Source organism: Pigmentiphaga sp. CHJ604 (assembly GCF_036972535.1).
GTDB classification, from domain to species: Bacteria; Pseudomonadota; Gammaproteobacteria; order Burkholderiales; family Burkholderiaceae_B; genus Pigmentiphaga; species Pigmentiphaga daeguensis.
Map to the genome: position 1 here is coordinate 1,962,285 of NZ_CP136998.1, position 454,004 is coordinate 2,416,288.

Sequence of the window (454,004 nt, forward strand, 5' to 3'; positions counted from 1 at the left end):
CATCGACACGTCCGTCAGCGCACGCAGCCAGGGCAGCCGCGTGCGGTTCATCGTGCTCCACTACACTGTGTCCGAGTCGCCGCGGGCGCTGGGCATACTCAGCCAGGGCGAGGTCAGCAGCCATTACCTGATCACCGACGACGAGCCGCCGCGCATCTACCGGCTGGTGGACGAGAGCCGCGCCGCCTGGCATGCCGGCCAGAGCGAGTGGGGCGGCTATACCTGGCTCAATCGCAGTTCGATAGGCATAGAGATCGTCAATCGCGGCCCGGTCGGGACCGCCGCCGACGGCACGCCGGCCTGGCAGCCGTACCGGCCGTCGCAGATCCGGGCCGTGAAGGCGCTGGTGCGAGACATTGCCGAGCGCCACGGCGTCGCGCCCGAGAACATCGTCGGCCACAGCGACATCGCGCCGCTGCGCAAGCAGGACCCCGGGCCGCTGTTTCCGTGGCGCGAACTGGCGCGCGAGGGCGTGGGGCGATGGTATGACGAATCGGTGGCCCAGGCGCTGGGGGCGCGCTTCGCTGCCCAGGGGCTGCCCGACATGGCTTCGGTCCGGCAGCAACTGGCCCGGGTGGGCTATGCGGTGCCGCCCCTCGAGGCGCCCGAGCGCGAGATGCGGGCGGTCGTCGCGGCGTTCCAGATGCACTACCGGCCCGCGCGCTACGACGGCGTGCTGGATGCCGAGACCGCCGGCGTGCTGGCGGCGCTGGTGGCAGCGTCGGGGCCGGCGGGCGCGGGCGATGCGTCGGCCTGGTAGGAACCCGGGGGACGCCGGCCTAGTTCTTGGTCCCGAAGAGGCGGTCGCCGGCGTCGCCCAGCCCCGGCACGATGTAGGCGTTCTCGTCCAGGTAGTCGTCCAGCGACGCCAGGTACATGGGAACGTCGGGGTGGTGGTCGCAATAGACCTGCATGCCCTCGGGCGAGGCCACCAGCGCGACGAAGATGATGTTCGAGGCCGGCACGCCGCGCTTTTTCAACGCCTCCACGGCGTGGGCGGCCGAATAGCCCGTGCCTATCATCGGATCGCACAGGATGAAGGTGCGGCCTTCCAGCTCCGGCAGGCGCACGAGGTATTCCACCGGCCGGTGCTGGTCGTCGCGATACAGGCCGATATGGCCGACGCGGGCCGAGGGCACCAGGTCCAGCAGTCCGTCCGCCATGCCGCTGCCCGCGCGCAGCACCGGCACCACGGCGAGCTTCTTGCCGGCGATCACCGGCGCGTCCATCGGCGTCATGGGCGTCTCGATGGGGCGCAGCGCCAGCGGCAGGTTGCGGGTGACCTCGTAGCCCATCAGTTGCGAGATTTCGCGCAGCAACTGGCGGAACGTCCGCGTCGACGTGTTCTTGTCGCGCATGTGGGTCAGCTTGTGCTGGATCAGCGGGTGATCGAGGATGAACAGGTTGGGAAAGCGCGGATCGGTCTTCACATGCGTACCTTGAGGATGGGCGGACGGCGCCTCGGCGCGGCCGATATTCTCCGCGATTGTATGCGCGATTAGAATGCGGCATGACCATTGCCCATCAAGGAGATTCCAGATGTCCAAGGCGATACGCATCGAGCAGCATGGCGGCCCCGAAGTGCTCAAGCTGGTTGACGTCGACGTGCCCGCCCCCGGTCCCGGCGAAGTCCGGATCCGGCAGCACGCGGTCGGCCTGAATTTCATCGACATCTATTTCCGCACCGGCCTGTATCCTGCCCGGCTGCCCGCCGTGCTGGGGTTCGAGGCGGCGGGCGTGGTCGACGCTGTGGGGCCCAAGGTCCGGCACCTGAAGGTGGGCGACCGCGTGGCCTATGGGCAGAGCCCGCTGGGCGCCTATGCGGAAGTGCGCAACATGCCCGCCTTCCAGGTGGTCCGCATCCCGGACGGCGTCGGTTTCGACCAGGCCGCGGCCATCATGCTCAAGGGGCTGACGGTGCAGTACCTGTTCCGCCAGACCTACCGCCTGCAGGGCAACGAGACCATCCTGTTCCACGCCGCGGCCGGCGGCGTCGGCCTGATCGCATGCCAGTGGGCGAAGGCTTTGGGCGTAAAATTGATCGGTACGGTGTCCTCGCCGGAAAAGGCGGCGCTGGCCAAGGCCAACGGCGCGTGGCAGGTCATCGACTACAGCCGCGAGAACGTGGCCGAGCGCGTGCTCGAGCTGACCAAGGGCAAGAAAGTGCCGGTGGTCTACGACGGCGTGGGCAAGGACACCTGGGAAACGTCGCTCGACTGCCTGCAGCAGCGGGGCCTGATGGTCAGCTTCGGCAACGCGTCGGGCGCGGTCACCGGGGTCAACCTGGGCATCCTGGCGCAGAAGGGATCGCTGTTCGTGACGCGGCCCACCGTGGCGCATCACGTGGATACCCTGGAAAAAATGCAGGCCGCGGCGGCCGACCTGTTCGAGCTGGTCGTCGCGGGCAAGATCAAGCCGCGCATCGAGCAGCGCTTCAAGCTCGAGGACATCGCCCAGGCCCACGAGTCGCTGGCCGCCCGCAAGACCACCGGCTCCACCGTACTAGAGGTGTAGGGGGATAGGACTGAACATGAAATGGATCATCGTCGCGCTGTACCTGGGCGCCATCGGCTACGTGCACTTCCGGGGCAAGGTCCGGCTGCGCTTCTTCAGGCAGTTGTTCGACCATTCCTCGATCGTGGCACCCGTCAACGCGTTCATGTACCTGTTTTCCCGGGTGCCCGCCGTGCCGTACATCCCGGTGCGGCAATTGCCGGCGCTGCAGGCGCTGGACGACAACTGGGAGGTCATCCGCGACGAGGCGGTGAAACTGCGCGACGCGCAGCGCATCCGCGCGGCGGAAAAGAACAACGACGCGGGTTTCAACTCCTTCTTCAAGTCGGGCTGGAAACGGTTCTACCTGAAGTGGTACGAGGCCCAGCATCCGTCCGCGCACGAGTACTGCCCCCGCACGGTCGAGATCCTGCGCGGCATTCCCGAGGTCAAGGCCGCCATGTTCGCCGAACTGCCGCCCGGGGCGAAGCTCAATCCCCACCGCGATCCGTTCGCCGGCTCGCTGCGCTACCACCTGGGGCTGGAGACGCCGAACGACGACCGCTGCTTCATCGAGGTGGACGGCGAGCGCTACAGCTGGCGCGACGGGCAGAGCGTGGTGTTCGACGAGACCTTCATCCACTGGGCCGAGAACGGGACGGACCGCGACCGCATCATCCTGTTCTGCGACGTCGAGCGTCCGCTGCGCTACCGCTGGGCGCAGGCCTTCAACAAGTGGATGGGGCGCAAGGTCATGACCGCCGCCAGTTCGCCCAACGAAGAGGGCGACAAGACGGGCCTGATCAACAAGCTGTTCTATGTCGTCTGGGTGGCCGGGCAGTATCGCCGCAGGCTCAAGAACTGGAACCGCACGGTCTACCGGCTGACCAAGGCAGCCCTGATCATTGGCGTGGTCGCGCTGATCATCTACATCTGAGCCAGAGGCGCGGCCGCAGGGCAGCAGGCAACGGCCATGGCGGCGAGCGCCATGGCCGTTTTTCATAGTCCCCGCGAGCGGGCGAAGGTTCCCAGGGCCAGGCCGGTCGTGGCGCACAGCGCCATCAGTGGCAGGGCATGGGACCAGTCCGGCACCGGGCCGGACAGCGTGACGGCCCAGGTCACCAGCGGGGCGGCCGCGAACTGGCCCAGGTTGGAGCCCTGCAGGAACAGCCCCTGGAGGCTGGCGATCTGGTCCGGACTCTTGGCCAGGCGCGGCGATGCCGACAAGGTGGCCGCCGGCAGGGTGCCGCCGATCAGGTTCAGGCTCAGGCAGGCCATGAAGCGGACGGCATCCGGCAGCCAATCCGAGAAGATCGCGCAGGCCGACAGGCCGACGACGACATGGGCCGTCATGATCAGCGAGCTGCCGCGCAGGCCGCGCTGCAACAGCGAGGCGCCGAGCACCGAGCCGCCGGCGTTGAAGAAGATCACGACGGCGGTCAGCAGGGAGGCGGTGCGCAGCGACAGCCCGCGTTCCTGGATGGCCCAGGTCGGCAGGAAGGTCATCACCGTGAAGAACTGGATGGCGTAGAACGTGAACGAAAGCCCCAGCACCCAGGGCACGAGCTGGCGCAGCCCGCCCGTCAGCTTGCGCCAGTCCAGCGAGCGCGCCGCCGGCCTGGCATGGACATAGCGCTTGCGCCAGAGTCCCATCCAGACCGCGCACACGGCCGTCACGCCGGCGATCAGCGTCCATAGCAGGCGCCAGTGGCCGTCCTCGAGCAGCAACGGTGCCGTCAGCAGCGCGAAGCTGATGCCCAGCGGCATGTAGGCCGACCAAAGGGCCAGCACCAGGCGGGTCTGGTGCGGCGCGCTGAGCGCCGTCAGCAGGGCGGGTACCGACACGACGATCGCGATCTGCCCGGTGCCTTCCAGGATGCGGCTGGCCAGCAGCATGGCATAGCTGTCGGATACCGCGCCCAGCAGCCCCCCGGCCATCAGCGCGCACAGGCCGGCGAGGGTGAAGCGCCAGGCGCCGACGCGGCCGGAGACGAGTCCCATGCCTGCCGCGCACAGGGTGGCAATGGTGCTGAACAAGGAAACGACCCAGCCCACCTCGCGCAGGCTCAAGCCCAGGTCCTGCTGCAGCAGCGGCAGCGCGGGCGGCATCTTGCCCACGCACAGGGCGACCAGGATGCCGCAGGCCACGCCCAGGCCGACACCGGGCCAATCGGTGTGTTGGGAACCTCTGTCGAGGGCCATGCGTCAGGCCTTGCCCAGGACGATCTTCATGGCGGGCAGCAGCTGGGCCGCCGTTTCCGGGCGCTCGAGCGCGTATTCCAGGTTCATTTGCGCGACATCCACGTGTTCCTCGGCCAGCGCCTGCGCACGGGCACCTTCGCCTTTCTCCATGGCCTGGACCAGCCGGTGATGCTGCAAGTGGGCGTAGACCATCCACTTCTGCCGTTCGTCCCCGGTGTTCTGCATCGGCAGCATGGTGCTGGGCGAGGCGAAGGGCAGGCGATTGTTCATTTCTATGGCGCGCGCCAGGGCGAAGTTGCCGGCGGCATCGATGATCAGCTTATGGAAGCGATCGTTCATTTCCCCGTACAGGGCATAGTCGTCATAGGTCATCTCGGCCTTGTTGACCGCGCGGTCGCCGTCCTGCAGGCAGGCCCGCAGGTCCAGCGACAACTGGCGCGAGACGCCATGCTCGGCCACCAGACGGGCGGCCATGCCTTCCAGGTGGCCGCGCACCGCGATCGCATCGTGGATCTCGCGCGGCGTGAAGCGCCGCATCATGTAGCCGTTGGTGGGCGAGGGCTCGATCAGCCCTTCCTGTTCCAGGGCGGCCAGCGCCAGGCGAATGGGCGTGCGCGACACGCCCAGCTTCTCGGCCAGCGGAATCTCGGCCAGACGTTCGCCGGGCGTGAATTCCCCTTTGAGTATCAGGTCCCGCAGTTGCACCAATACGCGCGTCTGTTGCGATTCCAATGTCGCTCTCCTTTGCGGGTGCGGCGCGTGCCCCTCGAGGCGCGGCGCGATCACCGGCGCTCATTGTATCCAATTGATTGGCTGGATCCAGTTTTATGATTCTGGGGCATTCTTCAGCTATGGAGGCCCCCGTTCAAGGTCAGGCTAGGGAAAACGATGTGGTTGTTTAAGTTTTTGAAAAATAAAGATAATTAATGATTCATGGCATTCTTGGCAATGATGCGTGATCAAGATCGGCATGGCATGGGTTTACATCGTTGGATCCATAGAATAGTATCTTGCATACATCGCATCGTCCCATTGGAGTTCGTATGTCCCCTGAACAGAATCAACGCATCACCCGCGTGGGGGTGGGTACGCCGGCCGGCAACCTGCTGCGCCGGTACTGGCAGCCCGTTGCCCTGGTCGACGAACTGGAGGGCGATCGCCCGGTCCGCCCGGTCAAGCTCATGGGGCAGGACTTCGTCTTGTTCCGCGACGAGCAGGGACGCTACGGCCTGCTCGATCGGGACTGTCCGCACCGCGGCGCCGACCTGGCCTTCGGGCGCCTGGAGGATGGCGGACTGCGCTGCCTGTTCCATGGCTGGCTGTTCGACGTCGATGGCGCCTGTCTGGAAACGCCGGCCGAGCCGGAAGGCAGCAAGCTGCCCCAGCGCATCAGGCAGAAGTCCTATCCCGTGGTCGAGAAGAGCGGCCTCCTGTTCGCCTACATCGGCGAAGGCGAGCCTCCGGCGTTTCCCCACTTCGACTGCTTCGTCGCCCCGAACGAATACACCTTCGCCTTCAAGGGCTATCTCGACTGCAACTGGCTGCAGGCGCTGGAGGTCGGCATCGACCCCGCCCACGCTTCGTACCTGCACCGCTTCTTCGAGGACGGCGATACCGAGGCCAGCTACGGCAAGCAGTTCCGCGGCGCGTCGGCCGACTCCAACCTGCCCATCACCAAGGTGCTGCGCGAGTACGACCGCCCCGAGATCAAGGTCGATCCGGCCAACTACGGGCTGCGCCTGACCGCGCTGCGCCGGCTGGGCGGCGAGCAGACCCACGTGCGCGTGACCAATCTCGTCTTCCCCCAGGCCTTCATCATTCCCATGAGCTCCGAGATGACGATCGCTCAATGGCATGTGCCCATCGATGACGAAAGCTGCTACTGGTACGCCATCTTCACCAGCTTCGGCCAGCCGGTGAACAAGCAGCAGATGCGCGAGCAGCGCCTGGCGCTGTACGAGCTGCCGGACTACATGCCGCGCGTGGGCCGTTTCAACAACTACGGATACAACGCCAAGGAGCAGGCGACGCAGACCTACACCGGGATGGGGCACGACATCAACGTGCACGACCAGTGGGCCGTGGAATCGCAAGGCAAGATCCAGGACCGTACCCGCGAGCACCTGGGCTCCACCGACAAGGGCATCGTCGCCTATCGTCGCCTGCTGCTCGAGGCCATCGACCAGGCCGAGCGTGGCGAAAAGGCCCTGATGATGATCGATGAGTCGCAGGCGGGCGAATTCACCGGCCCGCCGTCCATCGACGGCATCGGCCCGGACGATACCTGGAGCGATTACTGGAAGGTCGCGGACGAGAAGCGCCGCAAGAGTTCCGAGTGGGCCGCGTAGGGGGCGACATGTCTTTCGTTGATCGGTTCGGCCTGTGGTCCGAGGTCCAGCAGCAAGCCGCCCGCGACGTCATCGCCGCCCTCGAGAGCGGCAAGCTGGATGTCGTGCGTTTTTCCTTCCCCGACCAGCACGGGATCCTGCGCGGCAAGACGCTGGTGGCCCAGGAGGCGGTGCGCGCGCTCAAGAGCGGCGTCACCATCACCACCACCATGTACGCCAAGGATACGTCGCACCGGACGGTGTTCCCGGTGTTCACGTCCGGCGGCGGCTTCAGCCGCCCCGAGATGCAGGGCGCCGCCGACGTGCTGATGGTGGCCGATCCCACCACGTTCAAGGTCCTGCCCTGGGCGCCCAATACCGGCTGGCTGTTGTGCGACACGTACTTCCAGACCGGCGTACCCGTGCCGTTCGATACCCGCCAGCTGTTCCGCAAGACGCTGGCGAACCTGAACGAAGCCGGGTATGGCCTGATCACGGGGCTGGAGGTCGAGTGCCACGTCTTCAGGGTGGCGCAGCATCACATGCGCCCGGAAGACGCGGGCCAGCCCGGCCAGCCAGGCGTGCCCCCGGATGTCGAACTGATGTCGCACGGCTACCAGTACCTGACCGAGCTGCGCTATGACGCGGTCGACGCGGTCATGGAACTGGTGCGCAAGACCACGCAGCAACTGGACCTCCCGCTGCGTTCGCTGGAAGTGGAGTTCGGTCCCAGCCAGTTCGAGTTCACCTTCGCGCCGGGCGATGCGCTCAAGACCGCCGACGACATGATCCTGTTCCGCAACGCGGTCAAGCAGGTCTGCCGCCGCGAAGGCTTCCATGCCACTTTCATGTGCCGCCCGCGCATCCCGAACGTCGTGTCCAGCGGCTGGCACCTGCATCAATCCCTGCGCCGCCTGTCCGACGGCAGCAATGCCTTCGTGCCCGCCGAGGCGGGCCAGGACCTGTCGCCGGTGGGGCGCCACTACCTGGGCGGGCTGCTCGCCCACGCCTGCGGCGCCACCGCGCTGTCCACGCCGACGCTCAACGGCTACAAGCGCTACCGGCCGTATTCGCTCGCGCCCGATCGGGCGATCTGGGGACGGGACAACCGTGGCGTCATGCTGCGCGTGCTGGGCGGCGTGGGCGACTCCGCGACCCGTATCGAGAACCGGGTGGGCGAACCCGCGGCGAATCCCTACCTGTATTTCGCGTCCCAGGTGCTGTCGGGCATGGATGGCATCGCCCGCGCCCTCGATCCCGGGCCGTCGGCCGATGCGCCCTACGAGACCCAGGCCGCCAGCCTGCCGCATACGCTGACCGAGGCGCTGGGATGCTTGCGCGACGATCCGGTGCTGCGCGAGGGGCTGGGGGCCGGCTTCGTGGATTACTTCTGCCACATCAAGGAAGCCGAGATCGCCCGCTTCAATCTCGAAGTGAGCGAGTGGGAACAGCGCGAGTACTTCGAACTGTTCTAGGGGAGGTTTCCCCCCCGACGCGCTGACGCGCGCCCCGCATGGTGGGCCCCCAGCCGCTACGCGGCAGCCCCTCAAGGGGGCCGGGACCCGCCTCGGGGCGGCCCGGCGCCGGGTCCCGAGGGGCGATGCGCGCGGCCTGGCAAAGCCGGATCCGCGGTTTCCTGGATCAGTTGCTCGCGTCTTTGTGATAGCTCGTGACGAGGTCGACTTCGTTCTTCGAGCCCAGGATCACGCTGACGCGTTCGTGCAGCGCGGCGGGCTCGATGTCCAGGATGCGCTGCAGGCCGTTGGTCGAGGCGCCGCCGGCCTGTTCCACCAGCATGCTCATCGGGTTGGCTTCGTACATCAGGCGCAGCTTGCCGGGCTTGGTCGGTTCGCGCGCATCCCACGGGTACATGAAGATGCCGCCGCGGTTCAGGATGCGGTGCACGTCGGCCACCATGGAGGCGATCCAGCGCATGTTGAAGTCCTTGCCGCGCGGTCCGGTCTTGCCGGCCAGGCATTCCTCGATGTAGCGCCGCACCGGCGGTGCCCAGTGGCGCATGTTGGACATGTTGATCGCGAATTCCTTGGTGTCGGCGGGAATGCGGATGTTTTCCTGGGTCAGCACCCACGAGCCGACTTCGCGGTCCAGGGTGAAGCCGAACACGCCGGTGCCCACGGTCAGGATCAGCATGGTCTGCGGGCCGTAAAGCGCGTAGCCCGCCACGACCTGCTGCGAGCCCGGCTGCAGGAAGTCCTGCTCGGTGATCTCGCGGCCACGGGCCTCGGCGGGCGCGCGCAGCACCGAGAAGATCGTGCCGATGGACACGTTCACGTCGATGTTGCTGGAGCCGTCCAGCGGGTCGAACAGCAGCAGGTATTCACCCTTGGGGTAGTGGGTGGGAATGAGGTGGACGGTCTCCATTTCCTCGGAGGCCATGGCCGCCAGCTGGCCACCCCACTCGTTGGCTTCCAGCAGGATTTCGTTGGACAGCACGTCCAGCTTCTTCTGCACCTCGCCCTGGACGTTCTCGGTTTCCAGGCTGCCGAGCACGCCGCCCAGCGCGCCCTTGCCGACCGCGTGGCCGATGGCCTTGCAGGCGCGGGCGACGATTTCGACCAGCAGGCGGACTTCGGCGGGCAGGGCGGCGGCCCCGCGCTGCTGCTCGATCAGGAATTGGGTAAGCGTCTTGCGCTTCATGCGGCGATCTCCAGGGCTTTAGAAACGATTTCGGTGACGTTGCGCGACAGGCCGGGATGGCTGCGCACCTGCTGCAGCGCCTGGCGCATGGGGTCGCTCAGTTCGGGTACGTAGCGGACCCAGCGGTCCAGCGCACGGGCCAGGCGAGCCGCGATTTCCGGGTTGAGGGCGTCCAGCGCCAGGACCTGGCTGGCCCAGTAGCGGTAGCCGCTGCCGTCGGCGCGATGGAAGCCGTAGGGATTGTTCAGGCAGAACTGGAAGACCAGCGAGCGGGCGCGGTTGGGATTGCGCAGCGAGAACGCCGGATGGGCCATCAGGCCTTCCACGGTCTGGACCGTGGTGCCCCGGGCGGTCGCCTGCAGGGTGAACCATTTGTCCACCACCAGCGGGTCGTCCTGCCAGCGGTCGTAGAAGTCGGCCAGCACCCGCGCGGCGGCGTCTGGCGCGCCGAAGTTGACCAGCGAGGAGAGGGCCGACAGCCGGTCCGTCATGTTGCGCGCCGTGTCGTATTGGCGCAGTGCCAGTTCCGCCGCGCCGTCCACGCGGCCGGCCATCAGCGTGGCCAGCGCGAGGTTCTTCAGCGCGCGCTTGCCCGCGCTGACCGGATCGGGCGAATAGTCCCCCGGCGTCTGGTTGGCATCGATGGCGGCGCGCCAGTCGTCCGCCAGCGCGCGGCCGAGCGCGCCCAGGGTTTCGTCGCGCACGGCGGCCAGCGCCACCGGATCGACCTTGGCCATGTGTTCGGCCAGCGTCTTCTCCGACGGCAGCGTCAGGGCGCGAGCCCGGTAGGCGGCATCCAGCCCCGGCGCGGCCAGCACCGAGCGCCAGGCTTCGATGAAGTCGCCATGCAGCACGAAGGGCTTGCCCTCCTGCCGTTCGCGAGTGGCCGCCAGGATGACGCGGGTAGCCAGTTGCTGTCCGGCTTCCCAGCGGGCGAAGGCATTGCCATCGTGCTTCATCAGCAGCGCGAGCTCGTGATCGGTGTAGTCGTATTCGACGATGACCGGCGCGGAAAAGTCGCGCAGCAGCGAGGGTACCGGCCTGGCGTCGATGTTCTCGAACGTCCATTGCGCGTGCTCGGTGGTCAGTTCGAGCAGCGCGGTGTCGCGCACCTCGTGTCCGCCCGCCTGCTCGAGCGGCAGGGCCCGGCCTTGGGCATCCAGCAGGCCGATGGCGAAGGGAATGTGGAAGGGCTGCTTGGCCGGCGCGCCCGGCAGGCGCTCCACGCCCACGGGTTCGCAGCGCTGGGCGAGCGTGACCGTGCACCGCCGCGTTGCGGCGTCGTGCTCGATCGTCACCCGCACCCGCGGCGTGCCGGCCTGGCTGTACCAGCGCCTGAACACGGACAGGTCGCGTCCGGGGTGATCCTGCACGTAGACCGACTCCATCGCGGCGACGAAGTCGTCGCAGGTGACGGCCTGGCCATCGTGCCGGCGGAAGTACTCGGCCAGCCCGCGCGTGAAGCCCGCGGGCGTCAGCAGGGTCTGCTGCATGCGAATGACTTCCGCCCCTTTCTCGTAGACCGTGGCGGTATAGAAGTTGCCGATCTCCTGGTAGCTCTCGGGCCGGATGGGGTGCGCCATCGGGCCGGCATCCTCGGGGAACTGCGCGGCCCGCAGCGTCACGACGTCGTCGATGCGCTTGACCGTGCGCGCGCTGGCGGCCGCCTGCGCGTCCAGTCCCTGCGCCATCATGTCGGCGGTGAATTCCTGGTCGCGGAAGACGGTCAGGCCTTCCTTCAGGCTCAGTTGGAACCAGTCGCGGCAGGTGACGCGGTTGCCGGTCCAGTTGTGGAAATACTCGTGCCCGATCACCGCTTCGATCGCGCTGAAGTTGGCGTCGGTGGCGCTTTCCGGGTCGGCCAGCACGTAGGCGGCGTTGAAGATGTTCAGGCCCTTGTTCTCCATGGCGCCCATGTTGAAATCGCGGGCGGCCACGATCATGAAGCGGTCCAGGTCCAGTTCGAGCGAGAAGCGTTGCTCGTCCCAGCGCACGGCGCGCTCCAGCGACTCCAGCGCGTACTGCGTCTTGGCCTCGCTGCCGGGGTCGCTGTAGACCTGCAGCAGCACCTCGCGGCCCGAGCGGGTGCGCATGCGGGACTCGCGCCAGGTCAGGGTGCCCGCGACCAGCGCGAAGAGGTAGCAGGGCTTGGGAAAGGGGTCTTCCCAATGCGCTTCGTGGCGGCCATCGGGCAGGTCGGCCTGCTTGACCAGGTTGCCGTTGGACAGCAATTGCGGGAAGCGTTTCTTGTCGGCCCGCAGCACCACCGAATACCGCGACATGACGTCGGGCCGGTCGGGGAACCAGGTGATGCGGCGAAAGCCCTCGGCCTCGCACTGCGTGAAGAAGACGCCGTTCGAGATATAAAGCCCCATCAGCGCCGAATTGGCCTCGGGCCGGCAGCGCGAGACGATCTCGACCTGCGCCTGGACGCCCAGGTCGTCCAGCGTCAGGGTGCTGCCGTCCACCTGGTAGTGTCCGCTCCAGTCCCGGCCGTCCACCTTGACGGCGACCAGTTCCAGTTCCTCGCCGTCCAGGACCAGCGGGCCTTCGCCGGTACGCCGTACCTCCAGCAGCGAACGGACCAGGGTGTCGGCGGGGTCGAGGTCGAATTCCAGCCTGACCGTCGCGATGTCATACGGAAACGGAAGGTAATTCTGGCGTCTGATGGTGACGGGAGTATCGGTACGCATGATGGCGGAAACGAGTGGCGGCGCAGGGATGGGATTGTAGCGGGGCGGGGCGGGACGCGTCGGCCGAGAACCGAAACACCTCGTGTCGGTCCAAGCGCCATAACGGTTAAATTACGATTCTTGCTGCGGACGCGAAAGCACCATGTCGATATCCAAATGTAATTCTTTCTTCGGACGGGGCGGCTGGACATGGGCCAGCCGCGTCGCGAAGGTGGCCGCCGTGGCGTTGCTCGCGGGCTGCGCGACCACGGTGCCGGCCCGCGTCACGACCTTCCAGCAATGGCCGGCCGATGCCGTCGGCGCCACCTGGAAATTCGATACGTCCGCGGCGCAGCGGGACAGCCTGGAATATCGCGAATACGCCGACATGATCCGGTCGGGCATCGGCCCCACCGGCATGGTCGAGGCCGAGGCGGGCAAGCCCGCCCGCTTCACCGTCAGCTTCTCGTACGGCGTCGAGCCGGTGCAGGTGCGCATCGAGCGTCCGGCCTACGATCCCTTCTACGGGCCCTGGGGGCCGTGGGGCTACGGCTGGGGCGGCTTCGGCTATCGCGGCCGCGGCGGCATGGGCTTTGCCTGGGGGCCCCCGTATCCGCCGACCTGGACGTCCACCACGGTAGACGCATCCCGCGCGTCGCTGCGGGTGGAGATCCGGGACGCCAGGCAGAACGGGCAGAAAGTCTACGAGTCCACGGCCGTGAGCACCGGCTCGGGCGACTCCATTCCGCAGGTGATGCCCTACCTCGTGCGGGCGATCTTCGATCGTTTCCCCGACACGAACGGACAGGTCCGGGACGTCACCTACGAGGTGGAGCAGCGCAGGTAGCGCTCGCGCCTCAGCCGGCCCGGGCCGGCGGCGGGCTGATCTTCAGCCCCGCCAGGAAGTCGTCGATGACGCGGCCGCCCACTTCGGTGATGTCGAAGTCGCCAGGTTCCAGCATCCAGTCCATGAACAGGCCATGCATGATGGCGTGCAGGCCCAGGGCGGCTATGCGTGGGTCGGTGTGGGGCGGAAGCTGCCCCAGGGCGATGGCGCGGCGGAAGCCGTCTTCGTAGCGGCCCAGGGCGACCTTGCGGCTTTCCACGTGGCGACGGCGCATGTCCGCCGTTTCCGCCACATATTCGCACTTGAACAGCAGGATCTCACAGACCCGCTGCGCGCTCGCGCCCTCGGAGATCAATTGCATGGCGCCGACGGCGCTGCGCCGCAACTGGTTGAGCGGATCCGGGGAGTTGGCGTCGCAACTGCGCTCGAGCGCATCCTCGATCGGCATCTTGACCCGCTGCAGCATCGCGTCCAGCAGGTCCGTCTTGTTCTTGAAGTGCCAGTAGATCGCGCCACGGGTTACATTGGCGGCCGCCGCGATATCCTGCAGCGACGTGTGCGAGACGCCTTGTTCGCTGAAGATCTGCTCGGCGGTTTCGAGAATGCGGGTGCGGGTTTCGAGCGCTTCCTCTTTCGTTTTGCGTACCATGGCCATGCCCAGCCGGTGGTGTCCGGCATCAGCCTGGAAGGCAGCCGGACGGAGGTGTGTGAGTGAATGGGCTATCTAGCTAAGGTGCCCCTGCGCAATGCTTATATACATGCATGAATGTATGTAAGCATACCATGTTTTGGCTTGTTTGACTGAGGAGAGGGCGCATGGCTGCCCAGATATTGGCATTCGTGGGGCTTCTGGCGTTATCCAACACATTCATGACGTTCGCATGGTATGGACACCTGCGATACGCCCATGGCAGTCCGTGGTATCTGGCCCTGATGGCGAGCTGGGGGCTGGCTTTTTTTGAATATGCAATCATGGTGCCCGCGAACCGCTACGGCTTCGATTTCCTTAGCGTAACGCAGATGAAGATATTGCAGGAGGTGGTGACGCTGACGGTGTTCGTGCCGTTCGCCTTGCTGTTCATGGATGAGCGGCTGCGGCTGAACCATTTATGGGCGGCGTGCTGCCTGGTGGGCGCGGTTTATTTCGCCTTCAAGAAATAATTCACGACCGTAATAATCCGAGGCTTTGGACGGGTAAACCTTTCCGGATGGTAACAATCAAAAAGGTGGTTTTACGGATATGAATCGTAAAACCACCTTTACAAAGGCCCTGCCGGCCTGCGCCGTATTACTGGGCGATGAGAAACTGGTCGCGCGTCGCGCCGCCGGCTTCGGCCGCCACCAGCCAGCGCGGGGGCTTGCCGCGGCCGGTCCAGGTTTCGCCGGTTTCGGGATGGCGGTACTTGGGAGCGACCTGCTTGGCGGGTTTTGCCGCGCTGGTCTTGGCGGCGGTGCCGCTCGCCCGCTTGCGGGGCGCCCCGCCCTTGGCCTGGGCGGCTTTCAACTCGTCCAGCGTGATCGAGAATTCCTGCATCGAGCGAAGAATGGAAGCGATGACAGGCTGGCGTTGTTTCTGGCGAACGCTTTCCGCTTTTTCCTGAAGCTTGCGGATTTGGGCCTGCAGTGATTGGTAGGTATCTTTAGCCATTTTTGTCCAGGTGGTTTTTTCAGGCGAAGGGCAGGAAATACTCGATTTGGAACGCGGGATTGCCAGCGCATTTTAGAAGCGAATTTTCCAAGCTGTGAAGCCCTTATGTGAAAACGGATACATTTTCAAAAGAATAGAGCGCCATTTGCGCCGGAAGTTCATTCGGAAACCTACTTGGGTAATTTCCCGGAGTCGCCTGCGCAAGGCCGTCCGACTCCGGAATTTTTGAGGAACGGCCGCCGCGGGCGGCCGCATGAAAAGACATGGCTCTACGTTCGGTGGTTTACAAGGCGGTACTGCAGGTAGCGGACATGGACAGGGGGTACTACGCGGAACATTCCCTGGTCGTTGCGCGCCATCCCTCGGAAACCGATGAAAGAATGATGGTGCGGGTACTGGCCTTCGCGCTGAATGCGGACGAGGAGCTGGCGTTCGGCAGGGGGCTGTCGACCGACGACGAGCCGGATCTATGGCGCAAGGATCTGACCGGTGCCGTGGACGTCTGGATAGAAGTGGGCTTGCCGGACGAGAAATGGCTGCGCAAGGCATGCGCCCGCGCCGCGCGGGTGGTGCTCTATGCCTATGGCCGCACCGCCGACGCGTGGTGGCGCCAGAACCAGGGCAAGGTGGCGCGGCTGGATAATCTGCAGATTTTCCGGCTGGCCCCCGACGATACCGCCGCGCTGGCCCGGCTCGCGGAACGAAACATGCAGCTGCAATGCAACGTGCAGGAAGGCCAGGCCTGGATGGGTAATGGCGAGCGGGACGCCACACTGACGCCGGAAAGGCTGCATCCCTCATTATGAATAGGGTTTTTGGACGCCATGGGATGCCATGAACGTCCGCGTTTTTGGTGCTAGGATAAAAAAGCAAAGTGGTTACGAGTTTGGTCTACCGAAAAGCGCCGACCTAGGGGGATCTTTGCCTGTGCGGGTTGAGCGCCGATAAAAACGCGCGTCTGTCGCGACTGACAGGTTGTGGAATACGGAAAACCCTACATGAATGCACTTTTTTCTCAGGCGGAACGTCGGCTTTCGGCTTTACCCATTCCCGTTCAACTCATACTGCCCGATGGCACCCGGCTGGGGGCCGACAATGCGAAGGTCGGGTTCAAGCTCAGGACATTGCGATCCGTCTCCCACCTGGTGCGGGGGCGTATCGGCCAATTGGGCGAAGACTATGTCGAGGGGCGCGTCGACATAACCGGCAACATGCGCGACCTGATGGCGGCGGCCGCCGCCATACTGACGGAGTCGCCCGTGGACAATTCCCCGCCCGGCTGGCTGTCGGAGCTGGGGCGCAAGGCGACGTCGGCCATGCGCCACACCATGGACCGCGACGCGCGGCAGATCCAGTTCCACTACGACCTGTCCGATGATTTCTACGGCCTGTGGCAGGACCCGCGCCGCGTCTATTCGTGTGCCTATTACCGCGATTCCGGCATGACGCTGGCCCAGGCCCAGGAAGCCAAGCTCGACCATATCTGCCGCAAGCTGCGGCTCCAGGAAGGCGAGCGGTTCCTGGACATCGGCGCCGGATGGGGCGGCCTGCTGCTGTGGGCCGCCGAGAACTACGGCGTCGACGCCACCGGCATCACCCTGTCCAAGAACCAGCATGCGCACGTCAATCGCCTGATCGAGGAAAAGGGGCTGCAGAACCGTGTCCGGATGGTGCTGCTGGATTATCGCCAGTTGGAGGAAACCCAGCCCTACGACAAGATCGCGTCCGTCGGGATGTTCGAGCACGTCGGGCGTGCCCAGCTGACCGCCTATTTCTCGAAGATCCGCCGGCTTCTGCGCCCGGGCGGCCTGGTGATGAACCACGGGATCACCTCCGGTGGCACCTATAACGCCCAGCTCGGCAGCGGAATGGGAGACTTCATCGAGAAGTACATATTCCCGGGCGGGGAACTGGTGCATGTCAGCAAGGTGCTGGAGACGCTCAGCGACGGCGGGCTGGAAGCCGTCGACGTCGAGAATCTGCGCCCCCATTACGCACGCACGCTGTGGGCCTGGAGCGACGGGCTCGAGGCCAAGCTGGACGAGGCCTACCGGATCTTGCCGGGCGAGCAGGGCGCCAAGTCCGTGCGGGCCTACCGGCTGTACCTGGCCGGCTGTGCCATGGCGTTCGAGCAGGGCTGGATTTCGCTGAATCAGGTGCTGTGCCAGCGTCAGGGCGTATTCGATGCAAGCCAGCTCGACGAGCCGGCCGGCCAGGCGTATCCGTTCCGCCGGGATTACATCTATCGCTGAGGTGCCGGCAGGCACCGCCGAAGCAATGAGCCCCGCCTAGGCGGGGCTCGCGCATTGCGGCGGGGTGTTCACGCGGCGGTCAGAGCGACGCCGCGGAGAACGTGTCGCAGTTGCCCGGATTGCCGCTTTCCAGTCCACGCTTGAACCAGCGCACGCGCTGGGCCGATGTGCCATGCGTGAAGGCGTCCGGGACCACGTAGCCCTGGGCTTCCTTTTGCAGGCGATCGTCGCCGATGGCCGAGGCGGCGTTCAGGGCGGCTTCCACGTCGCCGGGCTCCAGGATCTGCCGGGCCCGATTGGCGTGATAGGCCCAGACGCCGGCGTAGCAGTCGGCCTGGAGTTCCATCCGCACCGACAACTGGTTGGCCTCGACCTGGCTGGAGCGCCGCTGCTGGCGATTGACCTTGTCGGCCGTGCCCAGCAGGTTCTGGACATGATGTCCGATCTCATGGGCGATCACATAGGCGCGGGCGAAGTCTCCCGGGGCGTTCAGGCGACGCTGCATTTCCTCGAAAAAGCTCATGTCGAGATAGACGCGGGCATCGCCGGGGCAGTAGAACGGCCCCATGGCCGCCTGGCCCGTGCCGCACGCGGTATTCGTGGCGCCCGAGTACAGGACCAGCTTGGGCTCGGTGTAGCGGCTGCCGGACGCGGTGAATAGCTGGCTCCAGGTGTCCTCGGTGTCGGCCAGCACCTTCGAGACGAACAGGGCCTGCTTGTCGTCGGCCGGCGGCGGTCCCGACGATTCCTGGACCGACTGGCCGGGGCCGGAGGCCAGGTCCAGAACCACGGATGGATCGACGCCGAAGTACATGGCGACCAGCGCCAGCACCACCGCGCCTATGCCCAGTGAACCGCGGCCCGCCAGGCGGGGACCGCCGCCGCGCCGGTCTTCGATGTTGCTGCTTTCTCGGCCATTGTCCAGACGCATGGGGCTTCCTCTGTCCTTTATCGTTCGATGCGGTGCGCGGGCGCACGGCCAGAATATAAACCGATCCGGTCCGGCGCGGCCTCGCTCCCGCCGAGCCGCGGAGGAGGCGGGGTGTTGTTTATGCCGCAACGATGGCGGAGCAAAATCGCAAAAGGCGCAGCAACGGGCCGCAAAAATGTGGGAGCATTTCTCCTCGGGAGCGCATGCTGCGCTAGGCGCGACGCAAGCCGGGAAAAGCCCTAGCCCTGCAAGGGGTTAATGCCTACTTGACATATTCTCGCGCTCAACTGACGAAACAAAAAAATTCGTTCTTTTTATACAAACATCCATGAATGTTTGTATAATCGCCTGCTTCATGATGTCCGCAATGTCTTCCCGTCCGCACCCGGCGCGCGCCAGGCCGCCGGACGCGCAAGGCTTTCGTCATCCCGGGATTTCGACTACGTTTCGGCTTCATCCGTGCCGCGACGTCTATGCCTAGAGGAATGCTATGCAACGCAAAAGACGCTCACCCTATCTGCTAGGCGCGGTATCGCTGGCGACCCTGCTGGCGCTGTCTGCTTGCGGCAAAGGAAACGGTGGCGCGCAGCAGGGCGCGGGAGCGCCTCCTCCGATGGAGATCGGCACGGTCACCATCACGCCGACCAAGGAAGTCATCGTCAACGAACTGCCCGGGCGCCTGGAAGCGACCCGCATCGCCGAGGTCCGCGCGCGCGTGGCGGGCATCGTGCTGCAGCGCGCGTTCCGCGAGGGCAGCGACGTCAAGGCGGGCCAACTGCTGTTCAAGATCGACCCGGCCCCTTTCCAGGCCGACTACAACAGCGCCAAGGCCAATCTCGAGCGCGACGAAGCCAACCTGTACCAGGCCCGCATGCTGGCCGAGCGCTATGAGCCGCTGGTGAAGGCGAACGCGGTCAGCAAGCAGGAGTACGACAACGCCGTTGCTTCGTACAAGCAGGCGCAGGCGGCCGTGTCGGCCACCAAGGCCGCGCTGGACCGGGCCAAGCTCAGCCTGGACTATGCCACCGTCACGGCCCCGATTTCCGGCCGCATCGGCCGCGCGCTGGTTACCGAGGGCGCGCTGGTCGGCCAGGGCGAGGTCACGCCGCTGGCGGTCATCCAGCGCCTGGATCCGGTCTACGCCAACTTCACGCAGTCCGTGGCGCAACTGAGCCAGCTGCGCGCGGCCTTCGACAGCGGCAAGATCAAGCAGGTCGCGCCGAACGAAGCCCGTGTCTCGCTCGTGCTGGACGACGGTTCGCGTTATCCGCTGACCGGCAAGCTGCTCTTCTCGGACGTCACGGTCGATCAAAGCACCGGCCAGGTCACGCTGCGCGCCGAGTTCCCGAACCCGAACAACGTCCTGCTGCCGGGGATGTACGTGCGGGTGCGGGTCGAGCAGGGTATCGACGAGGCGGCGCTGACCGTGCCGCAGCAGGCGGTGCAGCGCGGCGCCAACGGCGATGCGTCGGTCTACGTGGTCGGCGCCGAGAACAAGGTCGAGCCGCGTCCCGTCAAGACCGGCGCCGCGGTGGGCGATCGCTGGATCGTGACCCAGGGCCTCAAGCCCAACGACGTGGTCATCGTCGAAGGTTTCCAGAAGGTGCGTCCGGGCGCGCAGGTCAAGCCCGTACCCTGGAAGCCCGCGGCCGAACCCGCGCCGGCGCAGCCGGCTGGCCAGCAAGGCAGCAAGTCGTGATCGGTACCGTGCCCGGCGCGCGATCCGCCCCGGGTGCGCGGACCGGTGAAGACCGGTCCGGTCGAGACGCAGGCAGGGCGAACCCGGCTTCGTCAAAGTCGAGCCGGGTCCTGTCGGGCCGCCCGAAGCATCTCTAAGAGAGTCACCAGACATGTCGCAATTTTTCATTAGCAGGCCGATTTTTGCCTGGGTGGTCGCGCTGTTCATCATCCTGGCAGGCGTCCTGGCCATTCCCAACCTGCCGGTGTCGCAGTACCCGGCGGTGGCGCCTCCGGTCATCTCGGTGTCGGCCACCTATCCCGGCGCGTCGGCCGAAACGGTGGCCCAGTCGATCACCAGCCTGATCGAGGACGAGCTCAACGGCGCGCAGGGCATGTTGTATTTCGAGTCGCAGAGCAACTTTGGCCGCGCCGAAATCGACATCACCTTCGCGCCGGGGGTCGACCCCGACCTGGCCGCGGTGGACGTGCAGAACCGCATCAAGCGGGTCGAGTCCCGCCTGCCGCAATCCGTGCTGCAGCAAGGGCTGCGGGTGGAGAAGGCCAGCACCAACTTCCTGCTGGTGCTGACCTTGTCCTCGGAAAGCGGCGAAACCGATGCCGTGGGCCTGGGCGACTACCTGACCCGCAACGTGCTGAGCGAGATCCGCCGTATCCCCGGCGTGGGCCGGGCGCAGCTGTTCGCCTCGCAGCGGGCCATGCGCATCTGGATCGATCCGGCCAAGCTGGTGGGCTACAAGCTGTCCACGGCCGACGTCAATGCCGCCATCGCCGGCCAGAACGTGCAGTTACCGGCGGGCGCCATCGGCGACCAGCCCAATCTGCCGGACCAGCAGATCACTGCCACCATCTCGGTGCGCGGCCAGCTGGCCACGCCCGAGGAGTTCGGCAACATCGTGCTGCGCGCGAATCCGGACGGCTCGTCCGTGCGCCTGCGCGACGTCGCGCGCATCGAGGTCGGCGCCGAGACCTACGCGTTCTCGTCGCGCCTGAACGGCAAGCCGACCGCCGCCGTGGCGGTGCAACTGGCGCCCGGCGCCAACGCGCTGTCGGCGGCCGAGGGCGTCAAGGCCAAGATGGAAGAGCTGGCGGCCTATTTCCCCGCCGACTACAAGTACGACATCCCGTACGACACCTCGCCCTTCGTGAAGGCGTCGATCGAGAAGGTGCTCCATACCCTGGTCGAGGCCATGGTGCTGGTGTTCCTGGTGATGTTCCTGTTCCTGCAGAACTTCCGCTACACGCTGATCCCGTCCATCGTGGTGCCGATCTGCCTGATGGGCTCGTTCGCGTGCATGCTGATCGCCGGGTTCTCGATCAACGTGCTGACCATGTTCGGCATGGTGCTGGTGATCGGTATCCTGGTGGACGATGCCATCGTGGTGGTGGAGAACGTCGAGCGCATCATGGTCGAGGAAGGGCTGCCGCCCAAGGAAGCCACCCGCAAGGCCATGGGCCAGATCAGCGGCGCCATCATCGGCATCACACTGGTGCTGACGGCCGTGTTCCTGCCGCTGGCCTTCATGAGCGGCTCGGTGGGCGTGATCTACCGGCAGTTCTCGCTGGCCATGGCCACGTCCATCATGTTCTCGGGCTTCCTAGCGCTGTCCCTGACGCCGGCGCTGTGCGCCACGCTGCTCAAGCCGATCCCCAAGGGCGCGCATGACGAGAAGAAGGGCTTCTTCGGCTGGTTCAACCGCAGCTTCAACCGGACGGCCGACGGCTACCAGAACTGGGTGGGCCGCCTGCTGGCCAAGACCGGGCGCTACATGGTCATCTATGCGGCGATCCTGGCCGTGATGGCCTATACGTTCCTGCGCCTGCCGTCGTCGTTCCTGCCGGCGGAAGACCAGGGCTACGTGATCACCGACATCCAGACGCCCCCGGGCGCCTCGGCCAACCGCACCCGCGAGGCGGTCGAGGTCATGGAAGCGCATTACTCCGAGCGGCCGTCGGTGAAGTCCATCATCACCATCCTGGGCTTCAGCTTCTCGGGCATGGGCCAGAACGCGGCTCTGTCGTTCGCCACCCTCAAGGACTGGTCCGAGCGCGGCGCGGACGAATCGGCGCAGGCCGAGGCCGCGCGCGCCAACGGCAGCTTCTTCGCCCGCATCAAGGACGCCATGGTGTTCTCGATCGTGCCGCCGGCCATTCCCGAACTGGGCAACGCGACCGGCTTCACGTTCCGCCTGCAGGACCGTGGCGGGCTGGGCCACAACGCGCTGCGCGACGCCCGCGACCAGTTGCTGGGCGCCGTCGCCAAGAGCTCCGTGATCGCGTACGCCCGCGTCGAAGGCCTGGAGGACGCGCCTGAACTGCGGCTGCTGATCGATCGCGAGAAGGCCAACGCCCTGGGTGTGTCGTTCGATTCCATCCGTTCGGCGCTGTCCACGTCGGTGGGCTCGGCCGTGGTGAACGACTTCATCAACGCCGGCCGCGTCCAGCGCGTGGTCGTGCAGGCCGAGGCCGGGGACCGCATGTCGCCGGACGATCTGCTGCGCCTGTACGCCGCCAACTCGAGCGGCGGCCTGGTGCCGTTCTCGGCATTCGCGTCGTCCGAGTGGGCCAAGGGGCCGGTGCAGGTGATCCGCTACAACGGCTATCCCGCCTACAAGATCTCGGGCGATGCCAAGCCGGGCTTCAGTACCGGCGAGGCCATGAGCGAGATGGAGCGCCTGGTGCGCGAGCTGCCCCCGGGCATCGGCTACGAATGGACGGGCCAGTCGCTGCAGGAGCGCGTGTCGGGTGCCCAGGTCCCCATCCTGCTGACCCTGTCGCTGCTGGTGGTGTTCCTGGTGCTGGCCGCGCTGTATGAAAGCTGGTCCATCCCGTTCTCGGTGATCCTGGTGGTGCCGTTGGGGATCCTGGGCGCGGTGCTGGCGGTGACGCTGGTGGGCATGCCCAACGACGTGTTCTTCAAGGTAGGCCTGATCACCATCATCGGCCTGTCGGCCAAGAACGCGATCCTGATCGTGGAATTCGCCAAGGACCTCTATGCCGAGGGCAAGGGCCTGGCCGAGGCCACGATCGAGGCGGCGCGCCTGCGTTTCCGCCCCATCGTCATGACTTCGCTGGCGTTCATCCTGGGTGTGCTGCCGCTGGCCATCGCCACCGGCGCGAGCTCGGGTGCGCAGCGCGCCATCGGTACCGGCGTGATGGGCGGCATGATCTCCGCCACGCTGCTGGCCGTGTTTCTGGTGCCCGTGTTCTTCGTGGTGGTGCTGAGGCTGTTCAAGACCAAGCCCGAATCGCTGCATGTCATGGGGCACCATGACGACGAGCCGAACAAGGGCGACGCCGGCGCGGCGGGAACGGTCAAGCATGAAGGAAACTGATATGAAACGACCCGCATACTCACTCGTGGCGGTGGCCGTCGCCGCCTTGCTGGGGGGATGCTCGATGATCCCGACCTATGAGCGCCCGGCGGCACCGGTGGAGGCGGATTTCTCCGCCCACGGCGCCGCGCCGGCCGGCTCGCAGCCGGCCACGGCCGACATAGGCTGGCGCCAGTTCTTCGGCGACGAACGTCTGCAACGGCTGATCGCGCTGTCGCTGGAGAACAACCGCGACCTGCGCGTGGCGGTGCTGAACATCGAAGCGGCCCGGGCCCAGTACGGCGTGACGCGCGCCGACCAATTCCCCGGCGTCAATGCCAACGCCAACGGCACGCGCCAGCGTACGCCCGGCGACCTGTCGTACTCCGGCCGCTCGACCATAGGCAGCCAGTACCAGGTGAACCTGGGCGTGACGGCGTTCGAACTGGACCTGTTCGGCCGCGTCCGCAGCCTGAGCCAGGCCGCGCTGGCGCAGTACCTGGCCAGCGAGGAAACACGGCGCAGCACGCAGATCAGCCTGGTGGCCCAGCTGGCCAATGCCTACCTGAACGAGCGCTCCAGCGACGAACTGCTGGCGCTGGCCCAGCGTACGCTGAAGACCCGGCAGGATTCGTACAACCTGATCAAACTGCGCTACGACGCCGGCGCGGCTTCCGAGCTTGAGCTCCAGCAGGCCGAGTCGCTGGTGCAGAGCGCGCTGTCCGAGCAGGCCATCGCCGAGCGCAACCGGGCCCAGGCCACCAATGCGATCGTGTTGCTGATCGGCCAGCCCCTGCCGGCCGACCTGCCCGCGCCGCGACCGCTGAGCGAGCAGGCGTTGCTGGCCGACGTGCCGGTCGGTCTGTCGTCCGACCTCATCGAGCGCCGGCCCGACATCCGCTCGGCCGAGCAGCAATTGCGCAGTGCCAATGCCAATATCGGTGCCGCCCGGGCCACGTTCTTCCCCAGGATCTCGCTCACCGGCGCGTTCGGAACCGCCAGCAGCCAGTTGTCCGGGCTGTTCGACAGCGGCTCACTGGCCTGGAGCTTCGCGCCTCAGATCAGCCTGCCCATCTTCGACGGTGGCCGCAACCGGGCCAACCTCGACCTGGCCGAAGCCCGCAAGAACATCGCGGTGGCCCAGTACGAGAAAACGATCCAGACGGCCTTCCGGGAAGTGGCGGACGCGCTCGACGCCAAGGGTACCTTCGATCGGCAGATCCAGTCGCAACAGACTCTGGTAGATGCATCCCGCCGCAGCCTGGAACTGTCCGACATGCGGTATCGCAACGGGGTCGACAGCTATTTGCAGCTGCTGGATGCGCAACGCGCGTTGTTCACCGCCGAACAAAGCCTGTTGCAGGCGCGCACGCAGCGCCTGAACAACCTGGTGGGCTTGTACAAGTCGCTGGGGGGCGGTTGGGAAGAGAACACGGTGGCCGCCAAGGCGGCGCCAACCTCTACCGTGCAATGAAACAAGGGGCGCTGCGGCGCCCCTTGTCATTCAACCCGTCGACATTTCATCCGTCCATGCCTGGTCCCGGAATGAACAAAGGGCGTCTCCCGCGAACGGGGACGCCCTTGCCGGGGCACCGCATGAGCTGCGATCAGCCGTTGACGTACTGGACGTTGTAGCGGCGGGCGTTCGCCTTCAGGTCGGCGATCAGGTTCAGAACCTGCTTGGCCGCGGCGCGCAGGGCTTCGAACGGACGGGGCTGTTCGAATTCGTTGGCCAGTTCGCCACGGATCAGTTCGCGCTCGAGCGTGTCGGTCAGCTTGCTGTCTTGAACGTATTTCATGGCTGTATCCTTTACAGTGGTTGCCTAGGTGCTATCCCCTAGGTGATAACCCTATATTAGGGGAAACCCCAGGATAAGGCAAGCCTTTGTCGCATCGCAGCATGAATGAGCGGTCAAGTGTTGCCCTCCAGCCTCAGTTTGGATGTTTATAAATCACTCAACAGGGCAGAAAAATGGCGCCTGACGGCGCCGGAGGAAGGTTCAGCGGCGGAAGCTGCCCTTGACCAGTTGGAAACCAAACAGCCGGCAGGCCAGCGCGCCGTTGTAGACGGGCGTGCGCCGGAACGGGTCCAGGCGCAGCTTGCGGGGGAGTTCCAGGTCGCTGGTGATGACGTGCAACTGCCAGCCGCCGAATTCCCGCTTGAGCGTGCTGGCCCACTCCGACCAGAGCTGGCGGTCTTCCTCCAGGTCCAGGCGTTCCCCGTAGGGGGGATTGGTAATCAGCCAGCCGGCGCGTTCGTCCAGCGGGCAGGTGTCGCGCGCATCGGCCACCTCGAAATAGACCGCGTCTTCGGTCAATCCCGCCCGGTGGGCATTCTCGCGCGCCGCGTCGATCGCGCGCGGATCGATGTCGGCGCCGGCCAATTGCATGGGTAGTTCGGGCAGGATGCGGGCGCGGGCGTCATCCTTCAGGTCGCGCCAGCGGCGGTCCTGGTGGCCGCGCAGGCGCTCGAAGGCGAAGGGCCGCGAGATGCCGGGCGGCACGCGCAATCCCTTGAGCGCCGCCTCGATCAGGATGGTGCCGCTGCCGCAGAAGGGGTCGATCAGCGGCACGTCGGCGGGCCAGCCGGACAGTGCCAGCAAGCCCGCCGCGAGATTCTCGCGCAGCGGTGCCTCGCCCTTGTCCAGACGCCAGCCGCGCTTGAACAGCGATTCGCCGGAGGTGTCCAGGTAGAGCGTGGCGCTGGTTTCGTCCAGGAAGGCATGCACGCGCGCATCGGGCCGGACGGTATCGATGCTGGGACGTTCGCCCTCGAGTTCGCGCAGGCGATCGCAGATGCCGTCCTTGACCCGCAGATTGCAGAATTGCAGGCTTTTCATCGGGCTGCGCACGGCCGAGGTATCCACGCGCAGGGTCTGCTCGGCGCCGAACCAGCGTTCCCAGGGAGTGGCCCGGGCCAGTTCCAGCAGTTCGTCCTCGTCGCGCACGGCGCCGTGCGCGACCCGGACCAGGACGCGTGTGGCCAGCCGCGATTCCAGATTGGCACGCATCATGCCGTTCCAGTCGGCCGTGAAATGGGCACCGGCGCGGCCGGCGTAGGCGTCGTCGTATCCCAGCCCATGCAGTTCGTCGACCAGCGCCTGTTCCAGGCCCTGCGGGCAGGGCGCGAACATGGCGAAGGTCTCGGCCTGCGCGCCGCGGGGCCGGGGTTCGGCCGTGGGGGCCGGGCGGCCTGCCTGCCGCTCGCGCGGGCGCGCGCCAGGCTCGTCGTCGCGTCGCCGCCGGTCCCGATTGTCGCCCGGCACGGATGCCGGCGGTTTCCCCGAGGGACGGCCTTCACGGCTTTGACGGACCGGGACGTCGTCCCTCGGTGCGTCCGCCGCGGTGGGCTGCTTGCCGCTTTCTAGCGCTGCCCGCGCCACGCGGTGGGCGCGCGGGCCCGAGCGGACGCGCCGGTCGGCATCCTGCGGGGCGCCGGACTGCCGCGGACGGCTGGGAAGGGAAAGCGTGGGTTTCTTGCGCTCGGGAGTATCGGACAAGACTTGGGCCAATCAAAAGGGTTTGACGACAACGAGAACCGTGGCGGCCAGCAACAGCAGCACGGGAACCTCGTTGAACCAGCGGTAGAACACGTGGGACCGGGCGTTGCGGCCGGCCTCGAACTTGCGCAGCAGGCTGCCACAGGCATGGTGGTAGCCGATGACGAGCACGACCACGGCCAGCTTGGCGTGCATCCAGCCGTTGCCGGGGCCGCGGCCTATACCATAGCCCACATACAGCCACAGGCCCAGCAGGACGGCCGGCACGGCCAGGATGGTGGTGAAGCGGAACAGCCGGCGCGCCATGCCCAGCAGCCGCGTGGCCGCGGCGGCATTGGTTTCCTGCGCCAGGTTGACGAAGATGCGCGGCAGGTAGAACAGGCCGGCGAACCACGAGGCGACGAAGACGATGTGAAAAGCTTTTACCCACAGCATAGGCGCTTCCTTGTCGATGCATGCGTGCCGCGAGGGCGGCGGAATCGGACGGCGGGACGGGCCAACGGGCCGCATCCGCCGCATGGCAGGGCGCGCGGCATCAGCCCCGCGTCTGGCCGTCGCCGGTCAGGATCCATTTCAGCGTGGTCAACCCTTCCAGCCCGACCGGCCCACGGGCGTGCAGCTTGTTGGTCGAGATGCCGATCTCGGCGCCCAGGCCATATTCGTAGCCGTCGGCGAAACAGGTCGGCAGGTTGACGTAGACCGAGCTCGAATCGACCTCGCGCTGGAAGCGGCGGGCGGCGGACAGGTTCTCGGTGACGATGGAGTCGGTGTGCCGGGAGCCATGGGCCTCGATGTGGCCGATGGCCTGGTCCAGGTCGTCCACCACCTTGATCGACAGGATGGGGCCCAGGTATTCCGTGTCCCAGTCTTCCTCGGTCGCGGGCACGGCCTGCGGCACCAGCGCGAGGGTGCGCTCGCAGCCCCGCATTTCGACGCCGTGTCCGGCAAGCGCCTGCCCCATCGGGGGCAGGAAGGCCCCGGCCACGCCGGCATGGACCAGCAGGGTTTCCATCGCGCCGCAGATGCCGTAACGGTAGGTCTTGGCGTTGAACGCGATGGTGTGGGCCTTGGCCAGGTCGGCGTCGCGGTCGACGTAGACGTGGCAGATACCGTCCAGGTGCTTGATGACCGGCACCCGCGCTTCCTCGGACAGGCGCTTGATCAGTCCCTTGCCGCCCCGAGGGACGATGACGTCCACGAACTCGGTCATGGTGGCGAGCTTGCCCACGGCCGCCCGGTCGGTGGTCTCGACCACCTGCACGGCGTCGGCGGGCAGGCCGGCGGCTTCCAGGCCCGCGCGCACGATGCGGCCCAACGCGGTATTGGAATGGATGGCCTCGGAACCCCCCCGCAGGATGGTGGCGTTGCCCGACTTCAGGCACAGCGCGGCGGCGTCGATGGTGACGTTGGGGCGCGATTCGTAGACGATGGCGATGACGCCCAGCGGGACCCGCATGCGCGCCACCTGCATGCCGTTGGGCCGCGTACGGGTCTCGGTCAGTTCGCCCACGGGATCGGGCATGGCGGCGATCTGCTCCAGGCCGGCGGCCATCAGCCCCAGGGCCTTGTCGGACAGCGTCAGGCGGTCGACCATGGCCGCGTCCAGTCCATTCGCCCGCGCCGCTTCCAGGTCCTTGCCGTTTTCCGCCTGCAGCCAGTCCTTGTGGTCGCGCAGGCCAGCGGCCATGGCGCGCAGCGCCGCGGCCTTGGCACGGTCGTCGGCGCGGGCGACCAATCGGGCGGCGGCGCGGGCGCTGGCGCCGATCCGGCGCATGGTTTGGTCGAGCGTAGAGATATCCATCCGTATGAATCGCAGGGGGCGGGGCGCTTCAGGCCGCGAGCCTGAGCGCCAGCCGCGTGATTTCGTGCCACGGATCCGGGAGGCGTCCCGGAACACGCAGTCCTTTGATGATCTTGTCCACCTCGTGGGCGTGGTGGACGGCGGCGGTCCAGGCTTGGGGCGTCAGCCGTTTGAGTGCCTGGTTGGCCAATTGTTCATGCGTGCCGAAAAAGCGCAGCGTGCGCATCAGCGCCGGCACGCTTTGCCCTTGCTGGCCGGCCTGGGCCAGGCGGGCCAGCAGGCGGATTTCCTCGCCCACCGCCCACAGCACCAGCGGCAGGGCCTCGCCCTCGGCGCGCAGGCCTTCGATCAGGCGCACCACGCGCTTGGCGTCGCCCGCCAGCATGGCGTCGCGCAGCTTGAATACGTCGTAGCGCGCCACGTTCATGACCGCGTCCTGCACCTGTTCCAGCGTCAGCGCGCCTTCCGGATACAGCAGGCCCAGCTTGAGGATTTCCTGGTGCGCGGCCAGCAGGTTGCCCTCGACGCGGTCGGCCAGCCATTGCAGGACCTCGGCGCCGGCGCGCTGCTGCTGCCGAGCCAGCCGTTCGCCCACCCAGCCGGGCAGCATCGGCCGTTCGATGGTGGGCACGTCCACGACGATGCCGTGTTCGGCCAGCGCCGAGAACCAGGCCGACGAGCGGGTCGTCTTGTCCAGCTTGGGCAGCATCACCACCGTGACGCTCTCGCCCCGCTGGCCCGGTGCCTGCCGGGCCAGCCGCGCGATGACCTCGCCCCCGGTCTTGCCGGGCTTGCCGGTCGGGATCTTCAGCTCCAGCAGCCGGCGATCGCCGAACAGCGAGATCGACTGCGAGGCGCTCAGTAGCGCATTCCAGTCGCTGCGGGCATCCGCCACCACCGTTTCCCGTTCCGTGAAGCCGCCAGCCGTGGCCGCCGCCCGCAAGGCGTCGCAAGCCTCGATCACGAGCAGGGGCTCGTCGCCGGTCACCGTATACAGCGGTTCCAGCTGCTCGCCCGCCCGCTGAAGCTGGGCAATCAGTTGTTCTGGACGCAATTGCCTCATAGGGTGCCTCCGGCGGACCGTCGCTGCGATCCTGGATGCCGCGGATCCGGCTCCGCCGGTCCGCCAGCATCGCCCCTCGGGACCCGACGCCGGGCCGCCCCAAGGCGGGTCCCGGCCCCCTTGGGGGCTGCCGCGTAGCGGCTGGGGGCACACCATTCTGGGCGCGCGAAGCGCGTAGGGGGGGGCCTCATCTTCTTCATCAACTGGGCTGCTTGGACTCGACCGCGGCCATGCGGCGCAGCACCTGTTGCACGGCTTCGTTCTGCATGTCGCGATACAGCAGGTTGGCTTCGGAGTCCTTGGCCAGGGTATTCGCGTCGCTGAAGGTCAGGTCGCGCTTGAGCGCGATGGTCGTGGGCGGGATGTAGTCTTGGCCCTTGCCGTCGTGGACGCGGAAGGCGAACAGGTAGCGCAGCTCGAATTCGCGCACGCGGCCCGAGGCGTCCAGCGACAGGATGCTGCGTTCGCGCGTCTCCTGCAGGATCTGCAACTGGGCTTCCGCCGCCTTGGAATCCTCGACGATGCGCGTATTGGTCGTGTTGCGCACGTAGCGGCGCAATTGCGCGCCGAGCTCGGAGGTGTCGGCGGCGCCGATGTAGAGCGTGGAAAAGGGCAGGTCGGCCGTGCCCCGCAGCGCGAAGCCGCAGCCCGCCAGCGCGGCCATTCCGCCTGTCGCGGCAGCCAGGCGAAGGAAACGGCGCCGGCCGTGAGAGGCGGCGCCCAGGGGTAGCGACTTCGAGCTCGTTTGCTGCATCAGCCCACCACGTTGACGAGTTTGCCAGGGACAACGATAACGCGTTTGGGCTGGCGCCCCTCGAGGAACCGGCCCACGGCTTCATGCGCGACGGCCAGGGCTTCGATGGCGGCCTTGTCGGCGCTGCTGGGCACCGACAGCGAACCGCGCAGCTTGCCGTTCACCTGCAGCATCAGCTCGACCTCGTCGGTCACGAGCGCGGCCTCGTCCAGCTCGGGCCACGGCGCGTCCAGCAGGTCGCCATGGACCTGGGCATAGCCCAGGTCGCGCCAGGCCTGCCAGGTCAGGTGCGGCACGATGGGATACAGCACCGACAGCAGGATGCGCGTACCTTCGGCCAGCGCGGCGTCGCCGGTCTCGCCGTCGAGCCTGGCATCCTCCAGCGTGTTCAGCAGCTTCATGCTGGCCGAGACCACGGTGTTGTACTGGATGCGCTGGTAGTCGTAGTCGGCCTGCTTCAGGATGGCATGGACGTCGCGGCGCAGCAGCTTCACGGACTGGCTGGCGGACGACCAGTCGGCCGGGGCGGGGCGGCCCAGCGCCGCCTGGATGCGTTCGCGGTTCGCATGGCAGAAGGACCACAGGCGGCGCAGGAAGCGGTGCGCGCCGTCCACGCCCGAGCCCGACCATTCCAGGGTCTGCTCGGGCGGGCTGGCGAACATCACGAACAGCCGGGCCGTGTCCGCGCCCTGGGTATCGATCAGCGACTGCGGATCGACGCCGTTGTTCTTGGACTTGGACATCGTGCCCACGCCGCCGTAATCCACCGGCGAGCCGTCGGCCTTGAGCTTGGCGCCCACGATGGCGCCCTTGGCGTCGTACAGGTTCTCGACCTCGTTGGGCCAGAAGTATTCGATGCCGCCCTTTTCGTTCTTGCGCGAATAGATGTGGTTGAGCACCATGCCCTGCGTCAGCAGCTTGACGAAGGGTTCGCCGAACTTGACCAGGCCCATGTCGCGCATCACCTTGGTCCAGAACCGGGCGTACAAGAGGTGCAGCACGGCGTGCTCGATGCCGCCGATGTACTGGTCCATCGGCATCCAGTAGTCGTTGCGCTCGTCGACCATCGCGGCGTCGTTGCCGGGCGAGGTATAGCGCATGAAGTACCAGGACGAGTCCACGAAAGTGTCCATGGTGTCGGTCTCGCGCCGGGCGGGCTTGCCGCATTGCGGACAGACGCACTTCAGGAACGATTCGCTCTTGGCCAGCGGGTTGCCGCTGCCATCCGGGATCAGGTCCTCGGGCAGCACGACCGGCAGGTCCTTCTCGGGCACCGGCACCGGGCCGCAGGCCTCGCAGTGGATGATGGGAATGGGCGTGCCCCAGTAGCGCTGGCGCGAAACGCCCCAGTCGCGCAGGCGGAAGGTGGTGCGCTTCTCGCCCAGGCCCTTGGCCGCGAGGTCGGCCGCGATGGCATCGACGGCGGCCTGGTGGCCGAGGCCGTCGTACTTGCCGGAGTTCACCGTGCGTGCCACCTGCTTGTCGCCATACCACTCCTGCCAGGCGTCGGTGGAGAAGACCTGGCCTTCGGCCTCGATGACCTGCTTGATGGGCAGGCCATATTTCCTGGCGAACGCGAAGTCGCGTTCGTCGTGGGCGGGAACGCCCATGACCGCGCCGTCGCCATAGCTCATCAGCACGTAGTTGCCGACCCAGACCGGCACAGCCTCGCCCGTGAGCGGATGCACCACGGTCAGGCCGGTCGGCAGGCCTTCCTTGTCGCGCGTGGCCAGCTCGGCCTCGGTTACGCCGCCCTTGCGGCATTCCTCGATGAAGGCGGCCAGGGCGGGATCCGTGGCGGCGGCGTGCAGGGCCAGGGGGTGTTCGGGCGCGACGGCGCAGAACGTGACCCCCATGATGGTGTCGGCGCGCGTCGTGAAGACGTACATGCGGCCGTCCTGGATCAACTGGCCGGCGGCGTCGCGGATGTCGTGGGTGAAGGCGAAGCGCGTGCCCTCGCTCTTGCCTATCCAGTGTTCCTGCATCAGGCGCACGCGCTCGGGCCAGCCGGTCAGGTTGTTCTTGACCTCGTCCAGCAGTTCCTCGGCGTAATCGGTGATGCGCAGGTAGTAGCCGGGGATCTCGCGCTTTTCCACCAGCGCGCCCGAGCGCCAGCCGCGCCCGTCGATGACCTGTTCGTTGGCCAGCACGGTCTGGTCCACCGGATCCCAGTTCACCACCTGGGTCTTGCGGTAGGCGATGCCTTTTTCCAGCATCTTCAGGAACAGCCACTGGTTCCACTTGTAGTACCGCGGGTCGCAGGCGGTCATTTCGCGCGACCAGTCGATGCCCAGGCCCATCGCCTTCATCTGCTTCTTCATGTAGGCGATGTTGTCGTAGGTCCACTTGGCGGGCGGCACCTTGGACTTGATGGCGGCGTTCTCGGCCGGCATGCCGAAGGCGTCCCAGCCCATGGGCATCAGGACGTTGTAGCCCTTCATGCGCAACTGCCGGTACATGGCGTCGTTGATCGTGTAGTTGCGCACGTGGCCCATGTGCAGCTTGCCGCTGGGATAGGGCAGCATCGAGCAGGCGTAGAACTTGGGCTTTTCCGAGCCGTCGGGGTTCTTCGCGTGTTCTACCGTCAGGTAGGCGTTGGTCGCTTCCCAGTGCTTCTGGGCGGCGGATTCGATCTCGTTGGGAGCGTAGCGTTCCTGCATGGGTTCCGGGCTGGTCTAGGGTATTCTGGCGCGGCGATGACGCCATGGCCGCGGGCCTGGGCCGGCTCGCGCGGGGCAGCCGGCCGGCTAAACCCCTCATTATAGAAGCAGGCGGGGCCCTCCTGGGCCAGCGGTGCTAGACTGCCTGCCGCACTCTCTCATTCCCAGCATTGCGCCCATGTCCCTGCTCGACAATCTCAACCCCCCCCAACACGCCGCCGTCACGATCGAACCGCGCCACGCCCTGGTGCTGGCTGGCGCCGGCAGCGGCAAGACCCGGGTGTTGACCACGCGCATGGCCTGGCTGATCCAGACCGGCCAGGTCAGCCCGCACGGGCTGATGGCGGTCACCTTCACCAACAAGGCCGCGCGCGAGATGCTGACCCGCATCAGCGCGCTGCTGCCCATCAACACCCGCGGCATGTGGATAGGCACCTTCCACGGCCTGTGCAACCGCATGCTGCGCGCGCATTACCGCGATGCCGGGCTGCCTCAGACCTTCCAGATCCTGGACACGGCCGACCAGTTGTCGGCCATCAAGCGGCTGCTCAAGGGCGCGGGCGTGGACGACGAGAAATACCCGCCGCGCCAGGTGCAGCACTTCATCAACGCCGCCAAGGAAGAGGGGCTGCGCCACACCGAGGTCGAGGCCTACGACAGCTTCAACCGGCAGATGGTGGAGCTCTACGGCATGTACGATGCCCAGTGCCAGCGCGAGGGAGTGGTCGACTTCCCCGAATTGTTGCTGCGCTGCTACGAGCTGCTGACCCATAACGCGCCCATTCGCGAGCACTACCAGCACCGCTTCCGCCACATCCTGGTGGACGAGTTCCAGGATACCAACCGGCTGCAGTATCGCTGGCTCAAGCTGCTGGCAGGCGGCGGCGCGGCCCTGTTCGCCGTGGGCGACGACGACCAGTCGATCTATGCGTTCCGCGGCGCCAACGTCGGCAACATGGCGGAATTCGAGCGGGAATACGCCCACGAGCGGGTCATCCGGCTCGAGCAGAACTACCGGTCGCACGGACATATCCTGGATGCGGCCAACACCCTGATCCGCAACAACTCCGGCCGCCTGGGCAAGAACCTGTGGACCGACCAGGGGCATGGCGAGCCCATCCGCGTGTACGAGGCGCTGTCCGACACCCAGGAAGCCCAGTGGGTGATCGAGGAGATCCGCTCGCTGGTGGGCGAGGGCAGGCTGCGCCGCGAGATCGCCATCCTGTACCGCAGCAACGCCCAGTCGCGGGTGCTGGAACATGCGCTGTTCTCGTCGGGCATCCCGTACAAGGTCTATGGCGGCCTGCGCTTCTTCGAGCGCCAGGAGGTCAAGCACGCGCTGGCCTACCTGCGCCTGATGGAGAACCCGCACGACGACACCGCCTGGATGCGCGTGGTGAATTTCCCGGCACGAGGCATTGGCGCCCGCACGCTCGAGCAGCAGGCCGACATCGCCCGCCTGCACAATTGCAGCCTGTATTCGGCGGTCAGCCAGGTGCCCGGCCGGGGCGGCAACAATCTGGCCCAGTTCGCGAGCCTGGTCGACCGCATGCGCTTCGAGACGCAGAATCTGCCGCTGCACGAGATCGTGGACCACGTGATCGAGGCCAGCGGCCTGATCCAGCACTACCTGCAGGAAAAAGAAGGCGCCGAGCGCATCGAGAACCTGCGGGAACTGGTCAACGCGGCGGCCGCCTTCGCCGCCGAGGACGGCTATGGCCTGGCCGATGCCGGCGCCTTGGCGCAGACGCTGCCCGAGTCCGGCGTCGAACTGCCGTCCCCGCTGGCGGCCTTCCTGTCGCATGCGGCGCTGGAGGCCGGCGACAACCAGGCCAGCGAAGGGCAGGATGCGGTCCAGCTCATGACCGTGCACGCCGCCAAGGGGCTGGAGTTCGAGGCGGTCTTCATCACCGGGCTGGAGGAAGGGCTGTTCCCGCACGAGAACAGCGTCCTGGAGCAATCCGGGCTGGAAGAAGAGCGGCGGCTGATGTACGTGGCGGTCACGCGCGCCCGCGAGCGCCTGTACCTGAGCTTCTCGCAGACGCGCATGCTGCATGGCCAGACGCGCTACAACATGCGGTCCCGGTTCCTGAGCGAGGTGCCCGAGGAGTCGCTGAAGTGGCTGACGCCGCGCAACGGCCGGGCCAAGGCGGTGGATACCGCCGGGGGCTGGGGACGCGCCGCCTGGGGCGACGAGTCCGAGCGCGGCGGCTTTTCGCGGCCGGCCAAGGACGCGCCCTATGTGGGCTCGTCCGAGGGCTATTCGAGCCGCCGCACGTCCGATGCCGGGGCCGAGGTCAACGGGCGCACCTTCAAGGTGGGCCAGAGCGTGGCGCACCCGAAGTTCGGCGAAGGGGTCATCGTCAGCCTCATGGGCAGTGGCCAGGATGCCCAGGTCCAGGTCAATTTCGGCGGCGTGGGAACCAAGACGCTGGCGCTCGCCATGGCCAAGCTCGATCCGGTCTGAGCAGCTTCAGGCTTTGTGGCGGCACGCCTGTCGCGGCATGTCAGTTGCGCCGCTGCGGGCGGTGGCCGGGGGCGGGCGACGGGCCGTCCTTGTGGCGGAAGCTGATGCGCCCCTTGGTCAGGTCGTATGGAGACAGTTCCATCGTGACCCGGTCGCCGGCCAGAATACGGATGCGGTGCTTGCGCATTTTGCCCGATGCGTAGGCGGCAACCTCCATGCCGTTTTCCAGCGTGACGCGAAAGCTGGTCGAGGGCAGCACTTCGGCAACGATGCCTTCCATTTCGATCAGTTCTTCCTTATTCGCCATGGTCAATTCCTCCTGTGCATGCGAATGCATAAATGCGAGCTTCGGCCATGGCGACGCCATGGCATGCGGCAAGGTGGCGCGAGGCGCCATCGATGACGGGGAAGTTCGCGGTGAAACGCCGAAGCCGTTGCAAGGCCGGGGCGTAGTGGCTGCCGCCTGGGTTTGGGTTTGCCGTGTCGCGGAAGCTGGGGATGGCCCCCTGGCGGGAGCTTTTCTTCCAGGCAAAAACAAAAACCCCCGCAAGCGGGGGTTTCGGCGGATAAGCTGATTATAGCTTATACGGGCTGGATGTTGGAAGCCTGGCGGCCCTTGGGGCCAACGGTGACTTCGAAACGAACCTTCTGGTTTTCCTGCAGGGTCTTGAATCCGTCCACACGGATTTCGGAGAAGTGGGCGAACAGGTCGTCGCCGCCCGAATCAGCCGTGATGAAGCCAAAACCCTTGGCGTCGTTGAACCATTTGACGGTACCGGTTTCCATGGTGTTTATCCTTGAAATGAAAAAACCAAACGAATGTAAGCAAGACAATCAAGGATGGAGACCATGAACAACCGTACCGCAGTGGTAAGCGATTTTGTACAGCAACTCGTACTCTTGAAAATCATGCCCCGCCGTTATACGGGCTATCGTTGTGCCCGTCAACCGCGTTTGCCGGATTGAACCGGAAAATGCCGGCGGCGTGGGCGAAGTCCCGGGTTTTCACTGAGAAAATCACCCGCAAAATCCCTTACGTACCGTTGCCGAAACCCGGGGCGGGCGGCGCTCCGAATACGCTGGTGTAAGTAGGATAAAAACTGCAATACAGGACCGCGGCGGCGACGAAATTGAAAGGCATCTGGATCAGCCCGGAAATCGTCGGCGACAGGCCGACGGCCTCGAGCAGGCCGCCGCCCAGTTCCAGGGCCAGCACCACGAGCAGCCAGGTCGCGCCGTACATCAGGAACGCGCCCTTGTTGCGCCAGCAGGCGATGCCGGAAAAGAACAGGGCCTTGCGGATGCCCAGCCGGTGCCAGGCGACCAGCGCCGGCGCATGCCAGAACAGCCCGGCGATGATGACGTAGAAGATGCCGAACAGGGCGATGGGGGCACGCATGGCGGCCAGGACGCCGCCGACGTCATCCGAAGACAGGCCGGACATCGCTTCGCTCAGGCCGTCGGCGAAGGGCAGGAAGGCGACCAGGCCCGCGGCCAGCACGGCGGCCACGTACAGGGCACCCATCGCCAGCAGCTTCTTGAACAAGCCCGGAGCCTTGAGCACCAGGAACAGGCGCAGGGGCAGCACGGTGCGGCCCTGCTCGATGGCGCGGCAGGCCTCCAGGGTCATGACCGTGATCGCCGGCATGCCGACGACGAACAGCAAGGGGCCGATGGGGGCCAGGATACTGGCCACCAGGACCATGAAGCCCACGGTCAAGGCCCAGGTGAACATCGCCATGGGCTGCAGGCGGAACAGGGCGAGTCCGTCGCGCGCCCATTGCCAGCCGGCACTGGGTGCAAGGGAAGCGGCTTGCATCAGCGGCCTCCCTGCGTATGCGGGATGTGTGCGTGGGTCCTCGTCGGCGCGTGCCGGTCGGAAGCGTGTGTCATGGTTCAGGGAAGCGGAAAAAGGTCGCCATCGCGCCGCAGGCGCAGGATGCGTTCGAAATGGGTGGGGTCGTGCGGGGTCAGCGTCTGCGCCGGACGCGGCAGGTGGAAGTCGCGCAGGCGGGACATCCAGAAGCGCAGCGCGGCGGCCCGCAGCACGGTGCGCCACGAGGCGCGCTCGGCGTCCGTCAGTGGCCGGACCCGGGCATAGGCGCCCAGCAGCGCCTGGGCAAGCTCGGGGCGGAATGCGCCGCTGGCGTGGGTGATGCACCAATCGTTGGCGCACACCGCCAGGTCGAACAGCCAGGTGTCGCAGCCGGCGAAGTAGAAGTCGATGAAACCGCCCAGGACGGGCGCCTCGCGCGTGCCGGCGAACAGGACGTTGTCGCGGAACAGGTCGCAGTGCGCGGGACCCTGCGGCAGCGCGCGGCAGGCATCGGTCTGCGCGAACGCCGTCTGGACGTCCACTTCGTCGCGCAGCATGGCCGCCGCGGCCGGGTCCAGGTAGGGGGCGACGACGGGCGCGGTCTGCTGCCACCAGGCGAGCCCGAGCAGGTTGGGCTGCACCGACGGGAAGTCGCGTCCGGCCAGGTGCATGCGGGCCAGCGTGGCGCCGACCTGCTCGCAGTGGGCGGCCTGGGGCGACATCTCGCACTTGCCCGGCAGCAGGGTGGCGATGGTGCAAGGCTTGCCGTTCAGCTCCGCCAGCCGGCGGCCGTCGCGGGTCGCCTGGGGGTGGGGGACGGGAATCCCGTGTTCGGCCAGATGGGTCATCAGGTCGATGTAGAACGGCAGCTGCTCGCGCGTCAGGCGCTCGAACAGGGTCAGCACGTATTCGCCCTGGCTGGTCGTAAGGAAGTAGTTGGTGTTTTCGATGCCGGAAGGGATGCCGCGCAGGGCGCGCAACTCGCCCAGCGTGTAGTCGGCAAGCAGAGCGCGGGCATCCGTTTCGGTGACGGGGGTGAATACGGCCATGGATAAGCGGGATGAGGGCGGGTATCGACGATTACCCCGCATTCTAGCGTCATCGTCCCCGCCGCCGGCCCGTCCGTGGCGCGTGCTACAGGTTCAGCAGCCGCTCGCGCTCGCCCGGGGACTGGGTGAAGCCCTCGTGCTGGTAGAAATCGAAGATGGCATCGACGATGGCCTGGGGGTCGTCGATCACCTGCAGCAGGTCGGGATCGTTGGGCGAGATCAGCCCTTGCGCCAGCGGCTGGGCGCGGATCCAGTCCACCAGTCCCCGCCAGTATTCGGAGCCGACCAGGATGATGGGCATCTTCCGGCTCTTGTTGGTCTGCACGAGCGTCAGCGCCTCGAACAGCTCGTCCAGCGTCCCGTAGCCTCCCGGCAGCACCACGTACGCCGACGTGAACTTGACGAAGGCCACCTTGCGCGGGAAGAAGTGGCGGAAGAACAGGCTTATGTTCTGGTAGGCGTTGTTCGACTGCTCGTGGGGCAGTTCGATGTTCAGTCCGACGCTGGGGCTGGGGCCCTCGTAGGCGCCCTTGTTGGCCGCCTCCATGATGCCCGGGCCGCCGCCCGAAATGACGGAGAAACCGGCCTCGGACAGCTTGCGGGCGATCAGCTCGGCCATTTCGTAGCGAGGGTCGCCGGCGGGGATGCGGGCGCTGCCGAAGATGCTGACCGCCGGCCGGATCTGCGCCAGGCGTTCGGACGCCTCGAAGAACTCTGACATAATCCCCAGCACATGCCATGACTCCCGTGCCTTGGTGGCGGTGGCGCGTTCCACGCTCACCACATCTCGCAGGCCGGGGATGCGTCCGGGTTTCTTCGGGACGTTCCCGCTGTCGTGGGTTTCCTTGCCTATTTCGATTTCTCTGTGTTTGATCATGATCAAGACGTTGCTGTTGGTGGACGGGTCCAGCTACCTCTATCGCGCATACCACGCCCTGCCGGACCTGCGCAACGCGCAAGGGGAACCGACCGGCGCGCTGTACGGCGTGCTGAACATGCTGCGCCGCGCACTGAACGATCATAAGGCAGACTACCTCGCCTGCATCTTCGATGCGCCGGGCAAGACCTTCCGCGACGAGCTCTATCCCGAGTACAAGGCCACCCGGGCCAGCATGCCCGAAGACCTGGCGCGCCAGGTCGGGCCCATCGTCGAGGCCATACGGGCCCAGGGCTGGCCGGTCTTCGCCATCGAAGGGATCGAGGCCGACGACGTCATCGGCACGCTGGCCCTGCGCGCGGCGCAGCAGGGCATACACAGCATCGTTTCCACCGGCGACAAGGACATGGCGCAACTGGTCAACGACCACGTGACGCTGGTCAACACCATGACCGCCGAGACGCTGGATGCCGAAGGGGTGGTGAGGAAGTTCGGCGTGCCGCCCGAGCGCATCGTGGACTACCTGATGCTGATCGGCGATTCGGTCGACAACGTGCCCGGCGTGGAGAAGGTCGGACCCAAGACGGCGGCCAAATGGCTCTCCCAGTATGGCACGCTGGAGGAACTGGTGGCGCAGGCCGACACCGTCAAGGGCGTGGCGGGCGCCAACCTGCGCGCGGCGATCCCGAATTTCGAGCTGACCCGATCCCTGATCACCATCCGCACCGACTGCGACCTGAGCGCCCACATTCCCGACCTGGACGCGCTCACCATGCGCGAGGCCGACCGCGAGAAGCTCGAGGTCATGTACGAACGCTACGGCTTTCGCACCTGGCTGCGCGAACTGACGGGCGACGAGTCCCGCATTCCCGAGGGCGATTCACGCGTGCAGGCGGATGCTCCGGCCGCGCCGGAAACGGTGAACTACGAGACGGTCAGCGACTGGGCCGCCTTCGACCGCTGGCTGGCCGCCATCCAGGCGGCGCCGCTGGTCGCCCTGGATACCGAGACCGATTCGCTGGTGGAAATGGAGGCCCGGCTGGTGGGCCTGTCCATCGCGGTCAGGCCGGGCGAGGCCTGCTACATCCCGCTGGCCCATCGGCACCCGGACGCAGGCGAGCAATTGCCCAGGGACGAAGTGCTGGCGCGCCTGGCGCCCTGGCTGGAGAACGCCGACGCCCCCAAGCTGCTGCACAACGCCAAATACGACACCCACGTCCTGGCCAACGCCGGGGTGGCGCTGCGCGGCGTGGCGCACGACACCATGCTCGAAGCCTACGTGCTGGAGTCGCACCGCAGCGTGTCGCTGGACGACCTGTCGCAGCGCTGGCTGGGCCGCAAGGGCCTGTCCTTCGTCGACGTATGCGGCAAGGGCGTCAACCAGCTCTGCTTCGACGAAGTCGCCATCGACGTGGCCACCCAGTATGCCTGCGAGGATGTCGATTACACGCTCCAGCTGCATGCCACGCTGTACCCGCGCATCGAGGCCGACGCCGGCCTGGCGCGCATCTACGCCATCGAGTTGCCCGTGTCGCGGGTACTGACCATCGTCGAGCGCAACGGCGTGCGCATCGATCCCGAGGAACTGGCCCGCCAGAGCCATGCCATTGGCCAGGAGTTGCTGGTGCTCGAGCAGCGCGCCTACGAGCTGGCCGGCCAGCCGTTCAACCTGAACTCGCCCAAGCAGTTGGGCGAGATCCTGTTCGGCAAGCTGCAGCTGCCGGTGGTCAAGAAGACCGCGGGCGGCGCGCCGTCCACCGACGAGGACGTGCTGAGCAAGCTGGCCGAGGACTATCCGCTGCCGCAGGCGCTGCTGAGCTACCGCGGCCTGGCCAAGCTCAAGTCCACCTACACCGACAAGCTGCCCAAGATGATCAATGCCCGGACCCGGCGCGTGCACACCAGCTACGCCCAGGCTGCCGTGGTCACGGGCCGGCTGGCCTCCAGCGATCCCAACCTGCAGAACATCCCGGTGCGCACGCCCGAGGGGCGGCGCGTGCGCGAGGCCTTCGTGGCCGAGCCGGGCAATCTGATCATGTCGGCCGACTACTCGCAGATCGAACTGCGCATCATGGCCCACATCTCCGGCGACGAAAACCTGCTGTCGGCCTTCGCGCGCGGCGAGGACATCCACCGCGCCACGGCGGCCGAGATCTTCGCCGTCCAGCCCGAGGCGGTCAACGCCGAACAGCGCCGCTACGCCAAGGTCATCAACTTCGGCCTCATCTACGGCATGAGCGCGTTCGGCCTGGCCAGCAACCTGGGCATCACGCGCGACGCCGCCAAGCACTACATCGACCGCTATTTCGCCCGCTACCCGGGCGTGGCGCGCTACATGGACGACACCCGAGAACAGGCGCGCGAGCGGGGCTACGTCGAAACCGTCTTCGGCCGCCGCCTGTGGCTGCCCGAGATCCGCGGCGGCAGCGGCCCCCGCCGCCAGGCCGCCGAACGTGCCGCCATCAACGCCCCCATGCAGGGCACCGCCGCCGACCTCATCAAGATGGCCATGGTCGCCGTGCAGGACTGGCTGGACGCCGACCGGCTGGGCGCGCGCCTGGTCATGCAGGTGCACGACGAACTCGTCCTGGAAGTTCCGCGCGAGGAAAGCGAAATCGTCGCCCACCGCCTGCCCGAGATGATGTGCAACGTGGCCGAGCTGAAGGTGCCGCTGGTGGCCGAGGTGGGCACGGGCTATACGTGGGAACAGGCGCACTGAGCGGGTGAAGCGGAGCGGGGCGGTCCAGGCGCTGTCATCAGCCCTGGACCAGGATCCGCGCCCCGTCCATTTCCACGACCTGGCCGGCCCGTATCTTGCACGTCTTGCGCAATTCCACCTTCCCATCCACTTTCACCACCCCCGCCGCAACCAGCGCCTTCCCCGCCCCTCCCGAGTCAGCAAGCCCCGTGAGCTTGAGCAAATCGCACAACGGCACAAACTCGCCCGTCAGCGTGAACGTGATCGAAGACATGACAGTCCTGGGAACATGAAAGGCAATCCGCCATTATCCGCCATGCCCGGGCATCCCATGGCCCCGGGAGGTACACTGCGGCTCTACGTTCCATCTTCCCGCTCGTCGCGCTTCGACCCATGAGAACCCGCATCCTCACCGGCATCACCACCACCGGCACGCCCCACCTGGGCAACTACGTGGGCGCCATCCGCCCCGCCATCCTGGCCAGCCGCAACGACGACAACGATGCCTTCTTCTTCATGGCCGACTACCACGCGCTCATCAAGTGCGAGGATCCCGTCCGCCTGCAGCGCTCGCGCCTGCAGATCGCCGCGACCTGGCTGGCCGCCGGCCTCGATCCCCGGCGCGTCACCTTCTACCGGCAGTCCGACCTGCCCGAGATCCCCCAGTTGTGCTGGCTGCTGACCTGCGTCACCGCCAAGGGCCTGATGAATCGGGCCCACGCCTACAAGGCGGCGGTGGACCAGAACGTGGCCGACAACGAAGACCCGGACGCCGGCGTGACGATGGGATTGTTCTCGTATCCCGTGCTGATGGCGGCCGACATCCTGCTGTTCAACGCCCATCGCGTGCCGGTGGGCCGCGACCAGATCCAGCACATCGAGATGGCGCGCGACATCGCCCAGCGATTCAGCCATCTGTACGGCGGCGGCCGCGAACTGTTCGTGCTGCCCGAGGTGCAGATCGACGAGGCCGTGGCCACGCTGCCGGGCCTGGACGGGCGCAAGATGTCCAAGAGCTACAACAACACCATTCCCCTGTTCGAGGGCGGCTCCCGGCATTTGCGCGAGGCCATCGGCCGCATCGTGACCGATTCGCGCCTGCCGGGCGAACCCAAGGATCCGGACAACTCCCAGCTCTACACGATCTACCGGGCCTTCGCCGACGAGGGCGAGGCCGCCGCGTTCCGGCGTTCGCTGGAAGACGGCCTGGGCTGGGGCGACGCCAAGCAGGCGCTGTACGAACGCATCGAGCGCGAAATCGGGCCCATGCGCGAGCGCTACGACACCCTGATGGCCCGTCCCGACGAGATCGAGGACATCCTGCTGGAAGGCGCCCGCAAGGCGCGCGCCATCGGCGGGCCGTTCCTGGCCGAACTGCGGGCCGCCGTGGGGCTGGACACCCCGCGTGCGTCGCCGGCGGCGCAGCCCGCGAAGAAGAAGGCGGGCAAGCAGGCCCGTTTCGTCAGCTTCCGCGACGATGACGGGCGCTTCCGCTTCCGCTTCCTGGCGGCCGACGGACAGGACCTGCTGCTGTCCGAGGCCCATGCCGACGCGCAGGCGGCCGGAGCGGTCATCAAGCAGCTGCGCGCGCTGCCCGACCCGGCCAAGGCGATCCGGGCGGAAGGCGACTCCTACGTGCTGGAGGTCGATGGCGCGGTGGTCGCGCGCGGCTCGCGCTTCGCGGATGCCGCCGGCCGCGATGCCGCGCTGGACAAGCTGGCCGCCGAGCTGCGCGCGCTGGCAGCCGATTGAGCCGCCGGGCTCCGGCGACAAGGTGCCCGGACGGTTTCCGGGCGTGGTCGATGTTTGCGAGGGTCGGTCGACGTGGCACAGTTTTTCTCGGTTCATCCTCAGAATCCCCAACTGCGCCTGCTCAAGCAGGCGGTGCAGCTGATCCGCGCCGGCGGGCTGGTGGCCATCCCCACCGATTCCAGCTATGCCCTGGTGGCGCCGCTGGACGACAAGCATGCCGCCGAGGCGCTTCGGCGCCTGCGTGGCGTGGACGAGCGGCACCACCTGACGGTGCTGTGCCGTGACCTGGCCGAGATCGGCCAGTTCGCCCACGTCGACAACCAGCAATACCGGTTGCTGAAGGCCGCCACGCCCGGCCCCTGGACGTTCATCCTCGAGGCCACGCGCGAGGTGCCGCGCCGGCTGTCCCACCCTTCGCGCAAGACCATAGGCATACGCGTGCCGGACCATCCGATCGCGCTGTGCCTGCTGGAGGAAATGGGCGCGCCGCTGTTGTCCAGCACGCTGATTCCCGCCAACGAGGACGAGCCGCTCAACGACGCCGAGCAGATACGCGAGCGCTACGAACATGAACTGGCGGCGGTGGTCGATGGGGGCGCCTGTCCCTTCGAACCGACCACCGTGGTGGACCTGACCGGCCCGGAGCCGGAGGTCGTGCGCCGTGGCCGGGGCGACCCCGCCACCCTCGGCATCGCGGGGTAATCCCCGGTCCGGAAAAGCGCATGGCCGTCGCCGGACGGCCATGCTCTGCCGCTACAATGCCGCGATGGATTCCATCATTCAGACAATCGCGGTCTATGCGATCCCGTTGATCTTCGCCATTACCCTGCACGAGGCCGCCCACGGATACGTGGCGCGCATGTTCGGGGACGATACGGCCACCCAGGCCGGGCGCGTGACGCTCAATCCGATCAAGCACATCGATCCGATCGGCACCCTGCTGGTGCCGGCGGTCATCCTGCTGACCAGCAAGCTGCTGGGCGGGGCGGGCCTGCTGTTCGGCTGGGCCAAGCCCGTGCCCGTCGACTTCGGCCGCCTGCGCCGGCCCAAGCAGGACATGCTGTGGGTGGCCGCCGCCGGCCCCGGCATCAACCTCGTCATGGCCATCATCTGGGCGGTAGGGCTCAAGCTCATGGTCCAGTCCGGCGTGGACGAGACCTTCTTCGTCGCCATGGCGGTGGCGGGCGTACAGGTCAACCTGATGCTGATGGCCCTGAACCTCCTGCCCATTCCGCCACTGGATGGCGGCCGCATCGTCTTCAGCCTGCTGCCGCACGGCCTGGCGTGGAAATACTCCAAGATCGAGCCCTACGGCATGATGATCCTGCTCGTGCTGCTGATGACCGGCATGCTGGGCTTCCTGGTCCAGCCCATGCTCGCCCTGGGTGACGCCATCGTTCGATTGTTTCTGTGACCCCCCCCTACGCGCTGACGCGCGCCCCCCAGGGGGCGAAACCGGCGGACCGGCGGAGCCGGATCCGCGGTTTCCTGGGAGGCGCGCGCGGCGTAGGAGCGAGCCTCTACAGGCGGTATACTCCATTGATTTCCCTTTTCGTCGTCCCGTTTCGGGTCACCCTGGCAGCGTATGGCAACCACATCTCGCACTCCTATTGAAGGCAGCATCGTCGCAATCGTCACTCCGATGCAGCCAGACGGGAAGCTCGATTTCGAGGCCTTCCGGGCTTTGCTCGACTGGCACCTGGCTGAGGGCACCGATGGCTTCGTGGTGGTGGGAACGACGGGCGAATCGCCGACCGTGTCGGTGGACGAGCATGTCGAACTGATCCGCTTTGCCGTCCAGCACGTGGCGGGCCGCGCGCCGGTCATCGCCGGTACCGGCGCCAACTCCACGGCGGAAGCCATCGAGCTGACCGAGGCGGCCAAGAAGGTCGGCGCCGATGCCGGCCTGTCCGTGGTGCCTTACTACAACCGTCCCACGCAGGAAGGCCTGTACCGGCACTTCAAGACCATCGCCGAGGCGGTCGACCTGCCCATGATCCTGTACAACGTGCCGGGCCGCACCGGCTGCGACATGGCGGGCGAGACCACGGTGCGCCTGGCGCAGGTGCCCGGCATCGTCGGCCTGAAGGACGCCACGGGCGATATCGGCCGGGGCGCGTTGCTGCTTGGCCAGGTACCCGAGGGTTTCGCGATCTACAGCGGCGACGATCCCACGGCGGCGGCGCTGATGCTGCTGGGGGCCCGGGGCAACATCTCGGTCACCGCGAACGTCACGCCGCGCCTGATGCATGAGCTTTGCGTGGCGGCCTTGGCCGGCGATGCCCGCCTGGCCGCCCGGATCAATCAGCGCCTGGCGCTGCTGAACCGCAACCTCTTCCTCGAACCCAATCCCATTCCCGTCAAGTGGGCCCTGGCCCGGATGGGACGCACGGCGCTGGGATATCGCCTGCCCATGACCGAACTCGGCGCGCAGCACCACGCTGCGGTGCGCGAGGCGCTCAAGGCGGCCGGTGTCGAGATCTGAACCCCACACGCCCCCCATGTTTCGCCCCGACATGACCCGCCGGACCCCGCATGGGCCGGCGGTGGCTTCAGGAGTTACCCATCAATGAATGCAGTTCGTACGAGTTTGCCGCGCGTGGCGGTCCTGCCGGCGCTGATTTCCCTGTCCGTGCTGTTCGCGGGTTGCAGCAGCGTCAACCAGTTGCTGGGCAAGGAAGAGTCCATCGACTACAAGAGCGCATCCAAGCCGCCCTCGGCCAAGCTGGAAGTGCCTCCCGACCTGACGCAGCTTCCCACCGACAACCGGTTCCAGATCCCCTCCCAGACCTCTTCCGGGTCGACGCCGCCGGCGCCCTCGACCACGACCTTCTCCAGCTACTCCACGGCCCAGCCTGAAACCCGGCAGCCGGCCGCCAGCAACGTGCTGCCCGAGCGTTCGGACATGCGCGTGGAACGCGATGGCGACCAGCGCTGGCTGGTGGTCGTCGATCGCTCGCCCGAGCAGCTCTATCCGGTCGTGCGCCAGTTCTGGCAGGACCTGGGCTTCCTGATGCGCGAAGACCTGCCCCAGGCCGGCGTGATGGAAACCGATTGGGCCGAGAACAGGGCGAAGATCCCGCAGGACTTCATCCGCAACACCATCGGCAAGGTCTTCGATTCGCTGTGGTCCACCGGCGAACGCGACATGTTCCGCACCCGCCTCGAGCGCGTGGGCAACAGCACCGAGATCTACATCAGCCATCGCGGCGCGGTCGAGGTGCTGACCGGCGCGGAGAAGAGCCAGACCACCTGGACCTCGCGTCCCAACGACCCGGGCCTGGAAGCAGAAATGCTGAGCCGCCTGATGGTCCGCCTGGGCGCCGATTTCGACCGTGCCAAGGCGGCCGTGACCAATGCGGCGCCCGTGGCCACCGGCGCGGCGCCGCAACTGGTGACCGGCTCGGGCGACACCGGTGCCCTGCAGATCGCCGAGCCGTTCGATCGTGCCTGGCGCCGCGTGGGCCTGGCCCTGGACCGTGGCGGCTTCACCGTCGAGGACCGCAACCGCGCCGAGGGTGTCTACTACGTCCGCTACGTCGATACCGACGCGGCCAGCACCGACAGCAAGCCGGGCTTCTTCGGCCGCCTGTTCGGACGCGGCAGCGACAAGCCCGAGACCCGTCCGCAGTACCGCGTGAAACTGGTCACCTCCAATGACCGTACCCAGGTCACCGTGCTGAACGCGCAGGGGGCGCCCGAGAACACCGCCACCGGCCGGCGTATCCTGAACGTCCTGTCCAACCAGCTGAAGTAATGGTTGGGGTCGGCCATGAGTCCCGTCTGATCCAGGGCGCCGCGGATCCGGCTTTGCCGGTCCGCCAGCGCCGCCCCCTGGAGGGGGAGCGGTCGCAGGCCGCCCGGGGGTGGATTTCCTAGGTGGGCTTCATGCGCTATACGAGTCTTGGCAGCGGCAGCGAGGGCAATGCCCTCGTCGTCGAGGCCAGGGAAGGGCTGTCGGTGACCCGCGTCATGATCGATTGCGGGTTCGGGTTGAGGGAGGTCGAAAGGCGCCTGCTCGGCCGTGGCATCGAGCCTTCATCCCTGAACGGCATCCTGGTGACGCACGAGCATGGCGACCACATCGGCGGCGTGTTCCGCCTGGCCCGCCGCCATGGCATTCCGGTGCATCTGACCACGGGCACGCGTGCGGCCGTTGCCGCCCGCATCCCCGAAGGCATGACCGCCGTCTGCTGCGACAGCCACACCGCCTTTGCCATCGGCGGCTTGCGCGTGCAGCCGTTTCCGGTGCCCCACGACGCCCGCGAGCCGGTGCAGTATGTGCTGGACGACGGCCAGTGGCGGCTGGGCGTGCTGACGGACCTGGGCGAGGGCACGCCGCACGTTCACCGGACGCTGTCCGGCTGCGATGCCTTGGTGCTGGAATGCAATCATTGCCCGGACATGCTGGCGCGCAGCGATTACCCCGTTTCGCTGAAATACCGGATAGCCGGCCGCTACGGCCACCTGTCGAATGCGGCGGCGGCCGACATCCTGCGCGTGATGGACCGGTCGCGCCTGAAGTTCCTGCACGCGGCGCATCTGAGCAAGAAAAACAATGTGCCGGAACTGGCGCGCTCGGCGCTTGCGCCGATATTGGGTTGGCAGCCCCAGGAGATCGGCGTGGCGGACCAGGACACCGGGTTCGATTGGGTGACGCTGAGTCAATGAGAAAAGCCCGCAGTTCATAACTACGGGCTTTTTCTTGGCCGCGCATGCGGCCGTCGATTGGCAGGAACCCGGAGCCGGCGGGGCCGGCCGGGTTTCCGCATTCGACTTACTGCTGCTGGGCGGGAGCCGGGGCGGCAGGGGCCTGGTCGGCCGGAGCGGCGGGCTCGGCGGGAGCCGGAGCAGCGGGTTCGGCCGGGGCGGGGGCGGGCTCAGCCGGGGTGGTGGCGGCGGGAGGGGTCGACTCGGCGGGGGCCGGAGCGGTTTCTTCCTTCTTGCCGCAAGCCGACAGAGCGATTGCCAGCAGCGAGGCCAGGAGCAGGGTCTTCTTCATGATCTCTTTTCCTTTGAGGTGTCAGTCGTAATACACAAACCAGAAATAGCGCTATTTCCCGTTATTACCCAAACAAGGGCTGCTGTGTCTGCCGTTATTCGAGCACGGGTAAATTCTATCAGCGTCTCTAGGTATTTTCCATGGTGGAAGCTGGAAGTAAGATTTGCGTAAGCAATTTGTGTATCCGATTGGTCAATAATGTGCGCAAGGGTTTCGGTTTGTGGTTTTTGACGCAACATTTCGACCCGCCGCGCCGGGAATTTCCCGCGCAGTCAGAGCTTGCGCAACTGATCGAGCAGCGTGGCGATGGCTTCTTCATTGCGCTTGTAGAACACCCATTGCCCGATGCGCCGGGTCGTGACGAGACCGGCGCGCTGCAGGGTGGCCAGGTGGGCGGAAACGGTCGACTGGGACAGGCCGCAACGTTCGAACATTCCGGCGCAGACGCCGACTTCGAGCGGGTGTTCCTGCCCCGCGAAATGGCGTTCGGGCTCCTTGAGCCACTGCAGAATGTCGCGTCGCACCGGATGCGCCAGCGCCTTGATGGTGGCGTCGAGATCCATGGCGGAAGACTGAATGGGCGAAGAATATCGCCATGGATCGAATTATAGATCGCCAGTCTCCGATATGCCTGCCGGCATGGGGATTCCGAGCGGGAGGCGAGCGTGGCGGGGCGCCTGCAAGTACTATCTGCACCCATGATGAAACGTCAATCCGCGATGGCCGTGGTCCTGGCGGGGGCCTGGCTGGTGCTGGTGCTGGCCGGAGCCGTCGTGCTGTATCGCCAGGCGCTGGACCGGTTGCGCGCGGACCTGGACGGCGCGGCCGACGCCGTGGCCGGGCTCGTGTCGCAGCGTATCGCGCAGCACGACGCCCACCTGACCAGCATGGCGGCGCTGGCGCAGCGATCGGACCGAATCCTGCTCGAGGAGATCAGGCAGGTGGCGGGCGCCATCCGCGCTTTCTATCCACGCATCGAAGGAGTGGACCTGATCGGTTGGGAACAACCGTCGTCCCAGGCTGGCTGGCGCACGCTGGTGTCCAGCCGCCGGTCGGGCCTCCCGCCCCTGGAGCCGCAACGCCTGGGCGCGGTGATCGCCGCGGCCCAGCCGGGGCGGCCGGTCAGCACGGTGCCGGAGCCGGGCCAGCCCCGCTATCTGCTGGTCAAGCGATTGCCCCCCGCGGCGGGTCAACTGGCGCTGGTGCTGACCGTAGACCTGGCCGAGCTGGTCGCGGCCGATGAATTGCCCATGGGGACGCGGCTGGCCCTGCGCCTGGACGGGGCGGCGGCCGGGATCGACCATGGCGCGGCCCCGCCACGGAAGGGGCTGCATCCGCCCGCCATGGCGGCGGTACGCATGCTGGAAAACGCCGGCCAGCCCATCATGCTGCGGCTGTCCCGCCATCCGGGGTGGGGCGACCTGGCACTGGGCCGGCCGCTGGCCCTGTTGGTCCTGGTGTCCCTGGCGCTGCTGGCGCTGGCGGCCTTGCTGGCCGTGCAGCGGCTCCGTGCCGTGCAGGCACGGGGCGATGCCGAGCGGGCCCGCCAGGCCGGTCGGCTGAGCAAGCAGGAAGCCACCCTGGCGCACGCGGCGAGGGTCAATGCGATGGGAGAAATGGCCTCGGGAATCGCGCACGAGCTGAACCAGCCGCTGACCGCGCTGCTCAGCCAGAGCCAGGCCGCGCTGCGCCTTGCCGGCCTGCCCGGTACGGAGCCGGACGCCATGCGCCGCGTGCTGGAAGCCAACGTGCAGCAGGCCCGCCGGGCCGCGGACATCCTGGCCCGCATGCGCGCTTACGTCGGCGCCCACCCGCCGGCGGCGCAGGCTTGCGACCTGGGCGAGGTGGCGGCCGACATGGTGGCGCTGATGGGAGCGGACCTGTCGGCCCGCGGCGTGCGGCTTGAAACGCAGGCGACCCAGCCGGCGCCCGTCGCGTGGGTGGACCGGGTGCAGGCGGGGCAGGTCATGTACAACCTGATCCGCAACGCCGCCGATGCGCTGGCCGTGGTTCCGCTGGAAAGGCGGCGCATCGTGCTGAGCCTCGACGAGAGCGAGGGCATGGCCCGCATCGTGGTCAGCGACGACGGCCCGGGCGTGGCGCCGGACATGCTGCCGCACGTCTTCGAGCCCTTCCGTTCCGACAAGGCGGACGGCATGGGGCTGGGCCTGGCCATTTGCGAGAGCATCGTCCACCATTTCGACGGCAGCATCTCGGCGGCCAACCGGCCCCAGGGCGGTGCCCGGTTCACCGTGCTGCTGCCGCTGGCCAGGGACCGGCGAACCCCACAGGAGCCCACGGCGTGACCTCCCAACCCCCCGTCTATCTGGTCGACGACGACCGCGCCGTGCGCGACGCGGTGGCGCTGTTGCTGTCCACGTATGGCCTGCGCGTGGAGACCTTCGCCCATCCGCTGGATTTCTTGTCCCGCCAGCCGGAGCTGGAGCCGGGCTGCATCGTGCTGGACTTGCGCATGCCGGCCATCACGGGCCTGCAACTGCAGCAGAAGCTCCAGGAGTCGGGTTGCGGCTGGCCCATCGTCCTGCTGACCGGCCATGGCGACATGCAGGCATGCCGGCGAGCCTTCAAGGCGGGGGCGGTGGATTTCCTGAGCAAGCCGGTGGACGAGCACGTGCTGATGGAGGCGATCAACGCCGCCTTTGCCGCGCTGGCCCGCTATCGCGAGCAGGACGAGCAGCGCGCCTTGCTCGCGCGCCTGACCGAGCGCGAGCGCCAGGTCCTGGCGCTGGTGGCGCAGGGCTATGCCACCAAGGAGATCGCCGCGGCGCTGGAGCTGTCTCCGCGCACGGTGGAGACCCATCGCGCCCATATCTCCGAGAAGATAGGCAGTACGTCGGTGGTCGAGTTCGCCCGCCTGGCGCAGGCCAGCCAGGAGCCGGGACCGGGAGGGCATCCGTAGGGCTACGGATGCCGGTGCGTAGCGGGCACGATGGGCGGCCGGCCTGCGCGCCGGCACACTGCGGGTGTCGATTCCACAGGAGGAAAAAACGATGTCCCGTCTGCTCAAGACCCTGTTCGTCCTGGCGGCCTGCGCCGGTTCCAGCGCCTACGCGCAAACGCCCGCGTCGCTGACGCTGTCCCAGGCCACCGAGCTGGCCCAGGCCGCCGTGCAAGCCTGCGCGGCCAAGAACTACCAGGTCGCCGCCACCGTGGTCGATCGCGGCGGCAACGTGCTGGCCATGCTGCGGTCCGACCTGTCCGGCCCGCACACCGCCGATGCCTCGCGCCGCAAGGCCTATACCTCGCTGACGATGCGCGCTCCCACCTCGGCGCTGGCCAATGCCATCGAGAACAACCCCGGCGCGCGCCAACTGGTGGCGATCAACGACTTCCTGATCCTGGCGGGCGGCGTGCCCATCAAGGTCGGCAACGACACCATCGGCGCGATCGGCGTCGGCGGCGCGCCGGGCGGCAACCTGGACGAGGAATGCATCAACGTCGCGCTGGCCGCGCGCAAGTAGGCAAGATTGGCGGGCCCTGGCTTCAGGAGTCGTAGCGAAGCCAACCCGCTTCCAGCCACTCCTGCAGGGCCGCGCGTTCGCCGTCGTCCGGCTTCGCCGAGACGCACGCCAGGCGGCGCAGGTCCGCCAGTCCACGAAGGGCCGGGGTCGCATCGACCTCGGCCCTTTCGCCGTTGATGAACAGCATCCGTCCCCGGTGGATCATCAGCGTGCGGCGATCCAGCACCAGTTCGCCCGATGACGGCCAGTCCGCTTCCAGGTCGGGCAGCGTCGCGGGGTCGGGAGCATCGAACACGACCTCCGGCTTGGGCTCGGTCAACCAGCGGCCCAGGTAGCGTGCGGCCAGCGCGGCGTCGAACTTCACCGCCGATACGGCGGCCAGCGCGGCCTCGACCATGGCCTCGGGCAGGGCCGCGGGCTGCCTTGCCGCGGGCTGGCCGGCGTCCTTGTAGTGACCCCGCAGCGCCGACGGCAGGCGCTCGGTCAGAGATTCGGACGCGAACTCCAGCATGCCGCGCGCCAGTTCGGCCAGCGACGGCGAGCGGAAACCGATGGAAATCGTCATGCAGTCGTCGCCTTCGGCGATGCCGTCGTGGGCGTAGGCGGGCGGCAGGTACAGCATGTCGCCCGCTTCCAGCACGAACTCCTCGGTGGGCTCGAAACGGCGCAGCACCTTGAGCGGCGCGTCCGGATCCAGCTCCAGGTCGCGCTGGCGGCCGATGCGCCAGCGCCGGCGTCCGCTGGCCTGCAGCAGGAACACGTCGTAGCTGTCGAAGTGCGGACCGACGCCGCCGCGGTCGGTGGCGACGCTGATCATCACGTCGTCCAGCCGCGCATCGGGAATGAAGCGGAACGGCGCCATCAGGTTGGCCGCCGCGTCGTCGTGCAGGTTCACGCCCTGGACCAGCAGCGTCCATTCCGGTTCGCGCGCGGAGGGCAGCCGCCCGAACGGGCCGTGCTCCATCTGCCACGCGCCTTGCTCGCGCCACACCAGCCGGGATTCGACGTCGTCGCGGCGGGCCAGCCGCTTGACCTGGGCGATGGAGAGCGGCGGCCGGAAATTCTCGAAGGCGCCGCGTATCAACAGCGGCTTGCGCTGCCAGTGGCGCTGCATGAACCGGGATGGCGAGAGGCCGCCCAGGAGGCGGGTGGGAAGGTCGGGTGTCATGGGAATGCTTTGCGTCCGGGAGGGGCGGGGCCAGCCTGTAGAATGAAAGGCCATCCAACGTATACGGGAAACCAAGATTATGACCGCTTCCAACAGCGATCCGTCCCTGGCCGTCGGCGAGAATACCGTCGTCACGGTCGAGTTCTGGATCATGAGCACGGACGGGGAAGCGCTCGATGACAGCGGTGGCCCCGTGAGCTTCCTCTATCGCGGGCTCGACAGCCTGCTGCCCCGCCTGGACGACGGCCTGGAGGGCAAGACCGCCGGTTTCGAGCAGACTTTCCACCTCGAGCCGAGCGACGCGTTCGGCGACTACGACCCGGAACTGCTGCGGGTCGAACCGCGTTCGCGCTTTCCGGAGCCGATCGAGGTGGGCATGCAGTTCGAAGGCGTGCCTGGCGATACCGGGGACGACGAGGAAACCGAGGTCGAGCCCGACGACGGCGAGGGCGACGAGAACGCGCTGATCTTCTCCGTCACGGACCTGACCGACGACAAGGTGGTGCTCGACGCCAACCATCCCTACGCGGGCATGGCGCTGCGCGTACGGATCAAGCTGCTGGAGGTCCGCCCGGCCGACCAGGAGGAGATCGAGCAAGGGTACGCCGACAGCGAGGACGAGAGCGACGATGTCCTGGACGCGCTGATCGAGGCCCGCCGCAATCCCGGCACCCTGCATTGAGCCGCCGCGTCCGGCGTTAGCGGGGCTGCGGGGGGCGCAGCACCGTGTTGGCGTTTTCTATCCGGAAGACATCCCGGTTGCCCGGCTCCACGCTCACCTTGAGCCAATGAGCGGGCCCGGGGGCGGCCGGCATCGCGACGCGCGCGACGTTCTGCAGGGTCTTGCCGTTGAACTTGACCGGGTGATCCGCCAGGGCATGGCCGGGCCGATGCCGGTCGGGCGACGTGCCGCCGCCGTGCACGACCAGGACCTGGCCGGCATATTTGGAGGCCAGCCGGGCCAGGTCGGTCTTGAGCGTGGCGTAGGGATCCACGCCGCCGGCCACGGTGTGCCGGCCCTCGAAATGCGGGTCGGCGGAAAAGGCCAGGACCAGGCCGCGCGCCTTGAGCCGCGTGGCGGCGGCGAAGGCCTGCCGCAGCCACGAGGCATCGGCCTGGATCCTTTCCTCGTATTCGCCGTTGCGCCCGGCTCCCGTGCGGTAATTGTTCTGGTTGCCCGGGATGTTCAGCGTGACGAACAGTACGTCTCCGTATTCCCAGCGCGCGTTCTCGGGATAGCCGCGGAAGCGGGCGGTCTCGCTCTGGCGCTGCAGGTCCAGCTTGAGCATGCCCAGCGAATCGTCCGGATCGAAAAACAGCTCGCGCAGCCGGTTCAGGCGTTCGACGGGCCCGAACTGCCCGGCGGCGGGGCGGTCGCACTCGGCCCAGTCGTTTTCGCCCGGAACCAGCACCAGCGGGACGGGACTGCCGTCCAGCAGCGCGTGCCGGCGGGCATAGGTCTTGTCGTCGCAGCGCTCGTCGCGGCCCTTGATGTTGCCGGTATGGATGGCCAGGTCGGTCTCGGTGCCGAACTGCGCCAGCGCCTGGGCAACGGCCGCTTCCTCGCCGTCATGCGCGGGCACCCCGCCCAGCAGGGCGAAGGCAAAACCATGGCGGGCCGCATAGCCCGATTCGGCGTTGGTGGCGGCCGCCGCCGGCGCCATGGACGCGCACGCCAGTGCCGCCGCCAGCAGAAAGCGGGGCCAGGAAAGCGGGCGTGGCGGCGTGGCGGTCATTGCGGCTGGGCCAGGCTCTTGAGCCGGTAGAGTTCATCCAGCGCCTCGCGCGGGCTGAGGCGGTCCGGGTCGATGCCATCGAGTGCGTCCCGCACGGCCTCCATGGCGTGATCCCGTGCCTGCTCCATTTCCTGCGCCTGGGCCGCCTCGTCTTGCGGCGGCGCGAACAGCGCCATCTGCGGGACCTGGGCTCCCTGCGTCTCCAGCTTCTCCAGCTCGCGCCGCGCCATGCGCACGACCGCGGCGGGAATGCCCGCGCGCTGCGCGACCTGGATGCCGTAGCTGCGGCTGGCGGGGCCTTCGCGCACCTCGTGCAGGAACACGATTCCCTTGTGCGACTCCGCCGCGGCCAGGTGGACGTTGGCGACCTCGGGGCGTACCGAGGGCAGGCGCGTCAGTTCGAAATAGTGCGTGGCGAATAGGGTCAGCGCGCGATTCTGCGATACGAGCTGGAAGGCGATCGCCCAGGCCAGCGCAAGGCCGTCGTAGGTCGAGGTGCCGCGGCCGATCTCGTCCATCAGCACCAGGCTGTCGGACGTGCTGGATGCCAGGATGGCGGCGGCCTCGATCATCTCCATCATGAAGGTGGAGCGTCCGCCCGCCAGGTCGTCGGCGGCGCCGATGCGGGTGAAGATGCGATCGATGCGGCCGATGCGCGCAGCCCGCGCCGGCACGAAGCTGCCGATGCGCGCCAGCAGCACGATCAGCGCGGTCTGCCGCATGTAGGTCGATTTACCGCCCATGTTGGGACCGGTGATCAGCAGCATGCGCCGGGTCTGCGCCAGCCGGCAATCGTTGGGCGTGAAGCGCTCGATGACCCGTTCCACGACCGGATGGCGGCCCTGTTCGATATGGATCTCGGCCGTATCCAGCAGCTCGGGCGCGACCCAGTCGTTGTTGCGGGCATGGAAGGCGAGGGCGGCCAGCACGTCGATCTCGGCCAGCGCCGCGGCCGTTCGCGTCAGCGCGCGCACGTGCGGCGCCAGCGTGTCCAGCAATTGCTCGTACAGCCATTTCTCGCGCGCCAGCGCGCGGTCCTGGGCGGACAGGATCTTGTCTTCCCAGGTCTTGAGTTCGGGAGTGATGTAGCGTTCGGCGTTCTTGAGCGTCTGGCGGCGGCGGTAGTCGTCGGGGACCTTGTCGGTCTGGCCGCGCGTGACCTCGATGAAAAAACCGTGCACCCGGTTGAACTCCACGCGCAGGTTGGCGATGCCCGTGCGTTCCCGCTCGCGTTTCTCCAATTGCACCAGGAAGTCGCCGCTGTGCGATTCCAGCGCGCGCAGTTCGTCGAGCTCGGCATCGAAGCCTGCGGCGAGCACGCCGCCGTCGCGCACATTGACGCCCGGTTCGGCGGCGATGGCGCGCGCCAGCAGCTCGCCGATGGCGGGATCGGGCGCGAGCTGGGCTGCCAGTTCGGGCAGCCGCGCCTGGGGATCGGCCGACAGCATCGAGCCTTCGCCGGCCAGGCGCAGTACCATGGCGTGCAGCCCAGGCAGCAGCGCCAGCGCATCGCGCAGGCTGGCCAGCTCCCGCGGCCGCACCGAGCGCAGGGCCACCCGCGCGGAGATGCGCTCCACATCGGGAAGCGGCGCCAGCGCGTCCTGCAGCAGGCGCGGATCGCCGCCATCGAGCAAGGTCTCGATGGCGCGCAGGCGGGCCGCCGCAGGGGCGTTGTCGCGCAGCGGGTGGTGCAGCCAGCGGCGCAGCAGCCGGCTGCCCATGGGCGTCTGGCAGTGGTCCAGCACCGAGAACAGCGTGGGGGACTCTTCGCCGCGCAGGGTTTCGGTCAACTCCAGGTTGCGGCGGGTGACGGGATCGAGCAGCACGTACTGGCTGGCGCGATCGGCGGTCAGCTGCTGCACGTGCGCCAGCGCCTGGGACTGCGTGTTCGAGACATAGCGCAACAGCGCGCCGGCCGCGCAGATCGCCTCGGGCATGTCCTCGACGTCGAATCCGGCCAGCGAGTCCGTGCCGAAGTGGTTCAGCAATTGCTGGCGGGCACCGCTGGTTTCGAAGTGCCAGACCGGAACCGGGCTGATGGGGGCGCTGAAATCGACCGGCAGCGGCTGGCCTTCTGCCAGGATCACTTCCGCCGGCGCGATGCGGTGCAGCTCGCTCGCCAGCAGGGTGGGCGCGCATTCGGTCAATCGGAATTCACCGCTGGCCAGGTTCAGCCAGGCGATGCCCACGCGGCCGGTCTTGCCGTTGCCCGGCTGGACCGCGGCGACGGCGCGGTCGGCCTTGGCCGGAAGCAGGGCCTCGTCGGTCAGCGTGCCGGGCGTCACGATGCGGACGATCCGGCGTTCCACCGGTCCCTTGGACGTGGCGGGATCGCCGATCTGCTCGCAGATCGCGACCGATTCGCCCAGCTTGACCAGCCTGCCCAGGTATTGTTCGACGGCATGGAATGGCACGCCCGCCATCCGTATGGGCACGCCATTGGAGGCGCCGCGGGTGGTGAGCGTCAGGTTCAACAGACGCGAGGCCTTTTCCGCGTCGTCGTAGAACAGCTCGTAGAAATCGCCCATGCGGTAGAACAGCAGCAGAGGGCCGGCTTCGGCCTTCAGGCGGAGATACTGCTGCATCATGGGGGTGTGTGCGCTGGTATCCGATTCTTTCATTAAAAATCAATAAGTTCGTGAGGCGCTGGATGAGAGCAATGGACAACTTTGACCAGGTTCTACTGGAAAGCGGAGTGCTGTCCCTGCCAAATATGGCATTGTAGTGAGGGCTGTCGACTACCAGCGAGTATGAGACAGATTGCCACGGATCGATTGTAGGAGATGGAGTCAAGTTGTAAACTAGTCAGATGACTAGTCTTTTATGGGGTGCTGCATCATGAAAAGCTGGGCCATACAGGACGCAAAGGCGCGCTTCAGCGAGTTTCTTGAGGCGTGTCTCTCGGAGGGACCGCAGATGGTGACCAAGCGTGGAGCCGAAGCCGCGGTGCTCGTCCCCGCCGCCGAATGGAAACGCCTGCGTGCAGCGGCCAAGCCGTCGTTGAAGGAACTGCTGCTTTCGGATACCGCACGTACGGAGTGCCTCGTGCCGCCACGTGGGGCGGCACGGCGCCGACGCATTGCGCCTATTCGCTGAGCGCGCCGCATGTATCTGCTGGACACTAACGTCATTTCCGAATTGCGACGGCCGCGCCCGCATGGCGCCGTCGTCGCCTGGCTCCGGTCCATTGCCGATGGCGACCTTTATCTGTCTGCGGTCACGTTGGGAGAGATTGAGGCCGGCATCGAACTGACGCGCGACCAGGATCCGGACAAGGCCGACGAAATCGCTCGCTGGGCCGATCTGGTGGCTGCCTCGTACAACGTCCTGCCCATGGATGCGGAAACCTTCAGGCGCTGGGCGCGACTGATGCACCGGCGCTCCGACACGCTGTATGAGGATGCGATGATTGCTGCCACCGCGCAGCAGCACCAACTGGTAGTGGTGACACGCAACGCCGGCGATTTCGCTCCCTTTGGGGTGGAGGTTTTCAATCCGTTCGAGGCGAAGGCGGGGTGACTTCCAGCGGGATCGTCCGCAGCGCGTCGATGGGCAGATCGATCCCGAAATGTTCACGCAGCGCCGCCTGGAGCGCCTGCGGGCCGTCCAGTTCCTGTTCCCGGGCATGGCCGTCGGCCGCGCGGAATTTCAGGACCTTGCCGGACAAGGTCACCCGGCGACCCTTGGGCAGTACACGCGCCGCTGTGAGTCCTTGCAGGAAGTGCGAAGCGGGATGCGTGCTGGTGTACCAGTTCGCCACCTCGCGGTCGACCATGGGCATGTCCTCGCCGGTGAACTCGTAGACGTCGACCCACTGGCCGGCATGCTGCACCTGGTGGTACCACCTGCCGTCCTCGCGCACCAGGCGCCGCTCGTCGTGGGACGTGGCCTGGATCAGGCCATCCTCCAGGCGCAGGGCGCGCGTGAGCGAGGTCGCGCCGACGCCGACATCGGTGATCCAGTCCTGCCCGTCCAGGGTCACCGCCAGCGTCAGGTGCGTGCGTTGAACCATGATGCTGCGATCGGTCGTGCCCAGGCGCACTCGCGCCGCCAGGGGGCGCGCGGCAAAGCCCAGCTGCGCGAGCAGTTCCAGGAACAGGCCGTTCAGCTCGAAGCAATAGCCGCCGCGGCGCGCGGTGACGAGCTTGTCGTACAGGCGCTGGGGTTCGAGGTGGATGGGCCGGCGCAGCAGCACGTCCAGGTTCTCGAACGGAATGGATTGCGAGTGGGCGCTGGTCAGCGCGTCCAGCGTCGCGAGGGAAGGGGCCGTGGAGCCCTGGTATCCGAGCCGTGCCAGGTACGCGTCGATGTCGAACGTATTGCCCACCGGGTCTCCTTGTCGAGTCAGGCGGATGCCGCCTTCTGGAAGAAGACTAACAGGAGTAGCGCCGCGGCGAGTATCCAAACCGCGATGAACACGGCCGCGGCCACCCGGCTGACCGGCCGGCTCGACATGTCCGCGGCCGACCGCCTGAATTCGGCCATCAGGCCGGCGGGGATGAGGCGCACCACCAGCAGGATGCCGAGCGGAACGATGATGAGGTCGTCCAGGTATCCCAGCACGGGGATGAAGTCGGGAATGAGGTCGATGGGGGAGACCGCATAGGCGGCCACCAGCAGGGCGAGCACCTTGGCCATCCAGGGGGTGCGGGGATCCCGGGCCGCCAGCCAGACCGCGACGACGTCCTGCTTGATGCGCCGGGCCCACTGCTTCATCCGCTTGATCATGGCGCGTGTCCAGGCGTCACTTCATGTAGGACCGCACGGCGGCCACGACTTCTTCCAGGTCGGCCGCGCGGACGTCGGCGGGTACGTCGGCACGGCCCAGGTGTTCGCGGATGTGCCCTTCCAGCACCTCGGCCATCAGCCCGTTCACCGCGCCACGTATCGCGGCGATCTGCTGCAGGATCGCCACGCAGCCGGCTTCCTGGGTGAGGGCGGTCTCCAGGGCCGCGGCCTGTCCCTTGATCCGGCGCACGCGCGTCAGGAGCTGCTTCTGGTTGTGGAGGGTGTGTGCCATGGATGGCCGTCGCCTTTCATTGGAACTATACTGGGGTATAGTATATACACGATACACCGGAACGGGCCGCATCATGTCGACATCCCTCATTTCCCAGGATTGGACCCACAGTCACGTCTTCGACGAAGGCAATCCCCTGGCCGAACGCAACACCCGCCGGGCGGTGCTGCTCACGGCGGCGATGATGGTCGCCGAGATCGTGGGCGGCTACATGTTCAATTCGATGGCGTTGCTGGCCGACGGGTGGCACATGAGTTCCCACGCCGTGGCGCTGGGCCTGGCGGTGCTGGCCTACGGCGCGGCACGGCGCTACGCGAACGACGGACGCTTTGCGTTCGGGACCTGGAAGATCGAAGTGCTGGGCGGTTATACGAGCGCGCTGTTCCTGGCCGGCGTGGCCGCGCTGATGCTCTACGAATCCGTCCAGCGGCTGATGTCCCCCGCGACGATCCACTACGATCAAGCCATCGCCATCGCGGCCGTCGGCCTGCTCGTCAATCTCGCCTGCGCGTGGCTGTTGAAGGACGGGCATCACGGACACGATCACGGCCACGGACATGACCATCATCATGGGCATGACCACGACCACGAGCACGGCAGCGACCTGAACCTGCGTTCGGCCTACCTGCACGTCGTGGCCGATGCCGCCACGTCGGTGCTGGCCATCATCGCGCTGTTCGGCGGCAAGCTATGGGGGGCGGCCTGGCTGGATCCGGTCATGGGCATCGTCGGCGCCGGCCTGGTCGCCGTCTGGGCGTACGGCCTGCTGCGGGCCTCGGGAAAAGTCCTGCTCGATGCGGAAATGGATGCGCCCGTCGTGGCCGAGATCCGCGAGGTGGTCGCGGCCTGCCCGTTCAAGGCGACGATCACGGATCTCCACGTCTGGCGGGTCGGCAAGGGCAAGTATGCCTGCATCCTGGGTATCGTGACCGATACGCCGGCCACGCCTTCCTATTTCCGGGAAGCCTTGGCCATCCACGAGGAACTGGTCCACGTCACCGTGGAGGTCAATCGCATGCCGACCGTTCCGGCGGGCGCCAATCTGGCGTGAACAGGCCCTAATGGTCGTGAGCGCCTTCCTCTTCATCATCGTGAGGGGCGACGCCTTCGCGTGATTTCTTCAGCCATGCCTTGCCCTGTTCAAGGTCGATGGGAACGAGGTCACCTTCGAGGTAGGCCCGTCCCAGCCTGGCCTGGGCCACCGGGTTGCCCGCCTGGGCCGCGCGTTCCAGCCAGGCGACCGCTGTACGCGTATCCCTGGCGACTCCCCGGCCCGCCGCATAGGCCTGGTACAGGGCGTACTGGGACTTGGGGGAGCAGCGGTCATTCCCGGAGGCGGCCAACCGATGCCACTTGAATGCTTCCTTGTCGTCCCGCGGAGCGCCTCCCAGTCCCTGCCCATAGAAATCGCCCAGCATGCATTGCGCGATCACCGATCCGCCCGCCGCCGCCTTGCGGAACAGGCGGAACGCCTGGGAAAGATCCTTGGGTACGCGGTCGTTGCCGTTGTAGTACATGAAGGCAAGATCGACCTGCGCAGGGCCGTGCCCAAGCTCGGCAGCCTTGCTCATGTAGCCGAAAGACTTCTGGCGATCAAGCGCCGCGCCGGTCAGGCCACCGTAATGGCGTGCCATTTCGTATGCCGCCGCGGCATCGTCGCCGGGCCGCGCGCCGGGAATGTCTCCCCCGGCCGCTACGGCAAGCCATCCGCCCAGGACCAGCCACGCGGCCATGCGCGCGGGCACGGCCGTTTCTCGCGGCCGTGGCCCTGTCCCGTCGACGGCCTTAGCGGAAGGCATCGGCGACGTTGGCCGGCACGACGATCTCGCTCGCCGGCGTAAGCGACAGCGTGACTGTCCGGCCCTTGGCGACCCTGGCCAGGACGGCTTGTGCCTCGGCTAGGCTGTTCAGGCGCTGGGTCCGCAGGTACTCGGGCGGGTGGAAGGTGCCCGTGGCCGCATGCACCGATTCGACCGGACCGCCGTCATAGGTGATCTCGGTGCCCATACCCGGACTTGCCTGCTTGTATCCTGGGGGGATGTAGCCCTTGTATGTGCTGTCCTGCACGTCGACTGCAACCTGGACGTAGAAGCCGCCAGGGTCGTTCACGTAGCTGTCCGTCGGGATCACGATGCCATTGGCCAGCAGCGGGATCGACGGGTTCTTGTTCTGGGCGCCGACGAAGCCCTGGATGATTTTCCCTTCGTCAAGCAGTGTCGCCCGGACGTTGGCCAGGCCCGCTTCCCGGCCAGGCTTGAAGGGGCCCGAGGTCTCTATGCTCTTGTACGAGCGGTTGGCTTCATCGCTGGCCCGGTACGAGGCCACCGAGCGACGTTTCTCCAATTGGTTGGCGAATTCGCTCGTGATCTTGCCGCCGCCCAGGACCGGCGCATCGTAGACCCTGGAGGTCATCGCCTCCATCATCGTGAGTTGCTTTCCGGCGTTGGCCGGATCCCGGTTGTAGGCCTTGAGCGCCTGGTAGACCTCGACGATGGGATACTGATTGGTATGCTGCGGCGCCACGAAATCCACTTCGACGGTGCTCTGCAGGTAGCTGAAGCCGTGCTGGAAGGACAGGCGGCGCCAACCGTTGGCGGCAGTCGGGGAGTTCAGGCCGTTGAAGCCATACCCGCCGTGATAGCCGAAGGTGTAGAACTTGCCGTCTGCCGGATTCTTCACGCGAAAGAGCATGTTGGTGGACCCCGGCGTGTGGCCGGGCGACCAGATCACCATGATCTTCACGTTGCCGAAGTCGTACCACCGGTCGTAGTCGTAGAACTTGTTGGTGCGGGCACGCAGGGCGGTTTCCGATTCGGGCAGGGCGCCGGGGATGTCCCACGCGTTGCCTTGCAGGTCGCTCTTGACGCCCGCCACGTCCTCTTTCGACGCCCAGACGTCCATGGTCTTGCCGGCGTTGTCCATCATCTTGAGCTGCTCGACGGCCGTGCCGTAGTGGTCGGCGTGGCCATGCGTGAGCCACAGGTCGGTGACCGACCGGGGGTCTATCCCCACCAGCTCCATGTTCTTCCAGTATTGGTAGCCGCTGTTGGGCCAGCCCGCGTCGATCTTGATGACCTTGTCGTCGGAGGTGTCCGCGGTCCCCATGTCGGCCTTCAGCACGTACGAGGCCACTTCGTTGTCGCCGACGTAGTACATGGTGTTCTTCACCATCTCGAACGGCTCGGTGCTGCGGCTGTAGGGCGCGGAGGATACCGAGGTCGCGTTGATGGCCACGTAGGGCAGGCCTGAAACCGGATCGATGCCCTTGTCCCCCAGCATGGGGCTTTGCGTGGGAACGTCCCAGGTGGGTTTGCCATCGGATTTGGAGGGCGGGGTGAAGTACCAGATCGCCACGACCTTGGCGCGATCCGCGTTCAAGTAGTTGTCGTCGAACAGCAGATATGCGGCCTGGCGCGAGGTGGTGCCATAGTGGTAGTCGGCGGTGACGGGGATGGCGCCGAACGTGGACGTCTCGCTTTTGGCGTAGTCCTCGGTGTTGACGTTGAAGACCCTTGCATCGGAAGCGACGGTGTAGGTTTCCTCGTAGCGCTTGATCGGCTTGGCATACGCCCGGCCCGCCTGGTCCGCGGTGACTGTCGTGCCGTCGCCGACCGTGATGGTCGACCCGGTCTTGCCGTAGACCCATCCGGCGGCCACCATGGGCCCCGGGGCGCCGTCGTTGCGGGTGACCGCCGCGCCGTACTTCTGCAGGTTGAACTGGGCAGCCGACGACGAGCCCTTGGACAGGATCACGTTGAAGGCAGGCGAACCGTCCTCGGGCACGATGACGGTACCGGCCGGGGATGCGAGCCAGTCCACGAGATTGCCCGGCACGAGCCCGTCCTTGATCGCCGCCGCACGTTCCGGCGTGCTGGGGGCGGTGGACAGCGTCTTCAGGCCCGTCTGCGTCAGGATGGTGACGTGTACGGTCTGCCTGCCGCCGGAATCGGTTTCCAGATGGGGAAGGCCTTGGACCAGGCCGGCCGTTCGGAACGAAACCGTCGCTCCCGGCGGACCCGGGCGCACGGGACCTGCGCTTCCGTCGTCGCCCCCGCCACAGCCAGCCAGAAGGGCCGCGGCGATGAACGCCGGCAGCAGTTTTCCTGCCTGTCGCGATGCAGTGCTCATCTTGCTTGTCTCCTTGGTGTTCTTGTGCAAGTCGGAATGATTGGCCGCCCCGGCGGCTTTCTTCAGCGGACCAGGCAGGGTTTCTTGTTGTCGAACCTCCAGCCCGGTATCAGGTACTGCATGGCCATGGCATCGTCGCGTGCGCCCAGGCCGTGCCGTTTGTAGAGTTGGTGCGCCTGCTCGACCGCGTCCATGTCGAGTTCGATGCCCAGCCCGGGAGCCTGGGGCAGTTCGATGCGGCCGCCGCGGATCTGCAGCGGATTGCGCGTCAGATTCTGGCCGTCCTGCCATATCCAGTGCGTGTCGAGCGCGGTGACCCGGCCCGGCGCGGCCGCTCCCACGTGGGTGAACATCGCCAGCGAGATGTCGAAATGATTGTTGGAATGCGAGCCCCAGGTCAGGCCGAACGCCTGGCAGGCCTGGGCGACGCGCACCGAGCCCTGCAGGGTCCAGAAGTGCGGATCGGCAAGGGGAATGTCGACGGATTGCAGCGACAGGGCGTGTGCCATTTCACGCCAGTCGGTGGCGACCATGTTGGTGGCCGTGGGCAGTCCGGTTGCCCGCCGGAACTCGGCCATGGTCTCGCGGCCGGAGTACGTGCCCTCGGCGCCGCAGGGGTCCTCCGCATAGGCCATCACGCCATGCATGTCGCGGCACAGGCGGATGGCGTCGCGCAGCAGCCAGCCGCCATTGGGATCGAGCGTGATGCGCGCCCTGGGAAAGCGTTCATGCAGGGCGTGGATGGCCTCGATCTCTTCCTCGCCGCGCAGCGCTCCGCCCTTGAGCTTGAAGTCCTCGAATCCATAGCGCCGATAGGCGGCTTCGGCCAGCCCGACGATGGCCTCGGGCGTCAGCGCCTTTTCGTGCCGCAGGCGCAGCCAGTCGTCCGCTTCCTCCGGAGCGCTGGCGTAGGGCAGCGGGGTTTGCGCGCGGTCGCCCACGTAGAACAGGTAGCCCAGCATCTGCACCGACGTGCGTTGTATGCCTTCGCCCAGCAGCGCGGCCACCGGCACCTCCAGGTGCTGGCCCAGCAGATCGAGCAGCGCCGATTCGACAGCCGTGACGGCGTGGATGGCAACGCGCAGGTCGAACGTCTGGTGCCCGCGGCCCGCGTCGTCGCGGCCAGCGAAGGTATTGCGCATCCGGTTGAGCGTGTCGGTATAGCGGCCGATGGAGCTGCCGACGATGAAGTCGCGCGCGTCTTCCAGCGTCGCGCGGATGTTCTCGCCGCCCGGTACTTCGCCCACGCCGGTATGGCCGGCGCTGTCGGTCAGGATGACCAGGTTGCGGGTGAAGTAGGGCGCATGGGCACCGCTGAGGTTGAGCAGCATGGAGTCGCGGCCGGCCACCGGAACCACCCGCATGCGGGTGACGGTGGGCGTGTGTCCGGCTGGCGGGAAAGCAGAAGGCATGATCGTTTCCGGGGCGGTCGCGTTATTGGATGGAGATGTTTCCGGTCTCGATCACTTCCTTCCAGCGCGCGCTTTCCTGCCGTTGGAAGCGTGTGAACTCATCGCTCGAGTTCGCCACGACTTCCAGGCCGACGTCGGTGAAAGGCTTGCTGACGGCGGGATCCTTGATGGCGTCGGTCAGCGCGGCCGAGATCTGGTTGCGCAGGTCGGCCGGCAATCCCTTGGGCGCGACGACGGCTTGCCAGGAATAGACTACCAGGCCGGGCACCGCCGCTTCGGCGAAGGTGGGCACGTCGGGCAGCACCTGCGAGCGGGTGTTGCCCGTGACGGCGATGGCCTTGAGCTTGCCGGCCTTGATGTGGGGCAGTACGGCGTTGACGTTCTGGAACGACATGTCGACCTGGTTGCCCAGCAGGTCGGCGATGGCGGGCGCGCCGCCCTTGTACGGAACGTGCAGTCCCTTCGTCCCGGTTTTCTGCCAGAACAGTTCCGCGGTCAGGTGGTCCGACGAGCCCGCCCCCGAGGTGGCGAAGCTGACCGCCCCCGGCCGGGACCGGAGCAGCGAGAGGACATCCTGGACGTTGCCCACCTTGGGCGCCAGGGAAGGGCTGACCACCAGGACATTGGGGGCCTGCACGGCGACGGTAAGGTAGGTGAAGTCCTTGGCCGGAGCATAGGGCAGGTCCTTCATCAGGTGTTCCGCGACGACCAGCGGCGCGAGCGAGGTGACCATGAGCGTGTAGCCGTCCGGCACCGCGCGGGCGACCTGCGCGGCCCCTATGGTGCCGGTGGCGCCGGCCTTGTTCTCGACCACGAAGGATTGCTTGAGCCGTTCCTGCAGCTTGTTGGCGACGGCACGCGCCACCGAGTCCGTCGCGCCGCCCGGCGGGAAGGGGACCACCATGGTCACCGGCTTGTCGGGCCAGGCGTGGGCTGCGCCGGAGGCTGCCGCCAGGGCCATCCCGATTATCCATGCGCGTGCTTTGGCGTTCATGTCGTCTCCGTATTCTTGTGAATGTTAACGTTACCAATCCGGGATGTCAGCGTTGTTCATGACTTGTTAACGTTAACATCCGCGTGGGCAGAATGTATGATCCCGGGCCGTGGAGACGCCATAGGTGGAAACCCAGGTCCCGTGGATCGCTATCGGCGGGCGCGCCGGGTTAGCCTTTCGTCTCATGTCCTACCCGTACCGCCGCCACGCCGCCGATGTCTGCCTCCGTTCGTAAGCCTGCCTCTGTTTCCGACCAGCCGGCCGAGCGGGCGCGGGTGACCGTGCGCGAAGTGGCCCAGGCGGCCGGCGTCTCGATGATCACCGTATCGCGTGCCATCAATACGCCGCAGCAGGTTTCCCCGGCCACGCTGGAGAAGGTCAATGCCGCCATCGCGGCGCTGGGCTACGTGCCGAATCTGATGGCGGGCGCGCTGCGGCTGTCGCGCAGCCATCTGGTGACCGTGCTGGTGCCGTCGGTCGCGGGGTCCTTGTTCGCGGGCATGCTGACGGCCCTGACGGAGTCGCTCGATGCGCGGGGCTACCAGCTCATGGTGGGGCAGAGCGGCTACGACGTACCGCGCGAGGACGCGCTGCTGCGGGCCATCATCGGCCGTCGCCCCGACGGCATCGTGCTGACCGGCGTCATGCATTCGCCGCAGGGGCGCCGCCTGCTCCAGGCTTCCGGCATCCCCGTCGTCGAGACCTGGGACACCACGGCCACGCCCATCGACATGCTGTTGAGCGTGTCGCACGAGCAGATCGGCGCGGCCGTCAGCCGTTATCTGTTCGAGGCCGGCAAGACCCGTCTGGCGGTGTTGAGCGGGGATGACGAGCGGGCGCACCTGCGCGCCGCGAGCTACGTGCGTGCGGCGCTCGCAATGGGCCTGCCCGAGCCCGTCGCGCTTTATCTGCCCGCGCCGACCACGCATGCGCAGGGACGCGAGGGCCTGCGCGCGCTGCGGCGCAGCGGCAAGGACATCGACGGCGTCTTCTGCACATCCGACCTGATGGCGGCGGGCGTCCTTACCGAGGCCATGGTGCAGGGCGTGGACGTGCCCGGACAACTGGCCGTCGTCGGTTTCGGCGACATGGATATCGCCGCGTCGATGTCGCCTTCCATCACCTCGGTGCACGTGGACGGGGCCGCGATCGGGGCCAAGGCCGCGGAAATGATCGCGGCCCGCGCCGGCGGACAGCGGCCGGCGGCATCCATCGTCGAGATCGGCTTCCGCATCGTCGCGCGCGAAAGCGCCTGACGGGTTCCGGCCGCGTCCGGGAATCGCGTCGATTAAACTTCCGGCCGATCCGCGATGAAGGTTTGCATGGACATAGAAATCAACGAAGAACTGCGGGCTTACATCGATCCGCTGAGCGAAGACGAGTACGCCGCGCTGGAGGGCAGCCTGCTGGCCGAAGGGTGCCGCGATGCGCTGGTGCTGTGGGGCAACGTGCTGGTCGATGGGCACAACCGCTACGGCATATGCAGGAAGCACGGCATCGAATTCCGGACCGTGCAGAACACGACGTTCCGTTCGATGGATGACGTGCGGCTCTGGATGATAGACAACCACCTGGGCCGGCGCAGCATTTCCGACTACCAGCGGGGCGTGCTGGCCTTGCGCAAGAAGGACATCCTGCAGGCGCGGGCGGCCGCCGCACCGGCCCCCGCCGCGCCGGCGGACGCCGCCGAGACGCCGCCCACGCGGGATGGCGGCGCGCCCGCCGAGCCGGCACGGCCTGCGATGGCGACGCGCGAGGCGGTGGCCCGGGCCGCCCGGCTCAGCACGGCCACCGTCGGCCAGATCGAGAAGATACAGAAAGCGGCCGCGCCCGAACTCGTGGCCGCGGTCAAGTCGGGCACCATCTCCATCAGCGCGGCGGCGGCCGTCGCCACGCTGCCGGCCGAGGAGCAGGTCGTGGCCGTGGCTGGCGGCAAGGACGAGCTGCGGCGCGCGGCGCGCCAGGTGCGCGAAAAGAAGGCCAGGGCCCGTCCGGCGGATGAGCCGGCGGCGGCCGGGGGCGGGGAAGGGGAGGACGACCTGCCGCCCGAGAGTACCGATGTGGCAGAGCTCCAGGGCCTGGTGCGCGCACTCAGGGCCGAGAATGCCGACTTGAAGCGGAAGGTGGCGAATCTGACCGTGGCGCTGAAGGAAGCGCGCGGCGCGAAGGCCGAGAGCGGCATGTAACCAAGGGTTCCCGCGTCATTTACAGAGCTTACATGTAGATTACACGTCCCGAACACTCTCCGCCGTATGCTCGCCCCGCGTTCACGCTTTACCGAAAGGAGGTCGTCGTGGCGAACAACAGATTTCCATATGGCATGCTGGCTCTGGGATGCGCGGGGGCATTGGGATTGGCGGCATGCGGCGGCGGAGACGGCTCGTCCGCTCCCCCCCAGGGCACGCTGCAAGTCTCGATGACCGATGCGCCTGCCTGTGGCTTCGATCATGTCTTCGTAACCGTCAGTAAGATCCGTGTGAACGGCAATCCGAACGTCGATGACAGCGGATCGGGCTGGGTGGATATCCCCGTGACTCCCGCCCGGCGGATCGACCTCCTGTCGCTGACCAATGGCGCCATGGCCACATTGGGCAAGGCGGCGTTGCCGGCGGGCAATTATCAGCAGATCCGCCTGGTGTTGCAGGCCAATGCCGGCAAGCCCTACGCGAATGCCGTGGTGCAGACCGGAGGCGGCGGAGACGAGATCGCGCTGACCACGCCCAGCGCATCGCAAAGCGGCTACAAGATCATCCGGCCGTTCACCGTTGCGCCCGATACGCTGACCGATCTCGTACTGGACTTCGACGCCTGTAAGTCCATCGTCGCGCGCGGCAATGGCGGCTTCAATCTCAAGCCCGTGGTGACCGCCATTCCCATCGTGGTGAGCGGCAAGGTGGTCGGCTACGCGCCGGCCGGTTCGCGCGTCTATGCCGAGCGCGGCGGCGAGGTCGTCAAGGGCACCGTGGCCACGAGCGAAGGCGCGTTCACGCTGTCGCCCATCGAACAGAGCAGCACGGCCGGCAACGTCGACGTCGTGGTCGTGCCGCCGGCATCGGCCGCGCGCGGCGTAGGCATCATCCGGTCGGTGCCGGTGGTGGCCGGAGCCAGCACGACGGTCTCCACGTCGACGGCGCCGATCGCTCCGCCGCCGTCGGCCTTCAACACCGTGTCGGGAACCGTGACGCCGTTGAGCGCCGAAGCGTCGCTGCGCGCCTTGCAGACGACGGGCGGGGCGAAGTTCGAAGTGGCCTCGACGTTCGCCAACCTGGCGACCGGCGCCTATGGCATGAACCTGCCCGCCGCCGCGCCGGTGGTCGGCACCTACCAGACCACGCTGCCCATTCCCCTGGTCCCGGACGCGACCGTGGCCGGACGCTACACGATAGAGGCCACGACTTCGACGGGCGCCGTGAAGTCCTCGTCCGTCGATATCGGTACGGGACCGGCAACGCGGGACTTCGCGTTCTGATCGGTACGCAAGGAGCAATCATGAAATCCATCCTAACCGCCATCGTTGCGGCGACCGCGCTGGGCGGATGCGCGGTGTACACCCCGGGAGGGGCCGTCGTGGCCCCGGCGCCGGGGTACTACTACGATTCGCCGGGGTATTACTACGAGTATCAACCGGCCTACCGGGGCGGTTATCCCGGGCCGCGCTTCTGCCCGCCGGGACAGGCGAAGAAGGGCCGTTGCTAGCAGAGTAAGAGCGGAGGCGCCGCTGGTACGGGGCGCAGGGGACGGCGCCGTTGGCCCGTCCCCCTTGTCCGTCCAGGCCGGTCAGGCCAGGGCGGGGTAGTCGATGTACCCCTTTTCCGTGCCGCCGTAGAACGTGGTGTTGTCCGGCGTGTTGAGCGGAGCACGCTCGCGCAGGCGGCGCACGAGGTCCGGGTTGGCGATGAAGAGCTTGCCGAAGGCCACGAGATCCGCGGCCCCGCTCTCGACCGCTTGCTCGGCGGCCGCGCGGTCGTAGCCGTTGTTGGTCATCCACGCGCCCCGGCCGCCGGCTTCGGCGTAGGCCGCCTTCAGCGCCGAATAGTCGAACGGCGCGTCACCCTGCCGGTAGTCGCGGGCGCCCCCTGTCGCGCCCTCGATGATGTGGACGTAGGCCAGGCCGTAGCCGGCCAGCTTGCGGACCACGTACTCGAACAGGGGTTGGGGTTCGGGGTCCGAGGCGTCGTTGGCCGGCGTGACGGGCGAGATACGGATGCCGGTGCGGCCGGCACCGATTTCGTCGGTGATGGCGTCCAGCACTTCCGTCAGCAGGCGCGCCCGGTTCTCGATCGAGCCGCCGTAGGCGTCGTCGCGGCGGTTGCTGCCCGAGCGCAGGAACTGATCGATCAGGTAGCCGTTGGCGGCATGCAGCTCGACGCCGTCAAAGCCGGCCTCGATGGCCGCGCGGGCGGCGCGCCGGTAGTCGGCCACGATGCCGGGCAGTTCATCCAGGCGCAGCGCGCGCGGCTCCGAGGTCGGGACGAATCCACTCCCGTCCGGCCCGACGAGGTAGGTCTTGGCGTTGGCCCGGATGGCCGAAGGCGCCACCGGCGCGCCGCCGTCCGGCTGCAGCGAGGTGTGCGATATGCGTCCCACGTGCCAGAGCTGGACGACGATCTTGCCGCCCGCGGCGTGGACCGCGTCGGTCACCCGCCGCCAGCCGGCCAGTTGCTCTTCCGAATACAGGCCGGGCACGTCGGCATAGCCCTGGCCCTGGTGGCTGATGGCGGTGGCTTCGGTGATCAGCAGGCCGGCGCTGGCGCGCTGGCTGTAGTAGGTGGCCGTGACCGGCTGGGGGACGGCCCGCGGCGACCGGTTGCGGGTCAGCGGGGCCATGACGATGCGGTTGGCGAGCCGGAGGTCGCCGACGGTGATGGGATCGTACAGCGTGGTCATAGGAAATCCTGGTTTAGAGATGCGGCGAATCATATCGATGACTCTCGAATCATATATCGTTAAGTGACGATATATGCTCATGTCCGTTGTGCCGTAGGGGTTATCCGGCCGGCGGAGCCCTGCCGCAAATCCGGTACTATGCCCGGCTGGTCTCCGTCTGCCGTGCCGCTGTCGCCGTCGTTCCATGTCCGATCGCTCCGCTTCCTCCCGGGTTTCCGCGTCGCTTCCCGTCTTGTCCGTCTCCACGCTGTGCTCCTGGCTGGGTTCGTTCCGGCCGGGCCGGATGCGCATCAACGGCAGGGAGCGCGTGCGCATCGTCCTGGGAGCCCTGGCCGGGATCCTGCTGGCCGCCTGGGCGAGCCGTGCGATGGCCGGCAGCCTGGGGGCCGCCGCCTGGATGGTCGCCCCGCTGGGCGCGAGCGCGGTACTGGTGTTCGCCTTGCCGGCCAGCCCCCTGGCCCAGCCGTGGTCGGTGATAGGCGGGAACACGCTGTCGGCGCTGGTGGGCATCGCCTGCGTCAATCTGGTGGGCGATCCGGTCCTGGCGGCCGCGCTGGCGGTGGGAGGCGCCATCGTGGTGATGCTGTCGCTGCGCTGCCTGCATCCTCCGGGGGGAGCGGCGGCCCTGACCGCGGTGCTGGCCCAGGCGGCCGACTACCGCTACGCGCTGTTTCCCGTGCTGGCCAACTCCGTGCTGCTGATCGTGGCCGGCCTGGCCTACAACAGCCTGACGGGACGCCGCTATCCCCATGCCCAGGCCAAGCCCGTGCCCGGCCCCCGGTCGCGTTTCACCGCGGCCGACCTCGACGCCGCGCTGGCTCACTACAACCAGGTGCTGGACGTCAGTCCCGACGACCTGGAGGACCTGCTGCACCATGCGGAAATGGCCGCCTACCGGCGCAGCCTGGGGGAGCTTCGGTGCCGGGACATCATGACGCGCACCCCGCTCAGCGCCAAGCCGGACATGCCGCTCAAGGACGCCTGGGCGCTGATGCGCCAGCATCGCATCAAGGCGCTGCCGGTGATCGACCAGGCCCGCGGCGTGGTGGGCATCGTGACGGTGGCCGACTTCATGAGGCAGCTGGAAATGGACCGGCCCGAGGGGTGGGGAGGGCGGCTGCGGGCGCTGATCGGTCTCGCGCCCGGGGCCGGCGGGCGTCCGCGGGTCATTTCGCAGATCATGACCCGCCATGTCCGGGTGGTCAGCGCGAGCCGCTACGTGATCGAGCTGATTCCGATGTTCGCCGACGGCGGCCATCACCATATCCCCGTCATCGACGAGGAACGCACGCTGGCCGGCATCATCACGCAGACCGATCTTGTCAAGGCCCTGTCGCGGGCGGTTGGAGCCGGAAGAGACGCGTGATTCGGGGTCTATTCCGCGTCGAAGCGCGTCTCAACTTGGCGGCGGGCCCGCCGTTAATACCGTTGCAAGTACGTTGACCGGAGACAGGCCCTGCTATCGTCCAGCTGTCCAGGCGTGGTTCCGGGCCTCCCTTGAGCCCGTCCCTCCATGCGACTTGATACCTTAGACCGCGTTTGCGCCGATCCGGTGGCCTCTTTCGAAAGCGCCATCGACTTCTTCGCGCGCATCGACCAGCAGGGCCGGTTCCTGTACATCTCCGAGCCGGGGCTTGCGTTCATCGGCTATCACCGCGAATACCTGCGCATCGTGACGCTGCGAGACCTGGTCCCGCAGGAGGACGTGTCCCTGCTCGAAGCCTGCCTGCGCCAGGCCCAGCAGACGGGCGAGGTGCAGAAGTGCACGCTGCACCTGATCAAGACGCTGACCTATCCCCGGCTGGTGGAGTTGCGCGTCGCGCCCGACGCGACCGAGCCGGGGCAGTTGCTGGTGGTCGGGCATGACGTGTCGGCCTGGGCCGACAACGAGCAATGCCTGACCTACGCCATGTACCACGACGTGCTGACGGGGCTGGACAACCTGGCCTCGGCGCGCCACGAGATCGAACGGGCCAAGCAGGAGGCGCTGGACAAGGGCTACCGCGTGGCCCTGCTGCAGATAGACATCGACGAGTTCCATCGCGTCAACCAGGCCTTCGGCTACGAGGCCGGCGACCGCATCCTGCACGAGACCGCGCTGCGGCTCAAGGGCGCCTGCCATGCCCGGGAGTTCGTGGCGCGCTGCTACAGCGACGCCTTCCTCATCCTGTTGCGCGACGTGCCCGACCGCGGCTACGTCGAGGAGTTCGCCCGCCGGGTGTCCGATGCGATCCAGCTGCCGTATTCCCACGAGGGGCAGACGCTGCAACTGTCGGTACGCATCGGTGCCGTGCTGTTCCCCGACCGGGCGAACGGCTGCGACCAATTGCTCCACCACGTGGACGAGGCGCTGGCGCAGGCCGGCCGCAATCGCGGCTACAGCTTCGCCTTCTACGAACGGCGCGCGGCCGGCAACCGGCCCGACACGCTCAGGCTCGAATCTGACCTGCACAGCGGCATCCGCAACGGCGAGTTCTCGCTGCACTACCAGCCCATCGTCGAGGCGCGCAACGGGCAGGTGACAGGGATCGAGGCCTTGATGCGCTGGCATCACCCCGTGCTGGGCGCCGTTTCGCCGGAGATATTCATCTCGCTGGCCGAATCGGCCGGCCTGATCAATTTCCTGGGCGGATGGGCCCTGAAGAATGCCTGCATGCAGCTCATGCAGTGGGACGCGCGCGGCATCCATCTGCAATATGCCAGCGTCAACGTCTCGGCCCAGCAGTTCCGCGACAAGCGCTTCCCGGCCGCGGTGCGCGAGGCGTTCAAGCTGACGGGGCTGGCGCCCCGGCGCATCGTGCTCGAGATCACCGAAAGCGTGCTGATGGAGGATCCGGCCCACGCCAAGTCCCTGCTCGAGGAATTGACCGATCTGGGGGTGCGCTTCGCCGTGGACGATTTCGGCACCGGCTATTCCAGCCTGGCCTACCTGCAGAGTTTTCCCCTGGCCGCCCTGAAGATCGACCGGCGTTTCATCAGCAACCTGCCTTCCTCGCGCAATGACCAGGCCATCGTCGACGCCATCGTCGGGCTGGCCGGCACGCTGGGCCTGGACCTGGTGGCCGAGGGCGTCGAAACCGAGGCCCAGCGCGACCTGCTGGTGGCCAGCGGTTGCGAATTGATCCAGGGCTGGCTGGTATGCAAGGCCCTGCCCATCAACGAACTGGCGCACAAATTCGAAACCGGCGAGCTGCGGCCGCTGGCGAGCTGACGCCGGTAGACGGATTCCCCCATGCCGGATACCCAACAACGCCACGCGTTGACCCGCAAGCTGTGGTCGCGCATCAACGAGCGCGGCGACTTCCCGCTGCTGTCGGATTCCCTGCGTGCCACGATCTCGGCGATGAAGGGGGACGACCACGACATCACGGCGCTGGCCCAGATCGTCCTGTCGGACTTCACGCTGACGCAGCGCGTCATCCGACTGGCCAATTCGGCCATGTACATGGCCTTCGGCGGCAATATCACCACGGTGTCCCGCGCGCTGGTCGTGCTGGGCATCGAGGCCGTGGGCCACCTGGTGCTGGGCCTCAAGCTGGTGGATCATTTCCAGCAGTCCCATCTGCAATTGCAGCGGCTCGACGCCAAGCTGGAGCTGAACCGGGCGATGCTGGCGGGCTGCGTGGCGCGCAAGGTATGCGAGGTGCGCGAGCTGCTGACCAGCGAGGAAGCGGTGGTCTGTACGCTGATGCGCCAGCTCGGCAAGCTGCTGTGCATCTTCTATCTCGAGAGCGAATGGACCCAGATCCGGGAGCATGCCCTGGAATATCGCCGTACCGAGGACGAGGTGTCGGCCGAGGTGCTGGGCATCAGCTTCGAAGAGCTGGGCGAGGACGCCGCCGAGCGGTGGGGGCTGCCGGCGGTGATCCGGCGCGGCATGGAGCCCTTCGACCTTGCCGGCCTGCCGGCCGACCAGGACGTCGTGCTGGACCACGACCGATGGCTGCGCGCGGTGGCCAGCTTCTCGGTACAGATGTCGCGCAGCATGACCATCGCGGGCGGCGACGTCGAATTGCGCGAGCGGCGGATGCGCGAGACGGTTCAACGCTATGCGCACGCGCTGGCGGTGGCGCCCGAGCCGCTGTACGAGATCATGGAGGAGCTGACCCGCGAGCGGGCCAGCCAGCGTTTCATCCAGGAAATCGACGACCTGCACGCGGAGTCGACACAGGGCGGATCGCACAACGCCGAGCGCACGCTGCGCGAGGGCATGCGCGACCTGCGCTCGCTGCCGTCCGAGCACCACCTGGGACCCGTGCTGGCCATGGCGTCCGAAGCCATGCTGGCCGGCATGCAGTTCTCGCGCACCATCGTTTTCGTGCGCGATCCGCGTCGCCATACCTTCGAGGCGCGGCTGGGATTCGGCCGCGGCATCGAGCAACTGCTCCCCCAACTGCGCTTCAATGAGATATTCTCGGTGGACGTCTTCCACCTGGCCATCACCAATTCAGTGGGAATCTTCATCGAGAACGCCAGCGATCCCAAGTTCAGCGTCCACATCCCGCGCTGGTTCCGCGATGCCGTGCCCGATTCGCACGCCTTCGTGCTGCTGCCCGTGCGCGCGGACAAGGATACGGTGGCGCTGATCTATGGCGACTGGAACAGCGCTCAGCTGGCGCGCAAGATTCTTCCCGAGGAAATGGCCGCCCTGAACGAGCTGGCACGGGAGCTGGGCCGATTCTTCGGCCACGCCCGCACGGCGGCTCGCGAAGCGCCTTGAGCGGCGGCCGCGCCGCCGTGCATCGCCAGTTGATCGAGCTGGCACGGCGCAAGGCGTTATCGGCCGGGGCCGCCGAAGAAGGGCTGCGGTTGGCGGCGGTGCTGCCCGACGGACCGGCCTGGCGGCGTTTCCTTGAACGGGTATGCGCCTACGGCGGCACGCTGGCCTGCGCCGCCGGCATCATTTTCCTGGTGGCTTTCAACTGGCAGGAATGGCCGCCCATCGCCAAGTTCGCGCTGTTGCAGGCCCTGCTGGCGGCATCCGCCGCGGTGGCCTGGCGCCTGGGCACGGCGCGCCCGGCGGGCCGGGTGGCGCTGCTGTTCGCGATGATCCTGTGCGGCGCGCTGCTGGCCTATCTGGGCCAGCACTACCAGACGGGAGCCGACAGCTACCAGTTGTTCCTGGCATGGGGCCTCCTCATCCTGCCCTGGGTGGCCGTGTCGCGGTCGGCCGCGGCATGGGCGCTGCTGCTGGTGCTGGCCAACCTGGCCGCCCAGCTCTACGTGGGGCGGTTCTCGCCCATCCTGCTGGCCGCGCTGGACGGGGGATGGCCGCATCCCTGGCTGTTCTGGCTGGACCTGGCCGCCGCCGCGGCGGCCGAAGCGCTGGGCGGGCGGCTCGCCGACGGCGGCCGGATGCGTTTCCTGCCCCGGCTGGCCGGCGTGCTGGTGCTGGCCATCGTCGTGAGCGCGCTGGTCGGCGCCATCCTGGATGACGCGCGTGCCGGCGGCTTCCTGGCCTGGGCCAACCGGGCCGTGATGGCCCTGGCCCTGGCCGGCGGTTTCCTGTTCTACCAATGGCGCCGTGACCTGCCCATGCTGACCCTGTGCTGCCTGGCGGCGATCGCGGTCGCGACGGCCGGGCTCGCGCGCCTGCTGGCGCAAGGCGATCCGGGCGAGCTGGCCCTGCTCGTCGTCGGCGGTTTCCTGATCGCGGCCTCGGCGGGCGCGGCCGTCTGGTTGCGGCGCCTGCAGGCCCGCTGGGCGGAGGAGGCATGAACGGCCTGCCGCAGGTCTGGGACCAGCTGCGCCGCCAGGGGCTGGCCGAGGGCGATGTCCCGCCCATGGCACAGGCGCAAGTGGCAACGCCCTGGCACGTGCGCCTGATGCTGGGCGTGTGCGGCTGGCTGGGCGGCCTCCTGCTGCTGGTTTTCGCGGGGCTGGTCCTGCCGGATCCTTTCGATTCGCATAGCCTGGTGGTGGTGGGCGTGCTGCTGCTGATCGTCGCGCGCATGCTGCTGCAGGGCCAGCCGCCCGAGTTGCGGGCGCAGTTCGCGCTCAGCCTCTGCCTGGCGGGTTATGGCGCCGTCGCCGTCGCCGGGGCGGCCTGGCTGCCGGTCTGGGGGACTTTCCTGGCGGCGGCGGGGCTGGGACTGGTCCTGGCGATCGTCATGCCGAACGCGATCGCCCGCTGTTTCGGCGTCATGGCCTTGCTGTTGGCGGGCGAGGGATGTTTCCGCGAACTGGACTGGCCGAGTCCCGTGCCGGTCATCGCGGCCTGGGCCTGCGCGGCGGCCTGGCTGGGCGAGACACGATGGGCGCATCGCCTGGGGCAGGGGCAGGCGCCGTTGTCCTGGGGCGTGACCCTGGCGTTGTGGGTGCTGGGCCTGGCCGGCGCACTGTTGCACGGCATGGACCTGTCCGTGCCGCCCGCCTGGCGTGCGCTGGCCTGGGCCGCACATGTGCTGGCGGCGTTGCCGCTGGCCTGGGTCGCCTGGCGCCTGTCGGTCCGCGCCCGACCGGCCGTCCGCGGCTGGGCCGCCGCCACGGCCTGCGCCCTGGTCCTGGCCGGGGCCTGGGCTCCGGGAGTGGCCTTCGGCCTGATGACGGCGGTGCTGGGCTACGCCCGTGCCCGGACCCCGCTCTGGGTGGGCGGGCTGCTGGTGGCGCTGTGGAGCGTGGGTTGGTTCTACTACGCACAGGCCTGGAGCCTGCCGCGCAAGGCGGCGGTGCTGCTGGCGCTGGGGGGCGTGCTGCTGCTGGCCTGGCGCGGCATCGCCAGGCTGGGCGCGCCGGAGGGCGGCCATGACTGAGCGCATGGCCCGCTGGCTGATCGCCGCCGGACTGGTCCTGGTGCTGGGCCTGGTCAACGCTTCGATCTGGCGCAACGAGTCGCTGCTGGCCAGCGGGACGCTGGTGTCGCTGGAGCTGGCGCCGGTCGATCCCCGGTCGCTGATGCAGGGCGATTACATGGCGCTGGACTGGGCGCTGGCGCGCGAGCTGCGCCAGCGCCTGGGCGAGGACCTGCCCGCCGCGGGAGCCATCGTCGTCCGGCGCGAGGCTGGCTCCAGCCGCGCAGCCCTGGTTCGCCTGGACGACGGCACGCCGCTGGCCGAGCGCGAGAACCGGCTGGCCTACACGGTGCGCGACGGGCGGATCCGGATCGCCACCGACGCCTATTTCTTCCAGGAGGGGCGGGCCGGGGACTTCGAGCGCGCCCGCTATGGCGCGCTGCGCGTGGGAGGGGACGGACGGGCGCTGCTGGTCGGCCTGCAGGATGCCGACCTGGGGTGGCTCGGCCCTCGCGGCGAGCGGCCGTAAGGGCCCGGGGCAGGGGCCCCGCGGGATCAGTCTTCCTGGTTCTTTGCCTGGTTGACGTTGGTGTTGGCCGGCACGCTCTGGGTCAGCCAGACGTTGCCGCCGACCGTCGAGCCCCGGCCGATGGTGATGCGGCCCAGGATGGTCGCGCCGGCGTAGATGACCACATCGTCCTCGACGATGGGGTGGCGGGCGATGCCCTTGGTGAGCTTGCCGTCGGGATCGGCGGGGAAGCGCTTGGCGCCCAGCGTAACGGCCTGGTAGAGGCGGACCCGCTCGCCGATGATCGTGGTTTCGCCGATCACCACGCCGGTGCCGTGGTCGATGAAGAAACTGGCGCCGATCTGGGCGGCCGGGTGGATGTCGATGCCGGTGGCCGAGTGGGCGATGTCCGAGATCAGCCGTGCCAGGAACGGGGCGCCCAGCTTGTGGATCGCGTGGGCCAGCCGGTAGTGGATGATGGCCTTGATGCCGGGGTAGGACAGCAGGATCTCGGAAATGCTGGTGGCGGCCGGATCGCCCTGGTAGGCCGCGTGCAGGTCGCTGACCAGGACCGCGCGGATGGCCGGCAGTTGCGAGGCGAAGCGACGGGTGATCTCGATCGCCTTGCCCTGCAGGTTCTGCTTGTCGTGGGTGTCCGGCGCTTCCGAGAAATACAGCGCGCGGCGGACCTGTTCGCAAAGCAGGTTGAGCGTGGCGTTCAGCGTGTTGCCGACGAAATAATCGATGCTGTCGTCGGTCAGCTTGCAGCGGCCGTAATGGGTGGGGAAGAGCGCGGCCGACAGGCCGTCCAGCACGGTGACCAGGGCTTCGCGCGAGGGCAGCTCGCGCACCCGGTCCAGGTAGCGGATCTTGTGCTCGATCTCGCGCGAGGTGCGCAACTGCTCGACGATGTCGGCCAGGTGCCACTCGGGAGCGATGTCCGGGGAGGGCGTGTGCGGTAGGTTCATGACGGAAAAATGAGTTGCGTGGGCAATGTCCACAAGCATAGTCGAAGCGGCTTTCCCCGCTAGGGGAAACCCTTTCGACTCGTCTGGTATGGCCCGAAACGGTAGAATATCGCCCCAAGTCGCCCGCGCCCGGGGCCCGCGCCGTCCCGCGCCGTGGACGCCCAGGCGCAAACGCGACACCTATAGGGACACTCACATGAACCGCATTTTCAGTCAATCGCTGGTGGCAGCGGCCGCCCTCGGCGCCGCTGCGTTCGCCCAGGCCGCCGACGTCAAGATCGGCCTGGCGGCCGCCCTGTCCGGCGGTGCCGGCCAGTACGGCGCCGCCATCCGCAATGGCTTCCAGCTCGCCGCCGACGAACTCAACGCCGCGGGCGGCGTCAACGGCAACACCATCAAGCTGGTCATCGAAGACGAACAGGGCAAGAAGGAAGAAGCCATCAACGTCTTCAAGAAACTGGTATTCCAGGACAAGGTCGTGCTGATCTTCGGCCCGACGCTGTCCAACTCGGCCCAGGCCGCCGACCCGATCGCGCAGGCCGCCAAGACCCCGGTGTTCGGCACCTCGAACACCGCCGACGGCATCACTTCCATCGGCAACTACGTCTTCCGCAACTCGGTCACCGAGGCCGACGTGCTGCCCGAGACCATCCGCGTCGCCGCCAAGCACAACGGCATCAAGAAGGTCGCGGTGTTCTACGGCAACGACGACGTGTTCACCAAGAGCGGCTACGACAACTTCAAGAAGGCCCTGGAAGACCTGAAGATCCCGGTCACCACGACCGAGACCTTCGCCAAGGGCGACGTCGACTTCAAGGCCCAGCTGACCAAGATCAAGGCCACCAATCCCGACGCCGTGGTGCTGTCGGCGCTGATCGCCGAGGGCGGCCCCATCATGGTCCAGGCCCGCCAGCTGGGCCTGAACGTGCCCTTCATCGGCGGCAACGGCATGAACTCGGTCAAGGTGTTCGACCTGGCCAAGGAACGGGCCGACGGCCTGTGGGTCGGCAGCCCCTGGTCGATCGAGAACGCGACCCCCGAGAACACCAAGTTCATCGCCGCCTACAAGGCGAAGTACAATGTGGCGCCGGACCAGTTCGCCGCCCAGGCCTACGACGCGATGCACATCGTCGCCGAAGCCCTGAAGAAGGTGAAGCTCTCGGGCAACCTGCAGGCCGACCGCGACGCCCTCCAGGCGGCGCTGCCCGCGGTGAAGATCACCGGCGCGACCGGAGCCTTCCAGTTCCGCCAGGCCAAGGGCGCCGCCGGCAAGCCCGGCGGCTACGATGCGGTCCAGACCCCCATCGTGATGGTCACCCGCGGCGGCCGCTACGTCATCGAGAAATAAGCGGTACCCGCGGAATCCGCCGGCCTCGCGCCGGCGATCAGAAAGGGCGCGGGACTCCCGCGCCCTTTATTAATAGTAGGGCTCGTGCCCATTTTTGTTTTCTGAACTCTACCGTCTCGTTCCTGAATCCGGCCCGACAAGAAACGCGGTCCGATCCAGGGCGCCGCGGATCCGGCTCCGCCGGTCCGCCAGTGCCGCCCCCTGGGGGGCGCGCGAAGCGCGTAGGGGGGGGTACCATCCATGCTACAGCAGCAACTCGTCAACGCACTATCGCTGGGGTGCGTTTACGCTCTGTTCGCGCTCGGCTTCACGCTGGTATTCGGCGTGCTGGGCGTCATCAATCTCTCGCACGGCGCGGTGTTCATGGTCGGCGCCTACGTGGCGCTGCAACTGATCACCCAGTTCGACCTGCCCCTGTGGGCCGGCCTGGCCGCCGCGGCGGTGGGCAGCGGCATCGTCGGCATCCTGATCGACGTGCTCGTCCTGAAGCGCCTGCGCAAGCGCAACGCGCCGCACCTCATACCCATGATCGCCACCATAGGCGTGGCCATCGCGCTCAACAGCGGCATGCAGGGCATCTATGGCGCCGCGAACATGCGCTTCCCGTCCGGCCTGGTGCCCGACGACGCCATCGAGATCGCCGGGCTGCACATGACGGTGATCGAGCTCATCATCATCTTCCTGTCGTTCGCGCTGATGGCAGCGCTGATGGTCGTCATGAAGCGTACCCAGCTGGGCAGGGGGCTGCGCGCCATCGCCGAATCGCCCAAGGCCGCCTCGCTGCTGGGCATCAACGTCGAGGGGCTGTTCATGCTGACCTCCTTCGCCGCTGCCGCCCTGGGCGGCGTGGCCGGCGTGCTGATCGGCCTTTATTCCAACGCGGTGTTCCCGCTGATGGGCCAGCCCATGCTGCACAAGGGCATCGCCGTCATCATCCTGGGCGGCATGGGCGACATACGCGGCGCCATGATAGGCGGGCTGTTCCTGGGCTTCGCGGAGGTGCTGTCGGTGGCCTACATCGGGTCGACCATGCGCGACGCCGTAGCCTTCGGCCTCCTGTTCCTGATCCTGCTCGTCCGGCCGCAGGGCTTGTTCGGCAAGGTGCTGGAACGCAAGGCATAAGGACGCAGACAAGAAATGGAATGGTTCGATAACTTCTGGTCGATCTACAGCAACCTGGTGCTGACCCTGGGCACCAACGCCCTGCTGGCCCTGTCGATCTACCTGACGCTTTCCTGCGGCATGCTGGCCATGGCCAATGCCGCCTTCATGGGGATAGGCGCCTACACCGCGTCCATCCTGACGATGAATTTCGAGATGTCCTTTCCGGTGGCGCTGCTGGGCGGCATGGCCGCGCCCATGCTGGTGGCTTTCGTCATCGGCAAGCCCACGCTGCGCCTGTCCGGGGTCTACCTGGCCATGGCCACGCTGGGCTTCGGCGAGGTGGTCCGGGTCGTGATCCTGAACACGGAGTCGTGGACGGGCGGTGCCCTGGGCCTGAACGGCATCCCCCAGCTGACGCAGTGGTGGCACATCGCGCTGGCCGTGGCGTTGTCGCTGGCGGTGCTGTTCCGGCTGCTGCGCTCGAAGGTCGGCCGCGCGTTCGAGGCCATCAAGGAAGACGAGACCGCCGCCGGACTGATGGGCATCGACGTCAACAACACCAAGATGCTGGCCTTCGTCCTGGGGGCGTTGCTGGCGGGCCTCGCGGGCGCGCTGAACGCCCACCTGACCTTCTTCATCGGACCCAACGAATACGGGTTCGACCGGGGCGTCGAGATCCTGACCATGACCATACTGGGCGGCATCGGCAGCCTGGCCGGGCCCGTGGCCGGCGCCGTGATCCTGACGCTGCTGCCCGAGACGCTGCGCGCGTTCAACGATTTCCGGCTCGTCATCAACGGCGTGATCCTGGTCCTGATCGTGCTGTTCCTGCCCAAGGGCATCTGGGACCCGGCGCTGCTGCGCAGCTGGTTCCGCCGGCGGAGCCAATGACATGCTGAAACTGCAATCCATCTCCAAGAGCTTCGGCGGCCTGCACGTGCTGCAGGACGTCAACATCGAGGTTCCGCAGGGAACGATCTTTGGCCTGATCGGCCCCAACGGCGCGGGCAAGACGACGGTGTTCAACCTGATCACGGGCCTGCTCGATCCGACCGGCGGCTCGCTTACCTTCGACGGCCAGAGCCTCGTCGGTGCCAAGCCGCACCAGATCACCCGGCGCGGCATCGCCCGCACGTTCCAGAACATCCGCATCTTCAAGGAAATGTCGCTGCTCGAGAACGTGGTGGTCGGCATGCACCGCCACCTGGACTACGGTCCGGCAGGCCTGCTGCTGGCGCTGCCCGGGTTCCGCGCCCAGGAACGCCGCGCGCGCGAACGGGCGCTCGAGCTGCTGTCCTGGGTCAAGCTGGAGCACAAGGCGCACCAGACTGCGGACAACCTCTCCTACGGCGACCAGCGCAAGCTGGAGCTGGCCCGGGCGCTGGCGACCGAGCCCAAGCTGCTGCTGCTGGACGAACCCGTGGCGGGCATGAACACCGGCGAGAAAGTGGACCTGATGGCCGAGATCCAGAACATCAAGGCGCGGGGCTACACCATCTTCATGATCGAGCACGACATGCGCTTCGTGATGGGCCTGTGTGACCGTATCGCGGTGCTGAATTTCGGTCGGATCATCGCCGAGGGCCTGCCCGAGGAAATCCGCAACAATCCGATGGTGATCGAAGCCTACTTGGGACGCGAGGACGACGTGGCGGACGAGGTGCAAGCATGAATCCGCTGCTGAAAGTCGACGGCCTGAAGGTTTCCTATGGCCACATCGCCGCGGTCAAGGGCATAGACCTCGAGCTGCGCGAAGGCGAGATCACGACGCTGGTCGGCGCCAACGGCGCCGGCAAATCCACCACGCTGCTGGCCTTGTCGGGCCTGATCCCCAAGGAAGCGGGCACCGTCACGTTCCAGGGCGAGGACATCTCGCGCCTGGCGCCGCACCGTATCGTCTCCAAGGGCATCGTGCAGGTGGCCGAGGGTCGTGCCATCCTGACCACGATGACGGTGCGCGAGAACCTCGAGCTGGGCGCCTATACCCGGCGCGACAAGGGCGGGATCGGCGCCGACCTGGATCGCGTGTTCGAACTTTTCCCCCGGCTCAAAGAGCGCCTGAACGGCATGGCGGGCAACCTGTCAGGCGGCGAGCAGCAGATGCTGGCGATCGGACGGGCGCTGATGGCCAAGCCGCGGCTGCTGCTGCTGGACGAGCCCTCCATGGGGCTGGCGCCTATCATCGTGCAGGAGATCTTCCGCATCCTGCGCGAGATCAACCGGCAGGGATTGACGATCTTCCTGGTCGAGCAGAACGTGCGGCAGGCGCTCAAGATCGCCCATCGCGGCTACGTGCTCGAGACGGGCGGCATCGCCTTGTCGGGCTCCGGCAAGGAACTGCTGGGCGATCGCAGGCTGGTGGAAGCCTACCTGGGCGGCTGAACAGATCCTATCCGGTCATACCGTGAAGCTGCCCCTGCCTCCGATGAAGTCGCTGGGAGCCTTCGAGGCCGCGGCGCGGTTGATGAGCTTTACGGCGGCCGCCGACGAGCTCTGCGTCACGCAGGTGGCGGTCAGCCGCCAGGTTCGCGGCCTGGAGGATTTCCTGGGCGTGGAGCTGTTCGACCGGCGCGGGCAGTCGATCGCGCTGACCAAGGCGGGAAGCCGCTACTATCCCGCGGTGCGCCGCGCGCTCAACGACCTGGCGTTCGCGACCTCGCAGCTCAGCCGGCGCGGGCAGCCGCAGGTGCTGTCCATTCTGGCCTACAACACGTTCGCGCAGTGCTGGCTGATTCCTATGCTGCCGGCTTTCCACGAGCAGCATCCCTCGGTGGAGATCCGGCTGTCGGCGTCCTCGGCCCTGGTCGACTTCAATCACCAGGATTTCGACGCCGCCATCCGTTTCGGAGTACCTGATATCCCGGGAATCGAAGTCGACATGCTGGCGCCGATCGAACTCGTGCCGGTCATGAGCCCGGATCTCCTGGCCCAGGTCGGCGGGACGCCGGACGTGTCGGCCATGCTCGAGTTGCCGCTCCTGCATTCGCTTGCCCGCCCGGGAGACTGGGAGGGCTGGTTCCGCCACGCGGGGCTGGCCAGCGACCATGCCGGCCGGGGCCACAAGTTCGAGAGTTCGCTGATGGCCTACGAGGCGGCGATACGCGGCCTGGGCGTGGCGCTGGGTGTCCGCATCCTGGTCGAAGGCTATCTGGCGTCGGGGCAGCTCGTCGCGCCGTTCGACACCTCTTATCGGCCCGCGGGCGGCTATTTCCTCGTGCATCCCAAGGATCGGGCGCCTACTGCCGCATTCCGGGCGTTTCGCCGATGGCTGCTGGCCGAACTGGGCGCGCGCGCCGACGACGTGATGGACGAGGCGCCCCTGCCGCCGCCCCCGGCCACCCCTACAAAATAGTTGGCCTGATCCGCCCGAAAAGTCATTTCCCCTTCGCCTGGCGTATGCGCAGAATGCATGACACGACTTTGCGCAGGAGGAATCGACGATGGCTGAATTGGCGGACCTGGGTATCGCATCCATGAGGTCCCGATGTTCCGAGGCGGAATGGGAGGTTCGGGTCAATCTCGCGGCATGCTACCGCCTGATCGAGTTCTACGGGATGGCCGACATGGCCGCCAACCATATCTCGGCCCGGGTGCCCGGCGAGGAAAACGCATTCCTGATCAACGCCTACGGGCTGCTGTACGAGGAAATCACCGCGTCCAGCCTGATCAAGATCAACGCCGACGGCGAAGTCCTGAGCGCGCCCGACTTCGGGCCGGACCTGAAGTACGGCGTCAACCGCGCGGGTTTCGTCATCCATAGCGCGATCCACCAGGCCAGGCACGAACTGTCGTGCGTCATCCATACGCATACGTGGCCCGGGATGGCCGTGTCGGCGCTCGAATGCGGTCTGCTGCCGCTGGCGCAGACCTCCATGCGCTTCGTCAACATCAGCTACCACGACTACCAGGGCGTGGTGCTGGACGAGGCCGAGCAAGCGTCGCTGGTGGCCGACCTGGGCGACAACAACGCCATGATCCTGAGGAATCACGGGTTGCTGACCGTCGGGCGGACGATACCCGAGGCGTTCAACGCCATGCATCGGCTGGAGCTGTCCTGCAAGCTGCAACTGGCGGCCATGGCCTGCAACAGTCCGCTGAATTCTGTTCCCCAGGACGTCCTGGACAAGACCTACATGAACTACCAGCCGCAGACCAGGCGGCCGTATGGCGTCATGGAATGGCCCGCGTTGCTGCGCAAGCTGGACCGGATCGATCCGAGCTACAGGCTATAGCCGGCTCCACGGCAGAACAGAATCAAGACAACGGAGACATCATGACATTCCTGGCAACTTCCTGGCGCATGGGCCTAGGGCCTGTTAACACAACGCAGCCCATCTGCAATCAGGGCGAAATTGATGAACCCGGTAAACATGACGTCGAGTTTGTCGAAGCGGGAGAAGATTCTGCGGAAGCCTTTGAGTCGCCGAAACAGGCGCTCGACCTCGTTGCGCCGCTTATACATCTCCCGGTCGTACTGCCATGGCTGAACACGCGTCTTCAATGGCGGCACGACTGGGATGTATCCCAAATCCAAGGCCAGTTGCCGAGTCTCGTTGCCTTCGTAGGCTTTGTCCATCAGCAAGTGCAGTGGCCGATTCGGTCTGCCCAGGCGGCGCAACAGTGCCCGCCCCTGCGGGCCATCGCCGGCTTGGCCCGGCGACAGCGCGAAGATCACTGCCGTTCGAGCATCCGCGGCAACCAGATGAATCTTGGTGGTCCAGCCTCCTCGAGACTTGCCAATGCTTTGGCGGCCTTTTTTTTGAGGGCCCCCGTACCGTCCGGATGCACTTTGACTATCGTGCTGTCCAGCGACACCGCCTCGATGCGTATCCGGACAATCTGCGACTGCTGCAGTTGCTCGAACACCCGATCCAGAACGCCGCTCTTGGACCACCGGTTCATTCTCGTATAGATCGTGTGCCAGTTGCCAAAACGCTCCGGCAACCCTCTCCATTTGCAGCCGTGCTCGGCCACGTACAGGATCGCGTTCAGCACGTTCAGATTGCTCATGCTCACATTGCCCCGCTGGCGAGGAAGGCAATGCTCTATCTGCTTGAATTGGGCTTCGCTGATTTCCATCACCGAAGTATCTCTTAATTTTCATGATTAACACCATTAGTGTTAACACGACCTAGGCGCCGCGTGCATGGCAATCGCCGGGCCGCTGCTGGCCGGACAGGCCCTGGCGGCTTCCTTTCCCGAGCGGCCGCTCAAGCTCGTCGTTCCATTTCCGCCCGGCGGCGGGACGGACCTGGTCGGCCGCATCGTCGCCGAGAAGGTGGGCGAGTATCTCGGCAAGCCGGTCATCGTCGAGAACCGGCCTGGCGGCGGCACGGTGATCGGCACCGACTACGTGGCCAAGAGTCCGCCGGACGGCTATGCCATCGTGATGGGGACCTTCGCCTACGCGGTCAATCCCAGCCTGCAGGAGAAGCTGCCGTATTCCAACGAGACGTCGCTGGTTTCCGCCGGCATGGTGGCCAAGGCACCGAACGTGCTGGTGGTGAATCCACAGCGCCCCTACAAGACGGTGGCCGAGCTGATCGCCTACGCGAAGGCCAATCCCGGGAAGATCAACTATGGGTCCAACGGCAACGGGACTTCCGCGCACCTGGCGGGCGCGCTGTTCGCGACGCTGTCCGGAACGGAACTGACGCATGTGCCCTACAAGGGCGCGGCGCCGGCGCTGAACGACCTGATCGGCGGGCAGATCGACGTCATCTTCTCGACCATTCCTGGCGCCCTGAGCTACATCAAGGCGGGCAAGCTGCGGGCACTGGCCGTGACTTCGGCCGATCGGTCGGCGGTGTTGCCGGACCTGTCCACCGTGACCGAGGCCGGGGTGGCGGGGTATGACGCCCAGGCCTGGTACGGTTTTCTCGTCCCGGCCGGCACGCCGGCTCCGGTCATCGGCAGCCTGAACCGGGCGATCAATCATGCCGCCGAGACGCCGGCATTCCAACGCCTGGTGAAAGAAGAGGGCCTGATCAAGGTGACGGGCGATCCGGAATCGATGGACCGCTACGTGCGCGCCGAGGAGAAACGCTGGCGCAAGATCATCCAGGACGCCGGCCTGCAACCGAACTGAGGCCCGCGCCTCGCGGGGCGGCCGCATGTGCGCCCCAGCAAAAGCACGATATCCTCCGCTCTTTGGCGTCCCGGTGATACCGGGGCGCGTACCAGCCAGGAGATCGCTTCGTGCAAGCAAGGCATTCCCCGCCGACCCGGATCGCACTGCCGGTCGGCTTCATCGTCGTGCTGGGCATGCTGGCCGGCCTGCCGCCCCTGTCCATCGACATCAGCCTGCCGGGGTTGCCGGCCATCGGCGCCGAGCTCGGCGCCACCGACTCGCAGATGCAGGCGACGCTGGGCGCCTTCATGCTGACCTTCGGATTCGGCCAACTGGCCTGGGGACCCTTGTCCGATCGCCACGGGCGCTTGCGCGTCATCCTGCTCGGCCTGGCCGTGTACGTGGTGGCGGCCATCGCCTGCACGCTGGCGGCGGACGGCGCCGCGCTGATCGGCTGGCGGGCGGTCCAGGGCTTCGGCGCGTCGGCCGCATCGGTGGCCGGCATCGCGCTGGTCCGCGACGTCTTTCCCCAACCGCAGCAGCGGGCCACCATCCAGTCCTTCATCGTCGCGGTGCTGAGCCTGGCGCCCATCGTGGCGCCGCTGATCGGAGCGTTCGTCATCCACGCGGTGGGCTGGCGCGGCCTGTTCGCGGTGCTGGCCGGGGCGGGGCTGCTGCTGGCCGCCATCGTCGGGATCCGCCTGCGGGCGGGACGGCTGCGCGCGCTCCGGGGCGTGCAGCCGGCGGCACCCGCTTCCGAAGACCGGCAGGCGGGCCCGGGCCAGCCGCAGCCAGAAGGCGGCGGGCGCCCCGCGGGCTATCGGAGCTTTCTAGCGCTGCCTCATGCGCGCGCCCTGTCGTGCGCGCTGGGTGTCGTGTTCTGCGGCATGTTCGTCTTCATCAGCGGGTCGCCTTTCGTGCTGATCGACGGCATGGGCGTGTCCAGTTCGGTCTATGCGATCGCGTTCGCGCTGGCCTCGGCCGCGGTGCTGGCGGGATCGCTGACGACCGCGCGCCTCTCGCAGCGAGGCGTGCCGCCCCAGCGTGTGTTGTACGCGGGCGTGCGCGGCGCGGCCTGCGCCGGCCTGGCCGCCCTGGCGGTCGGGCTCGCGCTGCGTGGCGCGCACGGGCAATGGTGGGAGATCGCGGTCTTCGTCGTGGCGATGGCGGCCAGTCTTTTCTTCGGCGGCTTCATCATGCCGACCCTCTTCGCGCTGGGATTGCAGGACGCGGGAGCGATGGCGGGCGTGGGTGCCGCGGTGCTGGGCGCATCGCAGATGCTGGGCGGCGCGCTGGGCAGCACGGCGGTCGGCATGCTGCCGGTCGCGCCCATCGTCGCAGTCGGAACGCTCGCCGCGCTGTGCGGCGTGGCGGTATGGATCATCGCTCGCGCAACGTTCGGCCGGACGTCGTCATGACGATCATGCACGATGCGATGACGTGACATCGCGCGTGGTGCCGAAGCAAAAATTTTCGTCGTTGGCATCCAAAAGGGTTGACATTGTTTTGAGCACCATTAACACTTCGGGCCTCGACTTTTAGAGATTGATATGGTTAAGAAATCGCAACCCGTTAAGGCCGCCGCCAAGCCGGCAGCCAAGAAGCCGGCCGCGAAGGTCGCCAAGAAAGCCGCTCCGGCCAAGTCGGCCGGCGTGCTGGCGAAGCTCGAAGCCGCCGCCGTGCGTCTGGGCGATGCCGCCAAGAAGGCGCTCGAGCGTTCGGAGAAGGCCCGCAAGGACGCCGCTCAGCGCGTGAGCCTTTACGAGAAGGCCGTCAAGGCCGCCGTGAAGGAAGCCAAGGCTGTCGTGGCCGCAGGCGACAAGAAGCCTGCTGCCAAGAAAGCCAAGGCCGCCACGAAGGCCGCCGCTCCGGCCAAGAAGGCTGCTGCCAAGCCCGCCGCCAAGGCCGCCAAGCCCGCGGTGAAGCCGGCCGCCAAGCCGGCTGCCAAGCCTGCCGCGAAGAAGCCCGCCGCCAAGCGCGTGGCGAAGAAGGCTGCTGCCCCGGTTGCCGCTCCGGCCGCCGCCGAACAGCAGGCTGCTTCGGCTCCCGCCGCCGCCTGATCGGCTGCAGGATGAAAAATGCCGCCCTTCGGGGCGGCATTTTTTTTGCCTGGCGACTGCGTCAGAACGGATAGTGCCGCGGCGTGGTCTGGACGGTGATCCACCGCAATTCGGTGAACTCGTTGATCCCGGCCTTGCCGCCGAAGCGGCCGTAGCCGCTGGCCTTGACGCCGCCGAACGGCATCTGCGCCTCGTCGTGCACGGTGGGGCCGTTGATATGGCAGATGCCGCTTTCTATGTGCTTGGCCACTTCCATCGCCCGTGCGATGTCGCGGCCGAACACGGCCGACGACAGCCCGTACTCGCTGTCGTTGGCCACGCGTATGGCTTCTTCGGTGCCGCTGACCCGAACGATGCACACCACCGGGCCGAAGGATTCCTCGCCGTAGATTTCCATCGCCGGGGTCACCTTGTCGAGTACGGTGGCCGCCATGATGTTGCCTTCGATGCCGCCGCCGGCAATGAGCTTGGCCCCCTTGGACACGGCATCGTCGATCAGGCGCCGGATGCGCTGGATGGCTTCCGGCGTCACGACCGCACCCAGCACGACGTCGTCGCGGCGGGGATCGCCGGCGGGCAGCGAAGCCGCCTTGGCGGCGAACCTGGCGGCAAAGGCATCGGCGATGGCGTCGTCGACGACCAGGCGTTCGGTGGACATGCAGATCTGGCCCTGGTTCATGAAGGCGCCGAAAGCCGCCGCGTCGACTGCGGCGTCGAGATCGGCGTCGTCGAGCACCAGCAAGGGCGCCTTGCCGCCCAGTTCCAGCAGGACGGGCTTCAGGTGGCGGGCGGCGCTCTGGGCGATGATGCGGCCGACGCGGGTCGAGCCGGTGAAGTTGACCCGCCGGATCGCGGGATGGGCGATCAAGGCCTCGACCACGGCGGGCGCGTCGTCGGGCGCGTTGGAGACGACATTGACGGTGCCGGCGGGCAGGCCGGCGTCACGCAGGGTCTGGGCGATCAGGTGGTGCGTGGCGGGGCACAGCTCCGACACCTTGAACACGACGGTATTGCCGCAGGCCAGGGGCATGGCGATCGAGCGCGTGCCCAGGATGATGGGCGCGTTCCAGGGCGCGATGCCCAGGACCACGCCCACCGGCTGCCGGACGGCCATGGCCAGGCTGCCAGGCACGTCGGAGGGGATGACCTCGCCAGCGATCTGCGTCGTCATGGCGGCGGCCTCGCGCAGGATGCCCGCGGCCAGGTGCACATTGAATCCGGCCCAGCCGCGCGTGGCGCCGGTTTCGGCGATCATGCGGGCGATGAACTCCGGCGTGCGCTGATCGAGCAGGTCGGCCGCCCGGTTCAGCAACTGCCGCCGTTCGCCAGGACCCAGCGCGGCCCAGGCCGGAAAGGCTGCCGCGGCGGCATCGGCGGCGGCGCGGGCATCGGCCACCGTGGCGGCCGCGGCACGCGTGCTGTCGGCGCCGGTGACCGGGTCGCGCCGCACGAACGTGGCGCCGCCGGTAGCGTCGCGGTCTTCATCGTCGATCAGGAGCTTGATGTCGAACATGGTGGTTGACTCCAGTAATGGCGGCCCCGCGGCCGCCTTGATTCGCGTCAGGCTTTCGCCATGCCGAGATAGGCCTGTTGCACGGCCGGGTCGTTCATCAGCGCGCCTGCTTCGCCTTCGCCGGCGATGGCGCCGTTCTCGATCAGGTAGCCGCGCTGGGCGATCGCCAGGCTCAGGCGGGCATTCTGCTCGACCAGCAGGATGCCGACACCGTCCTGCCGGATGGCGGCCAGGGACTTGAACAGCTCGGCGCTCATCAAGGGAGACAGGCCCAGCGACGGCTCGTCCAGCAGCAGGATCTCCGGCCGCGACATCAGCGCCCGGCCGATGGCGACCATCTGTTGCTCGCCGCCGCTCATGGTGCGGGCGGTCTGGCCCAGGCGCTCGCCCAGCCGGGGGAACAGGGCCAGCACGCGTTCCAGGGTCGCGGCCTCGGTTTCCCGGGCGCGGTGCGCATAGGCGCCCAGCCGCAGGTTCTCGCGCACCGTGAGCTCGCCGAAGATGCCCCGGCCCTCGGGGACCAGGGCGATGCCCAGCTCGACGATACGATGGGCGGGCGTCGCGGCGATGTCCTGCCCCGACAGGCGCACCACGGCCTGGCCGTCGTGCGGGACGAGGCCGGCCACGGCCTTGAGCAGCGTGCTCTTGCCGGCGCCGTTGGCACCCAGCATGACGACGATCTCGCCCGGCCCGACCGACAGCGCGACCTTGCGCAGCGCCGTATGCTTGCCGTAGGCGACGGACAGGTTGGCGACTTCAAGCACTGGCGTCTCCCAGGTAGGCGCGGATCACTTCCGGATCCGACAGGACGGCGGCGGGCGTACCCTCGGCGATCTTGGCGCCCGCGTTCATCACGACGCAGCGATCGCACAGCGAGTGCACGGCATCCATGACGTGCTCGACCAGGATGATGCTCATGCCCTCGTCCTTGAGCGAGCGCACCAGCGCGATGCCTTCGAGCAGTTCGGACGGATTCAGGCCGGCCAGCCATTCGTCCAGCAACAGCAGGCGGGGCGACAGGGCCAGGGCGCGCGCCAGCTCCAGCCGCTTCTGGTCGATGTAGGTCAGTTCGCCGGCCAGCGTCCGGGCATGGCGCGCCAGGCCGACGCGCGCCAGCAGTTCGGCGGCTCTGGCCGTGGCCTGCGCGCCCCACATCGGTTCGCGCGAGAAGGCCAGGCCCGCCACGACGTTCTCGGTCGCGTCCATGTCGGCCAGCACTCGCACCAGTTGGAAGGTCCGGGCCACGCCCGCGTGCGCCACCTTGTGCGGGGCCTTGCCGGCGATGGGCAGGCCCGCCAGTTCGATGTCGCCCGCATCCGGCGCCAGGGCGCCCGAGATCAGGTTCATGACCGTGGTCTTGCCCGAACCGTTCGGCCCCAGCAGGCCGACGATCTCGCCGGCCTCGACCGAGAAGCTCAGGTCGTTGACCGCGGTCAGGCCGCCGAAGGTTTTCCGCAGTTGGGAAATGCGCAGGCTGTTCATGATGCCTCCCTGGCGGCGGGCGCCGCCGCGCGGTCGGCCTTGCGCAGCCGCCGGGCGAGGCCGACGACGCCGTTGGGCAGCAGGTAGACGATGATCATGAAGACGGCGCCGAGCAGGATGCTGTAGTGGTTGGGGAAGTTCGCGCCCAGGTATTCGAACAGCAGCGCGAGGGGGATGACGCCCAGCAGCGGGCCGTACAGCCGTTGCACACCGCCCAGCAGCGCCATGATCAGCACCTGGAACGACATGACGGGATTGAACGCGATGGCCGGGTCGATGTAGGTCCAGCGCGGCGCCATGATCGCGCCCGACAGTGTCATGAACACCGCGCTGAGCGCGAACAGCAGCACCTTCGCGCGGGTGGTGTCGATCCCGCAGTGCCGGGCCACCGTTTCGTCCGCGCCGATGATGCGCAGCGCGAAGCCCAGGCGGGAGCGGCCCAGCAGCAGGGTGGCCACGAACAGCACCGCGCCCAGCGCCAGCAACTGCCAGTAGATTTGTTCCTGGCTGATGTCCAGGAATACATAGCGGCCGATGGAGTTGGACACGTTCACCTCGTACCAGGTGACCAGCTGGCGGATGAGCTCGGTCAGCCCGAAGGTGAAGATGACGAAGTAGACACCGGCCAGCCTGAGGGTGGACAGCCCGACGACGACAGCGACCACCAGGCCGACCACGGCGGCGGCCGCCAGTACCGCCGGCCAGGGCAGGGCATCGCCCAGGACCGCCACGGTATAGGCGCCGATGCCGAAGAAGGCGACCGTGGCCAGCGACACGTAGCGGGTGGGGCCCGAGAACATCGCCCAGGCGGTGGCCAGCACCGCGTAGTTGAGGATGTTGATGGCCAGCGACAGGCCATAGCCGTCGGCCACCAGGGGCACGCCGGCCAGCACGGCCAGCACGGCGACACCGGCGATCAGGGGAATGCGCAGCGGGGCGTTCATCGCGCGGCCCTCCCGAACAGGCCGGTGGGACGCACCAGCAACACCAGCAGGAACACGCCGTAGGTCACGGCGATCGTCAGTCCGGGATCCACGTAGGTGGCGATGAAGGATTCCGCCAGGCCCAGCAGCAGGCCCGCGACCAGCGCGCCCAGGACGTTGCCCACGCCGCCCATGATGATCACGATCAGCGCCTTCATGGTGAAGATCACGCCCATGTTGGCGTTGAAGGTCAGGAACATGCTGACCAGCACGCCGCCGCTGGCAGCCAGCGCGCCGCCGGCGGCGAAGGCCAGGGCCGAGGCCCAGCGCACGTCGATGGCGACCAGGCGCGCGGCCACCGGGTCCACCGCCACCGCCCGGATGGCGGTGCCCAGGCGGGTGCGGGTCAGCGCCAGGTAGAAGCCGATGCCGAACACCGCGGCGAAGCCCAGGGCCAGCAACCGGTTCAGGGCCAGTACCGAATCCAGGATGCGCACGGGTTCGTTCAGGTAGGAATAGCTGTAGTAGTTGCCGCCGAAGGTGACCTGCATCACGCCCTGCACGATGAACAGCAGGCCGAACGTGGCCAGGATGCTGTCCACCTCCAGCGCGGCGCGCGTGCGGGTGCGCCTGACCAGCGGCGTCAGCAGGAAGCTGTAGACCAGCCAGTTCAGGGCGAAGGCGACGGGGACGATCAGCAGCAGGCCCCACAGGGGCGCGATCTGGAGACCGGTCATCAGGAGGTAGGCGCAGAAAGCCGCGGCGACGAGAAACTCGCCATAGGCCAGATTCATGATGCGCGAGACGCCATACTGCAGGGTCAGCCCCATGGCGACGAGCGCGTACATGCCTCCCAGCGTGATGCCGGAGAAGAGTGCATCGATGAACATACGGGATTCCTGTCGCGCGCCATCCGGCGGCGTGCCGGACGGCGCGGGTTGAGGGTCAGCGCGCGGCGGCGCCGGCCTGCCAGGCGGACTTGGGGAAGACCAGCTTGGCGGCGCCGGCGTGGCTGGCCGGCTCGATGCCGACGAACTCGCCGTTCTGCCATTGGCCCAGCGTCAGCATGTTGGGCACCATGTGGTTCTTCAGGTTGATGCGGCCCAGGATGGTGTCGAACTCCTCGCTGGCGATCTTGGCCGACACGGCCTTGCGGTCCAGGGTCCCGGCCTTCTCGATGGCCTGTTGCAGCACCTGCAGTCCGGCATAGGTGACCAGGCTGGCCCAGCGGTCCGGTTCGGCCCCGGTCACTTCCTTGTGGCGCTGGATGTAGGCCTTGACGGCGGGGCTGTTGGCGTCGATGCCGCCCAGGCTGGCCACGCCCTCGACGTTCGCGCCGAAGCGGTTCTTGTACAGCGGGAAGGCGGTGCCCACCCCGGTGTAGAACACCTTGGGATTGAAGCCCAGCACCCGCGCCTGGTCGGTGATGGCCATGGTGTCGGGCGGATAGCTGAACGCGATGAAGACGTCGGGGTTCAGGTTCCTGGCTTCGGTCACGATGGGGGCCAGGTCCTGCGTGCCGACCGGGTAGGTCTTGGCGTAGGCCAGCTTGAAGCCGGCCTTCTGGAACGCGGCGCGCGCCGCGGTGGCCAGCTCGATGCCGAAACCGTCGGCGATGGAGACCATGGCGATGGAGTCGCCGATCTTGCCGGCCTTGCGCAGGCTGGTCAACTGGTCGACCAGGGCCTCGGCGTATTGCGAACCGGTGCCCAGCAGCCAGTAGCTGTTGGGCCAGCGCTTGGCGAACTCGGGCGCGCGTTCGGTCACCGCCGAGCCCGCCAGCAGCGGATAGCCGTAGCGGTGGAAGGTGGGCGCGACGGCCAGGTTCATCGCGGTCGACCACGGAGGCAGCAGGAAGTCGACCTTGTCCTGCGTGATGAGGCGCTCGACGGCGCGCACGGCGTCCTCGGAGCTGGAGCGGTCGTCGTATTCGACGACCTTGATGGGCAGGCGCTTGGCACCGACCTTCAGGCCGCCCGCCTGGTTGACCTCATGGACCCAGAGCTTGTAGTTGGGAATGGTCGTGATGCCCGCGCCGCCGGCGTTGACGCCGGTCTTGGACACCGCGTAGCCGATGGTGACGGCGTCCTGGGCATGGGCCGGAAGGGCGAGCGAGAACGCCGACAGGGCAACGGCCGTGCCCAGGCGGCGCAGCGATTTCAGGGACGAGGTGAGCATGGTGTGTCTCCCGGTAATTTTGTAACAATCGCGGAGTTTTGTTGTAGCGACGTACAAATTCTGGCTAGAGGGCTCGGCCGTGTAAAGTTGCAGGCATTGATGAAATCGGACGAATACTTGTACTTTTTTGCCCGCCTTCCCGAGGATCCGCATGGCCGTTTATCCGCATTCCCTGCCCGACGTGCATCCGGACATCGGCGAGACGCCGCTGGCCACCCTGATGGAGAGCGAAGTGATGATGCCCGCGCTGGCCGCGCGCGAATGGGTGGTCGAGGCCGCGCGCAGGCAGGGGCGCAGCCATGCCTTGCTGCTGACGGCGGGGAAGGGCGTGGCCACGCTGCGCCATGGCCAGCTCGCATTGCGCGCGCCTTGCCTGGCCTGGCTGCCACCCGGCATGGCGCAATCCATCCGCCTGGAGGCCGGCGGTGCCGGCTACATGCTGTCGGCGGCCGAGGAGCTGGTGTCGCGCGCGTCGGCCGCCAGCCAGCATGCCGCGGCCCTGCGCAACGTGGCCGACCGCCTGCTGCACATCGGGCCGGACGAGATGGCGGCCGGGCGGGACATGCTCTGTCCCGTGTTCGAAGCCGTCAGCCATGAGCTGCGCCAGGCGGCCAAGGGCGCCGCGGGGATCGCCGTCGCCTACCTGTCCATCGTCCTGACGCATCTCTGGCGCATGAGCGACATCGACCCCGAGGCGCCTACCGGCGACCGGCCCGGTTCCGTCGTGTTCCAGCGTTTCCTGCGCGTGGTCGAGATGCACTTCCGCGAGCACTGGCCGATTTCCCGCTACGCCCGCACGCTGGGGGTGACCGAACGCCGGCTGCATGCCGCGTCCATGCGCAGCGCCGGCTGCGGCCCGCTGGCCGTGGTGCACGAGCGCCTGTTGCAGGAGGCCCGGATACGCCTGCAGCAGTCGCCGCTGCCCGTGGCCCAGGTCGCCTACGGCCTGGGGTTCCGCGACACCGCGCACTTCAACCGTTTCTTCAAGCGCCACATGGGCATGCCTCCCGGCAGCTACCGCCGCCGGGTACTCGAAGAAGCGGGCCGCGAGGATCTCACGTACTCTGCCTGGCCGTAGAGGTCCCCCCTACGCGCTTCGCGCGCCCAGCATGGTTGAGCCCCAGCCGCTACGCGGCAGCCCCCGAGAAGGCCGGGACCCGCCTCGGGGCGGCCCGGCGCCGGGTCCCGGGAGAAAATCGAAAGCTATACTTTTCCCATCTAGCCTTGGGTGTGAATGTCGTGAAGGTTTTCGTCGGACGGGATTTGTCGTGGGGAGCGCTGGCCGGGGCGCTGGGGCTGATGTTCCTCGTGTCCAGCGCGCTGCGCGGGCCGCTGCCCGAGGGGCCGTTCAGCGAGCGCGTGCCGGTGCTGGCGCAATACGCCGGTTCCTTCCTGGCGGCAGCGCTGATGGGGGGCTTCATCGTGCTGGTGATGTGGGGCTTCCGGCGTTTCCGCTCGCAGCGCTACGAGACGCCCCGGCGCGACCTGGCGCTGGCCATCCTGCTGATGGCCATCGTGACGTTTCGTCCCGCCCATGCCGAGGTGGCCGCACCGGTGGCGCCGGCGGCGGGCGTGGAGCACTACGCGCCGTAGGCGGCGCGGCCCTTGGCCAGGTAGGGCGCCAGTGCGAACAGGTCGACGTTGCCGCCCGAGACGATGACGCCCACGCGCTTGCCGCGCGCATCGACCTTGCCGGACAGCAGCGCGGCCGCGCCCAGGGCGCCGGTGGGTTCGAGCACGAACTTCATCCGCTCCATCAGGAAGAACATCGCGCGCAGCAGTTCGTCGTCGGTCACCGTCAGCATGTCGTGGACGTGGGACTGGATGAGCGGGAAGGTGTACCGGCCCGCCGATTGCGTGCGCGCGCCATCGGCGATGGTGTCGGGATTGTCGACCGATTGCAGCGTGCCGCTGCGGAACGAGCGGGTGACGTCGTCGCCCGCGGCCGGCTCCACCCCTATGACCCGGATGCCCGGCGCGCAGGCGTTGGCCGCGATGGCGGACCCCGACAGCAATCCGCCGCCGCCGCAGGGGACCAGCAGGTAGTCCAGCGGTCCGGTCTCGCGCAGCAGTTCCAGCGCGGCGGTGCCCTGGCCGGCGATGACGTCGGGATGGTCGAAGGGAGGGATGGTGGTCAGTCCCTCGCGGTCCGCCAGTTCGGCCGCGATGTCCTCGCGCCGTTGCGTGTCCCGGTCATACAGCACCACGCGGGCGCCGTAGCCGCGCGTGGCTTCCAGCTTGACCCGCGGGGCATCCGACGGCATGACGATGGTGGCCGGTATGCCCAGCAGTTGGCCCGCCAGCGCGACGGCCTGGGCATGGTTGCCGGACGAATAGGCCACCACGCCGCGCCGACGGGCATCATCCGGAAGCCGGGCCAGCGCGTGATAGGCGCCGCGGAACTTGAAGGCCCCCATGCGCTGGAAATTCTCGCACTTGAAAAAGACCGTGGCCCCGGTGCGGGCGTCGACGGTATGCGAAGTCAGCACCGGCGTGCGGTGGGCGTGGCCGGCGAGCAGCGCGGCGGCCGCTTCGATGGCGGGGAAGGCGACGGACATGGTGTTTTTCCACCTGGGTGCCGGCCGGAGGCGGCCGAGGAGCCAAGCATATACGAAGCGGATCGCCGGAGGCGCGGCCTGCCGGGAATCCCCAGGCGGCGCCGTTCTCTTGGGGTATCCCCCGATGTTGACGCGAAGCCGGCGGGCAGGCGAAAATGCCGGCTGACATGTCTATGGCATGTCCCTCCAAAGGGGAGTAGTTCGAGAGTCCAACAGGCTCTTTCGTACGATCGTCAATACGTGGAAGTCCGCTTCCTCCGGTCGTGCGGATCACCGCCCGGTGATTGAACAAGACCTTTGCAGCCTGGCCTCAGGTCCTGCATGGGTACTCCCGTCCCCAGTCATTCCTGTCGCCAGCAGAGGCCGTCAACTTCTCTGGAGAACAACTCGTGGAATGGCTTTCGGCTTTCGCCGCAGAAACTTTCACCACCCAATTCCTGTTCGCGCTCGCGTCCATCGTCGTGATCGACATCGTGCTGGCCGGCGACAACGCCATCGTCATCGCGCTGGCCGCGCGCAACCTGCCGCCGGCCTTGCAGAAGAAGGCCATCGTCTGGGGCACGGTCGGCGCCATCGTGGTCCGTACGTTGATGACGCTGGCCGTGGTATGGCTGCTGAAGATCCCCGGCCTCATGCTGGTGGGCGGCCTGGCGCTGCTGTGGATCGCGTATCGGCTCCTGACCGCCGAAGAGGACGAGCACGGAAGCGGCGCGGCCAATACCAGCTTCGTCGCCGCCATCAAGACCATCGTGATCGCCGACGCGGTCATGGGCGTGGACAACGTGCTGGCGGTGGCCGGCGCGGCGCACGGCAGTTTCCTGCTGGTGGTGCTGGGCCTGTTGATCAGCGTGCCCATCATGGTCTGGGGCAGCCGCCTGATCCTGCGCCTGATGGAACGTTATCCGGCCATCATCTACATCGGCGCCGGCGTGCTGGTCGTGACCGCGGCCAAGATGGTGATGGGCGAACCGCTGGTCAAGCCCTGGTTCCAGGCCCACGCCTGGGTGCAGTGGGTGCTGTATCCGCTGGCGCTGGTTGCCATCCTTGGCGGCGCCCGGATGGTCGTCAACAATCGCGGCAAGGGGCAACCCGAATCCAACGCGGCGTGACGCCGCCGCCCAGGCCGTGCGAGGGAAATACCCCCTCTCGCGGCAGGGGCGAACTGGGTTAAGCTTGCGGCTTTCCCGGGGTGGATACTCCGCCCGCAGCAGAACGGCGCCCGGTTTCGGCCGGACGCCGTTCTTTACGTAGGAAGGCCGCGGGCCGCTTGATCGAGTGCGAATGACGACGAATTATTCCCTGACCCTGATGCCCCGGCCCGGGACGTGGAACTGGCGGCACCTCGCCCAGCGGGGCGCGCTGGCCCTGCTGACCACATCGCTGCTGATGCTGGACGACTGGATCCAGCAGTGGTTCACGGTCGCCAACCAGGCCGATTTCGAACTGAACTACTTCGCGGCGCTGCTGGCCTTCAACCTGGGCCTGTGGCTGTCGGGCAGCCGGGTGTTCGTGACGTGCATCCTGGTGCTGCTGGGCGGCATGGAGCTGGTCCAGCTCAGCCACATCTCCTACGCCGGCCGGCCGCTCGATCCCGTGGTGCTGGCCAGCCTGTTCTCGGAATTCGGCGACGTGCGGGAAGTGGCGCTGGCCGATTTCGGCGACCACGTCCACGTGCTGTTCGCGGTGCTGATTCCGTACCTGGCCGCGTGGTGGCTGTTCATGACTTACATGCGGTCGGACGTGCGGCGCTGGCAGCGCGCGCTGGGGGTCATGCTGGTGGCCGCGGGCCTGCTATCCAAGCCTTATCGCGCCACCTACCGCGACCTGAATTCCTTCCTGCCCGGCCCCACCCGCAGCGGCCTGCACAACTCCCTCAATACCTTCAGCTTCTTCCTGGTGCACAACGTGCTGCGCGGATCGCTCCACGCCGCGCCTGCGCCGGTGGCGGCCATCGCCCAGCCCGAGGTCGTGCCCTTTGCCTCGGATGCGCGGCACGTCTGGCTGTTCGTGGCCGATTCGCTGCGCAGCCAGCACCTGGGCATCATGGGCTACGAACGGGACACGACCCCCAACCTGGCGCGGCGCATGGAGCAGGGATTGGTTGCGCGCCATGGGGTGGCGGCGGCCGTTTCCACCGCGGCCAGCATGCCGCTGATCCTGAACGCCGTGCGCGAGCCCGGCCAGCTGGCGCAGATCCGGGGGCTGTCCACGAACCTGTTCAAGTTCGCCAAGGAGGCGGGCTTCAAGACCTACTGGATCTCGTCCCAGGAGTCCAAGCTGCTCAACGACGTCGGCAGCCGCTACGTCGACGTGTCGATCACCCGCGAGGACGAGCCGGCCCGGTTCGGCAGGCAGGGCGACGAGGCGATCCTGTCGCTGCTGCGGGAACAGGCCTGGGCCGAGAAGACCTTCGTCGTGGTCCTGCTGCGGTCGACGCACGCGCCCTACGAAGCCAACTACGCGCACGCGCGGGACCGCTACGCGCGCTGGCCGGACAGCCACGACCAGCCGCGCGCGGAGCGCCAGCGCAACGCCTACGACAATTCCGTGCTGTACCTGGACGCGCTGCTGGATCGCATGCTGGACGAGTTCGACCGCCTGCCGGGCCCGCGCCACCTGGCGATCACCGGCGACCACGGGCAGTTGCTGGGGGCGCGGGGCATGTGGGGGCACAACGTGCTGGAACCCGAGGTGGCCGACGTCCCGGTACTGTCCTGGAGTCGCGATGCGCCCGAATCCGTGTCCGAACCCATGCGCCGGGCGGGCTGGATCAGCCATTTCGAGATGTCGCGCTGGCTGGCGAACCGGCTGGGGCACGATGTCCGCTCGCCGTCGGCCATCGAAGGCGTGCACTACGTGCAGGGCAAGAACCTGTACGGAGCCAACACCTTCCGCGAAGTGCACGAGGGCGCTTCGCTGGAGTTCTCCGATGTCCTGCCCGTGGGCCACAGCCTGCCGGTCCGCCCTTACAATCCGGTCCGCTCGCTCGTCGCACGCTGAGTGCGCGTGTCCACGGACCTACGCATGTCTTCCCCCCAGGAAAAATCCTCTCCCTTCGAACTGATGACCGGCCGCAACGCGCTGCGTTCGCTGGCGCTGGCCGGCGGCGTGGCGCTCCACGCCATCAACGTCTACGTCGTCACCACCATCATGCCCACCATCGTGCACAGCATCGGCGGGCTGGCGTACTACGCCTGGAGCACGACGCTGTTCGTGGTGGCGTCCATCCTCGGCTCGGCGCTGTCCTATCGGCTGATCGACCGGATCGGGCCGCGCCGCGCCTATCTGGGCGCGTTGGCGCTGTTCTGCCTGGGGTCGCTGGTCTGCGCCACCGCGCCGGCCATGTGGTGGCTGCTTGCCGGGCGGACCGTCCAGGGGCTCGCCGGCGGCGTGCTGCTGGCCTTGTCCTATGCGCTGATACGGATGGTGTACGAGCCGCGCCTGTGGCCGCGCGCGCTGGCCTTCGTCTCGGCGATGTGGGGCGTGGCGACGTTGTCGGGCCCGGCCCTGGGCGGCCTGTTCGCCTCGCTGGGGTGGTGGCGCCCGGCCTTCCTGTCGCTGTTGCCGGTAGCCGCCGCGCTGGCGGCCATCGTCCATAAGCTGGTGCCGGCCACCGCGCCCGCGTCGTCGTCGGCCGCGGCGGGCGTGCCCTGGGGCAAGCTGGCGCTGCTGGCGTGCTCGGTGATGGTCGTCTCGGTGGGCAGCCTCTCGCATGAACTGGCCTGGAACGCCGCCGGCGTGGCGGTGGGGCTGGCGCTGGTGGCAGGGATGGGGCGGCTGGACGTGAAGGCCTCGTCGCGGCTGATGCCCACGGGCGCCTATTCGACCCGCACGGTGCTGGGCGCTTGCTACCTGACGATGGCCATGCTCATCATCGGCTTGACCAGCGAGATCTTCGTGCCGTATTTCCTGCAGACCCTGCACGGCCAGACGCCGCTCGTGGCGGGTTACCTGACGGCGGTCATGGCGGGCGGCTGGACGCTGGCCTCGCTGATGTTCTCGGGATATACCGGCGCCGCCGTCGTGCGCCTGGTCCGTGCCGGGCCGGTGGTGACCGCGGCGGGCCTGGCCGCGCTGGCCGTGCTGGTACCGCCGGGCGAGTCGGGCGGCGTGGCGTTCGCCGCGCTGTGCGCGGCGCTGGCCGGGGTCGGGTTCGGGATAGGCATGTGCTGGTCGCACCTGGTCACGCGGGTGTTCCGCTCGGCCCCCGCGGGCCAGGAGAACCTCGCTTCGGGCGCGGTGACGACCCTGCAGCTCTATGCGATCGCGCTGGGATCGGCGGTGGCCGGCATGGTGGCCAATGCCGCCGGCCTGGCCGACCCCGGCGGCATCGAAGGCGCCCGCACCGCGTCCGCCTGGCTGTTCGGCCTGTTCGCGCTGGCGCCGGCCCTGGCGGCCTGGAGCGCCCGGCGCTCGTAGTCCAGGCTGCTCGCGCTGCCCGCGCGGCCGTCAGCGCATCGACGGGGCCTCGCCCCCCAGGGCATCGACCACGTCGGCGATCAGCTTGGCCAGTTCGCCCGACATCAGCGTGAAATCGGCGTCGAAGCGTTCGGCGTCGTTCTGCGCCAGGGCGTCGGCGTTTTCCTTGAGCACGTCCAGCGGCGCGATGCGCTTGATGGCCAGCGATTCGCTCAGCACGAACGAGATGCGGTCGGCCCAGGTCATGGCGAGCCGGGTGCACTGCTTGCCGGCCTCGATGTGGCGGCGCACGTCCTCGGCCTCGATGGATTGCCGCACATAGCGCACCGTGGCGCGGCCTTCGCCGGTGGAGCGCAGCTCGGTGTCCTGGTCGATCGTGAAATTGGCGGGAGCTTCGCCGCCGGCCAGCCATTCCGTCATGGCGGCCGCGGGCGAGGTCTGCACGTGCAGGTTGGCCAGCGAGAATTTGTCGATGGCCCGGTTCAGGAGCTGCAGCAGTTCGTCGCAGCGCGCCGCCGAGGAAGCGTCGATGCACAGCCAGCCGTTGCGCGTGTCTATCCACGCGCGGGTGTCGCGCAGGATGCTGAAGGCGCGCGGCAGCAGCGTTTCCTTGACGTTCTCCTTGATCTCCTTCATCTGCTTGCGGCCCGGCTTGAAGCCTTGCTGCTCTTCGATCTCCTGGGCCTTGGCCTTGGCCACCTGATTGATGACGGTGGTCGGGAGCAGTTTCTTCTCGGTGCGCAGCGTGATCAGCAACTGGCCGTTCACGCCGTGGGCCAGCAGGCTGCCGTTTTCCAGCGGGGGCGCCCATCCCTGCGTCTGCAGCTCCAGGCTGGAGCCGGGGGCGAAGACCTGGGGCCGGAGCAGTTCATCGAGCCCCTCGGGCGTCATGGGCCAGGGGGCGGGAAGGCGATAGATCTGTAGATTCTTGAACCACATGGCGGGCCGCGCAAAAGGGTCGATTCTATACGACGCGGCCTTCGCCCTTCGTTACCCCAGGTCCAGCGAGTCATCCTTCTTGGATTCGCGCGGCACGTCGGGCGACAGTTGCCAGAAGATCCACGCCGAAGCCGCGGTGAGCAGGCCGATGCAGATGAAGGTGGCGTGGAAGGCGGCCAGCGCGTCCTCGGGCGCGCCATGGTCCACCAGGTGACTGAACGCGGCCAGGATGCCGCCGGCCACCGTCACGCTCAGGCTGATCGCCAGCATCTGCATCATGGACAGGATGCTGTTGCCGCTGCTGGCGCCTTGCTGGCCCAGATCCTTGAGCGTCAGCGTGTTCATCGCGGTGAATTGCAGCGAGTTCACCGCGCCGAAGAAGGCCATCAGCAGCACCTGGGTCCAGACCGGGTGCGAGACATCGACCAGCGAGAACGAGACGATGGTCAGGCCGACCAGCACCGTATTGACCACGAGGACGTGGCGATAGCCGTAGCGGGTGATGAGCGAGGTCGCGAGGCGCTTGCTGAGCATGCCGGCCGCGGCCACGGGCAGCATCATCAGGCCCGAATGCGTGGGCGAATAGCCCAGGCTGACCTGCAGCAGCAGCGGCAGCAGGAAGGGCATGCCGCTGCTGCCCAGGCGCGCGAACAGGTTGCCCAGCAAGCCTATGGTGAACGTATGGATGTGGAAGAGGGTGGGCGAGAACAGCGGCGCGGCCTGCCTGCCCGCGCGCAGCCAGTAGGTGACGATGCTGATCAGGCCGAACACCAGCATGAGTACGACGGTAGCGTGGCCCGTGGCGCGGCCCGAGAACCCGTCCAGCGAGAGCGAGATGGCCGCCATGCCGAAGGCCAGCAGTCCGTAGCCCACGCCGTCGAAGGAGGCCGGCTGCTTCTCGCGCTTGTCGATCATGAAGGTGCGCGTGGCTATCGCGCCGGCCAGGCCGACCGGGATGTTGATCAAAAACACCCAGTGCCAGGAGAACTGCTCGGACAGCCAGCCGCCCAGTACGGGGCCGATCATGGGGCCGACCATGGCCGGGATGGCGACGAAGCTCAGCGCGGGCAGCAGGCGCTCCTGGGGGAAACTGCGCAGGATGACCAGCCGGCCCACCGGCATCAGCATCGCGCCGCCGGCGCCCTGGACCACGCGTGAAGCGACGAGCTGGCTGAGGTTCTGGGAGACCGCGCACAGCACGGAGCCCAGCGTGAAAAGGACGATGGCCGAGAAATACACCTTGCGCGTGCCGAAGCGGTCGGCGACCCAGCCCGAGGCGGGGATCAGCACGGCCATGGTCAGCGCATACGAGATCACCACCGATTGCATGCGCAGGGGGCTTTCGCCCAGGCTTGCCGCCATCGCCGGCAGGGCCGTATTGACGATGGTGGTGTCCAGCGTCTGCATGAAGAGGCCGATGGCGACGAGCCAAAGGGTGATGTTCAGCGTTTTTCTGTGTTCCACGGTCGGCGGGCGGGAGGCGGGCGGGTGCCATAGGATAGCTTGATTCATGCCCGCGGCTTGGACTAAGGTGGCCTGGCCGGCTCCCGGTGCCGCGCGGCGCCGGGAATGGCCTTTGCTGGCCGGCATCCCAGGCAACCAGGAGACGACGATGTCGGAACACGTGTACAAGCAGCTCGAATTGGTCGGGTCCTCGACGAAGTCCAGCGACGACGCGATCCGCAACGCGATCGACCGCGCGGCCCGGACGATGCGCCATCTGGCATGGTTCGAGGTCACCCAGGTGCGGGGCCACATCGAGGACGGCAAGATCGCGCACTGGCAGGTGGGCCTGAAGGTGGGGGTGCGCCTGGAGGACTCGAAGTAGGCTCCCGAGGCAAGGGCGGCGGCGGGAGGCCGCCGCCTGCGCGCCGGCCTGGTGCTGGCTACAGTGCTTGAGAATTGTTATCATTATTGATCTTAATCATCTCAAGCATGCAGTGCCGCGCACCGCCGTATGGACAAACAGTCGGATCGCTTCCTGGAGCAGAAGCGTCGCTCATTCTGGTTGAAGCATCTGCATCAATGGCACTGGATCAGCTCGGCGATCTGTCTCGTCGGCATGCTGCTGTTCGCCGCCACCGGCATCACGCTGAACCACGCCTCCCAGATCGAAGCCCATCCGCGCGTCGTCTCGAAGGAAGCGCAGGTGCCGGCCGAACTGGCGCGCGCGCTGGCGCCTGAAGGGGGGGCCGACAAGGCGCCATTGCCGCCGGCGCTGCGGCAATGGCTGGAAGACCAGTTGTCCGTGGCGATCGGCGACCAGCTGGCCGAATGGTCGTCCGACGAGATCTATGTTTCCCTGCCACGCCCCGGCGGCGACGCCTGGCTGAGCGTCGAGCTGCCCGACGGCGCGGTGAAGTACGAGAGCACCGACCGCGGCTGGATCTCGTATTTCAACGACCTGCACAAGGGCCGCAACACGGGCGAGGCCTGGAAGTGGTTCCTGGATATTTTCGCGGTCGCCTGTCTGGTGTTCTGCGTGACCGGTTTCTTCCTGCTGCAGATCCATTCGCGCAACCGGCCCGTCACCTGGCCCATGGTGGCGCTGGGCGTGGCTGTGCCGCTGTTCCTGGCATTCGTATTCATTCATTGAAGAGGTTCTGGCTATGCGTACATTGATCCCGGTGGCCGTCACCGGCCTGATGGTCGGGCAGGCCCAGGCCGCCGACCTGGCGGTAAGGATCGAGATCCCCCGGCTGAACGTGGCCGAGTACCACCGTCCGTACGTGGCGGTGTGGGTGGAGGGGCAGGACCAGAAGGTCGCCGCCAACCTGGCGGTCTGGTACGACGTCAAGCTCAAGAACGACGAAGGCACGAAGTGGCTCAAGGACATGCGCCAGTGGTGGCGCCGCACCGGCCGCGAACTGACCATGCCCGCCGACGGCATCAGCGGTGCCACGCGGCCCGTGGGCGAGCATCAACTGGCGTTCAGCGACGGCAAGGCGCCGCTGGGCAAGCTGGCCGAAGGCAAGTACGAGCTGGTGGTCGAAGCCGCGCGCGAGGTCGGCGGCCGCGAGTTGCTGCGCATCCCGTTCCAGTGGCCGCCGCGCGCGCCCGAGAAGGGCGAGGCGCGTGGCCAGCACGAGCTGGGCCGCGTCGCGCTGGAAACCAAACCCTGATTCCCTAGCAACCCCTTCCGAGGAAAAGAACATGAAGATGTCTCTCAAGTGGGCCGCGCTGGCCCTGGCGTTCAGCCTGCCCCTGTCGGCCCAGGCGCACCGCATGTGGATGCTGCCCTCGGCCACGGTGCTGTCGGGCGCGGATCCGTGGGTGACGGTGGACGCCGCCGTGTCCAACGACCTCTTCTACTTCGAGCACTTTCCGCTGCAACTGAACAACCTGTCGGTGACCGCTCCCGACGGCACCGCGGCCAAGGCCGAGAACCAGTCCACGGGCCGCTATCGCAGCACCTTCGACGTGCGCCTGACCCAGGCCGGCACCTACAAGATGGCGGTGGTCAACAACGGCGTGTTCGCGTCGTACAAGGAAAACGGCAAGAACAAGCGCTGGCGCGGCACGGCCGAGAAGTTCGCGCAGGAGGTGCCGGCCGACGCCCAGGACCTGCGGGTCACGCAGGCCAACAGCCGCCTGGAGACCTTCGTGACGGTGGGCAAGCCGACCGACACGGTGCTCAAGCCCACCGGACAGGGGCTGGAACTGGCGCCCATCACCCATCCGAACGATTTGTTCGCCAAGGAAGAAGCCAGTTTCCGGCTGCTGCTCGATGGCAAGCCCGCGGCCGGCATAGAAGTGTCCATCGTGCCGGGCGGGATCCGCTACCGCGACCAGTTGCATGAAATGAAGACGCGCACCGATGCCGACGGCAAGTTCACGGTGACCTGGCCCGAGCCCGGCATGTACTGGCTGGAAGCCGAGACCAAGGACGACAAGACCACCTTCGACAAGGCGAAGGAGCGCCGGTCGACCTACATCGCGACGTTCGAGGTCTTGCCTGAATAAGCCCTCCCGTACGCCCTTCGGGCGCCCCCCAGGGGGCGATGCGGGTGGACCGGCGGAGCCGGATCCGCCGCATCCTGGGCCTGGTGCCGCTATCTTGGGTTGTGGCAGCGGTGCTTCGCTGGCTGCCGGCCATGGTAACGAGCCCGAAGGGCGTAGGGAGGGGCGAGTGCTCGTGCCGCTGGCGGTGTCGGAGCAGGCGCGGCGGGGCTATGGGAGCGGGGCTCGGGTGGTTTCCATGGGCGGGCCGACGATGGGGACGAGCTGGTCGGTCAGGCTGGTGGATGATGGCGGGGTGCCGCCGGACCTGGACGAGCGGGTGCGGGCGACGCTGGACGGGGTCATCGACGAGATGAGCAACTGGCGGGACGATACGGACCTGAGCCGCTTCAATGCCGCGCCGGCGGGGAGTTGGCACGTCTTGCCCGATGCCTTGTTCGTGGTGCTGGAGCAGGCGCTGAGCGTGGCCCGCGAAAGCGGGGGCGCCTACGATCCTACGGTGGGGCCGCTGGTCGACCTGTGGGGGTTCGGGCCGCAGGGGCCGCGCGCCCGGCCGTCTGCGGCCGAGATCGAGGCCGTGCGTGGGCGCGTGGGCTGGGAGCGGATCGAACTGGACGTGGCGGGCCGCCGTGCGCGGCAACCAGGCGGGGCCCATGTGGACCTGTCCGGCATCGCCAAGGGCTACGCGGTCGACGCCGTGGCCCGCTGCCTGCGGCGCGCCGGCGTGGCGGGCTATCTGGTGGAGATAGGCGGCGAGCTGGCCGGCCACGGGGTGAAGCCGGACGGTACGCCCTGGTGGGTGGAGCTGGACCGGGCCTGGGATGCGAACGGCGAGTCGTCCGTGCCGCCGACGCTGGTGGCCCTGGAGGGCCTGGCGGTTGCCACCTCGGGCGACTACCGGCGCCATGTCTCCGATGGGCAGGGCATGTACAGCCATACTCTGGACCCGCGCACCGGCGCGCCCATCGGCAACGGCGTCGTCTCGGTCACGGTCCTGCACCCCGAGTGCATGGCGGCCGATGCGCTGGCGACGGCGCTGACGGTGATGGGGCCGGACGAGGGGCTGCGCTGGGCGGCGCGTCGCGGGCTGGCGGCGCAGTTCGTACAGCGCACCGCCCAGGGGTACCGGGAAACGATGACGCCCAATTTCGCGGCGATGATGGAATGAACGACGAATCTCGCGCGGCATCCGCGCGCCGGGCGGGCGTGGCGGTGTTGTTGCTGCTGGCGGCCCTGGTCCTGGTGGCCGCCGTGCTGCCGCTGTCGCCGGCGGCGCACCGCGCCGTGGCAGGGGGGCTGGTAGTCGCCTGCTATGTGGCGTTCTGCGTATGGACCGCGCTGGCATGGCGCGCCGCGGCGTCTCCGTCCGGCGGCCCGATCGTGGCCGATGCGCTGCTGGTGGCCTATGCCAGCCAGACGGGCTTCGCCGAGCAGATCGCGCGGCGCAGCGCGCAGGCGCTCCAGGCCGCCGGATTGCCCGTGCATCTGGCCAACCTGGCGGAGATGGGCGGTTCGGCCCTGCAGCGTTTCCGCCAGGCCCTGTTCGTGGTCAGCACGACGGGCGAGGGCGATGCCCCGGACAGCGTCGCCGGCTTCGCGCGCAAGACGCTGGCCGGCGAACTGGCCCTGCACGGCATGAGCTACGGCGTGCTGGCCCTGGGCGACAGCAGCTACCAGCGCTATTGCGCCTTCGGCCAGTCGCTGGCGAACTGGCTGCACCGGCAGGGCGCCGAGCCCATGTTCGATCCTATCCTGGTGGACGATGGTGACGAGGGTGCGTTGCGCCACTGGCAGCACTACCTGAACGTGCTGGGCGCGAGCGCGGAAATGGAAGACTGGGCTGCGCCCAGCTACCGGGCCTGGACGCTGGCCGAGCGCCGATTGCTGAACGACGGCAGTCCCGGCGGCCCCGCCTATCACCTGGCCCTGGTGGCCGCGGATGCATCCCCGGCCGACTGGGAGGCCGGCGACATCGCCGAGATCGGGCCGCGCAATGCTCCCGATGACGTCGCGTCGCTGCTGGCCGCGCTGGGCCTGGATGGCGCCATGGGGGTGGACGGCGGGCAATCGCTGGGCGATGCGCTGGCGGCACGGGTGCTGCCCCATGACGAGGCCGGACGCGCCGCGCTGCGCGGCTTGCCGGCCCCGGCGCTGCTGGAGGCGCTGCCGCGCATCCCCCATCGCGAGTATTCGATCGCCTCGCTGCCGGCCGATGGCCGCCTGGAGCTCCTGGTGCGGCAGATGCGGTATCCCGACGGCCGGCTGGGACTGGGGTCGGGATGGCTGACCCGGCATGTCCGCGTGGGCGGCAAGGTGGACGTACGGCTGCGGCGCAATGGCGGCTTTCATCCGCCTGCGCCTGGGCGGCCGTTGATCCTGATCGGCAACGGCACGGGCATGGCGGGCTTGCGCGCGCACCTGAAGGCGCGCGCCGCCGCCGGGGCGCATCGCAACTGGCTGCTGTTCGGAGAACGCACGCCGGAGCACGACTTTTTCCATCGCGACGAAATCCAGGCGTGGCGCGAGCAGGGCGTGCTCGAGCGGCTGGATCTGGCGTTCTCGCGCACGGCCGGCTGGCCGCGCTACGTGCAGGACTGCCTGCCCGCCGCGGCAGGCGAACTGCGGGCGTGGGTGGACGATGACGCCGCGATCTACGTCTGCGGCAGCCTGCAAGGCATGGCGGCGGGTGTCGCGGCCGAACTCGAACGCATCCTGGGCCGCGATCGCCTGGACGAATTGGCCGAACAGGGCCGCTATCGGCGCGACGTGTACTGATCAGGCGGTGCCGCCGCTGCGCCGGTGTCCGCTGACCTCGGCACCGGCGTCGTGCCGCAGCCGCACGAAGCTCAGCAGGCTGCTCAGGGCCAGCAGGCCCACGACCAGGAAGGCGATCCGGAAGTCCGTGACGTCGTAGGTCGCGCCGCCGATGTCGCGTGCGGCGGCGGTAAGATGCAGCACCACGGCCCCGACCGCGATGCCCAGGCCCATGGACATCTGCTGGGTGGTACTGAACAGGGTGTTGGCGCTGCTCATCTGCGGGTGCGGGACCTCGGCGAAGGCCATGGAAGTCAGTCCGGTGAACTGCATCGAGCGGGTCAGGCCGCACACCAGCATGATCGCCACGACTACCGGCACGGGCGTATCGGGCGACAGTACGGCGCACAAGGCGATCGAGGTCCCCGCCAGCGCGCCGTTGAAGACCAGCACGTTGCGGAAGCCGAAGCGGCGCAGCGCCTGCGTCGTGCCCAGCTTCATGCCCAAATTGCCCAGCATGCTGGCCAGGTACAGCATGCCGGCCTCGAAGGCGTTCAGGCCGAAGCCCACCTGGAACAGCAGCGGCAGCAAAAAAGGCATGGCGCTGATCGCCGTGCGGGCGATCGTGCCGCCTATCATGACGGTGCGGAACGACGGCACGGCCATGATGGTGGGGTCGATCAACGGATGGGGGTGGCGGCGCAGGTGCGCGGCCAGCGCCACGCCCAGCGCGATGCTGCCGGCGACGAGCAGGGCGCCCAGTTGCCACCGTCCGCCGTATCCCAGGAGCTCCACTCCGACCATCAGGAAGCTGAGCGCGAGGCCGCTCAGGGCGAAGCCCGCCGTGTCCAGCGGCCGCCGTGGCTGCGGGGCGGATTCGGGGATATAGGCGCGGATCAGGAAGATGCCGGCCACGCCCAGGGGGACGTTCAGGAGGAAGATCCACTGCCAGCTCAGGTAGGTCGCCAGGAAGCCTCCCAGCGGGGGGCCGATCACGGGCGCGATCAGTCCCGGCCAGACGATGAAGGCCATGGCGCGGACCAGGTCTTCCTTGCCGGTGTTGCGCAGCACCGCCAGCCGTCCCACGGGCACCATCATCGCGCCCGCCATGCCCTGGAACACCCGCGCGGCGGTGAATTGCGCGACGCTGGTGCTCAGCGCGCACAAGACGGAGGCCAGCGTGAAGGCGGCGACCGCCCAGGCGAAGACGCGGCGTGTGCCGAGCCTGTCCGCGACCCAGCCGCTGATGGGGATGAACACGGCCAGGGTCACCAGATAGGACGTCATGCCTATGCTGAGGTTGACCGGGTTGGTACGGAAGGTGGCGGCCATTTGCGGCAGGGCGGTCGCGATCACCGTGCCGTCCAGCGTTTCCATGAAGAAGGCGGCGGCGACGATGAGCCAGATGATGTTGGGCTTGGCGGTGGGGGCGGTCATGGGCGGCGCGTGGGGTGAGGCCGGATCGGGCCCGGGCAGTATATGCCGTGTGCCGCGATATTTGACTGGAGCCGGATGTCGAGCGGTCCAAATAACCTAGAATCATAAAAACATCGAAACCGGGACGTCCGCGTACGAGCATGAATGCATTGACCGAGAAGGATGTGCGCCGCAATGCGCTGGTGCTCAGTTGTGCGCAGTCGCTGGGTGGGGCCAATCCCGCCATCGTCATTTCGCTGGGCGGGCTGGTGGGGCAGATGCTGGCCACCGACAAATCGCTGGCGACGCTGCCCGTCAGCCTCTACAACCTCGGCCTCGCGCTGGGGACGATCCCGGCGGCCATGCTGATGCGCAGGCTGGGGCGCCGCGCCGCCTACATGCTGGGCGCGGTGATCGGCGGCGTGGCCGGGCTGCTGGCGGCCTACAGCATCGCCACGGGCATGTTCGCGCTGTTCTGCGTCGCCACCGCCATCGCCGGTACCTACGGATCGTGCGTGCAGAGCTACCGCTTCGGGGCGACCGACGGGGCCGACGCGGCGTTCAAGGCGCGGGCGATTTCCTGGGTCATGGTGGGCGGACTGGTAGGCGCGGTCATCGGACCCCAGACCGTGATCTGGACGCGCGACGCGATCGGCGCCATTCCCTTCGCCGGCAGCTTCGTCGGCCAGGCCGTGCTGGCGCTCGCGGCGCTGCCGGTGCTGATCCTGCTGCGCGGATCGGTGCGTCCCGCGGCCGAGCAGGGCGGGGGGCGGCCGCTGCGCGAGATCGCGGCCTCGGGCCGCTTCGTGGTGGCGGTGACCGCGGGCATCGTCTCGTACGGGATGATGAGCTTCGTCATGACGGCCGCGCCCATCGCGATGGTGGCGTGCGGACACACGGTGGGCGAGGCCGCGCTGGGCATCCAGTGGCACGTGCTGGCGATGTACGGGCCGAGCTTCGTCACCGGCAGGCTGATCACGCGCTTCGGCAAGGAGTGGGTGACGATGGCCGGCCTGCTCCTCATGGCGGTGTCCGGAGCGGTCGCGCTGCATGGCCTGAGCGTGGGGCATTTCTGGCTGTCGCTGGTCTTCCTGGGCGTGGGCTGGAACTTCGGTTTCATCGGCGCCACCGCCATGGTCACCGACTGCTACCGGCCCGAGGAGCGCACCAAGGTCCAGGCCCTGAACGATTTCCTCGTGTTCGGTTCCGTGGCCGTGGCGTCGTTCTCGTCGGGCCGGCTGCTCAACGCCTCGGGATGGGAAACCATCAATTGGCTGCTGTATCCGGCCGTGGCGATCGTGCTGCTTCCCCTGTTGTGGCAGGCGGGCCGCACGCGCCGCGCGGCGGCCTGAGGCCGGCGTTTCCCGCCGCGTTCAGTTCGGGAGGCCGAACAGGTCGGCCCGCCCGAACATGCGCGCCGTTTCCCTTGCCGACGGCGTGCCCAGGTCGGGATTCGCGCCGCCGTCCAGCAGCGCCCGCACCACCTCTTCTTCTCCCTTGAACACGGCCCCGGCCAGCGGGCTCTGCCCCCGGTCGTTGACGCGGTTGGGATCCGCGCCGTGCTCCAGCAGCGTCCTGACCGTGCCGGCATGGCCATGGTAGGCCGCCAGCATGATCAGGCTATCCCCTTTCTGGTTGGTCAGGTCCGCGGGCGCCCCGGCGGCGAGGTAGGCGGCCAGCGTCTCGGTTTCTCCCGCGCGGGCAAGATCGAACAGCTTGGTGGCCAGGGCCAGCACGGCATCGTTGGGCTGGTAGGAATCGCTAGGGCTCATGGTGTTTCTCTTTTGGTGATCAAAGGCTTCCACGCGGTGCGCGGGAAGAATGTCGTTACAAACCTGGCGCCATGCGGGGCGCGCGCGGCGCACCATGGCATGCATATTGCCCTTGTCCCCGGCAAGGGATGCCCATCCCGGGAAGAATGCCGCATCGGACGTGTACATCTTACTCACAGCGGTAATTTTTATCGGCGAGGATGGACATTATCCGGCGCGGCACCCGCCCGCCGCACGAGAAACATCCCTGCGCGTGTGAAGTCCCGACCCAATCATCAGCTGCCCATGGGGAAGCGTCTTTTGCCGGAGAAACATCTTGCTGCCGAGAGTCATGCTAGTAACGTCGGAGGCCCTGCCGCTCGCCAAGACGGGGGGCCTGGGCGATGCGGTAAGCGGCCTGGCACGGGCCCTGCGCGACGCGCACGTCGACGCGACCATCTTCATGCCCGCCTATGAAAGCGCGCTGCATGCCGCCAGCGACCTGGAGAAGGTGGCCGATCTGCCCGGATTGATCGGGGGCGATGCCGAGGTCTGGGCGGGATGGGTCGCCGATACCGAGATACCGGTGCTGCTGCTGCGCAACGACGCCCTGTACGTGCGCCCCGGCAACCCCTACCTGGATGCGGACGGGAGGGAGTTTCCCGACAATGGAATCCGCTTTGCCGCGCTGGCCCAGGCGGCAAAGCGGATTTCGGTGGGCGAGACGCCGATCAGGGTTCCGCACGTGGTCCATGCCCACGACTGGCACGCGGCCCTGACGCCGCTGTATCTGCACGCGGCCGGCGTCAAGCGGCCCAAGACGGTGTTGACCATCCACAATCTCGCGTTCCAGGGCAACTTCCCGCTGCGCCTGGCGGAGGAGCTCGGCATCCCGCCCGCCTATCGTGGCAGCGAGGGCGTGGAATTCTGGGGCAACCTGAACTTCATGAAGGCGGGGTTGCGCTACGCCGACAAGATCACGACGGTCAGCGCGACCTACGCGCGCGAGATCCTGACCCCGGCGTTCGGCCATGGACTGGAGGGCGTACTGGGCCAGCGCGCCCATGAGCTGCACGCCATTCCCAACGGCATCGACACCGAGGTCTGGGATCCCGCTTGCGATCCCTATCTGCCCGAGCATTTTTCCGCCATGGACCTGCGCGGCAAGATCCGCAACAAGCTGGAGATGCAGCGCGCATTCGGCCTGCCCACCGACCCCGAGGCGCCGCTGCTGGCGATGGGCAGTCGCCTGACCTCGCAGAAGATGGCGGATCTCGCGATCGAGGTGTTCCCCATGCTGCTGGCGGCGCATCCGCGTCTGCAGATCGCCGTGCTCGGCTGCGGCGAGCGCGCGCTGGAAGAGGCATTGCAGGAACTGGCCGCGCGGCATCCGCGCAACCTGGGCGTGCACATCGGCTATGACGAACGCCGCGGGCACCTGCTGCATGCCGGCGCCGACATGCTGCTGCACGGCAGCCGCTTCGAGCCATTCGGCCTGACGCCGCTGTATTCCATGCTGTACGGGACCGTGCCCATTGCGTCGCGTGTCGGTGGCCTGGCCGACAGCATCGCCGGGCTGTCCCAGGCGCCGGATGCCGAGGTCGGATCGGCCACGGGCATTCTGTTCGACGGGGACACACCCGCCGACATGATGGCGGCGGTCGAGCGGGCGCTGGAGGCCTTTGCCCAACCGCAGCGGTGGGCGGCCCTTCAGAAGAACGGGATGACCCGCCACTTCGGCTGGGAAGCTTCCGCCGCCCAATATGTCGAGCTGTACCGCATGCTCGCGCCGGTCGCTCCCGTGGGCGCGCCCATGGTGGCCCGCCGTCCGGAGGCGGCCAGCGCTCCGGCCGAGACCGCCATACGGAAACGGGCCTGATGGCGGCGCGACGTCGACCGCCGCTGCGTATCTACCATGCCAGGGCTTCGGCCCTGGGGCCGGTGCTGGACGAGGCGGGCGCGCTGGCGGCGCCCTGGCGCGCGTGGCTCGAGACGGCCGCCGGGCTGGGATTCGGGCAGGTGCTGGCCGACGCGCGCGAGGCAGGCGACGAGGCCTCGTGCGGTGTGCTGGCGCGCGCCGCCACGCGGCGCCGGCTGGAGCTTTATCTGGATTGTCCACCGGCCGGCGGCGAAGCTGCCGTCGACTGGGCGGCGCGCGCGCCGGCGTGGGGCGAACTGGGCGTGCGCGGCCTGCTGGTCCGGGGATGGGACGCGGCCGGCCCGTGGGCAGGCAAGCTCGCGTCGCTGCGCGGGCGCGAGGACGGACTGGACCTGCTGGCCTGGACGCCCGGCCTGTCGCGCGAGGCGGTGCGAGGGCTGCGCGGAGTGGGTTTTTCCCATGTGTTTTCGTCGCTGGCCTGGTGGGATTTCCGCAGCGCCTGGTTCATGGACGAGTGGCACGCGCTGGCGGACACCGGCTGCGCCGTGCTGGCCTTTCCGGCCGATCCTTACGGCCCCGGCGCGGCGGGCGTCGGCGTGCCGGATGCCGAGGTGCGGCAACGCGCCTCGATCCGTGCGCTGTGGGCCGCCGCCACGTGCGGCGCGGGCTGGCTGGTGCCCATGGGATACGAACGGCACGGGCTGGATGGCACGCCGCACGGCCAGCTGGACCTGGGCGACGAGCTTCGTGCCGCGAATCGCTGGCTGGCCCGCGCGCCGGCCGATGACGTGACACTGTCGCCGCTGGGCGGCGCGGACGCGCCCATCGCCATGTTGCTGCGCCGTGCCGTCGGGCAGCGGGGCAGGCGCAGTCATCTGCTGCTGTTCAATCCCGACCTGCTGGCCGCATCGGCGGTGGATTGGCCCATGATCCAGGCCAGGCTGCCCGATCGCGTGCAACGGCCGGTCGATGGCGGCGTGCCCGCGAGGCTGGGGCCCGGCGCCGCGCAGGCCATCGAACTGGGATCCGCGCCCCCCGTGCTGTCAGGGCCGCCGCGCCGCCGGTCGCTGACCGCGGCCATGGGCGCGGCCCGCGTGGCGATCGAGGCGGTCGAGCCCGTCATCGAACAGGGCCGGTTCGCGGTGAAACGCACGCCCGGCGAGGCGCTCGCGGTGCGCGCGGATATCTTCATGGACGGCCACGACAAGCTGGCCGCCGACGTGCTCTGGCGCGCCGCCGACGAGGAGGCCTGGACCCGGGTGCCCATGGTGCACCTGGGCAACGATCGCTGGGAGGCCGTGTGCCGGCCCGAGCGCGTGGGCATGGGCTACTACGCGATCGAGGCCTGGCGCGATACCTATGCGACGTTCCTGGACGAACTTCGCAAGAAGACCGATGCGGGCGTGGACGTGGCGGTGGAAGTGGAGGAGGTCCGTGGCTGGATACTGAAGGTGCTGGGCCGCGCTACCCAGGCCGGAGCCGAGACGCGGGCCCGGGCCGAGGAAGCCGCCCGCGGCCTGGCGGAGCTGCCCACCGAGGACTGCCTGGCGTGGATACGGTCGCCGCAGGCCGCCGCCCTGGTACAGGCGCTGGAGCCCCGCGAATTCGCGTCGCGCTCGGCCGAGTTCCCGGTGCGGGTCGAACGCCGGACCGCCCGGTTCGGCAGCTGGTACGAGTGCTTCCCGCGTTCGCAAAGCGGCGATCCGCACCGGCACGGCACCTTCGCCGACGTCGCGGCACGCCTGCCCGCGATACGGGACATGGGCTTCGACGTGCTGTACTTCCCGCCCATCCACCCCATCGGCCGCCGCCACCGAAAGGGCCGCAACAACAGCCTCGTGGCCGAGCCCGGGGATCCCGGCAGCCCCTACGCCATCGGTTCGGAAGAGGGCGGGCACGACGCGATACACCCCGAACTGGGGACGCTGGACGATTTCCGCGCGCTGGTGGGCGAGGCTGCCCGGCACGGCCTGGAGATCGCCCTGGATTTCGCCATCCAGTGCTCGCCCGATCACCCGTGGCTGGCCCGTCATCCCGACTGGTTCGCCTGGCGCGCCGACGGCTCGCTGCGCTATGCCGAGAATCCGCCCAAGAAATACGAGGACATCGTCAACGTCGATTTCTACGCGCGCGCCGCGAACGGACGCGATGCCGCCTCCGGCCTGTGGCTGGCCCTGCTGGACGTGGTGCTGTTCTGGGCGGCCGAGGGGATACGGATCTTCCGGGTGGACAATCCGCACACCAAGCCGCTGCCTTTCTGGGAGTGGCTGATCGGCCAGGTGCATGCGCGCCATCCCGACGTCGTGTTCCTGTCGGAGGCCTTTACCCGGCCCAAGATGATGTACCGGCTGGCCAAGCTGGGGTTCTCGCAATCCTATACCTACTTCACGTGGCGCGAGACCCGCCGGGAACTCACCGACTACCTCGAGGAAATATCGCGGCCGCCTGTATCCGATTTTTTCCGCCCCAATTTCTTCGTCAATACTCCCGACATCAATCCGCGCCATCTGCAGACGTCGGGCCGGCCGGGTTTCCTGATCCGGGCCGCGCTGGCGACCACGTTGTCGGGTTCCTGGGGCATGTACAGCGGCTTCGAGCTGTGCGAGGGCACGCCGGTACCCGGCAAGGAGGAATATCTCGATTCCGAGAAATACGAGATCCGGGCCTGGGACTGGAACCGGCCGGGCAACATCGTGGCCGAGATCGGCGTCCTGAACCGGATACGACGCGACAACCCGGCGTTGCATATCCATACAGGCACCGGGTTTCTCAACACCGATAATGATCACGTGCTGGCCTATACCAGGGCGACGCCGGAACGCGACAACGTGGTGCTGGTGGTGGTGAACCTCGACCCGCACGGCGCGCAGGGCGCCAACGTCGAACTTCCGCTGTGGGAGTTCGGGTTGCCGGACGATGGCACGCTGCATGCCGAAGACCTGTTGCGCGGGTACCGCTTCGATTGGCATGGAAAGATGCAGCACGTGTGGCTCGAACCTGGCGGCCCCTACGGGATATGGCGCATTTCCCGGCGATTCTAGGATCCGCTCCCTTCGGGGATCCATCGGCAGGCGAGGACGCATGAACAACAAGCGCGAGACATCCGTGAATGCCGTGAACCGGGGCGATCCGCTCTGGTACAAGGACGCGGTCATCTACCAGCTGCACGTCAAGTCCTTCTTCGACGCCAACAACGATGGCATCGGGGATTTTCCAGGGCTGCTGTCCAAGCTCGACTACATCGCGCAACTGGGCGTGGACACGATCTGGCTGCTGCCTTTCTATCCCTCTCCCCGGCGCGACGACGGCTACGACATCGCCGAGTACCGGGGCGTGCATCCGGACTACGGCGAACTGGCGGACGTGCGGCGTTTCATCGCGGCGGCCCACGAGCGCGGCATGCGCGTGATCACCGAACTGGTGGTCAACCACACTTCGGACCAGCATCCATGGTTCCAGCGCGCGCGCCACGCCAAGCCGGGTTCGGCCGCGCGCAATTTCTACGTGTGGTCCGACAACGACCAGGCCTACGCCGGTACGCGCATCATCTTCATCGATACCGAGAAGTCGAACTGGACCTGGGATCCGGTGGCCGGGGCCTATTTCTGGCACCGCTTCTATTCGCACCAGCCCGACCTGAACTACGACAATCCGCGCGTGCTCAAGGCCATCCTGAGCGTCATGCATTTCTGGCTGGACCTGGGCGTCGATGGCCTGCGGCTGGACGCCGTGCCCTACCTGGTCGAACGGGAGGGCACCAACAACGAGAACCTGCCCGAGACCCATGCCATCCTGAAGCGCATCCGGCAGGACCTGGAAGCGTCCTACGACGATCGCATGCTGCTGGCCGAGGCCAATCAATGGCCCGAGGACGCGCAGGAATATTTCGGACAGGGCGACGAGTGCCACATGTCCTTCCACTTCCCGCTGATGCCGCGCATGTACATGGCCATCGCCAAGGAGGACCGCTTTCCCATCACGGACATCATGCAGCAGACGCCGGACATTCCGGACAACTGCCAGTGGGCGATCTTCCTGCGCAACCACGACGAACTGACGCTGGAGATGGTGACCAGCAGCGAGCGCGACTACCTGTGGGAGGTGTATGCCGCCGACCGCCGGGCCCGCCTCAACCTCGGGATACGCCGGCGCCTCGCGCCGCTGATGGAGCGCGACCGCCGCCGCATAGAACTGATGCACAGCCTGCTCCTGACCATGCCGGGCACGCCCGTCATCTACTACGGCGACGAGATCGGCATGGGGGACAACATCCACCTGGGCGACCGCGACGGCGTACGCACGCCCATGCAATGGTCGCCCGACCGCAATGGCGGGTTCTCGCGCGCCGACCCCGAGCGACTGGTGCTGCCGCCGCTGATGGGCAATCTGTATGGCTACGAGGCGGTGAACGTCGAAGCCCAGTCCGGCGACGCCCATTCGCTGTTGAACTGGATGCGCCGCATGCTGGGCAAGCGGCGCCAGTATCGGGTGTTCGGCCGCGGCGGCCTGCGGTTTCTCTATCCGGGCAACCGCAAGATCCTGGCGTACCTGCGCGAGCACGAGGAAACCACCATCCTGTGCGTGGCCAACCTGTCGCACACGCCCCAGGCGGTGGAACTGGACCTGGCTGAATTCGACGGCAGGGTGCCGGTCGAGCTGACCGGGGGGACGGCATTCCCCGCGATCGGACGCCTGACCTATCTGCTGACCCTGCCGCCCTATGGCTTCTATTGGTTCGAGTTGAGCGCCTCGGCGACGCCGCCGAACTGGCACCTGGCCACCGCCGACCAGTTGCGCGAGTTCCGGACGCTGGTGTTGCGCGGCAAGACGGGCTATGACCTGACTACCGAGTCGCGCCGTACGCTGGAGCATGCCGTCCTGCCGGAATACCTGGCGCTGCGGCGCTGGTTCGCCTCCAAGCACGAACGCATCGTTTCGGGGCGCGTGGTCTACGGCGTGCGGCTGCCCGCCGCCGACGAGCTGTACCTGACGGAGATCGAGGCCGACCTGGGCCAGCGGCGCGAGCGCTACGTGGTGCCCCTGGGGCTGATCTGGGAGGAAACCCTGCCGCAGCTGCAGCAGCAACTGGCGCTGGCGCGGGTACGGCGCGGACCCATGGTGGGCATGGTGACCGATGCGTTCAGCCTGCAGAGTTTCGCCATCGCGGTGTTCGACAGCCTGAAGAACGGCATCGAGCTGGAGTCGCGCATCGCCGCCGACGGGGGCGGGGACGCCCGCATACGGTTCCTGCCCGAGCCTGGCCTGGAGACCGTGGCGGTCGATGCGGACACGCCCATCCAGTGGCTGTCGGCCGAGCAGTCCAACAGTTCGCTGGTGGCCGGGACGATGGCGGTATTGAAGATCGTGCGCCGGGTCACGGCCGGCATCCATCCGGAAAGCGAGATGACGCGCCATCTGACGCGGCTGGGATTCCGCAACACGGCGGCGCTGCTGGGTGAGGTGGTGCGCGTGGACGAGGACGGCACGCCGCACACGCTGATGCTGGCCCAGCAGTACGTGGACAACCAGGGCGATGCGTGGAACTGGACGCTGGAGTACCTGCACCGGACCCTGGACGATGCCGCGCTGACCGCCGAAAGCGCCGAGGACTATGGCCAGGAACTGCGCGGCTACGCGACGCTGGCCGCCGCCGTGGGCCGGCGCCTGGGCGAGCTGCACGCCGCGCTGGCGATGCCTTCCGACGATCCGGCCTTCGCGCCGGTCGAGGCTTCGCGCGAGGACGTCGGGCGCTGGGTGGACGATGCCCGGCAGAGCCTGGACCAGGCCCTGGCCATCCTGGCCGCGCGCCGCGACTGGGGCGACCTGGCGGCCGAGGCCGCGCTCCTGCTGGACAACCGCCACCTGCTCGAAGCCGCCATGGACCGCCTTGGCCAATCCGTCCGCCATGCCTGGCTGACGCGGGTGCATGGAGACTTCCACCTGGGGCAGGTCCTGGTGGCGCAGAACGATGCCTACATCATCGATTTCGAGGGGGAGCCGGCACGCACCATGGAAGAACGGCGGCGCAAGCGCAATCCGCTGCGCGACGTGGCCGGCCTGCTGCGCTCGTTCGACTACGCATCGGCGGTGGTGGCGCGGGCGCCGGATGCCACGGTCCCCGCGGCCGGCGCCAATCCCATCGCCGGTCCGTCCGTCGACACCGTGGCGCAGCGCCGGGACGTCCTGCTCGAACGGTTCCGCGTCGAGGCGTCGGGCGCGTTCCTGGACGCCTATCGCGAGGCGGCGGCGTCGGCGCCTCGCCCGTGGGTGGACAGCCAGGACGAGGATGCGCTGCTATCGCTGTTCCTGATCGAGAAGGCCGCCTACGAGGTGTGCTATGAAGCCGCCAACCGGCCGGCGTGGATAGGAGTGCCGCTGCGGGGCCTGGTGACGTTGGCGGCCCGGATCGAACCGGCAATACGGAGGCAAGAGGATCTTGACGGACAACAGCCGTGACGGCGGGCTGGCCCCCGCCGATATCGAGGCCCTGGCCGGCGGCCGGCACCCCGACCCTTTCTCCGTGCTGGGACCGCAGCTGCGCGACGGCCGCCTGTGGCTGCGCGCCTTCCTGCCCGGCGCCCTGACCGTGCAGGCCGTGTCGGATACGGGCGGCGTCGTGGACCTGAGGCCGTCGGGCGGCGGCGTGTTCGAGGCCCAGGCCGATGCCGGCTTCCTGCCCGGCCGCACGGGCTACCGCCTGCGCATCCAGTGGCCCGGTGCTTTCCAGGAGGCCGAGGATCCCTACGCGTTCGGCCTCATCCTGGGCGACGAGGACCTTGCCATGCTGGCGCGGGGCGACCACGACGGCCTGGAGACCTGCCTGGGCGCCCATTGCACCACGATGGAGGGCGTCCCGGGCGTGCGTTTCGCGGTGTGGGCGCCCAATGCCCGCCGCGTATCGGTGGTCGGGAATTTCAACGCATGGGACGGCCGTCGCCATCCCATGCGCCTGCGCCATGCCGCGGGCGTCTGGGAGCTGTTCGTGCCCAGGCTGTCGCACGGGGAACCCTACAAGTACGAACTGCTGGGCCCCGATGGCAGCCTGCTGCCGCAGAAGGCCGATCCGTACGCCTTCCAGGCCGAGCCGGCACCAGGCTCGGCCTCGGTGGTCGCCGATCCCGCGCCCTACGCATGGACCGATGCGGCATGGATGGAGGGCCGAGCGGCGCGCCATGCGCCCGATGCGCCTATCTCGATCTACGAGGTGCATGCCGGTTCCTGGCTCAGGAAGGAGGACGGCGGAACCTGGTCCTGGCATGAGCTGGCCGACCGCCTGATTCCTTACGTGGCCGGCATGGGGTTCACGCATCTCGAGCTGCTGCCCATCATGGAGTATCCCTTCGGCGGTTCCTGGGGCTACCAGCCGCTGGGAATGTTCGCGCCGACGGCGCGCCATGGCACGCCGCGCGATTTCGCCGCGTTCGTCGATCGCTGCCATGCGGCCGGGTTGGGCGTGATCCTGGACTGGGTGCCCGCGCATTTCCCCACCGACCCCCATGGGCTGGCGCGTTTCGACGGCACGGCGCTGTACGAGTACCAGGACCCGCGCGAAGGCTTCCACCAGGACTGGAACACGTACATCTACAACCTGGGCCGCAACGAGGTGTGCAACTTCATGCGGGCCAGCGCCCTGTACTGGCTGCGCCGCTACCACGTGGACGGGCTCCGGGTGGATGCGGTCGCGTCCATGCTGTATCGCGACTACAGCCGCCGCGCGGGCGAATGGCTGCCGAACGTGCACGGCGGGCGGGAGAACCTGGAGGCCATCGCGTTCCTGCGAGACCTGAACGGCAGGGTGCGGCGTTTCTTTCCCGATGCCATGATGATCGCCGAGGAGTCCACCGCCTGGCCGGGGGTGACCGCGCCGCCGGAAGCGGGCGGGCTGGGTTTCCACTACAAGTGGAACATGGGATGGATGCACGACACGCTGCGCTACATGCAGCGGGACCCCGTGCACCGGCACTATCACCATCACGACCTGACCTTCGGCATGGTGTATGCCTATTCCGAGCAGTTCGTGCTGCCGCTCTCGCATGACGAGGTGGTCCACGGCAAGGGTTCGCTGATCGGCAAGATGCCCGGCGACCGCTGGCAGCGCTTCGCCAGTCTGCGGGCCTATTTCGGCTTCATGTGGAGCCATCCGGGCAGGAAGCTGCTGTTCATGGGCGGGGAGCTCGCCCAGGAGCGCGAGTGGAACCATGACGGACAACTGGCCTGGGAGGCGCTGGCCGATCCGCTGCATGCCGGCGTGCAGCGGCTGGTGGGCGACCTGAACCGCGTCTATGCCGGCAGGCCCGCGCTGCACAGGCTGGACGGCGATCCGGCGGGGTTCCGCTGGGTGATCGGCGACGACGACCGCAACAGCGTGTTCGCCTACCTGCGCATGGACGGCGAGCGCTGCGTGCTGGCGGTGTGCAACATGACGCCTATCCCCCGCGGCGACTACCGGCTGGGCGTGCCCCGGGCGGGGCGGTGGCGCGAGATCGTCAACACCGACGCCGCCGACTACGGCGGTTCGGGCGTGGGCAACGCCGGAGCGGTCGAGGCGCGGCAGCAAGCCGCGCACGGCCTGCCCCATTCGCTGGTGTTGACCTTGCCGCCGCTGGCCACCTTGCTGCTCGAACCCGAGTGACCATGGGCGCCGTCGTCGATCGCTTGCTGCCGGGCCGCCCCTATCCCCTGGGCGCCCACTGCGACGGAATGGGCGTGAACTTCGCCGTGTTCTCGGCGCACGCGCACCGCATCGATCTGTGCCTGTTCGATGAATCGGGGCGCAAGGAAATCGCGCGCATGCCCCTGCCCGAGTGCACCGACGAAGTCTGGCACGGCTATCTGCCGCGGGCGGGGCCGGGGCAGGTATACGGCTACCGGGCATTCGGCCCCTACGAGCCGCAGCATGGCCACCGTTTCAATCCGCACAAGCTGCTGATCGACCCGTATGCCCGCAAGCTGGCCGGGTCGCTGCGCTGGACCGACGCGCTGAACGGCTTCCGGCGCGAGGATCGCGGCATGGACCGCCGCGACAGCGCCGCCGCGGTGCCCAAGTGCGTGGTCGTGGACGATGCCTTCGACTGGCACGGAGACCAGCGGCCGGAATGGCCGTGGGGCCAGACCGTGATCTACGAGGCCCACGTGCGGGGGATGTCGATCTCGCGCGAGGACATGCGGCCCATCGAGCGGGGCACCTTTCGCGCGCTGACCAATCCCGCGCTGATCGATCATCTGCTGTCGCTGGGCGTCACGTCGCTGGAACTGCTGCCCATCCATGCCCACGTCAACGACCGTTTCCTGGTCGAGCGCGGCCTGCGCAATTACTGGGGCTACAGCAGCCTGTCGTTCTTCGCGCCCGAGCCCGCCTATCTGTCGCGCAACGAGCTGCACGAGATCCGGACCGCCGTGCGCAACCTGCACGCGGCCGGCATCGAAGTGATCCTGGACGTGGTCTACAACCATACCTGCGAAGCCAGCGAGACCGGGCCGACCCTGTCGTGGCGCGGGCTGGACAATGCCAGCTACTACCGCCTGGTGCCCGGCGACGAGCGTCACTACATCAATGACACGGGTTGCGGCAACACGCTGAACCTGTCGCATCCCCGTGTGATCCAGATGGTGATGGATTCGTTGCGCTACTGGGCCGAGGCCTTTCGCGTGGACGGCTTCCGCTTCGACCTGGGCGTGACGCTGGGCCGCGAGGCCGGCGGCTTCGATCCGGGGGCGGGCTTCTTCGACGCGCTGCTGCAGGACCCGCTGCTGTCGCGCCTCAAGCTGATTTCAGAACCCTGGGACATCGGCCCCGACGGTTATCACGTTGGCCATCATCCGCCGGGATTCGCCGAGTGGAACGACCGCTTCCGCGATACCGTGCGCCGTTTCTGGCGCGGCGACGAGGGCGTGCGGCCGGAGCTGGCCACGCGGCTGGCGGGATCGGGCGATTTGTTCAACCGCCGCCATCGCCGGACGTGGGCCTCGATCAACTTCGTCACCGCGCACGACGGTTTCACGCTGGCGGACCTGGTCAGCTACACCCACAAGCGCAACGAGGCCAACGGCGAGGAAGGACGCGACGGAAGCAACGAGAATCACAGCAGCAACTGGGGCGTCGAGGGACCGACCCTGGATCCGGCCGTGCTGGAGACCCGGGCGGCGGTGGCGCGGGCCATGCTGGCGACGCTGTTCTGTGCGCACGGCACGCCCATGCTGCTGGGCGGAGACGAGTTCGGCCGTACCCAGTCCGGCAACAACAATGCCTATTGCCAGGACAACGAGATCTCCTGGTTCGACTGGCGCCTGGCCGCCTCCGGCGAAGGCCGGGCCATGACGGCCTTCGTTGCGAGGCTGGCCGCGCTGCGGCACGAGTATCCGTCCCTGCGCAGTGAGCGCTACATGGCGGACTACCACTTCGTCGAGGATGGCCTGGCCGAGATCGGCTGGTTCGACGAGCATGGGGAACGGGTCGACAGCCAGGCGTGGAACGATCCCGGCCGGCGCGCGCTGGTGCTGCGGCGGGCGGTCCGGCACGACGGCCGCGTCGAAGTCACGCAGCTGCTGGTCAACGGCCACGGCCATGCCGTCTCGTTCGCCTTGCCCGCGCCGGCCGTGCGCTGGCGCATGCTGATCGACAGCAGCCGCCCGGAGGCGCCCGAGGCCGACGTGGTCCAGATGCCGCTGGAGCTGGCCCCGCGCAGCGTGGTGCTGCTGGGTTGCAGGATGAACTCGCCATGAAGAAAACTCTGCTTTCCGAGAAATTCGGTGCTCGCCTGCTGGGGCCGGACAGGACGCGCTTTCGCCTGTGGGCGCCGGGCCAGCAGGCGGTGTCGGTGGAGCTCGATCCCGGCACGGCGCAAGCGTCCGTCGTCCCCATGCAGGCCAGGCGGGAAGGCTGGTTCGAGGCCGAGGTGGCTCGCGGCGCGGGCACGCGCTACCGGTATCGCCTGGCGGACGGAACCGCGGTGCCGGATCCCGCCTCGCGCATGCAGGACGGCGACGTGCACGATGCCAGCGTGGTCGTCGATCCGGCCGCCTACCGGTGGCGCAATACGAGATGGCGCGGCCGACCCTGGAGCGAGGCGGTCATCTACGAACTGCACGTGGGCGCCATGGGCGGCTTCGACGGCGTGCGCGGCCACCTGCCGCGCCTGGCCGAACTGGGAGTGACGGCCATCGAGCTGATGCCCATCGCCGATTTTCCCGGCACCCGGAACTGGGGCTACGACGGCGTGCTCCCTTATGCGCCGGACCGCGCCTACGGCACGCCGGAGTCCCTCAAGGCCCTGATCGACGAGGCCCATGGCCTGGGGCTGATGGTTTTCCTGGACGTGGTCTACAACCATTTCGGGCCGGACGGCAATTACCTGCACGCCTATGCGCCGTCCTTCTTCCGCGACGACGTGCACACCCCATGGGGGCCGGCCATCGATTTCCGCCGCCGGCCGGTGCGGGAATTCTTCACCGGCAACGCCGCGTACTGGCTGCACGAATACCGTTTCGACGGCTTGCGGCTGGATGCGGTGCATGCGATTGCCGAGCAGGACTGGCTGGAGGAGATGGCCCACGCCATCCGGCAGGCGACCGACCGCCAGCGGCACGTGCACCTGGTCATCGAGCACGATGGCAACGCCGTGCCGCTGCTGGAACATGAGTTCGACGCGCAGTGGAACGACGACGGCCACCACGTCCTGCATCGCCTGCTCACGGGCGAGAACCAGGGCTATTACCGAGACTACGACGAACGGCCGGCGGCGCGCCTGGCGCGCTGCCTGGCCGAGGGATTCGTCTACCAGGGCGAGCCGTCGGCCCATCGCGGCGGCCAGCACCGGGGCCGGCCGTCGGCGCACCTGCCGCCGACCAGCTTCGTGCTGTTCCTTCAGAACCACGACCAGATCGGCAACCGGGCATTGGGCGAGCGCCTGCGGACCCTGGTGGGAGACCGCAGCGAGGCGCTGCGCGCGGCGGTGGCGCTGGTGCTGCTGGCGCCCCAGATCCCGTTGATCTTCATGGGCGAGGAATACGGCGTGGAAACGCCGTTCCTGTACTTCACCAGCCATGGTCCGGAACTGGCCGGCGCGGTGCGGGAAGGGCGGCGCAAGGAGTTCGAGAGTTTTCCCGCGTTCGCCGACGAGGCCGCGCGGGCCGCCATCCCGGATCCCAACGAGGCATCCACCTTCGAAGCGTCGCGGCGCGGCCTGTTCCAGGACACGGGGGGCTGGTATGCGTATTACCAGGCGCTGCTGCGCTGCCGGCGCGAGGCGCTGATGCCCAGCCTGGATGCGACGCGGGCCCTGGGGGCGCGCGCCCTGAGCGACAGCGCGGTCGAGGCGCGCTGGAGCCTGGGGGATGGGCGCGTGCTGGCGATCGCCTCCAATTTCGGCGACGACGCGGTGACGGCGACGCAGCCCGGCGCGGCCTTTGCGCTGCTGTTCGAGAGTCGCCAGGGGCTGGCACGCGGCTTGCAGCAGGGCGTGCTCGATCCCACGTGCACCCTTGCCTGGACGGAGGCGCAGACTTCATGAGAGGAGCCGATCACGACCTCGAGCGCCTGGCCGGCGCGGCCGGCGTCGCCGTGCATTGGCGGGATGCCATGGGCCGGGAGCAGGTCGTGGCGCCGGAGGTGCTGCGTACCCTGCTGACCGAACTCGGCTTCGACGTGGAGACGCCCGCGGGCGTCGCCGATTGCCTGGAACGGCTCGAGCACGAAAGCGGACAGGGGCTGCCGGCGTTGAAGACCGCGTCGCCGGGAGCGCCGGTCGAACTGCCCTGGGCCGGGAGCGAGGCCGAGTTGCCGTTCCAGCTGTCTTTCGAGGACGGCGGGCGCATGAGCGGGATCGCCCGGCGCGGCGCCAGCGGCGCGCTCGTCCTGCCCGGCGTGGACCGACCCGGCTATCACACCTTGCAGCTGGGCCAGGCCGCCTGCACGCTGGCCGTCGCGCCGGACCGGTGCTTCGCGATCGATGACGCCTTGCATGGCGCGCCGGCCCGTCTCTGGTCCCTGGGGGTCCAGCTCTACGGCCTGCGCCGCGATGCCGCGGCATCCATCGCCGCGGGCAGCTCGGGATTCGGCGATTTCACCGCCTTGCGGCTGCTGGCCGAACAGGCGGCCGCGCGGGGCGCGTCCGCCATCGCCGTCAGTCCGGTGCACGCGATGTTCAGCGCCGATCCGGGGCGCTACAGCCCCTATGCCCCTTCCAGCCGATTGTTCCTGAACGTCCTGTACGCCGATCCGGCCGCGTTGTTCGGGCCGCAGGCCCTGGCTGCCGTCTCGGCGCGGGGGCTGGGGGACGAGCTGTCGCGGCTGGCGGGGCTGTCGCTGGTCGACTGGCCCGCGGCCGGGCGGGCCAAGCTGGCCGTGCTGCGGGCCTTGTTCGACGATTTTCCGCGCAATGCGCCGCCGCGCATGCACGAGGACTTCCAGGCATTCGAGCGGGAAGGCGGCGAACCGCTGCGTTCGCATGCGCGCTTCGAGGCCATCCACGCCTGGCGCGTGGAGCAGACCCGGGACCGGTCGGGCTGGCGCCAATGGCCGGCGGCGTTCCGCTCGCCCGCCAGCCCGGAGGTGGCGCGTTTTGCCGCGCAGCACGAGCACGAGGTGCGATTCCACGTCTTCCTGCAATGGCTCGCCGCGCGCGGGTTGGCCGAGGTGCAGGCCGCGGCGCGCCGGGCCGGCATGCCTGTCGGGCTGATCTCGGACCTGGCGGTCGGCACGGATCCCTCGGGCAGCCATGCCTGGGCGCGGCAGGAGGAGGTGCTGGCCCGGTTGTCGCCAGGGGCGCCGCCGGATCTCTTCAATCCGCGTGGCCAGGCGTGGGGGCTGACGGCGTTTTCCCCGCGCGCGCTGGCCGCCAACGGCTACCGCGCCTTCATCGAGCTGCTGCGGGCCAGCCTGGCGCACGCGGGCGGCGTGCGCATCGACCATGCGCTGGGCCTGTCGCGCATGTGGCTCGTGCCGGAAGGCGCATCGCCGGACGAGGGGGCCTATGTGCGCTATCCCTTCCAGGACATGATGCGCCTGATCGCGCTGGAGTCGTGGCGGCATCGCGCCATCGTGATCGGCGAGAACCTGGGCACGGTGCCCGAGGGCTTCAACGAGCAGATCGCGCGCGCCGGCATGCTGGGCATGGACGTTCTGTGGTTCAACCGGGAAGGGGCCTGGCCCGGCGCGCCGTTCAGGGCGCCGGGCGGCTGGTCGCGGCAGGCGCTGGCCACCACGACGACGCACGATCTGCCGACGGTGGCGGGATGGTGGCAGGGTACCGACATCCGTTGGCGAGCCGAACTGGGCCTGTTGGCCGAGGGCCGCGGCATCGAGGCCGAGCAGGCGGAGCGGGGCCAGGACCGGGCCCGCCTGTGGGAAGACCTGGGCCGCGCCGGCACGGTGGGCGCCGGCGATCCGCTCCCGCCGGAGGCGCCGGTGACGGCGGTGCTCGATTTCGTGGCGCAAACGCCGGCCCCGCTGCTGGTCGTGCCGCTGGAGGACATGCTGGGCCTTCAGGAACAACCCAATCTGCCGGGCACCGTCGATACGCATCCGAACTGGCGGCGCCGCATGCCGCTACCGGTGGAATCGTTGTTCGAGGAGCCCGGCGCCGCCGGGCGCGCCGCCTTGCTGGCCAGGACGAGGGGGAGGGCATGAACGGATCCGTTTTCCCGGCGCGGGCCGCCGGGCAGGACATTGTCGCCTGCGGCGTGCCGCGCGCCACGGCGCGCCTGCAGTTCCACGCGGGTTTTCCCTTCGAGGCCGCCGCCGCACAGGTCGGGTATTTCCGCGACCTCGGCATCAGCCATCTGTATGCCTCGCCCATCACGCGCGCCCGCCCGGGGTCCATGCACGGCTACGACACCGTGGACTACGGCTGCGTGAGCCCCGAACTGGGAGGGGAGGAGGGGCTGCGCAGGCTGGTGGCGCGGCTGCGCGAGCACGGCATGGGCCTGATCGTGGATATCGTGCCCAATCACATGGGCGTGGGAAAAGAGAATGCCTGGTGGTGGAGCGTGCTCAAGCTGGGGCGCGCCAGTCCCTATGCCGAGTTCTTCGACATCGACTGGGAGCCGGCCGACCTGGCGCTGTGTGGCAAGGTGCTGGCCCCTTTCCTGGGCGAGCAGTACGGCCAGGTCCTGGCCGCCGGCCAGTTGTCGGTACGGCTGGACGAGGAGACGGGCGAGCCTGTCATCGCCTATTTCGACGCACGCTTTCCGATCGCCCCCGATTGCGCGGCCGAGATCGCGGCCCAGCCTCCGGAGGCCTATGACGCCACGCGGCCAGAGGGCCGGGCGCGCCTGCACGCGCTCTTGGAACGGCAACACTACCGGCTGGCGTGGTGGCGCACGGCGGCCGAGGAAATCAACTGGCGGCGCTTCTTCGAGGTCAGCGACCTGATCGGCGTGCGCGTGGAAAGGGAGGACACGCGCGAGGCCATCCATGCGTTGCCGTTTCGCCTGTACGCCGAGGGACTGATCGATGGCGTGCGCGTGGACCACATCGACGGACTGGCCGATCCCGAGGCCTATTGCCGCTACCTGCGCGAGAACCTCGCCGCGCTCGACAGCGGGCGGCCCGCCGGATGTCCGCGCGACGTGCCGTATATCGTGGTCGAGAAGATACTGGCGTCCGACGAACCCCTGCCGGCGAGCTGGCGCGTGCAGGGGACCACCGGCTACGACTTCATGAACGACGTGGGCGCGCTGCTGCACCACCCCGAAGGAGAGGCGCGCCTGACGGCGCAATGGGAGGCCGTGTCGGGCGAGGCGCGCGGCTTTCGCGCGCTGGTGCTGGACGTGCGGCGCCGGCTGGTCGCGCAGAGCTTCGCGGGCGAGTGCGACGCGCTGGTCCGCATACTGCATCGCATCGCGCGCACCGACCTCGCTACCCGGGATTGGGGGGCGCCCGCCATCCGCCGGGTGCTGACCGAACTGCTGGTGCATTTTCCCGTCTACCGCACCTACGTCGGGGGCGAGACGCCCCTGGCGGCCGATGAGGTGGCCATGGGAATCGCCTGCAAGGGCGCGCGGCAGGTCCTGCGGCGTGCCGATCACGGGTTGCTGGAACTGCTGGCGCAATGGCTGGGACAGGCGCCGGACGCGCCGGCCACGCCTGCGCTGCGGGCCTGGCGCCGGGAAGCCTTGCGCAGGTTCCAGCAACTGACGGCGCCGCTGGCGGCCAAGTCGGTGGAGGATACCGGGTTCTACCGCTACGGACGGCTGCTGTCGCGCAACGAGGTCGGCTCCGATCCCGGCGTGTTCTCGCTGGATGCCGAAGGTTTCCACCGCAAGGTGTTGGCGCGCGCGGCCCGTTTCCCCGATGCCATGCTGGCCACCGCCACCCATGACCACAAGCGCGGCGAGGACGCCCGGGCGCGCCTGGCCGTGCTGAGCGAGTTCGGGGACGAGTGGCTGCGGCTGGTGGGCGCATGGATGCGCCGCCACGAGGCGCTCAAGGCGCGCGAGGGGCCGCGTCCGGCGCCGGCGGACGAATACATGCTGTATCAGACCCTGTTCGGCGCCTGGCCCCTGGATCTGGCCATCGCCGACGAGGCCGGCATCGCGGCGCTGGCGGAGCGGGTAGGGGAGTGGCAGACCAAGTCCCTGCGCGAGGCCAAGCTGCGCTCCAGCTGGGTGACGCCCGCCGACGAATACGAGCAGGCCTGCGACGCCTTCCTGCGCGCCGTGCTCGATCCCCGCCGCAACGGCCGCAGCCTGCTGGAACTGTCGGCCTTCGTGGCGCGCGCCGGCGCGGCGGGCGCCCTGAACGGCCTGGCCCAGACCTTGTTGCGGCTGTCCACGCCGGGCGTGCCCGATCTCTACCAGGGTACCGAGTTCTGGGATTTCAGCCTGGTCGATCCGGACAACCGCCGGCCGGTGGACTACGGCCGGCGCCGCGCCGCGTTGGCGTCCGATGCCGATTGCGCCTCGCTGGTGGCGAACTGGCGCGAGGGGCACATCAAGTTCGAGCTGATCCGGCGCGCCCTGGCCTTGCGGCAGCGCGATCCGGACCTGTTCCGCCGCGGCGACTATCTGCCGCTTGCGGCGCATGGCGACGCCCGGGATGCGGTGCTGGCCTTCGCCCGCCGCCACGAGGACCGGTTCGCCGTGGCGATCGTGCCGTTGCACGCTTCGGCGCTGGTGCTGGCCTCCGGCCCGTCGCCGGTTCCGCACGTGCCCCCCGGGGCCTGGGGCGACACGTCCATCGACCTGTCGGGCCTCGTCAGGGACGGCGCACTGCGCAACGTCCTGGACGGCCGCTCCTGCGCCGTGGCCGGCGGGACGGTGCGCGTGGCCGACGCCCTGGCCGCCTTTCCGGTCGCCCTGATGCACGCCTGATCCCGCGTTGGCTCCCGACCACCCGCCGGGCCGGTGGAACCTCTACACTTGCGCTGCTCCATGTGGGCAAAAATCAAAACAAAGCGAGGGAGTGTATCTATGGCGGGTTCATACTTTCCGGCCTGGCGCGAACAGCCGGGCAGCCTGGAGGGGGGGCGCGTCATCGCGCCCGACGAGCGTCTGCCGTGGCCGCAGATGCTGGCCATGGGGGTGCAGCACGTGGTCGCGATGTTCGGCTCGACGGTGCTCGCGCCGCTCCTGATGGGCTTCGATCCCAATCTGGCGATCTTCATGTCGGGCATCGGCACGCTGCTGTTCTTCCTGGTGGTCGGCGGCAGGGTGCCCAGCTACCTGGGGTCCAGCTTCGCCTTCATCGGGCTGGTGATCGCGGTCACGGGATACGGCGGGTCGGGGCTGAACGGCAACATCGCCGTGGCATTGGGCGGCATCATCGCCTGCGGCGTCGTCTACGCGCTGATCGGGCTGGTGGTGATGGCTTCCGGCGCGGGCTGGATCGAGCGTTTCATGCCTCCCGTGGTCACGGGCGCGGTGGTGGCCGTCATCGGCCTGAACCTGGCGCCCATCGCGGTCAAGGGCGTCACCGCCAATTCCTTCGACGCCTGGATGGCGCTGGCGACCGTGCTGTGCGTGGGCGTCGTCGCGGTCTTCACGCGCGGCATGCTGCAGCGCCTGCTGATCCTGGCCGGACTGCTGCTCGCCTATGTGCTCTACGCGTTGCTGACCAACGGCATGGGACTGGGCAAGCCCATCGATTTCGCGCCGGTCGCGCAGGCCGCGTGGTTCGGGCTGCCCCGCTTCACCGCCCCGGTGTTCAAGCTGGATGCGATGATCCTGATCGCGCCGGTGGCGGTGATCCTGGTGGCCGAGAACCTGGGGCACCTGAAGGCGGTGAGCGCCATGACCGGCTACAACATGGACCGCTACGTGGGCCGCGCCTTCGTCGGCGACGGCGTCGCCACCATGCTGTCGGGCAGCGTGGGCGGCACGGGCCTGACCACCTATGCCGAGAACATCGGCGTCATGGCCGTCACCCGCATCTATTCGACGCTGGTGTTCGTGATCGCCGCGCTGATCGCCGTCCTGCTGGGATTCTCGCCCAAGTTCGGCGCGGTCATCCTGACTATCCCGGGGCCGGTGCTGGGCGGCGTCTCCATCGTGGTGTTCGGGCTGATCGCCGTGGCCGGCGCGCGGATCTGGGTCGAGAACCGGGTCGATTTCTCCGACAACCGCAACCTCATCGTGGCCGCGGTCACGCTGGTACTGGGCACGGGCGATTTCACCCTGCATTTCGGCGGCTTCGCGCTGGGCGGAATCGGTACCGCCACCTTCGGCGCCATCCTGCTCAACGCCTTGCTGGCAGGGGCCGGCAAGCGCTGAACGCAAGCGCGGCCGGCATGCGCAAGGCATGACGGCCGCGCCGGCGTCCTGCCGGGCTCGACCTCAGGAGGCCGGCAGCCTGGCCTCCCAGCGGCCTCCCTGCTGGTAGAACTCGTAGCGGTGGGTACCCTCGCGGCGGTTGCCCTTGACGTCCGCGCTGGTCGTGACGTCGCAGGTCACGCTCTGGGAGCCCGAGGCGCTGCAGTTGTTCAGCGCCTTGACCTCCAGCGAGCGGGTCATACTGGTCGCCGACGGGCTGTCGAAGCCCTGCTGGTTGTTCATGGACTGGATTTCCCTTTGCATGGCGTTCTGCAGGGCCTGGGTGGCCTGGTCCCGCGTCGGCGCCTGCTGGGCGTATGCCACGGCGCAGCAGCCGGCAAGGCCCATGGCCAGGGCGAAGTGTTTCATCCCGGTACGGCCCAGGGAAGAAAAGCCGCCCCCATGGGGGGGCCGCGCCGCGTAGTCGGTATGCTTCATCGCGTGCTCCTCGTAGATCGAAAACACCACGCTTTTCAATCTAGACGGCTTCGCGGCCACGCTGTGTAAGGTTTTACGTGGAATCTTGTCCGTTGGTAATCGGCGCCACCTCTACCATGCGGCCACGGAACCGTCGCTGCGCGGGTCCGCGCCGCCCTCGAGCGTACCGTCGGCCTGGCGCAGGATCGCACCGGCGTGGCCCATGGTCTCGTCGTAGGGGCGCAGCATCTCGACCTCGTGTCCGCGTGCCCGCAGCGCGTCGGCCGTGGCCTGGTCGAAGCGCGACTCCAGTTTCAGGGTGTCCGAGGATTGCCCCCACGTACGGCCGAGCAGCCAGCGGGGTGCGTCCACCGCCGCCTGGGGATTCATGCCGAAGTGCACGATGCGGGTGAAGACGGCGCTTTGCGACTGGGGCTGGCCGTCGCCGCCCATGTTGCCGTAGACCAGCGTACGCCCGTCGGCCAGGTGGGCCATGGCGGGATTCAGGGTGTGGAAGGGCTTGCGGCGGGGCATCAGCGGATTGCGCGATCGCGGGTCGAGCGAGAAGCTGCATCCCCGGTTCTGCCAGTTGACCCCCGACCCGGGCAGCACGACGCCGCTGCCGAACTCGTGATAGATGCTCTGGATGAAGCTCACCGCGACGCCCTGGGCGTCCACCGCGCCCATCCATATCGTATCGGCCGGCCCCTTGCCCTGGCCCCACGGGGCGGCCCGGTCCGCTGAGATCCTGGCGGCCATGGCGTCCAATTCCCGCGGGGCCAGCAGGGACTGGGGGTCGACATCCATGTGCGCCGGGTCGGTGATGTGGGCGTCGCGCACGCCGAAGGCCAGCTTGGTCGCCTCGACGCAAAGATGGACGTAGTCCGCGCCGGCGGGATCCAGTTCGCGGGGCAGGCGGCGGTCCAGCTGGCCCAGGATAAGCAGCGACACCAGGCCCTGGGTGGGAGGAGGGACGTTGTAGACCTTGCCGCGGCTGTGTTCCAGCACCAGCGCCGTCTTCCAGACCGGCTGGTGGGCGGCCAGGTCGGCCGCCACGAGCGGGCTGCCGGCGTCGGCAAGATCGCGGGCCATGGCTTGGGCCAGTTCGCCCCGGTAGAAGTCGTCCAGGCCGGCGCGCGCCAGATGTTCCAGGGTATCGGCCAGCCGCGGCTGGCGGAACAGGGCGCCGGCCGCGGGAGGCGCCCCGCCGGGAAGAAAGGTGTCGGCGAATCCCGGAACGCCCGAGAGTTCCTCGCGCTTGGCCTGGGTGCAGGCGGCCTGGCTGGCGGTCACCGGCATGCCGCGGCGGGCGTAGTCGACGGCGTCCGCCAGCAGGCGGGCCAGCGGCAGGCGGCCGCCGAGTTCGCGCCGGGACCATTCGTGGGCGGCATTCCAGCCCGATACCGTGCCGGCCACCGTGTTGGCGGCCAGGCCGCCCCGGAACGGGATCGCGTTCAGGCCGCGCTCCCGGTACGAGGCGATGTCGGCGGCGGCCGCCGCCGCGCCGCAGGCTTCCAGCGCCAGGGGCGGCTGGCCCGGGCGGCTGATCAGCCAGAAGCCATCCCCGCCGATGCTGTTCATGTGGGGATAGACGACCGCTATGGTGGCCGCCGCCGCGATCATCGCCTCGACGGCATTGCCGCCTTCGCGCATGACGGCCAGCGCGCTTTGCGAGGCCAGTGCGTGCGGAGCGACGGCCATGGCGCGGCTGCCGCGTACGGGGTTGGGGCTGAACGAGAGCGGCATCGACGCATTCCGTGGGCTGTGGAAAGCGTGATTGTGGCCCAGACCGCGGGCGCGTGGGGTATTTTCCCCGGCTCGGCGGGGGAAAGGCCGGCCGGGGTATGCTTGGCTACGGCGGCCACGAAAAGAACGCAGCCTTGTAAGGGAATTCCAGGAGCATCCGGCCCCACACCTATAATGTGCCGCCCTGCCGCGTAGGCGCGTGGGCGGCAATTGGGATATAAACACGCCCATGCCGGCCGCGGCCATGCGAGGCCGTACGAATTCAAGGACATCCGTGAGTGATCTGCTAGACCGCCGCCTGGCGTTGCTGGACCAGCCCGCGCATCGCGCCGTGCTGGCCCGCAGGCTTCATGGCATCGAACGAGAAAGCCTGCGCGTCGACCCCCAGGGTCACCTGGCGATGACTCCGCACCCGGCCGCGCTGGGCGCTGCGCTGACGCACCCGAGCATCACCACGGACTATTCGGAAGCCCTGATCGAACTGATCACCGGCACCCACGTCGGCCACGAGTCGCTGCTGGCCGAGCTGCGCGACATCCATCGCTTCGTCCATGGCGAACTGGGCGGCGAGCTGTTGTGGAACCAGTCCATGCCGTGCGGCCTGCCGCCCGAGAAGGACATTCCCATCGCGTGGTTCGGGACTTCCAACATCGGCATGCTCAAGCACGTGTACCGGCGCGGCCTGGCCTATCGCTACGGCAAGGCCATGCAGTGCATCGCCGGCATCCATTACAACTTCTCGTTCTCGGAAGATCTCTGGCCGCTGCTGGCCGACGCCGGCGAGCCCGCCGGGATCTCGGACAAGGATCGCCAGTCGGCCCGCTACGTCGGGTTGATACGCAACTTCAACCGCTACAGCTGGCTGCTGATGTACCTGTTCGGCGCCTCGCCGGCGCTGTCGGTCGATTTCCTGCAGGGCCGCCCGCACCAGCTCGAGCGGCTGGACGACCAGACGCTGTACCTGCCTCATGCCACCAGCCTGCGCATGAGCGACCTGGGCTACCAGAACAAGGCCCAGGCCGGCCTGAAGCCCTGCTACAACGATCTGTCGACCTACGTCGCGCGCCTGTACGAAGCGGTCAGCACGCCCTGGCCCGAGTACGAGAAGATAGGCACGGTGCGCGATGGGGAGTGGGTGCAGCTCAACACCAACATCCTGCAGATCGAGAACGAATACTATTCGAGCATCCGGCCCAAGCGCGTCGCCCGAAGCGGCGAGCGGCCCTTGCGCGCGCTGGCCGAACGCGGCGTGCAGTACGTGGAAGTGCGCTGCATGGATATCGATCCCTTCCTGCCCGTGGGCATGGACGAGACCACCAGCCGCTTCCTGGATGCCTTCCTGCTGTATTGCACGCTGCAGGAAAGCCCGCTGTTCGGCGACGGCGGACATTGCCGGCTCAGCGCCAACAACTTCCTGACCGTGGTCAAGCGGGGCCGCCAGCCCGGCCTGGTCCTGAACCGCGAGGGCAGCGAGATCGGCCTGCGTGCGTGGGCCGAAGAATTGCTGGATCGCATCGCCGCCTGTGCCGACCTGCTCGACCGGGTCCACGGCGAGACCGGCTACGCGGCCTCGGTGGCCGCGCAGCGCGCCAAGGTCGAAGCGCCCGAGCTGACGCCGTCGGCCCGCGTGCTCGAAGCCCTGCGCGCCAGCGGGATGACGTTCCAGGCCTTCATGCTGGAAACGAGCCGGCAGCATGCGGAGCACTTCCGCGCCCAGCCCTGCACCGGCGAGCAACTGGCGGGCTTTCGTGCCCTGGCCGAACAGTCCCTGGCCGAACAGCGCGAACTGGAGCGCGTGCAGACGGGCGATTTCGGCCAGTTCGTGGCGGCGTACCAGGCCGGCCTGCTGGGCAAGTAGCCGGGGAAGGTCCGGGTCCGGTCCGGTTTGGTGGTAGGCTTGACGACGGTTTTCCTCGCCAGGCCGTGTTTCCATGCAAATCGTCTTCACTGTGCTGATGCTGCTGCTGGCAGTGGCGATGTCGGGGGTGGTGTCCAGGCTGTCCCCGATACGGTTGCCGCTACCCCTGTTCCAGATCGCCATCGGCGCGCTGTTGGCGGCACCGGCCTTCGGCCTGAAGGTGAGATTCGATCCCGAGCTGTTCCTGCTGCTGTTCATTCCGCCGCTGCTGTTCGTCGATGGCTGGCGCATTCCCAAGCGCCAGCTGTACCAGCTGCGCGGCCCGATTCTCGCCCTGGCGCTGGGCTTGGTGATCTTCACCGTGGTCGGCGTGGGCTATTTCATCCACTGGCTGATACCCGCCATCTCGCTGCCCGTCGCCTTCGCGCTGGGCGCGGTGCTGTCCCCCACCGACGCCGTGGCGGTATCGGCCATCGTCGGCAAGAACCGGCTTCCTCCCAAGCTGCAGCACGTGCTGGAAGGAGAGAGCCTGATGAACGACGCCTCGGGCCTGGTGGCCTTCAAGTTCGCGATCGCGGCGGTCCTGACCGGGTCGTTCTCGCTGTGGCAGGCCAGCCTGAGCTTCCTCGTCATCGCCCTGGGCGGCCTGGCCGTGGGCGGCGCCCTGGCATGGCTGCTGAGCCTGGGCCGCAGGATGGTGGCGCGCTGGACCGACGACGAGCCGGCCATACAGGTCGTGCTGCTGATGCTGACGCCGTTCGCGGCCTACCTGGTGGCCGAGCATTTCGGCGTGTCCGGCATCCTGTCCGCCGTGGCGGCGGGCATCGCCATGACCTATACCGAATCGGGGCAGGGGTCGTCGGCCATGCGGCTGCAGAGCAACAGCGTCTGGTCCATGCTGGAATTCGTGTTCAATGGCATGACCTTCATCCTGTTGGGTCTGCAACTGCCCAGCGTCATCGGGCTGGCGCATGCCGACGCGAGGGAGGCGGGCAACGTGCCGGTCTGGCACCTGTTCGCCTATGTGGTGGCGATCACGGTGGCGCTGATCGCGCTGCGTTTCCTGTGGGTCTGGGTCACCTACCACCTGAAGAGCTTTCGCATGCTGTTGCAGGGCTCTCCCGTGCGCAAGGTCAACACCTGGGTGATCCTGACCACCTCGCTGTCCGGGGTGCGCGGCTCGATCACGATGGCGGGCGTGCTGACGGTGCCGCTGGAGATCTCCGCCGGGGTGCCGTTTCCCGGCCGCGATCTGCTGATCTTCCTGGCGACGGGGGTGATCCTGTGCTCGCTGCTGCTGGGCAGCTCATTGCTGCCGCTGGTGCTGCCTAAGGTGCCGACGCCGGTCGAGACCATGAAGGAAAAGGAAGAGCGCGAAGCGCGGCTGCGCCTGGCGCTGGCCGCGCAGGCCGGCCTGGAGCAGGCGCAGGCCCGCATGGACAGGGAGCTGGCCGATGACGACGCGAAGGCCATGCTGGCCGACATCGCCGCCACGCTGGCCCAGATCTACCGCAACCGCATCGATGCCGAAAGCGACACGGCCGAGATCGCCCAACGGGCCAACCAGCACCGCAATTTCGAACGCGACCTGCGCATGGCCGCGATCTACGCCCAGCGCACCGAGCTGTACCGGCTGCGCGATGCGCGCCTGATCGACGACGACGTGTTCGCCGTGCTGCTGCGCGACGTGGACCTGGCCGAGAACTGGCTGTCCGGGCCGCTGGTCAGCAAGCACTGACGGCGGCAGGCCCTACAGCATCGGCGAAAACAGCCGCGCCGAGGCGTCGAACAGGCGGCGCACGAAGGGCGATTGCCTGTCCTTGGGGACGCGGGCCGCATGGCGCAGGTCGAGCTCGAACTGCCGGCCCAGCTGGCGGGCCATGTCCTCGCCGTAGACCAGGGCCGTGACCTCGAAGTTCAGGTCGAAGCTGCGGTTGTCGAAGTTGGCCGTGCCGATGAACGAATAGGTGTCGTCCACCAGCAGCGTCTTGGAGTGCAGCATGCGGTCCCGGTACTCCCAGATCTTGACGCCCGCCTCCAGCAGTTCGTCGAAGTACGAGCGCGAGGCCGCGGTCACCACCAGCGAGTCGCTGCGCCGGGGCACCAGCAGGCGCACGTCCACGCCTTTCAGGGCGGCGCTGGTCAGGCTCATCAATGCCGCTTCGCTGGGCACGAAATAGGCTGTCGTCAGCCACACGCGCTCGGTCGCCGCATGGATGGCCGCCACCTGGGTACGGTGGATGGACTGGCGCGGATCGTCGGGGCCGGAGACCAGGATCTGCAACTGGTGCGGGCCACCCGGCACCTCGGGCAGCAGCGTGTCGAGTTCGCAATCGTCGGTGCGCTGCCCGGTGGTGTAGGCCCAGTCCTCCAGGAACACCATCTGCAGCCAGCGCACGGCCCCGCCTTCCACGCGCAGGTGCACGTCGTGATAGGCGTCGGGACGCACGCGCTCGTCCTCGTCGTCGGTGACGTTCAGCCCGCCCGTGAAGCCTATCCTGCCGTCGCAGATCAGGATCTTGCGGTGATTGCGGTAGTTGGTCACGGGGCGCCAGCGGCGGCCGATGCGCACGTTATGGAAAAAGCCCACCTGCGCCCCGGCCTCGCGCAGCGGTGCCAGGAAGCGCCGGCCCAGGCGGTCGGAGCCCAGGGCGTCCACCAGCAGCCGCACCGTGATTCCCTGGCGTGCCTTCTCGATCAGCAGGTCGCGGATCGCGGTGCCGATGCGGTCGGGCTTGAAGATGTAGAACTCCAGATGGACGTGGTGGCGTGCGCCGGCGATGGCCTCCATGAACGCATCGTAGGTCTGTTCGCCTCCCACCAGCAGGCGCACGTCGGTGGCCGAGGACAGTGGGATGTCGCTGGTGGTGCGGGCCAGGGCCGCCATGCGCGCCACCGGCGGCGGGGTATCGTGGTCGTGCTCGCGCAGCAGGGCGCGTTCGGTCTGGCTGGCGATCAGCAGGCGGCTGCGCAGCCTTTTCAGGCGCCGCCGCTTCAGGCGCTGGGGGCCGAAGAAATAGTAGACGGCATAGCCGATGTAGGGCAGTTGGGCCAGCACCAATATCCACAGTACCGTCGACAGGGGCGGGCGCCTCTGGAGCACGATCCATACCGTGACGCTGGCGATGTAGAGCGCCCAGCCGACGGACCATGCATTGATCAGGTGGTGGTGCAGGTCGGCTTGGGCCATGTGCCGACCTACAGGGGAATGGTGTGCTGCTTGTGGCGCACCTTGGCTTCGAGGTAGCGGCGGTTGTTGGGGTTCAGGTAGACCCCGGTGGGGATGATGCTTTCGATGTCGATGCCGTGTTCCTCGAGCTGGCTGGCCTTGTCGGGATTGTTGGTCAGCAGCCGGATGCGCGCCACGCCCAGCGCCTGGAGCATCTGCGCCGCGGGCTCGAAGCTGCGGGCATCCTCGGGCAGGTTCAGGTGCCGGTTGGCCTCGAAGGTGTCCAGGCCCTTCTTTTGCAGGGCGTACGCCGAGAGCTTGGCGTACAGCCCGATGCCGCGTCCTTCCTGGCGCAGGTACAACAGGATCCCGCCCTCGCGCGAGAAGCACGACAGCGCCTCATGCAACTGCGGGCCGCAATCGCACAACTGCGATCCGAACACATCGCCCGTCAGGCACTCCGAATGCACGCGCACCAGCGGCGGCGTGCCGCCCGGCTTGAGCTGCGGGAACACGATGGCCACGTGCTCCTCCGTGAACCCGTTGAAAGTGATGAATTCCGGCGGAATCCCCCCCTCTTCAAGGGGAACGACAACCCGGTTCTTGATGGTCACCATGCTAATTCCTGTTGAGGCCACCCTGCACGCGTCCCGGATTTTCCAGGGCACGGCGGATCCGGCTCCGCCGGTCCGCCCGTGCCGTCCCCTTGAGGGGGCGAGCGAAGCGCGTAGGGGGTGGTCCTCCCTTAGATCATCATCCAGAGGATGATGACCGCTCCAAGGGCAATACGATACCAGCCGAACACCCGGTACGAATGGTTGGCGACGAAGCGCATCAGTGCCCGGACCACCACCAGCGCGGCGACGAAGGCCGCCAGGAAGCCGATGCCGATGGCGGTGACGTCATTGCTGGTCAGCGATTCATGGTTCTTCCAGGCGTCGTAGACCGAGGCTGCCAGCATCGTGGGCATGGCCAGGAAGAACGAGAATTCGGTGGCGGTGGTGCGCTTGAGGCCGGCGGCCATGCCGCCGATGATGGTGGCGCCCGAGCGCGAGGTGCCGGGGATCATGGCCAGGCACTGGGCCAGTCCCACCATCAGCGCCTGGAAACCGGTGATCTCGCTGATGTTCTGGGTCTTGACCTCGCCCTGGGGCTTGCGCTCGACGAACAGGATGATGATGCCGCCGATGATCAGGGTCGTCGCGACCACCCCGGGGGTGAACAGCACCGTCTTGATTTCTTTCAGGAAGGTCACGCCGACGATGGCCGCGGGCAGGAAGGCGATGATGATGTTGCGCGCGAACTTCAGCGAGAACCTGTCGCCGGTCAGGATGCCAGCCAGGATGTGGGCGACCTTCTCGCGGAAGATCCAGATGACCGCCAGGATGGCGCCGAACTGGATGACGACTTCGAATACCTTGGCATCCCCGGAGAAGAAGTGGATCCAGTCCCCCACCAGGATCAGGTGTCCGGTGCTGGAAACGGGCAGGAATTCGGTCAGGCCCTCGATGATGCCGAGGAAGAAGGCTTTGATCAGGTAAAGCGTGTTTTCGGTCATGAGTGTCGGCGTCCGCGGGCGGACGAGATGGATGGGCGCGGGTGGCGGCTGGAGAGCCCGGAGCCGGTCCGGCAAGGCACCCGCGAGGCCGGTGCCATTGTAGAACCGGCGGCGGGCAGGCCTGGAGGAGGGTGTTTCAGCCCCTTGCTTCCTTGAGCGGTTCCAGCAGGGACAGGAGCTGGGGGAAGACCTTGGGGGTGGCGGCGACGACTTCGCCGTTCTGCATCCAGCCCTGTTCGCCATCGAAGTCGCCGATCAGGCCGCCGGCCTCGAGGATCAGCAGGCTGCCCGCGGCCAGGTCCCAGGGCTTCAGGCCGCAGCCGTAGTAGCCGTCGAGCCGGCCCGCCGCGACGTTGGCCAGGTCCAGTACCGAAGACCCCTGGCGGCGCACGCCGGAGGTGGTGGCCGAGATCTGGCCGAAGGTCTTGGTCCACAGCGCCAGCCGCTTGCCGCTGGGGTCCGGCGCGAAGCTGGTGCCGATCAGGGTCTCGGGCATGCGGGTGCGGCGCGAGACGCGGATGCGCCGGTCGTTCAGGAAGGCGCCGGCGCCGCGGGTGGCGGTGAACAGCTCGTTGCGCGACGGATCGAAGACGCAGGCCTGGGTGACCTGGCCGCGCTGCATCAGCGCGATCGAGACCGCGTAGACCGGCATGCCGTGGATGAAGTTGGTCGTGCCGTCCAGCGGATCGATGATCCAGAGGTTTTCCTGCTGGCCGTTGGCGTCGGCGGCGCCCGGGGCCTCGCCGGACTCTTCGGCTAGAATTCCGTGGTCGGGGTAGGCCGTCTTCAAAATCTCAACAATGGCCGCTTCCGCAGCTTTGTCGACTTCGGTGACGAAATCGCCCGGTCCCTTCTGAGACACCTTGACCAGATCGAGGTCCAGGCTGGCGCGATTGATGATGGCGCCGGCGCGCCTGGCCGCCTTGACGGCGGTGTTGAGCATGGGATGCATAAGAGAGCCGATAGGGCTGGGAATTGGTGAAACCCCTCTAGTTTAAAGGACACATGCTTTCCCGAGTCAGTTTCGTCATGGTCGAACCCAGCCACCCCGGAAATGTGGGGTCCGCGGCACGGGCGATCAAGACCATGGGGTTCGCCCGCCTGGTGCTGGTCAACCCGCGAATTCCCGATACGCCGGCCCATCCGGAGGCGATCGCGCTGGCCAGCGGCGCCACCGACGTGCTGGCGGCCGCGCGCGTCTGCGACACCCTGGAAGAAGCCCTGGCGCCCGTGACCATGGCGTTCGCGATGACCGCCCGCCACCGCGACCTCGGCCCGCCGGCCTGCGACATGCGGCAGGCCGCCGAACTGGTGCGCGAGCACCTGGCCGGCAGCGCGGACGGGCAGGACGGGGTCCAGGCGGCGATCGTGCTGGGTACCGAGCGTTCGGGCCTGACCAACGAACAGGTGGGAATGTGCCACCGGATCTGCCACATTCCCGCCAACCCTGAATATTCGTCGCTCAATGTCGCGCAGGCCTTGCAACTGGCCGCCTACGAGCTGCGCTACGCGCTGCTGGGGGCCGAGGCGCTGGCGGTGGCCGGCCCGCGCGCCGAGCCGGCCTCGGGCGAAGCGGTGGAAGCGCTGCTGGCCCATTGGGAGCAGGCCCTGATCGCGGTCGGCTACCTGGATCCCCGGCATCCCAAGAAGCTGATGCCGCGCATGCGCCACCTTTTCGCCCGTTCCGGCCTGAGCCGCGAGGAAACGGACCTGTTGCGGGGCGTATGTACCGCAATGATCGCGCAATCCCGAAAGATTCCCCATGGCAGTTCTTAAGATTCCCGCCGTCTACATGCGCGGGGGAACCAGCAAGGGCGTGTTCTTCAATGCCCGGGACCTGCCCCGCGACCCCGAGCAGCGCGACCGCGTGCTGCTGCGGGTGCTGGGCAGCCCCGATCCGTATTCCCGCCAGACCGACGGCATGGGCGGGGCCAGCCCGTCCACCAGCAAGGTGGTGGTGGTGGACGCTTCCAGCCGCGACGATTGCGACGTGGAATACCGCTGCGGGCAGGTCGCCATCGACCGTCCGGTCATCGACTGGTCCACCAACGGCGGCAGCCTGGCCGTGGCCGTGGGGCCGTACGCCATCCAGCAGGGACTGGTCCCGGCCCGCGAGGGTACGACGGTGGTACGCATCTGGCAGCCGCATCCCGGACGATGGCTGGCGGCCCACGTCGAGGTCCGCGGCGGGGAAGTGCTGGAAGACGGCGTCTTCACCGAGGACGGCGTGCCCTTTCCCGCCGCCGAGGTGCGGCTGGATTTCATCGACGATGGCGCGGCCAGCCTGCTTCCCACGGGGCGCGTGCAGGACGTGCTGGAGGTCGAGGGCATGGCCCCCTTGCCGGTCAGCCTGGTCCGGACCGACGAGGCAACGATCTTCGCGCGCGCCTCGGACCTCGGGCTCCATGGCCGCGAGAAGCCCGATACCTTCAATCGCGACGCCAAGACGCTCGCCCGGCTGGAGTCGGTGCGGATAGCGGGGGCGGTGGCCATGGGGCTGATGTCCCGCGCGCGAGCCGAAAAACCCGGCGCCGCGCTGCCCAGGCTGGTCTGGGTGGCGCCGCCCATGTCGTACAAGGCGGCGGGGGGCGGCGACGTCTCGCGCGACAGTATCGACGTGCTCGCGCGGAGCATGGCGGAAGGGCGCATGCAGCGCGGCTTCGGCACCCGCGGCGCGATTTCGCTGGCGGTGGCCGCCGCGGTGCCCGGATCGGTGGTATCGCAGGTGGCGCGCACGCTGCCCGGCGTGGCGACCCGGATCGGCCACGCCAGCGGGGTACAGGCCGCCTGGGCGACCGTGGTCAGCAACGGGAACGGGTGGGGGCTGGAACGCGCCACGGTGTCCCGTACGGCGCGCTGCCTGATGAGCGGCTGGGTGCACGTGCCCGCCGGCCCGGGCCGCCTGTTCTGAGGCCCGGGGGAGCGCGCGCCGGTTCAGTCGTCCAGCGCGATGTCGTGGTAGACGGGGCCGTCCTGGTCGATCGCCAGCCAGCCGCCGCGCGGATCGGCCGCATCGTCCAGGTCCCAGTCCTGCAGCACCCAGCGCTCGCACCGCCGGCCGTTCAGCTCGAACACCTGCCGGCCGGGCCGGTGCGTGTGGCCATGGATCATGCGGGTGACGCCGTGGGCGCGCAGCGCGCCTTCCACGGCCTGCTGGTTCACGTCCATGATGTCGGCCGCCTTGCGGCTCTTCTCGGCCATGCTGCGCTCGCGCATCTGCCGGGCGATGGCCTGGCGGGCCGCCAGCGGCTGGGCCAGGAACTGCGCCTGCCATTGCGGATTGCGCACCATGGCGCGGAACTGCTGGTATTCCACGTCGTCGGTACAAAGGGCATCGCCGTGCGACAGCAGGAACTCGCCGCCGTCGGTGCGCAGCACGACCGGTTCGGGCAGCAGGCGGGTGCCGGTGGCCTCGGCCAGGCGCTTGCCCATCAGGAAATCGCGGTTGCCAGGTCCGAGATGGACCGGAATCTGCGCGGACGCGGCCCGCAGTCCGTCCAGGACGGACTGCAGCCACGGCGCGGGGGCGTCGATCTCGTCATCGCCCACCCAGGCGTCGAAGATGTCGCCCGGCAGCAGCAGGGCACAGGCGCCGTCGGCCGCGGCCTGCAGGAAGGCCAGGAAGGCTTCGCGCGTGGCGGGCCCGTCGGGGCCCAGGTGCATGTCGGATGCCAGCCAGACGGGGCCGGAGAAAGTCAGGACGGAATGGGAAGCGGATGTCCCGGGAAGAGGGGAGCCGGTCACGGAAACTCTCGATGGGGCCGGGCCGGCTGCCGGCCGGTTCGGGAAGCGGGCGCTTCGCCGCCGGCCCCGGCCCGTGGCGTTATTGGACGACTTCTGCCTTGGTGACGACCACGTCCTCGACGGGCACGTCCTGGTGGCCGGCGCGGCTGCCGGTCTTCACGCCCTTGATCTTGTCGACCACGTCGGCGCCCTCGACGACCTTGCCGAACACGGCGTAGCCCCAGCCCTGCGGCGTGGGCGAACTGAAGTTCAGGAAGTCGTTGTTGGCGACGTTGATGAAGAACTGCGCCGAAGCCGAGTGCGGGGCGTTGGTGCGCGCCATCGCGACGGTATAGCGGTCGTTCTTCAGGCCGTTGGCGGCCTCGTTCTCGATCGGGGCCTGGGTGGGCTTCTGCGACATGCCGGGCTCGAAGCCGCCGCCCTGGATCATGAAGCCGTTGATGACACGGTGGAAGATCGTGTTGTCGTAGTGGCCGCTCTTGACGTAGGAGACGAAGTTCTCGACGGTCTTGGGGGCTTTCTCGCCGTCCAGTTCCAGGCCGATCAGGCCGTGGTTGGTGTGCAGGTTGACGCGGGTAGTCATTTGTTCAGGACCTCAGCTTTTTGGATCACGATGGGTTGTAGCGGGACGCCTTCGTTCTGGCCCCGCGTGGCGGTGGGTACGGCCTTGATCTTGTCGACCACTTCCTTGCCCTGTACCACCTTGCCGAATACCGCGTAGCCCCAGCCTCGGGTCGTGGGCTCGCGATAGTTCAGGAAGTCGTTGTCGGCAACGTTGATGAAGAACTGCGCCGAGGCCGAGTGCGGGTCGGGCGTACGGGCCATGCTCACGGTATAGGCCGTGTTTTTCAAGCCATTTGAGGCTTCGTTACGTATGCCGGGGCGCGTGGGCTTTTCCTTCATGTCGGCGGTCATGCCGCCGCCCTGGATCATGAAGCCGTTGATGACGCGGTGGAAGATCGTGCCGTCGTAGTGGCCCTCGCGCACGTACTGCAGGAAATTGGCGACGGTGGCGGGCGCGCGCGCCTCGTCCAGTTCGAGCACGATGCGGCCCATGGAGGTCTGCAACGCGACCTGCGGCGCGGCAAGCGCGGCCGGCGAAGCCAGCGCGGCAGCCAGCGCCAGGCTGGAGAAAAGCAGTTTCATCGGGGTGTCCTGGGGGGAGGTTCGGAGGACGCCGGCGGCTCCAGGAGTTTCCGGGTCTCGGTTTCCTTCTGGCTCGCGCCGGCGTCGCGCGGATTCAGCTTGGTGGCCGTGCCGTATGAGCGCGCCGCCAGCATGATATACAAATCGCCCAGGTTCTCGCGCGCGACGGCGTAGTTCGGGTCGGTGCGGATGGCCATCTCCAGGGCCACCTTGGCCTGGTCCAGCCGGCCGTCGGCCACCTCCAGCGCGGCCAGGTTGTTCCAGGGCTCGGGCAGCTCGGGGAAGCGTTCGGTCATGTCGCGATAGATGGCCTTGGCCTCGTCGCGGCGGCCCAGCAGGTTCAGCGCGCGGCCCTTCAGGAAGAGCAACTGCGCGTTGGTGGCGTCGGGCGACTTCTGCGTGTCGGCGGCCAGGTGCTGGTCGATCTCGGCCAGGGTCTGGGCGGCCTTGCCTTCGTCCAGCTGGCGCTCCAGCCGCTGCGCCAGGGCGCGGCTCGATTCGGGCAGGCGGGTGTCGACGCCGGGCTTGAGGGCCTCGAGCAGGTTGCTGAGCCAGGGGATGGCCTGATCGCCATCGGAGGACGGCGCCAGCACCGGCGGCGTGGCCGTGGTGGTCTGGGCGGGAAGCGGGGCGGGCGCCAGCGCGATGCCCAGCGCCAGGACGCCCGCCAGGGCCGCCGCGCGGCCCGCACCCCCGCGCAGGCGGAAGATAGGTACGTGGTTCGTGGTCAAACGATTCTGCCCGCAGATGAGGAGCGGCCAGGGCCGCTCCGTCCAGTTGATATAATCGCCATTCTAATAGCCCAAAGCGCAACGCGCGCCCCGATACCCTCTGCTCGGCCCAGGGCACAGCGGATCCGGCTTTGCCGGTCCGCCAGTGCCGCCCCCTCGAGGGGGCGCGCGAAGCGCGTAGGGGGTGGTCCTACCCATGCTCCATATCTACAATACGCTCGCTCGTGCCAAGCAACCTTTCCAACCGGTGGAACCGGGGTGCGTGCGCATGTATGTCTGCGGCATGACGGTATATGACTATTGCCACCTCGGCCATGCGCGCATGCTGATCAGCTTCGACGTGGTGCAGCGCTGGCTGCGCGCCAGCGGCTACCGGGTCACCTACGTCCGCAATATTACCGACATCGACGACAAGATCATCCGCAAGGCGGTCGAGACCGGCAAGCGCATTTCCGAGGTTACCGGCTTCTTCATCGATGCCATGCACGAGGACGAGAAGGCGCTGGGCGTGCAGCCGCCGGACTTCGAGCCGCGCGCGACCGAGCACGTGGGCAAGATGCTGGAGATCGTGCGCCTGCTCGAGGACAAGGGCCTGGCCTACCGTGCCGACGACGGCGACGTCAACTATGCCGTGCGCCAGTTTCCCGGCTACGGCAAGCTGTCCGGCAAGTCGCTGGACGACCTGCGGGCCGGCGAACGGGTGCAGGTGGACGCGTCCAAGCGCGATCCGCTGGATTTCGTCCTGTGGAAGGCCGCCAAGCCCTCCGAACCGCCCGAGTCCCGCTGGGAGTCGGACTACGGGCCGGGACGCCCGGGTTGGCACATCGAATGCTCGGCCATGAGCCGTGAATTGCTGGGCATGCCGCTCGACATCCATGGCGGCGGGCCCGACCTGAAGTTTCCCCACCACGAGAACGAGATCGCGCAGAGCGAAGGCGCCTACGGCGGCACGCTGGCCAACGCCTGGATGCACTGCGGTCCGCTCATGGTCGATGCCGAGAAGATGTCCAAGTCGCTGGGCAACTTCTTCACCGTGCGCGACACGCTCAAGCACTACGACGCCGAGGTGGTCCGCTATTTCGTCGTCCGCAGCCACTACCGCAGTCCGCAGAACTATGCCGCGGACAACCTGGCCGATGCCCGGGCCGCGCTGACGCGGCTCTACACCGCGCTGGGCAATGCCGAGCCCGACGCGCTGGGCGCCGACTGGGACGACCCCTCCGGGCAAGCCTTCCGGGCCGCCATGGACGACGATTTCAATACCCCGGAAGCCATCGCCGTGCTGTTCGACCTCGCAGCCGAGGTCAACAAGACGGCCTCACCCCGCGCCGCGGGCCAGCTCAAGGCCCTGGGCGGCCTGCTGGGATTGCTGCAGCAGGAGCCGCGCGCCTTCCTGCAGGGCAAGGCGGCCGACGAGGACGGCGGCGCGGCGGACATCGAGGCTCGCATCGCCCAACGGGCGCAGGCCAAGAAGGACAAGGACTTCGCGGCGGCCGACCGCATCCGCGCCGAACTGCTGGCCGACGGCATCGTCCTCGAGGACAAGCCGGGTGGCGTGACCGTCTGGCGTCGAGCCTGAGTGCCGCGAATCGCTGAACACCAGATGTTGAACATGAAGCTCCATGCCACGGCCGAGCCGGGAGGGTCCGTGCCCGCCGTCTCTTTCGCCGGCACCGACAAGCCCCCGTACTGGGACGCCGCGGTCGCGCACCTGCTCAAGCGCGACCGTATCCTCAAGAAACTGATCCCCCTGCATCCCGAGGTCCACCTCGCGACGCAGGGCGAGCCTTTCGTGACGCTGGCGCGCGCCATCATCGGCCAGCAGATCTCGACCAAGGCCGCCGATGCCGCCTGGGAGCGCTGCCTGGCCGCCTGCGGCCGCCGCGTCACCGCCGGGGTGGTCGGCAAGCTGGGCCTGGCCGGCCTGCGCGAGGCCGGCCTGTCGCAGCGCAAGGCCGAATACCTGCTGGACCTGGCCGCCCATTTCCAGCAGCGCCTGGTGCATCCCGACCAGTGGACGGAGATGGACGACGAGGCCGTGATCGCCGAATTGACCGCGATTCGTGGCATCGGTCGCTGGACAGCGGACATGTTCCTGATTTTTAATCTGCGGCGGCCGGATATTCTGCCGCTGGACGACCCGGGGCTGCTGCGCGCCATTTCGCTGCACTATTTCAGCGGCGAGCCCGTGTCGCGCTTCGAGGCCAGGGAAGTGGCCCAGGCCTGGAAGCCGTGGTGCACGGTGGCGACGTGGTATTTGTGGAAAAGTTTATAGCCTCCCCTACGCGCTGACGCGCCCCCCCCGGGGGGCGATGCGGGTGGACCGGCGGAGCCGGATCCACCGCATCCTGGGTCTGCACACCGGGTGGGTGGGGGGGTTGGAGTGATTGAGTTGGTGATGAACGAAGTTGGACGCCTGGGCGTCCGCTGCCCCTTGGGAGGGCCTGATGCGCAACGCATTTCTTGAATTCGAACAACCGCTGGCCGAGCTCGAGGGCAAGATCGAGGAACTGCGCTTCGTGCAGGCCGATTCCGCCGTCGATATCTCCGAGGAGATCAGCCGGCTGCAGCAGAAAAGCCAGGCGCTGGCCAAGGATATCTATTCCAAGCTGACGCCGTGGCAGACCGCCCTGGTGGCGCGTCATCCGCAGCGCCCCTACACGCTGGACTACGTGCGGGACATCTTCACCGATTTCCATGAATTGCATGGCGACCGCATGTTCGCCGACGACCGTTCCATCGTGGGCGGCATGGCGCGGTTCAACGGCATGCCGTGCATGGTCATCGGCCACCAGAAGGGGCGGGACACGAAGGAGCGCGCGGCACGCAACTTCGGCATGCCGCGGCCCGAGGGCTATCGCAAGGCCCTGAGGCTGATGCGCCTGGCCGAGAAGTTCGGCCTGCCGGTCTTCACCTTCGTCGACACCCCGGGGGCCTATCCCGGCATCGACGCCGAGGCCCGCGGACAGTCCGAGGCCATCGGCCACAACCTGTATGCGATGGCCGAACTGCAGGTTCCCATCATCACGACCATCATCGGCGAAGGCGGTTCCGGCGGGGCGCTGGCCATCGCGGTGGCCGATTGCGTGCTGATGCTGCAATACGCCACCTACTCGGTCATCTCGCCCGAAGGCTGCGCGTCCATCCTGTGGCGCAGCCAGGAGAAGGCCTCCGAAGCCGCCGAAGTGCTGGGCATCACGGCGCATCGCCTGAAGGCGCTGGGCCTGGTCGACAAGATCGTCAGCGAACCCGTCGGCGGCGCCCATCGCGATCCCAAGCACATGGCCCAACTGCTGCGGCGCGCCCTGTCCGACGCGCTGCGCCAGTTCCAGGGCGTCAAGGCCGGCGACCTGGTCACCACGCGTCTCGAGCGGGTCATGGCCTATGGCCGCTTCAAGGAAACCGTCCAGTCCTGACGCCGGCGCGGACGTAGCGGCCCTGCATGCGTCCGAGCTGCTGGGCCGGGCGCTGGATGCCATGCCGCCGTTGGAAGGGCGGTTCGCCGTGGCCTTGAGCGCCGGCCCCGATTCGGCCGCGCTGGCCGTGAAGGCCGCCGAATGGGCCGCGCGGCGGGGCCTGGCAATGCGGCTGTTCCACGTCCACCACGGCCTGCATCCCGACGCGGATGCCTGGGCCGGACTGGCGGCCGATCTGGCGGTTCGCCTGGGCCTGCCGCTGGACGTGCGCCGGGTGCGGGTGGATCCCGCCGATCCCGCCGGCACCGAGGCCGCGGCGCGCGAGGCCCGCTACCGCGCCCTGGCCGCCATGGCGGCCGAAACCGGCATCGACACCATCCTGCTTGCCCATCACCTGGACGACCAGGCCGAGACCGTGCTGCTGCGCCTGCTGCGGGGCGCGGGCACCGACGGCATGGGAGCGATGGCGGGGGAAACCCGCAAGGATGGGATTCGTTACCTTCGTCCCTGGCTTGCGGTGCCCAGAAGTCGGATACTTGCGTTCATGCACGCCTATTCGGCGCGCACCGGTTTCGAGGCTGTCCGGGACCCCAGCAACCTCGATGCCCGCTACGCCCGGGGCATCCTGCGCGCGGAAATCCTGCCCGCCATCGAGCGCCACTGGCCGGGGTATCGCAATACCCTGGACCGCCACGCGCGCCGGTCCGCCGAGACGGCGGCCTTGCTGAGGGAAGTGGCGCAGTCCGACCTGGACGCGATCCAGGAACAGCGTCCTCCCTACGGCAGCGCGCTGCGCCTGTCGGGACTGAACCGGCTGGGGCCCGCGCGCAGGGCGATGGTGCTGCGGCTCTGGCTGGCCGGCCACGATGTGGCCGCGCCGCCGGAAGCCCGCTTGCGGGAAATGGCCAGGCAATTGCAGGACGCGGCGCACGACAGGCAGTTGTTGCTGCGCCATGGCGACAGGCAGGTGCGCCGTTATCGGGATTATGTCATCGTGGAGAGCAGGGAGCGCGCGCCGCTGGCGGTACAGGCGGCCAGTGTGGAATTCAGATGGGCCGGCGAACCCGCCATCCGGCTCGAGGCCATGGGCGGCACGCTGGTGTTCGCGGTCGAGGAGTCGGGCATCGCCCCGGACTGGCTGCGCAACACGGCCTTGACCATGCGCTGGCGCCGGGGCCGCGAACGGCTGAAGGTGACGGCGCAAAGCCCCAGCCGCAGCCTGAAGAATCTCTACCAGGAGCGGGGCATTCCCACCTGGGAACGCGAGCGACTGCCGCTCTTGTACCGCGGCGAGATCATGGCCTACGCCGCGGGGCTGGGCGCCGACGCGCGGCTGCCGCAGGCCTCGCCGGGCATCCGCCTGGAATGGGTGCCCGACCATCCCGGCGCCACCGTGACGTCCTGACGGCGGGCCGAGGTCCGCGCGCCCAGGGGGACGGGGTGGCAACATCCCGCCGTTTTGCGGAATTGGCGCAGCTGGGCTACCATTTATGGTTAGCCTTTTTCCTGGCCAAACCGGCTTGGCAGGCCATTCCGCGGCAGCCCAGGCACAAGCATGCGTTAAGCGACACAAGACAATGGCACTAATCGTTCACAAGTATGGCGGTACGTCGATGGGCTCGGTCGAGCGCATCAAGAACGTGGCTCGGCGCGTGGCCAAATGGCACGCGGCCGGGCACCAGATCGTGGTGGTCCCCTCGGCCATGTCGGGCGAGACCAACCGGCTCATCGGCCTGGCCAAGGAAATCCAGGAACAGCCCGATCCGCGCGAGCTCGACATGATCGCCTCGACCGGCGAGCAGGTCAGCGTGGGTCTCCTGGCCATGGCGCTGAAGGCGCAGGGCGTGGACGCCCGCAGCTACGCCGGCTGGCAGGTGCCCGTGCGCACCGACTCGGCCTATACCAAGGCGCGCATCTCGTCGATCGACGATGCCCGCATCCGCGCCGACCTCGATGCCGGCCGCGTGGTCATCGTCACCGGTTTCCAGGGCGTGGACGACGCCGGCAACATCACCACCCTGGGCCGGGGCGGCTCGGACACGTCGGCCGTGGCCGTCGCGGCCGCGCTCCAGGCCGCGGAATGCCTGATCTACACCGACGTCGACGGCGTCTACACCACCGACCCGCGCGTCGTGCCCGAGGCCCGGCGCCTGAACGTCGTGTCGTTCGAGGAAATGCTGGAGATGGCCTCGCTGGGCTCCAAGGTCCTGCAGATCCGCTCGGTCGAGTTCGCGGGCAAGTACCGCGTGCCCACCCGCGTGCTGTCGTCGCTGACCGATCCGATGATTTCGCTCGACGAAGAAATGAAGTCGGGCACCCTGATTACTTTTGAGGAAGACGAGAAAATGGAAGCCGCCGTTGTATCCGGCATCGCATTCAGCCGGGACGAAGCCAAGATCACGGTCGTGGCCGTGCCGGACAAGCCCGGCATCGCCTTCTCCATCCTGGGCCCGATCGCCGACGCCAACATCGACGTCGACATGATCGTCCAGAACCAGTCCGTCGCCGGCACCACCGACTTCTCCTTCACCGTCAACCGCGGCGAGTTCAAGAAGGCGCTGGACGTGCTGAACGGCAAGGTGGTCCAGGCCATCGGCGCGCGCGAAGTCGTGTCCGACGACAAGGTCTGCAAGGTTTCCATCGTCGGCATCGGCATGCGTTCGCACGCCGGCATCGCCAGCCTGATGTTCCGAACCCTGTCGGAAGAGGGCATCAACATCCAGATGATCAGCACCAGCGAGATCAAGACCTCGGTGGTCATCGAGGACAAGTACATGGAACTGGCCGTGCGCGCGCTGCACAAGGCGTTCGGCCTGGACCAGGGCGCCGCGCAGTAAAAGCGGGGCCGCGGGGCACCCGGCCGCGAGGGGAAACTGCAAATTTTTCGGCCGCCAGCGGCTGGATCCCCCCTCGGACCGTGGTACACTGCCGGCTCTTTCGGAAGCGTGCCCGAGTGGCCGAAGGGGCTCCCCTGCTAAGGGAGTATGCGGCTAAAACTGCATCGTGGGTTCGAATCCCACCGCTTCCGCCAGTTATCGATTTTTGGTGATTCGCCAAAGTTCGTAGAAGTCCAGAAACCCGCATCAGCTAAGGCGATGCGGGTTTTTTCTTGCCCGGAACGGTTCGCCAGAGTTCGCCTACAGCCGGGGTATTTGGGGGTATTTCTGGGGGTATCATCAAGATACCCCGTCTTCACAGATACCCCCAATGCCGCTCACAGATACCGCCGTGCGACAGGCGAAGCCCCAGGACAAGCCCCGGAAGATGGCGGACGGAGGAGGGCTGTACTTGCTGGTCAACCAGGTAGGCAAGTACTGGCGCTGGAAATACCGTTACCAGGGCAAGGAAAAGGTGCTGGCGCTGGGCGTCTATCCCGACGTTTCTTTGGCTCAGGCCCGCGAGCGGCACCAAAAAGGGCGGAAGATCCTGGCTTCGGGAGCTGATCCAGTGGCGGCGCGCAAGCAGCAGGCCAGCGCGCCCGAGGCCCTGACGTTTGAGCAGGCCGCCCGGGAATGGTGGGCGCATTGAGCCTGCACGCTATACGACCGGACGCTGCCCCTGGTCCTGGGGGAAGTCGACGTGCCGGGTGTCGACCTGCAGTATGTCCATGACCTGGACCCCCGCTCGATCTTCGATCGCATGGCCAACCTGGAGTTCGATGCGGGGGAAATGTCGCTGTCCGAATACGCCTGCGGCCTGGCGCGCGGCGACGACCGGTTCGTCGGCATACCGGTTTCCCGTCGCGCATGTTCCGCCATGGCTACGTGTGCGTGAACCGCGGCGCGGGCATCGCGAGCCCGCGCGATCTGGCCGGGAAGCGGATAGGCGTGCCGCTTTACACGATGACCGCGGCGGTCTACATCCGCGGCGTGCTGCAAGAGGAATACGGCGTCGATTTTTCGAACGTCCAGTGGGTGCAGGGGGCGGTGAACGGCACCGGCAGCCACGGCGATCCGCAGGCGCCGCCCCTGCTCAAGCCGGTCGACATCGTCCGGAACGACGACGGACGGTCGCTGAGCGATTTGCTGGACGAGGGGGCCATCGACGCGTACCTCGGTTCCCGCCTGCCCGCGTCCCTGGACCGGGGCAACGTCGAGCGGCTCTTCCCGGACTTCAGGGCCGTGGAGCGCGAATACCTGTCGCGCACGGGCATTTTCCCCATCATGCACCTGGTAGTGATTCGCAGGGACGTGCTGCAGCGCCATCCCTTCGTGGCCCGCAGCCTGTTCGACGCCTTCGAGTCGGCCAGGCGCGCGGCCTGGCGGCGGCTGGAAGATACCGGGACGCTGGCCTGCATGCTGCCGTGGATGCGGCAGGATGTGGAAGAGATGAAGCGTCTGTTTCCAGGCGGAGATCCCTGGGTCTACGGCGTCGAGCCGAACCGGCCGGCGCTGGAGACGCTGCTGCGCTACCTGTTGCGCCAGGACATGATCGCGCGGCCCATGACGGTGGAGGAGTTGTTTCCCGTACCGTTGTGACGGTACGAGAAGAACAACAGTATCGAGGGTGAGAGTCGGGGCGTTGCGTCTCTACCGCTCCGAGGCCCAAGGCTGTTTCCAATTTCGGCAAAGCCAGATGCCTCCACCTTCAAGACGGATGGGGAGAAGGGAGAGTGGAGTACGGCAGGGGGGTGATATCGCAGCTCCGCTAGCGATATCGAACGCTCCTCCATGCAGCGGGCAATAAACCACGCTCCCCATTTGCGCGCCTTCGCTGAGCAATGCGTTGCCATGCGTGCAACGATCATGGGCAGCGAAGTACGCGTGCCCTACCTGGAAGATCACCAGGCGCGAAAGCCCCGGTACGGCGACCGATGCGGGGCGTCCTTCGCGCACGTCGGACATGCGGCAGAGGTAGATCTGCTTCGCGTTCGAACCGTCCCTGTCTTCCGGAACGGTTGAACAGGGCGTCGCGTGCGGCACGGCTCAGTCTGTCTTGATGTCGTTGTCCGTCACTACCTTCTGCCATTTTGCAAGTTCGCTCTTCAGATAAGAGGCGAACTCCTCCGGGCTGCCTCCCAGAGTCTGAAGTTCTCCGCCGGGAGATAGTTGCTTGACGACGGCGGGGTCTTTCAGCGCGCTGTTGACGGCACGATTGAGTGTGTCGACGATATGCTTGGGGGTGCGCGCGGGAGCCATCAAACCACTCCAGGCTGAAGACTCGAAGCCGGAGATGCCTTGTTCCGCGACTGTCGGAACGCCGCCGATGGCGGCGATCTTGGTGGAGCTGCCGACCGCCAGCGCGCGTAGCCGTCCCGCCTGGATCTGTGGCAGAACGTCCAGGACCGAGCCAAACGACGCCTGGACTTCTCCACCGATCACCGCGACGACTGCAGGGGCGCTGCCGCGATAGGGCACCCCCACCATTTGCATACCCGTTGCTCCCTTCAATAGCTCCATCCCCAGGTGCACGGAACTGCCGACCCCGTTATGCGCATAGTTCATAGGGGCCTTGCGTGAGGCGGCAACCAGGTCTGCAAGATTCCGCGCGCTCGAAGATGCCGGTACGACGAGTACGTTCGGTGCGGAAACGAGCAGAGAAATCGGCGAGAAGTCCGCGATAGGGTCGTACGTCAGATTGGGCGTCAACGCGGGGGAAATGGCATTGGGTCCTACGGCGGCCAGCAGCAGTGTGTAGCCGTCGGCCGGAGCTTTGGCCACTTGGGTGGCACCAATGATGCCGTTCGCCCCGACTTTGTTCTCGACGATGAAGCCTTGTTTGAGCGACGCCCGAAGCGCTTCCGCGATGACTCTCGCGACGTGATCGTAGTACCCGCCGGCGGGATAGGGCACCACGATTTTCACGGGACGATCAGGGTAGGGGGATTGGGCATGGGCAGCACCGGCCGTGAAGGCTGCGCTGAGGGCTAGTGCTATGGCGGCTTTGCGTGGCATGGAGGTCTCCTTGGCTTTATGCCGGCCACTGTATGAAGTTTCAATATTCTTGTCAATAAATTCGAAATTATTTGTCTGATTCGATTTGTGATGATAGGATTCAAAAAAATAAAGTGATTTCGAAATTGCTCTTGGCCGAAACCCTGAAGGGAAGCTAAGGGCGCGGAGAGGCCAAGCATGGCAAGTTCTAAAACCAGCATTGCGACTACCCTCACTACCCGTCTGCGGGAAGCGATCCTGACCGGCGAGGTGCTCCCCGAGTCGCGGCTCCATCTGGAGTCGCTGGGGGAGCAGTACGGCGTCAGTCTCAGCCCTGTTCGAGAGGCGTTGCTTCGCCTGATGGCGGAGGGTTTTGTCGTTGCCGAAGACCAGCGCGGTTTTCGTGTCGTCGAAGCGTCGATCAAGAAGCTGGCCGAAGTCACGGCACTTAGGGCCCATATGGAGCCGTTTGCCTTACGCCATGCGATCGAGCTGGGCGATCTGGCCTGGGAAGAAAAGCTTGTCGCGGTTTTTCATCGCCTCACCCGGATCGAGCAACGCGACGGTTTCGTCCCGTTCCTGGACGAGTGGGAGCGGACGCACCGTGAATTCCATCTTTGCCTGGTCTCGGGCTGCGACATGCCGATGGTGACGCAGTTTTGCTCCGTGCTGCATGACCAGTCCGATCGGTTCCGGAGATTGTTCCTCAAGGAGCGGCCGCCCCAGCGGAACGTGGCTCAGGAGCATGCCGCAATCGTCGATGCCGTCCTGGCCCGGGATGCAGACCGCGCTTGCGAGTTGCTGCGCGCGCACAGCCTGCAGACGGGACAGGCTGTCCAGGCATTCATGCGCGAGTCGAGTTGAATCCTATAACAACACACGGCAAATCAGTCATCGGAGGTGCAGCATGCAGTATCGCGAGTGGACAAAAGGAGATCTGACCCGCGTTCCCTATTGGGTCTATGGAGACGATGCGATCTATCGACAGGAACAAGAACGCATTTACCAAGGCGATACATGGAGCTTTCTCGGCCTAGAGGCAGAGTTGCCCGAGTCGGGGGACTACAAGACGACGTTTGTCGGCGACATGCCGGTGATCGTATGCCGTGATGAGGGCGGCGTCATCCGAGCGTTCGAAAACCGTTGTTCGCACCGGGGCTCGCTGCTGGCCCTGCAAAACAAGGGCAAGGCCCGCAAGTTCACGTGTGTCTACCACGCATGGACGCATGATTTGCAGGGCAATCTCAAGACGGTGGCCTTCCGCCGCGGCGTGAATGGCGCCGGCGGTATGCCGGACAGTTTCGATACGGCCGACCACGGGCCGCGAAAACTGCGTGTCGAAGTGTACTGTGGTCTGATCTTCGGAACCTTGAGTGAGAAGACTCCGCCTGTTGAAGAATATCTGGGTGACGAAGTCGCCAGCCGGGTGAAGCGGGTTCTGCACAAGCCGCTGCGAATCTACGGCCAGTACACCCAGGCGCTTCCCAACAATTGGAAGCTCTACTTCGAGAACGCGAAAGATACGTACCACTCCAGCTTGCTGCATACCTTTTTCGCAACGTTCAAGGTCTCTCGGCTCTCGCAGGGAGGAGGGGTGATCGTGGCCGAAAGCGGCGGGCACCATGTCAGCTATTCCCTGAGCCATAGCGGGGGCCAGGACGACGAGTTCAAGAAGGAAGGGTTGCGCAGCAATCAGGAAGAGAACTTTCTTCTTAACGACAAGAGCGTTCTCAACATCGTTGACGAATTCGGCGACGGTTGCCACGTACAGATTCTGTCGATATTTCCGGGGTTCGTGTTGCAGGCGATTCACAACAGCTTGGCCGTTCGGCAAATCGTTCCGAAGGGCCCGGACCGCACAGACCTCGTGTGGACGCTCATAGGTTTCACGGATGACGACGAGGCCCTGCAGAAGCTGCGCATGAAGCACTCCAACCTCGTGGGGCCGGCTGGTTACGTCTCGATGGAGGACGGTGCTGTGGGTGGATTCGTCCAACGAGGAATCGCTGGATCCAACGACGCCGAGTCTGTGGTTCTTATGGGGGGAGAAGGGGCCGAGTCTTCGTCTTCCCGTGCTTCCGAGACCTCTATCCGGGGTTTCTGGAAAGAGTACCGTAACCATATGGGACTGTGAGATGGAAGAGAACAAAGAACATCTGGTGTCCGCGCTGGCGGCTTTGATGGAAGACTACGGCAGAGCCATAGATAGGGACGAGCTGGAGCGCTGGCCTGATTTCTTCGAAGAACAGTGCAATTACAAGATCACCTCGATCGATAACGAGCAAAGCGGCTATCCGTTTGGCGTGCTATGTGCCGACTCCAGAGGAATGCTGGCGGATCGGGTCAAGTCGCTGCGCGAGGCGAATGTCTACGAGGGGCAACGCTACCGGCACGTCATGGGGCGTCCGGTGGTGTTGTCGGTTGACGGCCCGCTGATTCATGCCGAAACCAGCTTTCTGGTGGTGCGGACAATGCGGACCGGTGAAATGTCCATGTTCGCGGCAGGCGTCTATCGCGATGTGGTCTCGCTTAGAGCCTCCAAGCCGGCTTTCGCGGAGCGCATCGTGGTCTGTGACAGCTCGCGTATCGACACATTGCTGGCATTGCCTTTGTGAGTTTCTCAATGGCGCTGAAAAGAATCGCGGTTACGTTGGGAGATCCATCGGGGATCGGACCGGAAATCGCATTGAAGGCATCCGACGACCCGCGTATCCGCAACAGCCTGAGTCTGGTTCTGTTTGGCGACAAACGGGCGTTGGACGCGCACGCGAAGCTTTGCGGACTGCGGGCCGACTACCGCCTGCTGCGGTCAATGGCGGACATTGCCAGCCTGGACCAGGGGCTGGCCCTGATGGACGTCCCGAGCTTGGACGAAAGCTTTCGAATCGGCGAGGTGTCGGCCGCGTCGGGTGCGGCAACCATCGCGGCGCTGGATGCAGCGGTCGATGCGGCGAAAGCAGGAGTGGTCGATGCAGTGGTCGGTTCGCCGATCCATGAGACCGCCATCAAACAAGCAGGCATTGCGTTCGACGGACATCCGTCGTACCTGGCGCGCCGTACGGGGACGCCGGTCGATGAAGTCGGATTGATGCTCTGCTGGGAAAGAACCAGAGTCGCTCACGTGACCCTGCACCTCAGTGTCAGGGACGCCTTGACTGCCATTACGCAAGACCGGGTAGAGAAGGTCATTCGTACGACTGCACAGGCTCTGGGCCGGCTGGGTATCGCCCGGCCGCGGATAGGCGTATCGGGCGTCAATCCGCATGCTGGCGAGTCTGGCCTGTTCGGCCGCGAGGAGATCGAAATCATCGCGCCAGCGATTGGCAAGCTGCGTGACGATGGCATGGATCTTATCGGACCTATCGGGGCCGATACGCTCTTGCCCAGGAAGGACTGCGATGCGTTCGTCGTCATGCTGCACGACCAGGGACATGTCGCTGCAAGGGTGGCGGCGCCTAACATGGCTGCCGCGATGTCGATCGGCACCCCGGTCGTGTTTTCCTCGGTAGGACATGGAACGGCGATGGACATCGCGGGCAAGGGAGTTGCGAATCCGGAAGCCTTGGTCCAAGCATTGCTCCATGTTTCGAATACATTTCCCACTGGAGACGGAGAATGATAGGTCTTGGTCTGGCATCCTCCCACGCGCCGGCGATGTTCTGCCCACCTGAGCTGTGGCCGAAGGTCTATGGCGCGATTCCCGACTACATGAAGGATTCGCAGCCGCATACTGCGAAGCTCGAAACGCCGGAGGTCATTCGCAGCTACGTGAATCGGATCGATGCAGCCTTCGAGGTCCTGCGGAAACAGCTGGAAGCGTATCGACCCGACGCGGTGATTTTCGTCGGCGACGATCAGGAGGACATGTTCGACGCACGGTGCAATCCGGCGATGTGCCTGTTTACCGGCGATGAGGTGTGGGGTTCCGAAGCGCCGTTCTATGTCGATCAACCGCCTCGAGCGTCGCGGATCCATGTGCCGGTGCACAAGGAATTGTCGAACCATTTGCTCGAAGAGCTTCTGAACGATGGTTTCGATATGGCCAGCTCCTCGGTCATGAATCCCATGGGGCCGCATTCGGAGCGGGGCACCTCGCACATGATCGTCTATCCGGCCAAGCGCCTGCTTCCCAGGTTGGACGTGCCGATCATCCCCCTGTACCTGAATTGCTACTTTCCGCCCTTGCCAACCGCCGCCCGGTGTTGGCAGCTCGGCGAGGCGCTTGCGCGCATCCTGGCCACGCGCAAAGAACGCGTCGCCATTTATGCGTCCGGAGGGTTGTCGCATGATCCGGTCGGTCCAAGAGCCGGATGGATCGATACGCCCATGGACAAATGGATTCTTGATCGCATCGCAACCAACAGGGGCCGAGACCTCCAGCATCTCTTTACGATGGACTCGGCCACCATGCGTGGCGGCTCCGGCGAGATCCGCGCATGGATCGTTGCCGCTGCCGCGTGCCAATGGAAAGGCGAGATAGTCGATTACATTCCCGCCCATCATGCGAAGACTGGGTTGGGGTTTGCGTATTGGCCGCAACAACCCAAGGAGTAAGACATGTTGCCTGCACGAATCGACGTCGGGAGCGTGAGCAAGCGGATGGGCTCCTATTCCGACGAAAGCCGGAGTATTGAAAGTCGTACCAAGATATATGAAGAGTTGGTAGGTTTTCTCCCGCCCCGTATCGAAGCGCGTTTCCATGTGACCGGGGCGATCGATCCGACGATGCTGCGCTTGCAGGAAGAGGCGCGAGAGCATGGGATGTATCCGAAGTGCTTCGATGTAAAGACGGCGCAGCTCTTGTTGTTCGGGATGTTGCTCATGGATCTCAGCGATGCCGCCGTTCTGCACGGTATCGCTGCCCGCAAGGCGGGAGCGAGCTGGGACGAAATGCAAGCGGTCGTGAACCTGTGCTATTTGTTCCGCGGCTTGTCTGCCGCCAATCGAGGTGCGGAGATCCTCGCTCGCATCTGCGAACAGGAGGAGGGGACTGGCCGTGACTAATTCCGAGAATCCTGAAATTGGCCTGAGGTTGCGAGTTGGCCAGATCGATACGAACTACCACGACCAGGGCGAAGGCCATCCGGTACTGTTGATTCACGGTTCAGGGCCGGGCGTTACGGCCTGGGCGAATTGGCGCCTGAATATCGGTCCCCTGGCCGAGCGTGCGCGCGTCCTGGCGCCCGACATGGTAGGGTTCGGATACACCGAAGCGCCGCCGTCTGTTTCATACGATCTGGATACCTGGGTCGATCATCTGATCGGCTTCCTGGATGCCCTCTCTCTTCCCCAGGTCGACTTGGTTGGCAACTCGTTCGGCGGAGGTGTTTCACTGGCGGTTGCGAGTCGCCATCCCGACCGGGTTCGCCGCCTGGTGCTGATGGGGAGCGTGGGGACGTCGTTCCCGCTCACGCCCGGCCTTGACGCCGTGTGGGGCTATGAGCCATCGCTTCAGAATATGAAGGGATTGCTGGATGTGTTCGCCTATGACCGCAAGTTGGTGTCCGATGAGTTGGCTGAGTTGCGCTATCGGGCGAGTATCCGTCCCGGGGTGCAGGAACGGTTCGGCCGCATGTTCTCGCCCGGCCCTCGGCAGCGTTACATAGAGGCGCTAGCGACACCAGAGGAGCAGCTGCGAACCCTGCAGCATGAGACGCTTGTCGTCCATGGGCGTGAAGATCAGGTAATTCCTCTGCAGAATTCAATCAAATTAGCGTCGCTTCTTCCGCGCGCTCAACTGCATGTGTTCCCTCATTGCGGGCACTGGACACAAATCGAATGGACGGCGACGTTCAACCGTCTTGTCGGTGATTTCCTCGCCGCTCCTTGAGCAGCGTATGGAAAGCCAGGCGCCTTGCTCGCTTGAACGGGACTCTTGCTAACGCCCGGTGACGGCCCTGGCCAGCATGAATACGCCCAATCCCACGAAAACGATGGCGATGATGCGATTCGCCGCCACCAGGCCTGCACTTCCCGGCGCAAGCCGTCGCCCTGTGCGCGCGAGCACCGAGTAGCCCATCAGCGCCGAAAACGAGAAAGCCAGCAGTATCGAGGTAAGAGCGGCGAACTGCGGCAGCAAGGGGCGATTGGCCTGGATGAATTGCGGCAGCAGGGCCAGGAAGAACAGGATGGCCTTGGGGTTGGATAGCGCGACGAACATGCCTTGGGTGAAGAGGCTGGCGGGCGACGGCATGCTTTCGCGGCTCGCGGTTTGCAGGGGCGCGGAGGCGGTGCGCCATTTCTTGATGCCGAGATGGACGAGGTAGGCCGCGCCGGCCAATTGCAGGGCGGCATAGCCGATGCTGGACGCGACCAGCACGCCGCCTATGCCGACCAAGGCGGCAAGGGCCAGCGTGCTTCGTGGTGGAGCCCAAACCGGGCGCGGGCGGCGAGGTGGCGGCCAAACACATCATGGGAACTCCCGCCGATGGGTACAACCTGCTGGTGACCGGATCCTCGATCACGATCCGCGCGGCCTCCAATGAGAAGAATGCGGATGGCCTGCGCGATCTGCAGCCGATCGCGCAGATCACGACGACGCCCTACGTGATCGTCGCGAAAGCGGGGAAGTTCAAGACCTTCAAGAATCTGATCGACCAGGCCAAACCGAGCGGCAGCAAGATCGACTTCGCCTCTGCCGGCGTGGGCACGGGCATGCACTACCTGGGCGAGCTGATCAACATCAGCGCGGGTACGCACATGGTGCACGTTCCCTACAGCACGGGTTCCAGGCAGTTGCAGGCAGTGATGGCGGGAGATGTGGACATCGCCATCATTTCCCTGGTGACGGCTTGGCCGTACATCAGTGCGGGGACGATGGAAGCGCTTGCCGTGAGCTCCGCCGAACGCAGCGCCGTGGCCACCGGCGTGCCTACGCTGCATGAACTGGGGCTGCGCGACGTGCCCGCCATCGGCGCGTGGATCGCCGTGTTCGGTCCCAAGAACATGGATCCCGCGGTTACGAAGAGCCTGGCGGATGAAATCACCGCGATCGCCAAATCTCCGGCCACCCAGGAAACGGTCAAGGGCTGGGCCGCGGAACTGCCCGATACCAGCACCGCCGCGCTGACCGACGTGGTGCGCTCGGAAACGGAATTCTGGAAGAAACTGATCAAGGAGCGGAATCTGCCGGTGGCGGATTGACGTTCCGGCCGGCCTGGATGAGCGAAGGATTCGATCGATGAAACACAAGTTGTCGTCCCTGTCGGGCGATATCGTGCAGCCCGAGCAATTGCTGGAACGCGCCAACGCGAACCGGCTGTTTATCGACGTCAGGCTGGGCGAGCCCGAGGACGAGTTCAGGGACTACCGCGATTGCCACATTCTCGGCGCCGTGTACGGACAGATACGCGAGGTCTTCGCGGCGCAGCCTGCGCCGGATTCCGGCAATCTGCCCTTGCCGGAGCGCGAGCAGCTCGAGCACCGGCTCAGGGCCTGGGGCGTGGATGCCGAGACCGAGGTCGTGGTGTACGGGCCGTCGGTGGCGCTGGCCGCGCGCGGCTGGTGGGTGCTGCGCTGGGCGGGGCTCAAGAACGTCAAGGTGCTCGACGGCGGCTTGGAAGCGTGGATCAATCATGGCGGGCCGGTGGCCCAGGGCGAAACCCATCGCGTCGCGACCGCCGCGTCGGAGCAGCTCAGGCTGCAGCCGGGGAACATGCCGCAGATCCTCGTCGACGAGGTGGAGCAACTGGGCTCCGGCACCTTGCTCATCGATGCGCGCGACGAGAATTCATTTCTTGCGGGCAGCATCCCCCGCGCCAGGAACCTGCCTTCCGCCGAGCAGTGGACGCCGGCGGGCGTGCTGCGCACCGTGAGCGAAATCGAGTCGCTGTACGAGGACGCCGGCGTGAAAGCCGGCCGCGATGTCGTCGTGTACTGCGGCGGCGGGGTGTTGTCGGCGCTATCCGTCTTGACGCTTAACGCGCTGGGAGTCGAGCCGCGCCTGTACGTGGGTTCGTGGTCCGAATGGAACAAGAGTCCCGAGCGCATGGCGCGCAGCGCCGCTGAAAGGGGGCAAGCATGACGCAGCATTCCAGGCACCGCGCCGTCGACCATTTCGACGTGGTGGTTTGCGGCGGCGGTCCGGTCGGGCTGTCCATGGCTTTCCCTATGAGCGGCTGCTGAACCCCTACCGGCTGATGGCGATTTAGCAGCGCGAGAGGGTGGGGGTATTTATGGGGGTAGTTGCCAAAAACAAAACCAGCTAGAGCAAGCATTCATGCGGATCATAGGCCATCTTTTGAATGACACCGCTCGCCAGATCAGATGTGCCAAGAAACCCCTTGAGAAATCAAGGGGTTTTTTGTTGTCGTCTGCTTCTCCGCATGGCGTGGCCGATCGCGGCAGTTGCGCCGCCGCGGCACGTTACCTGCGCCATTCAGGACTAACCCTATTCGCGTAAGTCTCAGTTTTATGTAAGGTATTTTTATATCAAGATACTTTATAAATATCGCCGCCATCGGCGCCAATAAGGGGGACCGCACTATGCATGCATCGGGTGGATATCTGGCTGTTGGGTGGGGCGCCGGAGGTTTGGCGGCGGTTCTGGCGGTTGCCGGCTGCGGTGGGTCGGGCGCGGTGCCTGAGCCTCAGGCGCTGACCGGAGAGGCAGCCTGCGCGGCAGTCAAGGATTTCAGCAGCGCAGAGCACAAGGGTGTCATCACCAGCGCCACCTGGGTACCGGCCGCCACGGAGAAGTCCGCTCCGACCGCGGCAACCTTCCTGCCGGCCCACTGTGTGGTCCAGGGTTCCCTGGAACCCCGGACAGGCGTGGACGGAAAGCGCTACGCGACGAAGTTCGAACTTCGTCTGCCGCTCGAGTGGAATCGGCGCTTCCTCTTTCAAGGCGGCAGCGGGCTCGAAGGCACGCTGGCTCCCGCGTATGGACCGACGGGCGGAGCGAAGACGGCCCTGGAGCAGGGTTTCGCGGTGGTTTCCCAGAACGGCGGCCACGACAATGCCGACCTGCCGGCGCCCGAGGCCTTCGGCTTCGATCCCCAGGCGAGGGTGGATTTCGGCTACGGGGCCATCATCAAGACGTCCAAGGCCGCCAAAAGCCTGATCGCGGACTACTATGGCGACGCGATCGAGCGCTCGTATTTCGATGGATGCTCCACCGGGGGGCGGCAGGGCATGGCTTTTGCGCAGCGTTTTCCGGACGAGTTCGATGGCATCGTCGCGGGCGCTCCGGTATTCGACTTCGGCCGGGTCGTGGCGGCCCGGATCTGGGGTTGGCAGAAGGCCGCCGCGGTGGTGTCCCGGGATATCAATGGCATGCCGCGCTTCCACGAGGCGATGCCGCAGGCCGATCGCCAGTTGTTCCAGCGCGAGCTGCTGGCTGCCTGCGACGCGCAGGATGGCGCGGTCGACGGCATGATCAGCAATGTGGCCGCCTGCACGTTCCGCCCGAAAGCGCTGCTTTGCACCGGAGAGAAGACCCCGGAATGCCTGTCGGCCGAACAGGTGGGTATCTGGGAAGCCGTCCTGGACGGGCCGGTCGACTCCGGTGGCGCCGCGTTCAAGGTGCCGGGCTATCGAGCCCCAGGCGAGGTCCCGGTCCGCGGCTATCGCATCGACGCCGCCTGGATGACGTCTTCCGGTCAGGCTGCGCGCATCACGGGGCAGGGGCCGATTCTGGATATCCAGTGGAAACTGAATATCGACCCGACGCCGATCCTGTTCATGACCCCGCCCCAGCCGGGATTCCGGCCCCTGGATGATGTCGATTGGGATACCTGGGGCAATTCGATGACCGTCAATGCGCCGTGGCTGATGTCGGACCCGGATCTGGGGCGCTATCGCGACCGGGGAGGCAAGATGATCTTCTATCACGGCACGGGGGACAGCGGACCGAACGCCGTCGACACCATCGACTACTACGAATCCGTCGTGGCACTCAATTCGAGCCGCGAGCAAACGGGCCGGTTCGCCAGGCTTTTCCTTGTGCCGGGCATGGGCCATTGCAGGGGAGGTCCCAGCACCGACACCTTCGACCGGCTGGCACCCATCATGGATTGGGTCGAGCGTGGCAAGGCACCGGATGCCATCGTTGCGCAGGCAACACCGGGCAACGCCGATCTCGCCGCGGTGACGCCCGCGATTCCGGCCAGCCGGACGCGTCCGCTTTGCCCGTATCCCGCGTACCCGCGCTACAAGGGAACCGGGTCGATAGACGACGCCGCCAGCTTCACGTGCACGCTGCCCGTAGCCGATCCGGCGTAAACCGTGCACGAGCCGGCGAGGCGGCCTTCGCGCCCGCCCCGCCGCGCCGGCCATGGTTTTTCCTCAGATCCCCATTTCCGCGAACACCTCCAGCATCACCCGCTGCCCGTCCAGAGCCGCGGGCACGCCGCAATAGATGGCGGCCTGCAGGAAGACCTCGTTGATCTCTTCCTTGGTCAGGCCGTTGTTGATCGCGCCGCGCACGTGCAGCCGCAGCTCGTGCGGACGGTTCAGTGCCGTGATCATGGCCAGGTTCAGGAAGCTGCGAGTGCGCCGGTCGAGCCCGGGCCGGTTCCAGACGTCGCCCCAGCAATGCTGCGTGACCAGCTGCTGCAGTTCCATGCGCAGCGGGTCCTCGGCGGCCTTGGCCAGCGAGGCGTCCACGTATTCGCGGCCGAGCACCTCGCGGCGGGTGGCCAGGCCCTGTTCGAACAAGGCTTCGTTGTAGCTGCCGCCAAGCGCGGTACGGTTGGATCGGGTCATGCTCGTCTCCTGGATCGGTACTGCGCGAGCATAACCCTTCCTTCAACCGCGGGCCGGGATCAGGGGCATCAGCAGGTAGCTGTCCCGTTCGCCACCGGTGTGGACGGTGGTCCGGCCGTCGAAGATCCCGGCCGGCCGGTCCTGCGGATGGTCGTGGCGCAAGCGCCCCGGCGGGTCGACGATGAAGTCATGGCCCTGCAGCGTCAGCACCAGGCGCCAGCCACGCGGGAAGACCATGCTGGTGGGCCAGATCTCGATATCCAGCGGATAGGCCTGGCCCGGCTCGAGTTCCTGGATTTCATCGTGCGTATGCCAGGGCCGGTAGGGCAGGCTGCGGGCGGGATCCGTCTTCCTGCGCGAGGCGCGCAGCCAGCCCAGCGCCATGGGTACCCGTTCGTGCGCGCCGATGAAGCTGGCTTCCTTGCCCTCCGGGTCGAACACGCGCAGCACGGCGAAGATGTCCATGTCGGCGGTCGATGACGACGCCCACAGGCGCAGGCTCGCGGGGCCGGTGAATTCGACGTCCTCTTCGAACGGCGCGGTCGAGAAGTGCAAGCCTTCGCCCATCGCGTCGAACACCGCCCGGCCGCCTGCCCCGGGCGCCTGCGGCGCCAGCATCAGCGCGTCCGCGTCCAGATGCAAGCGCGTCCATCGTGTCCGGGCCAGCGGCCATTCGTGTTCCTGGCGCAGCTCGGCGGTGCCGTCGGGACGGCGGATGGCCAGCTGGACACGAGGCTCGCGGTCCCAGCCGTTGTCCGCGCCGCGCAGATAGTGGTCGAAGAAACGTTTTTGCAGGGCGACGTAGCGGGGCAGGTAGAAGCTCTCGTAGTGGGTGCCGATGTGGGCGAACAGCCATTTGTCCCGCGATCCGGCACGCAGGAAACCTTCGAAGTTGCCGCGCAGGTGCATGCCCGGTCCGCCCCAGTTCGCGGCCGACAGGATGGGTACCTGGATCGCGGACAAGTCGGCTTCGCGGGCCTGGTTCCAGGCGTCGTCCAGTGGATGCTCCAGGCGGTCGCGCGGGTGGTCCGCGCGGCTGCCCCGCAGGATGGCTTCGGGCAGGTCGGGGCCGGTGGTGCGTTCGCCGGTCAGGCGGTCGCGGTGGGTGCTGGCGCCGCTGCCGTACTGATTGGCCAGCACCTGGCGCGGCCACCAGGCCTCGGTGAAGCTGTTGCTCAGGATGCCGCCGTGATAGCTGCCGTCGCGGTACAGGTCGCTGGATCCTTCCCAAGGCACGATGGCGGCAAGGTGCGGGGGCCGCAAGGCGGCCACCTGCCACTGCTTGATCGCGAGATAGGACACGCCGATCAGGCCTACCTTGCCATTGGACCATGGCTGGCCGCCCGCCCACTCTATCCATTCATAGAGATCGCGCGTCTCGATGGGCCCGAATGGATCGAGGTAGCCCTCGGAGCGGCCCGTGCCGCGCGAATCGACCTGGATCACGACGAAGCCGTCGGGCACCCAGCGCTCGGGGTCGACGACTTCCCAGCGCAGGTAGCGTCCGGTCGTGCCCTCGGTGTCCAGACCCGGGTAGATTTTCTTCAGGACCTGCCATTGGGGCTGGTAGGCATCCGCGAAATGGACGTCCTTGCCGTAGGCGCCCATGGCCATGACCACCGGGTGGCGGCCGGCGGCCTCGGGCCGGAAGACATTGGCGCGCAGCACGGTGCCGTCGGACATCGCCAGCGCGACGTCGCGTTCGAAGATCATGCCGTTCTCGGTGGTGGTGCGGGTCGGGATCATGGTGCGGGGAATCTCTTCATTGCATGGGTACGTGGGCAAGCTTGACGATGCGCGCGAACTTGTCCATCTCGGCCTGGAAGAAGCGGGTGAATTCCTGCGGCGACGATTGCGCGGGCGGACTGTCCCAGGCTTCCATCTTTTCCTTCACCTCGGGCACGCGCATGGCCTTGTCGATCTCGGCGTACAGGCGCTGCACGATGGGGGGCGGCGTTTTTCCGGGCGCGAAGATGCCGACCCAGCCGCCGTTGTAGTCCATGTCGGGCACACCGCTTTCCGCCATGGTCGGGACGTCGGGAAACGCGGCGATGCGCTGGCGGCTGGTGACCGCCAGCGGGCGGACCTGCCCGGCCTTGACCGCGATGATGGCCGCGGCCGTGCTCAGGAAGCATGCGCTGACGTCGCCGGCGATCACGGCGTTCAGCGCGGGCGCGCCTCCTTTGTAGGGCACGTGCAGCATGTGCGTGCCGGCCGTCGCGTTCAGCAGCTCGCCCACCAGGTGCAGCGTGTTGCCGGTGCCTGGCGAGCCGAAGGTGATGCGGCTTTCGGGCTTGCGCGCCATGTCGAGGAACTCGGCGAAGGTCTTGCCGGGGAACTTGGGATTGACCACCAGCGTCAACGCCGGGGCCACCGTCAGCAGGCTCACCGGCGTGAAGTCCTGCACCGTGTCGTATGGAAGCTTGCTGTAGATGCTGGGGTTGATCGCCTGCGAACCGGTGGTCAGCAGCAGCGTGTAGCCGTCCGGGGCGGCATGGGCGGCTGCCTCGGCGGCGATGATGCCGTTGGCGCCGGCGCGGTTCTCGATCACCACGCTCTGGCCCGTCTGCTTGCCGACCTGGTTGCCGATCAGGCGCGCCAGCAGGTCGGGGCTGCCGCCGGCCGCGAAGGCCACCAGGAGCCTGATGGGACGCGAGGGAAAATCGCCCTGGGCGCGGGCCGGCAGCGCAGCCGCCAGTGGCAGCGCGCCCAGCAGGGCGAGGGCTTGTCTGCGATGAGGCATGAGGGTCTTCTCCTGGGATCGGCGGCGGGGGCGCTGCCGGTTCGTTTGTCGGTCAGTTCGCCTGGGCGCCGGTTTCCTTCACGACCTTGGCCCACTTGGCCAGTTCGTCGTGCAGGTACTTCCTGGCCTGCGGCAGTGTGCCGCCCAGCGGCTCGAAGCCGGTGGCGGCCAGCCTGGCCTGGAACTCGGGGTCGCGCTGGATGCGCGCGACCTCGTCGTTCAGGCGCTGGAGCACCGCATCGGGCGTCCTGGCCGGCGCGAATACGCCCACCCAGGTCACGTCCTCGAAACCGGGGAAGCCCGACTCGGCCACGGTGGGCACCTCGGGCAGCGCCGCCGAGCGCTTGCTGCCGGTCACGACCAGGCCGCGCACCTTGCCGGCCTTGACCAGTTCCACCGCTGCGGGCAGGGCCACGCTGGCGAGCTGCGTCTGCCCGGCCGCGGCCGCCGTCAGCGCGGGGCCGGCGCCCTGGTAGGGAATGTGGGTGACGGGCGTGCGGGCCAGCACCTTGAACAGGTATTCGGCGGTCAGGTGCGGCGTGGTGCCGGCGCCGGCCGTGCCGTAGTTGTAGTCGCCGGACTTCGCCGCGGCGATGACCTCCTGCAGCGTCCTGGCCTTCAGGTTGGGCGCGGTCACGATCAGGTTGGGGCTCGAGGCCACCAGCGCCGCCAGCGTCAGGTCCTTCTCGGCATCGAAGCCCAGGTTGCGCTGCATGGCCGGATTGACGGCATAGGAACTGGTGTTGATGAGCAGGGTGTAGCCGTCGGAATCGGCGCGCGCCACGGCGGCCGAAGCCACCGAGCCTCCGGCTCCCGGCCGGTTCTCCACCACGATGCTCTGGCCCAGGGCTTCGCCCAGGCGATGTCCGAGCAGACGGGCGATGATGTCGGCCGGGCCGGCGGGCGCGAACGCGACGACGAAGCGGACAGGCTTGGCGGGCCAGGCCGGTTCGGCCAGTGCCAGGGCAGGGGATGCGAGGCCGCAGGCGGCCAGCGCCGCCGCGGCCATGCTCAGGGATTTCATGTTGTCTCCTCCGTGCGCGGTGCGCTGTTCAGATCGTGTCGAGGACGTACCGGGCCATCTCCTGTCGCGTGCCGATCCAGACGTCATCGGCCTTGGCCACGCGGCCCATGATCTCGTCGTAGACCCAGGCTCCCGAGGGACGGCCCATGACGTGCGTGTGGGCTGTGACGTCCAGCATCAGGGGCGCGGTCTCGCGTTCCCGGAAGGCGGCAAAGCAGTCCTCGAAGGTCTCGAGCATGTGCCGCGGCCCCTGGCCGTAGCGGATGCAGGTGGGCAGGTCATTGACGTCCATGGTGAGTGGGATGGCGACGATGCGGTGCTGCCCGAAGTCCATGACGTAGGGCCGGTCGTCGTCGTTCATGTCGCCGTGGTGCAGATAGCCGGCCTCGGCCAGCAGCCGCGAACTGATGAGGCTGCCCGTGCCGCGCGGGCTGATCCAGCCGGTGGGGGCCGTGCCGGAGGTGCCGGCCAGCAGATCGTGGTTGCGGCGCAGGTTCGCGCGTTCGGCGGCCTCGTCCAGGTAGACCGGAATCACGTCCATGCCCCACGAGTGATTGACGATCTCGTGGCCGAGCTCGGCGATGCGGCGCACGGTGTCGGGGTCGCGTTCGCAGATGACGCCGTTGACCATCACGCTGGTCTTGATGCCGTGCTTTTCGGCGATGCCGATCAGGCGGTGGATGCCGCGGTTGACGCCGAACGATGCCCACGAGTGCGCATTGGTGTCGAAGTAGCCCGGCTTGAGCACGTTGCCCATGGGGCCGATGCCCGGCGCCTGGCCATCCGACCAGGCCTCGAACGCGATGTTGAAGATCACGGCGATGCGCTTGCCGCCCGGCCAGCGGAAATCGTCGGGCAGTCGGGTAATGCGCGGGGTGGCTGCGCTTGCTGCGATGTCGGTCATGCTTCGTCCTTCACGGTATTGGCCAGGGTGCCCAGGCCTTCGATCTCGATCTCGATGCGGTCGCCGGGTTGCATCCATACCGGCGGCTTGCGCGCATACCCTACGCCGGCGGGCGTGCCCATCGCGATGACGTCGCCGGGCTCCAGCGTCAGCGCCTCGGTCAGCAGGCACAGGGTCTCGGCCACCGGGAACAGCATGTTCGAGGTGTTGTCGCTTTGCATGACGCGGCCGTTCAGGCGCGATTCGATCTTCAGGCCCGATGCGCCGGGGGGCAGGGCGTCGGCCGGGACCAGCCACGGTCCGAAGGCGCCCGTGCCGTCGAAGTTCTTGCCTATGGTCCATTGCGCGGTACGGCGCTGGTAGTCGCGCAGGGTCGCATCGTTGAAGCATGCGTATCCGGCGACGGCCGACAGGGCGTCGTCCGGCGTCAGGTGCCGCGCCCGCTTGCCGATCACCACCGCCAGTTCCGCTTCGAAGTCCAGCTTGTCCGATACCCGTGGGCGCAGCAGCGGCGCGCCGTGGGCGATGAGCGAGGTGGCGCCGCGCATGAAGAAGCTCGGATACGAGGGCTTGGCGTTGCCGCCTTCGGCGGCGTGGTCCGCGTAGTTCAGGCCCAGGCAGATGATCTTGCCGGGCTGGGGTACGGGGGGCAGCAGGCGGACCTCGGCCAGCGGGACGCGTTTGGCGCCCGCCAGGGCGCAGTCGGCGGCTGCCCGCATGGCTTGCGGGCCTTGCGAGGCCAGCGCCGCCAGCGCGCCTCCGGGCTTGAACGGATGGCCGGAATCGGCGATTTCGGCGACGCTGCCGTCCGCGACCACGCCGATGCGGACGGTGTCCTGGCCTGGGAGTGTGAAGGAAACAAAAGGATGAGCCATTGTCGATAAAACTCCGTATGGAGAAAAATATCGACAAAATTCTATCGAGCTAAAATAATGTCGGTAACCTGAGGAAAACCCCCGCATGTTAGATGCCGATATCGCTCCCAGCATGACCGTGCAGATCTACGAACGCCTGCGCGCCGATCTGCTCGACGGTCTGTGGCCCCCCGGGCAGAAGCTGCTAATGCATCGACTGCGGCAGCACTACGCCATAGGCGCGAGCCCGTTGCGCGAGGCGCTCAGCCGCCTCGTCGCCGAGGGCCTGGCCGTGCACAACGACCAGCGTGGATTCGCGGCCGCATCGGTATCGGCCGACGAACTGGAGGACATCCTGCGCAACCGTGTGGCGCTGGAGTCGCTGGCGCTCGAGCAGGGGCTGGCCCGGCGCAGTCCGCAATGGGAGGAAGCGCTGCTGCTCGCCTTCCACCGCCTGTCGCGCACGCCGCGCTCGGTGGACGAGGACAGCTATGAAGAAAACCCGGTGTGGGAACGGCAGCATCGCGCGTTCCACTTCGCCCTGTTGTCCGCGTGCGGGTCGCCCACGCTGATGGGATTCTGCGAGCAGCTCTACGACCGCGCCTACCGCTATCGGCAATTGGCGGCGCGCAAGGCCTACAAGCGGCGCAACGAACTGGACGAGCACCGGGCCATCTTCGAGGCCGTGATGGCGGGGAACCTGGAAGCGGCCAAGGAGTTGCTGGCCCGGCACTACGAGCGGACGGCCGCGTTGTCGGGCCAGCAGGGTTAGGGCCTAGCCATCGGCACGGCCCTCGCGGGCCGCGTCGATGGCGCGCAGCGCTTCCAGCGCATTCAGCGGCAGGCCGATGGCCTGGGGCAGCCCGGGGACTTCCGGTTCGCGGGGATTGATGCGGATGACCGGCGCCCGCCTGTCGAAGGCCAGTTGCTGGCTGAAGTGGCGCACGGTGGGGACGGCCTGCCCGGCGCCTATCTCCACCACCACCGGCCGCGACGACAGCCGCAGCCGCGCCTCCAGGCGGCGGGCCTGGGACTGGGCACGGTCATCGATCCAGTCCGCGTCGCCGAACATCAGCACGTTAGGGCGGGCGCAGCCGCCGCAGCGCGGACAGGCGGGGGGTTCGCCGCGCAGCAGACAATGTTCCTCGTCGACGTCCGGGATGAAGTCGGTGGCCGGCCAGATGGCTTCGCAGCAGGGGGCCAGGCATTGCAGGAAATGCAGCGAGCCGTGGCATTCGGTGATGTCGCCGTCGTCGAATCCGGCGCGCTGGAACTGGCCGTCGACGTTGCTGGTGAAGACCACGCAGCCCCGGGGCAGTTCGCGGGCCCAGTCGCGCAGCAGCGCGAAGCCCGCGTGCGGCGCGGTGGTGCGGTACAGCGCCAGCCTGTGGCCATAGAAACCCCAGGCAAGCCGCGGATCCCGCCTGAAGGCCCGCGGCGAGGCGATGCTGGTGAAATCGAGGCCGTGGCGCCCCAGGGCCGGGTAGGCCCGCCAGAAGCCGTGCTGGCCGCGGAAGTCGGGCAGGCCCGAGTCGATGCCCATGCCAGCGCCGGCGGCGACGACGAGGCAGTCGGCCTCGTCGATGAGCCGGGCGGCCCGTTCGATATCAGGCTGGCGGATGGGGAATGGCATGGGGCCGTGTCCCCCTCAGGCCGCGATGGCTTCCTCGGCCGGCAGGTCGGCGCGCGAACGCCACGTCACGATGTCTTCGATCGTCAGCAGCGGCCAGCCGTGTTCGCGGGCATAGGCCAGCGCCGCGTCGCCGCGCATCATGCTGCCGTCCTCGTGCATCAGTTCGCACAGCAGCGCGGCGGGGGCGAGGCCGGCCAGCGCCGCCAGGTCCACCGATCCCTCGGTGTGGCCGCGGCGGCCCAGCACGCCGCGCGGATCGGCGCGCAGCGGGAACATGTGGCCGGGGCTGACCAGGGCCGCCGGATCGCCGGTCAGCGCGGCGCGCACCGTGGTGATCCGGTCCGCCGCGGAGACTCCCGTGCTGACGCCCTCGCGGGCCTCGATGCTGACCGTGAACGCGGTGCCGTTGCGGCTGCGGTTGCGGGAGGTCATCTGCGGCAGCCCTAGCGCATCCACGCTCTCGGGCGTCAGGCACAGGCAGACGATGCCGCTGCAATCGCGGATCATGCGCGCCATGATGGGTTCGGTGATGGATTCGGCGGCGATGATGAGGTCCGCCTCGTTCTCGCGATCCTCGTCGTCCAGCAGCACGACAGGCTGGCCGAGTTTCAGCGCGGCCAGGGCCGCGAGCAGCCGTTGTTCGGCGGTGGTGGCTTCGAAGTACTGTTGCAGGGACTGCATGAAAACGCTCCGTAGGAAACAGGAAGCGTTCAGGGCATGGCGCTGGTGGGCGCCGTAGGAGGCGCGCCGCCCATGGCTGCGCGGACGCAGGCCGGGACGCGGCGCGTGTTCCCGTCTTCTTTCATCCGGACTATGACCGTCGGCTCCGGCATGGGACCGGATCTGCTGACCTTGCCGGAGGGCCGGCAAGCGCTCGCGGGCTCGGTGTGCGAGGACACCCTACCGCCGGTGGGGATTTCCACCCCGCCCTGAAGACGCACCGCCCAGACAGGCGGCAGGGCTATCGTAGCAGATGTGCCGCCGGGCCTTGGCGAACGCCCTCACGGCGCCTCGGGTATTCTTGCCGTTCGAGGAGACCTGTCTTTGCCCATGCCCAACGATAACGATATGCGGCCGCCCCAGATCGGCGGACGGCAGTCCCTGTTGATCTTTGCCTGTTTCGCCGCCGCCTATTTCTTTTCCTACGGCCTGCGCTCGGTCAATGCCGCGCTGGCGCCGTTCATCACGCAGGACCTGTCGCTCAGCAAATCGCAGCTCGGCTGGCTGTCGTCGGCGTTCTTCGTTTCCCTGGCGGCCATGCAGGCGCCGCTGGGCGTCTGGCTGGACCGCTACGGTGCTCGGCGGGTCGAGGCCTGCCTGCTGGCCATCGCCGCCCTGGGTTCCTTCGTCATGGTCTGGGCAGGCAGCTTCGCGGTCACTTCGGCGGGCCGCGTTCTCATCGGTGCCGGCGTGGCGGCCAGCCTGATGGCGCCGTTCTCGTATTTCCGGCGCTGCTATCCGGTGGAGCGGCAGGCGCAACTGGGCTTGTGGCTGCTGGTCGCCGGCACCGGCGGCGCGGTGTTCTTCACGTCGCCCGCGGCCGCGCTGGCCGGGCATTTCGGCTGGCGCAGCGTTCATCTGTTGTCAGGCCTGTCGCTGGCGGTGGTCGCGGTCCTGCTGTGGCGCGTGGTGCCTGATCATGACGTGAGCGTGCTGGGGACCGGTCGTCCGGGCGCGGCGCAGGTCTCGCTGTGGGGGCTGCTCAGGCACCCCGAGATCCTGCGCGTGATGCCGCTGTCGGCCATCGGGCAGGGCGGCATCATCGCCCTGCAGACGCTGTGGGCCGGACCATGGATGACGGACGTCCTGGGCATGAGCCCCGCCGGCAGCGCCTCGATGCTGCTGGTCATGATGCTGGTGATGACGCTGGGCTACGTCGTCATGGGTTTCGCCAGTCCGCCGCTGCAGCGGCGCTTCGGCCTGCTGAACATCGCGCTGGCGGGCTATCTGTGCTGTTTCGTCGTGATCTTCCTGCTGGCCTTCGCCGGCGGGTCGCTGGCCTGGCTGCTCTGGCTGGTGATGGCGGCGGGCGTTGCGCCCATCATGCTGATGCAGCCCTATCTGTCCACGCAGTTTCCCCGCGAGGCGGCGGGGCGGCTGGTGACGCTCTACAACATGTTCGTGTTCGTCGGCGCCTTCGTGATCCAGTGGGGCATAGGCGTGGTCGTCGACGGATTGACGCAGGTCGGCCTGGGGCGGGGCGCGGCGTTCGCGGTGGCGTTCGCCGCACTGGGGGTATTGCAGATGGCGTCGCTGGGATGGTTCGTCCGCGGGCGCAAGGCCGGCTGAGCCTCGCGGTAGAAAATGCCGCTATGCGGCGGCGCTGCCCCCCGAGGGGGCGCTTTTTTGCCTTGGGGCGGCCCGGCGGCAAAAAAATGCCCGCTTGCGCGGGCAGATGGAGATGTCGGTCAGGAGGGCAAATCAGTTGCGCCGCTTGTCGTCCCCGGGATGGCGGCGTCCTTCCAGGTTCGGGGCGTTGCCGCCTTCTCCCAGCATGCCCAGGGCCTCGGTCTTGAGCGCATGCACGCATTGCGCCAGAAAGCCATGGACGGCGGACAACTGATCGCGCTCGTAGCGGGCGCCGATGTGCGCGACGTCCTCGGCCACCGCGCGCATATGGCGTTCGATCTCCGCGCACTTCTCGCGCACCGGCCGAATGACGACGATGCGCCGGTCCAACGGATGCTTGTCGCGGACCACGAAGCCGGTGGCTTCCAGTCGGTCGATCACCGCCGTCGTCCCGCCCGAGCTGATGCCTGCCAGGCAGGCCAGCTGGCCGGTCGTGATGGGCTCGAACTCGATGACGAGTTCGAGCGCCTTCACGTCGACCATGCCCAGCCCCAGTCGTTCGGCCAATGCTGTCTGGTATAGCGAGGTGTAGACCGTCAGGCGGCGGCCGAGCATCGTGACGATGCTGTTGAGCATCTCCTGGCTGTCGCTGTCCGTTTCCTCGGGTTCCCGGGGTATCGATCCGTGGACCGAATGGCTCGAGGAACTCATTACGTTCTCCCAGTGAAGCATGGCCTCTCCTTTCAATGCTTGCCCAAGCTGCCCAGCAGCCCGCCCAGCAATCCGGTGACCGGGTTCAGCAGGCCACCGTTGCCTTCGCCACCTCCCGTGCCGCCGCCCAGGCCGGTGCCTTGTCCGACACCCGCGGTCAGGCTGTTGACGGCGCCGGTCAGGTTGGTCAGGACGTTGCCCACGGGGTTGGTGTTCTCGGGCGTGGCATGCACCAGGCCTCCCACGCTGGAGACGGTCTGTCCCAGGCCGTTCACCAGGCCGCCCAGGCCGGTGCCGACGGCAGGCACGTTGCCGCCGAGGTTGGTGCCGACGCCGCTCAGGCTGCTGCCCAGCGAGGTCAGGAGGCCGTTGACCGGTTCGCCCAGGCCGGTGGCCGCGCCCACCGTCTGCGTCGTGCCGGACACCAGGTTCGCGACCGGAGTGACGACCGGGTCCAGAGCCGTGCCGACATTGCCCAGGGTTTCCTTGGCGTTGAGCGGAACGAGGTTGTCGACCGCGCTTCCCGTATTGGCCAGCGAGGGATGGAGGATCGGCTTGGCGTCGCTGCCGATGCCGCCCAGCAGGCCGCTGGTGATCGGGGCGAGGAGTCCGTTGCTGCCGCCCAGCAGGCCTTCGAGATTGCCGGACAGGATGGGTTGCAGCAGTCCGCCGCCTTCGCCGCCCGTGCCGCCGGTCAGGCCGCCAAGCAGGTTGGTGACCGGAGCCAGCACGCCGCCTTCGCCGCCAGTGGCGCCGTTCAGCAGGTTGGTGACCGGGGCCAGCACGCCGCCTTCGCCGCCGGTGACGCCGCCGAGCAGACCGGTGACCGGAGCCAGCACGCCACCTTCGCCGCCGGTGGCGCCGTTCAGCAGGTTGGTGACAGGAGCCAGCACACCGCCTTCGCCGCCCGCGACGCCGCCGAGCAGGCCGGTGACGGGTGAGAGCAGGCCGCCGTCGGCGCCGGCGGCCGAGGGCGACGTGGCGCTGCCGGCCTTGTCGACCAGTCCGCCTTCGATGCTCAGGCCCAGGCCGGCGGTCAGGCTGTCCACCGATCCGGTCAGGTTGGCCAGCACGTTGCCGACGGGGTTCTTGTTGGCATCGGAAGCATGCACCACGCCGCCGGCGCTGGCGACCGTCGCTCCCAGCCCGGATACCAGGCCGCTCACGCCGGTGCCGGCAACCGGAAGCTTGCCACCCAGGCTCTCACCCAGGTTGGAGACGGCGCCGCCCACGGAGACGAGAAGATCATTCACCGGCGCGCCCAGGCCGGTCTTGTCGCCGACCTGTTGCGTGAGCTGCGTGGCGGTGCCGACGATGGGGCTGACCGCCGGATCCAGGCCGGCGCCTACTTGGCCCAGCGTCTGGCCCAGCTTCAGGTCCACCAGGTTGTCCACGGCGCTGCCCGTGTTGGTCAGGGCCGGCTGCAGCACGGGGTTCTGAACGGTGCCACCTTCGCCCAGGCCGTTGAGCAATTGCGAGACCGGGCTCAGCAGGCCATCGTCGGAGGCCAGCGTGCCGGTCAGGGTGGAGACCGTGCCGCTCAGGTTGTTGAGCACATTGCCCAGGGGGTTGGGATTGCCTTCGGTCGCGTTCACCAGGCCACCGGCGCTGGCGACCGTGTCGCCCAGGCCCGCGACCACGCCGCCCAGGCCCAGCTTGACGGGCAGGCCGGTGTCGTCCAGCGATTGGCCCAGGTCCTTCACCGAGCCGCCTACCGAGGTCAGCAGGTTGTCCACGGGGGCGCCCACGCCGGTCGCGGCTCCCACTTGTTGCGTCAGGCCCGTCACCGTGTTGCCTACGGGGGCGACCACGCCGTCGAGCTTGGTGCCGACGTTGTGCAGCGTGCCGGCCAGTCCGGTGTCGACCACGTTGTCGACCGCCTGGCCGACATTGCCCAGCGTGGGCGCCAGGACGCCCGTGACGGGCGTGCCGCCAGGATTGCCAGGATCTCCGGGGTTGCCGGGATCACCCGGGTTGCCAGGATTGCCGGGGTTGCCCGGATTGCCCGGGTCACCGGGGTTGCCGGGGTTGTTCGGATTGTTGGGGTTGTTCGGATCACCCGGATTGTTGGGGTTGTTGGGATTGGTGGGGTCGGAACCTCCTCCCAATCCGGAGGTGATCGCACCGGATCCGGAGCAACCGGCCAATGTCGAGAGTGCGAGTACCAAGGCGGCTACCAGGACGCGAGGGCCCGGCTTCGTTTGTTCTTTATGCATGGTTATTCCCCTTTATCGCTGAAGCGGCGACACTGCCTGCTGCGCCTATCGAGCAAAAGCTGTGCCAATGTGCAACCGCAAGCGGACGGAGAAGCGGGGCGATCGCCTCGGAACACCCGGAAAACCTTGCAAACAGGGGATAAATCGAAAACTCAGGGAATTCGTGCGGCTGAGACGATGGGCCGAAATTCCCTGGGAAGCGGGGCGAAAAGACGGGGGAGGCGGGGGTTCGTTACGTAGCAGGGAACCCCCTGTTACGTAACGAAGACGAGCGCGGGTCAGTCGAACCGCAGCGAGTAGTTGGCGTTCAGTCGCAGCGGCCGGTTGCCGCTGTTGACCGGCTTGTCGCCGACGGGCTTGGCCAGGTTCACGTCGAGCGCGTAGTGGCGCTGGTCGGTGACCCGCAGGCCCAGGGCCAGCGACGTCAGCGTGTCCGTGGCCAGCGTGAAGTTCTTGTTGTTCAGGCTGACGTGGGCATAGTCGGCCAGCACGTAGGGCGTGACGCTCTGCAGGTAGGGCAGGCCCACCGCGAAGCGCCGGTTCAGCTCGATCGAGGCGCCGTAGCCCTTGTCCCCGCCCAGTTCGCCCGCGGGATAGCCGCGCCCGAAGCGCTGTCCGCCGAACGTGAGCTGTTCGGACGTGGGCAGCGAGTCGGAACTGTACTGGCCCAGCGCGGCCAGCGAGATTCCGAACTGATGAGGCAGCGTGAAGTTCTGGTTGGCCGCCAGCGTATAGCGAGTGAAGCCCAGGTCATAGCTGCTGTTGGCGCTTTGCTCGGCGCCCAGTCCGTCCACGCCTTTGTAGATCCCGGCCGTGATGCGCCGCGATTGCGTATCGCTGGCCTGGGCGTAGGCCAGCTCGGCGCGCAGCACGCGCAGGTGGTTGCTGAGCGTGACCTGGTTGCCGGTGATGCGGCTGCTGTACGTGTCGTTGTTGCGCGAGGCGTAGAAGCCCGCCGTTCCTGTCAGCGATTCCCGATTGGCCAGCAGGAAGGGATAGCTCACGCTGAGCCCGGCCCGCTGGTTGCGGACCCGGCGGTCGATGTTCTGCGCGTTCAGGCTGTCGTTCTCGGGGTTGGCGGCGTAGCTGTAGGCCTCCGCGCGCACGGTCATGCCGTCGCTGCCCACCGGCACGGCGACATTGGCCGCGTAGTACTCCAGGTGATCGCTGCCGCGCGGCACCGCCGTGGTGACCTGGATCTGTTCGGCCAGCGGCGTCAGGCTGTTGGCCGTCGCGGTCAGCATGGCGTGGACGCCGGTACCCAGGTTGCCGATGCCGGTGTCCAGCCGGAAGGCCTTGTAGCCGACGTTCACGACCAGTTCCGTGGAGCCGTCGGCGCGCTTGGGAAGCGAGAGTTCCGGCTTGATCGTGGCGCCGGCCACCGTGGTCATCAGGTTCAGGTAACGCTCGAGCGTCGCCCGCGTCAGGGGCCGCTCGGCCTCGATGCGCGCGGCGTAGTCGCGGATCTTGGCCGCGGCGTTGCCGGCGTCGCCCTCGATGCGGGTGCTGCCCACATAGCCTTCGACCACGGTCACCTTGACCAGCCCGTCGCGGAAGTCCTGCGACTGGATCAAGGCGAAGGACAGCGCGTACCCGGCGTCGCGATAGAGCTGGGTGATGGCATCGGTGCGCTGGATCAGCTCGGCGACGGTGATCTCCTTGCCCGCCAGCGGCTCCAGCAGGTCGACCACCTTCTGGAAATCGAGCGCGGTGACGCCGGATACGTCGAACTGCCTGGGCACCAGCCTGTGCGCCAGCAAGGCCTGGATGGCCTCATTCTGCGCGGGCGCCGGAACGGATACCGACGGGGCCGGCGCCGGAGCCGGGACCGACACCGGAGGCAGCGATTCCGCCGGGTTTCCCCGAAGGGGGCTATCGGCCGCCGGTGCCGCTAACGGATATATGGCGCCCGCGACCAGCAGGGCCAGATTAAGCGTGCGGAATTCGGGTTTTCCCGATGAAAACGAGGTCATTGGGGAATATGAAGCAAATATGCGTAAACGATCGTCATCGCGCGAAGTGTGCCATATGAATACCCCCTTAGGGTGCGTTCAACAAGGGTAGGACGGTGTTTTTCATAGTGGGACGTTTGTAGGACGTTACCGGCAGATACTAAAAATATTTTAATCGGACGTCTTTCGATCGGAATAGATAATCGCAAGCTTGCGATTATCTGGCCATTAACGAAGATGCCGGGAAAGATTAGCGATTTCCTGGCGCTTGCCTTCATCCGATTAATAGGGATTCTTGGGAAAGCAGATATTGACAAGCTCGGAACGATGCCTGTAGGGTGTGCGTAACCGAGCGTTACATAAAGAGAATCTATGCAGCCTGGGGATATTCTCTCTCTACGTTTTGACGCTAGCTTGGTCGCGCTGTCCTTTGTGATTTCGGCATTGGGCGCGTACGTGGCGTTATTGGCTGCCAGCCGTATCCGAACGCTGGATGGCGGCGTGCACGTAGGGTATGTCATCGTGGCCGGCATAGCCCTCGGCGGAGTGGGTATATGGAGCATGCATTTCATCGGCATGCTCGCCCAGGTTATTCCGCTGGGCGTGGCGTACGGACTCTGGCTCAACCTGCTCAGCCTGCTCGTCGCCGTGGTGTTTGCCGGCGCCGCGCTCTGGTACGTGGGCAGCGCGCGGTTTTCTCTGGACCGCTGCCTGACGGCCGGCATGCTGGGGGGATTCGGTGTGGCCGGCATGCATTACATCGGCATGGGCTCCATGCGCATGGACGCCTTCTTCGACTGGAACATCGGCTTGGTGCTGCTCTCCGTGGCGATCGCCATGGCCGCCGCGACCGCGGCCATCTGGCTGGCCTTCAACCTGACCAGCGAGCTGCAGCGCGTCATCGCCGCGGTGGTCATGGCCATGGCGGTCTGCGGCATGCATTACACGGGCGTGGCCGCCGGCACCATCATCTGTTCCACCCCGCGCACCTTCGCCGGCTGGCAGCTGGACGGCAGCGTGCTGCCCTATGCGGTATTCCTGATTTCCGTCGTGACGCTGGTCGTCATGCGCATCGAACTGCACCGTAGTTCCGAGGAGGTGCGGGCCAACGCCGCAAGCCGGGTCGACCACGTCATTTACTCGCGCCAACGCCCGGAAAATCGCAAATAACCGGCCATGGAGATATTCGCTTTTCTGGCATTTTCTCATGGGAGGTGTCATCGAAAATATAGAAATGCAGTCATGAATGAATCGGCTGTTAATGCCGATGTAAATGTTTCCTTTTTTTTCAGAGATGGAGATTAGAATGAATCAAGTGATGAAGTTCCTGAAGGAAGACGATGGCGCGACCGCCATTGAATATGGCCTGATCGCGGGATTGATTGCCGTCGTGATCATCGGCGTCCTGACCCAGCTGGGCACCGGACTCAAGGAAATGTTTGGAAAAGTGGTCAAGGAGCTGCCGACCCCGGATGGGGGTACACCCAAAACAACTTGATATTGCTGGGCTGAAAAATCCCGGGCCGGAAAGCGGTCCGGGCTATAACCATGCTTAATAGCAGCCAGATTCTCGCGTTTTTCTTTTTTTGTGCCTTGGTAATCGGCAGCGACCTGCTTTTCCGCCGGGTTTTCAACTGGCTGGTCCTGGCGGGATTGCTGGCCAAACTGGGGTGGCTGGTCCTGGGCGCAACGGCGCCTGAGGGGTTTACCGCCCAGTGGGCGAATGCCGGCATGGGCGTGCTGCTGGCGCTGGTCTTTCTCGTGCCGCTCTATGTGTTCAAGGCCATGGGCGCCGGGGATGTGAAGTTCTTTGCGGTACTGGGTTTCTGGCTGGAGCCGACGCCTTTGCTCGTTGCCTGGTTGCTGGGCAGCGGAATGGCGGGCATCCATGCCCTGGTTTCGGTGGTTCACCGGAATCATCCGCTGGGCAACTGGGCGGTCCTGCAGTTGGCCGGCGTGCAGGAAAGGATATGCAGTCCTGTCGCGGTGCAGCGGATGGCGTCGTGGGTGTCGGGTGTCCGGGCTGGACGCGTTGGCATTCCCTATGCAGCGTATCTCGCGCTGGGCGCGATATGGGCCGTTCATGCGGCATAGAAACTGGGCGGAAATCGAAGCAATGGTGGAACGCGCTGACATGAGCACGGTGGCGAAGAAGGTTCGACGGCATGGCGCCGCCTCGCAGCGGGGTGCCTATGCGACCGAATTCGCCTTGATCTTCCCCATTTTCTTCCTGGTCTTCTACGGCGTGCTGAGCTTCGGCCTGATCTTCACGACCCAGCAGTCGCTGACGCTGGCGGTCGAGGAGGGCGCGCGCGCCAGCCTGCGGTACTACATGCCTGCCACGGCGGGCGCCGGTTTCATGGCGCAGATGCAGGGGCGTCTGGAGCATGGCTGCGAAGTGGCGAAGCTGCGCGCGGCATGGCTGGGCGAGATTGGGGGCGGGGCGGTCACGCCGACGTGCACCGCCTCGATCAAGGGGCCTTGCCTGAAGGCGGACGGCACCATCGACACGGCATCGTCGTGCTCCGCGACGCTGGGGACGCCCGCCGCCGGATCATCGGTGGCCTGCGGCTACAGGCAGGAAGAAATGTGCTTCGCGACGCTGAACGTGAGCTATGCCTATAGCGCGAACCCCCTCGTGCCGTCGCTGCCGGGCACCTTTCTCGTCATTCCCGAGGTACTGAGCGCAACGGCCAGGGTGGCGCTGGATCCCGGCGCCTTGCAACTGGGTTCGTCCGGAGGTGGTGCATGAAATGCGCCCTGTTCGAATCCGTCCGGACGACCCGGTCGCAGCGAGGCATCGCCGCGCTGGAGTTTTCGCTGGTATGCGTGCTGTTCCTGGTGGTCCTGTTCGGGATCATCAGCTATGGCTGCATCTTCGTCGCCCAGCAATCGCTGTCGCGCGCGGCCGAAGAAGGGGCGCGCGTGGCCCTGCAGTCGAGGCTGGCGGGATTGCCGGAAGGGGCGTCGCTGCAGGCCGAGGCCTGCGGGGCCGTGGCGCAGTCGGTCGATTGGCTGACGCGGCGCCGCGCGGCGATGGGGCTGGCGCCCGTGTCCTGCGAGCTCAAGCCCTCGCAGGCATGTACCTACGCCGCGGGGCTGCGCTGCGCGTCGCTGGTCGTGACCTATGTCGACTACCGGAAATATCCGCTCATACCGGAACTGCTGCCGCTGGGCAATTGGCTGCAGTCGCTGTTCGGCGAGAACACGGCCTGGATCCCGCAGCATCTGTCGGCCGCGGCAACCGTGCAATTGGGAAGGAATACGTCGGGCTCGTGACCGGGGCCGACGCGTGAGGTTTTTTTCGAGTATCGAGGCGACAAGCAGATGAACAACGTAACCAAGATCGTCGCGGCCATGCTGGTGTTGTTGGCCGTGCTGCTGGGGGGCTATGCCTTCGTGTTGGCCACCAAGCCGGCACCGGTAGCCAAGCCGGCTGCTGCCCCCACGCCGCTGTCCGAAAAGCGGATTCCGGTGGTCGTGGCGGACAAGCTGCTGCCGGGCGGGGTGCCCATCGACACGGGCGCGCTCAAGGTCGTGGAGTTGCCTATCGATCCGGCCGGCGCCTACCGCGCGACCAGCGATCTGTCGGGCAAGATTCCCAAGTTCGACATCGGTCCCGGCACGCCCGTGACCGACAGCATCCTGGTCAAGGGCCTGACGCTGCTGCTGAACGACGGCGAACGCGCGGTGGCGGTGCCGGTCGACGAGGTCGTCGGCACGGGCAACCGTGTTTCGCCGGGCGATTTCGTGGACGTGTTCTTCACGCTCCGCCAGGGGCAGGATGTCTCGCGGACCCAGGCCAGGCTGCTGTTGTCGCGCTTGCGGGTGCTGACCTATGGCAGCGCGTCGGCCGCGGGCGATGCGCCATCGGACGACGGCGCGACGATGGTGCGCGCGAACAATCCGCCTCCACCGGCACGCACCGCGGTGCTTGCGGTGCCCACCGCCGATGTGAACCGCCTGCTGCTGGCAACGCAGAACGGCAAGCTGCAACTGGTGCTGCGCAATCCCACCGATGCCACCGCGCCCGACGCGAGCCTGTTTCCCGAGCCGCCTCCGGTGCTGGCCGGCAAGAGCGGCCTGACCAAGGAGCAGCGCGAGGCGCTCGAGCTGGCCGACAACCAGGCGTATGCCGGCCTGGAACTGACGGGCCTGTCGGGTGGGGCGACGAAGCGGCCGGCGCCGGTTGTGCAATACCGCCCGCGGCCACCCGCCCCCGCGCCCAAGGTCGAGAGCAATACGGTGGAAGTGGTGCGCGGCACCAAGCGTGAAGTCGTCGGGTTTTAACGGGTAGAACCTCAATGAAAATCAGCAAACAGGCTTTCGTGCGGCGTCTGGCGCCCCTGGCCATGGCATTGACGCTGTCCTTCGCCGTGCCGGCGGGCGCTGCCGACGAGAGCGGTCCGCGCCAGATCTCGGTGGCGGTGCGCGATCAATATCAACTGAGCATTCCCGGCAACCTGGAGCGGGTGTCGGTGGTCGATCCCGACGTGGCCGACGTCGTGATCCAGAAGGGCAGCGGCGGCCGCAAGGGCGGGGTACTGGTCGTGGGCAAGAAGCCCGGCACCACCATGGTGTCGGTCTGGCAGCGCGGCTCGGCGGCGCCCCAGGCCTATCTCGTCCGCGTGACGGGCGATCTCGCCACGCTGCTGGGCGAAGGCGACGGTGCCAAGGCCCAGGTCTACGGAGATGCTGCCGTGCTGAGCGGACAGTCGCCGTCGATGCTGTCGCATCGCCGCACCGTTGCGGCGGCCAACGATGCCGTGGGCGGTGAAAACGTATTCGATGCTTCCACCATCGAGACCGGTGGCGTGGTCCAGGTGGAAGTGAAGGTCGTGGAATTCAGCAAGCAGGTATTGAAAGAGGCCGGCTTCAACTTTTCCGCCTCCAACCGGCGCGGCAGCTTCAGTTTCGGCCTGGCCAGCGACCTGGCGCCCACCGGCAAGGCTTTCGACCTGACCCTGGGGCTGACTCGAGGCAATTTCCTGCTCGACACCAATCTGCGGCTGCTGGAAACCAACGGCCTGGCGCGCGTGCTGGCCGAACCCACGCTGGTCGCGCTGTCCGGCCAGAGCGCCAAGTTCCTGGCGGGAGGCGAACTGCCCGTGCCGCAGGCCGGGGGCCTGGGCACCACCACGGTCATGTACAAGCCGTTCGGTATCGGCCTGACGCTCACCCCCACGGTGCTGGCCAAGGATCGGATCGCGCTGAAGGTGGCGCCCGAGGCCAGCGATCTGGACTGGACCAACGGCATCACCCTGAACAACATCCAGATCCCGGCCATCATCACCCGCCGGGCCGACACCACGGTCGAGCTCGGCGACGGCGAAAGCTTCGTGATCGGCGGACTGGTGTCGCGTTCCACCACCTCGAACCTGGACAAGCTGCCGTTCCTGGGCGACCTGCCCATCATCGGCACTTTCTTCCGGAACATGAAGTATTCGCAGAAGGAAAAGGAACTGCTGATCGTCGTGACGCCGCATCTGGTCAAGCCCCTGGCCAAGGGCGTCAAGCCGCCCATGCCCGGCGCGAACGAGAAGCGTGACTCGGCGGCCAATGCCTGGGGCCATTTTCTGCTGGGTGTCGCGAGCAATGATGAGTTGCCTGGTTTCTCGAAGTAGTCGCTTGGTGCCAGGTATCTGTAGGAGTCGTATATGAACGCCCCGAGCAAGGAGTTGGCGAGCTTGCTGGACACTCGCCGTTTCCTGTTCTTCACCGGCGACAGCTTGTCGGCACAGCGGCTGGCCGCGGTGCTGAGGCACGATGGCGTGGTCGTTCAGGAGGACGTGGTTCCCGATAGGCTGTCGGCGCGCCTGGCCGAACTCGGGCCGCAGATGGTGTTGCTGGATTTCGGCGCCGACGACAGCGAACCGGGCAAGCTGCTGCACGCCAGCGACCTGGCGCGGACGCTGGCGCGCGTGGCGCCCGCGCTGCCGGTCGTTGCGGTCGGCAGCATGATGCGGCCGCAGGGGGCCGTGGCTGCCCTGCGGGCGGGCGTGCGCGATTTCATCGACCCGACCGACGAGGCCGAGGTGCGCGACGTCGTCCGGCGCGTGCTCCAGTCTCATGCGGGCAGCAGCGTGCCCGGTCGTGGCCAGATGGTCGTGCTGCTGGGTGTGCGCGCCGGGCTGGGCACGACCACGCTGGCGGCGCACCTGACCACGATGGCGCAACTGCACGGCGAAGCCGGGCAGGCCGCGGAAGGGCGGCCGGCCAGCAGCTTGCGTGGGCCCGCGGCACTGCTGGACCTGGGCCTGCCCGTCGCCGACGGCCAGCTCTACCTGAACGTTTCAGGCAGCTTTCATTTCGCCGAGGCGGTACGCAACCTGCGCCGCTTCGACGAAACCCTGGTCAACACCGCACTCACGCGCAGCGCCAGCGGCGTGGCCGTGATCTCGCTGCCGCGCGACCTGGCAGAGATGCGCACCGTGTCGCACGCGGATTCGCTGGGACTCCTGGACCGGCTGCGTCAGCACTTCGGCCTGCTGGTGGCTGACGTGGGCGGATTTTCCAACCCGGATTTCGTGGCCGGCATGGTGCGAGCCGCCGACCAGGCCTGGATCGTGACGGACCAGTCGGTGGGAGCCCTGGTGTCGCTGGCCGACGTCCTGCGCGACCTGGACGGACGCGACGTGGATCGCGCCAGGATGCGGCTGGTGGTGAACCGCTACGACGAGCGCTACGGCATGACCGCCAAGCAGATCGCCCAACGGTTCGACGTACAGCTGCTGGGCACGCTGCCCGACCGCGCGCTGGCGTTGATGAACAGCACCAACCAGGGCCGGCTGCTGCACGAGGTGGCGGATCGCGATCCCTACGTGCGGGCCGTGCAGGGCCTGGTGGATTCGCTCGGGGCCTATGACCAGGCCTTGCCGCCGGGCACCAAATGGCTGTCGCGGTGGCTGCCCAACCTGCACAAGCACTTGGTGACGCGATGAAGAAAGATTCCGGTTTGAAGCGCGCGTATACGCGGCGGAGAGTGTGATCATGACGGCATCGATCGAGTTTGCCGACGATAGTCCGGCGTTTGCCAACACCCAGCGCTTCCAGGACGTCAAGGCCGCGGCGCACGAGCATCTGCTGTCGCGTATCGAGGAACTGGGCGCGGAGTTCGGCCGCTGGTCCCGGACCGCGATCCAGCAGTTCGTCGACCTGGAGGTCGACAGTTTCGTACGGCTGCGGCGGGTCCCCATCAACGAATCCGAGCTCCGGCAGGTGGCGGCCTCGTTGACGAAAGAACTGGCCGGGCTCGGCCCGCTGGAAGACCTGCTGGCGGATCCGGCGGTCGAGGACATCCTGATCAACGGCTACGACAACGTGTTCGTGTCGCGCCGTGGCGTGTTGCAGCGGGAAGTCCTGCGTTTCAGCGACAACTCGCACCTGCTGCGCATCGTGCGCCGCATCCTCGCGCCGCTGGGCCGGCGGCTGGACGAATCCAGCCCCATGGTGGATGCGCGCCTGCCGGATGGGGGCCGCCTGAACGTGGTCATCGAGCCGCTGGCGGTGGATGGCCCCATGGTGTCCATCCGGAAGTTCCGCCAGGATCCGCTCAAGCCCGCCGACCTGCTGGCGCTGGGTACCTTCAACGAAGAGATCCACCGCCTGCTGAGCCTGGCGGTGCGGGAACGCTGCAACATCCTGGTCTCGGGCGGGACCAGCTCAGGCAAGACCTCGCTGCTCAATGCGCTGGCGTTCTTCGTGCCCGAGACCGAGCGCGTGGTCACGGTCGAGGGTACCGCGGAGCTGTCGCTGAACCATCCCCACGTGGTCAGGCTGGAAGCCCGCCAGGGCGGCTTCGACGGCGCGGGCCAGATCACCATCCGCGACCTGATACGCAACAGCCTGCGGATGCGGCCGGACCGCGTGGTCGTCGGCGAAGTCCGGGGGCCCGAGGTCATGGACATGCTGCAGGCCATGAATACCGGCCACGAAGGGTCGATGGCGACCATACACGCGAACTCCCCGCGCGAATGCCTGTACCGGATGGAGATGCTGGCGGGATTCGCGGGTTTCCAGGGCAGCGAGGACAGCCTGCGCCGGCAGATCGCCAGCGCGCTGGACTTCATCGTGCAGATCGCCCGCCTGTCCAACGGACGACGGCGCATCGTGTCGATCTCGGAAGTCACGGGCATGGGCGATAACGTGATTTCCACGCAGGAACTCTACCGCCACGAGAGTTTCGTCGGTCCCGACGGCGAAGAGAAGGATCGCTGGGTGTCGCTCGGCATCCATCCGCACACGCCCAAGCTGGCCAAGTACCGCGACCAGTTGCGGGTGACCATGGCGCCCGAACCGCCCCAGGGGGGCGGGGGCGGTTTCTGGTCCAGGGGACGATGATGTCCGCCCAGCTTCTTTCGGTGTTGTGCATCGCGCTGCTGCTGGTGGCGGCAGGGTTGTGGCTGTGGCAGAGCGCGAGCGAGCGGGGTCGCCGGCAGGCGACCAGCGCCTTCGTCGAGGAACAGCTCAATCGCTCCTTCGACCCTACGCGCGCGGTCGTCGCCACGGCCCAGCAACTGTATCCGCCGGTGCGCCCCCGGGGCGTGCGCGGGCGGTTCCAGAACATGTTGCTGCGCGCCGGCATCGAGCCCGGTCCGGCTTTCTACGGCCCGTGGCTCGTGGCGCTGGTGGCATTGCCCATCGTGGCGCTGTTGTTCGGCGGCGGTCTTGCCGCCGTGGTGACGTTGGCCCTGGTGGTGCTGGCCGTCCTGTTCCAGCTGTGGTGGCAGGCCGACAAGCGCCGGCGGAAGATGGTGCGTCAATTGCCGGGATTCATCGACGCGCTGGTGCGGCTCATCACCATCGGCAACAGCCTGGGATCGGCTTTCCAGACGGCGGTTTCGTCGGTCGATGCGCCATTGTTCGAAGTGCTGGAACGCGCCAACCAATTGAACCGGGCAGGCATGGAGCTGGATGCTTCGCTGGTGCATGCCGCGCGGCTCTATCGCTTCTATGAACTGGAGCTGGTCGCGGCGGTCATCGGCGTCGCATTGCGTTTCGGCGGTCGCAGCGACGTGGTGCTCGAACGCATGGCGGCCTTCATGCGCGACCTGCAGCAGGCGCGCGAGGAACTGCATGCGCTGTCGGCCGAAGTCAGGCTGTCGGCATGGATCCTGGCGCTGCTGCCGGTATTCGTCGCGGGGTTCATCGTCATCTTCAACAACGCCATGTTCGTGGGCATGTGGACCGACCCGGTCGGCCAGAAGATGCTGGTGGGCGCCTTCGCTTTGCAACTGGTCGGCTCTTTCTGGCTGTACCGCATGGCCAAATCGGTTTGAAGCTATGTCTACACAATTGTTGACCGCCGTCTCCCTGGTCCTGTTCGCCGCCGCCGCGCTGCTAGTGGGTGTGGCGATCCTGGTCCGCGGCTCGCGGCAGACCCGAAGCCGGCAGGTGGTGGACAGCGCCATCACTGCGCGGACCAATCCCGTGCTGGACGACGCCCTTGCCAGCGTGGCGTCGCCAGTCCGGCGCGGACGCGTGAGCGCGATGTTCGATGGCGCCGCGCAACTGGGCGAGAAGTGGGAACGAGGCAAGCTGGGCAACTATCTGCTCGAGGCCGAGGATCGGCAACTGATCGACCGATGCGGCTTTGGCGATCCGGCGCGCGCGCGTTCCCTGTTCATCTTCGCGCGGGTCGTGCTGGCTGTCGTCGTGCCGCTCCTGGCCTGGATGTTCGGCGGTGGCGGCGCGCTCGGAACGATGCTGTCCCTGTTCCTGGGGTTCGCCCTGGGCTACATGGTGCCGAAGTGGGCGCTGCGCCAGGTGGCGGCCTCGCGTACCCGCAAGGCCAAGGAAGAACTGCCGCTGTTGATCGACCTGCTGCGCCTGCTGCAAGGCGTGGGCCTGTCCATCGACCAGAGCTTGCATGTGATCGTGACCGAGTTCCGCACGGTGCTGCCCGTGCTGGCCGCGGAACTGGAGATCGCCGTCAACCAGCATGCCCGCGGGCTGTCGCGCGAACAGTCGCTGCAACGGCTGGCCACCGGTTTCGGCAACGAAGACCTGGCGGCGGTGGCGCGCCTGATCGTGCAGGTCGACCGGCATGGCGGAGCGGTCCAGGAACCCCTCAAGCAGTTTTCCGAACGCGTGCGCGAACAGCGGCGGATGGAGTTGAAGGAGCGCGTCGGCAAGCTGACGGTCAAGATGACGGGCGTCATGGTGCTGACCTTGTTGCCCGCGCTCATCATCGTCACGGGCGGTGCGGGATTCCTGGCTGTCTTCCGCGGCCTGGCGAGGATGGGAGGCTGAGATGACCGGGTCGATTCATTGCCCGGCGCGCATGGCCGGGTTGTTCGGGGTCTTGCTGCTGGCGGCGGGATGCAGCTCCACCGCGCCCTCGGGCTACGGCGTATCGGCGCCCAAGTTCAACGACGAGGCCATGATGCGCCAGCAGGTCGCGAACGACGAGCCGACGGCGGACAGTCGCGGCATGTATCTCTCGCTGATCCGGGAGATGCAAGGCAAGGGGCTCTATTTCGCGTCGCTGGCCCACATCGATGCGTTCGAGCAGCGTCATGGCGCGGCACCCGACGTGGAACTGCTGCGTGCCCATGCGCTGCGTGAGGCCGGGCAGTCCGAGGAAAGCGCCGTGGTCTATCGCCGCCTGCTCAAGACGGAAGTCGGCGCGGCGGCCGCACAGGGGCTGGGGCTGCTGGCGGGCGCGCGCGGCGATTATCCGGCCGCGGTGGTGTCGCTGCGCGAGGCGGCGCGCCTCGATCCCACCAATGCGCTGATCGTCAGCGACCTTGGCTACGCCTTGCTGCGCAATGGCGAAACGTCCGCTGCCAGACTGCCCCTGGCACAGGCCGCCGAACTCGCGCCGGAAAACTCCAGGATTCTCGCCAACCTGGCCTTGCTGCTGCTGGTATCGGGTGACGCCGGGCGGGCAGGGACCGTCATGGACAAGGCGGGCCTGTCGCCCGATGCGCGCGTGGCGGTGCGCAAGCTGGCCGACGATATCGCGCGCGGCGCTTCCCGGACATCCCGTCCGGCCGCGGTCGTGAAGGCGGATCCCGTCCCGGCCGCGGCGCCGGTGGCCAGTCCGTTCCCGGTCTCGTCCCTGGCACCCGAAATGTCCCGCGTACCCATGGCTCCTCCGCCCGAGCAGGCGCCGGCGGCACGCGGAGCGGCCGTGGTCAGGGCCGCAGCGCAGGAGTCCGCATCCATGGAGCCCGTGCGCGAGCCCCCGGTGCGGCCGGTTTCCGCGCCCATCCTGCAGCCGGTGCGCGCTCCCATGCAGTCCATGCTGGACCGGTTCAACTCGACCACCCCCTGATGCCGGCATGCCGAGGCGACCGGATCTTCTTCAACGATGACGAATACAAGTGGAATCAAGGCGATCATGAAATCTACCAGCCAATGCCCGCACGGACAGTCCGCTTCCCGGCATGTCAGCCGTTATCTGGTGCTGGCCGCGCTGCTGGCGGCCCCCCTGGCGCATGCGCAGAGCAACGCGCCGGTGACCGGTTCCATGCTGCAGGAGACGCCGGAGCAGCGGGCGCGCATGGAGCAGGCAGCGCGCCAGGCCCAGGCGGAAGAGCAGGCCCGGCGCGCGGCGGCCGCGCAACAACAAGCCGCGCAGGCACAACGCGAGGCGCAACTGCGCGCGGCCCCGCAGCAGGGGGCGGCGTCGACGCCGGCCGCGTCCCGGCCCGCTTCCTCGGTCGTGCGGCAGGTGCCGGGGCCGGGCCAGGCGCCGGCCGCCTCCGCCCAACCAGCGACCACGGCGCGCCCCCAGGCCGTGCAGTCTTCCGAGCAGCGCGTAACGACGGTGGTCACTCCGCAAGCGGCGGCGCCCGCCCAGCCTGTGGCAGCTGTCGCCGCGCCCGCTGCTGCTGCGCCCGCTGCCGTACCGCGATCGGAAGCAGCCGTGGCCACGGCATCCGCCGCGCCGCAGGGCAGGAGCCGGCCCAACGGCGATGTGACGAGCGAGGTGGTGCGCATGCAGGCCGAAGGACGCCAGGCAGGCCAGGCGCTGCCCATGCTGGGCGCGACCGCGTCGCCCAGCTGGAAGCGCTACATCGACAGCTTCTCGCATCCCATCCCCCAGTTCTACGAGACGACCTCGCAGCCGAAGCAATAGGCAGGTTTTCATGACACCGCATCGTCGTATCCCCTCGTCCGTTTTCCGGGCACCGCCGGCGCGCCAGCGGGGATCGGTGCTGATCGCGGCTGCGGCGGCGATGCTGGTATCGGTCACGCTGCTGGCTTCGGCGGACCTGGGCTATCTCTTCTACATGAAGCGGGAGCTCCAGAAGACCGCCGACCTGGCGGCTTTGGCCGGTGCCCAGCAACTGGAGCGGGACAGTTGCGTCGCCGCGAGCGCGGCCGCGCGCGGCAATGCCAACCTGAACCTGCAACGATTCGGGCTGTCGATGGGAACCTCGCCCGATCCGGTATGCGGGCGCTGGGATCCGAATCCGGATGCGGCCAAGAACACCGTGCAGGCCATGGAGCCTCCCTCCGAATCCTATAGCGGGACCGGCGGCAAGAAGTATTTCGGCACGCCCAAATCCTCGGTCGGCTTCAATGCGGTGAAGGTGGCCATTTCCCAGCAGGTCCCCCTGGTGTTGCCGTTCCTGGGCAATCGGTCGCTCTACGCCGAGGCCATCGCCGTCCAGGAAGCACCGATCGCATCCTTCTGGGTCGGCTCGAAACTCGCGACCACGAATTCCCAGACCGCCCCCTTGTGCGTGCTGCTCCGGGTCGTGGGCGCGAACCTTTGCGAAGACCTCAGCATCGGAACCTATGCCGGCCTGGCCGGCGTGAAGATCACGCCCAGCGGCTTGCTCAAGCAACTGGGCATCCCGGTGGGCGCGGACCTGAGCGTAGGCGAGTTGAACAGCCTGCTGGCCGCCCGCAAGGTCGAACTCGGGCAGTTGCTGAACGCCATCGTCAGCCTGGCGAACCAGAACAGCCTGCTGGGCCTGAACGCTTCGCTGCTGAACGCGTTGACCGCCAAGCTGGGCATCGATACGCTGCTGGTCCAGTTGGGTTCGAACAGCGTCACGAGCGGACTGTTCGCGCTGATCCAGGCGCCCAGCGCCGGTTCGGCGCTGAACGTGGACCTGGACGCGCTGGGGTTGTTGACCGCCGCGGTCGGCGTCGGCGTGTCCAATCATGCGGTAACCGTCAATCTGGGACTGCCGGCCGCCGTGAGTTCCGCCGTCGGACTCAAGACCAACGTGCGCGCCAGCATCATCGAACCGCCCTCGGTCGGCATAGGCGGCCTGGGTACCAAGGCCTACACGGCCCAGGTCCGCACCTTCGTCGACATCGCGACCGACGGCGGGCTGGTCGGCGGCCTGCTGGGGCTGCTCGGCACGCAGGTCAAGCTGCCCATCGTGCTCGACGTGGTCAGTTCGCAAGGCACGCTTACCGGCATGAGCTGCACGGCGCCGGCCAAGGCCACGATCAAGGTCGATTCGTCCATCGCCAAGCTGTGCATGGGCAAGATCAACGAATCCACGCTGTGGTCGACCCACGACGTCTGCGCGACCGGCCTGCAGGACGAGACCTTCGTCAAGCTGCTGGGCATCAACCTGCTGCACGGGCAGGTCAAGCCCGACATCCTGGCGCAGGATCCGGTCTACACCACCCTGGAAGTGGACCAGACCAAGACGGTGGGCCGGAACGAGCTGCCGCTGGGCGACACGGTGCAGGACCTGGTCAACCAGTTGCTGGCGCTGTTGCTGGCGCAGTCGTCCGCGGGCCAGGGCGCCCAGCTCGAAGCCTTCCCCGCCGACACGGCCACGCAGGTGGCGGACAAGTACCTGAACCAATACGGCTACACGCCCAGCGTGATCGAACAGAAGCTGCTCGGGGACGGCATCACCTGGCCCCGTCCGTGCGGCCTCCTGGGCCTGGGGACCTGCGCCATGCCGACGCTCTGGCGCCAGACCGTCACGCCGCTGCTGGGGTCCTGCAACCAGGCCTGCATGCGGACCGAACTGATCAAGGCCTTGCAGACGAGCGCCAGCAACGGCTTGCTGGGCGGGCTGCTCAATGCCGTGGGCGATCTGTTGGGCAGTCTGCTGGGCGGTGGAGGCAGCGGCCAATCGCAGAACCTGCTGCAGGCCATCCTGAGTCCGCTGGTCGGCTTGCTCAAACCCTTGCTGAACGAAGTGGGCAAGCTGCTGGCCAACCTGCTCGACGGGCTGGTCGGCATCAAGATCGGACAGACCGACGTGCATCTCATGTCATTGGAATGCGACAACGTTCGACTCGTCTATTGAGCGCGAACGACAACGATGGAGGGAACGGGCGTATCGCCATGAAGACACGACCTTCACAAGATGATCTCGACGTTTACGTCTGGGAAGGCAAATCGGATATTGCCGACCGTGTCGCACGGGCGCTGGCCAACTTCGACGTGGATGTGATACGGGCGGACAACATCGCCGTATCGCGCGACGTGACGAGTGTGCGCATGTCGGTCGCGATCATTTCGGTCACGGTCATCGACCGTCCGAGTTTCAGCGTCAGCGACTGGCAGGCCGGGCATGGCATGCCGGTGGTGTGGGTGGCGGCCGAGGCCCGGAACTCCGACCCGCGCGTCTATCCGCCCGAGTACTCCAATGTCCTGACGGCGGATTTCACCGCCGCCGAACTGCGCACGCTGGTCTTCAAGGTGGCTGGCGTGGTGCGGGAGCAGGGCGCCCGCGCCAAGGCGGCCGAGCCGCTCATCGCCACCTCCGCCTGCATGCGGGTCTTTCTGTCGGAGGTCGAGGCTTTCGCCGATTGTGATTCGACGGTGCTGATCCGGGGCGAGACCGGCGTGGGCAAGGAGCGCGTGGCGAGGCTGTTGCACGAGGGGCATCGCCGCTACGGGAAGGGCCCGTTCGTGGCGGTCAACTGCGGCGCGATTCCCGACGGCCTGTTCGAATCGCACTTCTTCGGCCACGCCAAGGGGGCTTTCACCGGGGCGACCTTCGCGCACAAGGGATATTTCGAGCAGGCCCATGAAGGCACGTTGTTCCTGGACGAGATCGGCGATCTGCCGCTGTATCAGCAGGTCAAGCTGCTGCGCGTCCTGGAGCAGAGCTGCGTGACCCGCCTGGGTTCGACTGCCGAGATTCCGGTGGATTTCCGTCTTGTGGCCGCGACCAACCGCGACCTGCGCGAACTGGTGCGCCAGGAGCTGTTCCGGGCCGACCTGTACTACCGGCTGGCGGTGATCGAATTGCAGGTGCCGAACCTGGAAGAGCGTGGCGCGGTGGACAAGATCGCCATCTTCAAGGCCCTGCTGGGACAGATCCTGCCCGAGCAGGAGGACGAGGTGCCCGACTGGCTGGCGGCGCTCGTCACGCGCACGCGCTTCCCGGGAAACGTGCGGGAATTGCGCAACGTGGCAGAGCGGGTGGGCGTGATGGTCAGGCAGTTCCGGGCCTGGGACCGGGAACGCATCGGCCGCATCTTCGCGTCGCTGTCCGAAGGCGTCATCCCGGCCAACGAGCGCAGCCCGCAGGAGCTGGCCGAGCGCAACCGGATCATCGGCGCGCTGGATGCCCATGGCTGGCGGCGCCAGGATACCGCCAATTTCCTGGGAATCAGCCGCAAGGTGCTGTGGGAGAAGATGCGCAAGTACCAGATCGTCGGCCAGGATGCGGAAGTGGCGGGCGAACTGGACTGACTGAAGCGGCTTGGCGCCAAAAAAGACTCAATAAAGAGCCCACGGCGCCGTACTTTCATTAAAATCGGACACGCTTTGTTACGGCCAGGCCGACGAACTCGATATGACCAAGGAAGCTGGAATGAAAATGAGGACATGCAGAATGTTCCGACAAGTGGGGATCGTACTGTCGCTTTCCATGGCATCCCTGGGCGTTTCCGCCCAGGTGGTCCAGAACACGACCGCCAAGCCAGGGACGCAGGCCGCGGCCCAGGCCGCGCCGGTCCGGCCCGTCGACGCGGCCCAGTCGGCTTCCAACAACAGCACGATGGCGGAACTGCAGCAGCTCATACAGAACCGTACGCTGAACGAACTGCGCACCACCTACAACGGCAACTACGGGGCCAGCCTGCTATTCAAGGCGGATGACCTGACCTATTACGTGGCGATGTTCCAGCAGAAGAACTTCTGGCGCGTGGTCAAGACCACGTCCGAGGCGCAGGCCGAGCAGACCTACAAGGCCTTTGTCGAGCAGACGGTGCAACTGGCCGACGTGGATATCCGCCGCATCAAGCTCGACGCCGAGCGCGCGGTGACCGAAAAGCTGATCAGTGCCAACGAGACGCGCCTGAACGCGCTGCAGAACGACCTGACCATGCAGCGCCAGCAGGAGCAGCAGGTGGCGGCCCGCCAGGAGCAGGCCCGCCAGGAAGCCGCCGCGCTGGCCAACGAGCGGCAGGCCGCGCGCGAACAGCTCAACACCCTCCAGCGCCAGATCCGCATGCTGGAAGAGCAGCAGACCAAGCTCGACAGCGCCAACAGCGTGACGAGCCAGGACGGCCGGCGCGGCCGCTGAGCCTCGATCGCCGCGCAGTGCCGGAACCGGGGCCCCAGGCCCCGGTTTTCATTTCGGAGCGCCAGGAACCAGCAAGGCTGCCAGCCCCAGCGCCGCGCCGGTCGCGCATATCGCCTGCCACTGGCCCAGGCTCCATGCCAGGCCGGCCAGTGCGGATCCGGCCGCGCCGCCAAGAAAGAACAGGCCGACGAACAGCGCGTTGATGCGGCTGCGCGCCGCGGGGTCGAGCAGGTTGACGGCGCGCCGTCCCAGTGTCTGGTCGCCGGTGACGCCGGCATCCAGGACGATGGCCGCCAGGCCCATCGCGATCCAGGACGCATGGCTGCCGTGCCCGGTGTTTCCGGCCCAGGCCGCCAGGGCAAAGGCGCCGATCATGCCGAGATGGGAGATCGCCGTTACCGGCCGCGTCCAGCCCCGGTCGCCGGCCCGGCCCACCCAGGGCGTGATGAAGGCGGCGGCCGCGCCCACCAGCGCGAACACGGCGATGCCGCGTTGTCCCACCGAGTAGGGCGGCTGCGCGAGGCGCAGCGCGACCGCGGTCCAGAACAGGCTGAAGGCCGCCATGCTGAGGGCAGCGCTGGCCGCGCGCCGGCGCAGGACCGGTTCGCGGCGCAGCAGCGATCCCAGCGACACGATCAGATCGAGGTAGCGCGGACCGGGCGGCGGCAGCCGGTCGGGAATGCCGCGCACCAGCGCCCGGCCGAGCGCCAGCGAGGCCATGGCGCTGGCGGCATAGAACGCGCGCCAGCCCAGCGTGTCGGCCAGCAGGCTGGCCAGCGGACGGGAAAGCAGGATGCCGACCATCAGGCCGCCCATGATGTCGCCGATCACCCGCCCCCTGATTTCGGGGCCCACCATGGCGGCGGCGATGGGCACCAGCACCTGGATGACGGAACTGGCCGCGCCCAGGACGAACAAGGCCGCCAGCAGCAGCGCGGCGAAGGGGCTGCACGCGGCGGTCGCCGCGGCCACTGCGGCGACCGCCAGCATCGCGAGCACCAGGCGGCGGTGCGGCGCCACGTCCGCCAAGGGCACGAGCAGGAATAGTCCGGCCGCATAACCCAGCAGCGTGGTCATGGCCATCAGGCCCGACGCCATCGGTGCCAGGCCCAGCGAGGCGCCCATGACGCCCACCAGTGTCTGCGGCGCGAAGAGATTGGTGACGAGGACGCCGGTGGCGGTGCCGAACAGCAGCACCGGGGGCCGGGTCGATAGAGACGCGCGAGGGGCCAGGGCCCCGGATTTGCCGCAGGTGGTCATGCAACGCTCCGTTTGATAAATTAATTGCATATCGAACGGAAACTTTATTTTTCTATCGCATGATCAAGCAATTCAATCCTTCGCATCATCATTATGCGCAGATGTCATGAATATCCATGACCTGGAAGCTTTCGTGGCGGTGGTGGAGACCGGTTCCATCGTCGGCGCATCGGCCCGCCTGCACCTGACGCAGCCGGGCGTCACCCGCCGCGTGCAGAATCTGGAGGAGCGCCTGGGCGCGACCCTGCTGGACAGGCAGTCCAAGCCCCTGAAGCCGACGGCGGCGGGCCGCGAGGCCTACGAGCACGGACGGCGGGTGCTGCGCTCGCTGGATGATCTGAAGGCCGGGGTGTCGCCCCACGGGGAAGTGCAGGGCGAATTCCGGCTCGGCATCATGCCCTATTTGTCCGAAGCCGCGCTGATGCAGCCCTTCGATCGGCTGCGCACCGATTTCCCGGCGCTGACCCTGCGCGTGACCTCGGGCTGGTCGCCGCGCCTGGTGGAGCAGGTCGCGCGCAGCGAGCTGGATGCCGCCGCGGTGTGCCTGGCCGACGGCGTGCCGCCGCCCGAGACCCTGGTGTGCGACGACCTGGGCGCCCAGCGGGTGCTGCTGGTTGCCGCGCGTTCGCTGAAGGTGCCGCGCCGTCCGGATCTGGAACAGCTGTCCCGCTTCCCCTGGGTCATGAACGAGAACGGTTGCGGCTTCCGGGCCTTCATCCGCCATCGCTTCGAGGCGGAGCGGCTGCCTTTCCAGGTAGCGGTCGAAGCGCTGAGCGTGGACCTGAGGATGTCGCTGGTGGCACGCGGCTTCGGCATCGGCATCGTGACGCCCGCCGCATTCGCGGGCGGCGCGTGGCGCGACGAGGTCCAGGTCATCGCGTCGCCCGATTTCCGTCCCTGCGTGCGCGCCTGGCTGTTGCACCGCGCGCCCGCGGGGCGGCTGGCGCGGCCCATCGCCGCGTTTCGGGAGGCGCTGGTCGATGTGTTGAGGGAGCCGGACTCGTTGCGCGAGCCTTGACCGCTGGTGGGTAGCCGGCCAGCGGTCAGGGCTCAGGTGGTGGACGTGGCACGGGCCGGAGCATGGCCGGCATCCGGGCGCCGGTCCACCCAGGCCAGCACGGCCAGCACCGCCAGCGCGGCCGCCGCTGGCGCGACCGCGGTCAGCACGATGTCCCGGGGGCTCCAGTTCAGCGCCAGCATCAGGCCACCCAGCGCCGGTCCGACGATGGAACCTATGCGGCCCGAGGCCGCGGCCCAGCCCACGCCGGTGGTACGGAGTTCCGGCGGATAGTAGGACACCGCCAGCGCGCTTTGTCCCACGCACCCGGTGATCAGGCCGGCGCCCATGCCGCCGATCACGGCCAGCACCTGCCCAGGCGCCAGCGCGACCTGGTTCACGACCAGTATCGAAGCGATCGCGATCAAGGTCGTGATCGCCAGGAGCCGCTTGACGCCCAGCTTCGCCACCAGCGCCATCATCGCCAGGCTGCCCAGCAGGCCGCCCATGCCGAAGGCGGCCGTCGCGGCCGGCGCCTGCGCGCGACCGAAGCCGAACTCGGCCAGCAGCGTGGGTATCCAGAAGGTCAGGGCATAGGCGTCCAGGAAGATCAGGAAGGCGAACAGCCAGAGCAGCCAGGTGCGCAGCCGCCACCGGCGGTCGAACAGCGCCGCCACGCTGCCGCCCTGGGCCGGCCGGGAGGCACGGGTTGCCGGGCCGCGGCCGGGAAGGACCTTCAGGAATAAGGGCAGCAGCACCAGCGGAAGGATGCCGCCTATCAAGAACACCGAGTGCCAACCGTACTGCCGCATCAAGGGCACGCCGGCCATGCCGCCGATGACGGCTCCCGCCGACAGTCCCGCCGCCACCAGCATCGCCGCCGTTTCCTTGTAGCGGGCCGGCGTCGCGCCGGCGGCAGCCGACACCGCCACGGGCAGCGCGCCGCCCAGACCCACGGCCGCGACGAAGCGCAGGGCTGCCAGCACGGGGACATCCGGCGACCAGGCGGACAGCAGCGTGCCCAGGCCGAATATCGCGACACTCAGGCCGCCCACCGTGCGTTGTCCCCAGCGGCCGGCCAGTGGACCGCATGCCAGATAGCCCACGACGGCGCCCACGCTGGTGGCGACGAAGGCCGGCGTGAACGCCGCGGGCGGCAGGCCCCATTCACGCGCCAATGCCGGCGCGACGAAGGCGATGGATGTGGTGTCCAGGCCGTCCAGCAGCACGACCAGGAAACAGATCGCCACGATACCGATGCGGGCAAGGCGCGAACGCGGAGCGTCGCCGGACGCGGCGGCCGATGCGGAGGAAGTGTCCATGGTGGTCCTTGCGAAGAAGGGATTCAACGCGGCGCGTGCCGGGCCTGGATGAGGCGGTCGATATGCAGAACGGCGCCATCCTGTCCATGGCTGGGCCACGGCGGCAACGTCGCGCGATTGGGATCGCCGGTGCGGGCAAACGCGGCGCAGATGTCCTGGAAACCGTGGCTGAGGTCGGCAAGCTCGGCGGAGTCGGCACCAGCCACCATGGGCGCGTCCCGCCAGGTGGCCAGGTTGCCGAACAGGAAGGGCAGATCGATGCAATGGCACGCGCCGATGCCCGGTGTAGGCGACTGCCAGTCGAACTGATAGACGAAAGGCGCGCGGCCCTTGGCGGCCAACGCGCGGGCATACGCCAGCGTAGGCTCGATGAAATCCAGGCGTGACCGCAGGTCCGTCAGCGCCGCGAGAGGCGTGCCCGGCGCCCGGCTGGCGCGCGCCTGCTCATACCGCTCGCCACCTGTCTGCCCGTAGTGGACGTGATATACCTCGCGCACCGTGTCCGCCGGCAGGCCGCCCATGACGGCGTCGCCCACATAGAACGCGGCATTTTCTTCGCGCGTGTAGCCGATGATGGTGTCGCACCAGGCGCCGGCCCCGGCGGCTGCCAGCGGTGGAGCGGCGATGACATCGCCGTCGACAGTCGGCATGAATGGCGGCGTGACCTCCCCGGTGCTGGCCGGGACGGTCTGCCGCAGTACCTGCAACTGGGCTTTCAGGATGGCGTCCACCGGCAGCCGCGACAGGTTGTCCGGCGTTGCGGTCTCGATTCCCGCGGCGCGGGTGAACATGTGCGCCACTTCGCGCTTCTGCGCCGGCGCCTGCAAGGCCACGCCCAGCGGCGTGCTCATCATGATGGCGCGGTCGAACCACTCGGGGCCGTCCGCGCGGGTCTGCAGCGCAGCGATCGAGTACGCGCCCGCCGACTGTCCCGCCACCGTGACGTTGGCAGGATCGCCGCCGAACGCGCCGATGGCGCGCCGTATCCACGACAGCGCGGCCATCTGGTCGCGCAGCCCCAGGTTGGCGGGTGCGATCCCGGGAATGGGCAAGAAGCCCAGCACGCCCAGGCGATAGGTCACGTTGACCACGATCATGCCGGTGCGCTCGGCCAGCACGGCGCCGTCGTAGCAGGGCAGCGAACCGCCGCCCGTCATGAAGGCGCCGCCGTGCAGGAACACGAACACCGGCGCGCGGGATGGGCGGTCGATAGGTACCCAGATGTCCAGGTGCAGGCAGTCCTCGTCCTGCCGGGCGGGATAGTCGCCCATGACCTTGGCCAGCCTCGACGGCAACTGCGGCGGGATGGCCGCGGGCGCCGTCGCGTCGAACCGGCCATCGCCTTCGGCCAGTGGCCGGGGCGGCGCGAAGCGGTGGCCGCCGGTGGGGGGCAGGGCGTAGGGCACGCCCAGGAAACGGACCACCTTGCCCTCGCGGGCGCCCAGCAGGCGACCGTAGGGCATGTCCACGACGCTTGGATCGTTCGGGTTCATGGCATGGCTCCCCTTTGTGGTGAAGGAAGCGTAGCATCGCAAACTGCTCGAGTTCGTTCTGTTATTGGAACGTCAACGTACTGGAAAAGGAACGAATCCATGCGCGGCCTGGACGACATGTACGTGTTCAAGATGGTGGTCGACCATGGCGGCCTGTCGCCCGCCGGACGGCAGATGGGCGTGGCCAAGTCCACGCTGGCGCGCAGGCTGGCCGACCTGGAGCGCCGCCTGGGCGCGCCGCTCTTCCACCGTGGCCCCAGGCAGTTCGTGCTGACCAGCTTCGGACAGGAATGCTACCGGCAATGCGCACGGGTGGCAGCCGAGGCCGACAGGCTGCTGGCACTGGCCGAACGCCTGCAAGCCGTGCCCACCGGATCCCTGCACGTCATCGCGCCGCCCTACCTGAGCGAGATCGCGGTCGAAGGACTGGCCACCGAATTCGCGCTGGCTCACCCCCACGTACGGCTCCATTTCGAGGCCAGCGCGCTCATTTTCGATCCGCGCTTCGTTTCGGCCGACCTCGTCATCTATCCCGCGTTCGAAGCGCTGCCCGACGCCGACATCGTCGCGCGCAAACTGATCACCAGCCCCTTCGCCCTGATGGCCAGCCCGGACCTGCCCGGCCTGGACACCTTGGCGGACCCGTCCGGCCTGGCCGCCATGCCCTGCCTGGGCTTCGGGCGCAAGGCCACCGAGTGGCTATGGCGGCTTCGGCGCGGCCGCGAAACCAGCGTCGTGCGCTTCGAACCGCGCTTCACCACCTACCACCTGTCGGCGCTGTTGCAGGCGGCGCGCCAGGGCCTGGGCATCGCGGCGCTGCCCCTGGACCTGTGCGCGGAGGAACTGCGCCGGGGCCGGCTGGTGCGAGTCCTGGAGGACTGGCTGCCACCGCCGGTCAACATCTTTGCCGTCTATCCGGGGGGCAGGACCCTGACCACCGCGGCCCGGTCCTTCCTGGACATGCTGGTGCAGCGCCTGCCGGGCGCGGATTTCGACGTCTCGCAGACGTCACGGGGCAGGGCGGAGCAGGCTGGCAGAGCGGGGCGAAGCCGGGCGTCTGGCCGGGGTTGATGCGGGGTTTGCAGGTTTTTCAGCCCTCGATTTGCAAGCCGAAAAAAGTGTCGCTATAATTTCATTTCTTTGCAGCGCCCGTAGCTCAGTTGGATAGAGTACTTGGCTACGAACCAAGGGGTCGTGGGTTCGAATCCTGCCGGGCGCGCCAGAATTACCCTGTTAAATCAGGGATTTAAACGGCTTGAGGTCCACGACCCTCAAGCCGTTTTTCTTTGCCTGGGAGATTTGGGGGCGCCGCCTGCTTGGATGGCATCAATCTCGCGCAGGCGTGCCGTGCGGTATCGGCTGACATCAGTGCGTGCGCATCCGGGCCGAGTTGCGCCCAGACAGCAAAGCCATCCCGAGGGGTGGTTTTTTCGTTGAGGCCAACTGGCCTGGCTTTCTTCCAGGAACGACAGTTGCTGCCCCGTCTCCTCCTTCCAGGAGGCCGACATGCTGACTATCAACGACGTTCAAGATGCGATGCGAGTCTGGGACGAGGCCCATGTCGCAGTCCACGACTATTTCGGAAACAACGACATCCTTGATCCGCACAGCTGGACGAGATGGCAGGATCTGGTCGAAACCGAAAATCTGGCGCGCACGCAGGCCTTGACGACCATCAACAGCTATCGGGGGTTGGAGCAGGCGAAGTAGGGGGGTGCGATATATGGCTAGAAATTGAGCTGTTCCGGGCTGATGCCCAGCGCTGCCGCAATTTTTTCCCGAGTCGATTTGCGCAGACGCTCGCTGCTTTCCTGTTGAGCGTAGGCGGACTGGCTGATGCCCAGACGCTCGGCCACTTCAGCTTGCGTAAAGCCGAGATGCTCGCGCCACGCGCGAACGGGTGTGGCGCCGTCCACGGTTCGGCTGATTACGTCGTGAGGAATCAAATCCTTGCCGACGTTGCGCTGCGCCATGTATTCGCCGTAAGGGATCACCACGAAGGCGGGTTTGCCGTCCGCGCCGTTGATGACCTGGATATTAATACGTGCGTTCATCGCGCTTTTTTATCTCCTGGATTTCGATGATTCTGATCTCCCTGATGAGGCCGATTGATCTTGCGCAATTGCTTGGCGGCCTTCAGGGTCCAGACGATCGAATTCATTAGTATTATAAGTTAATTATAAGTCTTATGCGTGATCTGTCCAAGTGCGCTTGACGAGGTCACCCGCCGAGCTGACGGCGCATCATTAACCACGATGAACATAGCCGACAACGTGGCAAAGGACATCTTGGTCCATGTTTCACGTGACCGCCGCCATGCCGAGCAAGCCCCCCATGCGACGATCGGTCGCGTCCCACCCCCCGCGTTTCTCCACCAACCCCGGGTACACTGGCTGTGTCGAAACGCTGCCCAGGGGCGCGGTTTCACGCCGTTGCCCCACTGACCCATGCCATTCGTCAACTACAAATACAAAATCCTGGGGGGACTTGCCTCGATGGCCCTGTCGGCGCCGTTGTCGGCCCAGCAGCCCGAGAAGCTCGAGCCGGGCACCATGGCGGGACGCATGGCGGCCTGTACGGCCTGTCATGGCGAGCAGGGCCGCGCCGGGCCAGATGGCTACTACCCCCGTATCGCCGGCAAGCCGGCCGACTACCTGTACAACCAACTCGTCTATTTCCGCGCCGGCCAGCGTCAGTACCGGCCCATGCAGCATCTGCTCGAGAACATGTCGGACGAGTACCTGAAGCAGATCGCGGTGTGGTTTTCGGACCAGCATCCTCCTTATCCCGATCCCAAGCCATCGCGCCTGCCCGCCGCCACGCTGGAGCATGGCCGGCAGCTCGTGATGGAAGGCGATCGTGCGCGCGGGGTGCCCGCATGCGTGTCCTGCCATGGGCAGGCGCTGTCCGGTGTGTTGCCGGCGGTGCCGGCGCTGCTGGGCCTGCCGCATGACTACCTGAGCTCGCAGTTCGGCGCGTGGACCAACGGCCTGCGCAAGGCGATCGCGCCCGATTGCATGGCGGACATCGCGCGTCGCCTGACGCCCGAGGACGTCAGCGCGGTGGCGGGATGGCTGTCTTCGCAACCGGTGCGCGAAGTGGTGCCGGCCGCCAGCCTGCCCGAGCCGATGCCGATGGAGTGCGGCAGCCAGGTGCATGTGGGGAGCCGGCCATGAACAAGCGCGGATTCCTGCTGGGTGTGCTGGCGGTGGCCGTCGTGGCGGTGGGGACGGTGTTCTGGATGGGGCATCGGGAGTACGACACGCCTGCGCGGACCATGGCCGCGGAGGATGGCGGGCAGCAGATCGAGCGCGGGCGTTATCTGGCTCGCCTGGGCAATTGCGTGGGGTGCCACACCGCGCCCGGCGGCGAGGCCTTCGCCGGCGGCCGTGCGCTGGCGACGCCGTTCGGCACGTTCTATGGCCCGAACCTGACGCCCGATCCGGAGCACGGACTGGGCAGGTGGAGCGCCGATGATTTCTGGCGCGCGTTGCACCAGGGCAAGGCGCCGGATGGCAGCCTGCTGTATCCGGCCTTTCCGTATCCCAGCTATCGCCACGTCTCGCGCACGGACGCGGACGCGTTGTTCGCCTATCTGCGTTCGCTGCCGCCGGCGGCGCGGGTGAACCGGCCGCACGAGCTCGAGTTCCCCTATGACCAGCGCTGGCTGGTGGCGGTGTGGCGGGCCTTCTATTTCCGGCCGACGTCGGACGGGCCGGCACCGGCGGAGCCGTCCGAGGCCTGGCTGCGCGGACGCTATCTGGTCCAGGGCCTGGCCCATTGCGCGGAGTGCCACACGCCGCGCAATCGCCTGGGCGCGATGGCGCTGGATGCCGGGCTGGCCGGTTCGCTGATCGGCGGGCAATCCTGGTATGCGCCGCCGCTGACGGGCGACCGCGTGACCGGCCTGGGAGACTGGACCCGGCAGGACGTCGTCGATCTGCTCAAGACGGGCATTTCGCCACGTTCGCACGCGGCGGGGCCGATGGCCGAGGCGGTCCATCAAGGGTTCCAGTACGCGAACGACGCCGACCTGGATGCGATGGCGGTCTATCTGAAGTCGCTGCCGGCGGTCGGTACCGATACGGCCTCGGTGTCCGCGGCCGCGGCGCCGGCGTTGATGGAGATCGGCGGCAAGCTGTACGAACAGCACTGTGCCCAGTGCCACGGCGCCGATGGCAAGGGGCGCCCGCCCGCCTGGCCGCCGCTGGTGGGCAATATCTCGGTGGTGGCCGCGTCGTCGGACAATGCGGTGCACATGGTGCTGTCGGGCGGTTTCGCGCCGGCCACGGCGGGCAATCCGCAGCCGCACGGCATGCCGCCGTTCGGCCAGTTGCTGGGCGACCAGGACGTGGCGGCCGTGGTGTCGTTCATCCGGCAGAGCTGGGGCAACCAGGCCAGCGCCGTCAGTCTGCCCGAGGTGCGCCGGGTGCGCGAGGCCGTGCGCTAGGGCCCGGTCCGGCGTTCAGCGCGCCGGGCCGGCCTCGAACCGGCGCGTGAGCGTCTGGCTGTCGAATTTCCATCCTTGCGCGGTGTGCACGAGTCCGGCCGTGCCGGCCAGCAGCATGGCGGGGCCGGCCATGGGCGCCGCCGCGTCGTCCGCGATCTCGCCCGCGTGGCGATACACCGTCAGGTAGTAGGTCGCACTGGCCGTCGAGGCCGTGGCCGGCTCCACGCGCAGGTTGGTCACGACGTGGGCGACCCGCTGGTTGCGCGGGCGGCGTTCGAGTTCCTCCAGGATGCGGGCATGGCCGCGCAGCGCGGCGCCGGCGCGGTGCCAGACGCCATCGGGCGTATACAGGTCCAGCATGCGCCCATAGCGCCAGTGGTCGTAGTGGTGGAAGAAGTCGTGCACCACGCGGCTGCACGCCCACGCGGTCTCGAGTTCGGAGGTCGCCATGGCGGTCGGGTCCTTGGAAGGTTGGGTGGGCATCAGTTCACCGCGAGCACGATCTTGCCGGTGTGGGCGCTGCTTTCCATGCGTTCGTGCGCACGTGCCGCGTCGGTCCATGGAATGACGCTGTCGATGGCGGGCGTGCCTTGTCCGGCCGCCAGCCGGGGCCACCAATGGCGTTCCAGTTCGCGGGCGATGGCGGCCTTCAGGGCGACCGAGCGGGGCCGCAGCGTGGAGCCGGTCAGCGTGGCGCGCTTGCGCAGCAGGGCGGGGATGGGCAGCATCGCCTCGGGACCGCCCATGAAGGCGATCAGCGCGATGCGGCCGTCCAGCGCCAGGGCCTCGAGGTCGCGGGCGACATAGGGGCCGCCCACCATGTCCAGCACGACGTCGACGCCGCGTTCCTGGGTGAAGGCCAGCGCCTGTCGTACGAAGTCCTCGTTCCGGTAGTCGATCGCCAGGTCGGCGCCCAGCATCCGGCAGAAGGCGGCCTTCTCCGGCGTGCCCACGGTGGCCAGCACACGGGCGCCGAAGGCCTTGGCCATCTGGATCGCGGTAACGCCTATGCCGCTCGAACCGCCGTGGACCAGCAGGTTCTCGCCGGGCTGCAGGCGTGCCCGCGAAAACAGGTTGTCCCAGACGGTGAAGCAGGTTTCGGGCAGGGCCGCGGCCTGTTCCAGCGAGAAGCCGGCCGGCACCGGCAGGCAGTGTTCGGCCGGGGCGAGGCAATGGCTGGCGTAGCCGCCGCCCGGCGTCAAGGCGCAGACCATGTCGCCCGCGCGCCACCGTTCGACGCCGGGGCCGACGGCGGCGACGCGGCCCGAGACTTCCAGGCCCAGGATGGGCGAGGCGCCCGGAGGCGGCGGATAGCGGCCGACGCGCTGGGCGCAATCGGGCCGGTTGACGCCGGCGAAGGCCACTTCGATCAGTACCTCGCCCGGACCGGGGGCGGGCACGGTGCCTTCGGCCATGCGCAGGACGCCGGGCGGTCCGCCTTTGCCGTGGTCGATGTAGCGCAGCGTGCTCATGGCCGGGTCCTCCTGTTCCGCTGTCCGCCCACGAGTTCGCGCGCGGCCTGGGCGATGCGGCCGGCGTCGGGGATGAGCGCGGCCTGCAGGTGCGGCGCCGCGGGGATGCGGCAGTCGGCCACGCCCAGGCGCCGCACGGGCGCGTGCAGGCAGCCGAACAGCTCGTCCTGCACGCGGGCCGCGATCTCGGCGCCGAAGCCGCCGGTCACGTTGGCCTCGTGCACGACCAGCAGGCGGCCGGTACGGCCGGCGCTGGCCAGCAGGGCGGGCCAGTCGAAAGGGGCGATCCAGCGTGCGTTGATCACTTCGGCCTCGATGCCTTCGCGCGCCAATTGCGCGGCAGCCTCCAGCGCCGGGAACAGTATGGCGCCCCAGGCCACCAGGGTGAGGTCGCGGCCGGGCCGTGCCACGCGGGCTCCCCGGGCATCCTCGATGGGCCCTCCCAGGCTGACGGGCTGCGGGTCGCCGTGGTATATGGCGCGGCTCTCTATGACCAGGGTCGGGTCGTCGCAGCGGATGGCGGCCAGCAGCATGTCGTAGGCATCCTGCGCGGTGGCCGGAATGCCCACGCGCAGCCCCGGTATGTGGGCGTACAGCGCTTCCAGGTTCTGCGAGTGCTGGGCGCACGAACCGGGCGTGGCGCCCTGCTGGGTGCGCACGGTCAGCGGCGCGGCCAGCCGGCCGGCCGAGACGTAGCGCACGTTGGCGGCCTGGTTCACGAGCTGGTCCATGGCGACCAGGCTGAAATCTATCCACATGATCTCGACCACGGGCCGCAGGCCGCTCATGGCCGCGCCCACCGCCACGCCCAGCATGGCGGTCTCGCTGATGGGGGTATCGAACACGCGCGCGGCGCCGGCCTGTCGCTGCAGGTCCTTGGTCACGCCGAAGACGCCGCCGGGCTTGCCGACGTCCTCGCCATACACGACCACCTCGGGCATCTCCTCCAGCGCGCGGGCCAGCGCGGCGTTCACCGCCTTGCCGAAACTGAGCTGGGCGACTCCCGTGGAACAAGAAGCTTCAGGCATACAGGTGCTCCATGACGGTGGCGGGATCGGCCAGGGGCGCGGCCAGCGCCGCGTCGGCCGCGCGTGCGATGTCGGCCGCGGCGGCCGCTTCCAGCGCGGCCAGGGCATCGGCCGCCACGCCGTCCGCCGCAAGGCGCTGCCGCAGGCGCGCGATGGGTTCGCGCTGCCGGGCCTCGGCCAGTTCGCCGCGCGGCCGGTAGCCCTGCAGGTCGCCGTAGTAGTGGCCGACCAGCCGCTGGGTCATCATCTCGATCAGCGCCGGGCCTTGCCCCGCGCGGGCGCGCGCCGCGTGATGGGCCACGCAGTCGCGCACCGCGGCCACGTCGTTGCCGTCCACCCGTTCCCCGGGCATGCCGTAGGCGGCGGCCCGCTTGTGCAGTTCGGCATCGCGCACGGTCTCGGCCACCGGCGTCAGTTCCGCATAGGTGTTGTTCTCGCAGATGAACAGCACCGGCAGGTTGCGGTAGGCGGCGAAGTTCATCGCCTCGTGGATGGCGCCCTGATTCATGGCGCCGTCGCCGAACGCGGTCAGTGCCACGCGTTCCTCGCCGCGCAGCGCCGAGGCCAGCGCGGCGCCGCAGGCGATCGGGGCACCGGCGCCGACGATGGAGTTCTCGCCGTAGAAACCGTGGTCGGCGGCGCTGAACATGGCCGATCCGCCGCGCCCCCGGCATACGCCGGTTTCGCGGCCCAGCAGCTCGGCCAGTATCCCTTGCGCCGGCACGCCGCGCGCCAGCGCCCACCCGTGGCCGCGATAGGTGGAGAACACCGGGTCGTCCGCCCGCAGCGCCTGGCACGAGCCCGCGTAGATGGCTTCCTGGCCGATGCACAGGTGGACCGAGCCCTGGATGGATTGCGCCTTGCGCAGCTCGGTGATCTTTTCCTCGAGCAGGCGGATGCGCAGCATGGTGTCCAGGGACGCGAGTTCGCGCGCGAACGGCCCGCCGCCGGATGTCGCCTGGAGGCTCATCGGGCGGCCTGCACGTGCTTGGCGGCCAGGGCGTCGGCCGTGCGCACCAGCAGCGACAGGTCAGAGCCGACGATGACCACCGTGGCGCCTGCCGCGACGTAGCGTTCGCATTCCGGGGAACCCGCCAGCACGCCGGCCGGCATGCCCAGGGCCACCGCGCGCCGTATCCCTTGCTCGATGGCTTCGACCACCTCGGGATGGTTGGGCTGCCCCATGTGCCCCATGTCGGCCGACAGGTCGGTCGGCCCGAAGAACACCATGTCCACGCCTTCCACGCGGCAGATCGCGTCCAGGTTGGCCATGGCCTCGCGCGTCTCGATCTGCGCCAGCAGGCAGGTCTCCTGCGCGGCGCGCGCGTAGTATTCCTTGTCCCGGCCATAGCGCGTGGCGCGCATGGTGCCGCCCAGGCCGCGTACGCCGCCCGCCGGCGGGTAGCGGGTGTAGCGCACGGCCGCGCGGGCTTCGTCGGCGTTCGAGATGTTGGGCACCATCAGCGCCTGCGCGCCCAGGTCCAGGTATTGCTTGAACGAGGCGGGCTCCAGGATGGGGACGCGTACCGTGGCCGCCGTGTGGCCAGCCGCCAGCGCCGCGAACTGGGCATGCAGGTGGGGCATGCTCTGGGGCGAATGCTCCAGGTCGAACATGATGAAGTCGAAACCGCTGTCCGCCAGCGCCTCCACGGTCTGCAAGGCGTTGGAGACACAGAACAGTCCATACTGGGGGTGCCCGGACTGGATCAGGCGCTTGAAGCGGTTTTGCACGGGGGATGAAGTCATGTCTTACTCCGGTGAAATGCCTGCCTTGCGTTGGACCTCCTGCCAGATCGGCAGGTCGGCCTTCATTTGCGCCATCATCTCGGCAGGGGTGCTGCCGGTCAGCTCGACGCCGCTGCTGCGGAATTTCTCGCGCAGCGCGGGTTGGCGCAGGATGGCGCGCAGCTCGGTCGACAGTTTGTCGACGATGGGTTGGGGGACGCCGGCCGGCGCGACGATGCCGAACCAGAACGAGGCGTCGAAGCCGGGCACGGTGTCGGCGATGGGCGGGATGTCGGGCGTGCCGCTGGCGCGCGTCTTGCTGGTGACGCCCAGCACCCGCAGCCGTCCGCCGTGCACCAGGGGCAGGGCCGAGGTGCCGACGTCGAACACCAGCTGGATCTGGCCGCCGACGAGGTCGCTCAGCGCCGGCATGCTGCCCTTGTACGGAATGTGGACCATGTCCGTGCCGGTCATGGACTTGAACATTTCCGCGGTCAGGTGCAGCGAGCTGCCCGCGCCTATCGAACCGAAGCTCAGCTTGCCGGGATTGCCGCGGGCATAGGCGATGAGGTCGGCCACCGACTTCACCGGCAGGGAAGGATTGACCACCAGGTACAGCGGGGTGGTGAAAGCCAGCGATACCGGCGCGAAATCCTTGAAGGGATCGTAGGGCAGGTTCTTCTGGGCCGCGATGTTCAGCACGAGGCTGGACAGGCTGCCCAGGAACAGCGTGTAGCCGTCGGGCGGCGACTTGGCCACGAACTCCGCGCCTATCATCTGGCTGGCGCCTGGCTTGTTCTCGACGATGACCGGCTGCCCCAGGCGCTGCGCGAGATTCAGCGCGATGTCGCGCGCGGCGGTATCGCCGATGCCGCTGGGCGGGTAGGGCACCACCAGCTTGATGGGTTTGACCGGGTAGTTCTGGGCGTGCGCGCCCGGTGTTGCCAGAGCGCAGGACAGCACTGCGCTCGTTGCCGCGAGCAGCTTGAGTAGTCTCATCATCGTCTCCGGTATGGCGGCGCTGTGTCCGCGCCGCTTCAAGCTTGAGGGAAATCAGCGGGTCATCGCTCCTGCCCGACGTAGCCGTGGGGGTTGCCGAAGCGCTCGGTCATGACTTCGCCCAGCGCCTTGGATTTGTGCGCGACCCAGCCGCCGGACAACACGGCGTACTCGTCCGGGTGGGACAGCGCCTGGGGCGTCCTGCCCGCCATCTCGTCGCGGATCAGGCCCAGCAGCAGGCGGCGCATGCGCACGATGCCCAGGTCGGTGGGACCGAGGTGTTCCCGCGTGCGGTCGGCGATCGGTCCTTGGCTGTCCTGGATGGCGGCGTCCTGCTCGGACACGCCCTGGATGCCGGTGAAGCTGTTGTGCTTCTGGTCCTCGCGATCGATCAGGTAGTCGTTGCGCAGGTTCCGGTAGGGCACGTAGTGCTCGTCCACCTGGGCGTGGATGGTGTGTCCCTGACGCGCCGCCTCCCGCTCTTCCTCGGTCAGCGGCCGGTCCGGGTTCCAGGTGTAGGTGTAGATCCAGCACGAGGTGTCGTTCACGGGCACGAAGGTCTGCCCATGGTAGTTCTCGCCGGGAAACGCGCTGGGCGCCAGCGCATGGTTGGGGACCAGGTAGTGGGCGATGCGCCAGTACAGATCGTCGCCGTCGGCCTTGCGCGCCCCGCCCACCACCAGGCCGGCGGGGAACTCGTCCACCGAGAAGGCCGGCATGGGATCGTCGCGCACCCATTTGAAGCGGTCGTTGCGCACGGCCTGCGCGCCCAGCGCGGCGTGCTTGATCCGTTCCATCACCGCTTCGGCCGTCCCGGCTTCTTCCGTACCCAACAGCATGTGCAGGAACGAGAAATGGGTCGTGTCCAGCGCGCCCTCGACGCATTGCAGCCAGTTGCAGTCCTGCCACTTCTTGCTGACGTAGCGGTGCGAGGGCGGCACCAGCGCGAAGGCCAGCTTCGGCAGCGGGGGCGGTTCGGCGGCCGGCCCCATGTAGGCCCAGACGCATTCGCCCCACTCCCGCGCGGGATAGGCCTTCAGGCGGATGCGATCGCGGTAGGGCGAATCGGCCGGCATGGTGGGCATGTCCAGGCAGCGTCCGTCCACGTCGAACTTCCAGCCATGGAACACGCAGCGCAGCCCCGCGTGTTCGTTGCGGCCGTAGTAGAGATTGGCGCCGCGGTGCGGACAGACCGGATCGACCACGCCGACGCGTCCGCTGCTGTCGCGAAAGGCCAGCAAGTCCTCGCCCAATACCTTGATGCGCTTGGGCGGACAGTCCGGCTCCGGCAGTTCCTCGGACAGCAGGACCGGCACCCAGAACTGGCGCAACAGGCGGCCGGCGGGGGTGCCGGGACCGGAACGGGTGATCAGTTCGTTGTCTTCCGCGCTCAGCATGATGTGGCCGTCTCCTTGGTGTTCGTGCAGGAAGTGTCGTGCCGTGCGGGAAATCGCTGGTAGGGAAGTTCGGATATTTTGAATAGCATTCTGCAATGCCGAATACGCCCTGGAACGCCATGCCGCGCAATCCCTACCAGATCGACGAGGAGCCCAGCGACATCGAGTTCGACGCCTACGAGGCGCACGAGGGCGACCGGCTGTTCGCCTCCACCCTGGCCAGGGGGATGCAGATCCTGCGCTGCTTCACGCCGCTCGAGCCGGCGCTGGGCAACAAGGAGCTGGCGCGGCGCACCGGCCTGTCGCCGCCGACCATCTCGCGCTTCACCTACACCCTGGTGAAGCTGGGCTACCTGCGGCCCGACACGCTGTCGGGCAAGTACCGCCTGGCGCCGGGCGTGGTGTCGCTGGGCTACCCGCTGCTGGCCTCGATCACCTTGCGCCAGTTGGCCCGCCCGCTGATGAACGTGCTGGCCGAGTCGATGAACTGCTCGGTGTCGATGGGCATACGCGACCGACTCAGCATCGTCTATGTGGAGACGAGCCGCATCACGAGTTCTTTCGCGCCGCAGCTCTCGGACATCGGCCTGCGCTTTCCCATCGTCTCGACCGCCATCGGCCATGCCTTCATCTCGGGGTGCGAGCCGGTCGAACGGCAGAAGCTGCTGAACGAGATCCGGGTCAAGACGCCGCGCATGTGGGCCGAGCACCAGGATCATGCGGCGCGCTCGTTCGAGGCCTTCGCCAAGAAGGGGTTTTGCAGCGTCTACGGCGAGCAGCACCCCGACCACTATGCGGTGGGCGTGCCCATGGGCCGGCTGCGCGACGGCGAGCTGATCGTGTTCAACGCGGTCATTCCGCGCTTTCGCGCCTCGCGGCAAAGCGTGGAGGAAGGGCTGGCGCCCAGGCTGGTGGAAATGGTGGCGCAGGTGCGCCGCAGCAGCTACGCGGTCTGACGCGGCCGCCGCCGCAGGGTATCGTCGAATGCCGCCGCGTTGCGCACGCCCTGGTCCTCGAAGTTGGTGTTGAACAGCACGTGGACGTTGGCCGCGGCCTGGGTGAGCCGACGCACCAACTCGGCGATGCGCTCCAGTTCCTCGGGCGTGTATTCGTAGACGAAGCGGCCCGACGAGGCGGCAAGGCGCCGGCGGTTCCAGGCCTGGCTGTTGCGCCCGTGCAGGCGCACCACCGCCAGGTCGGGGCGCGTGGCGGCCCAGACGGCGGGTACGCTGTTCACGTACTGGTCCGGGCTGTCGACCACGGTGTGGGCCGCGCCCAGTTCGCGCAGCAATGCCAGCGTGCCGGGCCGGCCCGCCGGGTCCAGCCAGCCGCGATGGCGGAATTCCACCGCGTGCACCTGGTCCTCCATGCGGCGCGCGCAATCGCGGACCAGGGCGCGGCCGGCGGCGTTGTTGCGCACCCGGGGCGAGTACTGGAAATGGACCGCCGCCAGCTGGCCGCTCTGGCGCAGCGGCTCCAGGCCTTGCAGGAAGCGGCTCCACAATTCGTCGCGCAGTTCGCCCGGCAGGGTGGCATGGTCGACGACGCGGGCGCCGGACGGGAGTTCGGCGGCGATGTCGGCCGGCAGCGCCGCGACCGGGGTCAGGTGTCCGGTGAACAGGCGAAAGGCCTTCAGGTGGAAGACGAAGTCCGGCGGCGTGCGCCGGGTCCACAGATACGCCGTGCGCGCGGCGGGCAGGCGGTAGTAGCTGCTGTCCACCTCGACCAGCGGGAAGCGCGAGGCATAGAAGCGCAGCCGGTCCTCGGCCGTGCGGGCGGAGGCGGGATAGAAGCGGCCGCAGGCCAGCAGGGTGGGATCGGTCCAGGACGAAGTGCCGACACGCACGGCCATGGCGGGAAATCCGAAGGAGGGGAGGGGCGTTTATACTGGATGAATATACAGTTTTCCTGCGTCCCATGTCACATGTCCCCGACACGCCGGCCCACGATCCCTGGGCCGACCTGAACCCCCGCCAGCGCGAGGCCGTCGAGTACGGCACGGGCGCCGACGCCGACCGTTGCGGACCGCTGCTGGTCATCGCCGGCGCGGGCTCGGGCAAGACCAGCACGCTGGCCCACCGGGTGGCCAACCTGGTCCTGAAGGGGGCCGATCCGCACCGGATCCTGCTGCTGACGTTCTCGCGCCGCGCCGCCATCGAAATGGAGCGCCGCGCGGGCCGCGTGATGCAGGCCGTGCTGGGCATGGGCGGGCAGCCGCCGTCGCTGCCCTGGGCCGGCACCTTCCACGCCGTGGGCGCGCGGCTGCTGCGCGACTACGCCTCGCGCATCGGCCTGTCCGACGCCTTCACCATCCACGACCGCGGCGACGCCGAGGACCTGATGGGCTTCGCGCGGCACGAGCTGGGGTTCTCGGGCACCAAGTCCCGCTTTCCCCTGAAGGGCACCTGCCTGGCCATCTATTCGCGCGCGGTCAACAGCCAGGCGCCGCTGGCAGGCGTGCTGGCCCGGCACTTTCCCTGGTGCGCCCAATGGGAGGAGCAACTGAAGACGCTATTCGGCGCCTACGTGCAGGCCAAGCAGGACCAGCACGTGCTGGACTACGACGACCTGCTGCTTTATTGGGCCGAGATGACGAAGGAGCCCGCCATCGCCGCCGAGCTGGGCGCGACCTTCGACCACGTGCTGGTCGACGAATACCAGGACACCAACCGCCTGCAGGCGGAGATCCTGCTGGCCATGAAGCCCGACGGCCGCGGCCTGACGGTGGTGGGGGACGACGCCCAGTCCATCTATTCGTTCCGCGCCGCCACCGTGCGCAACATCCTGGATTTCCCCTCGCAGTTCTCGCGCCCCGCGCACGTCGTCACGCTGGACCGCAACTACCGTTCGACCCAGCCCATCCTGGATGCCTCCAACGCGGTCATCGCCGAGGCGCCCGAGCGCCACGCCAAGCAGCTCTGGACCGACCGCGCCTCGTCGCAGCGGCCGCAACTGGTCTACGTCAGCGACGAGCCGGGGCAGGCGCGATGGGTGGCGGACCAGATCCTGGCGCGGCGCGAGACCGGCGTGCGGCTGATGTCGCAGGCGGTGCTGTTCCGCTCGGCCAGCCACAGCGCCGGGCTGGAACTGGAGCTCACCCGCCGCAACATCCCCTTCGTGAAGTTCGGCGGCCTGAAGTTCCTCGAGGCCGCGCACGTCAAGGACGTGCTGGCGCTGCTGCGCTGGGCGGCCAACCCGCTCGGCCGCCTGTCCGGGTTCCGCGTGGCGCAACTCATGCCCGGCATCGGTCCGGCCACCGCCGCGCGCCTGCTCGATGCCATGGCCGGATCCGCGCAGGCGGTGCAGGCGCTGGCTGCTTTTTCGCCGCCCGCCGCCGCCGCGGAAGACTGGAAATCCTTCGCCGATACCTTCGTGGCGCTCAGCGACCCCGGCCTGGCCTGGCCCGCGCACCTGGACCTCGCGCTGCGGTGGTACGGTCCGCACCTGCAGCGGCTGTACGACGACGCTGTCGTGCGCCAGGCCGACCTGGACCAGCTGGCACGCATCGCCGGCACCTACGGATCGCGCGAACAGTTCCTGACCGAACTGACGCTGGATCCGCCCGACGCCACCAGCGCGCAGTCGGGGCAGCCGCTGCTGGACGAGGACTATCTCATCCTGTCCACCATCCATTCGGCCAAGGGTCAGGAATGGAAGGCTGTCTACGTGCTGAACGTGGTCGATGGCTGCATACCGTCGGACATGAGCACCGGCGATGCCGACGAGATCGAAGAAGAGAGGCGGCTGCTGTACGTGGCCATGACCCGCGCCAAGGAAGACCTGCAACTGGTCGTGCCCCAGCGCTTCTACGTGCACCAGCAGAGCGGAATGGGCGACCGCCACGTCTATGGCACGCGCAGCCGCTTCATCCCGGAGCGCATGCTGCCGCTGTTCGAGATCCTCCCCAAGGCCAGGCAGGGCATGCCGGCAGCCGCGCCGGCGGCCCAGCCGGCGGTCCGGATCGACATCGCCAGCCGCATGCGCAACGCCTGGCGCTAGGCGCCAAATGCTTGACGCAAAAATATTTTAAGTATGAAATAATAGCCACCAGACAGGCGGATACGCGTGTTCCGCCGCCATTTTTCCAGCCGTCGAGCCGGCCAGCGGAGGACTCATGAATATCGCGTGCATCGGAGGAGGGCCCGCCGGGCTGTATTTCGCGCTCTTGATGAAGAAGCGTGATCCATCATCGCGCATCGTCGTCATCGAGCGCAACCGTCCTTACGATACCTTCGGCTGGGGCGTGGTGTTCTCGGACCAGACGCTGGGCAACCTGGTGCAGGCCGACGAGCCCACCGCGCGCCGCATCCTCCAGTCCTTCAACCATTGGGACGACATCGACGTCCATTTCAAGGGACGTACCATCACGTCGGGCGGCCATGGCTTCTGCGGCATCGGCCGCAAGCGCCTGCTGAACATCCTGCAGGACCGTTGCCAGGAGCTGGGCGTCGAGCTGGTGTTCGAGACCGAAGTGGACGACGACCAGGAAGTCGCCCGCCGCTACGGGGCCGACCTGGTCATCGCCTGCGACGGGCTGAACAGCAAGGTCCGCAAGCGTTACGAGGACGTCTTCAAGCCCGACATCGAGACCCGCGCCTGCCGTTTCGTCTGGCTGGGCACCAAGAAGCTGTTCCCGGCCTTCACCTTCGCGTTCGAGGAAACCGAGCACGGCTGGTTCCAGGCGCATGCCTACCAGTATGACGGCGATACCTCGACCTTCATCATCGAGACGCCCGACGAGGTCTGGCAGCGCGCCGGCATCGACAAGATGAGCCAGCCCGAGGCCATCGCCTTCTGCGAAAAACTCTTCGCCAAGTACCTGGACGGCCAGCCGCTGCTGAGCAATTCGCCCCACCTGCGCGGGTCGGCGAACTGGATCCGTTTCCCGCGCATCGTCTGCGGCAGCTGGGTCCACTGGAACGACATCGACGGCAAGCGCGTACCGGTCGTGCTGATGGGCGACGCGGCCCACTCCGCGCATTTCTCCATCGGTTCCGGCACCAAGCTGGCGCTCGAGGACGCGATCGAGCTGGCGCGCTGCTTCGATACCTACCAGGGACAGGATCTCGAGGGCGTCATGGCCGGCTACGAGGCGGTGCGGGCCATCGAGGTGCTGAAGATCCAGAGCTCGGCGCGCAATTCCATGGAGTGGTTCGAGAACGTCGACCGCTACGTCGACCTCGAACCCGAGCAGTTCGCCTATTCCATGCTGACGCGCAGCCAGCGCCTGTCGCACGAGAACCTGCGGCTGCGCGACGCGTCCTATGTGGAAGGCTACGAGCGCTGGTTCGCGCGCAAGGCGTTCGCGGCGGCCGGCCTGGCCGAGCCCCCCGAGCCGCGCGGCAAGCCCATTCCCCCCATGCTGACGCCGTTGCGCGTGCGCGACCTGGTCCTGAAGAACCGCATCGTCATGTCGCCCATGGCCCAGTATTCGGCGGTGGGCGGCACGGTGGGCGATTTCCACATGGTGCACCTGGGCAGCCGCGCGATGGGCGGGGCCGCCATGGTCGTCGCCGAGATGACCTGCGTGTCGGCCGACGCGCGCATCACGCCGGGGTGTCCCGGGCTCTACCGCCCCGAGCATACCGAGGCCTGGAAGCGCATCGTCGATTTCGTGCACGAGCATACCGATGCCCGGATCGCCGTGCAGATCGGGCACGCCGGCCCCAAGGGGTCGACCAAGCTGGCCTGGGAAGGCACGGACATGCCGCTGGAGTCCGGCAACTGGCCGCTCATCGCCGCGTCCGAGGAACAGTATCTGCCGGGCGTGTCGCAGGTGGCTCGCGCGGCCACGCATGACGACATGCGGCGCATCCTGGGCGATTTCGTACGGGCCACCCTCGAGGCCGAGAAGGCCGGCTTCGACTGGCTGGAGCTGCACTGCGCCCACGGCTACCTGCTGTCCACCTTCATTTCCCCGCTGACCAACCGCCGCACGGACGAGTATGGCGGCAGCCTGGAGAACCGCTGCCGCTATCCGCTCGAGGTCTTCGCCGCGATGCGCGAGGTCTGGCCCGCGCACAAGCCCATGAGCGTGCGCATCTCGGCGCACGATTGGGTCGAGGGGGGGATCACGCCGGACGACGCGGTAGCGATCGCCCGCCTGTTCAAGGCCGCGGGCGCGGACATGATCGATTGTTCGTCGGGCCAGGTCAGCAAGCGCGAGCAGCCGGTATACGGGCGCATGTTCCAGACGCCGTTCGCCGACCGCGTCCGCAACGAGGCCGGGATCCCGACCATCGCGGTGGGCGCCATTTTCGAGGCCGACCATGTCAACGGCATCATCGCGGCCGGGCGCGCCGACCTGTGCGCGCTGGCCCGGCCGCACCTCGCCAATCCGGCGTGGACGCTGCTGGAATCGGCGAAGATGGGATGGGACGTGACGTGGCCCAAGCAATACTATGCGGGCCGCCTGCAACTGGAACGCAACCTGGAACGCGAACGCCAGATGGCCGCCGCGACCCAGGGCATGTCGCCGCGCGAAATCGCCGCGCGCCTGTTGGAGTAAGGAAGGGACCACCCCCTACGCCCTTCGGGCGCCCCCTCAAGGGGGCGGCACTGGCGGACCGGCAAAGCCGGATCCGCGGTGCCCTGGGTCTGGGCATGAGTCATACGATGGAGTGGTGACATAGCTCATGGATCAATTGAACGGAAAGCATGCGCTGGTGACCGGCGGCGCGCGGGGCATAGGCCTCGCCATCGCCCGCGAGCTGTTGCGCCAGGGGGCCGCGGTCACGCTGACGGGCCGCGACCTGGCTGCGCTGGATGGCGCGGTGGCGGCGCTGGCGCCGCTGGGCGCCGCGCATCGGGTGCGGATGGACGTGGCCGACTCGGCCTCGGTCCAGCAGGGCATGGCCGAGGCCGTGCGCGCGGCCGGACGCATCGACATCCTGGTCAACAACGCCGGCCAGGCGGAATCGGCGTCCGTGGGCAAGACCGACGATGCCTTGTGGGCGCGCATGCTGGCGGTCAATCTGAGCGGAAGCTTCTATTGTTCGCGCGCGGTCCTGCCCGGCATGCTGGAAGCCGGCTGGGGGCGCATCGTCAACGTGGCCAGCACCGCCGGCCTGATCGGCTATACCTACACGGCGGCCTATTGCGCCTCCAAGCATGGCGTCGTCGGATTGACGCGCGCGATGGCGCTGGAGGTCGCCACCAAGGGGGTCACGGTCAACGCCGTGTGTCCCGGCTTCACCGAAACCGACCTGGGCCGCGAGGCCATCGCCAACATATCCGCCCGCACCGGCCGCAGCCAGGCCGAGGCCACGGCGGCGCTGGCCGCGTTCAACCCGCAGAAGCGGCTGGTGCAGCCCGACGAAGTGGCCAATGCCGCCGTCTGGCTGTGCCTGCCCGCCTCGGCCGCGATGAACGGCCAGGCCATCGCGGTCGCGGGCGGCGAAGTCACTTGAAGGAGTAAAGATGGCTCGCAAGCCCGTCGACGAGACCGCAACCGGCGCGGGGCGCGAACCCGCGCCGGTGCTCGACCTGGAAGCCAGGTTGACCGAGGACCACCACCAGTCGCTGGTGCTGTGGCTGCGCATGCTGTCCTGCACGGTGCGCATCGAGACCGAGATCCGGTCCAGGCTGCGTGCCGAATTCGACATCACCCTGCCGCGCTTCGATCTCATGGCCCAGCTCGAGCGGCATCCCGAGGGATTGCGCATGGGCGAGCTGTCGCAGCGCATGATGGTGACCGGCGGCAACGTCACCGGCATCACCGACCAGCTCGAGCAAGAAAAATTGGTGGTGCGCGAGCCCTCGCCCGAAGACCGGCGCGCCTTCGTGGTCAAGCTCACGCCCTCCGGACGCAAGGCCTTCGCCAAGATGGCGGCCGTGCACGAGCAATGGATCGTCGAGCTGTTCTCGACCCTGCCCGCGGCTTCCAAGGACACGCTGATCGAACTGCTGTCGCAATTGAAACAGGGGCTGACCGACCGGTTGCCCACCACCGAACGCAAATAGAACAGGGGATGACGACCATGCGCTATGTTCATGGGGAAAAACAGATGCTGCACGGCGGCCGTACCGCCATGGCCGACTACGCGGCCCGGCATTTCTCGCTGCAGGTGCGCGACGCGGTCGCCATCGTCACGCTGGACCGGCCCGAGCGCAAGAATCCGCTTACCTTCGACTCGTATGCCGAGCTGCGCGATTTCTTCCGCGCGCTGGCGTATGCCGACGACATCCGCACGGTGGTGGTGCAGGGCGCCGGCGGCAATTTCTGTTCCGGCGGCGACGTGCACGACATCATCGGTCCGCTCACCCGCCTGGACATGCCGTCGCTGCTGGCCTTCACGCGGATGACGGGCGACCTGGTGAAGGCCATGCGCGCCTGCCCGCAACCCATCGTGGCGGCGGTGGACGGCGTGTGCGCGGGCGCGGGGGCCATCCTGGCGATGGCGTCGGATATGCGCCTGGGCACCGCGCGCAGCAAGACCGCCTTCCTGTTCACCCGCGTCGGCCTGGCCGGCTGCGACATGGGCGCGTGCGCGCTGCTGCCGCGCGTGATCGGACAGGGCAGGGCGTCCGAGCTGCTGTACACCGGTCGCTCGATGGGCGGCGACGAGGGCGAGCGCTGGGGGTTCTTCAACCGCCTGTGCGAACCGGAAACCTTGTCCGACCAGGCCTACGAACTGGCGTCCAGCCTGGCGCAGGGGCCGATGTTCGCCCACGCGATGACCAAGCGCATGCTGCACCAGGAATGGAACATGGGCATCGAGCAGGCCATCGAGTCCGAGGCGCAGGCCCAGGCCATCTGCATGGCCACCAATGATTTCCACCGCGCCTATCACGCGTTCGTGGCGAAACAACGGCCCGTCTTCGAAGGGGACTGACCCCCCCCTACGCGCTTACGCGCGCCCCCCAGGGGGCGGCACTGGCGGACCGGCGGAGCCGGATCCGCTGTGCCCTGGAAAGTAATTCAGTGGAGTTGAGATGAGTGAGACATCGAATTCGAGCAGGGCGCAGCACCTGGCCTGGCCGTTCTTCGAACTGCGGCACCAGGAACTGGTGGCGGAGCTCGACCCGTGGGCGGCGCGGCGCGTGGCGCATGCGCATGGCGGGGATACCGACGCGACCTGCCGTGGGCTGGTGCGCGCGCTGGGCGAGGACGGGTGGCTGCGGTATGCCGTGGCCGGGCTGGAACACGGCGGCCTGACCAATACCATCGATACCCGCGCCGTCTGCCTGATCCGCGAGACGCTGGCCTATCACGACGGGCTGGCGGATTTTTCCTTCGCCATGCAAGGCTTGGGGTCGGGCGCGATCAGCCTGTTCGGCACCGGCGACCAGCGCGCACGCTACCTGCCGCGCGTGGCCGCCGGCCAGGCCATCGCCGCGTTCGCGCTGTCCGAACCCGAGGCGGGCTCGGACGTGGCCGCAATGGCCTGCGCGGCCACGCTGGACGGTTCGCACTACGTGCTGGACGGCAGCAAGACCTGGATTTCGAACGGCGGCATCGCCGACTTCTACGTGGTGTTCGTGCGCACCGGCGAGGCGCCGGGCGCGCGCGGCATCACCGCGCTGGTGGTCGATGCCGACACTCCCGGGCTGGAAATTGCCGAGCGCATCGACGTGATCGCGCCGCATCCGCTGGCGCGGCTGCGCTTTGCCGGCTGCCGCGTGCCGGTGTCCCAGCGGCTGGGCGAGCCGGGGCAGGGCTTCAAGGTCGCGATGGCCACGCTGGACGTCTTTCGCACCTCGGTGGCGGCCGCGGCGCTGGGCTTCGCCCGCCGCGCCCTGGACGAGGCGCTGGCGCGCGCGACCTCGCGCCGCATGTTCGGCCAGACGCTGGCCGATTTCCAGTTGACCCAGGCGAAGCTGGCCGAAATGGCCACCGGCGTCGACGCCGCGGCGCTGCTGACCTACCGGGCGGCCTGGATGCGCGACGGCGGCGCGCGCATCACCAAGGAGGCGGCCATGGCCAAGATGACCGCCACCGAGACCGCGCAGCGCGTGATCGACGCGGCGGTGCAGATGTTCGGCGGGCAGGGCGTGGTCAGCGGCGAGACGGTCGAGCGGCTGTACCGCGAGATCCGCGCGCTGCGCATCTACGAAGGCGCCACCGAAGTCCAGCAACTGATCATCGCCCGCGAGCTGCTGCGCGCGGCGGGCGCGGCCTGAAGAACGACGAAAGGAGAACCCATGGCACCGAACATCGAGATACTGCAGCCGGCCGGATGGCCCCGCCCCCGCGGCTACAGCAACGGCCTGGCCGCACGCGGCAAGCAGGTCTTCATCAGCGGCATGATAGGCTGGGAGCCCGACGGCGTGTTCCGCGCCAAGGACTTCGCCGGCCAGGTCCGGCAGGCGCTGGCCAACATCGTCGAGGTGCTGGCCGAGGCCGGCGCGGGGCCGGAGCACATCGTGCGCATGACCTGGTACGTGCTGGACAAGCGGATCTACGTCGCGTCCTACGAGGACATCGGCAAGGCCTATCGCGAGATCATCGGCCGCCATTTCCCCGCGATGACGGCGGTGCAGGTGGCCGGCCTGGTCGAGGACGAGGCCCAGGTCGAGATCGAGGTGACGGCGGTCGTCCCCGACTGACCGCATCCGGGTCGCGTGGCGCGGGGGGGATGGGTATCATTTCACGTATGGACGCTTGCACACACGGAGAACCATCGTGAAAGACACCCCCCACAGCCTCAAGCCCGGGTACTACTGGTATTTCATCGACACCGACCCGCCGTCCGTCATCCACATCCACGACACGGGCGCGGCCAGCCTGATGGGCACCGACTACGAGGTGCCGCCCGAAGACGTGGCGGAAATGATCTCGCGCGGCGAGACCTTCGTCTGGATCGATCCGCCGCTGGTGCCCTAGTTACAGGGTTTCAGTGCCAGACGCCGGCCTCGACGAAGATGTGCCGGCTGGCTTCCAGCAGTTCGGCGCGGGGCGCGCCCAGCTTGATGGCTTCGCCCACCTGCAGCGGCACGTACTTGGTGGCCGACACCAGCACCGGCTGTCCGGCCGGCTGGCCCGGCCAGCTCAGGGCCAGGCAATGCTGGTGGTGCGGTTTCTCGCCTTCGTACTTGGCCACCGCGACGCCGCTGCGCAGCTCGATGGCGGTGCCCGCATGATGGTCGATCTCGAACTGCGGCAGACTGCCCAGGAATCTGATGTAGGGATGCAGCGCGGCCATCGTCGTCTCCCCCGCGTACCGGGTGAAGCTATCCTACTTCAACGGGGGATTTCGTCCAATGCCTGCGCGATACTGCGCTTGCCCTTGCCGAAGGTATCGGCGTATTGCCGCGTGAAGGCGGCGCCGAAGAAGAATATCTGCGCCGAATAGTAGATCCACAGGATCAGCGCGATGACCGAACCGGCCACGCCGTAGGACGACGCCACGCTGCCGTGACCCAGGTACAGGCCGATGACGCCCTTGCCGATCAGGAACAGCACGGCCGTCATCAGCGCGCCCGGAACGACCTCCCGCCAGGGGATATGGATACTGGGCAGCAGCTTGAACACCACCGCGAACAGCGCCGTGACCACGGCGAACGAAAACAGGTTGGACACCAGCAGCGCCGCCGTCGAGAACACCGATTCGGCCCAGTACGCGTGCCAGTATTCCTGCAGGGCGGCCAGCGCGGCGTTGATGGCCAGGGAGATCAGCAGGAACAGGGCCAGTACCAGCACCAACCCGAACGACAGCAGCCGGCCGCGGACCAGGGCCCAGATGCCGGACGTCCTGGACGATGGCACGTCCCACAGCTCGTCCAGACTCTCTTTCAGTTCCGAGAAGGCCGTGGTCGCGCTGAACATCAGCAGCACGGTCGAGATCAGGGCGGCGGCCCAGCCCTTGTCCGATTGCTGGGCGCTGGCCAGGACGGTCTGGATGGCCTCGGCCCCCTGGCGCCCCGTCAGCGAGCCGATCTGGCTGACGAGCTGGTTGCGCACGGCATCCTCGCCGAAGAAGGCGCCGGCGATGGCGATGACCAGCAGCAGGATGGGCGCCAGCGAGAACACCATGTACAGGGCCAGCGCCGCGCCCTTGCTGGCGGCGCGGTGATCGGACCACCGGCGCGCGGTGTCCCACAGCAGCGCGACGATGAGCACGCGGCGCAGACGGTCCAGGTAAGGGCCCAGGGGCATGGCGGCGGCGTCTCCGAAGGAACGGCATGGCTCCATTCTGGGCGTGGGGCGGCGCAGCGTCAGTATCCGAACACAAACCGACGCAAATGTAGATTTTGCTAACGCGTTACCGATGTGCGACCATCGGCCGGTTAAATGTGCATCGCGGCGCGACCTGGAACATTCGGAAAGGACATTCATGAGGCATCGAATCCTGCTGGCCATGCTGGGGACCCTATGCGCCACGGCGGTCCACGCGCAAGGCGCCGGATCCAACGTTTTCGGCGTGGGCTGGATGCATCTCGCCCCCCAGGATTCGAGCAAGCCGTTGACCATCGTCGCGCCCGGCGCGGTGGCGGGGCCCGTACCCGATACCGGATCGTCCCTGGAAAGCGCGGATACCCTGGGACTGACCTATACGCGTTTCCTGACCGACCACGTCGCGGCCGAACTGGTCCTGGGCGTGCCGCCCAGGTTCAAGCTGAATGGCGAACAGGCATTGGCGCCGGTGGGGCTGCTGGGCTCCGCCCGCCAGTGGAGTCCGGCCGTGGTGTTCAAGTATTTCTTCGGCCCGGCCGACAGCGCTTTCCGGCCTTTCGTCGGAGCCGGGCTGAGCTACATCTGGTATTCGGACGTGCGCCTGACCGATGGCTTCCAGCGCGCGGTGTCGGCCACCGTCACCCGGAACACCAATCCCGGCTTGAAGACCGATGCCGAGGTCGACAGCAAATGGGCGCCGGTGCTCAATGCCGGCGCCGCCTATCAGATCGGCAGGAACTGGGGGGCGCTGCTGTCGGTATCCTACCTGCCGGTCAAGACCCGTGCCCGCCTGCGTACCCATGGCACGCCGGTGGGCACGATCGAGAGCCAGGCGGACCTGAAGATCAACCCCATCGTGGGCATGCTGGCCGTCACCTACCGTTTTTGAACGGCGCCGGCGTCAGTCCTGCGCGCTGAAGCCGGTCTGGGCCACGATGTCGCGCCAGCGCGCGATTTCGCTGCGCGTGTAGGCGGCCAGCGCGTCGTGCCCGGCGTAGGCCGGATTCACGCCTTGCTCGACCAGCTTGCGCTGGACGTCGGCATCCTTCATCACCTGGCCCACGGCCTCGTCCAGCTTGTTCACCACGGCGGCGGGCGTGCCCTGGGGGGCATACAGCCCGTACCAGCCGGTGGCGTTCACGTCGGGGTAGCCGGCTTCGGTCATGGTCGGGACGCCGGGGGCGGCGGGTTGCCTGCGCGCTCCGGTCACGGCCAGGATCTTCAGCTTGCCGCCCTGGGCCAGCTGTTGCGCGACCTGCAGGACCACGAAACCGAACTGCACCTGGCCGCCGACGAGATCGGTCACCAGGGGCGCCGAGCCCTTGTAGGGGACATGCTGCATGTCCAACTGCGCCTTGCGGTTGAACATGTCGCCGGCGAACTGCGACGGCGAGGCGGCGCCGAACGATCCATACGAATATTTGCCGCGCCCGGCCCGCAGCCAGGACACCAGCTCGCCCAGCGAGGCCGCCGGCACGCTGGCCGGGGTGGCCAGGGCCAGCTCGAAATCCACCAGCCGCGCCACGGCGGTGAAGTCCTTGACGGGGTCGTAGGGCAGTTTCTTGAAAGTGACGGGATTGACCGCCATGGTCTGGGCAAAGCCCATCAGCAGCGTGTAGCCGTCGGCAGGGGCCTTGGCGGCGGCGGCCGAGCCGATGAAGCCGTTGGCGCCGGCCTTGTTCTCGACGATGACGGGCTGCCCCAGGCGGGTGCGCAGCTTGTCGGCGACCATGCGGGCGACGACGTCGGGCGTGCCGCCCGCCGGGCCCGGCACCACCAGGGTGATGGGGCGCGAAGGATAGGTGTCGGCCTGCGCGGCGGTGGCCGCGAGCAGGCAGGAGATCGTCAGGATGGCGTGGCGGAACATGATTTCCCTCTTTGCTGCGAACCCCCCATCCTAAGGGCGGGATCGCCGCGCCGGGTAATGAAAATCCCCGCCCGGGATATGCCGGTTGCCTATATCGACATGCCTGGCACGGGAAGTTTCGGGGTATTCCTTAACGAAACCGGTGTGGGCAACGGTACGGTTTTTGCTATTCTCGAGAGGACGCTACTCCGGGGAGGTGGTCGATGCGCCTGACGTGCGCTGCGGGTTTGAGACAGGGCGCACAGGGCGCGCGCGGTTGGGCCGGAACGTTCCTCCTGGCGGTGGCGGCGGTCGTCGCGGCTGGCTGCTCGCCCGGCGGCCCCGACGGCGGCACGCCGCTGAACAGCCCCTACGCGGCCGGCGCCGAGCGCGAGAACGTGATGTACACGGCGTTCACCCAGCGCTCGCCCAAGTACCTGGACCCGGCCAGTTCCTATTCGGTCGACGAGACTCCCTACACCTACCAGATCTACGAGCCGCTGTATGGCTACGACTACCTGAAGCGCCCCTACCAGCTCGTGCCCCGGGCCGCCGTCCGGGTGGTCGATCCGGTCTACCTGGACGCGCAGGGCAACCGCCTGCCGGACAGCGTGCCGGGCGAACAGGTGGCGCAAAGCGTCTACGACATCCCGATCAAGCCCGGCATCCGCTTCCAGCCGCACCCCGCATTCGCGGTGGACGAGGCCGGCCGGGACGTGTACCGGCACCTGGCGCCGGCCGACCTGGAAGGCAAGTACGCCATCCCGGACTTCCCCCGCACCGGCTCGCGCGAGCTGACCGCCGACGACTACGTCTACGGCATCCGCCGCCTGGCCACCACCCGCGTGGTCTCGCCCATCTACGCGCACATGACCGACTACATCGTCGGCTTCAAGGAGTACGGCGACCGCATCCGCGCCGCCGACGCCGAGCTGCGCAAGGGGCTGGCCCCGACCACGCGCGACCTGCCGTGGCTGGATTTCCGCCAGTACGCCTTCGAAGGCGTGGAGGCGCTGGACCCCCATACGCTGCGCATACGGATCAAGGGCAAGTACCCGCAGTTCAAGTACTGGCTGGCCATGACCTTCTTCTCGCCCATCCCGTGGGAAGCGGACCAGTTCTACAGCCAGGCCGGCATGGCCGAGCGCAACCTGACCCTGAACTACTGGCCGGTGGGCACGGGGCCCTACATGCTGACGGAGTATCGCGAGAACCGCCGCCACGTGCTGTCGCGCAATCCCAATTTCCGCGGCGACCCCTATCCCTGCGAGGGCACGGACGAGGACCGCGCCGCCGGCCTGCTGGAGGACTGCGGCAAGCCCACCCCCTTCATCGACCGCATCGTCTTCAACATCGAGAAGGAAAGCGTGCCGCTGCAGGGCAAATTCCTGCAGGGCTACTACGACGTGCCCCAGGCCGAGCGCGGCGAGTACGGCGTGGCCTACCTGGTGGCGGCCGGCGATTCCAAGGAGAAGGCGGCCCTGTACGCCGAGCGCGGGCTGAAGCTGCCGACCACGGTCGAGACCCAGAACTGGTACATGGGCTTCAATTGGCTGGACCCGGTGGTAGGCAAGGGCGACAACCCCGCCCAGGAGGAGCGCAACCGCAAGCTGCGCCAGGCCATCAGCATCGCGGTGGACTGGGAGGAATACGTCACCATCTTCGAGAACAGCCAGGCGCAGGTCGCACATGGGCCGCTGCCGCCGGGCCTCCTGGGCTATCGCGATCCGCCCCCCGGCGCCAACCCGGTGGTCTACGACATAGACGGCGACAAGGTGACCCGCAAGCCGCTGGCCGAGGCCAAGAGGCTGCTGGCTGAAGCAGGGTACCCGGATGGCCGCAACGCGCAGACCGGCCAGCCCCTGGTCCTGAACTACGACGCGATGGGCGGCGTGTCGCCCGGCGCGCGTTCGCAGTTCGACTGGCTGCAGCGCCAGTTCGGCAAGCTGGGCATCCAGCTCGAGGTCCGCTCCACCGACTACAACCGCTTCCAGGACAAGATGCGGCGCGGCGTGGCGCAGATCTTCCTGTGGGGCTGGAACGCCGACTATCCCGATGCCGAGAACTTCCTGTTCCTGCTCTACGGCCCGAACGGCAAGGCGAAGGAGGGCGGCGAGAACGCCTCGAACTACGTCAATCCCGAGTTCGACAAGCTGTTCGAGCGCATGAAATACCTGGACGACGGGCCCGAGAAGGAAGCCCTGATCGCCCGCATGGTCGCGATCGTGCAGACCGACGCCGCGTGGATGTTCGGCTATTTCCCCAAGTCCGGCGGCGCCTACCAGCAGTGGGTGGGCAACGGCAAGCCGACCCAGATGATACGGAACAACCTCCAGTTCATGAAGATCGATTCCGCCCTGCGGACCCGCAAGATCGCCGAATGGAACCAGCCGGTCTGGTGGCCGGTGGCGCTGGCGGTGGTGCTGCTGGTCCTTCTGGCCGTGCCCGCATGGCGCATGGTCCGGCGCCGCGACCGCGCCGTGGCCGTCCATACCGACCGTCCCACGGGAGATGCGGCATGACCGCCTACATCGTGCGCCGGATCCTGTATGGGGTCCTGATCCTGATCGGCGTCAACCTGTTCACGTTCATGCTGTTCTTCGCGGTCAACACGCCGGACGACATGGCGCGCCTGTCCATAGGCGGACGCCGGGTCACCGCCGACGCCATCGAGAAATGGAAGGTCGAGCGCGGCTACGACAAGCCGCTGCTGGTCAACACCCAGGCCGAGGGCGCGCGGCGCTATACCGACACCATCTTCTTCGACCGCTCGGCCCGGCTGTTCGTGTTCGACTTCGGCGCCTCGGACGCCGGCCGGGACATTGGCTACGAGATCCGGCAGCGGGTGGGGCCCAGCCTGGCGCTGGCGGTGCCGACCTTCCTGCTGGGTTTGTTCGCCAGCGTGGCGTTCGCGCTGCTCCTGGTGTTCTTCCGGGGAACCTACCTGGATTTCTGGGGCGTGGTGCTGTGCGTGGCCATGCTATCTATCTCGGCGCTGTTCTACATCATCGCCGGGCAGTATCTGTTCTCCAAGACCCTGCGCCTGGTCCCGCTGTCCGGCTTCGCCGGCGGGCTGGACGCCATGCGCTTCCTGGTGCTGCCCGTGCTGGTGGCCATCATCGCCAAGCTGGGGCCCGAGGCACGTTTCTACCGCGCGCTGTTCCTCGAGGAAATCGGCAAGGACTACGTTCGCACGGCCCGCTCCAAGGGGCTGTCCGAGCGCCTGGTGCTGTTCCGCCACGTGCTGCGCAACGCCATGCTGCCCATCCTGACCAGCACCATCTCGGCCATTCCGCTGCTGTTCATGGGCAGCCTGATCGCCGAATCCTTCTTCGGCATCCCCGGCCTGGGCAGCTACACCATGGACGCCATCAACGCCCAGGACTTCGCCATCGTGCGGGCCATGGTGTTCATCGGTTCGGTGCTCTACATCATCGGCCTGATCCTGGCCGACATCTCCTACACGATCGCGGATCCGCGCGTGCGTTTCGAGTAAGAACATGCCCAAGATCGTCTTTCTGTGGACCGACGTCGCGCTGTTCCTGCTGGTGCTGGGGGTAGCCTGCTACGCCTGGCACGCCCGCCGCACGCCCAACCTGCGGGCCACCTGGGCCCGGGTGGCCCGCGACACGCCGGCCATGTGCGCCGTGGTGGTGTTGGGCGTGTTCGTGACGATCGGCTTGCTCGATTCCCTGCACTACCGGCCCTTGCTGGAATCGGTGGAAGTCAACGGCGGGAAAGGCGCGCGCGCCTATTCCCCGGTCACGCGCTCGGTGCTCGACGCCTTGCTGGAAAAACCCATGGCGGGGCGCGAGAAGACCTACTCGGCCCCGCTGGCGGTGCGCCAGTTCACCAAGGAATCCATGTTGGTGGACGGCAAGCCGGTGCGGGACTATCCGCGCCTGCGCCACGGCGGCGCGCACCTGACCGACCCCGACACGCAATGGCTGGGGGACGTGCTGCGGCGCACGGCCGTGGGCGTCGTGGCCGGCGGCCTGCTTGCCGGCGCCGTGGCCCTGCTGGTGGCGGGCGCCCTGGCGCATCGCGGCGGGCAGGGCTTTGCCGTGGCGTGGCGCGACATCGTCCACCGGCGCACCGCCGTGCCGCTGGCGCCCATGCTGCTGACCTTCGGCATCATCGCCATCCTGGCGGGCGCGGCCGTATCCCTGTCCACCGGCTATCACGTCATGGGCACCGACAGCACCGGCAACGACGTCCTCGTGCAGACCGTCAAGAGTTTCCGCACCGCGCTGGTGATCGGCAGCCTGACCACCCTGGCGACCCTGCCGCTGGCCCTGGCGCTGGGCATCATGGCCGGCTATTTCAAGGGCTGGGTCGACGACATCATCCAGTACGTCTACACCACGCTGACCTCCATTCCGGGCGTGCTGCTGATCGCCGCCTGCGTGCTCATGGTGCAGGTCTTCATCGACAACAATCCCGACCTGTTCGAGACCGGCGCCGAACGCGCCGACCTACGCCTGTTCCTGCTGTGCATCATCCTGGGCGTGACCGGCTGGGCGGGGCTGTGCCGGCTGCTGCGGGCCGAGACGCTCAAGCTGCGCGAACTCGACTACGTGCTGGCCGCGCGCGCCTTCGGCGCCTCGCCGGTGCGCATCATGACCCGCCACCTGCTGCCCAATGTCATGCATATCGTGCTGATCACCGTGGTGCTGGATTTCTCGACCCTGGTGCTGTACGAGGCCGTGCTGTCCTACCTGGGCGTGGGCGTCGATCCCTCCATGAATTCGTTCGGATCCATGATCAACCTGGCGCGGCTGGAAATGTCGCGCGATCCCATGATCTGGTGGAGCCTGCTGTCGGCCTTCGCCTTCATGCTGGCCCTGGTGCTGTCCGCCAACCTGTTCGCCGACGCCGTGCGCGAGGCCTTCGACCCGCGCGCCCGGGCCTACCGGCCGGCGTGGGCCAGGGCCCGTTCGGCCAAGATGCTGGAGGACCGCTGATGAACGCCCCCGCGGAAACCGCCATGCTGGACGTGCGCCGCCTGGACGTCCGGCTCGACAGCGACCACGGCGTTGTCCATGCCGTGGATGCGCTCGACCTGGCCATCGCGCGCGGCCAGACCTTCGCGCTGGTGGGCGAATCCGGCTGCGGCAAGAGCATGACCGCGCTGGCGCTGATGCGGCTCCTGCCCGACGCCGGGCGGATCGAGCGCGGCCAGACCTTGCTCGAAGGCGTGGACCTGAACCGCCTGCCCGAGCGCGACATGCGCACCGTGCGGGGCCGCAAGATCAGCATCATCTTCCAGGAACCCGCCACCAGCCTGAACCCGGTCATGCGGGTGGGCGACCAGATCGTCGAGACCATCGCCACCCATACCTCGCTGCGCGGGGCGGCCGCGCGCGCCAAGGCCGTCGAGTGGCTGCGGCGGGTCGGCATACCCGAGCCCGAGCGGCGGGTGGACGACTATCCCTTCCAGTTGTCGGGCGGCCAGAAACAGCGCGTCATGATCGCGATCGCGCTGGCGGCCGAACCGGAACTGCTGATCGCCGACGAGCCCACCACGGCGCTGGACGTCACCATCCAGGCGCAGATCCTGGAACTGCTGAGCGCCCTGCAGGCCCAGCTCGGCATGGCGATGATGCTCATCACGCACGACCTGGGCATCGTGCGCAGCATGGCCCACCACGTCGCGCTGATGTATGCCGGCCAGATCGTCGAGTCCGCGCCGGCCGACGAATTCTTCCGCCATCCCCGCCATCCTTATGCGCGGCTGCTGTTCGGCGCGCTGCCCAGCATGGGCCGCCGCGGCGAGCACCTGGCCGCCATTCCCGGCACCGTGCCCGCCCTGAACCAGGCTTTCGGCGGCTGCCGCTTCGCCCAGCGCTGCCCGGCCCACGCAGCCGAATGCGACGCCGCGCCGCCGCCCCTGGTCCAGGATGCGCCCGAACACGCCGTGCGCTGCGTCCGGCTGGCCGAGATCGACGCCGCCCGCGCGGCGGGCAAGGCCGAGCCGCTGCCCGAGGTGCACGTCGTGGCGCCGTCCGAGGCCGCCGTGGCGGCGCCCGCGCCGGCTTGCGCCGCCTCCGCGCCCGGATCCGGTCTCTTGAGCGTGACCGACCTCAAGGTCCATTTCCCCATCCGCAAGGGCGTGCTGCGCCGCACCACCGGCTGGGTCAAGGCGGTGGACGGCGTGAGCCTGTCGCTGGATACCGGCAGGACGCTCGCCCTGGTCGGCGAATCGGGCTGCGGCAAGACCACCACCGGCAAGGCCTTGCTGCGCCTGCTGGACGGCGTGGCCACGATCTCGGGCCAGGCCAGTCTCCAGGGGCACGACCTGCTGCGGGCCGGCGGCCGCCAGCTCAAGCGCCTGCGGCGCGACATCCAGATCATCTTCCAGGACCCCTACGCCTCGCTGAATCCCCGCATGCGCGTGGGCGAGATCCTGGACGAGGGCTTGGCCTCGCTGCGTCCCGACCTGGACGCCGCCAGCCGCCAGGCCGCCATGCTGCGCCTGCTGGACCAGGTCGGGCTGCGCGCCGATGCCCGCGACCGCTACCCGCACGAATTCTCGGGTGGCCAGCGCCAGCGCATCGCCATCGCCCGCGCCCTGGCGGTCGAGCCCAAGCTCATGGTGTGCGATGAACCGACCTCGGCGCTGGACGTCTCGGTGCAGGCGCAGATCCTCAACCTGCTGCACGCCTTGCAGCGGGACATGGGTATCGCCTACCTGTTCATCACCCACAACTTCGGCGTGGTCGAATACCTGGCCGACGACATCGCCGTCATGCAGGGCGGCCGCATCGTCGAGACCGGCCCGGCCGAGCGAGTCCTGACCCGGCCGGACCACGCCTATACCCGGCAGCTGCTGGACGCCGTGCCGCGCTTCGACGTCGAGGCGGCCTGAACGAACAAGGAGACCAAGCATGTCGTACGAAGGAAGTTGCCATTGCGGGGCCGTCGCGTTCGAGGTCGACGCCCCCGTGCCCGCCCAGGCCATGAGCTGCAACTGCTCCCATTGCCGCCGCAAGGGTTTCCTGCTGAGCTTCGTGCCCGAAGGCCAGTTCAGGCTGAAGCAGGGCCAGGACCAGTTGCGGTCCTATTTCTTCCACGCCCACAAGATCGAGCACATGTTCTGCGCCACCTGCGGCACGCAATCCTTCGCCCGCGGCGCCATGCCCGACGGCACGCCCATGCGGGCGGTGAACCTGCGCTGCGTGCCGTCCATCGACCTGGACGCCTTGCAGATCAAGCGGGTGGATGGGGCCAGCTTCTAGGCGGGCCGGCAGGGGCGGGAGGGCTAAAATGGATTATCATTCCGCTCCTGGCGCCGCATAGGGAAGCGTGGCAGAGTGGTCGATTGCACCGGTCTTGAAAACCGGCAACGGGCAACCGTTCGTGAGTTCGAATCTCACCGCTTCCGCCAGAGAACGTGAAAGCCCCTTGATTCAGTTGAGGATCAAGGGGTTTTTCTTGCCGCCGGGCCGCCCCAAGGCAAAATGGCTTCAAAATGTTCGCGGACCCGCCCGCCATCCCCGACTGGCGTAATCTTCCCAGACGTCTTCCCGATGCAGGAGAACCCGCCATGACCATCGCCAAGAACACGATCTGCCTGTGGTACGACAAGGACGCCGAGGAGGCGGCCCGCTTCTACGCCAAGACTTTTCCCGACAGCGCGGTGCACGCCGTCCACCGTGCTCCCGGCGACTATCCATCCGGCAAGACCGGCGACGTGCTGACGGTCCAGTTCACGGTGGCCGGCATTCCCTGCCTGGGCTTGAACGGCGGGCCGGCCTTCAGGCACAACGAGGCGTTCTCGTTCCAGATCGCCACCGATGACCAGGAAGAAACCGATCGCTACTGGAACGCCATCGTCGGCAACGGCGGCCAGGAAAGCGCATGCGGCTGGTGCAAGGATAAATGGGGTATTTCCTGGCAGATCACGCCGCGCGTGCTGACCGAGGCCCTGGCTGCCGGCGGCGGGGAAGCCAAGCGCGCGTTCGCGGCGATGATGGAGATGAAGAAAATCGACGTCGCCGCGATCGTGGCCGCGCGGCGGGGCTGACGCGCGGTATCCGGCTCAGGCCGGCGCGCAGCCGGCCAGCAGGTCGATGACCGCCCGCGCCGCGCGTGTCTGTACCCGGCCCCTCCGGCAGCACAGCACGGTGGCCGTCCGCGCCGCCGAGGCGCCTTCCAGTTCGATCATCACAAGCTCCCCGGCCGCCGCGTCGGTGGTCACCGCATAGTCCGGCAGCACCGTGGCAAGTTCCCCGCCACGCACGGCGCGCTTGATGCTCTCGATGTGGTCCAGGTTGAGGACGGCCGTGAGCGGCAGTTGCCGGCGCGTCGCGGCCTGGTTGAGCCAGCGCCGGGTCTCGAAGTTCGCATCGAGCAGGGCCAGCGGCTGCGCGAGCAGCGTCTTCAGGTCGACGCGGCGGCGCCGGGCCAGCGCATGGTCCGGCGCGACGGCTACGACGTAGCGCGTGACGAAGCGGTGGACGATCTCCAGGTCGGGGTCGTGTTCGTCCGGCGCCAGCGCAATGCCGAGGTCCACCGTGCCGTCGTGGACCAGGCGCAGGACCTGTTCCGAGCCGGCGACCCGGGCATCGAAGGTGATGCCCGGGTGCGAGGCGCGGAACCGGGAGATGGCGGGCAGCAGCCAGCCGGTCATGACGCCTTCGATCGAGGCGAGGCCGACGTTGCCCCGCACCAGCCCGTGCAGTTCATCGATGCGCGCCCGCGCAAGCTCCATGTCGCGCAGGCTGTTGCGCATCTGCGCGGCCACGATGCGGCCTTCTTCGGTCAGTACCATGCCGGTCTGGTTCCGCTCGAACAGGGGGGAGCGAAACGCGTGTTCGAGCAGTTGGACCTGGCGGCTGATGGCCGACGGGCTCAGATGCATCAGCTCGGCGGCACGCCGGATCGACCCGGTTTCGGCGACGGCGAGGAAGTAGCGGTAGGCGGGGATCTGCATGGGAGTCTTATGTCCTGGTGTGCAGTTTATTAGAACATGATGTTCGATACGTTCGGATGGACGGGACACCTGGCTGTCACGAGAATGGAGGCCCACTGAAAATGTCGCCTCGGGAGTATGTGGATGTTCAAGGCTGCTGTCGTCCAAGCATCGTCGGTCCCCTTCGAGCCGCAGAAGACGGCGGAGAAGGCTGCCGGCCTGATCCGTACCGCCGCGGGGGAAGGGGCGTCGCTGATCGTTTTTCCGGAAGCCTTTCTTGGGGGATATCCCAAGGGTTCCGCGTTCGGGACCGTGGTCGGCCGCCGCACGGATATCGGACGGGCGCATTTCCGGCGCTACATGGAGGGTGCCGTTACCCTGGATGGTCCCGAGCTGGCGTTGCTGGGCGAGGTCTGTGCCGAGACGGGTGTCCACGTCGTGATGGGGGTGATCGAGCGGATGGGGCGCACGCTGTACTGCACCAGCGTCACGCTTGCCCCTGGAGCCGGCCTGGCCGGCTTTCACCGCAAGCTGATGCCGACCGGCCAGGAACGCATCATCTGGGGTTTTGGCGACGGCTCGACGATCGCTCCGGTGGATTCCCCGCTGGGCCGCATCGGTTCGGTCATCTGCTGGGAGAACTACATGCCGGCATTCCGGCAGGCGATGTACGCGCAGGGGACGGAAATCTACTGCGCCCCGACCGCCGATGACCGTGCCAGCTGGGCGCCCACGATGATCCACGTCGCCCTGGAAGGGCGGGTGCACGTGCTGAGCGCGTGCCAGGCCATCAGGCTGGGCGAGTATCCGCCGTTCTATCGCGAGGATTTCGGCATGCAGGCGGCGGACGAGGACTATCTCATGCGTGGCGGCAGCATGATCGTGAGTCCCCTGGGCGAGGTCCTGGCGGGGCCGGTGTTCGATACCGAGACGATCCTGTACGCGGACATCGATACCGGGATAGGCAGGGCCAGCAACGTGGATTTCGACGTCTGCGGCCATTATTCCCGCCCGGACATTTTCAGTCTGACCGTGAACACCACGCCCATGCAGCCAGTCACTTTCGTGGCCGACTGAGCGCGTCGATAGTCGTTGGGGAATTGGGAGAAATCATGTCGGCACAAACATCAACGATCAAGCATTCCAAGAAACACGAACGTCTCGTCATCGTCGGGTCCACGCTGGGCACGCTGTTCGAGTGGTACGACTTTTTCCTGTTTGGCGCGGTGGCGTCGGTGTTCTCGAAGCTGTTCTTCGCGCCGTTGTCGCCGTCCAGCGCGTATCTGTTCGCGCTGATCGCCTTCGGCGTCGGCTTTGCCGTGCGTCCGCTGGGGGCGCTGCTGTTCGGCCGCCTGGGCGACATGATCGGGCGCAAGTACACCTTCCTCATCACCATCGTGCTGATGGGCGGCGCCACATTCTGCGTGGGCCTGATTCCGACGTATGCGCAGGTCGGCATTCTGGCGCCGATTCTCCTGCTCTTGCTGCGGGTGCTGCAGGGCCTGGGCCTGGGCGGCGAATACGGGGGGGCCGCGATCTACGTGGCCGAGCATGCCAGCCCGGGTAGGAAAGGGCGCAATACCAGCTGGATCCAGATGACCGGCGCCGGCGGCTCCATCCTGGCGCTGCTCGTGGTCTATGTCTGCCGCACGAGCTTCGGCGAGGCCTTCGAGGAATGGGCCTGGCGCATTCCGTTCCTGCTTTCCGCGGTCATGCTGGCGATCTCGGTCTATATCCGCACGGTGCTGCATGAATCTCCCGTCTACATGAAGATGAAGGCCGAGGGCAAGACGTCCAGGCAGCCGATCAAGGAAACCTTCGGCAGCTGGGCCAACATCAAGGCCATGCTGATCGCCCTGTTCGGCCTGGTCATGGGCGTGACGACGGTGCTCTACACGGCGCAGACCTATTCGTTCTTCTTTCTTACCCAGACGCTCAGGCTGGACATAGGCACGGCCAGCTTCCTGAACGCCATTTCCCTGGCGATCTGCCTGCCCATGATGTGGTGCGCCGCGGCCATCTCGGACAAGATCGGCCGCAAGAAGGTGATCCTGACGGGCTGCCTGCTTGCTGCGCTGACGATCTTCCCGGTCTTCAAGGCGCTGACGCAATACGCCAATCCCGGCCTGCAGGCGGCCTCGACGTCCAGCCCGGTCACGGTGCGCGCCGCGCCCGGCACCTGCAACGTGCAGATCGACCTGCTGGGCAAGAATCCGCCCGTGACGGAATGCGACAACGTCAAGGCCTTGCTGGCCAAGTCGGGCGTGCCCTACGACAACGTCGCGGATCCGGCCGCCGTCAGCCCCGTCACGCAGATCGGGGGCACCACGTTGACCGGCTTCGACGCCGCGGCGCTGAAGTCCACGCTCGAGCAGGCCGGCTACTCCAGCCAGGCGGATCCCGCGCGGGTCAACCACGGGATGGTGATACTGCTGCTGGTCATCCTGTGCGTCTTTTTCGCGATGGTCTATGCTCCTCTTGCCGCCGCGCTGGTCGAGATGTTCCCCGCCCGTGTCCGATATACCGCGCTGTCTTTCCCCTACCATGTGGGGAACGGGATCTTCGGGGGTTTTTTTCCCGCCGTGGCGTTCGCGATGGTCGCCTTTACCGGCGACATCTACTTCGGCCTCTGGTATCCGGTGATCTTCGCGGCCTTGTCGGTGGTGATAGGCGGCCTGTTCCTGCGCGAGCAGCCCGTCGAAGAAGAGTCGCCGGGGCTGCACGGCGCCCCTGGCCGAGCCTGAGCATCCGCATCAGTGAGCCCAGCATGAGTTTTCATATCGAATACCCGCGTACGATACCGGCCCGGCGGCCGGGGGACTTCGCCCCGGCGGCACCGAAGTTCCAGGTCCGGTGGAGCGCACCCGTCACGACGGTCGTGGCGGACTACATCGCCGTACAGCGCCAGCCCTCGGACCTGGGCGCGGAACGGGCCTTCTTCGACAGGGCCCGGGCGGCATTCGCCAGCCCGTGGGGGCCGGATTGCTTCGACGAGGTCCGTTGCACGGACGAGGCCGGCTTCGCCAATTCCATCGTCATCGCATACTGGGTCGACCTGACGCGGTACGCGGCCTGGAAGCACCGCGACGCATTCAACGGCTGGTTCGCATCGCCGGACCGGGAAAAGGAAGCGGTGGGCCATTGGCGCGAAACCCTGGTCGTGCCCTACGACCGGGTCGAGACGATTTTCTCCGAACCTTACTACCGTGCGGGCATCGCGCGCACGAACGGCTGCGAACTGGAGCCCATGTATGTCGCCGGCTATTTCGGCGCGATGCGCGACCGGCTTCCCATTTCGGCCGTTGATCCGCTGGACTCCCCCCATGGGGACGAGGCTCCCGAAGGCGGGTTCGATGCCGGCGCCGGCAGGCGGATCAGGATAGACGTACCGCCCAACGTGGTGAACATCCGCTCGGGCCAGTATTGGGCGCGGGCCGAAGGCGAGCAGCTGGACGACTATTACGCCAATCTGCAGCCCAAGCTGGACACGGGCATGGCGTATCTCAAGGACCATGCCGGCACGACAGGGTGCCTGTCCCTGCGTTCGCTGGTCGCGCTGGACCGCGAAGGCAACGAGCTCAGGGAAACGTCCAAGCACGGCTATTTCCTTTCCCTGGCGCCGCTCGAGCGGTGGGCGGCCAGCCACAAGAGCCACCTCGACATCTTCAGGCACGCGCTGGCCAAGCGCCGGCAGTACGGGGCCGAACGCAGCGTCGTCACCTGGCATGAAGTCTTCGTGATCGGCAGCACGCCTTCCTTTGAGTATGTGAACTGCCATTCAGGGACTGGCCTGCTGCGCTTTGCCCAGATCTGGGGAAGCGGCGTGGCGCGGCCTTGACCGGAGCCGCCGCCATGCCCATCCGCCTGTATTCGATGACGTACTCGGGACACGGCCATCGCGTGCAGTTGTTGCTGTCCCTGCTCGGACTGCCCTACGAGAAGATCGATGTCGATCCGCACGGCGGCGTCCTGAGGACGCCCGAGTTCCTGGCGATGAATCCTTTCGGGCAGGTCCCCGCCATCGTCGACGGCGACACGATTCTTCACGATTCGAACGCCATCCTGGTGTACCTGGCGAAGAAGTACGGCGGGCCTGCCTGGCTGCCTGAGGACGCCGAAGGAAGTGCGCTCGTGCAGCAATGGTTCTCGCTGGCGGCCGGACCGATCGCGTTCGGTCCGTGCGCGGCGCGGCGATTGCGGGTCTATGGCGAGGAACTGGTCCCCATGGGCCATGCGGTGGAGATCAGCATGAAGCTCTTTCCTGTGCTGGAGTCGATGCTGTCGGGGCGGATGTTCGCCATCGGGGAACATCCCTCGCTGGCGGATGTCGCGGCGTATACCTATATCGCGCATGCGCCGGAGGGTGGGCTGTCCCTGGAGGCGTACCCGGCTATCAGAGCCTGGCTGGAACGTGTCGAAGCATTGCCCGGCTTCGTCCCCATGCCGGAGGCACCCGCCCTTGACGAAACCCCGCCATAGGACGGCGGGAAGGGGAGGCGGATTACTGCCGGTTGCCGCCCGTCTTGCTTCGAAACAGCATCCATTCCTCGACCACGCGTCCGTCCGGAAGGTGGCAATAGCCCACCGTTCCATTCGCTTCCTGGCGCAGCTCGACCCTGCCGCCTTGTTCGATGCAGTACTCGGACGCCGGGTTTGCGATCCGGGCGGTCCCGGCCCTATCGGGCATGTCCGCGCATCCCGCCGCCAGGGCAAGGCCGATTACCAGGGGTGCTTTCATCTGAAGTCCTTTCATGTGTTGCCATATCCTCGTTCAAGCCGACAGCATCCGATGAATCAGGTCCGCCGTATTCGTCGCTGAAAATTTCTTCATCAGACTCGCGCGAAACACCTCCACCGTGCGCGGACTGATGCCGAGTTCCCGGGCGATCACTTTCGAGGTCTTGCCGTCCAGGAGTCGCGATGCGACTTCGCGCTCGCGAGGCGTCAGGGCCTCCGACGTGTGCGGCCGCTCGGCGCTGACATCCTCGAAGGTCCAGATCCCTGCCTCGTGCGGGCGCTCGCGGTTGAAGGCCCGGCCGGTCACGCGGCACCAGAAGTGCTGGCCGGTGGCGCGCTTCATGATACGCGTATCGGCATAGCGCCCATGCTTGTTCAGGATGGGGGCGATGCGCCTGCCCAGGCGCTCGAATTCCTCGGTCGTGGGATACAGCTCGCGGAACGACGCGCCCAGCAGGATTTCCCGGGACGCGTGGAAGACGTCGCAGACATAGCTGTTGCAGTCGACGATGATCCGGTTCTTCGAGAGAGCGAGGCCGATGGGCGCCATCTCGAAGGCCAGGCGATAGTCCGAGTCGGTGGACACCGGCGCTCCTAAGCAAAACTACGTAGATGGCTACGTAGTATCTTTCAAACGCTCGCCTTGCGCCAGCCCCTGGCCGCGAAGGCGATGCGGTGGTTCCAGTCCTTGGAGGAGGTGTCGTGAACAAGATTTATCCATCCGCCCCCGATGCGCTCGCGGGCGTCGTGAAAGACGAGCAGATGATCGCGGTGGGCGGCTTCGGCCTGTGCGGTATCCCGGAGGCGCTGATCGAGGCACTGCGTGCCTCGGGCGTCAAGGGCCTGACCGTGATCTCGAACAACGCCGGCGTGGACGGCTTCGGGCTGGGCAAGCTGCTGGAGACGCGGCAGATCCGGAAGATGATCTCGTCCTACGTGGGCGAGAACAAGGAGTTCGAACGCCAGTACCTGAGCGGCGAGCTGGAGCTGGAGTTCACGCCGCAGGGCACGCTGGCCGAGAAGCTGCGCGCCGGCGGGGCGGGCATCCCGGCCTTTTTCACCAAGACGGGCGTGGGGACCCTGGTCGCCGAAGGCAAGGAGCTTCGCGAGTTCGACGGGGAAACCTATGTGATGGAACGGTCCCTGGTGCCCGACGTGGCCCTGGTCAAGGCGCATGTGGCCGACCGTGCCGGCAACCTGCGCTTCCGCTACACGGCTCGCAACTTCAATCCGGCGGCCGCCACGGCGGGAAGGATTACCATTGCCGAGGTCGAGGAGATCGTCGAGGTCGGCGATCTGGCGCCCGACGACATCCATCTGCCGGGCATCTACATCCATCGCATCGTGCAGAACAGCCATCCTGAAAAACGGATCGAACAGCGCACGACGACCAAGGCGGAGAATTGATCATGGCATGGAGCAAGGACCAGATGGCGGCGCGGGCCGCCCGGGAACTGCGCGACGGTTTCTACGTGAATCTGGGGATCGGCATCCCGACCCTGGTGGCCAACCACGTGCCGGGCGATATCGAGGTCTGGCTGCAGTCCGAGAACGGCATGCTGGGCATCGGCCCGTTCCCGACCGAGGACCAGGTGGATGCGGACCTCATCAACGCGGGCAAGCAGACCGTGACCACGCTGCCGGGATCGTCGATCTTCGGCAGCGACCAGAGCTTCGCGATGATCCGCGGCGGCAAGATCAACCTGTCCATCCTGGGCGCCATGCAGGTCAGCGGGAAGGGCGACCTGGCCAACTGGATGATCCCCGGCAAGATGGTCAAGGGCATGGGGGGAGCGATGGACCTCGTGGCCGGCGTCGAGCGGGTGGTGATCCTGATGGAGCACGTGGCCAGGAAGAAGGATGGCGGCTACGAGCTGAAGATACTGCCCGAGTGCACGCTGCCCCTGACGGGCGTCGGTGTCGTGGACCGCATCATCACCGACCTTGGCGTGATCGATGTGACGGCGGACGGGCTGGTGCTGGTGGAGCTGGCGGAAGGCGTCAGCGCCGAGGAGATCCAGGCCAAGACGGGTGTGCCGTTGAAGATGTCGTAGGGGCCGCGTAGCGCCGGCATGGAAAGGACGGTACCCCCGTCCACAACCGGCCTGGCTGACGGCGAGTCCCCGCATGGCATCCCTTTCTGAAACGATCGTATAAAAAATAAATACGTATCCCAATATTTGGGATAAATTAATAGAAATAAAACGATCGTTTTAGAACGGAGGCGCCATGCGGTACATCACGGCGGTATTCGCGTTGTTGTCGTGCCTGGTCGCCGCCGGCGCCATGGCCCGGGACTATCCGGCGCATCCCATCCGGTGGCTGGTTCCCTATCCGCCAGGGGGCGGCGCCGACAACGTGGCACGTGTCGTCACGCAGCGGCTGTCGCGCACGCTCGGGCAGCCGATCGTGGTGGACAACCGGCCGGGCGGCAACACCATCATCGGCACGCAGGCGCTGCTGTCCGCCGCGCGTGACGGCTACACCGTGATGAACACCGCCGAGCAGATCGCCGTCAATGCCGCGCTGTATCCCGGCCTGAAGTATTCCGCGCAGCGTGACCTCGATTTCGTGGCGCTCCTGGTGCGCACGCCCTTGCTCCTGCTGGCGCGACGGGATCTGCCCGTCTCGGACGCCGCGGGGCTCTTCGCCTACATGAAGGAACGCGGCGACCGGCTCACTTATGGAAGCTGGGGGCAGGGCGGGATGAACCACTTGACCATGGAGGCCCTGGCCGCACGAGTGGGCGTGCATCCGACCCACGTGCCGTTTCCGGGGGCGGCGCCGGCCATGCGCGATCTCCTGGGCGGCCAGATCGACCTCTATTTTTCCGATCCCGCCACGGCGCTGCCCTACCTGCGCACGGGCAAGCTGAAAGTCTTGCTGGTATCCACCCGCGAGCGCCTGCCGTATCTTCCCGACGTGCCCACCGTGCACGAAAGCGGCTATCCCGGGTTCGACATGTACAGTTGGCAAGGCGTGCTGGCCCCCAAGGGTATCCCGCCGCGGGTACTGAAGACCCTGGCCGCCGCGATACGCGAGACGCTGCAACAGCCCGAGGTGGACAAGGAACTGCGCGAGCGCGGCTTCATTCCGGATCCCGGCACGCCCGAGCAGTTCCGGGCGTTCTTCCTGCGCAGCCAGGCGGAGCTGGGAGACATCGTGCGCAGGCGGAACATCCGGATCCAGTGACCGCGGGGCCGGCATGCGCGGCTGCCGCGAGTGCGCTATCTTAGGTCCCTGTCCGTCGACGGCGTGCCGCGTATGAGCCTGATAACAAGAAAACCCGCCATGGCCGGGAGCCTGCCCAGAACGCCCGTGCCGGCGGGGGTCTTCAGGTTTGCGCTGGATGCGCTGCCCGATGGCGTGCTGCTGGTCGATGCCGACAGGCGGGTGATCTATGCCAACAAGGCCTTCATGCTGCTGTGGCAGTTTCCGGAGGAGGCCTGGGAAGGATGGAGCGAAAGCCGGATGCTGGCCCACGCCAGCGACCAGCTTGCCGATCCCGGCCGCTTCCTGGAACACGTCGAGGCCCTTCATCCCACGGATGAGGCCTACCGCGACGAACTGCACTTCAAGGATGGACGCGTCTTCGCCCGCCGCAGCGTGCCCTTCGCTGCGGATGGATCCTTCCGCGCGCGGATCTGGATCTTCACCGACATCACCGACGCCAGGTCCTCGCTGCTGGATCCCTTATCGGGCGTTCCCAACCGCCGCGCCTACACGCTGGAGTTTCCCCCCTTCGTCGAAGCGGCCGACGACGGGTTGTTGAAGTGCGTGGCGATCCTCGACGTCGACAACTTCAAGGCCTACAACGACCGCTATGGCCATGCCGCGGGCGACCGGGTGCTCAAGCGCGTGGGCGGCCTGTTGCGCGGCATGCTGGGCCGGTCCGACGACCGGGTCTTCCGGATAGGCGGCGAAGAGTTCCTGGTGGCCTGCCGCCTGAGAGAGGACGCCGAGGGCGAGTGTTTCTGCGACGGGATGCGCACGGCCATCGCGGGCATGGGGATTGCTCATCGGGGCAATCCGCCGCATGGCGTCGTGACGGCGTCGATGGGGTTCGGCATCTTCCGGGGCGAACGCCGCACGGCCGAGGTCTTCGACCGTGTGGATGCCGCGCTCTACCAGGCCAAGGCCGAGGGGCGCAACACCTTGCGGCGAGCGAGCTTATAGCGCAGACACGCGAAAGGACGAGGAGCATGGCGATGGAAACGGCAGGGCTGGAAGTGTGGACGGTGGGACATTCCACGCATTCCCTGGAAGCGTTCCTGGCGATGCTGGCCGCCCATGACATCGAGGCGATCGCCGACGTGCGGCGGCACGCGGGTTCACGCAAGTATCCTCACTTCAATCCGGATGCGCTGGGCCGCGCGCTGGCGCAGGCCGGGGTGGAGTATGTGCCGCTGCCGGAACTCGGCGGCCGGCGTTCCCCCCTTGCGGATTCCCATAACACCGTATGGCGCAACCCATCGTTCCGCGGGTATGCGGACTACATGGAGACCGAAGACTTTCGCCTGGGCGTCGATCGGCTGCTGGCATTGGCTCGCCGCCGGCGGACCGCCGTCATGTGCGCGGAAGCCGTGTGGTGGCGATGCCACCGGTCGCTGATCGCCGATTACCTGAAGGCGAGGGGCGTCTGTGTCAGGCACATCCTGGGGCCCGGGAAGAGCGAGGTTCATCCGTATACGTCGGCAGCTCGGATCCGGGACGGCGCGTTGACCTACATGCCGGACGCCTGAAACGCCGGCACGCACGGACAGGAGGAACCGCCATGGCGCGGCGCATAAGGGGTCGGCGCTACACCGCCGTATACCCGCCATCGGCCAGCAGGTCCGTGCCCGTGACGAAGGCCGCCGCGTCGCTGGCCAGGAACAGCGCCGCCTCGGCGATCTCGGCAGGGGTGGCGATGCGGCCCATGGGATGGCGGGGCGCCAGTTGGGCGCTCGCGGCCGCTTCGCTGCCGTACCGGCGAGTGAGCCGGCTGGTCATCACCGATCCCGGCGACAGGCTGACGGCGCGGATACCCTGCTGCGCGTAGTCCACGGCGATCGAGCGGGTCAGGCCCAGCAGGGCCGCCTTGCTGGTGCTGTAGGCGCCCGCGCCGGGATTGGTCACGTGGCCGAGCTGGGACGCGACGTTCAGGACGACCGCGCCCGGCGCGCCCAGCAGGTGCGGAATGGCCCACTTGGCCATCAGGAAGGCGCCGGTCACGTTCACGTCCAGCGCCTGTTGCCAGTCGTCCACCCCCAGTTCGGCCAGCGGCAGCCGTGGCGACACGATGGCCGCGTTGTTGACCAGGACGTGCAGCGCGCCGAAATGGGCAACCGCGGCTTCGACCGCCTGGCGCGAAGACCCGGCGTCGGCCACGTCGCAGCCCAGTGCCAGGCTGCGTTCCGGGCAGGGTCCCCGGCCGATGCGCGCCTCCGCCTCGGCCTGGTTCCGATCCAGCCATGCCACGCTGGCGCCGGCCAGCAGGAAGCGGCCGGCGATCGCCGCGCCCAGGTCGCCCGCGGCGCCGGTCACGATCGCGACCCGACCGGACAGCGGGAGGTGGGAAGAGTCCATGGGTTGCTCCGAGCTTTGGTTAATGTCGACACTTTTTCTTGATTGTCGGATATTTCGTCCTGTGGATTGACGTTTTTGGCGATTTTATAGGGGTAAATATCTAGTTATTGGATAAAGTGTTGATAGTTTTGTGAGTCAAGGTTTATCCTGAACCGGAAAATTCACTTTTCCTCAAGGCCGTCCATGGGTACCGCTTCCGATCCGTCTCACGTCAATACGCGCCGGCGCCTGCTGCTGGCAGCGGCGCCCCTTGCCGCTTCGGCCTTTTCGGGCGGCGCGCGCGCCGCCGCGGCCGGGGCGGACTATCCGACGCGCCAGTTGACGCTGGTCTGTCCGTTCCCCGCGGGCGGGTCGGCCGACACGGTCAGCCGCCTGGCGGCGCACGCCCTGGCAGCCGAGCTGGGGCAGTCGGTGGTGGTCGAGAACAAGGCCGGGGCGGGCGGCAACATCGCCGCGGACTATGTCGCGCGGGCGCCGGCCGATGGCTACACCCTGCTGGTGGCGGGGCAGGCCATCCTGGCCATCAACAAGCCGCTCTACCGCAAGCTGCCGTACGACGCGGAAAAGCAGTTCCGCTTCGTGTCCATGATCGCGTCCATGCCGAACGTGCTGGTCATCAATCCCAAGACGGTGCCGGTGGCCGGCATCAAGGAGTTCGTCGCCTATGTGAAGGCCCATCCGGGCGACGTCAGCTACGGCTCGAACGGCGTCGGCTCGCTGTCGCACCTGACGACCGAGATGCTCGCCAAGGCGGGGGGCATGAAGTTCCTGCATGTTCCGTACAAGGGCAGCGCGCCGCTGATGGTGGACCTGGTGGCGGGGCGCCTGGGGTTCTGCTTCACGGGATCGGCGCTGGCGGCGCAGATGGTGAAGGAGGGCAGCGTGAAGGCCCTGGCGGTCACGACGAGCGAACGGATCCGCGCGCTGGCGGACGTGCCCACGCTGGTCGAGTCGGGCTTCCCGGAGCTCAACGCGCCGAGCTGGTTTTCGATCGTGGCGCCCTCGGGCGTCAAGCCCGAGGTTTTCGCGCGGCTGAGCAAGGCCATGGCCCGCGTGACCGCCTCGCCGGACTACATCGCCGCGTTGGACAAGGCGGCCAGCATCGTCGAACCGATGGATCCGGCCGCGGGCGAGGCACGTTTGAAGCGCGAGCGCGCGTTCTGGACCGAAGCGGTGACCATGACGGGGGCGACGGCCCACGATTGATTCCGGGCGGATGCCGGGAACGCAAGGAGCACAGATGGGCAGGATGCTGAGCGCCGGACAGGTCGACGCGTACGCGCGCCAGGGATACGTCAGCCCGGTGGAGGCCTTTTCCCCGCGGCAGGCGCGTGTCTACCGCGACCTGCTGGAGTCCGCCGAGCAGGCAGGCGGAGGGCTGTCCGCGGACCGGCGCCGCAAGATGCATCTCTACCTGAAGTGGGCGGACGAGATCGTCCGCCATCCGCGCGTGCTCGACGCCGTCCAGGACCTGATCGGCCCGGACATCCTGGTCTTCCACCTGACCTGCTGGATCAAGGAACCACGCACCGGCGCGTTCGTCAGCTGGCACCAGGATTCGACCTACTTCGGCCTGGAGCCCGCCCAGCATGTGACCGCATGGGTGGCGTTGTCCCCCAGCAATGAGGAAAGCGGCTGCGTGCAGGTGGTGCCGGGCAGTCACGCGCGGGGACAGCAGCGGCACTCGGCGGGCGGGGATGCCGCCAACATGCTGAATACGGGCCAGCGGATAGACGTGCCCGACGATGCCTGCATCGACCTGATGCAGCTGGAGCCCGGTCAGTTCTCGCTGCACCACACCCATCTTTTCCACAACTCCATGCCCAATCGCTCCGCGGACCGGCGCATCGGCCTGGGCATCAGCTACATACCCACCCACTGCCGGTGCGACAGCCGCCAGCGCCTGTCGGCCAGCCTGGTGCGCGGCGTGGATCGCCACGGTAACTTCGACCTGGACCCGGCGCCTGTCGCCGATTTCGACCCCCAAGGCTTGCGTTGCCATGAAGCGGCGATGCGTCGCTGGCACGCCGCCCGCGCGGAGCTGATTCCGAAGGCGAACGCCGCCGCGTAGCCGCGGCGCGCGCGCCGTGTTCCAGTCGGAGTTTCCCCGGTGTTGCGCCGGGGGTACTGGCTGAACCGCGACCGCCTGGTATCGCTATCATTGTCTTCCTGGAGGCAGGTCGTCGGCCATGGGCACCGACCCGGCCATGCTCCCGGGAGACCGGCGTGGGCCGGTCGGCAGCCGTTCCATACCGAGTGCGGCATCATGAACAACAACGACACCTTGCTTGCGCTCGCCCATCCCCTGATCGCGCTTCTGCTGGCGGCCATGTTCTACGGCGCCTGGCGCTACGCGCATCGCCAGGCGCAATTCCTGTTCTTCGCGATGGGCTTCGCCTGCTACGCGGGCGGCATCTCCATGCAGATCCTGCTGTGGCCGCCTTGGCTCCTGGCTAACATCGCCTTGACGGGAGTGGCCTACGCGTGCGCCATCTTCTGCTTCGCGCGGGGCCTGACGGCGCTGGAGGACAGGCGGCTGCCCGGGCTGCCGGCCGCGCTCGTGCTGGCGGTCATGCTGGCCATACGCATGGCCAGCGCGCACGACGAGTCGCTGTTCCGGCTGCGCGTGGCCACGACGCACGTTGCCGCCGCCCTGGTGTTCCTGCTGGCGCTGTGGCAGGTCCGCCATATGGCGCGGGGAACCGCCCTGGAGCGGCTGCTGTTCTGGTGTGTCGCGGCCTGCACGCTCAGCCTGCTCCCACGGGCCATGCTGGCCACGCGGCCGGCGGACCGGTACGGCTACGACCACTCGCTTTATTGGGAGGTCATGCAGACCAGCTTCTATTTCTTCGGCATAGGCGTGGCGTTCCTGATGCTGGGCCTGACGTCGGTGCGGACCATCTCCAGCCTGAGCCAGGCCAGCCGCCGGGATCCGCTGACGGGAATGAACAACCGGTCGGGGCTGGGCGAGTTCCTGGCGGCGCGCCTGCCGCGGTGCGCGCGCTATGGCCTGATCATGGTGGACGTGGATCATTTCAAGGGGATCAACGACCGCTACGGCCATCCGGCGGGGGATGCGGTGCTGAAGCGGCTGGCGGCGATCATGGAGCAGGGCATACGGGCGGACGACGCGGTGGGCAGGTTCGGGGGCGAGGAGTTCATGGTGGTGCTTCCCGAAGCCTCGGACGACGAGGCGAGGCGGGTGGCCGAGCGGCTGCGTGTCGCGGCGGCCGCCCAGGATTTCTCGGACATCGCGCCGGGATTGCAATGCACCGTGAGCCTGGGCGTGGGCAGCTTCGAGCATGGCGTCTCGTTCGAACTGGCCTATGCGACGGTGGACGAACGGTTGGCCCGGGCCAAGCGCCTGGGCAGGAACCGCGTGGTGGGGAAGGAGCCCGGCTGGGCGGTAAGGCGCAGCTCGGGGGCTTGAATTCCCGCGGCAAAGGCGTGATTGGCCGAGGGATGTTTTGCTATAAGGAGGACGGGTCTCTTCGCCTTCCTGGCAACAAGATAGATACGCATCCGGGAATACGGTCGTGCACGGTGTCTATAACCCCTTGCTGGTATTTCTTTCCCTGGTGGTCGCATCGCTGGCCGCCTACACGGCGCTGGAGCTGACCGGCCGCATCGCGTCGCTGCCGGGATGGAAGCGTCGGCTGCCGTGGCTGATGGGCGGCGCGGTCGCCATGGGGGTGGGCATCTGGTCGATGCACTTCATCGGGATGATGGCTTTTTCCCTGCCCATTCCCCTGGGGTACGCGTTCGGGCCCACGGCGCTGTCCCTGCTGATCGCCATCCTGGTGTCCGGTTTCGCGCTGGCGGTATCGGCCAGCGGCCGTGTCCGGCTCCGTTGCTGCCTGGCGGGCGGGGCGGCCATGGGAGCGGGCATCGCGGGCATGCACTACACGGGGATGGCCGCCCTGGACATGGCGCCCGCGGTGAGCTACGTGCCCTGGATCGTGCTGGCCTCCATCGGCCTGGCCATCGCGGCCTCTGTCGTGGCGCTGTGGCTGGGCGTCGCGCTGCGAGGTTCGGACGAACCCTATATCGCCTTCAAGCGCCTGGGCGCGGCGCTGGTGATGGGGGGCGCCATCACCGGCATGCACTACACCGGCATGAGCGCGGCGCAATTCGCCCCCGGCAGCGTCTGCCTGTCGGCCAGCCAGCTGGATCCCAACTGGCTGGCAATGATGGTGTCCGGCTCGTCGCTGGCTGTGCTGCTGGGGACCCTGCTGGTGCTGGGCTGGCGCGCCAACAGCCTGGCCGACTCGCTGCGGCGGGCCAACCGGCAACTGCAATACCTGAGCATGCACGATGCGCTGACCGGACTGCCGAACCGGTTGATGCTGGTCGAGCAGATGAACCTGGCGATCCAGGACGCGGTTCGCGACAAGACGGCATTCGCGGTCTTCTTCCTGGACCTGGACGGGTTCAAGACGGTGAACGATTCGCTCGGGCATGCGGTGGGCGACGACCTGCTCAAGGGCTGCGCCCAACTGCTGTCTTCGCACGTGCGCAAGGACGACCTGGTCGCGCGCATAGGCGGCGACGAGTTCGTCATGCTGTTGCGGGGCATATCGGCACCCGGGGATGCGGCGTCCGTCGCCAAGAAGCTGCTGCGGGTGTTGCGGAACGACATGATCGGTTGCCAGGCGCGCCTGCGGATCAGCGCAAGCGTGGGGATAGCCATGTATCCGGGAGACGCCCGGGACGGCGAGGCATTGCTGGACTGCGCCGATGCCGCCATGTACAGCGCCAAGCAGGCGGGCCGGAACACCTATTGTTTCTTCGAGCCGGGCATGCACGCCAACGCCGCCCGCACGCTGATGCTGCAGCAGGACCTGCAGGCCGCGCTCGACGCAGGGCAGTTCAGCCTGGTGTTCCAGCCCAAGTTCAGCGTGGCCACCCGCGCGATCTGCGGCGCGGAGGCGCTGATACGGTGGCATCACCCGACCTTCGGCAGCGTGGCGCCCATGGAGTTCATCACCATCGCCGAGCGCTCGGGCCAGATCGTCCAGATCGGCGACTGGGTGATACGGGAAGTCTGCCGCTGCGTGAGCGACTGGCGGCGGCGCGGGCTGGAGCCGGTCCAGATCTCGATCAATCTGTCGCCCATACAGTTCAACGTGCCCGACCTGATCGGGCGCGTCGAGGACATCCTGGACGAGCGGGAAGTGCCGCGCCGCCTCGTGATGTTCGAGATCACCGAGACCGTGGCCATGCTGAACGCCGGACGCACGGCCGAGATCGTGAGCCGGTTCCGCGCCCGCGGCTTCGACATGGCGATCGACGATTTCGGCGCGGGCTATTCGAGCCTGGCCTATCTGCACCGGTTCAAGGTCAAGCAGATCAAGGTCGACCGGCTGTTCACCTCGGAGCTGGACCGCAACGAGGCGGAGGCTCGTGCGCTGCTGTCGGCCATCGTGACGCTGTCGCACGCGCTGCACATGGAAGTGGTGGCCGAGGGCGTGGAAAGCGAAAAGCAGATGCGTTTCCTGATCGAACTGGGATGCGACGAGGCGCAGGGCTTCCTGCTGGCGCATCCCCTGTCCGAAGAGGCCTTCCGCGGCCTGCTGCAGCCGATGGCCTCGTTCGCGCTAAGACGGATCGCCGCGCTGGGACAGCCGCGTCGCGCCGACTGATATCTCTTCGGCCAGGATGCGCAGCAGCGGCACGTAGCGGGACGAGATTTCCCGGTCCGGGACGACGTTGCGCTGCAGGACGAGATTGATGGCGCCGATGGCGTGGCCGCGCAGGCGTATGGGAAAGGCGATCGCCGCGACGCTTTCCTCGTTCGCCAGTTCCCCCTTGTTGACCGCGTAGCCGCGCCGGCGGGTTTCGCGCAGCACGCGGCCGACGTATGCCTTATCGCGGGCGACGGCGCCGATGGCGTCGCTCCGTTCCCGCAGCAGCGACAGGGTGGCTTCTCTTTCCTCGTCCGAGCAATAGGCCAGCCAGGCCCGGCCGATGGCCGAGGTCAGCATCGCGATGCGGGTGCCGATGGTGGCCCGGTGCTGGGACAGCAGGCTGGCGCGGTGCGTCGATTCCCGCACGATCATGAAGCCGCCGTCGGGCGTGGCGAGATCGCTGGGCCAGGACAGGGCGCTGAGGTGCGCGCTCATGGCGGGCGAGGCGACCCGGTCGATCCAGTCCGCGCCGACGTAGCCTTCGGCCAGCCGCCGCACCTCGAAGCTGAGCACGTACAGCGCGCCGTCGTCCTTGTGGTGGACCAGGCCTTCCTGCCTGAGGGTCTCCAGCAGGCGCTTGACCGTCGTGCGATGCAGGGCGGTCAGGCGGGCCAGCTCGACCACGCCGCCCATCCCCCCCGGCATGCCGTTCAGCGCCCGCAATACCGCCAGCCCCCGGCTCAGTCCGCGGACCTCCTTGTATGCCGAGTCCTCGGGTTTTCCCGTAAGCAGATACATGCTTCTCCGTTGGTGGTGCACTAAGTGCACCTACTATACAGGGGTATGGGGTGGCATCAGACTTCCTCCCGCATTCGACACGGCGGCATCGCCGGCGAGAACCAAGGAGACGACATGAATGCCATTCGACGTGCGTTCTGCACGATGGCGGCGTTGGCCGCCGCGACCCTCACGCCCGCGTTCGCGCAGGAATGGCCGGCCAGGCCGATCCGCATCGTGGTGCCGTATCCGGCGGGCGGCAACGCCGATTCGGCGGCGCGGGCGCTGGCCGAGGTGGTGTCGGCCAGCCTCAGGCAGACGGTCATCGTCGACAACCGCCCCGGGGCCTCGACGATCATCGGGACGGATGCCGTCGCCCGGGCGCAGGCCGACGGCTACACCGTCGGCCTGGTCACCGACTCGCATGCCATCAACGAGGCCATGGCCCATCTGCCGCATGCCAGCGAGGTACTGGGCGCCAAGGTGCCGTACGACGCGGTGAAGGATTTCATGCCGGTGTCGGGCGTAGCGCTGGTGCCGCTGGTGCTGGTGGTCAATCCCAAGGTGCCGGCGCGTTCGGTGAAGGAACTGGTGCGGCTCTCGACCACGGGCAAGGGCGTTGATTTCGGCACCATGGGGCCGGGCAGTCCCTGGTTCGTGCACCTGCACCAGCTGCGCAAGCTGACCGGGGCGGATTTCGTGGACGTGCCCTACAAGGGGCTCGCGCCGGCGAACACGGATCTCCTGGCAGGGCAGATCCAGACGATGCTGATGCCCGTCCACTTCGCCCAGCCCTATATCAAGACGGGCAAGCTCGTACCGCTGGCGACGCTGGGCGGCAAGCGCCATCCGCTGCTGCCTGACGTGCCCACGCTGGCCGAGAGCGGCTATCCCGGCCTGGAGATCACCAATTACTTCATGTTCGTCGTGCCGGCGGGCACGCCGCAGCCGGTGGTCGACCGGCTGACCCGCGAGTTCAACGCGGCGCTGCGCCAGCCGGCAATGAAGGAGAAGTTCGCGCTGACCGGCGATCCCTATCCGGCCGAACCGGCCGAACTCTCGGCCCGTCTGCGCCACGACATCAAGGCCTACGGCGACGTGCTGCAGGCCACCCTCAAATAGCCCACGAAGGGAAACGACAGTGAAGAAGGATGCATTTCAGACCGACGTGCTGGTGGTCGGCTCCGGTCCCATGGGCGCCACCACGGCGCTGGCGCTGGCGACCTACGGCGTGCGTGTCCAGGTGGTGAACCGATACAACTGGACCGCGAACACGCCCCGCGCGCACATCACCAACCAGCGCGCGATGGAAGTCTTGCGCGACCTGGGCCTGGAGGATGAAGCGCGCCGCCGGGCCACGCCCTGGGAATGGATGGGCGACACCTTGTTCACCACCAGCCTGGCCGGACCCGAGATCGCACGGCTGCGCACCTGGGGAACCGGCGACGAACGCATCGGCGACTATCTGCAGGCCAGTCCTTGCCCGATGCTGGACCTGCCGCAGAACAAGATGGAGCCCATGCTGGTCACGCATGCCGCCGCGCGCGGCGCGGTCTTTTCGTTCAATACCGAGTACCTGGGCCACGAGCAGGACGCGGACGGCGTGACGGTCAGCCTGCGGGATGTGCCGTCGGGCCGGGAATATGCCGTTCGCTCGCGGTACCTGGTAGGTGCGGACGGCGCGCGCTCCAAGGTCATGGACGACGCGGGGCTGGAGCTGCGGGGACAACTGGCGCGGGCGGCCACCGCCTACGTGCTGTTCCGGGCGGACCTGTCCCGGTATGCGGCCCACCGGCCCAGCATCCTGTATTGGATCGCGACCTCCAATGCGGCGTTCGGCGAGATCGGCCTGGGCCTGCTGCGCGCGATCGAACCATGGGACCAATGGATAGCGGGCTGGGGCTTCGACATGGAGAAGGGGGAGCCCGATTTCTCTCCCGGGGAAATCCTGAAGAAGGTCCGTATCCTGGTGGGCGACCCGGACCTGGAGATCGAGATCGACAATGCCTCTGTCTGGTACGTGAATCAGGCGCACGCGCCGGTCTATTCGAAGGGAAGGGTCTTCTGCGGCGGGGATGCGGTGCATCGCCATCCGCCCTCCAGTGGACTGGGATCCAACACCTGCATGCAGGACGCCTTCAATCTCGCCTGGAAACTCGCATTCGTGCTGCGCGGCCACGCCGGGACGGGCCTGCTGGATTCCTATTCGCTGGAACGCGCGCCGGTGGGGGCGCAGATCGTTGCCCGGGCGAACCAGTCCAGGCTGGACTACGGTCCGCTGAACGAGTGCTTCCGGGAAGCCGGCGCCGAGGATCCGGTCGCGGCTGGCCTGGCGCGGCTGGCCGCGCCCGATGCCGAAGGCGTGGCGCGGCGCGCGGCCCTGGCCGAGGCGCTCAGGCTCAAGAACTACGAGTTCAACGCGCAGGGCGTGGAGCTGAACCAGCGCTATGCGTCGGCGGCGATCATTGCCGAACCGGACGCGGGCGAGGAAACCTGGAGGCGCGACCCGCAACTGCATGCGCAGGCCAGCACGCGCCCCGGCGCCAAGCTGCCCCATGCCTGGCTGGTGGGGAGCGACGGACGCAGGGTGTCGACGCTGGATGTCGTGGGCCGGGGCAAGTTCACCCTGCTTACCGGCCTGGCGGGGCAGGCGTGGAAAGAGGCGGCCGCCGCGATGGACCTGCCTTTCCTGAGGACCGTCGTGATCGGCGAGCCGGGCGCGCTCGATTCCTACTGCACGTGGCACGCGCTGCGCGAGATCGAGGAGTCCGGGGCGCTGCTGGTGCGCCCGGACGGTATCGTGGCGTGGCGCCGGCACAGCGGCGAAGGGCTGGACGCGGCGGGAGCGGGTGTCGTTCTCGAGACGGCCCTGGCGAAGCTGCTGGACCGCGCGCGGTGACGAGGACGGATGCCATGGGCGAGCGGGCCTTCCTGGGCATGTCGCATTCCCCGTTGATGGGGCTGAATCCCGTGCCGGCACAGGCCGGGGCCGAGTTGCAGGCGGCCATCGCGCGAGTGCGCGATCAGGTCCTGGCCTATGCGCCGGACCTGGTCGTGCTGATAGCGCCCGACCACTACAACGGCTTCTTCAACCGGTTGATGCCGCCATTCTGCATAGGCACGCAGGCCCGGGCGGTGGGCGACTACCTGTCTCCCGAGGGCCGCTTGCAGGTTGATGCTTCGCTGGCGCTGGAGATGGCCGATGCCCTGATGGACCGGGGGTTCGACGCGGCCGTCTCGCGGCGCATGGAGGTGGACCACGGTTTTGCCCAGCCGCTGCAATTGCTTTGGGGAGGGCTGGATACGCCGCCCGTGGTGCCGGTGTTCGTCAATGCCGTCGCGCCGCCCGGCATTCCGCGCCTGTTTCGGTGCCGGGATCTGGGCCGGGCCATCGGCGATTTCCTGGACGGCGTGCCGCGGCGCGCGCTGCTGATCGGCTCGGGCGGACTGTCGCACGAGCCGCCGGTCCCGACGCTGGATCATCCCGACCCCGAGGTGCGCGAACGGATCACCGTGCCGCGCGCGGCCACGCCCGGCGAGCGCGAGGCCAAGACCCGGCGCGTGATGGCCGCGGGACAGGCCTTGGCCGCGGGCGCCGGGACGGTCAAGCCGCTGGCGCCGGACTGGGACCGCCGCTGGATGGATGCGCTGGCAGGTCCGGCAGCCGCCCTGGACGAATTGTGCGCGTGGCCGGAGGACGCCATCGCTCGCGAGGCGGGCGCATCGGCGCACGAATCGAAGACGTGGCTGATTGCGCGCGCGGCGCTGACCGGGCGCATCGGGGCGCCGGTCTTCCGGTACTACCGGGCCATTCCCGAATACATCGCCGGTTTCGGCCTGATGCTGATGACGCAGCAGGGCTTGATGAACTAACCCATGCCCGCCGCGCACGCGGACGGGACCTTTCACTGCATTGCCTACGAACGAGAAATGACCATGACGCAAACGATCTCCCCGCTGACCGAAGCCGCCACCAGCCGCTACGTGCAAATCACCGAGAACGGCCAGCCGCTGCGCCTGCACTACAACGACACGGGCGTGGGCGGCGAGGCCGTGATCATGCTGCACGGCTCGGGCCCTGGCGCCAGCGGCTGGGCCAATTTCCACCGTAACGTCCAGCCGTTCGCCGATGCCGGCTACCGGGTCATCCTGCTGGACTTCCCGGGCTGGAGCAAGAGCGACGCCATCGTCTGCGCCGGTTCGCGCTCGGACCTGAACGCGCGCGCGCTGGCCGGCCTGATGGATGCGATCGGACTGGAGCGGGCGCACCTGGTCGGCAACTCCATGGGCGCCCACAGCGCCGTCGCCTTTGCCCTGGCGCATCCGGCGCGCGTGGGCCGGCTGGTCCTGATGGGCGGCGGGACGGGCGGGGTCAGCCCCGTCGTTCCCATGCCCACCGAAGGCATCAAGCTGATCGGCGCGCTGTACCGCGATCCGACCATCGAGAACCTGAAGCGGATGATGAACGTGTTCGTCTATGACGCCGCCAGCCTGACCGAGGAATTGTTCCAGGCTCGGCTGGACAACATGTTGTCGCGCCGCGATCACCTGGAGAACTTCGTCAAGAGCAGCCAGGCCCATCCCCGGCAGTTCCCCGACGTGGGCGCGCGGCTGGGCGAGGTCGCGGCCCGGACCCTCATCATCTGGGGCCGGGACGACCGCTTCGTGCCGATGGACACCGGACTGCGCCTGCTGGCCGGCCTGCAGGACGCCGAGCTGCACGTGTTCAGCCGCTGCGGCCATTGGGCCCAGTGGGAGCACGCGCAGAAGTTCAACCGCATGGTGCTGGATTTCCTGGCGGCCTGAGAAGGCCGCCAGGGGCGGCGATTACGCGCGCTGCGAGTCCAGCGTCTCGTTATTCTTCACCACCTCCTGAGCCTTCGTGTAGCTTTCGATCAGCAACTGGTAGGCGGGGAAGATCTTGGTGTAGACCTCGGCCCACTGCAGGGCGTCGTCGCGATGCCAGGTCTTTTGCAGCTCGGAGGCTACCGCCGCAGTGTCCATGGGCACCACGCCCGCCTGCACCACGCGCGCCAGCGTGATCTCCTGCGCCATCTTGCTGTAGGTGCCGGAGGCGTCGACCACCGCGAACACCTTGTAGCCGTCGGCGACCGCGCTGATGGCGGGGAAGGCCATGCACACGCTGGTGATGGTGCCGGCGATGATGAGGGTCTTGCGTCCGGTGGCCTTGACGGCGGCTACGAAGTCCGGGTTGTCCCAGGCGTTGATTTCGCCCTTGCGCGCCACATATTGGGCATGCGGTGCGTTGGCGTGGATTTCCGGGATGAGCGGGCCGTTGGGACCCTGGGGCACCGAGGCGGTGGTGATGACGGGCAGCTTGCTCAGGGTGGCCATTTTGGCCAGCGCCGCGGCGCGGGTGCGCAGCTCGGGCATGGGCATGTCGCCCACGGTCTGGAACAGGCCGCTTTGGTGATCGATCAGCAGCATGACGGCGTCTGCGGGGTCGATGACGGGACGTTGGCCCTGGAAATTGGCGGGGGTGCTCATGATGCGCTCTCCTTGGTGGTCGGCGGGCAGCGGATTGCTTGTGCCGTGGGAAAGAGCATATCCACGATGCCAAAAGACTTTTAGTAGGCAAAAATGGCATGCATCGTTCCTTTTTAGGAACGATGCATGCTTTCGGATCAAAGCCCCTGCTTGCCCGCGCCGGCCAGGATCTCCTGGATCCGATCCAGCAAGGCATCGGTGCGCGCCTGGTCGGGCGCCGCCATCCGCTTCAGGCTGCCCAGGGCCGCCACGTCGCCGTAGAACGGCACCTGGTCGCAGTCGGTGCGGCGGGCCGGAAGCGCGTCGTCAAGGAAGAAGGCCGTCACCCGGTGGTCCACGCACGGGCTCATGTAGGGGAACACGCCATGCGAGTACTCCCCCTTCACATACAGCAGCCGGGCCGTGGGCAGGGCATCGACGAAGCGCAGCGCGTTCTCGGTCAGGGTCAGCGCGTCGAACTGGCTTTGCACGACCATCAGCGGCCCCGCCTTGGCGGTGTCCTGCACGGCGGGCTTGGCGGTGGTCGGACCGCCCCAGTACAGGCAGGGCGCCTCGGTCATCGAGCCGCCGGTCACCGGATGGCTGATCGCCATCTCGTTGCCCAGGCTGATCCAGTACTGGGGATCGGTCCGGCTCGCCACGTCGTTGCAGACGACGGCGACGTAGGTGGCCTCTTCGGGCGGCATCAGCAGGGACCGCGGCTCGGGGAAGCGGATCGCGGCGAACTGGTCGAGCAGGCGTGTCGCCGCGCGCAGGGCTGCTTCGACGTCGAACGGAGCCCGGTCGCGGATCGCGGTGTCCACCGCGATGCGAAGGTCGGCCTCGCTGATGTCGGGATCGGTGGCCAACCGGTCCCTGGCGATGCCCGCCGCCAGCATGACGAAACCCGACGACACCAGGCCGCGGCTGCTGTTGAACGCCAGCGTCGCGCCCACGGCCGCCTTCAGGGGCGAGGGCAGCGTGCCGAACAGCGCGCGGATCCGGCTTTCGTCCGCGCCCAGCCGGTAGAGGTCCGGATGGCGGGCGAAATAGGGGCTCATGACCTCGTCCAGCACGCGCTGCTTGCCGATGGACTGGCCGATCATGGCTTCGTCGAAGCCGGCGGTGAAGTCGACGGCGCTGTCCAGCACCAGGTGGCCGGCCTGTCCGGGGAAGCGGGCGGCATACCAGGCGCCCAGCCAGGTTCCGTACGAATAGCCGATGTAGTTGAGCTTGGCGTCGCCGATCAGATGGCGGATCAGGTCCAGGTCCCAGGCCGTCTGTTCGGTGTTGATATAGGGCGTCAGGGGGTTGTTCTTGCAGGCCTTGGTCGCCAGCCGCAGGTTGTACAGCATGGCCTCGATGTTGGCCGGGCTGCGGTCGTCGGACGGGAAGTTCACCTTGCGCGAGGGTTCGTTGGCCGTGCAGGTGATGGTGGTGCCGGCACCGGTGCCGCGCGGCGAGAAACCCACCATGTCATAGTGCCGCGCCAGGTCCTGCAGCGCCGCACGCGTGGGCGAGTCGCTGGGAGGCTGGGAGAACAGCGCGCCGAAGTTGGCCGCGATCTCGAGTCCGTCGCCGCCGGGGCCGCCGGGATTGAAGACGATGGAGCCCTTGCGGACCTTGGGCTCGGCGGTGGCGACCTTCAGCAACGCGAGGCGGATGTCGCCCCGGTCCGTCCTGGCGTAGTCCAGCGGCGCGCGTATGGTCGCGCACGACACTTTGTCTCCCAGTTGCTGGATGAGGGCGCTGTTCGGACCCAGGACGTTCGGATCGCAGGGGGCCCATGCCACCGCCTGGGATTTGTAGGCGGCCAGCGGGTCGTCCGGCGCGGGGGCATCACCTCCGCCGCCGCAGGAAGCCAGACCGGTCAATAGGACGGCGGCGCCGTATCGCCATGCCGAGCGGCCGTGGATATGCATGTATGCCCCCATTCTTGAGAATGTCTTTCATGGAGGCGCAAGCATAGCCGCATTCGTCACATGCGGATACGTTTTGTTACGTGGGGGCGGGGGCGGAAGGGAGGGCGCCGGCGATGCCGGCGCGGAACTCAGGCGGACTTTTTCCTGATCATGCCGTAGATCAGCAGCAGCACGATGGCGCCGACCACCGAGGCGATCCATCCGGCCGGCTCGCCCGGCTGGTACCAGCCCATCGCGCGGCCGGCATATCCGGCGATGAGCGAACCGGCGATGCCGAGCACGATGGTCATGATCCACCCCATGCTGTCGTCGCCTGGCTTGATCGCACGTGCAAGCAGGCCGACGACCAAGCCTACCAGAAGACTTCCGAGAAGAGACAGCATGGCGTACCTCCGGGCAAGATTCCAGTTCCCCTGGCGGGGCGTGCGCGCATCATGCCATATTTCGAGGCGGCCGGCGTAGCCCGGCCGGTGGGCCGTCAGCGCAGGGTGTAGCCCTTGGCGCGCATGCAGTCGTTGGCCATGCCCGACTGGCGTTCGGCGTTGGCCAAGCCGTCGCTCACGCCGGATCCGCCGCCGGCATTGATGCCGCGGTACGAGGGGGTGCTCGAGCCCGGCGAATTGATGCGAGCCTGGCGTTCGCACTGGATGCGGTCGCGCTCGGCCTGGTCGGCCGAGGAGGTCTCGCGGTACCAGGAAGTGGGGCTGGAGGCACACGCGGTCAGCGCCAGCACGCAGAGCAGGGCGGCGGGGTTCTTGTTCATGATGTTCTGTTCCGTTTGAGGCCCCTGGGGCGTGGCCCGCATCGCGGGGAATGCATCAATTGTATTCAAACGCGAAGGCGCGCGGAACGAGGGGCGGAGTCTGTCAGACCTCGTCGTCGTACTCGAGTTCGGACAGCCGGCGCCGCAGCGCTCGGGCGTCCACCTCGGTGGCGTGGTAGTTCAGCGGCAGCTGGCGCAGTTCGCCGTCGTAGGGATCGCCGTCCGCCGCGTCGTTCAGCGACAGTTCGAATACGGCAAGGCGGCGCTGCCTGAGCTGGCGCATGTATTGAAGAATGTTTTTCATGAATGGGGATGGTTGCGGTTCCGCGGACCGCCTGGACACGATGCGCTATGCTCCCTGCGTTATAGACGCTTTCGGCGGGACTGGCTAGCGCCGGCGCGGCGGCTTGCCCCGGGGCCGCGCCGGGTATGCGGCTTGCTGAGCGAGGCATCCGGACAGGAGATACCGCATGACTACCGCTCCCCACGACGGTTCGGCCCCGCATCATGCCTATCGGCTCTACGCGGCAGGAGACGGCTTGTATGCGCGGGACGGCGCCGGCAAGGCGGTTCGCCTGGGCGCCGTGTCCGAGCGGGACGGCGTGCTGGGCTATCGGCTGGAAGTGGACGATCTGCGGGCCGAGGGGTTCCTGACCTCGGAAAAGCTCTTGCAAGACGTGGCGGCCAAACTGGCCTATGCGTCGCTGCACCGGTTCTTCGGCGCGGCTCCGGCCACGCCGATCCAGGAGGGCGAGGCCAATTTGCCGTGCCTGCTGTTGGAGAACGAGGAGCCCGGCAATTATCCGCCGGCTGGCAGCGCGGCCGAGTAAGAGGCCGGCGCGCCCGTCCGCAAGTACGTCAGGAGGACGGAGTGGGACAGATTATGCCTTGCCGGGTGCTGGTCGTGGACAACTACGTCAGCGCCGCCGAAGCGCTGGCCGAAGCCTGCGGCCGGTTTCATGAAGTCAGGTACGCCGACGGCGGTTCGGCGGCGATGGAGGTGGCACTGGACTGGCGGCCAGACGTCATGGTCCTGGACATCGACATGCCGCCGCCGAACGGATTGGAGGTGGCCACCATGATCCGGGACATCTCGCACCTGAAGCCCGTCACGCTGATCGCGGTGACCGGCCGCAGCGCGGCCTTCGGGCAGGAAGAGGCCATCGCGCACGGTTTCGATGACTACCTGACCAAGCCGGTGGATATCGACAGGCTGTTGTCGGTGATCGCTGCGGCCCGCCGGTTGCCGGCGGATACCTAGACGGTCCGCGCGCGGCCCGCGCCGTAGGCCACCCATGCCTGCGCGCCGGCCATCGCCACCATCAGGCCCAGCGCCGGCAGCCAGCTGCCGGTCCAATCGCGCAGCACGCCGCACACGACCGGACCGGTCGCGCCTATCAGGTAGCCCAGGCTTTGCGCCATGCCCGACAGCGAGGCCGCCTGCTGCGTGGAGGCGGCACGCAGGCTGATATAGGCGAGCGACAGCATCAGGCTGCTGCCCAGACCCGCGCCGGCCACGCATATCCAGACGATGGTCCAGGCCGGCAGCAGCGCCATACCCGCGAAGCCCGCCACGCACAGCAGCGAGATGGCCAGCCCGAGGACTTTCTGGTCGCGGACCCGGCCCGACACCCAGGATGTCGCGATATTGCCCAGCAGGGCGGCCAACTGCATCAGCGACACCATCCATCCGGCCTGGCCGGGACTCATGCCGGTCTCGTGCAGCATCGAGGGCAGCCAGGCCACGAGTATGTAGAAATTGAAGGCCTGGATGCCCGTGAACAGGGTGACCTGCCACGCCAGCCACGAACGCCAGACATTCGCGGTTTTCGGGGTGTGGGCGCTGGCCGCGGCGGGCGCCGCGGCATGGTTGCGCGAACGCGCCAGCCAGACCAGGGCCGCGGGAATCGTGATGACCAGCACGCAGGCCAGGGACGTACGCCAGCCGCCGGGCAGGTTGTCCGCCAGCGGTACCGCCACGCCCGCCGCGGTGCCGGATACGAGGGTCATCACGACCGAGTACAGGCCGGTGAGCGGGCCGATGCGTTGCGGGAACTCGCGCTTGACCAGCGCCGGCAGCATCACGTTGCCGACGGCGATGGCGATGCCGCCTATCGCCGTACCGATGAACAGAGGCGCGATGCCGGGCATCGAGCGCACGGCGATGCCGACGCACAGTGCGACCATGGCGGCGAACAGCGCGCGCTCGAGCCCCAGCTGGCGGCCCACGGCGGGCGCGACCACGGAGAACAGGCCGAACGCCAGCAGCGGCAGCGTATTGAGCAGCCCCGCGCTGCCCGCGTCCAGGCCGGTGGAGGCGCGGATATGGCCGAGCAGGGGGCCGACGCCGGTCAGCGGCGCGCGCAGCGTCGCCGCCACCAGCAGGATGCCCAGGAGGGCCATGGCGGGCGTGACGGCGCGGGACAAGGCTGGGTGGGGTGCTGAGCTCATGACTTGGTGTCGGACGATGCGCTGGCGTATAAAACATGCTGGAAGGATCGGATACGCCCAGGGCGGATGAACGGAGACGCGCCATGCCACATCGACTCGCTGCGGGAACGACGCCGCTGGCCACCCGGGACGGCGTGCGTTTCACGCTTTTCCACGAGACTCGCGGGCCCCAGGTCTACGAGGTCGATGCATAGGTCCTGCGCACCTGCTTCGGGGCGCCAGACGACCGCGTCGATCATCTGCTGACCGCCTACCTGGCGGGACAGGCCGAGATCCACGACGTCGCCGCGGGAGTGCCGGGCGGGCCGCACGGATCGGTCACGCGCCTTGGCCCCGAGGACTTCGCGGGCCGCCAGGCCTGACCTCGCGCCGGCCTTCAAGCCGCTCCCGCCGGCGGTTCGGCCGGCAGGTCCGGCGCGCGATCGTCCAGGCGCAGGCTCATCAGCACGTGCACGATGCCGGCCTCCAGGAATTCGTCTCCTTCGGCCTGGAAGCCGCGCGTTTCGTAGAACGCCTGGGCCCGCGTCTGCGCGTGCAGCAGCAGGCGGCCGTGCCCGCGCCGCCGGGCCTCGTCGATCAGGGCATCCAGGATGGAGCCGCCCACGCCCAGCCCGCGTCCGTGGCGGTGGACGGCCATGCGGCCGATGTGTCCGTCCGGCAGCAGCCGGCCCGTGCCCAGGGGCGTGCCGTCGGCGTCGTAGGCGACCGCATGCAGCGAGATCGCGTCGGCAGCATCGTATTCGAGTTTCAGCGGGACCGATTGCTCGTGGACGAAGACGGCCTGGCGGATGGACGAGGCGTCGTGTCTCAGGTCGTCCCAGGCGCCGACGACGAGGCGGATGCCGGGCCGGGTCATGCCGGCAGGCGCGGGGCGGGCGCCCGCGTGGAAACAGGGGAAAAAGGAAGCGGGGGCGTTGCGTGTGGTGTCATGCCGGCAAGAGGGCCGCGGCCAGTGCGGGTGCAAAGCCTCTAGCTTAGACCATCCTGGTGATCCCATCACTTGGCCGGGCGCGCATTTGCGCGGGGCCGGCGCGCTCCTTTCGCGCGCAGCCGGTCCACCACCGCGTCGAAGGCCCGCAGCTGCCGGCGTATCTCCGCCTGGCCGTGGTCGGCCAGGAAGTCCTGGAAGGCCGATGCAACGGGCGGGAGGCGGGCGGTGGACAGGTGCAGCACGTACCAATCGTGTTCGACCGGGTTGCCGGGCAGCGGCAAGAGGCCGATCAGGCCCGCCTGGAATTCCAGGGCGCAGGCATGCAGGGACAGGAAGCCTATGCCCAGGCCCGCCGCCACCATCTGCTTGATGGCTTCGTTGCTGGACAGCTCCGATCCGGGCGAGAACCGCAGTCCGGCTTCCTTGAACAGCCGCTCCGCCGTGTTGTGGGCGCCCGAGCCATGTTCGCGCACGAGGATGTTCTCGCCCGAGAGGTCGCGCAGTGCCAGGTCCCGCCTGGCCATCAGCGGATGATGGGGCGAGGCGATGAAGGCCATCGGATGCTTGGCGAAAGCCCGCGATTCCGTGCGCACGTCGCCCGGAGGCTTGCCCATGATGGCGATGTCGATTTCATGGCGGGTCAGCATGCGTACCACTTCTTCGCGGTTACCCACGCTGAGCTTGACCTTCACGCCGGGCCGGCCGGTGTTGAAGGCCACGAGCAGCGGGGGCAACAGGTACTCGGCGGTGATCAGCGCCCCCACGCGCAGCGTGCCGGCCAACTGGCCCTTCAGGCTGGCGACTTCGTCCGAGGCGTGGCGCCAGAGCTCGAGGATCTGGCTGGCGTAGCCGGCCACGACTTCGCCGGCGGGCGTGAGCAGCAGGCCGCGCCCGGAGCGCTGGACCAGCGCGGCGCCGGCGGCTTCCTCGAGCAGGCGCAATTGCAGCGATACCGTGGGCTGGGTCAGGTGCAGCGCCTGGGCTGCGCGCGAGACGCCGCCCAGGCGCGCGACGGCGTCGATGGCGGTGAGCTGGCGGAACGTCGTGGTCTTGTACATCGTGGCGGCCTCGGCGGATGTTTCATAGAAGATAACCTATGGGATGAACTTATTTTTTAATTTTTAAATATATCTCCACGAACTTAAAGTTCTTCGCATGGACATCGAACCAGGCGCCACCAGGGCGCCATCCGTGGAGACGAACATGCTGCCCGCCACCCGCAAGCTGGATTTTTCCGAAGTGCCCGTCATCGACATGTCGCCCGAAAGATTCGCGACGCCCCAGTCCCGGAAGCGCCTGGCCGACGAACTGGCCGAGGCCTGCGCCACCGTCGGTTTTCTGTACCTGAAAAACCATCCGATCCCGCAGGCGCAGATCGACGGCGTCTTCGAGGCCGCCAAGGCGTTCTTCGCGTTGCCGCAGGCGGCCAAGGACGCGGTGTCGATGGCCAGGAACCATCATTTCCAGGGTTATCTGCCCATGCTGACGAAGGGGGAGGGCAACGCCGAGCGCGGCGGGGTGATCACCGCCAACAAGCAGGAGGCCTTCCAGTTCCGCCGGCCGCTCGATCCCGACGACCCGGACCTGCTGACCGGCGCGCGCCTGGCCGGAACCATTCCCTGGCCCCGTGAACTGCCGGCGCTCAAGGAGGTGCTGCTGGCCTATCACGCCCGCATGTGCCGGTTCGGCGAAAGCATGATCGAGCTGTTCGAGCTTGGCCTGGACCTGCCCAGGGACGCCATTCGCCAGCATTTTCGCAAGGACATGAACGCGCTGCGCATCATCCACTACCCGCCGCAGCAGGTGGATGAATCCGGCGCCCACCTGGGGACCCGCGCCCATACCGACACGGACGCGTTCACCTTTGTCTACCAGGACGCGACCGGCGGCCTGGAGATCCGCAACCGGGATGGGGAATGGATAGGCGTGCCGCCGATTCCCGGCACCTATGTGCTGAACATCGGCGAGGTCATGAAGGTCTGGACCGACGGGGTCTTCTCGTCCACGCCGCACCGGGTCATCAACCGCTATGGGAAGGAGCGCTATTCGGTGCCATTCTTCATGTTCCCCACTTACGACGAAGTGATCGCGCCCAAGATCCGCAACCCCGACCCGTCCAATGTGGCGCCCGAGGATTTCCATACCTCCATGCCGCGGGACAAGCCTTTCGTCTGGGGCGAGTTCAAGAAGGCCAATTACGCCCGCATCAATCCCACTGCCCCGGAGCGCGCCATGGCGGATTAGAGGCGGGGGAGGAGACACGTGATCGTGGTCAGCCAAGGAGATTCCCGTGCGCTTGTCGAGATTGTTGTGGATGGTCGTATTGTTCTCCTGTGCCGGCGCATCGCTGGCCCAGGCATATCCGGACCGGCCCTTGCGCCTGATCGTGCCTTTCGGGGCGGGCGGCAATTCGGATTTCGCCGCCCGGCAGATCGGCAAGAACCTGGGCGAGGCGCTGGGCCAGACGGTGGTCGTGGAGAATCGCGGGGGCGCCGGCGGCGTCCTGGGTGTCAAGGAAATGCTGGGCTATCCGGCCGACGGCTACACGCTGCTGCTGGGTACCGTCGGTACGCAGATCGTCGATCCCCTGCTGTACAAGAGCCTGCCCTACGATCCGGACAAGCAGCTCGCGCCGGTGGGCCTGGCCACGAACACGCCTTCGGTGCTGGTCGTGCGGGCCAGCCTGCCGGTGCGGAGCCTGGATGAACTGGTCGCCTATGCGCGAGCCCGGCCCGGGGTGTTGAACTATGGCGCGGCGGGAACCCTGCACCTGGGCATGGAGACGCTGAAGGCGAGCTATGGCCTGGACATCGTCAAGGTCCCGTACAAGGGAAGCGGCGAATCGGTCACGGCCGTCGCCGGCGGCCAGATCGACGTGCTGATGGACAGCAGCCAGGTGGTCGGCCCGCAAGTGGCCGCCGGCAAGCTGCGCGCGCTGGCCGTCATGTCCGACCAGCCGCTGGCTTCCGTACCGGGCGTGCCGACGACCGCGCAACTGGGCGTGCCTGACCTGAAGGCGGGCAACTGGACCGCGCTGTATGTGGCGGCGGGCACGCCGGCGGCCATCCAGGAAACCTTGAGCCGCGCCTTGCAGAAGGTCGTCGCCTCGGCCGAGCTGAAGGCCCGGCTGGCCGAGTACGGCACCCAGCTCTACAAGGGTTCGCCCGAGGAATACCGCGCCTTCATCGCCGCCGACAAAGCCAAGGTCCGCCGCCTGGTCGAGATCGCCGGACTTCAGGCGCAATAGCCGCGTTCCGGCGCAGCTTGCCCGCGCCGCCCATTCCTCTATTGGAGAAATCGATGACCACGATGCGGTCTCTTGCCGGCGTCGCGCTGGCCGTCGTCCCCTGCGCCGCCGCGTTGGGCCAGGGCAGCGTGACGATGTACGGGATTTTCGATAATGGCTACCTGTCCGACAAGACTCAGGGCAAGGGTACGATCAATGCGATCAATCCCTCGCTCAGCGTGGCCTCGCGCTGGGGGCTGCGCGGCACCGAGGACCTGGGCAACGGCTGGAAGGCCAACTTCGTGCTGGAGAACGGCTTCACGGGCGACAACGGGCAGCAGGCTTTCGGGCGACTGTTCGGCCGGGCCAGCCATGTGGGGCTGTCGAACCGGCAACTCGGCGAGATCCAGCTTGGGCGGATGGCCAATCTCGGGCTGCTGTTCACCGCCGGCATGATGAGCCCGTTCGGGCCCAGTTTCCAGCAGGCCGCGGTGACCACGACCGCCGCCTACAACACCGGCGATTTCGGCACCACCGCGCGGGTCAACAACGCCGTCTACTATTTTTCGCCCCGCTGGGCGGGCATGCAGGCCGGCCTGGGCTACAGCGTGCAGACGGCAGATGCCGAAATCGCCGGCGGCAGCCGCAACAACCGGATGGCGGACCTGGGACTGCGATACGACGGCGGCCGCTTCAAGGCGGCGGTCAGCTACCAGTACGTCATGCCCGCCAGCACCGCCGGTGCGCGGGGCAAGCCCAGCAACCTGCAGGTGGGCGTGAACCATGACTTCGGCGCGTTCACCCTCTACGGCGGATACGGCCGGCTGAACGATCCGACGGTGGATCCGGGGGCCAACGGGGCGACCCATTTCGCGGCCACGCACGATCGCGACCATGCCTATCAGGTTGGCGTGAAGGTGCCGGTGGGAGCGGGGAGGGTGCTGCTGGGATACCAGCGGACGACCGGTTCGAAGATCGAGAACTACGGCCTGGCCTATGTCTACGACCTGTCCAGGCGGACCTGGCTGTACGTGTACGCCAACCGGACCGAGTTTCGGCTTTTCTCCGCGGCGGGAGCGACGGCGGGCGATGCCTGGCGCAGGCAGATCGCGATGGGGATCGCGCACCGGTTCTGACCGGTGCGCGGAATGCGTCTTGGTCGATGCGGACGTCTGGACGGGCACGGCTAGTCTTTCAGCTTCAACTCGTCCAGCAGGCGCCCCTTTGAAGCATGATCGGCCGCCACCCGCCGGCTGAACGCCGGCCTATCCAGATACGTGGCAGTCTGCTGCAACTGGTCCGCCATTTGTTGATAGGAGGGGCTGCTGACGATGTCGCGGCATGCTCCTTCGAGCGTGACGAGTACGTCTTGCGGCACGTCCTTGCGTATAAAGATGCCGCCATAGGTGGATGAGTGGACCTTGGAGCCCAATTCGGCGGTCGTCGGCACGTCGGGGAACTCCTTGGTCCGCGCCGTACTGAACACGACGAGCGGTCGGTAGTTGTGCTGGAGCAGCACTGAGGTGGTGACGAGCCCTCCGTCGATCTGTCCCGAGGTGAGATCCGGGAGCAAGGCCGTCTCGCCACGATAGGAAATTTCGGTTGCTCGGACGTTGAGGTCCCGCAGGAATTCCTCCGTCATCAAGTGCGGAGCTGAACCTATGCCCGAATGTCCGTAGCTGAATCGGCCGGGATCCTTCTTCAGCCTGTCGACCAGTGCCCGGATATCTTTAATGTCCGAGCCAGGCGACGCGGCGAGATAGAAAATGTTCTCGAACGTCTGGCATAGCGGTACGAACGATTCGAGTGTGTAGCCGGCATTCTTGTGACGATGGGTCTGTATCGACAGCGGCGTCGCCGGCGTGAAGGCCAGGGTATAACCGTCGGCAGGCGCGTTTGCTACATTTTGCATGGCCAACATGAGACCCGCACCCGCTTTGGTCTCCACCACCACGGGCGTCTTGAGGCGTTGGCTCAGCTGTTGCGCGAACGCTCTCGCCAAAACGTCTACGGTCGACCCGGCGGGAAGCGGCGTGACGATGTTGATAGGCTTGGTCGGGTAGGGCTGAGGGGCGGCGTGAACCGTGAGTGCCGTAGCGGCAATCCCCAACGCGGCGGACAGGCCAAGCCGGGCAAACTTGGGTCTCATGCTTGTCTCCTATTGGTGTTGTCGTTCGTTTTGTCCGATCAGGCCAGGCGCATGGCATCCTTCCTGTCGATTACCGAGAAGCCGGCTTCCTGCAGCAGCTTGTAGATGGTCTCTATCTCCGCTTTCTTAGGTGCGGGCATCGGTGGCCGCATGAAAGGATTGGGGATCAGCCCCCGCAGCCACGTCGCGACCTTGTAGCGCACGTGCAGCCGCCCCATGTCGGCTACGTATTCGTGAAGTTGCGAGAGGCCTCCCTGCCAGATCCGGCACGCGCGTTCAAGATCCCGCTGGTCCCAGGCGTCCAGGTGATCCAACATGTTTTCCATTCCGTAATTCCAGAAACCGCTGAGCGTGCCGTCGAAGAGATCCGTCGCCCGGTATTCATGGAAACGTGAAGCCAGGGCCGCCATGACCGATACGCGCCGGGGCAGCGTTCGCAAGGCTTTGCCTACGATGCGGTAGCCCTCGTAGCCATAGGTCATTTTCCAGCCCACGATATTCGGTATTTCTCGACAGATGGCCAGCGTTGCCTCGACCGGCAGGCCCGGCGTGAAGGGGGCTGCCGACCCGGAAACAGGATGAGTGATGATGGGCAGGTCGACCGCCCGGTCCTGCGCCTTGATCTGATCGGCCCAGACCTCGGGATACTTGTCCGCGTCCCAGCACGAGGTGATGTCTTGAGCTCCCCCAGGGGGGGTGACGAAAATGCCGTCCACGCCCAGCGCCTTGGCGTCTCGGGCGGTCTCGACGACTTCTGCAGTTGTCAGCGCCCACGTGCCCGCGATCAAGGGTACCGCGCCATTGTTTTCTTCGACCGCAATTTCGAGCACGCGTCTTTTTTCCTCGCGGGTCAACGTGAAAATCTCGCCCGCCTCGGGATTGATGCAGAGTCCACCCCGTGCGCGAAAGCGGTCGTTCTTCAGGAAATTCTGCAGGAATTTCCGGTACGCCGACTCGTCCACCTTGAGGTCTTCCGTAAATGGCAGTAGCACTGCTGCATAGCACACGTCACCCAGGGTTTTCTCCATCACCATCTCCATTTCCCTACAGAAATTTGTAGTGACTACAATTATGAGCACAGTCGGTTTTTGTGAAGATTGGTATTTCCACCTAATCAAGGAAGATGGCCCGGGAGAGCCGCGCAGAGGGTCTGGTATCCTGGGCGCGGCCGCTATTTAGAACCTATGGACAAGCACACTGCAGGCGTGAGCCCCAAGCTGGGACTGCGCGAGCGCAACAAGCTCGAAAAGCTCGACCGCATTCGACGCGCGGCGCAAGAATTATTCGAACAGCAAGGCTTCGATGCGACGACGACTCGGGAGATTGCCGAGCGGGCGGACGTAGGAATCGGCACCCTGTTCATGTATGCGGTGGACAAGCGGGATCTGCTGTTCCTGATTTTCAACGATGCGCTGGACGTGATGGTCGATGAAGCGTTTGCCCGGGTCGACCGGCGCAAGACATTGAGCGCGCAGGCGGCGGCGGTGTTCGCACATTTCTATCAGGTCTTTCATTCCCGCGCCGCGCTCGCCAAGATCCTGCTGCGTGAATTGGTGTTCTTTTCAGAGGGCAGGCAGGCTGCTCAGTATTTGGCGAACCGGCAGCGCATCATGGCCGGTCTGGAGGACTTGGCGAAGGAGGCGATCAGGCGGGGAAGGATCCGGACCACCGAAAGTCCGGAGCAGGTCGCAAAAGTGTTCTTTTTCCTGTATTCGGGCGAGATTCGCCTGTGGCTAAGTGCCGATGAGCCGGACCTCGCGCAGGGTATCGAAACCTTGCAGCGGACCTTCGCGTCATATGGGAGGGGACTTGGCGAGACGGTGCGTTGAGCCGACGGCGCGACGCGTGTCCATGATGTCTTACGCCACCGGCGTGGCGGAGGGCCGCAGGCCGCGGCTCAGCAGCCGCGGCCTGGATGGATGACGAAGCCCTCCTCCGGCTAGTCAATCCGTACGTCGGCCTGCTTGATGATGGCCCGGTATTTGGTGGCTTCGGCCTTGACGAAATCGGCGAAGGCTTGACCTTTCAGGTCCTTGGGCACCGCGCCCATGTTGCGGATGTTGGTCAGCACCGCTTCGTTCTTGAGCGCCGCGGCGGCGGCCGATTGCAGTTTGGCGATGGCCGGGGCCGGGGTTCCGGCCGGCACGAACAGGCCGAACCAGGCTTCGGTGTTGTAGCCCTTGAGCCCCGACTCGTTCAGCGTCGGCACGTCGGGCAACGCCGGTGAGCGCTCCAGGCTGCTGACCGCCAGCGCCCGCAGCTTGCCGGCCTGGATTTGCTGCGACACGGTCGGGATGTTGATCATCAGCGCCGAGATTTCCCCACCCATGACGGCGGTGACGGCAGGCGCCGCGCCTTTGTAGGGTACGTGCGGGATATCTATGCCGGCCATGGAGTTGAAGAGAATGGCCGAGAGGTGCGACAGGCTACCATTGCCGCCCGACCCGACGTTGAGCTTGCCGGGGTTGGCCTTAGCGTAGGCAATGAACTCGCCGATGTTCTTGACCGGCAGCGCGGGGTTGACGACCAGCACATTGGGCGCGCTGGCCAGCAACGAGACGGTGCTGAAGGCTTTTTCGGAATCATAGGGCAGCTTGCTATAGAGCCCCGGCGTGACGGCGTGGGTACTGGCGTTGCCCAGCAGCACCGTATAACCGTCGGCGGCCGCCTTGGCGGTGGTGTCCGAGGCGATGCTGCCGCCCGCGCCTGGCTTGTTTTCGATCACCAGGCTCTGACCCAACACTTCGCCCATGGCCTTGCCTACGTTGCGGGCAAGGACGTCCGATCCGTCGCCCGGGGGCGAGGGGACGATCAGGCGGATCGGCCGCTCGGGGTATTCGGCATGGGCGCTATGCGTACTCGCGCCGGCCAGGGTCAGGCCAGCGGCCATAGCGACCGATGTGCGCCGCAACGCAGTGACGAAACTCATGGCATTTCCTTGTGGGGGTGGGAAGAGGTCAGCGTACCAGGGCTTGCAGGCCGAAGAATTCGACCGCGTTGTCGGCGTAGATCGCGCGCTTGTCGGCGTCGCTGAAGCCGGGCTGTTCGGCCACCAGCTTGCCGATGGACTGTTCGCCCAGCGGGAAGGGATAGTCCGAGCCCAGCATGATGCGGTCGGTGCCCATCACGTCGGCCAGCAGGCGTAGCGCGCCCGGATCGAACACGGCCGAGTCGACGTAGAAGCGCTTGACGTATTCCGAGGGCAGGCGCGGGCAGTCCTTGCGGATGATGTCGCGATGCTTCCAGGCGTTGTCCACGCGGCCCAGCATGAAGGCGAACGAGCCGCCGCCGTGGGCGAAGCAGATCTTCAGCGATTCGGGGATGCGCTCGAAGGCGCCCGACAGGATCAGCGACAGGATGCCCAGCTGCGTTTCGGCGGGCATGGCCACGAGCCAGGGCAGCATCCATTGCTTCATGCGGTTGCCGCCCATCATGTCCCACGGATGCACCAGCAGCGGGATGCCTTCGTTTGCGCAGTGCTGCAGGAACGTGACCAGGCCCTCGTCATCGAGGTCGCGGTCGCCCAGGTGGTTGCCGATCTGCACGCCGTGGTGGCCCGTGGCCTTGGCACGCGAGGCTTCGCGGCAGGCGGCGTCGATGTCCTGCAGCGGCACCTGCGCCAGCGCGACCAGGCGCTTGGGCGCGGCGGCACAGAATTCCAGCGCCAGGTCGTTCATGCGCTGGGCCCAGGGCAGGACCTTCTCGGGCGTGAACTCGTAGCCGAACATGATGGGCGTAGCGCAGGTGATCTGGATGTCCACGCCCTGGGCGTCCATCTCGGCCAGCCGCGCCTGCGGGTCCCACAGCGCGTCGTAGACGGGGCGGAAGGGCTTGTCGGCGCGCATGATCTGGCCGGTCTTGCCGCCTTCGTCCACGCGCAGCCAGGGGGCGCGCTCGGCGTTCAGGGCGGCGGCTTCTTCCCGTGTGATGCGCGGGAAGTGGTGTGCGTGCATGTCGATTTTCATGATGGGCTTGATGTCTGGTGTTGTCGTGGCGGGATCAGAGCGGCTTGTAGGCGACCGCCTTGATCTCGATGCGCAGGTGCGGGTGGGGCAACTGGTGCACGGCCACCGTGGTGCGGGCCGGGCCGTCGTAGTCGAAGAATTCGCCGTAGACCTCGTTGTAGCCACCGAAGTCGCTCATGTCGACCAGGAAGGTGCCGATCTCGACGACGTCGGACAGCGAGGCCCCGGCGGTGCCCAGGATGTCGCGGATGTTTTCCAGTACCGCGCGGGTCTGGGCGCGGATGTCGAACTTGGTCGTGCCCATGGCGTCCACTTCCACGCCGGCCAGCGAATTGTCGGAACGGCGCGAACTGGTGCCCGAGACGAACAGGAAATCGCCGGCGCGCTTGATGTGGGGATACTTGCCGCGGGGAGTGGCCTTGCCTTCGACGACTTTGGCTTGTGTGCTCATGTCTACTCTCTGGTGGGGATGCGCCCGGAGGGGATGCGGGCGGAATACTGACCGGTGCAAGTCTAGGCAATCCTTTACCGAAAAGAGAATGAATTTATCCGTCGCCGGTATTCGACTTGGCTATGGTGGCTCCACGGAGGACGCATGCCGCTTCGCGGGCCCCAAGACCCTGATAGGAGTAGGGGTGGCATAGCCGTATATGATGACCGCCTTCAGACCAGAAAACGGGAAGCCGCGCCATGATCGCCATCGAAATCTCCCGCCCCGGCGGGCCCGAAGTCCTGCAAGCCGCCGAGCGCCCCACGCCAGTGCCCGGCGCCGGCGAAATCCTGATCCAGGTTGCCGCCGCCGGCGTCAACCGGCCCGACGTGGCGCAGCGCCGCGGCACCTACCCACCGCCTCCGGGCGCCTCCGACCTGCCCGGGCTGGAAGTGGCCGGCACCGTGGCCGCGCTGGGCGAGGGCGCCTCCGGTTTCGCCGTGGGCGACGCGGTCTGCGCGCTGGTCAATGGCGGTGGCTACGCCGAATACTGCACCGTGCCGGCCACCCAGTGCCTGCCCGTGCCCAAGGGGCTGAGCATGGTCGAGGCCGCCGGCCTGCCCGAGACCTACTTCACCGTATGGAGCAACGTCTTCATGCGCGGCCGGCTGTCGGGGCAGGAATCGCTGCTGGTGCACGGCGGCGCGAGCGGCATCGGCACCACGGCCGTGCAACTGGCCAAGGCCCTGGGCCATCCGGTGTATGCCACGGTGGGCAGCGACGAGCGCGTCGCCGCCGTCGAGAAACTCGGCGCGACCGCCGGGATCAACTACCGCACCCAGGATTTCGTGCAGGAAATCAAGCGCCTGACCGACGGCCGGGGCGTGGACGTGATCCTGGACATGGTGGCCGGCGACTACGTCGCCCGTGACATCCATTGCCTGGCCGAGGACGGCCGCATCGTGCTGATCGCGCTGCTGGGCGGCGCGAAGGGCGAGATCGACTTTGCCCGCGTGCTGAGCCGGCGCCTGACCATCACCGGCTCCACGCTGCGCCCGCGCTCGGCCCAGTTCAAGGGCGAGGTCGCCGCCGCGCTGCGCCAGAACGTCTGGCCGCTGTTCGAGTCCGGGCGGCTGAAGCCCGTGGTCTATGCCACCTTCCCGCTGCGCGAGGCGGACAAGGCCCATGCCATGATGGAGTCGGGCGAGCATGTCGGCAAGATCGTGCTGACGGTTTAGCCCCTACGCGCTTCGCACGCCCGGCATTTTTTACGACATTGGCTGCAGCGGTGCGCTGGAGCCGATACAATCGAGGTTTTGCCCGCATATTTTTGTCCACGCGGGCATTTTTCGATTCTTGTCGATGGCAACTAAACAGAATATCCGCCGCCTGGTGCTCGGCAACTGGAAGATGCACGGCAGCCTGGCCGCCAACGGCCAGCTGCTCTCGGCCATACGCAGCGGCTGGAACCAGTCCTCCGGCGCCGCCGCCTGCGACGTCGGCGTCTGCGTGCCGTTTCCCTACCTGGCCCAGGCCGAATCCGCGCTGACCGACTCCGATATCGCCTGGGGCGCCCAGGACATCAGCGTCCACCAGCAGGGTGCCTATACCGGCGAGGTTTCCGGCGCCATGCTGTCCGAATTCGGTTGCCGCTACGTGCTGGCGGGCCATTCCGAGCGGCGCAGCCTGCATGGCGAAACCAGCCGGCTGGTGGCGGACAAGGCCAAGGCCGCGCTGGCCGCCGGCCTGACTCCCGTCGTGTGCGTGGGCGAGACCCTGGCCGAGCGCGAAGCCGGCCGCACCCTGGCCGTCATCGACGAACAGCTCGAGCCCGTGCTGGCCCTGGGCCGCGAAGCCGTGGCCGCCATGGTCATCGCCTACGAGCCAGTCTGGGCGATCGGCACCGGCAAGACCGCCAGCCCCGAACAGGCCCAGGAAGTGCATGCCGCCATCCGGGCCGCGCTGCGGGGCGTCGACTGCGCCGGCGTGCGCGTGCTGTACGGCGGCAGCGTCAAGGCGGCCAACGCGGCCGAGCTGTTCGCCATGCCCGACATCGATGGCGGCCTGATAGGCGGCGCCTCGCTGGTGGCCGAAGACTTCCTGCGCATCGCCGAGGCGGGCGCGACAACCCGGAGTGCTTGAATGTCCGTAATGCTTACCGTCCTGCTGATCGTGCAGGTCATTTCCGCCCTGACGATCATCGTCCTGGTCCTGCTGCAACAGGGCAAGGGCGCCGACATGGGCTCCGCCTTCGGCGGCGGCTCCGCCGGCAGCCTGTTCGGTGCCGCCGGCGCGGCCAACTTCCTGTCGCGCACCACCAAGTGGGCGGCGGTCGTCTTCTTCATTTCCACCGCCGCGCTGGCCTACCTGGGTCGTCCGGCCCCCGCCGCCTCGCAGGGCGGTGTGATGGAGAACCATCCCAGCGACCTGTCGGTGCCCGCCGTTCCCGGCAGTACGCCCGCACCGGCTCCGGCCGCGCCCGACGCGTCGGTCCCGTCCGTGCCCGCTACCCCGCCGGCCGCGCCCGCGCAGCCCGAGGCACCCGCGCAGAAAAACTAAGGCAGTTTCTCTGAGGGGCCCGCAAATGTTATATACTAGCGGGCTCACGCAAGCCGTCGTGGTGAAATTGGTAGACACGCTATCTTGAGGGGGTAGTGGCGAAAGCTGTGCGAGTTCGAGTCTCGCCGACGGCACCAGGATTTTTCCAGGCCATCCCTGGCATATCAAAAACCCGCACATTCCTTACGAGATGTGCGGGTTTTTTTGCCGCCGGGCCGCCCCAAGGCAAAAAAGCGCCCCCTCGGGGGGCAGCGCCGCCGCGTAGCGGCAAGCGTGGGGGCATTTTTTGCCGCCGGGCCGCCCCAAGGCAAAAAAGCGCCCCCTCGGGGGGCAGCGCCGCCGCGTAGCGGCAAGCGTGGGAGCCTTTCTTGCCGTCACGGGATGTTCGCCTACAGCCGCTCCCCGGCAGCTGGCTGGCCTGTGCCACCCGGTCGGCTAACTGGGCCTGGCTGGACTGGCCATCGTGCGAGTTCCATTTGACCGCGCCCTTGGCTTCAAGCCGATTTCTCCAATACCTGTTGCAGTTTCTCGAAGAACTGCGGCCATCCGGCCCTGGCGCCGCCGTATGCCTGCTTCTGGTCGGGGCGGAAGCCGGCCTGTTCCATGCGTAGGCGGGTACCCGTGCCGGTGGGCGTGAGCGTGAAGGTAACGACGCTGCGCAAATCGAAGGCTGGATCGGCGTGCGTGAAGTTCCAGGTATAGGACAGCGCCTTGTCCGGCTCGACGACCAGTACCTCGCAATCCAGCGTGCCGCCCCATTCGCCCTGGAGCTTGAAGCGGTGGCCCACGGCGGGGTGGAAGTCATTCTTCATCAGCCATTCCTCGATCAGGTGCGGCTGGGTCAACGCGCGCCAGAGCCGGTCCGGCGGGTGGGGGAATTCGCGCTCGACGACGACGGAGCGGGTTTCGGTCGGAGTATCGCTCATTGGTCCATCCTGTTGAGTAGGTTTTCAAGATCATCGAATCGCTGTTCCCAGAACCCGGCCATCTGGCTGGTCCAGTCGAGCAGCGGAACGAGCGCGCGGCGCCGGGCGCTGTAGTGCGTCTGGCGTCCCTCATGGCGATCGAGTACGAGGCCGGCCTGTTTCAGCAGACGCAGGTGCTTCGATACGGCCGGCTGCGAGACGCCGGCCTGGGCGGTCAGCGCCGCAACGGTCTGTTCGCCGTGGTGGCACAGGTGTTCGAAAAGGGCGCGCCGGGTGGGATCGGCAAGGGTCCTGAAGAGCAGGTCTTGAGAGGTGGTCATGGGTTAATAAATAACCATATGGTTATGAATTAAGAATAACCACTTGGCTATGAATTCGTCAACAACCCATCCTTGCCGTGCTGGGCATGGGACTTGCGCCGGTCGAGCTGACGACCCGGGAGCAGACGATGAGCACGCATGCCGAAGCCGATTTGCCCGAGGTGCTGGTGGTGCCGGACCAGCATCCGGCCACGCTGGAAGCCTGCCGGCGTTGCCGGCTGTGGCACGACGCCACGCAAGGGGTCGGCGGCGAAGGCCCGCGCCATGCGCCCATCATGATGGTGGGCGAGCAGCCGGGCGACAAGGAAGACCTGGCGGGCCGGCCCTTCGTGGGGCCCGCCGGTGCGTTGCTGGATGCGGCCCTGGCCGAGGCGGGGGTGGACCGGGACGAGGTATTCGTGACCAACGCGGTCAAGCATTTCAAGTGGGCGCAGCGCGGCAAGCGGCGCATGCACAAGACCCCTGGACAGCGCGAAATCGAGGCTTGCCGCTATTGGCTGGAGAAGGAGTACGAGGCCGTGGATCCGCGCGTCGTGGTGGCGCTGGGCGCGACGGCGCTCAAGTCGGTGTTGCATGACTATCGCGCGGGCCTGCGCGACAAGCTGGGCGACGTGCTGGAATGGGAAGGGCGGTTGATCGTGCCCACCTACCATCCTTCGTATGCGTTGCGTGCGCCCGATGAGAGCGCTCGCAAGCAGGCCTACGACACCATCGTCTCCGCGCTCAGGCAGGCGGGCCGGCTGGCGCGCGCACGGGCGTAGCCGAAGCCTCCGGCGTAGGCAGGGTTCAGGACCGCCGGGCGTGGGCAACTCCCAGCACGGCACCCACCAGTACCACCGCGCAGGCGGCCAGCATGGGCGCGCGGCCACGGGTCGCCATGTGCGTATAGGCGCTATGGCGCCGCCCGCGTTGGGGATAGGCGGGAGTATCGTCCCGGCCCGGGGATTCCAGCCCATCGTCTCGCGAGCGGGATGGGATGCCGGTGCGCTGGTGCTTGATCAGCCAACTCCCCATGCGGTCGGCCAGGCCGGGCATGCGCTGCCCGAATTGTCCGATCGCCTTGGCGGCGCTGCCTACGTAAAGGTCGCGGCGCGGATGCTCTGCGGCGTACAGGATGGCGCGGGCCGCTACCTCGGGAGCGTAGACCGGGGGCGGCAGGCGCGGTTCGACGTCCATGTAATTGCGGGCATGGGCGGTGAAGCCCGTCGCGATGGATGCCGGCTTGATCAGCGTGACCGAGACGGGCGCGCCTTCGTTTTCCAGCTCCATGCGCAGCGCATCGGTGAAGCCCTTGACCGCGTGCTTGGAGGCGGAATACGCGCCTTGCAGCGGCACGGCGCGGTCCGACACTTCGCTGCCCACGTTGATCAGGGCGCCGCCATGTTCGCGCAGATGTCCCACGGCCACGATGGAGCCGTAGACCACGCCCCAGTAATTCGTGTCGAAGAGTTTGCGCTGGTCTTCGACCGGCACGTCCTCGATCCTGCCGAAGATCGAAACGCCGGCGTTGTTGATCCAGGTATCCACGGTGCCATGGGCTTCCAGCGCCGCCTGCAGCAACCGTTCGTGGTCTTCACGCTTGCCGACGTCCATCTGCACGGCAATGGCCTGGCCGCCGTCAGCACGCAGTTCCTCGACCAGCGTGTCCAGGCGCTCCTGGTCGCGGCAGGCCAGTACCAGGCGGGCGCCGCGCCGCGCGGCCTCGCGGGCCGTGGCCAGGCCGATCCCGCTGCTGGCGCCGGTAATGACGACGACCTGGTCCGACAGTTTTTTCAGGCGATATTTCATGGGGACGCTCCTTGCTTGCTCGTCGCTGTGCTTGCGCAGGAAGCGTGCCCGCCGGCGGACGGCTATCATCCCTCGCATGCGGCGCGGGCCGCCCCTCGGACTGGAGCAGCGTTTCATGAGTACATCCCGTCATTTCGGCTTCCTCGGACTCGGCAACATGGGGCTGCCCATGGCGCGGCGCCTGCTTGCGGCGGGCCATGCGCTCACCGTGTGGAACCGCAATGCCGGCAGGGCGGCCGAGCTGGTCGCGGCCGGCGCGAATCTGGCAGGCACGCCCGCGCAGGTGCTGCAGGCGGCGGACGTGGTGGGGATCTGCGTCAAGGACGGGGCCGCGGTCGAGTCGGTGGCGTTCGGCCCGGATGGCCTGGCCAGTGCCGGCCGGCAGGGCACGGGGAAGGTGGTGATCGATTTCTCGACCATAGAGCCCGGGCAGGCGCGCGATTTCGGCCGCCGCCTGCGCGACCGGACGGGCGCGTCCTGGCTGGATGCGCCCGTGTCGGGCGGCGTGCCGGGCGCCGAGGGCGGCACGCTGATCTGCTTCGTCGGCGGCGAGGCCACGGATCTCGAGAAGGCGGGGCCGTTCCTGGCGCCGCTGACTTCGCGCGTGACCCATATGGGACCGGCCGGTGCGGGCCAGACCACCAAGATATGCAACCAGATGATCGTCGCGGTGAACGTGCTCACGATCGCCGAGACCTACGGCCTCGCGCGGCGCGCCGGCGTGGACGTCGAGCGCCTGGCGCCGGCGCTGGCGGGCGGTTTCGCGGATTCGCAGCCCTTGCAGATCTTCGGGCCGGCGATGGCCGCCGGCCGTTTCCAGCCCACGCGCACGGCGGTCGAGCTGATGGCCAAGGACATCGGTATTTCGCAGCGCATGGCGGCCGAGTTCGATGCGCGGACGCCGGTCTCGGCGTTCTGCTCGGGGCTGTACGAACAGGTTCGGGAGCACGAGCCGGAGGTCTTCATGGGCGATGTGGCGGGGCTGGTGCGGCGCTACGAGTGAAGGCGGCGCTGTCACCGAACCGTCATTGATGTAACGCTGCTAAAGCGCCGTCCGGTCCGGGCCGATAAACGGAATGACGCGCAACGGCGGGGTTCTCCGGAACCCCGCCGTTGCCGTTTGTGGCCTAGGATTTTCATCAGGACGTCATGAAGATACGCAGCAAATTGTTCGCCTTGGGGGCCGCCGGCATCGTGGCGATCGCGGTCGTAGCCGGTTGCTCGGTGGTGGGGCTGTTGCGCCTGAGCGCGGCGGTGGACGACTACGCGCAGCGGCGGGTGCCGGTGCTGGTGGCGCTGGGCGCGCTGAGGGAAGGGCAGGTGCAGATCGCCCGCCACAGCCTGGAGCCGCTGCAGTGGGCAGACGAGTATTCCATCGAGGCGCGCAACGAATGGGAGCGCATGCTGCAGTCGAAGGGCCGCACCTGGGCAGCGATGGAAGCCGCGCGGGCCGCCCTGTCCGAAGCGCCCGCCACCGATGCCGAGGCCGAGTCGCTGCGCACCTTCGATGCGGCGTTCCATGCTTGGGCAGAAAAGGAAAAACCGCTTACCGATCTGCTCAAGCAACTGGTGGAGGTGGACAGCGAGGAGCGACAGCGCTTCCTGCTCCTGAAATACCTGGCCGCCTACTCGGCGCAGGAGTCTTACTACGTGCAGGCGCAGCAGGCCATGCAGGCCCTGGCGGAGGCCGGCGCGCAGGCAGCGGCCGAGAGGGCGGCGCAACTGCGGCAGGCCAGCCGGGGCCTGGCAAGCCTGATCGCAGGCGTGGGACTCGCGGCCATCCTGTTGATGCTGGCCGGCGCCTGGCGCGCGGGGCGCGCCATCGTGGGCGCGATCGACGGCATGCGCGCGCGCCTGGCATCGATCGCTGACGACCTGGATTTCCGCCCCCGCGCGGATGTGCGCGGCAATGACGAGGTGGCGGACATGGCGCGCGCGCTGGACCGGCTGGTGGCGCGCATGCGTACGTCGCTGGCGGCGATGCAGGGTTTGTCGGCCACCATGAACGCGGCCGGGGACGAGGTGTCCGCCGGCGCGGCCGACGTGGCCGCGGGGGCCGCCCGCCAGAACGACGCCGCGGAACGCATGGCCGGATCCATGCAGGCGGTGGCCGCCAGCATGGCGCAAGTCGCGGCGTCGGTCGAGGAGGCGATCGGCCTGTCCCGCGATGCCTGTGGCCTGGCGCAGCGCGGCGGCGAGCTGATCGGGACGGCAGGCGGCCGGATGGACGCGATCGCAGGCCGGATGGCGGCGGCGTCGCGAGCCCTGGATGCGCTGGGCCGTCATGGCGAGTCGATCCGCCACGTGGCTCGCCTGATCTCCGACATCGCGGGGCAGACCAAGCTGCTGTCCCTGAACGCGGCGATCGAGGCGGCGCGGGCGGGCGAGGACGGCCGGGGTTTCGCGGTCGTGGCCGAGCAGGTCAGGACGCTGGCCGAGAAAAGCGCGGCCTCCAGCCTGCAGATCGGCCAGACCGTGGAACGTATCGCCGATGAAACGATGGCTGCCGCCGAGTTGATGCGGGAAGTGGTGGAGGCGGTGGCGGTGGGACAGGCCAGCGCCGAGGAGGCGGGCCGTTTCATGGGCGAACTGCACTCGGGCTCGGAACGGGCGGCACGGGTGGTCGCCGCCATCGGGCAGGCGCTGCGCGAGCAGTCGTCGCTGAATGACGGGGTCGCGAGCCGCGTGGGCGACGTGGCCGGCATGGCTGGCCATTACCGGCAGGCGGCGGGCGCCATGGCGGCACAGGCAGCCAGCCTGCGGGAAACCGTTCGCACGGTCGACGCAACCGTCAATGCGTTCAGGGTGTCGTAAGCCTTGCCGCACGCGGTTTTTCCTGGGGCGCAGGGGTAGGGCGGCGTTTCGGTTGACTCAGGGTTTGCGCTATACTTTCGGTCGGACGAGCGTGGGTATGAAACATGCGTGTCCGACAGTTACCGCAGTAGCCGGTAAGACAGTTTTGGTTTTGCGCCATGCGCGCTGGTTTCACAACGCAGCGGTCCGCGCAAAAACATACATCCTTGCATGTAAGCACACGCAGGTGGTCTAGAATGGCGCCGGCTCCGGACGGGGCGGCAACAGGCGGCATTCGGCATGCCCGCCGCAAGGAAGTCTGGTCCGCATCCTGCCGATTTTGCAAATGACGCCTCGGGCATCCTCAGGCCCGTGGCGTGACTCGAACAGGTTACCTGATGAATATCGAGAGTTACCTTCCTGTCCTGCTGTTCATCATCGTGGGCAGCGTCATCGGTTTCGCGCTGATGTTCCTTGGCTCCGTGATCGGCCCGAACCGGCCGGACAGCGAAAAGCTCTCTCCGTACGAATGCGGCTTCGAGGCCTTCGAGGACGCGCGCATGAAGTTCGACGTGCGCTACTACCTCGTCGCCATCCTGTTCATCCTGTTCGACCTCGAGATCGCGTTTCTGTTTCCGTGGGCCATGGCCAATGAGCAGGTAGGCCTGCTGGGTTTCGGGACCGTGGCGGTATTTCTGGCCGTTCTCGTGATCGGCTTCATCTACGAATGGAAAAAGGGCGCGCTCGACTGGGAGTGATCCCAGCAGCACGCCGAAGGACACACCGGGTTTCATTCATGGCTATCGACGGAATTCTCAACGAAGGCTTCATCACCACGACCGCCGACAAGGTCATCAACTGGGCGAAGACAGGGTCGCTGTGGCCCATGACCTTCGGCCTGGCCTGTTGCGCGGTCGAAATGATGCACGCGGGCGCGGCGCGCTACGACCTCGACCGCTTCGGCATCATCTTCCGGCCCAGCCCGCGCCAGTCGGACCTGATGATCGTGGCCGGCACGCTGTGCAACAAGATGGCGCCGGCCTTGCGCAAGGTCTACGACCAGATGCCCGAGCCGCGCTGGGTGGTCTCCATGGGCTCGTGCGCCAACGGCGGCGGGTACTACCACTATTCCTATTCGGTGGTGCGCGGCTGCGATCGCATCGTGCCGGTCGACGTCTACGTCCCGGGCTGCCCCCCTACCGCCGAAGCGCTGGTGTACGGCTTGCTGCAACTGCAGAACAAGATCCGCCGCACCAATACCATCGCGCGTTGACCTCGATGCCGGTGTGCGCACTCTCCACTTCCATTTTCCCGACCGGACCGGCCCAGGCCCGTCCGGTGCCGTCTTTTGATCCGAGCGCTCATGACCAAGCTTGAAACCCTGCGCCAGAATCTGCTCAGCGCCTTGGGCGAAGATATCCGCCTGACACTCGCCCTGGGCGAGCTGACGCTCGAAGTGCCGGTGGACCGGTACGTGGAAGTGTGCCGGACGCTGCGCGACGATGCCGGGCTGCGCTTCGAGAGCTGCATCGACCTGTGCGGCATGGACTATTCCACCTACGGCAACGAGGTCCGCGAGACCGGACGCTTCGCCGTGGTGCTGCACCTGTTGTCGATCACGCACAACTGGCGCCTGCGCGTGCGCACCTGCGCGGCCGACGACGACATGCCGGTCGTGCCTTCCCTGGTGGACGTCTGGCCCGGCGTCAACTGGTACGAGCGCGAGGCCTTCGATTTCTTCGGCGTGCTGTTCGAGGGGCATCCCGACCTGCGCCGCATCCTGACCGACTACGGCTTCATCGGCCATCCCTTCCGCAAGGACTTCCCGCTGTCGGGCAACGTCGAGATGCGTTTCGACCCCGAGCAGAAACGGGTCATCTACCAGCCCGTCACCATCGAGCCGCGCGAGGTCACGCCTCGGGTCATCCGCGAAGACGGTTACGGAGCAGGGCGCTAATCATGGCAGAGATCAAGAACTACACCCTCAACTTCGGTCCCCAGCACCCGGCCGCGCACGGCGTGCTGCGGCTGGTGCTGGAACTGGACGGCGAAGTCATCCAGCGCGCCGACCCCCATATCGGGCTGCTGCACCGGGCCACGGAAAAGCTGGCCGAGCACAAGACCTTCCTGCAGGCCTTGCCCTACATGGACCGTCTCGACTACGTGTCCATGATGTGCAACGAGCACGCCTACGTCATGGCGATCGAGAAGATGCTGGGCGTGGAAGTGCCGCTGCGGGCGCAATACATCCGGGTGATGTTCGACGAGATCACCCGTATCCTGAATCACCTGATGTCCCTGGGTTCGCACGCCCTGGACGTGGGCGCGATGGCGGTGTTCCTGTACGCCTTCCGCGAGCGCGAGGACCTGATGGACTGCTATGAAGCGGTCTCGGGGGCCCGTATGCACGCGGCCTACTACCGCCCGGGCGGCGTCTATCGCGACCTGCCCGAGCGCATGCCGCAGTACCGCCCCAGCAAGCTGCGCAGCGAAAAGGAAATGAAGGCCCTGAACGAGGACCGTTCGGGTTCGCTGCTCGACTTCATCGAGTCCTTCACCAATCGCTTCCCGGCCTACGTCGACGAATACGAGACCCTGCTGACCGACAACCGGATCTGGAAACAGCGCCTGGTCGACGTCGGCATCGTCAGCCCCGAGCGCGCCAAGGCGCTGGGCTTCACCGGCCCCATGCTGCGCGGCTCGGGCATCGAGTGGGACCTGCGCAAGATGCAGCCCTACGAGGTCTACGACCTGGTCGACTTCGACGTGCCGGTGGGCGTGAACGGCGACTGCTACGACCGCTACCTCGTCCGCATCGAGGAAATGCGCCAGAGCAACCGCATCATCAAGCAGTGCGTGGAATGGCTGCGCAACAATCCCGGCCCGGTCATGACGAGCAACCACAAGGTCGCTCCGCCCAGCCGCGCCGAGATGAAGACCAGCATGGAAGAGCTGATCCACCATTTCAAGCTCTTCACCGAAGGTTTCCACGTGCCCCCGGGCGAGGCCTATGCCGCGGTCGAGCACCCCAAGGGCGAGTTCGGCATCTACCTGGTGTCCGACGGCGCGAACAAGCCGTACCGCCTGAAGATCCGCGCCCCGGGCTTTGCCCACTTGCAATCGCTGGACGAGATGGCGCGCGGCCATATGATCGCCGACGCCGTCACGATTATCGGCACGCAGGACATCGTGTTCGGCGAGATCGACCGCTGAACCCATGACCGCGTCCCAACCGGATACCACCATGCAGCTTTCCGAACAGGCCCTCAAGAAGATCGACCGCGAAGTCTCCAAGTACCCGGCCGAACAGAAACAGTCCGCCGTGATGGCGGCGCTGGCCATCGCGCAGGACGAGAAGGGCTGGCTGTCGCAAGAGGTGATGGAAGAAGTCGCGAACGTCCTGGGCATGCCGCCCATCGCCGTGCAGGAGGTCGCGACCTTCTACAACATGTACAACCTCAAGCCCGTGGGCCGGTACAAGATTTCGGTCTGCACCAACCTGCCCTGTGCCCTGCGCGACGGAGAGAAGGCCGGGCATCACCTGAAGCAGAAGCTGGGTATCGATTATCGGGAAACGACCCCGGACGGCGTGTTCACGCTGATCGAGGGCGAATGCATGGGAGCCTGCGGCGACGCGCCCGTGCTGCTGGTGAACAACAAGCGTATGTGCATTCAGATGTCCGAGGCCAAGCTCGACGCGCTCGTCGATGAGTTGAAGGCCGAGGCGAATGCCGGAGGTGCAAAATGAGCGTGGCCGAACCGGTCATCAGCACGGCGTTCCACAACCGCCACATCGACCCGCAGATCATGGCGGGGCTGGACGGCGGCAACTGGCGCCTGAACGACTACGTCGCGCGCGGCGGCTACGAGGCCCTGCGCAAGATCCTGTCCACCGGCATGACGCCCGAGCAGGTCATCGCCGAGGTCAAGTCCTCGGGACTGCGCGGCCGTGGCGGCGCGGGCTTTCCGACCGGCCTGAAGTGGAGCTTCATGCCGCGCACCTTCCCGGGCCAGAAGTACCTGGTCTGCAATTCCGACGAAGGCGAGCCGGGCACGTTCAAGGATCGCGACATCCTGCGCTACAACCCGCACATCGTGATCGAGGGCATGGCCATCGCCGCCTACGCGATGGGCATCACCGTGGGCTACAACTACATCCACGGCGAGATCTTCGAGGTGTACGAGCGTTTCGAGGAAGCGCTGGAAGAGGCGCGCGCCGCCGGATTCCTGGGCAACAACATCCTCGGCTCGAGCTTCAGCTTCCAGCTGCATGCCCACCACGGCTACGGCGCCTACATCTGCGGCGAGGAAACCGCGCTGCTCGAATCGCTGGAAGGCAAGAAGGGCCAGCCGCGCTTCAAGCCGCCGTTCCCGGCCAGCTTCGGCCTGTATGGCAAGCCGACCACGATCAACAACACCGAGACCTTCGCCGCGGTGCCCTGGATCATCCGCAACGGCGGCGACGCCTACCTGCAGGTGGGCAAGCCCAACAATGGCGGCACCAAGCTGTTCTCGGTCTCGGGCGACGTCGAGTACCCGGGCAACTTCGAGGTGCCGATGGGCACGCCGTTCTCCAAGCTGCTGGAACTGGCCGGCGGCGTGCGGGGGGGCCGCAAGCTCAAGGCGGTGATCCCCGGCGGCTCCAGCGCTCCGGTGGTGCCCGCCGACATCATGATGGACTGCACGATGGACTACGACTCGATCGCCAAGGCCGGGTCGATGCTGGGCTCGGGCGCGGTCATCGTGATGGACGAGACGCGCTGCATGGTGAAGTCGCTGCTGCGCCTGTCGTACTTCTATTTCGAGGAAAGCTGCGGCCAGTGCACGCCGTGCCGCGAAGGCACGGGCTGGCTGTACCGCGTGGTCCATCGCATCGAGAGCGGCAAGGGCCGCCCGGAGGACCTGGACCTGCTCGATTCGGTGGCCGGCAACATCATGGGCCGCACGATCTGCGCGCTGGGCGATGCCGCGGCCATGCCGGTGCGGGGCTTCCTGAAGCACTACCGCGACGAGTTCATGTACCACATCGAGCACAAGCACTGCCTGGTGCCCGAGTACCTGTAGCCGCCGGTCCGCGCGCAAAGCAAGTATTTACCGAAACGCACACGCCCCGCCCGATGACGGGGCAAACGGAAATAAGATGGTTGAAATTACGATCGACGGCAAGACAGTGGAGGTGGCCGAGGGCAGCATGATCATGCATGCCGCCCAGAAGGTCGGCCTTTACGTGCCGCATTTCTGCTATCACAAGAAGCTGTCGATCGCGGCGAACTGCCGCATGTGTCTGGTCGACGTCGAGAAGGCTCCCAAGCCGCTGCCCGCCTGTGCCACGCCGGTCAGCAACGGCATGGTGGTCCATACCGCTTCCGAGAAGGCCGTCAACGCCCAGAAGGGCGTGATGGAGTTCCTGCTGATCAACCACCCGCTGGATTGCCCGATCTGCGACCAGGGCGGCGAGTGCCAGCTGCAGGACCTGGCCGTGGGCTACGGCGGCTCTTCCTCGCGCTACAGCGAGGAAAAGCGCGTCGTGTTCCACAAGAACCTGGGCCCGCTGGTGTCGGCCGAGGAAATGGCCCGCTGCATCCAGTGCACCCGCTGCGTGCGCTTCGGCCAGGAGATCGCCGGCGTCATGGAGCTCGGCATGATCAACCGTGGCGAGCATTCCGAGATCACCACCTTCGTGGGCCGCGCGGTCGAGTCCGAACTGTCGGGCAACATGATCGACATCTGCCCGGTCGGCGCGCTTACGTCCAAGCCGTTCCGCTACAGCGCCCGGACCTGGGAGCTGGCCCGCCGCAAGTCGGTCAGCCCGCATGACAGCATCGGCGCCAACCTGATCGTCCAGGTCAAGAACGACCGCGTCATGCGCGTGGTGCCGTTCGAGAACGAAGCCGTCAACGAGTGCTGGATCAGCGACCGCGACCGCTTCTCGTACGAAGGCCTGAACAGCGAGGACCGCCTGTCCGTCCCGATGGTGCGCGGCACCGACGGACTGTGGAAGGAGGTCGAGTGGGCCGAGGCGCTGGACGCCGTGGCGGCCGGGTTGCAATCGGTCAAGAACAGCTACGGCGCCGGCCAGATCGGCGCGCTGGCGGCGCAATACGCCACGACCGAGGAATTCGCCCTGCTGGCGCGCCTGGTGCGTGCCCTGGGTTCCGACAACATCGATTTCCGCCTGCGCCAGACCGACGCGGGTTTCGACGCCGCGCGCAGCGGCGCCCCGTGGCTGGGCATGGCCCTGGCCGACATCGCCACGCTGGACCGCGTGCTGGTGGTCGGCTCGTTCCTGCGCAAGGACCACCCGCTGCTGGCCCAGCGCCTGCGCCAGGCCGCCAAGGCCGGCACGCAGGTCATCCTGGTCGACGTGGCGGCCGACGATCCGCTGATGCCCGTGGCCGGGCGCGTCACGGTCGCGCCGGCGGCGCTGCCGTCGGTGCTGGCGGAGATCGCCGTGGCGCTGGCCCAGGCCAAGGAAGCGGCCGTCGCGCCCGAACTGGCCGGCGTGCAGCCGGGCGAAGCGGCTCGCCGCATCGCCGAGCTGCTGGCTTCCGGCGAAAACACCGCCGTGCTGCTGGGCAACCTGGCGGTACAGCATCCGCAGGCCTCGACGCTGGCGGCCAACGCGCAACTGATCGCGCAGGCCACCGGCGCCCGCCTGGGCTTCACCACCGAGGGCGGCAACACGGTGGGCGGCTACCTGGCCGAAGCCGTGCCGGTGCGCGGCGGCAAGACCGCGGCGCAGATGTTCGCCGAGCCGCTCAAGGCCCATATCGTCGTGCATGCCGAGCCGGCGCTGGACGCGGCCGACGGCGTGGCCGCGCTGCGTGCGCTGCGCGCCGCGCAATTCAACGTCGCGCTGACCTCGTTCCGTTCCGCGGCTGAGGACTGGGCCCATGTGATGCTGCCCATCGCGCCGTTCACCGAAACCTCGGGCACCTTCGTCAATGCCGAGGGCAGGGCGCAGAGCTTCAAGGGCACGGTCCGCCCGCTGGGCCAGACGCGCCCGGGCTGGAAGGTGCTGCGCGTGCTGGGCAATGCGCTGGAACTGCCGGGCTTCGACGACGAGACTTCCGAATCCGTGCGCGACACGGTGCTGGCCGGCGAGATCGCGCCGCGCCTGTCGAACGCCATCGGCGCCAAGCCTGGCGTGGGCGAGTCGGTCCAGGGCCTGCAGCGCGTGGCCGACGTGCCGGTGTTCTTCAGCGACGCCATCGTGCGCCGCGCCGGAGCGCTTCAGGCCACCCCGGCCGCCGACGTGCCCGAAGCCCGCGCTAACGCGGCCACCGTGGCCGGCCTGGGCCTGGCCGACGGCGACCGCGTGCGCGTGAAGTCGGCGACCGGCTCGGTCGAACTCTTTCTTTCCGTGGATGACGCAGTGCCCGCCGGCGCCGTGCGCATCGCCGCCGCCCATGCCTCGACCTTCGCGCTCGGCGGCGCATTCGAACAACTCAGCGTGGAGCGTGCCTGATGCAGTGGATCGACGTCATTCAGGCTCATGGAACGGAGCTGATCGGCCCGGCAGCCTGGTCGGTGGTGTGGAACATCGTCAAGATCGTCTGCATCGCGGTGCCCATCATCCTGTGCGTGGCCTATCTCACGTACTGGGAACGCAAGATGATCGGCTGGATGCACATCCGCCTCGGCCCCAACCGCGTGGGCCCGAAGGGGCTGCTGCAGCCGTTCGCCGACGTGCTGAAGCTGCTGACCAAGGAAGTGATCGTTCCCAGCAACGCCAACAAGGTGCTCTACATCGTGGCGCCCGCGGTGGTGCTGATGCCGGCGCTGGCCGCCTGGGCGGTGGTGCCGTTCGGTCCCGAGGTCGTGCTGGCCAACGTCAATGCCGGCCTGCTCTACATCATGGCGATCACCTCGCTGGGGGTCTACGGCGTGATCATCGCCGGCTGGGCCTCGAACTCGAAGTACGCCTTCCTGGGCGCGCTGCGCGCCTCGGCGCAGATGGTGTCCTATGAGCTGGCCATCGGTTTCGTGCTGGTGACGGTGCTGCTGGTGTCCGGCAGCCTGAACATGAGCGAGATCGTGCTCAAGCAGGCCGACGGACGCTTCGCCGGCATGGGGCTGACCTTCCTGTCGTGGAACTGGCTGCCGCTGCTGCCGCTGTTCGTGATCTACGTCATTTCCGCCGTGGCGGAAACCAACCGCCACCCGTTCGACGTGGTCGAGGGCGAGTCGGAAATCGTCGCCGGCCACATGGTGGAATATTCGGGCATGACCTTCGCCCTGTTCTTCCTGGGCGAATACGCCAACATGATCCTGTTGTCCGCGCTGGCCTCGATCATGTTCCTGGGCGGCTGGCTGCCTCCGGTCGACGTGGCGCCGCTGACCTGGGTGCCGGGCTGGATCTGGCTGGCGGTCAAGACGTTCTTCGTGGTCTCGTTGTTCATCTGGTTCCGTGCGTCTTTCCCGCGCTACCGCTACGACCAGATCATGCGCCTGGGCTGGAAGGTCTTCATCCCGCTGACGCTGGTCTGGCTGCTCGTGGTGGCGGTCTGGATGCAGACGCCCTGGAACATCTGGAAGTAATGCCCGCCCTGTGCGAGCCCAAGAATAGGCAGGACTGAATCATGCAAGCGATCAAGGAATTCTTCGGCAGCCTGATGCTGACCGAACTCCTCAAGGGATTGCGCCTGACGGGGCGGTACATGTTCGCCCGCAAGATCACGGTGCAGTATCCCGAGGAAAAGACCCCGATGTCCCCGCGCTTCCGGGGCCTGCATGCCTTGCGCCGCTACCCCAACGGGGAAGAGCGCTGCATCGCCTGCAAGCTGTGCGAGGCGGTCTGTCCGGCGGTGGCGATCACGATCGAATCCGAGGTGCGCGACGACGGCACGCGCCGTACCAACCGCTACGACATCGACCTGACCAAGTGCATCTTCTGCGGCTTCTGCGAGGAAAGCTGCCCGGTGGATTCCATCGTCGAGACGCACATCCACGAATATCACGGCGAACAGCGGGGCGACCTGTATTTCACCAAGGAAATGCTGCTGGCGGTCGGCGACCGCTATGAAGCCGAGATCGCGCAGAACCGTGCGCAGGACGCGAAATACCGGTAAACGAAACCCACACCATGACCGCCATACTGTTCTATATATTCGCCGCGATCCTCGTCGTGGCCGCCTGCCGGGTCATCGTCGCGCGCAGCCCCGTCACCGCCGTCATGCACCTGGTGCTGTCGTTCTTCACCGCCTCCATGATCTGGATGCTGCTGAAGGCGGAGTTCCTCGCCATCCTGCTGGTGCTCGTGTACGTGGGCGCGGTGATGGTGCTGTTCCTGTTCGTCGTGATGATGCTGGACATCGACAGCGCCAAGCTGCGCCAGGGCTTCAAGACCTACCTGCCGCTGGGCATCGTGGTGGGCGCCATCATGGTCGGGGAAATGGCCTTCGTGCTGGCCAATGCCTATTGGGACCCCAGCGTGCCGCAGGCGCCGGCCGACTTCAACAACACGCGCGCCATCGGCGTGGCGATGTACACCGAGTACATCTACGCCGTCGAGATCGCCGCCGTGATCCTGCTGGTGGGCATGGTCGCCGCCATCGCGCTCACGCTGCGCCGCCGCTCCGACGTCAAGGTGACCCGGCCGTCCGAGCAGATCCGCGTGCGTCGCCAGGACCGCGTCCGCCTGGTATCGATTCCGTCGCAAACCGAAAATTCCCGGGAAGGCGAGGGCGCCCAGGCGCCTGCCGCCACCGAACCCAAGGGAAGCCAACCATGACCCTGACCCTAGGCCACTTCCTCGTGCTGGGCGCGATCCTGTTCGCGATCAGCATCGTCGGCATCTTCCTCAACCGCAAGAACATCATCGTGCTGCTGATGGCGATCGAACTGATGCTGCTGGCGGTGAACATGAATTTCGTCGCTTTCTCCAGCTGGATGGGCGATTTGAGCGGGCAGGTGTTCGTGTTCTTCATCCTGACCGTGGCGGCCGCCGAGTCCGCCATCGGCCTGGCGATCCTGGTTGTATTGTTCCGCAACCTGAACACGATCAATGTTGATGAACTTGACCGGCTGAAGGGCTGACGGTCCGGGCTACGAGAAAATCAAGACATGTCGGTACCTAAGCTCTATCTCCTCATCGCTTTCGCCCCGCTGGTCGGGTCCGCCATCGCCGGGCTGTTCGGCACCGGCTTCCTCGGACGCTGGGTCGGCCGCGCCGGCGCGCACTGGGTCACGATCCTGGGCGTGCTGGTCTCGGCCATCGGCTCGGCCTTCGTGCTGCAGGACGTCCTGGCGGGCAACACCTTCAACGGCACGCTCTACACCTGGAGCGCGATCGGCGGCATCAAGCTGGAAATCGGCTTCATGATCGACACGCTGTCGGCCATGATGATGGTGGTGGTCACCTCGGTGTCGCTGATGGTGCACATCTACACCATCGGCTACATGAAGGACGATCCCGGCTACCAGCGCTTCTTCGCCTACATCTCGCTGTTCACCTTCTCGATGCTGATGCTGGTCATGTCCAACAACATGCTCCAGCTCTTCTTCGGCTGGGAAGCCGTGGGCCTGGTGTCCTACCTGCTGATCGGCTTCTGGTACACCCGTCCCACCGCGATCTTCGCCAACATGAAGGCCTTCCTGGTCAACCGGGTAGGGGACTTCGGCTTCGTGCTGGGCATCGGCCTGTTGTTCGCGTACGCCGGCTCGATGAACTACACCGAAGTGTTCTCGCAGTCCGACAAACTGGCCGGCTTGACCTTCCCGGGCACCGACTGGATGCTGCTGAGCGTGGCCTGCATCGCGCTGTTCGTGGGCGCCATGGGCAAGTCGGCGCAGTTCCCGCTGCACGTCTGGCTGCCCGATTCGATGGAAGGCCCGACCCCGATCTCCGCGCTGATCCACGCTGCCACCATGGTGACGGCGGGCATCTTCATGGTGGCGCGTTTCTCGCCGCTGTTCGAGCTGTCGCCCACCGCGCTGTCGTTCATCATCATCATCGGCGCGATCACCGCGCTGTTCATGGGCTTCCTGGGCATCATCCAGAACGACATCAAGCGCGTGGTGGCCTATTCCACGCTGTCGCAGCTGGGCTACATGACCGTCGCGCTGGGCGCCTCGGCCTACTCGGTGGCGATCTTCCACCTGATGACCCACGCCTTCTTCAAGGCGCTGCTGTTCCTGGCGGCGGGCTCGGTCATCATCGGCATGCACCACGACCAGGACATCCGCAACATGGGCGGCCTGCGCAAGTACATGCCCATCACCTGGATCACCTTCCTGCTGGGTTCGCTGGCGCTGATCGGCACGCCGTTCTTCGCCGGTTTCTACTCGAAGGAAAACATCATCGAGGCGGCCAAGCTGTCCCACGTCTGGGGGTCGGGCTTCGCCTACTTCGCGGTGCTGGCCGGCGTGTTCGTGACGGCGTTCTACTCCTTCCGCCTGTACTTCCTGGTCTTCCACGGCAAGGAGCGCTTCGACACCTCGGGCGCGCACGGGCATGGACACGACGACCACGCGCACGATGGCCATGACGACCACGGCCACGACGACCACCATCACGGCGGCGTGCCGCACGAGTCGCCCGCCGTGGTGACGGTGCCGCTGGTGCTGCTGGCCATCCCGTCGGTGGTGATCGGGGCGATCGCGATCGGCCCCATGCTGTTCGGCGACTTCTTCAAGGGCGTGATCTTCAATTCGCCCGATCGCCCCGTCATGGAGCACCTGGCCGAGGACTTCCACGGCTGGGTGGCCTACGGGCTGCATGCGTTCAGTACCGTGCCGTTCTGGCTGATGCTGGCCGGCGTGGTCCTGGCGTGGTTCTTCTACATGGTCAAGCCGGCCATTCCCGCCGCCATCAAGGCTCGCGCAGGCTGGTTGTACAACCTGCTCGACAACAAGTACTACATGGACAAGATCAACGAAGCCGTGTTCGCGCGCGGTGCCCGCGCGCTGGGCGGCGGCTTCTGGAAGGTGGGCGACAAGTCCCTGATCGACGGCCTCCTGGTCAACGGCAGCGCCCGTCTGGTGGGCTGGTTCGCCGGGGTGGTCCGCCACCTGCAATCGGGCTACATCTATCACTACGCCTTCGCCATGATCATCGGCATCATGGCCCTGGTGACCTTCTTCGTCCTGCTGAACAATTGATGGCAAGCGATATGGCTCAAACTTCTTTTCCGTGGCTCTCGCTTGCGATCTTCACCCCGATCGTCTTCGGCATCCTGGTGCTGGCGGTGGGCCGAGACAGCAACCCCACCGTCGCCCGCGTGCTGGCGCTGATCGGCGCGATCGCCGGCTTCCTGGTCACCCTGCCGCTTTACACCGGCTTCGACGCCTCGACGGCGCAGATGCAGTTCGTCGAGAAGGCCGCCTGGATCGCCGAGTACGGCGTGTCCTATTACCTGGGCGTGGACGGCATCTCGCTGTGGTTCGTCCTGCTGACGGCCTTCATCACCATCATCGTGGTGCTGGCCGGGTGGGAAGTCATCACCAGCCGCGTCGCCCAGTACATGGGCGCCTTTCTGATCCTGTCGGGCCTGATGATAGGCGTGTTCGCGGCACTGGACGGCCTCCTGTTCTACGTGTTCTTCGAGGCCACGCTGATCCCGATGTACATCATCATCGGCGTGTGGGGCGGCCCCAACCGGGTCTACGCGGCGTTCAAGTTCTTCCTGTACACGCTGCTGGGTTCGCTGCTGACGCTGGTCGCGTTCATCTACCTGTGGCATTCGGCCGGCGGCACGTTCGACATCCTGGCCTGGCACAAGCTGCCGTTGGGCCAGACCGAGCAGATCCTGATCTTCCTGGCCTTCCTGATGGCTTTCGCGGTGAAGGTGCCGATGTGGCCGGTCCACACCTGGCTGCCCGACGCCCACGTCGAGGCGCCCACGGGCGGCTCGGTGGTGCTGGCCGCCATCATGCTGAAGCTGGGCGCCTACGGCTTCCTGCGGCTGTCGCTGCCCATCGTGCCCGACGCCGCGCATAGCCTGTCGGGCCTGATGATCGCGCTGTCGCTGATCGCCGTCATCTACATCGGCCTGGTGGCGCTGGTTCAGGACGACATGAAGAAGCTGGTCGCGTATTCGTCCGTGGCGCACATGGGCTTCGTAACCCTGGGCTTCTTCATCTTCAACACCGCCGGCGTCGAGGGCGCCATCGTGCAGATGGTCTCGCACGGCTTCGTGTCGGGCGCGATGTTCCTGTGCATAGGCGTGCTGTACGACCGCGTGCACTCGCGCCGCATCGCCGACTACGGCGGCGTGGTCAACACCATGCCGAAGTTCGCCACGTTCTTCGTGCTGTTCTCGATGGCCAACAGCGGCCTGCCGGCCACCAGCGGCTTCGTGGGCGAATTCTTCGTCATCATGGGCTCGGTCGAGTACAACTTCTGGATCGGCCTGCTGGCCGCCACGGCCCTGATCCTGGGCGCCGCGTACTCGCTGTGGATGGTCAAGCGCGTCGTGTTCGGCGACATCACCCACCAGCACGTGCGCGAGCTGGCCGACGTCAACGCCCGCGAGTTCTTCATCCTGGGCGTGATGGCCATCGCCGTGCTGTACATGGGCGTCCATCCCGCGCCCTTCACCGACGTGATGCACGTCTCGGTCGACGCGCTGCTCAAGCATGTCGCCATTTCGAAACTGTAAGACGCCGGACGTTACGCAATGGAATTCGCCAATCTGAACCTGTCTCTCGTCGCGCCGGAGATCACGCTGCTGGTGCTGACGTCCGCCATCCTGCTGATCGACCTGTTCGTCAAGGATGAAGGCCGCGCGGTGACGCACATCCTGTCCCTGGCCGCCCTGGTGGCGCTGACCTGGATGAGCCTGTCGGACCTGGCCTCGGGCGTGCAGGGCACGGCCTTCGACGGCATGTACGTGGCGGACAGCCTGGGCCACGTGCTCAAGGTGTTCTCGTATATCGCGGTGGGCGTGACGCTGATCTACGGCAAGGCTTACGCCAAGGACCGCGGCATGCTGCGCGGCGGCGAGCTGTACGTGCTGTCGCTGCTGGCGCTGCTGGGCCAGATGGTCATGATCTCGGCCGGCAACATGCTGACGATCTACCTCGGCCTGGAGCTGATGTCGCTGTCGTTCTACGCGCTGGTCGCGCTGCGCCGCGAGCACACCGTGTCCACCGAGGCCGCCATGAAGTACTTCGTGCTGGGCGCGCTGGCCTCGGGCCTGCTGCTGTACGGCATGTCCATGATCTACGGCGCCACCGGCACGCTGAACCTGGCCGGCATCGCCCGCGCCACCTCCGGCGCGACCGACAACCACATGATCCTGGTCTTCGGCCTGGTGTTCCTGGTCGCGGGCCTGGCGTTCAAGCTCGGCGTCGTGCCGTTCCACATGTGGGTGCCCGATGTCTACCAGGGCGCGCCCACGGCCGTGACGCTGCTGCTGGGCGGCGCGCCCAAGCTGGCCGCGTTCGCCATCGTGCTGCGCCTGCTGGTCGACGGCCTGTTCGGCCTGGCGGCCGACTGGCAGCCCATGCTGGCGATCATGGCCGTGCTGTCGCTGGCCATCGGCAATCTCGCCGCCATCATGCAGTCCAACATCAAGCGCATGCTGGCCTATTCGACCATCTCGCACATGGGTTTCGTGCTGCTGGGCCTGATGTCCGGCGTGATCGAGGGCAGCGCCTTCAACGCCCAGAACGCCTATACGTCGGCCATGTTCTACGTGGTCGTCTATGTGCTGACCACGCTCAGCTCGTTCGGCGTGCTGATGCTGCTGTCGCGCTCGGGCTTCGAGTGCGAGAACGTCGACGACCTGAAGGGCCTGAACCGCCGCAACCCGTGGTTCGCCGGCGTGATGCTGGTGCAGATGTTCTCGCTCACCGGCATTCCGCCCACGGTCGGCTTCTACGCCAAGCTGGCGGTGTTGCAGTCGCTGATCCAGACCAACCACGTCGTGCTGGCCGTGGTGGCCGTGCTGTTCTCGCTGATCGGCGCCTTCTACTACCTGCGGGTGGTGAAGGTCGTGTACTTCGACGATCCGGTCGACCAGGCCCCGCTGCAGGGTTCGGCCGGTTTCCGCACCGTGCTGTCGGTCAACGGCGTGCTGCTGTTGGTCCTGGGCGTGTTCCCCGCGCCGCTGGTCGCCCTGTGCGCCCAGGCCATCTCCAGCTCGCTCGCGCTCTGAGCTTCTTTTCCGGCGGCGGCGCGATTGCGCCGCCGCCGTTCCCGACCGGGTTTGTCGTGACAGGAACCCCGCCTTGAAACAGACCCTCGCCATCTACGTCCTGATCCTGCTGGCCCTGGTGACCGCCAACCTGCCGTTCCTGACGGAACGCGTGTTCGGCGCGGTGGCCTTCCGCCGGGACGGCGCGCCCGCCCGCAAGCCGTTCTGGCTGAGGCTGGTCGAAGTGCTGGTGCTGTACCTGGTGGTCGGCGGCGTCGGCCTGGGATTCGAGGCCAGCCTGGGCAACGTGTTTCCCCAGGGATGGCAGTTCTATGCCATCACCCTGACGCTGTATCTCGTGCTGGCCTATCCCGGCTTCGTGTACCGCTATCTTTTCAAACGGACCGCCCGATGAGCGACGATCGAGCACTGGAAGAACTGGCGCGCAGTTCGGAGCGGCTGCGCGAGGAGCCCCTCACCAGCGAGGCGGTGTTCCGCGGCAAGCTGCTGGACGTGCGCCGGGACACCGTCCGGCTGCCGGGAGGGGCCACGGCCACGCGCGAGTACATCATGCATCCGGGCGCCTCCATGATCGTGCCCATGCTGCCGGATGGGCAGGTGGTGCTGGTGCGGCAGTACCGCTATCCCATGCACCGGGCCTTCATCGAATTCCCCGCGGGCAAGATCGACCCCGGCGAGGCCCCGCTCGCGACCGCGCAACGGGAGCTGCTGGAGGAAACGGGCTATCGGGCCAACAAGTGGACCGAGCTCACCACCATCCATAACGCCATCGCCTATGCCAACGAGCGCATCGTGCTGTTCCTGGCCGAGGGCCTGGAGCGGGGCGAGCAGCGCCTGGACGAGCACGAGTTCCTGGAAGTGTTCAAGGCCCCGCTGGAGGACCTGATGGCCTGGATCCGCCAGGGGGAAGTCACCGATGTCAAGACGGTGATCGGCGCGTTCTTCGTATCCTCTTCTACGCGCTGACGTCCGGATAGAGGCCGTGCGCCCGGCCGTACAGGCGGGCCAGGCCGAACAGGGCGTCGATGTTGGGCGTGGGTACGCCCACTTTCCGGCCAAGCTCGCGCACCACGGCCACGATGGCGTCCAGCTCCAGCGGACGCCCCGCCTCCGCATCCTGCAGCATGGAACTCTTGAAGGCGCCGAGCTTGCGCGTGACGGCGTGGCGGTCCTCGGCGCTCTGGTCGATGGCGCAGCCCAGTTCGCGGCCGATGCGGGCCGCCTCGTCCATGGCGTCGGAACAGAACCGGCGTACCAGCGGGTCGTCCAGGATGCGGTCGACCGTGGCGCCGGTGATGGCCGAGACCGGATTCATGGTCATGTTGCCCCACAGCTTGTACCAGATGTCCTGGCGGATGGCCCGCGAGGCGGTGGCGTCGAAGCCCGCCTGCGCAAGCAGCGCGACGATGCGCTCGACCCGTTTCGAGGACGAGCCGTCCGGTTCGCCGATGATCAGCCCGCCGCCCATGTGATGCTGGACGACGCCCGGCTCCGGCGTCGAGGTGCTGGCGTGGACCACGCACCCGATCACGCGCGCCAGGGGAATGCCGCGCGCGATCCGGCCATCGGGGTCGATGGTCGACAGGCGGGCCCGTTCCGGCGGCAGGAGGCCTTGCGCGAACCACCAGGGCACGCCGTTCATGGCCGGCAGCACGGCGGTGTCCGGGCCCAGCAGCGGCGCGAGGCCGTCCGCCACGGCGGCCAGGGCGGGGCCCTTGACCGCGACGACGACCAGGCCCTGCGGACCGAGGGTCTCGGTGCGGTCGCTGGCCGTGGCCGGGACCTGGACGAGTCCGCCTTCCTGCCGCAGCCGCCAGCCGTGCGATTGCAGCGCCTCGAGCGTGGCGCCGCGGGCCAGGGCGCTGACCGAGCAGGCGCCGGTGGCCGCCAGGCGGGCGCCGATGAAGCCGCCGATGGCGCCGGCGCCCACGATGCAGACCTTCATGCTCGTTCCCCGGGTCATTCCAGCGTGACGTTGGCCTTCTGGATCAGCCCCTGGTAGGTCTTGGACTTGGCCGAGACCTGGCGGTGGATTTCGTCGGGCGACCAACTGATGGTCTGGAAGGCGAAGGTATCCAGGCGCTTCTTGATCTCGGGGTCGGCCACGACCTTGGCGACGTCGGCGTTGATCTTGTCGCGGATGGTCGCCGGCAGGCCCTTGGGCGCCAGCAGCACGACGAAGGAATTGACGTCCAGGCTGGCGGGGCCACCGCTTTCGGCCACCGTGGGCACGTCGGGCATCTGCGGGATGCGCTTGGGGGCCGCGACGGCGATGTAGCGCAGCTTGCCGGCCTGGTAGGGGCCCTGGCTGGAGGCAATGGTGGCCATGCTCCAGTTCACTTCCTGGGTGCTGACGGCCGCGTACAGTTGCCCGACTTCCTTGTAGGGCACGTGCTGCATACTGACGTTCGCTTCGTTTTCCAGGGCGATGCCGCCCAGGTGGCCGGGGCTGCCTATGCCCCAGGATCCATAGGTGACCTGGCCGGGCTTGGCCTTGGCGGCCGCGACGAGGTCGGAGACCGATTTCCAGGGCGATTGGGCCGAGACGGAAACCAGGAAGGGCGTGATGAACAGCGTGGCGACCGGGTCGAAGACCTTGTCGGGATCGTACTGGCGGCTTTTGTACAGATGGGGCAGGGCGGCGAGCTGTTCGCTGTCGAGCTGCAGCAGCGAGTAGCCGTCGGGCGCCGAGCGCTTGAAGGAATCGATGGCGATGAAGCCCGCGCCGCCCGGCCGGTTCTCGACCACGACGCGCTGGCCCCAGGCCTTGCCCAGGCGGTCGGCCACCAGGCGCAGCACGGTGTCGGGGCCGCTGCCTACCGAGAAGGAGGTGACCAGGGTGACCGGTTTGGAGGGGTAGGCGTCGGCGGCGTGGGCCATGGGCTGGAGCGCGACGCCGGCGAGCGTTGCGGCGGCCGCACATTGTGCGAGGAAGGCGCGGCGCGCGCAGGGGGCGCGGAGGCGGTGGGGCATGGTGGGGTCTCCTCATGGGTTTCTTGTTGCCCGCTAAGAATAGTGCCCGTCCCGCAGCGCGTCAAAACAGCGTGGGCACGGCACTTGCCGCGCGCCATCCTGGCTTGATAGGAGGTGCATCATGACGGTGAAGCTCGAAGCGGGGCAGGTGCTGCCCGACTATGTCCTGCCCGACCATACGAAGACGGCCCGCGCGCTGTCGGCGCTGCAGGGGGACGACCCCATGCTGCTGGTGCTGATCCGCGGGTTCTTCTGCGCCAAGGACCGCGAGCAGTTGAAGGCCTTGACCCGGTTCCATCCGCAACTGGTGGTGGGCAACTGCCGGTTGGTGGTGGTGACCACGGACGACTGGCACACGACCAACAATCTGCGCCAGCAACTGGGGGCGCACTATCCCTTTCTGTACGACGAGCAGAAGCGGGTGCGGGATGAGCTGGACATCCTGGAGTACACGGACACGCAGCATGAACCGATGATTCCGCATACCTTGCTGCTGGCGCCCGGACTGGAGATACGCAAGGTCTGGAACGGCTATTACTACTGGGGCCGCCCGTCGGTGGCCGAGCTGCATGGCGAGTTGCGGGCGCTGACGCGGGAGATACGGCCGGATTGGGACTTGCGGGACCCGCAGGTGCGGGAGCGGTGGAAGCGGGGCGAGAAGAAGGCTTTCTATCCCTACGGGGTGAAGTCCATGGAGCAGGTGCTTAGGGAGATGGCGGGGGCCGTGGACCAGTATGCGGGGGATGCCTCCAGGAAGGGGGCTTGAGGCGGGCGCATCCGGCTCCGGGCGGCTGCCCCCGCGCGGGCCGGACATGAGCCGCGCGGGGTGGGCATGATGAGCGGCTAGCGGGCCTGCGCCTTCTTCTTCGCGCGGTAGGCGTGCAGCAGCGGTTCGGTGTAGCCGTTGGGCTGGCTGCGGCCTTCGAAGACCAGGGCGGAGGCGGCCTGGAAGGCCAGGGAGGTTTCCTCGTTGCCGGACATGGGTTCGTACAGCGGATCGCCGGCGTTCTGCTGGTCGACCACCTTGGCCATGCGCTTGAGCACGTCGCGGACCTGGGCTTCGTTGGTGATGCCGTGGCGCAGCCAGTTGGCGATGTGCTGGCTGGAGATGCGCAGGGTGGCGCGGTCTTCCATCAGGCCGACGTTGTGAATGTCGGGCACCTTGGAGCAGCCCACGCCCTGGTCGATCCAGCGGACCACGTAGCCCAGGATGCCTTGCGCGTTGTTCTCGAGTTCCTGCTGGATGTCGGCGGGCGACCAGGCGGCGGGGTCGCCGACGGGGACGGTCAGGAGGCCTTGCAGGAGTTCCTGGCTGACCGTTCCGAGCCGGGTCTTTTCCAGTTCCTGCTGGACGGCCTGCACGTCCACCTGGTGGTAGTGCATGGCGTGCAGGGTGGCGGCAGTGGGCGAAGGGACCCAGGCGGTGTTGGCGCCCGCCTTGGGATGGGCGATCTTCTGTTCCAGCATGGCGGCCATCAGGTCCGGCATGGCCCACATGCCCTTGCCGATCTGGGCGCGGCCGCGCAGGCCGGCGTCCAGGCCGATCAGCACATTGCTGCGCTCGTAGGCGGCGATCCAGGCCGAGGCCTTCATGTCGCCCTTGCGCAGCATGGGACCGGCTTCCATGGCGGTGTGGATTTCGTCGCCGGTGCGGTCCAGGAAGCCGGTGTTGATGAAGGCCACGCGGGGGCTGGCGGCCGCGATGCAGGCCTTGAGGTTGACGCTGGTGCGGCGTTCCTCGTCCATGATGCCCATCTTCATCGCGTGGCGCGGCAGGCCCAGCAGGTCTTCGACGCGGTCGAACAGTTCGCTGGCGAAGGCGACTTCGGTGGGGCCGTGCATCTTGGGCTTGACCACGTAGAACGAGCCCTTGCGCGAGTTGCGGCGGATCTTCAGGTCGGGCAGCGAGGCCAGCGTGGCCACGACGGCGTCCAGGATGCCTTCCGGGATCTCGTTGCCGTCCTTGTCGAGCACGGCGGGGTTGGTCATCAGGTGGCCGACGTGGCGCACGAACATCAGCGAGCGCCCGTGCAGGGTCAGCGTCGAGCCATCGGCGGCGGTGTATTGGCGGTCGGGGTTCAGGCGGCGGGTGAAGGTCTTGCCGTTCTTGGTGACTTCCTCGGTCAGGTCGCCCCTGTTCAGGCCCAGCCAGTTGCGGTAGATCTTGACCTTGTCCTCGGTGTCGACCGCGGCGACGGAGTCTTCGCAGTCCATGATGGTGGTGATGGCCGCTTCCAGCACGACGTCCTTGACGCCGGCGGCGTCGGTGGCGCCGATCTGGCTGCTGCGGTCGACCTGGATCTCGAAGTGCAGGCCGTTGTTCTTGAGCAGGACGGCCGAGGGGGCCTGGGCCTGGCCCTGGTGGCCGATGAATTGTTCCGGCCGGCGCAGGCCGGTCTCGCCCTGCTTGAGCGCGACCACGAGCCTGCCGTCGCGCACCGAGTAGCCGGTGGCCTCGGCATGCGAGCCCTGGGCCAGCGGCGCGGCCTGGTCGAGGAAGGCGCGGGCGCGGGCGATAACGGCCTGGCCGCGCGCCGGGTTGTAGCCGGAGCCGCGTTCGGCGCCGCCGGTCTCGGGCAGGGCGTCGGTGCCGTAGAGGGCATCGTACAGGCTGCCCCAGCGCGCGTTGGCCGCGTTCAGGGCATAGCGCTGGTTGGAGACCGGCACCACGAGTTGCGGGCCGGCCTGTTCGGCGATCTCGGTATCGACGTTGTCGGTGGTGACGCGCACTTGGTCGGGCTGGGGCTGCAGGTAGCCGATGCGTTCCAGGAAGGCGCGATAGGCAGCCTGGTCGGTGACGGGGCCGGGGTGGGCGCGGTGCCAGTTGTCGATCTCGGCCTGCAGGCGGTCGCGCTCGGCCAGCAGCGCGCGGTTCCGGGGCGCGAGATCGTGCACGATCTGCGAGAAGCCTTGCCAGAAGCGATCGCCGTCGAGGCCCGTGCCGGGCAGGGCTTCCTGTTCGATGAAGCGATCGAGTTCGTTCGCCACTTGCAGGCCGTGGCGATGGGTGCGTTCCGTCATGGAGATTCTCCTGGCTATGCCTGATGGTGCTGGCGGCCCCGCGGGCCGCGCCAATGGATGTATCGATGATAAACGTAGGAGCCGGGCGCAGGGCCCCGAATACCGTGCGCCGGAGTCACAATTGCTTTGCGTGGGAAGAGGGAATGCGGGGAAGGGGACGCGCGGGACGAGACAGACGCCGGCCGAGCAGGCATAATTCGATGTAATTGAGATCGATTCTCCTTTGCATTTCCGTCCGAGGTATCCATCCATGTCGCTCCAAAGCGCCTCTCCGTCGTCGCTGGCCCTTCGCCTGAAAACCGAAACCGCTCCCTTGCACGAGAAACTCGACAAGCTCGTGATGTCGCTCAAGCCATTCGACAACCGGGAGAACTACGGCCGCTTCGTCGCCGCCCAGTATCTTTTCCAGCGCGACATCGAGCCGCTGTACGACGACCGCGCCTACGCGGCGCTGATCCCGGACCTGGCGACGCGGCCGCGGCTCGCGGCGGCCCAGGCCGATCTGCGGGACCTGGGCCAGGCCGTGCCCGAGGCCGCCGAGGCGCCGCAAGGCCAGGGCATGGCATTGCCCGAGGGCCTGGGCTGGCTGTACGTGTCCGAGGGCTCCAAGCTGGGCGCGGCCTTCCTGCTCAAGGAGGCGGGCCAGCGGCTGGGGCTGGACGAGAACTTCGGCGCCCGCAACCTCGCGGCGCCGGCCGACGGACGCGGGGCGGCGTGGAAGCGCTTCGTCCAGGCGCTGGACGGCAGCGGCCTGTCCGCGGGCGAGCAGGACCGGGTGGTGGCCGGGGCCGGCGCGGCCTTCGAGCGCTTCGCGGTGCTGCTGGCGCGCAGCTATGATCTGAAGGGCGAGCCGTCGCTCGCGTGAGGGAATGATGTCGATGTCCACAATGACGCAGCGCCGCCGGTCTTTGCTGGCGGCGCTGCCGGCCGGTTTCCTGCTGGGAGCCCTGGCTCCGGCGCGCGCCGCCCAGCCGCGGGCCCAGGGGCCGCGCGTGGTGTCGGTGGGAGCCGGCGTGACCGAGATCGTCTACGCGCTGGGCGGCCAACCCCAATTGTTGGCGGTCGATACCAGCAGCCTCTATCCGCCCCAGGCCCTGGCGCTGCCCAAGGTCGGCTACCAGCGCACGCTGTCGGCCGAGGGCGTGTTGTCACTGGGGCCGCAGGTGCTGCTGGCCGGGCAGGAAGCGGGGCCGCCTGCCGTGCTCAGGCAGATCGAGTCGGCGGGGGTCAGGGTGGTGCACGTCGACGGCGACTACACCTTCGAAGGCGTGCTGGGACGCATCGGTACCGTGGCGGCCGCGCTGGGCCGGCAGGCCGAGGGCAAGGCGCTGGCCGACAGGCTGGCGCTGCGCTGGCAGGCATTGCAGGCGCGCATCGCGGCCGCCCCGCTGCGCGGGCCGGGCGGCCGGCCGCTGCGCGTGGCGTGCCTGATGCGGCATGGCGCCAATACCATGGCGGCCGGCCGGGACACGGGCGCCGACGCGATGCTCAGGCTGGTGGGCGCGGTCAACGTGTTCGGCGGCGACTTCGCCAACTACAAGCCGCTGTCGGCCGAGTCGCTGGCCGGCGCGGCGCCCGATGCCATCGTCGGCACCTTCGACGGCACCCAGGAGCCGGATGCCCGGGCGCGGCTGCTGGCCACGCCGGGCCTGGCGATGACGCCCGCCGGCAGGAACCAGCGCGCGGTCCTGATCGATATCGTGCTGCTGCTGGGATTCGGTCCGCGCCTGCCGCAGGCGGTCGAGGACCTGTATGGCGCGCTGCGCGCATGAGGGCGGTGCGGCAATGACTGTTTCCCGCGTGGAGACCGCCGCGCCGCCGTCGGGCTGGGCCCGCGCGCGTGCGGGCCGCATGCCGGCCGCCTGGCTGTTCCCGGTCCTGGCCGCGCTGCTGGTGGCGCTGGTGGTGGTGGCCGCCGGCCGCGGCGCCTATCCCATCTCGGCGTCCAACGTGCTGGCCATCCTGCTGCACAAGGCGGGCCTGGCCCAGGGCGGGTTCGAGCCCCAGCAGATGGGCGTGCTGTGGACCATACGCCTGCCGCGCGTGATGCTGGGCGTGGCGGTGGGCGCGCTGCTGGGCATGGCGGGGGCGACGCTGCAAGGCCTGTTCCGCAATCCGCTGGCCGACCCGGGCCTGATCGGGGTATCCAGCGGCGCGGCGCTGGCGGTCGCGCTGGCCATCGTGTTCGGCAACCTGTGGTGGCCCGCGCTGGCCCAGGCGATGGGACTGGCGCTGTTGCCGGTCGCCGCCTTCGCCGGGGGCGTGCTGACCACCTTGCTGGTCTACCGGATCGGCCGCACGTCGCTGGGCGTATCCGTGGCCGCCATGCTGCTGGCGGGGATCGCCATGAACGCCATCGCCATGGCGCTCATCGGGCTGGCCAGCTACATGGCGACCGACGAGCAACTGCGCAACCTGACCTTCTGGAACCTGGGCAGCCTGGCGCCCGCCACCTGGCCCATCGTGGGCGTGGTGTCGCTGGTCGGCGCCGTGGCGCTGGCGGGCATGTGGCGGCTGCGCCTCGGACTCAACGCGATGGCGCTGGGCGAGGCCGAGGCCCGCCACCTGGGCGTGGCCGTGGAAAGCCTGAAGGCGCTGGCGGTGGTGTTCAGCGCGCTGGCGGTGGGCATGGCGGTGGCCTTCTGCGGCATCATCGGCTTCCTGGGCCTGGTCGCGCCCCACTGCATACGCCTGATGGCGGGCCCGGACGCGCGCGTCGTGCTGCCCGGCGCCGCGCTGCTGGGCGCCGCGTTGACGGTGGCCGCCGACCTGGTCGCCCGCCTGATCATCGCGCCGGCCGAACTGCCCATCGGCGTGCTGACCGCGCTGATCGGGGCGCCGTTCTTCCTGTTCCTGCTGCTGCGGGCCAAGGGCAGGATGTTCGAAGGATGACGAACATGCTGGAAGTGCGTTCATTGACGGTCGCGCGTCGCCAGGCCAGCCAGCCGCATCCGCGCGTGGTGCTCGACGGCATCGATTGCGCCGTGGGCGAAGGCGAGATCGTGATGCTGATCGGCCCGAACGGGGCAGGGAAGTCCACGCTGCTGTCGACCATGGCGGGCGACCTGGGGCCGGCAGCGGGCGAGGTGTTGTTCAAGGGACGGCCGCTGCGGCAGTGGGCGGCCGGCGAGCTGGCCCGGCAGCGGGCGGTGCTGCCCCAGCGGGCCGGGCTGAGCCTGCCGTTTACGGTCGACGAGGTCGTGCACCTGGGATGCCTGGCGCGCACCGAGCCGCGCAGGCGGCTCGAAGGCATCGTCCGCGCGGCGCTGGAGGCGGCCGGGGTGACGCACCTGGCCCAGCGGCCCATGCCGGCGCTGTCGGGCGGAGAGCAGGCGCGCGTGCACCTGGCCCGGGTCCTGGCGCAGATCTGGCCCGGCGAAACCGGCTCGGGCACCGGAAGGCTATTGCTGCTGGACGAGCCGTGCGCCAGCCTGGATCCGCATCACCAGCACTCGGTGTGCACGGCGATCCGCGATTTCGCGCATCGCACCGGCGCGGCGGTGATCGTGACCATGCACGACATGAACCTGGCGGCGCAGTATGCCGACCGCATCGTGGCGCTGTGGGAAGGGCGGGTGCTGGCCGACGGCGAGCCGCGCGCGGTGCTGACACGCGACTTCGTGCGCCGGTGCTTCGCCGTCGACGCGGCGCACTGGCTGGCGGACGAGGACTTCCTGGTGGCGACCCGGCCGCTGCACGGCCCGGCCTGAGGCCGCCGCCATCACATCTCGTTGTAGACCGGCCCTTCGCCCCCCTGCGGCGTCACCCACACGATGTTCTGCGTGGGGTCCTTGATGTCGCAGGTCTTGCAGTGGACGCAGTTCTGGGCGTTGATCTGCAGGCGTTCGATGCCGGCGTCGTCCTTCACGAATTCGTAGACGCCGGCCGGGCAGTAGCGGCTTTCCGGGCCGGCATAGCGCGCGAGGTTGACGTCGACCGGAACCGAGGGGTCCTTGAGCGTCAGGTGGATGGGCTCGTTTTCCTCATGGTTGGTGTTCGAGATGAACACCGAACCCAGCCGGTCGAAGGTCAGCTTGCCATCGGGCTTGGGATATTCGATGCGCGGGCATTCCGCGGCGGGCTTCAGGTAGACGTGGTCGGGCTTGTCGCGATGCAGCGTCCAGGGGAAGTTGCCGCGCAGCAGCCACTGTTCGATGCCGGTCATCAGCGTGCCGACCGTGCGGCCCTTCTTGAACCACTGCTTGAAGTTGCGCGACTTGTTCAGTTCCTCGTGCAGCCAGGAGGCCTCGAAGGCGGCCGGATAGCTGGCCAGTTCGTCGTGGCTGCGGCCCGCCTCGATGGCCTCGAACGCGGCCTCGGCCGCCAGCATGCCGCTCTTGATGGCCGCGTGGCTGCCCTTGATGCGCGAGGCGTTCAGGAAACCGGCCTCGCAGCCGACCAGCGCGCCGCCCGGGAAGGCCAGGCGGGGCAGGGACAGCAGGCCGCCGGCGGTGATGGAGCGCGCGCCGTAGGCGATGCGCTTGCCGCCTTCCAGGAAGCCGCGGATGGCGGGATGGGTCTTGAAGCGCTGGAACTCCTCGAAGGGCGACAGCCACGGGTTGCTGTAGTCCAGGCCCACGATCAGGCCGATGGCGACCTTGTTGTCCTCGAGGTGGTACAGGAACGAGCCGCCGTAGGTATCGGCGTCCAGCGGCCAGCCGGCGGTATGGATGACCAGCCCGGGCTGGTGCCTGGCGGGGTCGATCTCCCAGAGTTCCTTGATGCCGATGCCGTAGCTTTGCGGGTCCTTGCCGGCATCGAGCTTGAGCTTCTCGTTCAGCTGGCGGCCCAGGTGGCCGCGCGAGCCTTCGGCGAAGACCGTGTAGCGGGCATGCAGCTCCATGCCCGGCTGGTACTGGTCGGTGGGCTGGCCGTCCCGACCCACGCCCATGTCGCCCGTGGCCACGCCCTTGACCGAGCCGTCCTCGTTGTAGAGGATCTCGGCGGCGGCAAAGCCGGGGAAGAGGTCCACGCCCAGGGCCTCGGCCTGCTCGCCCAGCCAGCGGGCCACCTTGCCCAGGCTGACCACGTAGTTGCCTTCGTTGTGGAAACAGGCAGGCAGCAGCCAGCCCGGCGTGGCGCGGGCGCCGGTCTCGGACAGGAACAGGAAGCGGTCTTCGCTGACCGGGGTGTTCAGCGGCGCGCCCTTGGCCTTCCAGTCGGGGATCAGCTCGGTCAGCGCGCGCGGGTCCATGACGGCCCCGGACAGGATGTGGGCGCCGATCTCGCTGCCTTTCTCCAGTATGCAGACTCCGATTTCGCGGCCTTTCTCGGCAGCAAGCTGCTTGAGGCGGATCGCGGTGGCCAGGCCGGCCGGCCCGCCCCCGACGATGACCACGTCGTATTCCATCGACTCGCGTTCGTTGCCTTGCATGTACAGGGTTCCTCCGGGTGGGGTGGGGGTGCGGAACCGGCGGTGTCGCCGCTAAGCTAAGATAGTTGGAAGTATCATCCCCGATTGTATTTCAAGCGATCACGGCCGTTGGCCACCACGTTAGCGAGGAAGACGATGAACAAGGTCTATGCCAGCGCCCGGGAGGCGCTAGCGGACATCGTGCGGGACGGGCAGACCCTGGCGGTCGGCGGTTTCGGCCTGTGCGGCATACCCGAAGCCCTGATCGCGGCGCTGCGCGACACCGGTGTCAAGAACCTGACCTGCATCAGCAACAACGCGGGCATCGATGGCGCCGGACTCGGCCTGCTGCTGGAAACGCGGCAGATCCGCAAGATGATTTCCTCGTACGTCGGCGAAAACAAGGAGTTCGAGCGCCAGTACCTGGCGGGCGAGCTGGAAGTGGAGTTCACGCCGCAGGGCACGCTGGCCGAGAAGCTGCGCGCCGGCGGCGCCGGCATCCCGGCCTTCTTCACCGCCACGGGCGTGGGCACCCAGGTGGCCGAAGGCAAGGAAATCCGCGAGTTCGACGGCAAGAAATACGTCATGGAACGCTCGCTGGTGCCCGACGTGGCGCTGGTCAAGGCCCTGGTGGCCGACAAGAGCGGCAACCTGATCTTCAACAAGACCGCCCGCAACTTCAACCCCAACGCCGCGATGGCCGGCAAGGTCACGGTGGCCGAGGTCGAGCGCATCGTCGAGAACGGCGAGCTGGATCCGGACCACATCCACCTGCCCGGTATCTATGTGCACCGCCTGGTCCTGAACGCGACCCCGGAAAAGCGCATAGAACAACGGACGGTAAGGTAGCCGGATCCACGGCGCTCTGGGTCGACGGATATCAAGGAGAGATGACATGGCATGGACTCGCGATGAGATGGCCGCGCGGGCGGCGCGTGAGTTGCAGGATGGTTTCTACGTGAACCTGGGCATCGGGCTGCCGACGCTGGTGGCCAATCACGTGCCCGAGGGGCTGGAGGTCTGGCTGCAGTCCGAGAACGGGCTGCTGGGCATCGGGCCGTTTCCCACCGAGGACGAGGTCGATCCCGACCTGATCAACGCCGGCAAGCAGACGGTGACCACATTGCCGGGTTCGTCCATCTTCTCGTCGTCGGACTCGTTCGGCATGATCCGCGGCGGCAAGATCAACCTGGCCATCCTGGGGGCGATGCAGGTGTCCGAGCAGGGCGACCTGGCCAACTGGATGATCCCGGGCAAGATGATCAAGGGCATGGGCGGCGCCATGGACCTCGTGGCCGGCGTCGGGCGGGTGGTGATCCTGATGGAGCACGTGGCCCGCAAGAAGGACGGCACGGTGGATCTGAAGATCCTGCCGGCGTGCACGCTGCCGCTGACCGGCGTGGGCGTGGTGGACCGCATCATCACCGACCTGGCGGTGCTGGACGTCACGCCGCAGGGGCTCAGGCTGGTCGAACTGGCGCCCGGCGTCACGGTGCAGGAAGTGGTCGAGAAGACCGCGGCCAAGCTGGATACCTCCGCCGTTGCCGCGTCGGTCTGAGTGGGGCGGGACGGCCCGGCGGGCCGTCCTGAGCGTGGTGTTGTCGGCCCTGGCCGCTTCCGCGCACGCCGAGGCCGGCGGGCCTTACATCCCGGCGGCGCTGGCCATTCCCGCCGTCGCCTCGCGGCCCGAGGCCTTCGTTCCGGACGGATTCACGCTCGAGCGCGAAGTGCAAGGGGACCTCGGCCTGGACGGGCAGGGCGTCGCGCAGGTCTACCGCAACGCCGAAGGGCGGCGGGCGCTGCTGATCGGGGCTAGAAGCCCCCAGGGTTTCCAGGCCACGGGCTGGGGCTTCGTCCTGCCGTGCGCCACCTGCGGCGTGGACCTGCCCGCCGACCGCAACCTGGAGCTGGCCATACGCCAGCAGCGCGTCGTCGTCACGGACCGCAGCGTCTCCAAGGCGGAAGAGATATCCACCTCGGCCGAACTGACCCTGTCCTACGACCGCGCCGCGCGCCGCTGGTGGCTGCAATCGCTGCGCCAACTGACCCTGTTCGCCCGCACCGGCCGCGCCGAAGAGTCGCGCGTGGACTACGAAACCGGCACCACCCGCGACGCCGTCGGCCGCTACGACGGCCAGGTCTTCTTCGCCGAAACCTCCCAGACCGGCACCCTCGAAGGCGACCGCCCCGCCCTGGATACGCTCGTGTTGTATTAGGGGTAGACCCAGGGCGCCGCGGATCCGGCTCCGCCGGTCCGCCAGCGCCGCCCCCTGGGGGGCGCGCGTAAGCGCGTAGGGGGGGCTCTATGTCTTTTTGTCGCCAAAGGTTACCCGTGTCCGGATCGCGGGCTTTCGCAACTCCCGCTATAATTCCAATTTCCCGCAAGCGCTCGGCAAAAACCGGGCGCCATTGGCAATGACCAAGTACGTATTCGTTACCGGTGGCGTGGTGTCTTCCCTGGGGAAAGGCATTGCCGCCGCGTCTCTGGCCGCTATCCTCGAATCGCGCGGCCTCAAAGTCACCCTCCTCAAGCTCGATCCCTACATCAACGTTGATCCCGGCACGATGAGCCCGTTCCAGCACGGCGAGGTCTTCGTCACGGAAGACGGCGCCGAGACCGACCTGGACCTGGGCCACTACGAGCGCTTCATCTCGGCGCGCATGCGCAAGGTGAACAACTTCACCACCGGCCAGATCTACGAATCGGTGCTGCGCAAGGAACGCCGGGGCGACTACCTGGGCAAGACCGTGCAGGTCATCCCCCACATCACCAACGAGATCCAGGATTTCATCGCGCGCGGCGCGTCGGCGGCCTGGGATGGCGAGACCGACGTCGCCATCGTCGAGATCGGCGGCACGGTGGGCGACATCGAGTCGCTGCCCTTCCTGGAAGCCGCCCGCCAGATGAGCCTGCGCCTGGGGCGCGGCGGCGCGGCCTTCGTGCACCTGACGCTGGTGCCCTTCATCGCCTCGGCCGGCGAACTCAAGACCAAGCCCACGCAGCATTCGGTGCAGAAGCTGCGCGAGATCGGCATCTACCCGCATGCGCTGCTGTGCCGTGCCGACCGCCCCATCCCGGACGACGAGCGCGCCAAGATCTCGATGTTCTCGAACGTGCCGCTGGACGCGGTCATCTCGGTCTGGGACGTCGACTCCATCTACAAGATCCCCGCCATGCTGCACAAGCAGGGGCTGGATGAGTTGGTCTGCGAAACGCTGGGGTTGCAGCCCGAGCCGGCCGACCTGTCCATGTGGGATCAACTGGTCCATGCCCGCGAGAACCCCGAGGGCGAGGTCCACATCGCGATGGTCGGCAAGTACGTCGACCTGACCGAGTCGTACAAGTCGTTGACCGAAGCGCTGGTGCACGCCGGCATCCATACCCGCTGCAAGGTGGTGGTCGACTACATCGACTCCGAGGAGATAGAGAGCGAAGGCGTGGGCAAGCTGAGCAAGTTCGATGCGATCCTGGTGCCCGGCGGCTTCGGCAAGCGCGGGACCGAGGGCAAGATCCAGGCGATCCGCTATGCCCGCGAGAACGGCGTGCCCTACCTGGGCATCTGCCTGGGCATGCAGCTTGCGGTCATCGAGTTCGCCCGCCACGTGGCCGGCCTGGTCGGCGCCAACAGCACGGAATTCGATCCGGACACCCTGCATCCCGTGGTCGCGCTGATCACCGAGTGGATGGACCGCGAGGGCCGCGTCGAGCGCCGTTCCAACACGTCCGACCTGGGCGGCACCATGCGCAAGGGTGCGCAGCGCTGCCCGGTCAAGGCCGGCACCATGGCGCACGACATCTACGGCGACGAGGTGAACGAGCGCCACCGCCACCGCTACGAGGTGAACAACGTGTACGTGCCCAAGCTGGAAGAGGCCGGCATGGTCATCAGCGCGCGCACGCCCACCGAGAGCCTGCCGGAAATGATGGAATTGCCCAATCATCCGTGGTTCATGGGCGTGCAGTTCCACCCCGAATTCACGTCCACGCCGCGCGACGGCCATCCGTTGTTCTCGGCCTACATCCGCGCGGCGCGCAAGCACAAGCTGCAGCGCGTGGCGGCGGAGCAGGGCTGAGCGCCTGGAGGTCACCATGAGCCAAGACCCGCACGCCTCGACCCGCAGCTACCCGATCTGCGGCTTCGAGATCGGCCTCGCCAGGCCGTTCTTCCTGATCGCCGGACCCTGCGTGATCGAATCGCAGCAAATGGCGATCGACACGGCCGGCGTCCTGAAGGAGCTGACCGGCAAGCTCGGCATCCCCTTCATCTACAAGAGTTCGTTCGACAAGGCCAACCGCAGCTCGAGCAAGTCGTTCCGCGGCATGGGCATGGATTTCGGGCTGAAGGTGCTGTCCGAGGTGAAGGCCCAGGTGGGCGTGCCGGTGCTGACCGACGTGCATGAAACCGAACAGGCCCGTCCCGTGGCCGACGTGGTGGACATGCTGCAGACGCCGGCTTTCCTGTGCCGGCAGACCGATTTCATCCGCGCCTGCGCCGCCACGCTCAAGCCCGTCAACATCAAGAAGGGCCAGTTCCTGGCGCCGCACGACATGGTCAATGTCGTGGCCAAGGCCCGCGAAGCCGCCATCGAGGCCGGCGGCGACGGCGGCAACATCCTGGTCTGCGAACGCGGTGCATCGTTTGGCTACAACAATCTCGTGTCGGACATGCGCTCGCTCGCTATCATGCGCGAGACGGATTGCCCCGTCGTGTTCGACGCCACGCATTCGGTGCAACTGCCCGGCGGGCAGGGCACGACGTCCGGCGGGCAGCGCGAATTCGTGCCGGTGCTGGCGCGGGCGGCGGTGGCCGTGGGCGTGTCGGGCCTGTTCATGGAAACGCACCCGGATCCGGCGCATGCCAAGTCCGACGGGCCCAACGCCGTGCCGCTGGCGCGCATGGGCGACCTGCTGGCATCGCTGATAGAACTCGACCGCGTGACCAAGCGTCACGGGTTCCTCGAAAACGATTTCCAATAACTTTTCTAGAGACTGGACTCCTATGAGCGCAATCGTAGACATCATCGGGCGCGAGATCATCGACTCCCGCGGCAATCCCACCGTGGAGTGCGACGTGCTGCTGGAATCGGGCGCGATGGGCCGCGCCGCCGTGCCGTCGGGCGCGTCCACCGGCGCGCGCGAAGCCATCGAGCTGCGCGACGGCGACAAGTCGCGCTACCTGGGCAAGGGCGTGCTCAAGGCCGTCGAGAACGTCAACACCGAGATCGCCGAAGCGCTGATGGGCCTGGATGCGCAGGAGCAGGCGTTCCTGGACCGCACGCTGATCGAACTGGACGGCACCGAGAACAAGGAGCGCCTGGGCGCCAACGCCATGCTGGCCGTCAGCATGGCCGTGGCCAAGGCCGCCGCCGAGGAATGCAGCCTGCCCCTGTACCGCTACTTCGGCGGCAGCGGCGCGATGAGCATGCCCGTCCCGATGATGAACGTCATCAACGGGGGCGCGCACGCCAACAACAACCTCGACATGCAGGAATTCATGATCCTGCCGGTGGGCGCCAGCAGCTTCCGCGAATCGCTGCGCATGGGCGCCGAGGTGTTCCACGCGCTGAAGAAACTCATCCATGACAAGGGCATGTCCACCGCGGTGGGCGACGAGGGCGGCTTCGCTCCCAACGTCGAGAACCACGAGGCGGCCATCCAGCTCGTGCTGCAGGCCATCGAGAAGGCCGGCTACGAGCCCGGCAGCCAGATCGCCCTGGGCCTGGACTGCGCCAGCTCGGAATTCTTCCGCGACGGCAAGTACCACCTGGAAGGCGAGGGCGTGACCCTGAGCGCCCAGGAACTGACCCACATGCTGGCCACCTGGTGCGACAAGTACCCCATCGTCTCGATCGAGGACGGCATGGCCGAGAACGACTGGGACGGCTGGAAGTACCTGACCGAGCAACTGGGCAAGAAGGTGCAACTGGTGGGCGACGACCTGTTCGTCACCAACACCAGCATCCTCAAGCGCGGCATCGAGCAGCGCATCGCCAACTCGATCCTGATCAAGATCAACCAGATCGGCACGTTGACGGAGACTTTCGCGGCGATCGAGATGGCCAAGCGTGCCGGCTACACGGCCGTGGTGTCGCATCGCTCGGGCGAGACCGAGGATACGACCATCGCCGACATCGCCGTCGCCACCAACGCGCTGCAGATCAAGACCGGCTCGATGTCGCGCTCGGACCGCATGGCCAAGTACAACCAGCTGCTGCGGATCGAGGAAGACCTGGGCGACGTCGCCCACTACCCCGGCCGCGAGGCTTTCTACAACCTGCGCTGATGCGCGCGGCCGCGCCGCCTTGTGCGGCGCGGTCCACGGAAGAGCCTCCATGCGCCTGCTCACGCTGATAATCGCCCTGTTGCTGGTGCTGATCCAGTATCCGCTCTGGCTGGGCAAGGGCGGTTGGTTGCGCACCTGGGAACTCGAGCGCCAGCTCGACGCCCAGCGCCATACCAATGACGAGCTGCGCACGCGCAACGTCGCGCTCGACGCCGAAGTGCGCGACCTGAAGAGCGGGACCGACGCCATCGAGGAGCGGGCCCGCTACGAGCTCGGCATGCTGCGCCAGAACGAGGCCTTCGTGCAGATCGTCGACACCCCGCCGGCCGGCACCGTGCCGGCCAGCGCCGCCCAGCCGGCCGCCCGGCCGGCGGCTTCCACACCCGACCGGCGCTGACGCCAGGGACCATTCACAGGGCCCATTCCCGGCCTGTGCGAGCGGCCTTTAGCGGGAACAGACCCTACGGCGCCAGGATGTCCCGGTTCCTGCCGTGCTCGCGTGCCGCCGACTGCATGGGCATGGCGATCTCGCGGCGTATCACCAGCAGCCCCGCGGCGCGGGCCCGCCTGACGTAATCATCGGTTTCCGAAGCGTTCGCCAGCGACCGCAGCAGCGCGCGCATGCCCGGCAGGTAGGGGGCGTGCAGGTAGGTCAGCCGGAGCACGAGCGTATTCGCGTCGAACAGCGTCTGGCCCGAGCGTGGGCCGATGCCGCCGCGGTAGCGCGAAAAGTAGACGGTGTCGTGGTGCAGGCGCTGATAGTCGTAGTCGAGTTCGCGCGGTCCCGCCGCGCGTCCGGCCGGGAAGTCCTGGAAGCTGGCGGCAGTCGGGCTGAGTTGTTCGATCCGCGCCATCGGCAGGCCATGATGGCGGGCCCAGCCCGCCATGCGTGCCCTTGCCGCGGCCGACTGGTCGCCCGGACTGGCCAGGGCGGGGGTGCCCAAGGCGGGGGACAGGGCGCGTTCGAAAGCCTGGGCCATGGCGGCCGGATCGGCATGCGCCGCCGTTCCGGCCCGGGCGGCCTCGAACAGGGCATAGCCGACGGCCTGGCGTGTCAGCAGCCAGCGGCCCGTTTCGAAGGCCCCCAGGCCCGTCAATAGCAGGGGGATGGCGACGACCGTGAATTCGGCCATGGCGGCGCCGCGCTGGGAAAGCAGGGAAGGCATGGGCGGAGGGTCATTGCGGGCCCTCCAGCGTGCCTGCGCGCGGCCGGCACGTCGATTGTGGGAACCACGGCGGACCGCCGCCGCCTGGTTCCGGCTCTAGTGCCGGGCCTCGCTCTGGTGCCGCACCTTGGCCGACGCGTTGGCGAACAGTTCCGCGCAGTCGACCGGATCGAACTCGAAGCTCTTCACGCAGTAGTCGCAGTTGATCTGGACGCGGCCCTGCTCGGCCAGGATGTCGTCGATTTCCTCCTTGCCCAGGCGCAGCAGCACGTCGGCCACTTTTTCGCGCGAGCAGGTGCAGCGGTACGACACGCCCGCCGGCTCGAAGGTGCGCAGGGTCTCCTGCCAGTACAGGCGCCGGATCAGCGCGTCGGGCGTCAGCGTCAGCAATTCCTCGGACTTGATCGTCTCGGCCAGGATCTGCGCGCGTTCCCAGGTGTCTTCCGCGACCGAGGCCGGCGCGGGGTCGGTCGTCGTCTTGCCGCCCTGGCGGGGCAACTGTTGCAGCAGCACGCCGGCGGCGCAGCCGGTGTCGGCGGCGAGCCAGATGCGCGTCTGCAACTGCTCGGAGGCCAGCATGTAGTGTTCCAGCGCCTGGGCCACCGATTCGCCCTGCAGGGCGACGATGCCCTGGTAGGGTTGTTGGCCGGGCAGGCGGTCCTGCGGATCCAGCACCACCGAGAAGCGGCCGCCGCCGTGGGGGTTCAGCAGGCTCTGGAACGTGCCGTCGTCAGGTACCGCGTGGCCTTCGCGCAGCTTGACGGTCGCCCGCATGCCCAGGTCGGCGTGGCATTCCACGACGACCAGGCCGATGGGGCCGTCGCCCTGCAATTGCAGCACCACGGTGCCGTTGAACTTGATGTTGGCGGCCAGCAGCGCGCTGGCCGCGACGAGTTCGCCGAGCAGCTTCTGGATGGCGGGCGGATAGTCGTGCCGTGCCTGGATTTCCCTCCAGGTATCGCGTATGGACACGACTTCGGCCCGGACCGTCTGGTCCTCGAACAGGTATTTCTTGAGTTGGTCGGACAAGACGGCTTCCTCGGAAAAAAATGGGGCAGCAGCGGGCGCCTGGACCGGCCATTCTACAATGCACCCCATGACTGCTGAATTGGAACTGCGGCAGGCCGCCTGCGCGCTGCTGGTCCTGGATGATCCCGCCGGGAAGGCCGCCGGCACCCGCGAATTGGCAGCCACGCCTGTATATGTGGACGCCGGCCGCGTCTTGCAAGAGCCCGTGGGAGTGCCCGGCCGGCCGGCGCGGCCGCCGCTGGTGTCGCCGCGCGACGTGCCGGGACGGGGAGTGGCCTCGGTCGAGGCGCGGGCGGCGCTGCTGCACGCACTGGCCCACATCGAGTTCAACGCGATCAACCTCGCGCTGGATGCGGTCTGGCGTTTCGCCGGCATGCCGGACGAGTACTACCTGGACTGGCTCAAGGTCGCCGGCGAGGAAGCCCTGCATTTCTCGCTGCTGGCCGACCACCTGCGCATCCTGGGCCACGCCTACGGCGATTTTCCGGCCCACGACGGGCTATGGCAGATGGCCGAGCGGACCCGGCTCGATCCGCTGGCCCGGATGGCGCTGGTGCCGCGCACGCTGGAAGCCCGGGGCCTGGACGTGAGCCCGGCGATACGGGCCAAGCTGGCGGGGGCCGGGGACGAGGCGGCGGCCGGCATCCTGGACATCATCCTGCGCGACGAGATCGGCCACGTGGCCATCGGCAATCGCTGGTACCGGTATCTGTGCGAGCGCGAGGGCGTCGATCCCGTGGACCATTACGCGGTGCTGGCCCGGCGCCATGACGCGCCGGGGCAGTTCGGGCCGTTCAATCTTCCCGCCCGCCGGGCGGCCGGCTTCACGGAAGCGGAGCTGCGCTCGCTGGAGCAGTCGGCCATTTCCGGCCGCGATCGTCCTCGATCTGCCTGAGCGCCTGGCGCCGGATCTTGCCGGACGGCGTCAGCGGCAGGGCTTCGACGAATTCGATGTCCTTGGGCGCGCCGTCCGTGCCCAACTGGCCGCAGGCATGCGCCAGCAGGGCCTCCCGCAGGGCTGCCTCGCGGGCGGCCTTGTCCTGTTCCGGCACAGCCTGGGCGACGACATAGGCCTTGATGCCGCTGCCATCCGGCGTCGGCACGACCACCGCCTCGGCCACGTCGGGGTGCCGGGTCAGACAGTCCTCGATCGGTCCCGGCGCGACCAGGCGGTTGCCCAGCTGGAACATCTCGTCCAGGCGTCCCACGTACCACAGGTAGCCGTCGGCATCCTGCCGGGCAAGGTCGCCCGTGCGGTGCCAGGTGCCGCTGACCGGGCGCCCGGTTTCCTCGCCCCGCCAGTAGCCGGCGAAGAAGGAAGGATCGGGATGGCCGTGGATGTCGTAGCGATTGACGGCGATCTCGCCGTGTTCTCCGGTGGCGACCGGCCGGCCCAGCGCGTCGACGATGGCGATCTGGTGGCCGGGGTAGGGCTTGCCCAGGCTGCCCGCCCGGGCGGGCCATTTCTGGCTGCTTTGGCCGATGATCGTGCCGATCTCGACCTGGCTGAAGGTTTCGTTGGGTTCGATCCCCAGCGCGGCCCTGCATTGTTCGAACAGCGCCGCGCCGAGCGAGGTATCGGTGGCCGTGATGGCGCGCAGGGCCAGCCGATGGCGTTCCGCGGGGCGCGGCACGGCCTTGAGCAGCCGCCGCAGGTCGCGGGTGGTAAGGGCGACGTTGGTGACGCGGTAGCGTTCCAGCAGGGCGAACGTGGCTTCGGGATCCGGCGGCCGGCGCATACCCACCATCGGCTGGCCGAAATACAGGCCCGGCAGGACCGCGCCGAACAGGCCGTGGGGGCTGCCCCATTCGGATGCCGTCCACAGGACGTCGGCAGGCTGGGGAAACCAGTTCTGGGCGGCCACGAAGCCGGGCAGGTTGCCTATCAGGGTGGCATGGGGCAGGACCACGCCCTTGGGCACGCTGCCCGCGCCCGCCGTATAAAGCAGCAGCGCGGGGTCCGAGGCCGAGGTGGGATGCATGTCGAAGGCGCTTTCCTGGCGAGCGAGCAGCGTGCGCCAGGAAAGGACCCGCTCGTCGTCCAGGTCGATGCCGACCGTCTGGCGCAGCAGGGGGCAATGCTCGGTGGCCGGCAGCAGTGCCGCGGCCGCGGCGCCGTCGACGATGGCGATCCGGGCTTCGCTGTCGCGCAGCCGCTGTTCGTAGGTCTGGGCGTTCAGCGCGACCGACAGCGGAACGGTGATGGCGCCCATCTGGTAGACGGCGATATGGGCGACGATGGCTTCGGGGCGCTGGGGCAGGGCGATGGCCACGCGGTCGCCGCGTTGCACGCCCATGCGGCGCAGGCCATTGGAGAAACGGTTGGCGTATTCGTGCAGGCGGCCGTAGGTCCAGACTTCGCGCCGTCCTTCGGCATCTTCCGCGTAGATCGCGATGCGGCGGGCATCGGCGCTGGTGACGGTCCAGCGGCGGCAGCAGACATCGGCGATGTTCAGGCGTTGCGGGACCCACCAACGGAACGTGGTGTAGAGTGCCTGGTACTGGTCTTCCATAACCCTCCGCTGGATTCAGGATCTGGTCCGGCCAGGTCGGCGGACGGGGTTTGCTGCGTTATATGGCAATCATTACTGACCTGACCGATAACCGCAATGGCTTTGGTGCTGCCGGCGCAGGAGCAGGGCACCACTCCGGCCCGCGTTTTTCGCGGGTTTTCCCTCAATTTCCCCTAATTGTCGATAAATGATCATGTACGAGCCGCTAGTCGCCCCGCGATCGGAGTATCTGGAAGTTCGGGGTTTGCGTCACCATTTTCGTCATTGGGGCGACAATGGCGCCCCGTTGCTGCTGGCCCTTCACGGCTGGATGGACTCGTCGGCTTCGTTCCAGTTCGTGGCCGACCGGCTGGCTCGCAGGTTCCATATCGTGGCGCCAGACTGGCGCGGCTTCGGCAGGACGCAATGGGGTGGGGGAGATTCCTACGAGGTGGGCGAATACCTGGGCGATCTCGACGCTTTTTGCCGTCATCTTTCGCCTTCCGGCCCGCTTTTGCTGCTGGGACACAGCATGGGCGGCAACATGGCGATGCTGTATGCCGGCGTGCGCCCCGACCGGGTGGCGGCAGTGGTCAACCTGGAAGGGCTGGGCCTGGCGGCGCAGCCGGCCGAGGCGGCGCCGGGCAGGCTGCGCCAGTGGTTGGACCAGATCGCGGCCGGCGCGCGGCTGGCGGACTACGACAGTCCGCAAACCTACGCCCAGCGCCTGATGCGGGACAATCCCGGGCTGGACGCCGGTAAAGCGCTTTTCCTGGCCCGCGAGAACGGCTGCCCCGACGGGGAACGGTGGCGGCTGCGCGCCGATCCCGCCCACAAGATCGTCAATCGCGTTCTTTATCGGCTGGAGGAGGTGCTGGCCTGCTGGCGCGGGATCGCGGCGCCGGTGCTGTGGGTCGAGGCGGCAGACAGCGCCGTCCGCGCCAGGGCTTGGGCCGAACCGGGCTACGAGGACAGGCTGGCCTGCGTTGCTTCGCTGCAACGGGCGCTGGTGGAGGATGCCGGCCACATGCTGCATCAGGAGCGTCCGGACGAGGTGGCGCAACTCGTAGCAGATTTCCTGGCGCGGGCGGCGACGGTGCCGGACGGCCGTCCTACAATGTGAACATGGAACCCGCCCTGAACGTCGATCTGCACTGCCACTCCCAGGTGTCGGACGGCATGCTGCCGCCGGCCGGCCTGGCGGCGCGTGCACGCCGCAACGGCGTCGACGTGCTGGCGCTGACAGACCACGACGAGGTCGGCGGACTGCACGAGGCCGCGGCGGCCTCGCGGGAACTGGGGATGCGCTTCGTCCCGGGGGTGGAAATCTCGGTCACCTGGGCCGGCGAAACGGTCCACATCGTGGGCCTGGGCGTCGATCCCGATGACGCGGTCCTGGTCGAGGGGCTGCGCGACACCCGTTCCGGCCGCGAGCGCCGCGCCCGCGAAATGGCGGCGCAACTGGCAGCGGTCGGCATCCCGGGCGCCTTCGAGGGGGCGCTGGTCCATGTCGGCAACCCGCAACTCATCAGCCGCACCCATTTCGCGCGTTTCCTGGTCGAGCGCGGCGTGTGCAAGGACGTGGGCGAGGTCTTCCAGAACTACCTGGTGGAAGGCAAGCCCGGCTACGTGCCCATGCGCTGGGCCACGCTGCTCGATGCCGTGGGGTGGATACGAGGCGCCGGCGGCGTGGCTGCCATCGCCCACCCGGGCCGCTATCCCTACACGCCGCTGCAGTTCCATGCGCTGTACGACGAATTCCTGCAACTGGGCGGAGTCGGCATCGAGGTCGTCACCGGCAGCCATACGCCCGACCAATACCGCGAGTACGCCGAGGTCGCCGTGCGCTACGGCTTCCTGGCTTCGCGCGGCTCGGATTTCCACGGTCCCGAGGAAAGCCGGGTAGACCTGGGCTGCCTGCCGCCCCTGCCCGCGCACCTGACGCCCATCTGGCACGACTGGTTTTGAGCTCCATGAACAAGGCTTTTGTCAAAGAATCCGAGGGCCAGGAGGACGACGACCTGCCCGAGCACCTGGCCCTGCCGGCCGGGGTACGCAATTACATGACGCCCGACGGCTACGCGCGCCTGCGCGGGGAACTGGTCCACCTGATGAACGTGGAGCGGCCGTCCGTGGTCCAGATCGTGTCGTGGGCCGCGTCCAATGGCGACCGATCCGAGAATGGGGACTATCTGTACGGCAAGAAGCGCCTGCGCGAGATCGATCGCCGCATGCGCTTCCTGACCCGCCGCCTGGACATCGCCGAAGTGGTGGACACCTCCGCGCAGCCCAATCGTGACCAGGTGTTCTTCGGCGCCACGGTCACCTACATGGACCGCGCCGGCGAGGAGCACACCGTGACCATCGTGGGCGTGGACGAGGCCGAACCGCTGCAAGGGCGGATCAGCTGGATCTCGCCCGTGGCGCGCGCCCTGATCAAGGCGCGCGAAGGCGACACGGTCGTGCTGCGCACGCCGTCGGGTGTGGATGAACTGGAAATCCTGGAAGTGCGCTATCCCGATCCGGCGCCGCAGTAGCGGGCCGGTCAGCCCTTGACGCGGATGATGCGCTGGACCTGCGGCACGCGCCGAAGGTGGCGGATGACCTGGGCCAGGTGCTGCCGGCTTTCCACCTGGATGGTGAAGTGCACCGCCACGGTGGACGACGCCTCGTCCTGCATGGAGACGTGGGTGATGTTGGCGTCCGAGGCCGAGATCTCGGCCGCCACGCGGCCCAGCACTCCGCGCTCCTGGCGCAGCACGACATCGATGCGGACGTTGAAGTGGCGCGAGGTCTGGTCGTCCCAGGCGACGTCCAGCCACCGTTCCGGTTCGCGGGCGCGCTGGCGCCGGGCATTGGGGCAGTCTTCGGTGTGGACCACCAGGCCGTGGCCCAGGCGCACGTAGGCGACGATGGCATCCCCGGGGATGGGCGTGCAGCAGGGCGCCAGCTGCACGGCCAGGCCTTCGTTGCCCTGGATGCGTATGGGCGAGGCGGTGCCCTGTTCCGTGTAGCGTTCCACCTGCTCGGCGGTGGTCGAGATGGGATCGCCCTCGGGCATGAAGCGGCGCGCAACCACCGCAGCGAGCCGTTTGCCCAGCCCGATGTCGGCCAGGATCTCGTCGCGCGAGCGCGCGCCGCTGCCGCGCGCCAGCTTGTCCCAGATCGGGTCGGTGCTGTCCGGCATCGGCATGTTCATGGATTTCAGCGCCTGGCCCAGCAGACGTTCGCCGAAGCTGACGGATTCCTCGTACTTGACCGTGCGCAGGTAGTGGCGGATTTCCGAGCGCGCCTTGCCGGTGCGCACGAAGTTCAGCCACTGGGCGTTGGGGCGGGAATGCTCGGCGGTGACGATCTCGACCGCATCGCCGCTCTTGAGCTCGGTGCGCAGCGGCACGAACTCGCCGTTGACCTTGGCGGCCACCGTCTGGTTGCCCACGTCGGTGTGGATGCTGTAGGCGAAATCGATGGGCGTGGCGCCGCGCGGCAGCGAAATGATCTTGCCGCGGGGCGTGAAGACGTAGACCGCATCGGGGAAGAGGTCCACCTTGACGTGTTCGAGGAACTCGCTGCTGTCCCCGGTCTGGCGCTGGATGTCCAGCAGCGATTGCAGCCACTGGTGAGTGCGCTTTTGCAGGTCGTTCAGGTCGACGTCGGAGGTCTTGTACAGCCAGTGCGCCGCCACGCCGCTCTCGGCCACCTGGTTCATGTCGCGCGTGCGGATCTGGAACTCGACCGGCGTCCCGTAGGGGCCCACCAGCGTCGTGTGCAGCGACTGGTAGCCGTTGACCTTGGGAATGGCGATGTAGTCCTTGAACTTGCCCGGCACCGGCCGGAACAGCTGGTGCAGCGTGCCCAGCGCCAGATAGCACTCGGGCTGCGAATTGACCACGATGCGAAAGCCGTAGATGTCCAGCACTTCCGAGAACGATTTCTTCTGCTCCAGCATCTTGGTGTAGATGCCGTACAGGTTCTTCTCGCGGCCGTTGACCTCGGCCTCGATACCGGCGGCGGGCAGCGCCGCGCGCACGGCTTCCTGGATCTTGCCCACCAGTTCGCGGCGGTTGCCGCGCGCGGCCAGCACCGCCTTGCGCAGCACCATGTAGCGGTGGTGATACATCGCCTCGAAGCAGAGTTCCTGCAGTTCGCGGTAGATGATGTTCAGCCCCAGGCGGTGGGCGATGGGCGAATAGATCTCCAGCGTTTCGCGCGCCACGCGGCGGCGTTTCTCGTGGCTGACGGCGCCCAGCGTGCGCATGTTGTGCAGCCGGTCGGCCAGCTTGATCAGGATGACGCGTACGTCGCGCGCCATGGCCAGCAGCATCTTGCGGAAGCTCTCGGCCTGCTGCTCGGCCTTGCTGGCGAACTCCAGCCGGTCCAGCTTGGACAGTCCGTCGACCAGGTCGGCGACCTCGGTGCCGAAGCGTTCGATCAGCTCCTGCTTGGTGACCCCCTGGTCTTCCATGACGTCGTGGAGCAGGGCGGCCATCAGCGCCGCCGCATCCAGCTTCCAGGCGGCGCAGATTTCGGTGACGGCGATGGGGTGCGAGATGTAGGGCTCGCCACTGGCGCGGAACTGGCCCAGGTGCGCTTCGTCGGAGAAACGGTAGGCTTCGCGCACCCGGCGGACGTCTTCCGGGCTCAGGTACTGCGAAATGGTTTCGGCCAGCGGGGCGAACGACACGCCGGCGGGGGCCGGCGCCGGACCGGCTGAGGCAAGCGCCTGTGCGCCGGCGGCGGCAGCAACTGCTGTCGGTGTCCCGGAATTGCTTCCGGGACGCGAGGAAGAGACTGGAAATCCCATGGTCGCCTCAGGAGGAGCGTCCCCGGGAGGACCGGGCCGCTCCGGGCATCGCCGGCATACGTGCCGGCGGCAAGACCATCATGGTCTTGTCAATCAGGTGGGGACCTTTTTCAGCATTTCCACTCCGGTCACCCCGGAAGCGACCTCTCGCAGCGCGGTCACGGTCGGCTTGTCCTTGCTATCGAGCTTGGGGGCGTGGCCCTGGGCCAATTGCCGGGCGCGATAGGTCGCCACGAGGGTCAGTTTGAACCGGTTCGGAATTTGCTTCAAGCAGTCTTCTACGGTGATACGTGCCATGAGGGTCCCTGAAAGCTGTGCGTACTGGACGCGAATCAAAGCGGTGCGGAAGTTTGCGGAATGCCCAGTTGCGAAAACAGGCTGGCATGCCGGGCTGCCTGAGAACGAAAACGCAGCCTGGCGGCGGTAACGATCGTCGTCATGTCGGCCAAGGCTGCGCTAAAGTCTTGATTAATAATAACATATTCGAATTCGGGGGCATGCGCGAACTCGCCCCCCGCCGCCAGCAGCCGCCGCGCGATCACGTGGGGCTCGTCCTGGCCGCGTTCGTGCAGCCGCGTTTCCAGGGCTTCGATGGACGGTGGAAGAATGAAGATGCCTATGGCTTCGGGGAACTTGGCGCGCACCTGGCGGGCTCCCTGCCAGTCGATTTCCAGCAGGACGTCGTTGCCCGCCTCGGTCTGGCGCTCGATCCAGCTGCGCGGCGTGCCGTAGAAATTCCCGTGTACCTCGGCCCATTCGAGCAGGTCGTCGTCGCGCTGCATCTTCTCGAAGGCGGGCACGTTGACGAAGTGGTATTCCTTGCCGTCGGTCTCGCCCGGCCGGGGCGGGCGGGTAGTGCAGGAAATGGACAAGCGGATTTCGGGTCTGGCCTTGAGCAGGGCGTTGACCAGGCTGGACTTGCCGGCGCCGCTGGGCGCGACGACCATGAAGACGTTACCGGCGCGTGGAGGCATGAATCAGTGCGGCAAACAAAAAAATATTATATCCCCCCCCGCCCTTGGGGGACGCAAGAATACGGCGCTCCGCACCGAGACAGCCCCACAGAGACCCAGGATGCGGTGGATCCGGCTCCGCCGGTCCACCCGCATCGCCCCCTGGGGGGCGCCCGTAAGGGCGTAGGGGGGTTATCTACCCGTACTCATTTTTTGGTTGTTGGTCTGCAGCGCCTTGATGATGGCGTCCACGCCGCCCTGCGAGCCGATGGAGGCGAACTGGTCGCGATAGTTCTGGATGAACCAGACGCCCATGACGTTCAGGTCGTAGATCTTCCAGCCCTGGGCGCTTTTCTCCAGCCGGTAGTCGACCGGGATGGGGTCGCGCTGTCCGTCGGTGACCGTGGTGCGCACGACGACGTCGGTGGCGTTGGGCTCGGCGCGGAAGGGGCGCATGTCGACGCGGGCCTGCGGGGTGATGGCGGAGACCGACCCGCCGTAGGTGCGCACCAGCATGTTGCGGAATTCCTTCACGAGCGAGCTGCGCTGCTCGGGCGTGGCCTGGCGCCAATAGCGGCCCACCGCCAGCCGGGTGGTCTTCTCGAAGTCCACGTAGGGCAGGATCAGTTCGTCGATCGCCTGGTTGATCTTCTCGGGCGAGCCGGATTTCAGCTCCTGGTCCTTGCGGATGCGGTCCAGCACGTTGTTGGCAGCCTTCTGGATGATCACGTTGGGCGGGTCCTGCGGGTCGGGCGCCTGCGCGCGGGCCTGGCCGGCGGCGAAGAAGGCGAGGGCCAGCGCGGTGGCCCAGCAGGCGAGCCAGGCCAGGCGGTGGCGGATCGGGGCGAGGGCTTGGGGGGCGGGGCGCGAGTCGAGCATGGAATCTCCCTGGACGGACGGCGGCCGGAGGCCGTCGGTATGTATTGGAGGGTATATCACGTCCGGTGTTCCGGACGACTGAAACAGAATGCTGCGAAGGCCGGGGGCGGCGGATGGCGCCGTGTCGCTGTGCTATGTTTTCCGATCCTTTCCTTCCTTTCCCCGCGGACCGCGCCATGACCTCGACCTCCACTTCCGCCATACGGCTCGTCAAGCGCTACGACGTGCGCGATTTCTTCCGCAAACCGGAACGTTCCAGCTATCGCATCTCGCCCGACGGCCGGCACTTGGCCTTCCTGGCGCCTGCCCAGGGCCGCCAGAACGTCCACGTGCAGGCGCTGGACGAGCAGGGCGTCCCCACCGGCCCGGCGCGGGCGCTGACCGGGGAAGCCGAGCGGGACGTGGGCGGGTTCCTCTGGAAGGGGCCGGCCCATATCCTGTACGTCAAGGATTTCGGCGGCGACGAGAACTTCCACCTGTTGTCGGTGCCGCTGGACGGCGCGTCCGAACCGACCGACCTCACCCCCTACGACGGCGTGCGGGCCGACGTGGTGGACGACCTGATCGACGACGACGCGCACGTGCTGCTGTCGCACAACCGGCGGGACCCCCAGGTGTTCGACGTGTTCCGCGTCGAGGTGGCCACCGGGAAGGAAGAGCTGATCGCGCAGAACCCCGGCAACATCACCGGCTGGGCCACGGACCACGATGGCCGGCTGAGGCTGGCGGTGGCCACGGACGGGGTCAACAATACCTTGCTCTATCGCGATACCGAGGCCGAGGAGTTCCGCCCCATCCTGACCACGGATTTCAAGGAAAGCGTCGCGCCGCTATTCTTCACGTTCGACAACAAGCGCATCTACGTCAGCTCCAACCGCGGCCGGGACAAGGCCGCGCTGTTCGAATTCGATCCGCACACCGCGCGCGAAGGCGCGCTGATATTCGAGCATCCCGAGGTCGACGTCTCGGGGCTGGCCTACTCGCACCGGCGCAAGGTCCTGACCGAGATCGGCTATGTGACCTGGAAGGCCCAGCGCCAGGTGCTTGATCCGGCCACCGCCGAGATCTACGCCGACCTGGAAAGCCAACTGCGCGGCTACGAGGTCGCGCTGCAGAGCGAGACGCGCGACGAGACACGTTTCGTCGTGGCGGCCTACAACGACCGCACCCAGGGAGCGCGCTACCTGTACGACGCCGCCTCGCGCAAGCTGACCAAGCTGGGCGAGATCCAGCCGTGGCTGCTGGAACGCGACATGGCGCCGATGAAGCCCGTGCGCTATACCGCCCGCGATGGCTTGAAGATCGACGGCTATCTGACGCTGCCGGTGGGCGTGACGCCGCGCAACCTGCCGGTCGTCATCCATCCCCATGGCGGGCCGTGGGCGCGCGATACCTGGGGCTACAACCCCGAAGTCCAGTTCCTGGCCAACCGCGGCTATGCCGTACTGCAGATGAATTTCCGGGGCTCGACCGGCTACGGGCGCAAGTTCTGGGAGGCCTCGTTCAGGCAGTGGGGCCGGGCCATGCAGGACGACATCACCGACGGCGTCGAATGGCTCAAGCGCGAAGGCATCGCCGACCCCGGGCGCATCGCCATCTACGGCGGCAGCTACGGCGGCTACGCGACGCTGGCGGGCATCGCCTTCACGCCGGACCTGTACGCGGCGGCCGTGGACTACGTGGGAGTCTCGAACCTCTTCACGTTCATGAATACCATTCCGCCGTACTGGAAGCCTTTCCTGGATTCCATGCACGAGATGGTGGGCGATCCCGAGCGGGACAAGGACATGCTGCACGCGGCGTCGCCGGTGTTCTTCGTCGACCGCATCAAGGCGCCGCTGTTCGTGGCGCAGGGGGCGAAGGACCCGCGCGTCAACAAGGACGAGAGCGACCAGATCGTGGCCGCGTTGCGCGCGCGTGGCGTGGAAGTCGAATACATGGTCAAGGACAACGAAGGGCACGGCTTCCACAACGAGGAGAACCAGTTCGAGTTCTACGCCGCGATGGAAGCGTTCCTGGCCAAATACCTGTAGGCCCTAGTCGATCAGCCCGGCCAGCGCCGCGCGCCATTCGTCGACGCGGCCAAGGTAGCGGCCGGTATCCAGCAGCCGGTAGCGGCCATTGCGTTCCAGCGCGAAGGTCGGGAAGCCCTGGCCGCCGGCGTGGGCAAGCAGGGCGCGGCTTTCGGCGATGTGGTCGCGTGTCGGCTGGCCTTTGCGCGCCGCATAGGCGGCTTCGAAGGCCGGCCGATCCAGGCCGATGTCGGCCGCCATCTCGGTCAGCACCCCGGCGTCGGCGATGCGCCGGCCTTCCACGTAATGGGCGCGTTGCAGCCGGGCCAGCAGGTCCAGGTCGCGTCCTTCGCCGCCCGCGTCGAGTGCAGCCAGGATGGCGGTGATGGGCGGTTCGGAATCGAACACCGCATCGTGGTCGCGCAGCAGGCCATCGAAATAGGCCTGGCCGAAAGGCTGGCCGGTCATGGCCGCGATGCGCCGGTCGTGCGGCATGACGTAGTTGCGCAGGCGGTCGGTCACGGGCTGTCGGTTGCTGCCGGCCATCATGCCGCCGCCGTGCGCGGTCACGGGCAGCAGGTGGCGGGCCGCGGCCATCAAGGGGGCCGAGGCATAGCACCAGCCGCAGAAGGGATCGTAGATGTAGTGAAGCCTGGTCGTTTCCATGATGGGCTTGGGGGACGCATGCGTCCGGATTTTCGCCAGGTGCCAGGATAATTACAAAAAACGATAGTAAAAACCGTAGAATCAAGAATTATTTGTTGCCGGAACCGGTCAGGTATGGACAGACTCAGCGCGATGCGCGTATTCGTCGAAGTAGTCGACCGGGGCAGCCAGTCCGCGGCGGCCGAGGCGCTGGAATTGTCCCGGCCGGCCGTCTCGCGCTATCTGGCCGAACTGGAGGAATGGGTGGGGGCCCGGCTGCTGCACCGGACCACGCGCAGGCTGAGCCTGACGCCGCCCGGCGCCGAGGTGCTGGCCCGCTGCCGCCAGATGCTGGAACTGGAAGGGGACATGCGCGCCGCCGTGTCCAGCCCGGACAGCGCGCCGCGCGGCGTGCTGCGCGTGACGGCGAGCACGTCCTTCGGGCAGGCCCACCTGGCGCCGGCCATCGTCGACTACACCCGCCAATACCCCGACGTGGCCGTGGACATGGTCATGGCGGACCGCACCGTCAACCTGGTCGACGAACGCATCGACCTCGCGCTGCGCGTCACCAACGACCTCGATCCCAACCTGATCGCGCGCCGGCTGACGGCATGCCGCTCGGTGCTGTGCGCCTCGCCCGACTACCTGAGCCACCACGGCACGCCGGGCAGGCTGGAGGAACTCGGCCTGCACAATTGCCTGACCCATTCGTACACCGGCAAGAGCCTGTGGCACTTCGTTCGCGCCGGCGCGCCGGTGTCCGTCGCGGTGGGCGGGAACATCAGCTCCAACGAAGCGACCACGCTGGTCGAGGCGGCCGTGTGCGGGGCCGGCATCGCGATGCTGCCGACCTATGCGGTGGGCGGGCTGGTGCGCGCGGAACGCCTGCGGGTGCTGCTGCCCGATGCGCCGCCGCGCGACATGACCCTGTACGGCGTCTACACCTCGCGCAAGCACATGCCGCCCACGTTGCGCACGCTGCTCGATTTCCTGGCGCAGCGCTTTTCGGATCCGCCGGCCTGGGACGCCGAACTGCAGGACATCCTGGCCGCGCAGGCCGCGCGCGGCCGGCGCGGCGCAAGCCGTCACCAGTAGCCGGTCGTGACCGCGGGCGTGTCCGCGTCCTCCCGCCCCGGGCGGGCGGGACGGGCGCCGCGTCCTATGCCGTAGTAGGCCAGCCCGCAGCTTTCCACGTATTCGGGGTCGTACAGGTTGCGGCCGTCGAAGATCGCGCGGGACTTGAGCCGGCCCGCCAGCCCGCGGAAATCGGGCGACTTGAACTCGCGCCATTCGGTCACCACGGTCAGCACGTCGGCGCCTTCGCAGGCCGCCAGCGCGTTGGGGACGATGACCAGGCCGGGGTGGTCGATCGCGCGGCGCGCGTTGTCGGCGGCGACCGGATCGTACGCGCGCACGGTCGCGCCGTCGGCCAGCAGCTCGCGCACCAGCGCGAGGCTGGGCGCCTCGCGTATGTCATCGGTATTGGGCTTGAAGGCCAGGCCCCACAGCGCGACGCAGCGGCCGTGCAGCGACGGGCCCAGGTGCCGGCGTATCTTCGCCGCCATGACGCGCTTCTGTTCCTCGTTCACCCGCTGCACGCTGTCCAGCAACGGCGTCGATTCGCCATGGTCGGCCGCCAGCCGGGCCAGCGCCTGGATGTCTTTCGGAAAGCACGATCCGCCGTAGCCCACGCCTGCGTACAGGAAGTGGTGGCCGATGCGGGGATCGGCGCCGGCGCCGTGGCGCACCGCCTCGATGTCCGCGCCGACTTTCTCGGCGATCCTGGCCAGCTCGTTCATCAGCGAGATGCGCGTGGCCAGCATGACGTTGGACGCGTATTTCGTGAATTCGGCCGAGCGCACGTCGGTGTGGATCAGCCGGTCGCGATTGCGGTTGTAGGGGGCGTACAGAGCCGCCATCAGCCGCAGCGCGCGGGCGTCCTCGGTGCCGATCACGATCCGGTCGGGACGTTGGAAGTCGTCGACCGCGCTGCCTTCCTTCAGGAACTCCGGGTTCGAGGCGACCGAGACGCGCCACGGGGCGCCGCGCTCGCGCAGGGTTTCCTCGATCAGTGCCTGCACGCGGTGGCAGGTGCCGACGGGCACGGTCGATTTCACGACGACGACCATGTCGCGCGGGATCGCCCGGCCCAGGGCCGCGCTGGCCTCGAGCACGTGGCCCAGGTCCGCCGAGCCGTCCTCGTCCGCCGGCGTGCCGACCGCGATGAAGACGATCTCGGCATCGCTCAGTGCCGAGGGCAGGTCATCGGTGAAGGCCAGGCGTCCTGCCTGCGCGTTGTGCGCGGCCATCTCGGCCAGCCCGGGTTCGAAGAAGGGGATGCCCCCGCCGCGCAGCACGCGCAGGCGCTCGGTATTGCGTTCGACGCAGACGACGCGGTTGCCCACGTCGGCCAGGCACGCACCGGTAACCAGGCCGACGTAGCCGGCCCCTATGATCGCGAGATTCATGTCCCGATTTATATCGGGCGCGCATTGCAATCTGCTGACAAAGGCCTGTCACGGCGGCGCAACGGAACGGTGCGCTAGCGGCTGCGCTGGAACCAGAGCATGGACAGCACGCAGGCCAGGGTCAGCAGGACGACCGCCGCCGCGCTCAGCAGGGCGCTGAGTTCGGTTTCCTTGCGTTCCATCGAGAACTTGGCGTTGAGATTGCGGTATACCGAACTCAGGTCGGCCTCGGAGCTGGCCAGGAAATACTCGCCTCCCGTCATCTGCGCGACCGTGCGCAGCGTGGGTTCGTCCAGTCTTGCGAAGAACGACCAGCCCTCGTCGCCGATGGGCGCGCCCTGCTGGGTGCCGAAACCCACGGTGTAGACGCGCACCCCCCGTTCGGCGGCCATGCGCGCGGCGTCCAGCGGGTCGGGGCCGGTGGTGCGCCGGCCGTCGCTGAGCAGGATGATGGTGCCCGAGGTGTACGAGCCCGGCAGCACCGGTTGCAAGGTCTTCTGTTTTTTCTTGGCCGCCTCGGCGGCGGCCGCCTGGTCGAGCGGTACGGCGCGGCGCCCGGCGCGGACGGACGGGGTTTCGAAGATGACCGATTCCAGGTCGATGCCGTCGTCGGGGAACAGCATGGACAGGGCCAGGATCAGCCCGCTTCCGGTGGCGGTGGCGCGCTGCAGCTGGAAACGATCGATGGCTTCGATCATGTCCTGCCGGTTGTCCGTGGGCGTCTGCACGACCGCGGCGGTACCGGCGAACGAGACGATGCCCAGCCGCACGTTGGACGGCAGCTCGGAGATGAAGCGCTTGGCCGCCATCTGCGCCGCCACCAGACGGTTGGGGGCGATGTCGGCGGCCTGCATGCTGCGCGAGACATCCACCGCCAGGACGACGGTGAGGGTGTCCGAGGGCAGGGTGACGGTCGCGGTGGGACGCGCGCACGCCAGCAGCGCCGCCGACATCGCCAGCAGGAACAGCAGCGGCGGGATGTGGCGCCGCAGCCGCTGGCCGGGACCGATGGCGGCCTTGGCCAGGCTCAGGCTGGCATACCGGATGGCCGCCTTCTTGCGGCGGGCCAGCGCGTACAGGTAGAGGGCTACGAGCAGGGGAACGAGGAGCTGCAGCCAGAGAAGATCGGGCCAGAGAAACCGCATGAGTGCTCCTTGGCGCGCGGGAGTGTGCAACGTTGTCTTTAGTATGCCCATGAACCCTTGCGGCGGTAAAGGTATCCGCCCATGGCCGTCGTTTAAGTGTTACCTTATTTTGGCCGGGCCCTCGTTCGATTGAACCGGGGGCGGTCCGGGCTGTCAGCCTTGAATACCCCAAGGGAATTCGGGCGCGCCCGGACGCGGGACCGCATTCCGTGAAGAACGCCAAGCTGGACGGTAGTGATGAAACGGGTTGCCCTATACAGCAGGACCGCCAGGCCCCCTTCGGTCGATGCCGCGCCGAAGGCCGAGGCCGATCAGGCGCGCCGGCCGGGATGGCCGGGCCGGCTCCGGAACTGGACGGCCAGGCACCGCACCGCTTTCTTCGGCCTGGCCTTGCTCGTCGTTGCGGGCGGCCTGGTTTTCGTTTTGTTGCAACCTAAACAAAGGCAGCTGACCCAGGACGACATCGATTCCGCGGTCCTGCACACCCTGCAGAACAAGACCCTGCCCTCGCGTCCGGCCAAGGCGGCCGAGGCCGTGCGCCAGTCGGTGGTGCAGATACGCGGTTACGGCGACGAGGAAGAAGCGCAGGACGGCGGCGCGAAGAAGGCCAAGCCGGCCGCGCCTCCGGGCGCCAAGCCCAAGGCGGGCGGCAAGTCCAGGGGCAAGGACAGGCAGACGGCCAGGAACGAGGAAGGCAACGCACCCAGGCATGAAGGCAGCATCGGTTCGGGCGTGGTCATCGTCGACAGCGGCGTGATCCTGACCAACTTCCACGTCATCTCGGGTTCCAGGCGCCTGAAGGTCACCTTCTTCGACGGCTACGAGGCCGATGCCGACGTGGTCGCCATCCAGCCGGACAAGGACCTGGCCGTCATCCGCGCCAAGTCCGTGCCCGACGACCTGCCCGCCGCCACGCTGGGGTCCAGCCTGGATCTCGCGCCGGGAGACGAGGTCGTGGCGGTGGGCTTTCCGTTCGGCATCGGGCCGTCGGTGTCGTCCGGCGTGGTCTCGGGCCTGAACCGCGAATTCGTCTCGGCCGAGGGGCGGCACGTCCTGACGCGGCTGATCCAGTTCGATGCGGCGGCCAACCCGGGCAACTCCGGCGGACCGCTGGTCAACATGAACGGCGAGGTGGTCGGCATCGTCACCGCCATCCTCAACCCGACCAACGCCGGGACCTTCGTCGGCATCGGCTTCGCCACCACGATAGAAAGCGCCGGCAGCGCGGTCGGCATGCCCCCCTTCTGACTCTCCACGACAGGACGCCTATGAACGACAAGCCCATGAGTGCCGTAGACAGCGCCAACCTGATGGAACGGCTGCTGTACGAGGTCAAGCGCGTGGTGGTGGGGCAGGACCACTTCCTGGAGCGGGTGCTGGTGGCCATCCTGGCCCAGGGGCATTTGCTGGTGGAAGGCGTGCCGGGCCTGGCCAAGACGCTGACCGTCAACACGCTGGCCAAGACCATACGAGGCTCGTTCAAGCGCATCCAGTTCACCCCGGACCTGCTGCCGGCGGACCTGGTGGGTACGCGCATGTACAACCAGCGCACCGGGGATTTCTCCACGGTGCTGGGTCCGGTCTTCGCCAACCTGCTGCTGGCCGACGAGATCAACCGCGCGCCGGCCAAGGTGCAGAGCGCGCTGCTGGAGGTCATGCAGGAGCGGCAGGTCACCATCGCGGGCGAAACCCACAAGGTGCCGTCGCCGTTCCTCGTGATGGCCACCCAGAACCCGATCGAGACCGAGGGCACGTATCCCTTGCCCGAGGCGCAGGTCGACCGCTTCATGATGAAGGTCATCGTCGGCTATCCGAGCGAGGAAGAGGAGTTCGTGATCGTCGACCGGGTCACGGGGCCGCCGGTGCAGGTGCAGCCGGTCGCGGTCACCGAGCAGCTCACGCAATTGCAGGCGGAGTGCCGCAAGGTGTACGTCGATCCCGGCCTCGTGCAGTACGCGGTGAAGGTAGTGGCCGCCACGCGCCGGCCCGAGGCCTACGGGCTGTCCGACCTGTCGCGCTACCTGACCTTCGGCGCGAGCCCGCGGGCCACCATCAACCTGGTCGAAGGGGCGCGCGCGCTCGCTTTCCTGCGCGGACGGCACTATGCGCTGCCCGAGGACCTGGTCGACCTGATTCCCGACGTGCTGCGGCACCGGCTGGTGCTGTCATACGAGGCGCTGTCCGACGGGCTCGGGTCCGACCAGATCATCACGCGCATCCTCCAGACCTTGCCGGCCCCGGAGCGGCCATTGGATTCGCATGTTCGGGTTGCGGCGGTTCAGTAAGCGGCCGGCCGAGCCGGCCAACGACGCGGCGGTCGCGTCGGTTCCTGCCAAGGGCGAGGCCGAGGAGCTGCTGCGCCGCCTGGAGTGGACGGTCATCCGCCGCCTGGACGGCGCACTGCAGGGCGACTATCGCACCTTGTTCCGGGGCTTCGGCCTGGACCTGGCTGACCTGCGCGAATACCAGGCGGGCGACGACGTGCGCCACATCGACTGGAACGTCACGGCGCGGCTGCAATCGCCGCACGTGCGCGAATTCCAGGAGGACCGCGAGGTATCGGCATGGTTCCTGCTGGATCTGTCGGGCTCGGTCGATTTCGGCTCGGCCGGCGTGCGCAAGCGGGCGGTGCTGACCAGCTTCGTGGCCGTGCTGGCGCGGCTGCTGACGCGTTATGGCAACCGCGTCGGCGCGGTCCTGTACGGTGGCCAGGGCGAGGGCTCGATTCCCGCACGCACCGGCCGGCGCCACGTGCTGCACGTGCTGGACCGCATCGGCGCGCTGCGGGCCGACGGCAAGTCGGGCGAGACACGGCTGGGCGACCTGCTGGAGCGTTCGCTGTCGGCCATAGGCAGGCGCTCGGTGGTGTTCGTGGTCTCGGACTTCATCAGCGCGCCGGGCTGGGAGCAGACGCTGGGCGTGCTGGCCCAGCGCCACGAGGTCGTCGCGGTGCGTCTGTACGACCCGCTGGAGCAGGCCTTGCCCGATCTGGGCCTGGTGGTGCTGCAGGATGCCGAGACCGGCGAACAGCTTTTCGTCGATACCCACGATCCCGGCTTCCGACGGCGCTTCGCCGCCGCTGCCACGGAGCGCGAGACGGCGCTGCGCAAGGCCCTGGCCGAGGCGGGCGTGGATTGCCTGGAACTGGCCACCGACGAGCGGCTGGACCGGGCACTGCTGCATTTCATGCGGCTGCGCCGCCGGCGCAGCCAGCTCGTGGGTGGACTGAACGGGCCCTGGGCCCGAGACATCTGAACCGGGAAGCATCTGCATGGAGAACCTGCCCGCCCTGACTTTCCTGTGGCCCAAGATGCTGTGGCTGCTGGTGCTGGTCCCGCCGCTGGCGTTCTGCTATTGGCGGCTGGACCGCCTGCGCCGCGGCATGGCCCTGCGCTATCCCGCACTGGACGTCGTGGGCGCCAGCGTCCGGCCGTCCCGGCTGCGGCGCGTCCTGCCGCCGCTGTTGCTGCTGCTCGGGCTGTGCTCGCTCATCGTCGCGATGGCCCGGCCGCAGGCACTGATGATGCTGCCCTCGCGGCTGGAGACCGTGGTGCTGGCCATGGACATGTCGGGCAGCATGCGGGCCGACGACATCAAGCCCACCCGCATCTTCGCGGCCCAGCGGGCGGCCAAGGAGTTCGTCGACGGCCAGCCGGCCAACGTCAGCGTGTCGGTGGTCGCGGTAGCCGGCGCGGCGGCCGTGGTGCAGTCGCCCACGCGCAAGCGCGAGGACGTGATCGCCGCCATCGAGCGCTTGGAGCCCCAGCGCGGCACCGCGCTCGGCAGCGGCCTGATCATCGCGCTGGCAACGGTGTTGCCCAATGCGGGTATCGACGTCGAGCGCTTCCTGGACGGCGGCAGCGCCCGGGGGCCGACATCGCCGGACCTGTCAGCCGCGGGGCGGGGCGACGCGGCGGTTCCGGGTTCGTACCCGTCCGGGGCCATCGTGCTGCTGTCCGACGGCCAGAACAACACCGGGCCCGATGCGCTGAAGGCGGCCGAGGTCGCCGCCGGATATGGCGTGCGGATATTCACAGTGGGCATCGGGACGCCCGAGGGCACGACGCTGTCGGCCGACGGCTGGTCCATGCGCGTGCGGCTGGACGAGGACGTGCTGAAGAAGGTGGCCGACATGACCGGCGCGCAGTATTTCCAGGCCCAGGACGCGGGCGAGCTCAGGAAGGTATATCGCTCGCTCAGTGCGCGGCTGGCGTTCGACAAGCGCGACGTGGTCGAGGTCACGGCATTGTTCACCGCGCTGGGCGCCTTGCTGGCAGTGCTGTCGGGCCTGCTGTCGCTGTGGTGGTTCGGCCGCGTGCAATAGGGAGGCTCGGCCGCGGTGTCATGACCATGTCATGTCCGTGTAGCAAAAAGAGGCGTTGGCCCGACCTTTCCAAGCGCCCCATGAGCTACCAGCCGATTTCCGACCACCACGAAGAACTGATGCAGCGCATCCACCGCGACCTGATCGACAGCTACGACGAAGAGCTGGAGATCGAATTCGAGGACCGCGAGTGGGACGCCGACGGCCAGCCCGCCCGGGTGGAAGAGGACCGCGACGCACGCCGCCGATATTTCCGCGAACTGTTCCGGCTCCAGGCCGAACTGGTCAAGCTGCAGGACTGGGTCGTGCACACCCGGCACAAGGTTGTCATCATTTTCGAGGGCCGCGACGCGGCGGGAAAAGGGGGCGTGATCAAGCGCATCACCCAGCGCCTGAATCCCCGGGTGTGCCGGGTGGCCGCGCTGCCCGCGCCCAACGACCGCGAACGCACGCAGTGGTATTTCCAGCGCTACGTATCGCACCTGCCCGCAGCGGGCGAAATCGTGCTGTTCGACCGCAGCTGGTACAACCGCGCCGGCGTCGAGCGGGTGATGGGCTTCTGCAACGACGACGAGTACGAGGAGTTCTTCCGCTCGGTGCCCGAGTTCGAGCGCATGCTGGTTCGGTCGGGCATACAGCTGGTCAAGTACTGGTTCTCGATCACCGACGACGAGCAGCACCTGCGCTTCCTGGGCCGTATCCACGATCCCCTGAAGCAGTGGAAGCTCAGCCCCATGGACCTGGAGTCCCGCCGGCGCTGGGAGGACTACACCCGGGCGAAGGAAATCATGCTCGAGCGCACGCACATCGACGAGGCGCCGTGGTGGGTGGTGCAGGCCGTGGACAAGAAGAAGGCCAGGCTCAACTGCATCGACCATTTGCTGAGCCTGGTTCCCTATCACGATATTCCCCATCCCCACATCGACCTGCCCCATCGCGTGCGCCACGAGGACTACATCCGGCGGCCGGTGCCCGACAGCATGATGGTGCCCGAGCGCTACTGAGCGGCGGCGCGCCGTTCGCGTTATCCTGCCCATGGCGGCCCCTCGGGGCCGATGGACGCAAGGCCATGGACAAGAACAATTTCCTGAAGATGATCGCCGCCGGCCGCGACAATGCGCTGCTGCGGTTCACGCTGGGCAATCTCTACCTGGAAGAGGACGATGCCGCCTCGGCCGCCGAACACCTGCGGCGCGCGGTCGACCTGGATGCCGGCTATGCCGCCGCGTGGAAGCAGCTCGGCAAGGCCCTGCTGGCACTGGGCCGCGAGGACGAGGCCCGCGCGGCCTGGGCCGACGGCATCGCGGCAGCCTCCGCCAAGGGCAGCGTGCAGGCGGTCAAGGAAATGCAGGTGCAGTTGCGGCGGCTGGACAAGAAGCGGCAGCAGCCCTTTTGAGGCGTCTTTCGGCAGGAAGGCGATCTAGGCGGGCGCGTCGACGAGCCGCGCCAGTTGCCATAGGGACTCCGCGGTCGGCGCCATGTCCACGTGCTGCCTGTACAGGCGGATCTCGGCGGCGACATGCCACGAGGCATCGCCGGCTTCCACCAGCCGCCCTTGGGCCAGCGCCGGCGCCGCCAGGCTGCGAGGCAGCCAGGCCACGCCCCGGCCTTCCAGGGCCAGGGCTTCCAGCAGCAGCGCATGCGGCGCGGTGAATACCGGATGCAGCCGCGGGTCGCGCGCCGCGGCGCCCAGGCCGGTGCGCAGGATGCGCCCCAGGCCCGAGGCTTCGCCGTAGGCCAGCAGCGGGATGGGGGCGTCCTGGCGCAGGTCGTGGCGGGGGGAGCCCGAGGGCGTGGGGGCGCACACGGGGACCAGCGTATCGTCCGCCAGCCGCACCACGGGACAGGCGGCCTCGTCCAGCCGGCCGGGAAGCGCGGGGTGGGCGTGGCACAGCAGGAACTGGACCTTGCGCTGGAGCATCAGTTCTTCGCAGGCGGCCGTGCCGTCGGCCATCATCTCGACCGCACCCAGTTGCAGGCTGCCTTCCAGGCGCGCCAGCCACCCGGGCAGGAAGGACAGCGACAGGGCGTGCGTGACCGCGATGCGCAGGCTGGCCACGCTCTGGTCATGTGCCATGCGGGCCTTGATGCGGGCGGCCACCAGCCTGGCCAGCACGTCTTCCACCAGGGGCAGGAAGCGCCTGCCGGCGGCGGTGAGCGTGGCCGGGTGCGCGCCGCGGTCGACCAGGTCGGCGCCCACCCATTCCTCCAGCGCGCGTATGTGCCGGCTGAACGCAGGCTGCGCGATGGCGCGGGCTTCGGCCGCGCGCGAGAAGTTGCCGCTGTCGGCCAGCGCGACGAAATCTTCCAGCCATTCCAGGTCCAGGGGGCGATTGTCCGGTCCCATCGTGGGGTGTCGTCTCCGCGATAGTTGTATGCATTTCGAGTATTGGACGCCGCGCGGGCGGCCGGCAATGATGGATTCTACCCACCGCAGCCTCATGGAGACCCACTTGCCTGCCATCGCCAACTACCGCGGCATCATTCCCGCGATCGCCTGCCCCTTCACCCCGGATCACCGCATCGACGAGCCCGCGCTGCGCAGGCTGGCCTCCTGGCTGGCCGGCCACGAGGGCGTCGTCGCGGTCATGACCAACGGCCATACCGGCGAGGTCTTTTCGCTGACGCCGGCGGAGCGCGCCACCGTCACCCGCATCGTCGCCGACGAACTGCGCGGCCGGCTGCCGGTGATCTCGTCCATCGTCTGCGAAGGCCTGTCGGAAGCGGCCGAACATGCGCGCGCCGCCGTCGAGGCCGGTGCGGCCGGGCTGGACGTGATGCCGCCGCATCACTGGTTGCGCTTCGGCTTCACGTCCGGCCATGCCTTGCAGTACTTCGACGCCATCCACCGCGCGGCGCCGGGCGCCGACCTGGTCTGCCACGTGTATCCCGCCTGGACGCGCGCGGCCTACTCCTCGGCCCTGCTGGCCGACCTGGCCCGGCTGCCGTACGTGCAGGCCTTCAAGGTCGGGCAGCGCGACATGAACAAGTACGCGCGCGACATCCAGGCCATCCGCGACGCCGACGCCGGCAAGGCCATCCTGACCTGCCACGACGAATACCTGCTGGCGTCCATGGTGCAGGGCGTGGACGGCGCGCTGGTAGGCTTCGCCACCTTCATTCCGCAGCTGATCGGCGACTTGTGGCGGGCGGTGCAGGAAGGCGACCTCAAGCGCGCGCAGCGTATCCAGGCGCTCATCACGCCGCTCAAGGACGCCGTGTACGGCGGCGGCGAACCCACCGGCGAGGCCCATGCCCGCATGAAGGCCGGCATGTACCTGGCCGGCGTGCTGGACGAGGCCACCGTCCGTCCGCCCACCGAAGTGCCCGACGCCAGGGAAATGGCGGCATTGCGGGCAGCGGTGGAACAGGCCGGACTGCTGCGGCGCTGACCCCGGACGCGACGCGATTCAAAACAAGACGGAGACAAACATGCAACGCAGACCCTTTCTTGCCGCCGGGCTGGCGGCCGCGGCCCTGTGCGTGGCCGGTGCCGTATCGGCGCAGCCGTATCCCGCCCGCGAGGTGCGCATCATCATCCCGTTCCCGCCCGGCGGGACGCTGGACACGGTGGGACGGCAACTGGCGCAGCGCCTGAGCGAGCAGACCGGCCAGTCCTTCGTCGTGGAGAACCGGGCCGGCGGCAACGGCATGATCGGGGCCGCCGCCGTGGCCAAGGCGTCGCCCGACGGCTACACGCTGATGTTCAACGCGTCGACGGTGACCACCACGCCGATGACCATGAAGTCCGCGCCCTTCGACATGGAAAAGGATTTCCAGCCCATCTCGCTGGTGGCCCAGGCGCCCTTGTCGGTGGCCGTGAACAAGTCGCTGCCGTTCAACGACATCAAGGGCCTGCTGGACTACGCGCGGCAGAACCCGGGCCAGCTCAGTTTCGCGGTGGGCTCCACCGGCTCGGCGGGACAGCTCGCCACCGAGCTGCTGCGCCGGGCGGGGCAGATGAACTACCTGATCGTGCCGTACAAGGGGTCCGCGCCCGCCTACCAGGATCTGGTCGGGGGGCAGATCTCCGGCTTCATCGATCCCATCCTGGGGGCCATGTCCTACTACAAGGGCGGCATGCTCAAGATCCTGGCCGTCACGTCGCGGTCGCGCGTGCCCACGCTGCCCGAAGTGCCCACCGTGGGCGAGACCGTGCCGGGCTACGAGTTCTACAGCTGGTACGGCCTGTGGGGTCCGGCCAAGCTGCCGATGGACATCGCCCGCAAGCTCAACGCCGAGGTCAACAAGGCACTGGAGGCCGGCATGCGCGAGAAGCTGGAGCAGCAGGGGCTGGTGCTGAAGGCTGGCTCCATCGAGGACTTCGCACGCTTCCAGCAGGAAGACATGGCGCGGTCGAAGAAGATCATCGTCGAGGGCAACATCCGTGCGGAATGAGCGCCGCGCGGCGGTGACGGGCAGCAGCGCCGGCATCGGCCGGGCGGTGGCGCAGGCGCTGCTGGGGCAGGGCTGGCACGTGGTCGGGCTGGACCGCGCGGCGGCGACCCTGGATCATCCTCGCTTCGAAGGCCGGCCGGCCGACCTCGCGGACGCCGGGGCCATCGCCGGCATCCTGCCCGGCTTGCAGGACTGCGATGCGCTGGTCCACGCGGCGGGCATCATGCGGACCGCGCCGCTGGGCAGCCTGGACGGCGCCGCCTTCGAGCAGATGTGGCGGTTGCACGTGGCCGCGGCCAGCCAGCTCGCCGACGGGATGGTGCCTGCCATGGCCGCGCGCGGCCATGGCAGGGTGGTGCTGATCGGCAGCCGCGTGTCCCGCGGCATGGCCGGACGCAGCCAGTACGCCGCGGTCAAGGCGGCGCTGGTGGCCATGGGACGCAGTTGGGCGGCCGAGGTGGCGGCGCGGGGCGTGACGGTGAACGTGGTGTCGCCCGCGGCCACGCGCACGGCCATGCTGGAGGATCCCGGCCGCGCCGCCAGCGCGCCGCGCCTGCCGCCGCTGGGCCGCCTGATCGAGCCGGCCGAAGTGGCGGCGCTGGTGGGTTTCCTGCTGTCGGACGCCGCCGCGGCCATTACCGGGCAGGATGTGCAGGTTTGCGGCGGCGCGTCGCTGACGGGCTGACCGACGGCCGCGTTCAGCCCAGCCGCTCGATCAGGGCCATGGCGGCGGCCGGCGCCTTGGGCTTGAAGCCGTTGATCATGTAGACGAACACCTCGCGTCCCCGCGCGGCCTTGGCCGGCGAGCCGGCCAGGCAGGGCAGGTCGGCAGGCGCTTTGCCGCCGGCCCATGCCCGCGCGCGTTCCGCCCAGGCATCGAGATCGGCCGGCGCATAGCCCAGCTTGCGGTCTTCCCGCGCGCTTTGCAGCCGGACGTAGACGAACGGCGCCGTCACGTCGTGCAGGTGCGGCACGCCGTCCTTGTCCGCCACGACCGCCGCCACCTCGTGACGTCGCAGCAGATCGACGAAGGCCGGCACGGCGAAGCTCTCGTGCCGGACCTCCACCGCGTGGCGCAGCCGCCGGCCTTCGTATTCCGGAGGCAGCAGCGCCAGGAAGGCGGCGAAGTCGTCGGGATCGAACTTCTTCGTGGGCGGGAACTGCCAGTTGATGGGGCCCAGCTTGTCCTTCAGTTCCACGAGCCCGCTGGCCAGGAACTTGTCGATGGAGGGGCCGGCCTCGGCCAGCACGCGGCGGTTGGTGGCGAAGCGCGGGCCCTTGAGCGCGAAGACGAAGTCCTCGGGCGTCTCGTCGTGCCAGCGGGCGAAGCTGGCCGGCTTCTGCGTGCCATAGAACGTGCCGTTGATCTCGATGGAGGTCACGTGGCGGCTGGCGTACTCCAGTTCCCGGCTTTGCACCAGGCCTTCGGGATAGAAACTGCCGCGCCAGGGCTCGAACACCCAGCCGCCTATGCCCACGCGTACGGAAGACACGCTTTTCGCCTTGCTCATGCGCTGCTTCTCCATCGCCCCGGCCGACCCTACAATGCCGTTCCGGTTCTAGTTTCACCCCGCCATGCCCCTGGACGCCGAACAACTCGCCGCCTTCCGCCGCCTGGCCGCGGGCCTCGATCGCATCGATGCCGAGGCCTATGCCGCCGCCGGCCGCGATCCGCTCGTTCCTATTCTAGGTCTGGGGCCCGTCGATGCGCCATTGTGTTTCTTCGGCCGCGACCCGGGGGCGGACGAAGTCCGGCACGGGCAACCCTTCGTGGGCAGTTCCGGCCAGTTGCTGCGCGCCGAACTGCACCGCCATCTGGCGCCGGACGTGCCGTATTCGTTCGACGAAGGCCTGCGCGTCGGCGCGGGCTTCTTCTGGATCAGCACCGTGCCCTACAAGCCCTTGCACAACAAGGCGTGGTCGCCCGCGGTGCGGCAGCGTTTCCAGCCGTTGATCCAGCACATCCTGGCGGCGCGGTGGCGCGGCGGCGATGTCATCACCCTGGGCAACGAAGCTTTCGAATGGTTCAGCATCGGCCTGGCGGGCGACGAACTGGCTGCGGTGCGTGAATTCTGGCGGCGCGAGGACAAGTACGAGTCCAGCGTTGCCGTACCCCTGCGTGCGCAAGGCAGCGAACGGATCTTGCGCCTGCATCCCTTGCCGCATCCGTCGCCCGCCAATGCCCGCTGGCGGCCGCATTTTCCCCGGCTGCTGAAAGCCCGGCTGGATGCGCTGCTGCCGTCCACCTGATGGAGGCCTTGCCATGAACGGACCCGCCATTTCGATCACCTATTGCACGCAGTGCCTGTGGCTGCTGCGCGCGGCCTGGATGGCGCAGGAACTGCTGTCCACCTTCGGCACGGACCTGGGGCAGGTCGCGCTGGTGCCGGGCACGGGCGACGCCTTCCAGATCCGCTACGACGGCGAACTGATCTGGGACCGGAAGACCGATGGCGGCTTTCCGGATGCGAAGGTACTCAAGCAGCGGGTGCGCGACCGGCTGGACCCGAGGCGCGATCTGGGGCACGTCGACCGGTCCTAGCTAGCGCAGGCGTTTCGGGAAGCAGCGCCCGTATTCCTCGCAGCCCGGACAGCCAGGCGCGGGCTGCGGCGTTTCGCCCCGCGTGACGGCCATGTCGTACGCCAGGAATTTCTTCCAGCGCATGTCGCCGGTATTGCGTTCGGGCAGCCCCGGGAAGTAGCGATGCAGCGCACGCGTGACGTCGTCGCGCCCGGCCAGCCCCAGGTCGCGCCACAGGTGGTCGGGCCGCAGACAGGCGTGGGCGATGATCGTCGCCAGGCAGGCGACGTCGGCGGCGGGAAGCGCGGGGTTGCGCCAGGCCAGCATGTGGGCGCGCAGGTTGGCCGTGAACGGGGTGTCGGCCTCTGGCTGCGCCGGCAGCGAGGGAAGGAGAGCGCCCGGAAACCAGCGGGCGTACAGCTCCCGCAGCGCTTCCTGCGACAGCCCCAGCAGGGGCAGTTCGCGCCGGACTTCGCGGGCGGCCAGAAGGCGGGCGAAGAGGCGCGCGTCGAATGCGTCCGGATGCGCGGAGAAGGAAGCGAGCAGCGCGGTGCGGGCGGCGGGGTCAGCGTGCCCGGGCTGGGTGTGGGGCCGGTCGAGCAAGGCATTTGCTCCGATGGAAAGGCACAGAGCCAGGTCTGATGTCGTCTTTCTGACGCGTTACTCGATATTCTGCGCCTGTTCCCGCATCTGCTCGATCAGCAGCTTCAGATCCATCGCCGCCCGCGTCACTTCCAGCCCGCCGGCCTTGGATCCCAGCGTGTTGGCCTCGCGGTTCATTTCCTGGAACAGGAAATCCAGCCGCTTGCCGGCGCTGCCCTTGTCGGCCTTCTTGCCCGCGCCGCCCTTGCCGATCAGTTGCTTGAGCTCGGCCAGGTGCGAATGCAGGCGCGACAGTTCCTCGGCCACGTCGATGCGCAGGCCGAACAGGGTGGCCTCATGGGCCAGGCGTTCGGACAGCTCCTCGCCGCGGATGTTCTGGAAGCCGCCGGGGAAGGCGGCCTCGACCGTGTCGCGCAGCTTGCGCGCGAGCCGTTCGCGGTATTCCTGCACGAGCTGGGGCATGCGCTGTTCGACCTCGCCGACGATGGCCGCGACCGAGTCGGCGCGGTCGGCGATCATGGCGGCCAGGCGTTCGCCTTCGCGGTCGCGCGCTTCCTGCATCTGGGTCAGCGCTTCGGCGGCGGCGCGCAGGGCGGCTTCGCGCCAGGTGTCCTCCGATTCCTCGGCCGCCTGCACGCCGGGCCAGGACAGGAGTTCGGACAGGCGCGGCGGCTGGACGTCCGGGAGCACGGCCTGGACCTTGCGGAACAGCGTGGCGGCCTGTTCCAGCGCGGCGACGTTGATGGAGTCGGGGTCGGTGATGAGGCGGCGCTGGATGGAGGCGCGCACCTCGATCTTGCCGCGCGCCACGGACTTGGTCAGCAGTTCGCGCAGCGGCGATTCCAGCGCGCGCAGTTCGTCCGGCATGCGGAAGTGGAGGTCGAGGAAGCGGCTGTTGACGCTGCGCAGTTCGATGGACACCGAACCGTGGTCGGTGTCGGCGCGCGCGGCGCCGAAGGCGGTCATGCTACGGATCATGGCGAAGGCCTGTCAGGACGTGGGCAAGGCCGACGAGCACGGCGACAGGGCCGGTGCGTTTGTCGGCATGAGTCAGCATGATAAATCGCACGGGAAAGTTCGTGGGGCCTTGCCCGTACAATGTCCGCATCCGGCCGCCGCGGCGCGGCCCATGCGTCCTGGGCGCCGGTGCGCCGGCCCGCCCGCCGATCTGGAGTCTTTTTCATGAGCATTGCCCCTTCCGCAATCGCCCGGCCGTCCGGCCGCGGCCTCGCCTCGCTGCGCCCCGTGTCCCTGCAACGCGGCTACACCCGCTATGCCGAAGGCTCGGTGCTGGTGAGCTTCGGCGACACGCAGGTGATCTGTACCGCCAGCGTCGAGGACAAGGTGCCGCCGTTCCTGAAGGGCATGGGGCAGGGCTGGGTCACGGCCGAGTACGGCATGCTGCCGCGCGCCACGCACACGCGCGGCGGCCGCGAGGCGGCCAAGGGCAAGCAGACCGGCCGCACGCAGGAAATCCAGCGCCTGATCGGCCGCAGCCTGCGCGCGGTGTTCGACCTGGAGAAGCTGGGCGAGCGCACGCTGCACCTGGATTGCGACGTGATCCAGGCCGACGGCGGGACGCGCACGGCCAGCATCACGGGGGCTTTCGTCGCGGCCAGCGACGCCATCGCGCTGTTGATGGCGCGCGGCGCCCTGGCGGCCTCGCCCATCCGCGACCACGTGGCCGCGGTATCGGTGGGCATCTATCAAGGGCAGCCGGTGCTGGACCTGGACTACGCCGAGGATTCGCAGTGCGAGACCGACATGAACGTCGTGATGACGGGCAGCGGCGCGTATGTGGAAGTGCAGGGCACGGCCGAGGGCGTGCCGTTCTCGCGCCAGGAAATGGATGCGCTGCTGGGGCTGGCCGAGGCCGGCATCGCCGATCTCGTGCGCCTGCAGCGCGAGGCGCTGGCGCAGCCGTATCCGGGCCGCTGATGCCCGCGCGACCGGAGCGAACGACGATGGCAAGAAAACTGGTCCTGGCTTCCAACAACGCGGGCAAGCTGCGCGAGTTCTCGTCGTTGCTGGCGCCGCGCGGTTTCGAGCTCGTGCCCCAGGGCAGCCTGGGCGTGCCCGAGGCGGACGAGCCCCACGTCACGTTCATCGAGAACGCGCTGGCCAAGGCCCGGCACGCCAGCCAGCTGACCGGCCTGCCCGCGCTGGCCGACGATTCCGGTGTGTGCGTGACGGCGCTGGGCGGCGAGCCCGGGGTCTATTCGGCGCGCTACGCGGCGCGCAATGGCGGCGAGAAGTCCGATGCCGCCAACAACGCGCTGGTGGTCGAGCGCCTGCGCGGCGCGCAGGACCGCCGGGCCTATTACTATGCCGCGCTGGTGCTGGTGCGTTCGGCCGACGACCCCCAGCCCCTGATCGGCGAGGGGCTGTGGTGGGGCGAGATCATCGAGCACCCGCGCGGCAGCGGCGGCTTCGGCTACGACCCGCATTTCCTGCTGCCCGGCCTGGGCCGCACGGCGGCCGAGCTGTCCGCCGACGAGAAGAACCGCATCAGTCACCGCGCCCAGGCGCTGGCGGTGCTGATGGGCAAGCTGGATACGTTCTGATGGCCCGCTCCATCGCGATCCGGCCGGCGGGGCAGGGGGCGCCCGCACCGCGCGCGGCCATGCCGTTCGCGCCCGGGCCCAGCCTGCTGACCAGCCTGCCGCCCCTGTCGGTATACGTGCACGTGCCGTGGTGCGTGCGCAAGTGCCCGTATTGCGACTTCAATTCGCACGCGGCGCCGGACGAGCTGCCGGAGGATCGCTACCTGCAGGCGCTGACCGCCGATCTGGACCAGAGCCTGCCGCAGGTCTGGGGGCGCAAGGTGGTGTCGGTCTTCATCGGCGGCGGAACCCCGAGCCTGCTGTCGGCCGCCACGATGGACGCCATGCTGGCGCTGCTGCGCTCGCGGCTGCCGCTGCTGCCCGACGCCGAGATCACGATGGAGGCCAACCCCGGCACGGTCGAGGCGTCGCGCTTCGCCGACTTCGCTGCCAGCGGCATCAACCGCATCTCGCTGGGCATACAGAGCTTCGACGATGACCGGCTGCGCGCGCTGGGCCGCATCCACGACGGCCGGGCCGCGCGCGAGGCGATCGCCATCGCGCAACGCCATGTCGAACGGGTCAACCTGGACCTGATGTTCGCGCTGCCTGGCCAGACCCTGGACGGCTGCCTGGCCGACGTCGAGACCGCGTTGTCCTTCGGGACGGAGCACCTGTCCCTGTACCACCTGACATTGGAACCGAACACGGTCTTCGCCAAGTATCCGCCCGAGCTGCCCGACGACGACACGGCCTTCGAGATGCAGGACCGCATCGAGGCGCGCCTGGCCGAGGCGGGGTACGACCATTACGAAATATCGGCCTATGCCCGGCCGGGCGCCAGCTGCCGCCACAACCTGAACTACTGGGAGTTCGGCGACTACCTGGGCATCGGCCCGGGCGCCCACGGGAAGCTGTCCTTCCATGACCGCATCCTGCGTGAGGCGCGTGTGCGCAATCCTCAGTCCTGGATGGACGCGCTGCTGGACCCCGCGGCCGGCGCGACGCACCTGGCCGAATCGCGGCTGGTGGGGGCGGAGGAACTGCCGTTCGAGTTCATGCTGAACGCGCTGCGGCTGACCGACGGCGTGCCGGCGGCGAGTTTCGCCGAACGTACCGGCCTGAACCTGGCCACCATCGCAAGGCCGCTTGCCCGCGCCGTCGAACGGGGACTGCTGGACGAGGACCCGACCCGCATCCGGCCCACGCCGCTGGGCCGGCGCTTCCTGAACGACCTCCAGGGCCTGTTCCTGTAGCGCGCCGGGGACCGGCGCTGCGCCCGCAAACGTGCACGCCGCGCCATCGCGCAGCACTTAAGCACTATTTTGGTGCAAAATACCTCGAATATTCCCGTTTGCACCATTATTGGGAATTCCTGGTCGGGATTTGCGTCATGATGGTGCGAGGCCTGACATCTCCGCCGTCCCGCCAATATGCGAGAATGCCGCGCCGTCCTGCGCAAGCGGGCCGGGAAAGCGGTCCGGGCCGATGCTGGCACGGAAGCTGCTTAATTTGATGCGCAACGGTTCAGCCCAGATCGCTTCCGGTCGCGCTGTGTGCACTATCGAGAACGCTTGAGCCTCCGGGAGCCGGAGGCGGTTACGAGACTATCAGGAGCCCTAATGGCAACGCCCAAAGACGTCCTCAAGATGATTGCGGACAACGAGGTCAAGTTCGTTGACTACCGTTTCACCGATACGCGTGGAAAGGAACAGCACGTGTCGGTGCCGTCCCACACCGTGGACGAAGACAAGTTCGAAACGGGCCACGCTTTCGACGGCTCCTCGATCGCCGGCTGGAAGGGCATCGAAGCCTCGGACATGCTGCTGATCCCCGAGCCCTCGACCGCCCGCATGGACCCGTTCCGCGAGGAATCGACCCTGATCCTGACCTGCGACGTGGTCGAGCCTTCCGACATGAAGGGCTATGACCGCGATCCCCGTTCGCTGGCCAAGCGCGCCGAAGCCTACCTGAAGTCCTCGGGCCTGGGCGACACCGCCTACTTCGGTCCCGAGCCCGAGTTCTTCGTGTTCGACGGCGTGACCTGGAACGTCGACATGTCGGGCTGCTTCGTCAAGATCAAGTCGGAAGAGGCCTCGTGGTCCACCGGCATCGACTACGACGGCGGCAACCTGGCCCACCGTCCGTCGGTCAAGGGCGGCTATTTCCCCGTCCCGCCCACCGATTCCTTCCAGGACCTGCGTTCGGAAATGTGCCTGCTGCTGGAACAGCAGGGCGTGCCGGTCGAAGTGCACCACCACGAAGTGGCGGGCCCCGGCCAGCTGGAAATCGGCACCAAGTTCTCGACCCTGGTGCAGCGCGCCGACTGGAACCAGATCATGAAGTACACGATCTGGAACGTGGCCGCCGCCTACGGCAAGACCGCCACCTTCATGCCCAAGCCCGTCGTCGGCGACAACGGCTCCGGCATGCACGTCCACCAGTCCATCTGGAAGGACGGCCAGAACCTGTTCGCGGGCAACGGCTACGCCGGCCTGTCCGAATTCGCGCTGTACTACATCGGCGGCATCATCAAGCACGCCCGCGCGCTGAACGCCATCACCAACCCCGGCACGAACTCGTACAAGCGCCTGGTTCCGCACTTCGAAGCCCCGGTCAAGCTGGCCTACTCGGCCCGCAACCGCTCGGCCTCGATCCGCATCCCGTACGTCGCCAACCCGAAGGGCCGCCGTATCGAGACGCGCTTCCCGGATCCGCTGGCCAACCCGTACCTGGCTTTCTCGGCCCTGATGATGGCCGGCCTGGACGGCGTGATGAACAAGATCCACCCCGGCGACCCGGCCGACAAGAACCTGTACGACCTGCCGCCCGAGGAAGATGCGAAGATCCCGACCGTGTGCTCGTCGCTCGACCAGGCCCTGGAAGCGCTCGACAAGGATCGCGAGTTCCTGACCCGTGGCGGCGTGTTCAGCAACGCCATGCTCGACGCCTACATCACCCTGAAGATGGAAGAAGTCACGCGTTTCCGCGCCACGACCCACCCCGTCGAGTTCGACATGTACTACGGCCTCTGATCAGGACCTGATCAGTCGTCGGCAACGAAAAACGGGGCGTTCGAACGCCCCGTTTTTATTGGCCATGACCCATTTGCAGCCAGATCCTTCCCCTTATCCGGCCGACGCCTTTGCCGCGTTCGAGCTGCTGTCCAGCGCCATCCTCGTCATCGACGACGACGGCCTGATCCGCTATGCCAACGCGCCGGCCGAGGACTTGTTCGAGGTCTCGGTGCGGCAGTTGTACGCGGTCCAGGCCGGCGACCTGTTCCGCGACGGCGAGCAGCTGCGCCAGTCGCTGGAAGAGGCCCGCCGGCACCTGTTCGCCGACAAGCGGCAGATACTGGAGATCGATCGCCTGGGGCGCGAACCGACCCAGGTGTCGGTGACCGTGGTCGCGCTGGACGGCCAGCCGTGGCCGGCGCTGATCGAGTTGCGCGAGATCGAGCAGCAGCTGAAGGTGGACCGCGAGGAGCGCCTGCTCGAGCAGGCGCAGGCCAATCGCGAGCTGCTGCGCAACCTGGCGCACGAGATCAAGAATCCGCTGGGCGGGCTGCGCGGAGCGGCGCAATTGCTGGAAGCCGAGCTGTCCGACCCCGCGCTGATCGAATACACCCAGGTCATCATCCAGGAGGCCGACCGCCTCCAGACCCTGGTGGATCGCCTGCTGGTGCCGCACCGCGCGCCGCGTATCGTCGGCGACGTCAACATCCACGAGGTGTGCGAACGCGTGCGGTCGCTGGTGCTGGCCGAGTATCCGAACGGGCTGCGCATCGTGCGCGACTACGACGCGGCGATTCCCGAGTTCCGGGGCGACAAGGCGCAGTTGATCCAGGCTGTCCTGAACGTGGTGCGCAACGCCGCCGAGGCGCTGTCGGCGCGTATCGCGGCCGGCGATGCCGAGATCACCCTGCGCACCCGTGTGGCGCGTCAGGTCACGCTGGCCAAGCAGCGGTTCAGGCTGGCATTGGAATTGCATGTGATGGACAACGGTCCGGGGATTCCCCCTGAATTGCTGGACCGGATCTTCCACCCGCTGGTGTCCGGACGTGAAGGCGGCAGCGGGCTGGGGTTGACCTTGACTCAGACTTTCGTGCAGCAGCACGAGGGTGTGATCGAATGCGACAGCCGGCCGGGACTGACTGATTTCCGCCTGCTGTTGCCCCTACCTTGACCGAAGAGTTGGATGGATTTTTTTTCCCGAGCGTACCTAGGAAGGCAGCGATGAAACCGATCTGGATCGTAGATGATGACCGTTCGATCCGCTGGGTGCTCGAAAAAGCCTTGGCCCGCGAGAACCTGCCCAGCCGCAGCTTCGGTACGGCGCGCGAGGCCCTGGACGCCCTGAACGACGACGTGCCGCAGGTGCTGGTGACCGACGTCCGGATGCCCGGCGCCGGCGGCATCGAACTGCTGCAGGCGGTCAAGCGGCGTTTCCCGGCGCTGCCCGTCATCGTCATGACGGCGTATTCGGATCTCGAGAGCGCGGTGTCGGCTTTCCAGGGCGGCGCCTTCGAATACCTGCCCAAGCCCTTCGACGTGGATACCGCGACCGAACTGATCCGGCGCGCCGTCGAGGAAAGCCTGCGCGAGGAGGCCTCGGCCGACGAGACCCTGGTCGGCACGCCCGAGATCCTGGGCCAGGCGCCGGCCATGCAGGAAGTGTTCCGCGCCATCGGCCGCCTGTCGCAGTCGCAGGTCACGGTCATGATCACCGGCGAGTCGGGCAGCGGCAAGGAACTGGTGGCGCGCGCACTGCATCGGCACAGTGCCCGGGCCTCCGGCCCCTTCGTGGCGATCAATACCGCCGCGATTCCGCGCGACCTGCTGGAGTCCGAGCTGTTCGGCCATGAGCGCGGCGCCTTCACCGGCGCGCAGAGCATGCGCCGCGGCCGCTTCGAGCAGGCCGATGGCGGCACGCTGTTCCTGGACGAGATCGGCGACATGCCCGCCGAATTGCAGACGCGCCTGCTGCGCGTGCTGTCGGACGGCAGTTTCTATCGCGTGGGTGGGCACAGCCCGGTGCATGCCAACGTGCGCGTCATCGCGGCCACGCACCAGCCGCTGGAAGAACGCGTCAAGCAGGGCCTGTTCCGCGAGGACCTGTTCCACCGGCTCAATGTGATCCGGCTGCGCCTGCCGCCGCTGCGCGAGCGGGCCGAGGACATCCCGTTGCTGGCCCGCCATTTCCTGGCGCGCAGCGCGCGCGACCTGGGCGTCGAACCCAAGCGCTTCACGCCCGCCGCGCTGGCGGCCTTGTCGCGCTTTCCGTTTCCCGGCAACGTGCGGCAGCTCGAGAACGTCTGCCACTGGCTGACCGTGATGGCGCCGGCGCAGACGGTGGACGTGCAGGACCTGCCGCCCGAGCTCCTGGAGAAGATGCCGGCCGACGGCCATGCCGCGCCGGCGCCGGGGGCCGCCGCCACGGTGCAGGCGCTGACGCCGGAGCGTGGCGTGCTGGCCGCGCCGGGCGCCGAGGCGGCGCGCACCGCCGGTGGCGTTGCCGTGGCCGAACGCCCGAACCCGTGGCTGAGCGGCCTGCAAAGCGACGTCGAGCAACGGCTGCAACGGGGCGAGCCCGACATCATGCAGACCCTGACCCGCCAGTTCGAAAGCATGCTGATCGCGACCGCGCTGCGCGCTACCCGAGGCCGCCGGATCGAGGCGGCGCTCAAGCTGGGCATCGGACGCAACACCATCACGCGCAAGATCCAGGACCTGGGGCTGGACGACGACGATTGAGCCGGCGGCGCTGGCGGCGGCCGGCCGTGCCGTCAGCCCAGCGCCGTGTCCAGCAGCATCATGATGACGAAGCCCACCATCAGTCCGCAGGTGGCATAGACCTCGTGCCCCTTGCGGTGCGACTCGGGGATGATCTCGTGGCTGATCACGAACAGCATCGCCCCGGCCGCGAAGCCCAGTCCCCACGGCAGCAGCATCGCGGAGTAGGAGATGACCGAGGCGCCGATGACGGCCGCGATCGGCTCGACCAGCCCTGTCAGCGCACCCAGCACGAACGCGAAGCCCTTGCTGTAGCCGATGCCCAGCAGCGCGACGGCCACGACCAGCCCTTCGGGCACGTCCTGGATCGAGATGCCCGTGGTGAGCGCCGAGGCGCGCAGCGGATCGGTGCCGGCGAAGGCCACGCCTATGGCCAGGCCCTCGGGCAGGTTGTGCAGGGCGATGGCGAACACGAACATCCACGTGCGGCGCACGGCCAGGGGCGAGTGCTTGCCTTCCACGCCCTTGATGAAGTGCTCGTGGGGCAGGTAGCGTTCCATCGCCAGCAGCAGGGCGGCACCCAGCAGGATGGCCGCGCCCATCATCATCCCCGCGCCCCAGGGGCCGGCACCTTGCAGCCTTGCCGCTTCTATGCCCGGGACCACCAGCGAGAAGGCGCTGGCCGCCAGCATGACGCCCGCACCGAAGCCGAACAGGCTGTCCTGCACGCGGTCGGACAGGCGTTGGGAGAACAGCACGGGCACCGCCCCCAGCGCCGTTGCGCCGGCGGCCATCATGCCGCCTATCAAGGCTTCCAGCACCACCGGGTCGGTGGCCATCCGCACCCACAGTTGCCGCCCCAGCACGGCCAGGCCCAGCAGCGCGATGGCGGCGCCCACGGTCCTGCGCAGCACCTGTCCGGAGGAAGCGGTCCGGTTGGCCGTCGTCATGGAAGCCTCAGCTTTGGACCTGTTGGTAGCGCCGTTCGACTTCATCCCAGTCCACCACGTTGTAGAAGGCGGCGATGTATTCGGGACGCCGGCTCTGGTAGCGCAAGTAGTATGCATGCTCCCACACGTCCAGACCCAGTATCGGGGTGTTACCAGCCATGAGCGGCTGTTCGGGTTGCCCGTGCTTTCCACGGCCACCTTGCCTTGTGGCTTCACGCTCATCCATGCCCAGTCGCTGCCGAAGCGTGCCAGCGCGGCCGGCGTGGCCGCCGACATTGTTGCGGATGGCCGTGCGCAGGGGCTCGGGTGCCAGGCCGATACCGGCCACCAAGGCTTCCACGGAAGAGGCGGCATCCGTCCCATTAACGCTGAGACGTGAGCCGACGCAGGACGTCCAGAAGCTTCACCGCAGGCTGGGGCAATAGCCCGTGGCTTCGCCGATAGACCTGCAATTGGCGGCGCTTGACCACGCCGGCCACCGGTAGCCGGTCTATCCAGCCAGCCTGCCGTTCCGGCTCGTACAGCGGTTCAGCCAGCCATCCGAGGAAGCCGCCGTGCGAAATCAGGCTCTTGTTCGTGATGTTCGAGCGGGTCTTGACGATTACCTCCGGCATGGGCAATCCGGCCTTGGCGAACTCTTTGGACAAGTCCTCGTAGGGGGCGGTCCCTTCGGGCGAGAGTACCCACTTGTAGTCCAGGGTGTCTGCCAGGGTGATGACGTTGTTGGCGCGGAGGGGATGTGACGGGGCCGCGACGATGTAGCTCGCGTCTTCCCAATGGCAATCCGGGATTGCGCAGATATCGGGGCTGGCCGGCATGGAAGCGCCCACGGTAAGGTCGACCTCCCGGTTGACGAGCGCATCGACGAGCACGTCGGCGATTCCTTCGACGATATGCACCTGCAGCTTGGGCCATTGTTCCAGTACCTGGGCGATGGCTTGAGGCAGGATTTGTCCGACCGCGCTGGCGATCGCACCGACGCGGATCGTACCGCGCGCCAGGCCGCGCAGTTCGTCGATTTCTTCGGTAGCGGCCTCGGCTTCTTTCTGGATCAACGCGGCGCGGGGCAGCAGGGTCTCGCCCGCGGCGGTCAGCTTCATGCCGGTCAGGTAGCGCTCGAACAGCGGCATGCCGATCTGCTCTTCCAGCTTGCGTATGGTCCGGCTCAGGGCCGGCTGGGTGATGTTGAGTTTCTGGGCTGCGCGCCCCAGAGTGCCGTACTGGGCAACCGCAAGAAAGGCATCGAGGGGGCGGATGTGGATGGTCATGCCGAAACTTAATGGCGCCCACCGGAAAAAGCAATATTCAGTGCCGCTCTGCCTTACGCATACTTCGCGCATCGTAAACGAGGAGCCAGGAGCGCAAGCAGTGAGGAGCATCATCGTTACAGGAGCCGCCAGAGGCATAGGGCTGGCGTTCGCACGACGTTTCGCGGCCGACGGGTTCGACGTCGCCATTCTCGATAGCACGGGCGCCGAGCAAGCCGCGGCATCTATGGCGCGCGAGGGACTGAGCGCTACCGGCTATTCCGGCGACGTGACGGAGGAGGCGGATTGGATGCGCATCGTCGAAGACCTGTCCGCGAAAGGGAATGCGCTCTACGGACTGGTCAACAACGCGGCGATGTTCGCGAGCCTGCCCATGCAGCCGTTCACGCAGATTTCCAAGGAAGACTGGATGCAGGTCATGGCGGTCAATACCGCGGGTCCGTTCCTGGGCATCAAGGCATGTTCGCCAGCCATGCGAGCGGGCGGCGGTGGGCGTGTGGTGAACATCGCGTCCACCTCGCCCTTGAAGGGCGTGACCGGGATGCCTCACTACGTGGCCAGCAAGGGCGCGGTGATCGCGCTTACGCGAAGCCTGGCCAGGGAACTGGGCCCAGCGGGCATCACGGTCAATGCGATCGCCCCGGGATTCACGCTGTCGGACGGCATCCTCACGAACAAGGAGCATGTCGATCAGTTCCGCGACGTGGGCAAGAGCGCGCGGGCGTTGAAGCGGGACCAAATGCCGGAAGACCTGGTCGGCGCGGCTTCGTTCCTGCTGGGGCCCGATGCGGCATTCATGACGGGTCAGACGCTCGTCGTCGATGGTGGAGCCATTTTCGTCTGATCACAAAAACCATCAGAAACCTGGAGTCGAGACCATGAAAAAAACAATCACGGCCGCTGCCGCGGCATTCATGCTAGCGAACACGCCGGCCTTTGGCCAGGCGTCGAAATATCCTGCCAAGCCGGTCCGCATCGTGTCGGCGTTTTCCACCGGATCGGGGGCCGACGCGATGTTGCGCATCGTGGCCGATCGCCTGTCCAAGGCATGGGGCCAGGCCGTCGTCGTCGAGAACAAGCCAGGGGGCACGGGTTTCATCGCGGCCGCCGACGTCATGCGCTCGCCAGCCGACGGCTATACGCTCTTCCACGCGGATGGCCTCAACTTCACCGCGGTGCCGCATCTCTACAAGAAGATACCCTACGACGCCCAGAAGGATTTCGTGCCGGTGATTCCTTTGCATCACAGCAACTTTTTCATCGCCGTGTCGTCGCAGTCGAAATGGAACAGCGCCGGCGATCTGCTGGCAGCGGCGAAGGCAGCCCCCGGCAGGGTGACATACGGCTCCTGGCAAATCGGGAGTGTGGCGCATTTGGCGGGTGCGGCATTGGAGACCGCCTCGGGCACCCATATGACGCATGTTCCGTTCAAGGACGTAGGCCAGCTGTATGCCTCGGTAGCCAACGGCGACGTCGATTGGGCGTTCGGGACGCCGGGCAGTGCCGGTCCTTTGCAGCAGGCAGGCAAGCTCAAGTTCATCGGCTGGGCCGGCACGGAGCGTCTTGCCACCTATCCGGACGTGCCGCTGGTTGGTGAAAGCGGCGGGCCGGCGGGGTTCCAGGTGTCGGGATGGGTGGGGCTGTTTGCGCCGGCAGGTACGCCCAAGACGCTGGTCGATCAGGTCAACAAGGATGTGACCGCCCTCTACAGCCAGGCGGACATTCCGCCGAAGATGATCCAGTTCGGCTACATGCCGCTGCTGATCAAACCTCAGGAAGTCTCGGCGCTGATCCGCAAGGAGTCCGAGGCTTACGCGAAGATCGTGAAGGAAAACAACCTGACGCTGGACCAGTAGGCGCGGTCGTGTCCGGACCGACCGTCGGGAAATCTTTGAGGATGGAATCTTGAAACTGGGAAATACCGATACATACCGGCAGCCGGAACTGCTGATCGGGGGCGATCCCCGGGGGCTCGATGGCCGGGATGCCATGCCGGTCGTGAATCCGGCGACCGGCGGTGCGCTGTGTCTGCTTCCGCTGGCAAGCCGGCAGGACCTGGACGATGCGCTTGAAGCCGCGCAAAGGAGCTTCACGGAATGGAGGCGGGTGGCGCCGGTCGATCGGGGGCGGATCCTGCGCCGGGCGGCCGACCTGATGCGCGGCAGCGTCGAGCGGATTGCCCGGCTGATCACCCTGGAGGTCGGCAAACCCATTGCCGAGTCCCGCCAGGAGGCGGCGCTGGCCGCGGAGACGCTCGACTGGTTCGCGGAAGAGGGGCGCCGCGCGTATGGGCGGATACTGCCATCGGGACTGGGCAAGACCCAGTTCATGGTGGTCAAGGAGCCGGTGGGGCCCGTGGCGGCATTCGCGCCCTGGAATTTTCCAACGGTCAACGCGGCCCGCAAGATAGGTTCGGCGCTGGCGGCTGGGTGCCCCTGCATTCTGAAGCCAGCGGAAGAGGCACCCGCGGCGGCGCTGGAAGTGGCCAGGGCACTGCTGGAGGCCGGCCTGCCGCGCGGAGTCCTGTCTGTCGTGTTCGGCGTGCCAGCGGAGGTTTCCGAGCATCTTCTGGCATCGCCGATCATACGGAAGGTGTCCTTCACCGGATCCATTCCCGTCGGGCAACATCTGATGAAACTCGCCGCGGCCTCCGGCAAGCGGACCACCATGGAGCTGGGCGGACATGCGCCGGTGCTTGTGTTCGGCGATGCCGATGTCGAGCAAGCGCTGGATTTGGCCGTTGCCTCGAAATACCGGAATGCCGGCCAGGTGTGTGTAAGTCCGACACGTTTTTATATCCACGAAAGCATCCATGAACGCTTTGTCCAGGGTTTCGAGCAGCGGGTGCGGACCATTTCGGTAGGCGACGGGCTGGCCGAAAGTACCCGCATGGGGCCGCTAGCGCACGATAGGCGCAGGGCTCCCCTGGAAAGCCTGATCGAAAATGCGCTGGGCGGCGGCGGCCGCCTCGTCAGCGGTGGCAAGGCCATCGAGTCGGGTGGTTATTTCTTCGAGCCGACGGTACTCGCCGACGTGCCGGAGTCCGCCAGGGTGATGAACGAAGAGCCTTTCGGCCCCCTGGCGCTGTTGAACGCCTTCACGTCGACGGACGAGGCGATCGCACGGGCGAACCGGCTGCCATTCGGCCTGGCAGCATACGCCTTCACCCGCTCGACGGACGTGGTGAGGCGGGTATCCCAGGAGGTCGAGGCCGGCATGCTGGGTATCAATTCCTTCATGATCTCGGTTCCCGATGCGCCATTTCTGGGAATCAAGGAAAGCGGCCATGGTGCTGAGAATGGCATCGAGGGGCTCGAAGCCTGCCTGGTGACCAAGCTGGTTTCCGTGGCTTGATCAGGATGCGGGTGCGTGCATGCCCCGCACGATGCCCACCACCGCGGCGACCAGGAAATCCAGGTCGTCCCGGCCTATGGTGAAGGCCGGCGTCAGGTAGACGATGTTGCCGAAGGGCCGTACCCAGACGCCGGCGTCGACCAGCCTGGCACGCAGGGCGTCGCGGTCGAACGGTCCGGCCAGCTCGACCGCGGCGATGGCGCCCAGCACGCGGACGTCGCGCACCCACGGCAGGTCGCGGCAGGGAGCGAGGCCGGCTTCCAGCGCGCGGGACAGGGCCGCCACCTGTTCCAGCCGCGGTTCGCGTTCGAACAGGTCCAGCGAGGCGTTGGCGGCGGCGCAGGCCAGGGCGTTGCCCATGAAGGTGGGGCCGTGCATCAGGGCGTGGCCGGGATCGTCGGACCAGAAGCCGTCGAACACGCGTTGGCTGGCCACGGTGGCGGCAAGCGGCAGGGTGCCGCCGGTCAGGGCCTTGGACAGCGTGATGATGTCGGGCCGCGCATCGGCCTGCTCGAACGCGAACATCGTGCCGGTGCGGCCGAAGCCGGTGAAGATCTCGTCGTAGATCAGCAGCAGGCCGTGGCGGTCCGCCAGCGCGCGCAGGCGGGCCAGCACTTGCGGCGGGTGCATCAGCATGCCGCCTGCGCCCTGGACCAGCGGTTCGACCAGGATGCCGGCCAGTTCGTGGGCGTGCCGGCGCAGCAGCGCGTCCAGCTCGGCTTCCGAGGCGTCGTCGCGCGGCAGCGGGGCGATCACGTGTTGGGTCAGGAGGCCGTGGAACAGGCTGTGCATGCCGTCTTCCGGATCGCAGACCGCCATCGTGCCGAAGGTGTCGCCGTGGTAGCCGCCGCGGAAGGCCAGGAAGCGCGAGCGCTGGCGCTCACCCTGGTTGAGCCAGAACTGCACGGCCATCTTCATCGCCACCTCGACCGCCACGGAGCCCGAGTCGGTGTAGAACACGCGGTCGAAACCCGGGCCCAGCAGCGCGCACAGGCGCTGCGCCAGCCGCGCGGCGGGCTCGTGCGTCAGCCCGCCGAACATCACGTGGGGCATCGCATCGAGCTGGCCGCGCACGGCCCGGGCGATGGCGGGATGGTTGTAGCCATGGCAGGCGGTCCACCACGAGGCCACGCCATCCACCAGGCTGCGGCCGTCGGCCAGTTCGATGCGGCTGCCGTGGGTACGGACCACGGGCAGCGGCGGCGCGGCGGTCTTCATCTGGGCATAGGGCAGCCAGACGTGGCGGGCGCCGTCGGCGACCCAGGCGGATGGGGGTGTGCGCATGTTCGTCCTGCGCCGGCCGCGGCGCCAGGCCGGGCCGGTCGTTCCTCTACAATGACATGCATTCTACGGTGCGGGCGTCCCCAGGCGCATCGCCGGACCATGTCTATATTCGATTCCCTGTTCGCCCAAGAGCTCGACCGCGCGGTCCAGCGCCAGACGCGGCGCCGTTTGCGCACCACCGCCGCGCCGCGCGGCGGGCGCGTGACGTTCGAAGGCCGCGACGTCGTCGATTTCTCCAGCAACGATTATCTGGGCCTGGCCGGCCACCCCTTGCTGGCCGAACGCGTGGCCGAATGGACCGCGCGCCATGGCGCAGGCGCGCGCGCCTCGCGCCTGGTGTCGGGCAACCTCGACCTGCACCTGGCCGTCGAGGCCAAGCTGGCCCGTTTCAAGGGCACCGAGGCGGCGCTGCTGTTCGCCTCGGGCTGGCAGGCCAACGCCGCCGTGCTGCCGGCCTTGCTGCGCCTGCCGGGCCAGGGCGACCCGCTGGTGTTCTGCGACCGGCTGAACCATGCCAGCCTGCACCACGGCTGCCAGGCCGCCGGCGTGCGGCAGATACGTTTCCGGCACAACGATCTCGATCACCTCGATGCACTGCTGGCCGAGCGGGCCGGCCAGCCCGGCCCGCGCCTGATCGTGACGGAAAGCGTGTTCAGCATGGATGGCGACCGTACCGACGTGGCGGCGCTGTGTCGGGTGGCCGAACGCCACGGCGCCTTCGTCTACCTGGACGAGGCCCACGCGACCGGCGTGCTGGGGCCGCGGGGGGCCGGGCTGGCAAGCCTGGGCGACGGCAGGGTCGATCTGGCCATGGGCACCTTCAGCAAGGCCATGGGCGGTTTCGGGGCCTACGTGGCGGGATCGCGGCAATTGTGCGACTACCTCGTGAACACCTGCTCGGGGTTCATCTACACCACCGCCTTGCCGCCGCCCGTGCTGGCCGCCATCGATGCCGCGCTCGATCTGGTGCCCGGCATGGAAAGGGAAAGGCAGCGGTTGGCGGGGCTGGGCGACGGACTGCGGCGGGCGCTGGCGGACCAGGGCCTGGAGACGGGCGCTTCGTCGACGCAGATCGTGCCCGCCGTCGTGGGTGAAGCGGGCGCGGCGCTGGCCCTGAGCGACGGCCTGCGCGAGCGCGGCCTGCTGGCGGTGGCGATCCGTCCGCCCACGGTGCCGGCGGGCACGAGCCGGCTGCGGATCGCGCTCAGCGCCGCGCATGATGAAGAGGACGTGGGGCGGCTGGTCCGCGCCATCGCCGACCTGCGCACGCAAGCCGCGAGCGCGAGCGGAGGCCGGTCATGACCGGCGGCGCGCGCCTGCCGCTGGTGTTCCTGCATGGCTGGGGATTCGATGCCTCGACCTGGGCGCCCATGCGCGCCCACCTGGACGGCTGGGAGGTCCATGCCGACGACGCAGGCTATTTCGGGCCAGCCGTGGCCGCCGAACGCCCGGCCGCCTACGTGGCCGTGGGGCATTCGCTGGGCGCCATGCGCGGCCTGGAAGACGAGGGCGGTGGTTGCCGCGGCTTCGTCCTGATCAACGGCTTTGCGCGTTTCGCGGCCTCCGACGATTTTCCCGCGGGAGTCGCCCCCAGGGTGCTGGACCGCATGCTGGCCCGTCTGGCGGCCGATCCCGTCGCCGTGGTGGGCGAGTTCCGCCGGCGCTGCGGTGCCGATGGCGCCGTCGATGCGGCTAAGCTGGACGAGGCCGCCCTGGCCGCCGGCCTGCGCTACCTGCGTGAAGGCGATGCGCGCGCGGCCTGGGCCGGCCGGCGCGTCCCGGCCTGCGTCCTGGCGGGCGACGCCGATGCGGTCGTCACGCCGGCGCTCACGGCCGCCTCGTTCGGGGACCGGGTCTCGTGGTGCGCCGGCGGCGGGCATTTGCTGCCCCTGACGCATCCCGAGTGGTGTGCCGGCCAGGTCCGCGCGTTCGCGAGTGAACTGGCAAGCGCCGTGGACCACGCATGACGGGGCCGGTCCATGGGCGAGCGGTGGCGCGCCGCTTCGGCGATGCGGCGGGACGCTACGAACGGCACGCGGGCTTGCAGCGCGACGTGGCCGAAGAACTGGCCGCGCGCATCGCCCGCCTGCCGCTGCCGGAGCGCCCGCGCATCCTGGAGATAGGTTGCGGCACGGGATTCCTGGCCCAGGCCCTGGCGCGCCGGCTGGGGCCGGCATGCTGGACGCTGACGGACGTCTCGCCCGCCATGCTGGAGACCGCACGGCGGCGCCTGGCACTGCCCGGCACATGCCGTTTCGCGGTCATGGACGGCGAGCATCCCGATACGGGACTGGGCGAATTCGACCTGATCTGCTCCAGCATGGCGGTGCAATGGTTCGGCGACCTGGACGCGGGGCTGGCGCGGCTGGGCGGCCTGCTGGCCCAGGGCGGCTGGATGGCGGTGGCCACGCTGGCCGACGGTACCTTCGCCGAGTGGCGCGCGGCGCATGCGGACCATGGGATGGATGCCGCGGTCCGCGACTATCCCCGTCCGGCGGACATCGGCGCCGCGCTGCCCGGCCTGCGCCGTTTCATGCAGGCCGAAAGACGGGTGCAGCCGCATCGCGACGGCATGGCGTTCCTGCGCGGGCTCAAGGCGATAGGCGCGGATGCGCCCGCGCCGGGCCGCCGTCCGCTGCCGCCCGCGATGTTCAAGCAGATACTGCGCAGTTTCGACACACGGGGGGCAAGCGTGACCTACCATCTGGCCTACGGCACCTGGAACAAGAGCGACGCGCCGCGCGGCGTATTCGTGACCGGCACCGACACCGGCATCGGCAAGACGCTGGTGTCGGCGGTGCTGGCGCACGCCTGGCAGGCCGACTACTGGAAGCCTCTGCAAACCGGCGTGGCGACGGAGCCCGACGACACCGGCACGGTGGCACGGCTGGCCGATCTTCCGCCCGAGCGCATCCACGCGCCCCACGCGGTGCTGCAGGCGCCGCTGTCGCCCTGGGCGGCCGCGCGCGAGGAAGGCGTGACCCTGGACATGGCCGGCATCGAGCTGCCCGACACGCGCGCGCCGCTGGTCGTGGAGGGCGCCGGCGGGCTGCTGGTTCCCATCGACGACCGCGCCACCATGATCGACCTGATCGTCCGCCTGGGGCTGCCGGTGGTGCTCGTGGCGCGCAGCACGCTGGGCACGCTCAATCACACGCTGCTGTCGCTGGAGGCGCTGCGCGCGCGCGGTATCCCGGTGGCGGGCGTGGTGATGAGCGGAGAGCCCTCGGCCGGCAACCGGCTCGGCATCGAGCAGTTCGGCAAGGTGCGCGTGTTGGCCGAAATCCCGCATCTGCCCAGGGTCGATGCCGACGCGGTGGTGGCCCTGGCGCGCGGCATCGAGCCGCTGGACCGGGTGCTGCGGGCGGCCGGAACCGCGCGCGCCTGAAACCGGCCCTCAGCGCCTGCCGGCGTCCTGGCCGTACAGCATGCGCACGTGCTTGCGCATGTGCTGGAGATAGGCGCTGACCGCCTGCGGCAGGCGCCGGCGGCCCAGCACGCAGACGTCCACGCAGGTCTTGCCCAGGATGGGATGCGACAGCGGGATGCTGACCAGGTCGCCCGCATCCAGTTCATGATGGATGGACATGTGCGACAGGATGGTGATGCCGCCCTGGTTGCGCGCGTAATTCTTCATGGCGGCGATGGAGTTGGTCACCATGGCGGGTGCCACCCGCAGGCGTTCGCCCGCGCAGATGGAGTCGATCAGCCGGCGTATGCCGAAGTCCGAGGCAGGCAGCGCCGTGCGGTGGTTCATCATCTCGCGCAGCGAGATCGCCTTGCGGCGCGCCAGTTCGTGCGTGGGCGCCATCACCGCCTCCAGCGGCGCCGAAATGCGCAGCGCGCATTCGATGGCGTCGTGCGGCGTGGGGGTGAACGCCAGGCCAAGGTCGGCGTCGCCGCTGGTGACCGCGGCCAGCGTGGTCTCGGTGCCGGCCACGACGATCTCGAAGGTCACGCCGGGATAGCGCTGCTGGAACCCGGCCACGGTCTGGGTCACGAACTCGATCTGGCCTTCGGTGGAATACAGCTTCACGTGGCCGTTGCGCAATCCCTTCAGCGCCTCGAGCTCGGCCAGCATGCGCCGCTGGCCGTGCAGCACTTCCTCGGCATAGTGCAGGCAGACCTCGCCCGCGGGCGTCAGCACGACGCCGCGGCTGGACCGGTCCAGCAGCTTGATGCCCAGTTCGCCTTCCAGGCGCTTGATGTGCTTGCTCAGGGCCGATGGCGCGATGTCGAGCCGCTCCGACGCTCGCCGTATGCCCTTGCATACCGCGACTTCATAGAAGCTGGCCAGGTCAGCCGGATTCATGCAGGTTCCCCATGTCGGTGCCGTGCACCGGCCTCGTGCGACCGGTGTCCAAGGATGTAGCGTCGCATGCCCTGGTCTCGTGCGGGTGTTCTCGTATCGAGAACATGGTGTGCGTGTCCCTTGTCTTGTTGGGGGGAAGGGATCTCCCGATAATTTTTTTGCCGCCGAGCCGCCCGGCAAGACCGGCGCCAACGTGGCGCAGCAGCCGGGCGGTTCGTCCGTTTCCCGCCAGTCATTATCGAGGCCCCTCATGTCCACAAGCAAGATTTTCATGTCCGACGCCGTCGCCAAACCCAAGGCGCCGCTCTCGCACGCGGTCGTCGCCGGAGACTTCGTCTTCGTCTCGGGCACCACGCCCTTCGACGCCAATCGCGAGCTGGCGCCGACCTTCTCCGAGCAGATGCACCAGGTGATGAAGAACCTCAGGCAGATCCTGGGCGAATGCGACAGCTCGCTCGACAAGGTGGTCAAGGCCAACGTGATCCTGACCGACATCAGCCGCTTCAACGAGATGAACGAGATTTATCGCGGCTATTTCCAGGAAGGCAAGTTTCCCGCCCGCACCACCATCGAGGCACCCCTGGCGATCGCCGGGATGATGCTGGAGATCGAGGTCGTGGCGACCCGCTAGGCCGGCTGGCGGCGCACGGCTCCCGCGCGCCGCCGATGCTTCTTTCCCTTTTTCGCTCAAGGTATCGAACATGAAGATGTCGTTGAGTTCGTCGCTTTTCGCGCGGCGCGCCACCGGTGCCGTGCTTGCCTGCGCCGCCGCGGTCTGTGCCGCCACTGCCACGGCGGCCGACACCTATCCCAGCCGTCCCATCAAGATCATCGTGCCTTTCGCCGCCGGCGGCGGCAGCGACGTGACTGCGCGGCTGATCGGCAGGAAGCTGCAGGAGGCCTATGGCCAGGCCGTCGTCGTCGAGAACCAGCCGGGCGCCAGCACCCAGATCGCGACCCGCAACGTGATCCGGTCGGCGCCCGACGGCTACACGCTGCTGCTGGCGACCACCTCGGTCGTCAACAACACGCACCTGTATCCCAAGCTCGACTACGACGCCATGAAAGAGCTGGTGCCGGTGGTGGGCATCGTCGACGTGCCGCCGTTCCTGGCCGTGGGGCCCGGCATCAAGGCGACCAACGTCAAGGACTTCATCGCCGAGATCAAGGCCAAGGCCGCCACCGAGAAAGGCGTGACCTTCGGCTCGGCCGGCCCCGGCAGCACGCTGCACCTGGCTTCCGAATGGCTGGTCAAGCAGCTCGGCATCAAGGCCGTGCATTCGCCCTACAAGGGCAGCGGCCCGGCATCGGTGGCGCTGGCCCAGGGCGACATCGACTTCAGCTTCGACAACATCCCGCCGCTGCGTCCCATGGTGGATGCGGGCAAGGTGCGACTGTTGATGGTGGGCGCGCGCAACCGCTTCCCGAGCACGCCGGCGCTGCCGACCCTGAAGGAATCGGGACTGCCCGACGAGGAACTGTCGAGCTGGTTCATCCTGATGGCCCCGGCGCAGACCCCGCCCGCCGTGGTGGCGTCCATCAACAGCGAAGTGAACAAGATCCTGAAGAAGCCGGACGTGCGCAGTTCGCTGATCGACCTGGGGCTTGCGCCCATGGACACCTCGGTGGACGATCTGAAGAAGCGCATGCGCAATGACTTCAACATGTGGGGCGGCATCATCAAGGATGCCAAGGTGACGCTGGAGTGAGCATGGGGGAAAGCAAGGTCGACGGTGGCTACGCCCATATCGGGCGGCCGCTGGTCCGGGTGGAGGACGCCCGCCACCTAGCCGGCGGCGGCGCCTTCGTGGCGGACATCCAGGCGCCGGGATGCCTGGAAGTGGCGTTCTGCCGCAGCCTGGTGGCCCATGGCCGCCTGAAGGGCGTGACACTGCCGCCGGAACTGCCGGCCGGCACGTTCTGGACCGCGGCCGACATCGCCGGCCTGGCCTTGCCCATCTACTGCGCGTTGCTGCGCCCGGAGTTCAACGGCGCGCCGTATCCGCTGCTGGCCGACGGCAAGGTGCGTTTCGCCGGCGAGCCCGTGGTCCTGGCGCTGGGCGCGACCCGGGCCGAGGCCGAGGAACGCGCCGAGCAGGTGCAACTGGACATCGAGCCGCTGGCCGCGGTGGTCGATGCCTGGGACGAGGTCGAACATCCGGGCGTGCCGCTGCACGACCACCTGGACTCCAACCTGGTCATGCGCATCGGCCGCGCGCTGGGCGATGCGCAGGCCATCATCGACGACCCCGCCGCGCGAGGCCTGCGCCAGGTCACGCGCCGCCTGTCCATGGGGCGGGTGCTGGCCAGCCCGCTGGAATGCCGGGGCTGCCTGGCCTATCCGGATCCGGCCGGCGGCGTGGTCGTGCACGTGTCCAGCCAACGCCCGCACTTGATCCGCACCTTCCTGGCCGAACAGATTCCGGGCCTGACCGAAGCCGACATCCGCGTGGTCGTGCCGGACGTGGGCGGCGGCTTCGGCTCCAAGAGCAATCTGTATCCCGAGGAAGTCCTGGTGACGGCGCTGGCCTGGAAGCTGCGGCGGCCGGTGCGCTGGATCGAGGACCGCTACGAGCATTTCGTCGCCAGCAACCACAGCCGCCAGCACGAGCAGCGCATCACCGCCTATTTCGACGACACGGGCAGGATCCACGCGCTGGACGCGCTGGTGGTGGTGGATGCCGGCGCCTATTCGGCCAAGACCTCCACCGGCGCCATCGAGGCCAACATGGCCACCAACGTCATGCTCGGGCCCTACGACATCCGCAACTATCGTTTCGAGGCCGTCAGCATCCATACCAACAAGAGCCCCCTGGGGCCTTATCGCGGCGTGGGCCGGCCGGGCGGCTGCTTCGCGATGGAGCGCATCATCGAGGAGGTTGCCCGCGAACTGGGCGCCGACCCGCTGGACGTGCGCCGGGCCAACCTGATCTCGCCGGCGCAGATGCCCTACGTGTCGGCCACCGGGCTGGCCTACGACTCGGGCAACTACCGAGAGGTCGTCGATGCCGCCGGGCGCTTCGTGGCCGAGAACTGGTCCGCCGCACGGCAGGCCGATGACGGCGGCCGGGTGGGCGTGGGCTATGCGATGCTGGTCGAGCAGGCCGCGCACGGCGCCGAGGAATGGCGCCGCCGGGGCTCGCCGCTGATCTACGGCCACGAGTCGGCGCGGGCCACGCTGAACATGGACGGCACGCTGGTCATCGAGGTCGGCACGCTGTCGCACGGGCAGGGGCATTTCACCAGCCTGGCGCAGATCGCGGCCGAGATCACCACGCTGCCGGTCTCGGCGATACGCATACGCCAGGGCGATACGTCGGCGGCGCCCTACGGTCTGGGCTCGGTCGCCTCGCGGTCCATCGTGATGGCGGGCGGGGCGGTGGCCATGGCCTGCCGCGACATCGTCGGCAAGGCGCGCGCCATCCACGCCGTGCTGCACGAGACGGACGACGCGCAGATCGAGGTGCGCGACGGCGCCTGCGTTTCGCCGCAAGGCACGACGTCCTTCGGAGATCTGGCGCGCGTCGCCTACGTGGGCGTGAGCAAGCTGCCGCGCTCCATTTCCCCCGGCTTCTCGTTCCAGGCCGATTATCGGCCCAGCGTTGAGACCGGAACGTTTTCCTACACGCTGCACGCCGCGCGCGTCAGCGTCGACCCGGACACCGGTTTCGTCAGGATCCTGGACTACCTGGTGGTGGAAGACTGCGGCACGGTCGTCAATCCCCTGATCCTGGACGGCCAGATACGCGGCGGCGTCGCGCAAGGCATCGGCCAGGCCCTGTATGAAGAAATGATCTATGACAGCAACGGCCAGCCGCAGACCGTGACCTTCGGCGACTACGCCGTGCCCAGCGCGGTCGAGGTCCCGCCCATCTCCATCCTGCACTTCAGCACGCCGTCGCCCCATTCCGAGTTCGGCATGAAGGGCATGGGAGAAGGGGGGGCCGTGGCGCCGCCGGCGGCCATCGCCAATGCCGTGCGCGACGCGCTGGCGGACCTGGGCGTGGACGTGTGCCGCACGCCCATCACGCCCGACTACCTGCTGCGCCAACTGCACGAAGCCGGGCGGGGAGGCACGCGATGAAGCTGCCGCCTTTCGCGCTGCATGTGCCGCGCACGCTGGACGAAGCGCTGGCGCTGCGCGCCGCCCTGGGCAGCGATGCCAAGGTCCTGGCCGGCGGGCAGAGCCTGCTGCCCATGATGCGCTACCGCATGCTGCGCCCCTACGCGCTGATCGACATCACCCGGGTGGCGTCGCTGGCGAACCTGGACACCGCGCCGGCCGTGCGCATGGGCGCGGCCGTCACCCATGCCGACGTCGAACGGTGTACGCAGGCCGGGGCGCTGTTCGACCTGCTGCGCGCGCATGCCGCCGAGATCGCCTTCCTGCCGGTGCGTGGCCGGGGCACCGTGGTCGGCAGCCTGGTCCACGCCGATCCGGCGGGGGACTGGCCGCTGCTGCTGACCGCGCTCGATGCCTCGGTGGAACTGGCCAGCCTGCGGGGGCGGCGTGTCGTCGCCCTGCGCGATTTCATCCGCGGCGCCATGGACAGCGACGTGCAGGTGGACGAGATCGCGCTGGCGGCCACGCTGCCCGAGCGGGCATCGGGCCTGGTCCGATGGGGCCGGTGCAAGCTCATGCACCGGGCGGGCGAATTCGCCTCGGCCAGCGCACTGGCCCTGCAAGGCGCCGATGGCCAGTGGGCATGCTGGCTGGGCGCGATCGATCCTGGTCCGCTGGCCCTGCCGGCCACGGCGGCGCGCCTGGCGGCAGCCGGAGGCCCGACACCCGCCAGGCGCGACGTCGCGGCCTCGGCCCTGGACGAAATCCTGGCCGCCCGGCCGCACATCGATCCGCTGGCGGCATCCCGTCACGCGCAGGCGATGGCCCGGGCGGTCGAACAGGCATGGCAAGGAGTCGCCGCATGAAGATCACATTGACCGTGAACGGCCGCGAAACCGGACTCGACGTCGAACCCTCCGCGATACTGGCCGACGTGCTGCGCGAGCAGTGCCGGCAGACCTCCGTGCACCTGGGCTGCGAGCATGGCGTGTGCGGCGCCTGCAACGTCATCGTCGATGGCCAGGTGGTGCGTGCCTGCCTGACGCTGGCGGGTTCGGTGGACGGCTGCTCGGTGACCACGCTGGAAGGCCTGTGCGATGCCACGGCCGACCGGCTGCGCCGGGCCTTCGGCGAACACCACGCCCTGCAATGCGGCTTCTGCACGCCGGGCATGGTCGTGAGCGGATACGACATCGTGCGCCGTGGCCAGTTGCGCGACGAACCGGCGATCCGCCAGTGCCTGTCCGGCAACATCTGCCGCTGCACGGGCTACCACGGCATCGTCGCGGCCGTCGTCGAAGTCGCCAACGAAGAACGACCCATCACCGAGGTGCAAGCGTGAAATCCTTCAATCCCTACGGCATCGTCGGCGCGGCCATCGTGCCGCACGCGCCGCAATTCCTGTCCCTGCCCGAGACCGAGGACCTTGAACAGGTCGCCCGCGTGCGCCGCTCGCTGGAAACCATAGGCGAGCGGCTGCGGGCGCTCGCGCCCGATTGCATCGTCATGGTGTCCAACGACCATGGCGACCACTTCGTCACCCATGGCGTGCCGCCGTTCTGCGTGCACGTGGCCGACCAGGCCGACGGCATGCACAAGCATCGCGGCATGTGGGCCATCGACGGCGCCACCGGCTACGCCCTGGTCCCCGAAATGGAGCGGGCCGGCTTCGACCTGGCCTTCACCATGAACGCCAAGCTGCAGACGGCCTTCACCATACCCTACGAGTTCATGGGCTTCGGGCGCGACGTGCCGCTGGTGGCCCTGTTCGTCAACGCCTACGTGCCGCCCCAGCCCAGCGGGCGCCGCTGCTACGCCTTCGGCGCCGCCCTGCAGACCGCCTTGCAGCGCCTGGGCAAGCGGGCGCTGCTGATCGCCAGCGGCGGACTGTCCCACTATCCGGGCACGGTGCACTATCCGCATCCCGACCTGGAGACGGACCAGCGCATCTTCGCCGAAATCCAGGCGGGACATCTGACGCACCTGCTCAGCTACGACGACTGGGAGCTGGACCGCACCGGCAACGTCGAGCTGCGCGCGCCGCTGATCCTGGCCGGGGCGCTGGGCGAGAACCGGCCGCCGTTCACGGCGCTGCTGGAGCCGTCGTGGCACCACATCTATGCCTCGGCCGGCTGGGACCTGACCGAGCCGGCGCCGGCGCGCGATCCGCTGCGCTATCCGGCCATGCCGCCGGAACGGGCCAGGCTGGCCGAGGCGGTGCTGGCCCTGCGCACGCGGGCCGAGGCGGCGGAACGCTTCCTGGACGACCCCGCGGCCTTCTGCCGGCCCTTCCTCCTGGCGGACGACGAACGCCAGGCGCTGTGCGCCATGCAATGGGATGTCCTGCGCGACCGCTTCGGCATCCACGCCTTGCTGACCTCCGGCGCGGCCATGCAGATCGGCCTGGCCGCCAAGCGCCGACAGGCCGGATAGAGATTCTTCGCTTCAACATTTTCTTCGGGTATCGGGTATGAAACGCAAAGTAGAAATCGCCGGGGGCGGCATCGCCGGCCTGAGCGCCGGCGCGCTGTTCGCGCGCCGCGGCTGGGAAGTCAACGTCCACGAGCAGGGATCCGAGATCCGCGAAGTGGGGGCGGGCATCTATATCAAGAACAACAGCCTGGAGGTGCTGGAGAAGCTGGGCGTGCTGGACCGCATCCGCGGCCAGGGCACGGTACTCGAGCGGGCGCAGATCCAGTTCGCCGACGGCACGGTCAAGCAGGAGCGGCCGTTGCGGGACAAGTCCCGCGTCCATACCTTCGCCCGGCAGGTGCTGATCGAGGGACTGCGCGACGCCGCGCTCGAGGCCGGCGTGAACATCGTGACCGGCTCGCGGGTAACCGGCGCGCTGCCCGGCAAGGGCCTGCTGACCGCCGACGGCGGGCTGCACGAGGCCGACCTGGTCATCGCGGCCGACGGCGTGCATTCGGCGGTGCGCAATTCGCTGAAGATGGGCGGGGGCTTCACCGAGCTGCCGACCATCATCAACCGCTATCTGATCGAAGGCCGCGCCTTCACGCCCCAGCCCAAGACCGTGGAGCACTGGTCGGGCAACCGGCGCATAGGCGTGACGCCCTCGGGACCGGACCATACCTACGTCTACATGGTCGCCCCGGCCTGGGACGCCACGGCGGCGCGCTTTCCCATCGACGTCGGGGACTGGAGCCGGCGCTTTCCCAGGATCGCCGACCTGATGCCCGTGCTGCACCGGGCCGAGGGCACGCAATACCATTACGGCCTGGTCAAGTGTCCGAGGTGGAGCGCCGGCAACATCGCCATCCTGGGCGACGCCGCCCATGGCCTGCCGCCGACGCTGGGGCAGGGGGCGGGCCTGACGCTGATGAACGCCTACGCGCTGGCGCACCTGGTGGCCGACGCCGACGACGTCGCCGCCGCGGTGTCGGCCTGGGAGCAGCGCGTGCGCTTCATCAGCGATCGCACGCAGGCCTGGGCCGTGCGCTACGATTGGTTCACGCGCCAGTGGCCGACCTCGCTGGATTTCGCGCGGCCGCTGGTGGCCTGGAGCTTCGGCCAGTTCAAGTGCCTGAACGAACGCATGCGCGTGGCCGATCGCGGCCTGGCGCAGGCCGGCATAGACATGATGGGGGAAGCACGGCCATGATCATAGACGGCACCAAGACGCTGGCGGCGCCGCGCGCCCGGGTCTGGGAGGCGCTGGACGACCTGGACTTCCTGCGCCGGACGATTCCCGACTGCCGCGCCATCAGCCGCACCGACGACGGCGGCTACCGGGCCACGATCTCGGCGGGCGTGGGGCCCATACGCGCCAACTTCGAGGTGGCCTTCGCCCGCGCGGTGCAGGCGCAGCAGGAGCGCTTCACGCTGACGGGCCAGGGCTCGGCCGGCGTGGCCGGCGCCGCCGCCGGCAGCGTGGCCGTGACGCTGGAGGACATCGCCGGCGGTACCTTGCTGGCCTATCGCGCCGAGACCGAGGTGACCGGCAAGGTCGCCCAGCTGGGCGCGCGGATGATAGACGGCGCCGCACGCAAGTTCTCGGAGCAGTTCTTCGCGAACGTGCAGCGCGAATTGTCGGGCGGCGGGGCGCGGACGGCCGCGCCGGCAACCGGGGTCGCGGCCAGCGTCCATGCCGCGCCCGCGCCAGCCGCCGCTTCGCCGGCAGCGGGACGCTGGCAAGGCTGGTGGCTGCCCATCGCCTGCGGGGTGGGTTGCTTCGTCGGCACCTTCTGCGCCAACCTGCTGCGGTGACCGGATGACCAGGCCCGTTCCCCGTGCGGCCGTGTTCGGCCGGCGCCGCGCCATCGTCACCGGCCATCACCTGGCCAGCCAGAGCGCGCTGGATACCTTGCAGGCAGGCGGCTCGCTGGTCGATGCCATGATCTCGGCATCGGCCGTCCTGGCCGTCGCCTTGCCACATGCGACCTCGCTGGGCGGCTGCGGCATGATGCTGTATCACGACGCGGCCTCGGGCACGGTCCAGGCCCTGAACGGCACGGGCCGGGCGCCCGGACTGGCCAGTCCGGGTGTCTTCGCCGACGGCGTCATCGGTCCGCGCGGACCATCGACCTGGGTGGCGCCCGGACTCGTGCGCCTGTGGGACGAGGCGCACCGGCGCCATGGGCGATTGCCCTGGGCCTCGCTGCTGGCGGACGCCGTGCGCCACGCCGCGGACGGCATCGGGTGCTCCAGCGAGATTCATCGCAACCTCAGGAGCGCCAGGCCGGCCGTGGTCCGCCAGCCCGGCTTCGGCTCCCTGTTCGTGCCCGACGGCCGGCCGCTGGCGCCAGGGGACCTCCTGCGCCAGCCCGCCCTGGCCGATACCTTGAAACGCATCGCGCGCGATGGCGCCGACGCTTTCTACCAGGGACCCATCGCCCGCAGCCTGGACGCCTTTTCGCGCGCGCAAGGAGGCCTGCTGCGCATGGATGACATGCTGGCGCAGCGGGCCGGCTGGGCGCCACCGGTCAGCCTGTCCGTGCGGGACAGGCACATCCATGTCATGCCGCCGAATTCCCTGGGGGTGTTGATGCTGGCCCAGCTCGATGCGCTGGCGCCGTACCTGGACGAGCCCGAAGGCCAGCGCGCCTATGCGCAGATCCAGATCGCGCGGCTATGCCTGGAAACCTTCCAGCGCAAGGTGGCCGACCCGGCCGCGCCGTGGCCCGCCACCCTGGACCCTGGGCAGGTCGCGCGGCGCCTGGCCAGCGTGGCGGGCGGGACGCCATCGGGCGCGCGCGATCCCGGCGACACCGCCGGCATCGTGCTGGCGGACGGGCAGGGCAACGCGCTGGCCATGCTGCAAAGCGTGTTCCAGCCCTTCGGCAGCGGCTGCGTGGATCCGGAAACGGGCATCCTGTTGAATAACCGCCTGATCGAATTCGATCTCGATCCGGCCAGCCCCAACGTGCTGGGCCCGGGCAAGCGGCCGGTCCATACGCTGAACCCCTACATCGTGATGGAAGGCGGCAGGCCGGCCATGCTGGGCGTGTCGCCGGGCGGCGTGAGCCAGACCACGACCGGCGTGCAGGTCATCGCCCATGCCTGCTTCGAGAACCTGCCGCTGGCCCAGGCCATCGATGCGCCGCGCTGGAGCATCACGCGCGGCGGCGACATCCTGCTCGAACCCGGCTTCGAGCCGGGCGTGGCGCAGCGGCTGCGCGAGGCCGGCGTGCCGGTGGAAGAGGATTCCCTGCACGAGTTCTACTTCGGGTCGGCCAAGGCCATCCGCATGCGCCACGATGGAACACTGGAGGCGGCGGCCGACCTGCGCCGCCAGGCCTGCGCGCTGGCGGAGTGACAGGCCCTAGATTTCCAGCGTCGCCACCACCGGCGCGTGGTCCGACGGCTGTTCGTTCTTGCGGATCTCGCGCTCGATCACGCACTCGCTGCACACGGCCTTCAGGGTGTCGGACAGCAGGATGTGGTCGATGCGCAGGCCGGCATTGCGGCGGAAGCCGAGTTGCCGGTAGTCCCACCAGCTGAAGGACTTGGGCGGCTGCTCGAACAGCCGGAAGGCATCGTGCAGGCCCACGTCCAGCAGCGAGCGGAACGCGGCGCGCTCGGGTTCGGACACCAGCACGCTGCCTTCCCACTTGACCGGATCATGCACGTCGCGATCATCCGGCGCGACGTTGTAGTCGCCCAGCACCGCCAGGCGCGGGTAGCGGGCCAGTTCCTTCTGCAGTCCTTCGCGGAAGGCGGCGAACCATTTCAGCTTGTATTCGTATTTGTCGCTTCCCACCGACTGGCCGTTGGGGCAATAGGCGCTGACGACGCGCAGTTCGCCGGCCGGGGTATCCAGCGTGGCGGCGATGACGCGCTGCTGGGTGTCCTCGAACCCGTCGATGTTCTTGGCCACGTCCTTGACCGGCTGGCGGGTCAGGATGGCGACCCCGTTGTAGGTCTTCTGGCCGGTGAAGACGGCGTGATAGCCGATTTCCTCCAGGGCCGCGACGGGGAACTTGTCGTCGGGAAGCTTGAGCTCCTGCAGGCACAGGGCATCGACCGGATTGGCCTGCAGATAGGCGATGACCTGCGGCAGGCGCACGTTGAGGGAGTTGATGTTCCAGGTGGCGAGCTTCATCGGGCGAGGCGATTTCTAGTATGGATGCGGGCTAACGGGGGATTCATCGCCCCATCCGCTGGGCTGGCTGCAAAGCCGAGGCGCGCTTGGCGGCCGGATGGATGTCCGCCGCCTTGCGCATGATAGCAGCCTCGATTCGTGCGGACCGAATCGCTCGTCTACCCCGCCCGGCCTCGACCCCGGATGCTCCCGGCCTCGACCCGGCAGCCGGCGAACCCATGGCCGGGAACGTTCAGTCCCACTGTATGCCCAGCTCCTTCACCAGGCCGCCCCATTTGTCGCTTTCCTTCTTCAGGAAGGCCCCGAATTCGGCGGAGCTGCTGGCCACGATTTCCGCGCCTTCCGAATCGATGCGATCCTTGACTTCGGGCAGGGCCATGGCCTTCGCGATGCCGTGGTGCAACCCGTCCAGCAGGGCCGGGGGCAGGCCAGCCGGCGCCACCAGGCCGTGCCAGTTGGAAACCTGCATGGCTGGCACGCCAGCCTCGGCGGTAGTCGGCAAATTGGGTAGCTGGTCGACACGGCGCGGACCCGCCACGGCCAGGCCGGTAAGGCGGCCGGCTTCGATGTGCGAGCGTACCAGCGTGATGTCCGACACCATGACCTGGACCTGGCCGGCCAACAGATCGTTGAGCGCCGGACCCGAGCCGCGGTAGGGCACGTGCACCATCTCGACCCCGGCCACGCGCTTGAACAGTTCGCCGGCCAGGTGGGGAATGGTGGCGTTGCCGGCAGACCCGAAGTTGAGCTTGCCAGGATTGGCCTTGGCGTAGGACACCAGTTCGCCCAGGGTCTTGATGCCGGTTCGGGGGTTGACGACGATGATCTCGGGTACGCCGATGACCTGCGACACCGGGACCAGGTCCTTGAACGGATCGTAGGGCATCTTGCGCGCGATATGCGGCGCCACGGTCAGCGCGCCGGCCAGCGAATAGCCCAGGGTGTAGCCGTCGGGCGCCGACCGGGCGACTTCGGACAGCCCGGTCAGGCCGCCCGCGCCCGGGCGATTCTCGACGATCACCGGCTGGCCCAGGATCTTGGTCAGGCCGTTCCCAAGCAGGCGGCATACCGTGTCCGCGGAGCCGCCCGGCGCCAACGGCACGATGATGCGGATGGGGCGCGAGGGGAACTTGTCGGCCGCGCGCACCGGAAACATGGCCGTGGCCAGGGGGAGCGCCATGGCGCCAAGCGTGAAGACGCGTCGTCGTTGATCGATCACGTGGGGTTCCTTGTCTCGTGTCCGGCGGGCTTCGGAAGCGTCCGGTGGCCGGTTATCGTTGATCTGGTGCCCGCGCGTGGCGCGGGCACCGCGTACGCGCACTGTAGGCAATGCGATGCGCGCGGGCTATTCGCGCTCGCGTCAAAGCTGATATGCCTGAATTTGCAGGGGGAGGTCCGCATGAACCCCCGGCGCCTATTTCGTCACCGCCACCGTGCCCTTCATCAGCGCCGCATGCCCCGGGAACGAGCAGAAGAACGCGTAGTTTTCCCCCGCCTTGAGCTTGCTCGTATCGAAGGTGACGGAGTCGGATTCGCCGCCGCCCACCACCTTCGTATGCGCGATCACGCGCGGATCGCCCGGCTTGAGGTAGTTCTTGTCCAGCCCCGCGGGAATGCCGTCGGCCGCGATGCCCTGCACGTCCGCGGCCTTGCTCAGCACCCAGTTGTGGCCCATGGAGTTCCGGGGCAGCTTGCCGGTATGCGTGAGCTTGACCGTGAACTGCTTGCAGCTCTGCGGCACGTCCATGCTGGTCTTGTCGAACTTCATGGCGTCGTTGCCCGCGATGTCCACGTTGCAGGTGGCGGCGAAGGCGGGGCTGGCCAGCGTGGCGGCCAGCAGCAGCGCCGGGGCGGTGTGCAGGATCTTCATCAGGTTCTCCTTCAGGAATGTGGATCGAAACGCGGACGGATCAGCAGCGGGAAGAAGCGCCACACATACAGCGCGAACCCCAGGATCCAGGCCACCGCCGATGCGTGCAGGATGCCCGTCGTCCAGACCGTGGGCAGCAGGGCGGCCAGGCGCAGCGCCGCCGCCGCGATCACCAGCACGTAGGCAGCCACCATGCTGCGGTCGGTGCGCAAGGGCCGGCCGAGGTGGCCCAGCGCCGTGCGGGTGACCATGCCGATGATCAGCACGGCAAAGCCCGCCGCGCCGATGACGTGCGCCGGCCAGGCCAGGCGCGGGACCCAGCCCGCCGCGTGCGCCGCGGCCACCAGCAGGCCGGTGCCCAGCGCGGCGTAGCCCGCGTACAGGATCCACAGCAGCGGCACGCGCCGCACCGCCCAGGGCCGCCACGCCAGCAGTTGCCAGCAGGTCAGCATGCCAGTGGCAGCAAGAGCCAGGCCCGCCCCCGGCATCCAGCCCGCCAGCAGGAGCGTGATCGCCAGCAGGCCGGCGCCGAGCTGCCACTGGCCGCTGCGGGTATGCATGGGAATGTCCAGGCCGGCCACGGCACGCATCGCGAAGAAGGGAATCACGCGCCGCGCCACCAGCAGCGCGATCACCGCCATGCACAGCAACCCGAGGTTGAAGCGTGCCAGCAGCAGGGCGTAGTCGCCCCGCAGGACCGTATGGAGGTAGAGGACGTTCGCCGCGCCCAGAGCAAGGACGAGCACCGGTATGCCGTAGTTGCGCCGGCTGTGTGCCGGATAGATGGAGCGGCCCAGGGCAACGGCGGCGATGGCGAAGAACGCGGTCTCGCTGCACGCGGCAACCCAGAATCCCGCGCTGCCGGGCACCAGATAGCCGGCCCGCGCCAGCAGCCACAGGGTCGTCAGTCCGCCCAGGGCCTTGCCGCGCAGCGGATTGATGCCGGTCCAGTTGGCGCCGGCGGTGAACAGAAAGCCGACGGCGATGGTGGCGATGAAGCCCCAGAGCATCTCATGGGCATGCCAGGCCACGCCACCGAGCGGTCCGGCCAGCGTCCGCGGCGCAAATACCCAGAGCAGGATGGAAATGGCCGCCCACAGGCAACCCGCCAGGTACAGGGGCCGGAAACCGAGTTCCAGGAAAGCCAGCCACTGCGGGGGCGGTGGAGGGGAGGGGACGGGTTCTTCGACTTCCAGCAGGATGGCCATGGGCCGGCTCCGTAGGTGGGCGTCCGGTTTGAAGATGTATGCTAAATGAATCTTATGGAGGGTAATCCCAATACCGCTGACGACAGCGGGGATTTTCCAGCGGGAATCCAGCGAGCGCGGGCGGGCCGTGGGACCGGGGGCATCGTCAAGCAGATCCAGACCGTGCAGGCCGATTATGATTTCTACGATAACGACGCCAAGACCAACTACGGCGTGCTGACCATCGACCAACTGGTCAAGACCAATCTGTACGACGCGGTGGTCGACGCCTACAAGTAGCCCGGGCGTGGAACCGGCCGGCGGCGCCGCACCATGCGGCCGCCGCCGGACTGGCGTATAAAGACAGGTACGACAAGGCAACGCGCTCGGCCTGGAGACTGGAGCGCCCATCGGTTCAGTCGGTGCGATCATGGCCCTCAGACACGCAAGTCCGCTCGAAGCGATCGACCTGCATGCCAGCGACGAACAGCGCGGCACGCATGCAAGCAGCAGCCTGCTCCGCACGGACGGTCTGCAGCTCATGCAGCTGGTGCTTCCCGCGGGGCACGAATTGCCGGAGCATCACGTGCCCGGCGAACTGACCATCCAATGCCTGGCCGGCGAAGCCCTCGTCACCACGCCGCACGGCAGCTGTGGGCTGCGCCCCGGCCAGCTGGTCGCGCTGCTCGGCCAGGAGCCGCACGCGGTGCGGGCGCTGGCAGACACCACGCTGCTGGTCACGCTGGTCCGCAAGCCCGGCGACGCGGGCCCCGGCGCCGCCTGACCGACCATCCTGGAGAAATCAATGCAGCCCGAATCCGACCGCGCATCGCCGGTGTGCTATGCCGAGCAGGCCGACGCCGCGTACATGGGCCAGCTCTCGCGCGAGGAATTGCTGGCGGCGCTGGACGAATTGCTGGAGGCCGAGCGGGCCGGGGCCCGCGTGGCCGAGGAAACCGTGGCGCAATTGCGCGATCCGGCCGAGCGCGCGCTGATGGAAACCATCCGGCAGGACGAAGTGAAGTGGTGCGGCATGCTGATCGCCGCCATCAAGTCGCTGGACGCCAAGCCCGGCTCGCGCACGGGGGCCTTCCATGGCAAGGCCATGGCCATCGCCGACCTGCCCGCGCGGATGGCGTTCCTGAATCGCGGGCAGGCCTGGGTGGTCAGGAAGCTGGAGGCCCTGGTGCCCAAGGTCAAGGAGGCCGGCATCCAGGACGATCTGCTGGCGATGCTGGCCGCGCATCGCGAGAACATCGATCGTGTCGAGGTCCAGCTGGCCGCGGCGGGCAAGTCCTGAAGATCGCCGTCTACGCCATCTGCCGCGACGAGGCGGCCCATGCCGAACGCTTCATGGCGTCCTGCGCGCAGGCCGACGCGGTGGTGGTCGCGGACACGGGGTCGGCCGATGGCGGCATCGAGCGCCTGGAAGCCCTGGGCGCATGCGTGCATCGCTTGTCCATCGAGCCCTGGCGCTTCGACGATGCCCGCAACGCCGCGCTGGCGCTGGTGCCGGGGGATGTGGACGTGTGCGTGTCGCTGGACCTGGACGAGATCCTGTGCCCGGGCTGGCGACGGGCCCTGGAGGCCGCCTGGGCGCCGGGCACCACGCGCGCGCACTACGAATTCGTGGCCGCCTTCCATGCGGACGGCAGCCCGGCGATACGCTTCCTGAACAACCGCATCCATGCCCGCCACGGCTACCGGTGGCGCCACGCCTGCCACGAAGGTATCTATCCGGACCGCATCGTCGAACGGGGCGTGCTGGCGCCCGGCGTGCGCGTGGAGCACCATCCCGGCCGGGCCAAGCCGCGCGCCTCCTATCTGCCGCAGCTGGCCGCGGCGGCGGCCGAGGAGCCCCACGATCCGCGCATGGCGCACTATCATGCGCGCGAGCTGTTCCACGCCGGACGCTGCGAGGAGGCCGCGCGCGAGTTCGAGCGCTACCTTGCCCTGCCGGGCAATCCTTTCCGGCCGGAGCGGTCGGCCGGCATGTTGTACCTGGCCAAGTGCGACATGCTGCAGGGACGCGACGGCCTGGCCTGGGCCTTGCGTGCGGCGGCCGAGTGCCCGGAGCGCCGCGAACCGTGGGTCACCCTGGCCGACATCCGCTACCGGCGCGGCGAATGGGCCGAGTGCCGCGCGGCGGCGATCCGGGCGCTGTCGCTGTCCGGCGAGCCCGACGGCTACATGAGCGATCCGATATGCCATGGCGCGCTGCCGCACGATCTTGCGGCCATCGCCTGTTGGCGGTTGGGGCGCGGCAGCGAGGCGTTGGCCCACGCCGAGGAGGCCGCGCGGATGGCGCCCTGCGACGAGCGGCTGCGCATGAACGCGGCGCTGATCCGCCAGGCCATGCGGGATGGCGGCGTCAGCGCCAATACAGGCGGTCGGGATTGTCCGCCAGGACCGCCTGCCGCAATTCGGGGCTCGGCAGCCACCGCGCCAGATCATCCAGCAAGCGGTCGGGACCGATCGGGCGGTAGGGGCTGACCTCGTGCGCCGCCTTGCCGGGCGCGCGGGCGGTATGCGGCCAGTCGCTGCCCCATAGCAGGGCCGATGGGACCTCCCGGCACAGCGCCTGGGCCCAGCGGGCGGCATCGTCGGGGTCCGCCAGCCGATAGGGCGCCGACAGCTTCAGGTGCACGCGTCCCGAGCGCAGCAGGTCGACCAGGGGCGCGGCGGCCTCGGGAGACCAGGGCGCCATGGCGAAGTGGTCCAGGACCACGGGGCAGGGCAGCGCGGCCAGCCGGGATGCCAGCGCCGCGATCACGCCATGGGCGGCATACAGCTGCACATGCCAGCCCAGGCCGGCCACCTGCGCGGCGACGCCGGCAAGCGCCCGTTCCGCCGCGCCGATGTCGTGCAGGCCGGCGCTTTCCAGGTTGACGCGCACGCCCCGCACGCCGCCGTCGTGCAGCGAACGCAACTGTCCGGGCGTGGATCCGGCATCGATCACCGCGATGCCGCGCGCCCGTCCGTCCATGTCCGCCAGCGCGTGGAGCAGGCAGCGGTTGTCGGTGCCGTAGACGCTGGGCTGCACGATGACCACGCGCGCCATCCCGGTCTGTTCCAGGTGGTGGCGCAATCGGGCGGTCGGGGCCGGGCCCGGCGTGTAGTGGCGGTCGGCGGCCATGGGATAGGACGCGGCGGCGCCGATCACGTGCGTATGGCAATCGCACGCCAGGGCCGGCAGGGCGGCCCGGATATCGGCTGCGGTGGCGGCCATGCCTAGGCCTCCAGCAGCCGCTTGGCGAAGGCGCGGCCGGTCGCGGCGGTGCCGAGGTTGCCGCCCACGTCGCGCGTGGATTCGCCGGCCTCGACGACGGTGGCGGCGGTGCGCGCGATGGCGTCGGCAGCGGCCACGTAGGCGGGCTGGCCGGTGCGGCGGCCATGCCAGTCCAGCAACTGGCCGGCCGACAGGATCAGCGAGAACGGATTGGCGATGTCCTGGCCCGCGATGTCGGGCGCCGAACCATGGGCCGCCTGGCCCATCGCGTAGCGCGCACCCATGTTGAGCGAGCCGCCCAGCCCCAGGCTGCCGGACAGTTCGGCGGTCAGGTCCGACAGGATGTCGCCGAACATGTTGGTGGTGACGATCACGTCGAAGCGCTGCGGGGCGCGGACCACGTGCGCCATCATCGCATCGACGATGAAGTCGTCCACGGTCACGTCGGGGAAGTCCCGGGCGACCTTGTGGCATTCGTCGATGAACATGCCATCGCCGATCTTGAGCACGTTGGCCTTGTGGACGATGCTGACGTGCTTGCGCCGCGCGCGCGCCAGCTCGAAGGCGGCGCGGGCGATGCGGGCGCAGCACGGGCGCGTGATGCGGCGCAGGGACACGACCACGTCCTCGGTGATCAGCATCTCGCTGCCGCCCGAGGCGATGTTGCGGTCGGCGTAGAAGCCCTCGGTGTTCTCGCGCACGACCACGAGGTCGAAGGCGTCGACCTTGTGCGGCACGCCTTGCCAGGTGCGCGAGGGCCGGATGTTGGCATACAGGTCGAGTTCCTTGCGGAAGAACATCGACGGGTTGATCTCGCCCTTGCTTTCGTCCTTGAAGTCGAAGGTCGCCATCGGGCCCAGCATCAGGCCGTCGGCGGCGCGGACCTTGTCCAGCAGCGCCGGGGTGACCGTGGCGCCATGGCGCCGCAGGCTGTCGTGGCCCGCGACGTCGTGTTCCAGGGAAAGCTCGAAACCGAAGCGCTGCGACGCTGCGCGCAGCACCTCGACGGTAGCGGCCATGGTCTCGGGGCCGATGCCGTCGCCGGGAAGTACGATGATTTTCATAATGATCCAGCCGGGAAGGAAAGGGTGGGGTGCGTGGGTCAGTCGATGCGTGCCCGGGTACTCTTGACCAGGGCCGCGTACTTGTCCATTTCCGCGCGCACGAACTTGCCGAAGCGCTCGGGTGTCATGGGATCGACGGCGCTGCCTTCCGCTTCGAAGCGGCCGCGCAGTTCGGGTTTCTGGGCGATGCGGTTGATGTGCCCGGCCAGCAGCTCGATGATCGCGGGCTTTGTTGCGGCCGGCGCGAAATAGCCGCCCCACAGGCTGAATTCGAAGCCGGGCAGGGTCTGCGCGACGGTCGGCACGCCCGCCAGCGCCGCGACCGGTTCCAGCGACGAGACGGCCAGCGCGCGCACGCGTCCGCCCTTGATGTGCGGCATGATCGACGAGGCGCTGGCGAAGAAGCACTGCACCTGTCCGCCGATGAGGTCCGAGATCGCCTGGCCCGCGCCCTTGTACGGAATATGGGTCATGTCGACCTTCGAGCGGGCGGCCATCGCGGCTGCCGCCAGGTGGCCCGGCGTGGCGGTGCCCGAGGACGCATAGGCGACGCTGCCGGGCTTCTCGCGCGCGGCCTGCAGCAGCGCCTCGACGCTGCCGTAGGGCGAATTCTGCGGAACGGCGAGCACCAGCGGGGCGTTGCCGACCAGGGCGATCGCGCGCAAGTCCTTGAGCGCGTCGTAGCCCGGGTTCTTCATGGCGAAGCCGTTGATGGCGATTTCGCCGGTCTGGCCCAGCAGCAGCGTATGGCCGTCGGGCTCGGCGCGCACGACCTGCCGGGTGCCCAGCGCGCCGCTCGCGCCGGGCCGGTTCTCGACGATGACCGATTGGCCCAGGGCTTGCCCGAGGTCCTGGGACAACAGCCGCGCGAACACGTCGCCCTGGCCGCCCGGGGCGTAGGGGACGATGACCGTGACGGGCTTGGTCGGATAGGTTCCGGCGGCGCGGCCGGCGCCGCTGGCCGCCAGCATGGCGCCGGCCGCGCCGAGCCGCACGAATTCGCGGCGGGACAGGGAGGAGAAAGCGGTCATGGATGATGTCTCGTAATGATTGTGTTGGCCGGTCCGGTCATTGCAACTGCATGCCGGGCTTGGCGACGACGCCGCGCCACAGCGCCAGTTCCTTGCGCAGTTCCTCGCCGAAGGCCGCGGGGCTGAGCGCCAGCGGCGTCGCGCCTTCGTGGCGCAGCCGCTCCTGCACGGGCGCGGCCGCGGCCGCGGCGATCACCGCCTTGTTCAGCGCCCGCACCACGGCGGGCTTTGTTCCGGCCGGGGCCAGGACGCCCCACCAGGTGGTCACGTCATAGCCTTTTACCCCCGCCTCGGCCAGGGTGGGAACCTCGGGAAACAGGGCCGAGCGCTTGTCGCTGGTCACGGCCAGCAGGTTCAGTTTGTTTTCCTTGACGTGGGGCAGGATGGTCGGCACCGTCGCGAAGAACACGTCCACGCGTCCGGCCAGCAGTTCCATGCTGGCGGGGGCGCTGCCCTTGAACGGCACGTGGGTCATGGCCGCTCCGGTCTGCTGGCGGAACAGTTCGCCGGCCAGATGGTTGATGCTGCCGGGGCCGGCCGAGCAGAAGTTCAGGCCTTCGGCGCGGCCACGCGCGGCGGCCAGCAGTTGCGGCACGGTGGCGGCGCCGAGCTGCTTGCTGGTCACCAGCAGCAGCGGGCCGCGGCCGATCATGGCGACCGGGGCGAAGTCGCGCTCCGGATCGTACGGCAGCCTGGGCTCGAAGGCCGCGTTGGTGGCGAAGGTCGAGGTCGCGAACAGCACGGTATAGCCGTCGGGCCGGGCCTTGGCGACCGCGTTGGCGCCCATGGAGCCGCCGCCGCCACCACGGTTTTCCACGACCACGGGCTGGCGCAGCTGGTCGCTCATCTGCCTGGCGATGTCGCGGGCGATGCTGTCGGTGCCGCCGCCGGCGGCGAAGGGGACCACGAGCGTGATCGGGCGCTGGGGCCAGGCGTCGTCGGCCCGGGCCGAGGTGGATGCCAGCGCGCCGGCCGTCGCGGCTGCGCCGGCCAGGAGTATGAAGCGTCGCTTCATGGGTAATGCCTCCGGAAATGTTCTGCAAGGCACTCATCGGTGCCTTGCCGGCATCCTCATCCATCCCGCTCTTGCTGTAAATTGCAAAAATCCTTTCAATTGATACGGTAATCGTATGAATTTCGATCTGTCGGATCTGCGGGCCTTCGTGACGGTGGCGCAACTGGCCAGCTTCCGCGCCGCGGCGCAGGCCCTGCACGTGTCCCAGCCGGCGCTGTCGCGGCGGGTCGACAAGCTGGAGCAAGCGCTGGGCATGCGGCTGTTCGAGCGCAGCACCCGCAAGGTCGAGCTCAACGCCATGGGGCGGTCGTTCCTGCCGCGCGCCCAGCACGTGCTGTCCGAACTCGAGGGCGCGCTGCTGGGCATGACCGAGCTGTCCGAACGCATCCGCGGGCTGGTCACCGTGGCCTGCATCCCGTCGGCCGTGGACAACTTCGTCGCCCGGGCCGCCAGCATTTTCCACGCCCGTTTCCCGCGCATCCGGCTGCGGGTACTGGACCAGCCGGCACCCGACGTCCTGCTGTCGGTTTCGCGTTCTGACGCCGATTTCGGCATCAGCTACCTCGGTACGCGCGAACCCGACCTGGAGTTCGAGGAACTGGCGAGCGAGCCTTTCGTGCTGGCCTGCCGGCCGGATCATCCGCTGGCCCGGCGCCGGCGCATGCGCTGGGAAGAACTGGCCGACGTCGAGTGCATCGGCCTGGCCGCCGGCGGCGGCAACCGCCTGTTGATCGACCAGGGGCTGGCCCATCTGGCCGCGCGTCCCAAATGGATAGGCGAGGTGCTGCACGTGCCGGCGCTGCTGAGCCTGATCCAGGCCGGGGTGGGCGTGGGCGCGGTCCCCAAGCACGCGCTGTCCGGGTCGGCGGGCCGGGGCCTGGCCAGCGTGGACCTGGTCGAGCCCGTGCTGGGGCGGCAGGTCGGCCTCATCTGGCGCCGCGGGCAGCCGGCCGCGCCGGCGGTGCAGGCCTTTCGCGATGTGATCGTCGCCGAGGCGCGGGTACGCAAGGAAGATCGTACTGGAGGAGTATGCTTGGCGGCAGCCGATCGACACAGGGAGGGGACGCCATGAAGTGGCCGAGCCAGCAGGAGCCGAAGAAATCCGCGAACACCCCGGCCAGGGGCGGACTGCCCGATGGCCGCAACGCGGGCAATCAGATGTCCATGCCGCCGCGCCGGATGTGGCTGATCTTCCTGGCCGTGCTGCTGGTCAACTACTTCCTGGCGCGCTACCTGTCGGGCGGCGGCGCCGACGCGCCCATCACCGTGCCCTACACGGTCTTCAAGGAAGAGGTCGCCAAGGGTAACGTCACCGCCATCTACAGCCAGGGCGAGCGCATCGAGGGCCGCTTCGTCAAGGCCGTCACCTGGCCGACCGCCGCCACCGAGGCCCCCGCCAAGGCCGGCGCGCGGGCCCAGCAGCCACGCACGTCCACCACCTTCGAAAGCACGCTGCCCGTGTTCGTGGGGCCGGGCTTCGAGCAGTTCCTGATCGACCACAAGGTCGAGATCAGCGCCGAGCCCATCCAGAGCGGCAACTGGCTGACGACGCTGATCTTCGGCTTCGGGCCGGCCATCTTCATCATCGCCTTCTACGTCTGGCTGTACCGGCGCGCCGCGCGGCAGGGCGGCATGGGCGGCAGCATGTTCGGGCTGGGCAAGAGCAAGGCGCGCCGCTATGACCTGGAAGGGGGAGAGAAGGTCACCTTCGAGGACGTGGCCGGCATCGACGAAGCCGAGAACGAACTGGTCGAGGTGGTCGATTTCCTGAAGAACCCCGCCAAGTACACGCGCCTGGGCGGTTCCGCCCCCAAGGGCGTGCTGCTGGTGGGCGCGCCGGGCACCGGCAAGACCCTGCTGGCCAAGGCCGTGGCGGGCGAGGCCGGCGTGCCGTTCTTCTCCATGAGCGCGGCCGAGTTCGTCGAGATGATCGTGGGCGTGGGCGCCGCCCGGGTGCGCGACCTGTTCAAGCAGGCCCGCGAGCAGGCGCCATCCATCATCTTCATCGACGAGATAGACTCCATCGGCCGCGCGCGCGGCCAGGTCGCGATAGGCGGGTCCAGCGAGCAGGAACAGACCCTGAACCAGATCCTGACCGAGATGGACGGGTTTTCGGGACGCGAGGGCGTCATCGTGCTGGCAGCCACCAACCAGCCCGACGTGCTGGACAAGGCCTTGCTGCGGCCGGGCCGCTTCGACCGGCGCGTGGTGGTCAACCTGCCGGACAAGAACGGCCGCGAGGCCATCCTGAAGGTCCATACGCGCAAGACGCCGCTGGCGGCCGACGTGGATCTGCCGGAACTGGCTTCGACCACACCCGGCCTGTCGGGCGCCGACCTGAAGAACCTGGTGAACGAGGCGGCCCTGCTGGCGGCCCGCCGCGACCAGGAGCAGGTGCACCAGAAGGACTTCAACGACGCGCTCGAGAAGATCGTGCTGGGCCCCGAGCGGCCGCTGATCCTGAGCCATGCCGACCGCGAGCGGATCGCCTACCACGAGGGCGGCCACGCCATCCTGGGGCTGCTGGTGCCGGGCGCCGATCCGGTGCACCGGGTCACCATCGTGCCGCGCGGCCAGGCCCTGGGCGTGACCTACCAGCGCCCGCAGACCGACCGCTACAACTATCCCGAAGCCTATCTGCTGGCTCGCATCGTGGGCATGCTGGGCGGCCGGGCGGCCGAGGAGGTCGTCTACGGCACCCGCACCACCGGCGCCGAAAGCGACATCGAGCAGGCGTCGAACCTGGCGCGCAACATGGTCATGCGCTGGGGCATGAGCGACCGGCTCGGCATGGTGCAACTGGCGCCGCGCCAGAATCCCTACCTGGGCGCCGCGGGCGGCAGCCTGCCGTACAGCGAGGAAACGGCCCGGACCGTGGACGACGAGGTCCAGAAGATCATCCACGGCTGCCACGACCGCGCCCTGGGCCTCCTGCGCGAGCATCGCGGCCAGCTGGATGCGCTGGTGCGGGCGCTGCTGGAGCGGGAAACGCTGGACGAGAAGGAGATCCTGGAAGTGACGGGCCTGCCGCCCGCGCCGCGGCTCAACGAACTGCCCGAAGGGATCCGGCCGCGGGACGACGAGGACAAGCTGCCGCTGCTGTAAGGCGGCAGCCTGGTCCGAGGCGCGCGTGCATCACTCTTTCTGGATGCCCGCCTTGGCGATGATCTGCGCCCATTTCTGCGATTCGGCTGCCTGGAAGCGGCGCAGCTCGTCGGGCGTGCTGGTCACCAGTTCGGTGCCGGTCGGTCCGTAGAACTTCGCCGCTGTCGGCGTCCTGGCCGCGGTCACCAACAACTGGTTCAGGCGGTTCACGATCGCGTCGGAGGTGCCGGCCGGCACGTAGGCCGCGAACCAGTAGGTCGATTCATACCCGGGCACGCCCGATTCCGCGATGGTCGGCACGTCGGGCGCGAGCGGGCTGCGCGTGGAGGTGGTGACGCCCAGCGCCTTCAGGTTGCCGCTCTTGGCCTGGGGCAGTCCGGTCGTCATGTCGGTCCACATGACCTGGATCTGGCCGCCGAGCAGGTCGGTGACGCCCATGGGATTGCTGCGGTAGGGCACCGATACGATTTCCGTCCCCGTCGATTGCTTGAAGAGCTCTCCGGCCACCCGGCTGGACGAGCTTCCGTAGCCGAACGACAGCTTGCCGGCCTGGGCCTTCGCCAGCGCGATGAATTCCTTCACGTTGTTGACCGGCAGGCTGGGCGGCACGACCATGATCTGCCCGCCCTTGCCGAGCAGGGTTACCGGCTCGAAGTCCTTGACGGGGTCGTAGGGCAGCTTCTTGAACAAGTGTTCGTTGGCGGCATGGGTGGTGTTGGTGGTGATGAGCACCGTGTAGCCGTCGTTCTTGGCGCGGGCCACGGCCTGGGCGCCGATGAAGGAGTTGGCGCCCGGTTTGTTCTCGATCACCACCGGCTGCCCGGTCGCCTCGGAGACGGCCTGGCCCAGCGCCCGCGCGATCTGGTCGGTGGCGCTGGCGGCGGCGAAGGGCACGACGAAGGTGATGGGCCTGTCGGGAAAGCTCTGGGCGCTGGCGGCGGATGCGCCAAGCAAGGCCAGGCCGAGCACGGCAAGCTGCCGGCGACGATGGGTGTTCATGATGTCTCCTCCTTGTTGTCGATGGAAATGGGAAGCGTCAGTAGCAGGCTGGAAAGCGTCTTCCCGTGCGTGTCGAGGTTCAGCGAGTCGTTGACGCCGCCGTCCAGCACGTCGTCCAGCACGAAGTTCATCGCCGCCAGGCGCGGCAGCAGGTAGCGCCTGACCCGGGTCGGCGCGCGCGAAGCAAAGAGGCCGGCCACGCGGGCCTCGGTGACCTGCTCGACCAGCAGCGGCCAGTCGGCGGGGTCGTAGGCGATGACGCTGATGGAGGCGCGATTGCCTTTGTCGCCGGTGCGGGCGTGGGCCAGTCTGTGCAGGAGCACGGTGCGGGAGTTCATGGCGTCTTTCATGCGGCGAACTCCCAGGTCGGCGCCAGCCATTCGCGCGGCACCAGGCACGAGCCGCTGCCCAGCCGGGGCGTGACGGTCGTGCGCACGCCGCCGCCGCCGGCCGGCCCGCAGGTATACAGGGCCAGCACCTCGCGCGCGACCCGTTCGGCGTCCTGGCGGGTGGCGGCCGCCGCCGCGATGCGCAGCCGCAGGTCCTCCACCGGCGAGGCCGGGACGCCCGCCGCGGCCGTCCAGCGGCCCTCGTCGTCGCCGAACACGCTGGCGACGCCGATGAAGTCGGCACGGACCCTCAGGCCGCCCAGGCCGAGCGCATGCAGGCGCTTGCGCACGACGTCGGCCGCCAGCGCCGCGCGCGCGGCCGCATTGGGGCCGGCATACGAGATTTCCCCTTCCGCCAGCCACGGACCCTCGTGGCAAAGCGTGGCCTTGAGGGTGGCGGGCCGGGGGTGGCCCCGCACGTCGGTGATCTCCACCCGGTCGATGCCGACCTCGCGCACTTCGGCCTCGGTGATGTCGGCCACCACGTCGGGCGTCAGGTAGGCGCCGGGGTCGTGGATCTCGTACAGCAATTGCTCGACGACGGTCCGGCGATCCACGCAGCCGCCGGTGTTCGCGGCCTTCGTGACGACGAAGCGCCCGTCCTCGTGCATCTCGATGATGGGAAAGCCGAGTCCGGCCAGGTCGGGCACGTCCTTGAAGCCGGGATCGGCGAAATAGCCGCCGCATACCTGGCCGCCGCATTCAAGGATGTGTCCGGCCATGGTCCCCGCGGCCAGGCGATCCCAATCGTCCTCGGGCCAGCCGAAATGGGCGAGCATGGGGCCGAGCGCCAGGGCGGGATCCGCGACCCGGCCGGTGACCACCACCTGGGCGCCGGCCCGCAGCGCCGCGGCGATTTCACGGGCGCCCAGGTAGGCGTTCGCGCTGACCAGGGGACGCTCGATCGACGATTGGTCGAGCAGTGCGCGCATCTGGTCGGGGGTAAGCGCGGTCAGCAGGTCGTCGCCGTTGACGATGGCCACGCGCAGCGCCGGCAGTCCGAGGGAAGCGGCCAGCCGTTGCAGTTGCCGCGCCGCGCCGCGGGGGTTGGCCGCGCCGAAGTTGCCGATGATGGGGATGGCGCCATGCACGCAATCGGCCAGGACGGGGGCGACGAAGTGCTCCAGGGACGGTTCCCAGCCCGAGTCGGGGTTCTGCCTGCGCTGCAATTGCGCCAGCGCCAGGGTGCGTTCGGCCAGGGTTTCGAAGATCAGGGCGCGAGGGCCGTCGTGCGCCAGCAGGGTACGTACCACGGGGACGGCGGCATCCCAGCGGTCTCCGGAAAAGCCCGCGCCGGCGCCGATGTGCAGGCTGGACGCAGCGGACGTAGAAGATGAATGCATGCACACCCGGTCATGGTGGTGGAAGCGGATCCGGATCCGGGACCCGCGGATGAGCGAGACGATAAAGGCGCGTGCAATATTCCGGGAAATGGATTATTTGGGATGACTGATTGAAGAAACCGATTACCGGCCCCGGGTCCGCGCAAGAGCGGTTCCGCGCCGGCTCGCGCGCCGTTCCCCCGGCTGCGGCCGGCGCTGCATCATGAAGGCGAGCAGCGCCTGCGCGCCTATGGACAGGCTGCGGTCGCGGCGCCGGATGACGAATACCTCCCGCGTCAGTCCCGGGGTCTCGACCGGCAGCGCGGTCAGGTCGTCGCTGTCGAAGTGGAACAGCGTCAATGCCGGCACGACGGTGATGCCCAGGCCGGCCCGCACCATGCCGGCCACGGTGCTCAACTGGTCCAGTTCCATCATGCCGTTCATCCTGGCCGGATGGATGGCCGCCTCGATATGCTGGCGCACGCTGCTGTCCTGGGCGAGGTGGATGAAGGGTTCGCCGCTGAGCGCCGCGAGCGTCAGCCGGCGCCGGCGTGACAGGGGGTGGTCCTTGCGGCAGACAAGGTAGAAGCCATCGCGGCAGAACGGGTCCGCCTGCAGGTCCGGCCCGACGGAACGCATCGAGGCCAGCGCGAAGTCGGCCCGGCCGCCGCGCACGAACTCTATGCAGCTTTCGGACAGGACGTCCGCGACGTCCACCTGGATGCCGGGATATTCCTGGTGGAACGCCGCCAGCACGCCAGGCATCCAGCCTGCCGCCAGCGAAGGCAGCGCGGCGACGCCGGCACGGCCGCGCCGGCCGGCGGCGTGCTCGCCCAGGTCCTCGAGCGCATCGCGCAGGCTGGCCAGCACGCGCGTGGCGCCTCCCAGGAACAGCCGGCCTTCGGGCGTCAGCTCGACGCGGCGCGTGTCCCGATCGAACAGGCGCACGCCCAGCGAGTCTTCCAGCGTGCGGATCAGGCTGCTGAACGCCGATTGGGACAGATGGCATTGCTCGGCGGCGCGGGTGAAGTTCCTGTGCTCGGCCAGGGCCGTGAATGCGCGGACCTGGCGCGTGGAGAGATTCAGATCGGTTATCTGCATATTCGATCACTCCATCAAAAAAAAGCGATGCCCTCGATGATTGACAAATCTTACTATCCGGTCGCTGTGGGTGACACGACAACGCTAACGATGATGAGGAGACTTCAATGAAAAGGGCATCATTCACGCTGACCGGCCTGTCGCTGGCAGTGCTGCTGGCGGGCTGCGGCGGCGGGGACGGAGGAACGTCCGGCGATGGGGAACCGCCGGCCCCGGGCGCAGCGAGCCTGCGAATATCGGTGCTGGGGAACCGGGCCGACCTGGTGTCCGGCGGACAGGCACTGGTCGAAGTCAAGGTTCCCGAGGGATCCACCACGCGTTTCGAGCAGATCCGCATGCTGCTCAACGGCAAGGACGTGACCGGCGCGTTCGCGGTGCGCGGGAACGGCCGCTACATGGGGCGGGTGGAAGGGCTGGCCAACGGCGACAATATGCTGGTCGCGCGGACGGACGACGGCGCCACCGCCCATCTGGGGATCAGGAACCATCCGAATGGCGGCCCCGTCATTTCCGGCGCGCAGGTCGGCTATTGGGAGTGCACGACCAAGGTCGCGGCGCCGACGCCGACCAATCCCGATCTGGGCAATCCGCTCGACGACCAGTGCAATATCGCCGCGCCGGTGTTCCGCTACCAGTACCGGACCAAGGCCGGACAGTTCGCCGTCTATGATCCCGCCAACCCGCCGGCATCGGCGCAGGTCGCCAGCGTGACGACCGATGAAGGCAAGACCGTGCCGTATATCGTCCGCATCGAGCGCGGTGTGATCAATCGCGGCAAGTACGACATCGCCTACCTGGCCAACCCTGCCGATCCGACCAAGGGCTGGACGCCGTATGCCCGGCCCGACTCGTGGAACGGCAAGCTGCACTGGAAGTTCGGATCGGGCTGCGAGTACAGCCGCACCCAGGGCAATCCGGGCAGCGTGCTGGACGACGTGGCCCTGAGCCGGGGGTTCATGGTCGCGTCGTCCGAGATGACGCAGTACGGCACGCATTGCAACGACGTCACGTCGGCCGAGACGGTGATGATGCTCAAGGAATACATCACCGAGAACTACGGCGAGATCCGCTACACCATGGCCGACGGCAGCTCGGGCGGCGCGCACCAGCAGCACCTGCATGCTTCGAACTATCCCGGCCTGCTGCAGGGACTGCTGCCGGCGGACGGATGGCAGGACACCTGGACCACCGGCCGGGAATTCGCCGACTGCGGACTGCTCAAGCGGTTCTACGATGCACGCAAGGCTGCCGGGTTCCCGTTCACCATCATGGAGAAGGCCCATGTCAACGGCCACGTCTACGATCAGGTGTGCGAAGGGCCGGCCAACACCAACATGGCTTCGCGCACGCCGTTCTATCTCGATCCCACCGTGGGCGGAGCGGGTTGCGGAACGCACTGGAACGTCTGGTCGCCCGGCAATACCACGGGCATCCGCTGCACGCTGCAGGATTTCAACATCGCGGTATTCGGGCCGCGGGACGCGACCGGCTACGCCAAGTCCCCGATCGACAACATCGGCATTCTTTACGGCTTCCGGGCGGTCAACAGCGGCAAGATCTCGCCCGAGCAGTTCGTGATGCTGAACGAACAGGTGGGCGGCTACGACATCAATGGGCAGTGGCAGCCCGCGCGGATGGCGGCCGACCCCGGCGCGGCGGAAATCGCGCACCGGTCGGGCAGGGTCGCGCACGGCCAGCGCCTGGGCGAGGTGGCCATCATCCAGTCCATCAGCTTCAACGTGCGGGAGGAGCACTACGATTTCCGCGGCTACGTGATCCGCAACCGCATCCTGCGCGAACACGGGGACTACGCGAACCACGTCATCTGGCGCTATAAGTCCACGCCGCCCGACTACAACGCGCGCCGCTTCGACGCGATGAACGAATGGCTGGGCAAGGTCGAGGCCGATACCTCGGGCAAGACGCTGCGCGAGAAGATCATCGCCAACAAGCCGGCCATCGCGGTGGATGCGTGCTGGCGGGCCGACGTGGCCGCGTGGAGCACCGATCCCGACTACTGCAACACCGGCGCCGATCCGACCTCCGCCTCGAACGTGTCGGGGGCGGGCGCGGCAGAAGTCTACAGCCCGGGCGTGGACGAGTGGCCGGTGTTCCGCGATACCCGCGTCGCGGCGGGAGAGGGGTTGGCCAGCGACATCATGAAGTGCGCGCTCAAACCGCTGGCGCGGGCCGATTTCGCGGTGGCCTTCAGCAGCGGACAGTGGGCGCGCTTGCAGGCGGTATTCCCGCACGGCGTATGCGACTACGGCAAGCCCGGGGCCGGCCAGGGCGCTCCCGAGCCCTGGCAGAGCTTCATGGACGGGCCTGGCGGCAAGCCCCTGGGCCAGGCACCGTCGTCGGCGCCGGGCGAAGGGGCCTGAACCGACCCGGTTGCCGGCCCCGGATCCGGCGCTTGACTTTGCCATCATGGGAAGCTTGATACTGCGAAGCATCACCCCAGTATCGCGAGGAAACCATGAGTGGACAGTCAACGCCGGCAGTGGCCGGCCCGGGCGATGCCCCTGTGAACTGGACCCTGCCCATCGAGGGCATGACCTGCGCCTCGTGCGTCGGCCGGGTCGAGCGTGCCTTGTCGCAGGTGCCCGGCGTGCGGCGCGCGAGCGTCAACCTGGCCACCGAGACGGCCGAGGTCGAGGCCGATGCCCCGGTGCAGGCCGTCACGCTGCGCGCGGCGGTCGAGAAGGCCGGTTATGAGATCCCGGCCGGATCGGTGGACCTGAGCATAGGCGGCATGACCTGCGCCTCGTGCGTGTCGCGGGTGGAAAAGGCCCTGGCCCGGGTGCCGGGCGTGGCGGGTGCCGAGGTCAATCTCGCCACCGAGACCGCCCGGGTTTCGCTCGTCTCCAAGGTCGATCCGGCGGTGCTGATCGCCGCGGTGGAGCAGGCCGGATACGAGGCGCGCCTGTCCGCGCAGTCCGCGCCCGCTACCGAGGCGGCCGCCGCGGGCCTGCCGACGTGGTGGCCGATCGCCCTGGCGGGAGCGCTTTCGCTGCCGCTGGTCGTGCCCATGCTGCTGATGCCCTTCGGCATCCATTGGATGCCCAACGGCTGGGTGCAATGGGCGCTGGCGACGCCGGTGCAGTTCTGGCTGGGCGCGCGTTTCTACCGCGGTGCCTGGAAGGCCTTGAGGGCGCGCACCGGCAACATGGACCTGCTGGTAGCGCTGGGTACCAGCGCCGCCTACGGCCTGAGCGTCTATCAACTGCTGCGCCATGGCACCCATGGGGCCACGCATCTGTATTTCGAGGCCTCGGCGGTGGTGATCACGCTGGTCCTGCTGGGCAAGTGGCTGGAAACCCGCGCCAAGCGGCAGACCACCGAGGCCATCCGCGCCCTGAACGCCCTGCGGCCCGAGGTGGCGCGGGTACGGCGCGACGGCGGCGAGGTCGAGGTGCCGGTCGCCTCCGTGCACCCCGGCGATCTCGTCGTGGTGCGTCCGGGCGAGCGCGTGCCGGTGGACGGCGAAGTGGTCGAAGGCGCCAGCCAGGTCGACGAGTCGCTGATCACCGGTGAAAGCCTGCCGGTGGACAAGCAGCACGGCGACCGCGTCACCGGCGGCTCGGTCAACGCCGAAGGCCTGCTGGTGGTCCGCACCACCGCCGTCGGCGCGGAGTCCATGCTGGCCCGCATCGTCCGGCTGGTCGAATCGGCGCAGGCCAAGAAGGCGCCCATCCAGCGCCTGGTGGACCGGGTGAGCGAAGTATTCGTGCCGGTGATCGTCGCCATCGCCGCCGTGACCCTGCTGGCCTGGGGCGGCGCGACCGGCGATTGGGAGCTGGCCATCCTCAATGCGGTGGCGGTCCTGGTCATCGCCTGCCCATGCGCGCTGGGACTGGCCACGCCCACGGCCATCATGGCCGGGACCGGCGTGGCGGCGCGCCACGGCATCCTGATCAAGGACGCGGAGGCGCTGGAAGTGGCGCACAACGTCAAGGTCGTCGCGTTCGACAAGACCGGCACGCTGACCGAAGGCAAGCCCGAACTGGTCGCCGCCGAACCGGCGCAGGGCGAGCGCCGCGACCTGCTGGCCGCCAGCGCGGCCCTGCAGGCGGGCAGCGAACATCCGCTGGCGCGCGCCGTCATGGCCGAGGCGCGGCGCGAAGGCATCGTGGTGCCGGCCGCCACCCAGGCCCGGGCGGTGGCCGGGCGCGGCATGGCAGCGTCGGTCGAGGGGCGCGAGCTGCGCCTGGGCAGCGGCCGCTACATGCAGGAGCTGGGGGTCGAGACCGGGCCACTGGCGCAGCGCGCCGCGGCGCTCCAGGGCGAAGGCCGCACCGTGTCCTGGGTGGCGAGCGTGAGCGGCCAGCCCGTGCTGCTGGGGCTGCTGGCCTTCGGCGATACGCTCAAGCCGACGTCGGAGGCGGCGCTGCAATCCCTGCGAGAGCAAGGCATACGCAGCGTGCTGCTGACCGGCGACAACGCCGGCGCGGCGCGCGCCATCGGCCAGGCGCTGGGCGTGGACGACGTGCGCGCGGAAGTGCTGCCCGAGCACAAGGCCGAAGCTATTGCCGCCCTGCGGGCCGAAGGCCACGTGGTGGCGATGGTGGGCGACGGCATCAACGATGCGCCGGCGTTGGCCGCCGCCGACGTGGGGATCGCGATGTCGACCGGCACCGACGTGGCCATGCATGCAGCGGGCGTCACGCTGATGCGCGGCGATCCCGCGCTGGTCGGCGACGCGATCGACATTTCCCGGCGCACCTACGCCAAGATCCGCCAGAACCTGTTCTGGGCCTTCGTCTACAACGTGGTCGGCGTGCCGCTGGCGGCCCTGGGCCTGCTCAGCCCGGTGCTGGCCGGCGCGGCCATGGCGCTGAGCAGCGTCAGCGTGGTCTCCAACGCCTTGCTGCTGCGGCGCTGGAAGGGCCGCGCCTGAAGGCGCGGGGCCAACATTACACAAACGTAATCTTCGGGTCAGGCTGGGGTGGGGGGCCGCTGGCTAGAGTGGCGGCCTGACCGGATTCATCGGATATCGCATGCACATCAAGACTTCAAGGCGGACATTCGTCACCGCCCTGGCCGCGGGCGGCGCGCTGGGCGCGCTGGGCCTCTGGCGCAAGCCCGTGTGGGCGGCCATCGGGCCGGGCGACCCCCACGTGCTGACCGGCACCGAATTCGATCTTCAGATCGGCCAGACGCCGGTGAACTTCACCGGCAGCCCGCGCACCGCGATGACCGTGAACGGCGGCATACCGGGGCCGTTGCTGCGCTGGCGCGAAGGCGACACCGTCACCCTGCGCGTGCGCAACAAACTGAAGGAGTCCACCTCCATCCACTGGCACGGCATCCTGCTGCCCGCCAACATGGACGGGGTGCCCGGGATGAGCTTCGAAGGCATCGCGCCCGACGGCATGTACGTCTACACCTTCAAGGTGCGCCAGAACGGAACCTACTGGTACCACAGCCATTCGGGCTTCCAGGAACAGTCGGGCATCTACGGGCCGCTGATCATCGATGCCCGGGAACCGGAGCCGTTCGCCTACGACCGCGAATACGTCGTGATGTTGTCGGACTGGACCGACGAGGATCCGGCGCGGATCATGCGCTCGCTGAAGAAGCAGTCCGACTACTACAACTTCCACAAGCGCACCGTCGGCGATTTCTTCCGGGACGTGCGGGAGAAGGGCTGGTCGGCCACGATCGCGGACCGGAAGATGTGGGCCGAGATGCGGATGAACCCGACCGACATCGCCGACGTCAGCGGCCACACCTACACCTATCTCTTGAACGGACAGGCGCCGGACGGCGGCTGGACGGGGCTGTTCAAGCCGGGCGAACGCCTGCGCCTGCGCTTCATCAACGGCTCGGCCATGACCTATTTCGACGTGCGCATCCCTGGCCTGAAGATGACCGTGGTGGCGGCCGACGGGCAGCATGTCAAGCCGGTCGCGGTGGACGAGTTCCGTATCGCCGTGGCCGAAACCTACGACGTGATCGTCGAGCCTGCCGCGGAGGAGGCCTACACCATCTTCGCGCAGTCCATGGACCGCACGGGGTACGCGCGCGGCACGCTGGCCGTGCGCGAGGGCGTGCGCGCGCCGGTGCCTGCCCTGGATCCTCGGCCCATCCTGGCCATGGAGGACATGGGCATGGACCATGGCGGCATGGCGGGCATGGATCATGGGCAGATGCAAGGCATGGACCACGGGCATGGCGCCATGGGCGGCATGCAGTCCCATCCCGCCTCGGAAGCGGGCAACCCCCTGGTGGACATGCAGACGATGACTCCCACGCCCAAGCTGGACGACCCCGGCATGGGCCTGCGCGACAACGGCCGCCGCGTGCTGGCCTATGCCGACCTGCGCAGCGCGTTCCAGGATCCGGACGGGCGGATGCCGAGCCGGACGATAGAGCTGCACCTGACCGGACACATGGAGAAATTCGCCTGGTCGTTCGACGGCATCAAGTTCTCGGACTCCCGGCCCGTGGTGCTGAAGTACGGCGAGCGGGTCAGGATCGTACTGGTGAACGACACGATGATGACCCATCCCATCCACCTGCACGGACTGTGGAGCGACCTGGAGGACGAGCACGGCAACTTCATGGTCCGCAAGCACACCATCGACATGCCGCCGGGCTCGCGGCGCAGCTACCGCGTGACCGCCGATGCCCTCGGCCGCTGGGCCTATCACTGCCATCTCCTGTACCACATGGAAGCCGGCATGTTCCGTGAAGTGCGGGTGCAAGAGTAAGGGGCCGGCCATGATCTTTTCCAATCATCGCAACGCGGCGGCGCTGGCCGCCGCGCTCATCGGCCTGGCGCTGGCCGGCGCGTCGACCGCGCGGGCCCATATGCAAGGGATGGACCATTCGCACATGGACCACTCCCAGATGCGGGGCATGGATCATTCCAGCATGCCGGGCATGGATCATTCGACCATGCAGAACATGGACCTCGCGCCCATGCAAAGCATGGACCAGGCGCCGATGCAGGGCATGGATGCCGCCCCCACGGAAAGCCGCAGGCCCATTCCCCAACTGACCGATGCCGACCGCAAGGCCGCCGCCTTCGATACGGCGGGCCACGCCGTGCACGACAAGGGCATCAATTCCCTGTTCCTGGTGGACAGGCTGGAATGGCAGGATGCGCGCGGCGGCAACGCGCTGAACTGGGATTTCAAGGGCTGGATAGGCGGCGACATCGATCGCCTGTGGCTCAGTTCGGAAGGCGAGCGCGCGGGCGGCAAGCTCCACGAGGCCGAGGTCCAGGCACTGTGGGGGCATGCCATCAGCCCCTGGTGGGACGTCGTGGGCGGGGTGCGCCACGACTTCAAGCCGGGTTCGTCGCAAACCTGGGCCGCGATCGGCCTGCAGGGAATGGCGCTCTACAACTTCGAGGCCTCCGCCATGGTCTTTGCCGGCGAGAACGGGCAGACCGCCGCACGCCTGAAGGGGGAGTACGACATCCTCTTCACGAACCGGCTCATCCTGCAGCCCGCTGCCGAGATCAACTTCTTCGGGAAGAACGACCATGGGCGGGGTATCGGGTCGGGCCTGTCGAGCACGGAGCTGGGCGTCCGCCTGCGATACGAAATCCGCCGCGAATTCGCCCCTTACGTTGGCGTGACCTGGAACCGGACCTACGGCACCACCGCGGACCATGCCCGGGCGCACGGAGAGCGCCGCAGCGACACCCGGTTCGTGGTCGGCGTGCGCATGTGGTTCTGATTCCTCTTCATTCTTCTTTCCCACCCGTTTCGAGGTCCATCATGTCCAACGCTCGTACCGCCCTGAACGCCGCCTTCTTGACGGCCGGATTGTCTTTCGCCGCCGCGGCCCAGGCCCATCCCGAACTGTTGTCCTCGACCCCGGAGGCCAAGGCCGAGACCTCGGCGCCCGCGAGGATAGAACTGCGTTTCTCCGAAGCGCTGGTCACCCAGTTCTCGGGTGCCAGGCTGCTCATGACGGGCATGGCCGGCATGACCCACGCGCCCATGCCGGTGGAAGCCCGGGTCTCGGGCGATGCCGATCCCAAGACGATGCTGATCACGCCGGCCAAGCCCCTGGCGGCCGGCACCTATCGCGTGGAGTGGCGGGCCGTGTCGTCGGATACGCACCCCATCACCGGCAACTTCTCGTTCAGCGTGAAGTAGGCGATGGCCGACGGGCGGGGCAACCCGCTATCCTGTTGTTGGCGGCGTGGAGGGGAACGCTCGGCCCGCCCACCGGATCTTGAAGGAAACCATGCATGATGCACAAATACGCAAGCCGGTCGCGCCGTACCCTCCTGATCGGGGCGGCCTTGCTTCCACTGGGCGTCCGGGCGCAGAAGACGAACACCGTGGAGGTCTGGAAGACGCCGACTTGTGGATGCTGCAAGGATTGGATCAAGCACTTGCGGGACAATGGATTCCAGGTGGTCGCCCATGACGTCGACGATCCTTCCGTGGAGCGGCGCCGCCTCGGTATCCCGGACGACAAGGGCTCGTGCCACACGGCCGTGGTGGACGGCTATGCGCTGGAGGGGCACGTGCCCGCGAAGGAAATCAATCGGTTGCTGCGCGAGCGCCCCTCGGCGATCGGCCTGGCCGTACCCGGTATGCCCCTGGGATCGCCCGGCATGGACGGACCCGAGTACGGCGGCCGTAAATCCGCCTACGATGTCCTGCTGGTGCGGACCGGCGGGCGGTCCAGTGTCTACCAGGCCTATCGCTGATGCGTGACGGGGCGCCACCATGAAACTACTGGTCGTGGAAGACGAGGCCAAGACCGGTGAATATCTCCGGCAAGGGCTGACCGAGGCGGGCTTCGTGGTCGACCTGGCGGACAACGGCCTGGACGGCCAGTACCGGGCGTTGAGCGAGCCCTATGACCTGATCGTGCTCGACGTGATGCTGCCCGGTGTGGACGGCTGGCGCATCCTGCAAACCCTTCGCGCCGTCGAGAACAACGTGCCCGTCCTGTTCCTGACCGCGCGAGACAGCGTGGCCGACCGGGTCAAGGGCCTGGAGCTGGGCGCGGACGACTATCTGGTCAAGCCCTTCGCGTTCTCCGAACTGCTGGCCCGCGTGCGGACCCTGCTGCGCCGGGGCAGCGGACAGATCGCCACCGACCGCATCCAGGTCGGCGACCTGGTGCTGGATCTCGTCCGCCGCCGGGCCACGCGCGCAGGCCGCCGCATCAACCTGACGAGCAAGGAATTCGCGCTGCTGGAGCTGTTCGTGCGCCGGCGCGGCGAGGTGCTGCCGCGTTCGCTGATCGCCTCCCAGGTGTGGGACATGAATTTCGACAGCGACACGAACGTCATCGACGTGGCCATACGCCGGCTGCGGGCCAAGATCGACGACGCGTTCGATGCCAAGCTCATCCAGACCGTCCGCGGCATGGGCTACGTCCTCGAAGAACCCGAGGACCTGCGCTGATGCGTCCGTTTTCCCTGACCACGCGGCTGACGGCCTTCTTCTCGCTGTCGTCGGCCACCGTGCTGCTGGGACTGGGGGCCTTGATCGCCACATCGATGGACCAGCACTTCGCGCACGAGGATTTCGCCGTGCTCGAGGAAAGGGCGAACCTGGTCCGCAAGATCGTCCAGGATGCCGCGCCCGCCGCGATGCCGGCGCGCCTGGGCGCGGCGCTCCAGAACCATCCCGGGCTGGTGGCTCTGGTCCGGACTGGGGAGGGGGCCAGCCTGTACGCCACCGACGGCGTCGAGTTCCGGCAGGCGCTGGACGCGGCGCGCGCCCTGCCGGCCGGCAAGGAGGAGTTCACCTGGCGCCAGGACGGGGCCGAGTACCGGGGCTTGCGCATCACGGTGGGCGGGGCGGGGGGCGAGATCCATGTCATCGTCGGCCTGGCGACGGAAATCCACGCGCACTTCATGCACGGTTTCCTCCATTCACTGGTGTTGTACGTGCTGCTGTCCGCGCTCGTGAGCGGCGTATTCGGCTGGTGGGCGGCCCGCAGCGGACTGGCGCCGCTACGCGCGATGGCCGCCCGCGCCCGCGCCGTCACGGCGCAGAAGCTGGACGAGCGCATGCCCGTGGAGGCCGTCCCGCTGGAGATGGCTGACCTGGCGTCGACCTTGAATGCCATGCTGGCGCGATTGCAGGACGATTTCCGCCGGCTGTCGGAGTTCTCGTCCGACCTGGCCCACGAACTGCGCACGCCGCTGACGAACTTGCTGACACAGACCCATGTGATCCTTGCGCAGCCCCGCGAGGCCGGGGAGTATCGCGAGATCCTCGCGTCCAACGAAGAGGAGTTGCAGCGCCTGTCGCGCATGATGTCGGACATGCTCTACCTTGCCAAGATGGAGCATGGCCTCACCCTGCCCGACGCCGGCGTCATCGCCGTGCAGGACGAGGTCAGCGCCTTGTTCGAGTTCTACGAGGCCCTGGCCGAAGACAAGGCCGTCGCCATGCGGCTGACGGGCCGGGGCAGGATCGTGGGCGACCGGCTGATGCTGCGGCGCGCCCTGAGCAACCTGCTGTCGAACGCCCTGCGCCATACCCCGCCGGGCGGGGCCATAGACGTGGTGGTCGCCAGCGACGCGACGGCCGTCACGATCGCGGTCGAGAACGATGGCAAGGAAATCCCGGTGGAACTGATTCCCTCTCTGTTCGACCGCTTCTTTCGCGGCGACAAGTCCAGGGCCAGGCCCGATTCGGAAAGCTCGGGCCTGGGGCTGTCGATCACGCGCGCCATCATGGTGGCGCACGGCGGCGACATCACCGCCGGCTCGGCTGCCGGCCGGACCCGGTTCACGCTGGTCTTTCCGGCCAAGGACGCGCTGCCCGCGTCATCGGCCGCAGGCGCGAGGGGGCAATAATCACTCGCCGTTCTCGCGGCCTGCCCGGTCATCTTGCGGCGGGTTCGCCCCGCATGATGCGGTCGATGCCGTCCAGCGCCCGCATCGCGGGCAGTACCGAAGCGATGTCGCAGCGGCTGGGCCGGCCCTCGCGCAGCGCGGCGATGAACTCGGTGTCCTGGGCCTCGAAGGCCGGCTGCGCGCCGGGCATCTCCACGACCTTGCCATCGCTGTCGGTCAGTTCGTCGCGGAAGGCGCGGTAGGTGTCCTCTTCGCCGATGTAGCGATAGAAGCCGCCGAAGGGCCCTTTATTGTTGAACGACATGGCCATGGTCAGCAGCGTGCCGCGCTTGCGCGAACGCATGGCCACGGTGACGTCCATGGGGATGCCCAGTTCGGGATGGTCGGGACCGCGCTGGCCCCAGACGTCGAATTCCGATTCGTCCAGCAGCCAGCAGAACAGGTCCACCGTGTGGCAGGCGTGGTGCCACAGCAGGCTGTCGACCCAGGTGCGCGGCTCGCCGAACATGTTCAGGTTGTTGCGGCGGAAGAAATAGGTTTCGCAGACCAGGTGGTGCAGCGTGAAGTCGCCGCTCTGGATGCGTTCGCGCAGGGTGGTGTGCGGCGGCGCGAAGCGGCGGCTGTGCGCCACCATCATGGGCACGCCGGTCTCGGCCTGCACGCGTGCCAGGCGCTCGGTGTCGGCCAGGGTCAGCGCGGCGGGAATCTCGATCAGCATGGGCTTGCCCAGGCGGGCGGCCAGTTCGGCGTGTTCGGCATGCAGGCCCGAGGGCGTGGCCAGCACCACCGCGTCCACGTCGGGGCGGGCCAGCGTGGCGGCCAGGTCGTCGCTGCAATCGGGAATGCCGTATTGCGCGGCCAATTGGCGGCCGCGCGACATGTCGGCCGCCGCCAGGGCCACGGTCTTCACGCCCGGCATGTCCGCGAAGATGCGCGCGTGGGTCGAGCCCATGGCGCCTTCGCCGGCGATGCACAGACGAATGGGGGCGGACGAGGGGGCAGGCATGGGACGCGGTCTCCGTGATAAGGGAGCGCGGCCGTGGCCGCGCCCGTTGGTCGAGGGGATCCCGGTATTCTAGGCCGCGCTTCCGTGAGGGCCTAGCGGCCCGGGACCTGGAACGCCTTGCACGGATCTTCGCGCGGCGCGGGCGGAATCACGATGTCGCGGTCGTAGGCAGCCGCCGGCGCGGGCTGTTCGGTATAGCCCACCGACAGGATGGTGCCGGGCTGGAGCCAGCGCGGCACGCCGATGTCGCGGCGGACATGGCCGTTGCCGGCCAGCAGGACGACAGGCCGCTGGGCGGCAGCGCCGGGTACGCGCGCGGCGCTGGCGATCGCGCCGGCCATCACGGCGTCGCGCGCCAGCTGGGCTATGGCCATCCCGCCCAGCATGGACGGGGGCAGGGCGCCGCAATGGGCCTCGGCCACTTCCTTGCGCTGCGCCGCCAGCAGGTCGGGCGGAGGCGAGAGCAGGCCGAGCCGGCGCAATTCATCGGTATCGAACAGGGCGGCGGGGCCTTGTTTCATGACGGTGCCCGCATCGGCGCGCGACAGGTTGGCGGCGACCACGGGCAGCTTCTCGCGCAGCGCCAGCTCCAGGACGGGGCGGTAGTGCGCCCAGTCCCACCCCGTCTTGGCCGGCGCCGCGGCCTGGATCACGCAGTCGGCGCTGGTACAGGTGCGCATGGCCCGGTCCAGGTCGGCCTGCCGTTCGCGATCGAACTGTTCCATGGCGATGGCCGGCCGCCAGCCCGCGCGCACCGCGCGCGCGAGCGCCTGCAGGCGCTGGCGATGGCCCTGGGCGTTGTCATGGACTTCGCCCAGCAGCACGACCTGGTGGCGCGGCAGCTCGGCCGCGAGCGAGACGACGGCGGCGTCGTCCCTGCCGGGCAGCCACGAGCATCCGGCCAGCAGCAGGGCGGCGGTGGCGCCGGCCAGCGGCAGCAGCCCGGACGCGGTGCCCGCACCGCGCCGCGTCGGCGTGCAAGCGCGGGCCGTCATGCCGCGGGCCGGGGTGTGCCCGGCGCGATGGCGGCCAGCCCGTCGGCCAGCGCGGTCCACGCCGCCAGCTCGGGCTTGCCCGGCTTGCGTTCGCCGAAGAACTGCACGATCAGCGAACCTTCGGCGTCATAGCATTCCAGCGAGGTCACGATGCCGTCCACCGTGGGCTTGCGCACCAGCCAGGCCTCGGTGAACAGGTCCATGCGCAGATGCAGGTTGAAGCCCGGATCCAGCACGTTCAGCCACGGGCCCATGGGGGCGATGCGGTGGACCGGCCCGGTGTGGATCTGTACGCATCCGGCATTGCCGACGAACACCATGATGGGCAGCCCCGATCCGGCGGCCGAGTCCAGCACGGCATCCACGGCGCCGACGCCGACCTGCCGCGCGAACTCGGGGGGAGCGAGCCGCAGTGCCTGCGTACGTTCCACGCCATGCCGCCGCAGCAGGCCGAAAAACTCGTGGGTGTCGCGCAGTTCGCGCCATTCCTGGCGGAAGGTATCGACGTCGACGTCCTGGTCGGCCTTGCGCTCGGGGGCCGGCCGTGGTTCCGGCGTGACCGGCTGCGCGCTGTCGGCGTGCGCCGCCAGCAGGGCCTCGAACGCGGCGCGGTCGGTGCCCTCGGCCACATAGATCTTGTGCACCGCCTCGCCCTGCTGGTCGAACACCTGCAGGCTGGGGCGCTCGCCCCCCACGGCGTAGGCGTGCCGCCACTGCGACAGGAACAGGCGCAGGTCGATCTCGGGGTTCAGGGCCAGCCCCATCCTGCCTTCGACCTGGACGTGGTCGTAGACCCCGGTCTTTTCGTGGACGGCGGCCTCGTTGCGTGTCAGCGCCAGCAGTGGCCCGGCCGCCTTCAGTCCGCCCAGCAGCGTGGCCCAGTCGGGCTTGAGCCGGGTCGCGGACGGATCGGCTGCGACCAGCTCGCCTTCGCTGGCGCCGATGCGGGCGGCCGCGTCACGCATGCGCAGCTTGGGCTGCTCGGCCTTGAGGGCCAGGTAACGTTGCCAGAGGGTGGTTGCTGTCATGCGGGGAACCTTGGGACGGGGAAATGGTCGTAATGATAATGATTTTTATTAATGAAGGTAAGGCGCGGGCCGCATGATGGGGAGGGCGGGGCGACAAAAGGCCTTTCCGCCCTATACTAGAGTGTTTCGTCATTTTCCTTGCGAGTCCCGCCATGCCGCAATACCGTTCCCGTACCTCCACCCATGGCCGCAACATGGCCGGGGCACGTGCGCTATGGCGCGCGACCGGCATGAAGGACGGTGACTTCGGCAAGCCCATCGTCGCGGTCGTCAATTCCTTCACCCAGTTCGTGCCCGGCCACGTGCACCTGAAGGACCTGGGCCAGATGGTCGCCCGCGAGATCGAGGCCGCCGGCGGCGTCGCCAAGGAGTTCAACACCATCGCGGTGGACGACGGCATCGCCATGGGGCACGGCGGCATGCTGTATTCGCTGCCCTCGCGCGAGCTGATCGCCGACTCGGTCGAGTACATGGTGAACGCGCATTGCGCCGACGCCATGGTCTGCATCTCCAACTGCGACAAGATCACCCCGGGGATGTTGATGGCCGCCATGCGGCTGAACATTCCGGCCGTGTTCGTGTCGGGCGGCCCCATGGAGGCCGGCAAGGTCATCGAGGCCTACCATCCCGCCCAGGACGTGAACGGCCAGAAGATCATCAAGGTGGACCTGATCGACGCCATGATCAAGGCCGGCGACCCCACCGTGTCGGACGAGGACGTCGAGAACTACGAGCGCTCGGCCTGTCCCACGTGCGGGTCCTGCTCGGGCATGTTCACCGCCAACTCGATGAACTGCCTGACCGAAGCGCTGGGGCTGTCGCTGCCGGGCAACGGCACGCTGGTGGCCACCCACGCCGACCGCAAGGACCTGTTCCTGCGCGCCGGCCGGGTCGCCGTCGAACTGTGCCGCCGCTATTACGAGCAGGACGACGCTTCCGTCCTGCCGCGCAACATCGCCACCAAGGCGGCATTCACCAACGCGATGGCGCTGGACGTGTCCATGGGCGGCTCGACCAATACCGTGCTGCACCTGCTGGCCGCGGCGCAGGAAGGCGGCGTGGATTTCACGATGAGCGACATCGATCGCATCTCGCGCCACGTGCCCTGCCTGTGCAAGGTCGCGCCCGCCACGCAGCAGTACCACATCGAGGACGTGCACCGCGCCGGCGGCATCATGGCCATCCTGGCCGAGCTCGACCGCGCGGGCCTGCTGGACACCTCGGTGTCCACCGTGCACAGCAAGACCCTGGGCGAGGCCATCGCCGCGAACGACGTCAAGACGAACGCCGACGAAGCCGTCCATGCCTTCTTCCGCGCGGCGCCCGGCGGCGTGCCGACCCAGACCGCCTTCAGCCAGGACAAGCGCTTCGACAAGCTGGACCTGGACCGGGCTGCCGGCTGCATCCGCGACAAGGCCCATGCCTATTCCCAGGACGGCGGCCTGGCCGTGCTGTACGGCAACGTGGCCGAGAAGGGCTGCATCGTCAAGACGGCGGGGGTCGATGAAAGCATCCTGAAATTCACCGGCAAGGCGCGCATCTTCGAGAGCCAGGAAGACGCCGTGGACGGCATCCTGGGCGATACGGTGCATGCCGGCGACGTGGTCATCATCCGCTACGAAGGCCCCAAGGGCGGCCCCGGCATGCAGGAAATGCTCTATCCGACCTCGTACATCAAGTCCAAGGGCTTGGGCAAGGCCTGCGCCTTGCTGACCGACGGCCGCTTCTCGGGCGGATCCTCGGGCCTGGTGATCGGCCATGCTTCGCCCGAGGCGGCCGAGGGCGGTGCCATCGGGCTCGTGGAAGAGGGCGACATCATCGAGATCGACATTCCCAACCGCCGCATCAACCTGCGCGTGGACGACGCGGAACTGGCCAGGCGCCGCCAGGCGATGGAAGCCCGCGGCGACAAGGCCTGGCAGCCGCTCGATCGCCAGCGCGTGGTGTCGCAGGCGCTGCAGGCGTACGGGATGATGGCGACCTCCGCCGACCGCGGCGCGGTGCGGGACATCTCGCAATTGAAGGCCCCGCGCGCCCGCTAGGGAAGCCCGGAAGCCCGGCTTCGAAAAACAGACGGCCTCGCTTTCAGGAGCGAGGCCGTTTTCGTTTTCGGCGCAGCGGCCGGTCAGGGGGCGGGAGGCGGAACTTCCTTGGCAGGCGTTCCCTGTTCTTCCTTTTCCACGCGATTCAGCAGCTTGGCGAACTCGATCACCAGCCTGCGGCTGCGCGCGTCCAGCGTGGCGAAGCTGCGGCGCAGGGCGCGTGTGTCGTCGGCGTAGGGCAGCTCGTCGCCGTCACGCAGCTCCGAGGTGGCGGGAAGCACGCGGACGTTCTCGACCAGGGCATAAAGATCGGTCACGCCCACGTTCATGGCCCGGGCGATGTTCTCCAGGCGTACGATGGACGGCTTCTGCTTGCCGGTCTCGATGCGGGAAAGATTGCCGGCATCGGTTCCGACTTCCATGGCGACGGCCTCGAGCTTGAGCCCGAGTTTCTCGCGCGTATATCGGATCGCCGAACCTATGTCCATGGCGTGATTGTCCGAATGCCTTGCTCTGCACGCAAAGCGTGAGACGCAAATTATTCGTGTATATTTTGCGTAAAAAGCAAAACGAATCATTGCGCCAAGCGGGAGAAGCGTGGGTCAGGCCCTCCCGAGGCGACGGGGGTTGCGTGCCATGCAAACACACCAAGGCGTGACGGAACTGCTGGTACTCAGCGGGATCGACCAGGACGGCCACATCGCGTGGCTCTTCGTGCCGCGCGGCTGGGACATCGCCGCGCTGGAACAACTGTTCCCCTTCTCGGGCCATGCCCTCGCGCGGCGACGCCATGTGTTGATCGCGGTGCCGATCGCCCGCGAACTGGCGCAGCGGTACGGCACCCGGCCCTTGCTCGAGTTCCCGGACACGCCGTCGCTGCACAGCCTGCTTTCCGAAGGCCTCGCGGCGGTGAAGCTGCTGATCGCGCGCGATCAGGACACGGCATCGGCCATGCCGCTGTGACGCAGCAGGGCCTCGATGCTGGGATCCCGGCCGCGGAAGGCGCGGAACGACTCGATCGCGGGCCGGCTGCCGCCCACTTGCAGGATCTCCCGCAAGAAGCGTGCCCCGACCTCGGGCCGTAGCGTATCCTCGGTCGCCGCGTCCTCGAAAGCCGCGTAGGCGTCGGCGGACAATACTTCCGCCCACTTGTAGCTGTAGTAGCCGGCCGAGTAGCCGCCGGCGAAGATGTGGCTGAAGGTGTTGATCCAGCGCGAGACCTCCGGCTGGGGCAGCACGTGCATGCGGTCGTTCACCGCGCGCGACAGCGCCAGCACGCTTTGCTGGCCGTCGGGATCGTAGTCGGTGTGCAGGTGCATGTCGGTGGCGGCCAGCACGACCTGGCGCAGCGTCATCAGCCCGCCCTGGAAGTTCTTGGCGGCGACCATCTTGTCGTACAGGGCGCGGGGCAGCGGTTCGCCCGTTTCCGCGTGCGCGGTCATCTGTTCCAGCACCGCCCATTCCCAGCAGAAGTTCTCCATGAACTGGCTGGGCAGTTCGACCGCATCCCATTCCACGCCGTTGATGCCCGACACGCCCAGGTCTTCCATCTGCGTGAGCATGTGATGCAGGCCGTGGCCGCATTCATGGAACAGGGTGATGACTTCGTCGTGCGTGAACAGCGAGGGCTTGCCGCCGCTGGGCGGCGTGAAATTGCAGACAAGGTAGGCCACCGGTGTCTGCAGTTCGCCGCCGGGGCGGCGATAGCGGGTGCGGGCGTCGTCCATCCATGCGCCGCCGCGCTTGCCGTCGCGCGCGTACAGGTCCAGGTAGAACTGCGCCAGCAGCGTGCCGGCGGCCGATTCCACGCGGAAGAAGCGCACGTCGGGATGCCAGGCCGGGGCGTCGTCCGGGCGGATGCGGACCGAGAACAGCGTCTCGATCACCTTGAACAGGCCCGCCAGCACCTTGGGTTCGGGGAAGTATTGCTTGACCTCGTTTTCCGAGAAGGCGTAGCGTGCCTGGCGCAGTTTCTCGGACGCATAGGCGATGTCCCAGGGCTCGAGTTCGGCCAGGCCCAGCTCGGCGGCGGCGAATTCCCGCAGCTCGCGCAGGTCGCGCTCGGCATAGGGGTGCGCGCGCTCGGCCAGCTCGGCCAGGAATTTCTGCACCTGCTCGGGCGTATCGGCCATCTTGGGCACCAGCGACACCTCGCCGTAGTTGGCATAGCCCAGCAGGCCCGCTTCCTCGCGGCGCAGGCGCAGCAGGTCCAGCATGATGGCGGTGTTGTCCCACTCGGCCCGACCCTGTCCGTATTCGGGACCAAGCTCCGAGGCGCGCGTCACGTGCGCCTTGTACATGGTCTCGCGCAGGGCGCGGTTGTCGGCGTATTGCAGTACCGGGAAATACGAGGGGAAGTGCAGGGTGAACTTCCAGGCCGGCGCTTCGTCCGGGGCTTCGCCTTCCTTGGCCGGAATCTTCCGGGCGGCTTCGCGCGCCGCTTCCTTCACGTCCTCGGGCAGTCCGGCCAGTTCGGCCTCGTCGCGCACGATCAGCGCATAGGAGTTGGTGGCGTCCAGCACGTGGTCGGAGAAAGCCTTGGACAGCGTTGCCTGCTGTTCCTGGATCTCGGCGAAGCGAGGCTTGGATTCCTCGGGCAGCTCGGCGCCGCCCAGGCGAAAGCCCCGCAGCTCGTTCTCGATCAGTTTCTTGCGGGCCGGCGTCTGCTGCTGGAATTCCTTGCTGGCCGCCAATTTCTTGTAACGCTCGTACAGCGCCTGGTTCTGGCCCAGGCCGGCCCAGAACTCGGTCACGCGCGGCAGGTTCTCGCCGTAGGCGGCACGCAGCTCGGGCGTATCGGCCACCGCGTTCAGGTGTCCCACCACGCTCCAGGCCCGCGACAGCCCCTCGGTGCCTTCATTTAGCGTCTCGACCACGCTGTGCCAGGTAGCCGGCGCATCCGCGGCCTGGTCCGCCTCCAGCTTGTCCACCGCCTTCTGCGCCCGCTCCAGCAGGGCCGTGATGGCCGGTGTGATGTGCTCCGGCCGGATGGCATCAAACCGGGCCAGGCCCGACAGGTCCATGAGCGGATTGCCGGCCAGGGCGGAGGAAGAGGAAAGGTCGGACGCTTGCGCCATGGGGAAACTCCTGAATGCTGACTGTGCCCCGTAGATGGGGGCGAAAAAAGGAAACACCAGGGGAGGGCACCATCCCGGGAACAGGGGGACAAGAACGCCGCCCCTTGCCAGCCTGTTGGTTTCCAGGATGCGGTGGATCCGGCTCCGCCGGTCCGCCCGCATCGCCCCCTGGGGGGCGCCCGAAGGGCGTAGGGGGGGGCCTACCCCTCAGCAGATTCCAGCGTATTGGCCAGCAGCATCGTGATCGTCATCGGGCCGACGCCGCCCGGGACCGGGGTGATCCAGCCGGCCACTTCCGAGACGCTGGCGAAATCGACGTCGCCGCATAGCTTGCCGGCCTCGTCGCGGTTGATGCCCACGTCGATCACCACCGCGCCGGGCTTGACCATGTCGCCGGTCAGCGTGTTGCGGCGGCCCACGGCGGCCACCACCACGTCGGCCTGGCGGGTATGGTAGGCGAGGTCGGGCGTGCCGCTGTGGCATATCGTGACCGTGGCGTTGGCCTGCAACAGCAGCAGCGCCATGGGCTTGCCCACGGTGTTGCTGCGGCCGATGACCACGGCATGCTTGCCGCGCAGATCGTAGCCGGTGCTTTCGATCAGCTTCATGCAGCCGTAGGGCGTGCACGGACGGAAGCCTTTCAGTCCCGCCATCAACTCGCCGGCGCTGAGCACGGAGTAGCCGTCCACGTCCTTGCGGGTGGAAATGGCCTCGATCACCTTGTGCGGGTCGATGTGCCTGGGCAAGGGCATCTGCACCAGGATGCCGTGGATGGCGGGATCATGGTTGAGCAGGTCGATGCGGGCCAGCAGCTCGGCCTCGGTCATCGTGGCCTCGTACTTCTCCAGCACCGAATGGAAGCCCGCGTCGTGGCACGCCTTGACCTTGTTGCGCACGTACACGTGCGAGGCCGGATCGTCGCCCACCAGGATCACCGCCAGGCCGGGACGCCTGCCCTGGCGCGTGAGTTCGGCGGCGCGCTGGGCGATGTCGGAGCGGATCTGCTTGGAGAGTTCGTTGCCGTTGATGAGGCGTGCGGGCATGGCGGTCTGAAGGCAAAGAGGAGTGGGGGAACGAGGGCGCGGACGCCTGGGGCATTTTAGCGCACGGGGGCCGACGCTTCAGCCAGGCGTGCCGGTTTCCACCGCCGTCATCACCGCCGCCACGGCCCTGTCCCCATCCTGTCCGGACGCTTCCAGGCCAGCCACCACGCTCCGCCGGTCGGCCTCGCTGCGGTTCTGGCTCATCTTCCACTTGGCCTGCAGCCGCGCGATGGGCATTTCCAGTCCGACGATGGCCGCCAGCCTTTCCTGCAGGAAGGCCGGCGGCGCGTCGCTCATCTTCCACGGGGCGTCGCGGCCCTGCTCGAACATCCGCGTCAGCCGGCCCACCATGCCGGCCACCCAGCCGGGATCGTCATGCACGATGATCCGGCCGCGGGCATGCACCACGGCGTAGTTGTAGGTGGGCACGACTTCGTGGGTCGTGCGCTTGGTTTCGTACAGGCTGGGCGATACGTAGGCGCTGGGGCCCTGGAAGACGACCAGGCTCTCGGCCTGGGAATCCGCCAGTTCCCGCCAGACCGGATTCGCCCGTGCCACGTGGCACAGCAATGTGCCATGCGGACCGCGGTCGGGATCCAGGATGAAGGGCAGGTGGTTGGCGTCCAGCCCTTGCGGTCCCGCCGTCACCAGCATGCCGAGCGGACAGGCGCGTATCAGGTCGCGGATCCTGTCCGTGCCGGTCTGCTCGAAATGCGACGGCAAATACATAGTTACCTTGGTGTCGAGCGGCAGGAGAGCAAGAACACGGTGCTTCGCGCCGAGAGAACTCATCCAGACCCGGGATGCGGTGGATCCGGCTCCGCCGGTCCACCCGCATCGCCCTGCGGGACCCGGCCCCCTTGGGGGGCTGCCGCGTAGCGGCTGGGGGCCCCCACCATTCCGGGCACGCGTAAGCGCGTAGGGGGATTATCCCTGCGGCCGATGGTGCAGGGCCACCTTCATCAGGTCGGCCACGGTCGTGACCTGCAGCTTTTCCATGATGTTGGCGCGATGCGCCTCGACGGTCTTGATGCTGATGCCCAGGTCGTCGGCGATCTGCTTGTTCAGGCGGCCGGCCACGATGCGTTCCAGGACCTGCTGTTCGCGCACGGTCAGCCGGGCCAGCAGGGCCTCGTGGCCGCGCCGGGTGGCTTCGTCGGCCGCGCGGGAATGGGCCTGCTCCAGCATGTTGGCGATGATCTGGCGCAGGTCCGCTTCGTTGAAGGGTTTTTCCAGGAAATCCACCGCGCCTTTCTTCATGGTGGAGACCGCCATGGGCACGTCGCCGTGGCCGGTGACGAAGACGATGGGCAGGGTGGACTTGCGGGCGAGCAGTTGTTCCTGGAGCTCGAGCCCGGTCATGCCCGGCATCCGGACGTCGGCGATCAGCACGCCGATCACCTCGGGGTCGTACTCGGCCAGGAAGCGTTCCGAACTCTCGTAGGCCCGTACCCGGTAACCGTTGGCTTCGAGCAGCCATCGGAGAGAATCTCGCACGGCTTCGTCGTCGTCGACTATGAAGACCGTGCTGGATTGGGGCGTATTGCTCATCAGGTAAGCTCCTTGGGTGCGGATTCCAGTTCGGGGGCGGGTCCGGTCGGCAGGATCGGACGTACCCACGGAAGCGTGAACTTGAAGATCGTGCCTCCGGCGGGATTGGCTTCGGCCCACAGCCGGCCGTGGTGGAACTCGATGATCGTGCGGCAGATGTTCAGGCCCATGCCCATGCCTTCCGACTTGGTGCTGTAGAAAGGCTCGAACAGCCGTTCGGGGTCGGCCAGCCCATGGCCGGTATCGGTGACTGCCACTTCAACCATGTCGTCGCGCACGTTCGCTTCCACCAGCAGTTCCCGCCCCTCTGAATCCTGCATGGCCTCCAGGCCGTTTTTCATCAGATTCAGGACCACCTGTTCGATCAGGATAGGATCGGCAAGAACGTCCGGCAACTGTTCGGGTATTTTTTGAATGATATCGATCCGCCGGGTCCGGGACTCGATCCCGGCAAAACCGACCGCATTATCCACGATCGTGGGCAGGCTGACCCGCTGGCGCTTGGGCTCGCTCCGCTTCACGAATTCGCGTATGCGGCGGATGATCATACCTGCACGCTGGGCCTGTGCGGTGGTTTTTTCCAGGGCCGGCAGCAATTTGGCCGGATCGGTATCGCCGGCGCGTACCAGCGCCACCACGCCCATGCTGTAGTTGTTGATGGCCGTCAGCGGCTGGTTCAGCTCGTGCGCCAGCGACGAGGCCATTTCGCCCATGGTGATCAGGCGGCTGGTGAGCTGGATCTTCTCCTGCTGGGCGCGGGACGCTTCCTCGGAGGCCCGGCGCTCGGTGATGTCGCGCGCCACCTGCATGCGCACCCGGCGTCCGTCCACCCATTGCAGCATGCGATGGCGCACCTCGAACCAGCGGTGCGTGGACGAGGAATACACTTCGATTGCTTCATCGGTGAAACGGCCGCGCCGGCCGGCGGACAGTTCGTCGTGCCCGGTGGGCTGCGAACCCAGCACGCGGCGGTAGGTCTTGTTGGCGAACAGCAGTTCCGAGCCCTTGGGGGTCTCGGCCGTGACCGAGATGGCGTCGTCCAGGCCCTCGAGCACGGTCATGAAGCGTTCGTGGGCGGCGGCGAGGGCCTCGCGGATGCGCTTGGGCTCGGTGATGTCGGTCATGGACGTCATCCACCCGGTCTGCACGCCACGCTGGTCCAGCAGCGGCGACACGTACATCCGCGCGAAGAAGATCGAGCCGTCGCGCCGCTGCGCCTCCATCTCGAAGCCGCTGCTGGGGGCGTTGCCCGACAGCAGCATCTCGGTGTTGCGCCACTGGGCGGCATGGTCGCCCTGGGGCCAGTAGGGGTAGGGCGGCGGCCGGCCCAGCAGGTCGGCCTCGTCCCAGCCCATCATCCGGCAGAAGGCCGGGTTCACATAGGTAATGCGGCCTTCCATGTCCAGCACCCGCATGCCGGTCAGCATGGAGTTCTCCATGGCGCGGCGGAAGGCGGTCTCGGCGATCAGGGCCTGTTCGGCCTGGGAACGGAAGCGCGTGTGGCGCCACAGCGCGAACAGGCTCCATATGATGACCGCCGACAGCGACACCACGACCCAGACCAGCATGGTCTGCGAGGTGTCGGTTTGCGTGCGGTAGCCGCGCGCGCTCAGCATCATGCCGTTGCCCGGCGGGTCCAGCGGCACTTCGTAGGCGTTGATGGCGCCCTTGTCCGCGCGCGACGACGAGGACACCAGCGGCATCTCGTTGCCGTCCAGGATGGAAACCTTGTACTTGCGCTGGGTCTCCTGCGGGATCAGGTGCTGCAGGATGGCGTCCACCGAATACACCGTGGCCAGCGTGCCCAGGAAGCGTTCGTCCTGGAACACCGGCACGTACAGGTCCAGGTAGACCTCGTTGTACTGCCCCCGGTAGGGGCGGGAATACGCCGGCCGGTGCTCGTCGCGGGCGATCTCGAAGGCGCGGAAGGCCTCCGGCTCGGCCGCGCCGGGGGCGCTCATGCGGAAGGTCTGGCCCGCGCGCCGGTCCGGCGTCGAGACCCAGACCGCCTTGCGGTCGGCGTTGATCCAGGCCACGTGGATGATCTCGGGATGCTCGACCTGCAGTTCCCGGGCATCGTCCAGGAAGCGGCCCTCGGTCATGCTGGTGCGCACCAGGTCGCGTCCCAGCGCGCCCATGCGGTCGCGCGCCGCCAGCATGCGCAGGCGCATCGATTGCTGCGCCCAGTCGACGTCCCGCACCAGCGTGCCGTAGCGCTGGGCGTCGTCGCGGGCATCCAGCCACCACAGGATCGAGCCCATGACGCAGACGAACAGCCCCAGCGCGATGGCGGGCGTCAGCCAATACCAGCTGCGCCGGCGCAGGCGCCCCAGATCCTTGAACGGGGCGGGAATATTGGAAGGATGAACGGTAGACATGAAGAAAGTTTACGCACAGTGTGGTGCGTTCGGAGGCCCGCTGTTTTATTGCAGCGCAGAATGCTTTTATCCGGGTTTCGTGTTAGATTTCACATTGTGGTAAATGATATCGTAAAGCGAAATTTTTATTGCATGGAAGGCTTCCTGCCTTCTAGAATCGCGCCGGAGTTGCGAGGGCCCTAGTTTTACATAGGCGAAGGCCGCCAACAGCGACTTAACCCTCGGATGGCTACGAGCCGTCCGGATGTCACAGAGACTCAGGAGACAGGCATGTCCGCTCTTCCTCAGGTCGGGGCCGGTATAACCGCCGCCAACGACGAAGATACCCTGGAAACCCAAGAATGGCTCGAAGCCCTGGAAGCGGTCCTGGATCGCGAAGGCCCTGAGCGCGCGCATTACCTGCTGGAACGCCTGATCGACCTGGCCCGCCGTTCCGGCGCCTACATCCCGTTCTCGCCGAACACCGCCTACGTCAACACCATCCCGCCGCACATGGAGCCGGCGCACCCGGGCAAGCTGGACCTGGAAAACCGCATCCGCTCGTACATCCGCTGGAACGCGATGGCCATGGTGGTCAAGGCCAACCGGCTGCATCCGCCCGATGGCGGCGACCTGGGCGGCCACATCGCCTCGTTCGCCTCGCTGGCGACCATGATCGAGACCGGCCAGAACCACTTCTGGCACGCCGAGACCGAAAACCGCGGCGGCGACCTGGTCTACTTCCAGGGCCATTCCTCGCCCGGCGTGTACGCCCGCGCCTTCCTGGAAGGCCGCCTGTCGGAAGACCAGCTCAACCATTTCCGCCAGGAAGTCGACGGCAAGGGCCTGTCGTCCTACCCGCATCCGAAGCTGATGCCCGACTTCTGGCAGTTCCCGACCGTCTCGATGGGCCTGGGCCCCCTGATGGCCATCTACCAGGCCCGTTTCCTGAAATACCTGCACGCCCGCGGCATCGCCGACACCAGCAACCGCAAGGTCTGGGTGTTCTGCGGCGACGGCGAAATGGACGAGCCCGAGTCGCTGGGCGCCATCAGCCTGGCCTCGCGCGAAAAGCTGGACAACCTGGTGTTCGTGATCAACTGCAACCTGCAGCGCCTGGACGGCCCGGTGCGCGGCAACGGCAAGATCATCCAGGAACTGGAAGGCGAATTCCGCGGCAGCGGCTGGAACGTCATCAAGCTGATCTGGGGCGGCTACTGGGATCCGCTGCTGGCGCGCGACAAGGAAGGCATCCTGCGCCAGATCATGGAAGAGACCGTCGACGGCGAATACCAGGCCTACAAGGCCAACGACGGCGCGTTCGTGCGCGAGAACTTCTTCGGCAAGCACCCCAAGCTGCTGGAGATGGTCAGCCGCATGAGCGACGAGGACATCTGGCGCCTGAACCGCGGCGGCCATGACCCGCACAAGGTCTACGCCGCGTTCGACGCCGCGCAGAACAGCCAGGGCCGCCCGACCGTCATCCTGGCCAAGACCATCAAGGGCTACGGCATGGGCGCCGCCGGCGAGTCGCGCAACCCCGCGCACCAGCAGAAGAAGCTGGACGACGACATCATCCGCGCCTACCGCGACCGCTTCAACATCCCGGTGCCGGACGACAAGCTGGGCGAACTGCCGTACTTCAAGCCGTCCGACGAATCGCCGGAAATGAAGTACCTGCACGAGCGCCGCCAGGCCCTGGGCGGCTACCTGCCGCACCGCCGCCAGAAGGCCGACGAGCACCTGCCCGCGCCGGCGCTGTCGACCTTCCAGGCCGTGCTCGATCCCACCGCCGAGGGCCGCGAGATATCGACCACGCAAGCCTTCGTGCGCATCCTGACGCAACTGCTGCGCGACAAGACGCTCGGCCCGCGCGTCGTGCCCATCGTGCCCGACGAATCGCGCACCTTCGGCATGGAAGGCATGTTCCGCCAGATCGGCATCTACGCCCACGAAGGCCAGAAGTACGTGCCCGTGGACAAGGCGCAGGTCATGTACTACCGCGAGGCGGAAGACGGCCAGATCCTGGAAGAGGGCATCAACGAAGCGGGCGCGATGAGCTCGTGGATCGCCGCGGCGACGTCCTACTCGTCGAACAACCGTATCATGGTGCCGTTCTACATCTATTACTCGATGTTCGGCTTCCAGCGCATCGGCGACCTGGCCTGGGCCGCCGGCGACATGCAGGCCCGCGGCTTCATGCTGGGCGGCACCGCCGGCCGCACGACGCTCAACGGCGAAGGCCTGCAGCACGAGGACGGCCACAGCCACCTGATGTCGGCCACCATCCCCAACTGCGTGTCGTACGACCCGACCTTCGCGCACGAACTGGCGGTCATCATCCAGAACGGCCTCAAGCGCATGGTGGAAGACCAGGAAAACGTCTTCTACTACATCACGGTCATGAACGAGAACTATGCCCAGCCGGGCCTGAAGGCCGGCGACGAAGAGGGCATCATCCGCGGCATGTACCAGTTGAAGAAGAGCGAGGCCAAGGCCGAGCATCGCGTCCAGCTGCTGGGTTCGGGCACCATCCTGCGCGAAGTCATCGCCGCCCAGGAACTGCTCGAGAAGGACTGGGGCGTTGCCGCCGACGTCTGGAGCGTGACCAGCTTCACCGAGCTGCGCCGCAACGGCCTGGACGCCGATCGCCACAACCTGCTGCATCCGACCGAGAAGAAGGCCCAGGTCGCCTACGTGACCGAAGTGCTGGAAAAGACCGAAGGTCCCATCGTCGCCTCGACCGACTACATGAAGTCCTTCGCCGACCAGATCCGTCCGTTCATCCCCAGGGGCCGCACCTACAACGTGCTGGGCACCGACGGGTTCGGCCGTTCCGACTTCCGCGCCAAGCTGCGCGAACACTTCGAGGTGGATCGCCACTTCGTCACGCTGTCCGCCCTGAAGGCGCTGGCCGACGAAGGCAAGATCCCGGTGAAGAAGGTGGCCGAGGCCATCAAGAAGTACGGCATCAACCCCGAGAAAGCCAACCCTCAACACGCGTGATCGATGGCCGGGATGGGTAAGATAGGGACTGCCCCTGTCTTGCCCGCCCGGCCGGCGCGCGCCTGCCTGCGGCGGGGGCGCCGGTGGGGTCCGGCTTTCTGGAGACTACAGAATGAGTAATGTGAGCGAGCTGAAAGTCCCCGACATCGGTGATTTCAGCGAAGTCGAAGTGATCGAGATCCTGGTCTCGGTGGGCGACACCATCAAGGCCGAGCAAAGCCTGGTCACGGTCGAGTCCGACAAGTCGTCCATGGAAATCCCGGCCGCCGCCGGCGGGGTGGTCAAGGCCATCAAGGTCAAGGTCGGCGACAAGGTCAGCGAAGGTACGCCGCTGGTCGAGATCGAAGCCGCCGGCGGCGCCGAGGCGCCCCAGCGGGAAGCGGCGCCTGCCAAGGCCGAAGCGCCCGCCGCCGTGCCCGCCGCCAAGCAGGAAGCCGCGCCGCAGGCCGCGCCGGCCGCCGCGCCCGCCCAGGGCGGTGGCGAGGAAACCGTGGTCGTGCCCGACATCGGCGACTTCAAGGACGTCGAAGTCATCGAACTGCTGGTCAAGGCCGGCGACAAGGTCTCGGCCGAGCAAAGCCTGGTCACCGTCGAGTCCGACAAGTCCTCCATGGAAATCCCGACCTCGGTCGCAGGCGAAGTCACCGAGGTGCTGGTCAAGGTCGGCGACAAGGTATCCAAGGGTAGCCAACTGGTGAAGGTCAAGACCGGTGCCGCCGCCGCTGCCGCGCCGGCCGCCAAGGCCGAGAGCGCGCCGGCTCCCGCCGCCAGGGCCGAGGCGCCGGCGTCCGCCGCGCCGGCTGCCGCGCCCGCGGCCAAGCAGCCGCCCGTGCCGGCCGACTCCGCCGTCGAACACGCGCCTTCCAAGGCCCATGCCTCGCCGTCCGTGCGCAAGTTCGCGCGCGAACTGGGCGTGGACCTTTCCAAGGTGTCCGCCACCGGTCCCAAGGGCCGCATCACGCCCGACGACGTGCGCAACTTCGTCAAGAAGGCCCTGGCGGGCGGCGCCGCCGCAGCGCCCGCGGCCGCCGGCGGCTCGGGCTCCGGCCTGGAAGTGCTGGCCTGGCCCAAGGTCGATTTCGCCAAGTTCGGCGAAGTCGAGGCCAAGCCGCTGTCGCGCATCAAGAAGATCTCCGGCGCCAACCTGCACCGCAACTGGGTGATGATCCCCCACGTCACCAACAACGAGGATGCGGACATCACCGACCTGGAAGCCTTCCGCGTCCAGCTCAACAAGGAAAACGAGAAATCCGGCGTCAAGGTCACGATGCTCGCGTTCCTGATCAAGGCCGTCGTCTCGGCGCTGAAGAAATTCCCCGAGTTCAACGCCTCGCTGGAAGGCGACAACCTGATCCTGAAGAAGTACTTCCACATCGGTTTCGCCGCCGACACGCCCAACGGGCTGGTGGTGCCGGTCATCCGCGACGCCGACAAGAAGGGCGTCCTGGAGCTGGCCAAGGAAACCTCCGAACTGGCCAAGAAGGCGCGCGACGGCAAGCTCTCGCCCTCGGAAATGCAGGGCGGCTGCTTCTCGATCTCGTCGCTGGGCGGCATCGGCGGCACCAGCTTCACGCCCATCATCAACGCGCCCGAAGTGGCCATCCTGGGCGTCAGCCGTTCCACCATGAAGCCCGTCTGGGACGGCAAGCAGTTCGTGCCGCAACTGACGCTGCCCATGTCGCTGTCGTACGACCACCGCGTCATCGACGGCGCCGCCGGCGCCCGCTTCAACGCCTACCTGGCCTCGGTGCTGGCGGACTACCGCCGCATCCTGCTGTAAGGAGCCCGAGATGGCGATAGAACTCAAGGTACCCGACATCGGCGACTTCAAGGACGTCGAAGTCATCGAGATCCTGGTGGCCGTGGGCGACACCATCAAGGCCGAGCAAAGCCTGATCACCGTCGAATCCGACAAGTCCTCCATGGAAATCCCCGCCGCGCAGGGCGGGGTGGTCAAGGCCATCAAGGTCAAGGTCGGCGACAAGGTCAGCGAAGGCTCGGTGCTCGTCGAGGTCGACGCGGCCGAAGGCGCCGCCGCGGCCAGCCCGGCCCCGGCCGCGGACGGCAAGTCGCGTACCGGTTTCCCCAAGGTCGAAGTGGCGCCCGCCGCCATGCACGAACTGGGCGAACCGACCTCCGACAAGCCGGATCCCGACCCCGTCCCGCTGCCCGCCGCCGCCAGCTTCGGCGGCAAGGCCGACCAGAGCTTCGACGTCGTGGTCCTGGGCGCCGGCCCCGGCGGCTACTCCGCCGCCTTCCGCGCCGCCGACCTGGGCCTGAAAGTGGCCCTGGTCGAACGCTATTCGACCCTGGGCGGGGTCTGCCTGAACGTCGGCTGCATTCCCTCCAAGGCCCTGCTGCATACCGCGGCCGTGGTCGAGGAAGCCGCCAAGATGGCCGAGCACGGCATCACCTTCGGCAAGCCCGAAATCGACCTGGACAAGTTGCGCAAGTTCAAGGACGGCGTCGTCGGCAAGCTGACCGGCGGCCTGGCGGGCATGGCCAAGGCCCGCAAGGTCACCGTGGTGACTGGCGTCGGCGCCTTCGTCGGCCCCAACCACATCGAAGTGCATGGCAAGGACGGCAAGCAGGTCATCCAGTTCGCCAGCGCCATCATCGCCGCCGGCAGCCAGTCCGTGAAACTGCCCTTTGCCCCGGAAGACGAACGCATCGTCGACTCCACCGGCGCACTGCTTTTGAAGCGCGTGCCCAAGAAGATGCTCATCATCGGCGGCGGCATCATCGGCCTCGAAATGGGCACGGTGTACTCGACCCTGGGCGCCAGGCTCGACGTCGTCGAAATGCTGGACGGCCTGATGCAGGGCGCCGACCGCGACCTGGTCAAGGTCTGGCAGAAGATGAACGAACACCGCTTCGACAACATCATGTTGAAGACCAAGACGGTGGGCATCGAGGCCAAGGCCGATGGCATCTGGGTCACCTTCGAGGGCGAGAAGGCCCCCAAGGAGCCCCAGCGCTACGACCTCGTCCTGCAGGCCGTCGGCCGCAGCCCCAACGGCAAGAAGATCGGCGCCGACAAGGCCGGCGTGCAGGTGGGCGACCGCGGATTCATTCCGGTGGATTCCCAGATGCGCACCAACGTGCCGCACATCTACGCCATCGGCGACATCGTCGGCCAGCCCATGCTGGCCCACAAGGCCGTGCATGAGGGCCACGTGGCGGCGGAAGCCGCGGCCGGCCAGAAGAGCCACTTCGACGCCACCGTCATCCCCTCCGTGGCCTACACGGATCCGGAAGTCGCGTGGGTGGGCCTGACCGAGGACGAAGCCAGGAAGCAGGGCCGCAAGATCACCAAGGGCATGTTCCCCTGGGCCGCTTCGGGCCGCGCCATCGCCAATGGGCGCGACGAAGGGTTCACCAAGCTGCTGTTCGACGAAGAGACGCACCGGATCGTGGGCGGCGGCATCGTGGGTACGAATGCCGGCGACATGATCGGCGAGGTCGCCCTGGCGATCGAGATGGGGGCGGATATGGTGGATATCGGGAAGACCATCCATCCGCATCCGACCCTGGGCGAGTCGATCGGGATGGCGGCCGAGGTGGCGGAAGGGGTGTGTACGGATTTGCCGCCGGTCAGGAAGAAGTAGGGGTGTCGTAGTTTGAAAAAAAGGCCGCACTTTGTGTGGCCTTTTTTGTTTTTTGCGGCAGCCAGGGGAACGGGTGCCTTGATGAGTCGGCCATGATCACCACCGAACGGTTCGACCACAATAGTCGAGGTATTCGAGGCCGGGATGGCCCAGTTTGGTCAGAAGCACGTTCACAACCCCGGGAACACTTTCCTCGATCGACAATCTCCCCTCAGGGCCTCCCAGGTCGGTGCGCACCCAACCCGGCGCGATCAGCAGCATGGCCCGTGGCGTTTGCGCTTGACGCGCGGCAAAGCTGCGCATGAATTGGTTCAAGGCTGCCTTGCTGCCACGGTAAACCTCCCGCTGGCCGGATTCGTTGTCGGCGATACTGCCTTGTCCGGATGACATGACCCCGATCAGGCCGGCCGGCGTGACAAGGTCGGACAAGCGCTCGACCACCCGCATCGGGCTAAGTGCATTGGTGATCATGAGATTCACGAAATCCTCCGTCGAGACCTCACCGATGGTCTGAGTCGGGTCAGGATTGGTCGTCCCGGCATTGACAAACAGAATGTCGAACATCCGGCCGGACAGGCGCTCGTGTAAGGATCGGATCTGCTCGGGTCGGGTAATGTCCAGCATTTCAATGTCGACCCGGTCCGGATGCGCATCGGCCAAATCGTGCAAGAGAGTCCGGCCGCCACCGGCGCGGACTGTGCCCACGACGTGCCAGCCGTTTTTCAGGAATTCGGCCGCCATGGCGTGGCCGAGGCCGCGCGAGGCGCCGATGAGCAGGACGGTGGGGGTGTGAACCGATGCTTGGGGCATGGGATTCTCCTTTTCGCACTATTGAAGCCATGGATTGTCGAACCTGGCTCTAATTTGCACCAGACGCCTGGACTGCAATTCTTGATTGCGCCAGACGCCATACCTGGAAGGTTTTCGATTATGCTGGGCGCATGACACGCGTCGACCTCAACCTCCTTCCCGCGCTGGATGCATTGCTGAGTGAACGTAGCGTCACGGGGGCCGCCCGGCGACTGAAGCTCAGTGTTTCTGCAACGAGCCGTACGCTCACTCGCCTGCGCGCGGTTACGGGCGATCGCCTGTTGCTGCAGGCTGGGCGCACGCTGGTGCTCACGCCATATGCAGAACAGCTGAGCCAGCGTCTCTCGGCGCTGACCCGCGAAGTAGAGGGGGTACTGAGTCGTACCGAGCATCAGTTCGACATTGCCTCCCTGGAACAACGCTTCACCCTGCGAGTGGGTGAAGGCTTTATCGACCTGCTTGGCGCGGCTTTGATGGACCGGATCCGCCGCACGGCACCCGGTGTGCAGCTTCGCTTCGCCCCCAAGCCGGACTGGAATGCTCAACCGCTAAGGGAAGGCGCGATTGATCTGGAGATCGGCATCGTCAAAACTTCGGCACCCGAGGTACGTACGCGTTTGCTCTTCCGCGATCGCTATGTCGGCGTGTGCCGCATCGGCCATCCGCTTCTGAGTGAACGGAGCATCAGCGTGGAACAATGGGCCGCATACGACCATGTGATGACTTCACGTACCGGCGAAGCGGAAAGTTCGATTGACGCAGCCGTTGAACCGCCGAATGGGCGGCGGAAGGTGCGGATAGTGGTGCCGTCTTATACGAGCGCCATGCAGCTGGCTCGTCATTCGGACTTGCTGGCCGTTGTCCCGCATTCATGCGTCGGCAACTCCTTTGTGCCGGATTACGCGGCGGCCAATGGCTTACAGTGCTTCGAACTGCCCGTGCCCATACCCGCTTTCAATATCTCGGCAATCTGGCATCCGCGCCTCGATCACGATCCGGCTCATTGCTGGTTTCGTGCCGAAGTGCTGGATCTCTGCCTGGAGGCTTATCCGCGAAATCTGCCTCAAGCTTCGCCGCCACTCCATCGCTAGTGTGGTCCACGCCAGTTGCGCGGCCAGCGGTCTGGGCGGAGGGCGATGCCATGTGTATCCTCGAAGCAGTCGAATAGACAGTGCATGGCCACAGGGCGGTACGCCGCTTTACCTGCATCGAGTGGCGGGAATGCGGACGTCGGTTCCTCCAAGGAATTCTTGCCAATGAAAACTGCTCAAGCCGATTGCTTCGCCGATCAAGGCTACGTCCGGTTGGAGGGCTTTCATCCGCGCAAGCGGATGATGGCGGTCCGGCAGAAGCTGCTTGATGAACTCAAACGCGTGTCCGAGGGAAAGGGCATGCCTGCTTCGGTGCGCGGTCTGCCTGTCTTCCAGCAGATCGGCAAGCTGTCTTCGCTGGTCAGGCTGCCCGGCCTGCATGAATCGCTGGTTACGCGGGAATTGCTGGCCGAGGTGACGCGACTGGCCGGACGAGCGCCGAACCTGGTCCAGGATGTCGAACTGCTGCTGTCGCCGCCCCGTCAAGGCGACTGGACGCTGCAAGGTTTGAGCTGGCATGTGGACGTGGCGGCGAAGCCGCCAGGCCGCTTGCCGGGGATACAGGCATTCTTCCTGCTCGACGACGTGGCCAGCGGTGGTGGGGGAACGCTGGCACTGGCGGGCTCCCATCGTGTCGATACGCGGCCGGATGTGTCGTCATCCCGGTTGCGCCGGATATTGAGGACGGCGGAGGATCTGGAGCGCCAGCTTGACGACCTGGGGATCGGGATCGTCGAGATGTCCGGGCGCGCAGGCGATGTCTTTCTCATGGACATGCGCCTGCTGCACACCCCGTCGATCAATTCGACGCAGCAGGTGCGAATGATGGCGACATCTCGCTGCTTCGTCGATACCTGATGCCGTGCGCCTACTCGATCTTGATATTGGCTTTCTGGATCACCTCGCCCCAGAGCCGATAGTCGTCCTTGATCATCTTCTCGAACGCGGCAGGCGGCCCGCCGAGCTTCTCGGCTCCCAGCGCCGCCAGCCGCTGCTTGAATTCCGGCGTCTCCATCACCTGGTTGATGGCCTGATTCAGTTTGGCGACGATGTTGTCCGGGGTGCCGGTACGCGCCACGATGCCGAACCATGAGTACAACTCAAACCCCTTGATCCCCTGTTCATCCAGCGTGGGAACGTCGGGAAACTGAGGCGACCGCTTCAACGCCGTCACGCCCAGCGACCGCAATCGCCCCGACTTCAGCAGCGGCTGCACCGAGAACTCGATGTCGAAATGCACCGGCACGTCGCCCGCCACCAGCGCGACGTTGGCCGGTGCGGAACCCCGGTAGGGAATGTGTTGCATCTCCACCCCGGTAACCTGCTTGAACCGCTCCGCCCCCAGGTGCGGCATGGTGCCGGAACCGCCCGAGCCGTAGTTCATCCGTCCGCCTTCGCGCTTGGCCAGGGCGATCAGGTCCTGGATGCCCTTGCCCGGAAAGTCCGGCGCCACGGCCACCTGGTGCGGGCTGCGGAAGACGCCGACCACGGCGCGGAAGTCGCGCACGGGTTCGAAGTTCATGGAGGGGTAGAGCCACTTGCCGGTGGAAATGACGTTGCTGGCCATCAGCAGGGTGTGGCCGTCGGCGGGTTGGCCCAGCACGAATTCGCTGCCGACGATGGCGCCCGCGCCGGGCTTGTTTTCCACGACGACGGGTTGTCCCAGTTCCTTGCCCAGGCCTTCGGCGATGGACCGTGCGGTGGTGTCCGAGGGGCCGCCGGCGGGGAAGGGCACGATGAGCCGGATGGGCTTGCTGGGATAGTCCTGCGCAGCCAGCGCGGGGAAGGCGCCGCCGGCCGTGGTGGCCGTCAGCAAGGCCGTGGCCAGTATCTTGCGTCGCACGATGTTCTGCATGGTTGTCTCCTTCTTCAATCGATTCAGGCGGGGCGTGCCTGGACCGCGTTTTCATCGGCGGCAGCTACCGCCTCGTCGGCCGAGATCAAGGCGCCCTGGCTGCGCAGCACCTGGCGCAGCGTGTCGACGGCCGGGTTTTCCAGCGTGGCCTGGCCGCTGGCCGCGAGGGCGGCGTAGGCGCCGGCGGCATGGCCCAGGCACATGGCGGTGCCCATGTGGCGGGCACCGCCGTTGGCCTCGCGCGTGGCGGAGATGGCCCGGCCGGTCACGACGATGCCTTCGATGGACTGGGGCAGCAGGCAGGCCAGGGGGATCTCGAACGGCGCGGGCGGCATCCACAGGTCGACGCCGGTGCCGCCGGCTTCGTGCAGGTCCATGGGTCCGGCGCCCAGGGCGACGGCGTCGGCAAAGCGTTTGCCGCCGACGATGTCTTCGGTCGTCAGGGTGTGTCGCCCGACGATGCGGCGCGTTTCGCGTATGCCTACGCGTTCGGCGATGCCGGCGAGCACGGATTTCTCGAAGCCCGGAACGTTTTCGCGCAGGAAGGGCACGATGGTCTTGATCTGCTGCCGCCCGATCTGTTCGGCCCGGGTCAGCTGCGCGCCGTCCAGGGCGTCGATGCCGTGGATGCGGCTCATCAGGCAGATGGCGTCGGTGTCGCCGGGCGTGCTGCAGAAGGACAGGCTTTCCCAGGCCAATTGGCCGCGCCGCAGGCCGTCCAGGGCGATGGCGCGCTTGCGTTCGCGCGGGATGGCGCGGAAGGCGCGTACGTCCACGTTGGACATGCGGAACACCAGGGTCAGGGGCTGGCGCTTGTCGCGCAGTTCTGGCTCTTCGCCCACGTACGGGACGCCGGCCGCGGCGGCGATGACGGCATCGCCGGTGGCATCGACCAGCATGCGCGAGCGCAGGGCGCGCCGGCCGGAGACGTTTTCCAGCAACAGGCCGGCCACGCGGCCGTCTTCCATCAGCGGCCCGACGACGCGCGAGTGCAGGAGCACGTCCACGCCGGCTTCGCGCGCCATGTCGTCGGCCACGATCTTGACGACCTCGGGGTTGAAGGGGAAGTTGATGATGGTGACGGGGTTGGCGCTGGCCTCGGCCAGGGTGTAGCGGCGAAAGCCGTCGCTGCCGCCGGCCGCCTCGATGCGCCGGGTGAGTTCGAAGCCTATGCCGCCCACGCAGCGCACGGTGCTGTTGAAGAGGCCGATGTATTGGGCGACCATGCCGGATGTGGCGGTACCGCCCAGGCAGCCGGCGCGTTCGACCAGCGCCACGCGGGCGCCGCCGCGGGCCGCCGCGACCGCGGCGATCAGGCCGGAAGCGCCGCCGCCCGCGACGATGACGTCGTAATGGTCGAGTACGGGCGTGTTCAGGGTTTCGGTAATGACCGAAGCATTCATGTCGTGTCTCCTTGCGGATCAGAAGGGCAGCGGCTCGGTCCAGCGGAGCTGCTTGGGGCTCACGCCTTCGCGGATGGCGCGCGCGGCGGCATGGCCGGCCACTTCGCCGGTCTGGCAGCACCAGGGGAAATTGCGCATGACCATGAAGATGGTCTCGAAGGTGAAGGACAGCGAGGCGCCGGTCAGCAGCAGGTTGTCGACTTCCTTGGGCAGGAAGCAGCGGTAGGGCACCTCGAAGCTGTACCTGGCGTACCGGTCCCAGAAGAAGGTCTTGGTCATGGGGCGCGTCACGGCGTCGGGAAAGCGCCTTTGCTCGCGCGCGTCGTCGATGGAGAAGACGTATTCGCCGATGGGGTGGCGGCCATCCCGCACGCCCACGTAGCGGCCGACATGGGAGATGAAGGCGTCCTGGAAGCCCGGCGCGTATTTGCGCAGGAAGGCGGCCTCGGCATCGATCAGCCGGCGCAGTTCGCGCTTGGCGCGGGAGGCGTGCTCGGCATCGTCGTCCATGTGCAGCGCCCATTCGTAGGGCACGTTCTGCCACAGGATGAAGGTGCCCGGGCCCTGGATGGGGCTCATGTCGACGGTCGGATGGCCGATGTAGTGATCGCCGTAGACGCCCTGGTCGGCCAGGCGGGGGCGATAGAGTTCGGGCGGGATGTCGCCGGCCGCGCGGGCCGCATTGATCAGCTTGCTCAGGGCCGGATCGTTTTCGCGCTTCTGGTAGGCGGCGGTCCGCGCGAAATCGATGCCGCTCATGATCCACAGCAGGCCGCCGGGTATGGGGCGCGCCTGGGCGTCCGTGGTCACGGTCTCGGGCTGGCGTCCGCCGCCGCGCACGTAGGGGGCGCCGGCGCGCGCCACGACTTCGGCGGTGCCGCTGCCTTCCACGAAGATTCGGCCCTGGATCGCCTGGCGGCCTTGCACGGTTTCGATGATGGCGTGGGTAATGCGGCGTTGCCCGCCGTCGGGCTGCATCTCGACGTCCACGAAGGCGGCGCCGTAGATGGCGTGCACGCCGGCCTCGTCCAGCATGCGCAGCATGATGTTGCCGGCGGCATCCGGATTGAAGGAAGCGCGGCGGAAGGGCGAACCTGGTTCCAGGTAGTAGTCGTAGTGGGACAGCGCATTGCCGGCCCAGTCGGGCAGTTCCTTCTCGGTGGCGGTGTAGATGGCGCCCGCCGCCGCGAAGCGCTCCATCAGCTCAGTATGGATGCCGCCTACGCCCATGTTGGCGGCGCCCTGGAGCCCCGAGGTATGGACCCCGCCGGGCATGTCGAATTTCTCGACGATGATCACGCTGCAACCCTCGCGGCGCGCACGCAGCGCCGCCGCGAAGCCGCCCGGCCCCGCGCCGATGACGACGACGTCCGCTTCCCCGATGACCGGCACGCCCCGGGCGGTGCGGCCCAGGGGCTGGATGCTACTGCTGTTCAACTCACATTCTCCCTATCGCTATTCGGCGGTGATCTTGTTGTCGACGATCACCGGTTTCCAGCGCGCCAGTTCTTCCTGCATGAAGGCCTTGAATTGCGCGGGCGTGCCCGGCGCGGGCTCCATCAGTTGCTGGCGCAGCAGTTCGACTACCTGGGGCTGGCGCAGCACCTCGCCGATCGCGGCGCTGATGCGTCCGGCCAGCGCGGCGGGCATGCCGCCGGGTGCGACGAACCCCATCCAGGCGCTGCCGACGATGTCCGGGTAGAACTCGCGCAAGGCCGGCACCTCGGGCAGCAGCGCTGCGCGCTCGGCGGTGGAGACCGCGATCGGCACTACCTTGTCGCCGCGCACCTGGGCCATGGTGGCCTGTGCGGGCAGGCAGCCCATCTGCACCTCGTTGGTCATCACGGCGGTGGTGGCCTGCACGGCGCCGGCGTACATCACCGGAACGATCTGCGTGCCGCTCTTGTTGGCGAGCAGCGTCATGACCAGGTGGCCCAGCGAGCCGTTGCCCACGTACGAGTAGTTGTATTTGCCGGGATTCTTTTTCAGGACGTCGATGAGCTCGGGCAGCGTCTTGACGCCCAGTTCCCGGGATGCGATCAACAGGCAGGGCTGGTGCACGCCCAGCGTCAAGGGCGTGAGGTCCTTGGCCGGGTCGTAGGCCATGCGCTTGTAGAGCAGGGGGTTGTGGACCAGCGGGCCGGCGATGCTGACGCCGAAAGTGCTGCCGTCCGGGTGCGCGCGGGCGACCAGCGTGGTGCCTATCATGCCGCCGGCGCCGGGCCGGGAGTCGACGATGAAGGGCGTGCCGTACTTCTTCTGCAGGCCCTCGGCGACGACCCGCGCCACGGTATCGGTGGTCGTGCCGGCGCTGAAGGGGTTGATCACCGTGGTGGCGCGGCTGGGCCAGTCCTGGGCGGCCGCCGCGGTGGCGGTGGCCAGCAGCGCCAGGCAGGCGATGGCTTGTCGTGTTTTTTTCATGGATGTCTCCGGGGAAATCTCAGGCGGGCGGGTTCTGGCGGACGACCTGTTCGCGGCGGAAAAGCGCATAGTCCTGCGCCAGGCGGTGCTGCACTTGCGAGACCGGCACGTCCGAGGGAGGGCGGCTGCCGGCCGCGGCGATGGCGCCCAACGTGCCGACCGCCTGCCCCATCGCCATGGAGGTCGCCATGTGGCGCGCGCCGGCCATGGCCTCGCGGGTCGCGCTCAAGGTGCGGCCGCACACCAGCAGGCCCTCCACGCCTGCGGGCAGCAGCGTGCGCAGCGGTATCTCGAAGGGCTGGGGCGGCGCATACAGGCGGATGCCGGTGCCGCCCGGCTGGTGGCGGTCCATGGGGCCGGCGCCCAGGGCGATGGAGTCCTCGAAGCCGCGCGCCTGCATGATGTCTTCTTCGCTGAGCGTGTATCGCCCTTCGATGCGGCGCGTCTCGCGCACGCCCACGCGCTCGGCGACATCGGCCAGGATGGCGTGCTCGAAGCCGGGGATCTCGCGCCGCAGGAATCCCACGATGCTGGCGATCTGCCGGCGGCCTTCCTGCTCGGCGCGCGAGGCGTCGCGGGCATCCAGCGCATCGATGTCCTGGATGCGGCTCATCAGGCAGATGGCGTCGGTGCCGCCGGGCGTGCTGACGAAGGACAGGCTTTCCCAGAACAGTTCGCCGCGCCGCAAGCCATCCAGTACCCGGGCACGGCGTTCGTCGGAAGGCACCGCCCGGAAGCGCGCCACGTCCACGTTCGACAGGCGGAAGGACAGGGTGCAGGGCTGGCGCTCGCCGCCATCGTCCTGGAACGGGACGCCCGCGCTGGCGCATACCAGCGCATCGCCGGAGGCATCCACCACCACCGGCGCGAGCAGGGCCAGGCGACCCTGCACGGACTCGACCGTCACACCGCTGATGGCGCCGTCCCGTACCAGTGCGCGCGCGAAGCTCGTGTGCAGCAGTACCTCCGCGCCCGCTTCGCTGACGGCGCCGTCCAGCACCCATTTGACCGTCTCGGGGTTGAAGGGCAGCACGCGCAGCGGGAACGGCGTGCCGGCTGCCTCGCCCATCACGTAGCGGTGGAAGCCGTCCGAGCCGCCGGCGGCCTGCACGCGCTCGGCCAGCTCGAACGGGATGCCGCCTACCACGCGCGTTTCGCCGTGGAAGAAGGCGACCCATTGCGCCACGAGATTGGCGGTGGCGGCGCCGCCCAGGCAGCCTCCGCGCTCGACCAGCAGCGTGCGCGCGCCGGTGCGCGCCGCGGCGATGGCGGCCACGGTGCCGGAGGCGCCGCCGCCGACGACGATGACGTCATAGCGGCCCGCGACGGGCGTGTTCAGGGTTTCCTGGATGGTGTCGGATTGCGGCATGCATGTCTCCCGGGCGCCCTGTGCGGGTGCCTCCTGTCATGCCGTGCAGTGTTGCGCTCAGCGCCGCTTGCCGCCAGACGGTGTTCTCATATGTGAACACTTTTCGTTTCGATGGGCCTGGACCGATCCGTGGCCGCGGCGATTTCCGCGGCGGCGGCGCGCAGGGCAAGCTCCAGCTTCCGCTTGCGTGTGTCGTCCAGCCGGCTGGCCGGAAGCGCAAGGCCCAAGGCCGCGAGCGCGCGGCCGTGTACGTCCAGGATGGGTACGGCCAGGCCCACGATGCCGACGGTGAACTCGCTGAAGGACCAGGCCACGCCTTCTTCCCGGATCTGGTTCAACTGCCGCCGCAGGACGGTCGTGGAGCGTATGGTCTGCTCGGTGCGCGGTTGCAGCTTGACGCGCTGGAGATAGGCTTCGCGTTCGGCCGGCGGCAGCCACGCAAGCAGCACCTTGCCCGCCGAACTGGCATAGAGCGGCTGCATGACGCCCACGTGCACCGAATACAGCACCGCGTTCGGCGATTGCGCGGAGGCGATGCGTTCGGCCATGTCGTTGCGCAGCACGCTCAGGCCGGCCGACTCCTCGGTATCGCGCATGAGCCGTTGCAGCCAGGGTTCGCTGGCGCGAAGCAGGTCGCGGTTGTGCGCGCCGCGGCGCGCGAGCGCGTAGGCACCTTCGCCCAGCTGGAACTGCTGCGTGTCCTGCAATTGCTCGATGTAGCCCCGTTCGACAAGATTGCGCAGCAGCGCGCTCAGGCTGCTTTTCGGGACGCCGGTCCGGCGCGAGATCTCGGCATGGGTCATGGCGCGGCCGGTGCTGGCCAGCAGCTCCAGCAGGTCGAGGACGCGGTCCGCCGATTTGACGCTGGACCGGACGGGGGCGGATTTGCCGCGCGCGGCGGCGGCCACGCGGCGCGGCTTGGACGAAGGGGCGGAGTTCACCCGGGAATTGTATGGTAGGGTGCCGAAGCGGTTGCTGAACGCGAATCGAAATACCAACGTATTGGCATGACTGCCAGATGCTCGACGATTTTCTGAAAGCCGTGGTTCGCCGCTATCGCCTGCCCACGGACGCTTGTCTGCCTCCAGGCACGCGCACCGCCAACCCGTCCGCCACGCTTGCGCTGGCCATCGAGCGGGCCCGCCAAGCGATCGCGGGTGGGGGCGAGCCGGACGCGGACCTGACGCGGGTCTTCACCGGGGCGCTTGCCCGCCTGATCGGCGAAGCGATGCATCCGGAGGGCGGCGACCCGGTCATCCAGGCCATGGTGCTCAGACACCGGCATGCGCATGTGCGCGAATATGCCTCGCTATACGCGCGAGCCGGCCAGGACCGCCGGCAGGTCCGGGCGGCGGTCGATGCCGTGGCTCATCCTGCCCGATTGCAGCGCATGCCCGGTGGACCCGTGCAGCAAGCCCTGGCGCAATGGCGCACCGCCGCCTCTCGCGAGTCCTGGCGCGATCTCCGCATGGGCCTGCCGCGCCTATTGGGCATGCCGGACATCGCCAGCGACACGCCACTCCAGGCCGGCCTGGCCAGGCTGCAGGAGCATCCCGCGCTAGTCCGCCTGCAACGTCTCGATGCTTTGGCGTCGGACGAACTCGTGCGCCATTACCAGGCGCTCTGGGACGGCCATGGGCCGCGCCAGGGAAGCGCCGAGGCCGCCGCGCAAGGGGGCGTTTCGCAGAAACGTGGCAAGGCCGTCGAGGCGGCTGCCGCCCGGGCGCTCGGAGCGTTGGCCGGACGCCTGGACCGGGAGGAGGGCGCCGGAGCGGTGCACCGGGTGGTGACGTCGATGCGGGTGCCCTCATCGATACGCGCCAGCCGTGAACGCGCCAAGACCGAATGGGATGTGGTCCTGCTGCGGCGCGTGCCGGATATGGATGGCGAACCGGCCTGGAGCGTCCGCCTGCTGGTCGAAGCCAAGGCCTCCATCGAGGCTGCGACGACAGACCTGCCGCGGCTGCAGCGCGGCGTGCGTGTGCTTGCGCAGGCCGAGGCTGGCGTGGCCTATTCGTTCCAGGCCAGCGAAGGCGCGGTGCGTTTGTGCGGTTCATCGCTGCGCGAGCTGTCCGCCGACGAAGCGGGCCTGGCGCGTTCGGTGCTGTATTGCTGCGATGCGCCCGCCGAACCCACACCGCGCCTACTGGGTGCGGCCAGCCGCATGCAGCTTCTGTCGGCGCCGGCCAGCCTGGCGTTCGCCAGCGCGCTGGCAGAAGGGCGCGACCCGGATCCGCGGGGGCTGGAAGAGGTCTGGAACGAGCTGCTGCATGCGCCAGGCTGGGCCGCGGTGCTGGATCAGTACCCGCGGCTGCGCCAGGTGCGCGGGCTGATGGTGCATGTGGACGACCTGATGGCTGCGATTACCGGCAAGTCGCACTGATCTTGCCGGCGGTCGCGGATCTCAGTTGATGGTGATGCCGCTCTTCTTGACCACGTCCTGCCACTTCTGGATTTCCGCGCGGCGGAAGGACTCGAGCTCGGCCGGGCTGGAGCCCACCAGTTCGGCCCCGATGCCTTCGAGCTTGGCCTTGACCTCCGGATCCTTGAGCACGTCGGCCAGCGCGGCCGACATCTGGTCGATGATGGCCTTGGGGGTGCCTGCGGCCGCGAACACGGCGTTCCATTCGTAGGACGAGAAACCCGGCACGCCGGATTCGGCGATGGTGGGAATCTGCGGCAGCACCGCCGAGCGCTTGTCGCCGCCGACCGCGATGGGGCGCAGCTTGCCGTTCTGGATGTGGGTCCACGCCGACCCCAGGCTGGCGAACATGATGGGCACCTGGCCCGACATCACGTCCACCATGGCCGGGCCGCCGCCCTTGTAGGCGACATGGACGAGCGAGGTGCCGGCCATGACGTTGAACAGTTCGCCGGCCAGGTGCTGCGCCGAGCCGGGACCGGCCGAGGCGAAGTGGGCGGGGTTGGCGGACTTGCCGTTCCGGATCAGGTCCTGCACCGAGGCGATCTTGCCTTGCGGCGAGGTCACCAGCATGTTGGGCACGCGCAGCAGCAGCGAGACGGCGTCGAAGGCCTTGAGCGTGTCGAAGCTCATCTTGCTCTGCAGCGCCGGGTTCTGCGCGTGGTTGGAGGCGTCGAGCATGAAGGTGTAGCCATCGGGGGCGGAACGGGCCGCCGCGGCACCGCCTATCATGCCGCCTGCGCCGCCCTTGTTGTCGATGATGACGGACTGGCCGAGCCTGGCCGACAGCCTGGGGCCGATGATGCGGGCCACCGTGTCCACCGTGCCGCCGGGCGGATAGGTGACGATCAGGGTGACGGGTTTCTCGGGCCAGGCGGCGTGCGCGGCCGACAAGGGCAGGGCAAGGGCCAGGGCGGCCAGGACGGGGATGCGGATCATGGTGTCTCCTTAGAATGCAAAGCAGCGGCTCGGATTGGCCGCGAGGATGCGCAGGCGTAGATCGATGTCGTCGATCCAGTTGGCGAGTGCCTGATAGGTTTGCGCGTAGGTCACGCCGGGGTGTTGGGTATGGGGCCAGTCGCTGCCCCAGACCAGGCGCTCCGGCCCGGCATGTTCGACCAACAGGCGCGCGGCCTGGCGGGCCGCCGGCCCGTCCGGCTCGGACCAGTTGCGATAGGCGCCCGAGAGCTTGACCCAGACGCCGTCGTCGCGGGCGGCCTCGAGCAGCCACTGGAAACCGGGGTCCGCGGCGCCCGTCGCGGGCGCGGGTCGGCCGAAGTGGTCCACCACCACGCGGCATTGCGCCGCGCGCAGCGGGCCGACGATGGCGGCCAGGCGTGCCGCCTCGACATGGACTTCGACATGCCAGTCCAGCGCCCGCAGGCAGGCCAGCAGGCGGGGCCAGCCGCCGCGGTCCAGCACGGGCAGCGGCTGGCCGATCAGGTTCAGCCGGATACCGACGACGCCGCCGCGCGCCAGCCGCTCCAGTTCGTCCGGCGCCGCATGCTGGTCCACGACCGCCACGCCCCGCAGCCGGTTCGGCGCCTGGCGGATGGCGTCGAGCATGTAGCCGTTGTCCGTGCCCAGGAAGCTGGGCTGGATCAGTACGCCGGCCCGCAGCCCGTGGGCGTCCAGGTGCCCGAGATAGTCTTCCAGCAAGGCATCGGTTTCGGGCGCATAGCGCCGTCCCGGCGCCAGCGCCAGCGAACGGGCGAAGACATGGGCATGGGCGTCGATCAGCAGGGGCGCGGGGTTGGCCACGGAGGGCTCTCCAGAATCGTGTCCGGCCTGGGCGTCGTGCCGGAATCGGGCCAATTCTAGAAACGCTTGTTATATTTATCTATCCATTTTCGGATGTTTTGTTATAAGGTCTTGTGATGGATATCCGGCGCCTGGAAGAGTTCATCGCGGTCCTGGACACGGGCAGCCTGAGCAAGGCGGCCGAACGGCTGGGGGTGGCCCAGCCGGCCCTGAGCCAATCCCTGGCGCGGCTCGAACGCGAACTGGGCGTCAAGCTGTTCCAGCGGTCGCGGCGCGGCGCCGAGCCCACGCCGGCGGCGCGCCAGATCGCCGAGGAAGTGCGGCGCGGCGTGTTCCGCATCGTCAACGCCATCGACGCGGCCCAGGCCATCGCGGCGGGCAGGGCGGGCGTGCTGCGCGTCGGCCTGGTTTCCAGCGCGCTGGTGGACATCCTGCCGCGCGCCCTGCGGGTCCTGCGCGCCCAGGTGCCGGGCCTGCGCATCGTGCTGCGCGAAATGAGCAACGCCGAGCAGGCGCAGGCCTTGTCGCGCGGCGAGATCGACGTGGCGCTGGTGCACACGCCGGTGGCCCTGTCGGGGGTCATGCACGAGAAAGTGCTGATGCGCGAGCGCCTGGTGGCGGCCGTGCCGGCGGACTTGCTGCCCGGCGGCAAAGACAGGGTGACGATGGCCGACATCGCCCGTGCCGGCCTGGTGATGTTTCCGCATGCCCAACTGCCGACTTTCTACGAGGCGGTGATGGATGCGTTCCGCAAGGAAGGCCTGGATGCCGACGTCGTGCAGGAGGCGAACCGGACCTTGACCGTGCTGGCCTGCGTGGCGGGCGGCTGCGGGATCGCGCTGCTGCCCAGCTGGATACGTTCGCTGGATTTCGCCGGGGTGCGCTATTGCGAGGTGGCGGACGGGACGCGGCTGCCCAGCTTCGACGTCAGTGCCATCTGGCCCAAGCGCTCCGTGGCCGGGCTGGCCGACGATTTCGTGCGCGCCTGCGGGGTCGGGCCGTGAAATCCGCGGCGTAGCGTCACAAAGCCGGCCGCTGTTTCGTCCTAATGGTATGGACAAGCACACATTCCCCGGGCCCGACGCGCTGGCCTCCAGTTTCGCCACCAGCTACGCCGGCGTGGTGGCCTTCATCGCGGTGGCCGCCGAAGGCAGTTTCGCCAGGGCGGGCGATCGCCTGGGCATCGGCCGGTCGGCGGTCAGCCGCAGCGTGCAGAAGCTGGAAGACCAGTTGGGGATCCGGCTGTTCGTGCGCACGACGCGCGCCACGTCGCTGACGCGGGAAGGCGAACGTTTCTACGAACATTGCCGGCCCGGCGTCGAGCATATCGTGCAGGCGCTGGACGAGATGCGGGAATTGCGGGAAGGGCCGCCCTCGGGCTTGCTGCGCATCAGCGCCACGGCGGGTTTCGGCCGCAAGGTCGTCGCGCCGCTGTTGAACGGCTTTCGCGCCGCCTATCCGGAGGTGTCGGTCGACCTGCTGCTGGACGACAGGCCCACGGATTTCACGGCGGACAGGGTGGATGTGTCGTTCCGCGATGGACGCATGGAGGACAGCCAGATCATCGCCCGGCGATTGATCCCCATGCCGATGCTGCTGTGCGCATCGCCCGACTATGCCGCACAGCGCGGGCTGCCGCGCGACCTCGACGAACTGGCCGGCCATCGATGCGTGAACTTTCGCCTGGCTTCCGGACGCGTGGCCGAGTGGGAATTCCAGGCGGGCGACCGGTTGCGCAAGTTCATGCCGCGGCCGCCGCAGGCGATGCTGGCCTTCAACGACGCGGACCTGGTGCTGCAAGCGGTGCTGGACGGGCAGGGGATCGCGCAGATGGCGGGCTACCAGGTCTGCGAGCACCTGCGCGCCGGCACGCTGCTGGCCTGCCTGCCGCATCATGCGCCGGATGATCGCGGCCATTACCTCTGCTATCTGAGCCGCCAGCACCTGCCGGCGCGCATGCGGGCCTTCATCGACTACATGACGGCGCGCATCCGCGCGTTGGATTTCCGGATTCCGGACCGCCCGGACCCGGCGGCGAGCCGGCTGGCCGCGCCGTGGAAACATGCGGCCTAGCCGGTGGCGCCGATGCTTCAGTCCAGCTTGGCCCGGTCCAGGCCATAGGCCTTGTCGGCCGAGCCCGGTGTGGTCCGGAAACCCACGTTCAGGCGGTTCCAGGCGTTGATCGCCATGATCGCGAAGCTCAGGTCCGAGATCTCCTTCTCCGACAGCTCGGCGCGGACCTGCTCGTAGACCTCGTCGGGCACGCCGTGCCCGGGCAGGCGGGTCAAGGCTTCGGTCCAGGCCAGGGCCGCCCGTTCGCGCGGCGAGAACAACGGGGACTCGCGCCAGACGGCGACGTGGTGCACGCGCAGTTCCCGCTCGCCGTCGATCTTGGCTTCCTTCACGTGCATGTCCAGGCAGAAGCCGCAGCCGTTCATTTGCGAGGCGCGGATATCGACCAGGTGCAAGATCGAGGCTTCGATGGTGCCGGATTTCTTGATCTGCATGCTGAATTCGACGAACTTCTTGAACAGCTCGGGCGATTGGGCGAGGGCACTGATGCGTTGGGTCATGATGTCTTCCTCGGTGGTGTGAGGCGTCGGTTGCGGAACGACTCCATCGTAGGCCCGCCGGGGCGGCGGCGGTAGCGCCGCGCCGGGGACCGCCGTGTTGCCTGTCCGGCACCAATGACCGGTACACTGCGCGTTGCCCAGTCCCACCGACGACACGTATGCCTGATCCATCGCCCCGCAAGAAGCCACGCATCAAGCGCTCCGCCGGCCATCCCACGGAGAAGACCATGGTGGGGAAGGCCGCGATCATCGACACGGCGATCGCGCTGATGAAGACCAAGACGCCGCAGGAACTGAGCGTGCTCGAAATCGCCACGGCCGCCGGCGTCGACCCCGCCCTGATCCGCTATTACTTCAGCAACAAACAGGGGCTGATGCGCGCCGCGGCCACGCACATCATGGATCAGCTCCAGGCCCGGAGCCAGGTCATGCTGGGCCAGGACGCGCCGCTGGAAGCGCGGATCCGCAAGCGCCTGGTGCTGCTGATCGAGGCGCTGAAGGACAATCCGCGCTTCCTGCAGCTCGTGCTCAACGAGATCTACAGCCATGCCGATACGCCCGAGCGCATGGACACGCTCCAGGGCGTGGCCGCGCGCGGGCTGGCCCTGAGCGAGGCGCTGCTGGTCGCGCGCGAGGGCGACCCGCCGCTCGATGCCATCGACCCGCGTTTCCTGCATGTCGCTTTCCTGGGACTGTGCACGTTCTTCGTGGATGCCCAGCCCATGCTCAAGGTGCTGTTCAACGGCGAGCAGGGGGCCGAGGACCTGACCGGGCGCTACCTGGATTTCGCCACGCGCCTCATCATGCACGGCATCGTGAAGTAGGCGTTTTCGCTAGTCTGAAAATTCTTGACACCTTTTTTCGCGGTCGATAACCTGTTCTCTATTCCTAGTTTTAGGAATAGAGAACATCCAGCGCCAGCGCGGTTTCTGGCGGCCCCATCGCGAGGAAGATATGTCCGAATTCAATGTCCACCTGACCGGTTGGAAGGGGAACGAGCCCAGCCCGCACGCGGGCCAGGGCGTGGTGGAAGCGCCCGGCCAGGGAGTGAACCTTCGGTGGCAGAGCCGGGAGTCGGTCCCTACCGATTTCGAGAACGCGCTGGCCGACGCGATCGAAAGCGCCTATCTGGCCGGCGCCAGGACGCCACAGCAGTTCGCCGAGCACCTGAATGCGGCGGGCGTCGCCATGCCCTCGGGGCGGGACTGGAGCGCCGCCAGCCTGGAACAGGAAATGTCCCGCCTCGGCTATTGAGGCCCACGTCCACGAGGAAGCCACCATGAGCTTGCTGTCCGCCATAAGAGCCGCCGCCTGTATCGCCGCCGTGTCCCTGATGCTCCCGCAGGCACGGGCGGAAAACCTCCGGGACGTGACCTACCTGTTGCCGGCCCCGCCCAGCCTGCCGGCCTTCGCGCCGTGGATGATCGCGCAGCAGAAGGGCTACTACGCGCAAGAGGGGCTGAAGATCAATTTCGTGGTCGGCAAGGGCGGCGCCGACGTCGCCAAGCAGGTGGGCGCGGGCAATGCGCCGCTGGGCGGCGGCGTGGGCGACACGCCCATCATCGTCCGGCCCAACGGCGTGCCGGTAAAGGCGGTGGCGGTGCTGGGCGGGGCCTCGCTGATGCACCTGGCCATCAACCGCGCCGCCGTGCCGGGCGGCATCCCGGACCTGAAGGGCAAGACCATAGGCGCGATGTCCTACGCCGACACGACCTACTACGCGCTGCTGGGCATGCTGCGGGCCAACGGCCTGCCGAAGTCGGCGGTCGACATCCAGGCCAGCGGCCCCTCGGTCTGGCAGCTCTTCGCCGAGCAGAAGATTCCCGCGCTGGCCTCGGTGCCCGAATGGACGGTCAGCGCGCAGGAGGCCGGCGTGAAGGTCGAGCTCATTCCGGCGGACCGCTATTTCAAGAGCATGGCCCAGGCCATCCTGGCGTCCGACGAGACCATCCGCAAGGAACCCGAACTGATCCGCAAGTTCGTCAAGGCCACGCTGCGCGGCCTGGCCGACATCTCGCGCGATCCGGCCGCGGCCACGGCCGACTACGTCAAGGCGGTGCCCGCGTACCAGGGCAGGGAGAAATATGTGGAGTCCGTCCTGCGGCTGTACAACGCCACGGTCTACCAGGGCCAGCCCCGGTTGGGCGCCATCGACCCGGACCGCGTCGCCACGCTCCAGTCGTTCTATCTGAACGAAGGCATCATCTCGCGCGCGGTCCCGCTGAACGATTTGTTCACGAACGACTTCGTGCCGGCGAAACAGTAGGAACACATCCATGAATCCCATCGTCCAGGACGGCCTGGCCCTTGCCGCCGCGACCCGCGTGGAAACCGGCCTGCGCAACCTCTGGTATCCCGTCACGCCCAGCTACGCCGTCCGGGATACCCCGCTGGGCATCACCCGTCTTTCCGAGAACATCGTGCTGTGGCGCGACCGCGCCGGCGTGGTGCGGGCGGTCGAGGACCGCTGTCCCCACCGCGGTGCCCGCCTGTCGCTGGGCTGGAACCTGGGCGAGCGCATCGCCTGCTGGTACCACGGCGTGGAAGTCGATGGCGAAGGCAAGGTGGCCGATGTGCCGGCGCTGGAAAGCAGCCAGCTCGTGGGCAGGAAATGCCTGCGGTCCTATCCGGTGGTCGAGTACGGCGGCGCCGTCTTCCTGTGGTTCGGGTCCATGGAGCATGGGCAGCCCAGGCCCTTCGTGCTGCCCGAGGAAATGACGAACGACGAATACTCGGGTTTCCTGTGCATGCAGAACTGGAAGTGCAATTACCGCTATGCCATCGACAACGTGATGGATCTCATGCACGGGACCTATCTGCATTCGAACTCGCATTCGATGGCCCAGGGCGACAAGAAGGCGGAAATGGTCATCCGCCACACCGACTGCGGCCTGGTCTTCGAGAAGGTCGGCCAGCGCGGCGTGAACTTCGACTGGGTCGAGTTCGGCCATACGTCCTCGCTGTGGATCCGCCTGTCCGTTCCCTATCGTCCCCAGTATGGCGGCGGCGAGTTCTTCATCGTGGGCTTCGTCACGCCCGTCGACGACGGCAATTGCCAGGTCTATTTCTGGCGCATCCGCAAGTCCCAGGGCTTCGAGCGCAACGTCTGGCGCTTTCTGTACCGCAACCGCCTGGAAGGGCTGCATTGGGACGTGCTGGAGCAGGATCGCGTGGTCATCGAAAGCCTGGCGCGCCACGCGCGCAGCCAGGAGAACCTTTATTCCCATGATCTCGGTCTCGTGCGGGTAAGGCGCGTGATGGAGAAGCTGGCCAGGGAACAGGTCGAGGCCGAACAGGCCGCGGCCGTCCACTGAACGGCAACGACGAGTAGTCCCCTCGGGCGGGCCTGCCCGATATTCTCCTTTCCACAGGAACGACCATGAAACTCGCGCTTTCAGGGGGGCTCGCGCTCGCCCTCGTTTCCCTGCCTTGCCTGGCCCAGTCGCCCGCCGGCAACGTGACGCTGTACGGTGCCATCGACACCGGTGTCGAATACATCACCCACGCCAGCGCCGGCGGCGGATCGGGCATGCGCATGCCCACGCTGACCGGCGGACAACTGCCGTCGCGCTGGGGCCTGCGCGGCAACGAGGACCTGGGCAACGGCTGGCGCGGCATCTTCAACCTGGAAAGCGGCTTCTTCGCCGATTCCGGTTCGTCCGGCCAGGCGGGCCGCCTGTTCGGGCGCACCGCGATCGTTGGTGTCGAGGGGCCGTGGGGCAGCTTCACGCTGGGACGCCAGTCGACCATGCTGACCTGGTCGCTGATGGATGCCGACGTGATCGGACCGTCGGTGTTCAGCATGGCGAGCTTCGACAGCTACATCCCCAACGCGCGCGCCGACAACTCGCTGGCCTACCGCGGCAGGTTCGGCGGCCTGACCGTCGGCGCGACCTATTCCTTCGGCCGCGATACCTCGGCGGCGGGCAACTGCGGAGGCGAGCGCCCCGGGGATGCCCAGGCGTGCCGCGGGTGGTCGGGGCTGCTGAAGTACGACGGCGGCGGCTGGGGCGTGGCGGCCGCCATCGACGAACAGCGGGGCGGTCCCGGCGCGGCGCCGGCGGTGGTGGTGCCGGGCGTGGCCGGCGTCGCGATCGCTTCGTCGGACAGCCGCGACCGGCGCTACATGGCCAACGGCTACGTGCACATCGCCGACCTGAAACTGGGCGCCGGCTGGATGCACCGCCGCATCGAAGGCGGCGCCGCCGACGTCTCGACCAACCTGTATTTCCTGGGCGCCACCTATCCGATCGGCAACTGGACCCTGAACGCGCAGGCCTCGCGCATGATCGCCAATGCCTACCAGGCCAAGGGCACGATGCTGGTCGGCCGCGCCAGCTACAGCTTCTCGAAGCGGACCGCCGCCTATGCCATGCTGGCCCACATGGGCAACAGCGGCGCGGGGGCGGTGTTCTCGGTGTCCAGCAGCAGCATCGTTCCGTGGTCGCCCAAGGCGGGGCAGGGGCAGGTGGGGGTGATGGTGGGGTTGCGGCATTCGTTCTAGGCGCCGGTCGAAAGGCGGTGCGTCGTCGTCGCGATAACGAAAACGTACCGCTCGCATAGCAAAAATGTTCTGGATGCCTTCAGGGGTCCGTCATCTAATGGAGGACATCGACCCTGCCAGGACGAAGCAATTGATCGATATTTCGCAGCACCCGGATTAGGCCTTCTTCCACGAACGCGGCTTCGCCGTGCGGCTGGGGTTCGGCCGGCGGCCCGCGCTGATGGTGGTGGACCTGACCAACGGCTTCACCGATCCGTCGCGTCCGCTGGGCGCCGATCTCTCGGCCCAGGTCGCCGCCACCAACGCCTTGCTGGACGTCGCCGCCGGGAAGGGCGTGCCGGTCATCTTCACCTGCGTGCGCTACGACGATCCGCAGATGCGCGACGCGGGGCTGTGGGCGATCAAGCAGAAGGGAACGATGTCCCTGGCGGCCGAGGGCGACGGCCACCACGTCGATGCGCGGCTGCATCGCCGGGAGCACGACATCGTGTTGGTCAAGAAATACGCGTCGTGTTTCTTCGGCACCGATCTCGCGTCCCGGTTGCAGAACCTGGGTGTCGATACGCTGATCCTGACGGGCACGTCCACCAGCGGCTGCGTGCGCGCCACCGCCGTGGACGCCTGCCAACTGGGGTTCCGCCCCATGGTGGTGCAGGAAGGCGTGGGCGACCGCTCGGCCGCGGCGCACGCGCAAAGCCTGTTCGATCTCGACACCAAATACGGCGACGTGGTCGGCCTGGAGGAGACGCTGGCCTACCTGCGGGGGCTGGCCTAGAAGGGCGGCGCCTGGGGCCCGGACCGGAGACTGTCGCGTCGGTATGAGATGATCGGGCTTTGTCAGGCCTTGCCCGAAGGAATCCCATGACCAGCACGCTCGCCATCGTCGTTTCCCTGGCGTTGTTGATGTACCTGGCCTATCGCGGCGTGACCGTGCTGCTGCTGGCGCCGCTGATGGGCGCGCTGGCGGTGGTGCTGTCCGGGGACGCGGCATTGCTGCTGCCCATCTATACCGGCACGTTCATGACCGCCCTGAGCGGCTACGTGCTGCAGTTCCTGCCCATTTTCCTGCTGGGCTCGCTGTTTGGCCAACTGATGGCCGACTCGGGGGCCGCCAATACGCTGTCGCGCTGGATCGTCGCCAGCGTGGGCGAGAAGCACGCCATCGTCACCGTGGTGCTGGCCTGCGCGCTGCTGACCTATGGCGGCGTGTCCCTGTTCGTGGTGGCCTTCGCGATCTACCCGGTCGCGGTCGACCTGTTCAGGGCGGCGCGGATACCCAAGCGGCTGATCCCCGCCACGATCGCGCTGGGCGCCTTCACCTTCACCATGACCGCCTTGCCCGGCACGCCCGCCATCCAGAACGCCATTCCCATCCCGTACTTCGGCACCAACGTCTTCGCCGCGCCCGGCCTGGGCATCATCGCGGCCGCGATCATGTTCGGCGGCGGCTCCTGGTGGCTGCGGCGCCGCGCCGCGGCCGCCCATGCCGCGGGGGAAGGCTACGGCGACCACGACGACGCGCGGGAGGGCACGCCGGCGGAGGCGGAGCAGGACGCCCGGTGGTCGGTCATGCCCGTGCCGCTGGCCTTGCTGCCGCTGCTGCTGGTGGTGGGGATCAACGCCTTGTTCACCTACGTGGTGTTCCCGGCGGCGGATTTCTCGTTCCTGGCCCAGCGCTTTCCCGATCTGGCGCCGCAGAAGATCGTCGGCCTGTGGGCGCTGATCATCGCGCTGGCCACGGCCTGCATGGCGCTGGTGCTGCTGCGGCTCAAGCATTGGAGCAACCTGAAGAACACCATCAACCAGGGCGTGTTCGGGTTCATGCTGCCATTGTTCAACACGGCATCCGAGGTCGGCTACGGCGCGATCATCGCGGGCCTGGCGGGGTTCGCCATCATCCGCGACGCGGTGCTGAACGTGGCGCCGGGCAATCCACTGATCTCCGAGGCGGTGGCGATGAACGTGCTGGCGGGCATCACCGGTTCGTCCTCGGGCGGCTTGAGCATCGCCTTGCAGACGCTGGGACAGGACTACCTGCGCATGGCCCACGAGGCGGGCATCAGCGCCGAGCTGATGCACCGCGTGGCCGTGATGGCCGCCGGCGGCATGGACACCTTGCCGCACTGCGGCGCCATCATCACGCTCCTGGCCATCTGCAAGCTGACGCACCGGCAGTCGTATGGAGACATCGCCGCGGTGACGATCCTTTTTCCGCTGCCGGCGCTGGTGCTGGTCATCGCGCTGGGGACGATGTTCGGCGGGTTCTGAGGCGGGGGCTCAGAACTTGTACTTCAGGCTGACCGTGACGTTGCGCGGCGCGCCGTAGGTAAGCTGGCTGTAGGCCGCGAACATGCCGTAGTACCGCTTGTCGAACAGGTTGTTGATGTTCAACTGCGCGGTCATCTGCTTGTTGATCTCGTAGCGCGCCATCAGGCCGACCAGGGCGTAGTCCTTCTGCTCGACCTTCTCGACCGTGCCCAGCGGGTTCGTCGCGTGCGTGTAGGTCTTGCCCTGCCAGCTCAGGCCGCCGCCCAGCGTCAGCCCGCTCCATGCGCCCGGCAGGCGGTAGGTGGTGAACAGGCGGAACAGCCGGCGCGGGTACAGGCTGTTCACGTCCGTGCCGTCGGCGGCCTTGGCCCGGAAGTGCGTGTAGCCGGCGCTCAGGTTCCAGTTGGGGGCCAGTTCGCCCGCGACTTCCAGTTCGAAGCCCTTGCTGGTCGCGCCATCCACGGCGCGATAGGCGGTCTCGGGCGGGTTGGTCCCGGGCACGGTGTCGGTGGTCTGCTGCGCCAGGTTGTTCTGCTTGATGTGGAACACCGACGCGGAGGCATTCACCCGGCCATCCAGGAACTCGCCCTTGATGCCCGTTTCCATGGCCTTGCCCTTGACCGGGTCGAGGTAGCGGCCGGTCACGTCGCGCGCGTTCTGGGGCAGGAAGATGTCGGTGTAGCTGGCGTAGAGCGAGTACTGGTCGTTCAGGTCGTAGATCACGCCGGCGTAGGGCGTCAGCTCGTTGTCGCTCTTGACCTCGTAGGCGCCGCTGTAGGCCACGTCGCCTTTTTTCCGGTAGTTCGTCATCCGGGCGCCAAGGATCACCTTGAGCGGATCGGTCACATTGAAGCGCGCGACGCCGTAGATGGCCTGCTGGGTGGTGGTGCCGTTCTCGTAGAAGGTGGGAGCGCCCCAGCTGGGTTCCGGGAAGGTGCCGTTCCAGGCGTTGAAGTCCGGTGCGAGGCCGCCCGCTGGATTGGCCGCGCGGGCATCGGCGTTGAACTTCTGGTTGGCGTAGACGTAGCCGAAGGCCAGTTGGTGCTTGCGGCCCAGCAGTTCGAACGGGCCGTCGGCCTGCACGGCCACGTCGTCCTGCGTCGTCTTCACGTCATAGGAGCCGGCGAAGGTGGTCATGCCCAGGCCGGTCGTCCGATCGGGCGCGCCCGACAGGTAGAGCAGGTAGGAGTCGGCCTTGCGCTCGCTGCGGTTGTAGCTGAGCTTGACCCGCCAGTCGTTGTCGAAGCGGTGCTGCAGCGAGGCGAAATAGGTCTGGTAGGTCGTGTCCCAGCGCGTCCAGTCGGCCGCCGCGCTCTTGGAGCGGTCCCAGTTGGTGGGCGTGCCGTCGCTGTACCACAGCGGCAGGCCGCCCCACATCGGGCCGCGGGCCTTGTTCTTCTGGTAGCTCAGGCCGGCCGTGAGCAGGGTGTTGCTGGTCAGGTCGGCTTCCAGCGTGGCGAACAGGGTCTGGCTCTTGTTGCTGAGCCGATCGACCCAGTTGTCCCGCTCCGCGTGTTCGCCCACCACGCGCAGCCGCACCGTCTTGGCCGTATTGACGGGAGTGGACAGGTCGACCATGCCGCGGCGCTGGTTCCAACTGCCCAGGTCCAGTTCCGCGGCGCCGGTGAATTCCTTGCTGCCGGCCCGTTTGCGGACCATGTTGACGGCCGCGGAGGGGTTGCCCGAGCCGGTGGTCAGCCCGGTTGCGCCGCGCACGATTTCCACGCGGTCATACGTCACCAGGCTGCTGAAGATCTCGCCCGAGCTCCAGGGCTGGTCCCAGGTGGTCGGCACGCCGTCGATCATCAGGGCGTTGATGTCGAAGCCGCGGGCGTTGAACTGGGCGCGATGGGTCTCGTACTGGTTCACCGAGACGCCCGTGGTGTTGTTCAGCACGTCGGTGATGGTTTGCAGCCGCTGGTCTTCGAAGCGCTGCTGCGTGACTACCGTCACGGATTGAGGCGTGTCGCGCAGGCTCAGGCCCAGCGGAGTGGCGGTGCGGGAGGGGCCCGTCGTGGTGTACGACCCGGTGCCTTCAGTGGTGGCCGAGTCTTCGCCCTGGGGGGCGGCGTTGACCTTGATTTCCGGCAGCACGGCTGGTGCGTCCTGCGCCGACGCGTACAGCGGAAGGGCTGCGGCCATGCACAGGCTGAGTCGCTTGAGTTGAACGGATACGGCTGGGCGGGCTGCCATTTTCTCCCTCATGATGGTCGGTCTGCATTGAACGGGCGCACAAGATCCGGAGGCGAACGGCCGTGGCGGCACGTCGCCAGCGTCGGCGCTGGAAAACCGGATTCCCCCTTGCGAATTATGAATGATAATTGTTTTTATTTGTACTTGTGTTTACTTTTTATTCGAATGTTTGCTAGAGGCAACAGTGGTGTTCCCGTCCGGCGGGGGCGGGCGATCAGGCGTTTCTAGTTCATTTGCCGCAATGGCGCCTGGCGGGATCGCAGCCATCCGCATGCGGATGCCACTGGACGAATTCGGCGTCCTGCATGGCGCGCGGGCTTTGCGCCACGAAAAGCACCAGCCGCCGGCCATCGGTGAAATACGGATCGCCGGCCAGGTTGGCGCGAGGCTGCGCCTGGCTGGCCTCGCCCACGCCGTCGACGTAGCCCCAGCGTGCCACGTTGCTGGTCATCAGCATGTCCTGCAGCAGGTAGTCGCGGGCTTCGTCCACGTCGGGATCGATCACGTGCGTCGTCAGCGTGGGGGAGCGGGTGGTGACCTTCACGCCGATGTCGCGGCTGATCTGGCCAGCCCAGACCGGCACGCCGTCCACCTGCAACGGTGTCAGCCAAAGACGCAGATGATTGCGCTGCGAGATGCTGGCCCGCGCGCGCTGCATGGAGAAATCCTGTGGACGGCCATCGAAATGCAGCGCGCTGACCGGCGACGTGCGATAGCTGCCGCCGAAGGCAAACACGCCGATCATGCGGCCGACGCTGGACGCGTTGATGGTCTCGGTGAAATCCCATCCCGCCCGGACCAGCGCGACCAGCACGTCGTGCTCGGACCCGACCATCACCAGGTTCAGCGGATCGCCTTGCTCGCTGCCCTGGGCATTGGTGGTGCAGCAGGGGAGCTTCTGCAAGGCGGAGCCCAGCGAAGCCAGGTCGACCCGGACCCGGCGCTCCGGCTGATAAAGCCGCTCGGGATCGATGGTCTGGTAGTCGAAGCCGCCGCCAGGCAGTTCCCTGGCGAAGTCGAAGCGCAGCACATGCCGGGCCCCCAGCAGCTCGACGTTGACCAGCTTGATGCCCCGCGTGACATTGGTGTAGACGAAACCGCTGACCGTTTGGCCGGGCGGAACATGTACCTTGATCTGGCGCGCGGTCAACTGGCGTTCGATCTGCGCCGCCGGTGTGCCGCCCGAGCCCGAGTGGAAAAGATAGGCGGCCTCGCGCGCGGAGTAGAAGTCGCGATCCATGAACACCGGCATGAACCAGTAGGGAAGCGTGCTGCGGTTCTCGATCCTGACCCAGACGGGTTGCACGCCATGCTCGGCCAGGGGCAGTCCGAAGCTGGCTGCGCTTTCCTCGTCGCGCAGCGCCGCGACGCTGACGGTGACCTGGCCGCGTGTCATCGCCTGGCGATTCGCGCGATCCAGGTAGCTTCGTTCCGCCTGGGACGGATCCATGGAAGAGGCAGCCTGGGAGTCTTTCGGGGAGGCGGCCGGACCGGCGCAGGCGGACAGCAGGGACAGGGCGATCGCGCCGAGCAGGGCACGCGCCGAGGCGGCCGCACCGTCCATCCATCGGGTATCAAGGGCGCTGGGCTTGTTCATGGTCCCCCTTCGCATCGATAGGGGGCACCGCGCGATCACCCCCACTGCGCCAAGCTGGTGGCAAAAGCATCAATGATGCCGCAAAACCATTTCATAACCTTGCCGATTTTCAAATAACGATCATTTTTTATGTTGGCCTGGCCCACCTTGACCGTGGCAGAAGTGCGGCCGGGTTGCCGCGGAGCATTGCAGCCGCTGCTCATGCTCCAGCAGCCATTGCTTGCGGGCCAGGCCACCGCCGTAGCCGGTCAACGCCCCATCCTTGCCCACGACCCGGTGGCAAGGGACGACGATCGCCACCCGGTTGGCGCCATTGGCGCCCGCCACCGCGCGCACGGCCTGCGGCCTGCCCATCTTCGCCGCCTGCTCGGCATAGCTGGCGGTGTGGCCATAGGGAATGGCTTGCAGCGCCCGCCACACAGACTGCTGGAACTCGCTGCCCGGGGTATCGAGCAGCAGATCGAACCGCTGCCGCACGCCCGCGAAATACTCGCCGATCTCGCGCTCGGCCTGCCGCGTATGCGCGTTCTCGCCCGCCAGGATGCGCGCCCGCAGCAGCCGTTGCAGGTCCTTGAACTCGGTCTCCAGCATCCGGCGATCCACGAACTCCAGCAGGCAGAGGCCGCGCTCACTGGCGCAGGCGAACATCGGGCCCAGCGGCGTGGTGAAGCGATGGATCAACAACACGCTGGCCTCGGCCGTAGGCGCGCCGCCGGTCAGCTTCTTGACGGTGTAGCCAAAGCCGCTGAGCGACTCGTAGCCGTTGTCCAGCGCGGCGTCGGTCGCACGGCGGCCGGTCTTCAATTCCTCCAGCGCCGCATTGATGCGCAGCGAACGCTGGAACGCCTGGAAGCTCATGCGGTGGTGCCGCTGGAACCAGCGCCGGATCCGCTCGGGGCTCAGCCCGCGCTGCCTGAGCTGCCAATCGCTCAGTCGCTCCTTGGGATGCCGGCGCACCCAGTCGACAGCCTCGGCCACTTCCGGCGGCGCGGCATGGGCGTTCTCGATCGGCCTGCATACCTTGCAAGGCCGGTAGCCGGCATCCAGCGCTTCCTTGAAGTCGGTATAGAACACCACGTTCTCGCGCTTGGGCTTGCGGGCGCGGCAGGTGGCGATGCAGAACACGCCGGTGGTTCTTACGCCGACATAGAAGATGCCTACGTGATCGGCGGCGCGGTCGAGCAGGGCGCGGTAGTAGGTGTCGATTTGCCGGTTGTCGGTGATCAGCATGGTCGGAGGGCGGCTTGTCTGAATGGGGCCAGTATGGAGTTTGGCCCGGGCGCGTCACAACCGAAAAATGGACGAGTATTTCTTATTGTCCGGAAGCAGGGATAAGGCTGATTCTATCTGCGAACCGGCCGCTTCCAACAGTCTGCATTGGGAACCATACCTACAACAGCATGCTGGTTGGAGTCGATAGGACTGCGGCAGGATGGTTGACAGCGTTTGTCGGCGACCTATGCCGGCAACAGTCAAACGCCGGCGCATACCGAGAACTATGCCTATGACGCGAACTGCTACCTGACCACAGTGACCATTGGCGGGGTCGTGCGGGCCGAGCGGCTCAATGATGCGGCCGGGCGCGTCGTGCGCTATATCGAACGCAACGAGAACAACAGCGTGCGTACGGATGCGACGCGGACCTGGGACGCGGATGGATTGCAGACGCTGGAAACCGACAACCTGACGGGAAGGACGACGACCTACACGTACTCGGGAGAAGGTTCCTTGAGTACGGTGGTGTCCGAGGGCGGTGGCTCTGCCAAGACCACGACGAGCTATACCTATGAATGGTGGGACAGCGCCAAGCAGAAAGAGGTCAAGGCCCAAGGCGACAACGGCCAGTCCGGCTGGGCGCCGGGCTTCTCGCGGTTCACCTACGATGTAAACGGCAACGTCAAGAGCGCGACCGATGTCGTGGGCAAACGGGAGTTCCGTTATCTCGTCGACGGCGATGGACGAGTGCTGCGGCGGGACGAGTATCTGGGTAGTGAAACGAACGCGGCGGGGGAACTGGTCAGCGCACGCGGTAACCGCTCGCACTCCTACTACTACCTGGGGGGACACCGCGTCGGCAACGTCGGCAACGATGGTGTTGAAAGGGTGGACTACGCCCAGGAGCTGTCGCGGACGACACCCATTTCGACTGCGGCCGCAGATTCTTTCGCGGCCCGCCCAGGTTGCCGTAGAACAGGATTAAGCAAGGCAAGGAGCTCAGTTCTGTACGCTGATGGCCGCATCGGACACGACTTTCTTCCAGGCGGTGTAGTCCTGTTTGATGAAGTTGGAGAAGTCGCGCGGATTGGCATAAACGACTTCGATGCCGTTGTCCGCCAGGCGTTTGCGGACCTCGGCGGCCGAGAATCCTCGCTTGATGGCGGCGGCAATCTTGTCGACGATGGGCGATGGCGTGCCTTGCGGCGCGAGCACGCCGTACCAGGTCGTCACGACCATGCCGGGCAAACCGACTTCGACCGCGGACGGGGTGTCGGGCAACAGGGGTTGGCGCTCGCGAGTCAATACGAACATCGCTTTCAACTGCTGTCCCTTGATGAGGGGCACGGAGCTGGGCAAGCCGTTGATCACCATGTCGATCTGTCCGCCCACCGCCGAGGTCACCGCCTGCGAGGCGCCCTGGTAGGGGACGTGCAGGATGTCGGTGCCGGTCAATGCCTTGAATTTCTCGAAGGCAAGGTGGTTGGATGATCCGGCGCCGCCGGAGCCGTAGCTGAACCGGCCCGGATGGGCGGTTAGCCGTGCGCGCAGGGCGGAAAAGTCGTCCTGGCCGAATTTCTGTGGATTGACCACGAATACGTTGGGCACCTCGGCGACCATGGCCACGGGTGCCAGATCGGCCAAGGGGTCGAAGCGCAGGCTCTGGTTGATGGCGGGGGTAATCGTCAGTGTGGGCGAGGTCAGCAGCAGGGTATAACCGTCGGGCTGGGACTTGGCGACGTGTTCCATGGCGATGCGTCCGCCGGCGCCGGACTTGTTTTCCACCACGACTGGCTGGCCCAGTTCCTGTGTCAGCCGCTCGGCCAGCATCTGGCCGACGACGAAGGTGGCGCCGGTGGGGAAGGGCAAGATCAGCTTGACGGGCTTGGCCGGATAGCTCTTGGCTTCGCTGGCGATCGCAAGCGTGGAACAGGCCGCCAACAGGGCGCCCAGTAGCCAGGTCGGTTTCATCGCTGCCTCCTTATGCTTGTATTTGGCAGGCATGCTACGCGCCGTCGAACGGGGTGTCGGCGGGGTGGCGCTTATGAAGGAAATAAGCGGCGTCTAATGGGCGCAGGTTCGAGACTGCGCTTGCCCACTATTAGGGAGCCTCTATGCACCCGTTGGCCAATGTCGACTTTCGTACCCTGCAGATTTTCCTGACGTTGATGACCGAGCGAGGGGTGACGGCCACATCGCTGGTGGTGGGCGTTTCGCAGCCGGCCATCACGCAGGCGCTGAACAGGCTGCGCA

Annotated in this window: 418 protein-coding genes, 4 tRNA genes, 1 pseudogene and 1 riboswitch (2 of these 424 cut by a window edge); of the genes and pseudogenes, 259 read left to right on the forward strand and 164 right to left on the reverse strand. The window is 67.6% G+C overall.

All coding sequences use genetic code 11. The features are described from left to right. Positions 1-760, forward strand: the 3' portion of a protein-coding gene (locus R4823_RS09510; RefSeq protein ID WP_303395847.1) for an N-acetylmuramoyl-L-alanine amidase. It extends 104 nt beyond the left edge of the window; only the last 760 of its 864 coding nucleotides appear in the window; its start codon lies beyond the left edge, outside the window; the stop codon is at positions 758-760. 19 nt (positions 761-779) lie between these two features. On the opposite strand, the gene upp is transcribed toward R4823_RS09510, so the two are convergent. Next, entirely contained in the window at positions 780-1,430 is a 651-nt protein-coding gene (gene upp, locus R4823_RS09515; RefSeq protein WP_087841025.1) for a uracil phosphoribosyltransferase, read from the reverse strand. Between the two features lie 109 nt (positions 1,431-1,539). Here upp and R4823_RS09520 point away from each other — a divergent pair, with 109 nt between their 5' ends. Next, positions 1,540-2,514: a quinone oxidoreductase gene (locus R4823_RS09520; RefSeq protein ID WP_279813782.1), complete on the forward strand. Its 975-nt coding sequence runs from the start codon at positions 1,540-1,542 to the stop codon at positions 2,512-2,514. Between the two features lie 16 nt (positions 2,515-2,530). Next, positions 2,531-3,430 (forward strand): lipid A hydroxylase LpxO, encoded by a 900-nt coding sequence (gene lpxO, locus R4823_RS09525; RefSeq protein WP_087841027.1) that lies wholly within the window; start codon positions 2,531-2,533, stop codon positions 3,428-3,430. A gap of 62 nt (positions 3,431-3,492) precedes the next feature. Here lpxO and R4823_RS09530 read toward each other — a convergent pair whose 3' ends face one another. Beyond that, a complete protein-coding gene (locus R4823_RS09530) occupies positions 3,493-4,695 on the reverse strand; it encodes an MFS transporter (RefSeq protein WP_132980392.1) in 1,203 nt (400 codons plus the stop codon). 3 nt (positions 4,696-4,698) lie between these two features. Further along, positions 4,699-5,427 (reverse strand): GntR family transcriptional regulator, encoded by a 729-nt coding sequence (locus R4823_RS09535; protein ID WP_087841029.1) that lies wholly within the window; start codon positions 5,425-5,427, stop codon positions 4,699-4,701. Positions 5,428-5,738: 311 nt separating this feature from the next. On the opposite strand from R4823_RS09535, the gene R4823_RS09540 reads away from it, so the two are divergent. Together R4823_RS09540 and R4823_RS09545 are read left to right on the forward strand one after the other, a co-directional pair. Continuing rightward, positions 5,739-7,043, forward strand: coding sequence for an aromatic ring-hydroxylating dioxygenase subunit alpha (locus R4823_RS09540; RefSeq protein WP_087841030.1), 1,305 nt, complete (start codon positions 5,739-5,741; stop codon positions 7,041-7,043). A gap of 8 nt (positions 7,044-7,051) precedes the next feature. Beyond that, positions 7,052-8,497 carry a glutamine synthetase family protein gene (locus tag R4823_RS09545; RefSeq protein ID WP_132980393.1) on the forward strand — a complete coding sequence of 482 codons (1,446 nt, stop codon included), beginning with the start codon at positions 7,052-7,054 and terminating at the stop codon, positions 8,495-8,497. Positions 8,498-8,663: 166 nt separating this feature from the next. Here R4823_RS09545 and R4823_RS09550 read toward each other — a convergent pair whose 3' ends face one another. Both R4823_RS09550 and pepN read right to left on the reverse strand, forming a co-directional pair. Further along, entirely contained in the window at positions 8,664-9,680 is a 1,017-nt protein-coding gene (locus tag R4823_RS09550; protein WP_279813791.1) for a class 1 fructose-bisphosphatase, read from the reverse strand. Then, a complete protein-coding gene (gene pepN, locus R4823_RS09555; RefSeq protein WP_087841817.1) occupies positions 9,677-12,373 on the reverse strand; it encodes an aminopeptidase N in 2,697 nt (898 codons plus the stop codon). The genes R4823_RS09550 and pepN overlap by 4 nt, the downstream gene beginning before the upstream one ends. A gap of 142 nt (positions 12,374-12,515) precedes the next feature. Between pepN and R4823_RS09560 the strand changes: the two genes are divergently transcribed. Continuing rightward, a complete protein-coding gene (locus tag R4823_RS09560; protein WP_279813797.1) occupies positions 12,516-13,199 on the forward strand; it encodes a DUF4136 domain-containing protein in 684 nt (227 codons plus the stop codon). Between the two features lie 10 nt (positions 13,200-13,209). On the opposite strand, the gene R4823_RS09565 is transcribed toward R4823_RS09560, so the two are convergent. Further along, a complete protein-coding gene (locus tag R4823_RS09565) occupies positions 13,210-13,848 on the reverse strand; it encodes a TetR family transcriptional regulator (protein WP_165963284.1) in 639 nt (212 codons plus the stop codon). 167 nt (positions 13,849-14,015) lie between these two features. Between R4823_RS09565 and R4823_RS09570 the strand changes: the two genes are divergently transcribed. Beyond that, entirely contained in the window at positions 14,016-14,360 is a 345-nt protein-coding gene (locus tag R4823_RS09570) for a DMT family protein (RefSeq protein WP_087841814.1), read from the forward strand. A 127-nt stretch (positions 14,361-14,487) separates the two neighbouring features. Here R4823_RS09570 and R4823_RS09575 read toward each other — a convergent pair whose 3' ends face one another. After that, on the reverse strand, positions 14,488-14,847 hold the full coding sequence (locus R4823_RS09575; RefSeq protein ID WP_338618463.1) for an H-NS histone family protein: 360 nt from the start codon (positions 14,845-14,847) through the stop codon (positions 14,488-14,490). Between the two features lie 263 nt (positions 14,848-15,110). Between R4823_RS09575 and R4823_RS09580 the strand changes: the two genes are divergently transcribed. Together R4823_RS09580 and R4823_RS09585 are read left to right on the forward strand one after the other, a co-directional pair. After that, entirely contained in the window at positions 15,111-15,653 is a 543-nt protein-coding gene (locus tag R4823_RS09580) for a YaeQ family protein (protein ID WP_338618464.1), read from the forward strand. 192 nt (positions 15,654-15,845) lie between these two features. Continuing rightward, entirely contained in the window at positions 15,846-17,099 is a 1,254-nt protein-coding gene (locus R4823_RS09585; protein WP_087841811.1) for a class I SAM-dependent methyltransferase, read from the forward strand. A 79-nt stretch (positions 17,100-17,178) separates the two neighbouring features. Here the strand turns inward: R4823_RS09585 and R4823_RS09590 are convergent, their stop codons facing one another. Beyond that, positions 17,179-18,030: a neutral zinc metallopeptidase gene (locus R4823_RS09590; protein WP_132980395.1), complete on the reverse strand. Its 852-nt coding sequence runs from the start codon at positions 18,028-18,030 to the stop codon at positions 17,179-17,181. A 490-nt stretch (positions 18,031-18,520) separates the two neighbouring features. On the opposite strand from R4823_RS09590, the gene R4823_RS09595 reads away from it, so the two are divergent. The 3 genes from R4823_RS09595 to adeC all read left to right on the forward strand — a co-directional run bounded on the left by R4823_RS09595 (position 18,521) and on the right by adeC (position 24,516). After that, the gene (locus R4823_RS09595) at positions 18,521-19,729 is read left to right on the forward strand and encodes an efflux RND transporter periplasmic adaptor subunit (protein WP_087841809.1); all 1,209 of its coding nucleotides are present in this window, start codon (positions 18,521-18,523) and stop codon (positions 19,727-19,729) included. Between the two features lie 151 nt (positions 19,730-19,880). Further along, positions 19,881-23,063 (forward strand): efflux RND transporter permease subunit, encoded by a 3,183-nt coding sequence (locus R4823_RS09600; RefSeq protein WP_087841808.1) that lies wholly within the window; start codon positions 19,881-19,883, stop codon positions 23,061-23,063. Between the two features lies 1 nt (position 23,064). Then, positions 23,065-24,516: an AdeC/AdeK/OprM family multidrug efflux complex outer membrane factor gene (gene adeC, locus R4823_RS09605; protein WP_338618467.1), complete on the forward strand. Its 1,452-nt coding sequence runs from the start codon at positions 23,065-23,067 to the stop codon at positions 24,514-24,516. Between the two features lie 133 nt (positions 24,517-24,649). Here adeC and R4823_RS09610 read toward each other — a convergent pair whose 3' ends face one another. From R4823_RS09610 to leuS, 7 genes are all read right to left on the reverse strand, one after another. After that, on the reverse strand, positions 24,650-24,841 hold the full coding sequence (locus R4823_RS09610; protein WP_132980396.1) for a hypothetical protein: 192 nt from the start codon (positions 24,839-24,841) through the stop codon (positions 24,650-24,652). A gap of 201 nt (positions 24,842-25,042) precedes the next feature. Continuing rightward, complete coding sequence (locus R4823_RS09615) at positions 25,043-26,542, reverse strand: THUMP domain-containing protein (protein WP_087841805.1); 1,500 nt, start codon at positions 26,540-26,542, stop codon at positions 25,043-25,045. Positions 26,543-26,554: 12 nt separating this feature from the next. Continuing rightward, the gene (locus tag R4823_RS09620; protein WP_087841804.1) at positions 26,555-26,977 is read right to left on the reverse strand and encodes a CopD family protein; all 423 of its coding nucleotides are present in this window, start codon (positions 26,975-26,977) and stop codon (positions 26,555-26,557) included. A 100-nt stretch (positions 26,978-27,077) separates the two neighbouring features. Further along, entirely contained in the window at positions 27,078-28,337 is a 1,260-nt protein-coding gene (locus tag R4823_RS09625; protein WP_338619147.1) for a glutamate-5-semialdehyde dehydrogenase, read from the reverse strand. 34 nt (positions 28,338-28,371) lie between these two features. Then, a complete protein-coding gene (holA, locus tag R4823_RS09630; protein ID WP_087841802.1) occupies positions 28,372-29,406 on the reverse strand; it encodes a DNA polymerase III subunit delta in 1,035 nt (344 codons plus the stop codon). A gap of 199 nt (positions 29,407-29,605) precedes the next feature. Beyond that, a complete protein-coding gene (lptE, locus tag R4823_RS09635; RefSeq protein ID WP_087841801.1) occupies positions 29,606-30,160 on the reverse strand; it encodes an LPS assembly lipoprotein LptE in 555 nt (184 codons plus the stop codon). Next, positions 30,160-32,820, reverse strand: coding sequence for a leucine--tRNA ligase (gene leuS / locus R4823_RS09640; protein WP_087841800.1), 2,661 nt, complete (start codon positions 32,818-32,820; stop codon positions 30,160-30,162). Before leuS ends, lptE begins: the two co-directional genes overlap by 1 nt. Before the next feature lie 178 nt (positions 32,821-32,998). Here leuS and R4823_RS09645 point away from each other — a divergent pair, with 178 nt between their 5' ends. Further along, entirely contained in the window at positions 32,999-35,287 is a 2,289-nt protein-coding gene (locus R4823_RS09645; RefSeq protein WP_338618475.1) for a UvrD-helicase domain-containing protein, read from the forward strand. A gap of 40 nt (positions 35,288-35,327) precedes the next feature. On the opposite strand, the gene infA is transcribed toward R4823_RS09645, so the two are convergent. The 5 genes from infA to R4823_RS09670 form a co-directional block, all read right to left on the reverse strand. Further along, positions 35,328-35,594, reverse strand: a complete 267-nt coding sequence (infA, locus tag R4823_RS09650; RefSeq protein WP_087841798.1) for a translation initiation factor IF-1 — start codon at positions 35,592-35,594, stop codon at positions 35,328-35,330. 275 nt (positions 35,595-35,869) lie between these two features. Beyond that, complete coding sequence (locus R4823_RS09655; RefSeq protein ID WP_087841797.1) at positions 35,870-36,073, reverse strand: cold-shock protein; 204 nt, start codon at positions 36,071-36,073, stop codon at positions 35,870-35,872. Positions 36,074-36,320: 247 nt separating this feature from the next. Next, positions 36,321-37,106, reverse strand: coding sequence for a BPSS1780 family membrane protein (locus R4823_RS09660; protein WP_132980403.1), 786 nt, complete (start codon positions 37,104-37,106; stop codon positions 36,321-36,323). Positions 37,107-37,183: 77 nt separating this feature from the next. Beyond that, complete coding sequence (locus R4823_RS09665) at positions 37,184-38,152, reverse strand: homoserine kinase (RefSeq protein WP_338618483.1); 969 nt, start codon at positions 38,150-38,152, stop codon at positions 37,184-37,186. A gap of 85 nt (positions 38,153-38,237) precedes the next feature. Continuing rightward, a complete protein-coding gene (locus R4823_RS09670) occupies positions 38,238-39,029 on the reverse strand; it encodes a TIGR00730 family Rossman fold protein (RefSeq protein ID WP_338618484.1) in 792 nt (263 codons plus the stop codon). Here R4823_RS09670 and polA point away from each other — a divergent pair. Continuing rightward, on the forward strand, positions 39,028-41,748 hold the full coding sequence (gene polA / locus R4823_RS09675) for a DNA polymerase I (RefSeq protein ID WP_338618485.1): 2,721 nt from the start codon (positions 39,028-39,030) through the stop codon (positions 41,746-41,748). The genes R4823_RS09670 and polA overlap by 2 nt on opposite strands. A gap of 37 nt (positions 41,749-41,785) precedes the next feature. On the opposite strand, the gene R4823_RS09680 is transcribed toward polA, so the two are convergent. After that, entirely contained in the window at positions 41,786-42,001 is a 216-nt protein-coding gene (locus R4823_RS09680) for an RNA-binding S4 domain-containing protein (protein ID WP_087841792.1), read from the reverse strand. 119 nt (positions 42,002-42,120) lie between these two features. Here R4823_RS09680 and R4823_RS09685 point away from each other — a divergent pair, with 119 nt between their 5' ends. The 6 genes from R4823_RS09685 (at position 42,121) to R4823_RS09710 (ending at position 48,150) form a co-directional block, all read left to right on the forward strand. After that, on the forward strand, positions 42,121-43,479 hold the full coding sequence (locus R4823_RS09685; protein ID WP_087841791.1) for a tryptophan--tRNA ligase: 1,359 nt from the start codon (positions 42,121-42,123) through the stop codon (positions 43,477-43,479). A gap of 72 nt (positions 43,480-43,551) precedes the next feature. Further along, positions 43,552-44,181, forward strand: a complete 630-nt coding sequence (locus R4823_RS09690; RefSeq protein ID WP_087841790.1) for an L-threonylcarbamoyladenylate synthase — start codon at positions 43,552-43,554, stop codon at positions 44,179-44,181. Positions 44,182-44,245: 64 nt separating this feature from the next. Further along, complete coding sequence (locus R4823_RS09695) at positions 44,246-44,893, forward strand: site-2 protease family protein (RefSeq protein WP_279813847.1); 648 nt, start codon at positions 44,246-44,248, stop codon at positions 44,891-44,893. Between the two features lie 171 nt (positions 44,894-45,064). Beyond that, complete coding sequence (dapA, locus tag R4823_RS09700; protein ID WP_087841789.1) at positions 45,065-45,964, forward strand: 4-hydroxy-tetrahydrodipicolinate synthase; 900 nt, start codon at positions 45,065-45,067, stop codon at positions 45,962-45,964. A gap of 84 nt (positions 45,965-46,048) precedes the next feature. Continuing rightward, positions 46,049-47,236, forward strand: a complete 1,188-nt coding sequence (bamC, locus tag R4823_RS09705; RefSeq protein WP_087841788.1) for an outer membrane protein assembly factor BamC — start codon at positions 46,049-46,051, stop codon at positions 47,234-47,236. A 131-nt stretch (positions 47,237-47,367) separates the two neighbouring features. Continuing rightward, entirely contained in the window at positions 47,368-48,150 is a 783-nt protein-coding gene (locus R4823_RS09710) for an MBL fold metallo-hydrolase (RefSeq protein WP_279813852.1), read from the forward strand. A gap of 106 nt (positions 48,151-48,256) precedes the next feature. Here the strand turns inward: R4823_RS09710 and R4823_RS09715 are convergent, their stop codons facing one another. Next, on the reverse strand, positions 48,257-48,481 hold the full coding sequence (locus tag R4823_RS09715; protein ID WP_087841787.1) for a hypothetical protein: 225 nt from the start codon (positions 48,479-48,481) through the stop codon (positions 48,257-48,259). 272 nt (positions 48,482-48,753) lie between these two features. After that, a complete protein-coding gene (locus R4823_RS09720) occupies positions 48,754-49,044 on the reverse strand; it encodes a metalloregulator ArsR/SmtB family transcription factor (protein WP_087841786.1) in 291 nt (96 codons plus the stop codon). Between the two features lie 138 nt (positions 49,045-49,182). Here R4823_RS09720 and R4823_RS09725 point away from each other — a divergent pair, with 138 nt between their 5' ends. The 3 genes from R4823_RS09725 to R4823_RS09735 all read left to right on the forward strand — a co-directional run bounded on the left by R4823_RS09725 (position 49,183) and on the right by R4823_RS09735 (position 51,963). After that, positions 49,183-50,787 carry an ATP-binding protein gene (locus R4823_RS09725; protein WP_338618487.1) on the forward strand — a complete coding sequence of 535 codons (1,605 nt, stop codon included), beginning with the start codon at positions 49,183-49,185 and terminating at the stop codon, positions 50,785-50,787. Continuing rightward, positions 50,784-51,401 (forward strand): response regulator, encoded by a 618-nt coding sequence (locus R4823_RS09730; protein WP_132980413.1) that lies wholly within the window; start codon positions 50,784-50,786, stop codon positions 51,399-51,401. The genes R4823_RS09725 and R4823_RS09730 overlap by 4 nt, the downstream gene beginning before the upstream one ends. A 91-nt stretch (positions 51,402-51,492) precedes the next feature. Beyond that, a complete protein-coding gene (locus R4823_RS09735) occupies positions 51,493-51,963 on the forward strand; it encodes a heme-binding protein (RefSeq protein ID WP_087841783.1) in 471 nt (156 codons plus the stop codon). 22 nt (positions 51,964-51,985) lie between these two features. On the opposite strand, the gene R4823_RS09740 is transcribed toward R4823_RS09735, so the two are convergent. Beyond that, on the reverse strand, positions 51,986-53,131 hold the full coding sequence (locus R4823_RS09740; protein ID WP_338618488.1) for a cupin domain-containing protein: 1,146 nt from the start codon (positions 53,129-53,131) through the stop codon (positions 51,986-51,988). Between the two features lie 79 nt (positions 53,132-53,210). Here R4823_RS09740 and R4823_RS09745 point away from each other — a divergent pair, with 79 nt between their 5' ends. Continuing rightward, on the forward strand, positions 53,211-53,813 hold the full coding sequence (locus tag R4823_RS09745; protein ID WP_243724628.1) for a peptidylprolyl isomerase: 603 nt from the start codon (positions 53,211-53,213) through the stop codon (positions 53,811-53,813). 16 nt (positions 53,814-53,829) lie between these two features. On the opposite strand, the gene R4823_RS09750 is transcribed toward R4823_RS09745, so the two are convergent. Both R4823_RS09750 and mutS read right to left on the reverse strand, forming a co-directional pair. Further along, a complete protein-coding gene (locus R4823_RS09750) occupies positions 53,830-54,867 on the reverse strand; it encodes a hypothetical protein (protein WP_338618489.1) in 1,038 nt (345 codons plus the stop codon). Then, entirely contained in the window at positions 54,864-57,455 is a 2,592-nt protein-coding gene (gene mutS / locus R4823_RS09755) for a DNA mismatch repair protein MutS (RefSeq protein WP_087841780.1), read from the reverse strand. The genes R4823_RS09750 and mutS overlap by 4 nt, the downstream gene beginning before the upstream one ends. A gap of 250 nt (positions 57,456-57,705) precedes the next feature. On the opposite strand from mutS, the gene R4823_RS09760 reads away from it, so the two are divergent. After that, positions 57,706-57,963 (forward strand): type II toxin-antitoxin system Phd/YefM family antitoxin, encoded by a 258-nt coding sequence (locus R4823_RS09760; RefSeq protein WP_087841819.1) that lies wholly within the window; start codon positions 57,706-57,708, stop codon positions 57,961-57,963. A 9-nt stretch (positions 57,964-57,972) separates the two neighbouring features. Then, positions 57,973-58,386, forward strand: a complete 414-nt coding sequence (locus tag R4823_RS09765; protein WP_087841779.1) for a type II toxin-antitoxin system VapC family toxin — start codon at positions 57,973-57,975, stop codon at positions 58,384-58,386. On the opposite strand, the gene R4823_RS09770 is transcribed toward R4823_RS09765, so the two are convergent. The 3 genes and pseudogenes from R4823_RS09770 to R4823_RS09780 all read right to left on the reverse strand — a co-directional run bounded on the left by R4823_RS09770 (position 58,358) and on the right by R4823_RS09780 (position 59,887). Beyond that, a complete protein-coding gene (locus R4823_RS09770; protein ID WP_087841778.1) occupies positions 58,358-59,194 on the reverse strand; it encodes an arylamine N-acetyltransferase in 837 nt (278 codons plus the stop codon). The genes R4823_RS09765 and R4823_RS09770 overlap by 29 nt on opposite strands. A gap of 17 nt (positions 59,195-59,211) precedes the next feature. Then, positions 59,212-59,586: pseudogene (locus R4823_RS09775) on the reverse strand (YkvA family protein); the annotation flags it as partial. Positions 59,587-59,611: 25 nt separating this feature from the next. After that, entirely contained in the window at positions 59,612-59,887 is a 276-nt protein-coding gene (locus R4823_RS09780) for a metal/formaldehyde-sensitive transcriptional repressor (RefSeq protein WP_087841777.1), read from the reverse strand. A 73-nt stretch (positions 59,888-59,960) separates the two neighbouring features. Between R4823_RS09780 and dmeF the strand changes: the two genes are divergently transcribed. After that, entirely contained in the window at positions 59,961-60,938 is a 978-nt protein-coding gene (gene dmeF, locus R4823_RS09785; RefSeq protein WP_338618490.1) for a CDF family Co(II)/Ni(II) efflux transporter DmeF, read from the forward strand. A 7-nt stretch (positions 60,939-60,945) separates the two neighbouring features. Here the strand turns inward: dmeF and R4823_RS09790 are convergent, their stop codons facing one another. The 4 genes from R4823_RS09790 to R4823_RS09805 all read right to left on the reverse strand — a co-directional run bounded on the left by R4823_RS09790 (position 60,946) and on the right by R4823_RS09805 (position 66,421). Continuing rightward, complete coding sequence (locus tag R4823_RS09790; protein ID WP_279813881.1) at positions 60,946-61,632, reverse strand: tetratricopeptide repeat protein; 687 nt, start codon at positions 61,630-61,632, stop codon at positions 60,946-60,948. 40 nt (positions 61,633-61,672) lie between these two features. Continuing rightward, complete coding sequence (locus R4823_RS09795) at positions 61,673-64,015, reverse strand: MBL fold metallo-hydrolase (protein WP_338618493.1); 2,343 nt, start codon at positions 64,013-64,015, stop codon at positions 61,673-61,675. A gap of 62 nt (positions 64,016-64,077) precedes the next feature. Beyond that, entirely contained in the window at positions 64,078-65,427 is a 1,350-nt protein-coding gene (gene gudD, locus R4823_RS09800) for a glucarate dehydratase (RefSeq protein WP_087841773.1), read from the reverse strand. Between the two features lie 22 nt (positions 65,428-65,449). Beyond that, positions 65,450-66,421 (reverse strand): tripartite tricarboxylate transporter substrate binding protein, encoded by a 972-nt coding sequence (locus R4823_RS09805; RefSeq protein ID WP_087841772.1) that lies wholly within the window; start codon positions 66,419-66,421, stop codon positions 65,450-65,452. Between the two features lie 215 nt (positions 66,422-66,636). Between R4823_RS09805 and R4823_RS09810 the strand changes: the two genes are divergently transcribed. The 4 genes from R4823_RS09810 to R4823_RS09825 all read left to right on the forward strand — a co-directional run bounded on the left by R4823_RS09810 (position 66,637) and on the right by R4823_RS09825 (position 70,117). Next, a complete protein-coding gene (locus R4823_RS09810; protein ID WP_087841771.1) occupies positions 66,637-67,677 on the forward strand; it encodes a LacI family DNA-binding transcriptional regulator in 1,041 nt (346 codons plus the stop codon). Positions 67,678-67,743: 66 nt separating this feature from the next. Continuing rightward, positions 67,744-68,607 (forward strand): hypothetical protein, encoded by an 864-nt coding sequence (locus tag R4823_RS09815; RefSeq protein WP_279813895.1) that lies wholly within the window; start codon positions 67,744-67,746, stop codon positions 68,605-68,607. Positions 68,608-68,741: 134 nt separating this feature from the next. Continuing rightward, positions 68,742-69,890: a DUF4382 domain-containing protein gene (locus R4823_RS09820; RefSeq protein ID WP_338619149.1), complete on the forward strand. Its 1,149-nt coding sequence runs from the start codon at positions 68,742-68,744 to the stop codon at positions 69,888-69,890. Between the two features lie 20 nt (positions 69,891-69,910). Continuing rightward, positions 69,911-70,117 carry a hypothetical protein gene (locus tag R4823_RS09825; protein ID WP_087839232.1) on the forward strand — a complete coding sequence of 69 codons (207 nt, stop codon included), beginning with the start codon at positions 69,911-69,913 and terminating at the stop codon, positions 70,115-70,117. An 81-nt stretch (positions 70,118-70,198) separates the two neighbouring features. Here R4823_RS09825 and R4823_RS09830 read toward each other — a convergent pair whose 3' ends face one another. Then, positions 70,199-71,308 (reverse strand): alkene reductase, encoded by a 1,110-nt coding sequence (locus tag R4823_RS09830; RefSeq protein WP_279813903.1) that lies wholly within the window; start codon positions 71,306-71,308, stop codon positions 70,199-70,201. A gap of 283 nt (positions 71,309-71,591) precedes the next feature. Between R4823_RS09830 and R4823_RS09835 the strand changes: the two genes are divergently transcribed. The 6 genes from R4823_RS09835 to R4823_RS09860 all read left to right on the forward strand — a co-directional run bounded on the left by R4823_RS09835 (position 71,592) and on the right by R4823_RS09860 (position 78,568). Continuing rightward, the gene (locus R4823_RS09835) at positions 71,592-72,674 is read left to right on the forward strand and encodes an HPP family protein (RefSeq protein WP_243724569.1); all 1,083 of its coding nucleotides are present in this window, start codon (positions 71,592-71,594) and stop codon (positions 72,672-72,674) included. Positions 72,675-72,860: 186 nt separating this feature from the next. Then, positions 72,861-74,519 (forward strand): EAL domain-containing protein, encoded by a 1,659-nt coding sequence (locus R4823_RS09840; protein ID WP_165963187.1) that lies wholly within the window; start codon positions 72,861-72,863, stop codon positions 74,517-74,519. Between the two features lie 21 nt (positions 74,520-74,540). Next, positions 74,541-76,028 carry an HDOD domain-containing protein gene (locus R4823_RS09845; RefSeq protein WP_087839236.1) on the forward strand — a complete coding sequence of 496 codons (1,488 nt, stop codon included), beginning with the start codon at positions 74,541-74,543 and terminating at the stop codon, positions 76,026-76,028. Continuing rightward, entirely contained in the window at positions 76,025-77,026 is a 1,002-nt protein-coding gene (locus R4823_RS09850) for a DUF2157 domain-containing protein (protein WP_338618496.1), read from the forward strand. Before R4823_RS09845 ends, R4823_RS09850 begins: the two co-directional genes overlap by 4 nt. After that, complete coding sequence (locus tag R4823_RS09855; RefSeq protein ID WP_087839238.1) at positions 77,023-78,060, forward strand: DUF4401 domain-containing protein; 1,038 nt, start codon at positions 77,023-77,025, stop codon at positions 78,058-78,060. Before R4823_RS09850 ends, R4823_RS09855 begins: the two co-directional genes overlap by 4 nt. Further along, on the forward strand, positions 78,053-78,568 hold the full coding sequence (locus R4823_RS09860; protein ID WP_243724545.1) for a GDYXXLXY domain-containing protein: 516 nt from the start codon (positions 78,053-78,055) through the stop codon (positions 78,566-78,568). Before R4823_RS09855 ends, R4823_RS09860 begins: the two co-directional genes overlap by 8 nt. A 26-nt stretch (positions 78,569-78,594) precedes the next feature. Here the strand turns inward: R4823_RS09860 and epsC are convergent, their stop codons facing one another. Continuing rightward, positions 78,595-79,515, reverse strand: coding sequence for a serine O-acetyltransferase EpsC (gene epsC / locus R4823_RS09865; RefSeq protein WP_087839240.1), 921 nt, complete (start codon positions 79,513-79,515; stop codon positions 78,595-78,597). A gap of 196 nt (positions 79,516-79,711) precedes the next feature. Here epsC and R4823_RS09870 point away from each other — a divergent pair, with 196 nt between their 5' ends. From R4823_RS09870 to R4823_RS09900, 7 genes are all read left to right on the forward strand, one after another. Next, positions 79,712-80,863, forward strand: a complete 1,152-nt coding sequence (locus tag R4823_RS09870; RefSeq protein ID WP_279813920.1) for an ABC transporter substrate-binding protein — start codon at positions 79,712-79,714, stop codon at positions 80,861-80,863. A 240-nt stretch (positions 80,864-81,103) separates the two neighbouring features. Further along, complete coding sequence (locus tag R4823_RS09875; RefSeq protein WP_087839242.1) at positions 81,104-81,985, forward strand: branched-chain amino acid ABC transporter permease; 882 nt, start codon at positions 81,104-81,106, stop codon at positions 81,983-81,985. A 15-nt stretch (positions 81,986-82,000) separates the two neighbouring features. Next, positions 82,001-82,858: a branched-chain amino acid ABC transporter permease gene (locus R4823_RS09880; RefSeq protein WP_087839243.1), complete on the forward strand. Its 858-nt coding sequence runs from the start codon at positions 82,001-82,003 to the stop codon at positions 82,856-82,858. Between the two features lies 1 nt (position 82,859). Then, positions 82,860-83,639, forward strand: a complete 780-nt coding sequence (locus tag R4823_RS09885) for an ABC transporter ATP-binding protein (protein WP_087839244.1) — start codon at positions 82,860-82,862, stop codon at positions 83,637-83,639. Continuing rightward, positions 83,636-84,349, forward strand: coding sequence for an ABC transporter ATP-binding protein (locus tag R4823_RS09890; RefSeq protein WP_087839245.1), 714 nt, complete (start codon positions 83,636-83,638; stop codon positions 84,347-84,349). Before R4823_RS09885 ends, R4823_RS09890 begins: the two co-directional genes overlap by 4 nt. A 22-nt stretch (positions 84,350-84,371) precedes the next feature. Further along, positions 84,372-85,319, forward strand: a complete 948-nt coding sequence (gene gcvA, locus R4823_RS09895; protein ID WP_338618498.1) for a transcriptional regulator GcvA — start codon at positions 84,372-84,374, stop codon at positions 85,317-85,319. Between the two features lie 88 nt (positions 85,320-85,407). Beyond that, positions 85,408-86,199: a class II aldolase/adducin family protein gene (locus R4823_RS09900; protein WP_254914610.1), complete on the forward strand. Its 792-nt coding sequence runs from the start codon at positions 85,408-85,410 to the stop codon at positions 86,197-86,199. A gap of 74 nt (positions 86,200-86,273) precedes the next feature. On the opposite strand, the gene R4823_RS09905 is transcribed toward R4823_RS09900, so the two are convergent. Beyond that, positions 86,274-87,046, reverse strand: a protein-coding gene (locus R4823_RS09905) for an IS5 family transposase (RefSeq protein WP_132980470.1) whose coding sequence is annotated in 2 segments (ribosomal slippage) — positions 86,274-86,722 and positions 86,722-87,046 — 774 coding nt in all. Because the reading frame shifts where the segments join, the coding sequence is not laid out codon by codon here. 67 nt (positions 87,047-87,113) lie between these two features. On the opposite strand from R4823_RS09905, the gene R4823_RS09910 reads away from it, so the two are divergent. The 3 genes from R4823_RS09910 (at position 87,114) to R4823_RS09920 (ending at position 90,097) form a co-directional block, all read left to right on the forward strand. Further along, a complete protein-coding gene (locus R4823_RS09910) occupies positions 87,114-88,055 on the forward strand; it encodes a tripartite tricarboxylate transporter substrate binding protein (protein WP_338618501.1) in 942 nt (313 codons plus the stop codon). Between the two features lie 110 nt (positions 88,056-88,165). Further along, positions 88,166-89,455 carry an MFS transporter gene (locus tag R4823_RS09915; protein ID WP_087839247.1) on the forward strand — a complete coding sequence of 430 codons (1,290 nt, stop codon included), beginning with the start codon at positions 88,166-88,168 and terminating at the stop codon, positions 89,453-89,455. A gap of 132 nt (positions 89,456-89,587) precedes the next feature. Further along, positions 89,588-90,097 carry a hypothetical protein gene (locus R4823_RS09920; RefSeq protein WP_279813938.1) on the forward strand — a complete coding sequence of 170 codons (510 nt, stop codon included), beginning with the start codon at positions 89,588-89,590 and terminating at the stop codon, positions 90,095-90,097. A 61-nt stretch (positions 90,098-90,158) separates the two neighbouring features. On the opposite strand, the gene R4823_RS09925 is transcribed toward R4823_RS09920, so the two are convergent. The 6 genes from R4823_RS09925 to R4823_RS09950 are packed head-to-tail and all read right to left on the reverse strand — an operon-like array spanning position 90,159 to position 96,193. Beyond that, a complete protein-coding gene (locus R4823_RS09925; RefSeq protein WP_279813941.1) occupies positions 90,159-91,610 on the reverse strand; it encodes an aldehyde dehydrogenase in 1,452 nt (483 codons plus the stop codon). 47 nt (positions 91,611-91,657) lie between these two features. After that, a complete protein-coding gene (locus R4823_RS09930; RefSeq protein ID WP_087839249.1) occupies positions 91,658-92,374 on the reverse strand; it encodes an ABC transporter ATP-binding protein in 717 nt (238 codons plus the stop codon). After that, a complete protein-coding gene (locus tag R4823_RS09935) occupies positions 92,367-93,092 on the reverse strand; it encodes an ABC transporter ATP-binding protein (protein ID WP_087839250.1) in 726 nt (241 codons plus the stop codon). The genes R4823_RS09930 and R4823_RS09935 overlap by 8 nt, the downstream gene beginning before the upstream one ends. After that, entirely contained in the window at positions 93,089-94,036 is a 948-nt protein-coding gene (locus R4823_RS09940; protein WP_087839251.1) for a branched-chain amino acid ABC transporter permease, read from the reverse strand. Before R4823_RS09940 ends, R4823_RS09935 begins: the two co-directional genes overlap by 4 nt. Continuing rightward, complete coding sequence (locus R4823_RS09945) at positions 94,033-94,905, reverse strand: branched-chain amino acid ABC transporter permease (protein ID WP_279813950.1); 873 nt, start codon at positions 94,903-94,905, stop codon at positions 94,033-94,035. The genes R4823_RS09940 and R4823_RS09945 overlap by 4 nt, the downstream gene beginning before the upstream one ends. 55 nt (positions 94,906-94,960) lie before the next feature. After that, entirely contained in the window at positions 94,961-96,193 is a 1,233-nt protein-coding gene (locus R4823_RS09950; RefSeq protein WP_279813953.1) for an amino acid ABC transporter substrate-binding protein, read from the reverse strand. 151 nt (positions 96,194-96,344) lie between these two features. Here R4823_RS09950 and R4823_RS09955 point away from each other — a divergent pair, with 151 nt between their 5' ends. Next, the gene (locus R4823_RS09955) at positions 96,345-97,271 is read left to right on the forward strand and encodes an AraC family transcriptional regulator (RefSeq protein ID WP_087839254.1); all 927 of its coding nucleotides are present in this window, start codon (positions 96,345-96,347) and stop codon (positions 97,269-97,271) included. Positions 97,272-97,432: 161 nt separating this feature from the next. Then, entirely contained in the window at positions 97,433-97,786 is a 354-nt protein-coding gene (locus R4823_RS09960) for a hypothetical protein (RefSeq protein ID WP_132979944.1), read from the forward strand. Here the strand turns inward: R4823_RS09960 and R4823_RS09965 are convergent. Then, a complete protein-coding gene (locus tag R4823_RS09965) occupies positions 97,774-98,751 on the reverse strand; it encodes a threo-3-hydroxy-L-aspartate ammonia-lyase (protein ID WP_087839256.1) in 978 nt (325 codons plus the stop codon). The two genes, R4823_RS09960 and R4823_RS09965, sit on opposite strands and share 13 nt — an antisense overlap. A 389-nt stretch (positions 98,752-99,140) precedes the next feature. Between R4823_RS09965 and R4823_RS09970 the strand changes: the two genes are divergently transcribed. From R4823_RS09970 to R4823_RS09980, 3 genes are all read left to right on the forward strand, one after another. Further along, positions 99,141-99,860, forward strand: a complete 720-nt coding sequence (locus R4823_RS09970) for a TerC family protein (RefSeq protein WP_279813963.1) — start codon at positions 99,141-99,143, stop codon at positions 99,858-99,860. A gap of 172 nt (positions 99,861-100,032) precedes the next feature. Continuing rightward, a complete protein-coding gene (locus R4823_RS09975) occupies positions 100,033-101,751 on the forward strand; it encodes a sulfatase-like hydrolase/transferase (protein WP_087839258.1) in 1,719 nt (572 codons plus the stop codon). Positions 101,752-101,775: 24 nt separating this feature from the next. Further along, positions 101,776-103,170, forward strand: coding sequence for an MFS transporter (locus R4823_RS09980; protein WP_338618504.1), 1,395 nt, complete (start codon positions 101,776-101,778; stop codon positions 103,168-103,170). 30 nt (positions 103,171-103,200) lie between these two features. On the opposite strand, the gene R4823_RS09985 is transcribed toward R4823_RS09980, so the two are convergent. Further along, complete coding sequence (locus R4823_RS09985) at positions 103,201-104,109, reverse strand: recombination-associated protein RdgC (protein WP_338618506.1); 909 nt, start codon at positions 104,107-104,109, stop codon at positions 103,201-103,203. Positions 104,110-104,160: 51 nt separating this feature from the next. Beyond that, entirely contained in the window at positions 104,161-105,621 is a 1,461-nt protein-coding gene (mdtD, locus tag R4823_RS09990; RefSeq protein WP_087839261.1) for a multidrug transporter subunit MdtD, read from the reverse strand. Positions 105,622-105,721: 100 nt separating this feature from the next. On the opposite strand from mdtD, the gene R4823_RS09995 reads away from it, so the two are divergent. The 6 genes from R4823_RS09995 (at position 105,722) to R4823_RS10020 (ending at position 110,844) form a co-directional block, all read left to right on the forward strand. Further along, positions 105,722-105,937: a dodecin gene (locus tag R4823_RS09995; RefSeq protein ID WP_087839262.1), complete on the forward strand. Its 216-nt coding sequence runs from the start codon at positions 105,722-105,724 to the stop codon at positions 105,935-105,937. A 129-nt stretch (positions 105,938-106,066) separates the two neighbouring features. Then, entirely contained in the window at positions 106,067-106,705 is a 639-nt protein-coding gene (locus tag R4823_RS10000) for a PepSY-associated TM helix domain-containing protein (RefSeq protein ID WP_087839263.1), read from the forward strand. A gap of 13 nt (positions 106,706-106,718) precedes the next feature. After that, positions 106,719-107,231 carry a DUF2271 domain-containing protein gene (locus R4823_RS10005; protein ID WP_338618508.1) on the forward strand — a complete coding sequence of 171 codons (513 nt, stop codon included), beginning with the start codon at positions 106,719-106,721 and terminating at the stop codon, positions 107,229-107,231. Positions 107,232-107,262: 31 nt separating this feature from the next. Then, positions 107,263-108,072 (forward strand): DUF4198 domain-containing protein, encoded by an 810-nt coding sequence (locus R4823_RS10010; RefSeq protein ID WP_132979946.1) that lies wholly within the window; start codon positions 107,263-107,265, stop codon positions 108,070-108,072. Between the two features lie 166 nt (positions 108,073-108,238). Further along, entirely contained in the window at positions 108,239-109,237 is a 999-nt protein-coding gene (locus R4823_RS10015; RefSeq protein ID WP_243724547.1) for an FAD:protein FMN transferase, read from the forward strand. After that, positions 109,234-110,844: a sulfite reductase flavoprotein subunit alpha gene (locus R4823_RS10020; protein ID WP_338618509.1), complete on the forward strand. Its 1,611-nt coding sequence runs from the start codon at positions 109,234-109,236 to the stop codon at positions 110,842-110,844. The genes R4823_RS10015 and R4823_RS10020 overlap by 4 nt, the downstream gene beginning before the upstream one ends. Here the strand turns inward: R4823_RS10020 and R4823_RS10025 are convergent, their stop codons facing one another. Next, positions 110,845-112,260, reverse strand: a complete 1,416-nt coding sequence (locus R4823_RS10025) for an MFS transporter (RefSeq protein WP_338618511.1) — start codon at positions 112,258-112,260, stop codon at positions 110,845-110,847. Positions 112,261-112,400: 140 nt separating this feature from the next. On the opposite strand from R4823_RS10025, the gene R4823_RS10030 reads away from it, so the two are divergent. Next, positions 112,401-113,591: an MFS transporter gene (locus R4823_RS10030; protein WP_087839268.1), complete on the forward strand. Its 1,191-nt coding sequence runs from the start codon at positions 112,401-112,403 to the stop codon at positions 113,589-113,591. Positions 113,592-113,612: 21 nt separating this feature from the next. Here the strand turns inward: R4823_RS10030 and R4823_RS10035 are convergent, their stop codons facing one another. After that, on the reverse strand, positions 113,613-114,011 hold the full coding sequence (locus tag R4823_RS10035) for an ankyrin repeat domain-containing protein (RefSeq protein WP_087839269.1): 399 nt from the start codon (positions 114,009-114,011) through the stop codon (positions 113,613-113,615). A gap of 331 nt (positions 114,012-114,342) precedes the next feature. Between R4823_RS10035 and glgA the strand changes: the two genes are divergently transcribed. The 9 genes from glgA to R4823_RS10080 all read left to right on the forward strand — a co-directional run bounded on the left by glgA (position 114,343) and on the right by R4823_RS10080 (position 134,577). Further along, positions 114,343-115,869 carry a glycogen synthase GlgA gene (glgA, locus tag R4823_RS10040; RefSeq protein ID WP_132979949.1) on the forward strand — a complete coding sequence of 509 codons (1,527 nt, stop codon included), beginning with the start codon at positions 114,343-114,345 and terminating at the stop codon, positions 115,867-115,869. After that, positions 115,869-118,910 (forward strand): alpha-1,4-glucan--maltose-1-phosphate maltosyltransferase, encoded by a 3,042-nt coding sequence (locus tag R4823_RS10045; protein ID WP_132979950.1) that lies wholly within the window; start codon positions 115,869-115,871, stop codon positions 118,908-118,910. Before glgA ends, R4823_RS10045 begins: the two co-directional genes overlap by 1 nt. 40 nt (positions 118,911-118,950) lie before the next feature. After that, positions 118,951-122,325: a maltose alpha-D-glucosyltransferase gene (gene treS, locus R4823_RS10050; protein WP_087839272.1), complete on the forward strand. Its 3,375-nt coding sequence runs from the start codon at positions 118,951-118,953 to the stop codon at positions 122,323-122,325. Then, positions 122,306-124,501, forward strand: a complete 2,196-nt coding sequence (gene glgB / locus R4823_RS10055) for a 1,4-alpha-glucan branching protein GlgB (RefSeq protein ID WP_338618514.1) — start codon at positions 122,306-122,308, stop codon at positions 124,499-124,501. The genes treS and glgB overlap by 20 nt, the downstream gene beginning before the upstream one ends. Before the next feature lie 2 nt (positions 124,502-124,503). Beyond that, entirely contained in the window at positions 124,504-126,591 is a 2,088-nt protein-coding gene (glgX, locus tag R4823_RS10060; protein ID WP_132979953.1) for a glycogen debranching protein GlgX, read from the forward strand. Then, positions 126,588-128,378, forward strand: a complete 1,791-nt coding sequence (gene treZ, locus R4823_RS10065) for a malto-oligosyltrehalose trehalohydrolase (protein ID WP_132979954.1) — start codon at positions 126,588-126,590, stop codon at positions 128,376-128,378. The genes glgX and treZ overlap by 4 nt, the downstream gene beginning before the upstream one ends. Continuing rightward, on the forward strand, positions 128,375-130,495 hold the full coding sequence (gene malQ, locus R4823_RS10070; RefSeq protein WP_132979955.1) for a 4-alpha-glucanotransferase: 2,121 nt from the start codon (positions 128,375-128,377) through the stop codon (positions 130,493-130,495). Before treZ ends, malQ begins: the two co-directional genes overlap by 4 nt. Then, positions 130,492-133,179 (forward strand): malto-oligosyltrehalose synthase, encoded by a 2,688-nt coding sequence (gene treY / locus R4823_RS10075; protein WP_338618515.1) that lies wholly within the window; start codon positions 130,492-130,494, stop codon positions 133,177-133,179. The genes malQ and treY overlap by 4 nt, the downstream gene beginning before the upstream one ends. A 99-nt stretch (positions 133,180-133,278) precedes the next feature. After that, the gene (locus R4823_RS10080; protein ID WP_087839278.1) at positions 133,279-134,577 is read left to right on the forward strand and encodes a solute carrier family 23 protein; all 1,299 of its coding nucleotides are present in this window, start codon (positions 133,279-133,281) and stop codon (positions 134,575-134,577) included. A gap of 63 nt (positions 134,578-134,640) precedes the next feature. Here the strand turns inward: R4823_RS10080 and R4823_RS10085 are convergent, their stop codons facing one another. Both R4823_RS10085 and R4823_RS10090 read right to left on the reverse strand, forming a co-directional pair. After that, complete coding sequence (locus tag R4823_RS10085; protein ID WP_132979957.1) at positions 134,641-135,054, reverse strand: hypothetical protein; 414 nt, start codon at positions 135,052-135,054, stop codon at positions 134,641-134,643. Between the two features lie 111 nt (positions 135,055-135,165). Next, entirely contained in the window at positions 135,166-136,734 is a 1,569-nt protein-coding gene (locus R4823_RS10090) for a gamma-glutamyltransferase family protein (protein ID WP_338619151.1), read from the reverse strand. 289 nt (positions 136,735-137,023) lie between these two features. Here R4823_RS10090 and gshA point away from each other — a divergent pair, with 289 nt between their 5' ends. Then, the gene (gene gshA / locus R4823_RS10095; RefSeq protein WP_338618517.1) at positions 137,024-138,637 is read left to right on the forward strand and encodes a glutamate--cysteine ligase; all 1,614 of its coding nucleotides are present in this window, start codon (positions 137,024-137,026) and stop codon (positions 138,635-138,637) included. A 73-nt stretch (positions 138,638-138,710) separates the two neighbouring features. Further along, positions 138,711-140,375 (forward strand): Na+/H+ antiporter, encoded by a 1,665-nt coding sequence (locus R4823_RS10100; protein ID WP_087839281.1) that lies wholly within the window; start codon positions 138,711-138,713, stop codon positions 140,373-140,375. A gap of 12 nt (positions 140,376-140,387) precedes the next feature. Here R4823_RS10100 and cls read toward each other — a convergent pair whose 3' ends face one another. The 4 genes from cls to R4823_RS10120 all read right to left on the reverse strand — a co-directional run bounded on the left by cls (position 140,388) and on the right by R4823_RS10120 (position 144,316). Continuing rightward, on the reverse strand, positions 140,388-141,827 hold the full coding sequence (gene cls / locus R4823_RS10105; RefSeq protein ID WP_087839282.1) for a cardiolipin synthase: 1,440 nt from the start codon (positions 141,825-141,827) through the stop codon (positions 140,388-140,390). Positions 141,828-141,835: 8 nt separating this feature from the next. Continuing rightward, on the reverse strand, positions 141,836-142,423 hold the full coding sequence (gene ribA / locus R4823_RS10110) for a GTP cyclohydrolase II (RefSeq protein WP_087839283.1): 588 nt from the start codon (positions 142,421-142,423) through the stop codon (positions 141,836-141,838). A 128-nt stretch (positions 142,424-142,551) separates the two neighbouring features. Then, on the reverse strand, positions 142,552-143,364 hold the full coding sequence (locus tag R4823_RS10115; protein WP_087839284.1) for an undecaprenyl-diphosphate phosphatase: 813 nt from the start codon (positions 143,362-143,364) through the stop codon (positions 142,552-142,554). A gap of 136 nt (positions 143,365-143,500) precedes the next feature. After that, the gene (locus tag R4823_RS10120; RefSeq protein WP_087839285.1) at positions 143,501-144,316 is read right to left on the reverse strand and encodes an inositol monophosphatase family protein; all 816 of its coding nucleotides are present in this window, start codon (positions 144,314-144,316) and stop codon (positions 143,501-143,503) included. 53 nt (positions 144,317-144,369) lie between these two features. Between R4823_RS10120 and R4823_RS10125 the strand changes: the two genes are divergently transcribed. Continuing rightward, the gene (locus R4823_RS10125) at positions 144,370-145,140 is read left to right on the forward strand and encodes an RNA methyltransferase (RefSeq protein WP_087839286.1); all 771 of its coding nucleotides are present in this window, start codon (positions 144,370-144,372) and stop codon (positions 145,138-145,140) included. Next, the gene (locus R4823_RS10130) at positions 145,127-146,275 is read left to right on the forward strand and encodes a PrpF domain-containing protein (protein WP_087839287.1); all 1,149 of its coding nucleotides are present in this window, start codon (positions 145,127-145,129) and stop codon (positions 146,273-146,275) included. Before R4823_RS10125 ends, R4823_RS10130 begins: the two co-directional genes overlap by 14 nt. 23 nt (positions 146,276-146,298) lie before the next feature. Here R4823_RS10130 and R4823_RS10135 read toward each other — a convergent pair whose 3' ends face one another. The 4 genes from R4823_RS10135 to R4823_RS10150 form a co-directional block, all read right to left on the reverse strand. Further along, positions 146,299-147,063, reverse strand: a complete 765-nt coding sequence (locus tag R4823_RS10135; protein ID WP_279814240.1) for a UDP-2,3-diacylglucosamine diphosphatase — start codon at positions 147,061-147,063, stop codon at positions 146,299-146,301. A gap of 124 nt (positions 147,064-147,187) precedes the next feature. Further along, positions 147,188-147,691, reverse strand: coding sequence for a peptidylprolyl isomerase (locus R4823_RS10140; protein ID WP_087839289.1), 504 nt, complete (start codon positions 147,689-147,691; stop codon positions 147,188-147,190). Next, the gene (locus R4823_RS10145) at positions 147,688-148,254 is read right to left on the reverse strand and encodes a peptidylprolyl isomerase (protein ID WP_087839290.1); all 567 of its coding nucleotides are present in this window, start codon (positions 148,252-148,254) and stop codon (positions 147,688-147,690) included. The genes R4823_RS10140 and R4823_RS10145 overlap by 4 nt, the downstream gene beginning before the upstream one ends. After that, positions 148,251-148,985, reverse strand: a complete 735-nt coding sequence (locus R4823_RS10150) for a tetratricopeptide repeat protein (RefSeq protein WP_087839291.1) — start codon at positions 148,983-148,985, stop codon at positions 148,251-148,253. The genes R4823_RS10145 and R4823_RS10150 overlap by 4 nt, the downstream gene beginning before the upstream one ends. A gap of 196 nt (positions 148,986-149,181) precedes the next feature. On the opposite strand from R4823_RS10150, the gene cysS reads away from it, so the two are divergent. From cysS to R4823_RS10195, 9 genes are all read left to right on the forward strand, one after another. Further along, complete coding sequence (gene cysS, locus R4823_RS10155; protein ID WP_132979962.1) at positions 149,182-150,564, forward strand: cysteine--tRNA ligase; 1,383 nt, start codon at positions 149,182-149,184, stop codon at positions 150,562-150,564. A gap of 33 nt (positions 150,565-150,597) precedes the next feature. Next, the gene (locus R4823_RS10160) at positions 150,598-151,260 is read left to right on the forward strand and encodes a DNA-3-methyladenine glycosylase (protein WP_087839523.1); all 663 of its coding nucleotides are present in this window, start codon (positions 150,598-150,600) and stop codon (positions 151,258-151,260) included. A gap of 172 nt (positions 151,261-151,432) precedes the next feature. Then, on the forward strand, positions 151,433-152,401 hold the full coding sequence (locus R4823_RS10165) for an acetyl-CoA carboxylase carboxyltransferase subunit alpha (RefSeq protein WP_087839293.1): 969 nt from the start codon (positions 151,433-151,435) through the stop codon (positions 152,399-152,401). Beyond that, positions 152,370-153,806 (forward strand): tRNA lysidine(34) synthetase TilS, encoded by a 1,437-nt coding sequence (gene tilS / locus R4823_RS10170; RefSeq protein ID WP_338618522.1) that lies wholly within the window; start codon positions 152,370-152,372, stop codon positions 153,804-153,806. Before R4823_RS10165 ends, tilS begins: the two co-directional genes overlap by 32 nt. A 172-nt stretch (positions 153,807-153,978) precedes the next feature. Beyond that, positions 153,979-155,238 carry an aspartate kinase gene (locus R4823_RS10175; protein ID WP_087839295.1) on the forward strand — a complete coding sequence of 420 codons (1,260 nt, stop codon included), beginning with the start codon at positions 153,979-153,981 and terminating at the stop codon, positions 155,236-155,238. Positions 155,239-155,340: 102 nt separating this feature from the next. Further along, positions 155,341-155,432: transfer RNA gene (locus R4823_RS10180), tRNA-Ser, on the forward strand. 176 nt (positions 155,433-155,608) lie between these two features. Further along, complete coding sequence (locus R4823_RS10185; RefSeq protein WP_132979964.1) at positions 155,609-155,929, forward strand: Arm DNA-binding domain-containing protein; 321 nt, start codon at positions 155,609-155,611, stop codon at positions 155,927-155,929. Between the two features lie 51 nt (positions 155,930-155,980). Further along, positions 155,981-156,175, forward strand: coding sequence for a hypothetical protein (locus R4823_RS10190; protein ID WP_087839297.1), 195 nt, complete (start codon positions 155,981-155,983; stop codon positions 156,173-156,175). Then, positions 156,148-156,879 carry an ABC transporter substrate-binding protein gene (locus R4823_RS10195; protein WP_140416868.1) on the forward strand — a complete coding sequence of 244 codons (732 nt, stop codon included), beginning with the start codon at positions 156,148-156,150 and terminating at the stop codon, positions 156,877-156,879. The genes R4823_RS10190 and R4823_RS10195 overlap by 28 nt, the downstream gene beginning before the upstream one ends. 447 nt (positions 156,880-157,326) lie before the next feature. Here R4823_RS10195 and R4823_RS10200 read toward each other — a convergent pair whose 3' ends face one another. Further along, a complete protein-coding gene (locus R4823_RS10200) occupies positions 157,327-158,295 on the reverse strand; it encodes a tripartite tricarboxylate transporter substrate binding protein (protein WP_087839300.1) in 969 nt (322 codons plus the stop codon). Positions 158,296-158,472: 177 nt separating this feature from the next. Between R4823_RS10200 and R4823_RS10205 the strand changes: the two genes are divergently transcribed. The 7 genes from R4823_RS10205 (at position 158,473) to R4823_RS10235 (ending at position 164,104) form a co-directional block, all read left to right on the forward strand. Next, positions 158,473-159,138 carry an FCD domain-containing protein gene (locus R4823_RS10205; protein ID WP_087839301.1) on the forward strand — a complete coding sequence of 222 codons (666 nt, stop codon included), beginning with the start codon at positions 158,473-158,475 and terminating at the stop codon, positions 159,136-159,138. 43 nt (positions 159,139-159,181) lie between these two features. Further along, positions 159,182-160,408, forward strand: a complete 1,227-nt coding sequence (locus R4823_RS10210) for a Rieske 2Fe-2S domain-containing protein (protein WP_087839302.1) — start codon at positions 159,182-159,184, stop codon at positions 160,406-160,408. A gap of 1 nt (position 160,409) precedes the next feature. Beyond that, a complete protein-coding gene (locus R4823_RS10215) occupies positions 160,410-160,889 on the forward strand; it encodes an aromatic-ring-hydroxylating dioxygenase subunit beta (RefSeq protein WP_243724548.1) in 480 nt (159 codons plus the stop codon). A 71-nt stretch (positions 160,890-160,960) separates the two neighbouring features. Beyond that, entirely contained in the window at positions 160,961-161,893 is a 933-nt protein-coding gene (locus R4823_RS10220; protein ID WP_165963188.1) for a 4-hydroxythreonine-4-phosphate dehydrogenase PdxA, read from the forward strand. Next, entirely contained in the window at positions 161,890-162,828 is a 939-nt protein-coding gene (locus R4823_RS10225) for a hypothetical protein (protein ID WP_087839304.1), read from the forward strand. Before R4823_RS10220 ends, R4823_RS10225 begins: the two co-directional genes overlap by 4 nt. A gap of 3 nt (positions 162,829-162,831) precedes the next feature. Then, on the forward strand, positions 162,832-163,278 hold the full coding sequence (locus tag R4823_RS10230; protein ID WP_207958651.1) for a carboxymuconolactone decarboxylase family protein: 447 nt from the start codon (positions 162,832-162,834) through the stop codon (positions 163,276-163,278). Beyond that, on the forward strand, positions 163,271-164,104 hold the full coding sequence (locus R4823_RS10235; RefSeq protein ID WP_207958652.1) for an alpha/beta fold hydrolase: 834 nt from the start codon (positions 163,271-163,273) through the stop codon (positions 164,102-164,104). The genes R4823_RS10230 and R4823_RS10235 overlap by 8 nt, the downstream gene beginning before the upstream one ends. Positions 164,105-164,152: 48 nt before the next feature. On the opposite strand, the gene R4823_RS10240 is transcribed toward R4823_RS10235, so the two are convergent. Further along, complete coding sequence (locus tag R4823_RS10240; protein WP_087839305.1) at positions 164,153-164,626, reverse strand: LysE family transporter; 474 nt, start codon at positions 164,624-164,626, stop codon at positions 164,153-164,155. 8 nt (positions 164,627-164,634) lie between these two features. Between R4823_RS10240 and R4823_RS10245 the strand changes: the two genes are divergently transcribed. The 3 genes from R4823_RS10245 to R4823_RS10255 all read left to right on the forward strand — a co-directional run bounded on the left by R4823_RS10245 (position 164,635) and on the right by R4823_RS10255 (position 168,495). After that, complete coding sequence (locus R4823_RS10245) at positions 164,635-165,417, forward strand: tripartite tricarboxylate transporter substrate binding protein (protein ID WP_165963190.1); 783 nt, start codon at positions 164,635-164,637, stop codon at positions 165,415-165,417. A 37-nt stretch (positions 165,418-165,454) separates the two neighbouring features. Next, positions 165,455-166,297 (forward strand): rhodanese-like domain-containing protein, encoded by an 843-nt coding sequence (locus R4823_RS10250; RefSeq protein WP_132979966.1) that lies wholly within the window; start codon positions 165,455-165,457, stop codon positions 166,295-166,297. A gap of 509 nt (positions 166,298-166,806) precedes the next feature. Then, positions 166,807-168,495: a tannase/feruloyl esterase family alpha/beta hydrolase gene (locus R4823_RS10255; RefSeq protein WP_338618537.1), complete on the forward strand. Its 1,689-nt coding sequence runs from the start codon at positions 166,807-166,809 to the stop codon at positions 168,493-168,495. A 63-nt stretch (positions 168,496-168,558) separates the two neighbouring features. Here R4823_RS10255 and R4823_RS10260 read toward each other — a convergent pair whose 3' ends face one another. The 6 genes from R4823_RS10260 to R4823_RS10285 are packed head-to-tail and all read right to left on the reverse strand — an operon-like array spanning position 168,559 to position 174,524. Beyond that, positions 168,559-168,978, reverse strand: a complete 420-nt coding sequence (locus R4823_RS10260) for a carboxymuconolactone decarboxylase family protein (protein WP_087839309.1) — start codon at positions 168,976-168,978, stop codon at positions 168,559-168,561. Positions 168,979-169,020: 42 nt separating this feature from the next. Beyond that, positions 169,021-170,724 carry a CocE/NonD family hydrolase gene (locus R4823_RS10265; protein WP_243724549.1) on the reverse strand — a complete coding sequence of 568 codons (1,704 nt, stop codon included), beginning with the start codon at positions 170,722-170,724 and terminating at the stop codon, positions 169,021-169,023. A gap of 16 nt (positions 170,725-170,740) precedes the next feature. Next, entirely contained in the window at positions 170,741-171,721 is a 981-nt protein-coding gene (locus tag R4823_RS10270; protein ID WP_087839310.1) for a tripartite tricarboxylate transporter substrate binding protein, read from the reverse strand. Between the two features lie 52 nt (positions 171,722-171,773). Then, positions 171,774-172,745 (reverse strand): tripartite tricarboxylate transporter substrate binding protein, encoded by a 972-nt coding sequence (locus tag R4823_RS10275; protein WP_279814067.1) that lies wholly within the window; start codon positions 172,743-172,745, stop codon positions 171,774-171,776. Between the two features lie 28 nt (positions 172,746-172,773). Further along, positions 172,774-173,649 carry a polysaccharide deacetylase family protein gene (locus R4823_RS10280; protein ID WP_165963193.1) on the reverse strand — a complete coding sequence of 292 codons (876 nt, stop codon included), beginning with the start codon at positions 173,647-173,649 and terminating at the stop codon, positions 172,774-172,776. Beyond that, entirely contained in the window at positions 173,646-174,524 is an 879-nt protein-coding gene (locus tag R4823_RS10285; protein ID WP_132979971.1) for a fumarylacetoacetate hydrolase family protein, read from the reverse strand. The genes R4823_RS10280 and R4823_RS10285 overlap by 4 nt, the downstream gene beginning before the upstream one ends. Before the next feature lie 85 nt (positions 174,525-174,609). Here R4823_RS10285 and R4823_RS10290 point away from each other — a divergent pair, with 85 nt between their 5' ends. Further along, a complete protein-coding gene (locus R4823_RS10290; RefSeq protein ID WP_243724550.1) occupies positions 174,610-175,275 on the forward strand; it encodes an FCD domain-containing protein in 666 nt (221 codons plus the stop codon). Positions 175,276-175,278: 3 nt separating this feature from the next. On the opposite strand, the gene R4823_RS10295 is transcribed toward R4823_RS10290, so the two are convergent. Further along, on the reverse strand, positions 175,279-176,136 hold the full coding sequence (locus tag R4823_RS10295; RefSeq protein ID WP_087839314.1) for a Sir2 family NAD-dependent protein deacetylase: 858 nt from the start codon (positions 176,134-176,136) through the stop codon (positions 175,279-175,281). Positions 176,137-176,151: 15 nt separating this feature from the next. Further along, entirely contained in the window at positions 176,152-176,817 is a 666-nt protein-coding gene (gene ribB / locus R4823_RS10300) for a 3,4-dihydroxy-2-butanone-4-phosphate synthase (protein WP_087839315.1), read from the reverse strand. A 109-nt stretch (positions 176,818-176,926) separates the two neighbouring features. After that, positions 176,927-177,077, reverse strand: a riboswitch (FMN riboswitch). A gap of 109 nt (positions 177,078-177,186) precedes the next feature. On the opposite strand from ribB, the gene R4823_RS10305 reads away from it, so the two are divergent. After that, on the forward strand, positions 177,187-178,425 hold the full coding sequence (locus R4823_RS10305; protein ID WP_338618546.1) for an MFS transporter: 1,239 nt from the start codon (positions 177,187-177,189) through the stop codon (positions 178,423-178,425). Between the two features lie 132 nt (positions 178,426-178,557). Here the strand turns inward: R4823_RS10305 and R4823_RS10310 are convergent, their stop codons facing one another. The 3 genes from R4823_RS10310 to R4823_RS10320 all read right to left on the reverse strand — a co-directional run bounded on the left by R4823_RS10310 (position 178,558) and on the right by R4823_RS10320 (position 183,187). Next, positions 178,558-179,136 (reverse strand): MarR family transcriptional regulator, encoded by a 579-nt coding sequence (locus R4823_RS10310; protein WP_243724551.1) that lies wholly within the window; start codon positions 179,134-179,136, stop codon positions 178,558-178,560. 32 nt (positions 179,137-179,168) lie between these two features. Further along, the gene (locus R4823_RS10315) at positions 179,169-181,352 is read right to left on the reverse strand and encodes a collagen-like triple helix repeat-containing protein (protein ID WP_338618550.1); all 2,184 of its coding nucleotides are present in this window, start codon (positions 181,350-181,352) and stop codon (positions 179,169-179,171) included. Between the two features lie 278 nt (positions 181,353-181,630). After that, positions 181,631-183,187 (reverse strand): ShlB/FhaC/HecB family hemolysin secretion/activation protein, encoded by a 1,557-nt coding sequence (locus R4823_RS10320; protein WP_338618552.1) that lies wholly within the window; start codon positions 183,185-183,187, stop codon positions 181,631-181,633. Positions 183,188-183,718: 531 nt separating this feature from the next. Between R4823_RS10320 and R4823_RS10325 the strand changes: the two genes are divergently transcribed. The 16 genes from R4823_RS10325 (at position 183,719) to R4823_RS10400 (ending at position 199,773) form a co-directional block, all read left to right on the forward strand. Next, the gene (locus R4823_RS10325; RefSeq protein WP_338618553.1) at positions 183,719-184,474 is read left to right on the forward strand and encodes an MHYT domain-containing protein; all 756 of its coding nucleotides are present in this window, start codon (positions 183,719-183,721) and stop codon (positions 184,472-184,474) included. 136 nt (positions 184,475-184,610) lie between these two features. After that, positions 184,611-184,802, forward strand: coding sequence for a Flp family type IVb pilin (locus R4823_RS10330; RefSeq protein WP_338618555.1), 192 nt, complete (start codon positions 184,611-184,613; stop codon positions 184,800-184,802). Positions 184,803-184,852: 50 nt separating this feature from the next. Further along, complete coding sequence (locus R4823_RS10335; RefSeq protein ID WP_132979976.1) at positions 184,853-185,398, forward strand: prepilin peptidase; 546 nt, start codon at positions 184,853-184,855, stop codon at positions 185,396-185,398. Positions 185,399-185,420: 22 nt separating this feature from the next. Then, positions 185,421-186,056 carry a TadE/TadG family type IV pilus assembly protein gene (locus R4823_RS10340; protein WP_087839324.1) on the forward strand — a complete coding sequence of 212 codons (636 nt, stop codon included), beginning with the start codon at positions 185,421-185,423 and terminating at the stop codon, positions 186,054-186,056. Continuing rightward, positions 186,053-186,583: a TadE/TadG family type IV pilus assembly protein gene (locus R4823_RS10345; RefSeq protein WP_087839325.1), complete on the forward strand. Its 531-nt coding sequence runs from the start codon at positions 186,053-186,055 to the stop codon at positions 186,581-186,583. The genes R4823_RS10340 and R4823_RS10345 overlap by 4 nt, the downstream gene beginning before the upstream one ends. A gap of 48 nt (positions 186,584-186,631) precedes the next feature. Next, positions 186,632-187,594: a Flp pilus assembly protein CpaB gene (gene cpaB / locus R4823_RS10350; RefSeq protein WP_087839326.1), complete on the forward strand. Its 963-nt coding sequence runs from the start codon at positions 186,632-186,634 to the stop codon at positions 187,592-187,594. Between the two features lie 14 nt (positions 187,595-187,608). Further along, complete coding sequence (locus tag R4823_RS10355) at positions 187,609-188,928, forward strand: type II and III secretion system protein family protein (protein WP_087839327.1); 1,320 nt, start codon at positions 187,609-187,611, stop codon at positions 188,926-188,928. A gap of 33 nt (positions 188,929-188,961) precedes the next feature. Next, positions 188,962-190,245, forward strand: a complete 1,284-nt coding sequence (locus R4823_RS10360) for a MinD/ParA family protein (protein WP_087839328.1) — start codon at positions 188,962-188,964, stop codon at positions 190,243-190,245. A 49-nt stretch (positions 190,246-190,294) separates the two neighbouring features. Beyond that, positions 190,295-191,644 carry a CpaF family protein gene (locus tag R4823_RS10365; protein WP_087839329.1) on the forward strand — a complete coding sequence of 450 codons (1,350 nt, stop codon included), beginning with the start codon at positions 190,295-190,297 and terminating at the stop codon, positions 191,642-191,644. Continuing rightward, entirely contained in the window at positions 191,644-192,582 is a 939-nt protein-coding gene (locus tag R4823_RS10370; RefSeq protein WP_165963197.1) for a type II secretion system F family protein, read from the forward strand. The genes R4823_RS10365 and R4823_RS10370 overlap by 1 nt, the downstream gene beginning before the upstream one ends. A 4-nt stretch (positions 192,583-192,586) precedes the next feature. Then, positions 192,587-193,555 carry a type II secretion system F family protein gene (locus R4823_RS10375; RefSeq protein ID WP_087839331.1) on the forward strand — a complete coding sequence of 323 codons (969 nt, stop codon included), beginning with the start codon at positions 192,587-192,589 and terminating at the stop codon, positions 193,553-193,555. 1 nt (position 193,556) lies between these two features. Beyond that, a complete protein-coding gene (locus R4823_RS10380; protein ID WP_087839332.1) occupies positions 193,557-194,582 on the forward strand; it encodes a tetratricopeptide repeat protein in 1,026 nt (341 codons plus the stop codon). Between the two features lie 66 nt (positions 194,583-194,648). Continuing rightward, positions 194,649-195,389, forward strand: a complete 741-nt coding sequence (locus tag R4823_RS10385; protein WP_176400763.1) for a DUF3613 domain-containing protein — start codon at positions 194,649-194,651, stop codon at positions 195,387-195,389. A gap of 10 nt (positions 195,390-195,399) precedes the next feature. Next, entirely contained in the window at positions 195,400-197,541 is a 2,142-nt protein-coding gene (locus R4823_RS10390; RefSeq protein ID WP_087839334.1) for a TadG family pilus assembly protein, read from the forward strand. Between the two features lie 38 nt (positions 197,542-197,579). Beyond that, on the forward strand, positions 197,580-198,938 hold the full coding sequence (locus R4823_RS10395) for a sigma-54 dependent transcriptional regulator (protein WP_087839335.1): 1,359 nt from the start codon (positions 197,580-197,582) through the stop codon (positions 198,936-198,938). A gap of 142 nt (positions 198,939-199,080) precedes the next feature. Then, complete coding sequence (locus tag R4823_RS10400) at positions 199,081-199,773, forward strand: DUF2968 domain-containing protein (RefSeq protein ID WP_243724554.1); 693 nt, start codon at positions 199,081-199,083, stop codon at positions 199,771-199,773. 48 nt (positions 199,774-199,821) lie between these two features. Here R4823_RS10400 and R4823_RS10405 read toward each other — a convergent pair whose 3' ends face one another. Further along, positions 199,822-201,033 (reverse strand): MFS transporter, encoded by a 1,212-nt coding sequence (locus tag R4823_RS10405; protein WP_087839336.1) that lies wholly within the window; start codon positions 201,031-201,033, stop codon positions 199,822-199,824. A gap of 106 nt (positions 201,034-201,139) precedes the next feature. On the opposite strand from R4823_RS10405, the gene R4823_RS10410 reads away from it, so the two are divergent. Continuing rightward, on the forward strand, positions 201,140-202,051 hold the full coding sequence (locus R4823_RS10410; RefSeq protein WP_087839337.1) for a LysR family transcriptional regulator: 912 nt from the start codon (positions 201,140-201,142) through the stop codon (positions 202,049-202,051). 32 nt (positions 202,052-202,083) lie between these two features. Here R4823_RS10410 and R4823_RS10415 read toward each other — a convergent pair whose 3' ends face one another. Together R4823_RS10415 and R4823_RS10420 are read right to left on the reverse strand one after the other, a co-directional pair. Then, positions 202,084-203,352: an MFS transporter gene (locus R4823_RS10415; RefSeq protein ID WP_217896316.1), complete on the reverse strand. Its 1,269-nt coding sequence runs from the start codon at positions 203,350-203,352 to the stop codon at positions 202,084-202,086. A gap of 23 nt (positions 203,353-203,375) precedes the next feature. Beyond that, positions 203,376-204,845, reverse strand: a complete 1,470-nt coding sequence (locus R4823_RS10420; protein ID WP_087839338.1) for a carboxylesterase family protein — start codon at positions 204,843-204,845, stop codon at positions 203,376-203,378. Positions 204,846-204,944: 99 nt separating this feature from the next. Between R4823_RS10420 and R4823_RS10425 the strand changes: the two genes are divergently transcribed. The 3 genes from R4823_RS10425 to R4823_RS10435 all read left to right on the forward strand — a co-directional run bounded on the left by R4823_RS10425 (position 204,945) and on the right by R4823_RS10435 (position 206,555). Next, a complete protein-coding gene (locus tag R4823_RS10425; protein ID WP_338618566.1) occupies positions 204,945-205,916 on the forward strand; it encodes a LysR substrate-binding domain-containing protein in 972 nt (323 codons plus the stop codon). Between the two features lie 74 nt (positions 205,917-205,990). Continuing rightward, a tRNA-Arg gene (locus tag R4823_RS10430) sits at positions 205,991-206,067 on the forward strand. Between the two features lie 284 nt (positions 206,068-206,351). Next, positions 206,352-206,555, forward strand: coding sequence for a hypothetical protein (locus tag R4823_RS10435; protein WP_087839340.1), 204 nt, complete (start codon positions 206,352-206,354; stop codon positions 206,553-206,555). A 17-nt stretch (positions 206,556-206,572) separates the two neighbouring features. Here the strand turns inward: R4823_RS10435 and R4823_RS10440 are convergent, their stop codons facing one another. Further along, positions 206,573-206,899, reverse strand: a complete 327-nt coding sequence (locus R4823_RS10440) for a helix-turn-helix transcriptional regulator (protein ID WP_338618567.1) — start codon at positions 206,897-206,899, stop codon at positions 206,573-206,575. A gap of 441 nt (positions 206,900-207,340) precedes the next feature. On the opposite strand from R4823_RS10440, the gene R4823_RS10445 reads away from it, so the two are divergent. Both R4823_RS10445 and R4823_RS10450 read left to right on the forward strand, forming a co-directional pair. Then, positions 207,341-208,021 (forward strand): c-type cytochrome, encoded by a 681-nt coding sequence (locus R4823_RS10445; protein ID WP_243724572.1) that lies wholly within the window; start codon positions 207,341-207,343, stop codon positions 208,019-208,021. Next, positions 208,018-209,295, forward strand: a complete 1,278-nt coding sequence (locus tag R4823_RS10450; RefSeq protein ID WP_338618570.1) for a cytochrome c — start codon at positions 208,018-208,020, stop codon at positions 209,293-209,295. The genes R4823_RS10445 and R4823_RS10450 overlap by 4 nt, the downstream gene beginning before the upstream one ends. Before the next feature lie 15 nt (positions 209,296-209,310). Here the strand turns inward: R4823_RS10450 and R4823_RS10455 are convergent, their stop codons facing one another. From R4823_RS10455 to R4823_RS10485, 7 genes are all read right to left on the reverse strand, one after another. Further along, positions 209,311-209,778, reverse strand: a complete 468-nt coding sequence (locus tag R4823_RS10455) for a nuclear transport factor 2 family protein (protein WP_165963198.1) — start codon at positions 209,776-209,778, stop codon at positions 209,311-209,313. Then, positions 209,778-210,767: an NAD(P)H-quinone oxidoreductase gene (locus tag R4823_RS10460; RefSeq protein ID WP_279814132.1), complete on the reverse strand. Its 990-nt coding sequence runs from the start codon at positions 210,765-210,767 to the stop codon at positions 209,778-209,780. Before R4823_RS10460 ends, R4823_RS10455 begins: the two co-directional genes overlap by 1 nt. Next, the gene (locus R4823_RS10465) at positions 210,764-211,795 is read right to left on the reverse strand and encodes a transketolase C-terminal domain-containing protein (protein ID WP_338618571.1); all 1,032 of its coding nucleotides are present in this window, start codon (positions 211,793-211,795) and stop codon (positions 210,764-210,766) included. The genes R4823_RS10460 and R4823_RS10465 overlap by 4 nt, the downstream gene beginning before the upstream one ends. After that, entirely contained in the window at positions 211,788-212,765 is a 978-nt protein-coding gene (locus tag R4823_RS10470) for a thiamine pyrophosphate-dependent dehydrogenase E1 component subunit alpha (RefSeq protein WP_338618572.1), read from the reverse strand. Before R4823_RS10470 ends, R4823_RS10465 begins: the two co-directional genes overlap by 8 nt. Further along, positions 212,762-213,541 (reverse strand): aldolase/citrate lyase family protein, encoded by a 780-nt coding sequence (locus R4823_RS10475; protein ID WP_087839349.1) that lies wholly within the window; start codon positions 213,539-213,541, stop codon positions 212,762-212,764. The genes R4823_RS10470 and R4823_RS10475 overlap by 4 nt, the downstream gene beginning before the upstream one ends. A gap of 3 nt (positions 213,542-213,544) precedes the next feature. Next, a complete protein-coding gene (locus R4823_RS10480) occupies positions 213,545-214,519 on the reverse strand; it encodes a tripartite tricarboxylate transporter substrate binding protein (protein ID WP_165963199.1) in 975 nt (324 codons plus the stop codon). A gap of 62 nt (positions 214,520-214,581) precedes the next feature. Further along, positions 214,582-215,916: a Rieske 2Fe-2S domain-containing protein gene (locus R4823_RS10485; protein ID WP_132979985.1), complete on the reverse strand. Its 1,335-nt coding sequence runs from the start codon at positions 215,914-215,916 to the stop codon at positions 214,582-214,584. A 95-nt stretch (positions 215,917-216,011) separates the two neighbouring features. On the opposite strand from R4823_RS10485, the gene R4823_RS10490 reads away from it, so the two are divergent. Further along, positions 216,012-216,872: an IclR family transcriptional regulator gene (locus R4823_RS10490; RefSeq protein ID WP_338618575.1), complete on the forward strand. Its 861-nt coding sequence runs from the start codon at positions 216,012-216,014 to the stop codon at positions 216,870-216,872. Here R4823_RS10490 and R4823_RS10495 read toward each other — a convergent pair. Continuing rightward, positions 216,860-217,768: a DUF72 domain-containing protein gene (locus R4823_RS10495; protein ID WP_087839353.1), complete on the reverse strand. Its 909-nt coding sequence runs from the start codon at positions 217,766-217,768 to the stop codon at positions 216,860-216,862. The genes R4823_RS10490 and R4823_RS10495 overlap by 13 nt on opposite strands. A 65-nt stretch (positions 217,769-217,833) precedes the next feature. Here R4823_RS10495 and R4823_RS10500 point away from each other — a divergent pair, with 65 nt between their 5' ends. The 8 genes from R4823_RS10500 (at position 217,834) to R4823_RS10535 (ending at position 226,741) form a co-directional block, all read left to right on the forward strand. Next, the gene (locus R4823_RS10500; RefSeq protein WP_087839354.1) at positions 217,834-219,915 is read left to right on the forward strand and encodes an ATP-dependent helicase; all 2,082 of its coding nucleotides are present in this window, start codon (positions 217,834-217,836) and stop codon (positions 219,913-219,915) included. Between the two features lie 115 nt (positions 219,916-220,030). Next, the gene (locus R4823_RS10505; protein ID WP_087839355.1) at positions 220,031-222,424 is read left to right on the forward strand and encodes a bifunctional salicylyl-CoA 5-hydroxylase/oxidoreductase; all 2,394 of its coding nucleotides are present in this window, start codon (positions 220,031-220,033) and stop codon (positions 222,422-222,424) included. Positions 222,425-222,551: 127 nt separating this feature from the next. Continuing rightward, entirely contained in the window at positions 222,552-223,325 is a 774-nt protein-coding gene (locus tag R4823_RS10510) for an SDR family oxidoreductase (protein ID WP_087839356.1), read from the forward strand. Positions 223,326-223,335: 10 nt separating this feature from the next. Next, positions 223,336-223,878, forward strand: coding sequence for a MarR family transcriptional regulator (locus R4823_RS10515; RefSeq protein ID WP_087839357.1), 543 nt, complete (start codon positions 223,336-223,338; stop codon positions 223,876-223,878). Between the two features lie 17 nt (positions 223,879-223,895). Further along, positions 223,896-224,750 carry an enoyl-CoA hydratase family protein gene (locus tag R4823_RS10520; protein ID WP_087839531.1) on the forward strand — a complete coding sequence of 285 codons (855 nt, stop codon included), beginning with the start codon at positions 223,896-223,898 and terminating at the stop codon, positions 224,748-224,750. Positions 224,751-224,850: 100 nt separating this feature from the next. Then, complete coding sequence (locus R4823_RS10525) at positions 224,851-226,038, forward strand: acyl-CoA dehydrogenase family protein (protein WP_087839358.1); 1,188 nt, start codon at positions 224,851-224,853, stop codon at positions 226,036-226,038. Positions 226,039-226,071: 33 nt separating this feature from the next. Further along, the gene (locus tag R4823_RS10530; protein WP_087839532.1) at positions 226,072-226,464 is read left to right on the forward strand and encodes a RidA family protein; all 393 of its coding nucleotides are present in this window, start codon (positions 226,072-226,074) and stop codon (positions 226,462-226,464) included. Between the two features lie 76 nt (positions 226,465-226,540). After that, on the forward strand, positions 226,541-226,741 hold the full coding sequence (locus R4823_RS10535) for a hypothetical protein (RefSeq protein WP_124688895.1): 201 nt from the start codon (positions 226,541-226,543) through the stop codon (positions 226,739-226,741). A gap of 10 nt (positions 226,742-226,751) precedes the next feature. On the opposite strand, the gene R4823_RS10540 is transcribed toward R4823_RS10535, so the two are convergent. Both R4823_RS10540 and R4823_RS10545 read right to left on the reverse strand, forming a co-directional pair. Continuing rightward, the gene (locus tag R4823_RS10540; RefSeq protein WP_087839359.1) at positions 226,752-227,060 is read right to left on the reverse strand and encodes a hypothetical protein; all 309 of its coding nucleotides are present in this window, start codon (positions 227,058-227,060) and stop codon (positions 226,752-226,754) included. Between the two features lie 38 nt (positions 227,061-227,098). Then, positions 227,099-228,013: a YihY/virulence factor BrkB family protein gene (locus tag R4823_RS10545; RefSeq protein ID WP_087839534.1), complete on the reverse strand. Its 915-nt coding sequence runs from the start codon at positions 228,011-228,013 to the stop codon at positions 227,099-227,101. Positions 228,014-228,191: 178 nt separating this feature from the next. On the opposite strand from R4823_RS10545, the gene R4823_RS10550 reads away from it, so the two are divergent. Beyond that, positions 228,192-228,920: an OmpW family outer membrane protein gene (locus R4823_RS10550; protein WP_087839360.1), complete on the forward strand. Its 729-nt coding sequence runs from the start codon at positions 228,192-228,194 to the stop codon at positions 228,918-228,920. A 12-nt stretch (positions 228,921-228,932) separates the two neighbouring features. Here the strand turns inward: R4823_RS10550 and R4823_RS10555 are convergent, their stop codons facing one another. After that, the gene (locus R4823_RS10555; protein ID WP_087839361.1) at positions 228,933-229,898 is read right to left on the reverse strand and encodes a tripartite tricarboxylate transporter substrate binding protein; all 966 of its coding nucleotides are present in this window, start codon (positions 229,896-229,898) and stop codon (positions 228,933-228,935) included. A gap of 203 nt (positions 229,899-230,101) precedes the next feature. Here R4823_RS10555 and R4823_RS10560 point away from each other — a divergent pair, with 203 nt between their 5' ends. The 7 genes from R4823_RS10560 (at position 230,102) to R4823_RS10590 (ending at position 237,903) form a co-directional block, all read left to right on the forward strand. Beyond that, on the forward strand, positions 230,102-232,399 hold the full coding sequence (locus R4823_RS10560) for an ABC transporter substrate-binding protein (protein ID WP_087839362.1): 2,298 nt from the start codon (positions 230,102-230,104) through the stop codon (positions 232,397-232,399). Next, positions 232,396-233,373: an ABC transporter permease gene (locus R4823_RS10565; protein ID WP_087839363.1), complete on the forward strand. Its 978-nt coding sequence runs from the start codon at positions 232,396-232,398 to the stop codon at positions 233,371-233,373. Before R4823_RS10560 ends, R4823_RS10565 begins: the two co-directional genes overlap by 4 nt. Before the next feature lie 4 nt (positions 233,374-233,377). Beyond that, on the forward strand, positions 233,378-234,841 hold the full coding sequence (locus R4823_RS10570) for an ABC transporter permease (RefSeq protein ID WP_087839364.1): 1,464 nt from the start codon (positions 233,378-233,380) through the stop codon (positions 234,839-234,841). Further along, on the forward strand, positions 234,841-236,745 hold the full coding sequence (locus R4823_RS10575; RefSeq protein WP_207958654.1) for a dipeptide ABC transporter ATP-binding protein: 1,905 nt from the start codon (positions 234,841-234,843) through the stop codon (positions 236,743-236,745). The genes R4823_RS10570 and R4823_RS10575 overlap by 1 nt, the downstream gene beginning before the upstream one ends. A 19-nt stretch (positions 236,746-236,764) precedes the next feature. Next, entirely contained in the window at positions 236,765-237,115 is a 351-nt protein-coding gene (locus tag R4823_RS10580; protein WP_087839365.1) for a GFA family protein, read from the forward strand. Positions 237,116-237,176: 61 nt separating this feature from the next. Continuing rightward, positions 237,177-237,264 (forward strand) — tRNA-Ser (locus tag R4823_RS10585). Positions 237,265-237,423: 159 nt separating this feature from the next. Then, complete coding sequence (locus tag R4823_RS10590; protein ID WP_087839366.1) at positions 237,424-237,903, forward strand: VOC family protein; 480 nt, start codon at positions 237,424-237,426, stop codon at positions 237,901-237,903. 15 nt (positions 237,904-237,918) lie between these two features. Here the strand turns inward: R4823_RS10590 and R4823_RS10595 are convergent, their stop codons facing one another. Continuing rightward, positions 237,919-238,812, reverse strand: coding sequence for a LysR family transcriptional regulator (locus R4823_RS10595; protein ID WP_132979989.1), 894 nt, complete (start codon positions 238,810-238,812; stop codon positions 237,919-237,921). Between the two features lie 117 nt (positions 238,813-238,929). Between R4823_RS10595 and R4823_RS10600 the strand changes: the two genes are divergently transcribed. Genes R4823_RS10600 through R4823_RS10615 form a run of 4 tightly spaced genes read left to right on the forward strand, consistent with a single transcriptional unit; the run spans position 238,930 to position 243,270 of the window. After that, positions 238,930-239,868, forward strand: coding sequence for a carbon-nitrogen hydrolase family protein (locus R4823_RS10600; protein WP_207958655.1), 939 nt, complete (start codon positions 238,930-238,932; stop codon positions 239,866-239,868). Between the two features lie 35 nt (positions 239,869-239,903). After that, positions 239,904-241,535, forward strand: coding sequence for an MFS transporter (locus tag R4823_RS10605; RefSeq protein WP_087839368.1), 1,632 nt, complete (start codon positions 239,904-239,906; stop codon positions 241,533-241,535). 23 nt (positions 241,536-241,558) lie between these two features. Next, positions 241,559-242,629 carry a phenylacetaldoxime dehydratase family protein gene (locus tag R4823_RS10610; protein ID WP_087839369.1) on the forward strand — a complete coding sequence of 357 codons (1,071 nt, stop codon included), beginning with the start codon at positions 241,559-241,561 and terminating at the stop codon, positions 242,627-242,629. 14 nt (positions 242,630-242,643) lie between these two features. Then, the gene (locus tag R4823_RS10615; RefSeq protein ID WP_087839370.1) at positions 242,644-243,270 is read left to right on the forward strand and encodes a glutathione S-transferase N-terminal domain-containing protein; all 627 of its coding nucleotides are present in this window, start codon (positions 242,644-242,646) and stop codon (positions 243,268-243,270) included. Between the two features lie 22 nt (positions 243,271-243,292). Here R4823_RS10615 and R4823_RS10620 read toward each other — a convergent pair whose 3' ends face one another. Then, a complete protein-coding gene (locus tag R4823_RS10620; protein WP_087839371.1) occupies positions 243,293-243,529 on the reverse strand; it encodes a DUF333 domain-containing protein in 237 nt (78 codons plus the stop codon). A 33-nt stretch (positions 243,530-243,562) separates the two neighbouring features. Then, complete coding sequence (locus R4823_RS10625) at positions 243,563-244,114, reverse strand: LuxR C-terminal-related transcriptional regulator (protein WP_254914616.1); 552 nt, start codon at positions 244,112-244,114, stop codon at positions 243,563-243,565. Positions 244,115-244,230: 116 nt separating this feature from the next. On the opposite strand from R4823_RS10625, the gene R4823_RS10630 reads away from it, so the two are divergent. The 5 genes from R4823_RS10630 to R4823_RS10650 all read left to right on the forward strand — a co-directional run bounded on the left by R4823_RS10630 (position 244,231) and on the right by R4823_RS10650 (position 248,270). Further along, entirely contained in the window at positions 244,231-244,935 is a 705-nt protein-coding gene (locus tag R4823_RS10630; RefSeq protein WP_087839372.1) for a CoA transferase subunit A, read from the forward strand. 2 nt (positions 244,936-244,937) lie between these two features. Next, on the forward strand, positions 244,938-245,582 hold the full coding sequence (locus tag R4823_RS10635) for a 3-oxoacid CoA-transferase subunit B (RefSeq protein ID WP_087839373.1): 645 nt from the start codon (positions 244,938-244,940) through the stop codon (positions 245,580-245,582). 175 nt (positions 245,583-245,757) lie between these two features. Next, positions 245,758-246,720: a tripartite tricarboxylate transporter substrate binding protein gene (locus R4823_RS10640; protein ID WP_087839374.1), complete on the forward strand. Its 963-nt coding sequence runs from the start codon at positions 245,758-245,760 to the stop codon at positions 246,718-246,720. 99 nt (positions 246,721-246,819) lie between these two features. Continuing rightward, a complete protein-coding gene (locus tag R4823_RS10645) occupies positions 246,820-247,704 on the forward strand; it encodes a GGDEF domain-containing protein (protein ID WP_279819309.1) in 885 nt (294 codons plus the stop codon). A 26-nt stretch (positions 247,705-247,730) separates the two neighbouring features. Next, entirely contained in the window at positions 247,731-248,270 is a 540-nt protein-coding gene (locus R4823_RS10650; RefSeq protein WP_087839376.1) for a DUF488 domain-containing protein, read from the forward strand. 58 nt (positions 248,271-248,328) lie between these two features. Here the strand turns inward: R4823_RS10650 and R4823_RS10655 are convergent, their stop codons facing one another. Beyond that, positions 248,329-249,096, reverse strand: a complete 768-nt coding sequence (locus tag R4823_RS10655; protein ID WP_338618595.1) for an SDR family oxidoreductase — start codon at positions 249,094-249,096, stop codon at positions 248,329-248,331. A gap of 183 nt (positions 249,097-249,279) precedes the next feature. Here R4823_RS10655 and R4823_RS10660 point away from each other — a divergent pair, with 183 nt between their 5' ends. The 4 genes from R4823_RS10660 (at position 249,280) to R4823_RS10675 (ending at position 254,738) form a co-directional block, all read left to right on the forward strand. Continuing rightward, on the forward strand, positions 249,280-250,302 hold the full coding sequence (locus R4823_RS10660) for a tripartite tricarboxylate transporter substrate binding protein (protein WP_087839378.1): 1,023 nt from the start codon (positions 249,280-249,282) through the stop codon (positions 250,300-250,302). Between the two features lie 34 nt (positions 250,303-250,336). Then, on the forward strand, positions 250,337-251,167 hold the full coding sequence (locus tag R4823_RS10665; RefSeq protein ID WP_279819303.1) for a phytanoyl-CoA dioxygenase family protein: 831 nt from the start codon (positions 250,337-250,339) through the stop codon (positions 251,165-251,167). 195 nt (positions 251,168-251,362) lie between these two features. Then, complete coding sequence (locus tag R4823_RS10670; RefSeq protein WP_087839380.1) at positions 251,363-252,526, forward strand: GGDEF domain-containing protein; 1,164 nt, start codon at positions 251,363-251,365, stop codon at positions 252,524-252,526. Positions 252,527-252,632: 106 nt separating this feature from the next. Then, on the forward strand, positions 252,633-254,738 hold the full coding sequence (locus tag R4823_RS10675; RefSeq protein ID WP_338618597.1) for an EAL domain-containing protein: 2,106 nt from the start codon (positions 252,633-252,635) through the stop codon (positions 254,736-254,738). Here the strand turns inward: R4823_RS10675 and R4823_RS10680 are convergent. Beyond that, positions 254,694-255,521 carry an IclR family transcriptional regulator C-terminal domain-containing protein gene (locus R4823_RS10680; RefSeq protein ID WP_338618599.1) on the reverse strand — a complete coding sequence of 276 codons (828 nt, stop codon included), beginning with the start codon at positions 255,519-255,521 and terminating at the stop codon, positions 254,694-254,696. The two genes, R4823_RS10675 and R4823_RS10680, sit on opposite strands and share 45 nt — an antisense overlap. Positions 255,522-255,635: 114 nt before the next feature. On the opposite strand from R4823_RS10680, the gene R4823_RS10685 reads away from it, so the two are divergent. From R4823_RS10685 to R4823_RS10700, 4 genes are all read left to right on the forward strand, one after another. Beyond that, positions 255,636-256,622, forward strand: coding sequence for a tripartite tricarboxylate transporter substrate-binding protein (locus R4823_RS10685; protein WP_338618601.1), 987 nt, complete (start codon positions 255,636-255,638; stop codon positions 256,620-256,622). A 19-nt stretch (positions 256,623-256,641) separates the two neighbouring features. Beyond that, positions 256,642-258,399 (forward strand): FAD-dependent monooxygenase, encoded by a 1,758-nt coding sequence (locus R4823_RS10690; protein ID WP_279819294.1) that lies wholly within the window; start codon positions 256,642-256,644, stop codon positions 258,397-258,399. Beyond that, positions 258,396-259,373: a 3-carboxyethylcatechol 2,3-dioxygenase gene (locus R4823_RS10695; protein WP_243724557.1), complete on the forward strand. Its 978-nt coding sequence runs from the start codon at positions 258,396-258,398 to the stop codon at positions 259,371-259,373. The genes R4823_RS10690 and R4823_RS10695 overlap by 4 nt, the downstream gene beginning before the upstream one ends. Before the next feature lie 63 nt (positions 259,374-259,436). Beyond that, a complete protein-coding gene (locus R4823_RS10700; protein ID WP_176400765.1) occupies positions 259,437-260,306 on the forward strand; it encodes an alpha/beta fold hydrolase in 870 nt (289 codons plus the stop codon). 21 nt (positions 260,307-260,327) lie between these two features. On the opposite strand, the gene R4823_RS10705 is transcribed toward R4823_RS10700, so the two are convergent. The 5 genes from R4823_RS10705 to R4823_RS10725 form a co-directional block, all read right to left on the reverse strand. After that, entirely contained in the window at positions 260,328-261,008 is a 681-nt protein-coding gene (locus tag R4823_RS10705; protein WP_087839384.1) for a hydrolase, read from the reverse strand. A gap of 137 nt (positions 261,009-261,145) precedes the next feature. After that, on the reverse strand, positions 261,146-262,909 hold the full coding sequence (locus tag R4823_RS10710; protein ID WP_165963204.1) for an alpha/beta hydrolase: 1,764 nt from the start codon (positions 262,907-262,909) through the stop codon (positions 261,146-261,148). A 128-nt stretch (positions 262,910-263,037) separates the two neighbouring features. Then, positions 263,038-263,292: a GlsB/YeaQ/YmgE family stress response membrane protein gene (locus R4823_RS10715; RefSeq protein WP_087839386.1), complete on the reverse strand. Its 255-nt coding sequence runs from the start codon at positions 263,290-263,292 to the stop codon at positions 263,038-263,040. Positions 263,293-263,387: 95 nt separating this feature from the next. Continuing rightward, positions 263,388-263,672, reverse strand: coding sequence for a hypothetical protein (locus tag R4823_RS10720; RefSeq protein ID WP_132979992.1), 285 nt, complete (start codon positions 263,670-263,672; stop codon positions 263,388-263,390). A gap of 103 nt (positions 263,673-263,775) precedes the next feature. Next, positions 263,776-263,976: a hypothetical protein gene (locus R4823_RS10725; RefSeq protein WP_132979993.1), complete on the reverse strand. Its 201-nt coding sequence runs from the start codon at positions 263,974-263,976 to the stop codon at positions 263,776-263,778. A 166-nt stretch (positions 263,977-264,142) separates the two neighbouring features. Here R4823_RS10725 and R4823_RS10730 point away from each other — a divergent pair, with 166 nt between their 5' ends. Together R4823_RS10730 and R4823_RS10735 are read left to right on the forward strand one after the other, a co-directional pair. After that, positions 264,143-264,502 (forward strand): hypothetical protein, encoded by a 360-nt coding sequence (locus R4823_RS10730; RefSeq protein WP_132979994.1) that lies wholly within the window; start codon positions 264,143-264,145, stop codon positions 264,500-264,502. Between the two features lie 41 nt (positions 264,503-264,543). Next, entirely contained in the window at positions 264,544-264,933 is a 390-nt protein-coding gene (locus R4823_RS10735; RefSeq protein ID WP_132979995.1) for a response regulator, read from the forward strand. On the opposite strand, the gene R4823_RS10740 is transcribed toward R4823_RS10735, so the two are convergent. The 3 genes from R4823_RS10740 to R4823_RS10750 form a co-directional block, all read right to left on the reverse strand. Next, entirely contained in the window at positions 264,930-266,123 is a 1,194-nt protein-coding gene (locus R4823_RS10740) for an MFS transporter (protein ID WP_087839391.1), read from the reverse strand. The two genes, R4823_RS10735 and R4823_RS10740, sit on opposite strands and share 4 nt — an antisense overlap. Before the next feature lie 376 nt (positions 266,124-266,499). Further along, positions 266,500-266,979: a GNAT family N-acetyltransferase gene (locus R4823_RS10745; RefSeq protein WP_087839393.1), complete on the reverse strand. Its 480-nt coding sequence runs from the start codon at positions 266,977-266,979 to the stop codon at positions 266,500-266,502. 140 nt (positions 266,980-267,119) lie between these two features. Further along, complete coding sequence (locus R4823_RS10750) at positions 267,120-268,112, reverse strand: LysR family transcriptional regulator (RefSeq protein ID WP_087839394.1); 993 nt, start codon at positions 268,110-268,112, stop codon at positions 267,120-267,122. A 145-nt stretch (positions 268,113-268,257) separates the two neighbouring features. On the opposite strand from R4823_RS10750, the gene R4823_RS10755 reads away from it, so the two are divergent. From R4823_RS10755 to R4823_RS10765, 3 genes are read left to right on the forward strand one after another with little or no spacing between them, the layout of a single operon-like run. After that, positions 268,258-269,298 (forward strand): 2-oxoglutarate and iron-dependent oxygenase domain-containing protein, encoded by a 1,041-nt coding sequence (locus tag R4823_RS10755; protein ID WP_338618603.1) that lies wholly within the window; start codon positions 268,258-268,260, stop codon positions 269,296-269,298. A 46-nt stretch (positions 269,299-269,344) separates the two neighbouring features. Continuing rightward, positions 269,345-270,301: a tripartite tricarboxylate transporter substrate binding protein gene (locus tag R4823_RS10760; RefSeq protein ID WP_338618604.1), complete on the forward strand. Its 957-nt coding sequence runs from the start codon at positions 269,345-269,347 to the stop codon at positions 270,299-270,301. Between the two features lie 53 nt (positions 270,302-270,354). Further along, positions 270,355-271,416, forward strand: a complete 1,062-nt coding sequence (locus R4823_RS10765) for a porin (protein WP_279819268.1) — start codon at positions 270,355-270,357, stop codon at positions 271,414-271,416. Between the two features lie 50 nt (positions 271,417-271,466). Here R4823_RS10765 and R4823_RS10770 read toward each other — a convergent pair whose 3' ends face one another. Together R4823_RS10770 and R4823_RS10775 are read right to left on the reverse strand one after the other, a co-directional pair. After that, the gene (locus R4823_RS10770; RefSeq protein WP_087839398.1) at positions 271,467-272,429 is read right to left on the reverse strand and encodes a tripartite tricarboxylate transporter substrate binding protein; all 963 of its coding nucleotides are present in this window, start codon (positions 272,427-272,429) and stop codon (positions 271,467-271,469) included. Between the two features lie 38 nt (positions 272,430-272,467). Next, the gene (locus R4823_RS10775) at positions 272,468-273,457 is read right to left on the reverse strand and encodes a dihydrodipicolinate synthase family protein (protein WP_279819264.1); all 990 of its coding nucleotides are present in this window, start codon (positions 273,455-273,457) and stop codon (positions 272,468-272,470) included. A 177-nt stretch (positions 273,458-273,634) separates the two neighbouring features. Here R4823_RS10775 and R4823_RS10780 point away from each other — a divergent pair, with 177 nt between their 5' ends. Beyond that, on the forward strand, positions 273,635-274,258 hold the full coding sequence (locus R4823_RS10780) for a TetR/AcrR family transcriptional regulator (RefSeq protein ID WP_176400766.1): 624 nt from the start codon (positions 273,635-273,637) through the stop codon (positions 274,256-274,258). A gap of 110 nt (positions 274,259-274,368) precedes the next feature. Here R4823_RS10780 and R4823_RS10785 read toward each other — a convergent pair whose 3' ends face one another. The 3 genes from R4823_RS10785 to R4823_RS10795 are packed head-to-tail and all read right to left on the reverse strand — an operon-like array spanning position 274,369 to position 276,845. Beyond that, entirely contained in the window at positions 274,369-275,358 is a 990-nt protein-coding gene (locus tag R4823_RS10785; RefSeq protein WP_338618605.1) for a tripartite tricarboxylate transporter substrate binding protein, read from the reverse strand. 28 nt (positions 275,359-275,386) lie between these two features. Next, the gene (locus tag R4823_RS10790; RefSeq protein ID WP_338618607.1) at positions 275,387-276,382 is read right to left on the reverse strand and encodes an amidohydrolase family protein; all 996 of its coding nucleotides are present in this window, start codon (positions 276,380-276,382) and stop codon (positions 275,387-275,389) included. A gap of 46 nt (positions 276,383-276,428) precedes the next feature. Next, on the reverse strand, positions 276,429-276,845 hold the full coding sequence (locus R4823_RS10795) for a RidA family protein (protein ID WP_087839401.1): 417 nt from the start codon (positions 276,843-276,845) through the stop codon (positions 276,429-276,431). Positions 276,846-277,084: 239 nt separating this feature from the next. On the opposite strand from R4823_RS10795, the gene R4823_RS10800 reads away from it, so the two are divergent. The 4 genes from R4823_RS10800 (at position 277,085) to R4823_RS10815 (ending at position 279,520) form a co-directional block, all read left to right on the forward strand. Further along, a complete protein-coding gene (locus tag R4823_RS10800; protein ID WP_087839402.1) occupies positions 277,085-278,062 on the forward strand; it encodes an NAD(P)H-quinone oxidoreductase in 978 nt (325 codons plus the stop codon). 124 nt (positions 278,063-278,186) lie between these two features. Then, the gene (gene tpiA / locus R4823_RS10805; RefSeq protein WP_338618608.1) at positions 278,187-278,966 is read left to right on the forward strand and encodes a triose-phosphate isomerase; all 780 of its coding nucleotides are present in this window, start codon (positions 278,187-278,189) and stop codon (positions 278,964-278,966) included. After that, positions 278,967-279,383, forward strand: coding sequence for a preprotein translocase subunit SecG (gene secG / locus R4823_RS10810; protein WP_087839404.1), 417 nt, complete (start codon positions 278,967-278,969; stop codon positions 279,381-279,383). 52 nt (positions 279,384-279,435) lie between these two features. Beyond that, positions 279,436-279,520: transfer RNA gene (locus R4823_RS10815), tRNA-Leu, on the forward strand. Positions 279,521-279,877: 357 nt separating this feature from the next. Here the strand turns inward: R4823_RS10815 and R4823_RS10820 are convergent. Together R4823_RS10820 and R4823_RS10825 are read right to left on the reverse strand one after the other, a co-directional pair. After that, positions 279,878-280,309: an SRPBCC domain-containing protein gene (locus R4823_RS10820; protein ID WP_087839405.1), complete on the reverse strand. Its 432-nt coding sequence runs from the start codon at positions 280,307-280,309 to the stop codon at positions 279,878-279,880. Then, positions 280,306-280,629 carry a metalloregulator ArsR/SmtB family transcription factor gene (locus R4823_RS10825; protein ID WP_132979997.1) on the reverse strand — a complete coding sequence of 108 codons (324 nt, stop codon included), beginning with the start codon at positions 280,627-280,629 and terminating at the stop codon, positions 280,306-280,308. The genes R4823_RS10820 and R4823_RS10825 overlap by 4 nt, the downstream gene beginning before the upstream one ends. A gap of 128 nt (positions 280,630-280,757) precedes the next feature. Here R4823_RS10825 and R4823_RS10830 point away from each other — a divergent pair, with 128 nt between their 5' ends. Further along, positions 280,758-281,390 carry a UdgX family uracil-DNA binding protein gene (locus tag R4823_RS10830; protein WP_338618610.1) on the forward strand — a complete coding sequence of 211 codons (633 nt, stop codon included), beginning with the start codon at positions 280,758-280,760 and terminating at the stop codon, positions 281,388-281,390. A 25-nt stretch (positions 281,391-281,415) separates the two neighbouring features. Here R4823_RS10830 and R4823_RS10835 read toward each other — a convergent pair whose 3' ends face one another. After that, on the reverse strand, positions 281,416-282,417 hold the full coding sequence (locus tag R4823_RS10835) for an SDR family oxidoreductase (RefSeq protein WP_338618611.1): 1,002 nt from the start codon (positions 282,415-282,417) through the stop codon (positions 281,416-281,418). Between the two features lie 115 nt (positions 282,418-282,532). Between R4823_RS10835 and R4823_RS10840 the strand changes: the two genes are divergently transcribed. The 18 genes from R4823_RS10840 to R4823_RS10925 all read left to right on the forward strand — a co-directional run bounded on the left by R4823_RS10840 (position 282,533) and on the right by R4823_RS10925 (position 301,277). Continuing rightward, positions 282,533-283,420, forward strand: a complete 888-nt coding sequence (locus R4823_RS10840) for an NAD(P)-dependent oxidoreductase (protein WP_338618612.1) — start codon at positions 282,533-282,535, stop codon at positions 283,418-283,420. 146 nt (positions 283,421-283,566) lie between these two features. Further along, positions 283,567-285,231: a methyl-accepting chemotaxis protein gene (locus R4823_RS10845; protein ID WP_338618614.1), complete on the forward strand. Its 1,665-nt coding sequence runs from the start codon at positions 283,567-283,569 to the stop codon at positions 285,229-285,231. Between the two features lie 377 nt (positions 285,232-285,608). Further along, entirely contained in the window at positions 285,609-285,968 is a 360-nt protein-coding gene (locus R4823_RS10850; RefSeq protein ID WP_087839409.1) for an NADH-quinone oxidoreductase subunit A, read from the forward strand. A 38-nt stretch (positions 285,969-286,006) separates the two neighbouring features. Then, positions 286,007-286,483, forward strand: a complete 477-nt coding sequence (locus R4823_RS10855) for an NADH-quinone oxidoreductase subunit B (RefSeq protein ID WP_087779235.1) — start codon at positions 286,007-286,009, stop codon at positions 286,481-286,483. Between the two features lie 90 nt (positions 286,484-286,573). Then, complete coding sequence (locus R4823_RS10860) at positions 286,574-287,167, forward strand: NADH-quinone oxidoreductase subunit C (protein WP_132980003.1); 594 nt, start codon at positions 286,574-286,576, stop codon at positions 287,165-287,167. 2 nt (positions 287,168-287,169) lie between these two features. Further along, the gene (locus tag R4823_RS10865) at positions 287,170-288,423 is read left to right on the forward strand and encodes an NADH-quinone oxidoreductase subunit D (RefSeq protein ID WP_132980004.1); all 1,254 of its coding nucleotides are present in this window, start codon (positions 287,170-287,172) and stop codon (positions 288,421-288,423) included. 31 nt (positions 288,424-288,454) lie between these two features. After that, the gene (nuoE, locus tag R4823_RS10870; RefSeq protein WP_338618618.1) at positions 288,455-288,958 is read left to right on the forward strand and encodes an NADH-quinone oxidoreductase subunit NuoE; all 504 of its coding nucleotides are present in this window, start codon (positions 288,455-288,457) and stop codon (positions 288,956-288,958) included. Continuing rightward, positions 288,955-290,274, forward strand: a complete 1,320-nt coding sequence (gene nuoF, locus R4823_RS10875) for an NADH-quinone oxidoreductase subunit NuoF (protein WP_132980006.1) — start codon at positions 288,955-288,957, stop codon at positions 290,272-290,274. The genes nuoE and nuoF overlap by 4 nt, the downstream gene beginning before the upstream one ends. A gap of 76 nt (positions 290,275-290,350) precedes the next feature. Further along, entirely contained in the window at positions 290,351-292,678 is a 2,328-nt protein-coding gene (gene nuoG / locus R4823_RS10880; protein ID WP_338618620.1) for an NADH-quinone oxidoreductase subunit NuoG, read from the forward strand. Continuing rightward, positions 292,678-293,751 carry an NADH-quinone oxidoreductase subunit NuoH gene (gene nuoH / locus R4823_RS10885; protein WP_132980008.1) on the forward strand — a complete coding sequence of 358 codons (1,074 nt, stop codon included), beginning with the start codon at positions 292,678-292,680 and terminating at the stop codon, positions 293,749-293,751. Before nuoG ends, nuoH begins: the two co-directional genes overlap by 1 nt. A 41-nt stretch (positions 293,752-293,792) precedes the next feature. Then, positions 293,793-294,281, forward strand: coding sequence for an NADH-quinone oxidoreductase subunit NuoI (gene nuoI / locus R4823_RS10890; protein ID WP_132980009.1), 489 nt, complete (start codon positions 293,793-293,795; stop codon positions 294,279-294,281). A gap of 14 nt (positions 294,282-294,295) precedes the next feature. Then, the gene (locus R4823_RS10895; RefSeq protein WP_132980010.1) at positions 294,296-294,943 is read left to right on the forward strand and encodes an NADH-quinone oxidoreductase subunit J; all 648 of its coding nucleotides are present in this window, start codon (positions 294,296-294,298) and stop codon (positions 294,941-294,943) included. Further along, the gene (gene nuoK / locus R4823_RS10900; protein ID WP_087779243.1) at positions 294,940-295,248 is read left to right on the forward strand and encodes an NADH-quinone oxidoreductase subunit NuoK; all 309 of its coding nucleotides are present in this window, start codon (positions 294,940-294,942) and stop codon (positions 295,246-295,248) included. Before R4823_RS10895 ends, nuoK begins: the two co-directional genes overlap by 4 nt. A gap of 27 nt (positions 295,249-295,275) precedes the next feature. Continuing rightward, entirely contained in the window at positions 295,276-297,312 is a 2,037-nt protein-coding gene (gene nuoL / locus R4823_RS10905; protein WP_132980011.1) for an NADH-quinone oxidoreductase subunit L, read from the forward strand. An 11-nt stretch (positions 297,313-297,323) separates the two neighbouring features. Beyond that, positions 297,324-298,811: an NADH-quinone oxidoreductase subunit M gene (locus tag R4823_RS10910; RefSeq protein WP_165963206.1), complete on the forward strand. Its 1,488-nt coding sequence runs from the start codon at positions 297,324-297,326 to the stop codon at positions 298,809-298,811. An 18-nt stretch (positions 298,812-298,829) separates the two neighbouring features. Continuing rightward, positions 298,830-300,311: an NADH-quinone oxidoreductase subunit NuoN gene (gene nuoN, locus R4823_RS10915; RefSeq protein ID WP_132980013.1), complete on the forward strand. Its 1,482-nt coding sequence runs from the start codon at positions 298,830-298,832 to the stop codon at positions 300,309-300,311. A gap of 73 nt (positions 300,312-300,384) precedes the next feature. Next, on the forward strand, positions 300,385-300,705 hold the full coding sequence (locus R4823_RS10920) for a DUF2818 family protein (RefSeq protein WP_338618626.1): 321 nt from the start codon (positions 300,385-300,387) through the stop codon (positions 300,703-300,705). Beyond that, positions 300,702-301,277: an NUDIX hydrolase gene (locus R4823_RS10925; protein ID WP_338618627.1), complete on the forward strand. Its 576-nt coding sequence runs from the start codon at positions 300,702-300,704 to the stop codon at positions 301,275-301,277. The genes R4823_RS10920 and R4823_RS10925 overlap by 4 nt, the downstream gene beginning before the upstream one ends. Here R4823_RS10925 and R4823_RS10930 read toward each other — a convergent pair. Together R4823_RS10930 and R4823_RS10935 are read right to left on the reverse strand one after the other, a co-directional pair. Then, positions 301,267-302,256 carry a 2-dehydropantoate 2-reductase gene (locus tag R4823_RS10930; protein WP_338618629.1) on the reverse strand — a complete coding sequence of 330 codons (990 nt, stop codon included), beginning with the start codon at positions 302,254-302,256 and terminating at the stop codon, positions 301,267-301,269. The two genes, R4823_RS10925 and R4823_RS10930, sit on opposite strands and share 11 nt — an antisense overlap. A gap of 14 nt (positions 302,257-302,270) precedes the next feature. Beyond that, the gene (locus R4823_RS10935; protein WP_338618631.1) at positions 302,271-303,284 is read right to left on the reverse strand and encodes a tripartite tricarboxylate transporter substrate binding protein; all 1,014 of its coding nucleotides are present in this window, start codon (positions 303,282-303,284) and stop codon (positions 302,271-302,273) included. Positions 303,285-303,405: 121 nt separating this feature from the next. On the opposite strand from R4823_RS10935, the gene R4823_RS10940 reads away from it, so the two are divergent. Then, positions 303,406-304,050 (forward strand): peroxiredoxin-like family protein, encoded by a 645-nt coding sequence (locus R4823_RS10940; RefSeq protein ID WP_338618633.1) that lies wholly within the window; start codon positions 303,406-303,408, stop codon positions 304,048-304,050. A gap of 77 nt (positions 304,051-304,127) precedes the next feature. Here R4823_RS10940 and R4823_RS10945 read toward each other — a convergent pair whose 3' ends face one another. Beyond that, positions 304,128-306,305, reverse strand: a complete 2,178-nt coding sequence (locus tag R4823_RS10945; RefSeq protein ID WP_338618636.1) for a malate synthase G — start codon at positions 306,303-306,305, stop codon at positions 304,128-304,130. Positions 306,306-306,555: 250 nt separating this feature from the next. Between R4823_RS10945 and R4823_RS10950 the strand changes: the two genes are divergently transcribed. Genes R4823_RS10950 through R4823_RS10965 form a run of 4 tightly spaced genes read left to right on the forward strand, consistent with a single transcriptional unit; the run spans position 306,556 to position 310,015 of the window. Beyond that, positions 306,556-307,170 (forward strand): biliverdin-producing heme oxygenase, encoded by a 615-nt coding sequence (locus R4823_RS10950; protein ID WP_338618637.1) that lies wholly within the window; start codon positions 306,556-306,558, stop codon positions 307,168-307,170. A 13-nt stretch (positions 307,171-307,183) separates the two neighbouring features. Then, complete coding sequence (locus tag R4823_RS10955) at positions 307,184-308,077, forward strand: ABC transporter substrate-binding protein (RefSeq protein WP_338618638.1); 894 nt, start codon at positions 307,184-307,186, stop codon at positions 308,075-308,077. A 13-nt stretch (positions 308,078-308,090) separates the two neighbouring features. Continuing rightward, positions 308,091-309,197, forward strand: coding sequence for an iron ABC transporter permease (locus R4823_RS10960; RefSeq protein ID WP_087839427.1), 1,107 nt, complete (start codon positions 308,091-308,093; stop codon positions 309,195-309,197). Beyond that, entirely contained in the window at positions 309,194-310,015 is an 822-nt protein-coding gene (locus tag R4823_RS10965) for a heme ABC transporter ATP-binding protein (RefSeq protein WP_338618641.1), read from the forward strand. Before R4823_RS10960 ends, R4823_RS10965 begins: the two co-directional genes overlap by 4 nt. A gap of 11 nt (positions 310,016-310,026) precedes the next feature. On the opposite strand, the gene R4823_RS10970 is transcribed toward R4823_RS10965, so the two are convergent. Then, positions 310,027-311,655, reverse strand: coding sequence for an electron transfer flavoprotein-ubiquinone oxidoreductase (locus R4823_RS10970; protein ID WP_087839546.1), 1,629 nt, complete (start codon positions 311,653-311,655; stop codon positions 310,027-310,029). 159 nt (positions 311,656-311,814) lie between these two features. Between R4823_RS10970 and R4823_RS10975 the strand changes: the two genes are divergently transcribed. The 7 genes from R4823_RS10975 to ftsB all read left to right on the forward strand — a co-directional run bounded on the left by R4823_RS10975 (position 311,815) and on the right by ftsB (position 318,339). Then, a complete protein-coding gene (locus tag R4823_RS10975; protein ID WP_124689058.1) occupies positions 311,815-312,507 on the forward strand; it encodes a CoA transferase subunit A in 693 nt (230 codons plus the stop codon). 46 nt (positions 312,508-312,553) lie between these two features. After that, on the forward strand, positions 312,554-313,216 hold the full coding sequence (locus tag R4823_RS10980) for a 3-oxoacid CoA-transferase subunit B (protein ID WP_087839429.1): 663 nt from the start codon (positions 312,554-312,556) through the stop codon (positions 313,214-313,216). Then, positions 313,200-313,874: a hypothetical protein gene (locus R4823_RS10985; RefSeq protein WP_132980019.1), complete on the forward strand. Its 675-nt coding sequence runs from the start codon at positions 313,200-313,202 to the stop codon at positions 313,872-313,874. The genes R4823_RS10980 and R4823_RS10985 overlap by 17 nt, the downstream gene beginning before the upstream one ends. 199 nt (positions 313,875-314,073) lie before the next feature. Next, positions 314,074-315,732, forward strand: a complete 1,659-nt coding sequence (locus R4823_RS10990) for a CTP synthase (RefSeq protein WP_087839431.1) — start codon at positions 314,074-314,076, stop codon at positions 315,730-315,732. Between the two features lie 16 nt (positions 315,733-315,748). Beyond that, on the forward strand, positions 315,749-316,636 hold the full coding sequence (gene kdsA, locus R4823_RS10995) for a 3-deoxy-8-phosphooctulonate synthase (RefSeq protein WP_087839432.1): 888 nt from the start codon (positions 315,749-315,751) through the stop codon (positions 316,634-316,636). Between the two features lie 22 nt (positions 316,637-316,658). Then, the gene (eno, locus tag R4823_RS11000; RefSeq protein WP_087839433.1) at positions 316,659-317,942 is read left to right on the forward strand and encodes a phosphopyruvate hydratase; all 1,284 of its coding nucleotides are present in this window, start codon (positions 316,659-316,661) and stop codon (positions 317,940-317,942) included. Between the two features lie 49 nt (positions 317,943-317,991). Then, positions 317,992-318,339 carry a cell division protein FtsB gene (ftsB, locus tag R4823_RS11005; RefSeq protein ID WP_087839434.1) on the forward strand — a complete coding sequence of 116 codons (348 nt, stop codon included), beginning with the start codon at positions 317,992-317,994 and terminating at the stop codon, positions 318,337-318,339. A gap of 64 nt (positions 318,340-318,403) precedes the next feature. On the opposite strand, the gene R4823_RS11010 is transcribed toward ftsB, so the two are convergent. Together R4823_RS11010 and hslO are read right to left on the reverse strand one after the other, a co-directional pair. Continuing rightward, positions 318,404-319,108, reverse strand: a complete 705-nt coding sequence (locus R4823_RS11010) for a TadE family protein (protein ID WP_087839435.1) — start codon at positions 319,106-319,108, stop codon at positions 318,404-318,406. A 96-nt stretch (positions 319,109-319,204) separates the two neighbouring features. Beyond that, positions 319,205-320,137: an Hsp33 family molecular chaperone HslO gene (hslO, locus tag R4823_RS11015; RefSeq protein ID WP_087839436.1), complete on the reverse strand. Its 933-nt coding sequence runs from the start codon at positions 320,135-320,137 to the stop codon at positions 319,205-319,207. A 67-nt stretch (positions 320,138-320,204) separates the two neighbouring features. Between hslO and R4823_RS11020 the strand changes: the two genes are divergently transcribed. Further along, a complete protein-coding gene (locus R4823_RS11020; protein ID WP_087839437.1) occupies positions 320,205-321,032 on the forward strand; it encodes a ferritin-like domain-containing protein in 828 nt (275 codons plus the stop codon). Here the strand turns inward: R4823_RS11020 and R4823_RS11025 are convergent. Continuing rightward, a complete protein-coding gene (locus R4823_RS11025; RefSeq protein ID WP_087839438.1) occupies positions 320,962-322,650 on the reverse strand; it encodes an AMP-binding protein in 1,689 nt (562 codons plus the stop codon). The genes R4823_RS11020 and R4823_RS11025 overlap by 71 nt on opposite strands. 286 nt (positions 322,651-322,936) lie before the next feature. On the opposite strand from R4823_RS11025, the gene R4823_RS11030 reads away from it, so the two are divergent. The 3 genes from R4823_RS11030 to greB are packed head-to-tail and all read left to right on the forward strand — an operon-like array spanning position 322,937 to position 325,166. After that, complete coding sequence (locus tag R4823_RS11030; protein WP_254914617.1) at positions 322,937-323,752, forward strand: alpha/beta hydrolase; 816 nt, start codon at positions 322,937-322,939, stop codon at positions 323,750-323,752. Next, positions 323,749-324,597: a 3',5'-nucleoside bisphosphate phosphatase gene (locus R4823_RS11035; protein ID WP_338618647.1), complete on the forward strand. Its 849-nt coding sequence runs from the start codon at positions 323,749-323,751 to the stop codon at positions 324,595-324,597. Before R4823_RS11030 ends, R4823_RS11035 begins: the two co-directional genes overlap by 4 nt. Positions 324,598-324,602: 5 nt before the next feature. After that, positions 324,603-325,166 carry a transcription elongation factor GreB gene (greB, locus tag R4823_RS11040; RefSeq protein ID WP_087839441.1) on the forward strand — a complete coding sequence of 188 codons (564 nt, stop codon included), beginning with the start codon at positions 324,603-324,605 and terminating at the stop codon, positions 325,164-325,166. An 8-nt stretch (positions 325,167-325,174) separates the two neighbouring features. On the opposite strand, the gene R4823_RS11045 is transcribed toward greB, so the two are convergent. From R4823_RS11045 to R4823_RS11060, 4 genes are all read right to left on the reverse strand, one after another. Further along, the gene (locus tag R4823_RS11045; protein ID WP_243724562.1) at positions 325,175-327,313 is read right to left on the reverse strand and encodes a bifunctional (p)ppGpp synthetase/guanosine-3',5'-bis(diphosphate) 3'-pyrophosphohydrolase; all 2,139 of its coding nucleotides are present in this window, start codon (positions 327,311-327,313) and stop codon (positions 325,175-325,177) included. A 213-nt stretch (positions 327,314-327,526) separates the two neighbouring features. Then, positions 327,527-327,730 carry a DNA-directed RNA polymerase subunit omega gene (gene rpoZ / locus R4823_RS11050; RefSeq protein WP_087839443.1) on the reverse strand — a complete coding sequence of 68 codons (204 nt, stop codon included), beginning with the start codon at positions 327,728-327,730 and terminating at the stop codon, positions 327,527-327,529. Positions 327,731-327,765: 35 nt separating this feature from the next. After that, positions 327,766-328,407, reverse strand: coding sequence for a guanylate kinase (gene gmk, locus R4823_RS11055; RefSeq protein ID WP_087839444.1), 642 nt, complete (start codon positions 328,405-328,407; stop codon positions 327,766-327,768). 171 nt (positions 328,408-328,578) lie between these two features. Further along, the gene (locus R4823_RS11060; RefSeq protein ID WP_338618650.1) at positions 328,579-329,265 is read right to left on the reverse strand and encodes an ABC transporter substrate-binding protein; all 687 of its coding nucleotides are present in this window, start codon (positions 329,263-329,265) and stop codon (positions 328,579-328,581) included. A 176-nt stretch (positions 329,266-329,441) separates the two neighbouring features. Here R4823_RS11060 and R4823_RS11065 point away from each other — a divergent pair, with 176 nt between their 5' ends. Then, complete coding sequence (locus R4823_RS11065; protein WP_243724563.1) at positions 329,442-331,298, forward strand: S9 family peptidase; 1,857 nt, start codon at positions 329,442-329,444, stop codon at positions 331,296-331,298. Positions 331,299-331,301: 3 nt separating this feature from the next. Here R4823_RS11065 and R4823_RS11070 read toward each other — a convergent pair whose 3' ends face one another. Then, positions 331,302-331,943, reverse strand: a complete 642-nt coding sequence (locus tag R4823_RS11070; RefSeq protein ID WP_087839447.1) for a protein-disulfide isomerase — start codon at positions 331,941-331,943, stop codon at positions 331,302-331,304. A 114-nt stretch (positions 331,944-332,057) separates the two neighbouring features. Between R4823_RS11070 and R4823_RS11075 the strand changes: the two genes are divergently transcribed. Next, positions 332,058-333,020 carry a LysR family transcriptional regulator gene (locus tag R4823_RS11075; protein ID WP_087839448.1) on the forward strand — a complete coding sequence of 321 codons (963 nt, stop codon included), beginning with the start codon at positions 332,058-332,060 and terminating at the stop codon, positions 333,018-333,020. Here R4823_RS11075 and R4823_RS11080 read toward each other — a convergent pair. Together R4823_RS11080 and R4823_RS11085 are read right to left on the reverse strand one after the other, a co-directional pair. Further along, entirely contained in the window at positions 333,011-334,393 is a 1,383-nt protein-coding gene (locus R4823_RS11080; protein WP_087839449.1) for a UDP-glucose/GDP-mannose dehydrogenase family protein, read from the reverse strand. The two genes, R4823_RS11075 and R4823_RS11080, sit on opposite strands and share 10 nt — an antisense overlap. Before the next feature lie 74 nt (positions 334,394-334,467). After that, positions 334,468-335,538 (reverse strand): VWA domain-containing protein, encoded by a 1,071-nt coding sequence (locus tag R4823_RS11085; protein WP_087839450.1) that lies wholly within the window; start codon positions 335,536-335,538, stop codon positions 334,468-334,470. A gap of 237 nt (positions 335,539-335,775) precedes the next feature. Here R4823_RS11085 and R4823_RS11090 point away from each other — a divergent pair, with 237 nt between their 5' ends. The 6 genes from R4823_RS11090 to R4823_RS11115 all read left to right on the forward strand — a co-directional run bounded on the left by R4823_RS11090 (position 335,776) and on the right by R4823_RS11115 (position 341,258). Further along, complete coding sequence (locus R4823_RS11090) at positions 335,776-336,786, forward strand: trypsin-like peptidase domain-containing protein (RefSeq protein WP_087839451.1); 1,011 nt, start codon at positions 335,776-335,778, stop codon at positions 336,784-336,786. 20 nt (positions 336,787-336,806) lie between these two features. Beyond that, entirely contained in the window at positions 336,807-337,823 is a 1,017-nt protein-coding gene (locus R4823_RS11095) for a MoxR family ATPase (RefSeq protein WP_087839452.1), read from the forward strand. After that, entirely contained in the window at positions 337,798-338,793 is a 996-nt protein-coding gene (locus R4823_RS11100) for a DUF58 domain-containing protein (RefSeq protein WP_087839453.1), read from the forward strand. Before R4823_RS11095 ends, R4823_RS11100 begins: the two co-directional genes overlap by 26 nt. A 16-nt stretch (positions 338,794-338,809) precedes the next feature. Next, on the forward strand, positions 338,810-339,862 hold the full coding sequence (locus R4823_RS11105; protein ID WP_087839454.1) for a VWA domain-containing protein: 1,053 nt from the start codon (positions 338,810-338,812) through the stop codon (positions 339,860-339,862). A gap of 80 nt (positions 339,863-339,942) precedes the next feature. Next, entirely contained in the window at positions 339,943-340,866 is a 924-nt protein-coding gene (gene ppk2 / locus R4823_RS11110) for a polyphosphate kinase 2 (protein ID WP_087839455.1), read from the forward strand. A 65-nt stretch (positions 340,867-340,931) separates the two neighbouring features. Continuing rightward, positions 340,932-341,258: a tetratricopeptide repeat protein gene (locus R4823_RS11115; RefSeq protein ID WP_087839456.1), complete on the forward strand. Its 327-nt coding sequence runs from the start codon at positions 340,932-340,934 to the stop codon at positions 341,256-341,258. Between the two features lie 24 nt (positions 341,259-341,282). Here R4823_RS11115 and R4823_RS11120 read toward each other — a convergent pair whose 3' ends face one another. Further along, on the reverse strand, positions 341,283-342,209 hold the full coding sequence (locus R4823_RS11120) for a LysR family transcriptional regulator (protein WP_087839457.1): 927 nt from the start codon (positions 342,207-342,209) through the stop codon (positions 341,283-341,285). Positions 342,210-342,315: 106 nt separating this feature from the next. Between R4823_RS11120 and R4823_RS11125 the strand changes: the two genes are divergently transcribed. Genes R4823_RS11125 through R4823_RS11135 form a run of 3 tightly spaced genes read left to right on the forward strand, consistent with a single transcriptional unit; the run spans position 342,316 to position 344,945 of the window. Continuing rightward, positions 342,316-343,254, forward strand: coding sequence for a dihydrodipicolinate synthase family protein (locus R4823_RS11125; RefSeq protein ID WP_087839458.1), 939 nt, complete (start codon positions 342,316-342,318; stop codon positions 343,252-343,254). A 40-nt stretch (positions 343,255-343,294) separates the two neighbouring features. Then, entirely contained in the window at positions 343,295-344,260 is a 966-nt protein-coding gene (locus R4823_RS11130) for a tripartite tricarboxylate transporter substrate binding protein (RefSeq protein ID WP_087839459.1), read from the forward strand. Beyond that, positions 344,250-344,945, forward strand: coding sequence for an SDR family oxidoreductase (locus R4823_RS11135; protein ID WP_087839460.1), 696 nt, complete (start codon positions 344,250-344,252; stop codon positions 344,943-344,945). The genes R4823_RS11130 and R4823_RS11135 overlap by 11 nt, the downstream gene beginning before the upstream one ends. 13 nt (positions 344,946-344,958) lie before the next feature. On the opposite strand, the gene R4823_RS11140 is transcribed toward R4823_RS11135, so the two are convergent. Beyond that, positions 344,959-345,771 (reverse strand): DUF72 domain-containing protein, encoded by an 813-nt coding sequence (locus R4823_RS11140; protein WP_087839547.1) that lies wholly within the window; start codon positions 345,769-345,771, stop codon positions 344,959-344,961. Positions 345,772-345,835: 64 nt separating this feature from the next. Here R4823_RS11140 and R4823_RS11145 point away from each other — a divergent pair, with 64 nt between their 5' ends. Both R4823_RS11145 and R4823_RS11150 read left to right on the forward strand, forming a co-directional pair. Next, positions 345,836-346,510, forward strand: a complete 675-nt coding sequence (locus R4823_RS11145) for a uracil-DNA glycosylase family protein (protein ID WP_087839461.1) — start codon at positions 345,836-345,838, stop codon at positions 346,508-346,510. Between the two features lie 13 nt (positions 346,511-346,523). Beyond that, positions 346,524-346,802 carry a SelT/SelW/SelH family protein gene (locus R4823_RS11150; RefSeq protein ID WP_338618655.1) on the forward strand — a complete coding sequence of 93 codons (279 nt, stop codon included), beginning with the start codon at positions 346,524-346,526 and terminating at the stop codon, positions 346,800-346,802. On the opposite strand, the gene R4823_RS11155 is transcribed toward R4823_RS11150, so the two are convergent. Beyond that, the gene (locus R4823_RS11155) at positions 346,803-347,384 is read right to left on the reverse strand and encodes a nitrogen fixation protein NifQ (protein WP_087839463.1); all 582 of its coding nucleotides are present in this window, start codon (positions 347,382-347,384) and stop codon (positions 346,803-346,805) included. A 57-nt stretch (positions 347,385-347,441) separates the two neighbouring features. Continuing rightward, a complete protein-coding gene (locus R4823_RS11160) occupies positions 347,442-348,362 on the reverse strand; it encodes a YicC/YloC family endoribonuclease (protein ID WP_132980030.1) in 921 nt (306 codons plus the stop codon). 204 nt (positions 348,363-348,566) lie between these two features. On the opposite strand from R4823_RS11160, the gene rph reads away from it, so the two are divergent. The 6 genes from rph to ntrC all read left to right on the forward strand — a co-directional run bounded on the left by rph (position 348,567) and on the right by ntrC (position 355,683). Further along, positions 348,567-349,322 carry a ribonuclease PH gene (rph, locus tag R4823_RS11165; protein WP_087839465.1) on the forward strand — a complete coding sequence of 252 codons (756 nt, stop codon included), beginning with the start codon at positions 348,567-348,569 and terminating at the stop codon, positions 349,320-349,322. 26 nt (positions 349,323-349,348) lie between these two features. Then, positions 349,349-349,948, forward strand: coding sequence for an RdgB/HAM1 family non-canonical purine NTP pyrophosphatase (rdgB, locus tag R4823_RS11170; protein WP_087839466.1), 600 nt, complete (start codon positions 349,349-349,351; stop codon positions 349,946-349,948). Next, a complete protein-coding gene (gene hemW / locus R4823_RS11175) occupies positions 349,948-351,183 on the forward strand; it encodes a radical SAM family heme chaperone HemW (protein WP_087839467.1) in 1,236 nt (411 codons plus the stop codon). Before rdgB ends, hemW begins: the two co-directional genes overlap by 1 nt. A 366-nt stretch (positions 351,184-351,549) precedes the next feature. After that, a complete protein-coding gene (glnA, locus tag R4823_RS11180; protein ID WP_087839468.1) occupies positions 351,550-352,962 on the forward strand; it encodes a type I glutamate--ammonia ligase in 1,413 nt (470 codons plus the stop codon). A 64-nt stretch (positions 352,963-353,026) separates the two neighbouring features. Next, positions 353,027-354,115 (forward strand): nitrogen regulation protein NR(II), encoded by a 1,089-nt coding sequence (gene glnL, locus R4823_RS11185; RefSeq protein WP_087839469.1) that lies wholly within the window; start codon positions 353,027-353,029, stop codon positions 354,113-354,115. A gap of 50 nt (positions 354,116-354,165) precedes the next feature. After that, positions 354,166-355,683: a nitrogen regulation protein NR(I) gene (gene ntrC / locus R4823_RS11190; protein WP_132980032.1), complete on the forward strand. Its 1,518-nt coding sequence runs from the start codon at positions 354,166-354,168 to the stop codon at positions 355,681-355,683. A 32-nt stretch (positions 355,684-355,715) separates the two neighbouring features. Here the strand turns inward: ntrC and R4823_RS11195 are convergent, their stop codons facing one another. The 3 genes from R4823_RS11195 to R4823_RS11205 are packed head-to-tail and all read right to left on the reverse strand — an operon-like array spanning position 355,716 to position 357,880. Further along, the gene (locus R4823_RS11195) at positions 355,716-356,612 is read right to left on the reverse strand and encodes a ZIP family metal transporter (protein ID WP_087839471.1); all 897 of its coding nucleotides are present in this window, start codon (positions 356,610-356,612) and stop codon (positions 355,716-355,718) included. Positions 356,613-356,619: 7 nt separating this feature from the next. After that, positions 356,620-356,952 (reverse strand): Fe-Mn family superoxide dismutase, encoded by a 333-nt coding sequence (locus R4823_RS11200; RefSeq protein ID WP_338618665.1) that lies wholly within the window; start codon positions 356,950-356,952, stop codon positions 356,620-356,622. Between the two features lie 22 nt (positions 356,953-356,974). Continuing rightward, complete coding sequence (locus tag R4823_RS11205) at positions 356,975-357,880, reverse strand: LysR family transcriptional regulator (protein WP_087839472.1); 906 nt, start codon at positions 357,878-357,880, stop codon at positions 356,975-356,977. A gap of 100 nt (positions 357,881-357,980) precedes the next feature. Here R4823_RS11205 and R4823_RS11210 point away from each other — a divergent pair, with 100 nt between their 5' ends. The 3 genes from R4823_RS11210 to R4823_RS11220 are packed head-to-tail and all read left to right on the forward strand — an operon-like array spanning position 357,981 to position 361,234. Further along, positions 357,981-358,724: an SDR family oxidoreductase gene (locus R4823_RS11210; protein WP_243724564.1), complete on the forward strand. Its 744-nt coding sequence runs from the start codon at positions 357,981-357,983 to the stop codon at positions 358,722-358,724. A gap of 34 nt (positions 358,725-358,758) precedes the next feature. Beyond that, positions 358,759-359,736: a tripartite tricarboxylate transporter substrate binding protein gene (locus R4823_RS11215; RefSeq protein WP_165963208.1), complete on the forward strand. Its 978-nt coding sequence runs from the start codon at positions 358,759-358,761 to the stop codon at positions 359,734-359,736. 49 nt (positions 359,737-359,785) lie between these two features. Next, the gene (locus R4823_RS11220) at positions 359,786-361,234 is read left to right on the forward strand and encodes an NAD-dependent succinate-semialdehyde dehydrogenase (RefSeq protein ID WP_243724565.1); all 1,449 of its coding nucleotides are present in this window, start codon (positions 359,786-359,788) and stop codon (positions 361,232-361,234) included. On the opposite strand, the gene R4823_RS11225 is transcribed toward R4823_RS11220, so the two are convergent. Beyond that, complete coding sequence (locus tag R4823_RS11225; protein ID WP_087839475.1) at positions 361,235-362,518, reverse strand: adenosylmethionine--8-amino-7-oxononanoate transaminase; 1,284 nt, start codon at positions 362,516-362,518, stop codon at positions 361,235-361,237. A gap of 99 nt (positions 362,519-362,617) precedes the next feature. On the opposite strand from R4823_RS11225, the gene R4823_RS11230 reads away from it, so the two are divergent. From R4823_RS11230 to bioD, 3 genes are read left to right on the forward strand one after another with little or no spacing between them, the layout of a single operon-like run. Further along, entirely contained in the window at positions 362,618-363,820 is a 1,203-nt protein-coding gene (locus tag R4823_RS11230; protein WP_087839476.1) for an aminotransferase class I/II-fold pyridoxal phosphate-dependent enzyme, read from the forward strand. Further along, positions 363,817-364,485 (forward strand): alpha/beta hydrolase, encoded by a 669-nt coding sequence (locus R4823_RS11235; RefSeq protein ID WP_087839477.1) that lies wholly within the window; start codon positions 363,817-363,819, stop codon positions 364,483-364,485. Before R4823_RS11230 ends, R4823_RS11235 begins: the two co-directional genes overlap by 4 nt. Next, the gene (gene bioD / locus R4823_RS11240) at positions 364,482-365,906 is read left to right on the forward strand and encodes a dethiobiotin synthase (protein WP_087839478.1); all 1,425 of its coding nucleotides are present in this window, start codon (positions 364,482-364,484) and stop codon (positions 365,904-365,906) included. Before R4823_RS11235 ends, bioD begins: the two co-directional genes overlap by 4 nt. A 9-nt stretch (positions 365,907-365,915) precedes the next feature. Here bioD and R4823_RS11245 read toward each other — a convergent pair whose 3' ends face one another. Further along, complete coding sequence (locus tag R4823_RS11245; RefSeq protein WP_165963209.1) at positions 365,916-366,830, reverse strand: LysR family transcriptional regulator; 915 nt, start codon at positions 366,828-366,830, stop codon at positions 365,916-365,918. A gap of 250 nt (positions 366,831-367,080) precedes the next feature. Between R4823_RS11245 and R4823_RS11250 the strand changes: the two genes are divergently transcribed. From R4823_RS11250 to R4823_RS11290, 9 genes are all read left to right on the forward strand, one after another. Continuing rightward, positions 367,081-367,461 carry a RidA family protein gene (locus tag R4823_RS11250; protein WP_165963210.1) on the forward strand — a complete coding sequence of 127 codons (381 nt, stop codon included), beginning with the start codon at positions 367,081-367,083 and terminating at the stop codon, positions 367,459-367,461. A gap of 70 nt (positions 367,462-367,531) precedes the next feature. Next, a complete protein-coding gene (locus tag R4823_RS11255; RefSeq protein ID WP_087839480.1) occupies positions 367,532-368,539 on the forward strand; it encodes a tripartite tricarboxylate transporter substrate binding protein in 1,008 nt (335 codons plus the stop codon). A 2-nt stretch (positions 368,540-368,541) separates the two neighbouring features. Continuing rightward, complete coding sequence (locus tag R4823_RS11260; RefSeq protein ID WP_087839481.1) at positions 368,542-370,914, forward strand: xanthine dehydrogenase family protein molybdopterin-binding subunit; 2,373 nt, start codon at positions 368,542-368,544, stop codon at positions 370,912-370,914. Next, positions 370,911-371,759: an FAD binding domain-containing protein gene (locus R4823_RS11265; protein WP_087839482.1), complete on the forward strand. Its 849-nt coding sequence runs from the start codon at positions 370,911-370,913 to the stop codon at positions 371,757-371,759. The genes R4823_RS11260 and R4823_RS11265 overlap by 4 nt, the downstream gene beginning before the upstream one ends. Beyond that, on the forward strand, positions 371,756-372,235 hold the full coding sequence (locus R4823_RS11270; protein WP_165963211.1) for a (2Fe-2S)-binding protein: 480 nt from the start codon (positions 371,756-371,758) through the stop codon (positions 372,233-372,235). The genes R4823_RS11265 and R4823_RS11270 overlap by 4 nt, the downstream gene beginning before the upstream one ends. Continuing rightward, complete coding sequence (locus R4823_RS11275; RefSeq protein ID WP_165963212.1) at positions 372,232-373,326, forward strand: hypothetical protein; 1,095 nt, start codon at positions 372,232-372,234, stop codon at positions 373,324-373,326. The genes R4823_RS11270 and R4823_RS11275 overlap by 4 nt, the downstream gene beginning before the upstream one ends. A gap of 37 nt (positions 373,327-373,363) precedes the next feature. Continuing rightward, positions 373,364-374,515 carry an NAD(P)/FAD-dependent oxidoreductase gene (locus R4823_RS11280; RefSeq protein WP_087839484.1) on the forward strand — a complete coding sequence of 384 codons (1,152 nt, stop codon included), beginning with the start codon at positions 373,364-373,366 and terminating at the stop codon, positions 374,513-374,515. Continuing rightward, positions 374,512-375,120, forward strand: a complete 609-nt coding sequence (locus R4823_RS11285) for a carbon monoxide dehydrogenase subunit G (protein ID WP_087839485.1) — start codon at positions 374,512-374,514, stop codon at positions 375,118-375,120. Before R4823_RS11280 ends, R4823_RS11285 begins: the two co-directional genes overlap by 4 nt. 4 nt (positions 375,121-375,124) lie before the next feature. Continuing rightward, positions 375,125-376,669 (forward strand): gamma-glutamyltransferase, encoded by a 1,545-nt coding sequence (locus tag R4823_RS11290; RefSeq protein WP_279817612.1) that lies wholly within the window; start codon positions 375,125-375,127, stop codon positions 376,667-376,669. Between the two features lie 6 nt (positions 376,670-376,675). On the opposite strand, the gene xth is transcribed toward R4823_RS11290, so the two are convergent. The 4 genes from xth to R4823_RS11310 form a co-directional block, all read right to left on the reverse strand. Continuing rightward, positions 376,676-377,455: an exodeoxyribonuclease III gene (gene xth / locus R4823_RS11295; RefSeq protein ID WP_087839487.1), complete on the reverse strand. Its 780-nt coding sequence runs from the start codon at positions 377,453-377,455 to the stop codon at positions 376,676-376,678. 232 nt (positions 377,456-377,687) lie between these two features. Then, the gene (locus R4823_RS11300) at positions 377,688-378,674 is read right to left on the reverse strand and encodes a tripartite tricarboxylate transporter substrate binding protein (RefSeq protein WP_338618678.1); all 987 of its coding nucleotides are present in this window, start codon (positions 378,672-378,674) and stop codon (positions 377,688-377,690) included. 195 nt (positions 378,675-378,869) lie between these two features. Then, positions 378,870-379,325 carry an azurin gene (gene azu / locus R4823_RS11305; RefSeq protein WP_279817609.1) on the reverse strand — a complete coding sequence of 152 codons (456 nt, stop codon included), beginning with the start codon at positions 379,323-379,325 and terminating at the stop codon, positions 378,870-378,872. Positions 379,326-379,336: 11 nt separating this feature from the next. Then, a complete protein-coding gene (locus R4823_RS11310) occupies positions 379,337-380,533 on the reverse strand; it encodes an NnrS family protein (protein ID WP_279817607.1) in 1,197 nt (398 codons plus the stop codon). A gap of 45 nt (positions 380,534-380,578) precedes the next feature. Here R4823_RS11310 and R4823_RS11315 point away from each other — a divergent pair, with 45 nt between their 5' ends. From R4823_RS11315 to R4823_RS11325, 3 genes are all read left to right on the forward strand, one after another. Then, the gene (locus R4823_RS11315) at positions 380,579-380,812 is read left to right on the forward strand and encodes a hypothetical protein (protein WP_338618680.1); all 234 of its coding nucleotides are present in this window, start codon (positions 380,579-380,581) and stop codon (positions 380,810-380,812) included. A gap of 130 nt (positions 380,813-380,942) precedes the next feature. Beyond that, positions 380,943-381,296, forward strand: coding sequence for a cupin (locus R4823_RS11320; RefSeq protein ID WP_087839493.1), 354 nt, complete (start codon positions 380,943-380,945; stop codon positions 381,294-381,296). A gap of 21 nt (positions 381,297-381,317) precedes the next feature. Further along, entirely contained in the window at positions 381,318-381,812 is a 495-nt protein-coding gene (locus R4823_RS11325) for a DUF6306 domain-containing protein (protein ID WP_087839494.1), read from the forward strand. A 1,071-nt stretch (positions 381,813-382,883) separates the two neighbouring features. On the opposite strand, the gene R4823_RS11330 is transcribed toward R4823_RS11325, so the two are convergent. The 4 genes from R4823_RS11330 to R4823_RS11345 are packed head-to-tail and all read right to left on the reverse strand — an operon-like array spanning position 382,884 to position 386,851. Further along, positions 382,884-383,741, reverse strand: a complete 858-nt coding sequence (locus R4823_RS11330; protein ID WP_338618681.1) for an amidohydrolase family protein — start codon at positions 383,739-383,741, stop codon at positions 382,884-382,886. Positions 383,742-383,743: 2 nt separating this feature from the next. Next, positions 383,744-384,805, reverse strand: coding sequence for an isocitrate/isopropylmalate family dehydrogenase (locus tag R4823_RS11335; RefSeq protein WP_087839495.1), 1,062 nt, complete (start codon positions 384,803-384,805; stop codon positions 383,744-383,746). 38 nt (positions 384,806-384,843) lie between these two features. Further along, entirely contained in the window at positions 384,844-385,836 is a 993-nt protein-coding gene (locus tag R4823_RS11340) for a tripartite tricarboxylate transporter substrate binding protein (RefSeq protein WP_087839496.1), read from the reverse strand. 37 nt (positions 385,837-385,873) lie between these two features. Continuing rightward, complete coding sequence (locus R4823_RS11345; protein WP_087839497.1) at positions 385,874-386,851, reverse strand: tripartite tricarboxylate transporter substrate binding protein; 978 nt, start codon at positions 386,849-386,851, stop codon at positions 385,874-385,876. A 115-nt stretch (positions 386,852-386,966) separates the two neighbouring features. On the opposite strand from R4823_RS11345, the gene R4823_RS11350 reads away from it, so the two are divergent. Together R4823_RS11350 and ftsH are read left to right on the forward strand one after the other, a co-directional pair. Next, on the forward strand, positions 386,967-387,923 hold the full coding sequence (locus R4823_RS11350) for a LysR family transcriptional regulator (protein WP_338618682.1): 957 nt from the start codon (positions 386,967-386,969) through the stop codon (positions 387,921-387,923). Continuing rightward, complete coding sequence (gene ftsH / locus R4823_RS11355) at positions 387,920-389,956, forward strand: ATP-dependent zinc metalloprotease FtsH (RefSeq protein WP_243724568.1); 2,037 nt, start codon at positions 387,920-387,922, stop codon at positions 389,954-389,956. The genes R4823_RS11350 and ftsH overlap by 4 nt, the downstream gene beginning before the upstream one ends. Positions 389,957-389,986: 30 nt before the next feature. Here ftsH and R4823_RS11360 read toward each other — a convergent pair whose 3' ends face one another. The 4 genes from R4823_RS11360 to R4823_RS11375 form a co-directional block, all read right to left on the reverse strand. Then, positions 389,987-390,955 carry a tripartite tricarboxylate transporter substrate binding protein gene (locus R4823_RS11360; RefSeq protein WP_087839500.1) on the reverse strand — a complete coding sequence of 323 codons (969 nt, stop codon included), beginning with the start codon at positions 390,953-390,955 and terminating at the stop codon, positions 389,987-389,989. Further along, positions 390,952-391,293 (reverse strand): hypothetical protein, encoded by a 342-nt coding sequence (locus tag R4823_RS11365; protein ID WP_338618683.1) that lies wholly within the window; start codon positions 391,291-391,293, stop codon positions 390,952-390,954. The genes R4823_RS11360 and R4823_RS11365 overlap by 4 nt, the downstream gene beginning before the upstream one ends. An 8-nt stretch (positions 391,294-391,301) precedes the next feature. After that, complete coding sequence (locus R4823_RS11370) at positions 391,302-392,687, reverse strand: acyclic terpene utilization AtuA family protein (protein WP_338618684.1); 1,386 nt, start codon at positions 392,685-392,687, stop codon at positions 391,302-391,304. 123 nt (positions 392,688-392,810) lie between these two features. Continuing rightward, positions 392,811-393,767: a LysR family transcriptional regulator gene (locus tag R4823_RS11375; RefSeq protein ID WP_243724616.1), complete on the reverse strand. Its 957-nt coding sequence runs from the start codon at positions 393,765-393,767 to the stop codon at positions 392,811-392,813. A gap of 107 nt (positions 393,768-393,874) precedes the next feature. On the opposite strand from R4823_RS11375, the gene R4823_RS11380 reads away from it, so the two are divergent. From R4823_RS11380 to R4823_RS11415, 8 genes are all read left to right on the forward strand, one after another. Further along, positions 393,875-396,148: a DUF6351 family protein gene (locus R4823_RS11380; RefSeq protein ID WP_338618685.1), complete on the forward strand. Its 2,274-nt coding sequence runs from the start codon at positions 393,875-393,877 to the stop codon at positions 396,146-396,148. 95 nt (positions 396,149-396,243) lie between these two features. Then, entirely contained in the window at positions 396,244-398,664 is a 2,421-nt protein-coding gene (locus R4823_RS11385; protein WP_338618686.1) for a heavy metal translocating P-type ATPase, read from the forward strand. 100 nt (positions 398,665-398,764) lie between these two features. Beyond that, positions 398,765-400,480 (forward strand): copper resistance system multicopper oxidase, encoded by a 1,716-nt coding sequence (locus R4823_RS11390; protein ID WP_338618688.1) that lies wholly within the window; start codon positions 398,765-398,767, stop codon positions 400,478-400,480. Positions 400,481-400,490: 10 nt separating this feature from the next. Then, positions 400,491-401,456: a copper resistance protein B gene (locus tag R4823_RS11395; protein WP_338618690.1), complete on the forward strand. Its 966-nt coding sequence runs from the start codon at positions 400,491-400,493 to the stop codon at positions 401,454-401,456. A gap of 41 nt (positions 401,457-401,497) precedes the next feature. Next, positions 401,498-401,881 carry a copper homeostasis periplasmic binding protein CopC gene (gene copC, locus R4823_RS11400; protein WP_338618691.1) on the forward strand — a complete coding sequence of 128 codons (384 nt, stop codon included), beginning with the start codon at positions 401,498-401,500 and terminating at the stop codon, positions 401,879-401,881. Positions 401,882-401,979: 98 nt separating this feature from the next. Beyond that, positions 401,980-402,444, forward strand: coding sequence for a DUF411 domain-containing protein (locus R4823_RS11405; protein ID WP_338619155.1), 465 nt, complete (start codon positions 401,980-401,982; stop codon positions 402,442-402,444). Between the two features lie 19 nt (positions 402,445-402,463). Then, positions 402,464-403,150, forward strand: coding sequence for a heavy metal response regulator transcription factor (locus tag R4823_RS11410; RefSeq protein WP_087839507.1), 687 nt, complete (start codon positions 402,464-402,466; stop codon positions 403,148-403,150). After that, a complete protein-coding gene (locus R4823_RS11415; protein WP_338618693.1) occupies positions 403,150-404,556 on the forward strand; it encodes a heavy metal sensor histidine kinase in 1,407 nt (468 codons plus the stop codon). The genes R4823_RS11410 and R4823_RS11415 overlap by 1 nt, the downstream gene beginning before the upstream one ends. A gap of 28 nt (positions 404,557-404,584) precedes the next feature. Here the strand turns inward: R4823_RS11415 and R4823_RS11420 are convergent, their stop codons facing one another. The 3 genes from R4823_RS11420 to R4823_RS11430 form a co-directional block, all read right to left on the reverse strand. Continuing rightward, the gene (locus R4823_RS11420; protein ID WP_132980349.1) at positions 404,585-405,562 is read right to left on the reverse strand and encodes a Gfo/Idh/MocA family oxidoreductase; all 978 of its coding nucleotides are present in this window, start codon (positions 405,560-405,562) and stop codon (positions 404,585-404,587) included. A gap of 92 nt (positions 405,563-405,654) precedes the next feature. Then, positions 405,655-406,557, reverse strand: coding sequence for a ChaN family lipoprotein (locus R4823_RS11425; RefSeq protein ID WP_338618695.1), 903 nt, complete (start codon positions 406,555-406,557; stop codon positions 405,655-405,657). Next, the gene (locus R4823_RS11430) at positions 406,554-407,585 is read right to left on the reverse strand and encodes a ChuX/HutX family heme-like substrate-binding protein (RefSeq protein ID WP_132980347.1); all 1,032 of its coding nucleotides are present in this window, start codon (positions 407,583-407,585) and stop codon (positions 406,554-406,556) included. The genes R4823_RS11425 and R4823_RS11430 overlap by 4 nt, the downstream gene beginning before the upstream one ends. Positions 407,586-407,737: 152 nt before the next feature. Between R4823_RS11430 and ilvD the strand changes: the two genes are divergently transcribed. Further along, a complete protein-coding gene (ilvD, locus tag R4823_RS11435) occupies positions 407,738-409,627 on the forward strand; it encodes a dihydroxy-acid dehydratase (RefSeq protein ID WP_132980346.1) in 1,890 nt (629 codons plus the stop codon). Between the two features lie 83 nt (positions 409,628-409,710). On the opposite strand, the gene R4823_RS11440 is transcribed toward ilvD, so the two are convergent. Then, positions 409,711-410,115, reverse strand: coding sequence for a helix-turn-helix transcriptional regulator (locus R4823_RS11440; protein WP_087839512.1), 405 nt, complete (start codon positions 410,113-410,115; stop codon positions 409,711-409,713). Positions 410,116-410,263: 148 nt separating this feature from the next. On the opposite strand from R4823_RS11440, the gene R4823_RS11445 reads away from it, so the two are divergent. Continuing rightward, complete coding sequence (locus R4823_RS11445; RefSeq protein ID WP_132980345.1) at positions 410,264-410,590, forward strand: hypothetical protein; 327 nt, start codon at positions 410,264-410,266, stop codon at positions 410,588-410,590. Here R4823_RS11445 and R4823_RS11450 read toward each other — a convergent pair. The 5 genes from R4823_RS11450 to R4823_RS11470 form a co-directional block, all read right to left on the reverse strand. After that, positions 410,560-412,704 carry a M3 family metallopeptidase gene (locus tag R4823_RS11450; RefSeq protein WP_338618699.1) on the reverse strand — a complete coding sequence of 715 codons (2,145 nt, stop codon included), beginning with the start codon at positions 412,702-412,704 and terminating at the stop codon, positions 410,560-410,562. The genes R4823_RS11445 and R4823_RS11450 overlap by 31 nt on opposite strands. Before the next feature lie 200 nt (positions 412,705-412,904). Then, entirely contained in the window at positions 412,905-413,747 is an 843-nt protein-coding gene (folD, locus tag R4823_RS11455) for a bifunctional methylenetetrahydrofolate dehydrogenase/methenyltetrahydrofolate cyclohydrolase FolD (protein ID WP_132980344.1), read from the reverse strand. Between the two features lie 78 nt (positions 413,748-413,825). Next, a complete protein-coding gene (locus R4823_RS11460) occupies positions 413,826-414,539 on the reverse strand; it encodes an FMN-binding negative transcriptional regulator (RefSeq protein ID WP_338618701.1) in 714 nt (237 codons plus the stop codon). A gap of 135 nt (positions 414,540-414,674) precedes the next feature. After that, positions 414,675-415,298, reverse strand: coding sequence for a response regulator transcription factor (locus R4823_RS11465; protein ID WP_087839517.1), 624 nt, complete (start codon positions 415,296-415,298; stop codon positions 414,675-414,677). After that, positions 415,298-417,676, reverse strand: a complete 2,379-nt coding sequence (locus R4823_RS11470) for a PAS domain S-box protein (protein WP_132980343.1) — start codon at positions 417,674-417,676, stop codon at positions 415,298-415,300. The genes R4823_RS11465 and R4823_RS11470 overlap by 1 nt, the downstream gene beginning before the upstream one ends. Positions 417,677-417,946: 270 nt before the next feature. Between R4823_RS11470 and aceE the strand changes: the two genes are divergently transcribed. The 3 genes from aceE to lpdA all read left to right on the forward strand — a co-directional run bounded on the left by aceE (position 417,947) and on the right by lpdA (position 424,269). Further along, a complete protein-coding gene (gene aceE, locus R4823_RS11475; RefSeq protein WP_087839518.1) occupies positions 417,947-420,661 on the forward strand; it encodes a pyruvate dehydrogenase (acetyl-transferring), homodimeric type in 2,715 nt (904 codons plus the stop codon). A gap of 112 nt (positions 420,662-420,773) precedes the next feature. Next, on the forward strand, positions 420,774-422,441 hold the full coding sequence (gene aceF, locus R4823_RS11480; protein ID WP_338618705.1) for a dihydrolipoyllysine-residue acetyltransferase: 1,668 nt from the start codon (positions 420,774-420,776) through the stop codon (positions 422,439-422,441). Between the two features lie 10 nt (positions 422,442-422,451). Continuing rightward, positions 422,452-424,269 carry a dihydrolipoyl dehydrogenase gene (gene lpdA, locus R4823_RS11485; protein ID WP_338618707.1) on the forward strand — a complete coding sequence of 606 codons (1,818 nt, stop codon included), beginning with the start codon at positions 422,452-422,454 and terminating at the stop codon, positions 424,267-424,269. 96 nt (positions 424,270-424,365) lie between these two features. On the opposite strand, the gene R4823_RS11490 is transcribed toward lpdA, so the two are convergent. Next, on the reverse strand, positions 424,366-425,079 hold the full coding sequence (locus R4823_RS11490; protein ID WP_338618709.1) for an SDR family NAD(P)-dependent oxidoreductase: 714 nt from the start codon (positions 425,077-425,079) through the stop codon (positions 424,366-424,368). 131 nt (positions 425,080-425,210) lie between these two features. On the opposite strand from R4823_RS11490, the gene R4823_RS11495 reads away from it, so the two are divergent. Both R4823_RS11495 and R4823_RS11500 read left to right on the forward strand, forming a co-directional pair. Beyond that, entirely contained in the window at positions 425,211-426,170 is a 960-nt protein-coding gene (locus tag R4823_RS11495; RefSeq protein ID WP_087841156.1) for a LysR family transcriptional regulator, read from the forward strand. 165 nt (positions 426,171-426,335) lie between these two features. After that, entirely contained in the window at positions 426,336-427,028 is a 693-nt protein-coding gene (locus R4823_RS11500) for a phytanoyl-CoA dioxygenase family protein (protein ID WP_087841157.1), read from the forward strand. Positions 427,029-427,038: 10 nt separating this feature from the next. Here the strand turns inward: R4823_RS11500 and R4823_RS11505 are convergent, their stop codons facing one another. From R4823_RS11505 to R4823_RS11530, 6 genes are all read right to left on the reverse strand, one after another. Continuing rightward, positions 427,039-428,025 (reverse strand): tripartite tricarboxylate transporter substrate binding protein, encoded by a 987-nt coding sequence (locus tag R4823_RS11505; protein WP_279820660.1) that lies wholly within the window; start codon positions 428,023-428,025, stop codon positions 427,039-427,041. Between the two features lie 23 nt (positions 428,026-428,048). Next, positions 428,049-429,428 (reverse strand): FAD-dependent oxidoreductase, encoded by a 1,380-nt coding sequence (locus R4823_RS11510; RefSeq protein ID WP_087841159.1) that lies wholly within the window; start codon positions 429,426-429,428, stop codon positions 428,049-428,051. Between the two features lie 18 nt (positions 429,429-429,446). Then, entirely contained in the window at positions 429,447-430,865 is a 1,419-nt protein-coding gene (locus tag R4823_RS11515; RefSeq protein ID WP_338618712.1) for an FAD-dependent oxidoreductase, read from the reverse strand. Between the two features lie 18 nt (positions 430,866-430,883). After that, positions 430,884-431,849 (reverse strand): tripartite tricarboxylate transporter substrate binding protein, encoded by a 966-nt coding sequence (locus tag R4823_RS11520; RefSeq protein WP_176400840.1) that lies wholly within the window; start codon positions 431,847-431,849, stop codon positions 430,884-430,886. 19 nt (positions 431,850-431,868) lie between these two features. Then, complete coding sequence (locus R4823_RS11525) at positions 431,869-433,218, reverse strand: FAD-dependent oxidoreductase (RefSeq protein WP_338618714.1); 1,350 nt, start codon at positions 433,216-433,218, stop codon at positions 431,869-431,871. Positions 433,219-433,304: 86 nt separating this feature from the next. Further along, positions 433,305-434,159, reverse strand: a complete 855-nt coding sequence (locus R4823_RS11530) for an IclR family transcriptional regulator (protein WP_279820650.1) — start codon at positions 434,157-434,159, stop codon at positions 433,305-433,307. A 77-nt stretch (positions 434,160-434,236) separates the two neighbouring features. On the opposite strand from R4823_RS11530, the gene R4823_RS11535 reads away from it, so the two are divergent. Further along, positions 434,237-435,601 (forward strand): 3-deoxy-D-arabino-heptulosonate 7-phosphate synthase, encoded by a 1,365-nt coding sequence (locus R4823_RS11535; RefSeq protein ID WP_338618715.1) that lies wholly within the window; start codon positions 434,237-434,239, stop codon positions 435,599-435,601. A gap of 21 nt (positions 435,602-435,622) precedes the next feature. On the opposite strand, the gene R4823_RS11540 is transcribed toward R4823_RS11535, so the two are convergent. Both R4823_RS11540 and R4823_RS11545 read right to left on the reverse strand, forming a co-directional pair. Continuing rightward, entirely contained in the window at positions 435,623-436,579 is a 957-nt protein-coding gene (locus tag R4823_RS11540; RefSeq protein ID WP_338618716.1) for a tripartite tricarboxylate transporter substrate binding protein, read from the reverse strand. 9 nt (positions 436,580-436,588) lie between these two features. Next, entirely contained in the window at positions 436,589-437,401 is an 813-nt protein-coding gene (locus R4823_RS11545; protein ID WP_338618718.1) for an amidohydrolase family protein, read from the reverse strand. A gap of 116 nt (positions 437,402-437,517) precedes the next feature. On the opposite strand from R4823_RS11545, the gene R4823_RS11550 reads away from it, so the two are divergent. After that, on the forward strand, positions 437,518-438,405 hold the full coding sequence (locus tag R4823_RS11550; RefSeq protein WP_087841167.1) for a LysR family transcriptional regulator: 888 nt from the start codon (positions 437,518-437,520) through the stop codon (positions 438,403-438,405). 49 nt (positions 438,406-438,454) lie between these two features. Then, entirely contained in the window at positions 438,455-439,474 is a 1,020-nt protein-coding gene (locus tag R4823_RS11555) for a LysR family transcriptional regulator (protein ID WP_338618720.1), read from the forward strand. A gap of 17 nt (positions 439,475-439,491) precedes the next feature. On the opposite strand, the gene R4823_RS11560 is transcribed toward R4823_RS11555, so the two are convergent. Beyond that, on the reverse strand, positions 439,492-439,974 hold the full coding sequence (locus tag R4823_RS11560; RefSeq protein WP_338618721.1) for a carboxymuconolactone decarboxylase family protein: 483 nt from the start codon (positions 439,972-439,974) through the stop codon (positions 439,492-439,494). A 158-nt stretch (positions 439,975-440,132) separates the two neighbouring features. On the opposite strand from R4823_RS11560, the gene R4823_RS11565 reads away from it, so the two are divergent. The 7 genes from R4823_RS11565 (at position 440,133) to R4823_RS11595 (ending at position 446,746) form a co-directional block, all read left to right on the forward strand. Continuing rightward, positions 440,133-440,798: a TetR/AcrR family transcriptional regulator gene (locus R4823_RS11565; protein WP_087841170.1), complete on the forward strand. Its 666-nt coding sequence runs from the start codon at positions 440,133-440,135 to the stop codon at positions 440,796-440,798. Positions 440,799-440,928: 130 nt separating this feature from the next. Further along, positions 440,929-441,228, forward strand: a complete 300-nt coding sequence (locus R4823_RS11570; RefSeq protein WP_087841171.1) for a recombinase-like helix-turn-helix domain-containing protein — start codon at positions 440,929-440,931, stop codon at positions 441,226-441,228. A 25-nt stretch (positions 441,229-441,253) separates the two neighbouring features. After that, entirely contained in the window at positions 441,254-442,240 is a 987-nt protein-coding gene (locus R4823_RS11575; protein ID WP_087841172.1) for an ABC transporter substrate-binding protein, read from the forward strand. Positions 442,241-442,250: 10 nt separating this feature from the next. Beyond that, positions 442,251-443,288 (forward strand): aromatic ring-hydroxylating dioxygenase subunit alpha, encoded by a 1,038-nt coding sequence (locus R4823_RS11580; RefSeq protein ID WP_338618723.1) that lies wholly within the window; start codon positions 442,251-442,253, stop codon positions 443,286-443,288. A gap of 65 nt (positions 443,289-443,353) precedes the next feature. After that, positions 443,354-444,478: a porin gene (locus R4823_RS11585; RefSeq protein ID WP_338618724.1), complete on the forward strand. Its 1,125-nt coding sequence runs from the start codon at positions 443,354-443,356 to the stop codon at positions 444,476-444,478. A 187-nt stretch (positions 444,479-444,665) separates the two neighbouring features. After that, positions 444,666-445,253, forward strand: coding sequence for an isochorismatase family protein (locus R4823_RS11590; protein WP_338618725.1), 588 nt, complete (start codon positions 444,666-444,668; stop codon positions 445,251-445,253). 86 nt (positions 445,254-445,339) lie between these two features. After that, a complete protein-coding gene (locus R4823_RS11595) occupies positions 445,340-446,746 on the forward strand; it encodes a GntP family permease (RefSeq protein WP_338618727.1) in 1,407 nt (468 codons plus the stop codon). Positions 446,747-446,755: 9 nt separating this feature from the next. Here the strand turns inward: R4823_RS11595 and fhuE are convergent, their stop codons facing one another. The 4 genes from fhuE to R4823_RS11615 all read right to left on the reverse strand — a co-directional run bounded on the left by fhuE (position 446,756) and on the right by R4823_RS11615 (position 453,722). After that, positions 446,756-448,951 carry a ferric-rhodotorulic acid/ferric-coprogen receptor FhuE gene (gene fhuE, locus R4823_RS11600; protein ID WP_338618729.1) on the reverse strand — a complete coding sequence of 732 codons (2,196 nt, stop codon included), beginning with the start codon at positions 448,949-448,951 and terminating at the stop codon, positions 446,756-446,758. 217 nt (positions 448,952-449,168) lie between these two features. Continuing rightward, entirely contained in the window at positions 449,169-450,536 is a 1,368-nt protein-coding gene (locus tag R4823_RS11605; RefSeq protein WP_338618731.1) for an LssY C-terminal domain-containing protein, read from the reverse strand. A 120-nt stretch (positions 450,537-450,656) separates the two neighbouring features. Further along, positions 450,657-451,766, reverse strand: coding sequence for a methylated-DNA--[protein]-cysteine S-methyltransferase (locus tag R4823_RS11610; RefSeq protein WP_338618732.1), 1,110 nt, complete (start codon positions 451,764-451,766; stop codon positions 450,657-450,659). 984 nt (positions 451,767-452,750) lie between these two features. Beyond that, a complete protein-coding gene (locus R4823_RS11615; protein ID WP_176400841.1) occupies positions 452,751-453,722 on the reverse strand; it encodes a tripartite tricarboxylate transporter substrate-binding protein in 972 nt (323 codons plus the stop codon). A 143-nt stretch (positions 453,723-453,865) separates the two neighbouring features. On the opposite strand from R4823_RS11615, the gene R4823_RS11620 reads away from it, so the two are divergent. Further along, positions 453,866-454,004, forward strand: the start of a protein-coding gene (locus R4823_RS11620) for a LysR family transcriptional regulator (RefSeq protein ID WP_087841181.1). 791 nt of this gene lie beyond the right edge of the window; the window shows 139 of its 930 coding nt (coding positions 1-139); the start codon lies at positions 453,866-453,868; its stop codon lies beyond the right edge, outside the window.

Bases quoted from the DNA above. Each gene is read 5' to 3' on its own strand.
- R4823_RS10410 (WP_087839337.1), top strand. From the start codon at position 201,140: ATGAATATCCATGACCTGGAAGCTTTCGTGGCGGTGGTGGAGACCGGT.
- R4823_RS09900 (WP_254914610.1), top strand. From the start codon at position 85,408: ATGGCTGAATTGGCGGACCTGGGTATCGCATCCATGAGGTCCCGATGT.
- hemW (WP_087839467.1), top strand. From the start codon at position 349,948: ATGGCCCGCTCCATCGCGATCCGGCCGGCGGGGCAGGGGGCGCCCGCA.
- bamC (WP_087841788.1), top strand. From the start codon at position 46,049: ATGAATGCAGTTCGTACGAGTTTGCCGCGCGTGGCGGTCCTGCCGGCG.
- R4823_RS10550 (WP_087839360.1), top strand. From the start codon at position 228,192: ATGAGGCATCGAATCCTGCTGGCCATGCTGGGGACCCTATGCGCCACG.
- xth (WP_087839487.1), bottom strand. From the start codon at position 377,455: ATGAAGCTCGCCACCTGGAACATCAACTCCCTCAACGTGCGCCTGCCG.
- R4823_RS10470 (WP_338618572.1), bottom strand. From the start codon at position 212,765: ATGAGCCTCCAGGCGACATCCGGCGGCGGGCCGTTCGCGCGCGAACTC.
- R4823_RS10655 (WP_338618595.1), bottom strand. From the start codon at position 249,096: ATGGACTCTTCCCACCTCCCGCTGTCCGGTCGGGTCGCGATCGTGACC.
- R4823_RS10820 (WP_087839405.1), bottom strand. From the start codon at position 280,309: ATGAGCGATACTCCGACCGAAACCCGCTCCGTCGTCGTCGAGCGCGAA.
- R4823_RS11350 (WP_338618682.1), top strand. From the start codon at position 386,967: ATGAATTTCGATCTGTCGGATCTGCGGGCCTTCGTGACGGTGGCGCAA.
- lptE (WP_087841801.1), bottom strand. From the start codon at position 30,160: ATGCAGCAAACGAGCTCGAAGTCGCTACCCCTGGGCGCCGCCTCTCAC.
- R4823_RS10445 (WP_243724572.1), top strand. From the start codon at position 207,341: ATGGCCCTGTCGGCGCCGTTGTCGGCCCAGCAGCCCGAGAAGCTCGAG.
- R4823_RS11225 (WP_087839475.1), bottom strand. From the start codon at position 362,518: ATGCGCACACCCCCATCCGCCTGGGTCGCCGACGGCGCCCGCCACGTC.
- R4823_RS09825 (WP_087839232.1), top strand. From the start codon at position 69,911: ATGAAATCCATCCTAACCGCCATCGTTGCGGCGACCGCGCTGGGCGGA.
- R4823_RS11525 (WP_338618714.1), bottom strand. From the start codon at position 433,218: ATGCCGCAATCCGACACCATCCAGGAAACCCTGAACACGCCCGTCGCG.
- R4823_RS10745 (WP_087839393.1), bottom strand. From the start codon at position 266,979: ATGACCCGGCCCGGCATCCGCCTCGTCGTCGGCGCCTGGGACGACCTG.
- R4823_RS09965 (WP_087839256.1), bottom strand. From the start codon at position 98,751: ATGTCCGTCGCCTTCCCCGCCATCGAAGCGGCCGCCGCGCTGCTCGCC.
- R4823_RS11285 (WP_087839485.1), top strand. From the start codon at position 374,512: ATGATCATAGACGGCACCAAGACGCTGGCGGCGCCGCGCGCCCGGGTC.
- R4823_RS10200 (WP_087839300.1), bottom strand. From the start codon at position 158,295: ATGCCACGCAAAGCCGCCATAGCACTAGCCCTCAGCGCAGCCTTCACG.
- R4823_RS10990 (WP_087839431.1), top strand. From the start codon at position 314,074: ATGACCAAGTACGTATTCGTTACCGGTGGCGTGGTGTCTTCCCTGGGG.
- R4823_RS11365 (WP_338618683.1), bottom strand. From the start codon at position 391,293: ATGAACTCCCGCACCGTGCTCCTGCACAGACTGGCCCACGCCCGCACC.
- R4823_RS11565 (WP_087841170.1), top strand. From the start codon at position 440,133: ATGCCTGATCCATCGCCCCGCAAGAAGCCACGCATCAAGCGCTCCGCC.
- R4823_RS11550 (WP_087841167.1), top strand. From the start codon at position 437,518: ATGGATATCCGGCGCCTGGAAGAGTTCATCGCGGTCCTGGACACGGGC.
- R4823_RS10945 (WP_338618636.1), bottom strand. From the start codon at position 306,305: ATGACGGAACGCACCCATCGCCACGGCCTGCAAGTGGCGAACGAACTC.
- R4823_RS10435 (WP_087839340.1), top strand. From the start codon at position 206,352: ATGCTGACTATCAACGACGTTCAAGATGCGATGCGAGTCTGGGACGAG.
- R4823_RS09945 (WP_279813950.1), bottom strand. From the start codon at position 94,905: ATGTTCATCGATGCACTCTTCTCCGGCATCACGCTGGGAGGCATGTAC.
- R4823_RS11260 (WP_087839481.1), top strand. From the start codon at position 368,542: ATGGGGGAAAGCAAGGTCGACGGTGGCTACGCCCATATCGGGCGGCCG.
- R4823_RS11115 (WP_087839456.1), top strand. From the start codon at position 340,932: ATGGACAAGAACAATTTCCTGAAGATGATCGCCGCCGGCCGCGACAAT.
- R4823_RS09920 (WP_279813938.1), top strand. From the start codon at position 89,588: ATGGTTAAGAAATCGCAACCCGTTAAGGCCGCCGCCAAGCCGGCAGCC.
- R4823_RS10565 (WP_087839363.1), top strand. From the start codon at position 232,396: ATGACCGCCTACATCGTGCGCCGGATCCTGTATGGGGTCCTGATCCTG.
- R4823_RS10965 (WP_338618641.1), top strand. From the start codon at position 309,194: ATGACGAACATGCTGGAAGTGCGTTCATTGACGGTCGCGCGTCGCCAG.
- malQ (WP_132979955.1), top strand. From the start codon at position 128,375: ATGAGAGGAGCCGATCACGACCTCGAGCGCCTGGCCGGCGCGGCCGGC.
- R4823_RS09925 (WP_279813941.1), bottom strand. From the start codon at position 91,610: ATGTTCGACATCAAGCTCCTGATCGACGATGAAGACCGCGACGCTACC.
- R4823_RS10850 (WP_087839409.1), top strand. From the start codon at position 285,609: ATGAATATCGAGAGTTACCTTCCTGTCCTGCTGTTCATCATCGTGGGC.
- R4823_RS09985 (WP_338618506.1), bottom strand. From the start codon at position 104,109: ATGTGGTTCAAGAATCTACAGATCTATCGCCTTCCCGCCCCCTGGCCC.
- R4823_RS09565 (WP_165963284.1), bottom strand. From the start codon at position 13,848: ATGGTACGCAAAACGAAAGAGGAAGCGCTCGAAACCCGCACCCGCATT.
- R4823_RS10940 (WP_338618633.1), top strand. From the start codon at position 303,406: ATGACGGTGAAGCTCGAAGCGGGGCAGGTGCTGCCCGACTATGTCCTG.
- cls (WP_087839282.1), bottom strand. From the start codon at position 141,827: ATGGCCCAAGCCGACCTGCACCACCACCTGATCAATGCATGGTCCGTC.
- infA (WP_087841798.1), bottom strand. From the start codon at position 35,594: ATGGCGAATAAGGAAGAACTGATCGAAATGGAAGGCATCGTTGCCGAA.
- R4823_RS09740 (WP_338618488.1), bottom strand. From the start codon at position 53,131: ATGACACCCGACCTTCCCACCCGCCTCCTGGGCGGCCTCTCGCCATCC.
- R4823_RS11450 (WP_338618699.1), bottom strand. From the start codon at position 412,704: ATGGCGCAAGCGTCCGACCTTTCCTCTTCCTCCGCCCTGGCCGGCAAT.
- R4823_RS09950 (WP_279813953.1), bottom strand. From the start codon at position 96,193: ATGCTCACCTCGTCCCTGAAATCGCTGCGCCGCCTGGGCACGGCCGTT.
- R4823_RS10475 (WP_087839349.1), bottom strand. From the start codon at position 213,541: ATGACTTCATCCCCCGTGCAAAACCGCTTCAAGCGCCTGATCCAGTCC.
- R4823_RS09875 (WP_087839242.1), top strand. From the start codon at position 81,104: ATGCTACAGCAGCAACTCGTCAACGCACTATCGCTGGGGTGCGTTTAC.
- R4823_RS10280 (WP_165963193.1), bottom strand. From the start codon at position 173,649: ATGACCGACATCGCAGCAAGCGCAGCCACCCCGCGCATTACCCGACTG.
- nuoI (WP_132980009.1), top strand. From the start codon at position 293,793: ATGCAAGCGATCAAGGAATTCTTCGGCAGCCTGATGCTGACCGAACTC.
- R4823_RS10275 (WP_279814067.1), bottom strand. From the start codon at position 172,745: ATGAAATCCCTGAGCATGGCCGCGGCGGCGCTGGCCGCCTGCGGCCTC.
- R4823_RS09955 (WP_087839254.1), top strand. From the start codon at position 96,345: ATGGCCGTTTATCCGCATTCCCTGCCCGACGTGCATCCGGACATCGGC.
- R4823_RS09870 (WP_279813920.1), top strand. From the start codon at position 79,712: ATGAACCGCATTTTCAGTCAATCGCTGGTGGCAGCGGCCGCCCTCGGC.
- R4823_RS11510 (WP_087841159.1), bottom strand. From the start codon at position 429,428: ATGAATGCTTCGGTCATTACCGAAACCCTGAACACGCCCGTACTCGAC.
- adeC (WP_338618467.1), top strand. From the start codon at position 23,065: ATGAAACGACCCGCATACTCACTCGTGGCGGTGGCCGTCGCCGCCTTG.
- R4823_RS10045 (WP_132979950.1), top strand. From the start codon at position 115,869: ATGGCGGCGCGACGTCGACCGCCGCTGCGTATCTACCATGCCAGGGCT.
- R4823_RS11370 (WP_338618684.1), bottom strand. From the start codon at position 392,687: ATGCATTCATCTTCTACGTCCGCTGCGTCCAGCCTGCACATCGGCGCC.
- R4823_RS10010 (WP_132979946.1), top strand. From the start codon at position 107,263: ATGAAGATGTCTCTCAAGTGGGCCGCGCTGGCCCTGGCGTTCAGCCTG.
- ilvD (WP_132980346.1), top strand. From the start codon at position 407,738: ATGCCGCAATACCGTTCCCGTACCTCCACCCATGGCCGCAACATGGCC.
- R4823_RS10140 (WP_087839289.1), bottom strand. From the start codon at position 147,691: ATGACTACCCGCGTCAACCTGCACACCAACCACGGCCTGATCGGCCTG.
- R4823_RS09610 (WP_132980396.1), bottom strand. From the start codon at position 24,841: ATGAAATACGTTCAAGACAGCAAGCTGACCGACACGCTCGAGCGCGAA.
- R4823_RS09595 (WP_087841809.1), top strand. From the start codon at position 18,521: ATGCAACGCAAAAGACGCTCACCCTATCTGCTAGGCGCGGTATCGCTG.
- R4823_RS10335 (WP_132979976.1), top strand. From the start codon at position 184,853: ATGCTTAATAGCAGCCAGATTCTCGCGTTTTTCTTTTTTTGTGCCTTG.
- R4823_RS10840 (WP_338618612.1), top strand. From the start codon at position 282,533: ATGAGTACATCCCGTCATTTCGGCTTCCTCGGACTCGGCAACATGGGG.
- ribB (WP_087839315.1), bottom strand. From the start codon at position 176,817: ATGCAGTCCCTGCAACAGTACTTCGAAGCCACCACCGCCGAACAACGG.
- cysS (WP_132979962.1), top strand. From the start codon at position 149,182: ATGCTCCATATCTACAATACGCTCGCTCGTGCCAAGCAACCTTTCCAA.
- R4823_RS11120 (WP_087839457.1), bottom strand. From the start codon at position 342,209: ATGGGACCGGACAATCGCCCCCTGGACCTGGAATGGCTGGAAGATTTC.
- R4823_RS10125 (WP_087839286.1), top strand. From the start codon at position 144,370: ATGCTTTCCCGAGTCAGTTTCGTCATGGTCGAACCCAGCCACCCCGGA.
- R4823_RS09745 (WP_243724628.1), top strand. From the start codon at position 53,211: ATGACCGCTTCCAACAGCGATCCGTCCCTGGCCGTCGGCGAGAATACC.
- R4823_RS11610 (WP_338618732.1), bottom strand. From the start codon at position 451,766: ATGCTGATCACCGACAACCGGCAAATCGACACCTACTACCGCGCCCTG.
- R4823_RS09710 (WP_279813852.1), top strand. From the start codon at position 47,368: ATGCGCTATACGAGTCTTGGCAGCGGCAGCGAGGGCAATGCCCTCGTC.
- R4823_RS09995 (WP_087839262.1), top strand. From the start codon at position 105,722: ATGTCGGAACACGTGTACAAGCAGCTCGAATTGGTCGGGTCCTCGACG.
- treY (WP_338618515.1), top strand. From the start codon at position 130,492: ATGAACGGATCCGTTTTCCCGGCGCGGGCCGCCGGGCAGGACATTGTC.
- R4823_RS10795 (WP_087839401.1), bottom strand. From the start codon at position 276,845: ATGAGCACACAAGCCAAAGTCGTCGAAGGCAAGGCCACTCCCCGCGGC.
- R4823_RS09885 (WP_087839244.1), top strand. From the start codon at position 82,860: ATGCTGAAACTGCAATCCATCTCCAAGAGCTTCGGCGGCCTGCACGTG.
- R4823_RS09665 (WP_338618483.1), bottom strand. From the start codon at position 38,152: ATGGCCGTATTCACCCCCGTCACCGAAACGGATGCCCGCGCTCTGCTT.
- R4823_RS10115 (WP_087839284.1), bottom strand. From the start codon at position 143,364: ATGACCGAAAACACGCTTTACCTGATCAAAGCCTTCTTCCTCGGCATC.
- R4823_RS10440 (WP_338618567.1), bottom strand. From the start codon at position 206,899: ATGAACGCACGTATTAATATCCAGGTCATCAACGGCGCGGACGGCAAA.
- R4823_RS10345 (WP_087839325.1), top strand. From the start codon at position 186,053: ATGAAATGCGCCCTGTTCGAATCCGTCCGGACGACCCGGTCGCAGCGA.
- rpoZ (WP_087839443.1), bottom strand. From the start codon at position 327,730: ATGGCACGTATCACCGTAGAAGACTGCTTGAAGCAAATTCCGAACCGG.
- R4823_RS10895 (WP_132980010.1), top strand. From the start codon at position 294,296: ATGACCGCCATACTGTTCTATATATTCGCCGCGATCCTCGTCGTGGCC.
- nuoH (WP_132980008.1), top strand. From the start codon at position 292,678: ATGCAGTGGATCGACGTCATTCAGGCTCATGGAACGGAGCTGATCGGC.
- R4823_RS09765 (WP_087841779.1), top strand. From the start codon at position 57,973: ATGTATCTGCTGGACACTAACGTCATTTCCGAATTGCGACGGCCGCGC.
- R4823_RS09805 (WP_087841772.1), bottom strand. From the start codon at position 66,421: ATGAACGCCAAAGCACGCGCATGGATAATCGGGATGGCCCTGGCGGCA.
- R4823_RS11205 (WP_087839472.1), bottom strand. From the start codon at position 357,880: ATGACCATCCACATCCGCCCCCTCGATGCCTTTCTTGCGGTTGCCCAG.
- R4823_RS10700 (WP_176400765.1), top strand. From the start codon at position 259,437: ATGACGCAAACGATCTCCCCGCTGACCGAAGCCGCCACCAGCCGCTAC.
- R4823_RS10175 (WP_087839295.1), top strand. From the start codon at position 153,979: ATGGCACTAATCGTTCACAAGTATGGCGGTACGTCGATGGGCTCGGTC.
- nuoE (WP_338618618.1), top strand. From the start codon at position 288,455: ATGCAGCTTTCCGAACAGGCCCTCAAGAAGATCGACCGCGAAGTCTCC.
- R4823_RS10165 (WP_087839293.1), top strand. From the start codon at position 151,433: ATGCGCAACGCATTTCTTGAATTCGAACAACCGCTGGCCGAGCTCGAG.
- R4823_RS11130 (WP_087839459.1), top strand. From the start codon at position 343,295: ATGCAACGCAGACCCTTTCTTGCCGCCGGGCTGGCGGCCGCGGCCCTG.
- R4823_RS10365 (WP_087839329.1), top strand. From the start codon at position 190,295: ATGACGGCATCGATCGAGTTTGCCGACGATAGTCCGGCGTTTGCCAAC.
- R4823_RS10290 (WP_243724550.1), top strand. From the start codon at position 174,610: ATGTTAGATGCCGATATCGCTCCCAGCATGACCGTGCAGATCTACGAA.
- R4823_RS10575 (WP_207958654.1), top strand. From the start codon at position 234,841: ATGAACGCCCCCGCGGAAACCGCCATGCTGGACGTGCGCCGCCTGGAC.
- R4823_RS11095 (WP_087839452.1), top strand. From the start codon at position 336,807: ATGAACGACAAGCCCATGAGTGCCGTAGACAGCGCCAACCTGATGGAA.
- R4823_RS09680 (WP_087841792.1), bottom strand. From the start codon at position 42,001: ATGTCTTCGATCACGTTCACGCTGACGGGCGAGTTTGTGCCGTTGTGC.
- R4823_RS10405 (WP_087839336.1), bottom strand. From the start codon at position 201,033: ATGACCACCTGCGGCAAATCCGGGGCCCTGGCCCCTCGCGCGTCTCTA.
- R4823_RS10665 (WP_279819303.1), top strand. From the start codon at position 250,337: ATGGGCAGGATGCTGAGCGCCGGACAGGTCGACGCGTACGCGCGCCAG.
- R4823_RS10370 (WP_165963197.1), top strand. From the start codon at position 191,644: ATGTCCGCCCAGCTTCTTTCGGTGTTGTGCATCGCGCTGCTGCTGGTG.
- R4823_RS11075 (WP_087839448.1), top strand. From the start codon at position 332,058: ATGGACAGACTCAGCGCGATGCGCGTATTCGTCGAAGTAGTCGACCGG.
- R4823_RS10640 (WP_087839374.1), top strand. From the start codon at position 245,758: ATGCGGTACATCACGGCGGTATTCGCGTTGTTGTCGTGCCTGGTCGCC.
- R4823_RS10145 (WP_087839290.1), bottom strand. From the start codon at position 148,254: ATGAAACTGCTTTTCTCCAGCCTGGCGCTGGCTGCCGCGCTGGCTTCG.
- R4823_RS10950 (WP_338618637.1), top strand. From the start codon at position 306,556: ATGTCGCTCCAAAGCGCCTCTCCGTCGTCGCTGGCCCTTCGCCTGAAA.
- nuoK (WP_087779243.1), top strand. From the start codon at position 294,940: ATGACCCTGACCCTAGGCCACTTCCTCGTGCTGGGCGCGATCCTGTTC.
- R4823_RS09845 (WP_087839236.1), top strand. From the start codon at position 74,541: ATGCCGGATACCCAACAACGCCACGCGTTGACCCGCAAGCTGTGGTCG.
- R4823_RS11290 (WP_279817612.1), top strand. From the start codon at position 375,125: ATGACCAGGCCCGTTCCCCGTGCGGCCGTGTTCGGCCGGCGCCGCGCC.
- R4823_RS09880 (WP_087839243.1), top strand. From the start codon at position 82,001: ATGGAATGGTTCGATAACTTCTGGTCGATCTACAGCAACCTGGTGCTG.
- nuoL (WP_132980011.1), top strand. From the start codon at position 295,276: ATGTCGGTACCTAAGCTCTATCTCCTCATCGCTTTCGCCCCGCTGGTC.
- mutS (WP_087841780.1), bottom strand. From the start codon at position 57,455: ATGATGCAGCAGTATCTCCGCCTGAAGGCCGAAGCCGGCCCTCTGCTG.
- R4823_RS10025 (WP_338618511.1), bottom strand. From the start codon at position 112,260: ATGACCGCCCCCACCGCCAAGCCCAACATCATCTGGCTCATCGTCGCC.
- R4823_RS10355 (WP_087839327.1), top strand. From the start codon at position 187,609: ATGAAAATCAGCAAACAGGCTTTCGTGCGGCGTCTGGCGCCCCTGGCC.
- treS (WP_087839272.1), top strand. From the start codon at position 118,951: ATGAACAACAAGCGCGAGACATCCGTGAATGCCGTGAACCGGGGCGAT.
- R4823_RS09860 (WP_243724545.1), top strand. From the start codon at position 78,053: ATGACTGAGCGCATGGCCCGCTGGCTGATCGCCGCCGGACTGGTCCTG.
- R4823_RS11245 (WP_165963209.1), bottom strand. From the start codon at position 366,830: ATGAATCCGGCTGACCTGGCCAGCTTCTATGAAGTCGCGGTATGCAAG.
- R4823_RS10265 (WP_243724549.1), bottom strand. From the start codon at position 170,724: ATGATCCCGACCCGCACCACCACCGAGAACGGCATGATCTTCGAACGC.
- R4823_RS10615 (WP_087839370.1), top strand. From the start codon at position 242,644: ATGCCCATCCGCCTGTATTCGATGACGTACTCGGGACACGGCCATCGC.
- R4823_RS09725 (WP_338618487.1), top strand. From the start codon at position 49,183: ATGAAACGTCAATCCGCGATGGCCGTGGTCCTGGCGGGGGCCTGGCTG.
- dmeF (WP_338618490.1), top strand. From the start codon at position 59,961: ATGTCGACATCCCTCATTTCCCAGGATTGGACCCACAGTCACGTCTTC.
- R4823_RS09580 (WP_338618464.1), top strand. From the start codon at position 15,111: ATGGCTCTACGTTCGGTGGTTTACAAGGCGGTACTGCAGGTAGCGGAC.
- azu (WP_279817609.1), bottom strand. From the start codon at position 379,325: ATGAAGATCCTGCACACCGCCCCGGCGCTGCTGCTGGCCGCCACGCTG.
- R4823_RS10680 (WP_338618599.1), bottom strand. From the start codon at position 255,521: ATGTATCTGCTTACGGGAAAACCCGAGGACTCGGCATACAAGGAGGTC.
- dapA (WP_087841789.1), top strand. From the start codon at position 45,065: ATGGCAACCACATCTCGCACTCCTATTGAAGGCAGCATCGTCGCAATC.
- R4823_RS10635 (WP_087839373.1), top strand. From the start codon at position 244,938: ATGGCATGGAGCAAGGACCAGATGGCGGCGCGGGCCGCCCGGGAACTG.
- R4823_RS09820 (WP_338619149.1), top strand. From the start codon at position 68,742: ATGCTGGCTCTGGGATGCGCGGGGGCATTGGGATTGGCGGCATGCGGC.
- R4823_RS09815 (WP_279813895.1), top strand. From the start codon at position 67,744: ATGGACATAGAAATCAACGAAGAACTGCGGGCTTACATCGATCCGCTG.
- tilS (WP_338618522.1), top strand. From the start codon at position 152,370: ATGGCCGCTTCAAGGAAACCGTCCAGTCCTGACGCCGGCGCGGACGTA.
- R4823_RS10605 (WP_087839368.1), top strand. From the start codon at position 239,904: ATGTCGGCACAAACATCAACGATCAAGCATTCCAAGAAACACGAACGT.
- R4823_RS10415 (WP_217896316.1), bottom strand. From the start codon at position 203,352: ATGGACACTTCCTCCGCATCGGCCGCCGCGTCCGGCGACGCTCCGCGT.
- R4823_RS10450 (WP_338618570.1), top strand. From the start codon at position 208,018: ATGAACAAGCGCGGATTCCTGCTGGGTGTGCTGGCGGTGGCCGTCGTG.
- R4823_RS10620 (WP_087839371.1), bottom strand. From the start codon at position 243,529: ATGAAAGCACCCCTGGTAATCGGCCTTGCCCTGGCGGCGGGATGCGCG.
- R4823_RS10340 (WP_087839324.1), top strand. From the start codon at position 185,421: ATGGTGGAACGCGCTGACATGAGCACGGTGGCGAAGAAGGTTCGACGG.
- R4823_RS09540 (WP_087841030.1), top strand. From the start codon at position 5,739: ATGTCCCCTGAACAGAATCAACGCATCACCCGCGTGGGGGTGGGTACG.
- R4823_RS09935 (WP_087839250.1), bottom strand. From the start codon at position 93,092: ATGAACAGCCTGCGCATTTCCCAACTGCGGAAAACCTTCGGCGGCCTG.
- R4823_RS10330 (WP_338618555.1), top strand. From the start codon at position 184,611: ATGAATCAAGTGATGAAGTTCCTGAAGGAAGACGATGGCGCGACCGCC.
- R4823_RS10315 (WP_338618550.1), bottom strand. From the start codon at position 181,352: ATGCATAAAGAACAAACGAAGCCGGGCCCTCGCGTCCTGGTAGCCGCC.
- R4823_RS10295 (WP_087839314.1), bottom strand. From the start codon at position 176,136: ATGCCATTCCCCATCCGCCAGCCTGATATCGAACGGGCCGCCCGGCTC.
- R4823_RS11325 (WP_087839494.1), top strand. From the start codon at position 381,318: ATGCAGCCCGAATCCGACCGCGCATCGCCGGTGTGCTATGCCGAGCAG.
- R4823_RS11585 (WP_338618724.1), top strand. From the start codon at position 443,354: ATGAAACTCGCGCTTTCAGGGGGGCTCGCGCTCGCCCTCGTTTCCCTG.
- R4823_RS10560 (WP_087839362.1), top strand. From the start codon at position 230,102: ATGCGCCTGACGTGCGCTGCGGGTTTGAGACAGGGCGCACAGGGCGCG.
- R4823_RS10100 (WP_087839281.1), top strand. From the start codon at position 138,711: ATGCAAATCGTCTTCACTGTGCTGATGCTGCTGCTGGCAGTGGCGATG.
- R4823_RS10080 (WP_087839278.1), top strand. From the start codon at position 133,279: ATGGCGGGTTCATACTTTCCGGCCTGGCGCGAACAGCCGGGCAGCCTG.
- R4823_RS11540 (WP_338618716.1), bottom strand. From the start codon at position 436,579: ATGATCCGCATCCCCGTCCTGGCCGCCCTGGCCCTTGCCCTGCCCTTG.
- R4823_RS11250 (WP_165963210.1), top strand. From the start codon at position 367,081: ATGTCCACAAGCAAGATTTTCATGTCCGACGCCGTCGCCAAACCCAAG.
- glgA (WP_132979949.1), top strand. From the start codon at position 114,343: ATGCTAGTAACGTCGGAGGCCCTGCCGCTCGCCAAGACGGGGGGCCTG.
- R4823_RS11385 (WP_338618686.1), top strand. From the start codon at position 396,244: ATGAGTGGACAGTCAACGCCGGCAGTGGCCGGCCCGGGCGATGCCCCT.
- R4823_RS10555 (WP_087839361.1), bottom strand. From the start codon at position 229,898: ATGTTCCGCCACGCCATCCTGACGATCTCCTGCCTGCTCGCGGCCACC.
- R4823_RS10825 (WP_132979997.1), bottom strand. From the start codon at position 280,629: ATGACCACCTCTCAAGACCTGCTCTTCAGGACCCTTGCCGATCCCACC.
- R4823_RS10160 (WP_087839523.1), top strand. From the start codon at position 150,598: ATGAAGCTCCATGCCACGGCCGAGCCGGGAGGGTCCGTGCCCGCCGTC.
- glnL (WP_087839469.1), top strand. From the start codon at position 353,027: ATGACCCATTTGCAGCCAGATCCTTCCCCTTATCCGGCCGACGCCTTT.
- R4823_RS11580 (WP_338618723.1), top strand. From the start codon at position 442,251: ATGAATCCCATCGTCCAGGACGGCCTGGCCCTTGCCGCCGCGACCCGC.
- R4823_RS10205 (WP_087839301.1), top strand. From the start codon at position 158,473: ATGGCAAGTTCTAAAACCAGCATTGCGACTACCCTCACTACCCGTCTG.
- R4823_RS10525 (WP_087839358.1), top strand. From the start codon at position 224,851: ATGAGTGAGACATCGAATTCGAGCAGGGCGCAGCACCTGGCCTGGCCG.
- nuoG (WP_338618620.1), top strand. From the start codon at position 290,351: ATGGTTGAAATTACGATCGACGGCAAGACAGTGGAGGTGGCCGAGGGC.
- R4823_RS11230 (WP_087839476.1), top strand. From the start codon at position 362,618: ATGTCTATATTCGATTCCCTGTTCGCCCAAGAGCTCGACCGCGCGGTC.
- R4823_RS11415 (WP_338618693.1), top strand. From the start codon at position 403,150: ATGCGTCCGTTTTCCCTGACCACGCGGCTGACGGCCTTCTTCTCGCTG.
- R4823_RS10645 (WP_279819309.1), top strand. From the start codon at position 246,820: ATGGCCGGGAGCCTGCCCAGAACGCCCGTGCCGGCGGGGGTCTTCAGG.
- R4823_RS10785 (WP_338618605.1), bottom strand. From the start codon at position 275,358: ATGAGTTTCGTCACTGCGTTGCGGCGCACATCGGTCGCTATGGCCGCT.
- R4823_RS10455 (WP_165963198.1), bottom strand. From the start codon at position 209,778: ATGCCCACCCAACCTTCCAAGGACCCGACCGCCATGGCGACCTCCGAA.
- holA (WP_087841802.1), bottom strand. From the start codon at position 29,406: ATGAGGCAATTGCGTCCAGAACAACTGATTGCCCAGCTTCAGCGGGCG.
- nuoF (WP_132980006.1), top strand. From the start codon at position 288,955: ATGAGCGTGGCCGAACCGGTCATCAGCACGGCGTTCCACAACCGCCAC.
- R4823_RS11405 (WP_338619155.1), top strand. From the start codon at position 401,980: ATGCACAAATACGCAAGCCGGTCGCGCCGTACCCTCCTGATCGGGGCG.
- R4823_RS10600 (WP_207958655.1), top strand. From the start codon at position 238,930: ATGTGGATGTTCAAGGCTGCTGTCGTCCAAGCATCGTCGGTCCCCTTC.
- R4823_RS11380 (WP_338618685.1), top strand. From the start codon at position 393,875: ATGAAAAGGGCATCATTCACGCTGACCGGCCTGTCGCTGGCAGTGCTG.
- R4823_RS09855 (WP_087839238.1), top strand. From the start codon at position 77,023: ATGAACGGCCTGCCGCAGGTCTGGGACCAGCTGCGCCGCCAGGGGCTG.
- R4823_RS11020 (WP_087839437.1), top strand. From the start codon at position 320,205: ATGACTGCTGAATTGGAACTGCGGCAGGCCGCCTGCGCGCTGCTGGTC.
- R4823_RS10425 (WP_338618566.1), top strand. From the start codon at position 204,945: ATGCGCGGCCTGGACGACATGTACGTGTTCAAGATGGTGGTCGACCAT.
- pepN (WP_087841817.1), bottom strand. From the start codon at position 12,373: ATGCGTACCGATACTCCCGTCACCATCAGACGCCAGAATTACCTTCCG.
- polA (WP_338618485.1), top strand. From the start codon at position 39,028: ATGATCAAGACGTTGCTGTTGGTGGACGGGTCCAGCTACCTCTATCGC.
- R4823_RS09760 (WP_087841819.1), top strand. From the start codon at position 57,706: ATGAAAAGCTGGGCCATACAGGACGCAAAGGCGCGCTTCAGCGAGTTT.
- bioD (WP_087839478.1), top strand. From the start codon at position 364,482: ATGACGGGGCCGGTCCATGGGCGAGCGGTGGCGCGCCGCTTCGGCGAT.
- R4823_RS10375 (WP_087839331.1), top strand. From the start codon at position 192,587: ATGTCTACACAATTGTTGACCGCCGTCTCCCTGGTCCTGTTCGCCGCC.
- R4823_RS11145 (WP_087839461.1), top strand. From the start codon at position 345,836: ATGCCCCTGGACGCCGAACAACTCGCCGCCTTCCGCCGCCTGGCCGCG.
- R4823_RS11340 (WP_087839496.1), bottom strand. From the start codon at position 385,836: ATGACCGCTTTCTCCTCCCTGTCCCGCCGCGAATTCGTGCGGCTCGGC.
- R4823_RS11520 (WP_176400840.1), bottom strand. From the start codon at position 431,849: ATGAAAAAAACACGACAAGCCATCGCCTGCCTGGCGCTGCTGGCCACC.
- R4823_RS11330 (WP_338618681.1), bottom strand. From the start codon at position 383,741: ATGGCCGCCACCGCAGCCGATATCCGGGCCGCCCTGCCGGCCCTGGCG.
- R4823_RS09735 (WP_087841783.1), top strand. From the start codon at position 51,493: ATGTCCCGTCTGCTCAAGACCCTGTTCGTCCTGGCGGCCTGCGCCGGT.
- R4823_RS10505 (WP_087839355.1), top strand. From the start codon at position 220,031: ATGAATATCGCGTGCATCGGAGGAGGGCCCGCCGGGCTGTATTTCGCG.
- R4823_RS11010 (WP_087839435.1), bottom strand. From the start codon at position 319,108: ATGCCTTCCCTGCTTTCCCAGCGCGGCGCCGCCATGGCCGAATTCACG.
- R4823_RS10740 (WP_087839391.1), bottom strand. From the start codon at position 266,123: ATGAGCTCAGCACCCCACCCAGCCTTGTCCCGCGCCGTCACGCCCGCC.
- R4823_RS09550 (WP_279813791.1), bottom strand. From the start codon at position 9,680: ATGAAGCGCAAGACGCTTACCCAATTCCTGATCGAGCAGCAGCGCGGG.
- R4823_RS10725 (WP_132979993.1), bottom strand. From the start codon at position 263,976: ATGAAAAACATTCTTCAATACATGCGCCAGCTCAGGCAGCGCCGCCTT.
- R4823_RS11495 (WP_087841156.1), top strand. From the start codon at position 425,211: ATGACACGCGTCGACCTCAACCTCCTTCCCGCGCTGGATGCATTGCTG.
- R4823_RS10715 (WP_087839386.1), bottom strand. From the start codon at position 263,292: ATGCTGTCTCTTCTCGGAAGTCTTCTGGTAGGCTTGGTCGTCGGCCTG.
- R4823_RS09670 (WP_338618484.1), bottom strand. From the start codon at position 39,029: ATGATCAAACACAGAGAAATCGAAATAGGCAAGGAAACCCACGACAGC.
- R4823_RS10250 (WP_132979966.1), top strand. From the start codon at position 165,455: ATGAAACACAAGTTGTCGTCCCTGTCGGGCGATATCGTGCAGCCCGAG.
- R4823_RS11440 (WP_087839512.1), bottom strand. From the start codon at position 410,115: ATGGACATAGGTTCGGCGATCCGATATACGCGCGAGAAACTCGGGCTC.
- R4823_RS10020 (WP_338618509.1), top strand. From the start codon at position 109,234: ATGAACGACGAATCTCGCGCGGCATCCGCGCGCCGGGCGGGCGTGGCG.
- R4823_RS11265 (WP_087839482.1), top strand. From the start codon at position 370,911: ATGAAGCTGCCGCCTTTCGCGCTGCATGTGCCGCGCACGCTGGACGAA.
- R4823_RS10420 (WP_087839338.1), bottom strand. From the start codon at position 204,845: ATGAACCCGAACGATCCAAGCGTCGTGGACATGCCCTACGGTCGCCTG.
- R4823_RS10510 (WP_087839356.1), top strand. From the start codon at position 222,552: ATGGATCAATTGAACGGAAAGCATGCGCTGGTGACCGGCGGCGCGCGG.
- R4823_RS10390 (WP_087839334.1), top strand. From the start codon at position 195,400: ATGACACCGCATCGTCGTATCCCCTCGTCCGTTTTCCGGGCACCGCCG.
- R4823_RS11360 (WP_087839500.1), bottom strand. From the start codon at position 390,955: ATGAACACCCATCGTCGCCGGCAGCTTGCCGTGCTCGGCCTGGCCTTG.
- aceE (WP_087839518.1), top strand. From the start codon at position 417,947: ATGTCCGCTCTTCCTCAGGTCGGGGCCGGTATAACCGCCGCCAACGAC.
- R4823_RS10480 (WP_165963199.1), bottom strand. From the start codon at position 214,519: ATGAGACTACTCAAGCTGCTCGCGGCAACGAGCGCAGTGCTGTCCTGC.
- ribA (WP_087839283.1), bottom strand. From the start codon at position 142,423: ATGGTGACCATCAAGAACCGGGTTGTCGTTCCCCTTGAAGAGGGGGGG.
- rph (WP_087839465.1), top strand. From the start codon at position 348,567: ATGAGCATTGCCCCTTCCGCAATCGCCCGGCCGTCCGGCCGCGGCCTC.
- R4823_RS10570 (WP_087839364.1), top strand. From the start codon at position 233,378: ATGCCCAAGATCGTCTTTCTGTGGACCGACGTCGCGCTGTTCCTGCTG.
- R4823_RS11235 (WP_087839477.1), top strand. From the start codon at position 363,817: ATGACCGGCGGCGCGCGCCTGCCGCTGGTGTTCCTGCATGGCTGGGGA.
- R4823_RS11100 (WP_087839453.1), top strand. From the start codon at position 337,798: ATGTTCGGGTTGCGGCGGTTCAGTAAGCGGCCGGCCGAGCCGGCCAAC.
- R4823_RS11025 (WP_087839438.1), bottom strand. From the start codon at position 322,650: ATGGAAGACCAGTACCAGGCACTCTACACCACGTTCCGTTGGTGGGTC.
- copC (WP_338618691.1), top strand. From the start codon at position 401,498: ATGTCCAACGCTCGTACCGCCCTGAACGCCGCCTTCTTGACGGCCGGA.
- tpiA (WP_338618608.1), top strand. From the start codon at position 278,187: ATGGCAACTAAACAGAATATCCGCCGCCTGGTGCTCGGCAACTGGAAG.
- R4823_RS09685 (WP_087841791.1), top strand. From the start codon at position 42,121: ATGAGAACCCGCATCCTCACCGGCATCACCACCACCGGCACGCCCCAC.
- R4823_RS10790 (WP_338618607.1), bottom strand. From the start codon at position 276,382: ATGCACGCACACCACTTCCCGCGCATCACACGGGAAGAAGCCGCCGCC.
- R4823_RS10610 (WP_087839369.1), top strand. From the start codon at position 241,559: ATGAGTTTTCATATCGAATACCCGCGTACGATACCGGCCCGGCGGCCG.
- R4823_RS10755 (WP_338618603.1), top strand. From the start codon at position 268,258: ATGCTGCCCGCCACCCGCAAGCTGGATTTTTCCGAAGTGCCCGTCATC.
- R4823_RS10685 (WP_338618601.1), top strand. From the start codon at position 255,636: ATGAATGCCATTCGACGTGCGTTCTGCACGATGGCGGCGTTGGCCGCC.
- R4823_RS10775 (WP_279819264.1), bottom strand. From the start codon at position 273,457: ATGGAGAAAACCCTGGGTGACGTGTGCTATGCAGCAGTGCTACTGCCA.
- R4823_RS11105 (WP_087839454.1), top strand. From the start codon at position 338,810: ATGGAGAACCTGCCCGCCCTGACTTTCCTGTGGCCCAAGATGCTGTGG.
- R4823_RS10285 (WP_132979971.1), bottom strand. From the start codon at position 174,524: ATGGCTCATCCTTTTGTTTCCTTCACACTCCCAGGCCAGGACACCGTC.
- nuoN (WP_132980013.1), top strand. From the start codon at position 298,830: ATGGAATTCGCCAATCTGAACCTGTCTCTCGTCGCGCCGGAGATCACG.
- R4823_RS11160 (WP_132980030.1), bottom strand. From the start codon at position 348,362: ATGATCCGTAGCATGACCGCCTTCGGCGCCGCGCGCGCCGACACCGAC.
- R4823_RS10395 (WP_087839335.1), top strand. From the start codon at position 197,580: ATGAAGACACGACCTTCACAAGATGATCTCGACGTTTACGTCTGGGAA.
- R4823_RS10860 (WP_132980003.1), top strand. From the start codon at position 286,574: ATGACCAAGCTTGAAACCCTGCGCCAGAATCTGCTCAGCGCCTTGGGC.
- R4823_RS11090 (WP_087839451.1), top strand. From the start codon at position 335,776: ATGAAACGGGTTGCCCTATACAGCAGGACCGCCAGGCCCCCTTCGGTC.
- R4823_RS11410 (WP_087839507.1), top strand. From the start codon at position 402,464: ATGAAACTACTGGTCGTGGAAGACGAGGCCAAGACCGGTGAATATCTC.
- R4823_RS11060 (WP_338618650.1), bottom strand. From the start codon at position 329,265: ATGCTCGACTCGCGCCCCGCCCCCCAAGCCCTCGCCCCGATCCGCCAC.
- R4823_RS10005 (WP_338618508.1), top strand. From the start codon at position 106,719: ATGCGTACATTGATCCCGGTGGCCGTCACCGGCCTGATGGTCGGGCAG.
- R4823_RS09750 (WP_338618489.1), bottom strand. From the start codon at position 54,867: ATGACCGCCACGCCGCCACGCCCGCTTTCCTGGCCCCGCTTTCTGCTG.
- R4823_RS11390 (WP_338618688.1), top strand. From the start codon at position 398,765: ATGCACATCAAGACTTCAAGGCGGACATTCGTCACCGCCCTGGCCGCG.
- R4823_RS10000 (WP_087839263.1), top strand. From the start codon at position 106,067: ATGGACAAACAGTCGGATCGCTTCCTGGAGCAGAAGCGTCGCTCATTC.
- R4823_RS11345 (WP_087839497.1), bottom strand. From the start codon at position 386,851: ATGAAGCGACGCTTCATACTCCTGGCCGGCGCAGCCGCGACGGCCGGC.
- R4823_RS10195 (WP_140416868.1), top strand. From the start codon at position 156,148: ATGTTCCGCCATGGCTACGTGTGCGTGAACCGCGGCGCGGGCATCGCG.
- R4823_RS10260 (WP_087839309.1), bottom strand. From the start codon at position 168,978: ATGACCCGATCCAACCGTACCGCGCTTGGCGGCAGCTACAACGAAGCC.
- R4823_RS09660 (WP_132980403.1), bottom strand. From the start codon at position 37,106: ATGCAAGCCGCTTCCCTTGCACCCAGTGCCGGCTGGCAATGGGCGCGC.
- R4823_RS09715 (WP_087841787.1), bottom strand. From the start codon at position 48,481: ATGAAGAAGACCCTGCTCCTGGCCTCGCTGCTGGCAATCGCTCTGTCG.
- R4823_RS09830 (WP_279813903.1), bottom strand. From the start codon at position 71,308: ATGACCACGCTGTACGATCCCATCACCGTCGGCGACCTCCGGCTCGCC.
- R4823_RS11320 (WP_087839493.1), top strand. From the start codon at position 380,943: ATGGCCCTCAGACACGCAAGTCCGCTCGAAGCGATCGACCTGCATGCC.
- R4823_RS10215 (WP_243724548.1), top strand. From the start codon at position 160,410: ATGGAAGAGAACAAAGAACATCTGGTGTCCGCGCTGGCGGCTTTGATG.
- R4823_RS10185 (WP_132979964.1), top strand. From the start codon at position 155,609: ATGCCGCTCACAGATACCGCCGTGCGACAGGCGAAGCCCCAGGACAAG.
- R4823_RS10830 (WP_338618610.1), top strand. From the start codon at position 280,758: ATGAGCACGCATGCCGAAGCCGATTTGCCCGAGGTGCTGGTGGTGCCG.
- R4823_RS09600 (WP_087841808.1), top strand. From the start codon at position 19,881: ATGTCGCAATTTTTCATTAGCAGGCCGATTTTTGCCTGGGTGGTCGCG.
- R4823_RS10545 (WP_087839534.1), bottom strand. From the start codon at position 228,013: ATGCCCCTGGGCCCTTACCTGGACCGTCTGCGCCGCGTGCTCATCGTC.
- R4823_RS10310 (WP_243724551.1), bottom strand. From the start codon at position 179,136: ATGAGTTCCTCGAGCCATTCGGTCCACGGATCGATACCCCGGGAACCC.
- ntrC (WP_132980032.1), top strand. From the start codon at position 354,166: ATGAAACCGATCTGGATCGTAGATGATGACCGTTCGATCCGCTGGGTG.
- R4823_RS11420 (WP_132980349.1), bottom strand. From the start codon at position 405,562: ATGCCTGCCCCCTCGTCCGCCCCCATTCGTCTGTGCATCGCCGGCGAA.
- R4823_RS10515 (WP_087839357.1), top strand. From the start codon at position 223,336: ATGGCTCGCAAGCCCGTCGACGAGACCGCAACCGGCGCGGGGCGCGAA.
- gudD (WP_087841773.1), bottom strand. From the start codon at position 65,427: ATGCCTTCTGCTTTCCCGCCAGCCGGACACACGCCCACCGTCACCCGC.
- R4823_RS10305 (WP_338618546.1), top strand. From the start codon at position 177,187: ATGCCCAACGATAACGATATGCGGCCGCCCCAGATCGGCGGACGGCAG.
- R4823_RS10750 (WP_087839394.1), bottom strand. From the start codon at position 268,112: ATGTACAAGACCACGACGTTCCGCCAGCTCACCGCCATCGACGCCGTC.
- R4823_RS09645 (WP_338618475.1), top strand. From the start codon at position 32,999: ATGTCCCTGCTCGACAATCTCAACCCCCCCCAACACGCCGCCGTCACG.
- ppk2 (WP_087839455.1), top strand. From the start codon at position 339,943: ATGAGCTACCAGCCGATTTCCGACCACCACGAAGAACTGATGCAGCGC.
- R4823_RS11425 (WP_338618695.1), bottom strand. From the start codon at position 406,557: ATGACGGCCCGCGCTTGCACGCCGACGCGGCGCGGTGCGGGCACCGCG.
- R4823_RS10400 (WP_243724554.1), top strand. From the start codon at position 199,081: ATGTTCCGACAAGTGGGGATCGTACTGTCGCTTTCCATGGCATCCCTG.
- R4823_RS09585 (WP_087841811.1), top strand. From the start codon at position 15,846: ATGAATGCACTTTTTTCTCAGGCGGAACGTCGGCTTTCGGCTTTACCC.
- glnA (WP_087839468.1), top strand. From the start codon at position 351,550: ATGGCAACGCCCAAAGACGTCCTCAAGATGATTGCGGACAACGAGGTC.
- R4823_RS11595 (WP_338618727.1), top strand. From the start codon at position 445,340: ATGACCAGCACGCTCGCCATCGTCGTTTCCCTGGCGTTGTTGATGTAC.
- R4823_RS11465 (WP_087839517.1), bottom strand. From the start codon at position 415,298: ATGAGCAATACGCCCCAATCCAGCACGGTCTTCATAGTCGACGACGAC.
- leuS (WP_087841800.1), bottom strand. From the start codon at position 32,820: ATGCAGGAACGCTACGCTCCCAACGAGATCGAATCCGCCGCCCAGAAG.
- R4823_RS10720 (WP_132979992.1), bottom strand. From the start codon at position 263,672: ATGAACAAGAACCCCGCCGCCCTGCTCTGCGTGCTGGCGCTGACCGCG.
- R4823_RS09795 (WP_338618493.1), bottom strand. From the start codon at position 64,015: ATGAGCACTGCATCGCGACAGGCAGGAAAACTGCTGCCGGCGTTCATC.
- R4823_RS09655 (WP_087841797.1), bottom strand. From the start codon at position 36,073: ATGGAAACCGGTACCGTCAAATGGTTCAACGACGCCAAGGGTTTTGGC.
- R4823_RS09530 (WP_132980392.1), bottom strand. From the start codon at position 4,695: ATGGCCCTCGACAGAGGTTCCCAACACACCGATTGGCCCGGTGTCGGC.
- R4823_RS09590 (WP_132980395.1), bottom strand. From the start codon at position 18,030: ATGCGTCTGGACAATGGCCGAGAAAGCAGCAACATCGAAGACCGGCGC.
- R4823_RS10705 (WP_087839384.1), bottom strand. From the start codon at position 261,008: ATGAGCACCCCCGCCAATTTCCAGGGCCAACGTCCCGTCATCGACCCC.
- lpdA (WP_338618707.1), top strand. From the start codon at position 422,452: ATGGCGATAGAACTCAAGGTACCCGACATCGGCGACTTCAAGGACGTC.
- R4823_RS10540 (WP_087839359.1), bottom strand. From the start codon at position 227,060: ATGGCCGCGCTGCATCCCTACATCAGATTCCTGGGCAGTCTGCCGCAG.
- R4823_RS10770 (WP_087839398.1), bottom strand. From the start codon at position 272,429: ATGAGACCCAAGTTTGCCCGGCTTGGCCTGTCCGCCGCGTTGGGGATT.
- R4823_RS10955 (WP_338618638.1), top strand. From the start codon at position 307,184: ATGTCCACAATGACGCAGCGCCGCCGGTCTTTGCTGGCGGCGCTGCCG.
- R4823_RS09835 (WP_243724569.1), top strand. From the start codon at position 71,592: ATGCGCATCAACGGCAGGGAGCGCGTGCGCATCGTCCTGGGAGCCCTG.
- R4823_RS10730 (WP_132979994.1), top strand. From the start codon at position 264,143: ATGACTACCGCTCCCCACGACGGTTCGGCCCCGCATCATGCCTATCGG.
- R4823_RS11070 (WP_087839447.1), bottom strand. From the start codon at position 331,943: ATGGAAACGACCAGGCTTCACTACATCTACGATCCCTTCTGCGGCTGG.
- R4823_RS11375 (WP_243724616.1), bottom strand. From the start codon at position 393,767: ATGCAGATAACCGATCTGAATCTCTCCACGCGCCAGGTCCGCGCATTC.
- gmk (WP_087839444.1), bottom strand. From the start codon at position 328,407: ATGCCTCCACGCGCCGGTAACGTCTTCATGGTCGTCGCGCCCAGCGGC.
- R4823_RS11150 (WP_338618655.1), top strand. From the start codon at position 346,524: ATGAACGGACCCGCCATTTCGATCACCTATTGCACGCAGTGCCTGTGG.
- glgX (WP_132979953.1), top strand. From the start codon at position 124,504: ATGGGCGCCGTCGTCGATCGCTTGCTGCCGGGCCGCCCCTATCCCCTG.
- R4823_RS11430 (WP_132980347.1), bottom strand. From the start codon at position 407,585: ATGACAGCAACCACCCTCTGGCAACGTTACCTGGCCCTCAAGGCCGAG.
- R4823_RS10800 (WP_087839402.1), top strand. From the start codon at position 277,085: ATGATCGCCATCGAAATCTCCCGCCCCGGCGGGCCCGAAGTCCTGCAA.
- treZ (WP_132979954.1), top strand. From the start codon at position 126,588: ATGAAGAAAACTCTGCTTTCCGAGAAATTCGGTGCTCGCCTGCTGGGG.
- R4823_RS11080 (WP_087839449.1), bottom strand. From the start codon at position 334,393: ATGAATCTCGCGATCATAGGGGCCGGCTACGTCGGCCTGGTTACCGGT.
- R4823_RS11505 (WP_279820660.1), bottom strand. From the start codon at position 428,025: ATGCAGAACATCGTGCGACGCAAGATACTGGCCACGGCCTTGCTGACG.
- R4823_RS10030 (WP_087839268.1), top strand. From the start codon at position 112,401: ATGAATGCATTGACCGAGAAGGATGTGCGCCGCAATGCGCTGGTGCTC.
- R4823_RS11490 (WP_338618709.1), bottom strand. From the start codon at position 425,079: ATGCCCCAAGCATCGGTTCACACCCCCACCGTCCTGCTCATCGGCGCC.
- R4823_RS10835 (WP_338618611.1), bottom strand. From the start codon at position 282,417: ATGAAATATCGCCTGAAAAAACTGTCGGACCAGGTCGTCGTCATTACC.
- R4823_RS10120 (WP_087839285.1), bottom strand. From the start codon at position 144,316: ATGCATCCCATGCTCAACACCGCCGTCAAGGCGGCCAGGCGCGCCGGC.
- R4823_RS11570 (WP_087841171.1), top strand. From the start codon at position 440,929: ATGTCCGAATTCAATGTCCACCTGACCGGTTGGAAGGGGAACGAGCCC.
- R4823_RS11555 (WP_338618720.1), top strand. From the start codon at position 438,455: ATGGACAAGCACACATTCCCCGGGCCCGACGCGCTGGCCTCCAGTTTC.
- R4823_RS10485 (WP_132979985.1), bottom strand. From the start codon at position 215,916: ATGCTGAGCGCGGAAGACAACGAACTGATCACCCGTTCCGGTCCCGGC.
- R4823_RS10090 (WP_338619151.1), bottom strand. From the start codon at position 136,734: ATGGCCGTCGCTCCGCACGCACTGGCCTCGCAAAGCGCGCTGGCCGTC.
- R4823_RS09780 (WP_087841777.1), bottom strand. From the start codon at position 59,887: ATGGCACACACCCTCCACAACCAGAAGCAGCTCCTGACGCGCGTGCGC.
- aceF (WP_338618705.1), top strand. From the start codon at position 420,774: ATGAGTAATGTGAGCGAGCTGAAAGTCCCCGACATCGGTGATTTCAGC.
- R4823_RS09910 (WP_338618501.1), top strand. From the start codon at position 87,114: ATGGCAATCGCCGGGCCGCTGCTGGCCGGACAGGCCCTGGCGGCTTCC.
- R4823_RS09980 (WP_338618504.1), top strand. From the start codon at position 101,776: ATGTCTTCCCCCCAGGAAAAATCCTCTCCCTTCGAACTGATGACCGGC.
- ftsB (WP_087839434.1), top strand. From the start codon at position 317,992: ATGCGCCTGCTCACGCTGATAATCGCCCTGTTGCTGGTGCTGATCCAG.
- R4823_RS10130 (WP_087839287.1), top strand. From the start codon at position 145,127: ATGGCAGTTCTTAAGATTCCCGCCGTCTACATGCGCGGGGGAACCAGC.
- R4823_RS10960 (WP_087839427.1), top strand. From the start codon at position 308,091: ATGACTGTTTCCCGCGTGGAGACCGCCGCGCCGCCGTCGGGCTGGGCC.
- R4823_RS10035 (WP_087839269.1), bottom strand. From the start codon at position 114,011: ATGAGCCCTAGCGATTCCTACCAGCCCAACGATGCCGTGCTGGCCCTG.
- R4823_RS10380 (WP_087839332.1), top strand. From the start codon at position 193,557: ATGACCGGGTCGATTCATTGCCCGGCGCGCATGGCCGGGTTGTTCGGG.
- R4823_RS10910 (WP_165963206.1), top strand. From the start codon at position 297,324: ATGGCTCAAACTTCTTTTCCGTGGCTCTCGCTTGCGATCTTCACCCCG.
- R4823_RS11315 (WP_338618680.1), top strand. From the start codon at position 380,579: ATGAATCTTATGGAGGGTAATCCCAATACCGCTGACGACAGCGGGGAT.
- R4823_RS10670 (WP_087839380.1), top strand. From the start codon at position 251,363: ATGAACAACAACGACACCTTGCTTGCGCTCGCCCATCCCCTGATCGCG.
- R4823_RS10975 (WP_124689058.1), top strand. From the start codon at position 311,815: ATGAACAAGGTCTATGCCAGCGCCCGGGAGGCGCTAGCGGACATCGTG.
- fhuE (WP_338618729.1), bottom strand. From the start codon at position 448,951: ATGAGGGAGAAAATGGCAGCCCGCCCAGCCGTATCCGTTCAACTCAAG.
- R4823_RS10495 (WP_087839353.1), bottom strand. From the start codon at position 217,768: ATGGCCGTGCGTGTCGGCACTTCGTCCTGGACCGATCCCACCCTGCTG.
- R4823_RS11575 (WP_087841172.1), top strand. From the start codon at position 441,254: ATGAGCTTGCTGTCCGCCATAAGAGCCGCCGCCTGTATCGCCGCCGTG.
- R4823_RS09720 (WP_087841786.1), bottom strand. From the start codon at position 49,044: ATGGATCTCGACGCCACCATCAAGGCGCTGGCGCATCCGGTGCGACGC.
- R4823_RS10970 (WP_087839546.1), bottom strand. From the start codon at position 311,655: ATGGAATACGACGTGGTCATCGTCGGGGGCGGGCCGGCCGGCCTGGCC.
- R4823_RS11615 (WP_176400841.1), bottom strand. From the start codon at position 453,722: ATGAAACCGACCTGGCTACTGGGCGCCCTGTTGGCGGCCTGTTCCACG.
- R4823_RS09545 (WP_132980393.1), top strand. From the start codon at position 7,052: ATGTCTTTCGTTGATCGGTTCGGCCTGTGGTCCGAGGTCCAGCAGCAA.
- R4823_RS10465 (WP_338618571.1), bottom strand. From the start codon at position 211,795: ATGCCTGAAGCTTCTTGTTCCACGGGAGTCGCCCAGCTCAGTTTCGGC.
- mdtD (WP_087839261.1), bottom strand. From the start codon at position 105,621: ATGAATCAAGCTATCCTATGGCACCCGCCCGCCTCCCGCCCGCCGACC.
- R4823_RS11605 (WP_338618731.1), bottom strand. From the start codon at position 450,536: ATGAACAAGCCCAGCGCCCTTGATACCCGATGGATGGACGGTGCGGCC.
- R4823_RS11215 (WP_165963208.1), top strand. From the start codon at position 358,759: ATGAAAAAAACAATCACGGCCGCTGCCGCGGCATTCATGCTAGCGAAC.
- R4823_RS09695 (WP_279813847.1), top strand. From the start codon at position 44,246: ATGGATTCCATCATTCAGACAATCGCGGTCTATGCGATCCCGTTGATC.
- R4823_RS09890 (WP_087839245.1), top strand. From the start codon at position 83,636: ATGAATCCGCTGCTGAAAGTCGACGGCCTGAAGGTTTCCTATGGCCAC.
- R4823_RS10710 (WP_165963204.1), bottom strand. From the start codon at position 262,909: ATGCATATCCACGGCCGCTCGGCATGGCGATACGGCGCCGCCGTCCTA.
- R4823_RS11310 (WP_279817607.1), bottom strand. From the start codon at position 380,533: ATGGCCATCCTGCTGGAAGTCGAAGAACCCGTCCCCTCCCCTCCACCG.
- cpaB (WP_087839326.1), top strand. From the start codon at position 186,632: ATGAACAACGTAACCAAGATCGTCGCGGCCATGCTGGTGTTGTTGGCC.
- R4823_RS11280 (WP_087839484.1), top strand. From the start codon at position 373,364: ATGAAACGCAAAGTAGAAATCGCCGGGGGCGGCATCGCCGGCCTGAGC.
- R4823_RS09575 (WP_338618463.1), bottom strand. From the start codon at position 14,847: ATGGCTAAAGATACCTACCAATCACTGCAGGCCCAAATCCGCAAGCTT.
- eno (WP_087839433.1), top strand. From the start codon at position 316,659: ATGAGCGCAATCGTAGACATCATCGGGCGCGAGATCATCGACTCCCGC.
- epsC (WP_087839240.1), bottom strand. From the start codon at position 79,515: ATGAACCTACCGCACACGCCCTCCCCGGACATCGCTCCCGAGTGGCAC.
- R4823_RS11085 (WP_087839450.1), bottom strand. From the start codon at position 335,538: ATGCGGTTTCTCTGGCCCGATCTTCTCTGGCTGCAGCTCCTCGTTCCC.
- greB (WP_087839441.1), top strand. From the start codon at position 324,603: ATGAACAAGGCTTTTGTCAAAGAATCCGAGGGCCAGGAGGACGACGAC.
- R4823_RS11560 (WP_338618721.1), bottom strand. From the start codon at position 439,974: ATGACCCAACGCATCAGTGCCCTCGCCCAATCGCCCGAGCTGTTCAAG.
- R4823_RS11140 (WP_087839547.1), bottom strand. From the start codon at position 345,771: ATGAGCAAGGCGAAAAGCGTGTCTTCCGTACGCGTGGGCATAGGCGGC.
- R4823_RS09620 (WP_087841804.1), bottom strand. From the start codon at position 26,977: ATGCTGTGGGTAAAAGCTTTTCACATCGTCTTCGTCGCCTCGTGGTTC.
- R4823_RS09975 (WP_087839258.1), top strand. From the start codon at position 100,033: ATGACGACGAATTATTCCCTGACCCTGATGCCCCGGCCCGGGACGTGG.
- R4823_RS09560 (WP_279813797.1), top strand. From the start codon at position 12,516: ATGTCGATATCCAAATGTAATTCTTTCTTCGGACGGGGCGGCTGGACA.
- R4823_RS10930 (WP_338618629.1), bottom strand. From the start codon at position 302,256: ATGAAGGTCTGCATCGTGGGCGCCGGCGCCATCGGCGGCTTCATCGGC.
- R4823_RS10210 (WP_087839302.1), top strand. From the start codon at position 159,182: ATGCAGTATCGCGAGTGGACAAAAGGAGATCTGACCCGCGTTCCCTAT.
- R4823_RS10385 (WP_176400763.1), top strand. From the start codon at position 194,649: ATGAAATCTACCAGCCAATGCCCGCACGGACAGTCCGCTTCCCGGCAT.
- R4823_RS10460 (WP_279814132.1), bottom strand. From the start codon at position 210,767: ATGAGCACGCTGCGCTACATCGACCACGGCAAAGGCGGACCGCCCGGC.
- R4823_RS10270 (WP_087839310.1), bottom strand. From the start codon at position 171,721: ATGCCTCATCGCAGACAAGCCCTCGCCCTGCTGGGCGCGCTGCCACTG.
- R4823_RS11335 (WP_087839495.1), bottom strand. From the start codon at position 384,805: ATGAAAATCATCGTACTTCCCGGCGACGGCATCGGCCCCGAGACCATG.
- lpxO (WP_087841027.1), top strand. From the start codon at position 2,531: ATGAAATGGATCATCGTCGCGCTGTACCTGGGCGCCATCGGCTACGTG.
- R4823_RS10580 (WP_087839365.1), top strand. From the start codon at position 236,765: ATGTCGTACGAAGGAAGTTGCCATTGCGGGGCCGTCGCGTTCGAGGTC.
- R4823_RS11445 (WP_132980345.1), top strand. From the start codon at position 410,264: ATGCAAACACACCAAGGCGTGACGGAACTGCTGGTACTCAGCGGGATC.
- R4823_RS10225 (WP_087839304.1), top strand. From the start codon at position 161,890: ATGATAGGTCTTGGTCTGGCATCCTCCCACGCGCCGGCGATGTTCTGC.
- R4823_RS11535 (WP_338618715.1), top strand. From the start codon at position 434,237: ATGCTCGACGATTTTCTGAAAGCCGTGGTTCGCCGCTATCGCCTGCCC.
- R4823_RS10935 (WP_338618631.1), bottom strand. From the start codon at position 303,284: ATGCCCCACCGCCTCCGCGCCCCCTGCGCGCGCCGCGCCTTCCTCGCA.
- R4823_RS09570 (WP_087841814.1), top strand. From the start codon at position 14,016: ATGGCTGCCCAGATATTGGCATTCGTGGGGCTTCTGGCGTTATCCAAC.
- R4823_RS10230 (WP_207958651.1), top strand. From the start codon at position 162,832: ATGTTGCCTGCACGAATCGACGTCGGGAGCGTGAGCAAGCGGATGGGC.
- R4823_RS10085 (WP_132979957.1), bottom strand. From the start codon at position 135,054: ATGAAGCATACCGACTACGCGGCGCGGCCCCCCCATGGGGGCGGCTTT.
- R4823_RS10500 (WP_087839354.1), top strand. From the start codon at position 217,834: ATGTCACATGTCCCCGACACGCCGGCCCACGATCCCTGGGCCGACCTG.
- R4823_RS10360 (WP_087839328.1), top strand. From the start codon at position 188,962: ATGAACGCCCCGAGCAAGGAGTTGGCGAGCTTGCTGGACACTCGCCGT.
- R4823_RS11255 (WP_087839480.1), top strand. From the start codon at position 367,532: ATGAAGATGTCGTTGAGTTCGTCGCTTTTCGCGCGGCGCGCCACCGGT.
- R4823_RS11195 (WP_087839471.1), bottom strand. From the start codon at position 356,612: ATGACGACGGCCAACCGGACCGCTTCCTCCGGACAGGTGCTGCGCAGG.
- R4823_RS11065 (WP_243724563.1), top strand. From the start codon at position 329,442: ATGACCTCGACCTCCACTTCCGCCATACGGCTCGTCAAGCGCTACGAC.
- kdsA (WP_087839432.1), top strand. From the start codon at position 315,749: ATGAGCCAAGACCCGCACGCCTCGACCCGCAGCTACCCGATCTGCGGC.
- R4823_RS10650 (WP_087839376.1), top strand. From the start codon at position 247,731: ATGGCGATGGAAACGGCAGGGCTGGAAGTGTGGACGGTGGGACATTCC.
- R4823_RS10980 (WP_087839429.1), top strand. From the start codon at position 312,554: ATGGCATGGACTCGCGATGAGATGGCCGCGCGGGCGGCGCGTGAGTTG.
- R4823_RS11460 (WP_338618701.1), bottom strand. From the start codon at position 414,539: ATGAGTTCTCTCGGCGCGAAGCACCGTGTTCTTGCTCTCCTGCCGCTC.
- R4823_RS10765 (WP_279819268.1), top strand. From the start codon at position 270,355: ATGACCACGATGCGGTCTCTTGCCGGCGTCGCGCTGGCCGTCGTCCCC.
- R4823_RS10520 (WP_087839531.1), top strand. From the start codon at position 223,896: ATGCGCTATGTTCATGGGGAAAAACAGATGCTGCACGGCGGCCGTACC.
- R4823_RS11270 (WP_165963211.1), top strand. From the start codon at position 371,756: ATGAAGATCACATTGACCGTGAACGGCCGCGAAACCGGACTCGACGTC.
- R4823_RS10865 (WP_132980004.1), top strand. From the start codon at position 287,170: ATGGCAGAGATCAAGAACTACACCCTCAACTTCGGTCCCCAGCACCCG.
- rdgB (WP_087839466.1), top strand. From the start codon at position 349,349: ATGGCAAGAAAACTGGTCCTGGCTTCCAACAACGCGGGCAAGCTGCGC.
- R4823_RS10490 (WP_338618575.1), top strand. From the start codon at position 216,012: ATGCCGAATACGCCCTGGAACGCCATGCCGCGCAATCCCTACCAGATC.
- R4823_RS10660 (WP_087839378.1), top strand. From the start codon at position 249,280: ATGGGTACCGCTTCCGATCCGTCTCACGTCAATACGCGCCGGCGCCTG.
- R4823_RS10925 (WP_338618627.1), top strand. From the start codon at position 300,702: ATGAGCGACGATCGAGCACTGGAAGAACTGGCGCGCAGTTCGGAGCGG.
- ftsH (WP_243724568.1), top strand. From the start codon at position 387,920: ATGAAGTGGCCGAGCCAGCAGGAGCCGAAGAAATCCGCGAACACCCCG.
- R4823_RS11395 (WP_338618690.1), top strand. From the start codon at position 400,491: ATGATCTTTTCCAATCATCGCAACGCGGCGGCGCTGGCCGCCGCGCTC.
- R4823_RS09810 (WP_087841771.1), top strand. From the start codon at position 66,637: ATGTCTGCCTCCGTTCGTAAGCCTGCCTCTGTTTCCGACCAGCCGGCC.
- R4823_RS10595 (WP_132979989.1), bottom strand. From the start codon at position 238,812: ATGCAGATCCCCGCCTACCGCTACTTCCTCGCCGTCGCCGAAACCGGG.
- R4823_RS10590 (WP_087839366.1), top strand. From the start codon at position 237,424: ATGACCATCGCCAAGAACACGATCTGCCTGTGGTACGACAAGGACGCC.
- R4823_RS09940 (WP_087839251.1), bottom strand. From the start codon at position 94,036: ATGAACGCCCCGCTGCGCATTCCCCTGATCGCCGGTGTCGCCGTGCTG.
- R4823_RS11500 (WP_087841157.1), top strand. From the start codon at position 426,336: ATGAAAACTGCTCAAGCCGATTGCTTCGCCGATCAAGGCTACGTCCGG.
- R4823_RS10855 (WP_087779235.1), top strand. From the start codon at position 286,007: ATGGCTATCGACGGAATTCTCAACGAAGGCTTCATCACCACGACCGCC.
- secG (WP_087839404.1), top strand. From the start codon at position 278,967: ATGTCCGTAATGCTTACCGTCCTGCTGATCGTGCAGGTCATTTCCGCC.
- R4823_RS09520 (WP_279813782.1), top strand. From the start codon at position 1,540: ATGTCCAAGGCGATACGCATCGAGCAGCATGGCGGCCCCGAAGTGCTC.
- folD (WP_132980344.1), bottom strand. From the start codon at position 413,747: ATGCCCGCACGCCTCATCAACGGCAACGAACTCTCCAAGCAGATCCGC.
- gshA (WP_338618517.1), top strand. From the start codon at position 137,024: ATGCGAGGCCGTACGAATTCAAGGACATCCGTGAGTGATCTGCTAGAC.
- R4823_RS10845 (WP_338618614.1), top strand. From the start codon at position 283,567: ATGAAGATACGCAGCAAATTGTTCGCCTTGGGGGCCGCCGGCATCGTG.
- R4823_RS11470 (WP_132980343.1), bottom strand. From the start codon at position 417,676: ATGTCTACCGTTCATCCTTCCAATATTCCCGCCCCGTTCAAGGATCTG.